The organism is Streptomyces sp. NPDC086766, from assembly GCF_044746005.1.
GTDB lineage: Bacteria > Actinomycetota > Actinomycetes > Streptomycetales > Streptomycetaceae > Streptomyces.
Genome location: NZ_JBIVBI010000002.1, coordinates 1 through 453313, shown reverse-complemented (window position 1 = coordinate 453313; position 453313 = coordinate 1). Strand labels below are relative to the sequence as shown.

General features: G+C 72.7%; 401 protein-coding genes, 4 pseudogenes and 1 riboswitch (1 of these 406 cut by a window edge). Of the genes and pseudogenes, 157 read left to right on the top strand and 248 right to left on the bottom strand.

Features of this window, described 5'->3' with window-relative positions:
* On the top strand, window positions 1-99 hold the final stretch of the coding sequence (locus ACIPM1_RS05180) for a PPA1309 family protein (RefSeq protein WP_402429100.1). 444 nt of this gene lie to the left of the window's left edge; only the last 99 of its 543 coding nucleotides appear in the window; the start codon falls outside the window, past its left edge; its stop codon occupies window positions 97-99.
* 155 nt (window positions 100-254) lie between these two features.
* Here ACIPM1_RS05180 and ACIPM1_RS05175 read toward each other — a convergent pair whose 3' ends face one another.
* The 4 genes from ACIPM1_RS05175 to ACIPM1_RS05160 all read right to left on the bottom strand — a co-directional run bounded on the left by ACIPM1_RS05175 (window position 255) and on the right by ACIPM1_RS05160 (window position 3494).
* Window positions 255-1352 (bottom strand): PDZ domain-containing protein, encoded by a 1098-nt coding sequence (locus tag ACIPM1_RS05175; RefSeq protein ID WP_402429097.1) that lies wholly within the window; start codon window positions 1350-1352, stop codon window positions 255-257.
* Window positions 1353-1405: 53 nt separating this feature from the next.
* On the bottom strand, window positions 1406-1570 hold the full coding sequence (locus ACIPM1_RS05170) for a hypothetical protein (protein ID WP_356185939.1): 165 nt from the start codon (window positions 1568-1570) through the stop codon (window positions 1406-1408).
* A gap of 154 nt (window positions 1571-1724) precedes the next feature.
* Entirely contained in the window at window positions 1725-2186 is a 462-nt protein-coding gene (locus ACIPM1_RS05165) for a molybdenum cofactor biosynthesis protein MoaE (RefSeq protein WP_356185937.1), read from the bottom strand.
* Window positions 2187-2381: 195 nt separating this feature from the next.
* Complete coding sequence (locus ACIPM1_RS05160) at window positions 2382-3494, bottom strand: SDR family oxidoreductase (RefSeq protein WP_402429094.1); 1113 nt, start codon at window positions 3492-3494, stop codon at window positions 2382-2384.
* Between the two features lie 191 nt (window positions 3495-3685).
* Here ACIPM1_RS05160 and ACIPM1_RS05155 point away from each other — a divergent pair, with 191 nt between their 5' ends.
* The gene (locus ACIPM1_RS05155; protein WP_402429091.1) at window positions 3686-5161 is read left to right on the top strand and encodes a zinc-dependent metalloprotease; all 1476 of its coding nucleotides are present in this window, start codon (window positions 3686-3688) and stop codon (window positions 5159-5161) included.
* Window positions 5158-5673, top strand: a complete 516-nt coding sequence (locus ACIPM1_RS05150; protein ID WP_402429088.1) for an NUDIX hydrolase — start codon at window positions 5158-5160, stop codon at window positions 5671-5673. Before ACIPM1_RS05155 ends, ACIPM1_RS05150 begins: the two co-directional genes overlap by 4 nt.
* Before the next feature lie 93 nt (window positions 5674-5766).
* Here the strand turns inward: ACIPM1_RS05150 and ACIPM1_RS05145 are convergent, their stop codons facing one another.
* The 4 genes from ACIPM1_RS05145 to ACIPM1_RS05130 form a co-directional block, all read right to left on the bottom strand.
* Window positions 5767-6522: an AIM24 family protein gene (locus tag ACIPM1_RS05145; protein WP_392191082.1), complete on the bottom strand. Its 756-nt coding sequence runs from the start codon at window positions 6520-6522 to the stop codon at window positions 5767-5769.
* A 17-nt stretch (window positions 6523-6539) separates the two neighbouring features.
* Window positions 6540-7220, bottom strand: a complete 681-nt coding sequence (locus ACIPM1_RS05140) for an AIM24 family protein (protein ID WP_356185922.1) — start codon at window positions 7218-7220, stop codon at window positions 6540-6542.
* A gap of 11 nt (window positions 7221-7231) precedes the next feature.
* Complete coding sequence (locus ACIPM1_RS05135) at window positions 7232-8887, bottom strand: TerD family protein (RefSeq protein ID WP_402429084.1); 1656 nt, start codon at window positions 8885-8887, stop codon at window positions 7232-7234.
* Window positions 8888-9024: 137 nt separating this feature from the next.
* Complete coding sequence (locus ACIPM1_RS05130; protein ID WP_402429081.1) at window positions 9025-9621, bottom strand: M48 family metallopeptidase; 597 nt, start codon at window positions 9619-9621, stop codon at window positions 9025-9027.
* Window positions 9622-9817: 196 nt separating this feature from the next.
* On the opposite strand from ACIPM1_RS05130, the gene ACIPM1_RS05125 reads away from it, so the two are divergent.
* The 3 genes from ACIPM1_RS05125 to ACIPM1_RS05115 are packed head-to-tail and all read left to right on the top strand — an operon-like array spanning window position 9818 to window position 12541.
* Window positions 9818-9985 carry a hypothetical protein gene (locus ACIPM1_RS05125; protein WP_402429078.1) on the top strand — a complete coding sequence of 56 codons (168 nt, stop codon included), beginning with the start codon at window positions 9818-9820 and terminating at the stop codon, window positions 9983-9985.
* Entirely contained in the window at window positions 9970-11184 is a 1215-nt protein-coding gene (locus tag ACIPM1_RS05120) for a TOMM precursor leader peptide-binding protein (RefSeq protein ID WP_402429075.1), read from the top strand. The genes ACIPM1_RS05125 and ACIPM1_RS05120 overlap by 16 nt, the downstream gene beginning before the upstream one ends.
* Window positions 11177-12541, top strand: a complete 1365-nt coding sequence (locus ACIPM1_RS05115) for an ABC1 kinase family protein (RefSeq protein ID WP_402429072.1) — start codon at window positions 11177-11179, stop codon at window positions 12539-12541. The genes ACIPM1_RS05120 and ACIPM1_RS05115 overlap by 8 nt, the downstream gene beginning before the upstream one ends.
* 50 nt (window positions 12542-12591) lie before the next feature.
* Here the strand turns inward: ACIPM1_RS05115 and ACIPM1_RS05110 are convergent, their stop codons facing one another.
* The 5 genes from ACIPM1_RS05110 to ACIPM1_RS05090 all read right to left on the bottom strand — a co-directional run bounded on the left by ACIPM1_RS05110 (window position 12592) and on the right by ACIPM1_RS05090 (window position 16485).
* Entirely contained in the window at window positions 12592-12801 is a 210-nt protein-coding gene (locus ACIPM1_RS05110; protein ID WP_356185910.1) for a hypothetical protein, read from the bottom strand.
* Between the two features lie 133 nt (window positions 12802-12934).
* Window positions 12935-13258 carry a hypothetical protein gene (locus ACIPM1_RS05105; protein ID WP_356185906.1) on the bottom strand — a complete coding sequence of 108 codons (324 nt, stop codon included), beginning with the start codon at window positions 13256-13258 and terminating at the stop codon, window positions 12935-12937.
* Entirely contained in the window at window positions 13255-13623 is a 369-nt protein-coding gene (locus ACIPM1_RS05100) for a WhiB family transcriptional regulator (RefSeq protein WP_356185903.1), read from the bottom strand. Before ACIPM1_RS05100 ends, ACIPM1_RS05105 begins: the two co-directional genes overlap by 4 nt.
* Before the next feature lie 173 nt (window positions 13624-13796).
* Window positions 13797-14117 (bottom strand): hypothetical protein, encoded by a 321-nt coding sequence (locus ACIPM1_RS05095; protein ID WP_402429069.1) that lies wholly within the window; start codon window positions 14115-14117, stop codon window positions 13797-13799.
* 163 nt (window positions 14118-14280) lie between these two features.
* Complete coding sequence (locus ACIPM1_RS05090) at window positions 14281-16485, bottom strand: ATP-dependent DNA helicase UvrD2 (RefSeq protein ID WP_402429066.1); 2205 nt, start codon at window positions 16483-16485, stop codon at window positions 14281-14283.
* A 181-nt stretch (window positions 16486-16666) separates the two neighbouring features.
* Here ACIPM1_RS05090 and ACIPM1_RS05085 point away from each other — a divergent pair, with 181 nt between their 5' ends.
* Window positions 16667-16909 (top strand): mycoredoxin, encoded by a 243-nt coding sequence (locus tag ACIPM1_RS05085; RefSeq protein WP_356185894.1) that lies wholly within the window; start codon window positions 16667-16669, stop codon window positions 16907-16909.
* A 119-nt stretch (window positions 16910-17028) separates the two neighbouring features.
* Here the strand turns inward: ACIPM1_RS05085 and nudC are convergent, their stop codons facing one another.
* From nudC to ACIPM1_RS05060, 5 genes are all read right to left on the bottom strand, one after another.
* A complete protein-coding gene (nudC, locus tag ACIPM1_RS05080) occupies window positions 17029-17982 on the bottom strand; it encodes an NAD(+) diphosphatase (protein ID WP_402429062.1) in 954 nt (317 codons plus the stop codon).
* Window positions 17983-18124: 142 nt separating this feature from the next.
* Window positions 18125-19528, bottom strand: a complete 1404-nt coding sequence (locus tag ACIPM1_RS05075; protein WP_402429059.1) for a dipeptidase — start codon at window positions 19526-19528, stop codon at window positions 18125-18127.
* A gap of 10 nt (window positions 19529-19538) precedes the next feature.
* Window positions 19539-23258, bottom strand: a complete 3720-nt coding sequence (locus tag ACIPM1_RS05070) for a UvrD-helicase domain-containing protein (RefSeq protein WP_402429056.1) — start codon at window positions 23256-23258, stop codon at window positions 19539-19541.
* 272 nt (window positions 23259-23530) lie between these two features.
* The gene (locus tag ACIPM1_RS05065; protein WP_402429053.1) at window positions 23531-27007 is read right to left on the bottom strand and encodes an ATP-dependent helicase; all 3477 of its coding nucleotides are present in this window, start codon (window positions 27005-27007) and stop codon (window positions 23531-23533) included.
* A 290-nt stretch (window positions 27008-27297) separates the two neighbouring features.
* Window positions 27298-27693: an MGMT family protein gene (locus ACIPM1_RS05060; RefSeq protein WP_402429051.1), complete on the bottom strand. Its 396-nt coding sequence runs from the start codon at window positions 27691-27693 to the stop codon at window positions 27298-27300.
* Between the two features lie 186 nt (window positions 27694-27879).
* On the opposite strand from ACIPM1_RS05060, the gene ACIPM1_RS05055 reads away from it, so the two are divergent.
* Together ACIPM1_RS05055 and ACIPM1_RS05050 are read left to right on the top strand one after the other, a co-directional pair.
* Window positions 27880-30795 (top strand): lysylphosphatidylglycerol synthase domain-containing protein, encoded by a 2916-nt coding sequence (locus ACIPM1_RS05055; protein WP_402429048.1) that lies wholly within the window; start codon window positions 27880-27882, stop codon window positions 30793-30795.
* A 272-nt stretch (window positions 30796-31067) separates the two neighbouring features.
* Window positions 31068-32609, top strand: coding sequence for an alpha/beta hydrolase (locus ACIPM1_RS05050; protein WP_402429045.1), 1542 nt, complete (start codon window positions 31068-31070; stop codon window positions 32607-32609).
* A gap of 219 nt (window positions 32610-32828) precedes the next feature.
* Here ACIPM1_RS05050 and ACIPM1_RS05045 read toward each other — a convergent pair whose 3' ends face one another.
* The gene (locus ACIPM1_RS05045) at window positions 32829-33224 is read right to left on the bottom strand and encodes a hypothetical protein (protein ID WP_402429042.1); all 396 of its coding nucleotides are present in this window, start codon (window positions 33222-33224) and stop codon (window positions 32829-32831) included.
* Between the two features lie 372 nt (window positions 33225-33596).
* On the opposite strand from ACIPM1_RS05045, the gene ACIPM1_RS05040 reads away from it, so the two are divergent.
* Entirely contained in the window at window positions 33597-33812 is a 216-nt protein-coding gene (locus ACIPM1_RS05040) for a DUF6199 family natural product biosynthesis protein (RefSeq protein ID WP_402429039.1), read from the top strand.
* Window positions 33813-34094: 282 nt separating this feature from the next.
* Here ACIPM1_RS05040 and moeZ read toward each other — a convergent pair whose 3' ends face one another.
* The 7 genes from moeZ to ACIPM1_RS05005 form a co-directional block, all read right to left on the bottom strand.
* Window positions 34095-35273: an adenylyltransferase/sulfurtransferase MoeZ gene (moeZ, locus tag ACIPM1_RS05035; protein WP_356185867.1), complete on the bottom strand. Its 1179-nt coding sequence runs from the start codon at window positions 35271-35273 to the stop codon at window positions 34095-34097.
* Between the two features lie 63 nt (window positions 35274-35336).
* Window positions 35337-36023, bottom strand: a complete 687-nt coding sequence (locus tag ACIPM1_RS05030; protein ID WP_402429036.1) for a spherulation-specific family 4 protein — start codon at window positions 36021-36023, stop codon at window positions 35337-35339.
* Between the two features lie 113 nt (window positions 36024-36136).
* Window positions 36137-37099 carry an NAD-dependent epimerase/dehydratase family protein gene (locus ACIPM1_RS05025; RefSeq protein ID WP_356185861.1) on the bottom strand — a complete coding sequence of 321 codons (963 nt, stop codon included), beginning with the start codon at window positions 37097-37099 and terminating at the stop codon, window positions 36137-36139.
* 249 nt (window positions 37100-37348) lie between these two features.
* Window positions 37349-38692, bottom strand: a complete 1344-nt coding sequence (locus ACIPM1_RS05020) for a hypothetical protein (RefSeq protein ID WP_402429032.1) — start codon at window positions 38690-38692, stop codon at window positions 37349-37351.
* Window positions 38689-40491, bottom strand: a complete 1803-nt coding sequence (locus ACIPM1_RS05015) for a DUF3492 domain-containing protein (protein WP_402429029.1) — start codon at window positions 40489-40491, stop codon at window positions 38689-38691. The genes ACIPM1_RS05020 and ACIPM1_RS05015 overlap by 4 nt, the downstream gene beginning before the upstream one ends.
* Window positions 40492-40952: 461 nt before the next feature.
* Window positions 40953-42494: a DUF3152 domain-containing protein gene (locus ACIPM1_RS05010; RefSeq protein WP_402429026.1), complete on the bottom strand. Its 1542-nt coding sequence runs from the start codon at window positions 42492-42494 to the stop codon at window positions 40953-40955.
* A gap of 7 nt (window positions 42495-42501) precedes the next feature.
* Window positions 42502-43641: an alpha/beta fold hydrolase gene (locus ACIPM1_RS05005; RefSeq protein WP_402429023.1), complete on the bottom strand. Its 1140-nt coding sequence runs from the start codon at window positions 43639-43641 to the stop codon at window positions 42502-42504.
* A gap of 199 nt (window positions 43642-43840) precedes the next feature.
* Between ACIPM1_RS05005 and ACIPM1_RS05000 the strand changes: the two genes are divergently transcribed.
* The 4 genes from ACIPM1_RS05000 (at window position 43841) to ACIPM1_RS04985 (ending at window position 45908) form a co-directional block, all read left to right on the top strand.
* Complete coding sequence (locus tag ACIPM1_RS05000; protein WP_402429020.1) at window positions 43841-44056, top strand: hypothetical protein; 216 nt, start codon at window positions 43841-43843, stop codon at window positions 44054-44056.
* A gap of 178 nt (window positions 44057-44234) precedes the next feature.
* On the top strand, window positions 44235-44879 hold the full coding sequence (locus ACIPM1_RS04995) for a TetR/AcrR family transcriptional regulator (protein ID WP_356185846.1): 645 nt from the start codon (window positions 44235-44237) through the stop codon (window positions 44877-44879).
* A 309-nt stretch (window positions 44880-45188) separates the two neighbouring features.
* Entirely contained in the window at window positions 45189-45416 is a 228-nt protein-coding gene (locus tag ACIPM1_RS04990) for a DUF3107 domain-containing protein (RefSeq protein WP_356185843.1), read from the top strand.
* Window positions 45417-45638: 222 nt separating this feature from the next.
* A complete protein-coding gene (locus ACIPM1_RS04985) occupies window positions 45639-45908 on the top strand; it encodes a hypothetical protein (RefSeq protein ID WP_402429017.1) in 270 nt (89 codons plus the stop codon).
* An 82-nt stretch (window positions 45909-45990) separates the two neighbouring features.
* Here the strand turns inward: ACIPM1_RS04985 and ACIPM1_RS04980 are convergent, their stop codons facing one another.
* Window positions 45991-46737 (bottom strand): ferritin-like fold-containing protein, encoded by a 747-nt coding sequence (locus ACIPM1_RS04980; protein WP_402429014.1) that lies wholly within the window; start codon window positions 46735-46737, stop codon window positions 45991-45993.
* Window positions 46738-47219: 482 nt separating this feature from the next.
* On the opposite strand from ACIPM1_RS04980, the gene ACIPM1_RS04975 reads away from it, so the two are divergent.
* Both ACIPM1_RS04975 and ACIPM1_RS04970 read left to right on the top strand, forming a co-directional pair.
* Window positions 47220-49895, top strand: coding sequence for a DEAD/DEAH box helicase (locus ACIPM1_RS04975; RefSeq protein WP_402429011.1), 2676 nt, complete (start codon window positions 47220-47222; stop codon window positions 49893-49895).
* Window positions 49896-50382: 487 nt separating this feature from the next.
* The gene (locus tag ACIPM1_RS04970; protein ID WP_402429008.1) at window positions 50383-51273 is read left to right on the top strand and encodes an alpha/beta fold hydrolase; all 891 of its coding nucleotides are present in this window, start codon (window positions 50383-50385) and stop codon (window positions 51271-51273) included.
* A gap of 83 nt (window positions 51274-51356) precedes the next feature.
* Here ACIPM1_RS04970 and ACIPM1_RS04965 read toward each other — a convergent pair whose 3' ends face one another.
* Window positions 51357-52262, bottom strand: coding sequence for an NYN domain-containing protein (locus ACIPM1_RS04965; protein WP_356186129.1), 906 nt, complete (start codon window positions 52260-52262; stop codon window positions 51357-51359).
* Window positions 52263-52478: 216 nt separating this feature from the next.
* Between ACIPM1_RS04965 and ACIPM1_RS04960 the strand changes: the two genes are divergently transcribed.
* Complete coding sequence (locus ACIPM1_RS04960) at window positions 52479-52631, top strand: hypothetical protein (protein WP_356185829.1); 153 nt, start codon at window positions 52479-52481, stop codon at window positions 52629-52631.
* A gap of 129 nt (window positions 52632-52760) precedes the next feature.
* Here the strand turns inward: ACIPM1_RS04960 and ACIPM1_RS04955 are convergent, their stop codons facing one another.
* The 3 genes from ACIPM1_RS04955 to ACIPM1_RS04945 all read right to left on the bottom strand — a co-directional run bounded on the left by ACIPM1_RS04955 (window position 52761) and on the right by ACIPM1_RS04945 (window position 55286).
* Complete coding sequence (locus tag ACIPM1_RS04955; RefSeq protein ID WP_402429005.1) at window positions 52761-53366, bottom strand: MarC family protein; 606 nt, start codon at window positions 53364-53366, stop codon at window positions 52761-52763.
* Between the two features lie 129 nt (window positions 53367-53495).
* Entirely contained in the window at window positions 53496-54353 is an 858-nt protein-coding gene (locus ACIPM1_RS04950; RefSeq protein WP_402429002.1) for a PHP domain-containing protein, read from the bottom strand.
* A 291-nt stretch (window positions 54354-54644) separates the two neighbouring features.
* Entirely contained in the window at window positions 54645-55286 is a 642-nt protein-coding gene (locus ACIPM1_RS04945) for a DUF6758 family protein (protein ID WP_402428999.1), read from the bottom strand.
* A 173-nt stretch (window positions 55287-55459) separates the two neighbouring features.
* Here ACIPM1_RS04945 and ACIPM1_RS04940 point away from each other — a divergent pair, with 173 nt between their 5' ends.
* Window positions 55460-56683 (top strand): MFS transporter, encoded by a 1224-nt coding sequence (locus tag ACIPM1_RS04940; RefSeq protein ID WP_402428996.1) that lies wholly within the window; start codon window positions 55460-55462, stop codon window positions 56681-56683.
* 31 nt (window positions 56684-56714) lie between these two features.
* Here ACIPM1_RS04940 and ACIPM1_RS04935 read toward each other — a convergent pair whose 3' ends face one another.
* Window positions 56715-57311, bottom strand: coding sequence for a suppressor of fused domain protein (locus ACIPM1_RS04935; RefSeq protein WP_402428993.1), 597 nt, complete (start codon window positions 57309-57311; stop codon window positions 56715-56717).
* A 567-nt stretch (window positions 57312-57878) separates the two neighbouring features.
* Between ACIPM1_RS04935 and ACIPM1_RS04930 the strand changes: the two genes are divergently transcribed.
* Both ACIPM1_RS04930 and ACIPM1_RS04925 read left to right on the top strand, forming a co-directional pair.
* Window positions 57879-58997: a magnesium and cobalt transport protein CorA gene (locus ACIPM1_RS04930; protein WP_356185812.1), complete on the top strand. Its 1119-nt coding sequence runs from the start codon at window positions 57879-57881 to the stop codon at window positions 58995-58997.
* Window positions 58998-59039: 42 nt separating this feature from the next.
* On the top strand, window positions 59040-59552 hold the full coding sequence (locus ACIPM1_RS04925) for a hypothetical protein (RefSeq protein ID WP_402428989.1): 513 nt from the start codon (window positions 59040-59042) through the stop codon (window positions 59550-59552).
* A gap of 32 nt (window positions 59553-59584) precedes the next feature.
* Here the strand turns inward: ACIPM1_RS04925 and ACIPM1_RS04920 are convergent, their stop codons facing one another.
* Entirely contained in the window at window positions 59585-60334 is a 750-nt protein-coding gene (locus ACIPM1_RS04920) for a hypothetical protein (protein WP_402428986.1), read from the bottom strand.
* Between the two features lie 218 nt (window positions 60335-60552).
* Between ACIPM1_RS04920 and ACIPM1_RS04915 the strand changes: the two genes are divergently transcribed.
* From ACIPM1_RS04915 to ACIPM1_RS04905, 3 genes are read left to right on the top strand one after another with little or no spacing between them, the layout of a single operon-like run.
* Complete coding sequence (locus ACIPM1_RS04915; RefSeq protein WP_402428983.1) at window positions 60553-61836, top strand: magnesium transporter MgtE N-terminal domain-containing protein; 1284 nt, start codon at window positions 60553-60555, stop codon at window positions 61834-61836.
* Window positions 61826-62422 carry a DUF1003 domain-containing protein gene (locus ACIPM1_RS04910; RefSeq protein ID WP_402428980.1) on the top strand — a complete coding sequence of 199 codons (597 nt, stop codon included), beginning with the start codon at window positions 61826-61828 and terminating at the stop codon, window positions 62420-62422. Before ACIPM1_RS04915 ends, ACIPM1_RS04910 begins: the two co-directional genes overlap by 11 nt.
* A 43-nt stretch (window positions 62423-62465) precedes the next feature.
* Entirely contained in the window at window positions 62466-63599 is a 1134-nt protein-coding gene (locus ACIPM1_RS04905; RefSeq protein WP_356185796.1) for an Mrp/NBP35 family ATP-binding protein, read from the top strand.
* Window positions 63600-63734: 135 nt separating this feature from the next.
* Here ACIPM1_RS04905 and ACIPM1_RS04900 read toward each other — a convergent pair whose 3' ends face one another.
* From ACIPM1_RS04900 to sigE, 5 genes are all read right to left on the bottom strand, one after another.
* Window positions 63735-64406 carry a hypothetical protein gene (locus ACIPM1_RS04900; protein ID WP_402428977.1) on the bottom strand — a complete coding sequence of 224 codons (672 nt, stop codon included), beginning with the start codon at window positions 64404-64406 and terminating at the stop codon, window positions 63735-63737.
* A 238-nt stretch (window positions 64407-64644) separates the two neighbouring features.
* Window positions 64645-65079, bottom strand: coding sequence for a sec-independent translocase (locus ACIPM1_RS04895; RefSeq protein ID WP_402428974.1), 435 nt, complete (start codon window positions 65077-65079; stop codon window positions 64645-64647).
* 202 nt (window positions 65080-65281) lie between these two features.
* Complete coding sequence (locus ACIPM1_RS04890) at window positions 65282-67486, bottom strand: trypsin-like peptidase domain-containing protein (protein WP_402429418.1); 2205 nt, start codon at window positions 67484-67486, stop codon at window positions 65282-65284.
* A 296-nt stretch (window positions 67487-67782) separates the two neighbouring features.
* The gene (locus tag ACIPM1_RS04885; RefSeq protein ID WP_402428971.1) at window positions 67783-68754 is read right to left on the bottom strand and encodes a zf-HC2 domain-containing protein; all 972 of its coding nucleotides are present in this window, start codon (window positions 68752-68754) and stop codon (window positions 67783-67785) included.
* Window positions 68751-69452: an RNA polymerase sigma factor SigE gene (gene sigE / locus ACIPM1_RS04880; RefSeq protein WP_356185785.1), complete on the bottom strand. Its 702-nt coding sequence runs from the start codon at window positions 69450-69452 to the stop codon at window positions 68751-68753. Before sigE ends, ACIPM1_RS04885 begins: the two co-directional genes overlap by 4 nt.
* A 234-nt stretch (window positions 69453-69686) precedes the next feature.
* Between sigE and ACIPM1_RS04875 the strand changes: the two genes are divergently transcribed.
* Window positions 69687-70385: an O-methyltransferase gene (locus tag ACIPM1_RS04875; RefSeq protein ID WP_356186124.1), complete on the top strand. Its 699-nt coding sequence runs from the start codon at window positions 69687-69689 to the stop codon at window positions 70383-70385.
* A 174-nt stretch (window positions 70386-70559) separates the two neighbouring features.
* Here the strand turns inward: ACIPM1_RS04875 and ACIPM1_RS04870 are convergent, their stop codons facing one another.
* Window positions 70560-70727 carry a DUF3117 domain-containing protein gene (locus ACIPM1_RS04870; RefSeq protein WP_003966491.1) on the bottom strand — a complete coding sequence of 56 codons (168 nt, stop codon included), beginning with the start codon at window positions 70725-70727 and terminating at the stop codon, window positions 70560-70562.
* Between the two features lie 375 nt (window positions 70728-71102).
* Here ACIPM1_RS04870 and ACIPM1_RS04865 point away from each other — a divergent pair, with 375 nt between their 5' ends.
* A complete protein-coding gene (locus tag ACIPM1_RS04865; RefSeq protein ID WP_402428966.1) occupies window positions 71103-71906 on the top strand; it encodes an enoyl-CoA hydratase/isomerase family protein in 804 nt (267 codons plus the stop codon).
* A gap of 75 nt (window positions 71907-71981) precedes the next feature.
* On the opposite strand, the gene ACIPM1_RS04860 is transcribed toward ACIPM1_RS04865, so the two are convergent.
* Window positions 71982-72566, bottom strand: a complete 585-nt coding sequence (locus tag ACIPM1_RS04860; protein WP_356195342.1) for a DNA-3-methyladenine glycosylase I — start codon at window positions 72564-72566, stop codon at window positions 71982-71984.
* Complete coding sequence (locus ACIPM1_RS04855; RefSeq protein ID WP_402428963.1) at window positions 72563-72922, bottom strand: DivIVA domain-containing protein; 360 nt, start codon at window positions 72920-72922, stop codon at window positions 72563-72565. The genes ACIPM1_RS04860 and ACIPM1_RS04855 overlap by 4 nt, the downstream gene beginning before the upstream one ends.
* A 151-nt stretch (window positions 72923-73073) precedes the next feature.
* Here ACIPM1_RS04855 and folP point away from each other — a divergent pair, with 151 nt between their 5' ends.
* Window positions 73074-73934: a dihydropteroate synthase gene (gene folP, locus ACIPM1_RS04850; protein ID WP_402428960.1), complete on the top strand. Its 861-nt coding sequence runs from the start codon at window positions 73074-73076 to the stop codon at window positions 73932-73934.
* Between the two features lie 66 nt (window positions 73935-74000).
* Here the strand turns inward: folP and ACIPM1_RS04845 are convergent, their stop codons facing one another.
* Together ACIPM1_RS04845 and dapE are read right to left on the bottom strand one after the other, a co-directional pair.
* Window positions 74001-74759: a TIGR00730 family Rossman fold protein gene (locus ACIPM1_RS04845; protein WP_356195333.1), complete on the bottom strand. Its 759-nt coding sequence runs from the start codon at window positions 74757-74759 to the stop codon at window positions 74001-74003.
* 123 nt (window positions 74760-74882) lie between these two features.
* Entirely contained in the window at window positions 74883-75962 is a 1080-nt protein-coding gene (gene dapE, locus ACIPM1_RS04840) for a succinyl-diaminopimelate desuccinylase (protein ID WP_402428957.1), read from the bottom strand.
* Window positions 75963-76055: 93 nt separating this feature from the next.
* Here dapE and ACIPM1_RS04835 point away from each other — a divergent pair, with 93 nt between their 5' ends.
* On the top strand, window positions 76056-77033 hold the full coding sequence (locus tag ACIPM1_RS04835; protein WP_402428954.1) for a heavy metal transporter: 978 nt from the start codon (window positions 76056-76058) through the stop codon (window positions 77031-77033).
* 312 nt (window positions 77034-77345) lie between these two features.
* On the top strand, window positions 77346-77789 hold the full coding sequence (locus ACIPM1_RS04830) for an ATP-binding protein (protein ID WP_402428950.1): 444 nt from the start codon (window positions 77346-77348) through the stop codon (window positions 77787-77789).
* 96 nt (window positions 77790-77885) lie between these two features.
* Here the strand turns inward: ACIPM1_RS04830 and ACIPM1_RS04825 are convergent, their stop codons facing one another.
* Both ACIPM1_RS04825 and fdxA read right to left on the bottom strand, forming a co-directional pair.
* On the bottom strand, window positions 77886-78983 hold the full coding sequence (locus ACIPM1_RS04825; RefSeq protein WP_356195321.1) for a bifunctional succinyldiaminopimelate transaminase/glutamate-prephenate aminotransferase: 1098 nt from the start codon (window positions 78981-78983) through the stop codon (window positions 77886-77888).
* A 116-nt stretch (window positions 78984-79099) separates the two neighbouring features.
* Window positions 79100-79420 (bottom strand): ferredoxin, encoded by a 321-nt coding sequence (gene fdxA / locus ACIPM1_RS04820; RefSeq protein WP_020942069.1) that lies wholly within the window; start codon window positions 79418-79420, stop codon window positions 79100-79102.
* A gap of 140 nt (window positions 79421-79560) precedes the next feature.
* Between fdxA and ACIPM1_RS04815 the strand changes: the two genes are divergently transcribed.
* A complete protein-coding gene (locus tag ACIPM1_RS04815) occupies window positions 79561-80589 on the top strand; it encodes a GNAT family N-acetyltransferase (RefSeq protein WP_402428945.1) in 1029 nt (342 codons plus the stop codon).
* A 29-nt stretch (window positions 80590-80618) separates the two neighbouring features.
* On the top strand, window positions 80619-81470 hold the full coding sequence (locus ACIPM1_RS04810; RefSeq protein ID WP_402428942.1) for a tetratricopeptide repeat protein: 852 nt from the start codon (window positions 80619-80621) through the stop codon (window positions 81468-81470).
* A 150-nt stretch (window positions 81471-81620) separates the two neighbouring features.
* Here the strand turns inward: ACIPM1_RS04810 and ACIPM1_RS04805 are convergent, their stop codons facing one another.
* The 8 genes from ACIPM1_RS04805 to ACIPM1_RS04770 form a co-directional block, all read right to left on the bottom strand.
* Window positions 81621-82235, bottom strand: a complete 615-nt coding sequence (locus ACIPM1_RS04805) for a response regulator transcription factor (RefSeq protein WP_402428939.1) — start codon at window positions 82233-82235, stop codon at window positions 81621-81623.
* Entirely contained in the window at window positions 82232-83446 is a 1215-nt protein-coding gene (locus ACIPM1_RS04800; protein ID WP_402428937.1) for a sensor histidine kinase, read from the bottom strand. Before ACIPM1_RS04800 ends, ACIPM1_RS04805 begins: the two co-directional genes overlap by 4 nt.
* The gene (locus tag ACIPM1_RS04795) at window positions 83443-84183 is read right to left on the bottom strand and encodes an ABC transporter permease (RefSeq protein WP_402428934.1); all 741 of its coding nucleotides are present in this window, start codon (window positions 84181-84183) and stop codon (window positions 83443-83445) included. Before ACIPM1_RS04795 ends, ACIPM1_RS04800 begins: the two co-directional genes overlap by 4 nt.
* Window positions 84180-85109, bottom strand: coding sequence for an ABC transporter ATP-binding protein (locus tag ACIPM1_RS04790; RefSeq protein ID WP_402428931.1), 930 nt, complete (start codon window positions 85107-85109; stop codon window positions 84180-84182). Before ACIPM1_RS04790 ends, ACIPM1_RS04795 begins: the two co-directional genes overlap by 4 nt.
* 162 nt (window positions 85110-85271) lie before the next feature.
* Complete coding sequence (locus ACIPM1_RS04785) at window positions 85272-87494, bottom strand: hypothetical protein (RefSeq protein ID WP_402428928.1); 2223 nt, start codon at window positions 87492-87494, stop codon at window positions 85272-85274.
* 161 nt (window positions 87495-87655) lie between these two features.
* The gene (locus ACIPM1_RS04780) at window positions 87656-88075 is read right to left on the bottom strand and encodes a DUF6113 family protein (protein WP_402428925.1); all 420 of its coding nucleotides are present in this window, start codon (window positions 88073-88075) and stop codon (window positions 87656-87658) included.
* Window positions 88072-88956, bottom strand: coding sequence for an N-acetyl-1-D-myo-inositol-2-amino-2-deoxy-alpha-D-glucopyranoside deacetylase (gene mshB, locus ACIPM1_RS04775; protein WP_402428922.1), 885 nt, complete (start codon window positions 88954-88956; stop codon window positions 88072-88074). The genes ACIPM1_RS04780 and mshB overlap by 4 nt, the downstream gene beginning before the upstream one ends.
* A 72-nt stretch (window positions 88957-89028) precedes the next feature.
* The gene (locus ACIPM1_RS04770; RefSeq protein WP_356191760.1) at window positions 89029-89223 is read right to left on the bottom strand and encodes a hypothetical protein; all 195 of its coding nucleotides are present in this window, start codon (window positions 89221-89223) and stop codon (window positions 89029-89031) included.
* 178 nt (window positions 89224-89401) lie between these two features.
* Between ACIPM1_RS04770 and ACIPM1_RS04765 the strand changes: the two genes are divergently transcribed.
* Window positions 89402-91531: a prolyl oligopeptidase family serine peptidase gene (locus tag ACIPM1_RS04765; protein WP_402428918.1), complete on the top strand. Its 2130-nt coding sequence runs from the start codon at window positions 89402-89404 to the stop codon at window positions 91529-91531.
* A 193-nt stretch (window positions 91532-91724) separates the two neighbouring features.
* On the opposite strand, the gene ACIPM1_RS04760 is transcribed toward ACIPM1_RS04765, so the two are convergent.
* The 12 genes from ACIPM1_RS04760 to ACIPM1_RS04705 form a co-directional block, all read right to left on the bottom strand.
* Complete coding sequence (locus tag ACIPM1_RS04760; protein ID WP_402428915.1) at window positions 91725-92786, bottom strand: ABC transporter ATP-binding protein; 1062 nt, start codon at window positions 92784-92786, stop codon at window positions 91725-91727.
* Entirely contained in the window at window positions 92779-93771 is a 993-nt protein-coding gene (locus tag ACIPM1_RS04755) for an ABC transporter ATP-binding protein (RefSeq protein ID WP_402428912.1), read from the bottom strand. The genes ACIPM1_RS04760 and ACIPM1_RS04755 overlap by 8 nt, the downstream gene beginning before the upstream one ends.
* Window positions 93772-93777: 6 nt before the next feature.
* Entirely contained in the window at window positions 93778-94758 is a 981-nt protein-coding gene (locus tag ACIPM1_RS04750) for an ABC transporter permease (RefSeq protein ID WP_402428910.1), read from the bottom strand.
* On the bottom strand, window positions 94751-95674 hold the full coding sequence (locus ACIPM1_RS04745) for an ABC transporter permease (protein WP_356191774.1): 924 nt from the start codon (window positions 95672-95674) through the stop codon (window positions 94751-94753). The genes ACIPM1_RS04750 and ACIPM1_RS04745 overlap by 8 nt, the downstream gene beginning before the upstream one ends.
* Before the next feature lie 6 nt (window positions 95675-95680).
* Window positions 95681-97303: an ABC transporter substrate-binding protein gene (locus ACIPM1_RS04740; RefSeq protein ID WP_402428907.1), complete on the bottom strand. Its 1623-nt coding sequence runs from the start codon at window positions 97301-97303 to the stop codon at window positions 95681-95683.
* Window positions 97304-97550: 247 nt separating this feature from the next.
* A complete protein-coding gene (locus ACIPM1_RS04735; protein WP_402428904.1) occupies window positions 97551-98699 on the bottom strand; it encodes an ABC transporter ATP-binding protein in 1149 nt (382 codons plus the stop codon).
* The gene (locus ACIPM1_RS04730) at window positions 98692-99750 is read right to left on the bottom strand and encodes an ABC transporter ATP-binding protein (RefSeq protein WP_402428901.1); all 1059 of its coding nucleotides are present in this window, start codon (window positions 99748-99750) and stop codon (window positions 98692-98694) included. The genes ACIPM1_RS04735 and ACIPM1_RS04730 overlap by 8 nt, the downstream gene beginning before the upstream one ends.
* Window positions 99751-99761: 11 nt before the next feature.
* Window positions 99762-100709 carry an ABC transporter permease gene (locus ACIPM1_RS04725; RefSeq protein WP_402428899.1) on the bottom strand — a complete coding sequence of 316 codons (948 nt, stop codon included), beginning with the start codon at window positions 100707-100709 and terminating at the stop codon, window positions 99762-99764.
* Complete coding sequence (locus tag ACIPM1_RS04720) at window positions 100702-101634, bottom strand: ABC transporter permease (protein WP_402428896.1); 933 nt, start codon at window positions 101632-101634, stop codon at window positions 100702-100704. Before ACIPM1_RS04720 ends, ACIPM1_RS04725 begins: the two co-directional genes overlap by 8 nt.
* Before the next feature lie 169 nt (window positions 101635-101803).
* Window positions 101804-103426 carry an ABC transporter substrate-binding protein gene (locus ACIPM1_RS04715; RefSeq protein WP_402428893.1) on the bottom strand — a complete coding sequence of 541 codons (1623 nt, stop codon included), beginning with the start codon at window positions 103424-103426 and terminating at the stop codon, window positions 101804-101806.
* Between the two features lie 672 nt (window positions 103427-104098).
* The gene (typA, locus tag ACIPM1_RS04710) at window positions 104099-106015 is read right to left on the bottom strand and encodes a translational GTPase TypA (protein WP_402428890.1); all 1917 of its coding nucleotides are present in this window, start codon (window positions 106013-106015) and stop codon (window positions 104099-104101) included.
* A gap of 206 nt (window positions 106016-106221) precedes the next feature.
* Window positions 106222-108420 (bottom strand): ABC transporter family substrate-binding protein, encoded by a 2199-nt coding sequence (locus ACIPM1_RS04705; RefSeq protein ID WP_402428887.1) that lies wholly within the window; start codon window positions 108418-108420, stop codon window positions 106222-106224.
* A gap of 336 nt (window positions 108421-108756) precedes the next feature.
* Here ACIPM1_RS04705 and ACIPM1_RS04700 point away from each other — a divergent pair, with 336 nt between their 5' ends.
* Genes ACIPM1_RS04700 through ACIPM1_RS04685 form a run of 4 tightly spaced genes read left to right on the top strand, consistent with a single transcriptional unit; the run spans window position 108757 to window position 112631 of the window.
* Window positions 108757-109044: a hypothetical protein gene (locus ACIPM1_RS04700; protein WP_356191801.1), complete on the top strand. Its 288-nt coding sequence runs from the start codon at window positions 108757-108759 to the stop codon at window positions 109042-109044.
* 19 nt (window positions 109045-109063) lie between these two features.
* Window positions 109064-109900, top strand: a complete 837-nt coding sequence (locus ACIPM1_RS04695; RefSeq protein WP_356191803.1) for a hypothetical protein — start codon at window positions 109064-109066, stop codon at window positions 109898-109900.
* 26 nt (window positions 109901-109926) lie between these two features.
* Window positions 109927-111864 (top strand): fumarate reductase/succinate dehydrogenase flavoprotein subunit, encoded by a 1938-nt coding sequence (locus tag ACIPM1_RS04690; RefSeq protein WP_402428883.1) that lies wholly within the window; start codon window positions 109927-109929, stop codon window positions 111862-111864.
* Window positions 111861-112631, top strand: a complete 771-nt coding sequence (locus tag ACIPM1_RS04685; RefSeq protein ID WP_356191809.1) for a succinate dehydrogenase/fumarate reductase iron-sulfur subunit — start codon at window positions 111861-111863, stop codon at window positions 112629-112631. The genes ACIPM1_RS04690 and ACIPM1_RS04685 overlap by 4 nt, the downstream gene beginning before the upstream one ends.
* Before the next feature lie 7 nt (window positions 112632-112638).
* On the opposite strand, the gene ACIPM1_RS04680 is transcribed toward ACIPM1_RS04685, so the two are convergent.
* The 9 genes from ACIPM1_RS04680 to ACIPM1_RS04640 form a co-directional block, all read right to left on the bottom strand.
* The gene (locus ACIPM1_RS04680; protein ID WP_402428880.1) at window positions 112639-112932 is read right to left on the bottom strand and encodes a hypothetical protein; all 294 of its coding nucleotides are present in this window, start codon (window positions 112930-112932) and stop codon (window positions 112639-112641) included.
* 3 nt (window positions 112933-112935) lie between these two features.
* Window positions 112936-113910 carry a phosphotransferase family protein gene (locus tag ACIPM1_RS04675; RefSeq protein ID WP_402428877.1) on the bottom strand — a complete coding sequence of 325 codons (975 nt, stop codon included), beginning with the start codon at window positions 113908-113910 and terminating at the stop codon, window positions 112936-112938.
* Window positions 113907-115010 carry a hypothetical protein gene (locus ACIPM1_RS04670; RefSeq protein WP_402428874.1) on the bottom strand — a complete coding sequence of 368 codons (1104 nt, stop codon included), beginning with the start codon at window positions 115008-115010 and terminating at the stop codon, window positions 113907-113909. Before ACIPM1_RS04670 ends, ACIPM1_RS04675 begins: the two co-directional genes overlap by 4 nt.
* 95 nt (window positions 115011-115105) lie before the next feature.
* The gene (locus tag ACIPM1_RS04665; RefSeq protein ID WP_402428871.1) at window positions 115106-117772 is read right to left on the bottom strand and encodes a SpoIIE family protein phosphatase; all 2667 of its coding nucleotides are present in this window, start codon (window positions 117770-117772) and stop codon (window positions 115106-115108) included.
* Between the two features lie 251 nt (window positions 117773-118023).
* Window positions 118024-118452 carry an ATP-binding protein gene (locus ACIPM1_RS04660; protein WP_402428869.1) on the bottom strand — a complete coding sequence of 143 codons (429 nt, stop codon included), beginning with the start codon at window positions 118450-118452 and terminating at the stop codon, window positions 118024-118026.
* Between the two features lie 135 nt (window positions 118453-118587).
* The gene (locus ACIPM1_RS04655) at window positions 118588-119058 is read right to left on the bottom strand and encodes a (deoxy)nucleoside triphosphate pyrophosphohydrolase (RefSeq protein WP_402428866.1); all 471 of its coding nucleotides are present in this window, start codon (window positions 119056-119058) and stop codon (window positions 118588-118590) included.
* A 42-nt stretch (window positions 119059-119100) separates the two neighbouring features.
* Complete coding sequence (locus ACIPM1_RS04650; RefSeq protein WP_356191824.1) at window positions 119101-119298, bottom strand: SPOR domain-containing protein; 198 nt, start codon at window positions 119296-119298, stop codon at window positions 119101-119103.
* A gap of 395 nt (window positions 119299-119693) precedes the next feature.
* Window positions 119694-120446, bottom strand: a complete 753-nt coding sequence (locus tag ACIPM1_RS04645; protein WP_402428862.1) for a GntR family transcriptional regulator — start codon at window positions 120444-120446, stop codon at window positions 119694-119696.
* Between the two features lie 148 nt (window positions 120447-120594).
* Window positions 120595-121731, bottom strand: coding sequence for a DUF4190 domain-containing protein (locus ACIPM1_RS04640; protein WP_402428859.1), 1137 nt, complete (start codon window positions 121729-121731; stop codon window positions 120595-120597).
* 119 nt (window positions 121732-121850) lie between these two features.
* Here ACIPM1_RS04640 and ACIPM1_RS04635 point away from each other — a divergent pair, with 119 nt between their 5' ends.
* Entirely contained in the window at window positions 121851-123137 is a 1287-nt protein-coding gene (locus tag ACIPM1_RS04635; RefSeq protein WP_402428856.1) for a serpin family protein, read from the top strand.
* A gap of 122 nt (window positions 123138-123259) precedes the next feature.
* Window positions 123260-124366, top strand: a complete 1107-nt coding sequence (locus tag ACIPM1_RS04630) for a pyridoxal-phosphate dependent enzyme (protein WP_402428853.1) — start codon at window positions 123260-123262, stop codon at window positions 124364-124366.
* Between the two features lie 112 nt (window positions 124367-124478).
* Here the strand turns inward: ACIPM1_RS04630 and ACIPM1_RS04625 are convergent, their stop codons facing one another.
* Window positions 124479-124919 carry a MarR family transcriptional regulator gene (locus ACIPM1_RS04625; RefSeq protein ID WP_356191836.1) on the bottom strand — a complete coding sequence of 147 codons (441 nt, stop codon included), beginning with the start codon at window positions 124917-124919 and terminating at the stop codon, window positions 124479-124481.
* 128 nt (window positions 124920-125047) lie between these two features.
* Between ACIPM1_RS04625 and ACIPM1_RS04620 the strand changes: the two genes are divergently transcribed.
* On the top strand, window positions 125048-126037 hold the full coding sequence (locus ACIPM1_RS04620; protein WP_402428849.1) for an SMP-30/gluconolactonase/LRE family protein: 990 nt from the start codon (window positions 125048-125050) through the stop codon (window positions 126035-126037).
* Between the two features lie 136 nt (window positions 126038-126173).
* On the opposite strand, the gene ychF is transcribed toward ACIPM1_RS04620, so the two are convergent.
* On the bottom strand, window positions 126174-127262 hold the full coding sequence (gene ychF / locus ACIPM1_RS04615; RefSeq protein WP_356191842.1) for a redox-regulated ATPase YchF: 1089 nt from the start codon (window positions 127260-127262) through the stop codon (window positions 126174-126176).
* 438 nt (window positions 127263-127700) lie between these two features.
* On the opposite strand from ychF, the gene ACIPM1_RS04610 reads away from it, so the two are divergent.
* A complete protein-coding gene (locus tag ACIPM1_RS04610) occupies window positions 127701-128033 on the top strand; it encodes a DUF6542 domain-containing protein (protein ID WP_402429415.1) in 333 nt (110 codons plus the stop codon).
* A gap of 25 nt (window positions 128034-128058) precedes the next feature.
* Here the strand turns inward: ACIPM1_RS04610 and ppgK are convergent, their stop codons facing one another.
* Entirely contained in the window at window positions 128059-128805 is a 747-nt protein-coding gene (ppgK, locus tag ACIPM1_RS04605; RefSeq protein WP_402428846.1) for a polyphosphate--glucose phosphotransferase, read from the bottom strand.
* A 70-nt stretch (window positions 128806-128875) separates the two neighbouring features.
* Complete coding sequence (locus ACIPM1_RS04600) at window positions 128876-129883, bottom strand: 4-hydroxy-3-methylbut-2-enyl diphosphate reductase (protein WP_402428843.1); 1008 nt, start codon at window positions 129881-129883, stop codon at window positions 128876-128878.
* A gap of 149 nt (window positions 129884-130032) precedes the next feature.
* On the opposite strand from ACIPM1_RS04600, the gene xseA reads away from it, so the two are divergent.
* Entirely contained in the window at window positions 130033-131280 is a 1248-nt protein-coding gene (xseA, locus tag ACIPM1_RS04595; RefSeq protein ID WP_402428841.1) for an exodeoxyribonuclease VII large subunit, read from the top strand.
* A 10-nt stretch (window positions 131281-131290) separates the two neighbouring features.
* A complete protein-coding gene (locus tag ACIPM1_RS04590) occupies window positions 131291-131542 on the top strand; it encodes an exodeoxyribonuclease VII small subunit (protein WP_402428838.1) in 252 nt (83 codons plus the stop codon).
* Between the two features lie 178 nt (window positions 131543-131720).
* Here ACIPM1_RS04590 and ACIPM1_RS04585 read toward each other — a convergent pair whose 3' ends face one another.
* A complete protein-coding gene (locus ACIPM1_RS04585) occupies window positions 131721-132245 on the bottom strand; it encodes a DUF4245 domain-containing protein (protein WP_402428835.1) in 525 nt (174 codons plus the stop codon).
* A 127-nt stretch (window positions 132246-132372) separates the two neighbouring features.
* On the opposite strand from ACIPM1_RS04585, the gene glpX reads away from it, so the two are divergent.
* Window positions 132373-133407 (top strand): class II fructose-bisphosphatase, encoded by a 1035-nt coding sequence (gene glpX / locus ACIPM1_RS04580; protein ID WP_356191858.1) that lies wholly within the window; start codon window positions 132373-132375, stop codon window positions 133405-133407.
* A gap of 418 nt (window positions 133408-133825) precedes the next feature.
* On the opposite strand, the gene ACIPM1_RS04575 is transcribed toward glpX, so the two are convergent.
* Both ACIPM1_RS04575 and ACIPM1_RS04570 read right to left on the bottom strand, forming a co-directional pair.
* On the bottom strand, window positions 133826-134203 hold the full coding sequence (locus ACIPM1_RS04575) for a WhiB family transcriptional regulator (protein ID WP_356191860.1): 378 nt from the start codon (window positions 134201-134203) through the stop codon (window positions 133826-133828).
* Window positions 134204-134378: 175 nt separating this feature from the next.
* Window positions 134379-135059 (bottom strand): DUF1707 domain-containing protein, encoded by a 681-nt coding sequence (locus tag ACIPM1_RS04570; protein WP_402428830.1) that lies wholly within the window; start codon window positions 135057-135059, stop codon window positions 134379-134381.
* Between the two features lie 166 nt (window positions 135060-135225).
* Between ACIPM1_RS04570 and ACIPM1_RS04565 the strand changes: the two genes are divergently transcribed.
* From ACIPM1_RS04565 to ACIPM1_RS04545, 5 genes are all read left to right on the top strand, one after another.
* Window positions 135226-136896 (top strand): fumarate hydratase, encoded by a 1671-nt coding sequence (locus ACIPM1_RS04565; RefSeq protein ID WP_402428827.1) that lies wholly within the window; start codon window positions 135226-135228, stop codon window positions 136894-136896.
* A 311-nt stretch (window positions 136897-137207) separates the two neighbouring features.
* Entirely contained in the window at window positions 137208-138617 is a 1410-nt protein-coding gene (locus tag ACIPM1_RS04560) for a class II fumarate hydratase (RefSeq protein ID WP_402428824.1), read from the top strand.
* A gap of 74 nt (window positions 138618-138691) precedes the next feature.
* On the top strand, window positions 138692-139384 hold the full coding sequence (locus ACIPM1_RS04555) for a DUF402 domain-containing protein (RefSeq protein ID WP_402428821.1): 693 nt from the start codon (window positions 138692-138694) through the stop codon (window positions 139382-139384).
* A 295-nt stretch (window positions 139385-139679) separates the two neighbouring features.
* Window positions 139680-141785 (top strand): SpoIIE family protein phosphatase, encoded by a 2106-nt coding sequence (locus ACIPM1_RS04550; RefSeq protein WP_402428818.1) that lies wholly within the window; start codon window positions 139680-139682, stop codon window positions 141783-141785.
* Window positions 141786-141922: 137 nt separating this feature from the next.
* Window positions 141923-143386 (top strand): catalase, encoded by a 1464-nt coding sequence (locus tag ACIPM1_RS04545; RefSeq protein WP_402428815.1) that lies wholly within the window; start codon window positions 141923-141925, stop codon window positions 143384-143386.
* Window positions 143387-143475: 89 nt separating this feature from the next.
* Here the strand turns inward: ACIPM1_RS04545 and ACIPM1_RS04540 are convergent, their stop codons facing one another.
* Entirely contained in the window at window positions 143476-145782 is a 2307-nt protein-coding gene (locus ACIPM1_RS04540; RefSeq protein ID WP_402428812.1) for a transglycosylase domain-containing protein, read from the bottom strand.
* Between the two features lie 262 nt (window positions 145783-146044).
* Here ACIPM1_RS04540 and ACIPM1_RS04535 point away from each other — a divergent pair, with 262 nt between their 5' ends.
* The 5 genes from ACIPM1_RS04535 (at window position 146045) to ACIPM1_RS04515 (ending at window position 150924) form a co-directional block, all read left to right on the top strand.
* Window positions 146045-146980, top strand: a complete 936-nt coding sequence (locus ACIPM1_RS04535) for an SPFH domain-containing protein (RefSeq protein WP_402428809.1) — start codon at window positions 146045-146047, stop codon at window positions 146978-146980.
* Window positions 146977-147225, top strand: a complete 249-nt coding sequence (locus ACIPM1_RS04530) for a hypothetical protein (RefSeq protein WP_402428806.1) — start codon at window positions 146977-146979, stop codon at window positions 147223-147225. The genes ACIPM1_RS04535 and ACIPM1_RS04530 overlap by 4 nt, the downstream gene beginning before the upstream one ends.
* A 104-nt stretch (window positions 147226-147329) precedes the next feature.
* A complete protein-coding gene (locus ACIPM1_RS04525; RefSeq protein WP_356191880.1) occupies window positions 147330-147854 on the top strand; it encodes a PadR family transcriptional regulator in 525 nt (174 codons plus the stop codon).
* Window positions 147851-148549: an ABC transporter ATP-binding protein gene (locus ACIPM1_RS04520; RefSeq protein WP_402428803.1), complete on the top strand. Its 699-nt coding sequence runs from the start codon at window positions 147851-147853 to the stop codon at window positions 148547-148549. Before ACIPM1_RS04525 ends, ACIPM1_RS04520 begins: the two co-directional genes overlap by 4 nt.
* Before the next feature lie 68 nt (window positions 148550-148617).
* A complete protein-coding gene (locus ACIPM1_RS04515; protein ID WP_402428800.1) occupies window positions 148618-150924 on the top strand; it encodes an ABC transporter permease in 2307 nt (768 codons plus the stop codon).
* Between the two features lie 50 nt (window positions 150925-150974).
* On the opposite strand, the pseudogene ACIPM1_RS04510 reads toward ACIPM1_RS04515, so the two are convergent.
* Window positions 150975-151157 (bottom strand): annotated as a pseudogene (locus ACIPM1_RS04510) (hypothetical protein); the annotation flags it as partial.
* Window positions 151154-152098, bottom strand: a complete 945-nt coding sequence (locus ACIPM1_RS04505; RefSeq protein WP_356191899.1) for a hydrogen peroxide-inducible genes activator — start codon at window positions 152096-152098, stop codon at window positions 151154-151156. The pseudogene ACIPM1_RS04510 and the gene ACIPM1_RS04505, both read right to left, overlap by 4 nt.
* A gap of 139 nt (window positions 152099-152237) precedes the next feature.
* On the opposite strand from ACIPM1_RS04505, the gene ACIPM1_RS04500 reads away from it, so the two are divergent.
* Both ACIPM1_RS04500 and ACIPM1_RS04495 read left to right on the top strand, forming a co-directional pair.
* Window positions 152238-152792 (top strand): peroxiredoxin, encoded by a 555-nt coding sequence (locus ACIPM1_RS04500; protein ID WP_356191889.1) that lies wholly within the window; start codon window positions 152238-152240, stop codon window positions 152790-152792.
* A gap of 2 nt (window positions 152793-152794) precedes the next feature.
* Window positions 152795-153328, top strand: a complete 534-nt coding sequence (locus ACIPM1_RS04495) for an alkyl hydroperoxide reductase (RefSeq protein WP_402428797.1) — start codon at window positions 152795-152797, stop codon at window positions 153326-153328.
* Window positions 153329-153428: 100 nt separating this feature from the next.
* On the opposite strand, the gene ACIPM1_RS04490 is transcribed toward ACIPM1_RS04495, so the two are convergent.
* From ACIPM1_RS04490 to ACIPM1_RS04460, 7 genes are all read right to left on the bottom strand, one after another.
* Window positions 153429-154742, bottom strand: coding sequence for an AI-2E family transporter (locus ACIPM1_RS04490; RefSeq protein WP_402428794.1), 1314 nt, complete (start codon window positions 154740-154742; stop codon window positions 153429-153431).
* A 160-nt stretch (window positions 154743-154902) separates the two neighbouring features.
* Window positions 154903-155604 (bottom strand): transglycosylase SLT domain-containing protein, encoded by a 702-nt coding sequence (locus ACIPM1_RS04485; protein WP_402428791.1) that lies wholly within the window; start codon window positions 155602-155604, stop codon window positions 154903-154905.
* Between the two features lie 430 nt (window positions 155605-156034).
* Window positions 156035-157360 carry a PhoH family protein gene (locus ACIPM1_RS04480; protein WP_356189568.1) on the bottom strand — a complete coding sequence of 442 codons (1326 nt, stop codon included), beginning with the start codon at window positions 157358-157360 and terminating at the stop codon, window positions 156035-156037.
* A 413-nt stretch (window positions 157361-157773) separates the two neighbouring features.
* On the bottom strand, window positions 157774-158547 hold the full coding sequence (locus tag ACIPM1_RS04475) for an isoprenyl transferase (RefSeq protein WP_356189566.1): 774 nt from the start codon (window positions 158545-158547) through the stop codon (window positions 157774-157776).
* An 835-nt stretch (window positions 158548-159382) separates the two neighbouring features.
* The gene (locus ACIPM1_RS04470) at window positions 159383-160189 is read right to left on the bottom strand and encodes a methyltransferase domain-containing protein (protein WP_402428786.1); all 807 of its coding nucleotides are present in this window, start codon (window positions 160187-160189) and stop codon (window positions 159383-159385) included.
* A 166-nt stretch (window positions 160190-160355) separates the two neighbouring features.
* On the bottom strand, window positions 160356-160649 hold the full coding sequence (locus ACIPM1_RS04465; RefSeq protein WP_402428783.1) for a hypothetical protein: 294 nt from the start codon (window positions 160647-160649) through the stop codon (window positions 160356-160358).
* A gap of 81 nt (window positions 160650-160730) precedes the next feature.
* Entirely contained in the window at window positions 160731-161192 is a 462-nt protein-coding gene (locus ACIPM1_RS04460; RefSeq protein ID WP_402428781.1) for a hypothetical protein, read from the bottom strand.
* A gap of 351 nt (window positions 161193-161543) precedes the next feature.
* On the opposite strand from ACIPM1_RS04460, the gene ACIPM1_RS04455 reads away from it, so the two are divergent.
* Window positions 161544-161912 carry a DUF192 domain-containing protein gene (locus ACIPM1_RS04455; RefSeq protein ID WP_402429412.1) on the top strand — a complete coding sequence of 123 codons (369 nt, stop codon included), beginning with the start codon at window positions 161544-161546 and terminating at the stop codon, window positions 161910-161912.
* 21 nt (window positions 161913-161933) lie between these two features.
* Here ACIPM1_RS04455 and ACIPM1_RS04450 read toward each other — a convergent pair whose 3' ends face one another.
* The 17 genes from ACIPM1_RS04450 to ACIPM1_RS04370 all read right to left on the bottom strand — a co-directional run bounded on the left by ACIPM1_RS04450 (window position 161934) and on the right by ACIPM1_RS04370 (window position 178277).
* Entirely contained in the window at window positions 161934-163235 is a 1302-nt protein-coding gene (locus ACIPM1_RS04450; protein ID WP_402428778.1) for a hypothetical protein, read from the bottom strand.
* Window positions 163232-163735, bottom strand: coding sequence for a hypothetical protein (locus ACIPM1_RS04445; RefSeq protein ID WP_402428775.1), 504 nt, complete (start codon window positions 163733-163735; stop codon window positions 163232-163234). Before ACIPM1_RS04445 ends, ACIPM1_RS04450 begins: the two co-directional genes overlap by 4 nt.
* Window positions 163732-165897 (bottom strand): hypothetical protein, encoded by a 2166-nt coding sequence (locus ACIPM1_RS04440; RefSeq protein WP_402428772.1) that lies wholly within the window; start codon window positions 165895-165897, stop codon window positions 163732-163734. The genes ACIPM1_RS04445 and ACIPM1_RS04440 overlap by 4 nt, the downstream gene beginning before the upstream one ends.
* Window positions 165898-166075: 178 nt before the next feature.
* Window positions 166076-166717 (bottom strand): OmpA family protein, encoded by a 642-nt coding sequence (locus tag ACIPM1_RS04435; RefSeq protein WP_356189550.1) that lies wholly within the window; start codon window positions 166715-166717, stop codon window positions 166076-166078.
* Window positions 166718-166727: 10 nt separating this feature from the next.
* Window positions 166728-167306 (bottom strand): hypothetical protein, encoded by a 579-nt coding sequence (locus tag ACIPM1_RS04430; protein WP_402428769.1) that lies wholly within the window; start codon window positions 167304-167306, stop codon window positions 166728-166730.
* A gap of 34 nt (window positions 167307-167340) precedes the next feature.
* Entirely contained in the window at window positions 167341-167943 is a 603-nt protein-coding gene (locus ACIPM1_RS04425) for a pilus assembly protein TadG-related protein (RefSeq protein ID WP_402429409.1), read from the bottom strand.
* The gene (locus ACIPM1_RS04420; RefSeq protein ID WP_402428766.1) at window positions 167943-168176 is read right to left on the bottom strand and encodes a hypothetical protein; all 234 of its coding nucleotides are present in this window, start codon (window positions 168174-168176) and stop codon (window positions 167943-167945) included. The genes ACIPM1_RS04425 and ACIPM1_RS04420 overlap by 1 nt, the downstream gene beginning before the upstream one ends.
* A 142-nt stretch (window positions 168177-168318) precedes the next feature.
* Window positions 168319-169224, bottom strand: a complete 906-nt coding sequence (locus tag ACIPM1_RS04415; protein ID WP_402428762.1) for a response regulator — start codon at window positions 169222-169224, stop codon at window positions 168319-168321.
* Between the two features lie 62 nt (window positions 169225-169286).
* On the bottom strand, window positions 169287-170672 hold the full coding sequence (locus tag ACIPM1_RS04410) for a sensor histidine kinase (RefSeq protein ID WP_402429406.1): 1386 nt from the start codon (window positions 170670-170672) through the stop codon (window positions 169287-169289).
* 569 nt (window positions 170673-171241) lie between these two features.
* Window positions 171242-172129: a DUF5936 domain-containing protein gene (locus ACIPM1_RS04405; RefSeq protein ID WP_356189540.1), complete on the bottom strand. Its 888-nt coding sequence runs from the start codon at window positions 172127-172129 to the stop codon at window positions 171242-171244.
* A 33-nt stretch (window positions 172130-172162) separates the two neighbouring features.
* Complete coding sequence (locus ACIPM1_RS04400) at window positions 172163-173104, bottom strand: type II secretion system F family protein (protein WP_356189538.1); 942 nt, start codon at window positions 173102-173104, stop codon at window positions 172163-172165.
* 12 nt (window positions 173105-173116) lie between these two features.
* The gene (locus ACIPM1_RS04395; protein ID WP_402428758.1) at window positions 173117-174454 is read right to left on the bottom strand and encodes a CpaF family protein; all 1338 of its coding nucleotides are present in this window, start codon (window positions 174452-174454) and stop codon (window positions 173117-173119) included.
* 41 nt (window positions 174455-174495) lie between these two features.
* A complete protein-coding gene (locus ACIPM1_RS04390; protein WP_402428755.1) occupies window positions 174496-174942 on the bottom strand; it encodes a TadE/TadG family type IV pilus assembly protein in 447 nt (148 codons plus the stop codon).
* A gap of 1 nt (window position 174943) precedes the next feature.
* Window positions 174944-175348 carry a TadE/TadG family type IV pilus assembly protein gene (locus tag ACIPM1_RS04385; protein WP_402428752.1) on the bottom strand — a complete coding sequence of 135 codons (405 nt, stop codon included), beginning with the start codon at window positions 175346-175348 and terminating at the stop codon, window positions 174944-174946.
* Window positions 175348-176592, bottom strand: coding sequence for a CpaE family protein (locus ACIPM1_RS04380; RefSeq protein WP_402428749.1), 1245 nt, complete (start codon window positions 176590-176592; stop codon window positions 175348-175350). The genes ACIPM1_RS04385 and ACIPM1_RS04380 overlap by 1 nt, the downstream gene beginning before the upstream one ends.
* A gap of 9 nt (window positions 176593-176601) precedes the next feature.
* A complete protein-coding gene (cpaB, locus tag ACIPM1_RS04375; RefSeq protein ID WP_356189528.1) occupies window positions 176602-177309 on the bottom strand; it encodes a Flp pilus assembly protein CpaB in 708 nt (235 codons plus the stop codon).
* Between the two features lie 125 nt (window positions 177310-177434).
* Window positions 177435-178277, bottom strand: a complete 843-nt coding sequence (locus ACIPM1_RS04370; protein ID WP_402428745.1) for a hypothetical protein — start codon at window positions 178275-178277, stop codon at window positions 177435-177437.
* Between the two features lie 405 nt (window positions 178278-178682).
* Between ACIPM1_RS04370 and ACIPM1_RS04365 the strand changes: the two genes are divergently transcribed.
* The 5 genes from ACIPM1_RS04365 to ACIPM1_RS04345 all read left to right on the top strand — a co-directional run bounded on the left by ACIPM1_RS04365 (window position 178683) and on the right by ACIPM1_RS04345 (window position 183614).
* Window positions 178683-180206: a Flp family type IVb pilin gene (locus ACIPM1_RS04365; protein ID WP_402428743.1), complete on the top strand. Its 1524-nt coding sequence runs from the start codon at window positions 178683-178685 to the stop codon at window positions 180204-180206.
* 55 nt (window positions 180207-180261) lie between these two features.
* Window positions 180262-180837: a hypothetical protein gene (locus ACIPM1_RS04360; protein ID WP_402428739.1), complete on the top strand. Its 576-nt coding sequence runs from the start codon at window positions 180262-180264 to the stop codon at window positions 180835-180837.
* Window positions 180837-181268 carry a DUF3592 domain-containing protein gene (locus tag ACIPM1_RS04355; protein ID WP_402428736.1) on the top strand — a complete coding sequence of 144 codons (432 nt, stop codon included), beginning with the start codon at window positions 180837-180839 and terminating at the stop codon, window positions 181266-181268. The genes ACIPM1_RS04360 and ACIPM1_RS04355 overlap by 1 nt, the downstream gene beginning before the upstream one ends.
* Window positions 181268-181711: a hypothetical protein gene (locus ACIPM1_RS04350; RefSeq protein WP_402429403.1), complete on the top strand. Its 444-nt coding sequence runs from the start codon at window positions 181268-181270 to the stop codon at window positions 181709-181711. The genes ACIPM1_RS04355 and ACIPM1_RS04350 overlap by 1 nt, the downstream gene beginning before the upstream one ends.
* A gap of 217 nt (window positions 181712-181928) precedes the next feature.
* Entirely contained in the window at window positions 181929-183614 is a 1686-nt protein-coding gene (locus tag ACIPM1_RS04345) for a chitinase (RefSeq protein ID WP_402429400.1), read from the top strand.
* 29 nt (window positions 183615-183643) lie between these two features.
* Here the strand turns inward: ACIPM1_RS04345 and ACIPM1_RS04340 are convergent, their stop codons facing one another.
* The 5 genes from ACIPM1_RS04340 to ACIPM1_RS04320 form a co-directional block, all read right to left on the bottom strand.
* On the bottom strand, window positions 183644-184288 hold the full coding sequence (locus tag ACIPM1_RS04340) for a hypothetical protein (protein WP_402428733.1): 645 nt from the start codon (window positions 184286-184288) through the stop codon (window positions 183644-183646).
* Window positions 184289-184409: 121 nt separating this feature from the next.
* Window positions 184410-185885, bottom strand: a complete 1476-nt coding sequence (locus tag ACIPM1_RS04335) for a GntP family permease (protein ID WP_402428730.1) — start codon at window positions 185883-185885, stop codon at window positions 184410-184412.
* 134 nt (window positions 185886-186019) lie between these two features.
* Entirely contained in the window at window positions 186020-186430 is a 411-nt protein-coding gene (locus ACIPM1_RS04330; RefSeq protein ID WP_402428727.1) for a RidA family protein, read from the bottom strand.
* Window positions 186427-187200: an IclR family transcriptional regulator gene (locus tag ACIPM1_RS04325; RefSeq protein WP_402428725.1), complete on the bottom strand. Its 774-nt coding sequence runs from the start codon at window positions 187198-187200 to the stop codon at window positions 186427-186429. The genes ACIPM1_RS04330 and ACIPM1_RS04325 overlap by 4 nt, the downstream gene beginning before the upstream one ends.
* Window positions 187197-188276, bottom strand: coding sequence for a sugar kinase (locus ACIPM1_RS04320; RefSeq protein WP_402428722.1), 1080 nt, complete (start codon window positions 188274-188276; stop codon window positions 187197-187199). Before ACIPM1_RS04320 ends, ACIPM1_RS04325 begins: the two co-directional genes overlap by 4 nt.
* Before the next feature lie 132 nt (window positions 188277-188408).
* On the opposite strand from ACIPM1_RS04320, the gene ACIPM1_RS04315 reads away from it, so the two are divergent.
* Together ACIPM1_RS04315 and ACIPM1_RS04310 are read left to right on the top strand one after the other, a co-directional pair.
* Window positions 188409-189674 (top strand): amino acid deaminase, encoded by a 1266-nt coding sequence (locus ACIPM1_RS04315; protein WP_402428719.1) that lies wholly within the window; start codon window positions 188409-188411, stop codon window positions 189672-189674.
* Between the two features lie 10 nt (window positions 189675-189684).
* Entirely contained in the window at window positions 189685-191334 is a 1650-nt protein-coding gene (locus ACIPM1_RS04310; RefSeq protein ID WP_402428716.1) for an amidohydrolase family protein, read from the top strand.
* A 141-nt stretch (window positions 191335-191475) separates the two neighbouring features.
* Here the strand turns inward: ACIPM1_RS04310 and ACIPM1_RS04305 are convergent, their stop codons facing one another.
* Window positions 191476-192342: a serine protease gene (locus tag ACIPM1_RS04305; RefSeq protein ID WP_402428714.1), complete on the bottom strand. Its 867-nt coding sequence runs from the start codon at window positions 192340-192342 to the stop codon at window positions 191476-191478.
* 149 nt (window positions 192343-192491) lie between these two features.
* Window positions 192492-193178: a hypothetical protein gene (locus tag ACIPM1_RS04300; RefSeq protein ID WP_402428711.1), complete on the bottom strand. Its 687-nt coding sequence runs from the start codon at window positions 193176-193178 to the stop codon at window positions 192492-192494.
* 126 nt (window positions 193179-193304) lie between these two features.
* Here ACIPM1_RS04300 and ACIPM1_RS04295 point away from each other — a divergent pair, with 126 nt between their 5' ends.
* From ACIPM1_RS04295 to ACIPM1_RS04270, 6 genes are all read left to right on the top strand, one after another.
* Window positions 193305-194516, top strand: a complete 1212-nt coding sequence (locus ACIPM1_RS04295; protein ID WP_402428708.1) for a pyridoxal phosphate-dependent aminotransferase — start codon at window positions 193305-193307, stop codon at window positions 194514-194516.
* Window positions 194517-194707: 191 nt separating this feature from the next.
* Entirely contained in the window at window positions 194708-195499 is a 792-nt protein-coding gene (locus tag ACIPM1_RS04290; protein ID WP_402428705.1) for a DUF6445 family protein, read from the top strand.
* A gap of 118 nt (window positions 195500-195617) precedes the next feature.
* A complete protein-coding gene (locus ACIPM1_RS04285; protein WP_402428702.1) occupies window positions 195618-196040 on the top strand; it encodes a hypothetical protein in 423 nt (140 codons plus the stop codon).
* Between the two features lie 231 nt (window positions 196041-196271).
* Entirely contained in the window at window positions 196272-196787 is a 516-nt protein-coding gene (locus ACIPM1_RS04280; protein ID WP_402428699.1) for a tetratricopeptide repeat protein, read from the top strand.
* A gap of 52 nt (window positions 196788-196839) precedes the next feature.
* Window positions 196840-198114 (top strand): glycosyltransferase, encoded by a 1275-nt coding sequence (locus ACIPM1_RS04275; protein ID WP_402428696.1) that lies wholly within the window; start codon window positions 196840-196842, stop codon window positions 198112-198114.
* A gap of 219 nt (window positions 198115-198333) precedes the next feature.
* On the top strand, window positions 198334-198804 hold the full coding sequence (locus ACIPM1_RS04270) for a tetratricopeptide repeat protein (RefSeq protein WP_402428693.1): 471 nt from the start codon (window positions 198334-198336) through the stop codon (window positions 198802-198804).
* A 53-nt stretch (window positions 198805-198857) separates the two neighbouring features.
* Here ACIPM1_RS04270 and rfbD read toward each other — a convergent pair whose 3' ends face one another.
* Window positions 198858-199769, bottom strand: a complete 912-nt coding sequence (rfbD, locus tag ACIPM1_RS04265; protein ID WP_402428690.1) for a dTDP-4-dehydrorhamnose reductase — start codon at window positions 199767-199769, stop codon at window positions 198858-198860.
* Complete coding sequence (rfbB, locus tag ACIPM1_RS04260; RefSeq protein ID WP_402428688.1) at window positions 199766-200740, bottom strand: dTDP-glucose 4,6-dehydratase; 975 nt, start codon at window positions 200738-200740, stop codon at window positions 199766-199768. Before rfbB ends, rfbD begins: the two co-directional genes overlap by 4 nt.
* Before the next feature lie 229 nt (window positions 200741-200969).
* On the opposite strand from rfbB, the gene ACIPM1_RS04255 reads away from it, so the two are divergent.
* Window positions 200970-202181, top strand: coding sequence for a DUF4573 domain-containing protein (locus tag ACIPM1_RS04255; protein ID WP_402428685.1), 1212 nt, complete (start codon window positions 200970-200972; stop codon window positions 202179-202181).
* Window positions 202182-202350: 169 nt separating this feature from the next.
* Here ACIPM1_RS04255 and rfbC read toward each other — a convergent pair whose 3' ends face one another.
* On the bottom strand, window positions 202351-202965 hold the full coding sequence (gene rfbC, locus ACIPM1_RS04250) for a dTDP-4-dehydrorhamnose 3,5-epimerase (protein ID WP_402428682.1): 615 nt from the start codon (window positions 202963-202965) through the stop codon (window positions 202351-202353).
* Window positions 202962-203882, bottom strand: coding sequence for a glucose-1-phosphate thymidylyltransferase RfbA (rfbA, locus tag ACIPM1_RS04245; protein ID WP_402428679.1), 921 nt, complete (start codon window positions 203880-203882; stop codon window positions 202962-202964). Before rfbA ends, rfbC begins: the two co-directional genes overlap by 4 nt.
* Before the next feature lie 192 nt (window positions 203883-204074).
* Here rfbA and ACIPM1_RS04240 point away from each other — a divergent pair, with 192 nt between their 5' ends.
* Window positions 204075-205580: a DUF2079 domain-containing protein gene (locus tag ACIPM1_RS04240; RefSeq protein ID WP_402428676.1), complete on the top strand. Its 1506-nt coding sequence runs from the start codon at window positions 204075-204077 to the stop codon at window positions 205578-205580.
* 220 nt (window positions 205581-205800) lie between these two features.
* Here the strand turns inward: ACIPM1_RS04240 and ACIPM1_RS04235 are convergent, their stop codons facing one another.
* Window positions 205801-207624, bottom strand: a complete 1824-nt coding sequence (locus tag ACIPM1_RS04235; protein ID WP_402428673.1) for a phosphoenolpyruvate carboxykinase (GTP) — start codon at window positions 207622-207624, stop codon at window positions 205801-205803.
* Between the two features lie 278 nt (window positions 207625-207902).
* On the opposite strand from ACIPM1_RS04235, the gene ACIPM1_RS04230 reads away from it, so the two are divergent.
* Genes ACIPM1_RS04230 through ACIPM1_RS04220 form a run of 3 tightly spaced genes read left to right on the top strand, consistent with a single transcriptional unit; the run spans window position 207903 to window position 210045 of the window.
* A complete protein-coding gene (locus ACIPM1_RS04230; protein ID WP_356189473.1) occupies window positions 207903-208616 on the top strand; it encodes a hemolysin III family protein in 714 nt (237 codons plus the stop codon).
* A gap of 25 nt (window positions 208617-208641) precedes the next feature.
* Window positions 208642-209280 carry a TetR/AcrR family transcriptional regulator gene (locus tag ACIPM1_RS04225; protein ID WP_402428670.1) on the top strand — a complete coding sequence of 213 codons (639 nt, stop codon included), beginning with the start codon at window positions 208642-208644 and terminating at the stop codon, window positions 209278-209280.
* 33 nt (window positions 209281-209313) lie between these two features.
* Window positions 209314-210045, top strand: coding sequence for a Mut7-C RNAse domain-containing protein (locus ACIPM1_RS04220; protein ID WP_402428667.1), 732 nt, complete (start codon window positions 209314-209316; stop codon window positions 210043-210045).
* Window positions 210046-210052: 7 nt separating this feature from the next.
* On the opposite strand, the gene ACIPM1_RS04215 is transcribed toward ACIPM1_RS04220, so the two are convergent.
* Entirely contained in the window at window positions 210053-212137 is a 2085-nt protein-coding gene (locus ACIPM1_RS04215) for a thioredoxin domain-containing protein (RefSeq protein ID WP_402428664.1), read from the bottom strand.
* A 196-nt stretch (window positions 212138-212333) separates the two neighbouring features.
* Here ACIPM1_RS04215 and ACIPM1_RS04210 point away from each other — a divergent pair, with 196 nt between their 5' ends.
* Window positions 212334-215534, top strand: a complete 3201-nt coding sequence (locus ACIPM1_RS04210) for a tetratricopeptide repeat protein (RefSeq protein WP_402428661.1) — start codon at window positions 212334-212336, stop codon at window positions 215532-215534.
* Window positions 215535-215553: 19 nt separating this feature from the next.
* Here ACIPM1_RS04210 and ACIPM1_RS04205 read toward each other — a convergent pair whose 3' ends face one another.
* Complete coding sequence (locus ACIPM1_RS04205; protein ID WP_402428658.1) at window positions 215554-215799, bottom strand: hypothetical protein; 246 nt, start codon at window positions 215797-215799, stop codon at window positions 215554-215556.
* Between the two features lie 6 nt (window positions 215800-215805).
* Window positions 215806-216663, bottom strand: a complete 858-nt coding sequence (gene mca, locus ACIPM1_RS04200) for a mycothiol conjugate amidase Mca (protein WP_356182719.1) — start codon at window positions 216661-216663, stop codon at window positions 215806-215808.
* Window positions 216664-216886: 223 nt separating this feature from the next.
* On the opposite strand from mca, the gene ACIPM1_RS04195 reads away from it, so the two are divergent.
* Window positions 216887-217285 carry a DUF4307 domain-containing protein gene (locus tag ACIPM1_RS04195; RefSeq protein WP_402428655.1) on the top strand — a complete coding sequence of 133 codons (399 nt, stop codon included), beginning with the start codon at window positions 216887-216889 and terminating at the stop codon, window positions 217283-217285.
* 176 nt (window positions 217286-217461) lie between these two features.
* On the top strand, window positions 217462-217962 hold the full coding sequence (gene greA, locus ACIPM1_RS04190; protein WP_356182674.1) for a transcription elongation factor GreA: 501 nt from the start codon (window positions 217462-217464) through the stop codon (window positions 217960-217962).
* Between the two features lie 87 nt (window positions 217963-218049).
* Here the strand turns inward: greA and ACIPM1_RS04185 are convergent, their stop codons facing one another.
* From ACIPM1_RS04185 to ilvA, 3 genes are all read right to left on the bottom strand, one after another.
* Window positions 218050-218907, bottom strand: coding sequence for an ABC transporter permease (locus ACIPM1_RS04185; RefSeq protein WP_402428652.1), 858 nt, complete (start codon window positions 218905-218907; stop codon window positions 218050-218052).
* Window positions 218904-219917 carry an ATP-binding cassette domain-containing protein gene (locus tag ACIPM1_RS04180; RefSeq protein WP_356182669.1) on the bottom strand — a complete coding sequence of 338 codons (1014 nt, stop codon included), beginning with the start codon at window positions 219915-219917 and terminating at the stop codon, window positions 218904-218906. Before ACIPM1_RS04180 ends, ACIPM1_RS04185 begins: the two co-directional genes overlap by 4 nt.
* Before the next feature lie 266 nt (window positions 219918-220183).
* Window positions 220184-221413, bottom strand: a complete 1230-nt coding sequence (gene ilvA, locus ACIPM1_RS04175) for a threonine ammonia-lyase (RefSeq protein ID WP_402428648.1) — start codon at window positions 221411-221413, stop codon at window positions 220184-220186.
* Window positions 221414-221577: 164 nt separating this feature from the next.
* On the opposite strand from ilvA, the gene ACIPM1_RS04170 reads away from it, so the two are divergent.
* The 3 genes from ACIPM1_RS04170 to ACIPM1_RS04160 all read left to right on the top strand — a co-directional run bounded on the left by ACIPM1_RS04170 (window position 221578) and on the right by ACIPM1_RS04160 (window position 223146).
* Window positions 221578-222084 carry a MarR family winged helix-turn-helix transcriptional regulator gene (locus ACIPM1_RS04170; RefSeq protein WP_402428646.1) on the top strand — a complete coding sequence of 169 codons (507 nt, stop codon included), beginning with the start codon at window positions 221578-221580 and terminating at the stop codon, window positions 222082-222084.
* Between the two features lie 199 nt (window positions 222085-222283).
* Window positions 222284-222901 carry a sigma factor-like helix-turn-helix DNA-binding protein gene (locus tag ACIPM1_RS04165; RefSeq protein ID WP_402428643.1) on the top strand — a complete coding sequence of 206 codons (618 nt, stop codon included), beginning with the start codon at window positions 222284-222286 and terminating at the stop codon, window positions 222899-222901.
* The gene (locus ACIPM1_RS04160) at window positions 222898-223146 is read left to right on the top strand and encodes a hypothetical protein (protein ID WP_356182659.1); all 249 of its coding nucleotides are present in this window, start codon (window positions 222898-222900) and stop codon (window positions 223144-223146) included. Before ACIPM1_RS04165 ends, ACIPM1_RS04160 begins: the two co-directional genes overlap by 4 nt.
* 37 nt (window positions 223147-223183) lie before the next feature.
* On the opposite strand, the gene ACIPM1_RS04155 is transcribed toward ACIPM1_RS04160, so the two are convergent.
* Entirely contained in the window at window positions 223184-224338 is a 1155-nt protein-coding gene (locus ACIPM1_RS04155; RefSeq protein ID WP_402428639.1) for a cystathionine gamma-synthase, read from the bottom strand.
* Window positions 224339-224449: 111 nt separating this feature from the next.
* On the opposite strand from ACIPM1_RS04155, the gene ACIPM1_RS04150 reads away from it, so the two are divergent.
* Both ACIPM1_RS04150 and msrA read left to right on the top strand, forming a co-directional pair.
* Window positions 224450-225568 carry a hypothetical protein gene (locus tag ACIPM1_RS04150; protein WP_402428636.1) on the top strand — a complete coding sequence of 373 codons (1119 nt, stop codon included), beginning with the start codon at window positions 224450-224452 and terminating at the stop codon, window positions 225566-225568.
* Between the two features lie 209 nt (window positions 225569-225777).
* On the top strand, window positions 225778-226497 hold the full coding sequence (msrA, locus tag ACIPM1_RS04145; RefSeq protein WP_402428633.1) for a peptide-methionine (S)-S-oxide reductase MsrA: 720 nt from the start codon (window positions 225778-225780) through the stop codon (window positions 226495-226497).
* Between the two features lie 15 nt (window positions 226498-226512).
* Here msrA and ACIPM1_RS04140 read toward each other — a convergent pair whose 3' ends face one another.
* From ACIPM1_RS04140 to ACIPM1_RS04130, 3 genes are all read right to left on the bottom strand, one after another.
* The gene (locus ACIPM1_RS04140) at window positions 226513-227955 is read right to left on the bottom strand and encodes a hypothetical protein (RefSeq protein WP_402428631.1); all 1443 of its coding nucleotides are present in this window, start codon (window positions 227953-227955) and stop codon (window positions 226513-226515) included.
* 91 nt (window positions 227956-228046) lie between these two features.
* The gene (locus tag ACIPM1_RS04135; protein ID WP_402428628.1) at window positions 228047-229546 is read right to left on the bottom strand and encodes an MFS transporter; all 1500 of its coding nucleotides are present in this window, start codon (window positions 229544-229546) and stop codon (window positions 228047-228049) included.
* 369 nt (window positions 229547-229915) lie between these two features.
* The gene (locus tag ACIPM1_RS04130; RefSeq protein WP_402428624.1) at window positions 229916-230719 is read right to left on the bottom strand and encodes a hypothetical protein; all 804 of its coding nucleotides are present in this window, start codon (window positions 230717-230719) and stop codon (window positions 229916-229918) included.
* Window positions 230720-230934: 215 nt separating this feature from the next.
* Between ACIPM1_RS04130 and ACIPM1_RS04125 the strand changes: the two genes are divergently transcribed.
* A complete protein-coding gene (locus tag ACIPM1_RS04125) occupies window positions 230935-231528 on the top strand; it encodes a DUF4291 domain-containing protein (RefSeq protein ID WP_402428622.1) in 594 nt (197 codons plus the stop codon).
* A gap of 147 nt (window positions 231529-231675) precedes the next feature.
* Here ACIPM1_RS04125 and ACIPM1_RS04120 read toward each other — a convergent pair whose 3' ends face one another.
* Window positions 231676-232716 carry an NAD(P)-dependent alcohol dehydrogenase gene (locus ACIPM1_RS04120; RefSeq protein ID WP_402428619.1) on the bottom strand — a complete coding sequence of 347 codons (1041 nt, stop codon included), beginning with the start codon at window positions 232714-232716 and terminating at the stop codon, window positions 231676-231678.
* 171 nt (window positions 232717-232887) lie between these two features.
* Between ACIPM1_RS04120 and ACIPM1_RS04115 the strand changes: the two genes are divergently transcribed.
* Window positions 232888-233817, top strand: coding sequence for a helix-turn-helix domain-containing protein (locus ACIPM1_RS04115; protein ID WP_402428616.1), 930 nt, complete (start codon window positions 232888-232890; stop codon window positions 233815-233817).
* A 120-nt stretch (window positions 233818-233937) separates the two neighbouring features.
* Here ACIPM1_RS04115 and ACIPM1_RS04110 read toward each other — a convergent pair whose 3' ends face one another.
* The 3 genes from ACIPM1_RS04110 to ACIPM1_RS04100 form a co-directional block, all read right to left on the bottom strand.
* Window positions 233938-234708, bottom strand: coding sequence for a group II truncated hemoglobin (locus ACIPM1_RS04110; protein ID WP_402428614.1), 771 nt, complete (start codon window positions 234706-234708; stop codon window positions 233938-233940).
* 102 nt (window positions 234709-234810) lie between these two features.
* Window positions 234811-236058 (bottom strand): Ig-like domain-containing protein, encoded by a 1248-nt coding sequence (locus ACIPM1_RS04105; RefSeq protein WP_402428611.1) that lies wholly within the window; start codon window positions 236056-236058, stop codon window positions 234811-234813.
* Window positions 236059-236275: 217 nt separating this feature from the next.
* The gene (locus ACIPM1_RS04100) at window positions 236276-236665 is read right to left on the bottom strand and encodes a hypothetical protein (RefSeq protein WP_402428608.1); all 390 of its coding nucleotides are present in this window, start codon (window positions 236663-236665) and stop codon (window positions 236276-236278) included.
* A 109-nt stretch (window positions 236666-236774) separates the two neighbouring features.
* Between ACIPM1_RS04100 and ACIPM1_RS04095 the strand changes: the two genes are divergently transcribed.
* Window positions 236775-237113, top strand: coding sequence for a hypothetical protein (locus ACIPM1_RS04095; RefSeq protein ID WP_402428605.1), 339 nt, complete (start codon window positions 236775-236777; stop codon window positions 237111-237113).
* 70 nt (window positions 237114-237183) lie between these two features.
* Here ACIPM1_RS04095 and hutH read toward each other — a convergent pair whose 3' ends face one another.
* The 3 genes from hutH to ACIPM1_RS04080 form a co-directional block, all read right to left on the bottom strand.
* Entirely contained in the window at window positions 237184-238722 is a 1539-nt protein-coding gene (gene hutH, locus ACIPM1_RS04090; RefSeq protein WP_402429396.1) for a histidine ammonia-lyase, read from the bottom strand.
* A gap of 99 nt (window positions 238723-238821) precedes the next feature.
* Window positions 238822-239994, bottom strand: coding sequence for a diguanylate cyclase domain-containing protein (locus ACIPM1_RS04085; protein WP_402428602.1), 1173 nt, complete (start codon window positions 239992-239994; stop codon window positions 238822-238824).
* 208 nt (window positions 239995-240202) lie between these two features.
* Window positions 240203-240997 carry an enoyl-CoA hydratase/isomerase family protein gene (locus ACIPM1_RS04080; RefSeq protein ID WP_402428599.1) on the bottom strand — a complete coding sequence of 265 codons (795 nt, stop codon included), beginning with the start codon at window positions 240995-240997 and terminating at the stop codon, window positions 240203-240205.
* Window positions 240998-241260: 263 nt separating this feature from the next.
* Between ACIPM1_RS04080 and ACIPM1_RS04075 the strand changes: the two genes are divergently transcribed.
* Window positions 241261-242274, top strand: coding sequence for a hypothetical protein (locus tag ACIPM1_RS04075; RefSeq protein ID WP_402428596.1), 1014 nt, complete (start codon window positions 241261-241263; stop codon window positions 242272-242274).
* A gap of 88 nt (window positions 242275-242362) precedes the next feature.
* Here the strand turns inward: ACIPM1_RS04075 and ACIPM1_RS04070 are convergent, their stop codons facing one another.
* Complete coding sequence (locus ACIPM1_RS04070; protein WP_356182618.1) at window positions 242363-243496, bottom strand: adenylate/guanylate cyclase domain-containing protein; 1134 nt, start codon at window positions 243494-243496, stop codon at window positions 242363-242365.
* Window positions 243497-243661: 165 nt separating this feature from the next.
* Window positions 243662-244528, bottom strand: a complete 867-nt coding sequence (locus ACIPM1_RS04065) for a biotin--[acetyl-CoA-carboxylase] ligase (RefSeq protein WP_402428593.1) — start codon at window positions 244526-244528, stop codon at window positions 243662-243664.
* Window positions 244529-244639: 111 nt separating this feature from the next.
* Here ACIPM1_RS04065 and ACIPM1_RS04060 point away from each other — a divergent pair, with 111 nt between their 5' ends.
* The 4 genes from ACIPM1_RS04060 (at window position 244640) to ACIPM1_RS04045 (ending at window position 247574) form a co-directional block, all read left to right on the top strand.
* The gene (locus tag ACIPM1_RS04060; protein WP_402428590.1) at window positions 244640-246235 is read left to right on the top strand and encodes an acyl-CoA carboxylase subunit beta; all 1596 of its coding nucleotides are present in this window, start codon (window positions 244640-244642) and stop codon (window positions 246233-246235) included.
* A gap of 26 nt (window positions 246236-246261) precedes the next feature.
* Complete coding sequence (locus ACIPM1_RS04055) at window positions 246262-246471, top strand: acyl-CoA carboxylase epsilon subunit (RefSeq protein ID WP_356182610.1); 210 nt, start codon at window positions 246262-246264, stop codon at window positions 246469-246471.
* Between the two features lie 298 nt (window positions 246472-246769).
* Entirely contained in the window at window positions 246770-246898 is a 129-nt protein-coding gene (mmpB, locus tag ACIPM1_RS04050; protein WP_356182608.1) for a morphogenic membrane protein MmpB, read from the top strand.
* 55 nt (window positions 246899-246953) lie between these two features.
* Entirely contained in the window at window positions 246954-247574 is a 621-nt protein-coding gene (locus ACIPM1_RS04045) for a Maf family protein (protein ID WP_402428587.1), read from the top strand.
* A gap of 60 nt (window positions 247575-247634) precedes the next feature.
* Here the strand turns inward: ACIPM1_RS04045 and ACIPM1_RS04040 are convergent, their stop codons facing one another.
* Window positions 247635-248150, bottom strand: coding sequence for a hypothetical protein (locus tag ACIPM1_RS04040; protein ID WP_402428584.1), 516 nt, complete (start codon window positions 248148-248150; stop codon window positions 247635-247637).
* Window positions 248151-248532: 382 nt separating this feature from the next.
* On the opposite strand from ACIPM1_RS04040, the gene ACIPM1_RS04035 reads away from it, so the two are divergent.
* Window positions 248533-250305 (top strand): acetyl/propionyl/methylcrotonyl-CoA carboxylase subunit alpha, encoded by a 1773-nt coding sequence (locus ACIPM1_RS04035; RefSeq protein ID WP_402428581.1) that lies wholly within the window; start codon window positions 248533-248535, stop codon window positions 250303-250305.
* 418 nt (window positions 250306-250723) lie between these two features.
* Here ACIPM1_RS04035 and ACIPM1_RS04030 read toward each other — a convergent pair whose 3' ends face one another.
* Window positions 250724-251677, bottom strand: a complete 954-nt coding sequence (locus ACIPM1_RS04030) for a DeoR/GlpR family DNA-binding transcription regulator (RefSeq protein ID WP_402428578.1) — start codon at window positions 251675-251677, stop codon at window positions 250724-250726.
* Window positions 251678-251844: 167 nt separating this feature from the next.
* Window positions 251845-253293, bottom strand: a complete 1449-nt coding sequence (locus tag ACIPM1_RS04025; protein ID WP_356182597.1) for an NAD(P)H-quinone dehydrogenase — start codon at window positions 253291-253293, stop codon at window positions 251845-251847.
* Between the two features lie 104 nt (window positions 253294-253397).
* On the opposite strand from ACIPM1_RS04025, the gene ACIPM1_RS04020 reads away from it, so the two are divergent.
* From ACIPM1_RS04020 to ACIPM1_RS04010, 3 genes are all read left to right on the top strand, one after another.
* Complete coding sequence (locus tag ACIPM1_RS04020) at window positions 253398-253835, top strand: gamma-glutamylcyclotransferase (protein WP_356182594.1); 438 nt, start codon at window positions 253398-253400, stop codon at window positions 253833-253835.
* A 156-nt stretch (window positions 253836-253991) separates the two neighbouring features.
* A complete protein-coding gene (locus tag ACIPM1_RS04015; RefSeq protein WP_356182591.1) occupies window positions 253992-254816 on the top strand; it encodes a purine-nucleoside phosphorylase in 825 nt (274 codons plus the stop codon).
* A 336-nt stretch (window positions 254817-255152) separates the two neighbouring features.
* Window positions 255153-256784 (top strand): phospho-sugar mutase, encoded by a 1632-nt coding sequence (locus ACIPM1_RS04010; RefSeq protein ID WP_402428573.1) that lies wholly within the window; start codon window positions 255153-255155, stop codon window positions 256782-256784.
* A gap of 95 nt (window positions 256785-256879) precedes the next feature.
* Here the strand turns inward: ACIPM1_RS04010 and ACIPM1_RS04005 are convergent, their stop codons facing one another.
* Window positions 256880-257566: a PH domain-containing protein gene (locus ACIPM1_RS04005; protein WP_402428570.1), complete on the bottom strand. Its 687-nt coding sequence runs from the start codon at window positions 257564-257566 to the stop codon at window positions 256880-256882.
* 173 nt (window positions 257567-257739) lie between these two features.
* On the opposite strand from ACIPM1_RS04005, the gene deoC reads away from it, so the two are divergent.
* The 3 genes from deoC to ACIPM1_RS03990 are packed head-to-tail and all read left to right on the top strand — an operon-like array spanning window position 257740 to window position 261039.
* The gene (gene deoC / locus ACIPM1_RS04000) at window positions 257740-258699 is read left to right on the top strand and encodes a deoxyribose-phosphate aldolase (protein ID WP_402429393.1); all 960 of its coding nucleotides are present in this window, start codon (window positions 257740-257742) and stop codon (window positions 258697-258699) included.
* A gap of 5 nt (window positions 258700-258704) precedes the next feature.
* Window positions 258705-260141 (top strand): aldehyde dehydrogenase family protein, encoded by a 1437-nt coding sequence (locus tag ACIPM1_RS03995; protein ID WP_402428567.1) that lies wholly within the window; start codon window positions 258705-258707, stop codon window positions 260139-260141.
* The gene (locus tag ACIPM1_RS03990; RefSeq protein ID WP_402428564.1) at window positions 260134-261039 is read left to right on the top strand and encodes an aldehyde dehydrogenase family protein; all 906 of its coding nucleotides are present in this window, start codon (window positions 260134-260136) and stop codon (window positions 261037-261039) included. Before ACIPM1_RS03995 ends, ACIPM1_RS03990 begins: the two co-directional genes overlap by 8 nt.
* A gap of 106 nt (window positions 261040-261145) precedes the next feature.
* Here the strand turns inward: ACIPM1_RS03990 and ACIPM1_RS03985 are convergent, their stop codons facing one another.
* On the bottom strand, window positions 261146-261568 hold the full coding sequence (locus ACIPM1_RS03985) for a hypothetical protein (protein ID WP_402428561.1): 423 nt from the start codon (window positions 261566-261568) through the stop codon (window positions 261146-261148).
* A 127-nt stretch (window positions 261569-261695) separates the two neighbouring features.
* Between ACIPM1_RS03985 and ACIPM1_RS03980 the strand changes: the two genes are divergently transcribed.
* On the top strand, window positions 261696-262331 hold the full coding sequence (locus ACIPM1_RS03980) for a uridine kinase (RefSeq protein WP_402428558.1): 636 nt from the start codon (window positions 261696-261698) through the stop codon (window positions 262329-262331).
* Window positions 262332-262589: 258 nt separating this feature from the next.
* On the opposite strand, the gene ACIPM1_RS03975 is transcribed toward ACIPM1_RS03980, so the two are convergent.
* Complete coding sequence (locus tag ACIPM1_RS03975) at window positions 262590-263342, bottom strand: SigE family RNA polymerase sigma factor (RefSeq protein WP_402428555.1); 753 nt, start codon at window positions 263340-263342, stop codon at window positions 262590-262592.
* A gap of 259 nt (window positions 263343-263601) precedes the next feature.
* On the opposite strand from ACIPM1_RS03975, the gene afsQ1 reads away from it, so the two are divergent.
* The 5 genes from afsQ1 to ACIPM1_RS03950 all read left to right on the top strand — a co-directional run bounded on the left by afsQ1 (window position 263602) and on the right by ACIPM1_RS03950 (window position 267445).
* Window positions 263602-264279 carry a two-component system response regulator AfsQ1 gene (gene afsQ1, locus ACIPM1_RS03970; RefSeq protein ID WP_356182571.1) on the top strand — a complete coding sequence of 226 codons (678 nt, stop codon included), beginning with the start codon at window positions 263602-263604 and terminating at the stop codon, window positions 264277-264279.
* Entirely contained in the window at window positions 264276-265886 is a 1611-nt protein-coding gene (locus ACIPM1_RS03965) for an ATP-binding protein (RefSeq protein ID WP_402428552.1), read from the top strand. The genes afsQ1 and ACIPM1_RS03965 overlap by 4 nt, the downstream gene beginning before the upstream one ends.
* Window positions 265883-266515, top strand: coding sequence for a hypothetical protein (locus ACIPM1_RS03960; protein WP_402428549.1), 633 nt, complete (start codon window positions 265883-265885; stop codon window positions 266513-266515). Before ACIPM1_RS03965 ends, ACIPM1_RS03960 begins: the two co-directional genes overlap by 4 nt.
* Window positions 266516-266621: 106 nt before the next feature.
* The gene (locus ACIPM1_RS03955; protein WP_402428546.1) at window positions 266622-267203 is read left to right on the top strand and encodes a VanZ family protein; all 582 of its coding nucleotides are present in this window, start codon (window positions 266622-266624) and stop codon (window positions 267201-267203) included.
* 41 nt (window positions 267204-267244) lie between these two features.
* Window positions 267245-267445: a PspC domain-containing protein gene (locus ACIPM1_RS03950; RefSeq protein WP_356182559.1), complete on the top strand. Its 201-nt coding sequence runs from the start codon at window positions 267245-267247 to the stop codon at window positions 267443-267445.
* 109 nt (window positions 267446-267554) lie between these two features.
* Here the strand turns inward: ACIPM1_RS03950 and ACIPM1_RS03945 are convergent, their stop codons facing one another.
* Together ACIPM1_RS03945 and ACIPM1_RS03940 are read right to left on the bottom strand one after the other, a co-directional pair.
* Window positions 267555-267905 carry an ATP-binding protein gene (locus tag ACIPM1_RS03945; RefSeq protein WP_356182556.1) on the bottom strand — a complete coding sequence of 117 codons (351 nt, stop codon included), beginning with the start codon at window positions 267903-267905 and terminating at the stop codon, window positions 267555-267557.
* Between the two features lie 127 nt (window positions 267906-268032).
* Window positions 268033-269196, bottom strand: coding sequence for an adenosine deaminase (locus ACIPM1_RS03940; protein WP_356182553.1), 1164 nt, complete (start codon window positions 269194-269196; stop codon window positions 268033-268035).
* Window positions 269197-269309: 113 nt separating this feature from the next.
* Here ACIPM1_RS03940 and ACIPM1_RS03935 point away from each other — a divergent pair, with 113 nt between their 5' ends.
* Complete coding sequence (locus ACIPM1_RS03935; RefSeq protein WP_402428541.1) at window positions 269310-270071, top strand: alpha/beta hydrolase; 762 nt, start codon at window positions 269310-269312, stop codon at window positions 270069-270071.
* Window positions 270072-270095: 24 nt separating this feature from the next.
* Here the strand turns inward: ACIPM1_RS03935 and ACIPM1_RS03930 are convergent, their stop codons facing one another.
* Entirely contained in the window at window positions 270096-271070 is a 975-nt protein-coding gene (locus ACIPM1_RS03930; RefSeq protein ID WP_402428538.1) for a LysR substrate-binding domain-containing protein, read from the bottom strand.
* A 63-nt stretch (window positions 271071-271133) separates the two neighbouring features.
* On the opposite strand from ACIPM1_RS03930, the gene ACIPM1_RS03925 reads away from it, so the two are divergent.
* On the top strand, window positions 271134-272447 hold the full coding sequence (locus ACIPM1_RS03925) for an MFS transporter (protein ID WP_402428536.1): 1314 nt from the start codon (window positions 271134-271136) through the stop codon (window positions 272445-272447).
* A gap of 145 nt (window positions 272448-272592) precedes the next feature.
* Window positions 272593-273606: a sigma-70 family RNA polymerase sigma factor gene (locus tag ACIPM1_RS03920; protein WP_402428533.1), complete on the top strand. Its 1014-nt coding sequence runs from the start codon at window positions 272593-272595 to the stop codon at window positions 273604-273606.
* Here ACIPM1_RS03920 and ACIPM1_RS03915 read toward each other — a convergent pair.
* The gene (locus ACIPM1_RS03915; protein ID WP_402428530.1) at window positions 273490-273876 is read right to left on the bottom strand and encodes an STAS domain-containing protein; all 387 of its coding nucleotides are present in this window, start codon (window positions 273874-273876) and stop codon (window positions 273490-273492) included. The two genes, ACIPM1_RS03920 and ACIPM1_RS03915, sit on opposite strands and share 117 nt — an antisense overlap.
* A gap of 135 nt (window positions 273877-274011) precedes the next feature.
* Between ACIPM1_RS03915 and ACIPM1_RS03910 the strand changes: the two genes are divergently transcribed.
* The gene (locus ACIPM1_RS03910; RefSeq protein ID WP_402428527.1) at window positions 274012-274932 is read left to right on the top strand and encodes an AEC family transporter; all 921 of its coding nucleotides are present in this window, start codon (window positions 274012-274014) and stop codon (window positions 274930-274932) included.
* Between the two features lie 82 nt (window positions 274933-275014).
* On the opposite strand, the gene ACIPM1_RS03905 is transcribed toward ACIPM1_RS03910, so the two are convergent.
* From ACIPM1_RS03905 to ACIPM1_RS03855, 11 genes are all read right to left on the bottom strand, one after another.
* On the bottom strand, window positions 275015-276298 hold the full coding sequence (locus ACIPM1_RS03905; RefSeq protein ID WP_402428524.1) for a thymidine phosphorylase: 1284 nt from the start codon (window positions 276296-276298) through the stop codon (window positions 275015-275017).
* Between the two features lie 76 nt (window positions 276299-276374).
* Window positions 276375-276776, bottom strand: coding sequence for a cytidine deaminase (locus ACIPM1_RS03900; protein WP_356182528.1), 402 nt, complete (start codon window positions 276774-276776; stop codon window positions 276375-276377).
* The gene (locus ACIPM1_RS03895) at window positions 276773-278056 is read right to left on the bottom strand and encodes an ABC transporter permease (RefSeq protein ID WP_402428520.1); all 1284 of its coding nucleotides are present in this window, start codon (window positions 278054-278056) and stop codon (window positions 276773-276775) included. The genes ACIPM1_RS03900 and ACIPM1_RS03895 overlap by 4 nt, the downstream gene beginning before the upstream one ends.
* Window positions 278056-279183, bottom strand: coding sequence for an ABC transporter permease (locus ACIPM1_RS03890; RefSeq protein WP_402428517.1), 1128 nt, complete (start codon window positions 279181-279183; stop codon window positions 278056-278058). Before ACIPM1_RS03890 ends, ACIPM1_RS03895 begins: the two co-directional genes overlap by 1 nt.
* Window positions 279180-280706, bottom strand: coding sequence for an ABC transporter ATP-binding protein (locus ACIPM1_RS03885; protein ID WP_402429390.1), 1527 nt, complete (start codon window positions 280704-280706; stop codon window positions 279180-279182). Before ACIPM1_RS03885 ends, ACIPM1_RS03890 begins: the two co-directional genes overlap by 4 nt.
* A 199-nt stretch (window positions 280707-280905) precedes the next feature.
* Window positions 280906-281961, bottom strand: a complete 1056-nt coding sequence (locus ACIPM1_RS03880) for a BMP family protein (protein WP_402428515.1) — start codon at window positions 281959-281961, stop codon at window positions 280906-280908.
* Between the two features lie 723 nt (window positions 281962-282684).
* A complete protein-coding gene (locus ACIPM1_RS03875; protein ID WP_402428512.1) occupies window positions 282685-283923 on the bottom strand; it encodes a M20 family metallopeptidase in 1239 nt (412 codons plus the stop codon).
* Window positions 283924-284239: 316 nt separating this feature from the next.
* Window positions 284240-285436, bottom strand: a complete 1197-nt coding sequence (locus tag ACIPM1_RS03870) for a hypothetical protein (protein WP_402428509.1) — start codon at window positions 285434-285436, stop codon at window positions 284240-284242.
* Window positions 285437-285479: 43 nt separating this feature from the next.
* Window positions 285480-286418, bottom strand: coding sequence for an N-acetylneuraminate synthase family protein (locus ACIPM1_RS03865; protein WP_356182508.1), 939 nt, complete (start codon window positions 286416-286418; stop codon window positions 285480-285482).
* A 14-nt stretch (window positions 286419-286432) separates the two neighbouring features.
* Entirely contained in the window at window positions 286433-287737 is a 1305-nt protein-coding gene (locus tag ACIPM1_RS03860; RefSeq protein WP_402428506.1) for a cytidylyltransferase domain-containing protein, read from the bottom strand.
* A 32-nt stretch (window positions 287738-287769) separates the two neighbouring features.
* Complete coding sequence (locus ACIPM1_RS03855; RefSeq protein WP_402428503.1) at window positions 287770-289107, bottom strand: DUF6716 putative glycosyltransferase; 1338 nt, start codon at window positions 289105-289107, stop codon at window positions 287770-287772.
* Between the two features lie 199 nt (window positions 289108-289306).
* Between ACIPM1_RS03855 and ACIPM1_RS03850 the strand changes: the two genes are divergently transcribed.
* The 4 genes from ACIPM1_RS03850 to ACIPM1_RS03835 all read left to right on the top strand — a co-directional run bounded on the left by ACIPM1_RS03850 (window position 289307) and on the right by ACIPM1_RS03835 (window position 294039).
* On the top strand, window positions 289307-290284 hold the full coding sequence (locus ACIPM1_RS03850; protein ID WP_356182708.1) for a glycosyltransferase family 2 protein: 978 nt from the start codon (window positions 289307-289309) through the stop codon (window positions 290282-290284).
* Window positions 290281-291618, top strand: coding sequence for an alpha-2,8-polysialyltransferase family protein (locus ACIPM1_RS03845; RefSeq protein WP_402428500.1), 1338 nt, complete (start codon window positions 290281-290283; stop codon window positions 291616-291618). The genes ACIPM1_RS03850 and ACIPM1_RS03845 overlap by 4 nt, the downstream gene beginning before the upstream one ends.
* A gap of 121 nt (window positions 291619-291739) precedes the next feature.
* Window positions 291740-292924 (top strand): acyltransferase family protein, encoded by a 1185-nt coding sequence (locus tag ACIPM1_RS03840; RefSeq protein WP_402428497.1) that lies wholly within the window; start codon window positions 291740-291742, stop codon window positions 292922-292924.
* A 158-nt stretch (window positions 292925-293082) separates the two neighbouring features.
* On the top strand, window positions 293083-294039 hold the full coding sequence (locus ACIPM1_RS03835) for a class I SAM-dependent methyltransferase (RefSeq protein WP_402428494.1): 957 nt from the start codon (window positions 293083-293085) through the stop codon (window positions 294037-294039).
* A gap of 59 nt (window positions 294040-294098) precedes the next feature.
* On the opposite strand, the gene leuE is transcribed toward ACIPM1_RS03835, so the two are convergent.
* The 3 genes from leuE to ACIPM1_RS03820 all read right to left on the bottom strand — a co-directional run bounded on the left by leuE (window position 294099) and on the right by ACIPM1_RS03820 (window position 297084).
* Window positions 294099-294764 (bottom strand): leucine efflux protein LeuE, encoded by a 666-nt coding sequence (leuE, locus tag ACIPM1_RS03830; RefSeq protein WP_402428492.1) that lies wholly within the window; start codon window positions 294762-294764, stop codon window positions 294099-294101.
* Between the two features lie 65 nt (window positions 294765-294829).
* On the bottom strand, window positions 294830-295411 hold the full coding sequence (locus ACIPM1_RS03825; RefSeq protein WP_356182482.1) for a Uma2 family endonuclease: 582 nt from the start codon (window positions 295409-295411) through the stop codon (window positions 294830-294832).
* 92 nt (window positions 295412-295503) lie between these two features.
* Window positions 295504-297084, bottom strand: coding sequence for a methylmalonyl-CoA mutase (locus ACIPM1_RS03820; RefSeq protein WP_402428488.1), 1581 nt, complete (start codon window positions 297082-297084; stop codon window positions 295504-295506).
* Between the two features lie 232 nt (window positions 297085-297316).
* Here ACIPM1_RS03820 and ACIPM1_RS03815 point away from each other — a divergent pair, with 232 nt between their 5' ends.
* Window positions 297317-298180, top strand: coding sequence for a L,D-transpeptidase family protein (locus ACIPM1_RS03815; protein ID WP_402428485.1), 864 nt, complete (start codon window positions 297317-297319; stop codon window positions 298178-298180).
* A gap of 208 nt (window positions 298181-298388) precedes the next feature.
* On the opposite strand, the gene ACIPM1_RS03810 is transcribed toward ACIPM1_RS03815, so the two are convergent.
* From ACIPM1_RS03810 to ACIPM1_RS03795, 4 genes are all read right to left on the bottom strand, one after another.
* Entirely contained in the window at window positions 298389-299597 is a 1209-nt protein-coding gene (locus ACIPM1_RS03810; protein WP_402428482.1) for a hypothetical protein, read from the bottom strand.
* Window positions 299597-300259: an RNA polymerase sigma factor gene (locus tag ACIPM1_RS03805; RefSeq protein ID WP_356182471.1), complete on the bottom strand. Its 663-nt coding sequence runs from the start codon at window positions 300257-300259 to the stop codon at window positions 299597-299599. The genes ACIPM1_RS03810 and ACIPM1_RS03805 overlap by 1 nt, the downstream gene beginning before the upstream one ends.
* 426 nt (window positions 300260-300685) lie before the next feature.
* Window positions 300686-301666, bottom strand: a complete 981-nt coding sequence (locus ACIPM1_RS03800; RefSeq protein ID WP_402428479.1) for a hypothetical protein — start codon at window positions 301664-301666, stop codon at window positions 300686-300688.
* A 60-nt stretch (window positions 301667-301726) separates the two neighbouring features.
* Window positions 301727-302344: an RNA polymerase sigma factor gene (locus ACIPM1_RS03795; RefSeq protein WP_402428476.1), complete on the bottom strand. Its 618-nt coding sequence runs from the start codon at window positions 302342-302344 to the stop codon at window positions 301727-301729.
* Between the two features lie 298 nt (window positions 302345-302642).
* On the opposite strand from ACIPM1_RS03795, the gene ACIPM1_RS03790 reads away from it, so the two are divergent.
* Window positions 302643-305360, top strand: coding sequence for an FG-GAP-like repeat-containing protein (locus ACIPM1_RS03790; RefSeq protein ID WP_402428473.1), 2718 nt, complete (start codon window positions 302643-302645; stop codon window positions 305358-305360).
* 102 nt (window positions 305361-305462) lie between these two features.
* Here ACIPM1_RS03790 and ACIPM1_RS03785 read toward each other — a convergent pair whose 3' ends face one another.
* The 4 genes from ACIPM1_RS03785 to ACIPM1_RS03770 all read right to left on the bottom strand — a co-directional run bounded on the left by ACIPM1_RS03785 (window position 305463) and on the right by ACIPM1_RS03770 (window position 309484).
* On the bottom strand, window positions 305463-305849 hold the full coding sequence (locus tag ACIPM1_RS03785) for a hypothetical protein (protein ID WP_402428470.1): 387 nt from the start codon (window positions 305847-305849) through the stop codon (window positions 305463-305465).
* 233 nt (window positions 305850-306082) lie between these two features.
* Window positions 306083-306640 carry a hypothetical protein gene (locus tag ACIPM1_RS03780; RefSeq protein WP_402428467.1) on the bottom strand — a complete coding sequence of 186 codons (558 nt, stop codon included), beginning with the start codon at window positions 306638-306640 and terminating at the stop codon, window positions 306083-306085.
* Window positions 306641-306885: 245 nt separating this feature from the next.
* Window positions 306886-307713 carry a DUF4328 domain-containing protein gene (locus ACIPM1_RS03775; RefSeq protein WP_402428464.1) on the bottom strand — a complete coding sequence of 276 codons (828 nt, stop codon included), beginning with the start codon at window positions 307711-307713 and terminating at the stop codon, window positions 306886-306888.
* Window positions 307714-307855: 142 nt separating this feature from the next.
* A complete protein-coding gene (locus tag ACIPM1_RS03770) occupies window positions 307856-309484 on the bottom strand; it encodes a glycoside hydrolase family 20 protein (RefSeq protein WP_402428461.1) in 1629 nt (542 codons plus the stop codon).
* Between the two features lie 214 nt (window positions 309485-309698).
* Between ACIPM1_RS03770 and ACIPM1_RS03765 the strand changes: the two genes are divergently transcribed.
* From ACIPM1_RS03765 to ACIPM1_RS03745, 5 genes are all read left to right on the top strand, one after another.
* Window positions 309699-310226, top strand: coding sequence for a 2-oxo-4-hydroxy-4-carboxy-5-ureidoimidazoline decarboxylase (locus tag ACIPM1_RS03765; RefSeq protein ID WP_402429387.1), 528 nt, complete (start codon window positions 309699-309701; stop codon window positions 310224-310226).
* A gap of 167 nt (window positions 310227-310393) precedes the next feature.
* Entirely contained in the window at window positions 310394-310774 is a 381-nt protein-coding gene (gene sdhC, locus ACIPM1_RS03760; protein ID WP_356182453.1) for a succinate dehydrogenase, cytochrome b556 subunit, read from the top strand.
* Window positions 310775-310779: 5 nt separating this feature from the next.
* On the top strand, window positions 310780-311262 hold the full coding sequence (locus tag ACIPM1_RS03755) for a succinate dehydrogenase hydrophobic membrane anchor subunit (protein ID WP_356182450.1): 483 nt from the start codon (window positions 310780-310782) through the stop codon (window positions 311260-311262).
* 19 nt (window positions 311263-311281) lie between these two features.
* Complete coding sequence (gene sdhA, locus ACIPM1_RS03750; protein WP_356182447.1) at window positions 311282-313036, top strand: succinate dehydrogenase flavoprotein subunit; 1755 nt, start codon at window positions 311282-311284, stop codon at window positions 313034-313036.
* Entirely contained in the window at window positions 313036-313800 is a 765-nt protein-coding gene (locus ACIPM1_RS03745) for a succinate dehydrogenase iron-sulfur subunit (protein WP_402428456.1), read from the top strand. The genes sdhA and ACIPM1_RS03745 overlap by 1 nt, the downstream gene beginning before the upstream one ends.
* A 118-nt stretch (window positions 313801-313918) precedes the next feature.
* On the opposite strand, the gene ACIPM1_RS03740 is transcribed toward ACIPM1_RS03745, so the two are convergent.
* Complete coding sequence (locus tag ACIPM1_RS03740; protein ID WP_402428453.1) at window positions 313919-316414, bottom strand: DUF4132 domain-containing protein; 2496 nt, start codon at window positions 316412-316414, stop codon at window positions 313919-313921.
* The gene (locus ACIPM1_RS03735) at window positions 316414-316806 is read right to left on the bottom strand and encodes a hypothetical protein (RefSeq protein ID WP_402428450.1); all 393 of its coding nucleotides are present in this window, start codon (window positions 316804-316806) and stop codon (window positions 316414-316416) included. Before ACIPM1_RS03735 ends, ACIPM1_RS03740 begins: the two co-directional genes overlap by 1 nt.
* 93 nt (window positions 316807-316899) lie before the next feature.
* Here ACIPM1_RS03735 and ACIPM1_RS03730 point away from each other — a divergent pair, with 93 nt between their 5' ends.
* The 5 genes and pseudogenes from ACIPM1_RS03730 to ACIPM1_RS03710 form a co-directional block, all read left to right on the top strand.
* Window positions 316900-317310: a VOC family protein gene (locus ACIPM1_RS03730; protein WP_402428446.1), complete on the top strand. Its 411-nt coding sequence runs from the start codon at window positions 316900-316902 to the stop codon at window positions 317308-317310.
* A gap of 111 nt (window positions 317311-317421) precedes the next feature.
* Complete coding sequence (locus tag ACIPM1_RS03725; RefSeq protein ID WP_356182432.1) at window positions 317422-317829, top strand: hypothetical protein; 408 nt, start codon at window positions 317422-317424, stop codon at window positions 317827-317829.
* Entirely contained in the window at window positions 317826-318329 is a 504-nt protein-coding gene (locus ACIPM1_RS03720; protein WP_402428443.1) for a thiol-disulfide oxidoreductase DCC family protein, read from the top strand. The genes ACIPM1_RS03725 and ACIPM1_RS03720 overlap by 4 nt, the downstream gene beginning before the upstream one ends.
* 9 nt (window positions 318330-318338) lie before the next feature.
* Window positions 318339-319082: a TetR family transcriptional regulator gene (locus ACIPM1_RS03715; protein ID WP_402428440.1), complete on the top strand. Its 744-nt coding sequence runs from the start codon at window positions 318339-318341 to the stop codon at window positions 319080-319082.
* A 90-nt stretch (window positions 319083-319172) separates the two neighbouring features.
* Window positions 319173-319301 (top strand): annotated as a pseudogene (locus tag ACIPM1_RS03710) (Uma2 family endonuclease); the annotation flags it as partial.
* A gap of 141 nt (window positions 319302-319442) precedes the next feature.
* On the opposite strand, the gene ACIPM1_RS03705 reads toward ACIPM1_RS03710, so the two are convergent.
* The 3 genes from ACIPM1_RS03705 to ACIPM1_RS03695 all read right to left on the bottom strand — a co-directional run bounded on the left by ACIPM1_RS03705 (window position 319443) and on the right by ACIPM1_RS03695 (window position 322847).
* Complete coding sequence (locus tag ACIPM1_RS03705; RefSeq protein ID WP_402428437.1) at window positions 319443-320999, bottom strand: ABC transporter substrate-binding protein; 1557 nt, start codon at window positions 320997-320999, stop codon at window positions 319443-319445.
* A gap of 207 nt (window positions 321000-321206) precedes the next feature.
* Complete coding sequence (locus ACIPM1_RS03700; RefSeq protein ID WP_402428434.1) at window positions 321207-322562, bottom strand: metallophosphoesterase; 1356 nt, start codon at window positions 322560-322562, stop codon at window positions 321207-321209.
* Window positions 322563-322607: 45 nt separating this feature from the next.
* Entirely contained in the window at window positions 322608-322847 is a 240-nt protein-coding gene (locus tag ACIPM1_RS03695; protein ID WP_356182417.1) for an SCO4848 family membrane protein, read from the bottom strand.
* Window positions 322848-322938: 91 nt separating this feature from the next.
* On the opposite strand from ACIPM1_RS03695, the gene ACIPM1_RS03690 reads away from it, so the two are divergent.
* Entirely contained in the window at window positions 322939-324219 is a 1281-nt protein-coding gene (locus tag ACIPM1_RS03690; RefSeq protein WP_402428431.1) for a D-alanyl-D-alanine carboxypeptidase, read from the top strand.
* Here the strand turns inward: ACIPM1_RS03690 and ACIPM1_RS03685 are convergent.
* Window positions 324167-325084 (bottom strand): YihY/virulence factor BrkB family protein, encoded by a 918-nt coding sequence (locus ACIPM1_RS03685; RefSeq protein WP_356182411.1) that lies wholly within the window; start codon window positions 325082-325084, stop codon window positions 324167-324169. The two genes, ACIPM1_RS03690 and ACIPM1_RS03685, sit on opposite strands and share 53 nt — an antisense overlap.
* An 85-nt stretch (window positions 325085-325169) precedes the next feature.
* Here ACIPM1_RS03685 and ACIPM1_RS03680 point away from each other — a divergent pair, with 85 nt between their 5' ends.
* Window positions 325170-325922 carry a decaprenylphospho-beta-D-erythro-pentofuranosid-2-ulose 2-reductase gene (locus ACIPM1_RS03680; protein ID WP_402428427.1) on the top strand — a complete coding sequence of 251 codons (753 nt, stop codon included), beginning with the start codon at window positions 325170-325172 and terminating at the stop codon, window positions 325920-325922.
* 50 nt (window positions 325923-325972) lie between these two features.
* Here ACIPM1_RS03680 and ACIPM1_RS03675 read toward each other — a convergent pair whose 3' ends face one another.
* The 3 genes from ACIPM1_RS03675 to ACIPM1_RS03665 form a co-directional block, all read right to left on the bottom strand.
* The gene (locus tag ACIPM1_RS03675; protein WP_402428424.1) at window positions 325973-326554 is read right to left on the bottom strand and encodes a 2'-5' RNA ligase family protein; all 582 of its coding nucleotides are present in this window, start codon (window positions 326552-326554) and stop codon (window positions 325973-325975) included.
* 152 nt (window positions 326555-326706) lie between these two features.
* Window positions 326707-327720, bottom strand: a complete 1014-nt coding sequence (gene trpS, locus ACIPM1_RS03670) for a tryptophan--tRNA ligase (RefSeq protein ID WP_402428421.1) — start codon at window positions 327718-327720, stop codon at window positions 326707-326709.
* A gap of 143 nt (window positions 327721-327863) precedes the next feature.
* Entirely contained in the window at window positions 327864-329318 is a 1455-nt protein-coding gene (locus ACIPM1_RS03665; RefSeq protein ID WP_356182401.1) for a glycine hydroxymethyltransferase, read from the bottom strand.
* 212 nt (window positions 329319-329530) lie between these two features.
* On the opposite strand from ACIPM1_RS03665, the gene rocD reads away from it, so the two are divergent.
* Window positions 329531-330736: an ornithine--oxo-acid transaminase gene (gene rocD, locus ACIPM1_RS03660; RefSeq protein ID WP_402428418.1), complete on the top strand. Its 1206-nt coding sequence runs from the start codon at window positions 329531-329533 to the stop codon at window positions 330734-330736.
* A gap of 53 nt (window positions 330737-330789) precedes the next feature.
* Here rocD and ACIPM1_RS03655 read toward each other — a convergent pair whose 3' ends face one another.
* Entirely contained in the window at window positions 330790-331974 is a 1185-nt protein-coding gene (locus ACIPM1_RS03655; RefSeq protein WP_402428415.1) for a glutathionylspermidine synthase family protein, read from the bottom strand.
* Between the two features lie 21 nt (window positions 331975-331995).
* On the bottom strand, window positions 331996-332340 hold the full coding sequence (locus tag ACIPM1_RS03650) for a hypothetical protein (protein WP_402428412.1): 345 nt from the start codon (window positions 332338-332340) through the stop codon (window positions 331996-331998).
* A gap of 168 nt (window positions 332341-332508) precedes the next feature.
* Between ACIPM1_RS03650 and ACIPM1_RS03645 the strand changes: the two genes are divergently transcribed.
* Window positions 332509-333342 carry a hypothetical protein gene (locus ACIPM1_RS03645; RefSeq protein WP_402429384.1) on the top strand — a complete coding sequence of 278 codons (834 nt, stop codon included), beginning with the start codon at window positions 332509-332511 and terminating at the stop codon, window positions 333340-333342.
* Window positions 333343-333377: 35 nt separating this feature from the next.
* Here ACIPM1_RS03645 and ACIPM1_RS03640 read toward each other — a convergent pair whose 3' ends face one another.
* Window positions 333378-334781 (bottom strand): PLP-dependent aminotransferase family protein, encoded by a 1404-nt coding sequence (locus tag ACIPM1_RS03640; RefSeq protein ID WP_402428409.1) that lies wholly within the window; start codon window positions 334779-334781, stop codon window positions 333378-333380.
* 47 nt (window positions 334782-334828) lie between these two features.
* Here ACIPM1_RS03640 and ACIPM1_RS03635 point away from each other — a divergent pair, with 47 nt between their 5' ends.
* The gene (locus ACIPM1_RS03635) at window positions 334829-335341 is read left to right on the top strand and encodes a carboxymuconolactone decarboxylase family protein (RefSeq protein WP_402428406.1); all 513 of its coding nucleotides are present in this window, start codon (window positions 334829-334831) and stop codon (window positions 335339-335341) included.
* Window positions 335342-335427: 86 nt separating this feature from the next.
* Here ACIPM1_RS03635 and ACIPM1_RS03630 read toward each other — a convergent pair whose 3' ends face one another.
* The 10 genes from ACIPM1_RS03630 to ACIPM1_RS03585 form a co-directional block, all read right to left on the bottom strand.
* Window positions 335428-336390 carry an ABC transporter substrate-binding protein gene (locus tag ACIPM1_RS03630; protein ID WP_402428403.1) on the bottom strand — a complete coding sequence of 321 codons (963 nt, stop codon included), beginning with the start codon at window positions 336388-336390 and terminating at the stop codon, window positions 335428-335430.
* 1 nt (window position 336391) lies between these two features.
* Window positions 336392-338335: an ABC transporter permease gene (locus tag ACIPM1_RS03625; protein ID WP_402428400.1), complete on the bottom strand. Its 1944-nt coding sequence runs from the start codon at window positions 338333-338335 to the stop codon at window positions 336392-336394.
* Window positions 338335-339423: a glycine betaine/L-proline ABC transporter ATP-binding protein gene (locus tag ACIPM1_RS03620; protein ID WP_402428397.1), complete on the bottom strand. Its 1089-nt coding sequence runs from the start codon at window positions 339421-339423 to the stop codon at window positions 338335-338337. The genes ACIPM1_RS03625 and ACIPM1_RS03620 overlap by 1 nt, the downstream gene beginning before the upstream one ends.
* Window positions 339423-340952, bottom strand: a complete 1530-nt coding sequence (locus ACIPM1_RS03615; RefSeq protein ID WP_402428394.1) for a GMC family oxidoreductase — start codon at window positions 340950-340952, stop codon at window positions 339423-339425. The genes ACIPM1_RS03620 and ACIPM1_RS03615 overlap by 1 nt, the downstream gene beginning before the upstream one ends.
* A gap of 150 nt (window positions 340953-341102) precedes the next feature.
* Window positions 341103-342629, bottom strand: a complete 1527-nt coding sequence (locus tag ACIPM1_RS03610) for an aldehyde dehydrogenase family protein (RefSeq protein WP_402428391.1) — start codon at window positions 342627-342629, stop codon at window positions 341103-341105.
* A gap of 243 nt (window positions 342630-342872) precedes the next feature.
* Window positions 342873-344150 (bottom strand): hypothetical protein, encoded by a 1278-nt coding sequence (locus ACIPM1_RS03605; RefSeq protein WP_402428388.1) that lies wholly within the window; start codon window positions 344148-344150, stop codon window positions 342873-342875.
* A gap of 171 nt (window positions 344151-344321) precedes the next feature.
* Window positions 344322-345311 (bottom strand): malate dehydrogenase, encoded by a 990-nt coding sequence (locus ACIPM1_RS03600; RefSeq protein WP_402428385.1) that lies wholly within the window; start codon window positions 345309-345311, stop codon window positions 344322-344324.
* A 392-nt stretch (window positions 345312-345703) separates the two neighbouring features.
* On the bottom strand, window positions 345704-347089 hold the full coding sequence (locus tag ACIPM1_RS03595) for a helix-turn-helix domain-containing protein (RefSeq protein WP_402428382.1): 1386 nt from the start codon (window positions 347087-347089) through the stop codon (window positions 345704-345706).
* Window positions 347090-347609: 520 nt separating this feature from the next.
* Window positions 347610-348050: a DUF3017 domain-containing protein gene (locus tag ACIPM1_RS03590; RefSeq protein WP_402429382.1), complete on the bottom strand. Its 441-nt coding sequence runs from the start codon at window positions 348048-348050 to the stop codon at window positions 347610-347612.
* Window positions 348051-348093: 43 nt separating this feature from the next.
* Window positions 348094-348948: a bifunctional methylenetetrahydrofolate dehydrogenase/methenyltetrahydrofolate cyclohydrolase gene (locus ACIPM1_RS03585; protein WP_356182362.1), complete on the bottom strand. Its 855-nt coding sequence runs from the start codon at window positions 348946-348948 to the stop codon at window positions 348094-348096.
* Window positions 348949-349200: 252 nt separating this feature from the next.
* Between ACIPM1_RS03585 and ACIPM1_RS03580 the strand changes: the two genes are divergently transcribed.
* From ACIPM1_RS03580 to ACIPM1_RS03565, 4 genes are all read left to right on the top strand, one after another.
* A complete protein-coding gene (locus tag ACIPM1_RS03580) occupies window positions 349201-349809 on the top strand; it encodes a hypothetical protein (protein ID WP_402428379.1) in 609 nt (202 codons plus the stop codon).
* Between the two features lie 115 nt (window positions 349810-349924).
* Window positions 349925-350671, top strand: a complete 747-nt coding sequence (locus ACIPM1_RS03575) for an FHA domain-containing protein (protein WP_402428376.1) — start codon at window positions 349925-349927, stop codon at window positions 350669-350671.
* Window positions 350668-352299 (top strand): serine/threonine protein kinase, encoded by a 1632-nt coding sequence (locus ACIPM1_RS03570; protein ID WP_402428373.1) that lies wholly within the window; start codon window positions 350668-350670, stop codon window positions 352297-352299. The genes ACIPM1_RS03575 and ACIPM1_RS03570 overlap by 4 nt, the downstream gene beginning before the upstream one ends.
* A 107-nt stretch (window positions 352300-352406) precedes the next feature.
* Complete coding sequence (locus ACIPM1_RS03565; protein WP_402428371.1) at window positions 352407-352910, top strand: hypothetical protein; 504 nt, start codon at window positions 352407-352409, stop codon at window positions 352908-352910.
* Between the two features lie 65 nt (window positions 352911-352975).
* On the opposite strand, the gene purH is transcribed toward ACIPM1_RS03565, so the two are convergent.
* Entirely contained in the window at window positions 352976-354538 is a 1563-nt protein-coding gene (purH, locus tag ACIPM1_RS03560) for a bifunctional phosphoribosylaminoimidazolecarboxamide formyltransferase/IMP cyclohydrolase (RefSeq protein ID WP_402428368.1), read from the bottom strand.
* Window positions 354535-355164, bottom strand: a complete 630-nt coding sequence (gene purN / locus ACIPM1_RS03555; protein ID WP_402428365.1) for a phosphoribosylglycinamide formyltransferase — start codon at window positions 355162-355164, stop codon at window positions 354535-354537. Before purN ends, purH begins: the two co-directional genes overlap by 4 nt.
* Before the next feature lie 333 nt (window positions 355165-355497).
* Here purN and ACIPM1_RS03550 point away from each other — a divergent pair, with 333 nt between their 5' ends.
* The gene (locus tag ACIPM1_RS03550) at window positions 355498-356310 is read left to right on the top strand and encodes a hypothetical protein (RefSeq protein WP_402428362.1); all 813 of its coding nucleotides are present in this window, start codon (window positions 355498-355500) and stop codon (window positions 356308-356310) included.
* 45 nt (window positions 356311-356355) lie between these two features.
* On the opposite strand, the gene ACIPM1_RS03545 is transcribed toward ACIPM1_RS03550, so the two are convergent.
* The gene (locus ACIPM1_RS03545) at window positions 356356-358374 is read right to left on the bottom strand and encodes a DUF6350 family protein (RefSeq protein WP_402428359.1); all 2019 of its coding nucleotides are present in this window, start codon (window positions 358372-358374) and stop codon (window positions 356356-356358) included.
* Between the two features lie 104 nt (window positions 358375-358478).
* Between ACIPM1_RS03545 and ACIPM1_RS03540 the strand changes: the two genes are divergently transcribed.
* The gene (locus ACIPM1_RS03540; RefSeq protein WP_402428356.1) at window positions 358479-359504 is read left to right on the top strand and encodes a sigma factor-like helix-turn-helix DNA-binding protein; all 1026 of its coding nucleotides are present in this window, start codon (window positions 358479-358481) and stop codon (window positions 359502-359504) included.
* A gap of 258 nt (window positions 359505-359762) precedes the next feature.
* On the opposite strand, the gene sucD is transcribed toward ACIPM1_RS03540, so the two are convergent.
* The 6 genes from sucD to ACIPM1_RS03510 all read right to left on the bottom strand — a co-directional run bounded on the left by sucD (window position 359763) and on the right by ACIPM1_RS03510 (window position 369162).
* The gene (gene sucD, locus ACIPM1_RS03535) at window positions 359763-360647 is read right to left on the bottom strand and encodes a succinate--CoA ligase subunit alpha (RefSeq protein WP_392190803.1); all 885 of its coding nucleotides are present in this window, start codon (window positions 360645-360647) and stop codon (window positions 359763-359765) included.
* A 22-nt stretch (window positions 360648-360669) separates the two neighbouring features.
* On the bottom strand, window positions 360670-361851 hold the full coding sequence (gene sucC / locus ACIPM1_RS03530) for an ADP-forming succinate--CoA ligase subunit beta (protein WP_356182333.1): 1182 nt from the start codon (window positions 361849-361851) through the stop codon (window positions 360670-360672).
* 787 nt (window positions 361852-362638) lie between these two features.
* Window positions 362639-363880: a hypothetical protein gene (locus ACIPM1_RS03525; RefSeq protein ID WP_402428352.1), complete on the bottom strand. Its 1242-nt coding sequence runs from the start codon at window positions 363878-363880 to the stop codon at window positions 362639-362641.
* A 246-nt stretch (window positions 363881-364126) separates the two neighbouring features.
* Window positions 364127-365332 (bottom strand): vWA domain-containing protein, encoded by a 1206-nt coding sequence (locus ACIPM1_RS03520; RefSeq protein ID WP_402428349.1) that lies wholly within the window; start codon window positions 365330-365332, stop codon window positions 364127-364129.
* Window positions 365329-367854, bottom strand: coding sequence for a DUF5682 family protein (locus ACIPM1_RS03515; protein WP_402428346.1), 2526 nt, complete (start codon window positions 367852-367854; stop codon window positions 365329-365331). The genes ACIPM1_RS03520 and ACIPM1_RS03515 overlap by 4 nt, the downstream gene beginning before the upstream one ends.
* A gap of 129 nt (window positions 367855-367983) precedes the next feature.
* Window positions 367984-369162, bottom strand: coding sequence for an AAA family ATPase (locus tag ACIPM1_RS03510; RefSeq protein WP_402428344.1), 1179 nt, complete (start codon window positions 369160-369162; stop codon window positions 367984-367986).
* 133 nt (window positions 369163-369295) lie between these two features.
* Here ACIPM1_RS03510 and ACIPM1_RS03505 point away from each other — a divergent pair, with 133 nt between their 5' ends.
* Both ACIPM1_RS03505 and ACIPM1_RS03500 read left to right on the top strand, forming a co-directional pair.
* Window positions 369296-370651 (top strand): SWIM zinc finger family protein, encoded by a 1356-nt coding sequence (locus ACIPM1_RS03505; RefSeq protein ID WP_402428341.1) that lies wholly within the window; start codon window positions 369296-369298, stop codon window positions 370649-370651.
* A 669-nt stretch (window positions 370652-371320) separates the two neighbouring features.
* Entirely contained in the window at window positions 371321-372970 is a 1650-nt protein-coding gene (locus ACIPM1_RS03500; protein ID WP_402428338.1) for a DUF5691 domain-containing protein, read from the top strand.
* A gap of 308 nt (window positions 372971-373278) precedes the next feature.
* Here the strand turns inward: ACIPM1_RS03500 and ACIPM1_RS03495 are convergent, their stop codons facing one another.
* Complete coding sequence (locus ACIPM1_RS03495) at window positions 373279-373695, bottom strand: cobalamin B12-binding domain-containing protein (protein ID WP_356182317.1); 417 nt, start codon at window positions 373693-373695, stop codon at window positions 373279-373281.
* Window positions 373696-374342: 647 nt separating this feature from the next.
* Between ACIPM1_RS03495 and ACIPM1_RS03490 the strand changes: the two genes are divergently transcribed.
* The gene (locus tag ACIPM1_RS03490) at window positions 374343-375209 is read left to right on the top strand and encodes an esterase/lipase family protein (protein WP_402428335.1); all 867 of its coding nucleotides are present in this window, start codon (window positions 374343-374345) and stop codon (window positions 375207-375209) included.
* 421 nt (window positions 375210-375630) lie between these two features.
* Window positions 375631-377160 carry a M23 family metallopeptidase gene (locus ACIPM1_RS03485; protein ID WP_402428332.1) on the top strand — a complete coding sequence of 510 codons (1530 nt, stop codon included), beginning with the start codon at window positions 375631-375633 and terminating at the stop codon, window positions 377158-377160.
* Window positions 377161-377356: 196 nt separating this feature from the next.
* On the opposite strand, the gene pcrA is transcribed toward ACIPM1_RS03485, so the two are convergent.
* A complete protein-coding gene (gene pcrA / locus ACIPM1_RS03480) occupies window positions 377357-379837 on the bottom strand; it encodes a DNA helicase PcrA (protein WP_402428328.1) in 2481 nt (826 codons plus the stop codon).
* 308 nt (window positions 379838-380145) lie between these two features.
* A riboswitch (cyclic di-AMP (ydaO/yuaA leader) is annotated at window positions 380146-380305 on the top strand.
* A gap of 7 nt (window positions 380306-380312) precedes the next feature.
* Between pcrA and ACIPM1_RS03475 the strand changes: the two genes are divergently transcribed.
* Both ACIPM1_RS03475 and ACIPM1_RS03470 read left to right on the top strand, forming a co-directional pair.
* A complete protein-coding gene (locus tag ACIPM1_RS03475) occupies window positions 380313-381503 on the top strand; it encodes an NlpC/P60 family protein (RefSeq protein ID WP_402428326.1) in 1191 nt (396 codons plus the stop codon).
* A 181-nt stretch (window positions 381504-381684) separates the two neighbouring features.
* The gene (locus ACIPM1_RS03470) at window positions 381685-382653 is read left to right on the top strand and encodes a tellurite resistance/C4-dicarboxylate transporter family protein (protein WP_402428323.1); all 969 of its coding nucleotides are present in this window, start codon (window positions 381685-381687) and stop codon (window positions 382651-382653) included.
* 82 nt (window positions 382654-382735) lie between these two features.
* Here ACIPM1_RS03470 and ACIPM1_RS03465 read toward each other — a convergent pair whose 3' ends face one another.
* The gene (locus ACIPM1_RS03465; protein WP_356182298.1) at window positions 382736-383089 is read right to left on the bottom strand and encodes a hypothetical protein; all 354 of its coding nucleotides are present in this window, start codon (window positions 383087-383089) and stop codon (window positions 382736-382738) included.
* A gap of 454 nt (window positions 383090-383543) precedes the next feature.
* On the opposite strand from ACIPM1_RS03465, the gene ACIPM1_RS03460 reads away from it, so the two are divergent.
* Complete coding sequence (locus ACIPM1_RS03460; protein WP_402429379.1) at window positions 383544-384617, top strand: NlpC/P60 family protein; 1074 nt, start codon at window positions 383544-383546, stop codon at window positions 384615-384617.
* Window positions 384618-384650: 33 nt separating this feature from the next.
* Here the strand turns inward: ACIPM1_RS03460 and ACIPM1_RS03455 are convergent, their stop codons facing one another.
* Complete coding sequence (locus tag ACIPM1_RS03455) at window positions 384651-385376, bottom strand: LuxR C-terminal-related transcriptional regulator (protein WP_402428319.1); 726 nt, start codon at window positions 385374-385376, stop codon at window positions 384651-384653.
* Window positions 385376-386674 (bottom strand): PspC domain-containing protein, encoded by a 1299-nt coding sequence (locus ACIPM1_RS03450; RefSeq protein WP_402428316.1) that lies wholly within the window; start codon window positions 386672-386674, stop codon window positions 385376-385378. Before ACIPM1_RS03450 ends, ACIPM1_RS03455 begins: the two co-directional genes overlap by 1 nt.
* Window positions 386675-386865: 191 nt before the next feature.
* On the opposite strand from ACIPM1_RS03450, the gene ACIPM1_RS03445 reads away from it, so the two are divergent.
* Both ACIPM1_RS03445 and ACIPM1_RS03440 read left to right on the top strand, forming a co-directional pair.
* Window positions 386866-388257: a PspC domain-containing protein gene (locus tag ACIPM1_RS03445; protein WP_402428313.1), complete on the top strand. Its 1392-nt coding sequence runs from the start codon at window positions 386866-386868 to the stop codon at window positions 388255-388257.
* Window positions 388244-388480 carry a hypothetical protein gene (locus ACIPM1_RS03440; RefSeq protein ID WP_402428311.1) on the top strand — a complete coding sequence of 79 codons (237 nt, stop codon included), beginning with the start codon at window positions 388244-388246 and terminating at the stop codon, window positions 388478-388480. The genes ACIPM1_RS03445 and ACIPM1_RS03440 overlap by 14 nt, the downstream gene beginning before the upstream one ends.
* 52 nt (window positions 388481-388532) lie before the next feature.
* On the opposite strand, the gene ACIPM1_RS03435 is transcribed toward ACIPM1_RS03440, so the two are convergent.
* Together ACIPM1_RS03435 and ACIPM1_RS03430 are read right to left on the bottom strand one after the other, a co-directional pair.
* Window positions 388533-389063: a DoxX family membrane protein gene (locus tag ACIPM1_RS03435; protein WP_402428308.1), complete on the bottom strand. Its 531-nt coding sequence runs from the start codon at window positions 389061-389063 to the stop codon at window positions 388533-388535.
* Window positions 389064-389209: 146 nt separating this feature from the next.
* Window positions 389210-390484 carry a hypothetical protein gene (locus tag ACIPM1_RS03430; RefSeq protein ID WP_402428305.1) on the bottom strand — a complete coding sequence of 425 codons (1275 nt, stop codon included), beginning with the start codon at window positions 390482-390484 and terminating at the stop codon, window positions 389210-389212.
* Window positions 390485-390631: 147 nt separating this feature from the next.
* On the opposite strand from ACIPM1_RS03430, the gene ACIPM1_RS03425 reads away from it, so the two are divergent.
* Window positions 390632-391510, top strand: coding sequence for a DUF4429 domain-containing protein (locus ACIPM1_RS03425; RefSeq protein WP_402428302.1), 879 nt, complete (start codon window positions 390632-390634; stop codon window positions 391508-391510).
* Between the two features lie 117 nt (window positions 391511-391627).
* On the opposite strand, the gene ACIPM1_RS03420 is transcribed toward ACIPM1_RS03425, so the two are convergent.
* A complete protein-coding gene (locus ACIPM1_RS03420; protein WP_356182277.1) occupies window positions 391628-392422 on the bottom strand; it encodes a class II aldolase/adducin family protein in 795 nt (264 codons plus the stop codon).
* A gap of 152 nt (window positions 392423-392574) precedes the next feature.
* Between ACIPM1_RS03420 and ACIPM1_RS03415 the strand changes: the two genes are divergently transcribed.
* Window positions 392575-393048, top strand: a complete 474-nt coding sequence (locus ACIPM1_RS03415; RefSeq protein WP_402428298.1) for a pyridoxamine 5'-phosphate oxidase family protein — start codon at window positions 392575-392577, stop codon at window positions 393046-393048.
* A gap of 9 nt (window positions 393049-393057) precedes the next feature.
* Here ACIPM1_RS03415 and guaA read toward each other — a convergent pair whose 3' ends face one another.
* Window positions 393058-394638, bottom strand: coding sequence for a glutamine-hydrolyzing GMP synthase (gene guaA, locus ACIPM1_RS03410; RefSeq protein WP_402428295.1), 1581 nt, complete (start codon window positions 394636-394638; stop codon window positions 393058-393060).
* 381 nt (window positions 394639-395019) lie between these two features.
* Between guaA and ACIPM1_RS03405 the strand changes: the two genes are divergently transcribed.
* Window positions 395020-395307, top strand: a complete 288-nt coding sequence (locus tag ACIPM1_RS03405; protein ID WP_402428292.1) for a chorismate mutase — start codon at window positions 395020-395022, stop codon at window positions 395305-395307.
* A gap of 729 nt (window positions 395308-396036) precedes the next feature.
* Complete coding sequence (locus tag ACIPM1_RS03400) at window positions 396037-397074, top strand: hypothetical protein (protein ID WP_402428289.1); 1038 nt, start codon at window positions 396037-396039, stop codon at window positions 397072-397074.
* A gap of 101 nt (window positions 397075-397175) precedes the next feature.
* Here ACIPM1_RS03400 and ACIPM1_RS03395 read toward each other — a convergent pair whose 3' ends face one another.
* The 3 genes from ACIPM1_RS03395 to ACIPM1_RS03385 form a co-directional block, all read right to left on the bottom strand.
* Window positions 397176-398981 (bottom strand): GMC family oxidoreductase N-terminal domain-containing protein, encoded by a 1806-nt coding sequence (locus ACIPM1_RS03395; protein ID WP_402428286.1) that lies wholly within the window; start codon window positions 398979-398981, stop codon window positions 397176-397178.
* 81 nt (window positions 398982-399062) lie between these two features.
* On the bottom strand, window positions 399063-400676 hold the full coding sequence (locus tag ACIPM1_RS03390) for a succinic semialdehyde dehydrogenase (RefSeq protein WP_402428283.1): 1614 nt from the start codon (window positions 400674-400676) through the stop codon (window positions 399063-399065).
* 104 nt (window positions 400677-400780) lie between these two features.
* Window positions 400781-401746 carry an MBL fold metallo-hydrolase gene (locus ACIPM1_RS03385; RefSeq protein ID WP_402428280.1) on the bottom strand — a complete coding sequence of 322 codons (966 nt, stop codon included), beginning with the start codon at window positions 401744-401746 and terminating at the stop codon, window positions 400781-400783.
* Between the two features lie 105 nt (window positions 401747-401851).
* On the opposite strand from ACIPM1_RS03385, the gene ACIPM1_RS03380 reads away from it, so the two are divergent.
* Window positions 401852-402838 carry an AraC family transcriptional regulator gene (locus ACIPM1_RS03380; protein ID WP_402428277.1) on the top strand — a complete coding sequence of 329 codons (987 nt, stop codon included), beginning with the start codon at window positions 401852-401854 and terminating at the stop codon, window positions 402836-402838.
* A 28-nt stretch (window positions 402839-402866) separates the two neighbouring features.
* On the opposite strand, the gene ACIPM1_RS03375 is transcribed toward ACIPM1_RS03380, so the two are convergent.
* From ACIPM1_RS03375 to ACIPM1_RS03350, 6 genes are all read right to left on the bottom strand, one after another.
* Window positions 402867-404522 (bottom strand): serine/threonine-protein kinase, encoded by a 1656-nt coding sequence (locus ACIPM1_RS03375; protein WP_402428274.1) that lies wholly within the window; start codon window positions 404520-404522, stop codon window positions 402867-402869.
* An 83-nt stretch (window positions 404523-404605) separates the two neighbouring features.
* The gene (locus tag ACIPM1_RS03370) at window positions 404606-406237 is read right to left on the bottom strand and encodes a protein kinase (RefSeq protein WP_402428271.1); all 1632 of its coding nucleotides are present in this window, start codon (window positions 406235-406237) and stop codon (window positions 404606-404608) included.
* Window positions 406238-406381: 144 nt separating this feature from the next.
* A complete protein-coding gene (locus ACIPM1_RS03365; protein ID WP_402429376.1) occupies window positions 406382-408037 on the bottom strand; it encodes a protein kinase in 1656 nt (551 codons plus the stop codon).
* Between the two features lie 136 nt (window positions 408038-408173).
* The gene (locus tag ACIPM1_RS03360; protein ID WP_402428268.1) at window positions 408174-411041 is read right to left on the bottom strand and encodes a protein kinase; all 2868 of its coding nucleotides are present in this window, start codon (window positions 411039-411041) and stop codon (window positions 408174-408176) included.
* Between the two features lie 152 nt (window positions 411042-411193).
* Window positions 411194-413296 carry a serine/threonine-protein kinase gene (locus tag ACIPM1_RS03355; RefSeq protein ID WP_402428266.1) on the bottom strand — a complete coding sequence of 701 codons (2103 nt, stop codon included), beginning with the start codon at window positions 413294-413296 and terminating at the stop codon, window positions 411194-411196.
* Between the two features lie 249 nt (window positions 413297-413545).
* The gene (locus ACIPM1_RS03350) at window positions 413546-415252 is read right to left on the bottom strand and encodes a glycerol-3-phosphate dehydrogenase/oxidase (RefSeq protein WP_402428263.1); all 1707 of its coding nucleotides are present in this window, start codon (window positions 415250-415252) and stop codon (window positions 413546-413548) included.
* Window positions 415253-415565: 313 nt separating this feature from the next.
* Here ACIPM1_RS03350 and ACIPM1_RS03345 point away from each other — a divergent pair, with 313 nt between their 5' ends.
* The gene (locus ACIPM1_RS03345; RefSeq protein WP_402428260.1) at window positions 415566-416774 is read left to right on the top strand and encodes a nucleotide sugar dehydrogenase; all 1209 of its coding nucleotides are present in this window, start codon (window positions 415566-415568) and stop codon (window positions 416772-416774) included.
* A gap of 363 nt (window positions 416775-417137) precedes the next feature.
* Here ACIPM1_RS03345 and ACIPM1_RS03340 read toward each other — a convergent pair whose 3' ends face one another.
* The 4 genes from ACIPM1_RS03340 to ACIPM1_RS03325 all read right to left on the bottom strand — a co-directional run bounded on the left by ACIPM1_RS03340 (window position 417138) and on the right by ACIPM1_RS03325 (window position 421905).
* On the bottom strand, window positions 417138-418262 hold the full coding sequence (locus tag ACIPM1_RS03340; RefSeq protein ID WP_356182236.1) for a GuaB3 family IMP dehydrogenase-related protein: 1125 nt from the start codon (window positions 418260-418262) through the stop codon (window positions 417138-417140).
* A 126-nt stretch (window positions 418263-418388) separates the two neighbouring features.
* Complete coding sequence (guaB, locus tag ACIPM1_RS03335) at window positions 418389-419894, bottom strand: IMP dehydrogenase (RefSeq protein WP_356182233.1); 1506 nt, start codon at window positions 419892-419894, stop codon at window positions 418389-418391.
* A gap of 188 nt (window positions 419895-420082) precedes the next feature.
* A complete protein-coding gene (locus ACIPM1_RS03330) occupies window positions 420083-420670 on the bottom strand; it encodes a sigma-70 family RNA polymerase sigma factor (RefSeq protein ID WP_356182230.1) in 588 nt (195 codons plus the stop codon).
* Between the two features lie 623 nt (window positions 420671-421293).
* Window positions 421294-421905, bottom strand: a complete 612-nt coding sequence (locus ACIPM1_RS03325) for a response regulator transcription factor (protein ID WP_003948568.1) — start codon at window positions 421903-421905, stop codon at window positions 421294-421296.
* 380 nt (window positions 421906-422285) lie between these two features.
* Here ACIPM1_RS03325 and ACIPM1_RS03320 point away from each other — a divergent pair, with 380 nt between their 5' ends.
* A complete protein-coding gene (locus tag ACIPM1_RS03320; RefSeq protein ID WP_356182227.1) occupies window positions 422286-422615 on the top strand; it encodes a WhiB family transcriptional regulator in 330 nt (109 codons plus the stop codon).
* 84 nt (window positions 422616-422699) lie between these two features.
* Here the strand turns inward: ACIPM1_RS03320 and ACIPM1_RS03315 are convergent, their stop codons facing one another.
* Window positions 422700-423611: a LysR family transcriptional regulator gene (locus ACIPM1_RS03315; RefSeq protein ID WP_402428255.1), complete on the bottom strand. Its 912-nt coding sequence runs from the start codon at window positions 423609-423611 to the stop codon at window positions 422700-422702.
* A gap of 80 nt (window positions 423612-423691) precedes the next feature.
* Here ACIPM1_RS03315 and ACIPM1_RS03310 point away from each other — a divergent pair, with 80 nt between their 5' ends.
* From ACIPM1_RS03310 to ACIPM1_RS03290, 5 genes are all read left to right on the top strand, one after another.
* Entirely contained in the window at window positions 423692-424360 is a 669-nt protein-coding gene (locus tag ACIPM1_RS03310) for an MOSC domain-containing protein (RefSeq protein WP_402428252.1), read from the top strand.
* Window positions 424361-424659: 299 nt separating this feature from the next.
* Complete coding sequence (locus tag ACIPM1_RS03305) at window positions 424660-425433, top strand: SDR family NAD(P)-dependent oxidoreductase (protein ID WP_402428249.1); 774 nt, start codon at window positions 424660-424662, stop codon at window positions 425431-425433.
* A 109-nt stretch (window positions 425434-425542) separates the two neighbouring features.
* A complete protein-coding gene (locus ACIPM1_RS03300) occupies window positions 425543-426250 on the top strand; it encodes an ester cyclase (protein WP_402428246.1) in 708 nt (235 codons plus the stop codon).
* A gap of 324 nt (window positions 426251-426574) precedes the next feature.
* Window positions 426575-426943, top strand: a complete 369-nt coding sequence (locus ACIPM1_RS03295) for a hypothetical protein (protein ID WP_402428243.1) — start codon at window positions 426575-426577, stop codon at window positions 426941-426943.
* A gap of 19 nt (window positions 426944-426962) precedes the next feature.
* Window positions 426963-427136, top strand: coding sequence for a hypothetical protein (locus tag ACIPM1_RS03290; protein WP_402428240.1), 174 nt, complete (start codon window positions 426963-426965; stop codon window positions 427134-427136).
* A gap of 424 nt (window positions 427137-427560) precedes the next feature.
* Here ACIPM1_RS03290 and groL read toward each other — a convergent pair whose 3' ends face one another.
* From groL to ACIPM1_RS03270, 4 genes are all read right to left on the bottom strand, one after another.
* On the bottom strand, window positions 427561-429186 hold the full coding sequence (gene groL / locus ACIPM1_RS03285; protein ID WP_402428237.1) for a chaperonin GroEL: 1626 nt from the start codon (window positions 429184-429186) through the stop codon (window positions 427561-427563).
* A gap of 115 nt (window positions 429187-429301) precedes the next feature.
* Window positions 429302-429610, bottom strand: coding sequence for a co-chaperone GroES (gene groES / locus ACIPM1_RS03280; RefSeq protein WP_014178834.1), 309 nt, complete (start codon window positions 429608-429610; stop codon window positions 429302-429304).
* 352 nt (window positions 429611-429962) lie between these two features.
* Window positions 429963-430778 carry a polysaccharide deacetylase family protein gene (locus ACIPM1_RS03275; protein ID WP_402428234.1) on the bottom strand — a complete coding sequence of 272 codons (816 nt, stop codon included), beginning with the start codon at window positions 430776-430778 and terminating at the stop codon, window positions 429963-429965.
* On the bottom strand, window positions 430775-431716 hold the full coding sequence (locus ACIPM1_RS03270; RefSeq protein WP_402428231.1) for a polysaccharide deacetylase family protein: 942 nt from the start codon (window positions 431714-431716) through the stop codon (window positions 430775-430777). Before ACIPM1_RS03270 ends, ACIPM1_RS03275 begins: the two co-directional genes overlap by 4 nt.
* Before the next feature lie 105 nt (window positions 431717-431821).
* Between ACIPM1_RS03270 and ACIPM1_RS03265 the strand changes: the two genes are divergently transcribed.
* On the top strand, window positions 431822-432991 hold the full coding sequence (locus ACIPM1_RS03265) for a methyltransferase domain-containing protein (RefSeq protein WP_402429373.1): 1170 nt from the start codon (window positions 431822-431824) through the stop codon (window positions 432989-432991).
* A gap of 46 nt (window positions 432992-433037) precedes the next feature.
* Here ACIPM1_RS03265 and ACIPM1_RS03260 read toward each other — a convergent pair whose 3' ends face one another.
* From ACIPM1_RS03260 to tsaB, 10 genes are all read right to left on the bottom strand, one after another.
* On the bottom strand, window positions 433038-434294 hold the full coding sequence (locus ACIPM1_RS03260) for an RNA polymerase sigma factor (protein WP_402428228.1): 1257 nt from the start codon (window positions 434292-434294) through the stop codon (window positions 433038-433040).
* A gap of 50 nt (window positions 434295-434344) precedes the next feature.
* Entirely contained in the window at window positions 434345-434701 is a 357-nt protein-coding gene (locus tag ACIPM1_RS03255) for a YciI family protein (protein WP_356193763.1), read from the bottom strand.
* Window positions 434702-434864: 163 nt separating this feature from the next.
* A complete protein-coding gene (locus ACIPM1_RS03250; RefSeq protein WP_402429370.1) occupies window positions 434865-435884 on the bottom strand; it encodes an LCP family protein in 1020 nt (339 codons plus the stop codon).
* Between the two features lie 526 nt (window positions 435885-436410).
* Complete coding sequence (locus ACIPM1_RS03245) at window positions 436411-436842, bottom strand: ester cyclase (RefSeq protein WP_402428225.1); 432 nt, start codon at window positions 436840-436842, stop codon at window positions 436411-436413.
* Window positions 436843-437083: 241 nt separating this feature from the next.
* Window positions 437084-438664, bottom strand: a complete 1581-nt coding sequence (locus ACIPM1_RS03240; RefSeq protein ID WP_402429367.1) for a cation acetate symporter — start codon at window positions 438662-438664, stop codon at window positions 437084-437086.
* A 26-nt stretch (window positions 438665-438690) separates the two neighbouring features.
* Window positions 438691-439137 carry a DUF485 domain-containing protein gene (locus tag ACIPM1_RS03235; protein ID WP_402428222.1) on the bottom strand — a complete coding sequence of 149 codons (447 nt, stop codon included), beginning with the start codon at window positions 439135-439137 and terminating at the stop codon, window positions 438691-438693.
* A 141-nt stretch (window positions 439138-439278) separates the two neighbouring features.
* Window positions 439279-439548 (bottom strand): hypothetical protein, encoded by a 270-nt coding sequence (locus tag ACIPM1_RS03230; protein WP_402428219.1) that lies wholly within the window; start codon window positions 439546-439548, stop codon window positions 439279-439281.
* A complete protein-coding gene (tsaD, locus tag ACIPM1_RS03225; RefSeq protein WP_402428216.1) occupies window positions 439545-440654 on the bottom strand; it encodes a tRNA (adenosine(37)-N6)-threonylcarbamoyltransferase complex transferase subunit TsaD in 1110 nt (369 codons plus the stop codon). Before tsaD ends, ACIPM1_RS03230 begins: the two co-directional genes overlap by 4 nt.
* Window positions 440647-441159, bottom strand: coding sequence for a ribosomal protein S18-alanine N-acetyltransferase (gene rimI, locus ACIPM1_RS03220; protein ID WP_402429365.1), 513 nt, complete (start codon window positions 441157-441159; stop codon window positions 440647-440649). The genes tsaD and rimI overlap by 8 nt, the downstream gene beginning before the upstream one ends.
* Window positions 441160-441218: 59 nt before the next feature.
* Window positions 441219-441872, bottom strand: coding sequence for a tRNA (adenosine(37)-N6)-threonylcarbamoyltransferase complex dimerization subunit type 1 TsaB (gene tsaB / locus ACIPM1_RS03215; protein WP_402428213.1), 654 nt, complete (start codon window positions 441870-441872; stop codon window positions 441219-441221).
* Between the two features lie 121 nt (window positions 441873-441993).
* Here tsaB and ACIPM1_RS03210 point away from each other — a divergent pair, with 121 nt between their 5' ends.
* A complete protein-coding gene (locus ACIPM1_RS03210; RefSeq protein ID WP_402428210.1) occupies window positions 441994-442545 on the top strand; it encodes a hypothetical protein in 552 nt (183 codons plus the stop codon).
* Window positions 442546-442547: 2 nt separating this feature from the next.
* Here ACIPM1_RS03210 and ACIPM1_RS03205 read toward each other — a convergent pair whose 3' ends face one another.
* The 6 genes from ACIPM1_RS03205 to ACIPM1_RS03180 form a co-directional block, all read right to left on the bottom strand.
* A complete protein-coding gene (locus tag ACIPM1_RS03205; protein ID WP_356193748.1) occupies window positions 442548-442748 on the bottom strand; it encodes a hypothetical protein in 201 nt (66 codons plus the stop codon).
* 232 nt (window positions 442749-442980) lie between these two features.
* The gene (gene tsaE / locus ACIPM1_RS03200; RefSeq protein ID WP_356193746.1) at window positions 442981-443502 is read right to left on the bottom strand and encodes a tRNA (adenosine(37)-N6)-threonylcarbamoyltransferase complex ATPase subunit type 1 TsaE; all 522 of its coding nucleotides are present in this window, start codon (window positions 443500-443502) and stop codon (window positions 442981-442983) included.
* Entirely contained in the window at window positions 443468-444724 is a 1257-nt protein-coding gene (locus ACIPM1_RS03195; protein WP_402428207.1) for an alpha/beta fold hydrolase, read from the bottom strand. The genes tsaE and ACIPM1_RS03195 overlap by 35 nt, the downstream gene beginning before the upstream one ends.
* A 180-nt stretch (window positions 444725-444904) precedes the next feature.
* On the bottom strand, window positions 444905-446119 hold the full coding sequence (alr, locus tag ACIPM1_RS03190; protein WP_356193741.1) for an alanine racemase: 1215 nt from the start codon (window positions 446117-446119) through the stop codon (window positions 444905-444907).
* Window positions 446120-446345: 226 nt separating this feature from the next.
* Complete coding sequence (locus ACIPM1_RS03185) at window positions 446346-447776, bottom strand: NAD(P)H-hydrate dehydratase (RefSeq protein ID WP_402428203.1); 1431 nt, start codon at window positions 447774-447776, stop codon at window positions 446346-446348.
* Window positions 447777-447998: 222 nt separating this feature from the next.
* Window positions 447999-448370: a holo-ACP synthase gene (locus tag ACIPM1_RS03180; RefSeq protein WP_356193736.1), complete on the bottom strand. Its 372-nt coding sequence runs from the start codon at window positions 448368-448370 to the stop codon at window positions 447999-448001.
* 365 nt (window positions 448371-448735) lie between these two features.
* On the opposite strand from ACIPM1_RS03180, the gene ACIPM1_RS03175 reads away from it, so the two are divergent.
* Complete coding sequence (locus ACIPM1_RS03175; protein WP_402428200.1) at window positions 448736-450385, top strand: hypothetical protein; 1650 nt, start codon at window positions 448736-448738, stop codon at window positions 450383-450385.
* A 151-nt stretch (window positions 450386-450536) separates the two neighbouring features.
* On the opposite strand, the pseudogene ACIPM1_RS03170 reads toward ACIPM1_RS03175, so the two are convergent.
* The 3 genes and pseudogenes from ACIPM1_RS03170 to ACIPM1_RS03160 form a co-directional block, all read right to left on the bottom strand.
* Window positions 450537-451086: pseudogene (locus ACIPM1_RS03170) on the bottom strand (IS5 family transposase); the annotation flags it as partial.
* A gap of 132 nt (window positions 451087-451218) precedes the next feature.
* Window positions 451219-452049: pseudogene (locus ACIPM1_RS03165) on the bottom strand (IS5 family transposase).
* 131 nt (window positions 452050-452180) lie between these two features.
* Window positions 452181-453313 (bottom strand): transposase (locus tag ACIPM1_RS03160; protein WP_402428197.1); only part of this gene is annotated, 1133 nt, incomplete at its 5' end.

Genomic DNA, 453313 nt, shown 5'->3' with positions numbered 1-453313 from the left:
CTGCGGCTGCGGGAGAAGGACTCCCCGACGGAGGTCCTCACGGGCCCCGACCTGGTGCCGGGGCTGGCGGACGCCCTGAGGGCGACGTTCGAGGACTGAGGGCCTGGGAGGACGTGGCCGGGGCGCCCCGATGGTGGGGCGCCCCGGCCACGTGCGGTGCGTCTCGGCGTCTCGGCCCTTCGGCGACGGGTCGCGGTGTTCCCGGCCCCGGCCGGGAGCGGTGGGCCGGGCCTCGGTCCTGGGCGTGCAGGGCCTCAGCCCTTGGCCGTGCACTTCGGCAGGTCGGCGGTCTTCCCGGACCGGATGTCCGCCAGGGCGCCGAGCGCGTCGCCCATGGTGTTCACCTTGACGAGGGTGAGCCCCGCGGGCGTGTCCTTGGCGGCGGAGGCGCAGTTCTCGGCAGGGGTCAGGAAGTACTGGGCCCCCCGTTCGCGCGCGCCGACGGTCTTCATCTCGATGCCGCCGATCGGACCCACCTTGCCCTGGTCGTCGATCGTCCCGGTGCCGGCCACGAACTTCCCGCCGGTCAGGCTGCCGGGGGTGAGCTTGTCGTAGATGCCGAGCGCGAACATCAGACCGGCGCTCGGTCCGCCGACGTCGGCGAGCTTGATGTCGATCGAGAACGGGAACGTGTGGTCCGTTCCGGCGGAGATCCCGACGATGGCGCGCTTGGTGCCGCTGTCGGTCGACTGCGCCGTCCTGATCGTGACGTCCTTGGTGGCGGTCGCGGGCTTGCGCGCCTTCTCGGCGGCGGCCTGCTCCTTGGCGGGCACGATCGTGAAGACCACGTTCTCGCCGGGCTTGTGCTTGGTGACCAGCTTGGCGACGTCGGCGGGCTGCTTCACCGCGGTGCCGTCGACGGCCTTGATCACGTCACCGGCGTGCAGCCTGCCCTGGGCCGGGGTGTTCTTGACCACCGTGGAGACGATCACCCAGGACTGCACCGGAACATCGAGTTCCTTCAGCGCGGCGACCTTGGCGCTCTCCTGGGACTGGCTGAACTCCTCGGCGTTCTCCTGGGTCGACTGCTGCTCCGTCTTGCCGTCGGGGTAGAGCGTGTCGTGCGGAACGATCTTGTTGTCGTGCGCCAGCCAGCCGTAGACGGCCTCGACCAGGTTCATCCGGTAGTCCGCACTGGTGACCCGGACGGTGGTCATGTTGAGGTGACCGTCGGTCGGGTAGGTCTTGTGCCCGGCGATCTGCAGCACCGGCTCGCCGTCGTGCTCACCGAGGGTGTTGACCGTCGGCCCCGGGCTCATCTCCGCGTACGGCACGGGGAGGAACACACCCGCGCACAGGAGCGCGATCAGCATCAGGGTGGAGGCGAGCATCGTCGCGGTGCGGCGTGGCATGACTCGACACTACGGGACGCGCCTGTCAGCGCACCGTCAGGGCTGCCAACCCGTCATGTGCCGGAGTGGGACCTCTCCATGGCCTCGCGGAAACGCGCGTACCCGTCGAGTTCCGGGCCGTCGCTGCGGACCCTGCGGGTCCGGTTCGCCCAACTCCCCCACAGGCCGGCGCCTATCGCGGCCACCAGCGGTATCAGCAACCAGGCGAGCGCAGCCATGCCGACCTCCCAACCCCGACGGACAGACCTCGAGGGACCGACCGCGACTTCGTGATCAGCAGATTAACCATCCGCACTGACAACGCTCATGCCCGGGGTGCGGTTACGCAACCGGTGGCGGGGCGGGGGAGTTCGGCGGCCCGGCGGAGCGCCCTCAGCAGGCCCCCACCCACTCCTCGGTGCCGTCGGAGAAGCGCTGGTGCTTCCAGATCGGCACCTCGTGCTTGAGGTCGTCGATCAGCTTCCGGCAGGCCTCGAAGGCCTCTCCCCGGTGCGGGCAGGACACGGCGACGACGACGGCCAGGTCGCCCACCGCGAGCTGCCCCACGCGGTGCACGGCCGCCAGCGCGCGTACCGGGTACTCCGCGACCACCTTCTCGGCGATCCGCCGCATCTCGGCCTCGGCACTGGGGTGGCAGGAGTAGCCGAGCGCGTCGACGTCGGCACCCCCGTCGTGGTTGCGCACGGTGCCCACGAAGAGGGCGACACCGCCCGCCGCGTCGTCCCCGACGGCCCGGAAGACCTCGTCGACGGAGAGGGGGGTCTCCCGGACGCCGATCAGCTTGACCGGGTCCTCGGCGGCCTGCTCGCCGGGGTGATCGTTGGAGGATGCCATGCCCCCATCGTGCCGCACGCGCGGAAGCAGCGGGAAGAGCGTTTCGCCCGGCACGCGCGCGTACGGCCTCGGAGACCCCTACGAGGAGCCGACTCCGGCCGGGCGGCCCTCCGAGGACGCCGAGCCCCCTCCGAGGCCCCCGGCGGACACAGAGCCCACCGCGGACACGGAACCCGCCGTGAAGGCGGGCCCCGATCAGATCCGGCGCCGCGCCTTCCTGGCCCGCCGCACCACCGCGGCCGCGCCCAGCAGGGCGACCGTCGCGCCCGCGGCTCCCGCTGCCGTCGCGTCCTTGCGCCCCAGCCGGCGTCCGGCGACCGTGTGCCGTCCGGACACCTCCTCCAGGAGCTCCTCGAGGACCTCCTCGTTGGTCCACTGCGGCCGCCACCCGGCGTCGTGCAGCCGGCTTCCGCTGACCACCCAGGGGTACATCGTGTACGCGAGGTCCCCGGCCGGGGACGGGGTGAGCCCGATCCGGTGCAGCCGGGCCGCCGCGCCCAGCGCGACCGCCGAGGGCAGCTCCATGCGCCGGATCCCGCTGAGCTCCTCGACCTCCTCCTGCTCCAGCCACCCGTCGCACCCGACGGCGAGTTCCCCGTCGACCTTCTCCAGCACGGCGTACTCGAGCGCGCCGCACAGGTCCTCCACGTGGCAGAACTGCCACGCGGGCCGCGACCCGGCCACGACGAGCAGCCGCGGCGACTCGAAATACCTGGTCAGCGCCGTGTCGGTGCCCCCGACCAGGACGGCCGGGCGGACCACGGTGACGTTGAGCCCGGGGTGCGCGCGGGGGGCGCGCCGCGCCAGCCGCTCGATCTCCAGCAGGTCGCCGACGCCCGTCGCCTCGGCGGTCGCGCGCAGTTCCGCGTCCTCGGACAGCGGCAGCTCGTTGTCCGGCAGCGCGCCGTAGACCATCGCGGAGGTGCACAGCACCACGCGGTGCACGCCCGCCGCGGCCGCGGCGGTCAGCACCGTCTGGGTCCCCCGGACGTTGTAGGCCGTCCGGGCGGCGGGGTCGGTCTCCAGGTCAAGGTCGAGGGCGAGATGCACCACGACATCCGCCCCGCGAAGTTTGTCGGCGATGGCCGGATCCCGGACGTCGAGGATGTGCCACCGGGCGGCCGCGCACTCCCCGCGCCGCTCGTCGATGGCGATGACCTGCTTGATCTCCTCCGAGGCGGCCAGCCGCTCGGTGAGGAGCGCGCCGACCCCGCTCGCGGCGCCGGTGACCGCGACGACGGGCCCGCGCAGGGCGGGTGTACTTTCGTGGTTTCGCGCTGCGCGAACCTGTGGATCTGGGGAACTCACCGGGCGTCTCCAGCGGTTGTCTTCCATACGGGCGCGAATGACGCGTACGTACCAGGTCGCATCCATCCTGCCGCAGGCGTTGCGTGGGCGGAGCACCGAGGCCCGAACCGCTCGGGGTGTCTACGCTGGGTGGTGTTGTCGGGCAGCCGCGCCGCCGGAAGAACCGGTGGCCTTACCAGCCGAGGAACCCCGTGAGTGACACCCCATTCGGATTCGGCCTTCCGCCGGAGGAGCCGGAGAACGGCGACGAGGGCAAGAAGAAGGACCAGGAGAGCGGTGGTGGGCAGGGACCGGCCAACCCGTTCGGCTTCGGGCTGCCCGGAGCCGGAGGCCTTGGCGGGCCCGGCGCCGACAATCCGCTCGCAGCCATGTTCGGTTCGCTGAACCCCACCGACCTGGGTGCCGCGTTCCAGCAGCTCGGCCAGATGCTCTCCTACGAGGGCGGCCCGGTGAACTGGGACATGGCCAAGCAGATCGCCCGCCAGACGGTGTCCCAGGGCACCGCGGACGGCACCAAGGACGCGAGCGTCGGCCCCGCCGAGCGCACCGCCGTCCAGGAGGCCGTCCGCCTGGCCGACCTGTGGCTGGACGACGCGACGTCGATGCCGTCCGGCGCCGGCTCCGCGGTGGCCTGGAGCCGCGCGGAGTGGGTCGAGGCGACCCTGCCCGCCTGGCAGGAGCTCGTCGACCCGGTCGCCGAGCGCGTCGGCACCGCCATGGGCGACGTGCTGCCGGAGGAGATGCAGGCCATGGCCGGCCCGCTGATCGGCATGATGCGCTCGATGGGCGGCGCCATGTTCGGCACGCAGATCGGGCAGGCCGTCGGCGTGCTCGCCGGTGAGGTCGTCGGCTCGACCGACATCGGCCTGCCGCTCGGCCCGGCCGGCAAGGCCGCGCTGCTGCCGGCGAACATCGAGGCGTTCGGCAAGGACCTGGGCGTGCCGCAGGAGGAGGTGCGGCTGTACCTCGCCCTGCGGGAGGCCGCCCACCAGCGCCTGTTCGCGCATGTGCCGTGGCTGCGCTCGCACCTGTTCGGCGCGGTCGACGGGTACGCGCGCGGGATCAAGGTCGACACCGCCAAGCTGGAGGACGTGGTCGGCCAGTTCGACCCGCAGAACCCCGAGCAGCTCCAGGACGCCCTCCAGCAGGGCATGTTCCAGCCGGAGGACACCCCGGAGCAGAAGGCCGCCCTGGCCCGTCTGGAGACCGCTCTGGCGCTCGTCGAGGGCTGGGTGGACGCGGTGGTGCACGCGGCCGCCAAACCCCGGCTGTCGTCCGCGGACGCCCTGCGCGAGACGCTGCGCCGCCGCCGCGCCTCGGGCGGCCCGGCCGAGCAGACGTTCGCCACGCTGATCGGCCTGGAGCTGCGCCCGCGCCGCCTGCGCGACGCCTCCCGCCTGTGGGCCTCGCTCACGGACGCGCGCGGGGTCGAGGGCCGCGACGCCCTGTGGTCCCACCCGGACATGCTGCCGACGGCGACCGACCTGGACGACCCGGACGGCTTCGTGCACCACGAGCACCCGGACTTCTCCGAGCTGGACAAGATGCTCGGCGAGGCGGCGGGCGGCTCGGCCGGGAAGCCCGACCTGGGCAAGGGCCCGGAGAAGCCGGGGAAGGGCCGGGAGAAGGGCGACGGCGGCGAGACCGAGGGCGACGACGCCGAGTGAGCCTGTACGACGACGCGGTCCTCGTGCTGAAGGAGTACGGGGACCAGGAAGAGCTGCGCCAGGTCTACCTGGAGCACCTGGAGACGCACCCGGACGGCCTGTGGAAGGCGTGCGCGGACGGGCACATCACGGCCAGCGCGCTGGTCCTCGACCCGGAGCGCGGCCGTGTCCTGCTCACCCTGCACCGGAAGCTGCGGATGTGGCTCCAGATGGGCGGGCACTGCGAGCCGGGCGACGCCACACTGGCGGCGGCCGCCCTGCGCGAGGGGACCGAGGAGTCGGGCATTCCGGGGCTGACCCTGCTGCCCGGCGGACCGGTGCGCCTGGACCGCCATCACACGCCGTGCGCCTGGCACCTCGACGTGCAGTACGCGGCTCTGGCTCCCGCCGGTGCCGTCGAGGCCATCAGCGAGGAGTCGCTCGACCTGCGCTGGTTCGCGTACGACGAGGTGGCGGACGTGGCGGACGAGTCCGTCGTGCGGCTCGTCGAGGCGGCTCGGGGCCGCGTCTGACCCGACCGCGCGCGTCCCGGACCCGTACGTCCTGGACTCATACGCAAGGGGCGGCCGCTGGGCGGTCGCCCCTTACGTCTGTGTCGCGGACCGTCAGCTCCAGACGTTCCCCTGGTTCTGCCCCCGCGCTCCCTGCTGGCCCATGCCGAACTGGGCGGCGAGGCCCTGCCCGATCTGAGCGTTCTGCGGCGGCAGCAGCTCACTGGGCTGGACCAGCGCGTAGCCGCTGCCCATGAAGCTGAGCTCCCAGCCCTCACCGGTGTTGCCGCGGCGCCGCCACACCCCGGAGGAGTGCGTCTGGGCCTGCATCTGCACCCGCAGGCCGGTCGACCAGGCGACGATCGCGTCGGCGTCGCAGTTGACGTACTTGTCGGGCGTCACCTGCATCATCAGCGGCGCGCCGGAGGTCATCAGCGCGACCTTGCCGCGGCCGGTGATGTTGAGCTGGTACTTCCCGGAGCCGGAGATGCCGTACAGGCTGTCGACGGCGATGACCTCGTGGTGCAGCGAGGAGTCCATCGCGAGCACGTAGCTGCTGTCGACCGTCAGGCCGTCCTGCTCGACGTCCATGACGTGGACGTACTGACCGAGGTTGGCGAGGTAGACCGTGCCCTGCCCGTGGCAGCGCATGAGGTCCAGGCCCTCGCCGGTGTGCGCACGCGCGCGTGCCTGGCTGTTGCTCCGGTACTCGGCGTCGAACTCGACGAGGCCCTGGTAGGCGACCATGGTGCCCTTGCGGGCGAGGATGTCGTCGTGGCCCTCCAGGGTGACGCGCAGCATCTGCTTGTTCTGCAGGCTCCAGCGGTCCTGGGTCTGGACGTCGTTGAAGGCGAAAAGCGGGCTCTGCATGGTGTGTTGGCTCCCCCTCAGCCCCGGAACCGGAGGCGGTCGGTGCTGTCCTCGCTGGGCTGGACGACGACGATGCCCTGGCCGGAGAAGGCCATCTGGTAGGCCTCACCGCTGCCCCGGCCGATCAGCGACTGCGCCTTGAAGCTGCGCTTGCCCTTCACCTTCAGGTTCGGGGACCACGCGACGAGCGCGTCCGGGTCGACGTAGGTCTCGTCCTCGCCGCCGCCGCAGTCGACGACGATCGGCTTGCCCCGGGAGGTCAGCGCGACCCAGCCCTGTCCGGAGATCTTGGTGTTCCACAGGCCCTGCCCGGCGAACTTCGCCAGCCCCTTGACCCGCTCGACGCCCCACTGGAGGGTGGCGTCGAAGGCGAGCAGGTTGGTGGCGTTGACGGAGATCGCGTCGCCGTTGAGGTTGATGACGACGACATCGGCGCCGTAGTCGGCGAGGTAGAGCAGGCCGTCGCCGGAGCACTTCATCAGGGGCGCGCCCTCACCGGTGATCCAGTCGCGGGCGATCTGACGGACGGCCGGCGGGTTGGGTTCGTACTGGATGAACCCTTCGTAGGCCACCATCGATCCCACGCGCGCGAGGAGGTCGTTGCCGGTCTGCATGGCGACCTTCAGCATGTGGCTGCCGTGGTTCTCCATGCGGGCGGTGACGGGTGCGGGGGCGTAGCCCGCGAGCGGCTGGTTCATGACGGGCTCCCTCAGACCTCGTAGGGCTGGACGACGACGAAGTTGCCGGGCGCGGCCCGGAACTGGAGGTTGACGCCCTCGCCGGTGTGGCCCGGGTAGGCGTTGCGGCGCATGCGCACCTGGCTGGAGACGATCACCTGGGCGGCGGCGGACCAGGCCACGACGGCGTTGGAGTCGACGAAGGTCGTCGGTGTCACGGGCAGCACCACGGGCGTGCCGTGTGTCTTGACGACGATCGTGCCGGTCCCCTGGAACTGCATCGTGAACAGGGCGCCGCCGGGGATGCCGTGTCCCTCGACACGCCGGACCTCGTACTGCAGGCCCTCGTCGAAGGCGAGGACGTTCTCCGCGGAGACGCAGATCGCGTCGCCCTGGAGTTCGACGGGGTGCAGGTGGGTGGAGCGCTCGGCGAAGAACACCTGGCCCTGGCCGGTGCAGCGCATCAGCTGCATCTCCTGGCCGGTGGCGTTGCCCACGACGCGACCCGCGAAGCCGGCGCCCTTGTAGCTGAAGTCGACCTTGCCCTGGTAGAGCACCATGCTGCCCTGCCGGGCCAGCACGGGCTGCCCGCCCATGCCGAGGTCGGCGCGGACGAGCTTGCTGTTCTGCAGCGTCCAGCGCTGGCCGGTGGGCGTCTCCTTGAACTGCTGCAGCGCGGCGGTCACACCGGCGCCCTGGGGAGCGCCCTGGGGGGCCGCTCCGTACGGCGCGGGCTGGCCCGGCACCTGGCCGTAGGGCTGCCGGCCGTAGCCGGGCGGAGGCGTGGGCTGGCCGTAGCCGGGCAGCGGGACCGGAGCCTGCGGGACCGGGGGCCGGCCGTAGCCGGGGGGCGGAGGCGCCGTCTGCCCGGGGGGCCCGCCGTACGGGGGCTGCTGGCCGAAGGGCGCGGGTGCGGGGGACGGGGGCGGGACGATGCCGCCCGGCGGGGTCATGGGCGCGACGATGGTCGGCGCGGCGTGCACCGACGGGGAGGGCGCCGGGGGCGGCGGGGTCGCACCCGCGGGCGGGGCGAAGCCCTGGGCGGGCTGCGGCGCCGGACCGGGCGCGGCCGGACCGGAGGGCGCGCCGAACGCGGGCGGTGCGAAGCCCGGGGCTCCGGCAGCCTGCGGCGGCTCCTGCTGCGGGGCGGGGCTCTCCTCCTCCGCGACCTCGCCGCCGAAGTTCTTCAGCAGCGCCTCCAGGCCGCCGTCGAAGCCCTGGCCCACGGCGGCGAACCGCCACACGTCCTTGAGGTAGAAGTCGCCCAGCATCACGGCCCGCTCGGTGGTGAACTCCGAGCCGCTGAACGCGTACCGGGCCACCTCCTCGCCGCCCGCCACGATGCGCAGGTAGCCGGGGCCGATCTGCGACATCTGCCCGGTGCCGTCGATCGTGGCCGTGAACGACAGCTTCTTGATCTGCGGCGGGATCCGGTCGAGCGTGACCCGGAAGGACTCCGTGTCGCCCGCCTGGGCGCCCAGGAGCTGGATGGACTCCTCGGGGGACTTCGGCTGGTTGAAGAAGACGAAGTACCGGTCGTCCGAGAGGCGTTCGTCGGCGTCCAGACCGAAGCAGCTGATGTCGAAGGTCAGTCCGGGGCCGGAGATCTGCACGCCTACGTACAGATCCGTGCCCGCGGTGAGGTCACTGATCCTGGCCTTGTGGCCGCGTTGGAATTCCCTGGGCATGCGTAACGACCGTCCCCCATCCCGAAGCGAGTGCGTCGCGCCAGGTTAATGGCAAAGTCCGACACCGGACGAAGTCGGTACAGACCCGGTACAGAATCCCTGTCGGGCGACGGCGGGCGTCCGCCACCGGGAAGCGGTCACTCCCCGCGCGCGTCCGGCGGATGCGGCAGCCGGTTCGCGGCGACGACGCCTTCGAGATAGCCCCGGGCACGCTCGGTGCGCGGATACGCCTCCAGGAGCCGCCAGAAGTCCGGGCCGTGTCCGGGCACGAGCAGGTGCGCCAGCTCGTGCAGGAGCACGTAGTCCACGACGTACTCCGGCATGCCCTGCAGGCGGTGCGAGAGGCGGATGCTCCCCTCCGCGGGGGTGCAGGAGCCCCATCGCGTGTTCTGGTTGGTGACCCAGCGGACCGTGCGGGGCCGGGCGCGGCCGTCGAAGTACTGGGCCGACAGCCGCCCGGCGCGCGCGGCCAGCTCGGCGTCGCCCAGGGCCCGCTTGCTCTCCTGCGCGGCCAGCTTGTCGAGCATGACGCTCACCCAGCGTTGCTCCTCCGCCTCGGACATCCGGGCGGGGATGAGCACGACGGTGCGATCGCCCTCGCGGTACGCGGAGACCGTCCTGCGGCGACGGGCGCTCCTGCGGACTTCGATCGCGCTCGCCCCGGAGCCGCTCGGCGGCGGGCTCGTCTTGCTGCGCTGTGGCGTTCCGGCGCGGTGCAGTGGGTCGGCGGACACGCCCCGACGTTACCCGCTGCAGTCGGGGAAGTCCCGGGTCCGGGACGGTTCCGTGCCGATCCCCCCACCCGGCGTTTGATTCGTACGACGAATATCCCCTGCCTGTGGACAACTTTCGGCGCCGGCGGACGGGACCGGGCATGCTGGCACTCGTCGGGAGGCGAGGGCCGGGCTCCCCGGCATTTGGGGACGTTCCGTGACGCCTGTCCTTTCCTCGGCCTTCAACAACTCCTTCGGCGACTCCTTCGACGATCTTCAGCACCTTCCCGACCACCTGCTCCGGCTCCGGCACTCCGCCGGCGCCTTCCGGCGCATCTTCGGCACTTCTTCCGCTCTACGGGGGACCGCATGCATCCGATGGTGAAACCCGCGCTCAGGCGCGGCTGGCGCGATCTGAACACCGTGCAGTTCGGGATGACTCCGGCGCACGCGATGACACTGGGTCCGATGGACACCGCGACGGGCAGTTTCCTCGACCTGATCAACGGGACGCGCGGGCTGCCCCTGCTCCGGCAGGAGGGGCGCCGCATGGACCTGCCCGAGGGCCATGTCGACGGGCTCGTGGAGCGGCTGGCCGGGGCCGGGCTCCTCGACGACGCGCGGGGAGGCGGTGCGGCTGCGGACGCCCTGCGCGGGAAGAAGGAGGTGATGGACCGGTTGCGCCCCGACCTGGCCTCGCTCTCCCTGGTGGCCCGCGCGCCGGGCGACGCGATGAGCCGCCTGGCCGCCCGGCGCGACCTTCGGGTGCTGGTCCGGGGCGCGGGCCGGGTGGGCGCCCTGCTGGCGGCCGTGCTGTCCGGCGCGGGGGTCGGAGAGGTCGACGTGCGCGACGGCGGCTGCGTCGAGCCGTGGGACGTGGCGCCGGGCGGGCTGCCCGCGGAGGCCGTCGGTGAACGCAGGGACGCGGCAGCGCGGCGAGCCGTGCGCCGGGCGGCCCCGGACCGCCCGGCGCGGCGCGACCCGCACACCCGTCCCGAGGAGAGTGATCCGGGTCACTCGCTGGTGATCCTCGCCCCCCGGGACGATGTGGCGGTGCACACACCCGACCCGTCCGCGGCCGCGGACCTCCTCGCCACCGGAACACCGCATCTGTACGCCGGGGTCGTGGAGGGTACGGGGATCGTGGGGCCCCTCGTCCTGCCGGGCGAGACCGGCTGCTCCGGCTGTCTGCACCGGGACCGCGCGGACCGGGACGGGGCGTGGCCACGCCTGGTCGCGCAGTGGCGCTCGGGCAGAGCGCGCCCGGTGCGGCCGTGCGATCTGGCCCTCGCCACCACCGTCGCCGGCCTGGCGGCCGCGCACGCGCTCACCTTTCTCGACGGCGGACGCCCCTCCAGCGCGGGCGCCCGCTGGGAGGTGTCCGTGCCCGATCTGGACTGGCGCGCCCGCCCGCTGTGGCCGCATCGTGACTGCCCGTGCGGAGCCACGGAAAAGCCCAGTACGGAACACCCCTCAAAGAACGGGGAGCGACGCGAGACAATGGCGGAGCAACGGCCGTCGTCGAGGATCCGCCGTCAGGCGGGGGCGGCACGGCCTGCTGGGACTTGGAGGGCGCATGTCTGATCTTCCCCGGAAGGCGGTCACCCGGACCGCCAAGCTCGCCGCGCTTCCGCTCGGCTTCGCCGGGCGGGCGACCTGGGGACTCGGCAAACGGATCGTGGGCGAATCCGCGGAGCTCGTCGGCCGGGAACTGCAACAGCGCACAGCGGAGCAGCTGTTCAAGGTGCTCGGCGAACTCAAGGGCGGCGCGATGAAGTTCGGGCAGGCCCTGTCCGTCTTCGAGTCGGCCCTGCCCGAGGAGGTCGCCGGGCCCTACCGTGCGGCGCTGACCAAGCTCCAGGAGGCGGCGCCCCCCATGCCGACCCGCACCGTGCACTCGGTGCTGGAGCAGCGGCTGGGCGCGGACTGGCGGGAGCTGTTCGAGGAGTTCGAGGACAAGCCGTCCGCCGCGGCCTCGATCGGCCAGGTGCACCGGGCGGTGTGGCACGACGGCCGCGAGGTGGCGGTCAAGGTGCAGTACCCCGGCGCCGGCGAGGCCCTGCTGTCCGACCTCAGCCAGCTGAGCCGCTTCGCCCGCCTGCTGGGCCCGCTGATCCCCGGCATGGACATCAAACCCCTGATCGCCGAGCTCAGGGACCGGGTCTCCGAGGAACTGGACTACGCCCTGGAGGCCCAGGCCCAGCAGATCCACGCGGAGGAGTTCGTCGACGATCCGGACATCGTCGTCCCGGCGGTGGTCCACCAGCGCGACGAGGTCCTGATCACCGAGTGGATCGAGGGCGTCCCGCTCTCGGAGGTGATCGCGGACGGCACCCCGGAGCAGCGCGACCGCGCCGGTCAGCTCCTGGCGCACTTCCTGTTCTCGGGGCCGGCCCGCACCGGCCTGCTGCACGCCGACCCGCACCCGGGCAACTTCCGCCTGCTGCCGGGCGGCCCCGGCGGCGAGGACGAGTGGCGCCTCGGTGTGCTGGACTTCGGCACGGTGGACCGCCTTCCCGGCGGCCTGCCGACGCCGATCGGCGAGTCCCTCCGCATGACCCTGGACGGCGAGGCGGAGGCGGTCTACGAGCTGCTCTGCGCGGAGGGTTTCGTCCGGGAGTCGATCGAGCTGAACCCCGACGCGGTGCTCGACTACCTCCTGCCGATCATCGAGCCGGCCCGGGCGGACGAGTTCACCTTCACCCGGGGCTGGATGCGCAGCCAGGCGGCCCGCATCGCCGACCCCCGCTCCCCCGCCTACCAGCTGGGCAAGCAGCTGAACCTGCCCCCGGCGTACCTGCTGATACACCGGGTGACCCTCAGCACCATCGGTGTGCTGTGTCAGCTGGGGTCGACGGTGCGGCTGAGGGACGAGCTGGAGGAGTGGCTGCCGGGCTTCTCGCCCGACGCGGACGACGAGGAGGCTGCCGCGGAGGCGTGAACCGTTCCGGGGCGTGCCCCTCCCGGACGGCGGGTCCGGGAGGGGGCCTCTCACCACCAGGGAGAGTCGAGGCGTCCCTCGATCGATCTGAGGTTCTTCCGGGAACAGGCGTCGCAGAAGTAGCGGCGGACGCCGCCCTCGACGGAGCAGGTCCAGGTGGGTCGCGGGCCGTCGGGCAGGGCGCCGCAGCGCGCGCACACGACCCCGGGGGGCTCCTCCGAGGAGCCGCCGTGGTCACTGCCTCCGGAAAGACACGTCACTCCGCGACGATACCGCCGGTCCGCCGCACGGGGGCCGCAACGCACCGCGGGGCCGCTCCGTTCGCACGGATCGGCCCCCGGGGGGAAGAGCTCGCCTCCTGGTGAGGAGGCCACCGCTCGCGGGTGTGAAGGGTTACTGCATGACCGCGATGGCGAGCGCGCGCCGGGCGCGCCGCGAGGCGCGCTCGGCACGGCGCTGCATCCGGCGGGCCGCGGCCAGGCGCACGGCCCGGCGGTCCTGCTCCGCCTCACGCAGTCGCTCGTGCATATGCGCCCGGGCCAGTGCTTCTGGGATGAGTTGCATCTCTCGGGTCCTGTTCTGACGCGACGCGTTCGCGCCGGTGGTGGTGACGTCTTCGGTCGCGGAGCCTGCGGGCTCGCTGGTGGACGGCTTCATCGGGGCCTGCTTCTGGGGGTCGTGCGTGAGGGGGCGGTCGATCGTTCCGGTGATGTTCATGCCGTGACCGGGTTCTTGCGCGGGCGGCCACGCGGCCGCTTCCGGGCGACGACGACACCCTGGACGAACAGCTCGCCACCCCAGACGCCCCAGGGCTCACGCCGCTCCTTGGCGCCGGCGAGGCAGGCCGCCATCAGCGGGCAGGTGCGGCAGAGGGACTTGGCGTACTCGACGTCCGCCGGCGACTCGGCGAAGAAGACCTCCGGGTCGTAGGAACGGCAGGGGACGGGTACGCCGAGGTTCTCGATGGCGTCGTCGAGCGCGGTGAGCGCCGTGAGCGGGGTCAAGGTGGAGTCCTCCGTGAGGCCGGGCGGGGGGATCGTTTCGGAAGGCGGTACGGACGGGGCGTGCGCTTCGAGTTGCACGGGTCGTCTTCCTCGTCTGGTCGGTCCGGCCGGTGGGCCGGTGGTCGGCTGGGTACCGGGTTCTTTTGCTGCCCGAGGCCCCTTCGCTCCGCCGTCCCCGTTCGGGGAAAACAGAAGGGCCGCGGATCCCGGGTGGGGTTCCGCGGCCCTGAAGGCGCCGGCCTGATCGGCGATCAGGCTGGTTCACTCCAGGGTTCTGGCCCACGGAAGGCCCACATCAGGTGGTGCTGCGTCGTCTGCTTCCGGGCTCCGGCACCGGCCGCCGTAAAGGCATAGGCCTGCGCCTGTGCCGCTACTGCTTCCAGTGCCTTGGTCGGTCGCTCATTGCGCTCACGGATGGGAAGACCCGCGAGAGACAGGGAGGACGCCGGACGCACGGCACGGATGCCGGACAGACCGGTGCCCCGGTGGGAGACGCCGGGCATGCACAGGGAGACGACCGAGCGATCGGTCATTTTGGCGGAGCTGACGAAGCGGCTCTCGATGCTGATCACTGGACTCGCCTCCTCTCGGCGTCTCAAGGGCTGGGACGAACCAGCCCGTTGGATATGCAAGTACAACACGGAATCAGGGCCTCAGGAAGGACGCTGTTCCCGTGACCAAGAACCTATGGGGATTGCCGGGGCATGCGCAAACTATTTTTTCGACGAGTTGGCATCAGTCCCCCTCCTCCGCTCCGGCAAGGTCCTGGCCTGCGCAGAGGGCGAGAACATCGGCCCCGTAGCGGTGGAGCTTGCGCATGCCGACCCCGGGGATGCGCGCCAGCTCCCGCTCGTCGTCGGGCACGGCCTCGGCGATCGCCATCAGGGTCTTGTCGGTGAAGACGCAGAAGGCCGGCTGTCCACTGGCCTGCGCCTGGTCCGCCCGCCACTCGCGCAGCCGCTCGTAGAGTCCCTCGTCCATGTCGGAGGGGCAGTCCTCGCAGCGCATCAGTTTCATCTCACCGGCGTCGGTGAGCGTGCGGCCGCAGACCCGGCAGCGGGCCGGGGTACGCCGAACGCGCCGCGGGACGGCCTCGGCGGCCCCCCTGGGCACGGGGAAACCGCGCTCCACGCCACCGGCGGCACCCGCCGGGGCGCGCCCGGCGGCCGACGCGGAGCCGGGGCGCAGTCCGTCGAGGAACCGGCTGGGGCGGCGGCTCGCCCGTCCGCCGGGTGAGCGGGACAGCGCCCAGGACACGTGCAGCCGCTCGCGGGCGCGGGTGACGCCGACGTAGAGGAGCCGGCGCTCCTCCTCGATCTGCTCGTCGGTCCTGGCGTAGGTGATCGGGACCATGCCCTCGGCGACGCCGACCAGGAACACGACGTCCCACTCCAGGCCCTTGGCGGAGTGCAGGGAGGCGAGGGTGACGCCCTGCACGGTGGGCGCGTGCTGGGCACTCGCCCGCTCGTCGAGCTCGGCCACCAGGTCGCCGAGGGTGGCGCCGGGTCTGGCGGCGGCGAAGTCCCGGGCCAGGTTCACCAGGGCGGCCAGCGACTCCCAGCGCTCCCTGACGGCGCCGGAGCCGGCCGGGGGCTGCGGGGTCCAGCCCTCGCCGGACAGGACGGCACGCACCTGCGAGGGCAGGTCGACGGCGTCGTCGAGGAGGGAGTCGTTGCCCCCGAAGCGGGCGGCGCCGCGCAGGGCGACGCCCGCCTTGCGCACCTCCGGCCGGTCGAAGAAGCGCTCCGCGCCGCGCAGCTGGTAGGGCACGCCGAGGTCGGCGAGGGCCTGCTCGTAGGTCTCGGACTGGGCGTTGGTGCGAAACAGGATCGCGATCTCGCTCGCCGGGACGCCGGAGGCGATGAGGTCGCGGATGCGGCGGGCGGCACCCTCGGCCTCGGCGGGCTCGTCGACGTACTCGGTGTAGTCGGGCTCCGGGCCGGCGGGGCGCTGGGAGACCAGTTCCAGGCGGTGGTCGGCGGCCCGGCCGCGGGCCTGGGCGAGCAGCCCGTTGGCGAGGTGGACCACCTGGGGGGTGGAGCGGTAGTCGCGGACCAGCTTGACGACGGTCGCGTGGGGGTGGCGGGTGCGGAAGTCGAGAAGGTGGTCGGGGGTCGCGCCCGTGAAGGAGTAGATGGTCTGGCTGGCGTCGCCGACGACGCACAGGTCGTCCCGGTCGCCGAGCCACAGCTCCAGCAGACGCTGCTGCAGCGGGCTGACGTCCTGGTACTCGTCGACCACGAAGTGCTGGTACTGGGCGCGGACCTGTTCGGCGATGTCGCGCCGGTCCTGGAGGACGGCGACGGTGAGCAGCAGGACGTCCTCGAAGTCGATGACCGAGCGGCTCCGCTTCAGGTCCTCGTAGACGGAGTAGAGCTGGGCGATCTCGGCCGGGTCGCGGGGCACCTCCCGGCCGGCCTTCGCGGCCGCGGGCGCGTAGTCGGACGGGACGGTCTGGGTCACCTTGGACCACTCGATCTCGGCGGTGACGTCCCGCAGCTCGCCGCGGTCGAGGCGGATGCGGCAGGCGGCGGCCGCGTCCGCGACGAGCTGGATCTTGCGATCGACGAGCCGGGGCAGACTGCCGCCGATCGCTTTCGGCCAGAAGTACTGCAGCTGACGCAGGGCGGCCGAGTGGAAGGTGCGGGCCTGGACGCCGTGCGCGCCGAGCTGGCGCAGCCGGCCGCGCATCTCGCCGGCGGCGCGGTTGGTGAAGGTGACGGCTAGCACGCTGGAGGGCTGGAGGATCCCGGCGCGCACCCCGTAGGCGATCCGGTGGGTGATCGCCCGGGTCTTGCCGGTGCCGGCGCCCGCCAGCACGCACACCGGACCGCGCAGGGCGGTGGCCACCTCGCGCTGTTCGGGGTCGAGCCCTTCGAGCACCGCGTCGGCCGTGTCCGGTACCCGCGGGAAAAGGGGGGAGTGCGTTGCTGCTGTCACACGGCCATGCTGCCAGGTCGCCGGAGACGGGTGCGCCGGTTGTCCACAGGGAGGCACCCGCGGTCGTACTTATGCGTCGGGCGTCACGTCCGGCCGATACCCCCCATGGGAATGTCCCGCCCCGTCGCGTACGTTCCCTCTCCGGACGACTTCCCCGAGCTGCCTGAGGAGCGCGAGCGAGATGCAGGGTTCCGTGACGATGTACAGCACCACGTGGTGCGGCTACTGCCGCCGGCTGAAGAGCCAGATGGACCGCGAGGGCATCGCGTACACCGAGATCAACATCGAGCTGGACCCGGAGTCCGCGGCGTTCGTCGAGAAGGCGAATGGCGGAAACCAGACGGTCCCGACCGTGCTCTTCGCCGACGGCTCGACCCTGACGAACCCGTCGCTCGCCCAGGTGAAGCAGAAGATCAGCGCGTAACCGGAGCGCCGACGCGTACGAAGCGGTCCCCGACCTGTGTCGGGGACCGCTTCGTCATGCCGTGCGACGGACCACCGCGAGCTTGCGCGAGGCGCCGTCGGCTGCGCCGGGGCGCCGGGTCAGACGCTCCGCGTCGGCAGGGGCTTGCCGTACCAGAGCTCGATCAGGCGGGCCGCGATGGAGATGCCGTACGGGGGCAGCACCTCGCCGGAGTCGAAGGCGGCGCCCAGGTCGTCGCGGGAGAACCAGCGGGCCTCGTGGATCTCGTCGCCGTCGACCTCGATGTCGGTCGAGGTGGCGCGGGCCAGGAAGCCCAGCATGAGACTGGACGGGAACGGCCAGGGCTGGCTGGCGACGTACTCGACCTGCCCGACGGCGATGCCCACCTCCTCGTGCACCTCGCGGCGCACCGCCTGTTCGATGGACTCGCCGGGCTCCACGAACCCGGCGAGCGTGGAGAAGCGTCCCTCGGGCCAGTGCACCTGGCGGCCGAGCAGGATGCGGTCCTCGTCGTCGGTGACCGCCATGATCACGGCCGGGTCGGTGCGCGGGTAGTGCTCGGCGCCGCAGGCGGGGCAGCGGCGGATGTGACCGGCCGCCGCGATCACGGTGCGCTCGCCGCAGCGGGAGCAGAAGCGGTGCAGTCGCTGCCAGTTCTCCAGCGCGACGGCGTGCACCATCAGGCCCGCGTCCCGGGGCGACAGCAGCAGGCCGGCCTCGCGCAGTCCCGCCGGGCGGGCCGACTGGTCGATGCGGCCGGGCAGGGCGTCCTTCTGCAGCGCGAAGTAGCTGACGCCGTCCGCGTCCGTGCCGAGGAAGTAGCGGTGCGCCTCGGTGAGCGGGGCCTCGAACGAGGGGGTGGTGACGAGTTCGGTGCGTCCGTCGGGTGTCTCGTCGAGGAGCACCTGACCGCCGGAGACCACGAAGCAGCGAGTCGAGGGGTGGCTCCACGCCGCGGCCAGCCAGGCCTCGTCGAGCCGGTGGTGGGCGGCCCGGTCGATGCCGCTGGGCGCGGTGAGCGAGATGGGTCGATCGGCGTTGTGGTCGGTCCAGGTGGTCACGGGTGCTTCCAACTCCCCCGGTGCAACGGTTGTTTCGGCGGCGGTTCAGCGGGACGTGCGGCGGCGGGCGACCGGGTCCGGTGGGACCTGGAGGTGTGGGGCGGCCCTTCCAGTGTGCCCCGCGCGGGGCATCGGCCCGGAAGGCGGCCGCCGGTCAGGGAGCATCGCGCCAGTGCTCCGCGAGATCGCCCCAGAGGTACGCGCTGGTCTCGACTCCCTTGAGCAGGAGGTCGAGTTCGACCTTCTCGTTGGGGGCGTGCCAGCCGTCGGAGGGGACGGAGATGCCCAGGAACAGCACCGGGGCGCCGAGGACCTCCTGGAGGTCGGCGGCCGGGCCGGAGCCGCCCTCGCGCGTGTAGCGGACCGGCTGCTCGAAGGCGCGGCCCATGGCGCGGACCAGCGACTGCAGGGCCGGGTGGTCCAGGGGCGTCAGGCACGGGCGCGTGGCCGAGCTGAAGGTGATCTCGTGGCGGATCCCCGCGGGCACCTGCTCGGCGGCCCAGGCGCGCACCGCCTTCTCGACGTGCCCGGGGTCCTGGCCGGCGACCAGGCGGAAGGACAGCTTGACCATGGCCGAGGACGGGATGATCGTCTTGCTGCCGGGCCCCTGGTAGCCACCGCCGATGCCGTTGACCTCGGCGGTGGGGCGGGCCCAGACGCGTTCCAGGGTGGTGTACCCGGCCTCGCCGTGGGTGGCGTACGACTTCGCGGTGCGCAGCCATCGCCGCTCGTCGAAGGGCAGCTCGGCGAAGAGCTCCCGCTCGCGGTCGGTGAGCTCCACGACGCCGTCGTAGAAGCCGGGGACCGCCACGCGCGCGTGCTCGTCGTGCAGGGCGGCGACCAGGCGGGCGGCGGCGGTGGCCGGGTTGGGCACGGCGCCGCCGAAGGAACCGGAGTGGATGTCCTGGTCGGGGCCGTGGAGCCGGATCTCGCACTCGGCGAGGCCGCGCATGCCGGTGCAGACGGTGGGGGTGTCCTCGGCCCACATGCCGGTGTCGGAGACGATGACCGCGTCGGCGGCGAGCCGGTCCGCGTGCCGCTCGACCAGCGCCCGGAAGTGCGGGGAGCCGGACTCCTCCTCGCCCTCGACCAGCAGCTTCAGGTGCACGGCCGGGGCGGTGCGGCCGGTGGCGGCGAGGTGGGCGCGGACACCGAGGGTGTGGAACAACACCTGGCCCTTGTCGTCGGCCGCCCCGCGCGCGTGGAGACGGCCGTCCCGGACGACGGGCTCGAAGGGCTCGCTGTCCCAGCCGTCCTCGCGGGCGGCGGGCTGCACGTCGTGGTGCCCGTAGACGAGGACCGTGGGAGCCGTGGGGTCGTCGCCGGGCCACTCGGCGAAGACGGCCGGGGCGCCCGGGGTCGGCCAGACCTCGGCGGTCGGGAAGCCGGTCTCCTTCAGCTTGGCGGCGAGCCACTCGGCGCTGCGCCGTACATCGGAGGCGTGGTCCGGCTGGGCCGACACGGAGGGGATGCGCAGCCACTCGGCGAGGTCGTCGAGGAAGGCGGCGCGGTGCTGCTCGATGTACGTGCGGACGGCGCTGTCCGGGGTCTGGCTCATGGCCCCGAGCCTATCGGCCCGCGACGACATCCTGTTCGGGCGGTTCGTCACACTGCGGCTCCGCCAGCAGCAGCCGTTCCAGCGCGGCCCGGTCCGGCAGACCCCGGGGGCGTACGACCTCGCCGCTGCGCACGTACAAGAACGCGGCCGTGACCCGCTCCGGGGGGACGCCGCGCTGCTCGGCCCAGGCGAGGCGGTACACGGCGAGCTGGAGCGGATCGGCGGTGCCGTCGCGACCGGTCTTCCAGTCGACGATCTCGTACGTCGCCGAGTCGCCGTCGCCCTCCTTGTAGACGGCGTCGATGCGGCCCCTGACGACGCGCCCGGCGATCGCCACCTGGAAGGGGGCCTCGACCCGGTAGGGCGTGCGGTGCGCGTACACCGTGCGTTCGAAGGCTTCCTTGAGCATCTCCAGGTCGCGTTCGTCGGCGATCTCGGCGTCGCCGCCGGGCAGTTCCTCCGGCTCCAGCAGGGGCAGCGTGAGCTCTTCGAAGCGGGCCTCCACCCAAGCGTGGAAGCGGGTGCCTCGGCGCGCGGCGGGTTGCGGGGGGCGCGGCATGGGGCGCGCGAGTTCCCGCGCGAACCCGTCCGGGTCGGCGGCCAGGTGCAGCAGCTGCGACGCGGTGAGCGTCATCGGCAGGGGTACGTCCGTGACGCTCTGCCGGGCGCGCCGGAGTTCGCCGGTGAGCGCGTCGAGGTCGCGGTCCCAGGAGGCGACGGCCCGGGCCTCCTCCGGGGTGAGGGCTGGGGTGGATCCCGGTGAGGCCTGTGACGCCGGTGGTGTGGGCGAGGCGGAATGGTGACGGGCGGGCGCCGGTACGGAGGGCCGCTCCGGTGCCGCGGCGTGGTGCGGTGGAGCGGCCTGGTGCGGGACCGTCGGGCGGGTGCCCTTGCGCGCGTGGGTGGCGGCCGTGTCCTCGGTCGTGGGATCGGCTTCGCCGAAGAAAGCGTCCTCGGGGAGGGGGGCGTCGTCCGCGAAGAGGTCGTCTTCCAGGAAGGAGCCGTCCTCTTGGAAGGGGTCGTCTTCCTGAAAGGGGCCGTCGTCGGGGAAGGGCGCGTCCTCGTTGTAGAGCTGTTCGTCGTGGGACTGCTCGTAGGGCTCCTCGTAGGACTGCTCGGCGTGGCGCTGATCGCCGTACGGCGGCTCGTCGTCCGGGGGTGTGGGCCAGTCCGGGTCCTCGTGGGTGTCCGGGGCTGAGGTGGCTGCCGGGTGGGCGCCCGCGCGGGGGGCGAGCCGGTCGAGGTGGGCGAGAACCGTCGCGGCGGCGGCGCGGCGACGGGCCAGGGCGGTCTCGTCCAGGGGCAGGGGCCAGACCTGGTCGGCGGCCGCGCTCCGCAGGGCGGGGTTCTCCTCGTCCTCCCCCGGCTCGTCCGCCCACGCGTCGATCTCGCCGTACCCGGCGGCGCAGTGGTCGTACAGGGCCTGGAGGAAGTCGGACGGACCGCGGGGCTTCTTCTGGCTGGGGCCCCACCAGTGGCCGGAGCCGAGGAGCAGGGAGCGGGGGCGGGTGAAGGTGACGTAGCCGAGGCGGAGCTCCTCGGTGTGCTGGTGCTCCTTCATGGCCTCGTGGAAGGCCTTCATGCCGCGGGAGTCCCAGGACTCGACGTCGGGCAGGGTGTCCGCGTCGCCGCGCAGCGCGTGCGGCAGGACCTTGCCCTGAGCGGTCCACTTCTCGCGGCCCTGGCCGCTGGGAAAGGCGCCGGTGACCAGGCCGGGGACGGCGACGACGTCCCACTCCAGGCCCTTGGACTTGTGCGCGGTGAGCACCTTGACGGTGTTCTCGCCGCCGGGCAGCGCGTTGTCGAGGCCCTTCTCGTACTGGGCGGCGGTGCGCAGGAAGGCGAGGAAGGCCAGCAGGGTCGCCTCGCCGTCGCCGGCGGCGAAGGAGGCGGCGACGTCCAGGAAGTTGGACAGGGTCTCGCGGCGGCGGGCGGCCAGCGCGTGCGGGGACGCCGACAGTTCCACTTCGAGGCCGGTGACGGCGAGGACCCGGTGCAGGACGTCCATCAGCGGGTCGGACAGGGAGCGGCGCAGGTCGCGCAGCTCCTCGGCGAGCCGGGCGAACCGCACGCGCGCGGCCGGGGAGAACGGCAGCCCGTCGTCGTCCCCGCCGCCGTCCAGCGAGGTCCCCAGGAAGGTGTCGAGCGCGTCGGCGAGCGAGATCACCTCGGCCGGGTCGACGCCCTCGACGGCTTCGGCGAGCCGGCGGTCCGGGTCGTCGCCGGCGTCCGCGCGCGCGTGGGCGACGAGCCGCCTCGCCCGCCGCCCCAGGAGGGCGAGGTCACGGGGGCCGATGCGCCAGCGCGGGCCGGTCAGCAGCCGGACCAGGGACGCGTTGGCGCCGGGGTCCTGCAGTACCTCGCAGACGGCCACCAGGTCGGCGACCTCGGGCAGGTGCAGCAGCCCGGACAGGCCGACCACCTCGACCGGGACGTCCCGCGCGACCAGCGCGCCCTGGATCTGGGCGAAGTCGCCGGCCGTCCGGCACAGTACGGCGATCTCGCCGGGCGCCTTCCCCGTGCGGACGAGGTGGGCGATCGAGTCGGCCACCCAGTCGATCTCCTCGGCGTGGGTGTGCAGCAGCGCGCAGCGCACCAGGCCGTCCCGTTCGGCGCCGGGAGCGGGACGGAGGGCCTCCACGCCCGCGTGCATGGCGCGCAGGGGCTCGGCGAGGCCGTTGGCGAGGTCGAGGAGGCGGCCGCCGCTGCGGCGGTTCTCGCTGAGCGCCCGGCGGGTGGCGGGGCGGCCGTCGGCGTGCGCGAAGTGCTCGGGGAAGTCGTCGAGGTTGGCGACGGAGGCGCCGCGCCAGCCGTAGATCGCCTGGCAGGGGTCGCCGACCGCCGTGACCGGATGGCCGGTGCCGCCGCCGAAGAGGCCGGCCAGCAGGATGCGCTGGGCGACCGAGGTGTCCTGGTACTCGTCGAGGAGGACCACGCGGAACTCGTCGCGCAGCGTGCGGCCGACCTCGGGGAGCCGGCCGAGCCGCGCCGCCAGGGCGATCTGGTCGCCGAAGTCGAGCAGGTCCCGGTCGCGTTTGGCGGCCCGGTAGCGGAGCACCAGCTCGGCCAGCGCGCGGCGGGCGGCCGCCGTCTCGGGGACCTTGCGCAGGTCGGCGTTGGTGAGCTTGGCGCTCTCCAGGGTGTGGAGCAGGCCGGCGTCCCAGGCGCGCAGCTCCTCGGGGCGTACGAGGTGCTCGGACAGCTCGGCGTCGAGGGCGAGGAGGTCGCCGACCAGGTCCGCGAACGAGCGGGTGAGCGCCGGGTACGGCCCCGGGGCCTCGCGCAGCACGCGCGCGGCGAGCTGGTAGCGGGTGGCGTCGGCGAGCAGCCGGGCGGTGGGCTCGAGCCCGATGCGCAGGCCGTGGTCGGTCAGGAGCCGCCCGGCGAACGCGTGGTAGGTGGAGATCACCGGCTCGCCCGGCGGGTTGTCGGGGTCGATCGCGTCGGGGTCGGTGACGCCGGCCTTCACCAGCGCCTTGCGGACGCGCTCGGCCAGCTCGCCGGCGGCCTTGTTGGTGAAGGTCAGGCCGAGGACCTGCTCGGGGGCGACCTGCCCGGTGCCGACCAGCCAGACCACGCGGGCCGCCATCACGGTCGTCTTGCCGGATCCGGCGCCGGCCACGATCACCTGCGGGGCGGGCGGCGCGATGACGCACGCCGTCTGCTCCGGGGTGAACGGAATCCCGAGGAGCTCCTTGAGCTGCTCGGGATCGGTGATACGGGCTGGCACGTCAGAGAGGCTAGCGGCGCCCACTGACAGCCCGTGCCCGGCGGCCGCCCCGGGACCGCGGAGAAGCAGGTCACCCCGTGGGGTGCGGTCGGTCACAGGAGCCGCGAGCGTCCGCTCGCCGACGGCGAGGGCGGCATGCGGAGGCGCCCGGTCATTCGGCGACGGCGAAGCCCGGGCTTCCGGAGGCGCCGGCTCACTCGGCGGCGGCGAGGCCCGGCTTCCGGAGGCACCCGGTCAGGGGGCGACGGCGAAGCCCCTTCCGGGTCGCCCGCTCACTCGACGACGTGGTGGCCTTCCGGCCGCGCGCTGCATGAGGACCGGAACGCGCAGTGCGTGCAGTGCTGCCCGGCGGTCGGGGTGAAGCGTTCGTCGAGGACCTTTCCGGCGGCGGTGGCCAGCAGGTCGCCGACCCACTCGCCCTCCAGCGGCTCCTGCGCCTGCACCTTCGGCAGGGCCTCGCCGCCGTCCCGTTTCGCCGCGCCCTGGCGCAACTGCACGAGTTCGGCGCCGCCCGGCTCGGGGCGCCGCCCGTCGAATACCTCGTCCACGGCGCCCTCGCGGACGGCGAGCTGGTAGACGGCGAGCTGCGGGTGGCGGGCGACCTCGGCGGAGGTGGGTGCCTGCTTGCCCGTCTTGAAGTCGACGACGTAGGCGCGGCCGTCGCCGTCGGCCTCGACGCGGTCCATGGAGCCGCGGATGCGGACCTGGTGCTCGCCCGCCTCCAGGGTCACGTCGAAGTCGTGCTCGCTGGCCACCGGCGTACGGCCGGCGCGCTCCAGGACGTGCCACTCAAGGAAGCGTTCCAGCGCCACGCGCGCGTTCTCCCTCTCCTGCGCCGACTTCCACGGCGCGTCGAAGGCGAGCGCGTTCCACACCGTCTCCAGGCGCTCCATGAGGACCGCGAGGTCGGCGGGGGTCCGTCCGGAGGCGACCTCGTCGGCGAGGACGTGCACCACGTTGCCGAAGCCCTGGGCGGCGGTCGCGGGGGTGTCGGCCTTCACCTCGCGGCCGAGGAACCACTGCAGGGCACAGGTGTTGGCGAGCTGGTCGAGGGCGCTGCCGGAGAGCACGACGGGCTGGTCGCGGTCGCGCAGCGGCGCCCTGCTCTCGGTCGGCTCGGCCAGGCCCCACCAGCGGTCGGGGTGGGCGGCGGGCACCAGCGGGCGGCCGTCCTCGTCGGCGAGCGCGGCGAGCCGGGCCAGCCGGTGCGCGGCGGCCTCCCGGAGGGTGTCGGAGACCTGGTGGTCCACCGTCGTGGCGCGCAGTTCGGCGACCAGTGCCGCGACGGCGAGCGGGCGGCGCGGACGGCCGGTGACGTCCCTGGGTTCGACGCCGAGTTCGGTGAGGAACCGGGAGGGCTGGTCGCCGTCGTCGGCGGGGGCCTTCACCGCGGTCACCACGAGACGCTCACGCGCGCGGGTGGCGGCCACGTAGAACAGGCGGCGCTCCTCGGCCAGCAGCGCTCCGGGGGTGAGCGGCTCGGCGAGTCCGTCGCGGCCGATGCGGTCGGCCTCCAGCAGGGAGCCGCGGCGCCGCAGGTCCGGCCACAGGCCCTCCTGCACGCCGGCGACCACCACCAGGCGCCACTGGAGTCCCTTGGAGCGGTGCGCGGTCATCAGGCGTACGGCGTCGGGGCGCACGGCGCGCCGGGTCAGCGTGTCGGCGGCGATGTCCTGTGCCTCGACCTCCTCCAGGAAGTTCAGGGCGCCCCGGCCGCCGGTGCGCTCCTCCGCGCGGGCCGCCGTCGCGAACAGCGCGCAGACGGCGTCCAGGTCCCGGTCCGCGTTCCGTCCCGCGGCGCCTCCCCGGCGGGCGGCCCGCTCCAGGCGTGCGGGCCAGGGGGTGCCCTCCCAGAGGTCCCAGAGCGCCTCCTCGGCCGTGCCGCCGCCCGCGAGGCGCTCCCTGGCCTTCCTGAGCAGCGCGCCGAGGCGCTGGGCGCCCCGCGCGTACGCCGGGTCGTGCGCGACCAGGCGCTCCGGCTCCGCGAGCGCCCGTGCGAGCAGCTCGTCCGAGGGCGGCGGCAGGAGGTTGCCCCCGGCCCGCTCCTCCTCGCGCAGCGCACGGCCCAGACGGCGCAGATCGGCGGCGTCCATGCCCGCGAGGGGGGAGGCGAGGAGGGTGAGGGCGGTCTCGGTGTCGAGCCAGCAGGTGTCAGGGGTGGGCTGCGGCCCGGGCTCGGATTCGGCCTCGCGTTCCGACCCGGACTCAGATTCCAGTTCGGGTTCCGGCTCGGGTCCGAGATCGGACTCGGGCTCCTGTCCCCACTCGGGCCCAGGTGCCGGCTCGGGTTCCGGCCCCGTTTCGGGTGCCGATGCGGGTCCGGGTATCGATGCGGGTGCTGCCGCGGGCCGCGACGCCTCCGCCGTCGCCACCGCCCGCAGTGCCGTCAGCAGGGGGGCCACCGCCGGTTCGTGGCGCAGTGGCAGGTCGTCGCCGTCGACGTCCAGGGGCACGCCCGCGACCGTGAGGGCACGCCGGACCGCCGGGATCGTACGGCCGCCGGCGCGGACCAGGACCGCCATCTCGCCCCAGGGGACGCCCTCCTCCAGGTGGGCCCGGCGCAGGATGTCGGCGATGTTGTCCAGCTCGGTGCCGGGCGTCGGGTACGTGCAGACCTCGACCCTGCCGCCGTCGCGGACCGGGGTCAGCTCCCGGTGGGCGCGCACCTGGTCGGCCGGGAGGCGGGTGAGGGGCATCCGCCGGGTCAGCAGGCGGGTCGCGGTCAGCAGCGCGGCGGCGGAGCGGCGGGACGTGCGCAGCACCCGCACCGGCGCGGGGCGGCCGTCCGCGCGCGGGAAGGCCTGCGGGAACTCCAGGATGCCGTTCACGTCCGCGCCCCGGAAGGTGTAGATCGACTGGTCGGGGTCGCCGAAGGCGAGCAGGGTGCGGCCACCACCGGCGAGGGCGTGCAGCAGGCGTACCTGGGCGGGGTCGGTGTCCTGGTACTCGTCGACGAAGACCGCGTCGTACTGCGCGGCGAGGCGCCCGGCGACCTCGGGGCGGCGGGCGAGGAGCACCGCGCGGTGGACGAGTTCCGCGTAGTCGAGGACGCCCTGCAGGTCGAGCACGTCGAGGTACTCGGCGAGGAACGCGGCGGCGGCCTGCCAGTCGGGGCGGCCGATGCGCCGCGCGAAGGCCGCCAGGGCGTCGGCGCCGAGGCCCAGTTCGCGGCTGCGGGCGAGGACCGCGCGCACCTCGTCGGCGAAGCCGCGGGTGGTCAGGCAGGCGCGCAGCTCGTCCGGCCAGCGCACGTGCGCGAGGCCCAGCCGCTCCAGGTCCACCTGGCCCGCGAGCAGGTCGCGGACGGTCACGTCCTGTTCGGGGCCGGACAGCAGCCGCATCGGCTCCACGAACAGCTCGCTGTCCTGATGGGCGCGGACCAGGGCGTAGCAGAACGAGTGGAAGGTGGTCGCCCGGGGCGCGCGGGCCGCACCGGTCCGTGCGGCCATGCGGTCGCGCAGCTCGACGGCCGCCTTGCGGCTGAACGTCAGCACCAGGATCCGCTCGGGGTCCCCGCCGCGGGCGATGCGCGCGGCCACGGACTCCACCAGCGTGGTGGTCTTGCCGGTGCCCGGACCCGCGAGGACGAGCAAAGGACCTCTCTCGTGGTCAACCACGGCGCGCTGTGCGGCGTCAAGACGAGGGGGATCCCGTCGGGCCGGTGGGGTACGCACCAGTCGGTAAGCGCCACGGTTCCCCTGTCGCACCTGGGGGTGCGACAGGCGCCTGGTGGAGGAAGAGGAGCTCACGTGGTTCGCCGGTCCTGGTGGGTGTGCTGCTGTCGGTCACTGCCGGCGCGCGGCGCCGACGGGCGGCCGGGCCGCCGGATGGGAAAGGCGGTGGCCGCGGGATGAGGGGGACACGTGGAGCAGACGCTACGCCGACCGCCGACGCGGAAGCAGGGCTTCCCCTTCTTCCCTCCCGACGCTCCGGTCACGTGTGTCCCTCGAATCACGAACGTACGTCATGGCGCGGACGTGCCCCGATTCCCCCGTACGGGCCACGGGCTCCCCGCGGTCCCGTCCGATGGCGGAAGCTGTCAGGTGTGACGCTCCGCACGTTCGCCGCCGTCCCAGCGGGCCCGCTTCATGTCGATGCGCGGCACGTGGCCTTCGGCCGCCCTGCCCGCCTCCTTCAGGGGCGTGCCCTCGGTGCGGTAGTGGCCGAGCGCACGCAGTTCGTGTCCGGGGAGCAGGACGCCGTCGGCGCGGACCACACGCCACCACGGGACGGGTCCGCCGTAGAGGGCCATCACCTGCCCGACCTGACGCGGTCCGCCCTCCCCCAGCCATTCGGCCACGTCCCCGTACGTCATGACGCGGCCCGGCGGTATGAGCTCGGCGACCTCGAGGACCCGCTCGGCGTACTCGGGCAGCGCTCCTCGGGGCTCCGGGGGCTCCGGGGGGCCGGCGTCGGCAAGGCTCTCGTCGCTCATCCGACCCATCCTGCCGCACCGCACCGACACCGTGACGTGGTCGTTACCGTGCGTGGCCTTCGCCCCGAAGCGGCGCTTCGGGCAGACTGTGCGATCCCGCATTTGCACCCTGATGCCCCCGTGTGTCGGTGGGGCATGCCACCATCGTGCGGGCGGTGACCGGTGATACGAGACCAAGAAGAGACCATGAAGCAGCAGGGTGTGCACCCCGACGACGCGGAGGGCACCTCTGGGGTCTCGTCGCGCCCGGGAACCGGCGACACGGACGGCACGCGGACGGGCGACCGGCCCGGCGGGACGGCCCAGGAGAAGTCAGGGCCCCGGTCCGAGGAGCCGGACCGTAGGAAGTCAGGGCCCCGGTCCGAGAAGCCGGACCTTGGGAAGCCCGAGAGCCGGTCCGGGAAGCCGGACCCTGGGAAGCCCGAGAGCCGGTCCGAGACGACGGACCGCAGGAATCCCGGCCGCGGCAAGGCGGAGAAGCGGTCCCGCGTGGACGCCGATGTGACGCACATCGACGAACTCGAGGGGGACGAACCGCTGCTCCCCGCGCGCGTGCACCGTCCCTCGGACCTGATGCGGCTGCTGGTGGGCCTGCTCGGCATCGTCGTACTGCTGGCCATCGCCGCGTTCGCGCACGGCACCACCTCGGGCCTGGAACAGGACATCAACAAGGGCACCGGGCAGGCGCCCGACCTGCTGATCAAGATCGCCGGACTGGCGTCGAGCATCGCGATCCTGCTGGTGCCGGTGGCCTTCGCGATCGAGCGGTTGATCAAACGGGACGGGTTGCGCATCGCCGACGGCGTGCTCGCGGCCGTCCTGGCGCACGGAGTGACACTCGCCACCGACCTGTGGGTCGCCAAGGCCGCGCCCGGCTCGATCCAGGATGCGCTCACCCAGCCCTCCCCGGGCGACATCCACGCCCTGACCGACCCGGTGCACGGCTATCTCGCCCCCGTCATCGCGTACATGACGGCGGTCGGCATGTCCCGCAGACCGCGGTGGCGCGCGGTGCTGTGGATCGTGCTGACGCTCGACGCGTTCTCGATGCTGGTCACCGGCTACACGACACCGTTCTCGATCATCCTGACGGTGCTCATCGGCTGGACCGTCGCCTACGGCACGCTGTACGCGGTGGGCTCGCCGAACGTGCGGCCCACCGGCCGGACGCTGATGGCGGGACTGCGGACCGTCGGCTTCCACCCGGTGAGCGCCGCCCGCGAGGAGGCCGCGGACACCGCCGACAACGGCGACCGCGGCCGGCGCTACTTCGTCACCCTGGAGGACGGCCCGCCCCTGGACGTCACGGTCGTCGACCGCGAGCAACAGGCACAGGGCTTCTTCTACCGCGTCTGGCGCAACCTCACCCTGCGTGGCTTCGCCACCCGCAGCAGCCTGCAGTCGCTGCGCCAGGCCCTGGAGCAGGAGGCCCTGCTCGCCTACGCGGCCATCGCGGCCGGCGCCCACGCGCCCAAGCTGATCGCCACCTCCGAACTCGGCCCCGACGCCGTGATGCTCGTCTACGAGCACACCGGCGGGCGGACCCTCGACTCGCTGGACGACGAGGAGATCACCGACGAACTGCTGCGGCACACCTGGCAGCAGGTGCGGGCCCTGCAGTCCCGGCGCATCGCGCACCGCAGGCTGGCGGGCGACGCGATCCTGGTGGATCGTTCCGGCAGGGTGATCCTCACCGACATGCGCGGCGGCGAGATCGCGGCCGGCGATCTGCTGCTGCGCATGGACATCGCCCAGCTGCTGACCACGCTCGGTCTCAGGGTGGGCGCCGAGCGGTCCGTGGCCTCCGCGGTCGGCGTCCTGGGCCCCGACGCGGTCGCCGACTGCCTCCCGATGCTCCAGCCCATCGCACTGACCCGCAGCACCCGCGCGACCCTGCGCAGGCTGGGCCGGGAGCGTGCGCACCGGGAGCGCGAGGCGGTTCTGGAGGCGTCCCGGCAGGCCAAGCAGGCGCGGCTGGAACAGGCCGCCGAGGAGGCCGGGGCGGTACCGGAGAAGCCGGACAAGAAGACCGTGCGCGCCGAGGCGCGGGCGGAGAAGCGCGCCCTCGACGAGGCCATGGACGAGGCCCGCGAGGAGGACCTGCTCACGCAGATCCGGCACCAGGTGCTGCGGATCAGGCCGCAGGCCCCGGTCGAGCCGGCCCGGCTGGAGCGGGTGCGGCCGCGCACGCTGATCAGTTTCATCGCCGGTGCCATCGGCGCGTACTACCTCCTGACGCAGCTCACGCACATCGAGTTCGGCACGCTCTTCGCCCACGCGCAGTGGGGCTGGGTGGTGGCCGCGGTGCTGTTCTCGGCGCTCAGCTACGTGGCGGCGGCGATGGCGCTGCTGGGGTTCGTGCCGGAGCGGGTGCCGTTCCTGCGGACCGTGGCGGCGCAGGTCGCCGGCTCCTTCGTGAAGATCGTGGCGCCCGCCGCGGTCGGCGGGGTCGCCCTGAACACGCGGTTCCTGCAGCGGGCCGGGGTGCGGCCGGGGCTGGCCGTGGCGAGCGTCGGTGCCTCCCAGCTGTTCGGACTGGGCTGCCACATCCTGATGCTGCTGTCCTTCGGCTATCTGACCGGCACCGAGAAGACGCCGTCGCTGTCGCCGTCCCGCACGGTCATCGCGGGTCTGCTGACGGTCGCGGTGCTGGTCCTCGTGGTCACGTCGGTGCCGTTCCTGCGGAAGTTCGTCGTCACGCGCGTACGGTCGCTGTTCGCGGGGGTCGTGCCGCGCATGCTGGACGTGCTGCAGCGGCCGCAGAAGCTGGTCACCGGCATCGGCGGGATGCTGCTGCTGACCTTCTGCTTCGTGATGTGCCTGGACGCGTCGATCCGGGCGTTCGGCGACACCTCCACCTCGGTCAGCCTCGCCAGTGTCGCGGTCGTCTTCCTGGCGGGCAACGCGCTCGGTTCCGCCGCCCCGACGCCGGGCGGCGTGGGCGCGGTCGAGGCGACCCTCACGGTCGGTCTGATCGCCGTGGGCCTGCCCAAGGAGGTGGCCGCTCCCGCGGTGCTGATGTTCCGGCTGCTGACCCTGTGGCTGCCGGTGCTGCCGGGCTGGCTGGCCTTCAACCACCTGACGCGCAAGGGCGCCCTGTAGGGCGCCGGGCACGGCGTATCCAGGACGGTCCGGGCCGTGGCCGGGATGGCGCGTACTTCATACGGCCTGTAGCCGGGCCGCCGCCCTCACGCCGCACGGTCCTCGGGCCGCCGCCCTTACGCCGGACGGTCCGTACTCGCGCCGCCGCCCTCACGCCGGACGGCCCGTATGCCGGACGGTCCCTATGCCAGACGGTCCGCGCCCCGGACGGTCCGTCCCCCGGACGGCCCACGTCCCGCGCGGGTTGCCGCCCGCGGCGTGAGGATGAAGGTATGCAGAACCCCCGCGGGCTGCGCACCGCCGTCCTGACCGCTACCGCCCTCCTGCTGTCCTCCGCGTTGGCGGGCTGCGGCGGAGGTTCCGGAGACGGCGACCCGTCGGCGCAGCAGCTCACCTGGAAAGACTGCCCCGCCCCGTCCGCGTCGGAGGGCGGCGGCGCCGCGCCGTCGCCGCTGCCGAACGGCGGCAAGTGGCAGTGCGCCACGATGAAGGCGCCCCTGGACTGGAACAAGCCCAACGGCGACACCATCGACATCGCCCTGATCCGGGCCAGGGCGAGCGGTCCCGGCGCCCGCATCGGCTCACTGATCTTCAACTTCGGCGGCCCCGGCGGCTCCGGCGTCAGCACTCTCCCCGCGGTCGGCCAGGACTACACCAAGCTGCGCACGCGCTACGACCTGGTGAGCTTCGACCCGCGCGGGGTGGGCCGCAGCGCGGGGGTGAAGTGCGAGAGCGACGCACAGCTCGACCGGTACTTCCAGCAGGACGGGACGCCCGACGACGCCGCCGAGCGCACCCGGTTCCAGAACAACACCAAGCAGTTCAACGCGGCATGCGAGAAGAACTCCGCGATGGTCCTCCCCCATGTGGGCACCACCGACGCGGCCCGCGACATGGACCTGATGCGCCAGGTGCTCGGCGATCCCAAGCTGTACTACTTCGGCATCTCCTACGGCACGGAACTGGGCGGCGTGTACGCCCACTTGTTCCCCCAGCACGTCGGCCGCGCCGTCCTGGACGCGGTCGTGGACCCCACGCAGAACCCCGAGCAGGGCTCGCTCGGCCAGGCCAAGGGCTTCCAGCTCGCCCTGGACAACTTCGCGCGGGACTGCGTCTCCAAGAGCACCCCGTGCCCGATCGGCAGCACCCAGCAGGACGTCGAGAAGCGCATCGCCAAGCTGCTCGAGAACCTCGACGCCAAGCCGATCGCGGGCATCTTCCCGCGCCGGCTCACCCAGACCGCCGCGACCAACGGCATCGCGCAGGCCCTCTACTCCAAGGACCTGTGGGGCGCCCTCACCCAGGGCCTGCAACAGGCCTACGCCGGTGACGGCAAGATCCTCATGCTGCTGTCCGACGCGATGAACGGCCGCAGCGACAACGGCGAGTACAGCAACCTCACCGCCGCGAACGTCGCGATCAACTGCGCCGACCAGAAGCAGCGTTACACCGCCGGCTACATCCAGCGGAAACTGCCCGAGTTCCGGGCCGCCTCCCCGCTGTTCGGCGACTTCCTCGCCTGGGGCATGCTCAGCTGCACCGACTGGGCGGTACCGGGCGCGGCCGATCATCCCGACGTGAGCGCGGCCGGGTCGGCGCCGATCCTCGTCGTGGGCAACACCGGTGATCCGGCGACTCCTTACGCGGGTGCGAAGAAGATGGTGGACGCGCTGGGCAAGGGCGTCGGCGTGGAACTGACGTACAAGGGGCAGGGGCACGGCGCGTACGACAGCAAGGACAAGTGCGTGCAGGACGCGGTGAACCGCTACCTGCTCGACGGAAAGCTGCCCGCCGCCGGCACGGTCTGCTCCTGACCCCCCGAAAGCGCCGACGAGTTGGGGCGTGAGCGTCGAACTCACCTGGAAGGACCAGGGGACCACGGCTCCTACGGCAACGGCAGCGCCTGCGTCGACCGTCTCGGGACGAAGAGGCCCCGTTGGACCCCGGGTCCGGTAGGTGCGGAACCAGGGGGGTGCATGGCTCGCGCAGTCAGCAGACGCCATGCTGTCCGCGCGAGTCCAGCGTCCCTGCAATCAGGCCAGCGCAGGCATGAAGCCACCGCGCGCGGTGCCTGAGGACAGCAGGGCGGACCAGTCGAGTGTCTCCGGTAGCTGGTCCAGAGACATGACGACTGCTCCGCCGGCCTGTTCCGCGTCCGCGCACCATTCGCCCATGCCGCTCGATGCCGTGCCGTCGTCCGCCCCGCCGACTACCGGCGCGGCGAGAGCGGGGACGACGAGTCCGTGGTCGCCAGGTCCGTCTACGACGCACAGGGTGAGTCGAGGGACGATGCTCCATCCCTCGCACGAGGGCACCGCCCCGTCCGGCGCGATCAAGGGCGGCAGGGCATCGTGGACGGGCGCGCCGGCCAGCAGGAGCACAGGCATGGCACCACGAATGAAGAGAGTGTTCTCAGGTTCCAGCAGCACGGGGCCACTCTCGCAGGCTGGACCACCAAGGCGGCAGGCGGGTACCGAGAAGGACTACGCGCGCGCCGAGCCGAGGAGGGTGGCGGGATGACCTGGGACGCCCGAGGTCACACGAAGCCGCAGCTCAGCGAATCGATCAACCAGCCTCTCGCCTGAAGCGGGTGTCGCAGGTTCGGATCCTGCCGGGGCACCAGGGTCCCGGACCGATCAAGTCTGCGTCGTGCAGCCGGATCACACGGAGTGTCCGCGCACTAGTCCACGATCTCAGGGAGAGGGAGCTCTGGAATCAGAGGCGTCTGATGGAGCGCGCTGGGGGTAGAGGCGATGCCAGCGCTGCCTCCACTGGTGAGCGCACAGGGTGGGGAGAGACCGATGATCGTCGTACTGCTGTGTGTCTTCATGGTCATAGGCCTGATTCAGGTGATCAAGCCGCAGTTGCTGTGGAGAGTGAACCGGCCACTCCAGCGGCCCTTCGTGAAGGACTACGACGCCACTGAGCCCACGCAGGCCGGGTACACCATGACGCGCGTCGTCGGAGGGATCTTTCTGATTGTCGCAGCCTGGATGCTCGTTCGGACAATCTCCTAACTGCCCTACGCCTGGGCGGACTCCGACCCCGGCCAAGGCCGAGCGTCGACCACAGCCGGGGTCAGCCCCCCAGCTCGGGGACAGCCGGCACTGGGCCGTCCGTGGGCCGTCCGAGGGCAACCGATGACGACAGTCCACGACGGCTCTTCCCCGGCTCAGAGACGGCACTTCGGATGTCCGTGCGAGGTCGCCCGACGCCGACCGACCATGACAGAAGCCCACGGCATCCGACGAGGTCGGAGCCGTGGGCTTCTGCTGTCCCGCCGGGCGGCGGGAGCGGTGTCAGTAGACCGGCTTGTGCGGTTCGATCTGGTTGACCCAGCCGATGACGCCGCCGCCGACGTGGACGGCGTCGGCGAAGCCGGCGGACTTCAGGACGGCGAGGACTTCCGCACTGCGGACACCCGTCTTGCAGTGCAGGACGATCTTGCGGTCCTGCCGCAGGTTCTCCAGGGCGGTGCCCATGAGGAACTCGTTCTTCGGGATCAGGCGGGCGCCCGGGATGGAGACGATCTCGTACTCGTTCGGCTCGCGGACGTCGATGATGTCGATGCTCTCGCCCTCGTCGATCCACTCCTTGAGCTGCTTGGGAGTGATCGTCGAGTCGGCTGCCGCCGCCTGGGCCTCCTCGGAGACGACGCCGCAGAAGGCCTCGTAGTCGATGAGCTCGGTGACGGTCGGGTTCTCGCCGCAGACCGCGCAGTTCGGGTCCTTGCGGACCTTGACCTGGCGGTACTGCATCTCCAGGGCGTCGTAGATCATCAGGCGGCCGACCAGCGGCTCGCCGATGCCCGCGAGCAGCTTGATCGCCTCGTTGACCTGGATGGAGCCGATGGACGCGCACAGCACGCCCAGGACGCCGCCCTCGGCGCAGGAGGGAACCATGCCGGGGGGCGGGGGCTCCGGGTAGAGGCAGCGGTAGCAGGGGCCGTGCTCGGACCAGAAGACGGACGCCTGGCCGTCGAAGCGGTAGATCGAACCCCACACGTACGGCTTGTCGAGCAGCACGCACGCGTCGTTGACCAGGTAGCGGGTCGCGAAGTTGTCCGTGCCGTCGACGATCAGGTCGTACTGGCTGAAGATGTCCATCACGTTGTCGGCCTCGAGCCGCTCCTCGTGAAGGACCACGTTCACGTACGGGTTGATGCCCTTGACCGAGTCGCGGGCGGACTCGGCCTTGGAACGGCCGATGTCGGACTGGCTGTGGATGATCTGGCGCTGCAGGTTCGACTCGTCGACCTCGTCGAACTCCACGATGCCGAGCGTGCCCACGCCCGCGGCGGCCAGGTACATCAGCGCCGGCGAGCCCAGGCCGCCGGCGCCCACACACAGCACCTTGGCGTTCTTCAGCCGCTTCTGCCCGTCCATCCCGACGTCGGGGATGATCAGGTGGCGGGAGTACCTGCGGACCTCGTCTACGGTGAGCTCGGGGGCCGGCTCGACCAGGGGTGGCAGCGACACGGGGACTCCGTTGGTCGGTCAGTCATTACGGTTGGTCTCCACGTAACACTGCCACGGCCTTTTTCATTCCGAGACACCCGTTCCGACCCGCGAGACGATTTCGTCCCAGTAGCCGGGCATGGTCTCCCAGGGGTCGTCGTGGGCGCCGCGGGCCGTGCGCTCGGTGAACCAGATGGTCGCCGCGCCCTGCCAGCGGGCGATCCTCAGTGCCTCCTCCAGATGCCCGCGCGGGACGCCGTGCACGAAGTGGCAGAAGCGCTCGGGCGGATGGTCGGCGGTCCACTCGGCCACCTGTGACCAGCGGTAGTCGCTCCAGGAGCCGGAGAAGGTGACCAGCTGGTCGGCGTGCTCGGCGTAGCCGGGGTGGGGGTGGGTGCCGTGGCCGAGCACGATGTGGGGGTCGTCACACAGCGCGCGGAGCGTGGCGACCGCGCGGCGCGTCCCGGGCAGGGCGGTGCGGTCGGTCGGGCAGCGGTCCAGCAGGAAGCCGTCGACCTGGTACCACTCGAGGTACCGCTGTGCGTCCGCGATCAGTTCGGTGAAGGGCCGGGCCCCGCGCGCGGCGTCGAGATGGCCGAGGACGCGCACGCCCCCGTTGCGCAGGCGCCCGGCCGCCTCCAGGCAGTGCGGGTCGGGGCGGGCGCCGGGGCCGTCGGCGACGTTGAGGACGACCCAGTGCAGGGGCGTGCCGGGCCGGGACAGCTCGCCCCACTCGGCCGGGGCGAGCAGGGGGTGGGCGCAGCCGGGCACGCCCAGGCCGGTGCGGACGCCGGTGCCCGGTGGAGTGCCCGGTGGAGTGCCCGGTGGAGTGCCAGGTGGAGTGCCAGGTGGAGTGCCAGGTGGAGTGCCAGGTGGAGTGCTGATCAGATACGACATGCCGCCTCCATCCAGATGTCGGCGAGGGATTCTTCGAGGTTGATCCGGGGGCGCCAGCCGAGCCGGTCGCGCGCGGTGCGCACGTCGGCCTGCTGCCAGCTCCCGCAGCCGTCGGGGTACGGGTACGCGACCGGGGCCGGGTGGTCCGAGTCGGGGCGCGGGTGGCCGATGCCGGGCCTGAGGTGGGCGCCGGGCGGGCCGTCGAGCTCGTGCAGGGCGCCGCCGTATCCGGCCACTCTGGCGAGGACCGCGGCGGCGTCGCGGAGCCGGACGGCGCGGCCGGAGCCGATGTTGATGACGCCCTGCGCGGCGGACAGCGAGGCGGCGTGTACGGCGCGGGCCACGTCACGGACGTCGACGAAGTCGCGCTGGACGCCCAGTCCGCCGAGCTTGAGCTCGCCGTCGCCGGACTGCATGGCGCGGCGCATGGCCTCGGCCAGGCGGCCGAGCGGGGAGCCCGCGGGGGTGCCCGGTCCGGCGGGCGAGAAGACGCGGAGCACCACGGCGTCCAGGCCGGAGCCGAGGACCAGCTCGGTGGCGGCGAGCTTGCTGACGCCGTACGGGCCGCCGGGGCGGGGCACGGCGTCCTCGGCGGTGGAGGAGCCGGGCTGGCTCGGGCCGTACTCGGAGCTGCACCCGATCTGCACCAGCCGGGCGCCGCAGCCGCTGCGGCGCAGGGCCTCGCAGACGGTGGCGACGGCGACGGTGTTGTGCCGGGTGAGTTCGCGGGCGCCGCCCCGGGTGGCGCCCGCGCAGTTGACGACGACCCCGGGGTGGACCGCGTCGAGGAAACGGGTGAGCGCGCCGGGACTGCCCGTGGCGAGGTCGAAGCGGACATCGGCGTCGTCGCCGCGGCCGAGGGCGGTGAGCTGGACGGCCGGGTCGGCGAGCAGGCGGTCGGCGACGAAACGGCCGAGGTACCCGTTGGCCCCGATCAGCAGAACCCTCATCGGGCGGCTCCCGGGGTGTGCGCTCCGGTGGCTCCGGATGCTCCGGATGATCCGGATCGGGAGGTGGTCATCTGGTCTTCTCCTTCAGGGGGTGGTGCGGTTGGCTCCGGCGGTGGGGCCGGTGCCCGCGGCCGGCCCGGAGGCCGGCTTCTGCCTGCGGCTTGCGCCCGGCGGGTACGGGCGCCGCCCGGGGCCCGTCGGGGGCGTGCCGTGGGCGGCCGCGGGTGCGCGGGGCCGGCCGTGTGCCCGTCACGGCCGGCCCTCCGCTCCCGCGTGGGCCGAGGCCCGGGTCAGTGCGTGCGTCGCGTGCACGAGCAGGGCGACGGCCACGGCTCCGCAGGCCAGCGCCGGGATGCTGCCGGGGCCGAGGGCGGCCACCAGGCTGTGGACCGGGACGGCCAGGACGTCGCAGCCGGGGAGGCGGGCGGCGAAGACGGTGGCGAGGGCGGTGGCCTCGACCGTGGCCGCGACGGCGAGGGCGGCGGCGGGGGCGCGGGTGACGCCGTGCGCCGCGAGGAGGCGGGCGAGCAGCAGCAGGGCGCCCAGGGTGAGGGCCTGGGCGTAGCCGGCGGACTCGCCCAGGGCCGCGCCGCTCGCGGCGAGCAGGGCCGCGAGGGCGCAGAGGAACAGGCCGAAGGTGCCGAGTAGCAGGGGCCGTACGGAGGTGGCGAACTCCTCCAGGCCGCGGCTGGCCGAGAGCTTGCGCCGGGCGCGGGCGGCGAAGATCCGGGCGGTCCAGAGGGCCGGGGCGCAGGCCAGGGTGAGGGCGAGCACGGGCGCGGCGGTCATGGGCCAGGGGCCGCCCGCGGTGCCGTCGGGCAGTCCGTCGGGGCCGCCTTCCAGGGCCACCGCGAGGAGGCCGTCGCCGAGCAGGGCGTAGGCCACGAGCCAGCAGGTCCAGGCGCGCGTGCCGGGCGTGTGCGGGCCGCCCGGCCCGCTGCCGCCGGTGCGCCGCGGAGTGCTCAGCGGGCCCCGGCGCAGCGCGGCGCGCAGGGCGAGGGCCACGGCCAGGACGCCGGCCGCGGCCACGACCGGACGCGTGCGGCCCTCGGTGAGGCGCAGCCCGGTGAGGGCCGCCGCGCACAGTGCGCCGGGCAGCAGGCCGAGCAGGACCCGGCCGATGCCCGCCCCGGGTTCCGCGGCGGGCTCCGGGCGTGGGGGTTCCTCTCCGTCGCGGGCGACGCGCGCGTACATCTCCTCGGCGAGCGAGAAGACGTCCCGGTGGCGGAAGCGGGCGGCGGTCCGGTCGGTGACGCCGTGCGCCTCCAGACCGGCGGCGATCTCCAGGGGGTCGACGGCCCGCTCGCACAGTTCGCGGTGCCGGTGCATCAGTGTCTTGACGGGGTCGGCGGCACCGCGCCGGACGGCGGTGACCGCCCCCGCGGCGCCCACGGCGCCCGCCGCCGCGGGCGCGCCGCGGTCGGAGGCCGTGCGCGCCGGTGCGGTGCATGCCGATGCCGTGTCGTGGGGCGCGCCGGGGTCGTCGTCGCCCGGCCGTGGCTCCGTCTCGTCGAGCCATCGCAGCGACCGCGCGTCCCAGGCGCCGGGGCTGGTGGGGGTGCCGGGGTGGTCCGGTCTGCCCGCGCCGCTCATCGGACGGCCTCCCGCACGCTCGGCGCCGGGGGCGTTGCCGGGGCCGGGACGGTGGGCCGCGTCGGTGCGCCGCCCGGCCGTCCGGGGCCGTGCTGGGCCGCGACGGGGCCGTCCTGGGCCGCCACGGGGGCGGTGGGGCCGGTCCAGTGGCCGGGCACATGGGCCTCGGCCGGGGCGGCGAACGGCAGGGGGTCGCCGCTGTCGTCGAGGAGGACGTGCCGCACCGGGTTGTGCGAGACGATCTCCAGGTAAATGCCGTGAAATGCCGCGATGTTCTGCTCGACGGTGAACAGTTCGAGCGCGCGGGCGCGGGCGGCCGCACCCAGGCGCGCACGGCGCTCGGGGTCGCGCAGCAGCGTCACGCACGCCTCGGCGAGCGCCCGCGGATTGCGCGGGGGGACGACGAGTCCCGTGCCGCCGATGACCTCCACGACCGCGCCGGCGTCCGTGGAGACCGTCGCCCGGCCGCAGAACATGGACTCGACGAGGCCGACCGGGAAGCCCTCGACGACGCTCGACAGGACGACCACGGCGGCCGAGGCGTACACGGCGGCCTGCGTCGGGGCCTCCGGGCCGCCGATCTCCTCGAAGGAGACGGGGTTGTCGCCGACGGTGTGCGGTCCCTCGGCCTCGTCGGGGAAGAGCTGGGCGGCCAGCGCCCGGCAGTGGCCCAGGTAGGCGGCCCCCTCCGGACCGGCCGCCGCGCCCACGATCCGCAGGCGCGCCCTCGGCTGCTCCTTGCGCACCTCCGCGAAGGCGTGCAGCAAGGACACCAGGTCCTTGGCGGGCTCGACCCGGCCGGACCACACCAGCGTGAGCGGATCGGCGGCCTCGGGCGACTCGCCGGCCTCGGCGAAGGGGGCGGCGTCCATGCCGGGGTGGACCGTGCGCAGCCTGGTGCGGTCGGCGCCGCAGCGCTCCTGCCAGCGGCGGGCGTGCGCGTTGCCGTGGGTGACGACGGCGGCCTGCCGGTAGACCTCGGCGGCGAGCCTGCGGTGGAAGCCGGCGAGCAGGGCGCGCACGGCGGGCGCGGTGCCGTCGGCGCACGCCGCCAGGTAGTGCGAACGCACCTGCACGCCGTACTCGGTGACCAGCAGTGGGACACCGCGGAAGTGGCGGGCGAGCAGTCCGGGCAGGGCCGCCGTGCCGCCGGCCGCGGTGTGGCAGACGTCGGCCGCACCGAGGCCGTCGTCCTCGTACCAGTCGAGGGAGAGGGGGCGCAGGGCGCGTTCCAGATGCGCGGCGACCGCGAGCAGGTCCGGTACGCGGGCCTCGCGCGCCGCGCGCTGTGCGCCGGGCGCACGACAGGCGTTCTCCAGCGCGCGGACGGCGGCCTCCGAGCGGAGGGCGCCCGCCAGTCCGCCCTCCTCGCGGGCGAGTTCGGCGAGCCCGTACAGCGCACTGGCGAAACGGTCCGCCTCGTCCTCCGGGCCGCCGCCGTGGACGGCCGCGCCGAGTGCGTCGTCGCCGGTGGCGGACGCGGTGGCCCCCGGCCCGCCGACGGCGGTGGCGGTGGACAGGACGGCTGCCAGCTCGCCGTAGCACTCGGCGAAGCGCCGGCGCGCGCGGCGCCCGTACCCCACACCGTCGTCGTCGGTCGTCCAGCCGGACGCGGTCCGGACCCCGACGACCTGCGGCGGCAGCGCGACCCAGCCCTCGTCCTCCTGCTGCCGGCTGCGGCTGAGCGCGTAGACGTCGAACTCGTGCTGAGCGAGCCCGCGCACGAGCCGCTCGCACCACAGTCCGGCGTCACCGCTCACATACGGGTAACCACCCTGTGTCACCAGTCCGATGCGCACGCGTACACCTCCGATCTCTCCCGGCGTGGGGAGCCGCCGTCGCACCGGCGGCTCGCAGCGGGAAGAAGGTATGCGGACAGGGCGGTGGCGCGACGGACGGTTGTCCGTCGCGCCACCAAAAGGGGTGAACGGTCGTAACTTTCCCTGGCGGTTGACGTTCCGTCGCGCTAGGAGACCAGTCGATCACAAAGCGTCAGACGCATTCACCGGTTCCCGCCGCGCGGCCCGCCGCCGGCAGGCGACCTCGGGATCGAGGGCCGGTACGGCGGCCAGGATCCGCCGGGTGTGCGCGCCCGCGGCGATTCGTACACCGCGCCGACCGGGCGCGAGGCCCACGCGCCGGCGCTTTCTACCGCTGAACTCGTGCGGGCGGCGGCCCCGATGCACCCCGGCCCCGATGCGCCCCTTCGAGCCTCACGCGCTCCGGCAGTCCCCGTCCGGCCGCACCGTAGAGCCGCCCGTCAACTCGTGGGATAGGGCCAGGGGTTGGGCAGGCAGTGGATTCCGTCGTGGTCCAGGAACTTCGTCTGCTGCTGCATCACCGGCGCCAGCGCGCCGTTCTTGCCGCAGGAGACATGGCCGTGCCCGAGCCGGTGCCCCACCTCGTGGTTGATCAGCATTTGCCGGTACGCGTGGATCTTGTCCCCGTAGGTCGCCGAGCCCTGCGCCCACCGGTAGGCGTTGATCATCACGCGCTCGGTGGAGGCCGAGTCGCACGAGACGTTGTCCTCGGTGGTGTCCAGACCGGACTTGGCGCACCACTTGGCGGTGGTGCCGGGGCTGGCCAGCGTGATCACGAAGTCGGGTTTGCCGGAGGAGACGCGCTCGAAGGTGCGGGCGCCGTGGTGCGCCCAACTGCGGTCGTCGTTCAGGGTCTTCTGCACGGCGTCGGCGAAGAGCTGTCCGTCGAGACCCAGCCCCCGCTCCACGTCCACCCGGTAGGTGTACTTCTGCCCCGCGCCGGGCGCCTCGGCCCCGCCCGGGACCGCGTCGAACGCGCCCGAGCCCGCGAAGGAGGGGCTGAGCGGGTACTTCGTGCCCATCTTCTGGTCGTACGTCAGCGCCGCCGCCTCCGGCGCGACGGACGGGGCGGCCGGGGCGTCCGCGCCCCCGGCGGCGCGGGCGCCGTTCCCGTCGGAGGCGGACTGCGACCGGACTCCGGTGCCCGCGTGGCCTTCGGTGACCTGTCCGGCGACGACCACGGCGAGCACGGTGGTGACCGCGGCCGCCGCGATGCCGGTGAACGTCCGCCCCTTGGTCCCCTTGGCCTGCTCGGGCTCGCCCGTGGGCGATGCGGCGCCGTCGCGCGGCGCGACTTGGACCTCCCGCCCGGTCGGAGGGGCGTACGCGTCGGCTGAGTTCACGGTTTCCACGGGATGCGCGTTGCCGCGGAAACGGGGGGCGAAAACGTCGACTTCGTCGAAGGCGTCGATGTAGGCCTGGCGGGGGCCGTTCGGCGGCGCCTGGCGCTGCCGGGGCAGGAAGGCGCCGGTTCCGACACCGGAACTCGTAGCGGCCCCGGCGCCGGGACCCCCGCGTCCGCCTCGGTCGCGCTCCCGCAACTCGCCCCAGCCGCCCCCGGCCTCCCGCTGCTCGGGATGCCCGCCACGAGCCTGGGGAACACCCCGCGCGGGTGTGCCGTCGGGCAGCCGCGGGACGCCACGAGCAGGCGTGCCGTCGGGAAGCCGCGGAACACCGCGAGCGGGTGTGCCGTCGGGAAGCCGGGGCGCCGCATAGGTCTGCCCCGGTGCGGGCCCGCGTCCGGGCCGCGGTCCCTGCGGCGGCACGGCGCCCTGCCGGGCCCCCGCCGGCACGGCACCCTGAATCTGCCGAACCCCCGGCACCACTGCGGGACTCGCCCCCGGGCCCGGCCGGCCGTCGGGCTCGGCGCGGTCGTCGCCGCCGCCGTCCCGGGCCGTGCGGCCGTCCCGATCGGCCCGTTCTGCGGTTGTCTCCGCGGTGCCGCCCTTGGGGGCGTTTCCGCGTCGGCTGTGGCGTCCCACCTGGCCCTCAGCCCTCCGTACCCGCGTCGTCCGCGCCGATCGCGCGGTCCGCGCCGGGGGAATCCCCACCGGCGTCCTCCGGGCCGGCGGCATCGGCACCGGCGGTCGCGTCGACGGGCACACCTCTCGCCACGCCGGTCGCCATGCTCTCCGCCGCGCCGTCCGCCACGGCCTTCGCCGTACGGTGGCCCAACTCCCCCGTCGCGGCGAGCAGTTCACCGAACGCGGCCGCGACGGTGTCCGGGTACTCCATCATCGCCACGTGCCCGGCGTCCGGCAGCGTGACCAGCCGGGAGTCACGGAAGGCGCGGGCCGCCCGCTGGGCCATGCGGAAGCCGACGAGCTGGTCCCGGCCGCCGTAGATCAACAGGGTCGGCGCGAGGACCCGTTCGGCCTGGCGCCACAGCCCGTGCTGACCGCCCAGGGTGTACGCGTTGACGATCCCGCGCGCGGAACGCGCCATCGCGTCCCAGAAGTACGGCAGTTGCAGTCGCCGCTCCATCTCCTCCACGGCGTTGCGGAATCCCTCCGGCGTCACCCTCCCGGGATCGCCGTAGCAGAGCGCCATGACCCCGCGGACCCGCTGCTCGGCCGTCCACTCCCGGGTCAGCCGGTTGAAGACCGCGGCCACGCCGGGGACCCCCAGCAGCCCGGTGGGCACGGCGGAGCGCTGGATGCGGAGTTCGGGCAGGGCGGGCGACACGAGGGTGAGCGTACGGACGAGGTCGGGCCGTAGCGCGGCGACCCGCGTCGAGACGGCACCGCCGAGCGAGTTGCCGAACAGGTGGACGGGCCCGCGCCCGGACGCGTCGAGGTGGCGGATGACCGCGCGCGCGTGCCCGGAGACGGAGTAGTCGCCGTCGTCCGGCGGCGGGGAGTCGCCGAAGCCGGGCAGGTCGAGCGCCTCGCCGTCGACGACGTGGTCGAGCAGCGCCATCAGCGCCGACCAGTTCTGCGAGGAACCGCCGAGCCCGTGGACGTAGAGCGCGGGGGGCAGGCCCTCCCGCGCGGGTGGCCGTGACCGGACCGACAGCGTGACCCCCGGCAGCCCGACCGACCGCAGCCGCTCGCCCTCCTCGACCCTCACGGGCGCCACCCTGGGAAGGACGTTGGCGGCCGGCACGGAGGGCAGCTCGGTCGAAGACATGCGGCAATGTTACGAGACGATCACGTAGTGGTTCATGTGTTCGCCGTCACAGATGTCACGCGTGTGCTTGCGCGGATGGCGCACCTCCGCGGCCACGGATCGCATAGCGTCCGGATCGGGTGTCTCCTACGCTCGTACACAGGGCACCCGTATGTGGCCCCTGCATCTTCCAGGGACAACCGTAGGAAGGGAGCCCGGCATGACATTCGACCCCACCGAACCCGAGACGTTCGAGGACGAGGGTGCCACGGAGATCGACGCGGAGGCCGCGGAGGGCGACGCCGTGGAGCAGCACGCGGAGGTCACACCGGAGGGCGACGAGCCCCTCACGGAGGTGGAGGCGGACCGGGCGAACGAGGCCGACGTCATCGAGCAGAAGCGGGCCGTCTCCCTCGACGAGGACGACTACCGCTGACGTGCTGAGTAGGCACCGCGCACACTTTGCCCGCTCCGAAAGCGATTGATACGTTCCACGATGCTTTCGCCGTTGTCCGCTCCGTGAAATTCTGCGCTCGCACCGCGCGCAGCAGGGTTACCGAAAAGTACGATGGCGACGCGGCGCACACCGCATGTGGACGATTTTGGGAGGCGGCGTGACAGCCATCGAGCAGACAGAGGCGGCACGCCCGAGGGGTACGCGCCTGCCGCGCCGTGCCCGACGGAACCAGCTGCTGGGCGCCGCCCAGGAAGTATTCGTGGCACAGGGCTACCACGCCGCCGCGATGGACGACATCGCCGAGCGCGCCGGCGTCAGCAAGCCGGTCCTCTACCAGCACTTCCCGGGCAAGCTCGACCTCTACCTGGCGCTGCTGGACCAGCACTGCGAGTCGCTCATCCAGTCCGTGCGCCACGCGCTGGCGTCGACGACCGACAACAAGCAGCGCGTGCGGGCCACGATGGACGCGTACTTCGCGTACGTCGAGGACGACGGCGGGGCCTTCCGGCTGGTCTTCGAGTCGGACCTGACGAACGAGCCCGCGGTGCGCGAGCGCGTCGACAAGGTCACGAACGAGTGCGCCGAGGCGATCTGCGACGTCATCGCCGAGGACACCGGCCTGTCCCGCGCGGAGTCGATGCTGCTCGCCTCCGGCCTCGGCGGACTCGCCCAGGTGGTGGCCCGCTCCTGGCTGCACAGCGACCGCAGCGTCCCGCGCGACCAGGCGGTCCAGCTGCTCACGTCCCTGGCGTGGCGCGGTATCGCGGGCTTCCCGCTGCACGGCACCGACCAGTCCCACTGAGTCCGGGCCCTGGGCTCGGGCCCGGGGCGACCGGGCCCCGAGTGCCGACCCGCCGGGCCGAGCCCGGACCCTGAGCCCGGGCCCCGGTCCGGGTTCAGGTCCGGCCGCCGCGCCCGTCGCCGCGCCGGGTCGTGCGGGCGGCGCTTCGTCCCCGTCGGTCTTTTCCCTTCGGCCCCGTCGGTCTGTTCCCGTCCGCTGTTCGCTCCTGGCGTTCTTCGGCGGAGCGTGTCCGTCCCCTCACCGGGCTAATGTGTGCTGGGTACGGCGCGGAAGGTCGCGCACTTCACTGACCGTCGGAGGGACATAGCCGTGGAGGTCAAGATCGGCGTGCAGCACGCGCCTCGCGAGATCGTTCTGGAGAGCGGTCAGAGTGCCGAGGAGGTCGAGCGGGCGGTGGCCGAGGCCCTGGCCGGGAAGTCCCAGCTGCTGACCCTCGTGGACGAGCACGGCCGCAAGATCCTGGTCCCGGCCGACCGGCTCGCGTATGTCGAGATCGGGGAGCCGGCCCCGCGCAAGGTGGGCTTCGGCGCGCTGTAGTCCAGCGGAGCGACGCGGAGCCGCGACACGCGGCGAACAGGGAGAGGGGTCCGGCGGTTTTCAGGCCGCGGGGCCCCTCTCCCGTGTGCCGTCCGTGCGGCTGCGCCCCTGCTTCACGGGCGAGACACGAACAGCCCACGGGCGAGGGTTGCCTTCCGCAGGTCAGGGGTATGACCGGCTACGACCGTCAGGCACCGGCCGTCCGCTCGGGAGGGACCCGTCATGTTCTTGGAAGCGTTCGGCTCCGCCGTGCTCGGTCTGCTGCTCGGATGGGCCGCGTTCCACCGGCTGTCCCACCGCCTGCCGTCCCGCCCGCTGGTGCTCTCCACCGGTGTCGCGGGCGCCCTCTTCGGCGACTTCGTCACGCACAGCGCGCTCGGCACCGACAGCGTCCTGCCGAGCCTCCTCGGCGCGGCCGTCGTATCGGCCGCCTCCCTCTCCCTGCTGCTCCGCCCCGCGGGAAGACTGCGCCGGCGGTCCGCCCCGGCCTGAACCGGCGCAGACGCCGGCGCGTCCACCGAAAGGACTCCCGCAGGTGACGGTCCCCGCGGGGTGAAGCGGTCTCCGCCGAGCGTCAGGCGGCCAGCCCCAGCGCGGCCATCCGCTTGGTGTGCGCCTCCGTGATGCGGGTGAACATCCGGCCGACCTCGGCCAGGTCGAAGCCGTCCGCGACACCGCCGACGAGCATCGTGGACAGCGCGTCCCGGTCGGCCACGACCCGCTGCGACTGCGACAGGGCCTCGCCCATCAATCGCCGCGCCCACAGCGCGAGCCGTCCGCCCACGCGCGGGTCCGCGTCGATGGCCGCGCGCACCTTCTCCACCGCGAAGCCGGCGTGGCCGGTGTCGTCCAGGACGCCGAGGACCAGCTCGCGCGAGTCGGAGTCGAGGCGGGCGGCGACCTCCCGGTAGAAGTCGCTGGCGATCGAGTCGCCGACGTAGGCCTTGACCAGGCCCTCCAGCCAGTCCGAGGGGGCCGTCTGCTTGTGGAAGCCGTCGAGCGCGGCCACGAACGGCTCCATCGCGCGGGTCGGCTCCTCGCCGATCCCGGTGAGCCGGTCGCGCAGCCGCTCGAAGTGGTGGAACTCGGCCGAGGCCATCTTCGCCAGCTCGGCCTTGTCCGCGAGCGTGGGCGCCAGCTTGGCGTCCTCCGCGAGCCGCTCGAACGCCGCCAGCTCGCCGTACGCGAGCGCGCCGAGCAGGTCCACGACCGCGGCGCGGTACTGCGGGTCGGCGGAGGCCGTCGCCCAGTCCTGGGCGGCGATCCCGGTGCGGCCTTCGGGTGCGTCGGAGGAGTGGTCAGGCTTGTCAGAGCTCGTCATGAAGCGCACAATAGCCCGCTCACCGCGTCACGGACGGACCTGGTCAACCAGTGTGACGACGACTACGTGACCAAATCGGCCATCGCGTGTGCGCGATTCCGGGGTATGGTGGTAATGCGCCTGCTGGTACTTCGACGTACCTCGACAGGCCGCACGCATGAGGATGCCCGGTCGGTGGCCCGATCGGCTCCGACCCGACAGCCCTCCCTGGCCGTACGCCACAGTGCGTACGACGACCGGAGGGACCTCCAAGCGGTACGAGCGCTAGAGCGTCGGCAGTGGTCCCGTGCCCTTACGGTCCGCCCGTAATGGCAGCCGACGTCCCCCAGGCACGGTCAGACACGACCCCCGCGCTCGCCTCGCACCGCGCACACAGAAGAGGCAGCACCCTGACTACGACTTTCCGAGAGCTCGGAATCCTCCCCGAGACGGCCGAAGCGCTTGAGGCCGTCGGCATCGTCACCCCCTTCCCCATCCAGGAGATGACCCTCCCCGTCGCCCTCTCGGGTACGGACGTCATCGGCCAGGCCAAGACCGGCACCGGCAAGACGCTCGGTTTCGGCCTTCCGCTCCTCGAGCGCGTCACCGTCCCCGCCGACGTCGAGGCGGGCCGCGCCAGGCCCGAGGCCCTCACCGACGCCCCGCAGGCGCTCGTCGTGGTCCCCACGCGCGAGCTGTGCACCCAGGTCACCAACGACCTGCTGACCGCGGGCAAGGTACGCAACGTGCGCGTCACCGCGATCTACGGCGGCCGCGCCTACGAGCCCCAGGTGGAGACCCTGAAGAAGGGCGTCGACGTGGTCGTCGGCACCCCGGGCCGCCTGCTGGACCTGGCCGGCCAGAAGAAGCTGAACCTCAAGCACGTCAAGTGCCTGGTCCTGGACGAGGCCGACGAGATGCTCGACCTGGGCTTCCTGCCCGACGTCGAGAAGATCATCAACATGCTGCCGGTCAAGCGCCAGACCATGCTGTTCTCGGCGACCATGCCGGGCGCGGTGATCGGTCTGGCCCGCCGCTACATGTCGCAGCCCACGCACATCCGCGCCACCGCGCCGGACGACGAGGGCGCCACGGTCGCGAACACCAAGCAGTTCGTCTACCGCGCGCACTCCATGGACAAGCCGGAGATGGTCGCGCGCATCCTGCAGGCCGAGGGCCGCGGGCTGGCGATGATCTTCTGCCGTACGAAGCGTACGGCCGCCGACATCGCCGAGCAGCTCCAGCGCCGCGGCTTCGCCTCCGGCGCGGTCCACGGCGACCTCGGCCAGGGCGCCCGCGAGCAGGCGCTGCGCGCCTTCCGCAACGGCAAGGTCGACGTCCTCGTCTGTACCGACGTCGCCGCCCGCGGCATCGACGTCGAGGGCGTCACCCACGTCATCAACTACCAGTCGCCGGAAGAGGAGAAGACGTACCTGCACCGCATCGGCCGTACCGGCCGCGCGGGCGCCAAGGGTACGGCGATCACGCTGGTCGACTGGGACGACATCCCGCGCTGGCAGCTGATCAACAAGGCGCTGGAGCTCGGCCTCAGCGACCCGGCGGAGACCTACTCCACCTCGCCGCACCTCTTCAGCGACCTCGGCATCCCCGAGGGCACCAAGGGTGTCCTGCCGCGCTCGGAGCGCACGCGCGCCGGGCTGGACGCGGAGGAACTGGAGGACCTCGGCGAGACCGGCGGCCGCGGTCGCGGTGAACGGGGCGGCCGCGGCGGGCGGGACGAGTCCCGTTCCGCGGAGCGCGAGCGCCCCGCGCGTACGCCGCGCAGCCGGCGCCGTACGCGCAGTGGTGCGCCGGTGGACTCGGCGCCCGGCGGGGCGCCGGTGGAGGGCAACACGCCGGCGGCAGGTGGGACCGCCGCGCCGCAGGACGGCGAGGCCCGCACGCCGCGCCGCCGTCGGCGCATGCGCGGCGGGGTGCCGGCGCAGCCGGTGACCTCGGAGGCGGGGTCGGAGTCGACGGCCGGCGCGCCGGTCGAGACCGCCGTCGCGTCCCGGAGCGCGGAGCCCGCGCAGGCCGCCGAGCCGGCGCGGCACGCCGTGGCGACGGCGGAGAGCCAGGCCCTCGACACCGCCGCGACCTCGACGAAGCCGCGCCGCCGCCGTACCCGCAAGTCGGCCGAGCCGGCGGCTTCGGCGACCGCGACGGCGGTGGCGGTCGAGACCGCCGGTCCCGTCGAGGTGCCGGAGACCGTCCTGGCTCCGGAGGTCGCGGAGCCGGCCGCTTCCCGGCCGCGTCGCCGCATCCGCGAGGAGACCACCGGGACCTTCCAGACCGCCGACGCGGCCCGGGCCGCGCTCGCCGCGGCCCAGGGCTCGGCGGAGGCGGCGGCGGAGCAGAAGCCGCGCCGCACCCGCAAGAAGGCGGCGGCTGCCGCCGAGACCGCGCTGGACACGGCCGAGGGCACCGTCGAGCAGACGGAGGCCAAGCCGCGCCGCCGCACCCGCAAGGCGGTCGCCGAGACCGCCACCGCCGACATCCCGGCGCAGACCACCGAGGGCCCGGACGGCAGCGCTCCGGCCACGGGGGACTCCGCCGAGGCCGCGCCGCGTCGGCGTACGCGCAAGACGGCCCAGGCGGCCGAGGCTCCGGCCGCCGTGGACGCGACGGGCGTCGCGGAGGCGGTGACCACGGACGGAACCGCGGCCAAGCCGCGCCGCACCCGCAAGGCCACGGCCGCCGCCGAGGTCGCCGCCGACACGGCGGAGGGCACCCCGGCCAAGCCGCGCCGTACGCGGAAGGCCACGGCCGCCGCGGCGGAGGCTCCGGTCCCGGCCGAGGAGGCGGAGGCCAAGCCGCGCCGCAGGACGCGCAAGACCGCCGAGGCGGCCGAGGCGGCCGAGGCCGCGCTGGACACGGCGGAGGCCGTGGCGGCCAAGCCGCGCCGCACCCGCAAGGCCGCCGCCGCCCCGGAGGCCGTCGCCGACACGGCCGGGGAGGCCGAGGCCAAGCCGCGCCGCCGCACCCGCAAGGCGGTCGCCGAGACCGCCACCGCCGACATCCCGGCGCAGACCACCGGTGAGCCGGAGGCCAAGCCGCGCCGCAGGACGCGCAAGGCCGCCGAGCCCGCCGAGGCGGCTGCCACGGAGACGGCGGAGGCGAAGCCCACGGCACGCAGGACCCGCAAGACGGCGGCCACGGTGGAGCCCACCGAGGCCTGATCCAGCACCCGCCCGTTCGAACGGCCCGGACCCACACCTCGTGGAGCCGGGCCGTTGGGCTGTCCCGGCACCAGAAGCACGGCGCACTGAACAGGGCACGCCCACGCCTCCGGCACACCGCGCACGCCCAGGAGCCGCCCGCGCGACTCCGGCACCCCGGCGCGCCCACGGCGCGAGGCCGCGCCTCGCCCCCTCCGGCGTACCAGTTCCTGGTCTCGCCCCACCGCACGAGAGGCCGCCGAGCACGGCACCGGACGGCGGCGGACGCCGACCAGGGCAGTGGTACACCCCGGCCCCACCCTGATTGTCGCCAAGCTCCCGGAACCCCCACCGCACAAGACGCCCCCGCGCCCCGAGGACCCGGGCGCACGGGCTCCACCGCGCACCCCGCAGCAAGGGTCCTCCACGCCGTGTGCCGCACCCGCCCCCACCGCCGCCGGACCGACCCGCCGCCCCTCTCACCCCCCGGGCCGGTTAACCTCGGCTCATGAGCAGGCCTCCCAGCTTTGTTCCGCCGTCCGGTGCGCGGGCCTACCGTCTGCGCACGGCGCGGGGTGAGTTCGCCGTGGTCGACGCGCCGGCCGAGGCCGGGGTCGAGCCGAGGGGGACCGTGCTGCTGCTGCCCGGGTTCACCGGGAGCAAGGAGGACTTCAACCCGCTGCACGAGCCGCTCGCGGCGCGCGGGTACCGGACGGTGGCCGTGGACGGGCGCGGGCAGTTCGAGTCGGACGGGCCCGTGGACGACGAGTCCGCGTACGCGCAGGAGGAACTCGCGCGGGACGTGCTCGCGCAGGCCGCCGCGCTCGGCACGGCCCTGCACCTGCTGGGGCACTCCCTCGGCGGGCAGATCGCCCGCGCGGCCGCGCTTCTCGACCACTCCCCCTTCGTCTCGCTCACCCTCGTGGCCTCGGGCCCGGCGCAGATCTCCGTCGCCCAGCAGCAGCGCGTGAAGCTGCTGCGGGACGCGCTCGGCGTGATGTCGATGGACGTGGTGTGGGAGGCCATCCAGGCGATGGAGCCTCCGGAGGAGACCGACACCGGCGCCGAACTCGACGCCGGTCTCGACGACCGGCACGACCTGCGCCGCCGCTGGCTGGGCAACAAGCCGGCGCAGCTACTCGCCACGGGGCGTCAGTTGTGCGTCGAGCCGGACCGGGTCGCCGAACTCTCCGCCCTCCCCCTGCCGTTCCACGTGCTGTCCGGGTCGCGCGACGACACCTGGCCGGTGCCGCTCCTCGACGAGATGGCCGTACGGCTGCGGGCGCGGCGCACGGTCGTCGAGGGGGCCGAACACTCCCCCAACTGCGACCGGCCGCTCCCCACCGCCCACGCCCTCGCCGACTTCTGGGACACGGCCGTCCGTCACTCCGGCTCCTGACGCCGCTCCCGACCGCCGGCCAGACCGCCGGACCCGTACCAAAACCGCGAGCCCGCGAGGCCTCTTCCGGTGCCGTGCCTGCCTCAGTACTGCCCCTGCAGGTGCTCCCAGAAGCCGTCCCGCAGGGCGCGCCGCAGGTCCGACTGGCCGCGCAGGGAGTACTGGAGCATGCCCTCGGCCTCCACCAGCAGGTCCTGGTCGACGGAACCCGGCAGGTAGGGGTGGCCGGGCAGCAGGTCCACCAGCGCTCCACGGCCCCGTGCCGCCAGCCACTTCGCCGCGATCTGCGCACCCACGAAGCGGACGTCCTCGCGGGCGGGCCGGACCGCACCGGCGGTCTCGTAGGTGGCCGCGGTACGCCGTGACACGTAGGGCTTGAAGAAGTCGAGGTCGAAGGTGCGCTGGCTGTCGACCTCCCACAGCAGCGGCTCAGCCTGGTTGCGGCCCTCGGGTGCCTCGATGCCCCATAGGTGGACCCGGGCGCCGTAGCCCTGCGCCGCCTCGACCGCCGAGACGAGGTCCTCGTCGCCGCCGAGCAGCGCGGCGTCGCTGATGGCGCGGTGCCGGGCGAGGGACTCCAGGTCCGAGCGGATGAGGGAGTCGACGCCCTTCTGCTGGTTGTTGGCGTTGAGGTTGCCGAGGCGGACCTTGACGTCCGGCAGCTCGGCGATCGTCTGCTGCTCGGCGGTGTGGATGCGGCGCCGGGCGCCGTCGTACCAGTAGACGCGCAGCAGGCGGCTGTCCGCGAAGATCGTGCGCGCCTTGTCGATGAGCGCGTCGATCAGCCCCTCGGCGTCCAGGTCGAAGGCGCGACGGTCCTCCGTCCCCGCCACCAGCCGGCCCGCGGCCGCGTACAGATACCCGGCGTCCACGAAGATCGCGTGGGTCGAGGGCGTCTTCGCCACCTCGGCGAGCATGCGTTCCAGCAGCTCGTTCGTGTGCTCGATGCGGCCGGACAGCGCCGCGAGGTCGTCGTTCATCGCCTCCATTGTCCCGGCGGTCACACAGCGGACACAACTGGTCCCGGTCGGTCCCGCGCCGCTTCCTACCGGTCGGTAATTAGGCGTTCGAAAAATTTCTTTAGCGTAGGGAATGTTTGTAACACGCAGCCCGTTGAATACGTACGGAGCAGGGGGCACTGCCGCCCCGTGCGCCAGCCACTCAGTAATTCTCCTCAGGAGGATGACCAGACGAAGGGAGAAGCCGTGCGCTTCGAGATCATGCGCCTCGACGAGGTCGACGGCACCACCGTGGACAGCACCGTCGTGGACGCCGCCTCCGTCAACCGGATCGTTCAGCAGGCCGCCGCCATCGGACAGCGACTGTGGATCCGGCCGGCCGAGACCGCCGCCTCGTAACAGCCGAGACCGCGGCCGCACACCGGACGAGAACCACGGTCGCGCACCAGACGCGGATCACGCACCGCGAAAGCTTCGAAACCCCCGTACGGCACCGATGCCGTACGGGGGTTTCGCGCGTCCGGGGGCTCAGGCGCCCTTGATCACCTGCATGATCCCGTTGATGATCTGCTGCACGGCGATGGCGGAGAGCATCATGCCCGCGAGCCGCGTCACCAGGACCACGCCGCCGTCCTTGATCACCCGGATGATCAGCAGCGAGTAGCGCATCACCAGCCAGAGCACGACGTGGATGGCGACGATCGCCGACCACACCGAGACCTGGGTGGCCACGGTGTCCGCCTTCTGCACGGCGAGGATGACGGACACGATCGCGCCGGGCCCGGCCAGCAGCGGCATCCCCAGCGGGACGAGCGCGACGTTGACGTCCTTGGTCTGCTGCGGCTCGTCGGTCTTGCCGGTGAGGAGGTCGAGCGCGATCAGCAGGAGCAGCAGCCCGCCGGCGATCATCAGCGCCGGCACGGAGACGTGCAGGTAGTCCAGGATCTGGTGGCCGAGCACGCCGAACACGGCGATGACACCGCCGGCCACGCAGACGGCCTGGAAGGCCATCCGCTTCTGCACCTTGGCGGGGCGGCCCGCCGTCAGCGCCAGGAAGATCGGGGTGATCCCGGGGGGATCCATGATCACGAAGAGGGTCAGGAAGAGGGAGCCGAAGACGGCGATGTCGAACATGGGTGTGGAAGGGCCTTGCTCAAGAAGTACGGCGCTACGGACGCACGGGCGTACGGACGCACCGAGGTACGGGACTACGGAAGGGAGGAAGAAGGAGAGGGGTGAGAAGGGCGGCGACGGCGTGCGGGGTCAGGCCCCGCCGGCCCCGGGCACCGGGAACGCTCCCGTCGCCCGCCGGGTGATCTCCCCGTACACCTCGGGGTCCGTCGTGAACTCACCGAGCGCGACGGTCTTCCGGCTGCCGTGGTAGTCGCTGGAGCCGGTCGCGAGGAGGCCCAGCTCCTTGGCCAGGCCGCGCAGCCGCGCCCTGGTGTCGAGGTCGTGGTCCATGTGGTCGACCTCGATGCCGTCGAGCCCGGCGGCGGCCAGCTCGGCGATCGCCGACTCCGGCACCGTACGGCCTCGCTTGACGGCCGCCGGGTGCGCGAAGACGCAGACCCCGCCGGCGCCCTTGACCAGCCGGATCGCCTCGAAGGGGTCCGTCTCGTGCTTCGCCACGTAGGCCCGGCCGCCGTCGGCGAGCCACTGCTCGGTGAAGGCCTCGTCCACGCTCGGCACGACGCCCAGTTCGACGAGCGCGGAGGCGACGTGCGGCCGGCCGACCGAGCCCTCGCCGGCGATGCGCGCGACCTGCTCCCAGGTCACCGGCACGCCCAGCGCGTTCAGCCTGGCGATCATGCCCTTGGCCCGCGGCACCCGGTCGTCCCGGACCAGCTCGCGCTCGGCGAGCAGGGCGGGCTCCTCGGGGTCGAAGAGGTAAGCCAGCAGGTGCATGCTGACGCCGTCGAGACGGCAGGAGAGCTCGGCGCCGGTGACGAGGGTGAGCCCCTCGGGCAGCGCGGCGATCGCCTCGGCGTGGCCGCGGGTGGTGTCGTGGTCGGTCAGCGCGACGACGTCCAGTCCGGCCGCGGCGGCGTGACGCACCAGCTCGGACGGGGTGTCCGTGCCGTCGGAAGCCGTGGAGTGGGTGTGCAGGTCGATGCGCACGACGCGGACTCCAGACGGTGACGGGACGGAAGGGGACACCCAAGGATAACGGGAGAACGGGGGTGCCCTGTCACACCCGCCGGGGCGGTGCACCCCCTACACGCGCCCCACACGCGCCGCTGCACAGCCATGGGCTCCGGACGATCTCCGTACGACCGCATCGCCCCCGCCGGACCACCTCTCAGGCCCGCCGGACAGCCCCACGGAATCGCCCAGCAGCCTCACCGGACCACCCCCTCAGCCCCGCCGGACAGCCTTGCCGGGACCCCCTCGGCCCCACCGCGTCGCCCCTCAGGGCTGAAGCAGCCGGGGTGACAGCGCCCCGCACGGGACCAGTTCGACCTCGGCCCCCGCGTCCCGCAGGTCGGCCAGCACGAGTTCGTCGTACATGAGCAGGCCCGACTGTTCGGGCCACACCACCGCCCACAGCCACAGCCCGCGCGCCTCCCCCGCGAAGACGGCGCGGTCGTCCGGAGTGCCGGAGACATGCCACAGCGGGGTCGGCCGGCCGCCGGCCAGGACCTTGGCGTCCGGCGGTTTCTCCACGTCCAGGTACGGGCCGGGGTCCGGGCCGTCGACGCCCGCGTACCGCGCGCCGAGGCCGACGCCGAGCTCCTCGGCGACCAGGATCAGCTCCCCCATGCCCCCCAGCGGGGCGGGGCCGGAACAGGCCACGGCCGTGGCGCGGCCGCCGGCGCGGTCGTCACCGGCGCTGGCCACGCCCGTGAACAGCCAGCCCACCGGCAGCGGCCAGGGCATCCACACCGGCACCTGCGTGCGGTGCACCACCACACCGAGGGCCTCGACGCTGGGCGGGATCACGGGCTGCAGCGGATGCACCGTCCCGTGGACATCGCACTGCCAGGAATCGCTGAAGAGTCCGGGAGCCCTGACCCGGCCACCGCACTTCGGGCAACTGGGTTCGCCCCTCATAGGGCCCCACGGTCCTACCCCGACTGCGCCACGTCAAGGACGATCACCCGTCCGGGCGGAACCGGCCCGGCCTTCCCCACCAGGGAGAACTAGATGTAATTTGCATTATTTAGCTCAGCTAACTTACTGTGTGCATATACCAACCATCTTCCCCGACCGGGATTGGAGTGCGCATGGACCCCTTCGACGCGGGTGCGGGCGGCATCCTGCGGCAGCCGAAGGCAGTCTGGGCGACGGCCGGTGCGTCCGTCGTCGCCTTCATGGGCATCGGACTCGTCGACCCCATCCTTCCCTCCATCGCCAAGGGCCTGGACGCCACCGCGAGCCAGGTCTCCCTGCTCTTCACCTCGTACTTCCTGATCACCGCCTTCGCGATGCTGGTGACCGGGTTCGTCTCCAGCCGGATCGGCGGCCGCCGGACGCTGCTGCTCGGGCTCGCCCTGGTCGTGGTCTTCGCGGGGCTCGCGGGCACGTCCGGCACGGTCGGCCAGCTCGTCGGCTTCCGGGCCGGCTGGGGCCTCGGTAACGCGCTCTTCGTCTCCACCGCCCTCGCGGTGATCGTCGGGGCGGCGGCCGGGGGCAGCGCCGCGGCGATCCTGCTCTACGAGTCCGCGCTCGGCCTCGGCATGGCGTGCGGGCCCCTGGTGGGCGCACTGCTCGGCGACGCCAGCTGGCGCTACCCCTTCTTCGGCACCGCGTTCCTGATGGCGGTCGGCTTCCTGTGCATCACGGCGTTCCTGAGGGAGCAGCCGAAGCCGGCGCGGAAGACGGCCCTGCTCGACCCGGTCCGGGCGCTCGGCCACGGCGGCCTCGCCTCGGCGGCGGTCTCGGCGTTCTTCTACAACTACACGTTCTTCACCGTGCTGGCCTTCACACCGTTCGTGCTGGACATGACCCCGTACAAGTCGGGGGCCGTCTTCTTCGCCTGGGGCCTGCTGCTCGCCGTCTTCTCGGTGATCGTGGCGCCGCGGATGCAGGAGCGGTTCGGCTCGCTCAAGGTGCTGGGCGGCTCGCTGGTGCTGCTGGCGGCCGACGTGGTCGTCCTCGGCTACGGCGACCACCCCACCGCGATCGTCTGCACGATCCTGTCGGGCGCGTTCATCGGCGTGAACAACACCGTCTACACCGAGCTGGCCCTGGGCGTCTCCGACGCGCCGCGCCCGGTGGCGAGCGCGGGCTACAACTTCGTGCGCTGGTTCGCGGCCGCCGCCGCGCCCTACCTCGCGCCGAAGATCGAGGAGTGGAGCGACCTCCACATGCCGTTCGTGGTCGCGGGCGTCACCGCGGTGGTGGGCGCGCTCGTGGTGTTCGTACGGCGCGGGGCCCTGGTCCACGAGGCGCGGGAGCCCCAGCCGCGGCACGCCGCCGAGGACCGCGTCGGCGTCTTCGTCAACTGACCCCCGAGGGACGGACGTTGGGTGAGCTTGCTCACTCCGGCGGGACGGACGCGCGGGACGGGTCCCGGAGGTCCGTCCCGTGCGTCAGCCAGCGCTCCTGGAGGGCCTGCGCGCCGTGCACCCGCTTCCAGGCGGCCTCGTTCGGGGTCATCGGCAGCAGCGGCAGGAACCGTACGGGGTCCAGCGGTTCGTCGAGCTCCAGGTCCTCGACCAGGCCGCCCGGCTCGGCCACCAGGACCGAGGTGAAGGGCGCGCCCGGCCACAGCGGCCCACCCACGTCGAGCGAGGCGCCCGGAGCCACCACCACACCCTCGACCTGCGGGGACGCGGCGAGCACGGCGAGCGGGCGGAGCACCTTGTCGGTCTCCGCGAGGCCCGCCCGGACGGAGAGGACCAGCTCCGCGCGGGGGCCCTTGACGGGGTCGGCGAGCGTGGCCGTGGGGTCGGTCATGGGGTGGGCGGACATGCCGAGCGTGGCGTACCGGACGAGGGGGCCCTCCCGGCCGTCGTCCCGGAAGCGCAGCACCTCGACCCGGTCCGTACCGAGGAAGGTGACCGCGGCGCGCGCGTCCGGCTCACCCAGCGCGGAGCGCAGCCGGGCCTCGACCAGAGGAAGAACATCAACCATGCGGCGAGCATAGAACTCGTCAGTGCCGGGCAAAGCCGCGTCTTGACACGTCAGCCGACTGATACTCTTGCGCGGTGGTCGGGGCAGCACGCAGAAGCGTTGCGTATCGGGTCCCGACACCGATGAACGTCCCCTTCGGGGGCACCCTTTCACTAGGGCGTGGATCGTCCCTCACGAGGGACCGGCCGGAGGAGGTGGGGCTGTCATGGATCGAAGTCGACCGTGCAGTACCACCCGCTCTTCCGGCCGCTGATGCAGCTTCCGGCCCCGTCACAGGGCCTCTGACGTAGCTGTTCTGGCCTCCCGCCGGCTGCCGCCTCTCGCTTCGCGTGCCACCACGGAAGAGCGCTTCGTTTCGTTGTGCCTGATCCGTCTGACCTCAGTCAGCAGCTGAATCAGCAACAAAGAGCGCCACCGCGACGGTGCGGTGCTCCCCGCTTTGTGGACGTGCCAAACATCCTTCCCTGCCTGAAGGGCGGGGAGACTCCTCGTCAGGACGTCCCCATTCCGGGCAGTTCCAACCGTCACAGCGCGGCCTTTCGTTGCTCGTTGCGAAGGAGCTCTGCCATGTCGATGATCCGTGACCTGCGTGCCGTGGTCCGTCCGTCCCGTCCGGCCGCCACGCGCAAGGACAACGGCACGTACGACACCACGCGCGACCCCGCCACGCCCTCCGCCGTCGTCGACTGCGCCGTCTACCGCGACGGCGTCCGGGTCCAAACGGACCAGCCGGTCGGCCCGCAGGAGGCGATGCGCCTGGTGCGGCGCGACGGAGGCTTCGTGTGGATCGGGCTGCACGAGCCGACCGAGGCCGAATTCGCCGGGATCGCCGCGGAGTTCGGGCTGCACCCGCTGGCCGTGGAGGACGCGGTGCAGGCGCACCAGCGGCCCAAGCTGGAGCGGTACGACGACTCCCTGTTCACCGTCTTCAAGACCATCCACTACGTCGACCACGACAAGCTCACCGCCAACAGCGAGGTCGTCGAGACCGGCGAGGTGATGTGCTTCACCGGCCGGGACTTCTTCATCACCGTCCGGCACGGCGGCCAGGGCTCGCTGCGCGCGCTGCGGCACCGGCTGCAGGACGACCCGGAGCTGCTGGCGAAGGGCCCCTCGGCGGTGCTGCACGCCATCGCCGACCACGTCGTCGACGGGTACATCGCGGTCGTGGACGCCCTGCAGGACGACATCGACGAGGTGGAGACGGAGGTGTTCTCGCCCGGCCGGAAGGGGACGCCGCGCGGCACGGACGCCGGCCGGATCTACCAACTCAAGCGGGAGATCCTGGAGTTCAAGCGGGCTGTGGCGCCGCTGCTGCGGCCGATGCAGCTGCTGAGTGAGCGTCCGATGCGGCTGGTCGACCCGGACATCCAGAAGTACTTCCGGGACGTTGCCGACCACCTCGCCCGGGTGCAGGAGCAGGTCGTGGGCTTCGACGAGCTGCTGAACTCGATCCTCCAGGCCAACCTGGCGCAGGCGTCCGTGGCGCAGAACGAGGACATGCGGAAGATCACCTCGTGGGCCGCCATCATCGCCGTGCCGACGATGGTGTGCGGGGTGTACGGCATGAACTTCCAGTACATGCCGGAGCTGCACTGGAGGTACGGCTACCCAGTGATCATGAGCGTCACGGTCGCCATCTGCCTCGGCATCCACCGCACGCTGAAGCGGAACGGCTGGCTGTGAAGCGGAACGGCTGGCTGTGAGCCGGGTCGTTACGCTTCTGCCATGACTAGCGAGCTGCTCGACCAGGCCCTCGTCGAGGAGGCCACCAAGAAGTCCGGCCTCATCTGGGTCCGGGGTCCCGGCGCCCCGGCGCGTGCCCTGTGGCACGTCTGGTACGAGGGCGCGGCCTGCCTGGTCGGCGACGGGCCCGGCGAGCAGCCGCTGCCGGGGCTGGCGGACGGGGCGGCGGCCGAGGTGACGGTGCGCAGCAAGGACAAGGGCGGACGGCTGGTCACCTGGTCCGCGCGGGTCGCGGAACTGGCGCCGGACTCCCCGGCGTGGGAGGCGACGGTGGCCGAGCTGAAGGGCAAGCGGCTGAACGCGTCCGACGGCGAGGCCATGCCGCGGCGGTGGGCCCGGGAGTGCCGGGTGGTCCGCCTGGAGCCCACGGGGACGACGGCCGCACTGCCCGACGGCGCGCTGGCCGAGCCGCCGCTGCCGACGCCCGCCACGACCCGGCGGCCGGCCCCCGCGGGGCTGCCGCGGCTGCTGCTGAGGAAGCGCGGCCGGAAGTAGGTCCGCCGGGCGGGACCGCGGGCGCCGCCGCTTCAGGAGGTGGGGAGCTGCCGGCCGTAGTCGACCGTGTCCTCCTGCTTCGGCCGGCTGAGGGGGAAGTCCTTGCCCCAGTCCGTGAAGCCCAGGGTGCCCGCGCCGCCCGCGCGCACCAGACGGATGGGGTACGGCCTGCCCTCCAGGGAGACGTCCAGGGTGCCGCCGGAGCCCTTGTCGCCGGTGATGCGGATGGTGCGGACGCCGGACTGCTCGTGGTGGCCGTCCGTCGCCAGCGTGCCGTGCAGCGTCAGCAGACCGTCGAGGAGGACGTCCTTGTCCGTGAAGCCGACGAAGCGCTTGTACGAGGGGTCGCCCTGGGGCACCTTCACGTACTTGCCGTCGAGCTTGTCCGCGGTCCCGGAGCCCTTGCCGCCGCCGTCGGCCTTGTTCCAGAACCCGGCGTTCGCCTTCAGGTACAGCCGGTCCCCGATCCGCAGCAGCCCGAGGGCCACCCCCTGCGAGGTGACCGTGCCGGCGGCGCCGTCGGACCGCAGCCGCATGTCGATCCGGTAGGTACGGTGGTTGCTGACGACGTTCCCGGACAGGTGCACGGTGCCGGCGGCGTCGGCGGCCGCGCGGGTCCTGGTCTGAATCTTGGCGGGCGGCAGTTTGCCGACCCCGTTCGTGCCCGCGTCGGGGTCGTCCGCGGCGCACCCCGTCAGCCCCGTCGTCCCCGTCACGACCAGCGCGCACAGCGCGCTCAGCAGCGCGGCCCGGCGGGTTCGGGCCCGGGGAATCGCAGTCACAGGTGGGGCTGCCTTTCTGACGGACGTCCTGAGCGGCACAGGCAGCGTACCGGGGCGGGCGGCGGCCCACGGAGCCAGTCCTTCCGGACCCTCACCAGGGCGTATCCGAACGGTACGGGCTAGCCTGAAGCCCACCTGAGCGGGCATTTGGGAAATGCGACCCAGCAGACTCACGGAACCACAGCACGCACCACGGAGCACGCAAAGGAGGCGCGGTCATGGCAGCGGCCGCCCCCAAGATCTTCGTCTCGCACCTCGCCGGTGTCGCCGTCTTCGATCCGACGGGCGACCAGGTGGGGCGCGTGCGCGATCTGGTCGTCATGCTGCGCGTCGGGCGCCGGCCGCCCCGCCTGCTCGGGCTGGTCGTCGAACTCGCCACCCGGCGCCGTATCTTCCTGCCCATGACGCGGGTGACGAGCGTCGAGTCCGGCCAGGTCATCACCACGGGCGTGCTCAACGTCCGGCGCTTCGAGCAGCGGCCCACCGAGCGGCTGATCTTCGGCGAACTGTTCGACCGGCGGGTGCGGCTGGTGGAGACCGGCGAGGAGGTCACCGTCCTGGACGTGTCGGTGCAGCAGCTGCCCGCCCGCCGGGACTGGGAGATCGACCGTGTGTTCGTGCGCAAGGGGAAGAAGGGCGGCGCGTTCCGGCGTGCCAAGGGCGAGACGCTGACGGTGGAGTGGTCCGCGGTCACCGGCTTCTCCCTGGAGGAGCACGGACAGGGCGCGGAGAACCTGCTCGCCACCTTCGAGCAGCTGCGCCCCGCCGACCTCGCCAACGTGCTGCACCACCTCTCCCCCAAGCGCCGCTCCGAGGTCGCCGCCGCCCTCGACGACGACCGGCTCGCGGACGTCCTTGAGGAGCTGCCGGAGGACGACCAGATCGAGATCCTCGGCAAGCTCCAGGAGGAGCGCGCCGCCGACGTGCTGGAGGCCATGGACCCCGACGACGCGGCCGACCTCCTCTCGGAGCTGCCCGAGGAGGACAAGGAGCGCCTGCTGAGCCTGATGCAGCCCTCCGACGCGGCCGACATGCGCCGGCTGATGTCGTACGAGGAGCACACGGCCGGCGGTCTGATGACGACGGAGCCGATCGTGCTGCGCCCGGACGCGACCGTCGCCGACGCCCTGGCCCGCGTCCGCAACCCCGACCTCTCCCCCGCGCTCGCCGCCCAGGTCTACGTGTGCCGCCCGCCGGACGAGACGCCGACCGGCAAGTACCTGGGCACGGTGCACTTCCAGCGCCTGCTGCGCGACCCGCCGTACACCCTGGTCAGCTCGCTGGTGGACCAGGACCTGCAGCCGCTGGCCCCCGACGCGGCCCTGCCGGTCGTCGCCGGGTTCTTCGCGACGTACGACATGGTCGCGGCGCCCGTCGTGGACGAGTCGGGATCGCTGCTGGGCGTGGTGACCGTGGACGACGTCCTGGACCACATGCTGCCCGACGACTGGCGGGAGACGGAGTTCCACCTGGACGAGGGGGCGGCCGCCCATGGCTCCTGAGCGTGAGAGCGGCCGCGAGCGGCATCCGGCGGGCGCCACGGCCGCCACCCGGCCGCGGACCTCCCGGCTCGACCAGCCGGGCCCGCGCCGGCGCAGGCTGCTGCCCGAGTACGACCCGGAGGCCTTCGGGCGGCTGTCGGAGCGCATCGCGCGCTTCCTGGGCACCGGGCGGTTCATCGTCTGGATGACGGTCGTGATCATCGCGTGGCTGACGTGGAACGTGACCGCGCCGAGCCATCTGCGCTTCGACCCGTACCCGTTCATCTTCCTGACGCTGATGCTGTCCCTGCAGGCCTCCTACGCGGCGCCGCTGATCCTGCTGGCGCAGAACCGGCAGGACGACCGGGACCGGGTCAACCTGGAGCAGGACCGCAAGCAGAACGAGCGGTCGATCGCGGACACCGAGTACCTGACCCGGGAGATCGCCGCGCTGCGCATGGGCCTCGGCGAGGTGGCCACCCGCGACTGGATCCGCTCCGAACTGCAGGACCTCGTCAAGGAGCTGGAGGAGCTCAGGGTCGACGGGCACCGCGAGGGCGTATTCCCGGCGGATCACCCGGCCCGGCGTGACATGGACGACCGCTGACGGGGGTCCCGGGCCCGCGGCGGCGCGCCGTACCATCGTCCTTATGGCTACGGAAGACGCGGTGCGCGAAGCGCTGGCGACGGTGAACGACCCCGAGATCCACCGACCCATCACCGAGCTCGGGATGGTCAAATCCGTGGAGATCGGCGCGGACGGAGCGGTCGCGGTCACCGTGTACCTGACGGTCTCCGGCTGCCCGATGCGCGACACGATCACCCAGCGGGTGACCGAGGCCGTCTCGCGGGTCGAGGGCGTCACCCGCGTCGACGTCACGCTCGACGTGATGAGCGACGAGCAGCGCCGCGAGCTGGCGGCCGCCCTGCGCGGCGGCCAGGCCGAGCGCGAGGTCCCCTTCGCCAAGCCGGGCAGCCTGACCCGGGTGTACGCGGTCGCCTCCGGCAAGGGCGGCGTCGGCAAGTCGTCGGTGACGGTGAACCTGGCGGCGGCGATGGCGGCGGACGGCCTGAAGGTCGGTGTCGTGGACGCCGACATCTACGGCCACAGCGTGCCCCGCATGCTGGGCGCCGAGGGGCGTCCCACCCAGGTCGAGAACATGATCATGCCGCCGTCCGCGAACGGCGTGAAGGTCATCTCCATCGGCATGTTCACCCCGGGCAACGCGCCGGTGGTCTGGCGCGGCCCGATGCTGCACCGCGCGCTCCAGCAGTTCCTGGCCGACGTGTACTGGGGCGACCTGGACGTCCTGCTCCTCGACCTGCCGCCGGGCACGGGCGACATCGCCATCTCGGTCGCGCAGCTCGTGCCGAACGCCGAGATCCTGGTCGTGACGACCCCTCAGCAGGCGGCGGCCGAGGTGGCCGAGCGGGCGGGCTCGATCGCCGTGCAGACCCACCAGAAGATCGTCGGCGTGGTCGAGAACATGTCCGGCCTGCCCTGCCCGCACTGCGACGAGATGGTCGACGTCTTCGGCACCGGCGGCGGCCAGGTGGTGGCGGACGGCCTGACCCGCACGACGGGCGCGACGGTCCCCGTCCTCGGTTCCATCCCGATCGACGTCCGGCTGCGCGAGGGCGGCGACGACGGCCGGCCGGTCGTGCTGACCGACCCCGACTCCCCGGCGGGCTCCGCGCTGCGGGCGATCGCGGGGAAGCTGGGCGGCCGCCAGCGCGGCCTGTCGGGCCTCTCGCTGGGGATCACCCCGAAGAACAAGTTCTAGCGGCCCGGACGGCCGGACTCCCGCCCGCCGCGGGCCGGCCGTCCGGAGCCTGCACCCGGCACAGCGCGAGGGCGCCGTCCTGACCCGGACGGCGCCCTCGCCGTATGCCCGCCGTGCTCACCGTGCTCTCCGTGGCTAGGCGTACGCCGCGATGTCCTTGACGACGGCGAAGCCGAGGCCGTACGCGCTCATGCCGCGGCCGTACGCGCCGACGTGGACGCCCTGCGAGGTCGTTCCGGCGAGCACCCAGCCGAACTCGGACTCGCGGTAGTGGAAGGGGGCCGGGACGCCGTCCACGGGGAGGGAGAGCGTCGACCAGGCCGGTCCCGCCAGGTCGTCCGCCAGCACCCAGGCCGTCTCCGTCTGCTGCTCCAGCCAGTCGTCCCGCAGGCTGTGGTCCATCTGGCCGGGCCAGGTGAAGGACAGCAGCCCCACGCCGGCGAGCCAGGCCGCCGAGGAGACCGACGTGGCCTCCAGCAGCCCCGTGCCGTCCGCGCTGCGCCGCACCGGGTTGGCGGCGACGGTCACCACGACCGCGAACTTCTCCTTGGGGTCGTCCGGGGAGCCGGACACGTACTCGTTGCGTACGGAGGGCTCGTCGCCGTGCCCGATCGAACCGTGTTCCACGGAACCGTCGGCCGAGGTACCCACCTGCATCAGCCAGCGCGGCCCCGTGAACGCCTCGTCGAGGCCGTACCACGGGAAGGGCGCCAGCAGGTAGCCGTCGACCGTGCGCCGGGCGGAGGGGGCCTGTTGTCCGTCCTCCGCGGCCGGCGCCTGCGCGACCGCCCTACTTGTCGTCTCCATGTGCCCGGACGCCTCCTCGTTCTCGTCGGACCGGGGCGGCCCGCCCCCCTTCGGGCGTACTCGTCCGGTCCGCACAACGACTCGGCAGCATATCGACCTCGCTTCCGGCGACGTGGAAACCGCCCGGCGCGTAGGTCGCTCGGACGACGAATTCCGGCCGCGTGGGGCATGCGCGCGCTATGAAACGCGTCACGTACGGGGGCCGCACACGCCTCTCAGGTCACGTCCGTGCCGGAACTCAGGTCGCGTCCGCGTCGAACGGCGGGCGCGTGTCGTGGCCGGAATCCTCGGGCTTCTTCGTCATGTCCACGCTGCCGCCGGAGGCGCCCGGGCCGGAGGAGGAGTCGGACTCGCGGCTGTGCACCGCGTCCGTGACCTCGGCCATCTCCTTCTTCAGGTCGAAGCCGTTGCGGATCTCCTTCAGCCCGAGGTCCTCGTTCTCGAGCTGCTTGCGGAGGAACGTCTTGGGGTTCAGGTCCTCGAACTCGAAGTCCTTGAACTCCGGGCCCATCTCGTTGCGGATGTCCTGCTTGGCGCTCTCGGAGAACTCGCGGATCTTCCGGATCGTGCGCATCACGTCCTGGACGACCTTCGGGAGCTTGTCAGGACCGAACACGAGCACCGCCAGGACGACGAGTGTCACCAGCTCGAGCGGTCCTACGTCATTGAACACCTGAAGCTCCTTGCGAGTGTCCTCGGTCCTCGGCCCTCCGGTGGTCCTGCGCGTCTTCCGTGGCCCGGGCCGCGTCCACGGTACCCGGCACGCATGTCCGACCGGTACCGTCCCGCGATGTCCGAGTGTGCGTACACGACGGGTTTTCCTGCTTGTTTGCCGTGCTTGGCGGTCGGTTGGGACCGCGTTGGCGAGGTCCGTGTCACCCGCTGTGCGCCGACCCCAGTACGAGGGAGACCTTCCGCTCCTTCCCGTCGTGTTCGACGGTCAGCGCCAGGCGGTCGCCGGGGCGGTGGGCGCGGGTCTTGACGATCAGTTCCTCGCCCGAGTGGACGGGCCGGCCGTCGACCTCGGTGATCACGTCGCCGGGCCTGATGCCGGCCCGGGCGCCGGGGCCGCCGGGGGTGACCGCGGAACCGCCGTCGCGGCCCTTGGCGCCGACCCGGGCGCCGTCGCCGGTCCAGTTCATGTCGAGGGTCACGCCGATCACCGGGTGGGTGGCCCGGCCGGTGTTGATCAGTTCCTCGGCCACGCGCTTGGCCTGGTTGATCGGGATGGCGAAGCCCAGCCCGATGGAGCCCGCCTGGCCGGTCTGCAGGTCCGAGCCGTTGTCGGCGGAGCGGATCGCGGAGTTGATGCCGACGACCCGGGCCCGGGAGTCCAGGAGGGGGCCGCCGGAGTTGCCGGGGTTGATCGGGGCGTCGGTCTGCAGGGCGTCCACGTAGGACATGTCACTGCCGTCGCCCTTCTCGCCGCCGGCCGTGATGGGCCGCTCCTTGGCGCTGATGATCCCGGACGTCACGGTGTTGGCGAGGTCGAACGGGGCGCCGATGGCGACGACCGGGTCGCCCACCCGGACGTTGTCGGAGTTGCCCAGCGGCATGGGGGTCAGGCCGCGCACCCCGCGGACCTGCACGACCGCGAGGTCGTAGCCGGAGTCCCGGCCGATGATCCTGGCCCGGGCGGTCTGGCCGCCGCTGAACGTCACCGATATGTCGCCGCCGTCCGCCGCGGGCTCGACGACGTGGTTGTTGGTGAGGATGTGACCGAGGCCGTCGAGCACGAAGCCGGTGCCGGTGCCCTGCTCCTCGGAGCCGGAGACATGGAGGGTCACCACGCTGGGCAGGGCGTGGGCGGCGATCCCGGCCACGCTGTCCGGGGCCCGCCCGACGGGTTCCTTGCCGGCCTGCGGCAGTTCCACGGCCCCCACTCCGCCGTTGCGCTCGATGTACGCGCCCGCGAGCCCGCCGAGCATCCCGGACACGAGCGCCAGCGCCACGGCCGCCCCGGCGAGCCGCCGCCGGACCCGCCCACGCCGCTGCTCCGGCGTGGGGACCGCGGCCCCGCTGTGCTGGAGGGGGACGGCGGGGAGGGGTTCGGCGGCCCAGGGGTCGTAGCGCTGCCAGGGGTCGGAGGGGGGTGGGGTGGTGTTGGGGGGTGGGGCGGTGTTGTTGGGGGCCGGGTGCGGGTTCGGGGCCGGGTGGGCGTTCGGGTTCGCGGGTGCGGTGCCGGGGACGGTGGTGAGGTCGGTGTGGGGGGCGGGAGGCGTCGTCGGGGCCGGCGCGCCGAGCTGGTCCGGGGCCGTGTGGACGGGCGCGGACGGGGCGTTCGGGAGGGACGCAGGCTGCTCCGGCGGGGCGGGCGGCAGGGCGGCTCCAGGGGCCGCGGAGCGCGCGATGGCGGCCGCACCGTGGGCGGAGGTCACCGCGGGGTGCTGCACCGGCGGGGCGGGCGCCCACGGTCCGGGTTCGCCGTACGGCGGGGTGCCGTACGGGTCGGGGTCGTGCAGGGGCTGGGGCCGCCGGGCCGACTGAGGCTGCCCCGCGAGCCGAGGCCGCTCGGCGGGCTCGGGCGCGTCGGCAAGCTGGGTTGCTTCGGCGAGCTCGGGCCCGTCGGCGAGCTCGGGCCGCTCAGCCGACTGAGGCTGCCCCGCTTGCCGGCCGGCGGGCCCGGGGCGGTCGGCCGACTCGGGCCGCTCGGCCGATTGAGGCTGCCCCACCAGCTGAGACCGCTCGGCGGGCTCAGGCCGGTCGGTCGGCCGGGGCCGCTCCGCGGGGCGCGCCAGCTCGAAGTCGCCCTCGCCGCCGTCAGCGGCCGTCGACGCCGTGCCGGGCTGCCGGGACCCGGCCTCCTCCTCGGTGGCGGTGTCGGCCGCCACCGCTCCGGCCGTGAGGCCTCCCGCGGGTCGCGCCAGCTCGTAGTCGCCGTCGGCCTCCGCGCCGGGCCGGACCCCGGCACCGGTCTCTTCGATGGACGCCCCGGGCACCGTGCCCTCGGCGGAGACATCCGGGACCTCCGGCGCGGTGCCCTCGGCGGAGACATCCGGGGTGGAAGCCGCACCCGGCACGGCAGCCGGCGCCGGCGCCGGAGGCGGTACCGCGTCAGCGGCCCTGCCCGGCGCCGGCATGGTCGCCGGTGCGGGCACGGACTCGGGTGCCGGCACGAGTTCCGGCCCCTGCGCCGGTTCGGCGCCCTGGGCCGTCTCCTGGGCGGGGACCACCGGTCGGTTCCTGTTCCACCACTTGGGGCGGGTGGACTTGGTGGGCTTCCCCTCGTTCATGTTCTCCCCACAGCTGGCCGCGGCACGGCTCGTAGGCGTGGCCGTGCGTCGTCGACTCCGCGCCCGTCGAGTGTCATGGGCGCGACCACCCAGGATTCAACCAGGTTCGCGGGCCCCCGCGCAGAGGCCGGTGGGTGCTCCGGTCAGTGGGCCGGGTGCGAGGGGGCGGAGGGAGGGGGCGTCGTGCCGGGGGCGGGTGCGGCGAGGAGGCCGGGGGTGCGGAGCTGCGGGGGGCCGCCCCAGGAGGTCAGGGACACCGGCTGGGTCGCGCCGAGCGGACGTATCAACGGGGACATGACCGCGGCGCCGGCGACCAACGGCGTGGTCAGCGTGTGCAGGGCGTCCTGCACCTGCCCGGTGCCGGGCTGCGCCCCCGGCAGCAGCGGGGCGGAGAGACTGGTCGGCTGTGCGGAGGCCGCCTCGCCGGCCCGCTGCCCCTGCGTCAGCAGCGGTCCGGTGGACGAGCGGCGGCGCTGGGTCTCCGCGCCGGTGGCCGCTCCCGTGCCCGCGGGGCGCGCCGGAGTGACGTTGCTGCCGGATCCGGAGCCGCCGCGTGCCTCCGCGGCCCGGTCGACCGGTGCGCCGATGGTGACGCCGCCCAGCGCGACCGCGGCCAGCGAGACCGCCCCGGCGGCGACGAACGCGAACCGCAGCCCGCGCGAGGCCGGCCGGTCGGTGTCGGGGCGGCCGACCGGGTGGACGCGGAAGCCCTGGTCGTGCGCGGGGCCGGAGGCGTGCGGACGGGCGGGGACGTAGCCGAACTCGAACGGCTCCTCCCGCCCCACCTTGAACACCCCGGTGCGCCCGGTCAGGCCGCCGGGGAAGGCGCCCCCGCCCAGCGGCCCGCCGCCGTCCGGGTCACCTCCCCCGGGCAGGCCCTGGAGGCGGGCCAGCAGGCTCGCGGAGGGGGGCGGTGGGGCCGCCTCCGCGAAGACGTTCTTCAGCCGGCGCTGCGCGTCGACCTCCGTCCTGCACTTCGCGCAGGTGGCCAGGTGCGCCAGGACACGCTCGCGCGTCTCATGACCGAGCTCGCCGTCGACCAGGGCGGAGAGCCGGTCTCCCAGATGCTGTTCCGCGAGCCGCCTGGCGGCGGACTCGGGTCGTGATCCACTCACGCGGTCGCGCCCCCTCCTCCCAGCGCGGGAACACGGGGCACGAAGGAGCGGCGCTCGGCCCGGGCCTGGGGCGAGCGGTGCGCGAGGGCCTTGCGCAGCTGCGAACGGCCGCGGTGGATCCGAGAGCGGACGGTGCCGAGCTTGACGCCCAGGGTCGCGGCGATCTCCTCGTACGACAGTCCCTCGATGTCGCAGAGGACCACCGCGGCGCGGAACTCCGGGGCGAGGGTGTCGAGGGCCTGCTGCACGTCGGCGTCGAAGTGCGCGTCGTTGAACAGCTGCTGCGGGGTGGGTTCCCTGCTGGCCAGCCGCTCCGCCGCGTCCTCGCCGAGGGCGTCGAACCGGATGCGCTGCTTGCGGCGGACCATGTCCAGGAAGAGGTTCGTCGTGATGCGGTGCAGCCAGCCCTCGAAGGTGCCCGGCGTGTAGGTCGACAGGGAGCGGAAGACGCGGACGAAGACCTCCTGGGTGAGGTCCTCGGCGTCGTGCTGGTTGCCCGTGAGGCGGTAGGCCAGGCGGTAGACGCGGCCGCTGTGGGTGCTGACGATCTCCTCCCAGGTGGGCGGAGTCCACGCCTGCCCGTCCGCGTCGGTGGAGAAGGTCGCGGTCTGGGCGCGGTCGGCGGCGTGGCTGGGGTCAGCAGCGGTGTCGTTCACGGATTTCGGCCTGCCCGCCGATCCGAGGAAGCGCCGAAGCACTCCTCCCCGATCCACAGGTGCAGCCGCACCTCCCCTGTCGGCTCTGGTGGTGTCCAGTGGAGCCCCTACCATAGCCACCTCGCCCGTTAGCTCCGGATAAGCGGTTTTACGGGAAATTGATACGCGCCCGCACGCCTCATCCGGCTGCGTCAGCACTTGCTCGGCGCCCCGATCCATCCCGTACCCCCCGTCGCGTACCCCGCCTGTGTCACACCCCTATAAACGACCGGTCCCATCTGCGGGTTCCCGACACCAACGGATACAGTCACGCCCAGGCAACCATGGGGACAGGAGACGGTCATTACCGGCAACCGGCAGACGAGCTGGGCGTTCGCCGACGCCTATGTCGCCGAGGACGAGGCGCTGCTCTGGGCCCGTGACCGGGCCCGTGAGGCGGGGCTGCGCTCGGTGTCGCCCGGCACGGGCGCCGCGCTGCGGTTGCTCGCCGCCACCGTGGACGCCAAGGCGGTGGCGGAGATCGGTACCGGTACCGGCGTCTCCGGGATCCACCTGCTGCACGGCATGAGGCCGGACGGGGTGCTGACCACGGTCGACCCGGAGCCGGAGCACCAGCAGTTCGCCCGCCAGGCGTTCCGGGCGGCCGGCTTCGCCAGCAACCGGGCCCGCTTCATCCCCGGCCGGGCGCTGGACGTGCTGCCCCGGCTCGCGGACTCCGGTTACGACCTGGTCTTCTGCGACGGCGACCGGCAGGAGTTCCTCGACTACCTCGCTGAATCGTTGCGCCTGCTGCGCCCGGGCGGCCTCGTGGTCTTCGAGGGCATCTTCGCGCACGGGCGGACGGTGGACTCCGGACCGCAGCCGACGGAGGTGCTGCGGCTGCGCGAGCTGCTGCGCACGGTGCGCGAGAGCCAGGACCTGGTGCCGTCGCTGCTGCCGGTGGGCGACGGCCTGCTGTGCGCGGTCAAGCGCTGAGCCGCCGGAAGCACCGCCGGAACCCGGAACCGCAAGGGCCACCACGGCCGCCGTCCGGCACCCGACCCGAAGCGTCGCCGGGAAGACCGGGACCACCGGGAACGCCCCGGAAAAAACCCGCCCCGGCACCACATGCGGTACCGGGGCAGGTGAAGGGGTATGGTCGCTTCCGCGTCAGCCGACGACCTTCTTGAGGGCGTCGCCGAGCGCGTCGGCCTCGTCAGGGGTCAGCTCGACGACGAGCCGACCGCCGCCTTCGAGCGGAACGCGCATGACGATGCCCCGCCCCTCCTTGGTCACCTCGAGCGGGCCATCGCCCGTCCGCGGCTTCATGGCCGCCATGCTCGTTCCCCTTCCTGAAACCCGCTCATCGTCAGCCGACGGCCCCATGAAGGGCACGCGCAGCCCGTGCAGGACACGCGTCACCGGCGTCGAACACATTGCTTCCAGGCCATTATCCCGCATCTCAGGACCCGATGACCAACATCAGTCGGCATCGCTTGGGCAACGCGCGCGAGCAAAACCACTCAATTCGGGGATGTGACTGCAATACTGTGCGCCCCCACGGACGTCCGCCGCCCGAAAACCGGCCGGCTTTCTTTGACGCAGGTCACACGTCCACTCCGGTCGCGCGCGGGTGATCTCCGCCATGCTGTCCTTCAGACGAAGGACGTACCGATCGGTACGTCCCATCCGCGAAACCGGAGGGGATGTCCCATGGCCGACACCGTGCTCTACGAGGTGAGCGACGGGCTCGCGACGATCACGCTGAACCGCCCCGAGGCGATGAACGCGCTGAACGTCGCGACCAAGGTCGCCCTCCGGGAGGCGGTCCAGTCCGCGGCGACCGACGACGCCGTGCGCGCGGTGCTGCTGACCGCCGCCGGGGACCGGGCGTTCTGCGTGGGCCAGGACCTCAAGGAGCACATCGGGCTGCTGGTGGCCGACCGGGAGACCGGGTCGGGGCAGACGATGAGCACCGTGCGGGAGCACTACAACCCGATCGTGCGGGCGCTGGCGGCGGCCCCGAAGCCGGTGGTCGCCGCGGTGAACGGCGTCGCGGCCGGGGCGGGGTTCGGCTTCGCGCTGGCGGCGGACTACCGGATCGTCGCGGACGGCGCGGCCTTCAACACCTCGTTCGCCAAGGTGGCGCTCACCGCCGACTCCGGCATCTCCTGGACCCTGCCGCGGGTCGTCGGGCCGGGCCGGGCCACCGACCTGCTGCTGTTCCCGCGCAGCATCAGCGCCCAGGACGCGCTGGAGCTGGGGATCGCCAACCGGGTGGTGCCGGCGGCGGAGCTGCGCGCCGAGGCGGAGAAGACGGCGCGGGCGCTGGCGGAGGGGCCGACGGTGGCGTACGCGGCGCTCAAGGAGTCGGTGGCCTACGGGCTGACCCACTCCCTGGAGGAGGCGCTGGAGAAGGAGGACGAGCTCCAGACGCGGGCGGGGTCCTCGGAGGACCACGCGATCGCGGTGCAGGCGTTCGTGAACAAGGAGCGGCCGAAGTACCTGGGCCGCTGACGCCTGAGCAGCGGGCCCGCCGCTGGACGGCGCGTTCAGGGGCGGGCCCGGGCCCGCCGCTCAGGGGCGGCGCGTTCAGGGGCGGCGCGCCACGCACTCCGCCAGGTGGTCGTCGACCAGGCCGCACGCCTGCATCAGGGCGTACGCCGTCGTCGGGCCGACGAAGCGCAGGCCCCGCTTCTTCAGGGCCTTGGAGAGGGCCGTGGACTCCGGGGTGACGGCGGGGACGTCGGCGAGGGTCTTCGGCACGGTGCGGCCGGCCGGGTCGGGGGCGTGGGACCAGATCAGCGCGTCCAGCTCGCCGGGGGACCACTCGGCGAGGACGCGCGCGTTGGCCAGGGTCGCGTCGATCTTGGCGCGGTTGCGGATGATGCCGGTGTCGGCGAGCAGGCGCTCGCGGTCGGCGTCGCCGAAGGCGGCCACCGCGCTGATCCCGAAGCCGGCGAAGGCGGCCCGGAAGCCGGGGCGGCGGCGCAGGATGGTGATCCAGGACAGGCCGGACTGGAACGCCTCCAGGCTGAGACGTTCGTAGAGGGCGTCGTCGCCGTGGACCGGACGGCCCCACTCCTCGTCGTGGTACGCGACGTACTCCGCGGCGGACAGCGCCCAGGGGCAGCGCGGCGCGCCGTCCGGGCCCGCGACGGCGGCGCCGGCGGTCACTGCTGCCGCTCCTCGTGCGCGGACTTGTCCAGGCGGGCGTGGGCCGCGGCGGCCTGGGCGCCGGCCAGCGCGGACTCCAGGTCGGCGATGCGGGCGTCGCGCTCGGCGATCTCGGCGGCGAGGCGGCCGAGGGCGTCGTCGACGTCCGCCATGCGGTAGCCGCGGGGGGCGAGCGGGAAGCGAAGGTTCTCCACATCGGCGCGGTGGACCGGACGGTCCGGCGGCAGCGGGTCCCGGAGCCGCTCGGGCGCCGCCTCCGGCAGCGGTCCGGTGCCCTCGCCGCCGCCCACCACCGCGAGGGTCACCGCGGCGACCACGACGGCGAGCGCGACGACCAGGAACAAGAACATAACCATCGCTGGGTCCCCACGGTCGGTGCCGGCGCGCTGGGCGCCGGCGCGGAAGTCTCTGAGCGGAATGTGTCAGGGTCCGATCGTGCCATGCGACGCTGACGGTTAGGGTCGCAGGCGGCCGAAGACCAGGACGTACGAGGAGAGGTCACAGGGGATGCTCAGGCTGGGCAGGCGTGAATTCGGCGCGCACGAGCCGGTGATCATGGCGATCGTGAACCGGACCCCCGACTCCTTCTACGACCAGGGGGCGACGTTCCGCGACGAGCCGGCCCTCGCGCGCGTGGAGCAGGCGGTGGCCGAGGGCGCCGCGATCATCGACATCGGCGGGGTCAAGGCCGGACCGGGGGAAGAGGTGACCCCCGAGGAGGAGGCGCGCCGGACGGTCGGGTTCGTCGCGGAGGTGCGGCGGCGCTTCCCGGACGTGGTCATCAGCGTGGACACCTGGCGGGCGGAGGTCGGCGAGGCGGTCTGCGAGGCGGGCGCGGACCTGCTGAACGACGCGTGGGGCGGGGTGGATCCCGGGCTCGCCGAGGTCGCGGCCCGGTATCGGGCCGGACTGGTGTGCACGCACGCGGGCGGCGCCGAGCCGCGGACCCGGCCGCACCGGGTGGCGTACGACGACGTCATGGCCGACATCCTGGAGGTGACGGTGGGGCTGGCCGAGCGGGCGGTCGCGCTGGGGGTGCCGCGGGAGTCGGTGCTGATCGATCCCGGGCACGACTTCGGGAAGAGCACCCGGCACAGCCTGGAGGCGACGCGGCGGCTGGACGAGATGGTGGCGACGGGCTGGCCGGTGCTGGTGTCGCTGTCCAACAAGGACTTCGTCGGGGAGACGCTGGACAAGCCGGTCAAGGAGCGGGTCGTCGGGACGCTGGCGACGACGGCGGTATCGGCCTGGCTGGGCGCCCAGGTGTACCGGGTGCACGAGGTGGCCGAGACCCGGCAGGTGCTGGACATGGTGGCGGCCATCGCGGGCCACCGCGACCCCGCGGTGGCCCGGCGCGGGCTGGCGTAGCGGGGCCCTCCCGGGCGCCCGCCGCGCCGGCCGCGCGGGACCGGTGCACGCGCGGGACGAAGCCTGCTAGCGGCCCGCCTCCTTCGACACCAGGGCGACGGCCTCCTCCACGTCGTCCGTGACGTGGAAGAGGGTCAAATCGGCCTGCGCGGCCTTGCCCTGCGCGATCAGGGTGTTCTCCAGCCAGTCCACCAGGCCGCCCCAGTAGGCGCTGCCGAACAGGACGATCGGGAAGCGGGTGACCTTCTGGGTCTGGACGAGGGTGAGGGCCTCGAAGAGCTCGTCGAGGGTGCCCAGGCCACCGGGCAGCACCACGAACCCCTGCGCGTACTTGACGAACATCATCTTGCGCACGAAGAAGTAGCGGAAGTTCAGGCCGATGTCGACGTAGGGGTTCAGTCCCTGTTCGAAGGGGAGCTCGATGCCCAGGCCCACCGAGGTGCCGCCGGCCTCGCAGGCGCCCTTGTTCGCCGCCTCCATCGCGCCCGGTCCGCCGCCCGTGATCACCGCGAAGCCCGCCTCGACCAGGCCCCGGCCCAGACGCACCCCGGCGTCGTACTCCGGCGAGTCCACCGGGGTGCGGGCCGAGCCGAACACACTGATGGCGGGCGGCAGTTCGGCGAGCGTGCCGAAGCCCTCGATGAACTCCGACTGGATGCGCAGGACGCGCCAGGGGTCCGTGTGCACCCAGTCCGTGGGAGCCCGCTCGTCCAGCAGCCGCTGGTCCGTGGTGCTCGCCTGGACCTGTCCCCTCCGCCGGAGGACCGGTCCCAGCCGCTGCTCCTCCGGTGGCCGTCGCCTGCCCTCGGGGTTGCCGGTAGCCATGTGCGCTCCCTCCGCTTGCCGTGTTTCCACCTCAGCGTAGATCTACGCGGGTTACCGGCGGGGGACCTCGGCGTGTCCGCCGTGAAGAACCAGGAGGGCCCGGACCGGCGGCCCGGCGGGACCTCAGCTCGTCAGCCAGGACCTCAGCCGGTCCTCACCCGCGAGGATCTTCCTGGTTTCCACCCGTTCGTCCCGCTTGTGCGCCAAGTGCGGGTTGCCGGGGCCGTAGTTGACCGCCGGGATGCCGAGCGCCGAGAAGCGCGAGACGTCCGTCCAGCCGTACTTGGGCTGCGCGGTGCCGCCGACCGCCTCGATGAAGGCCGCCGCGGCCGGGTGGTCCAGCCCCGGCAGCGCTCCGCCGCTGTGGTCCTCCACCACGAACTCCTCGATCCCGCAGCCGGCGAAGACCTCGCGCACGTGGGCGACGGCCTCCTCCTCCGTACGGTCCGGCGCGTAGCGGAAGTTGACGGTGACGACGCACTCGTCGGGGATGACGTTGCCGGCCACTCCCCCGCCGATGCGCACCGCGTTGAGGCCCTCCCGGTACTCCAGTCCGTCGATGACCGGGTACCGGGGCTGGTACTCCGCGAGCCGCCGGAGGATCGGGGCGGCCGCGTGGATCGCGTTCGAGCCCATCCAGCCGCGCGCCGAGTGGGCCCGCTCGCCCTTGGTCTTCAGCAGCACCCGCAGGGTGCCCTGGCAGCCGCCCTCGACCTGGCCGTCGGAGGGCTCCAGCAGGACCGCGAAGTCGCCGTGGAGCCAGTCGGGGTGCGCCTCGGCGACGTGCTTGAGGCCGTTGAGGTCGGCGGTGACCTCCTCGTTGTCGTAGAAGACGATGGTCAGGTCGCGGTTGGGGGCCGGGACGGTGGCCGCGATGCGCAGCTGGACCGCGACGCCGGACTTCATGTCGCAGGTGCCGCAGCCCCAGAGCACGCCCTCCTCGTCCAGCCGCGAGGGGACGTTGTCCGCGATCGGCACCGTGTCGATGTGGCCGGCGAGGATCACGCGCTCGGCGCGGCCCAGGTTCGTCCGCGCGACGACGTTGTTGCCGAGGCGGTCCACGGTCAGGTGCGGCAGGGCGCGCAGCGCGGCCTCGATCGCGTCGGCCAGCGGCTTCTCGGTGCCGCTCTCCGAGGGGAAGTCGACGAGCTGCGCCGTGAGTCGCGCGGCGTCCAGCGTGAGGTCAAGCGGGGTATCGGCCATGGCCTCGACCCTAACCCCCGAACACTCCGTGTGCTGCGGCACATTGCCCCCACAGAACTCATCGGTCCCGGCAGCCTCCAGTACCTTGTACGCGTGTCAGAGCCGTCCCGCACCCCCAAGCGCCACGGCCGCCTCGTCCGTTTCGGGGCGGCCCTCGTGGTCCTGCTCGCGCTCGCCGGCTACCTCACGGTGCAGTACCTCACGGGTGGCACCGGTACTCCGGGCTGCAAGGTCGTCTCCGGCAAGGGCGACGGCGCGTCGTACCGGTTCACGCCGGAGCAGGCGGTGAACGCGGCGACGATCTCGGCCGTCGGCACCGGACGCGGCATGCCGGAACGGGCCGTGGCGATCGCGCTGGCGACCGCCCTGCAGGAGTCGGGGCTGCGCAACATCCGGCACGGCGACCGGGATTCCCTGGGCCTGTTCCAGCAGCGGCCCTCCCAGGGCTGGGGAACGCCGAACGAGATCATGGACCCGACGTACGCGTCGGGTGTCTTCTACGCGCATCTGGCCAAGGTCCCCGGCTACACGCGGCTGCCGCTCACCGTGGCCGCGCAGCGCGTGCAGCGCAGCGGCTTCCCGCAGGCGTACGCCAAGCACGAGCCGGACGCCACCCTGCTCGCCGCCGCTCTCACCGGGCGCGCGGCGGCCACGCTCACCTGCACCGGCCGCCCGGGCGCGACCCGGACCACCGGTTCGGACGCGGTACGGGCCGCGTTGATGCGGGACTTCGGGCGGGACGTGGTGCAGGAGGCCGGTGCCGAGGTGGGCGGCGCGCCGGCGCCCACGCCGACGCCGAGCGCGGCCTCCAAAGGGGCCGGGCGGACCGTGACCCTGCCGGTGCCCCCCGGCGCCGGCTCCACCGCCGGGCACAGCTCGCGGGAGCGGGGCTGGCAGCTGGCGCACTGGGCGGTGGCCAACGCCTCCGCGCTGCACATCGAACGGGTGTCTTACGCCGGGCGGGTGTGGACCGCCGGGCTCACCGACAGCCGGTGGCGGGAGAGCGGCACGCAGGGGGCCGGCGGGGCCGAGCGGGGCGCGGGCGCGGTCCGGATCGTCACTGCGCAGTAGTGCGGATCTTCACCCTCCAGGGTTACGCGGGACGGGGCCGGGCGGGGTGGTGCGCGGGTTTTCGCGCGCTCACAGCCGTGGGGTCGGAAACCCTTGGGACGAAAGGGCCGTAAGGATTCGGCAGACTTTCGCACCGGAAGCCCTTTGTCCCTTTTGAGCGCAGCCGATAATGCGACGCATTGCCAACTCTTTACGTCGGATCGCCGCAACCTTCGCGGGCTCCGGGCGGTAGTCACTGCGTCCGAGCCCGGTCGGGACGAACTGCCCGGCGCGGACGGACACTTCATCTTTCCCTCGCGTCGAAGGAGCAACATGTCCCTCCCCCTGACCCGCCGGATCGCCCGTGCCGCGCTGCTCGTCGCTGCGGGAGCGGCTGCCGGGGTCGGTGCGGCCGGCTCCGCCAGTGCGGCTCCCGAACTGCCCGCCACCCCGAACCTGGGTGGGCTGACCGCCCTGGACGGCGCGAGCGTCGGCAACACCGCGGACAGCGCCGCGCGGCACGTCTCCGGGGTCGCGGGCGACAGCGGCGGCAACGCGCTCCAGCAGGCGGTGCCGGCCGCGGGCAAGACCGGCGGCAAGGTCGTGAAGCAGGCGACGCCGGTGGCGCGGAAGACCGCCGGGGAGGCCACGGGGGCGGCCGGTGGGCTGCTGGGCGACACGACCAGGACGGCCACCAGGGGAGGGCTGCCGACGGACTCCGTGGGCCACGGGGTGCCGGGGCAGCCGCTTCCCGTGAAGGGGTTGCCGCTGGGCTGATGGCCGGTGGGGTGCGGTGACGGGGTCCAGGGTTCGCCCCTGGGCCCCGTCGCCTTGTGCGGGCGTGTGCCGGCCCCGGCGGGGGCCGGGGTGGGGTCAGGCCGAGAGGCGGGCTGCTGCCGCTGCGACGCGTTCGTCCGTGGCCGTCAGGGCTACGCGGACGAAGTGGGCGCCCGCTTCGCCGTAGAAGTCGCCCGGGGCGACGAGGATGCCGCGTTCGGCGAGGTGGGCGACCGTCTGCCAGCAGGACTCGTCACGGGTGGCCCAGAGGTAGAGGCTCGCCTCGCTGTGTTCGATGCGGAAGCCGTGGTGGAGCAGCGCCTCGCGCAGCACCGTGCGGCGGGCCGCGTACCGCTCCCGCTGCTCGCGGACGTGGGTGTCGTCGCCGAGCGCCGCCACGACCGCCGCCTGGGTGGGCGCCGAGGTCATCATGCCGCCGTGCTTGCGGATCTCCAGCAGGGGGCCGAGGACCGCCGGGTCGCCGGCCAGGAAGGCGGCGCGGTAGCCGGCGAGGTTGGAGCGCTTGGAGAGGGAGTGGACCGCGACGACGCCGTCGTAGGAGCCGCCGTTCACGTCCGGGTGCAGGACCGAGACCGGGTCCGCCTCCCAGCCCAGCTCCAGGTAGCACTCGTCGGAGAAGACCAGCACGCCGTGCTCGCGGGCCCACGCCACGGTCCGGGTGAGCTCCTCCTTGCCGAGCACCCGGCCCGTCGGGTTCGACGGGGAGTTCAGCCACAGCAGCTTCAGGCCCTCGGGGTCGAGCCGCGTCGGGTCGTCGTAGACCTCGTACCCGGCGCGGGCCAGGCGGGCGCCGACCTCGTAGGTCGGGTAGGCCAGGCGCGGGAAGGCCACCCGGTCGCCGGGGCCCAGGCCCAGCTGGGTGGGGAGCCAGGCGACCAGTTCCTTGGAGCCGACGATCGGCAGCACGTGGCGGTGGGTGACCCCCCGGGCGCCGAGGCGGCGCTCGACCCAGCCGGTGATCGCGTCCCGCAGCTCGGGCGTGCCCCACACGGTCGGGTAGCCCGGCGAGTCGGCCGCGGCGACGAGCGCCTTCTGGATCAGCTCGGGGACCGGGTCGACCGGAGTGCCGACGGACAGGTCGACGATGCCGTCCGGGTGGGCCGCGGCCGTCTTCTTGTACGGCTCCAGCTTGTCCCAGGGGAAGGTCGGAAGACGATCGGAGACTGCGGACACGGGAACGGGCTCACTTTCTGCTACGGCAAACGCCCCGGTCCCGTGCGGCGGTCCGAACGCTCGAGGTGTTCCGGCCGTACGGGACCGAGGCGGCGCGATGGGCGGGCCGCCGGGCGTTACTCGCCCTGCGGCGGCAGCGCGGCGATCACGGGGTGGTCGCGCTCGATCAGCCCGAGCTTGCTGGCGCCGCCGGGGGAGCCGAGCTCGTCGAAGAACTCGACGTTGGCCTTGTAGTAGTCCTTCCACTCCTCGGGAGTGTCGTCCTCGTAGAAGATCGCCTCGACCGGGCAGACCGGCTCACAGGCTCCGCAGTCGACGCATTCGTCCGGGTGGATGTACAAGGACCGCTGGCCCTCGTAGATGCAGTCGACCGGGCACTCCTCGATGCACGCCTTGTCCTTGACGTCGACACAAGGCTGCGCGATGACGTAGGTCACGCTGTCGTTCCTCCTCGATAGGGCGCTGGCGGGCCTCCACAGGCTCCGCCGCCTGGCGCGCGGGAGCGCGGCGTCGTCGATGCCCGCCCCTAGTATCTCCGTTCCTGGGCATGATCCGAACAGGAGGGGTGAACCGACCCGTGGAAATCTCTGCATCAGGACGCCTCGAGGTCCGCATCACCGCTTCTGACGTGGGAAAACGAGTCTCGGTACGGCGCTTGGGCGAACCTGGGGCGCCGGGTGAGAAGTTCACCGACACGGTAGGGGTTCTCACATCATGGGACGACGGTGTGCTGCTGATCACACGGAAGAGCGGCGAAACCGTCCGCATCGCGGAGTCTTCGCTGGTGGCGGGCAAGATCGTGCCCGCCGCGCCGGCGCGCCGCCGGGGTCCCGCGACCTCGTACGAGGAGCTGGCGCGGGTCGCCGCCCGGGCGTGGCGGCCGGTGGAGAGCGAGCGGCTCGGGGAGTGGGAGTTGCGGGCCGCCGGAGGGTTCACGCGGCGGGCCAATTCGGTGCTGCCGCTCGGTGACCCCGGCCTTCCGCTCGACGAGGCGCTCTCCGCCGTACGACGCTGGTATGGCGAGCGCGGGCTGCCCGCGTACGTCCAGACCGCGACCGGCGCCGAGGGCGCGCAGGAACAGCTGTGCGTGGAGCTGGAGCGGCGGGGCTGGGTGCGCGAGGTGACCGCCGAGCTGTGGATCGGGGCGCCGGCACCGGTCGCCGACCGGGACCCGGGCTCCGGGGTCGTGCTGTCCCGCACGGCCGACGAGGCGTGGCTTGCGCGTTACCGGCGCAAGGGGGTGAGCGAGGTGGCCCTGAAGGTGCTGGGCAGCGGGCCCTCGGTGTGGTTCGCGACGGTTCCCGGTGCGCCCGGCCGGGCGCCGGCCGCGATCGGGCGGTGTGTCGTGGACGGGCGGTGGGTCTCCTTCGCCGCCGTCGAGGTGGACCCGGAACAGCGGCGGCGCGGGCTGGCCACCGCCGTGATGGCCGCGCTGGCCCGGCAGGCGCTGGACGAGGGCGCATCGGCTGCGTGGCTGCAGGTCGAGACCGACAACGCGGGGGCGCGGGCGCTGTACGCCGGGATGGGCTTCGCCGCGCACCACGCCTACCACCACTACCGCGAGCCGGACCCGCAGCCGGGGACGCCCGGCGCCCGCCGCTCGTGACGATCTCCGGGAAAGGGTACGAGCCGGTCATGCGACCTCCCTGTCCCCCGCCGCCCGACCGGTCCGCGCAGCTGCGGCGCCGGTTCGCCGAGGAGGCGCGGGCCGAGCGGCCCGATCTCTCGCTGCTCTGCCTGCTGGTGGGCGCGGAGGCCGACGGCACGCTCGACGAGGCGGGCATGGACGCGGCACAGATCGAGCTGGACCGGCTGGCGGGGCGGCTGCCGTACCGGCCGGGCGGACCGCGCGCGTGGGCCCAGGCGCTGTGCGAGCTGCTCGGGGAGTACTGCGAGTTCCGCGGCTCCGGCGCGGACTACCGGCGGCTGGAGTCCTCGCTGCTGCACGAGGTGCTGCGGCGGCGGCGCGGGCTGCCGATCCTGCTGTCGGTGGTGTGGATGGAGGTCGCGCGCCGCGCGGGGGCCCCGGTGTACGGGGTCGCGCTGCCCGGGCACTTCGTGGTCGGGTTCGGGACGGCGGAGGAGCAGGTGCTCGCCGACCCGTTCGACGGCGGGCGGGTGCTCACGGGGGCGGACGCGGAACTGCTGGTCGTCGGGGCGACCGGGGCGCCGCTGCATCCGTCGATGCTCGTGCCTGCGACGCCCCTGGACGTCGTGCTGCGGATCCTCAACAACATCCGCGCGTGGGCCGCGGCCCGCCCCGAGCGGTCGGACGTGGCGCTGTGGGCGGTGGAGCTGTCTCTGCTGCTGCCCTCGCACCCGGCGCGGCTGCGGTACGAGCGGGCTCAGGTGCTGGTGCAGCGCGGGGAGTTCGTCGGCGGGGCCGTGGAGCTGGAGGCGTACGCGGAGCTGGTGGCCGCGGTGGACGAGACCGCGGCCCGGCGGGTGCGGGAGCAGGCGCAGGCCGCGCGGGCCCGGCTCAACTGACGGTGCGGTGCCTTGCCGTCGGGCGGTGCCTTCTCGCCGTGAGGGCTCGCCCCGGCGGGCGGGTGCGGGTTCGTCGTGGCTGGTCGCGCAGTTCCCCGCACCCCTTGGGAGTTGGTGCGAACGGGGTCCGACGGCCGCGCCCCCGGAAGGTCACAGCCAGCCCTTTTCTCTGGCGATGCGGGCGGCTTCGCTTCTGTTGCGTACGGCCAGTTTCTGGATGGCTGTCGAGAGGTAGTTGCGGACCGTGCCCTGGGACAGGTGGAGGGACGCGGCCAGTTCGGCGTTGGTGGAGCCGTCGGCCGCGGCGCGGAGCACCTCGCGTTCGCGGTCGGTCAGCGGGTTGGCGCCCTCGGCGAGGGCCGCGGCGGCCAGGGTGGGGTCGATGACCCGCTCCCCGGAGAGCACCTTGCGTATCGCCTGGGCCAGTTGGGCGGCGGGGGCGTCCTTCACCAGGAACGCGTCGGCGCCGGCCTCCATGGCGCTGCGCAGGTAGCCGGGGCGGCCGAAGGTGGTGAGGACGACCAGCTTGAGGGCGGGGAGTTCGCGGTGCAGCACGGCGGCGGCCTCGATGCCGGTGCAGCCGGGCATCTCGATGTCGAGCAGGGCCACGTCGACGTCGTGCGCGCGCGCCGTCGCCAGGACCTCGTCCCCGCGCGCCACCTGGGCGACGACCTCGATGTCGTCCTCCAGGCCGAGCAGGGCGGCCAGTGCCTCGCGGACCATCGACTGGTCCTCGGCGAGGAGGACCTTGATCGTGCTGCTCATGCCGGGGATCCTACGTCCGCGGGGGCCGTGGCGGGCGCGCGGGCGACGAGCCGGAAACCGTGCCGGGAGCGGCCCGCCTCCAGCGTCCCGCCGGCCTTGGTGAGGCGTTCGCTCAGGCCGGTCAGGCCGTTGCCGGGTCCGCTGCCGGAGCCGCCCGATCCGTTGTCCTCCACGGACAGTTCGAGCATCGGCCCGTCCAGCGTCTGCCGCCGCACCACCTCCACCGCGCAGCACTGGGCCCCGCTGTGCCGTACCACGTTGGTGACCGCCTCGCGCAGTGCCCACGCGAGGGCGGACTCGCTCTCCTCGGGCACGCCGTCGAGGTCGGGTTCTGCGGGCAGTTCGGCGGTGACCCCGGCCGCCGTCAACGCGACCCCGGCGCCCGCGAGTTCGGCGGACAGCCGGGGGCGCCGGTAGCCGGTGACGGCCTCGCGCACGTCGACGAGGGCCTGCCGGCTGACCTGTTCGATGTCGGCGATCTGCTGGGCGGCCTTGTCCGGGTGGGCGGGGAGCATCCGGCCGGCCAGCTCGCTCTTCAGCGTGATCAGGGAGAGCGAGTGGCCGAGCAGGTCGTGCAGGTCGCGGGCGAGCCGCAGGCGCTCCTCGCTGGCGGCGAGTTGCGCGACGGTGGCGCGGGCCTTGCGCAGTTCGACCGTGGTGCGCACCAGTTGCCGTACGCCCGCCATGGCGAAGCCGATCAGCACCACCAGCAGGAGGACCTGCCAGGGCTCCTGCTCACCGTCGCGCGCCCCGACGAGCAGCATGGCGGTGCCGGTCAGCGGGATCGTCCAGGAGGCGGCGCGCAGCGGGAGCGCCGCCCCGCAAGCGACGGAGACGTACACGAACAGGCCGGCCCAGGCCGATCCGAGGGTGAGGCCCAGGACGACGGCCAGGGCGCCCAGGGCCGCGATCCGGCCACCGACGTACCGCCGTCCCAGGGACCGCTCCTCGGGCAGGCCCACGTTGCGGAAGAGCAGCGTCAGGTAGACGGCGACGAACGCCGCGAGTCCCACCCCGCCGGCCACGGTGCCGGACGGGGTGTGGTGGCCGGAGGCCAGGTCACGGACCGGCTCACTGAGGAACACCAGCCAGATGCCGATCCACAGGCTCTTGCCCAGCGCCTGACGGCGGTCGCGGGGGGGCTGCCCCACGGGTATCGGCCGTTCCGCACACGCCTCTTCCCGCACTCGGTCCTCCGTCACGGTCCTCACGCCTTCAGCGTGTCCTTCCGGTACAGCCACGCCGCGCCGCCCACGAACAGGGCGAAGAAGAAGACGAGGACGGCGATGTCCCTGCCGGCCGGGGCCTGGCTCTGTTCGATGGCCCGCCCCAGAGCAGCGTACGCGTGGGTGGGCAGCCACTCGGCGATGTCCTGCAGCCACTGCGGGAAGGTGGTGGACGGCATCCACAGGCCGCCGAGGATCGACAGGCCGAAGTAGATGATCATCGTGATCGGCCGGACCGCGTCCCCGGAGGCGAGATAGCCGATGGCGACGCCGAGCGCGGCGAACACGAGGCTGCCGGCCCAGATGACCCCGGTGAGCGCGAGCCACTGCCAGGCGTCGAGGCGGACGTGCTTCACAGCGGCGGCGACGATGAACACCACGATGATCGACGGCAGGCTCGCCACGGCCGCGCTCGCGGTCTTGGCGAGGACGTAGCCGCGCCCGGGGAGCGTGGTCAGCCGCAGCTGCCGTACCCAGCCGCTCTCCCGCTCCTTGGCGATGCGCTCGCTGTTGCCCACCAGGACGGCGGTCAGGGCGCCGAACGAGGCCATGGAGACCATCAGATAGGTGGCCACCGTCAGGCCGCTGTCGCCGACCTTCTGGTCGGAGCCGGAGCTGCTCGAGAAGATCAGGTAGATGAACGAGGGGTAGAGCACCGAGAAGAACAGGAACTTCTTGTTGCGCAGGACGCGCGCGATCTCCAGCTTGATCAGGCTGTTCACGACTGCCTGGCCTCCTCGGCCTCGGTGATGGCGACGAACGCCTGCTCGAGCCCGAGCCCGGCGACTTCGAGATTGCGGGGGTAGACGCCGAGTCCGTACAGGGCGTGCACGGTCGCGTCGGCGTCGGCGGACTGGATGCGGACGGTCCGGCCCGACACGTCGATCGAGGTCAGGAACGGCAGGCCGCGCAGCGCCGCCTCGTCGACGGGGTCCGCCAGGTCGAAGGAGACACGGCGGGCGCCGGCCTTCGCCTTGATCTCGGCGGCGGTGCCGTCGGCCAGCAGCCGCCCGCGGTGGAGCACGAGCACCCGGTCGGCGATCGCGTCCGCCTCCTCCAGGTAGTGCGTGGCGAAGAGCACCGTGCGACCCTGGTCGGCCTGCTCGCGCATGGTGGTCCAGAAGGCCTGGCGGGCGGAGACGTCCATGCCGGTGGTCGGCTCGTCCAGGACGATCAGGTCGCTGTCGCCGGCCGTGGCGAGGGCGAAGCGGACGCGCTGGGCCTGGCCGCCGGAGAGCTTGTTGACCTTGCGGTCGGCGATCGAGGAGATACCGGCGCGGGCCATCACGTCCTCGACCCGGTAGCGCCGGGGGTGCAGGTCGCAGCCGAGCTTGACCAGCTCGGCGACGGTGACCTCCTCCATCAGCCCGCCGCTCTGGAGCATGGCGCCCACCCGTCCGGCGACGATCGCCTCGCGCGGGCCGGCGCCGAAGACGGTGACCGTGCCGCTGTCGGCCTGCTTGAGGCCGAGCAGCAGATCGAGCGTGGTGGACTTGCCGGCGCCGTTCGGACCGAGCAGCGCCACGGTCTCCCCCGGGTGCAGGTCGAGGGTCAGCCCGTCCACGGCCCGTACGTCCCCGTAGCTCTTGGTCACCTGGTCGAACCCCGCCACCGTGTCCGTGGCGGTGCTCTCCGCTGTCGTTGTCATGCTCCCCATCCTGGCCGTCGGGCCGGGGCGCCGGGCAGTGTCGGAGGTCCTGACCGGCGGATGACAGATGTCATACGGGGCGGGTGACGGGGGAGGCCGGTACGACGGAGGGCACCCGGTGTCCGTGCCGGACCGGGTGCCCTCCTCGTGACGTCGCGCTCGCTAGCTGGGGTTCGTCTGGATGACGCCCACCCGGTTGGTGGTGCTCAGCAGGGCCGGGCGCAGGGCGCTGATCACGTCCTGGACGGTGACGGCCGTCTTCTGGCCCGTGCCCCGGGTGACCAGGACGCCGTCGAAGGTGCTGCCGTAGAGCTCCTTCAGCGCCGCCTGGTCGTAGTACTCGACGAGCTTGCCGTTCACGGCCTTGACGCCGAGGAACTTCCACAGGGACTTCTGCGGGCTGAACGCCACGACGTGCGCCCCGTCGGGGGTCTTCAGGATGACCTTCGCGGACATCGCCGGCTGCGCGAACTGCTTCATCATCCGGTCGACCTCGGCGTTGGAGACCGTCGGCCGGCGCATGGTGGTGGGCAGCTGCACCGGAGTGCCCGCCCCCGACTCCACCGCGGTGCGGTACGCCTGCTCGACGGCCCTGGTCGACCCGGCGACGTCGACGCCCTTGCCCGTCCTGCCGTAGACGGGGACCGCCTTGCCGGACTCGAACTTGATGGTGCCGTCCGAGGAGACCGCGCCGCCCGAGGCGTTCTGCAGGGCCACCTGGAGCTTCTCCTCGTCGACCGGCATGACCGGGTCGACGACGCGCTCGCCGCCGAAGAGCGAGCCGATCACGGAGACCGGGTTGTAGTCGCTCTTCGCCGCCGCGCTCGCCGTGGCCTGGGTGTCGAACTGGAGACCGGCCTGGTCCGGCTTGAGGGTGAGGGTCTTGCCCTCGACCGACAGCTTCAGCGGTGTGTTGACCCGGCCGCCGAAGACGTCGTCGAGCTTCTTGACCGCGTCGTCACGCGTGCCGCCGCCGATGTCGACGCCGAGCACGGTGGTGCCCTTGGGCACGTCGGAGTGGTTCATCAGCAGCCCGGCGCCGTAGGCGAGACCGGCGAGGGCGACGAGGCCGCCGCCGACGAGCGCCACCTTGTTGCGGCCCTTCTTCTTGGGCGCCTTCTTGCCCGAGGGGGCGGAGGCGTTCGGCGCGAGCGGCTCGGGCAGCCTCGGGGGCGTGTGCGGCACCGGGCCGCCACCGCCGGGGCCCGGCCGGAACGGCGCGTTCGGGCCGGCCGGCACGACGGGGATGCCGCTGGTGACGGTGTGCCCGGAGACGTTGTCGGGCCGGTTGCCGTAACCGGGCGTGCCCGGCTCGGCCGGCTTCTGCGGGGTGAGGATCGCGGTGTCGTCGCTCAGGCCGCCGCCCGGGTGCGCGCCGGGGGCGCCGCCCGTTCCGGCCGGGCGGCCGCCGAGGGGTGGCACCCGGGGGCCGTCCCCGGTGACCGGGCCGGCGGTCGGGCCCGCGGGACCCTGCGCACCGGCCGGGCCGCCGGGCCGGGGGAAGCCGCCGGTGTCGCCCGGGCCGCCGTAGCCGCCCTGTCCGTTCGGGCCGCTCTGACCGTTCTGCCCGTTCTGGCCCGCCGGTGCGCCCTGGTTGCCCTCCGTGAAGTAGGGCAGGTCGTCGCGGCGCGGCTCGCCGCCGGGGCGGGAGCCGCCGCCCAGCGGGCCCGCCGCCAGCGCCTCGGTCACGTCGAAGGAGCCGGTGCCGCCGCCGTGGCCCGGCGCGACGGGGCCGCCGGTGGCCCCGGGCAGCCCGGTGCCGCCGGTGGAGCCCGGGCGGGCCCCGCCGCCGGGCCGGGAGCCGCCCGGCACGCTCATGGAGCCGACGACGCCGCCCGGACGGCCGCCGGCGCCCGGAGCACCCGCACCGGACGCGCCGGAGCCGGACGTGCCCGGTCCGCCGCCCGCGCCGGTCGCGGGCGCGCCCGAACCGCCGGGCAGCCCCGCGCCGTTGGTGGAGCCGCCGCCCGGAGCGCTCTTGGCGGGGCCGGACTTGCGGGGCGCGAACCAGTCGCTGGTCGGCTTCTCGTCGGCCGCGGCCGGGGGCTCGGCGGCCGGCTCCTGGGGGGCGGGGGACGGCGCGGCGGCCGGTGCCTGCGCTTCGACGCCGGTGTCCTCGGCCGCGTTCTCGGCCCCGGAGCCGGACTCGGCGACGGGCTTGCGCATGACGACCGGCGGGATGGGCCGGGACCCGGGGATGTTGATCCGGATCCGGGTCGTCAGCGTCGTCTCGGTCTTGCGTTCCTCCGGCTGCGCGGCCGAACGGCCCGCATCCGCACCGTTGTCGGAGACCATGGGCGTGCCGTAGGGCGGGGTCCCCGAGGGGTAGGCGGCTCCGCCGCGCCCGTTGGGCCCGGAGGACGGAGTGTCAGTTTCACGACTCAAGGCAGGTTCTCCCGGTTGGCTCCGCCGCCCGACACGACCTCACTTTGCTCGAGCGGCTCGGCGGCGCGCACCACCATACTGGCCACTTCTGGCCTGTATCCCACGACCGCCGGGGAAACCCGCACCGGACCCGCACGCGCAAGCCGGGCAGAAGTAGGACGTCACTTGCCAAGTCGGACGTCGTCGCCGTCCGGTTGCCGCCCCGGACCCAAGGTGGCGCAGATCACAGCAAGTGCCATGCCGCCGAGCAGGAAGAGATAGGAGCCGCCGCCCGCGGCGAAGAGGAAGTCCCCCTCGGGCCGGCTGGCGGTGAGCAGGACCACGGCGACCATCCAGCCCGCGGCGGGCGCCACCGCCCCGGCCCGGCTGCGCGCGGCCCGCGCCCCGCCCAGGAAGAGGCCGGCGGCACCGGCGAGGGCGAGCAGCAGCCCGCTGGGGAACCAGGCGGCCTGCACCAGCGCCCCGGCGACGGCGACCACCGCGCCGAGCACGAAGAGTCCCAGGTAGGCGGCGAAGCGCCCGGCGGAGGGCGGCCTCAGCGGCTGGGCCAGCAGGGGGCCGCCGCGGTCTGCCGGGCTCACGACGCCTCCTCGATCCCCGCGAACAGGTCGGTCTCCCGCTCCCCGCGGTGCGCGCCGCGCACCAGCTCGTAGTACTCGGTGCCGAAGAGGGGCTGCGCGAGTTCGTTGGAGAGCGCGAAGTACGGCTCGGCGACCTCGATCTGCGTGGCGTGCGCGCGCATCGCGGCGGCCTTGGCGGCGGTGTACGCGGTGCCGCCGTCGATCTCCGTGGTGATCCGCTCGTCGTCCACGACGCCGGGGAGGTCGTCGACGGAGGCCGGCTTGGCGAAGGGCAGGCCGGGCAGGTCGTCCTGGAGCCGGGCGAAGGCGGCCTCGGCGACGGAGCGCGGCATCCGGTTCCAGTAGACCTTGGCGATCCGCCAGGGGTCGCCCAGATCGGGCCGTACGGCGGCGTCGGCGGCCAGGTCGGCGGCGCGCATGGCGACGCGGTGGGCCTGGATGTGGTCGGGGTGGCCGTAGCCGCCGTGGTCGTCGTAGGTGACGAGGACCTGGGGGCGCACCTCGCGGATCACCGCGACGAGGTGCTCGGCGGCCGCGTCGAGGCCGGCCTGCCACAGGCAGCCCGGGTCGTCGTTGTCGGCGAGACCCATCATGCCGGAGTCCCGGTACCGCCCGTCGCCCCCGAGCAGCCGGACGTCGCCGACGCCCAGCTCGCGCAGGGCGGCGTCGAGCTCCCGCCGGCGGTGCGCGCCGAGCGCGGCGCCGCCCAGCCGCCGGAGGTCGGGCGGGATGACCTCGCCCCGCTCACCGAGGGTGCAGGTGACCAGGGTCACCCGGGCGCCCTCGGCCGCGTAGCGGGCCATGGTCACGCCGTTGTTGATCGACTCGTCGTCCGGGTGCGCGTGCACCAGGAGCAGACGCCGGGCGGGCAGTTCCGTCATGGGGTCCAGCCTACGAGGCGTCCGCCCGGACGGCGCCGCCGCCGGTGCGGGGGTGCGCGGTGGGCGACGTCGTCAGAACTTGAGGCTGCCGATCATCCCCGCGATGTTCGTGGTCAGCTCGCTGATCGTGGGAGCGACCGTCGAGGAGGCGAGGTAGAAGCCGAGGAGCATGCACACGATGGCGTGACCGGCTTTCAATCCCGACTTCTTGATCAGCAGGAAGACGATGATCGCCAGCAGCACCACCGCCGAAATCGAGAGTGCCACGGCGGCTCACCTCCAAAGATCCCAGGACACGGGGGGGTTCGGACTATGGGGGCAGATAAATCCACACAGGGAGCAGCAGGTTCATACCCACTATGCGCTAGTGATCATAACTATCCGTACGTGCGCATCGATCGGCGCACGGCCGCACAAGGGGGCGCATGGCCAATATGGTCATGGCATGACGACCGAGCCTGTCTCCTTCCCCCGACGGCACGCGCGGACCCAGCGGTTCACGCTCGGCGCGCCGCGCGCGTTCGCCGTGGCGCCCGACGCGTCCCGCGTCGCGTTCCTGCGCTCGAACTCCGGCACGGACCGGGCGCATTCCCTGTGGGTGCTCGATCTGGCGGACGGCCGGGAGCGGGTGGCCGCCGACCCGCGGGCCCTCCTCGGCGGCACCTCGGAGCACCTGTCGCAGCAGGAGCGGGCGCGCCGCGAGCGCAGCCGCGAGGGCGGCGCCGGGATCGTGGGCTACGCCACCGACACGGCCGTGGAGTTGGCGTCCTTCGCCTTGTCAGGGCGGCTTTTCACGGCGGAGCTGCGGGCCGGCACGGCACGTGAACTCCGGGTCCCCGGACCCGTGATCGACCCCCGCCCGGCCCCCGACGGGCGGCATGTCGCCTACGTCTCCGGGGGCGCCCTGCGGGTGGTGGGCGCCGAGGGCGAGGGCGACCGGGCCCTCGCCGAGCCGGAGCCCGCGGAGGGCGGGGGCGAGGTCTCCTACGGGCTGGCCGAGTTCATCGCGGCGGAGGAGATGGACCGGTCGCGGGGGTTCTGGTGGGCTCCGGAGTCGGACCGGCTGCTGGTGGCGCGGGTGGACGACACGCCGGTACGGCGGTGGTGGATCTCCGATCCGGCGCAGCCGGAGAGCGAGCCGCGGCGGGTCGCGTACCCGGCGGCGGGCACCGGCAACGCGGAGGTGCGGCTGTTCGTGCTCGGCCTGGACGGGACGCGCACGGAGGTCCTCTGGGACCGCGCCCGCTACCCCTATCTCGCCCGTGCGCACTGGTCAGCGGCGGGTGCGCCGCTGCTGCTCGTGCAGGCGCGGGACCAGCGCAGCCAGCTCTATCTGGCCGTGGACCCGGACTCGGGGGCGACCCGGATGGTGCACGCCGACGAAGATCCAACATGGCTGGATCTTTTCCCTGGGGTGCCCAGCTGGACCCCGTCCGGCCGGCTCGTGCGGATCACCGACGAGGGCGGCGCGCGGCGCCTGGCGGTGGGCGAACGCCCGCTGACCGGGCCGCAGTTGCACATCCGGGCGGTTCTCGACGTGGCGGACGACGACGTACTGGTCTCGGCCTCGGCGGGCGAGGAGGCGGCCGCCGAGGAAACCGGCGAGGTGCACGTCTACCGGGTCAACGAACTCGGCTGGGAGCGGGTCTCCCAGGAGCCCGGCGTGCACGCGGCGGTGCGCGCCGGGAGCGTGACCGTACTGGTCTCCGCCACACTCGACCGGCCGGGCGCCCGAGTCCGGGTGCTCCAGGACGGCAAGCAGACGGCCACCATCGCCTCCCATGCCGAAGATCCCGGTTTGTCCCCGCGCGTGACCCTCACCCAGGGGGGCGCACGCCGAATCCCGTGCGCCGTGCTTATGCCTACGGACTACCACGGTGACACTCCCCTGCCGGTCCTGATGGATCCCTACGGCGGCCCCCACGGCCCCCGCGTGGTCGCCGCGCACAACGCGCACCTCACCTCCCAGTGGTTCGCCGACCAGGGTTTCGCGGTGGTCGTCGCGGACGGCCGCGGCACCCCCGGCCGCTCCCCCGCCTGGGAGAAGGCGGTCCACCACGACTTCACGCTCAGCCTGGACGACCAGGTCGAGGCCCTGCGGGACCTCGCGCGGACCCACCCGCTCGACCTGTCCCGGGTGGCGATCCGCGGCTGGTCCTACGGCGGGTACCTGGCGGCCCTGGCCGTGCTGCGCCGTCCCGACGTCTTCCACGCGGGCATCGCGGGCGCCCCGGTCACCGACTGGCGGCTGTACGACACCCACTACACGGAGCGGTACCTGGGCGACCCGGCCGCGCACCCGGAGTCGTACGCCAGGAGTTCCCTGGTCACCGACGAAGGCCTGGCCGAGCCCGCCGAGCCGCACCGCCCGCTGATGATCGTGCACGGCCTGGCCGACGACAACGTGGTGGTCGCCCACGCCCTGCGCCTGTCCTCCGCCCTGCTGGCCGCCGGGCGCCCGCACGAGGTGCTCCCGCTGTCCGGCGTCACCCACATGACCCCGCAGGAACAGGTCGCGGAGAACCTGCTGCTGCTCCAGGTGGACTTCCTGAAGCGTTCGCTGGGCCTCGTCTGAGCCCGGGCGCACGGCAACGGGCCGGGGCGACTTGGCGCGCCCCGGCCCGTTCACGGCACCCGCACGGCCGTACGCTGTTCAGCCTGACGCGTCCGTATATCGGTGCCGCTTCCATGAAGTTGCCTGCGCGTTAACGCGGTTGATGGTGCTATGTACGGCTGGGGCCTGCCCGGCGGATCATGCCGGACAGGCCCTATGCGGTCACCAGGCCGTGTTCCGGCGGGGGTTCCTCAGGCGGCACCACCTGCCTCTCCTCGGCGAAATGGCAGGCCGAGTCGTGCGCCGCGGGCCCGCCGGCGGGCCGGAACCAGGCGGGCACCGCCAGCGCCGGCACCTCCACCGCGCACCGCTCCCGCGCCTTCCAGCAGCGGGTGCGGAAGCGGCAGCCGGAGGGGATGTCGGCCGGGGACGGCACGTCGCCGGTGAGGATGATCCGCTCGCGGCGCTCCCGGGCCTCCGGGTCCGGGACCGGGACGGCCGACAGCAGCGCCTGGGTGTAGGGGTGCGTGGGATGGTCGTAGATCTCGGTGTCGGTGCCGGTCTCCACGATCCGCCCCAGGTACATGACGGCGACCCGGTCCGAGATGTGCCGCACGATCGACAGGTCGTGCGCGATGAAGACGTAGGAGAGGTCGAACTCGGCCTGCAGCCGCTCCATCAGGTTGACCACCTGCGCCTGCACCGACACGTCCAGCGCGGAGACCGGCTCGTCGGCGACGATGATCTCGGGGCGCAGCGCCAGTCCCCGGGCGATGCCGATGCGCTGGCGCTGGCCGCCGGAGAACTGGTGCGGGTAGCGGTCGACGTGCTCGGGGTTGAGGCCGACGACGTCCAGCAACTCCCGCACCCGGCGCCGCCGGTCGCCCTTCGGCGCGGCCTCCGGATGGATCTCGAACGGCTCCTGGACGATGTCGCCCACCGTCATCCGCGGGTTGAGGGAGGTGTACGGGTCCTGGAACACCATCTGGATGTTGCGCCGCACCGCCTTCAGCGCCCGGCCCGACAGCCGGGTGATGTCCTCGCCCCGGAACCGGACCGAACCGGCCGTCGGCCGCTCCAGGTTGCACAGCAGACGGGCCACCGTGGACTTGCCGCAGCCGGACTCCCCGACGATGCCGAGGGTCTCCCCCCGGCCCAGCTCGAAGTCGACGCCGTCGACCGCCCGGACGGCGCCGACCTGCTTCCTGAAGAGGATGCCCCGGGTCAGCGGATAGTGCTTGACCAGCCCACTGACCTCCAGGATCGGCTCAGCCATGCAGGCACTCCCTCCAGAAGTGGCAGGCGCTCCCCCGCGTCCCCGACGCGGCCCCGCCCTCGTCCACCGGGTACAGCGGCGGCACGTCCGTGCGGCACACGTCGCGGGCCATCGGGCAGCGCGGATGGAAGGCGCACCCGGGCGGGATGTGCGTGAGGCTGGGCGGCAGGCCCTTGATGGCGTAGAGCTCCCGCCCCTTGAGGTCCAGGCGCGGGACGGAGTCCAGCAGGCCCCGCGTGTAGGGGTGGGCGGGCGCCTTGTAGAGGTCGTGGACCGGCGCCGACTCCACGATCCGGCCCGCGTACATCACCGCGATCCGGTCGGCGACGTCGGCGACCACGCCCAGGTCGTGGGTGATCAGGACGAGGCCCATGCGGTACTCGCGCCGCAACTCCGCGAGCAGGTCCATCACCTGGGCCTGCACGGTCACGTCGAGCGCGGTGGTCGGCTCGTCGGCGATGATCAGCTCCGGCTCCAGCGCCAGCGCCATGGCGATCATGATGCGCTGGCGCATCCCGCCGGAGAACTGGTGCGGGTAGTCGCGCGCCCGCTGGGCGGCGGCCGGGATGCGCACCCGGTCCATCAGATCCACGGCCCGCGCCCGCGCGTCCCCGCGGGACGCGCCGCGGTGCACGACGAACATCTCGGCGAGCTGGTCGCCCACGGTGAGCACGGGGTTGAGGGCGGACAGCGCGTCCTGGAAGATCATCGCCATCCGCGCGCCCCGGATCCGGCGCCGCTCCTCCTCCTTCAGCCGCAGCAGGTCCCGGCCCTGGAAGAGGATCTCGCCGCCGGTGATCCGCCCCGGCGGGGTGTCGAGGATGCCCATGACGGCCTGCGCCGTCACGGACTTGCCCGAGCCGGACTCCCCGAGCACGGCGAGCGTCTCGCCGGCGTCCACCTGGTACGAGACGCCGTTGACGGCGTGCGCGACGCCGTCCCGGGTCCGGAACTCCACGTGCAGGTCCCGCACTTCGAGCAGCACGGCGGCTCACCTCAGCTTCGGGTCGAGGGCGTCGCGCACCGCGTCGCCGAGCATGATGAACGCGAGCACCGTCACCGCCAGCGCGCCGGAGGGCCACAGCAGCGCGTGCGGGGCGTTGCGGACGTAGGGCGAGGCGGCGGAGATGTCGATGCCCCAGGACACGCTCGGCGGCTTCAGCCCGACGCCCAGGTACGACAGGGTCGCCTCGAGGGCGATGTACGTGCCGAGCGCGATGGTCGCCACCACGATCACCGGTGCCACCGCGTTGGGCGCGATGTGCCGCAGCAGGATGCGGGCGGGTGAGGCGCCCAGGGCGCGGGCGGCCTGGACGTAGTCCTGCTGCCGGGCGGTGATGACCGAGCCGCGCGCGATCCGGGAGATCTGCGGCCAGCCGAGCAGCACCATGAAGCCGATCACGGGCCAGACGGTGTTGCTGCTCACCACCGACAGCAGCACCAGGCCGCCGAGGACGACCGGGATCGCGAAGAAGACGTCCGTCGCCCGGGACAGGAACCCGTCCCAGGCCCCGCCGAAGAAGCCCGCGAGGCCGCCCAGCACCGAACCGAGGAGCGTGACGCCGAGCGTGGCGCACACGCCGACCGTGACGGACGCGCGGGCGCCGTGGACGGTGCGGGTGTACACGTCGCAGCCCTGGCCGTCGAAGCCGAACGGATGGCCCGGCTGGGACCCCTCCTGGGCCTTGACCAGATCGCACTGGAGGGGGTTGCCGGGGGCGATCAGGGACGGCCACAGGGAGATGACGACCAGGAAGCAGATCACCACGGCCGAGACGACGAAGACCGGGTTGCGGCGCAGGTCGTGCCAGGCGTCGGACCACAGGCTGCGCGGCCTGCCCCGCCGTTCCGGGCCGCCCCGGCCCCGCGGGGGCCCTTCCAGGGTCGTCGCCTCGCCGGTCGCGAGGTCCATCGCGCCGCCCATGCCGGTCCCGGCGATGGCGCCCTCGGGCGGACGGGGCTGCTCAGGCATAGCGGATCCTCGGGTCGAGTACGGCGTAGAGCAGGTCGACGAGGAGGTTGGCGATCAGGAAGACCAGGACGAGGACCGTCACGAAGCCGACCACCGTCTGGGTGTTCTGGCGGAGGATGCCCTGGTAGAGCTGGTAGCCCACGCCGTGGATGTTGAAGATGCGCTCGGTGACGATCGCGCCGCCCATCAGCGCGCCGATGTCGGCGCCGATGAAGGTGACGACGGGGATGAGCGAGTTGCGCAGCAGGTGCCGGCCCACGACCCGGCGCCGTGGCAGGCCCTTGGCGATCGCCGTGCGGACGTAGTCGGCCCGGCGGTTCTCCGCGAGGGAGGTGCGGGTCAGCCGGGTGACGTAGGCCAGGGAGACGGAGGCGAGGACCAGGCCGGGCACGATCAGCTCGCCGAACGTCGCCTGCGGGGAGACCGAGGGTTTGATCCAGCCCCACTGGACGCCGAGCAGGAGCTGGAGCAGCAGCCCGGTGACGAAGGTGGGGACGGAGATGACCACGAGGGTGAGGACGAGGACGGAGGTGTCGAGGGGCGTTCCGCGCCGCAGCCCGGTGAGGACGCCCAGGACGATGCCGATGACGATCTCGAAGAGGATCGCGACCACGGTCAGCCGGATCGTGACGGGGAACGAGGCCGCCATCAGCTCGGTCACCGGCTGGCCGTTGAAGGCCGTCCCGAAGTCGCCGGTGAAGACGTTCCCCATGTAGGTCGCGTACTGCTGCCACAGCGGCTGGTCGAGGCCGAACTCCCGCCTCAGCTGGGCGGCCGTCGCCGGATCGCACTGCCGCTCGCCGCACAGGCCCGCGACGGGGTCGCCCATCACGTTCACCATCACGAAGATGAGCAGCGTCGCCCCGACGAACACCGGGATCATCTGCAGCAGGCGCCGGATCACATAGCGTCCCACGGCCGCTCAGCCGACCTTGATCTCGTCGTAGACCGGGACGCTGAAGGGGTTGAGCGTCACGTTCGACAGCCGCTGCGAGTAGCCCGCGCTGCCGTTCTGGTACCAGAGCGGGATCGCCGCCATGTTGTCCCGGACCACGCCCTCGGCCTGCTGGAAGAGCCGGACGGCCTTCGCCCGGTCGGTCTCGGCGTTGGCCCGGTCGACGAGGCGGTCGAAGTCCTTGTTCGACCACTGGCCGTCGTTGGAGGAGGCGCCCGTGTAGTACAGCGGCTGGAGGAAGTTCTGGATGAGCGGGTAGTCCATCTGCCAGCCGGCGCGGAACGGGCCCGCCATCTTGTGCCGGCCGATCTGGTTGCGGAAGTCGGCGAAGGTGCCGATCGGGTTGCCCACGCAGGCCTTGTCGTTGCCGAGGGCGTTGTTAATGGAGTTGCACACGGCGTCCACCCACTGCTTGTGCGAGCCCGTGTCGGCGTTGTACGTGATCTTCACCTGGCCGCCGGGGATGCCGCCGCCCTCCCGGATCAGCTCCCTGGCCCGCGCGGGGTCGTAGTCGCAGGCGCTTCCGCACAGACCGGCCTGGTAGCCGCCCTCCGCTCCGAGCACCGGCGAGGTCCAGTCGGTGGCCGGGGTGCGGGTGTTGCGGAAGAGGGTCTCGGTGATCTGCCTGCGGTTGATGGCCATGGACAGGCCCGTGCGCACCTTCCGCGCCCCGCCGGTGTCCCACTTCTTGTCGTAGTAGGGGAAGGCCAGCGTCTGGAGGATCCCGGCCGGGGTGTTGATGTAGCGGCCGTCCAGGTCGGTCCTGACGTTCTTGAGCTGGGTGGCGGGCACGTCGTCGACGAGGTCGAGATTGCCGGCCAGCACGTCGGTGTACGCGGTGTTGCTGTCGGTGTAGACCATGAGCGTCACACCGTCGTTGCGGGCCTTGTCCTCGCCGGGGTAGGCGTCCCACTTGCGCAGGGCCATCGCGGAGCCCTTGGTGTACGACTCGATCCGGTACGGCCCGTTGCCGACCGGCTTGCTCACCCAGGCCGCGTGGTCGGTGAAGAACGCCCTGGGCAGCGGGGCGAAGGCCGGGTAGCCGAGGGTGTCCGGGAAGGTGGAGAACTTCTGGCCCAGCCGGACGGTGAAGGTCCTCGGGCCGGTGACCTTCAGCCCGGAGAGGGTGTCGGCGCGCTGCGCGCCGCTCTCGGGGTGGACCTTGTCGTAGCCCTCGATGTAGCCGAAGAAGTACGCGTTCTTCTGGTTGTTCCGCAGGCTCGCGCCGTAGTTCCAGGCGTCGACGAAGGAGCGGGCGGTGACCGGCTCGCCGTTGCTGAACTTCCAGCCGTCCTTGACGGTGACGGTGAAGTTCCGCGAGTCGCGGGTCTCGATGCTCTCGGCGAGCATGTTCTCGGCCTTGCCGGTCCTCGGGTCGTACCGCTTCAGCCCGCGGAAGATCATGTCGAGGACCTTGCCGCCCTGCACCTCGTTGGTGTTGGCGGGCTCCAGCGGGTTCTGCGGGTCGCCCCAGGACGAGGTGAGCACTCCGGCGGCGCCGCCGGCGCCGACACCGGTCCCGCAGGCGGTGGGCGCGAGCACCGCGGCCACCGCGCAGGCGGCCCATCGGGCGTGCCGGGCTCCACGCATGGGGTGCCTCCTCGGGAGTGCGCTGTGCCGCCTGCGCCGGGGCGCGGAGAGGTCCCGCACATATCAGCACATAAGCGTCACGCCACACCCGTGCCTCGCGGGTGGGCGCCGGACACCAGCCGGACGGACGCACCCGGGAGGAGCACGTCCGTCGGCCGCGTGGGGCCCGCGGGGAAGCCGGGAAAACGCCGGTTCCCGGCACCTGGGTCAGGTGCCGGGAACCGGGGTGGTCACGAGGAGGCGCGGGTCAGGCCGCGTGGACGACGTCCTTCTCCTCGGCGAAGTGGCAGGCCGACTCGTGGGCCGCCGGGGTGTCGTCGCCCTTGAAACGCTCCGGGATCGCGAGCAGCGGGACCTCCTCGGCGCACTTGTCCTGGGCCTTCCAGCAGCGGGTGCGGAAGCGGCAGCCCGAGGGCGGGTTGGCCGGGGACGGCACGTCGCCGGTGAGGATGATCCGCTCGCGGTGCTCGCGGGCCTCCGGGTCCGGGACCGGGACCGCCGACAGCAGCGCCTGGGTGTAGGGGTGCGTCGGGTGGTCGTAGATCTGCTCGTCGGTGCCGATCTCGGCCATCTTGCCGAGGTACATCACGCCCACGCGGTCGGAGATGTGCCGGACGATGGACAGGTCGTGCGCGATGAAGATGTAGGACAGGTTGAACTCGTCCTGCAGTCGCTCCATCAGGTTGATGACCTGCGCCTGGACCGACACGTCCAGCGCGGACACCGGCTCGTCGCAGATGATGACCTCGGGGTTGAGCGCGAGGCCGCGGGCGATGCCGATGCGCTGCCGCTGACCGCCGGAGAACTGGTGCGGGTAGCGGTTGATGTACTCCGGGTTGAGGCCGACGACGTCCAGCAGCTCCTGCACCTTGCGGCGCCGGTCGCCCTTGGGGGCCACCTCGGGGTGGATGTCGAAGGGCTCGCCGATGATGTCGCCCACCGTCATCCGCGGGTTGAGCGAGGTGTACGGGTCCTGGAAGACCATCTGGATGTTGCGGCGCACGGCCTTCAGGGCGCGTCCGGACAGCGTGGAGATGTCCTGGCCCTTGTAGAAGATCTCGCCGGCGGTCGCCCGCTCCAGGTTCATCAGGAGCTTGGCCACCGTCGACTTGCCGCAGCCGGACTCGCCCACGATGCCCAGGGTCTCGCCCTGGTACAGGTCGAAGGAGATGCCGTCGACGGCCTTGACCGCGCCGATGTGCTTCTTGAACAGGATGCCCTGGGTCAGCGGGAAGTGCTTGACCAGGTTGCGCACCTGCAGGATCGGCTCGCCGCGCTCCACGCGGGCCTCGATGGCGGCGACCGCCTCCGCCTCGGAGTGCGCGTCGACGACGTCCACGTCGGAGACGTTCGGCGTGGCGTCGGCCGGCACGTCCTTCTTGCTCAGCTCAGCCATGGAGCGTCTCCTTCCGGAAGTGGCACGCCGAGGCACGGCCCACCAGCTCGGTGCCGTCCTGCTCCGTGACCGGCAGCAGAGCCGGGATCTCCGTGCGGCAGATGTCCTGCGCCATCGGGCAGCGGGGGTTGAACGCGCAACCCGTCGGGATGCGCAGCAGGTTGGGCGGCAGACCCTTGATCGCGTACAGCTCCTGGCCCTTCTGGTCCAGGCGCGGGATCGAGTCCAGCAGACCCCGCGTGTACGGGTGGGCCGGGCGCTTGTACAGCTCGTGGACCGGGGCACGCTCCACGATCCGGCCGGCGTACATCACCGCGATCTTGTCCGCGACGTCGGCGACGACGCCGAGGTCGTGGGTGATGAGGATCAGGCCCATGTTGAACTCGCGCTGGAGCTCCGCGAGCAGGTCCATCACCTGGGCCTGGACCGTCACGTCGAGCGCGGTGGTGGGCTCGTCGGCGATGATCAGGTCCGGCTCCAGCGCGAGCGCCATCGCGATCATGATGCGCTGGCGCATACCGCCGGAGAACTGGTGCGGGTAGTCGTTGACGCGGGCCGCGGCCGCCGGGATCTTCACCCGGTCCATCAGCTCGATGGCCCTGGCCTTGGCCTCCTTCTTGGACAGGCCCTGGTGGACCCGGAACATCTCGCCGAGCTGGTAGCCCACGGTCAGCACCGGGTTCAGCGAGCTGAGCGCGTCCTGGAAGATCATGGCGATCCGGCGGCCGCGGATCTTGCGGCGCTCCTCGGGGGACATGGTGAGCATGTCCTGGCCGCGGAAGAGGATCTCGCCCTGGGGGATCTTCGCCGGCGGCATGTCGAGGATGCCCATGACGGCCTGCGCGGTGACGGACTTGCCGGAGCCGGACTCGCCGAGCACGGCGAGCGTCTCCCCCGCGTTCACGCTGTAGTTGACACCGTTGACGGCCCTGACGATCCCGTCACGGGTGTGGAACTCCACGTGCAGGTCGCGGACTTCGAGCAGTGGCCCGCCGTCCGCCCCGGCGTCGCGGGGCGACGGCACAGGAGCGACTTCTTCGATGGTGGTCACGTACGCCTCCCTCAGCGCGTCTTCGGGTCGAGGGCGTTGCGTACGGCCTCACCGAGCATGATGAACGCCAGCACCGTGATGCTGAGCATGATCGACGGGTAGAGCATGATGTACTGCGCGACCCGGATCGAGTTGCCGCCGTCGGAGATGTCGTTGCCCCACGACACGCCGTTCAGGCCGAGACCGAGGAACGACAGCGTCGCCTCGGCGCCGATGTAGACGCCGAGCGAGATGGTGGCGACGACGATCACCGGGGCCACCGCGTTGGGCAGCACGTGGCGGAAGAGGATGCGGTTCGTGCCCGCGCCCAGCGCCTTGGCGGCCTGCACGTAGTCCGTCGACTTGACGGTGATGACCGAGCCGCGCATCACGCGGGCCGTCTGCGTCCAGCCCAGGAAGGCCAGGGCGCCGATCACGACCGGAATCGAGCGCTCGGTGAAGGAGTTCAGCATCACCATCGTGCCGAGCAGGAACGGGATGCCGAAGAACATGTCCGTCACACGCGACAGGACGGCGTCGAGCCAGCCGCCGAAGTAGCCGGCGAGCATGCCGATCAGACCGCCGAGGATCGTCACCACCAGCGTGGTGCCGGCGCCGACGAGCAGCGAGGCGCGGGTGCCGTAGATGGCGCGGGCGAACACGCTGCGGCCCTGGGCGTCGTAGCCCAGCCAGTCGGCCGCGAACACGTTGCCGTAGTGCGGGTGCTGCAGGTAGTGGGCGGCCAGATCCTTGTTGTTCGGATCGGCGCTGGTGAACAGGCTGGGCCAGGCGGCCATCACCAGCAGCAGCAGGATGAGCACCGCGGAGACGACGAACACCCAGTTGCTGCGCAGGTCCCGCCAGGCGTCGCCCCACAGGCTGCGGGTCTTCTCCGGCTTGGGCTCGGGCAGCTTGGCGCCCGCGGCGGCGCTCGGGGCCGCCGTCGCGGCCTCGTCGGCGGAAGTGGTCAGCTCAGGCATAACGGATCCTCGGGTCCAGGACCGCGTAGAGCAGGTCGACGATCAGGCTGGTGACGAGGTAGACGAGGACGAGGATGGTGACCAGGCCGACCAGCGTGGTGCCCTCGCGACGCACGATCGAGTCGGCGATCGTGCCGCCGACGCCGTGGATGTTGAAGATGCTCTCGGTCACGATCGCGCCGCCCATGAGGGCGCCGAGGTCGGTGCCCAGGAAGGTGACGACGGGGATGAGCGAGTTGCGCATCAGGTGCACGCCGACCACGCGGCGGCGCGGCAGGCCCTTGGCGATGGCCGTGCGCATGTAGTCGGCCCGCAGGTTCTCCGCGACGGAGGTGCGGGTCAGCCGGGCGACATAGGCCAGTGAGGCGCTGGCCAGCACGATGGCCGGCAGCATCAACTGGCTGATCTGGGTGTCGTCGTTCACCGAGGGCTCCAGCAGGTTCAGCTGGAAGGCGAACACCGTCTGCAGGATGTAGCCGAGCACGAAGACCGGCACCGAGATCAGCAGGAGCGTCACGAAGAGGATGACGGTGTCGACGGCCTTGCCCGCGCGCATGCCCGACAGGACGCCGAGCACGATGCCGAGGATGGCCTCGATGACGAAGGCCAGGCCGGCCAGGCGCAGCGTCACCGGGAAGGCCTCACCGAGGATGTCGGTGACCGGGCGGCCGCTGGCGACCTGCGTCCCGAAGTCGAAGTGCAGAACGATGTTCTGCATGTAGTCCCAGTACTGGACCAGGACGGGCTTGTCGAGGCCGTACTGGTGCCGCAGCGAGGCCAGAACCGCCGGGCTGGTGCCCTTGTCTCCGAAGAGCCCTCGCACGGGATCGCCGGGCAGGGCGTAGACCATCAAGAAAATCAGCAGGGTGGTCCCGATGAAGACCGGGATCATCTGGAGCAGTCGTCGTGCGACATAGCGCCCCATGGTGCCTCCATGTCAGTCACAGCGAGGGCCCCCTTCGCCGCGTACGAACGACTCCCCCGAGTCGGTTTTTCGTACGTACACCGGCGAAAAGGGCCCCCCGGCCTGTCCGGCCGACGCCGTGCCGCACCCGGGAACCGGGCGCGGCACGGCGTTCGCTGATCGTCAGCGGTTACTTCTTGACCTGAACGCCGGTCAGGATCGGGTCGCCGTCCTGGGCGTACTTCACGCCGGTGACCTTCTCCGAGAAGCCCGCGTTGACCTTGTAGTACCAGAGCGGGATGCTCGGCATGTAGTTCGGGAGCTTCTTCTCGATCTCCTGGTACAGCTTCTCCGACTCGTCCAGCGACTTGGCGGCGTCGGCCTTGGCGATCAGGCCGTCGATCTCCTTGCTGGAGAAGCCGCCCTGGTTGCCGTCGGACTTGCTGCCGTACAGGTCACGGATGAAGTTGGCGTTGAACGGGTAGTCGAGCACCCAGCCGGAGCGGTAGAGCGACTTGACTTCCTTGTTGTCGCGGGCGTTGAGGTCCGCCTGGAAGTCGGCCTTGGAGTCGCCCGTGCACTGCACGCCGGTGGCCTTGGTGATGGAGCCGCAGACGGCCTCCACCCACTCCTTGTGACCGCCGTCCGCGTTGTACTGGATGGAGATCTTGTTGCCCGGGACGCCGCCGCCGGCCTTGATGAGCTCCTTGGCCTTGGCCGGGTCGTACTTGGTGATGTCGCCCGCGGCGTTCGGCTGGTAGCCGAGAACACCCTTGGCGACCCAGCCGGTGGCGGGCTCACGGGTGCCCTGCAGCACGGTCTTGGTGATGGTGTCCCGGTCGATCGCCATCGACAGGCCCTGCAGGACCTTGGGGTCGATGCCCTTCCACTGCTTGGTGTAGAAGGCCACGGCGATGGTCTGGATGCCCGAGTAGGCCTGGTCCACCGCACGGTCGCCGAGGTCGGCCTTGTAGACGGGCAGGTCGCGCGGGGCGATCTGGCGCATCACGTCCAGGTTGCCGGACTTCAGGTCCTGGTAGGCGGTCTCCAGCTTGGAGTAGTTCTTGAAGAGAACGCCGCCGTTCTTGGCCTTGTTCGGGCCCTGGTAGCCGTCGTAGCGGGTGACCTCGATCTGCTTCTTGTGCTGCCAGCTGACGAACTTGTAGGGGCCGTTGCCGATCGGGTGCTCGCCCGCGGCCTTCGGGTCCTTGTAGAAGGACTCGGGCAGCGGCGAGAAGACCTCGTAGCCCAGCTTGTAGACGAAGTAGGGCAGCGACTTGCTGAGCGTGATGGTGAAGGTGTTGTCGTCGACGACCTTGAGACCGGACATCTCGGTGGCCTTCGGCTTGCCCTTGGCGGGGGCGACGTCGTCGTAGCCCTGGATGTCAGCGAACCAGAAGCTGTTGGTCTGCTTGTTCGCCGGGTTCGCGGCCCAGTTCCAGGCCTTGACGTAGGACTCGGCGGTCACCGGGGTGCCGTCATGGAACTTCCAGCCCGGCTTCAGCTTGACCGTGAAGGTCTTGCTGTCCTTGGTGTCCACCGACTGGGCGTTCATCATGACGATCTTGCCGCTGGCGTCGTAGTCCACCAGACCGGTGAACAGGGCACGCGTGACGATGCTGCCGTTGGACTCCATGGTGTTCGCCGGCTGCAGCGGGTTCTGCGGCTCGCCGACCTCGATCGAGAACTTGCCGTTCGGGTCGACCGCAGCCTTGCCCTCGCTGCCCTTGTCGCTGCCACCACCACAGGCGGTCGCTCCCAGCGCCACAACCGCGGCTATCGCCACCCACTTGGCACTCTTGGCACCGCGCATGGGTTCCTCCTCATGAGTCCTTTAGTTCACCGCACGACTGGGCACACGACATTCCACCGACACATGATCCGGAGAAAGTCAGGTGCCCTGCACGCTCGCCGTCGCCGTCGCCCACTGCAAAGGGTGATGCGCTCATCCGAGCTCTACGCGCCTAACTATCTGCTATCGACCATTCGGCCGACCACACCCATTAGGTCTCGGTTCGATCACACCTGACGCCTACTTCTTCCAAAAACCGGACAAAGGGTTTGGCGAAAGATCCCTGCGAAACGGACTTGTTACACATCTATCGGTTCCGGGTGTCCGCATAGCGGACGGTTGACGGGAAAAAACCTGTTGCGGTTTACGGTTGTCCCGTGTGGGGTTCCTTCGGCATGCCCACGCTCCGACGCGCACCGTGCACCTGCCGTCCCGCCCCCGTCAACGGCCGCCCGGACAAAGGCTGTTGAATCCAGCCTCCGGTTGATGTGTTCTGGGTGCATGTGCCGAGCAGGGTAGTGCGAATTAGCCGCTCCGGATCGATTCCGCGCCAAGGTGAAGGGTTTTCCCTACCCTCGCCTTTTCGTCACGCAGCGCTACATCGCGCCGAACGCGAGGGCCGGGCCCCCGCCCTCGCGGAGTGCCCGGCCCTGTCGCGTGTGCGAAGCCGGCGCGTCAGCCGTGCTCGGCGCGTCAGCCGTGCTTGGCGCGGCTCGCGGCGCGGGCGCGCTCGCGGGCGTCCAGGTTCACCTTGCGGATGCGGACCGCCTCCGGGGTCACCTCGACGCACTCGTCGTCACGGCAGAACTCCAGCGACTGCTCCAGGGAGAGCTTGCGCGGCGGCACGATCGACTCGGCCACGTCGGCCGTCGACGACCGCATGTTGGTGAGCTTCTTCTCCTTGGTGATGTTGACGTCCATGTCGTCGGAGCGAGAGTTCTCACCGACGATCATGCCCTCGTACACCTCGGTGCCCGGCTCGACGAAGAGCACGCCGCGCTCCTGGAGGTTGGTCATCGCGAACGCGGTGACGGCACCGGCGCGGTCGGCGACCAGCGAGCCGTTGTTGCGGGTCTGCAGCGTGCCGAACCACGGCTCGAAGCCCTCGTGGATGGAGTGGCCGATGCCGGTGCCGCGGGTCTGGGTCAGGAACTCGGTGCGGAAGCCGATCAGACCGCGGGAGGGGACGACGAACTCCATGCGGACCCAGCCGGAGCCGTGGTTCGACATGTTGTCCATACGGCCCTTGCGCACGCCCATGAGCTGGGTCACGGCGCCCATGTGCTCCTCGGGCACGTCGATCGTCATGCGCTCGACCGGCTCGTAGACCTTGCCGTCGACGTCCTTGGTGACGACCTGCGGCTTGCCCACGGTCAGTTCGTACCCCTCGCGGCGCATGGTCTCGACGAGGATGGCCAGCGCCAGCTCGCCGCGGCCCTGGACCTCCCAGGCGTCCGGGCGCTCGGTCTCGAGGACGCGCAGCGAGACGTTGCCGATCAGCTCGCGGTCCAGGCGGTCCTTCACCTGGCGGGCGGTGACCTTGCGGTCCTTGACGGCCGACTTCGCGTCGGCGCCCTTGCCGGTGCCGCCGCGGCCGACCAGCGGCGAGGTGTTGGTGCCGATGGTCATGGAGATCGCGGGCTCGTCGACCGTGATCAGGGGCAGCGCGACCGGGTTCTCCGGGTCGGCGAGGGTCTCGCCGATCATGATGTCGGGGATGCCGGCGACGGCGCAGATGTCACCGGGGCCGGCCTTCTCGGCCGGCTTGCGGGTGAGCGCCTCGGTCATCATCAGCTCGCTGATGCGGACGTTGCTGATCGAGCCGTCCCGCTTGATCCACGCGACCGTCTGGCCCTTGCGCAGCTCGCCCTGCTCGACGCGGAGGAGCGCGATACGGCCGAGGAAGTTGTCGGCGTCCAGGTTGGTGACGTGGGCCTGGAGCGGGGCCTCCTCCTCGTAGATCGGGGCCGGAATGTGCTCCAGGATGGTGGAGAAGAACGGCTCCAGGCTGGTGGAGTCGGACGGCACGGTGCCGTTGTCCGGCTTGGTCAGCGAGGCGATGCCGTCACGGCCGCAGGCGTAGACGATCGGGAACTCGATCTGCTCCTCGTCCGCGTCCAGGTCGAGGAAGAGGTCGTAGGTCTCGTTGACGACCTCGTCGATGCGGGAGTCCGGGCGGTCCGTCTTGTTGATGCACAGGATGACGGGCAGGCGCTGCTGGAGCGCCTTGCGCAGCACGAAGCGGGTCTGCGGCAGCGGGCCCTCGGAGGCGTCCACGAGCAGCACGACGCCGTCGACCATCGACAGACCGCGCTCGACCTCGCCACCGAAGTCGGCGTGGCCGGGGGTGTCGATGATGTTGATCGTGATGGGGTCCCCGCCGTCCTTGGGGTGATACTTCACCGCCGTGTTCTTGGCGAGGATCGTGATGCCCTTCTCACGCTCCAGGTCGTTCGAGTCCATCATGCGGTCGTCGACCGAGTCGAGCTGGTGGGCGGCGAAGGCACCGGCCTGCTTCAGCATGCCGTCGACGATGGTCGTCTTGCCGTGGTCGACGTGGGCGACGATGGCGACGTTACGGATGTCGTGACGCGTAGCAGTCACAGCCATATTGCGGCGTACTCCCGGAGTGTGAGGAAGGCCTGCGCGTACATCGGTGTTACGCGGACCCTGCCGGGCTGAACATGCCACGGCCTCACCCCATGGTACGGGCCCCGGCCGGAGGCGGCCCTCGCGGCCCGTACCGCGGGGCCCGGCCGGGGCCCTCGGGGGCCCCTCTGCGTGCGCCGCGCACCGGCGGCGCGGGGGCGGGCGCCTCAGTTCCCGGCCGTGGATCCGGGCTTCGGGGCGGCGCCCTTCTTCAGGAAGCCCATGTCCTCGTAGACCGGGGTGCGGAAGCCGAAGGCGCCGATGTTGGCGAGGTTCCCGCGGACGGCGACGAGCTGGGGGCGCTGGTAGAGGGGGATGGAGCCGGCCGCCGCCCAGATGCGGGCGTCGGCCCTGCGGACCAGGGCGCGCATCTCGTCCTCGTCCAGGGTGGCGACGGCCTGGTCGAAGAGCTGGTCGACCTGGTCGGTGCCGACGCGGGTGTAGTTCTGCTGGACGTTCAGGGAGCCGTCGGCGGCCGGCACCGGCTTGGCGTAGATCGGGCGGGCGTCGGTCGCCGGGAAGGCGGACGTGGGCCACGAGTACAGCGCCAGGTCGTACTGGCCGGCGGCGATGTGGTCCTTGAAGTAGCTCTCGTCCGGGACCTTGGTGATCTCGGTGCCGATGCCGACCTCGCCGAGCATGGCGGAGATCCGGTCGGCGACCTTGCGCAGGGTGTCGGAGCCCGGTCCGGAGGGGAGCACGAAGCGGAGGGTGAGCGGCTTGCCGTCCTTGGCCAGCGGCCCGGAGGCGCCGCTCGCCGGGGCGGCCGTGCCGCTGGGGGCGCTCGTGCCGCGGGGGGCGGCGGTGCCGCGAGGGGCGTAGGCGCCGGGCGCTCCGCCGCTCTTCAGGTGCTCCTTGGCGTACTGCCGGCCGTCCTGCGCGAGCTGCCGGGCGCCGCCGCCCTCCCCCGCGTGTCCGTCCCCGCTCTCCAGGGGGCCCTGCCGGTCCCGGGCGGGCGCCTCACGGTCCTTGTGGTCGCCGTCCCTGTTCCCGTCGCCCGGGTCGCCCGCCTTGTGGTCCTCGACGTTGTCGTTCCGGCCGACGATGTACGTGCCGTCGTCGCCGGTGGGGGTGCTCTCCCCGGCGGGACGGCCCGTGGCACCGGCCGCCTTCTCCCCCTTCTTCTCCTTCTTGACCGGGCCGGGCACCCAGCCGGCGTCCGCGAGCAGCGCCCGCGCCTGGGCGGTGTCCTGCCCGCCGAGCGCGTCGCTGTTGTCGGCGTAGGCGTCCTGGCCGGAGAGGGCGAGGTGGCTGCCGACCGGGACGGCGGGCAGACCCAGCGGCTTCAGGACCAGCTTGGCGAGCTGCCCGCGGTCGAGGGCACGCGCCACCGCGTGCCGCACCCGCTCGTCGGCGAGGGGACCGTCGGCGCCGTTCAGGGCGAGCTGGGTGTAGGCGGGCTCCAGCGACTTGCGCAGCCGCACCTCGCGCAGCGCCCGGGCGGCGGTACGGCCGGCCGGGCCCGGCAGGGGTGATCCGCCCCGGGCCCGCGCGGCGGAGGCGATAGCGGCGGCGTCGTCGGCGTCGACGTCGGCGACGTCCACCGTGCCGGCGGCGAGCGCGGACACGCGCTGGTCGCGGGGCACGGCGTGCAGCACGATCCCGGACAGCTTGGCCGGGCGGCCCCACCAGCGGGGGTTGCGGGCGAGGACGACGTCCTTGTTCTTGGTGTCGATCCGCTGGACCGTGAACGGGCCGGCGGTCACCTGGAGCTTCTTGCGCGCCCCGTCGTTGAAGGTGTCCGGGGTGCCGGTGACCTCCTTCGGGTACAGCGGCGAGAACAGCGACTTCCAGTCGGCGTAGGGCCGGCTGAAGGTGACCTTGACCTCCAGGTCGCCGGCGCCGCGCTCGACCTTCTCGATGCGGTCGTACCCGGCGTTGCGGGCGGTCCAGTAGGCGGTGTCCTTGCCGGACAGGGCGCGCCACTGGGCGGCGAAGTCGGCGGCGCCGATCTCCCGGCCGTCGCTCCAGACCGCCTGCTGGTTGAGCCGGTAGACGACGACCTGCTTGGGCTCGGTCTCCACGATCCGGGCGGTCTCCAGATACGCCGGGTCGAGCTGCGGCATCCCGTTCGCGTCGAGGCGGAACATGGTGGGCAGGACGGCCTGGGCCACCCGGGTGGTGCCCGCGTCGGCGTCCGCCTGGAAGGTGTTCAGCGTCTGCGGCACCGCGTCCACGGCCCAGCGCAGGGTTCCGCCGTCGGCGACCAGGTTCCGGGCGGCGGACCCGATGTCCTGCCCGGCCAGCGGCTTGCTGCGCTTCTCGTCGGAGCCGCAGCCGGCGAGGAGGGGCACCGCGAGGGCCCCAGCGGTCAGGAAGGCGAGCGCGCGCGTGAGAGCGCGGGGGCCGACACCGTCGTGGGACATCTGTGCTACCTCCGAGGAGAGCCGCTCCCGCCGGTGGACACGGGTGGGTTCTGATCACGTTTGGCGGTATTTTGGTGCTGATCAGATCTATGGCCCCACTGAAGAGGAAAGGGTTCGCCTGCCGAGGGCGACACGGCGACGGGAGGCTGCAAGCTCACCCGTGCGGAGGAACCGCGCCCCCGGCGCACGCAGAGCGCGTGCGGGCGCGCGCGAGGGTTGTGCAATCCGCCAATCGCTGCACATCCCTTCCCACCGGACGGTGTGACGCGCAACACTCGCAGGCGCATGAACGTTGCCGCTTGGGCCCCCGACGGCCCGTGGAAGTGAGGTCACGTCATGTCCGTGCACGACGACCTGACGTCGGTCCAGCGCACCCTCGACGAGTTGCTGCGGTCGGTGGGCCGGCTGGAACAGCAGCTCGGCGGCGGTCTGGAGATGCGCCGCGTGCGCGCCGACGCCGACCACCTGCGCGAGAGCGTCGCCCTGCTGCGCGAGGTCTCCGAAGGCCCCGCCGCGGCGCAGCGGCCCGCGCTCGTCACCATCTCCGACGCGCCCTACGACATCTCCCTGTGGACGGACTCGGACGACGAGGGACTCGGCGCCCGCGACCGCCACGCCCCCTGACCCGACCGGAGTCCTCGAGTTGGCCACTGGTACGGAACCCCCCGACACCGACCCCCGTCCGCACCGCGGCGGCGTCCGGTCCCCGGCGCGCGCCGCGATCGACGCCCCGCACCTGAGGACCGACCGCTGGTGGCTGGCACCCGCCGCCACCGCGGCCGGCCTGCTCGCGTTCATCGTGTACTCGACCTGGCGGGCCTTCGCCGACGCGGACTACTACGCGGCGCCGTACGTCTCGCCGTTCTACTCGCCCTGCCTGGCGAGCAACTGCGCCACCATGCACGCGGGACCCAACGCGGACCTCTTCGGCAGCTGGTGGGCGCTCTCCCCGGCGATCATCATCCTGATCTTCCCGCTGGGCTTCCGCCTGACCTGCTACTACTACCGCAAGGCCTACTACCGGGGCTTCTGGGCGTCCCCGCCGGCCTGCGCGGTCGCCGAGCCGCACCGGACGTACACGGGTGAGACGCGCTTCCCGCTGATCCTGCAGAACGTCCACCGGTACTTCTTCTACGCGGCGATCCTGGTCGCCGGCGTGCTGACCTACGACACCGTGCTGTCCTTCCGCGACGAGCACTACGCGTGGGGCCACATGGGCCTCGGCACGGTGGTCTTCCTGGTCAACATCGTGCTGATCTGGTCGTACACCGTCTCCTGCCACTCCTGCCGGCACATCGTGGGCGGCAAGCTGAAGCACTTCTCCCGGCACCCGGTGCGCTACCGGATGTGGCGGTTCGTCGGCCGGCTCAACGCCCGCCACATGCAGCTCGCCTGGGCGTCGCTGCTGAGCGTGGCGGTCGCCGACTTCTACGTGTACCTGCTCGCGTCCGGCGTCTTCGACGATCCGCGCTTCTTCTGACGAGTTTCGGTGAGTGAGGCCTTCTGATGTCCGTGGTGGATCGGCAGGAGTGGGACGTCGTCGTGGTCGGCGCGGGCGGCGCCGGGCTGCGCGCCGCGATCGAGGCGCGCGAGCGCGGGGCGCGTACGGCGGTGATCTGCAAGTCGCTGTTCGGCAAGGCGCACACGGTGATGGCCGAGGGCGGCATCGCGGCGGCGATGGCCAACGTCAACGAGCACGACAACTGGCAGGTCCACTTCCGCGACACCCTGCGCGGGGGGAAGTTCCTCAACCAGTGGCGGATGGCCGAGCTGCACGCCCGGGAGGCGCCCGAACGGGTGTGGGAGCTGGAGACCTGGGGCGCGCTGTTCGACCGGACCAAGGACGGGCGGATCTCCCAGCGCAACTTCGGCGGCCACGAGTACCCGCGCCTGGCGCACGTCGGCGACCGTACGGGCCTGGAGCTGATCCGCACCCTCCAGCAGAAGATCGTCGCGCTCCAGCAGCAGGACCACCGGGAGACCGGGGACCACGAGTCCCGGCTGCGGGTCTTCCAGGAGTGCACGGTCACCCGGGTCCTCAAGGACGGGGCGGGCCGGGTGTCCGGGGTCTTCGCCTACGAGCGGGAGACCGGCCGTTTCTTCGTCCTCCAGGCCCCCGCCGTGGTGATCGCCACCGGCGGCATCGGCAAGTCGTTCAAGGTGACGTCGAACTCGTGGGAGTACACCGGCGACGGTCACGCGCTCGCCCTGCTCGCCGGGGCGCCGCTGCTGAACATGGAGTTCGTGCAGTTCCATCCCACCGGCATGGTCTGGCCGCCGTCGGTGAAGGGCATCCTCGTGACCGAGTCGGTGCGCGGCGACGGCGGGGTGCTGCGCAACTCCGAGGACAAGCGGTTCATGTTCGACTACATCCCCGACGTCTTCAAGGAGAAGTACGCCGAGTCGGAGGAGGAGGCGGACCGCTGGTACGAAGACCCGGACCACAACCGCCGTCCCCCCGAACTGCTCCCCCGCGACGAGGTGGCCCGCGCGATCAACTCCGAGGTGAAGGCGGGCCGGGGCTCCCCGCACGGAGGGGTCTTCCTGGACGTCTCGACGCGGATGCCCGCCGAGGTCGTCCGGCGCCGGCTGCCGTCGATGTACCACCAGTTCAAGGAACTCGCGGACGTCGACATCACGGCGGAGGCGATGGAGGTCGGGCCGACCTGCCACTACGTGATGGGCGGCATCGCGGTCGACTCGGACACGGCCGCGGCGCGCGGGGTGCCGGGGCTGTACGCGGCCGGGGAGGCGGCCGGCGGTATGCACGGCTCGAATCGGCTCGGCGGAAACTCGCTGTCCGACCTGCTGGTGTTCGGGCGCCGGGCCGGCCGGCACGCGGCGGAGCACGCGGCCGGGCTCGCGGCGGACCGCCCGCCCGTCGACGACGCCCAGGTCGACGCGGCGGCCGCGGAGGCGCTGCGGCCGTTCTCGGCGGAGAGCGAGGAACCGGCCGGCGGGCCGCCGGAGAACCCGTACACCCTGCACCAGGAGCTCCAGCAGACCATGAACGACCTGGTGGGCATCATCCGCCGGGAGGAGGAGATGGAGCAGGCGCTGCGGAAGCTGGCCGAGCTGCGGACGCGGGCCCGGCGGGCCGGGGTGGAGGGCCACCGCCAGTTCAACCCGGGCTGGCACCTCGCCCTGGACCTGCGGAACATGCTGCTGGTCAGCGAGTGCGTGGCGCGGGCCGCGCTGGAGCGCACGGAGTCGCGCGGGGGACACACCCGCGAGGACTTCCCGGGCATGGACCGCGCCTGGCGCCGGATCAACCTGCTGTGCCGGCTCGCCGACCCCACGGGCGGCCTGGCGGCCACCGACCCGGTGCGGGGCCAGATCACCCTGGACCGGGAGACCACCGAACCCGTCCGCCCCGACCTGCTCGCCCTCTTCGAGAAGGAGGAGCTGGTCAAGTACCTCGCCGAAGAGGAGCTCTACGAGTGAGCAGCTACGAGGCCCGCTTCAAGGTGTGGCGGGGCGACGCGCAGGGCGGCGGCCTGGCGGACTTCACGGTCGAGGTCAACGACGGCGAGGTGGTGCTGGACATCGTCCACCGGCTCCAGGCCACCCAGGCGCCGGACCTGGCCGTGCGCTGGAACTGCAAGGCGGGCAAGTGCGGTTCGTGCTCCGCCGAGATCAACGGACGGCCCCGGCTGATGTGCATGACCCGCATGTCGGTGTTCGACCGCGACGAGACCGTCACCGTCACGCCCCTGCGCGCCTTCCCGGTGATCCGCGACCTGGTGACCGACGTCGGCTTCAACTACGCCAAGGCGCGTCAGGTCCCGGCGTTCGTGCCGCCCGAGGGCCTGGGACCGGGCGAGTACCGCATGTTCCAGGAGGACGTGGACCGGTCGCAGGAGTTCCGCAAGTGCATCGAGTGCTTCCTGTGTCAGGACGTCTGCCATGTGGTCCGCGACCACGAGGAGAACAAGACGGCGTTCGCCGGCCCGCGCTTCCTGATGCGGGTGGCGGAGCTGGACATGCACCCGCTGGACGCGGCGGAGGAGACCGGCCTGGACCGCAAGCGCACGGCCCAGGACGAGCACGGCCTCGGCTACTGCAACATCACCAAGTGCTGCACGGAGGTGTGTCCGGAGGGCATCAGGATCACGGACAACGCGCTGATCCCGCTCAAGGAACGGGCGGTGGACCGCAAGTACGACCCGCTGGTGTGGCTGGGGTCGAAGATCGGGAGGCGGTCGAGGTAGGGGCGGTTCAGAGGCGGCCCGGCCACCGGGCCGCCATCTGGATCACCAAGCCCACCAGAAAGACCGCCCAGCCCACCACGGGCAGCACGGCGAACCGGTCCGCGAGGCCCGGGGAGGCCACCGGAGACATGAACAGCGCTGCTCCGACCGCGAGGACCAGCGAGCCTGACCCCCACAGCCTCGGGCGCAGGATCTTGTGAGCACCCCACGGCAGCACCCAGCCCGTCCTGATCGCCGCGACGCCCATGGCCGCGAGACCGGACACGAACAGAGCCGCCAGAACCGCCGGTATCGGATGCACGCCTCATGCTCCCACCTGGTCCAGCGCCCGTGCCAGATTGTGTTCCGCGATCGCCCGCATCGCCTCCGGCTCCGGGAAGTCCCCGTCGAGCAGCCGCAGGGGCCCGGCGACGAGGTCGAGGTGCATGGCCAGCCGGTACAGACGCAGGCGGGCCCCGTCGAGTCCGGCGGCGCGGAGCGTGTCGTAGTGCGGGCCGAAGCGGAGCCGCAGGAACACGTGCTCCCACTCGGCGTCGAAGTACATGAGCCCCTCGATGTCGATGAGCACCGGTGCGCCGCCGGCGTCCACCAGGACGTGGTCCGGGCCGAGTTCGCCGTGGACCAGGGTGTGCCGGTCGCGCGGGCGGACCTCGGCGGCCAGGGAGCGCACGGCCTCCTCCAGCGCGTCGCGGGCCCCGGCCACCCTCCGGTCGCGTACGGCGGTCTCGGCGATGCAGGCCAGTGCGCGGTCGGTGACGAGCCGGGCGCACGAACCGCCGTACGAGGAACCGCCGTTGTCGACGAGCGCGACCTTGCCGTGGGCGGCTGCCGAGCAGTCGCGCAGGGCCGCCAGCGCCTCGGCCAGGCGCTCCAGGGTGGGCCGGGCCGCTTCCGGGTCCCGGGCGAGCGCCTCCTCCAGACTGCCGCCCGGGACGTCCTCGACGACGGCCGCGTGCGCGGTGGTGTCCACGTGGAGCAGGCGGGGCGTGCGGACGCCGAGGGCGGACAGGCGGGTGTGCGCGGCCGTGAACAGACCGAGGCCACTGGCGTGCGAGAAGGGGGCGCGGGGGTCGCCGTCCGGCTGGTCCCAGTAGTCCTCGTCCGGGGACCAGACGTAGGCGACCGCCGTGGTCGAGTCGTCGAAGGCCAGGCGGTAGACGCCCTTCCTGGAGCCGCCGCGCAGCCGGGTGACGGCGCGCAGGGTGCGGGCCGGGCCGGCCGCGGCCCGGGCGAGCGGGGCGAGGTCGGCGACGGTGCGGTGCTTTCGGTTGCGGGTCACCGCACCCAGTCTTCCTCGTAGGCCCTCCAGTCGTCCTCCGTGGCCGCGAAGTCCACGTAGAGGGCCACCCCGAAGCGGGTGCGGTCGGCGACCGTGCGGGACAGGCCCAGGCGTACGCCCCGGACGGCGGCCGGGACGGTCTCGGCGTGCGCCCAGTGGCCGAAGCGGTTCTCGTGGTAGGAGGGCAGGCCCATGAGGAGGTCGGTGGAGCGCGGGGTGACCTCCAGGGCGAGGCTGGTCTGCTGGGCGACATAGCCGCCGTACAGGCTCTCCAGCGGCTGCATGGTGTCGTACGACATGACGGCGATCTGGTCGACGCGGCGGGCGACCTCGCCGAAGTACGCCTGCGACCACCACTTGGGGTGGCCGGTGGTCGCGCCCCAGAAGGAGTGGAAGGCGGGCAGCGGGTCGATCTGGTGGGCGGCGACCGAGAGCAGGGCGTCGTGGGCGCGGGTGACGCGGCGCAGGTCGCCGAGGAGGGAGAGGTAGTCGCGGTCGCCGGAGTGCAGGGGCTCCAGGTCGAAGTGGGCGCCGTCGAAGCCCGCGGAGAGGACCTCGCGGGTGGAGCGGACCACGGCCGCCCGGGTCCCGGCCCGCTCCAGGCGCAGGCCGTCCGGGCCCTCACTGGCGAGCTTGTCGCCGAGCCAGGCCTGCACGCGGACGCCGGGCAGCGCGCGGTGCATGGAGCGGAGGAGCCAAGGGGCGTCGCGGTAGGCGGATCCGGGCAGCGTCCCGTCGTGCTCCAGTGGGCCCGCGTGCACGTAGAGGTCGCGGATGCCGGTCCCGCGCAGCCGCCGCGCGAGCGCGGCGACGTCGGCGTCCTTCTTCCGCCCGTCCACCCAGGCGTGCCCGAGCCAGATCGCGTCCCGGCTCCGGGTGCGCGTTCCCCCGGCCGGGTCGCCGGTGTAGTTCACCCGCAGGGCGGCCTCGGCGGCGAGCAGGGGCAGGAGCACGGCGAGCACCACGGCGAGGGCGATGTGCCGGGCCGGACGGAGGCGACGCCGGCGGGACGGGGTGCCCGCCGGCTCCGTTCCGGCCGGCTGCTCCTCCGCGTCCGCGTTCCCGTTGCCGTCCGTGCCCGTGTCCGCATCCGAGCCCACGCCCGTCCCCTCCCGTGCCGCCGTCGCCGTCGCCGTCGCTTCCGGGAACGACGATCGACCGCGGGGCCGCGGTTGCGCCGGGGGACGGGCTGCCGTCAGAACAGGCTGAGCAGCGCCTCCGCGGGGTCGGCCAGCCCGTTCTCCCCGTCGGGCAGCGGGAGTTCGAACCAGACCGTCTTGCCGCGCGGGGTCCGGCGGGAGCCCCAGGCGGCGCTCAGCAGGCCGACGAGCTGGAGTCCGCGGCCGCCCTCGTCGGTGTCGCGGGCGCGGCGGCGGCGCGGCTGGACGAGCCCGGAGTCCCACACCTCGCACACCAGCGTGCGGTCGAGCAGCAGCCGGAGTCTGATCTCGCCCTCGCCGTAGCGCAGGGCGTTGGTGACCAGCTCGCTGACGAGGAGTTCGGTGGTGTCGACCAGCGGCTCCAGGTCCCAGGCGAGCAGCTGGGAGCGGGCGTACTCGCGGGCGCGGCCGACGCTGCGCGGCTCGCGGGGCAGGGTCCAGTCGCCGACGGACTCGGCGGGCAGGCCCTGGACGCGGGCCATCAGCAGCGCGATGTCGTCCTCGCCGTGATGGGTGTCGAGGGTGTTGAGGACCTGGTCGCAGACGTCCTCGAGGGGACGCGTGGGGTCGGTGAGGGCGCCGACGAACGCCTGCAGCCCCTCGTCCAGCGGGTGGTCGCGGGACTCGACCAGGCCGTCGGTGTAGAGGGCGAGCAGGGCCCCTTCGGGCAGTTCCACCTCCACCTCCTCGAACGGCTCCCCGCCGACGCCGAGCGGCATCCCCGGCGGCACGTCCAGCATCAGCGCGGCCTCGCCGGGTTCGACCAGGACGGGCGGCAGGTGGCCCGCGTTGGCGAAGGTGCACCTCCTGGTCACCGAGTCGTAGACGGCGTAGACGCAGGTCGCCAGGTAGACCTCGGACAGGTCGGCCTCGCGGGGGCGGCGGGCGGCCCGGGTCGCCTGCTGCACGCCGCCCGGGGCGCCGAGGCCGCGGGCGATCTCGTCCAGCTGGGACAGGACCTCCGCCGGTTCGAGGTCGAGCAGCGCCAGCGTCCGCACCGCGGTGCGGAGTTCGCCCATCGCGACGGCGGCCCGCAGACCGCGGCCCATCACGTCGCCGACGACCAGCGCGGTGCGGTGGCCGGGCAGTTCGATGACGTCGAACCAGTCGCCGCCGACCTCGCTGGGCCGGCCGGTGGCCGCGTTGCCGGGCAGGTAGCGGCAGGCGATGTCGAGGCCGGAGGCCTCCGGGTCGCCGGGCGGGAGCAGGGACCGTTGCAGTATCAGGGCGCGCTCATGCTCGCGCCGGTACAGGCGCGCGTTGTCGATGCAGACGGCGGCGCGCGCGGCGAGTTCGACGGCGAGGTCGCGGTCCCGTTCGCCGAACGGCTCGCTGCCCTTGGTGCGGGCGAACTGCACCAGTCCCACGACCGTGTCGTGGGCGACCATCGGGACGGCCAGCGTGGACTGCACCAGGCCGCCGTCCTCACCCGGGACGTTCTGCGGACGGGCGGTGCGCAGGGCGTCCGCGCAGGGCGAGTTGAAGGGGTAGTGGTGGACGGCCCCCACCGCGACGGGGGCGCCGGCCCCGGCGAAGGGGGCGTCGGAGACGGCGCTGGAGTAGGCGACCCGGCGCAGTTCGGCGCTGCCGTCGGCGAGCCCGGGCGGCGTCTCGTCGCCGGCCAGCAGCCCCTGGTAGAGGTCGACGGTGGCGAGGTCGCAGAAGCCGGGCACGACGACGTCGAGGAGTTCGCGCGCGGTGGTCTCCAGGTCGAGGGAGTTGCCGATGCGGGCTCCGGCGTCGTTGAGAAGGGCGAGATTGCGCCGCGCGGCGGCGGCCTCGCGGGCGGCGGCGCGGCGGGCGGTGATGTCGGTTCCCAGCCAGGCGATACCGATGGGGCGGCCGCTGCCGCTGTGCACCCGGTAGAGGTTGATGGACCAGTGACGGCGCTCCTCCGAGTCCGGCACGAAGCCCGTGACGTGCATGTCCGTGATGGACTCGCCGGTCTCCAGGACCCGCCGCAGGGTGGCGGCGACACGCTCGGCCTCGCCCCGCGGCAGGTAGTCGTGGACGCCCTTGCCCCGGTGGTCGTCCACGGTGCCGCCGAAGGTGGACGCGAAGCGCTGGTTGGCGCGCCGGACCCGCAACTCGGCGTCGATCAGCAGGAACCCGAATGGAGATTGACCGAATATCGCCTGAGAGGCGGCGAGATCGGTCTCGATGCGGCGCAGGATGCGGACGTCGACGACGATGCAGACGGCGGCCTTCTCACCCTCGGCCGTCCGCGTCGGCATGACGTAGACCTCGGCGAGGGCCTCCTCTCCGCGCCCGCCGGACCCGCCGTACGTTTCGCCGCCTTCGCCCTTTTCACCCTCTTCGTACCCACTGTCGCCGTCGGCCGGCACGCGGAAGGGGACCACGCCGGTCCACTCCCGCCCGTCGAGGATCTCGGCCATCTTGCGCTGACCCCGGTCGCGCAGATCGGGGTCGACGAAGGCCTCGATGGGGTCCATGCCGACCGCGCGGGACGCGGGGATGCCGAAGAGGTGTTCGGCGCGCAGGCTCCACTGGTCGATGAGTCCGTCCGGACCGATCGAGAACGAGGCCACCTTGATGTAGTCGTACATGGAGCCGGGCGGACTGCTCTGCCACATCGCGTCCGCGCGCGCCGCCTCGCCGGCCGCGGAACCGCCCGCGGCCGTCGCCCTCGCGCCGTCCGACGGGTCCTCGGACTCCGTGGCCTTCGCTGGTATCTCGCTCACGCGAACCGTCCCCTCCAGCTCACCGCGTCCGGCACCGGTCACCGGGGGCGGCTGCCCGCAGTATCCAGCACTACGGCGCCGCGCAACACGGTGTTCACGATCACAGGACCATCCCGATGCTTTTCGGTCCGGCCTGCGACAACACCATCAGTCTTCTAACCAGGCAACACCCCGTCGAACCATGCGCGCGGACAACCGCCCCCGGCCGCGTCCGGTCGTTCGACGGCGAATGCGGGCTCAGACAGCCCTGTTCACCCCGGTAGCGCCAACTCGAACCAGACCGTCTTGCCGGCCCCGTCGGGACGGGTACCCCAGCGGCGGGAGGAGGAAGCCACCAACTGCAGCCCGCGGCCGCTCTCGTCGTCGGGCCGGGCGGGGCGTTCGCGGGGCGGGACCGGCAGGGTGTCGGAGACCTCGACCAGCAGCACCTTCGACAGTCCGGCGGGCCGCACCAGCCGAACACCGATGGGACCGGTGGCGTGCCGCAGGGAGTTGGTGACCAGTTCGCTGACCAGCAGGGCCGCGGTGTCACCGACGCTGTCGAGGTCCCAGGTGCGCAACTGGCGGCGGACGGCGGCGCGGGCGGTGCGCACCACGCCGGGGTCGGCGGAGAAGGTCCACTCGGCGCGCTCGCCTTCGGTGTCGATCACGCCGATCACTTCCCAGGCCAGTGAGCCCACCCATGTCCGGTTTCATGGGGTTAATGGGCACATACCCGATATACGGGGCCGAGTACCTCCCGTGACGGCGCGCAGTGGGGCGGACGGCGTACGGGCATACGGCTCGGCACGGCACCCGGGCGCGATCTCTCGCGTTCAGGCGTCCGGGGCGTCTCGGGCGTCCGTGCGTGGATTCGTGCGGGGATCCGCGCACGGGTCCGCGAAGTCGTCCGCGAGGTGGATCAGGGCCGCTTGGACCGCAGGAACGTCCTGGTCCAGCCAGGCCACGTCCCAGATCTCGGCCGGGGCGAGCCAGCGCAGCGCGTCGTGGTCCTGGAGGGGTTCGGGGGCGGCCGAGCCGGGGCACAGGCGCGCCGTCCACACCTGGAGCTCGTAGGGCGCGCGCAGCGGCCAGCTGCCGGGGACGCGCTCCACGGACTCGGCGTCGACGCCGAGTTCCTCGCGCAGCTCGCGGACGAGGGCGGCCTCGGGCTTCTCTCCCGGCTCGACCTTGCCGCCGGGCAGCTCCCAGCGGCCCGCCAGTTCCGGGGGCGCGCTGCGGCGCGCGGCGAGCAGGCGGCCGTCGTCCAGCAGGGCGGCACCCACCACCACGATCCGTCGGGTCATGCGCCGGAGCCTACGGGAGCGCGGCGGGAACGGGCGAAGGGGTCAGCCGGCGGCGCTGCCGGAGCCACCGGCCTGCCCGACGCGTTCGACCCAGTACAGCTGTTTGTGGCCCCGGTCGTCGAGGCTGTCCGCGATCCTCTGGGCCTCCGCGCGGGTGGCGTACCGGCCCACGCGGTAGCGATTGCCGTTGTCGTCCTGCCGTATGACGAGCCAGGGAAGAGTGACCGTGCTGTCGTTCATCGCGCCCCTCCGCTTCCCGTGTCCGGCTGCCGCCGCGCCCCGCCCGCTAAGGAAACCGCAATCCGCATATGCCCGAGCCTACGCCTTACCTTCACGCAGCGAATCCGGCTTTTCACAAAGAGGTATGCAACCAGCCAGTAGCAAGGGGCGCACGGAGTCGAACGCGCCGTCGGCGGAGCTCGCCGCGTCCGGTCGGGGAGGGCCGGCCACTTCGGGACGACCTGCGAGAACGGCCGGAGCCCGGCACCCCCGCGCGAGCGCCGGACGCGACGGCGGCCCGGACGACGGCCCCAGGGGCGTGCACCACCCCACGGGCAGCGCTACGCCCCGATCACGTCACCGGTCACTTCTCCCCCCGGCCGCTCCGGACGGGGTGGGGGCCGGCTCGGGCGGGGTCACTTCACCGGCAGGTGGTACGCCACGCGGTAGCGGTCGGCGGGCACGACCACGTCCGCCGTCTCGACGGGACGGCCGGAGGCGTAGAACGTGCGCTGCACGACGAGGACGACATGACCGGGAACGCCCCCCAGGGCGAGCAGCTCCTCGGCGAGGCCCGGGCGGGCGCCGACCTCCTCGGTGACGTTGTCCACGATGACGTCGATGGCGCGCATCCGCTCGACCACGCCCATGCCGCCCAGCGGGCCCTCCTCGGGGAGCATCACCGGCGTCCGGCCGGTGACGGCGAGCGGCTCCCACGAGGTGGAGAGCATCATCGCCTCCCCGGCGTCCCGGAACACGTACTTGGTGCGCATCACGCGGTCGCCGGGCTTGATGCCGAGCCGCTCGGCGATGGCGCCGCTCGCGTCCGTCTGCTCGCTGCGCGACTCCCAGGTGCCACGCGCCTCGACGTCCGTCTGCTCCTGCCGGAACGGCGTGGCGCCGCCGGCCGGGCGGAAGCCGGAGCGGGCGACCCGGCGCGGCACGGGCCGCTCGCGCACATAGGTCCCCGAGCCGGAGCGGCCCTCGACCAGGCCCTCCGCCATCAGCACCTTGCGCGCCTCCAGGGCGACCGTGTCCGAGACGCCGTACTCCTCGCGGATTCTGGCCTGGGAGGGCAGCCGCGTGTGCGGCGGCAGCTGGCCGTCGACGATCTTCTTGCGGAGATCACCCGCGACGCGCAGGTACGCCGGCTGCTCACCGAAAGTCACTGGCCGCTCCCATCAGGTTGTACAGACAGCAACAGCCTGGCAACCGAGGGTTGTGCGAGGCAAGTAAAGGCCAGAGAATCACTCGATGTGATTACTTGCACGCCCCGAGGGCTTTACGCAGGCACTTTCTCCCCCGCTATAGCCGCCCTCACACCTCACTGACGGGGTCAGTTCCGCCACCGCCGGCCTCGGCGGCGCCGTCACGGGGCGTCGGCGGGACGGCGGCGAGGCCCAGAGCCTTGCGCGCGGTGACGGACCGGAAGGGGTCGATCAGGGCCGAGGCGCGGGCGCGGCGCACCGCGAAGGTGTCGGCGTCGGGGGACGCGGCGGCCGACGCCCAGGCGCCCTCGGCGCGTTCGAGATCGGCGCGCAGGCCGGCCACCGGCTTCCCGGCGGCCGCGGGCCACCGGTGCGCGCGCAACCGCCCGGCCTCCCGGCCGAGCGCGGCCGCCACCCGCACCGCCCAGCGCCGGGCACCGGGCAGGTCCCGGCCGGGGCCCCGCGCGGGCTGCGCGTCGAGGGCCAGGTCGAGGACGTGAGCGGCTTTCAGGAACGCCAGCTGGTCCGCGTCGAGGGTGGTGGCGTCGCTGCGCAGCGAGCCGGTCAGGCCCACGCCCGCGTGGCCGAAGACGCAGGCGATCCCGCGGTCGCCGAGGTCCCAGCCCCGCGGGGTCGGGGTGAGGTGGTAAGGCTGCACGCCGGCCGGAACGGCCCAGCGGTCCAGGGCGTAGCGGTCCAGCAGAGCCGGGCACTCGGCCTCGGCGGTCATCCGCAATTGGAGGGGGCCCGGGTAGTACTTGCCGGTCATCCGCAGGACGCCGAAGACCTCGCCGTCGTGCCGCTTCCCGCAGGGCACCCGCTCGACGGCGCCGGTCATCACGCCGTTCAGCGAGTCGCCGGGCACGTCGAAGCACTCCCCCTCGACCAGGGACACCCCCGCGCCCCCGGCCGCTCCGTCCCGGACCCCGAAGTCGGGGCCTTCGCCGCCCGTCGCGATCACGAGGCCCCACAGGGCGAGGCCGACGCAGGACAGCACGGCCCCGGTGACCGCCATGCCCCTCCCCCGCTCGCGCCGCCGCCGGATCCGGTGCAGCGCGACGAGCCCGAGGACGAGGCCCACGCCGGGCACGAAGCAGAGGATGCCGCACACGAGCGCGGCGACGGCGAACCCGCTGACCGGCCAGGGCCGCAGCTGCGGGCTGTAGCCCTGCCCCCAGGGGCGATAGGGCGGTTCGGGCGGGCCCTGCGGGTGCTGTGCGGGCCCGGGGGGCGGAGGCTGGGTCACGGGCACCGCTTTTCGGTCGGGGAACCGGCGTACGAACTGCGCGCATCGTAGTGCCCGGGAGCGGCGCCGCCGATAGCCTTCACCTGCGGTGATCCGAAGCAGCCGACAACGGGGGCGGGATGGGAACGGCCGACGGCACGGTCCGGGGGACGGACGGCACGATCCAGACGGCGGGTGGCGGGGCGCGCGCCGTTGACGATGCGGGGCGGGCTGCGGACGGCGCGGTGCGCGCCGTGGGGGAGCTGACGGCCCGCTGGGCGCACAGCGCGACGGAGGGCACGGCCTTCTCGGCGCTCGGCGTCTGGCCGCTGCTGGCGTTCCTCGCGGACGGCGCGGCGGGCACGGCCCGGACCGAACTCGCGCGGGCCCTCGGCACACCGGCGGACCAAGCGGCAGCCCGGGCACGGGAGTTGCTCTCCCTGGCGGACGGTGTGAGCGGACTGGACGCCGCCCTCGGGCTGTGGACGAGGCGCACCCTGGAACTGCGGCCGGAATGGCGCGCGGGGCTGCCGGCGCAGGCGCACGGCGTGCTCACCGGCGCCCCGGACGCCGACCAGGACGCCCTGGACGCGTGGGCGCGGCGGCTGAGCGGCGGGCTGGTCGACCGGATGCCGGTCACGCTGACACCGGACACCCAGCTGGTCCTGGCGAGCGCGCTGGCCCTGCGCACCGACTGGCGGCATCCCTTCTCCGAGGTCCCGCTGCGGCCCGGCGCCGGGCCCTGGCGCGACCGCACCCTGGCCGGTCTGTACCGCAGGAGCCCCCGGGTGGACCGGGCGGGCGTGGCGGACACGCCCACCGGGGCCGTCACCCGCCTCACGGTGACCGGCGACAACGGCATCGACGTCCATCTGCTGCTCGGCGAGGAGCGCATGACGCGTGGTCAGGTGCTGGAGGCGGGCGTCGGACTGCTGGGCGGCGCGCATCGCCTCGTCCCCGGCACCGGGCTCCCGCACGGGAACCCCGGTCCCGGGCTGCGCGTCGAGGAGGAGCCCTGCACCGTCCCGCAGCCGCCCGCGCTGGACGTCAGGACGGTCGGGTTCGAGGTGCGGGCGGACCACGATCTGCTGGACCTGGACCGGCTGTTCGGCCTGAGCACGGCCAAGGACACCGGGAGCGGCCACTTCCCCGGCGTGAGCGCCTTCCCGCTGGCCGTCGGCTCGGCCGGGCAGTCGGTCGTGGCCCGGTTCGGCGCGCTCGGGTTCCGGGCCGCCGCGGTGACGGCCGTCGCTGCCGCCGCCGGGGGCGTCCCCCAGTTCCGGCACACCACCACCGTCGTGCGGGTCGTCTTCGACCGGCCCTTCGGCTTCCTCGCCGTGGACCGCGGGACGGGGCTCGTCCTGGTCGCCGGCTGGGTCACGGACCCGGCGACGTACCCGGACAGGTCGCCCTTCGGCCCGATGTGACGGTCCCCGACGTGACGGCCGTCCCCCGCCCCGCGCGCGCACGCACACGACCGGCGGCGTCCCGGGGCGGCCCCCGGCCCGTAATGACCGGTGAACCGGTGGTGCCGCTCTAACCTGCGCTCATGACACCTTTGCCGGACCGTTACTGCCCGACCGACGGCGTCCGCATCCCCAGCGACTCCCTCGCCTGGTGCTGTCCCTCCTGCCACGGCCCCCTCGAACTCGACTTCGTCCCCACCCCGGCCCCGCTGAAGTCCCTGACCGGACGGGTGAACTCGCTGTGGCGGTACGCGGAGACCCTGCCGCTGGCCTCGCCCACGCTGTCCCTCGGCGAGGGCCGCACCCCGCTCGTGCCGCTCACCGACGGCGTCTCGGCCAAGCTGGACTACCTGATGCCGACGCTGTCGTTCAAGGACCGCGGCGCGGTGCTGCTGGCCGAACTGGCGCTGCGCGCCGGGCCGCGCCGGGTGGTGGCGGACAGCAGCGGCAACGCGGGCACCGCGATCGCCGCGTACTGCGCCCGGGGGCGGCTGCCGTGCACGGTGTACGTCCCGCTGGGCACCTCCGCGAAGAAGCTGGAGCAGATCGAGGCCCACGGGGCGCGGCTGGAGGTGGTCGACGGCGACCGCGAGGCGGCGGGCGCGGCCGCGCGGGCCGCGGCGGACGAGCCGGACACCTTCTACGCCTCGCACGTCTACAACCCGTACTTCCTGCACGGCACCAAGACCTACGTCCACGAGCTGTGGGAGGACCTCGGCGGGCGCCTGCCCGAGGTCCTCGTACTGCCGGTGGGCAACGGCACGCTGCTGCTGGGCGCGGCCCTGGCGATCGCCGAGCTGTACGGGGCCGGCCTGCTGGACCGCCGCCCGGCGCTGTGGGCGGTGCAGTCGGCGGCGGTCGCCCCGCTGGCGAAGGCCTGGGCGGACGGCGCGGAGGAACTGCCGGGGACGACGGTGGTGGCGCCGACGTACGCCGAGGGCATCGCCATCCCCCGGCCGCCCCGGGCCCGCCAGATCCTGCGCGCGGTACGGGACTCGGGCGGCACCTTCCTGACCGTCACCGAGGACCAGATCCGCCACGCCCAGCTCGACCTCGCCTCCCGCGGCCTCTACGTGGAGTCGACGGGCGTGGTCTGCTGGGCGGCGGTGCGCGAGGGAGCCCTCGGCGCCAAGTCGGCGGTGGTACCGCTGTGCGGGGCGGGCCTGAAGTCGGGCCTGGCGCGGGCGTAGCGGGGCCTTCCGCGGCGATCGCCCCCGCCCGGCCCGGGGGCCTTCGCCTTTGCGGCGCCCTGCCTCAGAGCCGCCCCGCCACAGGGGCGCCCTGCCTCAGAGCCGCCCCGCCTCAGGGACGCTCCTTCTCCAGCAGGACCACGCAGCGTCCCAGCAGACCGGTCAGCGCCTCGCGCTCCTCGTCCGTGAACTCGGCGGCGAGCGCGCGTTCCACCCGCACCGCGCGCGCGTCGGCGTCGGCCATCACGGCGCGGCCCTCGTCCGTGAGGCGGGTCTCGAGGACGTTCCGGTGCCACTCGTGCGGGGTGCGTTCGATCAGGGCGCGGTCCTGGAGGTTCTTCAGGACCGTGTTCATGGTCGGCGGGGTGACCCCGCACAGCCGCGCGAGGGCCGCGGCGGAGATGCCCGGGTTGTCCGAGAGGTGGAGCAGCGCCGCGTACTGCGCGACGGTCAGGCCCGCCGGCCTCAGGACCGCGGTCTTCGTGGCGTTGAGGGCCTGCTCGGCCCGCTTGATGTGCGAGCCGAGGCGCTCGGACGCGGGCATGGACGTCATCCCCGCATGGTATCGACTCCCCCTTCGATGAGCCCTCCCCCGGCCGTTAACCCATTGACGAGCATTAGAGCCCTAACTTAGGTTCGCACACATAAATCAGTGAGCAGCCGAACCGAGAGGCACTCGTCGTGTCCCGTTCGATCCACCGCCGTACCTTCCTGACCGGCGCGGCCGCCCTGGCGGTCGCGGTGGCCGTCCCCGCCGCGCGGGCGGCCACCGCGTCCCGCGTCACCACCGCCTTCGCACTCCCCGGCGATCGCGTGTACCCCGAGGGGATCGCCCCCGACCCGCGCACCGGCGACGCCTACGTCGGTTCGTTCGCCACCGGCGCCGTCCTCCGGGCCGCGCCCGGCCGAGGAACGGCCGAGGTCTTCCTCCCGGCGGGCACGGACGGCCGTCACACCGCCAACGGCCTGAAGGTCGACGGGGCCCGCCGGCTCTGGGTGATCGACTCCACCCTCGGTGTCGACGTCTACGACCTGCGCGACCGCACCCTGCTCGCTCGCTTCCAGGTGCCGGGCGACGCGCCGCGCTTCGTCAACGACCTGGCCATCGCCTCCGACGGCACCGCCTACCTCACCGACAGCACCCGCGCGGTGGTCTACGCGGTCACGCCCGCCGACCTGGCCCGCGCCCGCGACCGCGGCGGCATCGCGCCGCTGACGGCACGGTTCGACCTGGGCACGGTGAGAGACCCGCGGGCGCCGGAGGCGTTCACCCTCAACGGCATCGTCGCCGACCCGGCGGGCCGTTACCTGCTCGTCGTCGACATGACCGGCGGCGGCCTGTACCGGATCGGCCTGACGAGCGGCGTCGTGCGCCGGGTCGCCCTGCACGGGGGCGACCTGAAGCACGGTGACGGACTGGAGCTGGCACACGGCACGCTGTGGGCCGCCCACAACGCCGTCGACACCGTCAGCCGCTGGCGGCTCGGCCCGGATGCCACCACTGCCCGGCTGGAGCGGCAGGTCACCGACCCCGCGCTGCAGATCCCGACCACGCTGGCCCGCCGGAACGGCCGCCTGCTGGTCGTCCGCTCCCAGTTCGACAAGGGCGGCCCGATGGGGCCGGGCACCCCCGAGGCGCCGTTCACCGTGGCCTGGCTGACCGGCATCTGACGGGTACACGGGGCGAGAGGAAGCAGAAGGTGCACCACGATCGTCCCGCCGCGGGGCGACTGAGCCCCGCGCCCGGGGCGCGCGGGAACGCGCGAAGGGGCCGGGCTCACCAGAGTCCGGCCCCTCAGCGGAGCGGTCACACGTTGAAGCGGAACTCCACCACGTCCCCGTCCTGCATCACGTAGTCCTTGCCCTCCATCCGCGCCTTGCCCTTGGCGCGGGCCTCGGCGACCGAGCCGGTCGCGACGAGGTCGTCGAAGGAGATGACCTCCGCCTTGATGAAGCCCTTCTGGAAGTCGGTGTGGATGACACCGGCGGCCTCGGGGGCGGTGGCGCCCTTCTTGATGGTCCAGGCGCGGGACTCCTTGGGGCCGGCCGTCAGGTAGGTCTGCAGGCCGAGGGTGTCGAAGCCGACGCGGGCGAGGGTGGCGAGGCCCGGCTCGTCCTGGCCGACGGACTGGAGCAGTTCCAGCGCCTCCTCCTCGTCCAGCTCGGCGAGGTCCGCCTCCAGCTTGGCGTTGAGGAAGATCGCCTCGGCGGGGGCGACCAGGGCGCGCTGCGCGTTCTTGAAGTCCTCGTCGACCAGTTCGTCCTCGTCGACGTTGAAGACGTAGAGGAAGGGCTTGGTGGTCAGCAGGTGCAGGTCGTGGAGGAGCTCGGCGCGCTCGCTGCCCTGGACGACGCCGTGCGCGAAGAGCGTGTCGCCCTTCTCCAGGATCTCCTTGGCCTCCTCGACGGCCTTCACCTTCGGCGCCACGTCCTTCTTGATCCGCGACTCCTTCTGGAGGCGCGGCAGGACCTTCTCGATGGTCTGCAGGTCGGCGAGGATCAGCTCGGTGTTGATCGTCTCGATGTCGTTCGTGGGCGAGACCTCGCCGTCGACGTGCACGACGTTCTCGTCCTTGAAGGCGCGGATGACCTGGCAGATGGCGTCGGACTCGCGGATGTGGGCGAGGAACTTGTTGCCCAGGCCCTCGCCCTCGCTGGCGCCGCGCACGATGCCGGCGATGTCGACGAAGTCGACGGTGGCCGGCAGGATCCGCTCCGACTTGAAGATCGAGGCGAGCTTGGCGAGCCGGCCGTCCGGAACGCCCACGACTCCGACGTTCGGCTCGATCGTGGCGAACGGGTAGTTGGCCGCGAGCACGTCGTTCTTGGTCAGGGCGTTGAACAGGGTCGACTTGCCGACGTTCGGCAGACCGACGATTCCGATCGTGAGCGACACGTTGCGACTTCCCGTACGTGAGGATGAGGACTGAAGGGGGTGAGGGCTGCGCGTCCGGGTCCTTCTGGGTGGTGCGCGGGCCGATCCACCAGTCTACGGCGTACCGGGACCCGCCCCGGCGACGGATCGAACGCATGGCCAAGCCTGGCCCCCCCGGCGTGTCTGATGGGCTAATCGACACATAAGCAGACCTAGGTTGGTCCAATGGAGCACCACAGGATGCGACCTCAGCAGCACGGACCGCGACGTGGGAGGCCCCCGCTGCCCGCCCAGGGGGCCCAGGGGCACAGGGAACAGGCGGCCGGCGGCCGTCCCGCCCGGCCCGGACCGCGGGCGTCGCCGCGCCCCGGAGCGCGGCCCCCCGAAGCGGGGCCCCAGCGGCGCCTGCCCGAGCCGCGGCTGACGGGGCTCGGCGGGGGGCTCTTCTGCGTGACGGTCATGGTGGCCCTGGGCTGGCTGGTCCGGCTGGTCCTCGGCGGCTCGCTGACGGCGTACGGCGTGCTGTTCCTGCCGGTGTGCGTGCTGACGGCGGCGTGGGTGCGCAGGGGGGACCTGCTGACCTCGCCCGTCGTGGTGCCGATCGGCTTCGCGGCGGGCCTCCTGCCGGTGGCCGACGGCGACGGCCCGGCCGCCAGGATCATGGGGCTGGTCACCGCGCTCGCCACCCAGGCGGGCTGGCTCTACGGGGGCACACTGATCGCCGGAGTGATCGCCCTGTCCCGCAGAGTCGCCCTCATCCGTGCCCGCCGCCGCGCCCACGTCCCGCTCTAGCCCGCGGCTCCGGCTCCGGCTCCGCTCAGCTCTCCTTGACCGCCCGCATCGCCGCGCCCACGATCCCCGCGTCGTTCTGCAGCTGCGCGGGGACGACCTCCGCTCTGACGCCCTCGAGCAGGTGGAGGAACTTCTGCGACTTGCGGCTGACACCGCCGCCGATGATGAACAGCTCGGGGGAGAACAGCATCTCGACGTGGGCCAGGTACTTCGTCACCCGGCGCGCCCAGTGCTCCCACGTCAGGTCGTGGTCCTCCTTGGCCTTGCTGGAGGCCCGCTTCTCCGCCTCGTGCCCGCCCAGCTCCAGATGGCCCAGCTCGGTGTTGGGGACGAGGACCCCGTCGGCGAACACCGCGCTGCCGATCCCGGTGCCGAAGGTCAGCAGGACGACCGTGCCCCGGCGGCCCCGGCCCGCGCCGAAGCTCATCTCGGCCACGCCCGCCGCGTCCGCGTCGTTGACCACCGTCACCGGCAGGCCGCCGAGCCGCTCACCGAACAGGGCGCGCGCGTCGGTGTCCACCCAGCTCCTGTCGACGTTGGCCGCCGTGCGGATCATGGCGCCCCCGGTGACCACACCGGGGAACGTCAGTCCGACCGGTCCCGTCCAGCCGAAGTGGTCGACGACCTCCTTGACGCCGTCGGCCACCGCGTCGGGCGTCGCCGGGTGCGGGGTGAGCACCTTGAAGCGCTCCTGGGCCAGGTCACCTTTGTCGAGGTCCACCGGGGCGCCCTTGATCCCGGATCCACCGATGTCCACGCCGAAGATCTGCATGGCTCCACGTTACGACGTACGACTGAACGTCACGCCGGGGCCCGGTCGCTCCGGCCCCGGCGGCGCGGGCTCAGGCCCCGGCCGTACCGGACCCGCCGCGCTCCGCGGCCAGGGCGGCCGCCTCGTCGCGCAGGTCCCTGCGCAGCTCCTTGGGCAGCGAGAAGGTGATGGACTCCTCGGCCGCCTTGACGATCTCCACGTCCCCGAAGCCGCGCTGTCCGAGCCACTCGAGCACCTGCTCGACCAGCACGTCCGGCACCGACGCGCCCGAGGTCACGCCGACCGTCGACACGCCGTCCAGCCAGGCCTCGTCGATCTCGTCCGCGAAGTCCACGAGGTGCGCCTGCCGGGAGCCCGCGAGCTTGGCGACCTCGACCAGCCGCTTGGAGTTGGAGGAGTTGCGGGAGCCGACCACGATCACCAGCTCCGCCTGCGCGCCCATCTGCTTGACGGCGAGCTGGCGGTTCTGCGTGGCGTAGCAGATGTCGTCGCTGGGCGGGGAGATGAGCTGCGGGAACTTGTCCTTGAGCGCGTCCACCGTCTCCATGGTCTCGTCGACCGAGAGCGTGGTCTGCGACAGCCAGACGACCTTGGAGGGGTCGCGCACCTCGACGTCCGCGACGTCGCCGGGGCCGTCGACGAGCTGGATGTGCTCGGGGGCCTCGCCGGTGGTGCCGATGACCTCCTCGTGGCCCTCGTGCCCGATCAGGAGGATGTCGTAGTCCTCCTTGGCGAAGCGGACGGCCTCCTTGTGGACCTTGGTCACCAGGGGGCAGGTCGCGTCGATGGTGGCGAGCCGGCCGCGCTCGGCCTCCTCGTGCACGACGGGGGCCACGCCGTGCGCCGAGAACATCACGATGTTGCCGGGCGGCACCTCCTCCGTCCGCTCGACGAAGACGGCGCCCTTCTTCTCCAGGGTCTGCACGACGTACTTGTTGTGGACGATCTCGTGCCGGACGTAGATCGGAGCTCCGTACTGCTCCAGGGCTTTCTCGACGGCGATCACGGCGCGGTCCACACCCGCGCAGTAGCCACGGGGGGCGGCGAGCAGGACACGGCGGCCAGGCGAAGCAGTCATGCCCCCATCGTAAGGCCGGGTGCGCAGGCCGAAGATCGCCCGCCCCGTCGTCGCCCCGCCTCCTGTGACCGCCCGCGCCGGGCGCGCGGGCCGGGGCGCGCGCGCCGGGCGCGGCGGCGCTGTCGGTGGTGGCGGCTACCCTCGCGGTCATGGCTGTCTCCACGTCCCCCGAAGCCCCCCTGCCCGTCGGCGAGGTCTCGCGGCTGATCGGCGGCTGGATCGACCGGCTCGGCGCCGTGTGGGTGGAGGGCCAGATCACCCAGCTCTCGCGGCGGCCGGGCGCGGGGGTGGTGTTCCTCACCCTGCGCGACCCGTCGTACGACATCTCGGTCAGCGTCACCTGTTACCGCCAGGTGTTCGACGCGGTCGCCGACGTCGTCGGGGAGGGCGCCCGTGTCGTGGTGCTCGCCAAACCGGAGTGGTACGCCCCGCGCGGGCAGCTGTCGCTGCGGGCGGCCGAGATAAGGCCGGTCGGTGTCGGCGAGCTGCTGGCGCGGCTGGAGCAGCTGAAGAAGACCCTCGCCGGGGAGGGGCTGTTCGCGCCGGACCGGAAGCGGGCGCTGCCGTTCCTGCCCCAGCTCGTCGGGCTGGTGTGCGGCCGGGCGTCCGCCGCGGAGCGGGACGTGCTGGAGAACGCCCGGCACCGCTGGCCCGCCGTCCGCTTCGAGGTGCGCAACGTCGCCGTGCAGGGCGTGCACGCCGTCCCGCAGGTCGTACAGGCCGTGAAGGAGCTCGACGCGCTCCCCGAGGTGGACGTGATCATCGTCGCGCGCGGCGGCGGCAGCGTGGAGGACCTGCTGCCGTTCTCCGACGAACAGCTGGTCCGCGCGGTCGCCGCCTGCCGTACGCCGGTGGTGTCCGCGATCGGCCACGAGCCGGACACGCCGCTGCTCGACTACGTCGCCGACCTGCGCGCCTCCACGCCGACCGACGCCGCCAAGAAGGTCGTACCGGACGTCGGCGAGGAGGCCGAGCGGGTGCGGCAGCTGCGCGACCGGGCCCGCCGCTGCGTGCGGGCGTACGTGGAGCGCGAGGAGCGGGGCCTGGCCCACGCGCTGGCCCGGCCGTGCATGGAGGATCCGCACCGCATGATCGACGAGCGGGCGGACCACGTGGCGTCGCTGGCGGACCGCGGCCGGCGGACCCTGCGGCACCTGCTGGACCGCGCCGACTCCGAGCTGGCGCACACGCACGCGCGCGTGGTGGCCCTCTCCCCCGCCGCGACCCTCGCCCGCGGGTACGCCGTGCTGCAGAAGTCCGACGGCCACGTGGTCCGCGACCCGGCCGAGGTGGCACCGGACGAGACCCTGCGCGCGCGGGTCGCCGAGGGGGAGTTCTCCGTACGGGTCGATCGAGCCGACGTCGATCGGCCCGACGCCGATCGAGCCGATGCATAGGGTGGGGCGCATGACCAGCAACGTGAACGGGACGGCCGCGGCGGGCGAGACGCTCGGCTACGAACAGGCGCGGGACGAACTGATCGAGGTCGTCCGGCGTCTGGAGGCGGGCGGGACCAGCCTGGAGGAGTCCCTCGCGCTGTGGGAGCGGGGCGAGGAGCTGGCCAAGGTGTGCCGGCGGTGGCTGGAGGGGGCGCGGGCCCGGCTGGACGCGGCACTGGCCGAGGAGGCGGAGGACGAGGAGCGCGACGGCGCGGAGTAGGGCCCGCGGAACCGGAGACGCGGCGGCGCTGAGTAGGGCCCGCGGCCCCGGGGACGCGGAGCAGGCCCGCGGGCGCACCGCGCGCCCCGGCCGGCCGCGCGGGTGGGCATCCCGCGCGGGCCGTCCACGCCTGCGCGGCTCACGGGGCCGCCGGGCCGGCCCCGCTACGCCCGCGCGGTCACGCCGTCTTCAGCGCCTGCGCCATCGTGGTCAGCTGGGCGAAGGACGCCGTACCGGTCACCACCGTCGTCGAGCCCTTGGTGCCCTCCAGCACGAGCGCGTCGTAGCGGCCGCCGGTGTACCGGGTCCAGGTGCGGCCGCCGATACGCTGCTTCGTCCCGGACGCGTGCCCGCCCTGGCTGGCCTCCTGGAGGAACACCGAGCGCTTCTGAGTGGACTGCTCGACCGCCACGTACTCCCCGTGGGGATCCTGGAAACCCAGGTGCCAGGCGTCGTTCTGGTCGCCCTGGAAACGGACGGAGGTCGCCTTCCAGCCGCCGGGCAGGCCCTCGGGCGCGGCCACCGGGTAGGACGCCGCGCGGCGGGCCGTGAGCAGCTCGACGCGGTAGTCGACTCTCTTGACCTCGGGAGCGTGGTCGTCGTGCGGGACGAAGACGTAGATAACCGCCGCCGCGATCCCGATGAGGCCCAGGGAGAGGATCATGTCCCGGACCGTCTTCTGCTTGCCGTTCGAACCTGCCACGCCCCCTATCGTCGCAGGTGTCCGGCCCGCTCATCCGTGGGGCCCCCTGCTCATTTTGTCTGCCCGGCGATAGAGTCGGGCCTTAGACCCTCATCCGGCCGTCGTCGTATCAGAAAGGTGCGCTCCGATGACCGAGCATCATCACCTGCCGTCCGAGCTGGACGTCCCCTCCGAAGCCCCCGACCGCAACCTCGCCCTGGAACTCGTACGGGTGACCGAAGCCGCGGCGATGGCCGCGGGCCGCTGGGTCGGGCGCGGCGACAAGAACGGCGCCGACGGTGCCGCGGTGCGCGCCATGCGAACCCTCGTCTCCACCGTCTCGATGAACGGCGTGGTCGTCATCGGCGAGGGCGAGAAGGACGAGGCCCCGATGCTCTTCAACGGGGAGCGCGTGGGCGACGGCACCGGCGCCGAGGTGGACATCGCGGTCGACCCGATCGACGGCACCACGCTCACCGCCAAGGGCATGCCGAACGCGATCGCGGTCCTCGCCGCCGCCGAGCGCGGCGCGATGTTCGACCCGTCCGCCGTGTTCTACATGGACAAGCTGGTCACCGGCCCGGAGGCGGCCGACTTCGTCGACATCGACGCGCCGGTGTCCGTGAACATCAAGCGCGTCGCCAAGGCCAAGCGCTCCACGCCCGAGGACGTGACGGTCGTCATCCTGGACCGGCCGCGGCACGAGGGCATCATCCAGGAGATCCGGGAGGCCGGCGCCCGCATCAAGCTGATCTCCGACGGCGATGTCGCCGGCTCGATCTACGCGCTGCGCGAGGGCACGGGCGTCGACCTGCTGCTCGGCATCGGCGGCACGCCCGAGGGCATCATCTCGGCCTGCGCCGTGAAGTGCCTGGGCGGCACGATCCAGGGCAAGCTGTGGCCCAAGGACGACGAGGAGCGGCAGCGGGCGATCGACGCCGGGCACGACCTCGACAAGGTGCTGACCACGGACGACCTGGTCTCCGGCGAGAACGTCTTCTTCGTCGCCACCGGTATCACGGACGGCGAGCTGCTGCGCGGGGTGCGCTACCGCTCGGAGACCGCGACGACCGACTCGATCGTCATGCGCTCCAGGTCGGGCACGGTCCGCCGGATCGACTCCGAGCACCGGCTGCGGAAGCTGCGCGCGTACAGCGCGATCGACTTCGACCGCGCGAAGTAGACGGCGCGGACGGCCCGTTCCCCTGCGGGACGGTCCGCCGGCGGCCGTACGGCGATGGGGTGCCCCCGGTGCGGAGGGGGCGCCCCATACGCATGTCCGGCGACGGGTGCCCGGCCGGCCTGCCGTGCCACGGCCCGCCAGGCCGCGAGTCGTCGGGCGGCCCGGGCCGGCCACCACCGCACGGCCCGGCGACCGGCCTCCGCCGGTCCCCGTGTCCACATGTCGCCATGCGGCACGACGTGACCCGGCGACCGGCTCCGGCCCGCCCGCCGTGCGGCCCGTTCCTTGGAGCCCGTCCCCCGGCGGCTCACACCGCGGGCGCGCCCCAGGACCCATCCGCCGGATCCCGCCGGGTCGCGGAGTCCGGTGCCGAGGAAGGCACCGCCGTCCGGAGCCGGCCTGATCCGGGAGAGAGGCCCTAACCGGCCGCCGCTATACGGCCCGTCGCGCCGGCCGCCTTCTTCAGCTCCACCTCGCGACGGCGGCGCCGGGCCAGGACGACACGGCGCTCGGCGGCGGTGAGGCCGCCCCAGACGCCGTAGGGCTCGGGCTGCAGCAGCGCGTGCTCTCGGCACTCCACCATCACGGGACAGCGGGCACAGACCCGCTTGGCCGCCTCCTCGCGGGACAGCCGGGCGGCCGTGGGCTCCTTGGACGGAGCGAAGAACAGGCCCGCCTCGTCGCGCCGGCACACCGCCTCGGTGTGCCATGGTGCGTCCTGATCCCTGTCTCGCGCCGGGCCCCGCTGGGCCGGTACGGCGGCTACCTGCAGGGACGAATACGGCGGTTGCGGCACGGTCTTCTCCTGACGACGGCTTCGCGAGCGAGAGACGATGCAGCAAGGCCTACCCGCTGTGCGCGGGCCTATGCACTGAGTTCCCAACCGCTGGATCCGGCGGCTCCGCGCATGTGCCGGCGGCGCCCGGCGCGGGCCGTCCGCGCCGGGTCGGAGGCGGCCCGATTCACAACCGTCAATGCCCCAGATGCTTGCGCAAACGCCGGTCGACCCTGTGGTGCACGCGGTCGAGGATGTCCGCGACGGTCCTGCCCCGTCTGGGCCGCGCCTCCACGTTGCCGAGGACCGCCCAGCCGTCGACGTAGACCACCGGCGCGTCCGGCTCGGCCGAGTCCAGCGTGTCCACCTCGAAGTTGCCGAGGACTCCGCCGCCGGTGCCGCGCAGCGACACGTTCTCCGGGACGTGGACCTCGACGTTGCCGAAGACGGAGACCGCCTTGATGACGACCTGCTGGTACTCGAAGATCGCCTCGCTGAGGTCGATCTCGACACTGCCGAAGATCGCGTAGGCGTGCAGTCGGCGCCCCGCGCGCCAGCGGCCCTTGCGCATGGCCTGGCTGAAGACCGCCACCACGTTCTCGTCGGCCTCCGGCGGGACGGCGCCGGCGTCCGGCCGGTTCGGCGCCGGGGCCGTGCGGGCCTGGTGAGCGGCGGGCAGGTCCCGGACGAAGAGCTCCAGCTCGCCGACCGTCTTGGCGTTCAGCACCCCCTCGACGCGCTCGGCGTGCTCGTCCGCGGTCAGCCGGCCCTCGGCCAGGGCCTCGCGCAGGACGTCGGCGATGCGGTCACGGTCGGCGTCCGAGGCGCGCATCTCGGCGACGGCCGCGCGCGGTTCGGTCTGCTTCTGAAGGTCCACGGCAGCAGCGTACCCAAACGCGATAGATCGCGACTAGGGGTCGGCGCGGCCCGGGCGTGTCGGACTGAGCCCTACCTCACAGGTTCCGGGCCGGCGGCAGGTTCTAGGCTGGTGAGGCCTGTCGGCGCCGGCAGGCCGCAGTCTGTCGAGTGAGGAATGGGCGAAGATGCCTGAGTTCGCGTACACCGATCTGCTCCCCCAGGGAGAGGACACCACCCCGTACCGGCTGGTCACCTCCGAGGGCGTCTCCACCGTGGAGGGTCCGGACGGGCGTACGTTCCTCACGGTGGAGCCGGAGGCGCTGCGCAAGCTCGCCGAAGAGGCGATCCACGACATCCAGCACTACCTGCGCCCGGCCCACCTGGCCCAGCTGCGCCGCATCATCGACGACCCGGAGGCGAGCGCGAACGACAAGTTCGTCGCGCTGGACCTGCTGAAGAACGCGAACATCGCGGCGGCCGGGGTGCTTCCGATGTGCCAGGACACGGGCACGGCGATCGTCATGGGCAAGCGCGGCCAGAACGTGCTGACCGAGGGCCGCGACGAGGAGGCCCTCTCCCGCGGCGTCTACGACGCCTACACGAAGCTGAACCTGCGCTACTCGCAGATGGCCCCGCTGACGATGTGGGACGAGAAGAACACCGGCTCCAACCTGCCCGCGCAGATCGAGCTGTACGCCACCGACGGCGGCGCGTACAAGTTCCTGTTCATGGCCAAGGGCGGCGGCAGCGCCAACAAGTCCTTCCTCTACCAGGAGACGAAGGCCGTCCTGAACGAGGCCTCCATGATGAGGTTCCTGGAGGAGAAGATCCGCTCGCTGGGCACCGCCGCCTGCCCGCCGTACCACCTGGCGATCGTCGTCGGCGGCACGAGCGCCGAGTACGCGCTGAAGACGGCGAAGTACGCCTCGGCCCACTACCTGGACAACCTGCCCGCCGAGGGCTCGCCGCTCGGCCACGGCTTCCGGGACAAGGAGCTGGAGGAGAAGGTCTTCGAGCTGACGCAGCGGATCGGCATCGGCGCGCAGTTCGGCGGCAAGTACTTCTGCCACGACGTGCGCGTGGTGCGCCTGCCGCGGCACGGCGCCTCCTGCCCGGTCGCCATCGCGGTCTCCTGCTCGGCGGACCGCCAGGCGGTCGCGAAGATCACGGCGGAGGGCGTCTTCCTGGAGCAGCTGGAGACGGACCCGGCGCGGTTCCTGCCGGAGACCACCGACGAGCACCTGGACGAGTCCTCCGACGTGGTCCGGATCGACCTCAACCAGCCGATGGACACGATCCTCGCCGAGCTGACCAAGTACCCGGTCAAGACCCGCCTGTCGCTCACCGGCCCGCTGGTGGTGGCCCGCGACATCGCCCACGCCAAGATCAAGGAGCGGCTGGACGCGGGCGAGGAGATGCCGCAGTACCTGAAGGACCACCCGGTGTACTACGCGGGCCCGGCGAAGACCCCCGAGGGCTACGCGTCCGGCTCCTTCGGCCCGACGACGGCCGGCCGGATGGACTCCTACGTCGAGCAGTTCCAGGCGGCGGGCGGCTCCAAGGTGATGCTGGCCAAGGGCAACCGCAGCAAGCAGGTCACCGACGCGTGCGCCGCGCACGGCGGCTTCTACCTGGGCTCCATCGGCGGCCCGGCGGCCCGCCTCGCCCAGGACTGCATCAAGAAGGTCGAGGTCCTCGAGTACGAGGAGCTCGGCATGGAGGCGGTCTGGAAGATCGAGGTCGAGGACTTCCCGGCGTTCGTCGTGGTGGACGACAAGGGCAACGACTTCTTCCAGAACCCGGCCCCCCAGCCGACGTTCACCTCGATCCCGGTGCGCGGTCCGGGCCTGGCGTAGGGCGCGACGTACGGCGGCCCCCGGCCGATGGGCCGGGGGCCGCCGTACGTCCGGGGCGCCCGCGGCCGGCGCGGTCTCGGCCGGTGTCCGCGGATGCGGACGGCGATCAACGGTTGCCCCCTCTCCTCGGCGCGGGGTGGCACACGCCGGGGAGATGTGCCGATGATCAGACCATGAAGTAGTACAAGAAGGCGAGAAGTCACCGAAAGAGGGGCACGCGGGTCCCGCCGCGGAGTCCGCGCGCACGAGATGCCGGTGAGAGGGAATACGGCAGGCCTCACCCGGCGCTGACGATCCTCGGAGGTACGACGATGACATCCACGCCCGGCACCGGAGACGGCGGCCACCGCGTCGAGCGCGACTCCATGGGCGAGATGAGGGTCCCCGCCGACGCGAAGTGGCGGGCGCAGACGCAGCGCGCCGTCGAGAACTTCCCCATCTCCGGGCAGCGCATCGAACGCGCGCACATCGAGGCCCTCGCCCGGATCAAGGGCGCCGCGGCGAAGGTCAACGCCCGGCTGGGCGTGCTGGAGGCGGATGTCGCCGAGGCGATCCAGGAGGCGGCCGCCGAGGTCGCCGAGGGCCGCTGGGACGACCACTTCCCCGTCGACGTGTTCCAGACCGGGTCCGGGACCTCGTCAAACATGAACGCCAACGAGGTGATCGCCACCCTCGCGAGCGAGCGGCTCGGGCGGGAGGTGCACCCCAACGACGACGTCAACGCGTCCCAGTCGTCGAACGACGTCTTCCCGTCGTCGATCCACGTCGCCGCCACCGCCGCGGTCACCCGGGACCTCGTCCCGGCACTGGAGCACCTCGCGCACGCCCTGGACGGCAAGGCGCAGGAGTTCGCCGACGTCGTGAAGGCCGGGCGCACCCATCTGATGGACGCGACGCCCGTGACGCTGGGCCAGGAGTTCGGCGGGTACGCCGCCCAGGTGCGGTACGGCGTCGAGCGGCTGACCGCCTCTCTGCCCCGGCTCGCCGAGCTGCCCCTGGGCGGCACCGCCGTCGGCACCGGCATCAACACCCCGCCCGGCTTCTCGGCCGCCGTCATCGAGGAGGTCGCCCGTGTCACCGGGCTGCCGCTCACCGAGGCGCGCGACCACTTCGAGGCGCAGGGCGCCCGGGACGGGATCGTCGAGACCAGCGGGCAGTTGCGGACCGTCGCGGTGGGACTGACGAAGATCGCCAACGATCTGCGGTGGATGGCGTCCGGACCGCGCACCGGACTCTCCGAGATCTCCCTGCCCGACCTCCAGCCCGGGTCCTCGATCATGCCCGGGAAGGTCAACCCGGTCGTCCCCGAGGCCGTGCTGATGGTCTGCGCCCAGGTGATCGGCAACGACGTCACCGTCACCACGGCCGGCGCCTCGGGGAACTTCGAGCTCAACGTGATGCTGCCCGTCATCGCCAAGAACGTGCTGGAGTCGATCCGGCTGCTCGCCCGCGCCTCCCGGCTGCTCGCCGACCGGACCGTCGCCGGGATCACCGCCCACCGGGACCGGGCGCGCGAGTACGCCGAGTCCTCGCCCTCGGTCGTCACACCGCTGAACCGCTACATCGGCTACGAGGAGGCGGCCAAGGTCGCCAAGAGGGCGCTGGCCGAGCAGCGGACCATCCGTCAGGTGGTGCTGGAGAGCGGGTACGTCGACCGCGGGGACCTGACCGTCGAGCAGCTCGACGAGGCCCTGGACGTCCTGCGGATGACGCGCCCGTGACCGGGGCAGCCCCCGGGACGTGAACCGTGACGCGCGCCGCAGCGTCGTCTGTGCGGGACACCTAATATCTGTGCATGGCAGACGACGGAGCGGTGAGAGACGTGAAGACGGGCGGTGCGACGGCCTACTGGGCCCCCGGAAGCCGGATCCTGTGGCGTTACCGGGAGAACGGCGGCACGCGCTTCCACATCGCGCGTCCCGTGACCGTCGTCCGTGACGACCCGGAGCTGCTGGCCGTGTGGATGGCGCCCGGCACCGAGTGCGTCAAGCCCGTGCTCGCCGACGGCACACCCGTGCACGTGGAGCCGCTCGCGTCGCGGTACACCAAGCCGCGGGCGGTGCAGCGCGACCGCTGGTTCGGCACCGGGGTGCTGAAGCTGGCCCGGCCCGGCGAGCCCTGGTCGGTCTGGCTGTTCTGGGAGCCGGGCTGGCAGTTCAAGAACTGGTACGTGAACCTGGAAGAGCCGCTGGCCCGTTGGGCGGGCGGGGTCGACTCCGAGGACCACTTTCTGGACATCTCCGTCCACCCGGACCGCAGTTGGCACTGGCGGGACGAGGACGAGTTCGCGCAGGCGCAGCGGGACGGCCTGATGGACGCGTCGCAGGCCGAGCGGGTCAGGGCGGCCGGGCGGGCCGCCGTCGAGGTGATCGGCGCCTGGGGCCCGCCGTTCGCCGACGGCTGGCAGCACTGGCGCCCGGATCCGTCCTGGACGGTACCGTCGCTGCCGGAGGACTGGGACCGTACTCCCGCGCACGTGTCCTCATGAGACCCTTGATGCGCCCCGGGGCACAAAACGTAGGATCGTCCTCCGCAAGAATGCGGAGGCACAACTCCGCGAGCGCGAAACGAGTCTGACCGAACGTCACCGAGGGGCGGCAGGACGTGAGCGAGGGGTACCACGGCAACACCCGTGCGGGCCGCAGGCGGTCCGCCGGTGGCACAGGAGCAGCCTCTGACCACGCCGGAAATCCGTTCCTGGGACACGCATTCCGGGTATCGGGTCTTCGGCGGGACCATCTGCGCGCGCGGCGCGCAGCCCCGGACGGACGGATTCGACACGCGTGACGGAGCAGCCGACCTCCTTCGAGCGCCCCCAGGCGGGCGTGGACCCCGCGGACGGCCGTGGGGCGCTCCTGCGTTCCTCCACGCCGCCGCGCGCCTCCGGTGCCGCCGCCTTACCGGTACAGGCCCGCACCGGCGAGCCGGCGGCCTCCGGCGGCCCCGCCGGGCCGCCGCCCCCGGGCCCGGTCACCGGCCAGGGCGCGCCCCTGGCCGCGGGCAACGGGCCGGAGCACGCCCAGCCCTCGGCCGCCGAGCCGGACACCCACCGGCCGCGTCCCGCGCCGGAGGCCGTCGACCACGTACCGGAGCAGCCCGGCGCCCGGACCGGTTCCGCGCAGGAGCGGCCGGGCGGCGAGCGGCGCACCGGGCAGCGGCTGCCGAACGGCGGTCCGCTGCCGATGCGGCGGGACGGGGACCGGCTGCGGTTCGTCGGGGCGGCCACGCGGCGCATCGCGCGCGGCATGGACCTCGACGAGATCGTCATGGGTCTGTGCCGGGCCACCGTGCCGACCTTCTCGGACGCCATCCTGGTCTATCTCCGCGAGCCGCTGCCGGTGGGCGACGAGCGGCCGGTGGGCCCGCTGGTGCTGCGGCTGCGCCGTACGGACCGGATACCGGCGGAGCGCGACACGGACGGGTTCCTGCCCGTCCCCGCGCCGGAGCAGCCGTCGGAGCTGTCGGTGGTGACCAACGAGCTGTGCGAGGTGCGGCCGGGCAGCGCGCTCGGCGAGGTGCTGCGGGGGGTGCGGCCGGTGTTCACGGACGCCTCGCCGGCCCGCGCCGCGCTGGACGAGCTCCTGGGCGAGGCGTCGGAGCTGTCCGTGCCCGACGGGCAGCGCGCCATCCTCGCGCCGCTGCGCGGCCGGCGCCGGGTGATCGGCGCGGCGCTGTTCCTGCGCCGTCCGGAGCGCCTGCCGTTCGAGCCGGACGATCTGCTGGTCGCCGCCCAGCTGGCCACGCACAGCGCGCTCGGGATCGACAAGGCGGTGCTGTACGGCCGTGAGGCGTACATCGCCGACGAGCTGCAGCGCACCATGCTGCCGGAGACCCTGCCCCGGCCGACGGGCGTGCGGCTGGCCTCCCGCTATCTGCCCGCGGCGGAGACCGCGCGGGTCGGCGGCGACTGGTACGACGCGATCCCGCTGCCGGGCAGCCGGGTGGCGCTGGTGGTCGGCGACGTGATGGGGCACTCCATGACGTCGGCGGCGATCATGGGCCAGTTGCGCACGACCGCGCAGACGCTCGCGGGGCTCGACCTGCCGCCGCAGGAGGTGCTGCACCACCTGGACGAGCAGGCGCAGCGCCTGGGCACCGACCGCATGGCGACCTGCCTGTACGCGGTCTACGACCCGGTCTCGCACCGCATCACGATCGCCAACGCCGGCCATCCGCCGCCCGTCCTGCTGCACCTGGGCGGCCGGGCCGAGGTGCTGCGGGTGCCGCCGGGCGCGCCGATCGGCGTGGGCGGGGTCGACTTCGAGGCGGTGGAGCTGGACGCGCCGGCCGGCGCGACCCTGCTGCTCTACACCGACGGGCTGGTGGAGTCGCGGCTGCGGGACGTGTGGACCGGCATAGAGCAGCTGCGCGAGAAGCTGGCCACGACCGCGCAGCTCACCGGCCCCGACCACCCGCCGCCGCTGGAGGCGCTGTGCGACGAGGTGCTCGACATGCTCGGCCCGGGTGACCGGGACGACGACATCGCGCTGCTCGCCGCCCGCTTCGACGGGATCGCGCCGAGCGACGTGGCGTACTGGTTCCTGGAGCCGGAGGACGCGGCCCCCGGCCGGGCCCGCCGGCTGGCCCGGCGGGCGCTGACCCGCTGGGGCCTGGAGGAGCTCACCGACTCGGTCGAGCTGCTCGTCAGCGAGGTCGTCACCAACGCGGTGCGCTACGCCTCGCGTCCGATCACGCTGCGGCTGCTGCGCACCGACGTGCTGCGCTGCGAGGTCGGCGACGACGTGCCGCAGCTGCCGCGGCTGCGGCAGGCGCGCGCCACGGACGAGGGCGGTCGCGGTCTCTACCTGGTCAACCGGCTGGCCCGGCGCTGGGGCGCCACCCGGCTGAGCACGGGAAAGGTGGTCTGGTTCGAATTGAACCGGGGCTGAGGGGTACGCGGCCGGAGCCACCCCGGATCGGGACTCGATCTGGACTCGGTCCAAATGTTGCCGACGTCATGACGGCGGAGTTGACTGCTGGGGTGAGCGAAGCGACCTGATGACTCTCTCAAGCCGGGAGGACGCTCGTGACGCAGCAACCCCAGAAGGCCCCGTACACCACGAACAACGTCGGCGTTCCGGTGGAGAGCGACGAGCACTCGCTCACCGTCGGACCCGACGGCCCCATCCTGCTCCAGGACCACTACCTCATCGAGAAGATGGCCCAGTTCAACCGGGAACGGGTCCCCGAGCGCGTGGTGCACGCCAAGGGCAGCGGCGCGTACGGGTTCTTCGAAGTGACCAACGACGTCAGCCAGTTCACCAGGGCCGATCTCTTCCAGCCCGGCAGGCGCACGCCCATGCTGGCGCGCTTCTCGACCGTGGCCGGCGAGCAGGGCTCCCCCGACACCTGGCGCGACCCGCGCGGCTTCGCGCTGAAGTTCTACACCGAGCACGGCAACTACGACATGGTGGGCAACAACACCCCCGTCTTCTTCGTCCGTGACACGATCAAGTTCCAGGACTTCATCCGCTCCCAGAAGCGCCACCCGGTGACCGGCCTGCGCGACAACGACATGCAGTGGGACTTCTGGACCCTCTCCCCCGAGTCGGCGCACCAGGTCACCTGGCTGATGGGCGACCGGGGCATCCCGAGGACCTACCGCCACATGAACGGGTACTCCTCGCACACCTACATGTGGATCAACGGCGGGGGCGAGAGGTTCTGGGTCAAGTACCACTTCAAGACGGACCAGGGCATCGACTTCCTCACCCAGGCGGAGGCCGACGAGCTGGCCGGTTCCGACGCGGACAAGCACCGCCGCGACCTGTTCGAGGCGATCGAGTCCGGGAACGCGCCGAGCTGGACGCTGAAGGTCCAGATCATGCCGTTCGAGGACGCGGCGGACTACCGCTTCAACCCCTTCGACCTCACCAAGGTGTGGCCGCACGGCGACTACCCGCTCATCGAGGTCGGCCGGATGGTCCTCGACAAGAACCCCGAGGACTACTTCGTCCACATCGAGCAGGCCGCCTTCGAGCCGTCGAACATGGTGCCCGGCATCGGCCCCTCGCCGGACAAGATGCTCCTCGGCAGGCTGTTCTCCTACCCGGACACCCACCGCTACCGGATCGGCCCGAACTACGCCCAGCTGCCGCCGAACCGGCCGCACGCGCCGGTGAACTCCTACGCCAAGGACGGCCCCATGCGGTACGAGCCGTCGAAGGCGGCCCGGCCCTACGCGCCGAACTCCTACGGCGGCCCCGCGGCGGACTTCGGCCGCTTCGGCGAGCCCGCGAGCTGGCACACCGCCGGCGAGCTCGTCCGGGAGGCGTACAAGCCGCACCGGGAGGACGACGACTGGGGGCAGGCGGGCACGATGGTCCGCGAGGTGCTGGACGACGCGGCCCGGGACCGGCTGGTCTCCAACGTCGTCGGCCACCTCCGGCAGGGTGTGTCCCGTCCGGTGCTCGACCGGGCACTGCAGTACTGGCGGAACATCGACAAGAACATCGGCGACCGGATCGCCACCGAGATCAACGGCGGCTGAGCCGGCCGCACGCACGGCGGCGACCCGCAGCGGCCGCCCGCGCACGAGTGAGGGGCACCCGGTCCGGCCGGGTGCCCCTCACTCGTGGCTCACTGCCCGCTGTTCTGCTGACCGCCCGGGTCGAACGGGTTGTCCGTGACGCCGGCCGTCGGCCCCTTCGTCGTCGGGGACTGGGTCGGTGTCTGCGTGGGAGTCCGGGACGGCGTCTGCGACGGCGTGCCGCTGGGCGTCCGGCTCGGCGCCTCGGACGTCGGCGGCGCGCTGGTGCTGGGGGACCGCGACGGCGTCCGGGACGGGGACGGCGTGTCCGAGGGGGTCGGCGTGGGCTGGACGGCCGCGCCCTGGGTGGTCTCGAGGTCGAAGGCCGCCCCTCCGGTCACCCCGAAGGTGTAGTCGGCCCAGATCTGCGCCGGGTAGCCGCCGCCGTTGACGCGGCCGCTGCCCGGGAGGAGTCCCGTGGCACCGGTCAGGCCGACGTGCCGGTACGGCGGCTTGGGCTGCTCGCCGAAGAGGCCGACCGAGGTGACGAGGTCGGGGGTGTAGCCGGTGAACCAGGCCGACCGGTCGAAGTCGGAGGTGCCGGTCTTGCCGGCGACCTGCTGCCCGTCGCGGGTGGGGTTGTCGGCCACCGACGTCTTCGCCGTGCCGTCGTCGACCACGCCGGTCAGGACCGAGGTCACCGTGTCGGCGGCCTCGCGACTGATCACCTGGTCGCCGATCGGGTCGGCCGGCTTGACCACGCGGCTGCTCTGCTCGGCCTCCTTGACGATGCTCGGAGTGACCTTCCTGCCGTGGTTGTCCAGGGTGGCGTAGATCCCGGCCATCTCCAGCGGGCTGGCCCCCATGGAGCCCAGGGTCTGCGCGGGTACGGCCTGCATGCCCTTGGTGTCCATGCCGAGCTTGCCGGCGACCTCCATCACCTTCTCCATGCCCACGTCGACGCCCATCTGCGCGAAGACGGAGTTGACGGACTTGTTCATCGCCGTCTGGACGGGGATGGGGCCGTAGTCGACCTCGTCCTCGTTGGGCGGGCCGAAGCCGACCTTGCGGCCGTGGTCGACGACGTCGCGCCCACTGGTGCCGTCGTAGATCGTGCTCGCGCCGATCGGGCGGCCGTCCTGCGTCGTGGCTCCCTCCTCCAGGGCCGCGGCGAGGATCACCGGCTTGAAGGTGGAGGCGGGCTGGAAGTCGCGCCGGGTCGCGTTGCTGGTGTAGTGCGTGAAGTAGTCCTTGCCGCCGTACAGGGCGAGGATCCTGCCCGTCTTCGGATCGACGGAGACGGCGCCGGCCTGGACGGCCGCGTCGACCGTGCGCTTCTTCGGGTCCAGCTTGCTGGTCAGCCGCGTCTTGACCGCGTTCTCCAGCGCCGCCTGCTTCTTCCGGTCGACGTTCAGGGTGATGGTCCAGCCGCGGTCCTCGACCTCGGCCTCCGCCTGGGACTGGCTGATGCCCTCGTCCTTCATCAGCTTCTGTTCGAGCTGCTTGTTGGCGAGGTCGATCAGGTAGCCCTTCTGGCCCTCCCGCCCGGGGGCGCCCTTGGGGTCCTTGGGCACGGGGAACTTCATGCCCTGGCGCTCGGCGGAGCCCAGCCAGCCCTGCTTGACCATGTTGTCCAGCACGTAGTTCCACCGGGCCTGGGCCAGCTTCTTCCCGGTCGGGCTCGCGGCCGCCCAGTCGTACTGGCTCGGCGCCTGGAGCAGGGCGGCGAGGTAGGCGCCCTGCTGGACGGTGAGCCGGTCGGCGTCGACCCGGTAGTAGGCCTGGGCGGCGGCCTGGATGCCGTAGGCGCCGCGCCCGTAGTAGCTGGTGTTGATGTAGCCCTTGAGGATGTCGTCCTTGCTGAGCTTCTGGTCCACCTTGAGCGAGATGACCAGTTCCTTCAGCTTGCGCGTGACGGTCTGGTCCTGGTTCAGGTAGTAGTTCTTGACGTACTGCTGGGTGATCGTCGAGCCGCCCTGCGCGCCCTTGCCGCTGAGCGTGTTGATCAGACCGCGGACCGTGCCCTTCAGGTCGACTCCGGAGTCGTGGTAGAAGGTCTTGTTCTCGGCGGCGACGAAGGTCAGCTGGACCTTCTTCGGCACCTTGGCCAGGTCCACGCTCTCGCGGTTGACCTCGCCGTCGCGCGCCAGGATCGAGCCGTCGCTGTACTTGTAGACGTTGCTCTCGCGCTGGGCGGCCTCGTTGCCCTTGGGGATGGGCACCAGCAGGTACAGCACGATGAAGCCGCCGATGCCCAGCAGGCACAGGCCGAAGAACGTGCCGAGGATCTTCTTCCAGGTGAACAGCCGGCGTATGCCGCCCTTGCCGGGCTTGGCCTCCCCACGCGACGAGGGCTGCGCCAGCACCGCGCGGTGGCCACCGCGCTGTCGCGCCCGTCGTTCTTCCGCTCGTCCCATGGGTCCGTCCGCTCCGCTTCCTTCTCGGGTGTCACTCGCGTGGGTGACGGAGGTCAGCTCGCAAAGCTAACACCGCCGTCTATGACAAAGGGGCCGCGATCCGCTCTTTTACGGACGTGAGAATCAGCACCCGTCCCAACGGAACCGACGTCCGGAGAGCGCCAAGGGTTGCGAGGATCGGAAAAAGTGATATCACTTAGATAGACTAAGGAGAGCGGCCGCCCGGCCGACCGCTCCGAACCGCAGGAGAACGGGGGACCCCATGTCCGCACACGACCACGCACCCGCCGCCGACATACCCGAGATGCCCGCGCCGCGCGTCCGGGAGTTCCCGGCGCGCAGCATCGGCGGCGGCCTCGCGCTCCTGCTGGGGCTGCTCGGGGTACTGGCCGCCGCCGCCGCGATCGCCGCCTCCGCCGTCCTCACCGCCGACGGCGCCGAGATCGCGCTGGTCGTCGTGGGCGTGCTGGTCGGCGTCGCCTCGCTGCTCGCGATGAGCGGGCTGAACATGGTGGCGCCGGGAGAGGCGCGGGTCGTTCAGCTCTTCGGCCGGTACCGGGGCTCGATCCGCGAGGACGGACTGCGCTGGGTGAACCCGCTCACCTCCCGGGGGAAGATCTCCACCCGGGTGCGCAACCACGAGACCCCGGTGCTCAAGGTCAACGACGCCTACGGCAACCCCATCGAGCTCGCCGCGGTGGTGGTGTGGAAGGTGCGGGACACCGCGCAGGCCTCCTTCGAGGTGGACGACTACCTGGCGTTCGTCGCCACGCAGACCGAGGCGGCCGTACGGCACATCGCCATCGAGTACCCCTACGACGCCCACGAGGCGGACGGGCTGTCGCTGCGCGGCAACGCCGAGGAGATCACCGAGAAACTCGCCGCCGAACTGCAGGCGCGCGTGGAGACGGCCGGTGTGACGATCATCGAGTCGCGCTTCACCCATCTCGCGTACGCTCCCGAGATCGCCTCGGCGATGCTCCAGCGGCAGCAGGCCGGGGCGGTCGTGGCGGCCCGGCGGGAGATCGTGGACGGGGCGGTCGGCATGGTCGAGGCCGCGCTCGCCCGGATCGCCGAGCGGGACATCGTGGAGCTGGACGAGGAACGGAAGGCGGCGATGGTGTCGAACCTGATGGTGGTGCTGTGCGGGGACCGGGCGCCGCAGCCCGTCCTGAACACCGGGACGCTCTACCAGTGACGGATCCCGCCGAGGGGCCCGACCCCGAGCGCCGGCCGCGGCAGCGCAAGCAGGTGCTGCTGCGGCTGGACCCGTCCGTGTACGACGCGCTGGCCCGCTGGGCCTCGGACGAGCTGCGGTCGGCGAACGCGCAGATCGAGTTCCTGCTGCGCCGCGCCCTCGCGGAGGCGGGCCGGCTGCCGGGCGAGGCCGGCCCGCTGCCCCGCCGGGGCCGCCCGCCCGGCGGGCCGCCCCGGCCTCAGTAGCAGAACCGTGACAATCGGCCCCCACCTGTGCCGTCGTACCCGCCGCCACGGAGCGGCCACGGCGTGTATGCACACGGCGTATACACCGTGTGTAGAGTGCGGCCATGTCCATCGGTCACACCCTTCTGGGCCTCCTGGAGTCCGGGCCGCGCCACGGCTACGACCTCAAGCGGGCCTTCGACGAGAAGTTCGGTCACGACCGGCCGCTGCACTACGGCCAGGTCTACTCGACGATGTCCCGGCTGCTGCGCAACGGACTCGTCGAGGTCGACGGCATCGAGGCGGGCGACGGCCCCGAGCGCAAGCGGTACGCCATCACCGAGGCCGGGATCACCGATGTCGAGCGGTGGCTCGCCACACCGGAGAAGCCCGAGCCGTACCTGCAGTCGACCCTCTACACCAAGGTCGTCCTCGCGCTGCTCACCCGGCGCGACGCCGCCGACATCCTCGACACCCAGCGCGCCGAGCACCTGCGCGGCATGCGGATCCTCACCGACCGCAAGCGCAAGGGCGACCTCGCCGACCAGCTCATCTGCGACCACGCGCTGTTCCACCTGGAGGCGGACCTGCGCTGGCTGGAGCTGACCGCGGCCCGCCTGGAGAAACTCCGCGCGGCGGTGACCGCATGACCCGGACGGCACCTCCCCCCGGCTCCCTGCTCACCGCCGAGGACCTGCGCAAGGCCTACGGGCCCACCACGGCGCTGGACGGCGCTGACTTCTCCATCCACCCCGGCGAGGTCGTCGCCGTGATGGGCCCCTCCGGCTCCGGCAAGTCCACGCTGCTGCACTGCCTCGCCGGGATCGTCACCCCCGACTCGGGGACGATCACGTACGACGGCCGGGAGCTGTCGGCGATGAACGACGTCCGGCGCAGCGCGCTGCGGCGCTCGGAGTTCGGGTTCGTCTTCCAGTTCGGCCAGCTCGTGCCCGAGCTGACCTGCGTGGAGAACGTGGCCCTGCCGCTGCGGCTGAACGGCACCTCCCGCAAGGAGGCCGAGCGGACCGCGCTGGCCTGGATGGAGCGGCTGGAGGTCGACGACCTGCGCCGGAAGCGGCCGGGCGAGGTCTCCGGCGGTCAGGGGCAGCGGGTCGCGGTGGCGCGGGCGCTGGTCACCGGGCCGCGGGTGCTGTTCGCGGACGAGCCGACCGGCGCGCTCGACTCCCTCAACGGCGAGCGGGTGATGGAGCTGCTCACCGAGACGGCCCGGTCCGCGGGCGCCGCCGTCGTGCTGGTCACCCACGAGGCGCGGGTGGCCGCGTACTCCGACCGCGAGATCGTCGTCCGGGACGGCAGGTCGCGGGACATGGAGCGGATCGTATGAGGCCGCGACGGGGGCGCCTTCCCGCTCGGGCGGAGACGAGAGCCTGGGGGCGGACCAGGGACCTGGGCATGGGGGTCAGGTTCGCCTTCACCGGCGGACGCGAGGGCTGGGTGCGGGCGCTGCTGACGGCGGTCGGTGTCGGGCTCGGCGTGGCCCTGCTGCTCCTCACCACCGCGATACCGAACGCGCTGGCGGCCCGGCACCAGCGGGAGGCGGCGCGCCAGGACTACACCTACGGCCGGAAGGTGCCGCCGAGGGCCGACGACACCCTGGTGATCGCGGACGTCGACACGCGCTACCACGGCAAGGACGTCCGCGGGCGGCTGGTGGAGCCCGAGGGCGCGCGGGCGCCGCTGCCGCCGGGTGTGACGGCCTACCCGGCGACGGGCGCGATGGTGGTCTCCCCCGCGCTGCGGGACCTCCTCGCCTCGGACGCCGGGAGGCTGCTGCGGGAGCGGCTGCCGTACCGGGTGACCGGGACGATCGGCGAGCGCGGCCTGGTCGGCTCGCACGAACTGGCCTACTACGCGGGCGCCGAGCGTCTCGCCCCGCTGATCAACGGCTCGACGGTGGCCCGGATCGGCGAGTACGGCGAGCCGCGTCCGACGTCCGAACGGACGGACCCGGTGCTGATCCTGCTCGTGCTGGTCGTCTTCGTGGTGCTGCTCATGCCGGTCGCCGTGTTCATCGCGGCCGCGGTGCGGTTCGGGGGCGAGCGGCGCGACCGCAGGCTGGCCGCGCTGCGCCTGGTGGGCTCCGACAGCCGGATGACGCGGCGGATCGCGGCCGGGGAGGCGCTCGCGGGCTCCCTGCTCGGCCTGGTCCTCGGCACCGCCTTCTTCCTGACCGGCCGGCAGATCGCGGGCTCGGTCGAGATCCTCGGCATCAGCGTCTTCCCCGGCTACCTCAACCCCTCGCTCGGGCTCGCGCTGCTGGTCGCCGTCGCGGTCCCGGCGGCCTCCGTGCTGGTCACCCTGTTCGCGCTGCGCGGGGTGGTGATCGAGCCACTCGGCGTGGTCCGTACCGCCAAGCCCGCGCGGCGGCGGCTGTGGTGGCGGCTGCTGCCGCCGCTCGGCGGTCTCGGGATGCTCTCCCCGATGGCCGGCCAGGGCCGCACGGGCGGGGACTTCAACCAGTACCTGGTGATCGGCGGGGTCGTCCTGCTGCTGGTCGGCGTGACCGCGCTGCTGCCGTGGATCGTGGAGACGGTGGTCGCCCGGCTCGGCTCCGGCCCGGTGGCCTGGCAACTGGCCGTGCGCAGGCTTCAGTTGAGCAGCGGCACGGCGGCCCGCACGGTCAACGGCATCGCGGTCGCGGTGGCCGGGGCGATCGCGCTGCAGATGCTCTTCGCCGGCGTGCAGGGCGACTACACCAAGGCCTCCCGCAACGACCTCTCACGGGCGCAGATGCAGGTGAACCTGCCCGCCGGGGTACGCACCGGCCCGGCCGCGCGGGAGTTCGCCGGCACCCGGGGCGTGCGCGGGGTGACCGCCCTGTACGGGGGCAGCCTCGGCGACGCGTCGTGGACGAAGGGGCCGGAGCGCACCGCCGAGGTGACCGTCGGGGACTGCGCGTCCCTGCGCGAGGTGGCGGCGCTGCCCTCCTGCCGGGACGGCGACCTCTTCGTCGTCAGCGGCGGAGAGTACGACACCGACACCCCGGCGCTGGCCGAGCCCGGCAGGAAGCTCTTCTTCGACCCCTCCCCCGCCGGCCACCGCGCGGTCCCGGAGGTCGCCTGGACCGTACCGCGGGGGCTGAAGCCCGCCCGGTCGGTCGAGGACCCGACCGGGGTGCGGCACGGCGGCTTCCTGATGACCCCGCGCGCGCTGCCCGCGGGCGCCGAGGCGTCGGTCGTCGGGCAGATCTACCTCTCGCTCGACCGGTCGGTGCCGGACGCGGTCGAGTACGTACGGAACACCACGGCACGCGTCGCTCCCACGGCGGACCCGATGCTGTGGGCGGCCAGTGAGCAGTCCAGGAAGTTCACCTCCATCCGCACCGGCCTGTTCGTCGGGGCCGCCTGTGTGCTGGCGCTGATCGGCGCGAGCCTGCTGGTGTCGCAACTGGAGCAGTTGCGCGAGCGCAGGAAGCTGCTGTCGTCGCTGGTGGCCTTCGGGACCCGGCGGCGCACGCTGAGCCTGTCGGTGCTCTGGCAGACGGCCGTCCCGATCACGCTGGGCCTGCTGCTGGCGTCGGCGGTGGGGCTGACGCTGGGCGCGGTGCTGCTGCGGATGACGGACACCACGGTCGGCGTGGACTGGGCGAGCGTGCTGACGATGACCGGCATCGGCGCGGCCGTCGTGCTCGTGGTCACCCTGCTCAGCCTGCCGCCGCTGCTGCGGCTGATGCGCCCGGACGGGCTGCGGACGGAGTAGCGCCCGCCGCGCCGGGCCCCTCCCCTCGCCGGGAGGGGCCCGGCCCGCAACCGGCATTCCTCGAAGGCGTCCTCGATCATCACGACCGTACGGCCCTGGGACAGGTCCAGGATGGCGCCCGCGAGCAGGTGGAGGACCTACGGCGGGTGCTCGTCCACGGTCTCGTAGGACAGCGGCATTCCGGTGGACACGTCGACCACGCCCGCGCAGGAGGCGGCGCGTGATCCCTTCAGACCTCCGGGCCGAGCACCCGTACGGGCAGCGGGCGCAGGTCCTCGCGCAGGGCGGCGGCCAGTTCCCGGTACTCCGCGCCGCGGGCCGCGCCGCCGCGCATCACGAGGGCGATACGGCGGGCGGGGGCGGGTTCGGCGAAGTAACCGGTGAGGAGCTGGTTGCTGCGGGAGGTCTCGACCTTGAGCGCGGTGCGCGGCAGCAGGGTGCAGCCGAGTCCGCCGGCGACGAGCTGGACGAGCGTGGACAGGCCCGCGGCGGTCGTGGTGACCGGCGCGTCCTCGCGCCCGGCCTCCCGGCAGATGTCGAGGGCCTGGTCGCGCAGGCAGTGCCCCTCGTCGAGCAGCAGCAGGTTCAGCTCCCTGAGCGCCTCCCGCGGGATGCCCTCGCGGCCGCCCAGCCGGTGGTCGAGCGGGGTGACCAGCACGAAGTCCTCGTCGAACAGCGGGAGTTCGACGACGCCGGGCACGCCGAGGGGCACGGCGAGCAGCAGCAGGTCCAGGCGCCCGGCGGCCAGCCCCTCCAGCAGGTTCGCGGTCTGCTCCTCGTGCACCTGGAGGTCGAGGTCCGGGTAGCGGTCGTGGACGAGCCGCAGCACCGTGGGCAGCAGGTACGGGGCCACGGTGGGGATGACACCGAGCCGCAGCGCGCCCGTGAAGGGGGCCCGGACCGCCTCGGCCTCCTCCAGCAGCGCCCCGACCTCGACCAGCACCGCCTTGGCGCGGACGGCCAGCCGCTCGCCCTCGGGTGAGAGCAGCACCTTGCGCGTCGTACGCTCCAGGAGGGTGACACCGAGTGCCTCCTCCAGGGCGGAGACGGCGCCGGAGAGCGCCGGCTGGCTCATCCCGATCGCCGCGGCGGCGTCCCGGAAGTGCAGGTGCTCCGCCACGGCCGCGAAGGCACGCAGCTGTGCCAGGCTGGGCTGCCTGCGCTTACTACCCACGGTCACTGATAACCACCTCCGATCAACTTGACCGAGTGTAGCTATTTCCGCAATCAATGCACCCTGTGCCAGCATCGTCAGCGTCCAACCCATGGGAGGCGCCGACACAATCGGTGTCTCCTCGCTGCAAGGAGAGCGTGTGCTCACTGTCGGTGACAAGTTCCCCGAGTTCGAACTGACCGCCTGCGTCTCGCTGGAGAAGGGCCAGGAGTTCGAGCAGATCCACCACAAGTCCTACGAGGGCAAGTGGCTGGTGGTCTTTGCATGGCCGAAGGACTTCACTTTCGTCTGCCCGACCGAGATCGCCGCTTTCGGCAAGCTGAACGAGGAGTTCGCCGACCGCGACGCGCAGATCCTCGGCTTCTCCGGTGACTCCGAGTTCGTCCACCACGCCTGGCGCAAGGACCACCCGGACCTGACCGACCTGCCGTTCCCGATGATGGCGGACTCCAAGCACGAGCTGATGCGGGACCTCGGCATCGAGGGCGAGGACGGCTTCGCCCAGCGCGCCGTCTTCATCGTGGACCCGAACCGCGAGATCCAGTTCACCATGGTCACCGCGGGCTCCGTCGGCCGTAACCCCAAGGAGGTCCTGCGGGTCCTGGACGCCCTGCAGACGGACGAGCTCTGCCCCTGCAACTGGTCCAAGGGCGAGGAGACCCTCGACCCGGTCAAGCTGCTGGCCGGTGAGTGAGCATGTCGCTCGACTCCCTGAAGTCCGCCCTTCCTGACTACGCCAAGGACCTCAAGCTCAACCTGGGCTCGGTGATCGGCAACTCGGACCTGCCCGCGCAGCAGCTGTGGGGCACGGTCCTGGCGACCGCCATCACCGCGCGCTCGCCGCTCGTCCTGCGGGAGCTGGAGCCGGAGGCGAAGGCGAACCTGTCGCCGGAGGCGTACACCGCGGCCAAGTCCGCGGCCGCCGTCATGGCGATGAACAACGTCTTCTACCGCACCCGGCACCTGCTGTCGGACCACGAGTACGGCAACCTGCGCGCCGGTCTGCGGATGAACGTCATCGGCAACCCCGGTGTCGACAAGGTCGACTTCGAGCTGTGGTCCTTCGCCGTGTCCGCGATCAACGGCTGCGGCATGTGCCTGGACTCGCACGAGCAGGTCCTGCGCAAGGCCGGCGTCGAGCGTGAGACCGTCCAGGAGGCCTTCAAGATCGCCGCGGTGATCCAGGCGGTCGCCACGACCCTGGACGCGGAGGCCGCGCTGGCCGAGTAGCTCCGGCCGCGTCGCACGACGTCATGGCTTCGGCCCCCTCCCACCGCGGTGGGAGGGGGCCGAAGCCATGACGTCGTGCGGCCGGGCCCGGCCGCCGGGCTCAGCCGGCCGGGTCGCTGACCGGTGCGTCGGCGGGGGCCTCGTCGGCTGCCGCGGGTTCCTGGCGGGGGCGGGCGGGCAGCCGTACGGTCCGCTCCTCGGAGTAGGACCGCAGATAGCCCACCACCGTGTTGGTCACCGCCACCAGCGGGACCGCGACGACCGCGCCGCCGATGCCCGCGATCATCCCGCCCGCGGCGACCGACAGGACCACCGCCAGCGGGTGCACCCGGACCGCGCGGCCCAGGATGAAGGGCTGCAGCACATGGCCCTCGATCTGCTGCACCGCGAGGACGACCACCAGCACCATCAGCGCGGTGAAGACACCTTGGGTGACCAGCGCGACCACCACGGCCAGAGCGCCGGACACGACCGCGCCCACCAGCGGGATGAACGCGAACAGGAAGATGAACACGGCCAGCGGCACGGCCATCGGGACGTTCAGGAAGTAGATGCCGAGACCGATGAAGATCGCGTCGATCAGCGCCACGATCACCGTGCCGCGGACGTAGGCCGTCAGGGTGCGCCAGGCGCGCGGGCCCGCTCCGGCGACTCCCGGCCGGGCCGCCGCCGGCACCAGCTTCAGGGTCCACTCCCAGATCCGCCGCCCGTCGTACAGCAGGAACAGCGTCGAGAAGATGGTCAGGAGGATGCCCGTCAGCGCCTCCACCACGACCGTGACGCCCTCCAGCCCGGCCGACGTTATCTGGTCGGTGTTGGCGCCGACGGCGTCGCGCAGGTTCTTGGCTATCTGGTTGATCTGCTTGTCGGTGACGTGGAAGGGGCTGTGCAGCAGCCACTTGCGCAGTTCGTCGATGCCGTCCTGGATCTGGCTGGAGAGCGTGTCGATGTTCTCCATGACCTGCCAGGTCACGAACCACCCGATCAGCCCCATGATGACGAAGCCGAGGATCGCGGTGAGCGCGGTGGCCGGGCCGCGCGGCAGTCCGCGGCGGCGCAGCCGCGCCACCGTGGGCTGCATCAGCGCGGTGATGAGCAGCGCGGCCACGAAGGCGAGGACCACGAGCTGGACGGCGCTGATGGCCCGCATCAGCACCCAGACGGTTCCGGCCAGCACCAGCACCCGCCAGCCGGCCTCCGCCGCGACCCGGACGCCCCACGGCACGGCCTGGACGGGGTCGGGACGGGTCGGCGCGACGCTCGTGCGGTCGGGCACGGGGACCGTGTCCCCCGACGGCTCCGGTACGGGTCCGACGTCTTCCTTCTCGGCCTCCGCGCGGCGCTCGTCCAACCGCTCACCCATCTCGGTGAGTCCGGCGCCGAGCCGGCCGAGCCACCCTGGCACCTTCGACATGATCCGTCCTCTTCCCCCGTCCGTCCCCACCACTCCCCCCGGGAGTCGTTCCGTCACGGTACAGGGCGACAGCCCCTCCCCCTAGGACGGGGAGGGGCTGCGCGGGGTTGAGAGCGGCGCCCGCCGGACGATCGCTACGGGCGCCGTGGGCCGCTGGGGCTCAGTACCAGTGGTTGGCCGACCAGAACGACCAGGCCTGGCAGGGGCTGCCGTACCGCTCGTTCATGTAGTTGAGGCCCCACTTGATCTGAGTGGCCGGGTTGGTCCGCCAGTCGGCACCGGCGGAGGCGTACTTGCCGGCCGGGAGCGCCTGGAAGAGACCGTAGGCGCCGGAGGACGCGTTCACCGCCTGGTAGTTCCAGCTCGACTCGTGGTTCACGATGTTGCTGAAGCACTGGAACTGGTCGGCGGCGACCATCTGGCGCGCCATCGCCTGGATCTGCGCGGCGGTGTACGAGCTCTGGACGGCGAAGCTGGTGGAGTCCCGGGTCGCGCTGCGGCTGGCCGCCTCGGCCTTGGCCTTGGCGCGCTCCTTGGCCTCCTGCTCCGCCTTCTCGGCGGCCGCCTTCTTGGCGATCGCGGTCTGGGCGGCAGCCTTGCGGGCGGCCTCCTCCGCGTCCTTCTTCGCGCTCGCGTCCGCGGCGATGGCCTGTGCGTCGGCCTGCTGCGCGAGGGAGGCGGTCTGCACCTGGGCCTGCTGACCCGCGGGTATGTCCGCGAGAAGCGTCGTCGCGTCGGCTGCCGTCGCTTCGGCGTCGTTGTTCTGCGCAGTGCTGCCCGAGGCAACACCGACGACGCTTCCGACAGCGGTGACCGCGGTGGCCGAGGCCACTGCGAGTCCCCGGACCGAGATCCGGCTCACACGGGTTTCCTTCCAGCATCGCCCGCTTCGGTGACCCTGGCGGACGCAATCGTGCCCCTGACACTGGCCTCCCAACTGCGGGGTCACGGAGGCACGGGCCCGCTGGGCAACTCCCGTCACGGGAGAGCCACGTAGTGCTCGGGCGGCATACGACGACGCTATGGAGTTGGCTGTGGTGCTCAGGTGGTGCTGTACCGCTGGGGGCACAGGTGTGTCGTATGCGGGGCCTGACAGGAGTGAGACTCTGCCGTAACCCCGCACCGCAAGGCAATTCAGAAATGCGTGTGAAAGCTCACACCGTGTTTGGCCCTGGGGATTTCGAGAAACCCCCGCACACGCAGACGCCGCCCGGCTAGGCTCTCGGCCTTTACCGGACGGCGCCAACTTCCGTGCTATTGCCCCGAGGCGGGGCAATAGGGAGCGGATTCGATCAGATGTGCCCCTCCTCCAGCATTTCGGTCACAAGGGCCGCGATCTGGGACCTCTCGGACCGCGTCAGCGTCACGTGCGCGAAGAGCGGATGGCCCTTCAGCTTCTCGACGACGGCGACGACACCGTCGTAGCGACCGACCCGCAGATTGTCCCGCTGTGCCACGTCATGGGTCAGGACGACCCGTGAATTGGCGCCGATCCGGGAAAGGACGGTCAGCAGCACGTTCCGTTCGAGGGACTGCGCCTCGTCCACGATCACGAACGCGTCGTGCAGCGAGCGGCCGCGGATGTGGGTGAGCGGCAGGACCTCCAGCATCCCGCGCGCCGTGACCTCCTCGATGACCTCGCGGCTGGTGACGGCCGACAGCGTGTCGAAGACCGCCTGGGCCCAGGGGCTCATCTTCTCCGCCTCGTTGCCGGGCAGATAGCCGAGCTCCTGCCCGCCCACCGCGTACAGCGGGCGGAAGACCATCACCTTCTGGTGCTGGCGGCGCTCCAGAACCGCCTCCAGGCCCGCGCACAGTGCCAGCGCCGACTTGCCGGTGCCGGCCCGGCCGCCCATCGACACGATGCCGACGTCCGGGTCGAGCAGCAGGTCGAGCGCGATGCGCTGCTCCGCGCTGCGGCCCTTGATGCCGAAGGCCTCCCGGTCGCCGCGCACCAGGCGGACATCGCCCTCGGCCGTAACCCGTCCGAGCGCCTTGCCCCGCTCCGACTGGATGGTGAGCCCGGTGTGCACGGGCAGGCCGTCGGTCTCGGGGACCTGGACGCGCCCGGCCTCGAAGAGGGTGTCCACCTGCTCCGCGGACAGGGTCAGTTCGGACATCCCGGTCCAGCCGGAGGAGTCCGTGATGGCGAGCTCCGCGCGGTACTCCTCGGCCAGCAGGCCGACCGAGGAGGCCTTGATCCGAAGCGGCAGATCCTTCGAGACGACGGTGACGTCGAACCCCTCGGCCTGCAGATTGCGGGCGACCGCGAGGATGCGGGAGTCGTTGTCCCCCAGGCGGTAGCCGGTGGGCAGCACGCTGGGGTCCGAGTGATTGAGCTCGACGCGGAGCGTTCCGCCGAAGTCCCCGATCGGGATGGGGGCGTCGAGACGGCCGTACCGGACCCGGTAGTCGTCGAGCAGGCGCAGGGCCTGCCGGGCGAAGTAGCCGAGTTCGGGATGGTGCCGCTTGGCCTCCAGCTCCGTCACCACGACGACGGGCAGCACGACCTCGTGCTCCTCGAAGCGGCTCAGGGCGTTCGGGTCGGCCAGCAGGACGCTGGTGTCGAGAACATAGGTGCGCCGGTCGGGCTTGTGGCGCTTTGTGCTGGTCACCACGGAAGGACGTACCCCCTCGGATGAGGTCGGGGAGCGACGAGATGGAGCTGGACCGGTCGACGGCCCCCGCGCGCGGCGGGCCGAGGACCGGCCCTCCGCGGCTGCGTCCGTGCTGTGACCGCACGGTCGGGCTGGTGCAAAGGGCCTCCCGGGCGGACGGCCCCGTGCCGCCCGCTGAGATTCGACACCCGTGGTTCGGGTGTCGACCTGTCTGGCTTATGCCCTCGAACATGCGCCGTCATGCAAATGCAGGGGGCGGCGCACGTGTGAACTCCGCGTTACATCCGCCCCTGAGGGGGTATCCATGCGCCTTTCGGGCGGACCCGCCGAAGCCGGGCCCGCCGGGCCGCGCCAAGAGCACGCCGGGCGGCGTATCCGCCGGTCAGCCGCCGTGCCGGCGGTCGCGCGGCGGGTCAGCCGCCGTAGCGCCGGTGGCGGGCGGCGTAGTCGCGCAGGGCCCGCAGGAAGTCGACCTTGCGGAAGGCCGGCCAGAAGACCTCGCAGAAGTAGTACTCCGAATGCGCGGTCTGCCAGAGCATGAATCCGGACAGCCGCTGCTCGCCGCTGGTGCGGATCACCAGGTCCGGATCGGGCTGGTCGCCGGTGTAGAGGTGCCGGCCGATCATGTCGACGTCGACGGACTCGGCGACGTCCTCCAGCGCGACGCCCCTGTCATGGGCGTCGAGCAGCATGGAGCGGACCGCGTCCGCGATCTCCTGGCGGCCGCCGTAGCCGATCGCGACGTTGACGAGTATCCCGTCGACGTGGGCGGTCGTCTCCTCGGCCTCCTTCAGCGCGGTCTGCATCTGCGCGGGCAGCAGGTCCGGGGTGCCGACGTGGTGGACGCGCCAGCGGCCGTCGGCGGCCAGGGTCCGTACGACGTCCTCGATGATGCCGAGGAGCGGGACGAGCTCCTCCTGGGGGCGGTCGAAGTTGTCCGTGGACAGCAGCCAGAGGGTGACGACCTCCACGTCCGTCTCGCTGCACCAGCCGAGGAATTCCTCGATCTTCTCGGCACCGGCCCGGTGACCGTGGACGGTGCTGGAACCCGCGGCCTTCGCCCAGCGGCGGTTGCCGTCCATGATGACGCCGATGTGCTTGGGCACCTGAGCGTGGTCCAGGTGACCTTCCACCCGGCGTGCGTACAGCCTCACCAGCAGGCCGCGCAGCTTGTCGCGCAGGTTCACGTGTTCGTCAGCCCCTCCGTCTGGATCGGACGGGCGCGGCCGGGGGCGATCCCTGCCCGCGCGGCGGCCTCGTCCGTATGGCGGTCCCCGGGGGCGAAGCCTACCCCCGACCCGGCAAGGGTCCCCCCAACGGGTGCGCGTGCGCGCCCGGGTGCATCAGACGCTCCCCCCGGAGCTCCTACAAGAAACGGGCCGGTCCGTGGGGGGGAGACGGACCGGCCCGAGGGGGGGTTTCCACCATAACCCTTCGTAAGTGATGTCGCGCGCATCGGCGTGCAACAACTACTCTCCGGAGTCGTCCGGCGACGCCGGGAGACGCTCGGAGGCTGTCATTCCGGGGGTGGGAGTGGCCGGATCGCAGCGGATTCACAGGTGAATCGGACGGGATACGGCGAGAACCGCAGGTTTTGGGCCTTCTTGGTGACCATGCGGCGCGTTGCCCCCGCGTCCCCCCTCCGGGCGACCCGGCCGCGAACGCCCGATTGACGCCGCCCCGCGATCCGCCCCGCCTCCCGGGCCACGGGAACAGGCTCCGAGCAGGCGGGCGCGGCACCGCGCGACCCCCTCCACCCCGCGGTACCGCCCGCGCAGCTTTGCTCACGCGAATTGCCTTGGTCTGAACTTACGTGGGCCGGACGGGTGACGCGAGGGGCGGGTGATAACGATGCGAAAAACGGGACGCCACGACTCGCCCTTCAGGGGCACTTTCCGGACGGTCGCTTCCGGCCATCTCTCATCGCGGGGGCGGAAGGGGCCGAGGAGGCTCGGACGTGGGGCGGTGGGGCCGCACGACGGGGGGACAGCACGGCAACGGGTCGGTGGGTCGGTGGGTCGGTCAGCCCACCGGCTCGCCCGCTCGCGTCGGCTTGCGGGCGTCGAAGAGGTGGCGGGTGCTGTGGGCCACGAACGGGCCGTGGGTGGCGATGCGTTCGTGCAGCGCCCGCAGCCGGGGTGCGTACACCTCGACCGTGAAGCCGGGGACCATCCAGATCACCTTGCGCAGGAAGTGGACGACGGCGGCGATGTCGTGGAACTCCATGCGCAGGCGCTCGGCGCGCAGGTCGACGATCTCCAGCCCGGCGGCCTCGGCGTCGGCGCGCTCCCGGTCGGGGTGACGGCCGCCGCGCACCGCCTCGGACTGCGGCCCGAGGAACCACTCGACCAGTTCGAAGGCACTGGCGGGCCCGACGTGCTGGGCGAAGTAGGTGCCGCCCGGTTCGAGGACACGGACGATCTCCGCCCAGTGCGGCCGTACGGGGTGCCGGCTGACCACCAGGTCGAAGGCGCCGTCGGCGAACGGCAGCGGCGCGTGGTCGGGCGAGGCGACGACCACGACGCCGCGCGGGCGGAGCCGTCCGGTGGCCTCGGCGGCGTTGGGCGGCCAGCCCTCGGTGGCCGCGACGAGCGGGGGCACCCGGCCGGCCCGGCCGAGGGCGAAGTCGAGGACCTCCCCTCCCCCGGTCTGCACGTCGAGGGCGGCCCGCGCGCGGGCCAGCCTCCCGGCCATCGAGACGGCGTACGCCCAGGACGGCCGCGCCTCCGTGGCCCGCCCCTCGAACCACGAGAAGTCCCACCCCTCGGTGGGCACGGCGGCGCCCTCGGCGACGAGGTCCTCGAAGCTGGGGTGCCTGCTGTCTGCCATGCCCCGATGCTCGCAGGACACGATCGCCGCCCGCCTCCCCATTCACGCCCCGCACGTACGAGACCGCGGCCGGGGCGCGGTCACGCCGACGGAACCAGAGGCCATTTCACCGGGGGCCGCTCACCGAGGGGTGCTCACCGATGGCCGCCTGCCGAGGGCCGCTCGCCTACTCGCCCGGCGCGAGGACGAGTTGGGCTCCGAGCCAGAGGAGCGCACAGTGCAGCGGCACACAGGCGGACCATCCCCTCGCCCGCCGCGGGCCGTACCGGACCACCTGCACCCAGCCGACGCCCGTCAGCAGCAGCGCGAGCCCCCACAGCACCCACGCCGCCACGAGCCACGGCGTCGAGAGACCTGTGAACACCCGCAGCAGCGCGACCGGGATCAGCACGATCAGCGGCATACCCCAGGTGCCCTCGGTGACGGGGGAACCGGTTTCCGAGGACTGACCGTTCGTCATTTCCTTGCCCTTCGAGGTCATTCCGCATGACTTCGGTGCCGTCCGGCCCGCGGCGAACGGGCCGGACGGCTCACTGACGACTCAGTGGTTGAAGTGCCACCAGATGTCGTAGAGGCTCAGGCCGGGAGAGACGGCCTTGATGGCGTACTTGACGTACCACGGGCGGGAATCGACCCACCGCTTGAAGTCGTCGTACTTGCCCGCCACGGCCTTGCTGAAGCCGGCGATCTTCTTCAGCGCGGCGGCGATCTGGCTCCACTTGGGCACCTTGAGGGCCGTGATGCCCCCGGCGGGCTGGGTGGGTGCCGCGGCCGCCTGCTGAAACGCCGCCAGGTCCTGGCCTCCGAACTCGGCCATGAAGGCCTGGACTTCGGGGTCCTTGCTGTCGAGCAGCGCCTGCAACGCCCGAGCCGGGTCGGGCTCCTGAGCGGACGTCACAGCCAGCGTCGGCGCTTCGTCGGCCATCGCCATGGGGGCGGCGGCCGCCACACCCAGGGCAGCCAGCACGCTCACGGCGGCGAGACGTATGCGAATGGGTTTCACGTAGACTTCCCCTTGCAGTTCCAAGGGGGAAGAGGACGTGCGGGAACGCCGGTAGGCGTCCAAACTTAACGGCCCCCCGAATGCGCTTCTTCCCCCTGCATTCACACCCGACCGGTTGGTCGTGCCGGTCGGTCGAAAAGGGACTCTAGCAGTAAAGATCATCCCTTTGAATCGCAAAGCGTGTGCAAGGAATCACTGGCGCGAACGGAACCTTTCGCCCCCATCGACCCTCTGTACCGGATCGGCCCGTGGAGCGGATGGGCCCGTGGGCCCATGTGGGACCGCCTTCTCGTGGATACGGTGCTGGCCGTACGGAAGTACGCCGATACGACGGGCGGAGGCGGGGCGGGGATGGGACGGCGCTGGCGGGACGGGCAGGGCGAGCTGACCGTGCACGGGGACGGAGCGGCGCCGGTGACGGTCCCACTGGAGCTGGCGACCTCGTACCGGGCCCGCACCAGGGGCCTGCTCGGCCGGGACACCGTCGACGGCGCGATCCTGCTCTCGCCCGCGAACAGCGTGCACACCTTCCGGATGCGCTTCCCCATCGACGTCGCCTACCTCGACCGCGACCTCACCGTCCTCGCCGTACGCACCATGCCCCCCAACCGCCTGGGCCTGCCCCGCCTCCGCTCCCGGCACGTGCTGGAGACGGACGCGGGGGTGATGGCGGGCTGGGGACTGCGGGCGGGGGTGCGGGTGACGGTGGGGGCGGAGTAGGGGGCCGTCACCATGCGACCGTCACGATGCGGCCAGTTCACGCACTCGCGGCGGGATGGTGTCGTCGGCCGCGATACGGGCCAGGGCCGCACGGCTGAGTGTCGCCATGCCGTACCGGTGGAGCGTCATCACGGCCTGCTCCACGGCCACGCCGCACCGGGCGTACCGCTCGGCCAGTTCCATCACCCACGGGGTGACGAGGGTTTCGTCGTCGACGTACAGGCCGAGCCAGGTGAAGACCTCGCCGGCGATCCAGCCGCCGATCCACGTCGCCCACTGCCGGACGAACCACGCTCCCTGCTCTCCGTCCGGTTCCGGCGGAGCGCCGGGGATGCCGAGCAGCGCGCACTCCCGCATCGCCTCGATCATGCGCTCCCGGGTGACGTGGCGCGCATACGGCATCAGGTCCCGCATGACCTGCCGCACCTCGAGCCAGGCGGGCGGCTCCTCGTCCTCGCTCCCCCTTCCGCTCCAGGCGGGGGCGGGGACCGGATCGGGCACGGGCTCGGCCGGCCGGCAGGCCAGGAGGATCGCCCGCGCCCGGGCGACGTTCTCCTCGGTCGCCGGCAGGTCGGCCGGCCACTGGAAGCCCTCGGCCCATCCGTAGGGGAGCTCTCGTACGACGGGCGGCAGCAGGAACTCCTCCTCCGGAGCCGGTTCCCGGGCGTGCGCCTCGTAGCGGGGACGGCGCAGCAGGAGGAGCCGGGAACGGACGTAGGGGCGGAAGTCCCTGACCTCGTCGTCGTGTACGAGGTCCAGCAACGCGTCCTCGCCGTGCGGCCGGCCGAGGGCCAGGAGCAGGCGGACCGCCGGCTCCACGGCCAGGCCGACGCGGACGTAGGCCTTGGCGAGCCGGGCCGCCTCCGTGTCGTGCCCCAGGTGGGTCCCGCGCTCCAGCAGGGCGAACGCGTCGGAGGCCAGGGCCTGCCGTACCGAGGTGGCCCATTCCGCGGCCGTGGTGCGGATCTGCTCCCGCGTCGGTGGCGAGGACACCGTGGGGATGCCCAGTTCGGACCACTTCACCAGAACCTGGGACACACGTTCCAGGGTGACGTCGGCGGTGGTCGGCATGAGCCGGTGCAGCCAGGCGTCCGCCTCGTCCAGGGTGTGGTCGTCCCGTTCGTCGTAGGCGTCCCGCAGCGCCTCGTCCCAGTCGTGCGCACTGTGGCGGTGCTCGGGCAGGGAGGCCCGCAGGACCTCGAGTGCCTGGTCCACGTGTGGGGGCGGGAGCTCCTCCACGGCGAGACGTCTGCGACGGGTGAGGTCGTTCCAGGGCGAGGTCAGCTCACGCATGCCCAAGGGCAGCAGGTGGCCGGGGGTCATCGATCGGCATCGTCCTTGTTCGCCTGCAGTTCCCTGGCGATCTCGGGCAACTCGGAGACCGGGACATGCGGCAGCTCCGCCACGGCGGAGGCCACCGCGTCGATCGTGTGTACGGGTGGCTCGTCGTCCGAGGACAGCAGCCGGACACGAGTGGTCCCACCCGAGGGGCTGGCGACCCAGTAGGCGGACGGGACGTCCTCCACCGCCGGGTAGAGCACCGCGGCCCCGAGTGCCGAGGCCAGTCGACCGGCGAACTCCGCCTCGGAGGGAACCTGGTCGAAGAGCTCGTCGAGGACGTGGACGTCCAGCGACATGGACAGATCCCCGCGGAGTCCGCTGTAGCCGCAGAGCACGGGAGCGGCCCAGTCCCGTGTGCTCTGGTCGCCGTCCCGGTCCGCGACATCGACATCGACGGCGCCCGCGCCCACGGCCTCGATCAGGGCGTCGGCGAGCACGGCAGGACCGACCGGCCTCCCGGTCAGCAGCAGGTCGTAGATCATTTGTACGTCCCGTCGTAAACCTTCTTGGCCTTGGCCACGGCCTCCGGATTGTTGGCGAATCGCGGATTCTTCGTCAGCGCGGGGGCGTTCACGTCGCCGTTCGCCTTGGCTATCTCCGTCAGAGCGGCGTACTCGTTGCGGTCCATCATCACGATCCCCGGACCGGAGTCGGGGTACATCCGCCCTGAGTCCTCGATTCCGTACGTACGACCGTTGATCTCGTAACGGTTGGTCTGCTTGTTCCACACGGCCTTGTTCTCGGCGATCGCCTTGATGTCCGCTGCCACATCGCCCTCGTGCCCCTTCAGGATGACGCTGTTCTTCGGCCTGACCTGGCCGTGCTTGGCCCCGGCCACGGTGTGCCTGGGGTGCGGGAACTTCAGCGTCTTCCCCGCGGCCGGCCCCTCCACGTCCGGGCCGGCGACCCACTCCTTCTTCTTCGCCTGGACGTCGTCGGACGTCTTCTCCGCCTCGTCCGCCTGCTTGCGGGCCTCCTGGGCCTGCTTCTTGGCCTCCTCGTCGCAGCCGTCCTCGGCGAGCATCACGTACGGGGAGGAGGCGCCTGCGGCCAGGACGGTGGTGCCGGTGCCGGGGGCGCCGGTGAGGGTGCCGGGGGCGGCTTCGCGCGGGCCGTCGCCGTACGGGGTCCGGCGGGCCGGGGCGGAGAGGGTGCAGCCGGACTGCCTGGCCTTCTTCTCGGCCTCGTCGGCCGCCTCGTCGGCCTGCTTGGCCGCCTTCTCGGCGCCCTCGACGTCTCCCGCCTTGGCCGCCTTCCTGGCGTCCTCGGCGGCCTTGCCCGCCTTCTCCGCGAGCTTGCCCAGCTTCGCGAGCTTGCCGAGTTTGCCCAGCTCGCCGACCTTCTCCACGACCTTGGCGGCGTCGTAGCCGGGGATGAAGAGGGAGCCGACGTTCCACAGGACGTGGGTGACGGCGCGGGTCTTGTCGCCGTTCTTCCAGTCGTTCGCGACGTCGTCGCCGACGAACATGTCGTAGAGGACCGTGCCTCCGGTCTTCAGCGAGGCTCCGCCCCAGTCCAGGACGGCGCCGAGGTAGTCGCCCTTGGACCACTCGTCGCGGGCGCCCTGGGAGTCGTCCCACCAGTCCTCGCCGAGCTGCTTGCCGTAGTCGCCGATGCCCTTGAGGGTGTCGAGGGGGTGGCGGACCATGCCGTAGATGCCGGTGAGGTCGCCCCAGACGCCGTCGACGAACAGGCCCTGGCCGACCTGCTTGACCTGGTCGCCGGCGCAGCCGAAGAAGGCGCCGACGCCGGAGAAGCAGCCGTCGTCCTTCTTCTCCGCGCCGTCGTCCTTCTTCTCCGCGCCGTCGTCCTTGTTGTCCCCGTCGCTCCGGTCCCCGTTCTCGTTTCCGTCGCCGCTCGTGCCGCTGTCGGTGGTGGTGCCGCCGTTCGCGGGGCCGGAGTCGCCGCCGTGGGTGTTCTTGCCGTCGGTGGTGGTGCCGGAGGGGCCGGTGCTGGGATCGGCGCCGGAGGCGCTGGTGTCGGTGCCGTTGTTCGCCGGGGCCGGGCAGCCCATGCCGACGACCTTGCAGACCTGGGCCTGTATCCCCCCGTATATCTGCGTACCGAGACCGCTGACCACCAGCGCCGTCACGATGGCGACGACGATGGCGACCAGGCCGGCGTACTCGACCGCGGTCTGCCCCTCGTCGCCGCCGCGCCGCCACCGGATCATCCGGGCCAGCGAGAACGGGCGGCGCTCGGCCCGCTCCAGCTCCGGGAGCCCGTACCACTCCCGGCTCTCGGACTGGAGCAGGAAGTAGACGATGAGGACGGGGAGGAAGAGCTGGACGCCGCCGCGGGCGGAACCGGCGGCGAGGTTGGCGAGCCCGCCGAGGATCAGCCAGACCTGGACGGCGATCAGCCCGCGCCTGACCCTGGCCCCGCCCTCCCAGCTGCGCCGGGCCAGCCACCACCCGAGGACGCCGGGCGCGGCTCCGTAGGCGACGAGGGCGATCACGCCTCCGTCGAGGACGTCGTACGACGACGCGGTCAGCACCAGCCCGACCCCGCCGAGCACGGTGGCGACGACCAGCACGTGCACCAGCGTCAGCGCCACCGACAGCGACCGCGGCATCCCGCGGCGCCCCCCGCGCCCGGACGACCACGATCCCTCGAACTCCGGCACTCCCCCGACCGAGGCCATGCCCCCTCCCCCCACGTCGGCACACAACTAGGGGGAGGTTAGGAAGGAAGCGCCCGCCCAGGATGGGCCCGTGGGCCCAAAACGACACCCAAAGAGCACGACGCCCCCGGCAGGCGAAAGCCCTCCGCGCCGCGATCGGGGAGATCGGGGCGCGGAGGGCCGGTCGTTTTCGCGGTGGTCAGCTCTGGGTGCGCGGGAAGGACACCTCCACCCGGCGGTTCTTCTTGCGGCCGGCCTCCGTGGAGTTGTCGGCGATCGGGTACTGCTCGCCGTAGCCGCGGACCTCGAAGGTGATGTTCGCGTCGTTCAGGTCCTGGTCCAGGACGTCCTGTACGGCGTTGGCGCGCTGCTTGGACAGGACGTCGCCGTGGGCGGAGGAGCCGAGGTTGTCGGTGAAGCCGAAGACCCGGACGTGGGTGGACTTCTGCTTCTTGATCTCCTCCGCGATCGCGGCGATACGGGACTTCGCCTCGTCGCTGAGCTTCGCGCTGTCCTTGCCGAACAGCACCTCGGCCTGGAGCGCGAAGGTCACGTCCGTGTTGGTGTCCGAACGGCGCTCCTCGCCGCCCTGGTCCTCCACCACCGACTTGATGTCGAGGACTTTGGGAGCGGCGAGGGTGGCGCCTTCCGGCAGCTTGAGGTCCGGGTCGTTCGGGTCGACCTTCACGGGCGCGGACGCGGAGGCCTCCGTGCCCGGGGGCACGCTGGGACCGTCGTCGGCGTGCGCGACGACGGCGCCGTAGAGGTTGGCCGCGACCATGACCGTTGCTGCGGCGAGGGTGAGTGCGAGACGTGGGCGCCCGCCAGGGGTGTGGGTCATCGCGGCCGCCTCACCCGGAGATCTGGATAGTGCCACTGGAGAAGGTGGGAAGTTGGAAGCTCACTTCGGCCGTATTGGCCGGTGGTGCCGGGAACTGCATGAAGATCGCGACAGTGGCGCCCGCCTTGACGTCCTGGACACCCGTCGTGGTCAGGGGGCGTCCATCGGTGTCCCGCAGCACGTAGTAGCGCTTCTTGCCCTTGGAGTCCACCAGGGTTGCGCCACCGAAGGACTGGCCGTTCTTCATGATCTCGGTCTCGTTGCCGGTGAGCTGAGAGGAAAGAACGGCGGTCTGGCCCCCGTCGTTCTTCAGCTCGCCGTTGACCGTGACGAACCCGCCGGTGTCCCTCTTGGCCGACGTGATCTTCAGAACGAGACCATCGGGACCCCTCAGCTCGGCCAAAGGCTGATCCGACTGCCCTTCTTGAGCACTTGGCCCGGATCCCCTGCCCCTCGGTGCTGACGCCGAACCCTGCGGCTTCTTGTCGCCGTCGCTGCCACCGCAACCGGCCACGCCGAAGGCCAATCCGGCAGCCACGGTCAACGCGACCAGCCCCCTACGGGCCTTCGCAGTGAACCGAATGCTCATCGTTCTGCTTCCTTCTTCACTCGTCGTTCGCTTGTCAGTCGGAGTCGGCCAGATGGACGTCGAACAGGTCCTCGGGGCCAGGAAGATCGGTGAGGTGAAGTGGATCCAGGGCCCAGATCCTGTCCCTGCACTTGAGCTGTGGCAGCACATCGTCCCCGGCATTGGCGGCGAGGGGTTTGAAGGTGCAGAGGGGCCTGATCACGGCGGTGGCAGACGCATGGGAGCGCTGACTCTCCGTACCAGGAACCAGCGAGTCCCCTACGGGTTTGGCCGCTTGGACCTCGACCGTGTAGCTCATGCGCCACGGATTCGGGTTGCACCCGGTCACACCCGCGTCGTTCTGCGCAGCGAGTTGATCGGCCCGCGCGCATCCCCCGAACTCCACGTTCTGGCCGTCGAAGATGTCCTGCCACTTGGTCGGGTCGCGCACGTCTTTCACCCAAGCGCCCGCGAGTTGGTCCCGGGTGTCCTGTGCCGCTGCCAACGCCGCCGCGTCGGCCGCCGTCTCAGCGCCGTTCCTGTTCACCGCGGCCTGGCCGACCGCAAAGTAGGCGAACGCGAGAAAGAGCAGGCCCCCCACCACCGTGATGTAGATGGGGAAAGCCTGCCCTGCGTCGTCGAATTTGCGGGGTCGGATCAAGGAGCGACCTTGGTGACCTGTGCCTTGATCTTGTCGAGAATCGTCTTGCCGATGTCCGTGCCGGTGATCGCCAGCACGATCGCCACGACCACCGCAATGATGCCCAGGTACTCGACCGCGGTCTGCCCCTTGTCGCCGGCGCGGCGCCGAACGGCCGCAGCCGTGGTGTTCTTCCAGCCGTTCACGCGGACTTGGGTCGCAACGGCCGTCTTCAGCATCAGGTCGCTCATGGTGTTCCCCTCCAGGCTCAGTCTCGGTGTCGCTCGCGACACGAGAAAAGTAGGCCGGGAAGCCCGATGCACCGGAGGGTCCCAGGGCCCATTTCCGGGCCCAAAACAGGGCCCACCCGCTCCCCCGTACCGTCATTGCAGTTCACCCCACCCCTCGTCCGGAGCCCGGAGCCGTGCCCAGCCACTTCGCCGCGGCCTCCGCGCGGCTGGTGCTGTGGAGCTTGGCGAAGATGCGGTTGATGTGGTTCTTGACCGTCTTCTCGCTGATGAAGCAGGTGGCGGCGATCTGCTGGTTCGTCATGCCGGAAGCGATGAGGTCCATGATCTCCGCCTCCCTCGCGCTGAGTTGGAACCTCGACCTGTCGACGGCGGCCGGACGGCCACCCGTCCACCCAGACGACGACTGTCCCACATCCGGTTGCAGTTGCGAAAGGTTTTCTGCGGAAACACCTGAATGGACGCTTTTTGAGAAATCCGCTTCGTGTGCAGTCGCACCTCCCAGCCCCTCCGGCAGTGGTCCGCCACCCACCCCCGGCCGCTGGTCACCGCGCAACTGCGCCAGCAGCGCGCCCGCCGCCGTCGGGGTGAAGTGGGCGCGGCCCTCCTTGATGTTCCGTACCGCGCTCACCAGTTCGTCCGCCGTGAACTCGCCGTGCACCAGGTATCCGCCCGCGCCGCGGCGCAGCGCCTCCTGGACGATCTCGGACTCGCGGCTGTACGTGAGCATCACGACCGGGGCGATCCGCACCAGGTACGGCAGCGCCGAGATGCCGTCCACGCCGGGCATTCGGACGTCCAGCAGGACGACGTCCGGGTGGTGGAGCTGGGCGGCCTCCCACGCCTCGCGGCCGTCGGCGGCCTCCGCGACCACCGTGATGTCCGCGCGGCCGGACAGCAGGGCCGTCAGGCCCGCGCGGACCACAGGGTTGTCGTCCGCGACGACGACCCGCAGGGGTGCGCTCAGCGCGGGCCGGGGGAAGCCTTCGAAGGGGTTCGGGGACGGGGACTGTTGCCGGGGGCCGGGGTACGGAGTCGTCTCGTCCGGCATCTGCGGCCTCCTCTCGGACGGGGGGTGGGGGGACGGGGTGGTGCGGGATCCGTGCGTCGGTGTCATGCGGGTGGTCCGGTCAGGGCCGCCAGCGGGAGTTCCAGGCGGACTTCGGTGCCCCGTGGGTGCGCGCCGCGGCCGATGCGGATGCGGGCGCCGACGGAGGCGGCCCGTTCGACCATGCCGACCAGGCCGAAGTGGCCCGCGCGGCGCAGCTGTTCGAGGCTGGTGCCCGCGGGCAGGCCGCGCCCGTCGTCGTACACGCTGATGCGCAGCAGACCGCCGTGGACTCCGGCGTGTACGTCGACCCGTGTCGGCTCGGCGTGGCGGTGAGCGTTCTCCATCGCCTCCGAGGCGATCGTGAGGAGCTGGCGGGCCACGGCGGCCGGGACCGGCGGGACGGCGTGCTCGCCGGTGGGGTGGTAGACGGCGGGCAGGTGGGTCCGTTTGCCGAAGTCCCGGGTGCGGGCCGCCAGTTCGACCAGTACGTCGGTGCCGTGGCCGGGGTCGGACTCGCGGCGCAGGTCCGCCAGGAGTTCGCGGGCCTCCGCGGCGGCGCGGCGGGCCGAGCGGGCGACCAGTTCGGCCTGTTGCCTGACCAGCGCCTGGTCCATGCGCTCGGCTCCCGCCGAACCGGCGAGGCCGTCGGCGGCCAGGGCCACTCCGTGCAGGGTCTTGGCGACCGAGTCGTGCATCTCGCGGGCCAGCCGGGCGCGTTCGGCGGCGACCGCCTCCGTGACGGCGAGGCGGGCCTGGACGGTGGTGAGGGCCTCGGTGGCCTCGCCGAAGCGGAGCATGAGGTTGCGCAGGGTGGAGCCCACCGCCCCGCTGATGACGCACAGTCCGGGCAGGAGTGCCACCTGCGCCGGATCCGGGTGGGCGTGCCGCCCGGCCGTGAGCACCAGCAGGAGGATCAGGGACTGCAGGGACGCGAAGGCCGCCGCGCCGCGCCAGCCGTAGACCAGGCCGGCGAGCAGCGGGGTGCAGACGCTGACGTAGGCGAGCGTGGTGTCGGGGCCCGCGGACACCAGGAGCAGCGAGCCGAAGAGGGTGTCCACGACCAGGAGGCTGGGGTGGCGCAGGAGGAGGGGGCCGAAGCGTTCCCAGTCCCGGAAGAGGACGTAGGAGCCCATGAAGGTGACCACGACCGCCGCGCCGACCAGGCGGGTGGCCAGGCCGGGGGCGGCGTTGACCAGGGCGGAGGGCGCGGCCAGGGCGATCATGGCCAGGCGGAAGCCGAAGACCTGCCGGCACATGGCCTGGAGCGCGTTGATCTGGATGGCCGTCTTCTCGGGGGCCGTCGGTGCGGTCGGCGCGGGTGTGTCCCGGGGGGCGCCCGCGTCGGCGGTGGGGTGGCCTTCGTGCGGCGGCGGTGCGGCGGGCGGCGGCCCGGCCGGGGCGGGACGGACGGGACCAGGAGGACCGGCGGGGCCGGTCTGCGCCGCCACCGGTCCGGCGGGGCCGGACCCGGCTCCGGACCCCGTGCCGGCTCCGGAACCCGGGCCGGCCCCGGCCGTCGCCGACGACGGCCCGGCCGCCGCAGCGGGGACCGGCGCCTCCGGCGCACTCGACGCGCCCCGTACACCGGGCTCACCCGGCCCACTCGGTCCACCCGGCGCCCCGGAGCCTGCCGTCGGACTCCCGCCCGTCGCCGGACTCCCGGCCACCGCCGGCTGCGCACCGGCCACCGGGCGGACCCTCGCCGGGCTCCCGCCCCTCCGCACGATCCGTACCGTCCGCTCCACGCCGGCCGCGCCCCCGTCGTCGGCCCCCGCCGGACGCGTGCCGCCCGTCCACGGGCTCGTCTGCTGCGGCACACCCGGGAGGGCGGCCGTCGCGGGTTCCCAGCCGGGTGGGAGGGCCGGGGTCACCGAGGTGACCGGGATGTCGGGGGCGCCCGTGCGGACGTGGGCGGGCAGGACCGTGCCCGCCGGAGGGGTGGTGATCTCCGGAGGCTTGGGGCGGCGGCGCAGCAGGCCGACGCGCTCATTGGCCGGGGTCATGACTCGTCGCCCCCCTACTTGCCCGTGACGGAGCCGAAGTCCACGCCGGAGCCGAGGAGCAGGCCCGCGCCGAGGAGGATCATCGTGGCCGGGACCATGAAGGTGGTGATCATCATGGTGGCCTTGGGGACCGCGCGGGCGGCCTTGCGGCGGGCGTTCTGCGCGTCCGTGCGGCGCATGTCCTTGGCCAGCGCGACCAGCGTGTCGACGATCGGCGCGCCGAGCTCCTCGCCCTGCTGCAGGGCGGTCACGAACATCGCCACCTGCTCGGAGTCGTTGCGGCGGCGCAGTTCGGCGAAGGCCTGGCGGCGGCTCATGCCGAGGTCCATCTGGCGCAGGGTGATGCGGAGTTCGTCCGCCCAGGGGCCCTCGTACTTGGCGGCGACGCGGTCCAGGGCCTGGCGGAAACCGAGGCCCGCGCTGACCACGACCGCGAGCACGTCCAGGAAGTCGGGGAGGGTCCGTTCGATCACGTCCTTGCGGATGCGGATCGCGGCCCAGATGCCGACCTCCGTCCAGAAGGCGCCGAAGGCGAACAGCAGGAGCGCGACGAAGATGCTGCCGCGCATGAGGAACACCAGGCCGCCCACGCCGCCGAGGAAGCCGTAGACCGCGCGGCGGGCGGCGTAGCGGTCGATGGTCAGGCCGCCGGGGTTGCCCGCGAGGTCGATCTTGCGGCGGTACCGGGCCACCAGCTTGGGGCCCATCAGGCGCAGGACGGCGGGGGCGTAGCGCATGCCGAGGCGGTCGATCAGCGAGTCCACCGCGCCGGTGCGGGTGGCGCCGACCTCCAGGGCCAGCGCGAGGTCGCCGGGCAGCTTGGCGTCCGCGCGGTACATGCGGACGCCGGCGAAGACGCCCCAGACGCTGAGGCCCATGACGAGGGCGAGCAGCAGTGCCATGCCGGCCTCACCTCCTTTCCGTGAACGGTGGACTCAGACGTCGATGCGGGACAGTCGGCGGATGAGGAAGAAGCCGACGGCGTACAGCGCGAAGGCGATGATCACGGCCCCCTGGCCGATGGGGGAGCCGGTCATGCGGTCCAGCGCGCCCGACTTGACGCCGTTCATCAGGAACAGCGAGCCCACGCCCAGCACCGGCACCGCGTACGAGGTCATGTTGACCTGGGAGAGCTGGGTGCGGACCTCGCGGCGGGTCTCCTTGCGCTCCTCCAGTGTCTCGGTGAGGTTGCGCAGGGCGCTCACCACCTGGCCGCCGGCCCGGTTGGACAGGACCAGGGTGGTGATCAGGACGACCAGTTCGCGGGAGGGGAGGCGGTCGGCCAGTTCGCCCAGCGCGTCGTCCATCGAGGCGCCGAGGGCCAGCTGATGGGCCACCTTGCCCAGTTCCTCGCCCGCGGGGGCCTCCAGCTCCTCGGCCGCCATGCCGATCGCGGTGCGCAGGGCGAGGCCGGCCTGGGTGGCATTGGCCAGGATGCGGGCCAGTTCCGGGAGTTGGTTGATGAACTTCTCGATGCGTTTCTGCCGCTGCCAGTTGAGGAACTGCAACGCCGCCCAGATGCCGAGGAGTCCGGCCAGCGGGCCGAAGAAGGGCGCCAGGGACGCCTGCCCGATCAGCCACAGGGCCGCCATCGTGGCGAGCATGTAGACGAAGAACTCGCCCGGGGTGACGTCCAGGCCGGTCGCGGCCAGCCGCAGCTCCAGTTTCCGGCCGAGCCGGGTGCGGCGCAGCCTGCGGTCCAGAGTGCGGAAGCGCCGGCGGCGGCCCACCGGGATCTGGCCGGTCTGCGAGAGCCGGTCGACCAGCGCCGCCCGCTGCGCCCGGCCGGTGGCGTAGGAGTGCAGGCCCATGACGGCCAGGACGCAGGTCAGCAGGGTGACGCCGACGGTCAGCGGGACGAGGGTGTGCAGATCCATGGGGACGGGTTCCTACCTGGCTTCTCGGGTGGCGAGCTGGTCTGCGGACTGGGCGACGCCGAAGGCCTGGGGGATGGGCTGGCCGGCCATGTAGAGGCGGTCGGCGGTGCGGCGCGGCAGCGGGTAGTACTCGAAGGTCCCGTGGACCCGGCCGTCGGCGGTCATGGGCAGTGCGGCGAAACGGGACACGGTGGCCAGCCGGTACGCCTCGCCGCCGTGGCTGTCGAGCAGCGCGATCTCGGTGACGCGGCGGGCGCCGTCGGCGAACCGGGTGAGCTGGACGATGACGTCGACGGCGCTGTTGATCTGGTCGTGCAGGGCCACGAAGGGGATCTCCACGTCGGACATGGAGGCCAGGGTCTGCAGGCGCATCAGCGCGTCCTCGGCGCTGTTGGCGTGCACGGTGGCGAGCGAGCCGTCGTGGCCGGTCGACATCGCCTGGAGCATGTCCAGCGACTCGCCGCCGCGGACCTCGCCGACGACGATGCGGTCGGGCCGCATGCGCAGCGAGTTGCGCACCAGGTCGCGGATGCTGACCTGGCCCCGGCCCTCCACGTTGGGCGGCCGGGACTCCAGCCGGATCACGTGCGACTGCTGGAGCTGGAGCTCGGCGGAGTCCTCGATGGTGATGATGCGCTCGCCCTCCGGGATGAGGCCGGACAGGGCGTTGAGCAGCGTGGTCTTCCCGGTGCCGGTGGCGCCGGAGACGATGACGTTGAACTTGGCCTGCACCAGCCCGGCGAGCAGGTACAGCATGTGCTCGTCCAGCGAGCCGAAGCCGATGAGTTCCTGGAGCGTGAAGGAGCGCGGGAAGCGGCGGATGGTGAGGATGGGGCCGGTGAGCGACAGCGGAGGGATGATGACGTTGACGCGCTCGCCGGACGGGAGGCGGGCGTCGACCATCGGATTGGACTCGTCCACGCGGCGGTTGACGGTCGAGACGATCCGCTCGATGGTCTGCATGAGCTGGTCGTGGGAGGCGAAGCGGAGCGGGAGCTGTTCGACCCGGCCGCCGCGCTCGACGAAGATCGCGTCGGGTCCGTTCACCATGATCTCGGTGATGGAGGCGTCCTCCAGGAGCGGTTCGAGGATGCCGAGGCCGAGGGCCTCGTCGACCACCCGGCGGATCAGCTGCGAACGCTCGGCGGTCGACAGGACCGGGCCCTCGCGGCTGATGATGTGCCCGAGCACCCGCTCCAGCCGCACCCGGCGCTCGGCGGCGGCCAGCGAACTCATCTCCGCGAGGTCGATCTCCTCCAGGAGCTTCGCCCGGTAGGAGGCGACCAGGTGACCGTCCTCGCCCCGACTGCTCTTCTCCTCGGGTGAGTTGATGCGTGCGCGGAGGCTCATGGGTCCTGCTTCCCCGGTCCGTTCCTCGGTCCGTTCCTCGTTCAGTGGTCGAGCGGCATGGTGGCGGTCTTGCGGGCGGGGTCGAAGTCCCAGCCGGGGACGATGGACGGGATGGTCACCGTCGCGGTGACGGTGACCGTGTCGCCGCCGGCGGCCTCCCCGCATCTGGTGCGGCCGGCCAGCCAGCCGGCCACCGCCTCCCGGCAGCCCGCTTGCGCGCCCATGCGGAGCGAGGCCGCGCGGGCCCCGGCCCGGGCCGCCGTGCCGGCCTGCTGGGCGGTGTACGCGATCAGCCCGATCTGGACGACGGCCATGGCGACGATCATCAGGATCGGGACGAACCCGAGGTACTCGAGGGCGGCCTGCCCGCGGTCGCGCCGCCCCCGCCCGGGCCGCGCGCGGTCCGGCAACCCGCGTTCGGGCCACCCGCGCTCCCGCCGTCCACGGCCGCGCCGCCCCCGCTCGTGCCACCCGCGCTGGTACGCCATGTCACTTCGCCTCCTCGACGGCGCCCGCGTGCCCGTGGATCCTCGGGAAGGGGAAGCCCACCGACCCGGGGAAGAGGACGGGCACCTCCAGATAGACGTCGGCCGTGACGTACCCGCCCGCGCCCGCGCCGCAGTTGATGTCGCCGCCCCGCCATGCGCTCGGCAGGTCCCGCCTGCCCTCCCGTTCGCACGCCGCCTGCCGGTCCTGAGCCGCCGTTCCCGCCCGTACGGCTTCGTCGGCAGCATTACCCGCGAGCGTGAACGTGTATCCCACCAGTACGGCCTGCCACAGCAGCACCAGCGTGATGATGATCGTCGGCAGCATCCCGAGGAACTCGACGGCGACCTGCCCGCTGTCCGAACGCAGCCGCGGTCGTCGATTCAAGGCGATCCCCAGTACCGTCATCACCCTCCCCCTGCCTCTCTGCGCCGCCGGAAGCTCACGGCTCCCCGGCCGCCGCCCTTCTGCGCCCCGTCGGGCGCCTTGACGAGTCCGAGCTCGCCCGCGAGGCCCCACAGGGCCTGTTTGACGACGCTCCTGCCGTCCAGTTCGTGGATGCGCCCGGCGTCCACCGCGCCCTGGAGCTCCTTGAAGTTGGCGGGGATCGCCGTGCCGGCCACCGCCGTTCCGGTGATCCGCTGGACGAGCGGCGGCTGGATCTCCGTACCGCGGGTGTGGCGGTTGACCACCACGGTGGTCTCCTCGGCCTTGCGGATCTGCAGCCGGTCCCACATCCGCACCGTGCGCTTGGCGGCGCGGACCGCGACCACGTCCGGGGTGGTCAGCAGCAGGGCCGTGTCGGCCATCTCGACGGCGGCCGCGGCCGCGCCGCTCATCTGGGCGCCGCAGTCGAGGACGACGACCTCGTAGCGGGAGCGCAGGGCGCTGACGATCTGGCGGGCGGCGCGGTCGGTGACCTCCTCGCCGCGTTCGCCCTCGCCGGGGGCGAGCAGCAGCGCGACGCCGGTGTCGTGCCGGAAGACGGCGTCGGCCAGGACGCGCGGCGAGATGTCGGTGATGGCGGCGAGGTCGACCACCGAGCGGCGGAACTGGACGTCGAGGTAGGAGGCGACGTCCCCGGCCTGGAGGTCCATGTCGACCAGGGCGGTGCTGTGTCCGGAGGCCTGGGCGGCGAGGGCGAGCTGGATGGCGGCCAGCGTGGCGCCCACGCCGCCCTTGGCGCCGCTGACGGTCACCACCCGGCCGCCGACGCCGCTGAACACGTCGCCGCCGTGGCCGAGGTGGCGCCGGACGCCCACCGACCACTGGGCCACCGCCTGGACCCGGCTGACCAGTTCCTCGTAGCTCAGGGGCAGGGCCACCAGGCCCCGGGCGCCGGCGTCCATGGCCGCGGAGAAGAGGCCGGGGCTCGCGTCGGAGGTGACGAGGATGACCCCGACGGCCGGGAAGCGCAGGGCGACTTCGCGGACCAGCTCCAGCGCGGGCACCGGGCCGATCCGCTCGTGCACCACCACGATCTCGGGCAGTTCGTCGACGGACTCGGCGGCCAGCCGTGCCAGGGTGTCGATGAGCTGGGTCGAGTCGGCGACCGGGGACACCGGCTCCGCGTCGGGGAGCTGGCTGAGCAGTGTCGTGATGGACCGGACCGCGTCCGCGTCACCGACTGCCGGGAGGATCCTGGTGGGCATGCGGGCCTCTCACTTGTCGTTCGCGAGTTCGTAGGTCCGGTCCTTGGCCGGGACGCTGGTGTCGCTGCCGGGGGCGACCAGCGCGAGCCGGACCCGCTGGGCGAAGGACTCGGCGTAGGTGATGCGCTGGGCGTCGATCGTGGTCAGCGCGAACGTGATGGGCACCGCGTCGGTGGGCTGCTGGTTCTTGTTGCCGGCGTCGGGCTCCAGGGCGGTGATCCGGCCGACGTCGAGCACCTTGGCGTTGGTGACGATGATCTTGGACTGGGCGGGGTCGCCCTCCCGCTGTCCGTCGAAGGTGGCGTACACGTTGACCGTGGAGCCCGGCGTGATCTTGCCGGCGACGCCGGTCGCCGCGTCGATCATGATGGCGACCTCCTGCTGCCCCGGCTGCAGCGCGGGCTGGTTCACGATCATGTCGCTCTGCAGCAGGGAGCCCGCGCGCAGCGTGGTGACCGCGATCTTGCCCTGGATCTGGGCCAGGTCGGTGACGGCGTTCGACGACAGCCACCGCTTGGGCATCTCGATCTTCTCGAACTGGCTGGTGTCCAGCGGCGTGTAGGGCTTCACATCGGTCCTGAGCCGGTACGCCGCGACCTCGGGGCCGACCTTGGACTTGACGTCCCCGATGACGGAGAGCACGCCCGCGAACGCGCCGAAGGCGCAGATGACGGACAGGAGCAGGAGTATCACGCCGCGGCGCTGACGGGAGTTCATGAACCGTGCAACCTCGTTGGGGATTCGGTCGGGCGGAGTCGAGTGGTCTGAGCGGTGTGCGCTGTTCCTCGGGTGTACTCGGTGCCGCCGGGGCTCCGGACGGCCGGTGCCGGGCGGTCCGGGGGCTACCCGGTGGGGACGGGACCGTCGTAGGCGGGCGGGGTGGCGGAGCAGAAGACGCAGCGGTCCCCGATGACGTCGATGCCGCACCAGTGGCAGACGCCCTGGCGCACCGAGGTGACCAGTTGGTAGAGGACCGACAGGTCGGGCAGGTAGGTGCAGAACTCCACGAGCCTGCCGGTCCCCCACCAGTGCGCGGACTCGGCGGGGAGCGCGGCCTCCCGCAGCCCCAGCACGTTCCACGACGGGGCGAGGGTGGCGCTGACCCAGTCCGACTGGAGCTGGCCCTTGGCGACCAGCATCCAGGTGCCGAACTCCGGTCCGTTCAGGGTCGCTTCGGGACCGATCCTGACCAGTTGCGGCGCGGGGTGCGCGACCACGCCGAACTGGCTCCCGGGCACCCAGGACTTGGCGTGCGTCCGCAGGCCGACGGGGACGCGGTCGAGCCGGGTGACGGAGTTCAGGACGGCGCCGGCGTGGATGTAGTGGGTGAGCAGCCGGCCCGCCGAGGCGAGCACGCCGGGGCTGAGGTCGCAGGACGCGAGCTGGCGCAACTGCCGTGCCAGCACGGCGAGTCCGAGCGGTGGCAACTCCGGGCGGAACAGCGCGATGCGGTCGCTCTCCAGCAGCGAGCGGACGGTGTGCAGCCGTTGTTCCACACCGCTGCCGACGGCCGCGGAACAGACGACGATCAGGTGTCCGTGCAGGTCGAGCAGGGCCTGCACCTCGGCCAGCGACTGCTCCAGCGGGCGGCGGTCCAGGTCGCGCAGGACGACGGCGGGCACCGTCCGCTCGTCCTGGGCGGGCAGCGCCATGTCGGCACTGGTCACAGCAATGGCAGTTGGCACGCGCAGCTCCCCGTTTCACGCCTGTCGGTACGCCGCCGTTCCCTGCGGCCCACCGAATCGACTTCACTGCGTGACTACCTCAGCACTGTATCCACGCCTCTGTGACCGGAGAACAGCGATTCTGTAGCTGCCTGGCAACTGTCCTTGCACAAGACACGTCAAACCAGGGCAGGACGAACATCCCGCGGGACCCAAAAGTGTGGGCCCGCGACGCACCGTTGACTCTGGGCCTTCGTTTGGGCCCCCGGGCCCACGCCCGGATCCCGCTCCCGCTCCTACGCTCGCCGTGCACGCAGGGGCTGTTGGCCGTGAGGCGGGAAGGGGTGCCGTGTGACGGGCGGGGGCGGCATGCGGACGTACGGAGCCGGGACGTCCGGGAGACCGGAGCGGGGCGCGCGGCGCCGTGTGCGTCGCCTCGACGACCGCGGCGCGACCGGGACCGAGTACCTCGGGATGATCGTGGTCTCGGTCGCGATCGCGCTCGGCGTCTCCGCCACCGGTGTCGGCCGCACCGTCTACGAGCGGATCACCGCGGAGATCTGCAAGGTGACCGGCGGCGGATCCTGCGGGCCGGGCGGCGGCGACGCGGGCCGGCCGCTCACCGACGGGGACTACGAGCCGGCGCTGTGCCAGGTGTCGAGCGTGACCGACAAGGCGGGCTCCAAGGCGAAGATCCTGTTCTGGGAGATCGGCAAGGAGTACGGCTTCCAGGAGCAGCACCTCAAGGCGCACACGGACGTCAACCACGACGGCAAGGTCGACGACCGGGACGAACTCGTCTACCTCACCTTCACGGACGCGGCCTCGGTGGCCGCCAAGAAGGACTTCAAGCCCGGCATGAAGGTGGGCCGGTTCGGGATGGACAAGGTGGAGCTGGGCGCCGGGATCAAGGTGACCAACGGCGACACCTGGGTCTTCGAGAGCCCGGAGGAGGCGCGGAAGTTCCGCGACGACATCGAGAAGCTGGAGATGTACCGGATGCGGCGCGAGTCGCCGGGCGGCGCGGACGCGAGCCTCGGCGACAGCATCCTCTACCTCTTCGGCACCGGCCCTCTGAAGGACGAGGAGGAGACGGAGAAGAGGGTGAAGGACCACCTCGGCGACGACCGGAAGATCACCTACGGCAAGGTGGGGCTGGAGGCCTCCGCGGCCGGCGGTCTGAAGATCTCGGCGGGTGACGAGAAGAAGCTGGGCGCCACGCTCGGCGGCAACTTCAAGTACGCCCCCGACGTCACCTGGACCGACAACGCCTACAAGAACACCAAGTCGTACACGTACTCCTCGTCCATCGAGTACGGCACCAAGGTGGGCTACGAGGCGGGCCCGCTGAGCGGCGACTACTCCGCCTCCACCACGCAGACCGGCACCATCACCGTCACCTACGACAAGACCACCGGCAAGCTGGTCCGCGTCGACATGACCCGCACCGTCGAGCAGGGCGGCCAGAAGGACGGCGCCAAGGTGGGCGGCGACAACGGGAAGTCCGGCGGCGACAAGCGCGGCGGCGGGGTGAGCGAGAAGGGCACCGACAGCGCCACCGGCATCGAGGTGGTCACCAACTCCGTCAGCTTCGACCCGGGCCCGGCGGGCGACCAGGACCGGGCCGTCGCCGAGCGGTGGCTGGACAGCAACAACGAGCAGGTCGCGACGCCCTTCCAGTACATGTTCGACGGCCACGCGCCGACCAGGCGTCCCGGTGACGACGACCCCTTCGGTCAACTGATGTTCGACAAGGGCAGGTCGAGCCGGATGACCTACACCGGCGAGGTGAACGCCGCCGAGTACGGCTTCGAGCTGAACCTCGGGCTCAGCCTGGGCCTGTCGATCAGCACCGAGAAGAAGTCGGAGACGCTGACGGACGCGCAGTTCCTGGGCGCCCCCCGCGGAGACGGCCGCGCCTACCTGCCCTACAGCTACTGTGCGAACTGATCGGGATCGGGGAAGAGTCATGCCAGCCGATCACCCCCGACGGGAGCCGCCACCGATGAACACCCGCCGTACCCATGGAGCCGTGGTCACGGGTCTGCTGACCGCCGCCCTGACCCTGTCCGCCTGCGGGAAGGACGGCTCCGGCACCGCCTCCGTGCCCGACGGGTGGGGGACCCTCGACACCAAGGGCGTCTCGGTGTCGTACCCCAAGGGCCCGCGGGGCTTCACCGAGCGGAGCGCGGCCGGGCGCGGCCGGTACAACGCGGCCGCGGCGGTGCGGAAGCAGGACGGCCGGACGGTCTCCGTCATCACCGTGCAACTGGACTTCACCAAGGCGGACTCGGCCGAGCAGGCCGCCATCGCCGCCGAGGCGGGCATCGAGATGGGGGCGAGGATCACCGGCGAGAGGGACGTGCAACCGGCCGGCGGCAAGGAGGCCAAGCGCGTCGACTTCACGTTCAAGGCCACGGGCGAGGACGGCGGTCCGCCCAGGGGCACGCCCGTGACGGGCGTGATCGTGACGGGCCTGGACTCGCACGGCAGGACCTACGCCGTCCGCGTCGACGCGGCCCGGGGCGCGCTGCCGGCCGCGGACCTGAAGAAGATCGTCGACTCGGTCGAGGTGCACTAGTGGAGGTTCCCGGTGCCGGTTATGTGGTCCTCGGCCTGCTGGTGGCCCTCTTCGGGGCGCTGGCGTGGAAGTACGCCGGACGCCTGCTGACGGTGGCCCGCGTCCTGCGGCGGGGTGTGCGCACCGGCGGCGAGTGCGTCCGCGTGGAGACGGAGCCGTATCACCGCTCCGACGCCACCCGCCACTGGTTCGCCTTCCACGCCGCCGACGGCACCCGCGTCGAGTTCGAGGACCTGGCGGGCTGGTCGATGACGGAGGGCACCCCGGTCACCGTCACCTACGACCCCCGGGACCCCGAGGGCACGGCGACCGTGGCCGGGCGGGGCAGTTGGTCCCCGGTCCTGCAGGCCCTGGCGCTGACCGCGGGCTGCGGCCTGGCGGCGCTGGGCTTCGCGACGGTGCTGGTGTACCAGGTCCTGGGCGGCCGGTGATGGCGCGCCAGGGCTGCGGAGCGCCCGCCGCCGCCGGTCCCGGCCCGCTGCTGTCCCTGGTGCGGTCCTGGGCGGCGGGCGTGGTCGTGCTGGTGGTCACGGAGTACGTCCAGATGTCGCTGCTGTACGCGCATCTGGTCGGCCCGCGGGGCGTGGGGTCGTTCGGCGCGGCCCTGCTGCTGGTGCATCTGCCGAACCTGGTCTGCGTCACGCTCGCCGTGTGGGCGGCGGCACGGGTGCATCCGGAGCCGTGGCGGGAGATGCCGGTGCGGCACACGGGGGCCGCGTGCGCGGTGCCCGCGGCCGCCCAGGTGCTGACGCTGTCGCTGCGGTGGGAGCGCAACGGCTTCGGGTCCCTCGCCTTCTGGATGTCCACGGCGGTGCTGCTGACGGGGTGCGCGGCGGGGCTGCTCCTGGACCGGTGGCGGGAGACGGGGGCGTAGGGGTCCGGAGCCGGGGAGCGAGCCCAAGGGACTTACCGGGCAGGGGCGTTGGGACGGACCGGAAGTGACCTGCGCGTTGGTCTGGACCTCTTGACAAGCCAATTGGTCTGGACCAACTTGTACGACCAGGACGACCTGACGGTGGCCACCGTCCGCTGCTCCTCCCCCTCCTCTCTCCCTCTCCCCCACGGAGGCCCCAGTGGACCGCGTACCAGCCATGCCCGGACGCAGACGGCTTCTGCGCGTCTGGTCGGGAGCCGTCACCGCGGCCCTCGCCCTCGCCCTCACCGGCGGCGGCCAGGCGTCGGCGGCGGACGTCGACAACGCCCGTAATCCCGGCTTCGAGTCGGGCCTCGGCGACTGGGCCTGCTCGGCCGGCAGCGGCACGGCCGTCTCCTCACCGGTGCACAGCGGCTCGGCCGCCCTGAAGGCGGCACCGGCCGGGCAGGACGACGCCCGGTGCGCCCAGACGGTCGCGGTGCGGCCCGGCGCCACGTACACGCTGAGCGCCTGGGTGCGGGGCGGGTACGCCTATCTCGGCGCGACCGGCACGGGCACCACGGACGTGTCCACCTGGACCCCGGACACGACGGCCTGGAAGCAGTTGTCGACGACCTTCACCACGGGCGCGTCGACGACGTCGGTGACCGTGTACCTGCACGGCTGGTACGGCCAGGCGGCGTACTACGCGGACGACGTGTCGGTCTTCGGGCCCGACGGCGGCGGGGGCGGCGGCCCCTCTCCGGGCGTCCCGTCGGCACCCGGCGGCCTGGCGGTGACCGGCACCACCTCGTCGTCCGTCTCGCTGTCCTGGAACTCGGTCCCGGGCGCCACCGGCTACCACGTCTACCGCGACGGCACCGAGGCGGCGGCGGTGACCGGCACCTCGGCCACGGCGACCGGCCTGTCCGCCGCCACCTCCTACTCCTTCCAGGTCACCGCGGCCAACGCGGCGGGCGAGTCGGCGAAGTCGGCCGCCGTGACCGGCACCACGGCGCCCTCCGGCGGCGGGACCGGGGTCCCGAAGCACGCGGTGACCGGGTACTGGCAGAACTTCGACAACGGCGCCACCGTCCAGAGGATCTCGGACGTCCCCGCCCAGTACGACATCATCGCGGTGGCGTTCGCGGACGCCACCTCCACGCCGGGCGCGGTCTCCTTCACGCTGGACTCCGCGGGCCTCGGCGGATACACCACCGACCAGTTCAAGGCGGACATCAGGGCCGAGCAGGCGGCGGGCAAGAAGGTCGTCGTCTCGGTCGGCGGCCAGAACGGCACGGTGTCGGTGAGCGATCCGGCGTCGGCGGCGAACTTCGCCGACTCGGTCCACTCGCTGATGCGGACCTACGGCTTCGACGGCGTCGACATCGACCTGGAGAACGGCCTGAACGCGACGTACATGACGCAGGCGCTGCGGTCCCTCTCGGCTAAGGCGGGCCCCTCGCTCGTCATCACGATGGCGCCGCAGACCATCGACATGCAGTCGACGTCGAACGCCTACTTCCAGACGGCCCTGAACATCAAGGACATCCTCACCGTCGTCAACATGCAGTACTACAACAGCGGTTCCATGCTGGGCTGCGACGGCAAGGTCTACAGCCAGGGCTCGGTCGACTTCCTGACGGCCCTGGCCTGCATCCAGCTGGAGGGCGGCCTGGCCCCCTCCCAGGTGGGCCTCGGCCTGCCGGCCTCCACCAGAGGGGCCGGCAGCGGCTACGTGTCGCCGGCGGTGGTGAACAACGCCCTGGACTGCCTGACCAAGGGCACCGGCTGCGGCGCCTTCAGGCCCTCGCGGACGTACCCGGACCTGCGGGGCGCGATGACCTGGTCGACCAACTGGGACGCCGCGTCGGGCAACGCCTGGTCGAACGCGGTGGGCCCGCACGTGCACGCGCTGCCGTGACCCGGGCCCCCTTCGTCGACGTACCGCGGCTAGGACTCCTGGCCGGCGGGCTCGGCATCGGCGGCCTCGGGCTGCTCGCCGTCCTTGTCCTGATCGCCGTCCAGGGCCTGCCGGCCGTCCCGGCCCCCCTCGCCGTGCTCGCCGTCCTCGAAGAACGCGTCGAGCACCGCGTCCAGTTGCGCCTCCCACTCCGGGAAGCGGCTCCTGGCCGCCGCCTCGATCTCGATCGGGTACCAGCGGCGGTCGGGGGTGTGCACGGTGACGGTGAACCGCTTGCCGAAGCGCGGCGTCGCCGTCTCGACGGCACCGATCTCGTCCCAGCGGAACTCGCACTCCTGGTCGTCGAGGGTGAGCCGTACGCCCCTGCCGTCGGCGACGATTCTCGCGCGGCGGTCGGACGCCTCGAAGACGGGACCCTCGGGGGCCGCCTCCGGCTCGGCGGAGGCCCCCGAGGGCGCCTCGGCGGAGTCCTCGGCGGACACCGCGGCGGACCCGGCCCGCTCCGGGGCCGCGCCCTCGCCGGGGGCGGTCTCCTCCGCGGCCTTCTCCCCGGGCCGCACCGGCACGGTGTCCTCCGGCTCCGCCGAAGCGGGCGAGGAGAGCCCGGGGATGAAGGCCGGGTCGAATCCGGCGCCCTCGAGGGGCTGGCTGCTCGAACCTATGCGCTGCTCCACGCGGGAAGTATGGACGATGTCCCTGTGCGGGCAACAGCCAACCCTCCTCCCACGGCGTTCACCTCGGCCACGACCGTGACCCGCGGCCCCGGGCGGCCGCGGGTCACGTCCGCGTCCGGGGCTACACGAAGACGCTCAGCCCCGCAGCCACCGCGAATCCGACCACCGACAGCACGCTCTCCAGCACCGTCCAGGTCTTCAGGGTGTCGCGCTCACTGATGCCGAAGTACTTGGCGACCATCCAGAAGCCGCCGTCGTTGACGTGTGAGGCGAAGATCGAACCGGCCGAGACGGCCATGATGACGAGGGCCACGAAGGCCTGCGAGTGGTGTCCCTCGGCCAGCAGCGGCGCCACGATGCCCGCCGTGGTCACGATCGCGACCGTGGCCGATCCCTGGGCCACCCGCAGCACCACGGAGATCAGGTACGCCAGCACGATCACCGGCAGCCCGACGCCGTTGAAGGTGTCCGACAGCGCCTGCGCGACCCCGCTCGCCTTGAGCACCGCGCCGAAGACCCCGCCCGCGCCGACCACCAGCAGGATGTTGCCGACCGGCTTAAGCGACGAGGTCGACACCGTCTCCAGGGACTTGCGGGACCAGCCGCGGCGGATGCCGAGCAGGTAGTAGGCGAGGAGCAGGGCGATGGTGAGGGCCACGAACGGGTGGCCGAAGAACTCGACGACCGAGCGGAGGGTGGAGGGGGCGAGGGCGATCGAGGAGAAGGTCGCGGCGAGGATGAGCACCAGCGGCGTACCGATGATGCCGAGGACGGTGGCCAGGGGGACCGGCTTCTCGCGCGGTTCGGCGCCCGCCGCGCGCTGCTCCTCGAGCACGGCGCGCCTGGCCTCGTCCGACGCCTCGACCATGTCCTGGGGCACGTCGACGAAGATGCGCCGGCCGATCCAGGCGGAGAACGCCCACGCGGCGAGCACCGCGGGGATGCCGCAGACGACGCCCATGAGGATGACCCAGCCGAGCTGCACGTGCAGCAGTCCCGCGGCGGCGACCGGGCCGGGGTGCGGCGGCAGGAAGGCGTGGGTCATGGACAGGCCCGCCAGCAGGGGCAGGCAGTAGAGCAGGATCGACTTGCCCGACCGTTTGGCGGCGGCGTAGACGAGGGGCGCGAGGACGAAGATGCCGACGTCGAAGAAGACCGGGATGCCGAAGATCAGGCCGGTCAGGCCCATGGCGAGGGGGGCTCGCTTCTCGCCGAACAGGTTCAGCAGCCGGGACGCCAGCACCTCGGCCCCGCCGCTGACTTCGAGGATCGCGCCGAGCATGGTGCCCAGGCCGATGATGATCGCGACATGGCCGAGGATGCCGCCCATGCCCGCCTCGATGGTGGAGACGGCGTCGGAACGCTGGACGGTGCCGAAGAGTTCGGTGACCGACAGGCCGGCCAGCAGGCCGACGGCTATGGAGACGGCGAGCAGCGCGACGAAGGGCTGGAGCCTCGCCTTGATGATCAGGAACAGCAGCAGGGCGATGCCGAGGGCGGCGACCAGCAGCAGTCCGGCGGTGCCGTCGACGAGGAGGAGCAGGCCACCGGTGTGCGGTGGCGCGGGCGGTGCGGAGGCGGCGAGCGGGAGGGACATACGGGGGTCCTCTGCGTAAGTACATGGAGCTTTCGGGCAGGGCGGAGCGCGGCACGGCTCCCCAGGGGGTGGGGGGCGCCGCGCCGTGCGGGCGTGCGGAGTGCGGGGGGTTGGGGTGAGGGACCGTCAGAAGTTCAGCCCAGTACGGCGAGCGCGTCGATCTCGATGAGGAGCCCGGCGGGGAGACCGACGTAGACGGTCGTGCGCGCGGCGGGCGGCTGGGTGAGGCCCTGCTCCTCGAAGTAGGCGTTGTAGAGCGCGTTCATCTCGGCGAAGTGGTCCACGTCGGTCAGATAGACGCGGATCATCATCACGTCGTCCCAGGTGGCGCCGCCCTCCTCCAGGATCGCCTTGACGTTGGCGAGGGTCTGGAGGGTCTGCTCGCGCAGGGTGGGACCGGCGGGCGTGGGCGCCCTGCCCTCCTCGGCGGGCAGGAAGCCGACCTGGCCGGCCACCTGGAGGATGTTCCCCTTGCGGACGCCGTGCGAGAACTTCGCGGGCGGGACGGTGTGGGTCTTCGGGGTGAGCGCGGTCTTCTCTGTCATGCGGTGTCCCTGTCTGGGGTCGGTACGGGGGTCCTGCCGGAGTACTCGCCGCTGATGGCGTCCGCGGTGCGGCGCACCAGCGGGAGCAGGGCGAGGAGTTCGTCGGCGGTGACGACGACGTTCGGCGCGGAGACCGACATCGCGGCGGCCACCCGGCCGTCGGCGCCGCGTACGGGGGCCGCGACGCAGTTGATGGACTCCTCGTGGCCGCCGAGGTCGGTGGCCCAGCCCTGTTCGCGCACCTTCTCCAGCTCGCGCAGGAAGGCGGCGGCGTCGGGCGTCGAACGGGGCGTGTAGGAGGGGTAGTCGAGCCGCTCCGCGACGGCGCGGCGCTCGGCTTCCGGCAGGTCGGCGAGCAGCAGTTTCGCCACGGCCGCGACCGTGATGGCGACCGGTTTGCCGATCCGGGAGTACATGCGCACCGGGTAGCGGCTCTCGACCTTGTCGATGTAGAGGACCTCGTTCTCCTCGTACACGGCGAGGTGGACGGTGTGGCCGCAGCTCTCGTTGAGGCGGACCAGGTGCGGGTGGGCGATCTCGCGGATGTCGAGGTTCTCCATCGCCTCCTGGGCGAGGGCGAAGAGCCGGGCGCCGAGGCGGTAGCGCTGGTCGGACTGGCGGTAGACCAGGCCGTGTTCGTGGAGGGTGCGCAGCAGGCGCAGCGCGGTGGACTTGTGCACGCCGAGCCGGTCGGCGACCTGCCCGAGGTCGGCGGGGCCCTCGGCGAGCAGCGGCAGGATGCTCAGCGCGCGGTCGACGGTCTGGCTCATGACGGACGTCCCTCCTCCTCGGCCCCCGGAGCGGTGCGCGTCCAGCCGGGGCCGAGTCGCAGTCTCCCCCACGCCTTCTCGTCCAGGGCGGCAAGACGGTCGGCGTGGTCGCGGGCCGGGGGCGCGGCGAGGTCGCCGGGGGCGGTGAGCGCGGCGGCGGCCGTCAGGTGACCGTGCCGGAGGCGGTCGCGAAGGGGCAGGGCGCGCAGGGTGGCGGAGAGGAACCCGGCGGCGAAGGCGTCCCCGGCGCCCACGTGGGCGACGACGTCGACCTCGGGCGCCCGGACGGACGTCGCGGTGCCGTCGGTGTCCGCCTGGCCCGCGGTGGTCCGGGCGAACGCCGTCGCCCCGGCGCCGCCCTGCTTGACGACGACGACGTCCGGCTCGGGCAGCGCCTCCCGGACGGCCCGGCCGCCGTGCAGCCCCCAGGCCGTGCGCGCCTCGTCCTCCCCGACGAACACGATGTCCGCCCCGCGCGCCAGTTCCAGCAGCACGCGCGCCCCGCCGGCGTCCCGCCACAGCCCCGGGCGGTGGTTGACGTCGAAGGAGACCAGCGGGCGGCCGGGGCGGCGGGCGGTCAGCTCGCGCATCAGGCCCAGGCAGCCGGCGGAGAGCGCGGCGGTGATCCCGGACAGGTGCAGCACGCGGCCCGCGCGCACGGCGTCCAGGTCGACGGTGTCCACCGCCATCGCGGAGGCCGCCGATCCGGCCCGGTAGTACGCCACCTCGTGCGCGTCGGTGGCCCGGTCGCCGGCGGTGCGGAAGTAGACGCCGGTCGGCCGCGCCGGGTCCCGCCGTACGGCCGTCACGTCGACGCCGTAGGCGCCGATGGCCTCGATCAGGTGGTCGCCGAAGCCGTCCGCGCCGACCCGGCCGACCCAGCGGGCGGAGTGCCCGGCGGCCGCGAGCACGCAGGCCACGTTGGACTCGGCGCCGCCGATGGCCCGCGCGAAGGTGGGGACGTCGGCGAGGCGTCCCGGGCGGGAGGGCAGGAACGTGACCATGGACTCGCCGAGCGCCACGACGTCCACGGCGTCCACGGCGCCGGGGCCGTTGCGGGGTCCGGTGGCGGTCACGATGCTCGTAGCTCCTCGGGTTCGGCGGCGGGGCCTTTCGTTGACCCCGCGTCGGCCGAGATGTTAGACAGCGCACAACGACATACGCAATGAATGTTGCACATGATGCAACGCACCAGATCAGGAGGCTCCATGGGCACCGAGGCGCTCGCCCGCCTGGCCGAGGAACGTGTCGACCACCGCTTCAAGGGCCTCCCGCCGGACGCCGACGGGCTGACCGTCGGCGAGCTGGCCGCCCAGCGCCGCAACCTCTTCACCGGAGGCTTCGCCACCCCCGTGCTCGCCCTCTCCGCCGAGCGCCTGGAGCACAACCTGCGCCTCATGGAGACCTACGCCGCCCGGCACGGCCTCGCCTTCGCCCCGCACGGCAAGACCTCCATGGCCCCGCGGCTCTTCCAGCGCCAGATCGAGCACGGCGCCTGGGGCATCACCCTCGCGGTGCCGCACCAGGTCCGGGTGGCGCGGGCCTTCGGCGTCGAGCGGGTCTTCCTCGCCAACGAGGTCGTCGACGCGGCCGCGCTGCGCTGGATCGCCGCCGAACTCGCCGCCGACCCGGCCTTCCGCCTCGTCGCCTACGTCGACTCCGTGCGCGGGGTGGAACTGATGGACGCGGCGCTGCGGGGGGCGGCGCGGCCGGTGGACGTCGTGGTGGAACTGGCCGCCGGCGAGGGCGCCCGGACCGGTGTGCGCACGGAGGCGGAGTGCGCGGCCGTCGCGGACGCGGTGGCCGCGACGCCGGCCCTGCGGCTGGTCGGTGTCGCCGGGTACGAGGGCGAGGTGCCGCGGGCGGACCCGGAGCGGGTAGGGGCCTGGCTCGGCCGGCTGGTGGCGCTGGCCGTGGACTTCGACAAGGCCGGCCGGTTCGCCGGCGTGGACGAGATCGTCGTCAGCGCGGGCGGCAGCGCCTGGTTCGACGCGGTGGCCGAGGTGTTCGCCGCGATCCCCGAACTCTCCCGCCCCGTGCTGAAGCTGCTGCGCTCCGGCGCCTACGTCTCGCACGACGACGGCCACTACCGGAAGCTGACCCCCTTCAACCGGGTGCCCGAGGAGGGCGCCCTGGAGCCCGCGTTCCGGCTGTGGACGCAGGTGGTCTCGCGGCCCTCCCCCGAGCAGGCCTTCGTCAACGCGGGCAAGCGGGACGCGGCCTACGACCTCGACCTGCCCTTCGCCCAGGTGGTCCGCCGGGACGGCGTCGAGCGCCCGGCCACCGGCATCACCGTCACCGCCCTGTCCGACCAGCACGCCTGGCTGCGCACCGGACCGGAGGCGGACCTGGCGGTGGGCGACTGGGTGGGCCTCGGGCTGTCCCACCCGTGCACCTCCTTCGACAAGTGGCCGCTGATCCCGCTCGCCGAGGCGGACGGCACGGTCGTCGACTACGTCCGCACGTTCTTCTAGGAGGCGCCGTATGGATCAGGTGGAGCTCGCCGACTTCGCCGACCTCGTCGTGCGGGACGCGGAGGTCGTCGACGGCAGCGGCGCGCCCTCCTACCGCGCCGACGTGGCGGTCCTGGGCGGCAGGATCGTGTCGATCGTCAAGGAGGCCGCGGCCGCGGGCTGCCAACGACCGCGGGCGAGGAGGGAGCTGGACGCCGAGGGCCTGGTGCTCTCCCCCGGGTTCATCGACATGCACGCGCACAGCGACCTCGCCCTGCTGCGCGACCCGGACCACAGCGCGAAGGCCGCGCAGGGGGTCACGCTGGAGGTCCTGGGCCAGGACGGGCTGTCGTACGCGCCGGTCGACGAGCGCACGCTGGAGGAGGTGCGCCGAGCCATCACCGGCTGGAACGGGTACGGCGAGGACGTCGACTTCACCTGGCGGTCGGTCGGCGGGTACCTGGACCGGCTCGACCACGGCTTCGGCGGCGAGGGCATCGCGGTCAACGCCGCCTACCTGGTCCCGCAGGGCACGGTCCGCGCGCTCGCCGTCGGCTGGGAGGACCGCCCGGCCACGCCCGGGGAGCTGGCCCGGATGCGGCGGCTGGTCGCCGAGGGGCTGGAGCAGGGCGCCGTCGGGCTGTCGTCCGGGCTCACCTACACGCCGGGCATGTACGCGCCGGACGCGGAACTGACCGAACTGTGCGGGGTGGTGGCCTCCTACGGCGGCTACTACTGCCCGCACCACCGCTCCTACGGCGCGGGCGCGCTGGAGGCGTACGCGGAGATGGTGGCCCTGACCCGGGCGGCGGGCTGCCCGCTGCACCTCGCGCACGCCACCTTGAACTTCGGCCCGAACAAGGGCCGGGCGCCCGAGCTGCTGGCGCTGCTGGACGAGGCGCTCGCCGCAGGCGCCGACATCACGCTCGACACCTATCCCTACACCCCCGGCTGCACCACCCTCGCCGCGCTGCTGCCGAGCTGGGCGAGCGAGGGCGGCCCCGAGGAGGTGCTCAGGCGGCTCGCGGACGAGGAGACCGCGGCGCGGATCCGCCGCGACCTGGAGGTCACCGGCTCGGACGGCTGCCACGGCGTCCCCGTGGAGTGGGACACGGTCGAGATCTCCGGGGTCGCCGATCCGGCGCTGGCCGAGTACGTCGGCCGCACGGTGCGGGAGTCGGCGGACCGGCGGGGCGAGGAGCCCTGGACGACCGCGCGCCGGCTGCTGGTGGAGGACCGGCTCGGCTCGACGGTCCTCCAGCACGTGGGCCACGAGGAGAACGTGCGGGCCATCATGCGCCACCGGGTCCACACCGGCGGCTCCGACGGCATCCTGCGGGGCGCCAAGCCGCATCCGCGCGCCTACGGCACCTTCCCGCGCTACCTCGGGCGGTACGTGCGGGAGCTGGGCGTGCTGTCGCTGGAGGAGTGCGTCGCGCACCTCACCGGGCGTCCGGCGGCCCGGCTGCGCCTGCCGGACCGGGGGCTGGTGCGCGAGGGGTACCGGGCCGACCTGGTCCTCTTCGACCCGGCCACGGTCGCGCCGGGCTCGACGTTCGAGCAGCCGCGGGCGCTGCCGACGGGCATCCCGTACGTGCTGATCGACGGCCGGTTCGTGATCGAGGACGGCCGGCGCACGGACGTACTGGCGGGGCGGGCGGTGCGCCGCACTCCGGCGTGAGGGGCGGCCCGTGCGCCGCACCACGGCGTGAGGGGCGGGCGGTCCGCGTCGCTCGGTGGGACGGGAGGCGGGCGGTCCGCCGCGCCGCGGTGTGACCGCCCGCCCCTCTCCGCTTCCGGTCCCGGTCCCGGTCGGCGGGCCCTACGGCTTGGGCAGGGTGCAGTCGCTCGCGCTCAGGTTCAGCTTGTTGCCGGCACCGAAGCACGCCGCGATCTGGTACGTCTCCTCGGCGTAGTTGATGCCCTGTCGGACGGTCACGTTGCCGTTCTCGTCCACCTCGCACGGGTTGTTGACGGTGCAGGACTCGCCGTCCTCGTTGCCGGTGTTGTTGACGGCGACGACCTTGCCGGTGGCGACGTCGACGACGGGCGAGCCCGAGGTGCCGCCGATGGTGTTGCAGGCGGAGGTGTAGCGGACCGAGTCCTTCCAGGTCCAGTCGCCCTCCTTGAGGCGGTAGACGAAGCCGTCGACGTTGCAGCTGTAGATCCGCTTCCAGTAGCCGGAGACGACCTTGATGGCGCTGCCGGCGACCGGGTGCGTGTCGCTCATGGTGAGCGCGTTGATCCCGTACGAGCTCTTGATCTGCGCGTAGCTGCGGGTGAGCTGGTAGATCGTGACGTCCGTGTCCGTCATGGTCGAGTAGGCGACCTTGCTCGCGCGGAGCGTGCCGATCCGGGTACCGGCCGAGTTGAGCAGGCCGAAGGAGCGGCTGGAGGCCTGGTCGACGACGACCTCGCCGGGCGCGGGGAAGCCGGTCTCCAGGCAGTGGCCGTTGGTGAGCACCAGGGCCGGGTCGCTGTCGGCGGAGCCGGGGAAACGGATCACGGAGCCGGAGCAGTTGCTCAGCGAGACGGTGCCCGCGAAGCCGACGGCCTGGATCGCGGGCGCGGTTCTCGTCGCCGCGGTGGCGCGGGCCGGCGCGTCCGTCGTCGGCGCGGCGACCGCGGGTGCCGCCCCCGCCCCGGTGATCACCAGGGTCGCGAGGGTGGCAAGGAGAGGCTTGTTCATGTGGGGGTCCCCTCTTGAGACGCGGGCGACCGGAGATCTTCCGGCCGCCTGTCTTGTCATGCGCATTGTGATGGCGCGAGGGGTGCGCCACAAGAAGACGTCAGCGGCCCGCGGGGGCGGACCGCCCGTCAACAGGCCGAATGTGTCCGCTACTTGGGCCCTTTGGTGCCTCTGCCGCGCCCCCTGCCGGGCAGGTCCCCGGCGGGGGACGACGTGGCGGTCGCGGTGGGCGCGGTGGTGGTCGTGGGGGTGGGGGCGCCGGAGGATGTCGGAGAGGGAGAGCCGCTCCGCCCCTCCGCCGACGCGCTCTGCGAGGCGTCGGCGCCCGTGCTCGACGAGCCCGCGCCCGAGGCGCTGCCGGCCTCCGGCGCGCCGCCGGCCGGATCGGAGGCCGACCCCGGGGAGCCGGCGGGGGCCTCCCCCGGCAACGTGACCCTCCCGGCCGAGGGCCCCGTACCGCCCCGCTCGCCCTGCGTCCCGTCCGACGAGGACATGGCGGAGACCCCGGCGATCACCGCGAGGGAGACGGCCCCCAGCGCCCCGGCGGCGAGCAGCACGCGCCGGGACCGGCCGTCACCGGCCCGCTCCTTCCTGCGCCCCCGGCGGCCGCCCCGATGGCCCTGAAGGTCCGGACCCGGTTCCGCGAATTCGCCGTCCGGCACGGAGGGCAGTTCGCACGTCTCGTCGAACGCGTTCTGCCAGCCGTGGGCGTACGCCGGGTCGGTGTAGTCGTCGTACGTCGGAGTGGCCGCGGTCTGCGGGTGGTACACGTTCGGCTCACCCTGGGGCGCCCCCTCTGTGGGCGGCACTCCGTGGACGTCGGGAGGCATGGACATGGCCGGAAAGTCTAGGTGCCGCAGGGGTCCGAGAGACAGCTACCGACGGTAACCACCCATTCCGACGCGTCTCACGTGGCGGAAAACACCACCCAAAGAGCATTACCCGGCCGTAAGCTCCCAAGCATGCAGGTGATCCAGTCGACGAAGCTCGCCAACGTCTGTTACGAGATCCGGGGCCCGGTGCTCGAGGAGGCGATGCGGCTGGAGGCGGCCGGCCACAGGATCCTCAAGCTCAACACGGGCAACCCTGCCGCGTTCGGCTTCGAGTGCCCGCCCGAGATCCTGGAGGACATCCTCCGCAACGTGTCGTCGGCCCACGGCTACGGCGACGCCAAGGGCCTGCTGGCCGCGCGCCGCGCGGTCGTCATGCACAACCAGACCCTCGGCATCGAGACGGACGTCGAGCACGTCTTCATCGGCAACGGCGTCTCCGAGCTGATCGTGATGGCGATGCAGGGGCTGCTGGACGACGGCGACGAGGTCCTGGTCCCGGCGCCGGACTACCCGCTGTGGACGGCCGCGGTCTCCCTGTCCGGCGGCACGGCGGTCCACTACCGCTGCGACGAGCAGTCGGACTGGATGCCCGACCTCGCCGACGTGGAGCGGAAGGTCACCGACCGCACCAAGGCGATCGTCATCATCAACCCGAACAACCCGACGGGCGCGGTCTACGACGAGGCGGTGCTGAAGGGCCTGACCGACATCGCCCGGCGGCACAACCTGCTGGTCTGCTCGGACGAGATCTACGACAAGATCCTCTACGACGGCGCCACGCACACCCCGACGGCGGCGGTCGCCCCGGACCTGCTGACCCTGACCTTCAACGGCATGTCGAAGGCGTACCGGGTGGCCGGCTACCGGGTCGGCTGGATGTCGATCTCCGGGCCCCGGGCGCACGCCGACTCCTACATCGAGGGCCTGACCATCCTGGCGAACATGCGCCTGTGCGCGAACATGCCGGGACAGCACGGCGTGGTCGCGGCGCTCAGCGGGCGGCAGACCATCGGCGACCTGGTGCTGCCGGGCGGGCGGCTGAAGGAGCAGCGGGACGTGGCCTACGAGCTGCTCACGCAGATCCCGGGCGTGAGCTGCGTGCGGCCGAAGGGCGCGCTGTACCTCTTCCCCCGGCTCGACCCCAACGTGTTCAAGATCAAGGACGACCGGCGGATGGTCCTGGACCTGCTGCGCCAGGAGAAGATCATGGTCGTCCAGGGCACCGGGTTCAACTGGCCCGAGCCGGATCACTTCCGGGTCGTCACCCTGCCCACGGTCGGGGACCTGCGCGACGCGGTGGGACGGATCGGCAACTTCCTCGAAGGCTACGGCCAGCCCTGACGCCCCTCCCGGCCCCGCCCTCACGCAGGGTGTCCCTACGGTCCGGTTCCGCGAACCGAGGCCGCAGGCCGGTGGTCCACGCCCCGCGCCGCCGCGACAGCACCGTACGCACGCGAAGAAATCCGACATTCGTGAGGAGTTGGTCGCTAGTCTTCGTGCGTCAGTCAGCGCGCCACGAAGGAAGTCGGGTCATGCCGTTCAACCTGGGGGAGCAAGTCAACTTCGGCGGCGAGGTGGCCGTCGTACTGGAGGACCGTGGTGACGGTGGCTACCTGATCTCCAGCGGCCCCACGCAGCTCCGGATCGTGATTCCGAGGGACACACTCGAAAACGCACAGCGAAAGCCCGCCGCCAAGCGGTTGTTCACCCCCACCGCTCCGCACCTGCTGTCGGTGGACGACTTCCTCGACGACCCGGACGAGGTGCGCAAGATCGCGCTCAGCGTCGGCTACCACACCGATCCGCAGTACTACAAAGGTCTGCGCAGCGACCACCGCTTCCTCTGGCCCGGTCTGCGCGAGGAGTTCTCGCGGCTGCTCGGCGCGCCGGTCACCGAATGGCTCGGCCACAGCGCCAACGGCGTCTTCCAGCAGACCGCGCACGACGACCCGCTGGTCTGGCACCACGACACGCAGAGCTACGCCGCCGCGATCTATCTGAACCCGAACCCGCCCGCCGGCGCCGGCACCAGCTTCTGGCGCGACAGGACCCACGGCTGCCGGCGTGCGCCCACCCACCCGAAGGAACAGGCGCGCCTGGGCAGCCGGGAGGCGGTCGAGGCCGCGCGATCAGTCGTCTACGACCCGTACAACCTCGAGCACGAGGACAACTGGGAACTGGTCGAGTCGATCTCCGGCCAGTACAACCGGCTGGTGATCTGGGACGCGAAGCTGATGCACTCGGCCACGTCGTACGAGCACTTCGCCGGGGAGCACGGCACCCACCGCCTGGTGCAACTCTTCTTCTTCGACATCGAGGCCTGAGCGGACCTGGCGTCGCGGGAAGACCCGGCTCGGCCCGGCGCCTTTCGCGCCCACGGACACAACTTTAGACGCGTTCTAAGCTAGGATGGCTTCTGTAAGAGCACAGGAGGCCATCCCCATGTACGAGCCGATACGCAAGAAGTCGGTCCCCACGATGGCCGGCACCCCTTCCGACTTCCCCCACCGATCCCGCGAGGAGGAGCTGGACATCCAGCTCGCGGGTCACCTCGCGGCGCTGCTCGCCGTCACGGACGAGCTGCGCACGGTGGCCCCGTCCGCGGATCTGGACGCCGCGGCCGAGCGCCTCGCCGGGCAGGTGGCCCGGCTCCGGGGAGGAGTGGCTCCGGCGCGTACGCAGGTGGCCGCCGTGCGGGACCCGGCGGCCCTGCACCGGCGGGCGCACGCCCTCTCGGGCCGCGCGCTCGTCGTCGCCGCGTCCCGGGCGGACACGGCGGCGGCGATCCTCGCGGCCGAGCGGATGGACGCGCACGCCGCCGCCGCGCCGGGTGGGCCGCAGAAGCTGAGCAGCTCGACCCACTGACCCTCCCGCCCCTCACAGCCCTCTTCCCTGCGTACATTCGGGTGGACTGCGTCCCCCAAGTGCCCGCCGAACGACGGCTTTATCGGCCTTGCCTCGTAACGTCGTTGGAAATGACGGTGGTTCGTGCTCCATCACGCCATCGTCCCTGACTATTCCACGAGATGTGACAAAGTGACACGTAGGCAATCGCTTTCAGGACTCGTCGGTGCGGCCGCAGTCACCATCGCAGTGGTGTCCTGGGCGATTCATTCCCACTCGGCGGATTCCTCCGATTTCAAAGCCCAGTCATCGGTCGGGCGGAATGTGCAGGACGCCAATATGCTGCTGGAGGCGGGGATTCTTCAGCAGAAGAACCACGACCTCGAAGGGGCCGACCGCACCTACCGGCGTGTGCTGGAACTGGATCCGCAGAACAAGTACGCCTGGTACAACCTGGGAGTCATCGCCCATGGGGACGGCAGGGCGGTCGATGCCCGTGTGGCCTATGACAAGGCCCTGAAGGTCGATCCGGCGTTCCCGCCGGCTCTCTTCAACGAGGCCCTGCTGCTGGAGCCGAGCGACCCCGACCGAGCCGCCGGGCTCCTGAAGCGTGTCATCGCCGACAACCCGAAGGCGGGCACGGCGTATCTGCACCTCGGACGTATCTGGGAGCAGAAGAACCGTGACGACAAAGCCGCGGCCGAGTTCCGTCGTGCGATCGCGACCGATCCCTCACTCCGTTCCCAAGTGCCCAAGGAATTTCGGTGATTCCTGATCACGCAAGCCCGTCACCGACATCGAGCCAAGCAGGGAGCAGCAGATGACGTCGAGCGCGACACCGAGGTTCTCCGTCTTCACCCCCAGCCACCGGCCCCGCTTTCTCGATGAGTGTCTGGCGTCCCTGCAGGCGCAGACCTGTTCGGACTGGGAGTGGGTCGTTCTGCTCAACAACGGCGCCCGGTGGCGCCCGGAGCGGCCCGACGATCGGGTCCGCGTCGAGATCGCGGACGGCCTCAACGGCGTCGGAGCGGTGAAGCGCCGGGCCTGCGAACTGGCCCGTGGCGAGATCCTGGTGGAACTCGATCACGACGATCTGCTCGCGAAGGCGTGCCTGGAGGAGCTCGGCAAGGCGTTCGACGCGCACCCGGAGGCCGTCTTCGTCTACAGCAACACCGCGCAGATCACCGAGGACGGAGGGCGGGACGAGAGCCGCTTCGACGAGACGTTCGGCTGGCAGTACGAGGAGGTGCGGGTCGACGGCCGCAAGCTGCTGCAGGTCATCTCCCTGGCGCCGACACCGCACAACGTCGCCTACATCTGGTACGCGCCCAACCACGTGCGGGCGTTCCGCAGGGAAAGCTACGTCAAGGCCGGCGGGTACGACGCCGCGCGTACGGTTCTGGACGACCAGGACCTGATGTGCCGCCTCTTCCACGTCGGGGACTTCCACCACCTCAACCGCTGCCTCTACCTCCAGCGGGTGCACCCTGCGAACACCCAGCGCGATCCGGAGATCAACAGGCGCATCCAGCGCGAGACGGTCACCCTGTACGACAGGTACATCGAGGCCAACGCCCTCGCGTGGACCCACCGGCGCGGACTGCTCGCCCTGGATCTCGGAGCCGCCCACCGGAAGCCGCCGGGTTACCTCGGCGTGGACCGGCGGCCGGGCGACGGCGTCGACATCGTCGCGACCCTGCCCGGGCGGCTGGACCTGCCGGACGCCTCCGTGGGACTGATGCGGGCGGTGGACTTCCTCGAGTACGTACCCGCGAAGGTGCCCCTGATCAACGAGCTGTACCGGCTGCTGGCACCCGGCGGCATGCTCCTCACCATGACGCCCAGCTCCGACGGCCGCGGCGCGTACCAGGACCCGACGCACGTCGCCTGCTACAACGAGAACTCGTTCTGGTACTACACGGACGACCGGTATCGCGCCTTCGTGCCCGACCTGGAGGCCCGGTTCCAGTCGTCCCGGCTGGTCACCTATTTCCCGAGCGAGTGGCACTCCAAGAACGACATCTCGTACGTCGTCGCCAACCTCATCGCCATGAAGGACGGCGCCGCGCGATGCGGCGGAAGGCTGCTGGTCTAGATCTCGCCGAGCAGCGGGGGCTCGGTGGACGTGGGATTCCACCGAGTGCCTGCCCGGGCCGCGGGTGTTGGTGTGAGAGAGGCGAATTCCGTCCGTCCGCAACCTTCGACGAAGAGTGAAAAAGTGAAACGTACGAGACTCTGGGCCGCACTCGCCACGGCGACGGCGGTTGCCGTCGGGATGACCGCATGGGCGATGCATTCCTCGTCGGCAGGGTCCGTGACCCGGAACGTCAAGTCGACCGACGTGCTGGTGCAGTCCGCCCTGCAGCGCCAGGTTCACCAAGATCCCCTCGGGGCCGCCCGGGACTACAGGCGCGTTCTGGAAATGGACCCCGAGAACAAAGCGGCCTGGTACGGCCTCGGGCTCATCGATCAGCAGTTCGGCAGGACAGCGGATGCCCGCGCGGACTTCGACAAGGCCCTCGACATCGATCCCCACTTCATGTCCGCTCTCTACAGCGAGGCGTACCTGTTGAGACGGAGTGACCCCGACCGCGCCATCGAACTCCTCGAGCGGGCCGCTGCCACCGAACCGAAGGCGGCTTCGATCCCTATGCAACTGGGGCAGCTCCTAGCCGAGAGGGGCCGCAGGGATCAGGCCGAGGACGCGTTCCGTCGGGCGGTCGCAATCGACCGCAAGCTCCTCTCCCGGGTGCCGGAAGAGTTCCGGGACGCCGTGCGCCGGTGATCGTCCGGCGATTCCGCGGGCGCCCGGCGGCCATGAGCGTCGCCGGGGGCCTGTCACGTGCGCCGGGTGCTCCCGCGCGCAGCCGAGGCGAGAGCGGCGAACTCGGGCTCCTTCAGCGCGGCCGTCAGCTGGTCGTCCCACGGCGGGAGGGGAACGAGGCCGGCCCGCAGCCAGTTCCCGTGGCCGAGGACGCCGAAGGCGGGGCGGGCGGCGGGACGCGGGAACTTGTCCGAGCCGACCGGGCGGATCCGCTCGGGGTCCAGGCCACTGAGCCGGAAAGTCTCGCGTGCCAGGCCGTGCCACGTGGTGTGACCGGCCGCCGTCCCGTGGTAGATGCCTGCCGGTGCCGCACCGGCCAGCGCGGCCCGGCCGAGTGCGCCCAGTTGCCGGGCGAGGGCGCGGGTCCAGGTCGGCTGGCCGTGCTGGTCGGCGACCACGTCCAGGGTGTCGTGCCGGGCGGCGAGTTCGAGCATGGTGGCCACGAAGTTGGGCCCGTGGGAACCGTAGAGCCAGGCGGTGCGCACGATGTAGCCGGTGTGCGGCAGCAGTTCGGCGACGGCCCGCTCCCCGGCCAGCTTGCTGCGCCCGTACGCGTTCACGGGTCCGGTCGGCGCGTCCTCAGGGTAGGGCTCACGGCGGTCGCCCGGGAAAACGTAGTCGGTGGAGACGTGCAGCAGGACCGCGCCGCTGTCCGCGCAGGCCCGTGCCAGGTGACGGACACCTGTGCCGTTCACGGCCGTCGCGGCGGTCTCGGACCGCTCGGCGCCGTCGACGTCCGTCCAGGCGGCGCAGTTGACGACCAGCCGGTGACCGGCCACGGCGGCGCGTACGGCCGGCAGGTCGGTGATGTCGAGCTGGTCACGGCCCAGTCCCACCGTGACGGTGTCCGGATCAGCGGTGAGCTCGGCCAGCATGGCCTGCCCCAGCAGCCCGCCCGCGCCGACCACCAGTCGGCTCGTGGTCATCGCCGGGTGGCCCTTTCCTTCAGCGGCTGCCACCAGGAGCGGTGTTCGCGGTACCACGCCACCGTGTCCGCCAGCCCCTCGGTGAAGGGGACCTGGGGGGCATAGCCGAGTTCCTCGCGGATCTTGCTGTCGTCCAGCGAGTAACGCAGGTCGTGGCCCTTGCGGTCGGTCACGTGCTCGACCCGGTCCCAGTCCGCACCGAGCGCGTCCAGCAGTAGGCCGGTGAGCTTGTGGTTGCTCAGCTCGGTGCCACCGCCGATGTGGTACACCTCCCCGGCCCTGCCGCCGTGCAGAGCAAGGTCGATCCCCCTGCAGTGGTCGGAGACGTGCAGCCAGTCGCGGACGTTGCGGCCGTCTCCGTACAGGGGAACCGTCCGGCCCTCGATCAGGTTGGTGATGAAGAGCGGAATGGCCTTCTCGGGGAACTGGTACGGCCCGTAGTTGTTGGTGCACCGGGTGACGACCACGTCCAGGCCATGGGTGCGGTGGTAGGCGAGGGCCAGCAGGTCGGAGCCCGCCTTCGACGCGGAGTACGGGGAGTTCGGCGCGAGCGGCCACTCCTCGGTCCACGAGCCCTCGTCGATGGAGCCGTACACCTCGTCGGTCGACACGTGGACGAAGCGGCCGACGCGGTGACGGCAGGCCGCGTCCAGAAGCACCTGCGTCCCCAGCACATTGGTACGGACGAACGGACCGGCCCCGTCGATCGACCGGTCCACGTGCGATTCGGCGGCGAAGTGCACCACCACGTCCTGGCCGGCCATCACCTCGTCGACCACCTGTGGGTCGCAGATGTCGCCCCGGACGAAGGCGTACCCGGGGTGTGCCGCCACCGGCGCCAGGTTGGCCTCCACACCCGAGTAGGTGAGCTTGTCCAGGACGGTGACCCGCGCCGCCGGATCTGCGGTCAGCCGCCGGCGGACGCATTCCGAGCCGATGAAGCCGGCGCCGCCGGTCACGAGGGTGCGCATGAGTCTCCGATTCTCTCATTGCCCGGCACGGTGTTCCGGGGGCCGGTGCATCAGCCGTGCGCATGCACGCGGACGGTGCCCGCGAGGCGGAAGCCTCGGAGCACCGTCGCGCGATCGCCGTCGGAGCGGGCAGCCGGTACTGCGCTGCCCGCTCCTGCCGGAATTACGGTGTGGTGTTTTCGCAGACGACGAAGGTGGTGATTGCCGCGCCTGCGGAGGTGGCGGTGGCTTGCCAGCCGGTAGGTGGATTGCCGACCGGAGCGCTCTCGCGGAAGGTGCCCGTATCGGTTGTGTATCCGCCGCCGGTGGCAAAGTCACCGGGGTCGCAGTTGGCAGTCGCCGTCCCAGTGCCGTCAGCCGTCCGGACGTAGGTGGCACCGACGGAACCGGTACTGCCCTGGAAGCCCTGCGGCCCCTGGTTCCCCTGGAACCCCTGCGGACCCCGGTCGCCCTGGAACCCCTGCGGACCCTGGTCACCCTGGAAACCCTGCGGACCCGTCGGACCCTGGAACCCCTGGAAACCCTGCGGGCCCTGGTCGCCCTGGAAGCCCTGGAACCCCTGCGCGCCCTGGTCACCCTGGAACCCCTGCGGACCCTGGTCACCCTGGAACCCCTGTGGCCCCTGATCGCCCTGGAACCCCTGCGCGCCCTGGTCACCCTGGAAACCCTGCGGACCCTGATCGCCCTGGAACCCCTGCGCGCCCTGGTCACCCTGGAACCCTTGCGGACCCTGGTCACCCTGGAAACCCTGTGGGCCCTGGTCACCCTGGAACCCCTGGGGGCCCTGATCGCCCTGGAAACCCTGCGGACCCGTCGGACCCTGGAACCCCTGGAAACCCTGCGGACCTTGGTCACCCTGGAACCCCTGCGCGCCCTGGTCGCCCTGGAAACCCTGCGGACCCGTCGGACCCTGGAACCCCTGGAAACCCTGCGGACCTTGGTCACCCTGGAACCCCTGCGGACCCTGATCGCCCTGGAAACCCTGCGGACCCGTCGGACCCTGGAAACCCTGCGCGCCCTGGTCCCCCTGGAAACCCTGCGCGCCCTGGTCCCCCTGGAAACCCTGCGGACCGAGGCCACCCTGGAAGCCTTGGGGACCCTGAGGACCCTGGAAGCCCTGCGGACCCTGCGGACCCTGAGGGCCCCGTTTTCCGGGCTTGCCGGGCTTGCCGGGCTTGCCCTCATGGCCCCGCGGCCCCCGCTTGCCCGGCTTACCGGGATTGCCCTCATGGCCCCGCGGGCCCTGCGGGCCACGCGAACCGTGGCCGCCCCGCGAGTTGTGCTTCTTCCCGTCACCCGCCCCGTGCGGACCTGGCGCCGACGCTCCGCCGGCGTGGTCGGCTCTGTGGATGGCGTCGGCGATGGCAACCGAACTCGGCACCACGTTGAGCATCACTGCGAGAGCGCCCACCGACACCATCATGGCGGACCTCAGCCGTGATTTTCGAATCGTTCTGCGGTTCAAGGGAGTCTTCCTCAGGAACTGGGAGGGGTCGGCCGAAAGCGCGCGCAGTCCTGGCACACCATGTGCCTGCGTGTCACGTCGCCGATGCCACGGACAAAACCATTCATAAACTCACAGGCTTGACAAGTCGCCACTTGACGTCATGTCATGCACGAGGATCACCCATGCGGCTCCCGTCCTTTCCGCAATACGCGAGGCAGGCGCCATACGAAGGGAGCAGACCTTTTCGCTCGGCCTCCTCCAGCGTGGGCGCCGCCGCGTCCTTCGGGGAAAGGCGCGGCGTGAGGTTCTCGGGCCAGGCGATGCCCAGCGCCGGATCGAGGGGATCGATACCGTACTCACGGTCCGGCGCATATCCCTCCGAGCAGAGGTAGACCACGGTGGAGTCGTGCTCGAGCGCCATGAAGGCGTGGCCCAGCCCTTCCGACAGGTAGACGGAGCGGTGCGTCGAGTCGTCGAGCCTGACCGCCTCCCACTTCCCGAAGCTCGGTGAACCGGCACGGATGTCGACCACCACGTCGAGGACGGCGCCACGGACACACGTCACGTACTTGGCCTGGCCAGGAGGGACCGATGCGTAGTGAATGCCGCGGAGAGTCCCGAGGACGGAACGCGAGCAATTCGCCTGGGCAAGCCCGAGTCGCCGACCGGTGGATTCGTGGAACTGTTCATCCTTGAACAGTTCATGGAATCGGCCCCTGCTGTCCGTGAATACCCTGGGCGTGTCCACCCAGGCTCCTTCGATCCCTAGTGGTCTCACGTGAATACTCCGTGACGCGATCCGCTGCCCCTTTGGGGCATGACGACCTGGCGGGAATCCTCCAGCAGGCGCAGGAGATAGTGGCCGTATCCGCTCTTGAGCAGCGGGCGGGCGAGTTCCCGGAGGCGGTCGTCATCGATGAGGCCGGCCCGCCACACCGCCTCCTCGACGCAACCGACCTTGAATCCCTGGCGTTCCTCGATCACCCGGACGAACTCCGAAGCCTGAACCAGGGAGGTGAAGGTTCCGGTGTCGAGCCAGGCCGTACCCCTGTCGAGGCGGGTGACGTGCAGTGCCCCGGCTTCCAGATACGCCCGGTTGAGGTCGGTGATCTCCAACTCGCCCCGGTCGCTGGGGCGCAGGCCGCGAGCGACGTCCACGACGCCGTTGTCGTAGAAGTACAGCCCGGGTACGGCATACCGGGACCTGGGCCGCTCGGGTTTCTCCTCGATGGAGAGCGCACGTCCCCGCTCGTCGAATTCCACAACGCCGTAGGCCGAGGGGTCGGCGACCTGGTAGGCGAACACCCTGCCGCCCCGCAGGCCCTCGTTGCGCGCAAGCCGGGAGCCGAGGCCGCTTCCGTGGAAGATGTTGTCGCCGAGGATCAGCGCCACCGATTCGTGGCCGATGAAGTCGGCCCCCAGGAGAAAGGCCTGGGCGATGCCTTCAGGGCGCTCCTGTGTCACATACTCCAGTCTCAGCCCCAGTTGACTTCCGTCGCCGAGCAACTGGCGGAATTGGCAGTGGTCCTGCGAGGCGGTGATGATGAGAACGTCCCGGATGCCGGCCATCACCAGCGTGGAAAGCGGGTAATAGATCATCGGTTTATCGAAGACCGGCAGCAATTGTTTCGACACCGAGCGGGTCAATGGCCACAGCCGTGAGCCGGTGCCACCGGCCAACAGAATTCCGCGCATGACAGCACCATAGACGGAGTGCTTTTAGGCGCCTCACTTACACGCGAGGAACGGCGTGTGCGGAGAAGGCGAGGACAGGAGAGGGCGGCCATTCGGTGGATTCTCCGCACACGGGAGTTCGGTCGGGACCGAAGACCGCACGGTGCTGGCATCTTGAGGGCTGCCAATCTCGGTTTCCCGAAGGGGCTCTCGATGCAAGCACCGCTCGCCAACGGCGCAAAAGTCCCAGTCCAGCAGCAGAATTGCGCGAGGACTGCGCCGGCCGAACCACAGCGCAAGGGCCGCTTCGACGGCACGTGGTGGATCTGGGCCATGGCGGGAGCGCTGTTCGTGGCGTACGCGGCGGTGTCGGTGCGATTCCACGAGCGGATGATCACGAGCGGCTACGACCTGGGCATCTTCCAGCAGGTCGTCCGCTCTTACGCGGAGGGGCATCTACCGGTCTCCGAGGTCAAAGGCCAGGACTTTCCCGTCCTGGGAGATCACTTCTCTCCGATCCTGGCGCTCGTGGCGCCCTTCTACATGATGTGGCGGAGCGCGGAGACACTCCTGCTGGTCCAGGCCGCGCTCGTCGCGGTGAGCGTCGTGCCGCTGGCTCTCTGGGCCCGCCGGGCCCTGGGCGCTCCGGCCGGAGCGGTGATCGGTGCGTGCTACGGGCTCTCCTGGGGCATCGCGAGCGCGGTGGGCTACGACTTCCACGAAGTGGCGTTCGCCGCTCCCCTCCTGGCGTTCTCCCTGACCGCCCTCGGGAACGGCCGACTGACCGCTGCGGCATGCTGGGCGCTGCCCCTGCTCCTCGTGAAGGAGGACCTCGGACTCACGGTTCTCGTCGTCGGTCTCCTCATCATCCGGCGAGGCGACCGCCGGCTCGGAGCGTTCACCGCGCTGGCCGGCCTCACCGGGACGGCGCTGGCCCTGTTCGTGGTCCTGCCGTCCTTCAACCCCGATGGTTCCTTTGCCTATTGGTCGCTGCTGCAGGATTCCCCAGTAGGCAGCCAAGGGACGACCGCGGGCGGTGCCGGCGGTCTGCTGGGCATGCTCCACCAGGCCACCATCGGTCTCGTCACCCCCCAGACCAAGGTGACGACCTTCACCCTCGTGCTGGCTCCCACCGTGTTCCTGGCGATGCGGTCGCCCCTGCTGTGGGTGGCCCTGCCCACGCTGCTGTGGCGCTTCGCGTCGGACAACAACCTGCATTGGGGGACCAGCTTCCACTACTCGCTCGTCCTGATGCCCATCGTCTTCGCGGCCTTCGTCGATGCCCTGGTACGACGCGGGACGAGCGGACCCGGCCTGCGCCGCTACCTTGCCGCCTCCGCCGCGATCACCCTCATGATCCTTCCGAGTTTCCCTCTGTTCCAGCTGTTCCAGCCGGAGACCTGGCGAACCGACGCCCGCGTGACCACCGCCCGCAGACTGCTCGCCATGATCCCCGACGGCGTCACGGTCCAGGCATCGGACCACCTGGTGCCCCAGCTCGCCGACCGCACGAGCGTCAGCCTCTACGGCTCCCTCGGCAGCCGCCCCGATCCGCAGTGGGTCATGGTGGACACCTGGGTACCGGACAACTGGCGACGCTGGCCGGGCCAGCCACTCAGCGCCGAGGCTGAGCACCAGCGCCTGGCCTACGACCTCGGCCACCATTACGGCCTGGTGGCCGAGGAGGCCGGTTTCGTGCTGATCCACCGCCGGACGTGAGGCTGGGCCGCCGGCGGGCAGCGGGTCCCGCCCGGGGGCCGGACGGATGTCCCGCGGTACCGCGAAGGCCGCGACCGCGGGCGTGCGGGGCGGTAAGCACACCTGAGGCCCCTCGCGCACAACGGTGTGCGCGAGGGGCCTCTTCGTGTGCTGTCACCGCGGCCGGCCGTGACGATCGCTGGTCAGGGCATGCGACCGGCCGCGGAGTCGTACGGGCTCGTCAGCCCAGGCGCTCGACCAGGGCGCGGTACTGGTCCCACAGCTCCTTGGGCGTGTGGTCGCCGAAGGTGTTGAGGTGCTCGGGGACCAGGGCGGCCTCCTCGCGCCACACGTCCTTGTCGACGGTGAGCAGGAAGTCCAGGTCGGACTCCGACAGGTCCAGGCCCTTGGTGTCCAGGGCGCCCTTCGCCGGCAGGACGCCGATCGGGGTCTCCACGCCCTCCGCCTTGCCGTCCAGGCGCTCGACGATCCACTTCAGCACGCGGCTGTTCTCGCCGAAGCCGGGCCAGACGAACTTGCCCGCGTCGTTCTTGCGGAACCAGTTGACGTAGTAGATCTTCGGCAGCTTGGACTGGTCCTTGCCCTTGGCCACCTCGACCCAGTGCCCCATGTAGTCGCCCATGTTGTAGCCGCAGAACGGCAGCATGGCGAACGGGTCGCGGCGCAGCTCGCCGACCTTGCCCTCGGCGGCGGCGGTCTTCTCGGAGGCGACGTTGGCACCGAGGAAGACGCCGTGGTTCCAGTCGAAGGACTCGGTCACCAGCGGCACCGCGCTGGCGCGCCGGCCGCCGAACAGGATCGCCGAGATCGGCACGCCCCTGGGGTCCTCCCACTCGGGCGCGATGATCGGGCACTGCGAGGCGGGCGTGGTGAAGCGGGCGTTGGGGTGCGCGGCGGGCGTCCCGGACTCCGGGGTCCAGGAGTTGCCCTTCCAGTCGGTGAGGTGGGCCGGGGTCTCCTCCGTCATGCCCTCCCACCAGACGTCGTTGTCGTCGGTGAGGGCGACGTTCGTGAAGACCGAGTTGCCCCACAGCGTCTTCATCGCGTTGGCGTTGGTGTGCTCACCGGTGCCCGGCGCGACGCCGAAGAAGCCGGCCTCGGGGTTGATCGCGTACAGGCGTCCGTCCTCGCCGAACCGCATCCACGCGATGTCGTCGCCGATGGTCTCGACGGTCCAGCCGGAGATCGTCGGCTCGAGCATGGCGAGGTTGGTCTTGCCGCAGGCGCTCGGGAAGGCGGCGGCGACGTACTTGGACTCGCCCTGCGGCGGGGTGAGCTTGAGGATCAGCATGTGCTCGGCGAGCCAGCCCTCGTCGCGCGCCATGACGGAGGCGATGCGCAGGGCGTAGCACTTCTTGCCGAGCAGCGCGTTGCCGCCGTAGCCCGAGCCGTAGGACCAGATCTCGCGGCTCTCGGGGAAGTGCGAGATGTACTTGGTGGAGTTGCACGGCCACGGCACGTCCGCCTGGCCCGGCTCCAGCGGGGCGCCCAGGGTGTGCACGGCCTTCACGAAGAAGCCGTTGTCGCCGAGCTCGTCCAGCACCGGCCGGCCCATGCGCGTCATCGTGCGCATGGACACCGCGACGTAGGCGGAGTCGGTGATCTCCACGCCGATCGCGGACAGCGGGGAGCCGAGCGGGCCCATGCAGAACGGGACGACGTACATCGTCCGGCCCTTCATGGAGCCGCGGAAGACACCCTGCTCACCGGCGAAGATCTCCCGCATCTCGGCGGGGGCCTTCCAGTGGTTGGTCGGACCGGCGTCCTCCTCCTTCTCCGAGCAGATGAAGGTCCGGTCCTCGACGCGGGCGACGTCCGTCGGGTCGGAGGCCGCGTAGTAGGAGTTGGGGCGCTTGATCGGGTCGAGTTTGCGGAAGGTGCCCTTCGCGACGAGCTCCTCGCACAGGCGCTCGTACTCGGCCTCGGATCCGTCACACCAGACCACGTTGTCCGGCTGCGTCAGTTCGGCGATCTCGTTCACCCACGAGATCAGTTCCTGATGGTTGGTGGGGATGACGGGGGGAGCCGCGATGTCGCGCGCCACGATTGCTCCTAAATGAGGGATTTTTGTCTTGTCGCCCCGTGGGGGCTGCGACCCGGATGCTTCGTAGCCGCTCATCCGGTGTCGACCGCACTCATTTGATCATCCGACGAGAGCGCGCATCTGTCCAGAGGGCGTCACAGGTGAGCAACGTGAGGAACACCACGGTTACCGCGATTCTTTGCGTCCACGTAAGGTTCGACTGAAAGACTTTTTGCGTTACGGCCGGTCACGGAACGCGCTGATGGGCCACTTACGGTGGCGTAGGTACCATGCCGTCCATGACTGCGTCCGCCTCCGACGCGCCTCTGGACCCGCCGGCCGCCGGCCGGGGTCCGGTCGCGCTCTCCCTGCCGCATCCGGTCAAGCCGAGGCTCCGCGGCTGGCTGCATCTGGGCATGTTTCCGGCCGTACTCGTCGCCGGGCTGGTGCTCACCGCCCTGGCCGACTCCACCCGCGGACGGATCGCGTGCGGGATCTACGCCCTCACCGCCTGCCTGCTCTTCGGCGTCAGCGCGCTGTACCACCGGGGCAACTGGAGCCCCCGCATGGACGGCGTGCTGCGGCGCCTCGACCACGCGAACATCTTCCTGATCATCGCGGGCACCTACACGCCGCTGACCATGCTGCTGCTGCCCGGCGCCAAGGGGCAGTGGCTGCTGTGGGGCATCTGGGCCGCGGCCGCCGCGGGCATCGTCTTCCGCGTCTTCTGGGTCGGCGCCCCGCGCTGGCTCTACACCCCCTGCTACATCGCGATGGGCTGGGCGGCCGTCTTCTTCCTGCCGGACTTCCTGCGCACGGGCGGCATCGCCGTCCTGGTCCTGGTGATCGTCGGGGGCCTGCTGTACAGCGCGGGCGGTGTCGTCTACGGCATCAAGCGGCCCAACCCGTCACCGCGCTGGTTCGGCTTCCACGAGGTCTTCCACACCTTCACCCTCGCCGCCTTCGTCGTCCACTACGTCGGCATCTCCCTGGTGGCCTACCAGCACGCCTGACCCCGGGCCCGGCCGATGCCGGACAATGACCTCCATGAAGGCCCCCCGCACCACCGCTCCCGCCGGCCGCCCGCAGCCGGGCCTGCGCGAGCGGAAGAAGACCAGGACCCGTGAGGCGATCCGCGCGGCGACGTACGCACTCGTCGAGGCGCAGGGGTACGACGCCACGACGATCGAGCAGATCGCGGAACGGGCCGAGGTGTCGCCGTCGACCGTCTTCCGGTACTTCCCGACCAAGGAGGACATCGTCCTCACCGACGAGAACGACCGGGTCCTCCTGGAGGAGCTGCGCGCCCGCCCCGCGGACGAGCCGTGGACGGAGTCCGTCCGCCAGGTGCTGCGCCGAGCCGTCGGCCTCGGTGTCGGGACGGACCCCGGGCCGGCGCGGCTGCGCACCCGGCTGATGGTCGAGGTGCCCGCGGTGCGCGCCCGGATGACGGAGAGCATGTCGGTCACCGGCCGTATGCTCTGCGCCGCCATCGGCGAGCGCACCGGCCGCGACCCGCACGGGCTGGAGGTGCGGGTCTGGGCGATGTCCCTCATCGGCGCCCTGATGGAGACCTCCCTGTACTGGGCCGAGCACGGCCACCGGGAGGACCTCGCGGACCTCGTCGACCGCGCCCTCACCGTCCTCGAACACGGCGTCCCGGCCAAGAACACCTGAGGCGCCGGCCGCCGTCCGTGCCATCCTGGCCGGGTGAACGGTCCCGAGATCCTCGTCGGCTTCGACCCCGGCCTGCGCCTGTTCGTCCCGCACACCCGGCGGGGCGGCGCCACTCCCGTCGTCACCGACGGCGTCTCGACGCTCGGCCACGTCGTGGAGTCCCTGGGCGTCCCGCTCACCGAGGTCGGCGCGCTGGTCGTGGACGGCCACGAGGTGCCGGCCTCGCACATCCCGGCGGCCGGCGAGACCGTGAGCGTACGCGCCGTGGAGCGCCCCCAGGAGGTACCCGGCGCGCCCCTGCGCTTCCTCCTCGACGTCCACCTCGGCACGCTCGCCCGCCGGCTGCGGCTGCTCGGCGTCGACGCCGCCTACGAGTCCACGGACATCGGCGACCCGGCCCTCGCCACCCGCTCGGCGGCCGAGAAGCGGGTGCTGCTCAGCCGCGACCGGGGGCTGCTGCGCCGCCGCGAACTGTGGGCGGGCGCCTTCGTCTACAGCACCCGCCCCGTCGACCAGCTCCGCGACGTCCTCGACCGCTTCCGCCCCGAGCTCCGCCCGTGGACCCGCTGCACCGCCTGCAACGGGCTCCTGCGGCAGGCCACCAAGGACGAGGTGGCCGACCGGCTGGAGCACGGCACGCACCGCACCTACGACGTCTTCGCCCAGTGCCTCGACTGCGGGCGCGCCTACTGGAAGGGCGCCCACCACGACCAGCTCGTGGCGATCGTGGAGCGCGCCCTCGCCGACTACGCCGACCACGGCTGAGGCGGCCTCACCCGCTCAGCGCGGCACGCAGGCGCTCCGGGTCGCCGGTCGGGGCGTCGCAGGTGAAGTTGCGGCAGACGTACGCGGTCGGCTCACCGCCCGCGAGCGGACGCTCGGCGAGCAGCGGGAACTCGTCGCTGTCCGGTGTCCCGTAGGCGACCACCGCGCCGGGCGCGGTGGCCAGCAGCGCCGTACGGTGCAGCGCCTTCGCCGCCGCGTCCTGCGGGGACGGGCCGACCACCGCGACCTCGCGCGGCCCGTCCAGCAGTGCCTCGGCGACGGCCAGTCCCCAGCCGACGAAGCGCGGAACCCGCGGGCCGAGGGCCGCGACGACGCCCGACGCCCGCTCGGCGGCGGTGCGGTGGGCCTCGGAACCCGTGTGGGCCGCGTACCCGAGCAGGGCGCCCGCGGCGGCGGTCCAGCCGGAGGGGGTGGCGTTGTCGGTGGGGTCCTGAGGCCGGCGGATCAGTTCCTCGGCGTCGGCGGCGGTGTCGTAGAGGGCGCCGGAGTCGTCGGTGAACCGGGTGAGGACGTGGTCCAGGAGCAGGCCCGCGAAGTCGAGCCAGACGCCCTCGCCGGTGACCGAGGCCAGGGCGAGGAAGCCCTCGGCGACGTCGGCGTAGTCCTCCAGCACGCCCGCGTTCGCGCCGGCCCGGCCGTCCCTGCTGGTGCGGGACAGCCGCGCGTGCTCGTCCAGGTGCACCCGGACCAGGAGATCGGCCGCGCCGACCGCGGCCTCGACCAGGTCCGGGCGGTCGAAGTACGCGCCGGTCTCGGCGAGCGCGGCGATCGCGAGCCCGTTCCACGCGGCGACCACCTTGTCGTCGCGGCCCGGGGCGGGCCGCCGCGCGCGGCTGTCGAACAGACGGCGCCTGATCGAGGCCACCCGCTCCGCGTCGGACACGCCCTCACCCTCCGGCAGCCGGAGCACCGAGGAGCCGTGCTCGAAGGTGCCCTCCTCGGTCACACCGTAGTAGCGGGCGGCGAGTTCGGCGTCGTCCTCCCCGAGGACCTCGCGCAGCTGGTCCGGAGTCCAGACGTAGTACGCCCCCTCGACGTGCCTGCCGGTCCCGCCCTCCCGTCGCCCGCCACCACCCTTCCCAGGACGCGCTTCGCGCGGCGCCTCCTCTTCGCTGTCGGCGTCGAGCGCGGAGGCGAACCCGCCCTCGTCCGTGCGCAGTTCACGCACCATGAAGTCCGCGGTCTCCAGCGCGACACGGCGGGCGAGCCCGGAACCGGTGGCCCGCCACAGGTGGGCGTAGACCCGGCACAGCAGGGCGTTGTCGTACAGCATCTTCTCGAAGTGCGGCACGACCCAGTCGCGGTCGACGGAGTAGCGGGCGAAGCCGCCGCCGAGCTGGTCGTAGATGCCGCCGCGGGCCATGCGCTCGCAGGTGTCCCGCGCCATCTGCAGAGCGCCCTCGGAGCCGGTGCGGGCGTGGTGGCGCAGCAGGAACTCGATCACCATCGACGGAGGGAACTTGGGCGCGCCGCCGAACCCGCCGCGCTGCGGGTCGTACTCGCGGGTGAGGCCCAGCAGGGCCTGGGCGAGCTCCTCCTCCCCCGGCGCCCGGCCGCCGCCGTGGGTCAGCTCGCGTCCGGCCAGGTCCCGCACGATCTTCCGGGCGACGTCGGTGACGTCGTCCCGGCGCGTGGCCCAGGCCTGGCGGACGCCCTCCAGGACCTGCCGGAAGGACGGCATCCCGTGCCGGGCGTCCGGCGGGAAGTACGTACCGAAGTAGAAGGGTTCCGCGTCGGGCGTGAGGAAGACGGTCATCGGCCAGCCGCCCTGCCCGGTGGCCGCCTGCACGGCCTCCATGTAGACGGCGTCGACGTCGGGGCGCTCCTCGCGGTCGACCTTGACGCTGACGAAGTTCTCGTTCATGACGGCCGCGGTGGCCTCGTCCTCGAAGGACTCGTGGGCCATCACATGGCACCAGTGGCAGCTGCTGTACCCGACGCTCAGCAGCACGGGGACGTCGCGCCGCCGCGCCTCCTCGAAGGCCGCGCCCGACCAGGGCCACCAGTCGACGGGGTTCTCGGCGTGCTGGAGCAGGTAGGGGGACGTCTCGTGGGCCAGTCGGTTCGCCATACCCCCATCCTGCCCCACCCGCCGCGCACGGGCACGGAACGTGACCGCCGCCCGGCCGTCCCCGCCGGCCCCTCCCCGGGCCGCCACGGGCCGGCCGGCCGCCGGGGCCGAGGCGTTGATCGTCGCCCTCTCGCGCTCGCGGCCGTGCCGAAGGACACTCGTGGGCAAAGGAGTTGTGGCCGGAGGGGGACGGGACATGCGGGACGCTCATCGGGCGGATGCCGAGCGGCTGCTGACGCGGGCCGTGGAGGAGGAGGTACGGCGGTCGGGCGGCCGGGTGGACGGCGGCGTGCTGCTCTCCCGGGCGCGCGCCGCGCTGGACGGCATGGCGGAGTCGGCTGCCGAGGAGTACGACGCCTACACGCGCGCCCTGGACGAGGCGGCGGCCGGACAGCTGACCTTCGCCCAGCGGTACGCCCGGGACGGCACCGGAACTCCCCTGCTGGTCGCCGCCGTCGCCGCGCTCGCCGCCGCCGTCGCCGACCTCGCGCTGGGCACCGGCGCGGGCACCGCCGTCGGCGCGGGCGTCACCGTCGGCGTCGTCGCCGCGGCGGCCACCGTCGTGAGGGTGACCGCGGCCCACCTGCCCGCGGCGCACCACCGCGCCGGTGCGGCCGGCCAGCCCGGCGGCCCGGAGCAGCTGCGGCTGCAGTGGCTCACCGCGCTGGAGGTGCGCGGCATCCGCCCGTTCCTCGACCAGCAGAGGGTGCTCAGCGCCTCCACCGCGCCGAAGAGGACGGCGCCCCGGCTGCGCGGCGCGGACAAGAGCGCGGCGGCCCGCCGGCGCAGTGTCCTGGAGCAGTCGTTCGGGCAACTCCCGGAGTCGTCAGGCGTGTTCGCCGGACGGCGGCAGGAGACGGCGCGGATCCGGCAGTGGATGCAGACGGCCCGCGCGAGCACGCGGACCCGGCCGACGGTGGTCGTCCTGCACGGCGAGCCCGGCTCCGGGCGCAGCGCCCTCGCGGTCCGCGCCGCGCACGACCTGAAGGACCAGTTCCGCGGGGCGGTCGTCGTCGATCTGCGCGGTGCCAGCCCGGAGGAACCGCCGCTGCCCACCCGCGACGCCCTGCTGCACCTGCTGAACCGGCTCGGCGCGCCCCGCGAGCAACTGCTCTTCCGCGAGCGCTCCTCCCCCGACCAGCAGGTCAAGCGGCTGAGCGAGCTGTACCACCAGCACCTGACCGACCTGCCGGTGACGATCGTGCTGGACGACGCCTCCGACCCCGAGCAGGTCCGCGCCCTGGTGCCCGAACGCTCCGACAGCCTGATCCTGGTCACCGCGCGCACCCCGCTGGACCTGCCCGCCGACCTGCCCGCCTGGGTGCACCAGCTGCCGGTGGAGGCACTGGACGCGGCGGGCGCGGAGGAACTGCTGAACGCGGCCGCGCAGGACACCTCGGGACCGTACGACGCCGAATCCGCTGAGAAGGTCCGGCAGTTGTGCGGGGGACTGCCGCTCGCGCTGCGCATCGCGGGCTCCTCCCTCGGCCCGCGCTCGCCGCGCCGGCTGGCCACCGATCTCGGCGCCTACGGCCCGGTGGAGCCGGTCGAGCGGGCGCTGTGGCTGCGGTACACCGACCAGCCGGAGCCGGCCCGGCGGCTGCTGCGGCGGCTCGCCCTGGCCGGCCGGTCCTCCCTCGGGGCGGCCGCGGCCGCCGCGCTGGTGGCGGCGGACGAGGCGGAGGCGAGCGGGCATCTGGCGGCCCTGGCCCGGGCGGGCCTGATCGACCACGTCCGGGGCAACCGCTACCGACTGCACGACCTGGTGCGCGCCTTCGCCCAGGCCCGGCTGCTGGACGAGGAGGACCCCGCCGAGCGGACCGCGGCGCAGGAGCGGCTGATCGTGAACTACGCCGAGCTCGCCGACTCGGTGCTGCGGCTGGTCGACGGCAACATGTCCACCCGCTCGGACCGCTTCAGCCCGCACGGCTTCACCTCCCTCGACGAGGCGCTGCGCTGGCTGGACGACGAGTCGAGCTTCATCACCTCGACCCTGCGGCACACCGAGGGCGTGGACCAGGCGGCCGTGCTGAACCTGCTCGGCGCGCTGTGCGACTACTGCCTGCTGCGCGGCGACCTGTACCGGCTGGGCGAGATCAGCGAGCTGACCCAGGCCGTCGACCAGGGCCTGCTGGTCCGCTCCGTGCAGTGGCGCACCGGCATCGCGGCCCGCCAGCTCGGCGAGCTGGACAAGGCGCGCACCACGCTGACCTCCGTCGTGGACCTGTACCTCCAGGCCCACCACGACGCGGGCGCGGCGCGGGCCCTGACCTCCCTCGGCATCACCCTGCACCACCAGGGCAACCTCACCGAGGCGGCGGCCCGCCTGCGCGAGTCCCTGGAGATCCAGGCCGCGCCGGAGCTGGCGACCGACCGCGCCTGGACGATGCACGCGCTGGCGGCGGTGCAGCGCGACCGGGGCCGCCTGGCGGAGGCCCTGGACCTGCTGAACCGGTCCCTGGTGCTGCACCGGGAGGGCGGTTCGGTGCACGGCGAGGCATGGGCCCACTTCCAGCTGGGGCAGCTGGCCCTGCGCCGGGACGACGTGCCGCGCGCGGAGGCGGACCTGCGGGAGGCCCTGGACCGCTACGGACGCACCCGTGACGCCCGCGGCGAGGCGTGGGCCATGACCCAGCTGGCGCGGGCCCGGCTGGTGGCCGGGGACGCCTCCGAGGCGGTGGACGGCCTGCGTCTGGCGGCGGCCCGGCACCGCGACAACGAGGACGCGCGCGGCGAGGCGTGGACGCTGTACTACCTCGGGCAGGCGCTGGAGGAGACCGGCACCCTCGACCAGGCGGTCCGTGAACTGGAGCGGTCCCGCACGATGTTCTCCCGGATGCGGGACGTCTACGGTCTGGCCTGCGCCCGTCACCACTCGGCCCGGGTGACCCGGGACCAGCGGGCGGCCCAGACGGGTTCGCTGCGCAACTCCGGGTTCGCCCGGCAACTGCTGGTGGACGCCCGCGCCGACTTCCAGCGCATCGGCGTCGCCCACGGCGAGGCCTGGACGTGCCTGGAGCTGGCCGTGGTCGACGCGGGCAACGCCCGTACCCAGCAGGCGCTGGGGCTGTGCGACGAGGCGGCGGCCCTCTTCGCGTCGTACGGCGACCACCGCGGCGAGGACTGGGCCCGCTTCCTGCGCTGCACCCTGCTGCCGTACGCGGCCCCGGGCGGGGTGGAGGTGGGGACGGCGGTGGCCCAGGAGGAGCTGTCCCGGCTCGCCCGCGACGGCCACCCGGCGCGCGACGGCAAGCTCGGCGACTACCTGGAGGCCTACCAGCTCCTCCTGGAACGCGGGGTGACCCTGGAGGCGGGCTGGCAGGCCTGGCGCCTGGGCATGGTGCCGGACCGGCACGCCCGCGAAGTGATGGGGGTGGCGGTGCCGGCGGACCGGTGACTGGTCACCGGCCCCGGCGTCAGCCCTGGTGGGCCTTGGGGTCGGCCGAGGGGGCCTCGGACTCCTCCTTCGGGTCCGGGGCCTCGTGGAAGTCGACCCTGCCCATGTGGCGGCTCATCGACTTCATCAGGCCCCACACCGCCACGGCCATCACCGCGAAGACGATGAAGCCGAGGACGCCGGGGGTGACCTTGTTCTCGTCGATCTCCGCCAGAGGGACGAGGTGCGTCATTGCCAGGCTCGCGCTTGCGCTCATGTCGAACATTGTCCCTCAGTGCCGCCGGACGCCCGCAAAGAGGTCGTCCTCGGGGAGCGAGGTGTCCACGAGGGACTTCGCGAGCTCGTACTCCTCCGTCGGCCAGACCTCCTTCTGCAGGTCCAGCGGCACCCGGAACCAGCCCCCGTCGGGGTCGATCTGGGTGGCGTGCGCGATCAGCGCCTTGTCGCGGATCTCGAAGAAGTCGGCGCAGGGGACGTGCGTGGTGAGCGTGCGGTCCTTGTGGCCGGACTTGTCCCAGCGCTCCAGCCACTCGCCGTAGGGGGACTCCATGCCCCGGTCCAGCAGGGCCTTGTGCAGCGCCTCGGTGCGGGGGCGGTTGAAGCCCTGGTTGTAGTACAGCTTCTGCGGCTGGTACGCGGGGCCGAACTGCTCCTCCGGGTACTTCTCGGTGTCCGCCGCGCCCTCGAAGGCCACCATCGAGATCTTGTGGGTCATGATGTGGTCGGGGTGCGGGTAGCCGCCGTTCTCGTCGTAGGTGGTGATCACCTGGGGGCGGAAGGAGCGGATCTTCCGCACCAGCTCGCCGGCCGCCTTGTCGACGTCCTCCAGGGCGAAGCAGCCCTCCGGCAGCGGCGGCAGCGGGTCGCCCTCGGGCAGGCCGGAGTCGACGAAGCCGAGCCACTCCTGGCCGACGCCGAGGATCTCCCGGGCCTCGTCCATCTCCTTCTTGCGCACCTCGTGGATGTGCTCCTCGATGTACGCGTCGCCCTGGAGCTTGGGGTTGAGGATGGAGCCGCGCTCTCCGCCCGTGCAGGTCACCACCAGCACGTCCACCCCCTCGGACACGTACTTCGCCATGGTGGCCGCGCCCTTGCTCGACTCGTCGTCGGGGTGCGCGTGCACGGCCATCAGTCGCAGCTGGTCAGTCAAGGCTCAATCCTCAGTCGGGTCGGTGCCCGGTGTGATCGGGCAGTCAACGGGTGCCGTCCCGGGGGGGACGAGCGTCCGGGGCGGCGGTCTGGCGCCGGGCGGGGGCTTCTATAGTGACCGAATCGGGGGGCGAATAATTCCGGGGTACGGCTCCGGGAGCCCCTCGCGGGACCCGCGTCCCGCCCCTGCGGAGAGGACGATCATGAGCACGGCGAGCACCCGGCTGCCCGAGGGCCGCTACGGCCGCTCCCCGGCCGAGCGCGGCGACCGCCCGCTCAAGATCGTCGGCGCCGTCCTCGGGGCGCTCCTCGTCGCCCTGATCGGCTACTTCGCCTACCACTACGTCGGAGAGAACGAGATCAGCGGCCAGGTGATCACCTTCCAGGCCGGCGACGACGCGGTGCGGGTCCATCTGGAGGTTCGCAAGGACGCCGGCGCCCGCGGCTACTGCACCCTGCGCTCGCAGGCCGCCAACGGTGACGAGGTCGGCCGCGCGGACTTCCGTTTCGACCAGCACGCCACCCGGATCGACAAGGTCGTCACGCTGCGCACGACGTCCCGGGGCACGACGGCGGAGCTGCTGGGCTGCCACGCCGGCTGAGGGTCCGGTTTCATACGGAATACGTACGCGCCGACCTGCGCTGACACGAATCCCGTGACTTATGTCCTCCCCCTTGCGTCGCTGAATTGTTAGGCTCGTGGTTTCGCCCATCTGAGAGGGAACATTCTTCTGGGTGGGGCGATGCTTTGTATTCCCAGTACCGACGAGGAGCACCTGTGACCCAGACCAGCGAGAACGTCACCTGGCTGACCCAGGAGGCGTACAACAAGCTCAAGGATGAGCTTGAGCACCTTACTGGTCCTGCGCGCACGGAGATCGCCGCCAAGATCGCGGCCGCGCGCGAGGAGGGCGACCTGCGCGAGAACGGCGGGTACCACGCGGCCAAGGAGGAACAGGGCAAGCAGGAGCTCCGTGTGCGCCAGCTGACCCAGCTCCTCGAGAACGCCCAGGTCGGCGAGGCTCCGGCCTCCGCGGACGGCGCGGTCGCGCCCGGCATGGTCGTGACGATCGCCTTCGACGGGGACGAGGACGACACGCTGACCTTCCTGCTGGCCTCGCGTGAGTACGCGAGCACCGACATCGAGACCTACTCGCCGCAGTCGCCGCTGGGCGCCGGCGTCATCGGTCACAAGGTCGGCGAGGACGCGGAGTACGAACTGCCGAACGGCAAGACGGCCAAGGTGAAGATCCTCAAGGCCGAGCCGTACTCGGGCTGAGTACCCGCACGTACACTTCGGCGAGCCCCCGGCGCTCTTTGCGCCGGGGGTTTCGTCATGTCCGATTCAGCGCGATCACGCGGCGGCTCACGCCGTCGCCGAGCGGTACTTCCGTACGGCCAGGGTGCGGAATATGACGATGATCAGGATCGAATAGAGCAGTGACGCCAAGACCGGGTGCTGCATGGGCCAGGCGCCGGAGTCCGAGCGTCCCGGGTTGGCGAAGAGCACGCGGCAGGCCTGGACGGTGGCGCTGAACGGGTTCCACTCCGCGATGTGGCGCAGCCACGGGGTCATGTTGCCGGAGTCCACGAACGCGTTGGAGATGAAGGTCACCGGGAACAGCCAGATCAGTCCGCCGGAGGTGGCCGCCTCCGGTGTGCGCACCGACAGGCCGATCAGGGCGCCGATCCAGGTGAAGGCGTAGCCGAGCAGGAGCAGCAGGCCGAACGCGCCCAGGACCCGGCCGACGTTGGTGTCGCCGTCGGACCCGACGCGCCAGCCGACGAGCAGGGCGACGACGGCGAGGACGAGCAGGGTCAGCGCCGTCTGCACCAGGTCGGCGAAGGTCCGCCCGGTCAGCACCGCGCCGCGCGCCATGGGCAGTGAGCGGAACCGGTCGATCAGGCCCTTGTGCATGTCGTCGGCGATGCCCGCGCCGGAGCTGGCGGTGGCGAACGTGACGGTCTGCGCGAAGATGCCCGCCATCAGGAAGTTCCGGTAGGTGGCGGGGTCGGTGCTGCCGCCCACCTGCATGGAGCCGCCGAAGACGTACGAGAACAACACCACGAACATGATCGGCTGGATCAGTCCGAAAATCACCATCTCGGGGATCCGGGACATCCGGATCAGATTGCGTTTCGCCACGACCAGCGAGTCGCGGATCGAACCGCTGAGGGCGTTGCCGGGCGCCGTGGGGCGCGCCCGCTCGGTGACGGCACTCACTTGACGGCCTCCTTGTCGCGCCTGCGGTCTCTGGCGTCCGCCCCCTTGCCCCCGGTCTCCTCGTCGCCGCCCTCGGCGACGTGTCCCGTCAGGGAGAGGAACACGTCGTCGAGGGTGGGGCGGCGCAGTCCGATGTCGTCGATCTCGATGCCGCGGGTGTCGAGCTCGCGGATCACCTCGGCCAGCAGCTTGGCGCCGCCCGTGACCGGCACGGTGAGCCTGCGGGTGTGCTCCTCCACGGTGGTGTCGCCCTTGCCGAAGCCGCGCAGCACCTCGGAGGCGGCAGGGATGCGCTCCCGGTCGTGCACCACGACCTCGACGCGCTCGCCGCCTGTGCGGGCCTTGAGCTCGTCGGAGGTGCCGCGGGCGATGACTCGGCCGTGGTCGACCACCGCTATCTCGTGCGCCAGGTGGTCGGCCTCTTCGAGGTACTGGGTGGTCAGCAGCAGCGTCGTGCCCCCGGAGACGAGCTGCTTGATGACCTCCCACAGCTGCTGCCGGTTGCGCGGGTCGAGACCGGTCGTCGGCTCGTCCATGAACATGACCGGCGGCGAGACGACGAGCGCGGCCGCCAGGTCGAGCCGGCGGCGCATGCCTCCGGAGTACGTCTTCGCGGGCCGGTCGGCGGCCTCGGCGAGGTTGAACTGCTCCAGCAGCTCCCGGGCGCGGGCCTTCGCCGCGGCGGACCTCATCCGATAGAGCTGTCCGACCATCTGGAGGTTCTCGCGGCCGGTCAGATACTCGTCGACCGCGGCGAACTGGCCGGACAGCCCGATGGAACGGCGTACCTCGTCGGGCTGCCGGAGGACGTCGAGGCCGGCGACGACGGCCTTGCCGCTGTCGGGCCGCAGCAGCGTCGTCAGACAGCGCACGGCGGTGGTCTTGCCCGCGCCGTTCGGCCCGAGCAGTCCCAGCACCGTGCCCTCGGGGACATCGAGGTCGACGCCGTCCAGAGCCCTTACGTCACCGAAGGTCTTCACCAGGCCTTCGGCATAGATGGCGCCTGGCATGTGTGTCTCCACGTCGTCGGAAATGGTTCGTAGGAGCGAGGCCGGAGGAGGAAGGATGGTGCGGGCCCCGCGCGAGCAGGAAGTGCGGACGTGCGGGTGTGCGTGCTCCACCTCGGCAGGGAGGTGGCGTGCGACACACCATAACGCGATGTATCGCGTCTCTCAACGGATTTTCCCGAACGAGTGACGAAGGGTTCCCTGAACTGCGGTTCCGCCGCTCCGGCGGCTCAGCCCGGGACCTCGGTCCCCGGCCTCACGCCGTGGCCTCAGCCCATGACCGTGTAACCGGCGTCGCGCAGAGCCTGGTTGACCTCGGCGCAGTGCTCCGGGCCCTTCGTCTCCAGGTGCAGCTCCACCTCCGCCTCCGTGAGCCCGAGCCGCGGGTCGGTCCGTACATGGCTCACATCGAGGACGTTAGCGTCCACCACTGACAACACCCCCAGCAAAGTGGCCAGCGCGCCCGGCCGGTCCGTCAGACGCAGCCGGACCGCCAGGTATCGGCCCTGCGCGGCCATGCCGTGCCGCAGGACGCGCTGGAGCAGCACCGGGTCGACGTTGCCGCCGGAGAGCACCGCCACGACCGGGCCCTCGAAGGCGTGCGGGTCGCCCAGCAGCGCCGCCACCGGGCTGGCCCCGGCCGGCTCGACCACGAGCTTGGCCCGCTCCAGGCACAGCAGCAGTGCGGCCGACAGCTGGTCCTCGGACACCGTGCGCACCTCGTCCACCAGATCGCGCACGAGCCCGAACGGCACATCGCCCGGCCGCCCCACCTTGATGCCGTCCGCCATCGTCGCCGGGTGCGGGACCGACACCGGATGTCCCGCCGCGAGCGAGGGCGGATAGGCCGCCGAACCCTCCGCCTGCACACCGACGATCCGCACGTCCGGCCGCAGCGCCTTCACGGCCACCGCGATGCCCGCGACGAGCCCTCCCCCGCCGACCCCCACGACGATCGTGCGCACCTCCGGGCACTGCTCCAGGATCTCCAGCCCCACCGTGCCCTGGCCCGCGATGATGTCCGGGTGGTCGAACGGATGGATGAACACCGCCCCGGTCGCGGCCGCGTACTCCTCGGCGGCCGCCAGCGTCTCGTCGACCACCTGGCCGTACAGCCGCACCTCCGCGCCGTACTCGCGGGTGGCGCTGACCTTCGGCAGCGGGGCGCCCTTGGGCATGAACACGGTGGCGTGGACGCCGAGCAGCGACGACGCGAGCGCCACCCCCTGCGCGTGGTTGCCCGCGCTCGCGGCCACCACCCCGGCGGCCCGCTCCTCGGGCAGCAGCCCGGCGATACGGACGTACGCGCCGCGCAGCTTGAACGAACCCGTCCGCTGGAGGTTCTCGCACTTGAGGTGCACCGGCGCGCCCACCATCTGGGACAGATGCCGGCTGCCCTCCATCGCGGTCACCCGCGCGACTCCCGAGAGCATTTTCTGGGCCCCGCGCACGTCGTCCAGGGTGACGGTGCGCGACGGGCCGGCCGTGCTGTAGCTCATGCCTCGAGTCTCGCAGTTCACAGGCCCGACGCGCCTGGTGTGACCAACGTCCGAGACCGGTTTGCGCAGCGCTGGTACGACCCGCCCCCCGGCCGCGTACCCTGTCCCCCAACCCAGCACCCCTTATATGAAGTGAGCCCCCGGCCATGCCCACAACACCTGAAATGTCGATGGACATGACGACAGTCGGTGACACCGGTCTTCTCGACACGCTGCAGCACGAGGTGGCGGTGTTCGCACGCCGTGCCGAACAGACCCGGCTCGGCGGGGTCGGGCAGGTGCGCAACTCCATGGACCGCGCCGCATACCTGCTGCTCAACCGCCTCGACAAAGAGGGCCCCATGGGCGTCAAGGCACTCGCCGCGAGCATGGGCATCGACTCCTCCACGGTCACCCGGCAGGTCGCGCCGCTCGTGGACACCGGGCTCGTGAAGCGCACCTCGCACCCCGAGGACGGCCGGGCGGTGGTGCTGCAACTGTCCCCGCGCGGGCTGGCCCGCCTGGAGGAGGTGCGCTCCTCGCGGCGTCAGCTGATGGCCGAGCTGACCCACGACTGGGCGCCGGAGGAACGCGAGACCTTCTGCTCCCTGCTCACCCGCTTCAACGGCGCGCTCTCGGCCCGCCAGTCGGCACAGGGCGGCGCGGCGCCGGAGGCGTCGCCGGCCTCCTGAGGCGGCTGCGCGACTCTTGACCGGAGGGCCGGCCCTGGCCTCATATGAGACCGGGTCCTCGTCGTACGTCCGGAAACGGTGCGGTGCTCCGAGCGTCGTGTGGTGTGCTTCGACGGGCCTCTTCGGTTCCCCGGCGAGGTCCTTCGGTGTCTCGACGAGGTTCTTCGATTCCTCAGGGGTCGCCCTGGCGGGAGGCGCGGTGCGAGAACGGCAGGCGTCCCACGGCGCTCGCCGGGCCCGGGAGTGCGAGGCATTCGTCGCGGGCGCGGCGGGTCGGCTGCTGCACACCGCCACGCTGCTGACCGCCGAGCCCCCGGACGACAACCCGCGCGCGCGGCGTCTGCTGACCCTGGCCCTCGCGCACACGTACGCGGGCTGGGACCGGCTGCACGGCGAGGACCCCTACGACCGCGCCCGCCAGTACCTGGCCACCCGCTTCGCCCGCGAGGCCTGGCTCCGCCACGGCGCCCTGGGCCGCGCCAGCCACCGGCCCACCGGCCTCCTGGCCGCCCTCACACCGCAGGAGCGCCTGATCCTGGTCCTGCGTCTGTACGAGGGGGTGGCCGAGGAGCAGGCGGCGGCCCTGCTCGGCCTGCCCACGGATCGGGTACGCGCCATCTGCGACCGGGCGATCACCGCCCTCACCCGGGCCAGGGCGAAGCACGGACGGAGCGCGCAGGAGCGGCCGGCGCAGGGCGAGTCGATGCAGGGCGCGTCGACGCAGGGGCAGACGTCGCGGGGGCGGACGGCGCAGGGTGAGGCGGCGTACGTGCGGGCGGACGGCGGGAAGCGGGTCGGGCGCGGGGGGCGGACGTGAACCGCGCCGAGCGTGAGGCGGCCGTACGGCATCTGATGGAGCAGAGGCCGCCGCAGGTGCCGCCCGAGCTGTACGCCGACGTCGTACGCCGCGGGAGCCGCCTGACGAGCCGCCGCACAGCCGCCCGCCGGGTGATGTGGCTGCTGCTGTTCGCGGCGGCCGTCGCCTTCGCGCTGTGGGCGCTGACCGCGCGCCCCTGGGTGGAGCCGCCGTCGCAGACGACCCCACCCGTGATCACTTGGTGAGACCCGGGCGCCCCCTCGGCCGCGGGGGCGGGAGCGGCTAGCCGAGGGCCTGCTGCAGGTCCGCGAGCAGGTCGTCGACGTTCTCGATGCCCACGGAGAGGCGGACGAGGTCGGCGGGGACCTCCAGGGCGGAGCCGGCCGCGGAGGCGTGGGTCATGCGTCCCGGGTGCTCGATCAGGGACTCGACCCCGCCGAGCGACTCGCCGAGCGTGAACACCTTGGCGCGGTTGCAGACCTCGACGGCCGCCTCCTCGCCGCCCTCGACCTGGAAGGACACCATGCCGCCGAACGCCTTCATCTGCTTGGCGGCGACCTCGTGGCCGGGGTGCTCGGGCAGCCCCGGGTACAGGACCCGCGTCACGCGCGCGTGCCGGGTCAGCATGTCGGCGACCTTCGTGGCGTTGTCGCTGTGCCGGTCCATGCGCACCGCGAGCGTCTTGGTGCCGCGCAGCACCAGCCAGGAGTCGAAGGGGCCCGCGACCGCGCCCATGGCGTTCTGGTGGTAGGCCAGTTCCTCGCCCAGACCGGCGTCGCCGGTGATCAGCGCGCCGCCGACGACGTCCGAGTGGCCGCCCATGTACTTGGTCAGCGAGTGCACGACGACGTCGGCGCCGAGCGCGAGCGGCTGCTGGAGGTACGGCGTGGCGAAGGTGTTGTCGACGACGAGCCGGGCGCCGGCGTCCCGGGCGACCTGGGCGACGGCGGCGATGTCGGTGATGCCGAGCAGCGGGTTGGAGGGGGTCTCCACCCACACCACCCTGGTCTTCGGGGTGATCGCGGCGCGGACGGCGGCCGGGTCGCTGGTGTCCGCGACCGACCACTCCACGCCCCACCGGGAGACGACCTTGGCGAAGAGGCGGAACGTGCCGCCGTAGGCGTCGTTCGGGATCACGACGTGGTCGCCGGGGCTGAGCAGCGTACGCAACAGGCAGTCCTCGGCCGCCAGTCCGGACGCGAACGCGAGGCCGCGGCGGCCGCCCTCCAGGGCGGCGAGGTTCTCTTCGAGGGCGGTCCGGGTCGGGTTGGCGCTGCGGCTGTACTCGTAGCCGCCGCGCAGACCGCCCACGCCGTCCTGCTTGTAGGTCGAGACCTGGTAGATCGGCGGGACGACCGCGCCGGTGAGGGGATCGGCGGTGTTGCCCGCGTGGATCGCGAGGGTCTCGAAGTGCTGACTGATGTGCCTGTCGCTCATGGGCCCGAGGGTAATGCGCTCGCGGCACGGGCGAGGGACCGGCGGCCGGGTTTTCCACAGGGCCGCCGGACGGGTTGGCCATTTGTCGGCGCCGTCTGGTTCGCTTGACCCATGGAGATTCTCTGGGTCCTGATGGCGCTGGTCATGCTGGGCTTCGTGCTGCTTCCGGTCCTGCGGCGCAGGCGCGGCGGGATCGAGCAGGTGCCGCCGGGACATCCGGACGCCGCGGACCCGGCGAACTACGGTTTCGTGCGCCAGGAGGAGCTGGACGTCCGCATGCCCGGCCCCGACCAGGACCTGCTGGACGTCCTGGAGCTGGTCCAGCGCACCCAGGACTACCGCGCGGCCGCCCAGCTGCTGGCCGGTACCGAGGCGGAGGGCGAGTTGCGCTGGCAGCGCGTGCAGGCCTTCGCCGGCGCGGCGGCGCTGGAGCTGCGGCAGCGGCCGGGCGGGGTCAGCGAGACGCCCGGCGGGCAGTGGCTCAGGGTGTGGCGGGCCGAGGCGCCCAAGGACCCGGGCGGCGCCGCGGTGCACGCGGAGTTCCTGGTGCAGCAGGCGTGGCGGACGTCGACGCCGGGCACCGAGGAGTTCCGGATCATCATGGAGGAGGCCGGCCAGGCGTGCGCCCAGGCGGCGCTCCTGGCGCCGGGAGACCCGGTCCCGCACATCGTCGAGCTGTCGGTGGCGCGCGGACTGGCCTACTCCCAGGCGGAGTTCGAGAAGCTCTGGCTGAGGATCCTGGACACCGCGCCGAACCACATGGGCGCGCATCTGGCGGCCCTGCACCACTGGTGCGAGAAGTGGCACGGCTCGCGGGAGACGGCGATGGCGTTCGCCGAGGCCGCGGCGGCCCGCGCGCCCCGGGGCTCCCTGCTCGCGGCCCTGCCCCTGTTCGCGGTCTTCGAGCACCTTCCCGAGGTGAACCTGGTCAGCGGCTTCTACCAGAGCGAGGTCGTGACCAAGGCGATCCACGGCGCGCTGTTCGCGGTGCACGCGGCCCGCTCGGACGACCCGATGGCGGCGCACGTCCGCCACCTGCTGGTCTTCTTCCTGGTCCGCTCCGAGCGCTGGGCGGAGGCCATGAACGAGCTGATACACGTCGACGGCCATGTGGGCGCCCTCCCGTGGACCCTCTCCGCGGACCCGGCGGCCGAGTTCGCCGTCTACCGCGCCCTCGCTGTGGCGGGCTACGAGGCGAACGGCGGCAGCCCCGCGACGCTGGCCGGCTAGCCGGCACCGGCGACCCGGTCCGGCCTCCGCGTCCGCCGTCCGTATCCGCGGAGCCGGCGTCCCCGCGGAATTCCGGCGGCGCGGCAGACGTTGTCCGAGTGCCGCCCGGCAACGCGCGGGCGGCGGCACCGCGAGACCGGTGCCGTCCCCGGGCCCCGCCCCGTGGGCCCGTGACCGGCGCCCTCACCCCAGACCGACAGGGAGACCCCATGCTCTTCGGCCGCAAGCCGCAGTTGCCCAGCCCGGAGCAGGCGCTCCAGGGCCGGCCCACGCCCGCGTTCGAGGTCCCCGACCGCCACACCGTCCTCGGCACCCCGCTCCTCGGGCCCTACCCCGAGGGCCTGGAGGTCGCCGACTTCGGCATGGGCTGCTTCTGGGGCGCGGAACGCAAGTTCTGGCAGCTCCCGGCGGGCGTGTGGACGACCCTGGTCGGCTACCAGGGCGGCTTCACCGAGAACCCCACGTACGAGGAGGTCTGCTCGGGCCTGACCGGCCACACGGAGGTGGTCCGCGTGGTCTACGACCCGAAGATCGTCTCGTACGACCGCCTCCTGAAGACCTTCTGGGAGTCCCACGACCCCACGCAGGGCTTCCGCCAGGGCAACGACGTGGGCACGCAGTACCGCTCCGCGATCTACACCCACACCCCCGACCAGGCCGCCACGGCCCAGGCCTCCCGTGCCGCCTACCAGCAGGTCCTGACCTCCGCGGGCTACGGCGAGATCACCACCGAACTCCTCCCGGCCGCCGACCGCCCCTTCTACCCGGCCGAGTCCTACCACCAGCAGTACCTCTCGGACGCCAAGAACCCGAACGGCTACTGCGGGCTCGGGGGCACGGGGGTCGAGCTGAGCGCCCCCTTCGAGACGAACTGGGGTGCGTCCTGCCCGACGGGGATCGCTCCGGCGCCCGAGGTCACGGAGAAGTAGCCGGCGGATCCATGCTCAGGCGGACTCGTGTGCCAGACCACGCAGGGCCGCCGCCAGCGGGGCGGGCGTGTCCGACCAGTCGACCTCCGCGAAACGTGCCCGGAGTCGCGCGGCCGTCGCGCGCCCGGGCGCGTAGCGGCGCAGTACCGGGTAATCGACACCTCGTGCCAGGCACTGGTCCACCGCCGTCAGTATTTCCTGATGTGACGGCACACATTCCCACGCCACCTGGGACGGATCCATCAGGGACTCCCATACGGGAAGGTTACGGGGATCCGCCAACAGGCTTTCTCTCGCGCCCAGCAATCGCCGTGCGTAGTCTTCACCCAGAAACGCTGTCGTCATGAGGTAGCAGAAGCAGCATTTAGGACACCGGCCGCACCAAGGCTTTTCATAGTTGCATGAATGCGTCTGGCGAAGGAGGTCGGGCCGAGTGGCGACTATGCGGTAGATCGCGTGATCGTAAAGACCGCGCAGTGTTGAATCGAACCCCGCGAACCAGTCGCAGCCGGTAAGATCCGAGAAAAGTCGCGAAGATATCGATTGATATTCTCTGCTCTTGCACCACTGATGGCTTATTTCCTCACCACCCCACACCACATGGGGGTCGTCTGCCGACCGCTCGATGTTGAACCAAACGCGATCGTAGCCGCCGTGCAGGACGACCGGCATGTATCCGATGTAGCAAGCGGTGTGCCCGACCGCGAAGTCGGTCCGATAGTGATCCACCGTCACACCGGCTTCGGCGAACTCAACGGCCGGTCTGCTGTAAAAGTCGTCATGGACGTGCACGCGGACCACCTCGGTGCGCCGCGTCGTCGCACTGATCCTCAGCCTGTCCAGCAGATGACGCTGTAGTTCATGGTCACCGCCCACCGGCAGGTAACCCTCGTACACATCGTGATCGACTCCGCTCCTGCCGAGGATCATCATTCCGGCCAGGGTGTCCTTGCCGCCGCCGTTGGCCAACAGGGCCCGCCCCCCGGTCCGGGGGCCGTCGCCTCCCCCGCGTACCACCGCGGATGAACGTGCGGGCGATATCAGTTCCGGCGCGCCGCCCCGGTAACGGATTCCGTTGCGGTAACGCCACTCTCCGAACTGGCTCAGGAAGCACTGGCGCCAGACGGTGCTGATGAGGGTGTCGCACGGCAACTCGGGTGGCAGGACGAGACGCTCGCCCCCCAGCGCGAGAAACCGCATCGCATCCCAGGCGATCAGCGCGCTGACCAGTCGCAAACCGTTCTCCCGCACCGGCAGTGGGGTGAACACGTCGGACCATGCCGGAATCGAGTCGTAGGAGATGGTGGACGAAAAGGTCAGGCCACCGACATCCACGCGGTAACTCAGGCGGGCGGGTGCATCAAGAAGTGAAAATTCGCGCACCACCACATCGAATTCCGGCCGGGCGGTGCGAGAACGGGCCGGGCTGGAAGGCAGAGGATGCGGTTTCACGGCCATGGTTTTCCGCCGCTCCTGTGAAGCAAATCCGTTCTCACTGTAAAAGTGCCTTGAGCGGCTCGCCACTTGAGTCGACGAGCAAGCCCGAGCCCTACGCCGGGGGCTGCTTGCGGCGAGGCATCAGCACGAAGGCCGCCGCCGCCACGACGATCGGCAGGATGCTGACGGTCAGCATCGTGAGCCGCAGTCCCTCGGAGAAGTCCAGGCCGAGGTTCAGCCCCGAGGCCTGACGGAGCAGGTTCGGGTCGTACGAGGTGCCACCCGGGGTCTGCGCCATCCCGCTGCGCACGGCGTCCACGGACTGCTCGGCCCGGGCCACCGACAGCCCGCGTGACTTCGCGTCCGCCAGCCACTCGCGCTGGAAGAACAGGTCGAGCAGCAGAAGGTACAGGGTGGGCCCGAAAGCACCGCCGGTCACGCCGAAGGCCATCTGGACGGAGGCCACCGTGCCGGAACGTCCTGGCGGTGCCTGGGAGAGGACCGTCTCGGACACCGAGGTGGAAGTGACCACCCACCCGAGGTTGCACAGCCATGTCGCCGGCACGAGCAGCCACACCGCCATGGTGGGGCCCGCCGTGCCCGCCAACAGCAGCCCGCTCGCCGCCATCACCAGCAGACCGGTGACCATCACCGGTCGCGGAGTGTACGTCCCGACCAAGCGCCCCGCCAGGACCACGGCACCGGCGATCAGCAGGGAGCCGGGCAGGTACAGCAGCCCGATGGACTCGGGGGACATCCTCAGCACCACGCTGCCGAACTGCCCCAGGACGACGCTGAGGCCGGCGATCAGGAGGTTCAGCGTGAAGGTCGCGGCCAGGGCCACGCTGAACGGCGCGTTGCGGAACAGCGACAGGTCCACCACGGGATCGGCAGCGCGGCGGGCATGGAGCACGAACAGCACCGCGGTGGCCACGCTGATCACCAGCGGGACCCAGGTCTCGGGCCGCGAGAGGCCGTTCTGCGCTGCGGCGAGACCGATGACGAGACCCAGCAGGGTCACCCCGATCAGAGCGACACCGACCACGTCGAGGCTACGGGCCCGCTGGACGGGTGACTCCGGGACGTACCGGGCGGTGAACCAGAGCGAGACCAGGCACACCAGCGGCGTAATCAGGAACAGGAACCGCCAGCCGACGGCCCCCACGGCCCAGCCCGCGAATGCGGGGGTCACCCCGCAAAGGATCACGTCGACGGCCATCATGACTCCGATGGCCGCCGGCCGTCTCTCCGGCGCCACGGACACCTTCAGCAGGCCGAGTGGCACTCCCAGCAGGGCGGTCATCCCAAGTCCGTCCAGGAAGCGCATCGCCAGCAGGAAGCCGTAGCCGGGAGAGAGCATGGAGAGCAGGTCGACGACCGTGACGAGGCCCAGTCCCAGCATCAGCAGCCGCTTGAGGCCGACGGCGTCCGCGAGCCTGCCCGCGGCGAGGACGGCGGTGGCCATCACCAGCGTCGCCGCTCCGCCCAGCAGCCCGACCATCTGCGGCGGCACGTGCAGCGCCCGGGTCACCTGCGGCAGGTTCAGGCTGAGTACCAGCGGGTCGAGAACCGTGACCGTGAAAGCGAGGGCGGGTCCGAGGACGACCGGCAAGAGTGCCGCTCCGGTGTGTGACCCGGCTGCCCGCATCGCGACACCTCCCGTGTTCCCATGCCGCATGCCGCCTGCCGGTCGACGCTAACCCGGCCACCACCCGCCGACGGGTTACCTCGGGCCGACGCGCGCACGACCGGGCCAGGCGAGGTCCGGGGCACGCCGTCCAGGCGCGTCACCGGACCGGTCACGGCTGCTCGGTGCGCCCCCAGTGCCGCCTGGCGTCGCGGCGGACGCCCGAGCCTGCACGGCACCCGGACCCATCCACCGGAGCCGCGCCGTGAGGCGTCGGACTGATCGCCGGGGCCCTGCCCCCACTCGGCCCCGCATTCTCCGGGCCGATCGCGGTTCGATGACCGCTCGCAGAAGTCACGGACCCCCCTCTCCCGGCACGGCGAGATACCGGGCGGTCTCGGTACGAGTGCGTTCGTATTCCGCCGGGTCGCGAATCTCCCATACCGCCTGGCCGATGGCCAGAACGCCGCGGGCCGGCAGGGGCACCTCACCGATGCGCGGGTTCTCCCTCAGCCGGACCGGGCGGCCGAGATCGACGCCGTCGAATGTGGCATGGGAGTCGTCGACGAAGTACATCCGCTCTGGCATGAGCGTTCCGGTGTGACCGCTCGGCATCGTGCCGGACAGCTGGAGGTCCCCCATTCCCAGCGCACGGGCCAGACGCTCGCGAGCCCGCACCAGCAGCCGAGGGCGCCAGGTGGCCGGCGGCAGCGCCCCGCTGATGCCGTTGAGGAGACCGAGGAGTCGTGTCGCGGAGGCGGTGAGGGTCCAGTCCAGGGAGGGGGAATCCATCGTCACCCGCAAGGTGGCAGGGCCCGTCCAGGTGAGCCCGATCCGGGCGTGCCCTGTGTGGTCGCAGGCGGCGCCGTAGTACCTGGGGCACGCGGTGTCCAGTCGTGGCCCGTCGACGTGGATCGACCAGCTGCCGTTCGGGTCGCGATGCCACAACGTGCGGTAGGGACCGAAGCAGTTCTCCGGAAAGACGCGCAGGGCGAGTACGTGCCCGGAATCGAAGGGGAGTCCGAAGACACCCCAGCCCTTGACGTATTCGTGATGGGGCCATGGCGCCCGGCCCCGTACGGGCGGAACATCGGACAGCGCGGAGGAAAGGTCGAGCATCTCCATCACCCCGGCGAGGTAGGCCTGCGCCCCAGTCAAGGGTACGGGGGTCGCGACCGGATCCGCTCGGGTCGCCGCCCGCGCCGCTGCCTCCCAGCCGTGTTCCCCGTCGGACCGGGTGGGGCCGGCGCACGCTCGCGTGGGCGACCGGGCGCGCGGGATCACGCACGCGTCCACAGCCGTAGGTCCCGCGGCGGCGACCGCGCCCGAAAATCAATGGCCGGCACAAACCCGACGACCCCACCCTGTACGCCATGGAAGAACCGCAACGCAGGATCCGCGCGCTCCACACGGAGGCCACGATCACCGTCTACCAGGCATACGCACCGCAGATCGGCCTCCCCGCGGTGCGCGAGGGCCGCTTCCCGGCGGGGTGGAAGCGGGACCGCATGACGTGGGTCAAGCCGTCGTTCCTGTGGATGATGTACCGCTGCGGCTGGGGCACGAAGCCGGCGCAGGAGACCGTGCTCGCCGTCGAGATCACGCGCGAGGGCTTCGAGTGGGCGCTGCGCAACGCTTGCCTGTCGAGTTACGTCCGCGGCCTGCACCACGACCGCAGCACCTGGCAACGCCTGCTGAAGCGCGCTCCGGCGCGCGTCCAGTGGGACCCCGAGCGCGATCTGCAGCTCCAGCCGCTGCCCTACCGCTCACTGCAGCTCGGGCTCTCCGGCGATGCCGTACGCCGCTACGCGGACGAGTGGACGGTCTCCATCAGCGACGTGACCCCGCTCGCCCACGAGATCCACACCCTCGTCAGCAGCGGCGACCCGGACGCGGCGGCCCGCCTGCTGCCCACGGAACGGCCCTACCCGGCCCAGGACGAACTGACGGCCCATCTGCGCGCATAGCCTGCAACACGCGTCGAGCGGGGGACGTCCCGCACGGACGGCGCCCCGGCACCCCGGCACCCCCGTGCCCCCGAGGCCGTATCGCCTCGGGGGCACCGGAAAGCTCCGCGGGGGCGCCGCACGGTCGTCCCCTCACCCGGGACAGGGTCAGATCGTCGCGGTGTCGATCACGAAGCGGTAGCGGACGTCGCTGGCGAGCACGCGCTCGTAGGCGTCGTTGATCTGCTCGGCGTCGATCAGCTCGATCTCGGCGCCCAGGCCGTGCTCGGCGCAGAAGTCGAGCATCTCCTGGGTCTCGGCGATGCCGCCGATCATGGAGCCGGCCAGCGTCTTGCCGCCGCCGATCACCGAGAAGAGGTTGAGGGAGACCGGCTCCTCCGGAGCGCCCACGTTCACCAGCGCGCCGCGCGTCTTGAGCAGCGACAGGAACGCGCCGAAGTCCAGCGACGCGGAGACGGTGGAGACGATCAGGTCGAAGGTGCCCTCGAGCTCCTCGAAGGTCTTCGGGTCGCTGGTGGCGTAGTAGTGGTCGGCGCCCAGCTTCAGTCCGTCGTCCTTCTTGCGCAGCGACTGCGACAGGACGGTCACCTCGGCGCCGAGGGCGTGCGCGATCTTCACGGCCATGTGGCCGAGGCCGCCCATGCCGAGGACGGCGACCTTCTTGCCGGGGCCTGCGCCCCAGTGCTTGAGCGGGGAGTAGGTGGTGATGCCGGCGCACAGCAGCGGGGCGGCGACGTCCAGGGACAGGCCGTCGGGAATGCGCAGGACGTAGTTCTCGTCGACGACGACCTTCTCCGAGTAGCCGCCCTGGGTCGGCTCCCCGTCCTTGCCGATGCCGTTGTACGTCATCGTGGCGCCCTTGACGCAGTACTGCTCGTCGCCCGCCTTGCAGTTCTCGCACTCGCGGCAGGAGTCGACCATGCAGCCGACGCCCACCCGGTCGCCGACCTGGAACTTGGTGACACCGCGGCCCACCTCGGAGACGACGCCGGCGATCTCGTGGCCGGGGACCATCGGGAAGATCGCCTCGCCCCAGCCCTCTCGGGCCTGGTGAATGTCGGAGTGGCAGATTCCGGCGAACTTGATGTCGATCAGGACATCGAACTCGCCGACCGCACGGCGCTCGATCGTGGTGCGCTCCAGCGGAGCCTTGGCGGCGGGTGCGGCGTATGCAGCAACAGTGGTCATGCCGGGGGTTCTCCTAGCGGTCGGTCGCGCCCGGCTGCCTTTCGTCCGGGCGCGACCTCCAGAGTGCCCGGGATTCCGAGGACCACCCAGGTCACGCCTTTGCCTACGTTCACCGTGCCTACCACTGGCGGGGTCAGGCTCATGTGCGTACGACCATGAATACTGGACGTCATGGACGTACAGCCCGAAGCCGTGCACGCGAGCGGCGCGCCCGCCGGGGCGGACGCCGGGGCGGGACTGGACCGGCGTGCCGAGCTCAGCGAGTTCCTGCGCACCCGGCGCGCCCGGCTGAAGCCGGAGGACGTGGGGCTGCCGGACCACGGGCGGCACCGCAGGGTGCCGGGGCTGCGCCGGGAGGAGCTGGCGCAGCTGGCCGGGGTGTCGGTGGCGTACTACACGCGCCTGGAGCAGGGCAACGGGCGGAACGTGTCGGCGGAGGTGCTGGACTCCATCGCGCGGGCGCTGCGGCTCTCCGACGCCGAGCACGCGCATCTGACGCATCTGGCGAAGCCGAAGCCCAAGCACAAGAAGAAGGCGGCGACGCGGACGCAGCACGTGCGGGGGTCGCTGCGGCAGCTGCTGGACACGATGGACGGGGTGCCCGCGTACGTCGTGGGGCGGCGCGCGGAGATCCTGGCGTGGAACCGGATGGCGGCGGCGGTCTTCGGCGACTGGTCGGAGCTGCCGGCGCAGGAGCGCAACTGGGCGAGGATGGTCTTCCTGCGGCCCGAGTACCGCGATCTCTACGTCGACTGGGAGCAGAAGGCGATCGACATCGTCTGCGCGCTGCGCATGGAGGCCGGCTGCTACCCGGACGACCCCCGGCTGTCGGCGCTGGTCGGTGAGCTGTCGGTGAAGAGCGAGGACTTCCGGCGGCTGTGGGCCACCCACGACGTCAAGGAGAAGAGCCACGGCGTCAAGCGCCTGCGGCATCCGCTCGTGGGCGAGCTCGCCCTGCGGTACGAGTCCTTCAAGCTCGCCGACGACACCGAGCAGACGCTGCTCGTCTACCACGCCGAACCGGACTCCCCCTCCGCGGAGGCCCTGCGGCTGCTGGCGAGCTGGGGCGCGGACGCGGTCCGCGCGGGCACCGCGAGCTGACAGCGACCACTGACCGCGAGCACCGCGAGCACCGACCGCGAGGACTGGCCACGGGTACCGCGAGGACCGGCCACGGGTACCCCGAGCCGGCGGGGCTCGCCGCGCGGACGCCGGGGCGGGTCAGCCCGGGTACGGGGGTGCCGCTCCCCAGGTCCACTTCGGGACCGGCTGCGGGGCCGGGGGCGTCGCGCCGGGTGCGGAGAAGCGCACCGCCAGCCGGGTGCCCCACTCCACGTAGGCCAGGAACGCCGAGCGGAACTCCGCGTCCGTCGGCAGGCCCGCCTCGTCGGCGGCGTCCTGGACGAGTTCGACCCAGCGGCGGCGCTGCGGCTCCGTGATGCCGAGGCCGGCGTGCCGGGCGACCATGTGGGAGTGGCCGCCCTGGGTCTCCGAGTAGGCGGCGGGGCCGCCGAAGACCTCGGCCAGCCAGAGCCCGACGTGCCGGGCGTGCTCGGCGGGCAGGTCGGCGAAGAGCGGCGCGAGGAGGTCGTCCTCGACGACCTTGGCGTAGAAGACGTCGGTGAGGCGCGAGAAGGCCTCGGCCCCGCCCGCCCACGCGTACAGCGTGGGGGTCGCGGCGCCGGTCCCGCGGACCGCCGTGGGCTTGTAGTGGCGCGACTCCTCGACCTGTTCGGCGTAGGGGCGGACCTCGGCGGCGTAGGCGGGGAAGAGGTCCGACGAGCGGAAGCCCTCCACGTGGTCCCGGGTCGAGGTCCAGGTGACCCGCAGAATGTAGTGCTCGAAGTCGTCCTCGGCGCGGGCCAGTTCGTAGTCGACGCACTGCGGTGCCGCAGCGAGCCGGGTCGCGGCCCGACGGTGGGCGGCGAGGAACTCGGCCGACTGCTGCTCGGGGACGCGGTACCGGATGTACTCCACGGTGTGAGCGGTCATGGGTCCAACGAAACACGGACGGCCCGCCGGAGGCCACCGACGTGGCCGCGGAACACCGATGCCGCCCCCGAGGGCGGCATCGGCGCGGTGTGCGAGGGTGCGTCAGACGGCCGATCCGGCCTTCCACTGCGCCCAGTTCAGGTTCCAGCCGTTGAGGCCGTTGTCCGGGGCGACGGTCTTGTCGCCGGTGTGGGAGACGACCACGACGTCACCGACGAGCGAGTGGTTGAAGAACCACGCGGCCGCCGTCTTCGCGTCCTTCGCGCCCTTCTTGTCCTGCAGGCCGACACAGCCGTGGCTGGTGTTGACGTTGCCGAAGACGGACGGCGCGCCCCAGTAGTTGCCGTGGATGAAGGTGCCGGAGGTGGTCAGGCGCATGGCGTGCGGCACGTCCTTGATGTCGTACTCGCCCTTGCCGTCGTCGTCCTTGAAGCCGACCGTCGCGCCGTTCATCCGGGTCTGGACGAACTTCTCCGCGATCACCATCTGGCCCTGGTACGTGGTGTGGTCGGGGGCTCCGGCGGAGATCGGGATGGTCTTGACGACCTTGCCGTCCTGCGTGACCTTCATCTGCTTGGTCTTCGCGTCGACGTAGGACACCTGGTTGCGGCCGATGTGGAAGGTGACCGTCTTCTGCTGGACGCCGTAGACGCCCTGGGCACCCTGGACGCCGTCGAGGGCGAGCTTCAGGGTGACGGTGGATCCGGCCTTCCAGTACTGCTCGGGGCGGAAGTCGAGGCGGTTGGGGCTGAACCAGTGCCCGACGACCTCCTGGCCGCTGCTGGAGGTGACGGTGATGCCCTTCTGGACGGCCGCCTTGTTGGTGATCGCCTTGTCGAAGTTGATCGACACGGGCATGCCGACGCCGACCGTGGTGCCGTTGTCCGGCGTGAAGCTGCCGATGAAGCTGTGCGCCGGGGCGACCGTGGTGAACGAGGCGTTCTCGTGGGCGGCGCGGCCCTTGGCGTCCGCGGCGGTCGCCGCGACCTTGTAGGTGGTCGCGCGCTCCAGCTGGCCGCTGGGCTTCCAGCTCTTCTTGTCGGCGGATATCCGGCCCGCGACGGTCTTCCCGTCGGTCGTGGTCATGGTGACCTCGGTCAGCGTGCCCTGGGACACGGTGACGGCGGCGGCGTTGTTGATGGAGGCGTTGTCGGAGCCGTCCGCCGGGGTGATCTTGATCTGCGCGTCGGAGGTCTCCTGCTCGGCCGCCTTGTCGGCCTTGGCCTGCGAGGTGTCGTCGCCGGCCGAACCCGAGGCGCTGCTGCTGCCGGAGCACCCCGTCAGTACGAGAACACCGCCGAGCAGTGCGGACGCGGTCATCAGACCCCTGCGCCGCTTACCGTCCGTCATCACACGCTTCTCCATGGTTGCCGAATCCCCAATAGCCCCGGGCCCCGTACGGAAACATCAACGTTACGACCGGTTCGTTCCGCTCCCCAGGGCCTCCTGGTGTGGGACACACCACGTCCGCGAGGCGGGCGGTGCGAGCACCGGCCGTACGTCCGTTTCGGACGACGGGACCCCGGACGGCGGTTGCCGCCCGGGGCCGCCGCCGACCCGGGCGATGTCAGCCGGAGTACCCGCGATACTCCGCGCCATCCACTTCCCGGCTCTCGTCGTCCTCGTCGTCGTCGTAGTCCCCGTCGACATCATCCTCGCCCAACTCCCAGCCGGGCGAGGCGGGGTCGTACTCGATCCGCTCACTGGACCAGGAGGCCTGATGCAGCTCCACCCCCGGCACTTCGCCGACCAGTACGAACGGGTCCACGAGATACGCCAGCGCCTCCGCGGTGTCCTCCGTCACAGCGCTCTCCGTGCGGGCCCGGTCCTCCGGGGCCACCTCGCCGTCCTCGGCGAGCCGCCGCCGGGCCGCCCCGATCACGGCCGCCTCGTCGTCGATCTCCAGAACCAGGTCGACGCGAAGTCGTACAAAACGTGATGTCTCTGGTGTGCTCATGTCCGGAGCGTACGACTCAAACCTCCTGTGACTTTCCCGTGACCCGCGACTTTCACTAACATCGCCCCACACGGCCAATTCACCAGCGCCACAAGGGGATCGATATTCCGTGTCATCCGCTCGCCGCACGTTGCTGACCGCCACCACCGCGGGCACCCTGCTGGGCGCCCTGTGGTTCGTTCCCTCCGCGAACGCGACGGTGGAGTCACCGGCCAGAGCGGAGAGTTCGGCCGTGCCGACGACGCGGGTCACGGAGCAGGCGCGGGCCGCGTCCACGGCCGCCGAGGCGGACGGGAGCGAGGGCCGGACCCTCGCCCAGGGCGAGACGGAACTGGCCGACACCGGAAGCGTCGACACCACTCCCTACGTCATCGGCGGAACGCTCTTCCTCACGGTCGGCGCGGGCTTCGTGGTGTATTCGGTGCGCCGCGAACGGCTCGGCTTCTGAGCCCGCCGAAGTCCTCCGCCGCCGCGATGACTTGACCGGGGCCCTGCCGTCGGGCAGGGCCCCGGACGTCTCACAGCAGCGGGCCGGTGACCGTCTCCGCCGCCGCGAGGAGCCGGCCCTCGCGCACGAAGGCGTCCGCGGCGGCGAGGTCGGGCGCCAGGAAGCGGTCCGGACCGGCGCCCTGAACTCCCGCCTCACGTGCGGCGTCGATGACCGCGCGGCTGGCCGGGGCCGGGCTCAGCCCCTCGCGCAGCTCGATGGCGCGGGAGGCGGCGTACAGCTCGATCGCGAGGACGCGGGTGAGGTTGCCGACGGCCGTACGCAGCTTGCGCGCCGCCGACCAGCCCATGGAGACGTGGTCCTCCTGCATCGCGGAGGACGGGATGGAGTCCGCGGAGGCGGGCACCGCGAGCCGCTTCAACTCGCTCACCAGGGCGGCCTGGGTGTACTGCGCGATCATCAGCCCGGAGTCGACCCCGGCGTCGTCGGCGAGGAACGGCGGCAGGCCGTGGCTGCGGTTCTTGTCGAGCAGCCGGTCGGTGCGGCGCTCGGCGATGGAGCCGAGGTCGGCGGCGGCGATGGCGAGGAAGTCCAGCACGTAGGCCACGGGGGCGCCGTGGAAGTTGCCGTTGGACTCGACGCGGCCGTCGGGCAGCACCACCGGGTTGTCGACGGCGGAGGCCAGCTCGCGCTCGGCGACCAGCCGGGCGTGCGCCAGGGTGTCGCGGCCGGCGCCGGCGACCTGCGGGGCGCAGCGCACGGAGTAGGCGTCCTGGACGCGCGGGGCGTCGTCCTGGTGGTGCCCCGTCAGCCCGGACCCCTTGAGCACGGCGAGCATGTTGGCGGCGGAGGCGCCCTGGCCCGGGTGCGGGCGGATGGCGTGCAGCTCGGGGGCGAGGACCTTGTCCGTGCCGAGCAGCGCCTCCAGGCTGAGGGCGGCGGTGATGTCGGCGGACTTGTAGAGGGCTTCCAGGTCGGCGAGGGCCATGATCAGCATGCCGAGCATTCCGTCGGTGCCGTTGAGGAGGGCGAGGCCCTCCTTCTCGCGCAGCTCGACGGGCGCGATGCCGTGCTCGGCCAGCAGCTCGCCGGCCGGGCGGACGGTGCCGTCCGGGCCCTCGGCGTCCCCCTCGCCCATGAGCGTCAGGGCGCAGTGGGAGAGCGGGGCGAGGTCGCCGGAGCAGCCGAGGGAACCGTACTCGTGCACGACCGGGGTGATCCCGGCGTTGAGGACGTCGGCCATGGTCCGGGCGACCTCGGGACGGACGCCGGTGTGACCGGAGCAGACGGTCTTCAACCGCAGGAACATCAGCGCGCGCACGACCTCGCGCTCGACCCGCGGCCCCATGCCGGCGGCGTGCGAGCGGACGATGTTGCGCTGCAGCTGGGCGCGCAGCTCCCGGCTGATGTGCCGGGTCGCCAGGGCGCCGAAGCCGGTGCTGACGCCGTAGACGGGATCGGGCTTGGCCGCCAGGGCGTCCACGATCTCCCGGGCCGCCGCGAGGGCCGCCACCGCCTCCCCGGAGAGCTCGATCCGCGCGCCGCCGCGCGCCACGGCGAGTACGTCGGACGCGGTGACCCCGGACGTCCCCACCACCACAGTGTGCATATCCATATTCAGGAGCGTACGCAGTGAATGCCTTGATGTCACTAGTGGATCCGGTGAGCGCCCCTTACTCGAAGGTAGGTCACGGCCCCCGAAGTCCGGTCACGGCCGGCGGCCCCGGAAACGCCGCCGTTCCGCGCGGACGCCGGGCCGGCCCTCGGCGCCCCGGGCGCCCGGGGGCGTCTCGTCGGCGAGCCGGACGACCGGGTCGTCGGGACCCTCGCGCCCGGCCACCACCGGCCGGTCGGCGCGCAGCGCCTTCGCGCGGTACTGGGCGGCGTCGGCGAGCCGGAAGAGCCTGCGCGCCGTGGCCACCGGCCCGATCGCGTCCCCGGTCGACGCGATCCCGCAGGCCACCCCCTCGCCGAGCTCCAGCTCGGCCGCCCGCCGGCACAGCTCCTCGGCCGCCTTGACCACCTCGTGGGCGGACGCCCCGGCCGCGACCAGGCAGAACTCGTCCCCGCCGAGCCGTGCCGCGAGAGCGCCGGGCACCATCGCCCCGCACAGCGACAGCACGGACCCGAACCGCTCCAGGAGCCGGTCGCCGACGGCGTGCCCGAGGGTGTCGTTGACCCGCTTGAGCCCGTTGAGGTCACAGACGACGAGGCTGACGACGGTCCCGTCCCGGCGGTGCCGCTCGATCGCCTCGTCGAGCCGTACGTCGACGGCGCGGCGGTTGGCCAGACCCGTCAGCGGGTCGGTGAAGGCCAGCCTGCGGGCCTCCTCCACCTGCTCCGTCTGGGCGATCCCGGCGGCCACGACGGCGGCCAGCACCGTGGCGAAGTCGGCGTCGTCCCGGTCGAAGACGGGCGCGCCGGCCGAGCGGGCGACGTAGAGCTCGCCCCAGGCGCGGCCGTGCAGCACGATCGGCGCGACCACGCAGCAGCCGCGGCCGCGCCGCCGCAGGGCGGCCACCCGCTGGTGGCAGTACCCGGCGTCGCCCTGCGCGGGCCCGCCGGCGGTCTCCACCCAGGCGTTGGGCTCACCGCCCGCGACCCACCGCTCGTGCAGGAACTCGGTGATCTCCGGGAACTGGTGCACGGGGTAGGTCTCGTCCTCGGGGAACTCCTCCTCCTGCGGCGCCCGGTCCCCCACGTTCACGAGGACCCGCAGCCGGCCGCGGCCCCGGTCCCACACCGAGAGCGCGGCGAAGCTCCCGGCCAGCGCCCGGCAGGCGCCGAGCGCCGCGGCCCGCCACGACTCCCGCGGGTCGTGCGCCGCGGCCATCCCCTGCGCCAGCCCCACCACGGCCGCCAGCCGCCTGTTCTCGCCCATTACCCCAGGTTAGGGATGTTTTACCCAAATAGGGACATCGGTGCGGCTGACAGAGGGCGCCCAGGGGCCGGAGGCCGCGGCGCGAAGCCGCGCCCCTGGGGTCGCGCCCTGCGGGCCGCGCACCAGCCCCCGTGCGCCGGGGGCGGCACACCGGGGCCGAGCACCGGAGGTCGGCACGCCGGGGCCGCGCACGGGAAACCCGGTTCCGCTACTCGCCGGGCCACCTCGCCGGGCGCTTCTCGTTGAAGGCCGCCACGCCTTCCGCCCGGTCCCCCGAGAACGCCACCGAACGCCACGCCGCGTCCTCGACCTCCAGACCGGCCCGCAGATCCAGCCCGTGCCCGAGCCGCAGCGCGCGCTTGGCGGCGCGCAGGCCGACCGGTGAGTTCGCCGCCATCCGGGAGGCCAGCTCCAGGGCCTCCTCCCGGTCACGCCCCTGCGCCGCCAACCGGTCCACGAGCCCCAGCCCGTGCGCCTCCTCGGCCGCCAGCCGCCGGGCCGTGAAGATCAGCTCGGCCGCCCGCGCCGCGCCCACCCGCCGCGGCAGGAGCTGCGTACCGCCACCGCCCGGAATCACGCCCACGGAGACCTCGGGCAGCCCCACCACGGCGGTGGGGTCGGCCACGATCACGTCGCAGGACAGGGCCAGCTCGAAACCGCCGCCGAGCGCGAACCCGTGCACCGCGGCGATCGTCGGCATCGGCAGTTCCAGTACGCCGGTGTACGCCCCGCGCGCGACCGGCCGCTGCCTCATCAGGTCGGCGTCGGAGAAGGAGTTGCGCTCCTTGAGATCGGCCCCCACGCAGAACGCCCGCTCGTGGGACGAGGTCAGGACGACCACACGGGCGTCGCGGTCGTCGGCCAGCGCGGCGCACGCCTGTGCGATCGACCGGGCCATCGCGGTCGACACGGCGTTCATGGCCTTGGGCCGGTCGAGGACGAGCTCCGCGACGTAATCGTGCCGCCGCACCAGCACGAACTCCCCGAACCGCTCCTCGCTCATGACACCCTCCCGGTTAACGCGTGTTAACAACATCCTCCCCGATCATCGCAGCCCCACCCGCGTGGCGAAAGAGCCGACACCGGGACGGGCCGGACCGGGCGCGGGACCCGGCCGCGCCTCTTCCCCCGTCTCCCTCGGGCCGCAACGCCCGTTTACCCGTTCGAGTGACATCTCGCCCAACTCCCACCGAAGCCTCACAGGAGCGCATAACGTGCCTCCGCCACGGCGCATCGGGGGCGCGAGCGCATCGGGGAGGGATCACGATGACGACGAACACGACGAACGCGCACACCACCGGACCGCAGCGGAAGACCACGGACGCCGGCGCGGGGGAGGCCCACGCGCCGGACACCGGGGCGGCGGACGCTGGGGCGCCGGACGCCGAGGCGACCGACAGCCGGACGCCGGACGCCGAGGCGACGGAGGCCGAGGCGATCGGCGCCGGGACGGCGAAGGCCCAAGAGGCGGACGGACCGGCCGGGACGGCGAAGGCCCACGCGACGGACGCGCCGGCCGAGGCGGCCGCGAAGGGCGAGGAGGCCTTGAAGGCCGAAGAGGCCGCAGCCCCCGCCACCGCCGAGGACGGGACTCGGGCACCCGATTCCACCGCCGCCACCCCCACCTCCGACCCCGCGGCCCCCACCGAGGGCGTACGCCCCTGCGCCAGCCCCACCGTGTCCGGAGGCGGCGGTCTGGGCGGGCTGCCCTGGAACCCGCGGGGCCGTGGACGGCACCGCCGGCCGCGCCCCCGCAAGGTGCTGCTCGCGGCCGGTGGGCTCGCGCTGGCCGCCGGGGTGCTGAGCCTGGTCCGGCTGGCCCCCGAGTCCGGGGTCGGCGGCCTCGGCACCGCGGAGGCGGAGCCCCACCACCCCGGGGCGGGCTACGGGGCGGGCCGGACCGTGGAGACCGCCGCCACGCCCGGAACGGCCCCCGCCGCCCGGCCCTCAGCTGCCTTCCCCCTCGTGAGCGCCACGCCCACCACGGCCGCCACCGGCACCGGCCCGAGACCCTCCATGTCACGCTCCCCCGCCGACGGAGCGCGCGCCCGCACCGCGTCCGGCGCCCCGGCATCCGTCCCCACGACCATCCCCGAGATCCCGAACCCGCCGGACGGCCCGCCGGCGCCCACCACCACCTCCGCCCCGCAGCCGAATCCCACACCGACCCCCACACCGGCACCGACCCGAAGCCACGGTTCGCACACCCCGGCGCCGAAGCAGCCGGAGCTCTGCGTCCCGATCATCGGCCTGTGCGTGAAGGGCGGAGGCGCCCGCTGACCGGCCCCGCCCGGGGCAGCAGCCCGCCGGAGAGGTGCCTAGTGCTGTGACCGGAAAGGTTCACCGGCTCGCGACGCCCGGCACGGCACTAGGGCGCCGTACCCTCGTCCCGCCGCGTGAGCAGCCAGGGCTCCACCACGCCCAGGCCGCGCACCGGGCGCTGCCACATCGGCTGGAGCGCGAAGCGGTACGTCGGGGGCTCCTCGCCCTCCTTCTCCGCCGCGGCCGCCGCCTCGGCGGCCTCCGCCTCGGAGGCCGGGGCGTCGCCGGTGCGGATCAGCTCCTCGGCGAATGCGCTGTCGACGAGGACGGCGTCCCGCGGCGCTATCGAGGTGAGCCGGGAGGCGAGGTTGACGGTCGTACCGAAGACATCGCCCATCCGGGTGGTCACCGTGCCGAACGCCATGCCGACCCGCAGCTCGGGCATCGTCTCGTCGTTCGCCATGGTCTCCACCAGCCGCAGGGCGATGTCCGCGGCGGTGCCGGCGTCGTCGGCGGCGTAGAGCACCTCGTCGCCGAGGGTCTTGATCAGCCGCCCGCCGCGGGCCGCGACCAGGTCGGCGGCGGTCGTCTCGAAGGCCTCGACGAGCTCGCCGAGTTCCTCCTCCTCCATCCGGCGGGTCAGCCGGGTGAAGCCGACGAGGTCGGCGAAGCCCACCGCCAGGCGCCGGTCCACCATCTCCTCGTCGTCGGCGGTCTGCACGACCCGGCCGGCCGAGGCGGCGAGCTGCCTGCGCCAGACGTAGACGAGGAACTCCTCCAGCTCGGGCAGCAGCAGCTCGACGATCGGGTACGTCACCTCGGTGCGGGTCATCCCCGGCTCGGGCGGCTCGGTCAGGCCCTCCAGGAAGGAGTCGATCTGCCATTCGGCGAGGCGGGCGGTGGTCTGGCCGGTGGAACGGGCCACCTGCACGGCCATGGCCTCGCTGAGCAGCCCCGCCTCGACCAGACCGGCGAGGCGCCGCAGGGCCAGCACGTCGGCCTCCGTCAGCGCCTTGGCCTGGCCTATGTCGGCGAAGCCCATGGCCCGCCAGAAGCGGGAGGCCAGTTCCATGGAGACACCGGCGCTGCGGGCCGCCTGAAAGGGGGTATAGCGCCGCTCCGCGCCCAGGATGAGGCCTTCGAGACGCAGCGCGAGCGGATCCTCCTCGCCGGAGTCGGCGGCGTGCGGGTCCATCCGGTCGTCCGCGTCCGCGCCGGAGCCCGTGTCGTCGACGGTCACGCGTGCTGCCCTTCCGATCTGCCACGGTCAGGTTCGACCGGCCTCAACTCTACGGCAGGTGTGCGCCAGCTCACTCCGTCAGGTGCGCCGGCAGGTGGGCCGGCCTGGGAGCCCCCGGCAACCGGCGCGGGGTCGTCCGCACCGCGCCGGACCGGCCGGCGGTGCTCAGGCGGGCCGCAGGTGCACGATGTCGCCGGCCCCCACCGGCTCCTGCACCCCCTTCTCCGTGGCGAGGACGAGCCGTCCGTCGCCGTCCACCGCCACGGCCTCCCCGACGACCGACCGGTCGCCCGGCAGTTCCGCGCGCACCATGCGGCCCAGGGTCGCGCAGTTCTCCGCGTACGCCTCCAGCAGGCCGCTCGCCACGGGGTCGCCGTCGGCCGCCCGCCAGCGCCCGTACCAGTCCTCCAGCGACCGCAGCACGGCCCGCAGCAGCGGGTCCCGGTCCGTGCTCGGGGCACCGGCCAGGGCCAGCGAGCCGGCCTGCGGCACCGGCAGCTCCTCCTTGCGCAGGGTGACGTTGATGCCGACGCCGACGACCACCGCCTCGTCCGCGGCCCGCTCCGCGAGGATCCCGCCCGCCTTGCGTTCCTCACCGTCGACGGTCACGAGGACGTCGTTGGGCCACTTGAGCGCCGTGTCCACGTCGGCCGCGCGCGCCAGCCCGGTCGCCACGGCGACGCCGGTGAGCAGCGGCAGCCAGCCCCAGCGGGCCAGGGGCACGCCGGCCGGCCTGAGCAGCACGGAGAAGAACAGGCCGGAGCGGGGCGGCGCGGTCCACTGCCGGTCCAGGCGGCCCCGCCCGGCGCTCTGCTCCTCGGCGACCAGCACGGCGCCCTCGGCGAGGCCGCCCCCGGCGGCACGGGCCACCAGGTCCGAGTTGGTGGACCCGGTGCGCTGCACCACCTCCACCTCGGACCACAGGCTCCCCTCCCGCACCAGCCCCCGGCGCAACGCCGTCGCGTTGAGGGGCGGGCGGTCCAGGTCGGACCACCGGCTGCTGTTGTCGTCTGATGCATCTCGCGGCGTCATGCAAGCCACCCTAGGTGTGGTAAACGCCGCACTGCCGAACCAGGAACCCCCCACTACGCTACGGATGAGTAACCGTCCCCCCTTTTGAGCAGGCAGGGAGCCGCGATCCCGATGTCCGAGCCGGAAGAGATCGACATTCACACGACCGCGGGCAAGCTCGCGGATCTGCAGCGCCGAATTCACGAGGCGACGCACGCCGGCTCCGAGCGCGCCGTCGAAAAGCAGCACGCCAAGGGCAAGCTGACGGCCCGTGAGCGCATCGAGCTGCTCCTCGACGAGGGTTCCTTCGTCGAGCTGGACGAATTCGCCCGCCACCGCTCCACCAACTTCGGGCTGGAGAAGAACCGCCCCTACGGCGACGGCGTCGTCACCGGGTACGGCACGGTCGACGGCCGCCCGGTCGCCGTCTTCTCGCAGGACTTCACCGTCTTCGGCGGGGCCCTGGGCGAGGTCTACGGGCAGAAGATCGTCAAGGTGATGGACTTCGCCCTGAAGACCGGCTGCCCGGTCATCGGGATCAACGACTCCGGCGGCGCCCGGATCCAGGAGGGCGTCGCCTCGCTCGGCGCCTACGGCGAGATCTTCCGCCGCAACACCCACGCCTCCGGTGTGATCCCGCAGATCTCGCTGGTCGTCGGGCCCTGTGCGGGCGGCGCGGTCTACTCCCCCGCGATCACCGACTTCACGGTGATGGTCGACCAGACCTCGCACATGTTCATCACCGGCCCGGACGTCATCAAGACGGTCACCGGCGAGGACGTCGGCTTCGAGGAGCTGGGCGGCGCCCGTACGCACAACTCGGCGTCCGGCGTGGCCCATCACATGGCGGGCGACGAGAAGGACGCCATCGAGTACGTCAAGCAGCTGCTGTCGTACCTGCCGTCCAACAACCTCAGCGAGCCCCCGGCCTTCCCGGAGGAGGCCGACCTCTCGGCCACCGCCGAGGACCTGGAGCTGGACACGCTGGTCCCCGACAGCGCGAACCAGCCGTACGACATCCGCACAGTGATCGAACACGTCTTGGACGACGCCGAGTTCTTCGAGACCCAGCCGCTGTTCGCGCCGAACATCGTCACCGGGTTCGGGCGGGTGGAGGGCCACCCGGTCGGCATCGTCGCCAACCAGCCGATGCAGTTCGCCGGCTGCCTGGACATCGACGCGTCGGAGAAGGCCGCGCGCTTCGTGCGCACCTGCGACGCCTTCAACGTCCCCGTGCTGACCTTCGTCGACGTGCCCGGCTTCCTTCCGGGCGTCGACCAGGAGCACACCGGCATCATCCGGCGCGGCGCCAAGCTGATCTTCGCCTACGCCGAGGCGACCGTCCCGCTGATCACGGTGATCACCCGCAAGGCGTTCGGCGGCGCGTACGACGTCATGGGCTCCAAGCACCTCGGCGCCGACCTCAACCTGGCCTGGCCCACCGCCCAGATCGCCGTCATGGGCGCGCAGGGCGCGGTCAACATCCTGCACCGGCGCACCCTCGCCGAGGCGGAGGCCGGCGGCGAGGACCTCGAGGCCGTGCGCGCCCGGCTGATCCAGGAGTACGAGGACGCCCTCCTCAACCCCTACGTCGCGGCGGAGCGCGGCTACGTCGACGCGGTGATCATGCCGTCCGACACCCGCGCCCACATCGTGCGCGGCCTGCGTCAGCTGCGCACGAAGCGGGAATCCCTGCCTCCGAAGAAGCACGGCAACATCCCCCTGTAGGCCGCGGATCCCCGACGGGAGCAGACATGACGATCAGGGTCGTACGAGGCAATCCGACCCCGGAGGAGCTGGCCGCCGCTCTGGCGGTGGTCCGAGCCCGCGCCGCGGCGGCGGCCGCCACGCCGTCCGGCGCGCCCGGCCCGCGGGACTCCTGGGCCGACCCGGCCCGCATCGCCGCCCACCGGACCCTCCAGCCGGGCGCGTCGGCCTGGGCCCGGACCTACTGGCCCGGCTGACGGGCGGGACGCACAGCACCGCCGCGGCGGCTTCGGCCACCACCGCGCACCCGGCGTCGTCCGGGTGCGGGTGGTGGCCGAAGCCGTACGCCGGGTGCGGCCGGTCCGGGTCCTCCGGATCGGCGAGCACGCGCTTCAGGTCGACGACCGCGCCGTACCCGCCCGGGCAGCGGGGCCGCGCCGAACGCCCGCAGGGCCGCCCGGCGTGACGGCCGGATCGGCTCCAGACGGCGGAGCGGGCGAAGTTGAGTACGCGTACTCAGGCGCCGGAGCCCGTCACCGCCGGACGATCGAGGACATGCTGTGGTCCGACCCCGAGAACGAACCGCCCGAGGAACTGCGCGAGACGCAGGAGATGCTGCGGCGGCTGGGCGTTCTCATGGCGCTGGCCATGGTGCTCACGATGATCGTGATCGGAGTGCGCTGAGGCCCGCGGTCCCGCTCGCCCACCCCCTGGGCCTGGATCCCCGTACGCTGACCGCATGACAGATCAGCCGCGCCGCCGACTCGTGCTCGCCTCCCAGTCCCCCGCCCGGCTCGGGCTGCTCCGCCAGGCCGGCCTCGATCCCGAGGTGATCGTGAGCGGTGTCGACGAGGACGCGATCACCGCGCCCACTCCCGCCGAGCTGGCGCTCGCGCTCGCCGAGGCCAAGGCCTCGGTGGTGGCGGCCCGGCCCGAGGTGCAGGGCGCCCTGGTGATCGGCTGCGACTCGGTGCTCGACCTCGACGGCCAGGCGCTCGGCAAGCCCGCCGACGCCGAGGAGGCCACCGCCCGCTGGAAGGCGATGCGCGGGCGGGCCGGGACGCTCCAGACCGGGCACTGCGTCTGGGACACGACGACCGAGCGGTACGCCTCCGCCACCGCCTCCACCGTCGTCCGCTTCGGCGAGCCGACGGACGAGGAGATCGCCGCGTACGTCGCCTCGGGCGAGCCGCTCTACGTCGCCGGCGCCTTCACCCTCGACGGCCGCTCGGGCCCGTTCATCGACGGCATCGACGGCGACCACGGCAACGTCATCGGCATCAGCCTGCCCCTGGTCCGACGCCTGCTGGCCCAACTGGGCGTCGGGATCACCGACTTGTGGGCGCCGTCCGCCGAGTGACGCCCCCGCCGCGAGGCGGCGGGGGCGCGACCGGGTGATCAGGAACTCCGGCGGCCGGGGCTAGGCCGGCGGAGCGACCGGAGCGGGACCGGCACCGGCCGGACCGCTCGCGTCCCGGGGGCCGTCCCCGCCGGGACCGTCCACCCCCTGGGGCCCGCCGTCCCGGGCGGCGGCGGCCGGCCCGTCCTCACGGTCGTACGTCATCAGCAGCAGCACGATGAGCCCGAGCACGACCACCATGAACAGGAACGCGCTCCAGCCCACCAGGCCCCACGCGACCGCACCCAGCAGCCCGTGCACCACCGCCGCGCTGATCAGCAGGACGCGGCCCAGGCCGGCGGGCCGGCGGCCGCGCAGCGCCACGATCAGCGCGACGACCCCGCACAGCGCGAAGTAGAGACCGAAGACGACCCCGCCGGCCTTCGACGACGTCGACATCATGTCCGGGTCGAGGCCGGCCAGGGACATCTTCTGCCGGTCGACGACCATCCCGAGGAACCAGTTCAGCGCCGCCACGCCGAACGCCTCGGCGAAGAGCACGACCGCCACGATCCACGCCACCGGTCTGCGCACCACCGGTCCCACCCACTTCCCACTGCCGCTCCACGACTCCGCGGGAGCGCCTGTTACCCCAGGTACGTTCACGACAGCGCGAACGCTACTGAGAGGTAAAGCGAGGGACAAGGGTCCTGCGGGCGGCAAAGAATCGTTGGGCCATTCGTAGGGACTCCACAAAGAAACGAAGTGGGCCGCAGCACGCCCTCACAGAGACCTTGACCACATCGGAAGGCTAGGGTTTCCCGCAGGAGTCCTGCGTACGGCGACGCGACAAGGGATTTCGCGGGTCGAGCGAGCCTCGAGTGACGCTCCGTGTGGGCAAGCTCACCATTGGGGACGGGTCGAAGTGCCGTGTCGGCAGTCCCTAAACTCGGCTTGTTTCAAGGAGGGAGCCTCAATCGTGCGCAAGGTGCTCATCGCCAACCGTGGCGAAATCGCTGTCCGCGTGGCCCGGGCCTGCCGGGACGCCGGGATCGCGAGCGTGGCCGTCTACGCCGACCCGGACCGGGACGCTCTGCATGTCCGCGCCGCGGATGAGGCGTTCGCCCTGGGCGGTGACACCCCGGCCAGCAGCTATCTCGACATCGAGAAGGTGCTGAAGGCCGCGAAGGAGTCGGGGGCGGACGCGATCCACCCCGGGTACGGCTTTCTCTCGGAGAACGCCGAATTCGCGCAGGCGGTGCTGGACGCGGACCTGATCTGGATCGGCCCGCCCCCGCAGGCCATCCGCGACCTCGGCGACAAGGTCGCCGCCCGGCACATCGCCCAGCGCGCCGGCGCGCCGCTGGTGGCCGGTACGCCCGACCCGGTGAGCGGCGCCGACGAGGTGGTCACGTTCGCCGAGCAGCACGGACTGCCCATCGCCATCAAGGCCGCCTTCGGCGGCGGCGGCCGCGGTCTGAAGGTCGCCCGCACTCTCGAAGAGGTCCCGGAGCTCTACGACTCGGCCGTGCGCGAGGCGGTGGCCGCCTTCGGCCGCGGCGAGTGCTTCGTCGAGCGCTACCTGGACCGCCCCCGCCACGTCGAGACCCAGTGCCTCGCCGACCAGCACGGCAACGTGGTCGTGGTCTCCACGCGTGACTGCTCGCTGCAGCGCCGCCACCAGAAGCTCGTCGAGGAGGCCCCGGCGCCGTTCCTGTCCGACGAGCAGGTCGCCGAGCTGTACCGCGCCTCCAAGGCGATCCTGAAGGAGGCCGGCTACGTCGGCGCCGGCACCTGCGAGTTCCTGGTCGGCCAGGACGGCACGATCTCCTTCCTCGAGGTCAACACCCGTCTCCAGGTGGAGCACCCGGTCACCGAGGAGGTCGCCGGAATCGACCTGGTGCGCGAGATGTTCCGCATCGCCGACGGCGAGGAGCTCGGCTACGACGACCCGGCGCTGCGCGGCCACTCGTTCGAGTTCCGCATCAACGGCGAGGACCCGGGCCGCAACTTCCTCCCGGCCCCGGGCACGGTCACCACGTTCGCCCCGCCGGCCGGCCCCGGTGTCCGCCTGGACGCGGGTGTGGAGTCCGGCTCGGTCATCGGCCCGGCGTGGGACTCCCTGCTGGCCAAGCTGATCGTGACCGGCCGTACCCGCAAGGAGGCCCTGGAGCGGGCCGCCCGCGCGCTGGAGGAGTTCCAGGTCGAGGGCATGGCCACCGCCATCCCGTTCCACCGCAAGGCGGTCACCGACCCCGCCTTCGCGCCGGAACTGACCGGCTCCACCGACCCGTTCACGGTCCACACGCGCTGGATCGAGACCGAGTTCGTCAACGACATCAAGCCCTTCACCGCGCCGGCCGAGGCCGAGGCGGACGAGGAGTCGGGCCGCGAGACGGTCGTGGTCGAGGTCGGCGGCAAGCGCCTGGAGGTCTCCCTCCCCACCTCGCTGGGCATGTCCCTGGCCCGCACCGGCCTCGCGGCGGGCGCCAAGCCCAAGCGCCGCGCGGCCCGCAAGTCCGGCCCCGTGGCCTCCGGCGACACCCTCGCCTCCCCGATGCAGGGCACCATCGTCAAGGTCGCCGTCGAGGAGGGCCAGGAGGTCAAGGAGGGCGACCTCGTCGTCGTCCTGGAGGCCATGAAGATGGAGCAGCCGCTCAACGCCCACAAGTCGGGCACCATCAAGGGCCTGGGCGCCGAGGTCGGCGCGTCCGTCACCTCCGGCGCCGCGATCTGCGAGATCAAGGACTGAGCCGTACGACGTTCCGGGGCGCCCGGCGGACCACAGCACGACGGTCCGCCGGGCGCCCCGTTTCGGTGTCAGCCCTGTTCCCGCACGGCTCCGCCCCGGCCCCACTCACGCACCGGCCTGCTTCCGCACCACGCAGGCGCCGGGCCCGCTCACGCGCCGGCCCGCTTCCGCACCACGCAGGCGCCGGGCCCGCTTCCGCCGGTCCTGCTTCCGCGCCGGGCGGCCTGCCGAGCCGGCTACAGGCTGCCGAGCCGGCCACAGGCGTTTCGGCCCCCGCCGGACCCTGAGCACCCACGGGCGACGCGTCGAGCACGCACCGGCGAGCCTCCGAGCGCGCACCTGCGACGCCCTGGGCGCTCGTCGGCAACGCACCGGGCGCGTGCCAAAGACGCGCCCTGAGCGCCGGCCGGCGGCGCCCTCAGCGTCTGCGCAGGTCCGCGACCCGTGCCCGCTCCGTGCCCGGCGACTGGTCGCCGCCGAGGGTCGCCGAGCGCAGCCCCGGTCCGGGCACCTGGCCGCGGCGCGGGCCCGGAAGGGGGACGTCCCGGCGTCGGTCGCGGGCCGGGGTCGGATCACCCCCCGGACTTCCCGACGCGCCGGCCACGGCGATCTGCACCCCCTGGTCGGCCAGGGCCTGCAGCTCGGTGGCCGCGCGGTCGTCGTGCCCAGGGGGCTCGTCGGTCACCAGGCGGGTGATCAGGTCGGTCGGCACGGTCTGGAACATCGTGTCCGTACCGAGCTTGGTGTGGTCGGAGAGCACCACGACCTCCGCGGCCGCCTGGACCAGGGCCCGGTCCACGGAGGCCGAGAGCATGTTGGACGTGGACAGCCCGCGCTCGGCGGTCAGACCGCTGCCCGACAGGAAGGCCTTGGAGACGCGGAGCCCCTGGAGCGACTGCTCGGCTCCGGAGCCGACCAGGGCGTAGTTGGAGCCGCGGAGCGTGCCCCCGGTCATCACCACCTCCACCCGGTTGGCATGGGCGAGCGCCTGGGCGACCAGGAGGGAGTTGGTGACGACGGTCAGGCCGGGGACCCGCGCGAGCCGGCGCGCCAGCTCCTGCGTGGTCGTCCCCGCTCCGACGACGATCGCCTCGCCCTCTTCGACGAGGCCCGCGGCGAGGTCGGCGATGGCCGTCTTCTCCGCGGTCGCGAGATGCGACTTCTGCGGAAAGCCGGACTCACGGGTGAATCCGCCCGGGAGTACCGCACCGCCGTGCCGGCGGTCGAGGAGTCCTTCTGCCTCCAGCGCCCGCACGTCCCGCCGTACGGTCACTTCGGAGGTCTGGACGACACGGGCGAGTTCACGGAGCGACACGGCACCGTTCGCTCGCACCATTTCGAGGATCAATTGGCGACGTTCAGCAGCGAACACGAAACTGACAGTAACCCCAGCGACCGTCTGCTTTCAGCAGTTTGCGGTGAATAGCAGAAGTTGTTCGCACGGCACAGCACGAAGTGGTATAGGGGCCCGACCCTGTCGCCTATGCCGTGCGCATGGTCGGCAACTCCCCGTGACCAGCGGGGAGTCGGTTTCGGCCGTCAGAGCTCGGCGCCCGCCTTGCGCGTGTGCAGCTGCCGCGCGACCTCGGCGATCGACCCCGAAAGGGAGGGGTACACGGTGAACGCGTTCGCGATCTGTTCGACCGTCAGATTGTTGTCGACGGCGATCGAGATGGGGTGGATGAGTTCCGAGGCGCGCGGCGCCACGACGACACCGCCGACCACGATCCCGGTCCCCGGCCGGCAGAAGATCTTGACGAAGCCGTCCCGGATGCCCTGCATCTTGGCGCGCGGGTTGCGCAGCAGCGGCAGCTTGACGCAGCGGGCGTCGATCTTGCCGGCGTCCACGTCGGCCTGGGTGTGGCCGACGGTGGCGATCTCGGGGTCGGTGAAGACGTTCGAGGAGACCGTCTTCAGGTTCAGCGGGGCCACCGCGTCGCCGAGGAAGTGGTACACGGCGATACGTCCCTGCATGGCGGCGACGGACGCCAGCGCGAAGACACCGGTCACGTCACCGGCCGCGTAGACACCCGGAGCCGTCGTCCGCGACACCTTGTCGGTCCAGATGTGACCGGACTCGCGCACCCGGACGCCGGCCTCCTCCAGCCCCAGCCCGGCGCTGTTGGGGATGGCGCCGACCGCCATGAGGCAGTGCGAGCCGGAGATGACCCGTCCGTCGGCCAGCGTCACCTCGACCCGGTCGCCGACCCGCTTGGCGGACTGGGCGCGGGAGCGGGCCATGACGTTCATGCCGCGGCGGCGGAAGACGTCCTCCAGCACGGCGGCGGCGTCCGGGTCCTCACCCGGCAGCACGCGGTCGCGCGAGGACACGAGGGTGACCTTGGACCCGAGCGCCTGGTAGGCGCCGGCGAACTCGGCACCGGTGACACCGGAGCCGACCACGATCAGCTCCTCGGGGAGCTCGTCGAGGTCGTAGACCTGGGTCCAGTTCAGGATGCGCTCGCCGTCGGGCTGGGCGTCGGGCAGCTCGCGCGGGTGGCCGCCGGTCGCGATCAGCACCGCGTCCGCGACGAGCGTCTCCTCGGTGCCGTCGGCGGCGGTGACGACGACCTTCCGGGACCCGTCGAGGGCCTGCATGCCCTCCAGCCGGCCGCGCCCGCGCATGACCCGGGCGCCGGCGCGCGTCACGGAGGCGGTGATGTCGTGCGACTGGGCGAGCGCGAGCCGCTTGACCCTTCGGTTGACCTTGCCGAGGTCCACGCCGACCACCCGGGCGGCCTGCTCCAGCGGCGGGGTGTCGTCCGCGACGATGATCCCCAGCTCCTCGTACGACGAGTCGAAGGTGGTCATCACCTCGGCCGTCGCGATGAGCGTCTTCGACGGCACGCAGTCGGTCAGCACCGACGCTCCGCCCAGACCGTCGCAGTCGACGACGGTCACCTCCGCGCCGAGCTGCGCGGCCACCAGCGCCGCTTCGTATCCGCCGGGTCCGCCACCGATGATCACGATCCGAGTCACGTACTCCATTGTCCCGCACGTTCGAGGTGCTCCTCCCCCGGGGGCGGGGCCGGGCCCGTTCCGTCACCTCTGAGACGCACGAGACGCACGCGGGCCTGCCGTACGCTCGACCCATGTCGCTCTACGCCGCGTACGCCGGCAATCTCGACGCGCGGCTGATGACCCGCCGCGCACCCCACTCCCCGCTGCGCGCCACCGGCTGGCTGAACGGCTGGCGGCTGACCTTCGGCGGCGAGCACATGGGCTGGGAGGGCGCGCTCGCGACGGTCGTCGAGGACCCGCTGTCCCAGGTCTTCGTCGCGCTCTACGACATCGCCCCCATGGACGAGGAATCCCTCGACCGCTGGGAGGGCACCGGCCTCGGCGTCTACCGGCGCACCCGCGTCCGCGTCCACACCCTGGACGGCGAGGAGTCCGCGTGGACGTACGTCCTCAACGCCTACGAGGGCGGCCTGCCGTCGGCCCGCTACCTGGGCGAGGTCGCCGACGCGGCCGAGTCCGCCGGAGCCCCGCACGACTACGTGATGGAGCTGCGCAAGAGGCCGTGCTGACAAGTCCGGGGGCGGCCGCCGATCCTCACCGGCGCGGGCCGGCCCGGTGGGGACCGCACCGGTCCCGCCGTTGGTCGGAAACGACAAGACAACGATCCCCATCCCGTGACCTCCGTCATCTACGCGCGTAGGCCGATACCGGCTACTCTCGTCCGCGTGAACGCATCTCTTCTTCCGGACGACCTCCAGGGCGACCCCCACGCCGCCGCCGACGCCGCCGCCGCGCGCCTGCGCGAACTCACGGGCACCGAGACCCATGACGTCGCCCTCGTGATGGGCTCCGGCTGGGCTCCGGCCGTGGACGCCCTGGGCGCTCCCGACGCCGAGTTCCAGGTCACCGAGCTGCCCGGTTTCCCGCCCCCGGCGGTCGCCGGCCACGGCGGCAAGATCCGCTCGTACACCATCGGGAACAAGCGCGCCCTGGTCTTCCTCGGCCGCACCCACTACTACGAGGGCCGCGGGGTCGCCGCCGTCGCGCACGGCGTGCGCACCGCCGTCGCCGCCGGCTGCAAGACCGTCGTCCTGACCAACGGCTGCGGTGGTCTGCGCGAGGGGATGCGTCCCGGCCAGCCGGTGCTGATCAGCGACCACATCAACCTCACGGCGACGTCGCCGATCGTCGGCGCCAACTTCGTCGACCTGACCGACCTCTACTCCCCGCGCCTGCGCGCCCTGTGCAAGGAGGTCGACCCCACGCTGGAGGAAGGCGTCTACGCGCAGTTCCCCGGCCCGCACTACGAGACGCCGGCCGAGATCCGCATGGCCCGCGTGATCGGCGCGGACCTCGTGGGCATGTCCACGGTCCTGGAGGCGATCGCCGCCCGTGAGGCGGGCGCCGAGGTGCTCGGCATCTCCCTGGTGACCAACCTCGCCGCCGGCATGACCGGCGAGCCCCTGAACCACGAGGAGGTCCTCCAGGCCGGCCGCGACTCCGCGACCCGCATGGGCTCCCTCCTGGCCCAGGTCCTCGACCGCCTGTAGGACACCCGCGACGGGCCGCCACCCGGCCCCCGCCCCCCAGGGCGTGCCCCCTGCCACCATGGCGGGAGAGCCTCCCGACGAAGGGAGCGGGCCGTGGGGGTGCGTCGCAGCCCGCCGTGTACAGGGTTCTCCGCGCAGGCGAGCCATGGCAGCGGGCAGCCGTACGTCCGACAGCGGCGGGCTGGACGCACCCCACGGCCCCGAGGCCCGACGCACCCGGGGCGCACGCCCCGACCCACCGCGCACCCCCACCGCACACCCGGGGCGCACCGACCGCTCCGAGGCCCCAGGCCACCGGCCCCAGGGCCCAGGACGAACACGAGAGGCTGACCGAACGTGCACGACGACCTCATCGCACGGGCCAAGGCGTGGCTGGCCGAGGACCCCGACGCGGACACCCGTGAGGAACTCGCCCGGCTCATCGACGCCGAGGACGTCAAGGAGCTCGCCGCGCGCTTCGCCGGCACCCTCCAGTTCGGCACCGCCGGCCTGCGCGGCGAACTCGGCGCCGGCCCCCTGCGCATGAACCGCGCCGTCGTCATCCGCGCCGCCGCCGGCCTCGCCGCGTACCTGCGCGAGCAGGGCCACACCGACGGCCTCGTCGTCATCGGCTACGACGCCCGCCACAAGTCCGCCGACTTCGCCCGCGACACCGCCGCCGTGATGACCGGCGCGGGCCTGCGCGCCGCCGTGCTGCCCCGCCCCCTCCCCACCCCCGTCCTCGCCTTCGCCGTCCGGCACCTCGGCGCGGTCGCCGGCGTGGAGGTCACCGCCAGCCACAACCCGCCCCGCGACAACGGCTACAAGGTCTACCTGGGCGACGGCTCGCAGATCGTCCCGCCGGCCGACGCGGAGATCGCCGCCGAGATCGAAGCGATTCGCAGCCTGCACGACGTGCCCCGCCCGGAATCCGGGTGGGAGACCCTCGACGACGGCGTCCTCGACGCCTACCTCGCCCGCACGGACGCCGTCCTCTCCCCCGGCTCCCCGCGCACCGCCCGCACCGTCTACACGGCGATGCACGGCGTCGGCCGGGACGTCCTGCTCGCCGCGTTCGCCCGCGCCGGGTTCCCGGCCCCGGAGCTCGTGGCCGAGCAGGCCGACCCCGACCCGGACTTCCCGACGGTCGCCTTCCCCAACCCGGAGGAGCCGGGCGCGATGGACCTGGCCTTCGCCAGGGCCCGCGCCACCGAACCCGACCTGGTCATCGCCAACGACCCGGACGCCGACCGCTGCGCGGTGGCCGTCAGGGACGGCGCCGACTGGCGGATGCTGCGCGGGGACGAGGTCGGCGCGCTCCTCGCCGCCCACCTGGTCGACCGCGGCGTCACCGGCACCTTCGCGGAGTCGATCGTCTCCTCCTCCCTCCTCGGCCGGATCGCAGAGAAGGCGGGCCTGCCGTACGAGGAGACCCTCACCGGCTTCAAGTGGATCGCCCGGGTCGAGGGACTGCGCTACGGCTACGAGGAGGCCCTCGGCTACTGCGTCGACCCCGAGGGCGTACGCGACAAGGACGGCATCACCGCCGCGCTGCTGATCACCGAACTGGCCTCGCGGCTCAAGGAGGAGGGCCGCACGCTCCTCGACCTCCTCGACGACCTCGCCGTGGCCCACGGCCTGCACGCCACCGACCAGCTCTCGGTGCGCGTCGAGGACCTCTCCCTCATCGCCGACGCGATGCGCCGCCTGCGCGAGCAGCCCCCGACGCAACTCGCGGGCCTGCCCATCACCCGGTCCGAGGACCTCACCCGGGGCACGGACCGGCTGCCGCCCACGGACGGCCTGCGCTACACGCTCGACGGCGCCCGCGTCGTCGTGCGCCCCAGCGGCACGGAGCCGAAGCTGAAGTGCTACCTGGAGGTGGTGGTCCCGGTGGCCGCGCACACCGACCTCCCGGCGGCCCGCACCAGGGCGGCGGACCTGCTGACGGCGATCAAGCGGGACCTGGCGACAGCGGCGGGCATCTGAGCACGGGCGCCGCACGGGCCGGTGGCGGGATCACCCCCCACCGGCACCAGCCCACCCGCCCCCGGACCGACAGCGCCCCCCGAACGCCCTCGGCGTCACCCGAGGGCGATCAGAATCGCCAGCAGCACCGCCCCGGCGGCCGCCGGCCCGAGGATCTCGTAGGCCCAGCGGACCGTGGCCTCGCCCTGCGCCGCCTCGGTGTTCTCCCTGGCCTCCTGCATCTCGCGCAGGTCGTCCATGACCTGGTCGGTCGTGGCGCGCGTGGCCCCGGACTGCCCGCCCGCGGCCGGCGCACCGCCGCCGAACCCGAAGGCGCGCCCGCGCCCTCCTCCGGCGCGGGGCTCCCCCGCGGCGGCGGTCCGCGCCGCCTGCCGCGCCGCCCTCTTGCGGGCGCGCAGCGACACCGGCAGGGCCCAGAGCTGGTACTTGGTCCCGGAGTTGGTGACGACCTCGTTGGAGTAGCCGGACCGCAGGGTGGCGACCTGGCCCCAGGGCAGCACGATCACACGGAAGGGATTGCGGATGCGCAGCCGCTCGTCGTTGGCGTACACGGCCGGCCGCACGGTGAAGGCGACCACGAGCGGCACCACGAGGATCATCCCGGCGAGGGCCAGCCAGGGGGTGCGCCCGTGCCCGGTGAACAGCGCGTCGAAGCCGAGCCACGCGACGAGCGCGAGCAGCAGGACCCCGGTGAGGATGCCTGCGGGCGACCGGTGGACCCGGTCCGTGGACCGGGGCGCGGGAGGCTGCGGCGCGGAGGGCTCGTGCTCGGGCGTCGTCATGCCCCCGATTCTGCCCGACGCCCCCGCCCCGGCTCACTCGCGGTGCCCCTCTCCTCCTCCCGCCCCTCCCTTTCCCGCCGCTCGCCCCGGTCCCGCTCCCTTCTCCGCGCCAAGAGGAGAGGCCCCGGGGGTGTACAGCCCGCTACGCGCGTAGATATGCTGGGCTGGTGACCATGCCCACCACTGCACCCACCGCACATGCTCTCCAGGACGTCACCGCGTCCGACGGCACGCTGCGCCGCTTCCTCCACGGGCTGCCCGGCGTCGACACGGTCGGCCTGGAGGCGCGCGCCGCCTCCCTCGGCACCCGCTCCATCAAGACGACCGCGAAGGCGTACGCCATCGACCTCGCCATCTCGATGGTCGACCTGACGACGCTGGAAGGCGCGGACACCCCGGGCAAGGTCCGGGCGCTCGGCGCCAAGGCGGTCCACCCCGACCCCACCGACCGGACGACCCCGGCGACCGCCGCCGTCTGCGTCTACCCCGACATGGTGGCCACCGCCAAGGAGGCCGTCGCCGGCTCGGGCGTCAAGGTGGCCTCGGTCGCCACCGCCTTCCCGGCGGGCCGCGCCGCGCTCGACGTGAAGCTGGCCGACGTGCGCGACGCCGTGGCCGCGGGTGCCGACGAGATCGACATGGTCATCGACCGCGGGGCGTTCCTCGCGGGCCACTACCTGAAGGTGTACGACGAGATCGTCGCCGTGAAGGAGGCCTGCGGGACGTCCGCCCGCCTGAAGGTCATCTTCGAGACCGGCGAGCTCTCGACGTACGACAACATCCGGCGCGCGAGCTGGCTCGGCATGCTGGCCGGGGCCGACTTCATCAAGACCTCGACCGGCAAGGTCGCCGTCAACGCGACCCCCGCCAACACCCTCCTCATGCTGGAGGCCGTCCGCGACTTCCGCGCGCAGACCGGGGTCCAGGTGGGCGTCAAGCCCGCCGGCGGCATCCGCACCTCCAAGGACGCCATCAAGTTCCTCGTCCTGGTCAACGAGACCGTCGGCGAGGACTGGCTGGACAACCACTGGTTCCGCTTCGGCGCCTCCTCGCTCCTGAACGATCTGCTGATGCAGCGTCAGAAGCTGGCCACCGGCCGCTACTCCGGCCCCGACTACGTGACGGTGGACTGATCACCATGGCATCCGCATTCGAGTACGCTCCGGCCCCCGAGTCCCGCGCGGTCGTCGACATCGCGCCCTCGTACGGCCTGTTCGTCGACGGCGAGTTCACCGAGGCGGCCGACGGCAAGGTCTTCAAGACGGTCAGCCCGTCCACCGAGGAGGTCCTCTCCGAGGTCGCGCAGGCCGGCGAGGCGGACGTGGACCGCGCGGTGAGGGCCGCCCGCAAGGCCTTCGAGAAGTGGTCCGCGCTGCCCGGCGCCGAGCGCGCCAAGTACCTGTTCCGGATCGCCCGCATCATCCAGGAGCGCAGCCGCGAGCTGGCCGTCCTGGAGACGCTGGACAACGGCAAGCCGATCAAGGAGACCCGCGACGCCGACCTCCCCCTGGTCGCCGCGCACTTCTTCTACTACGCGGGCTGGGCCGACAAGCTCGACCACGCCGGGTTCGGCGCGAACCCGCGGCCGCTGGGCGTGGCCGGCCAGGTCATCCCGTGGAACTTCCCCCTGCTGATGCTGGCGTGGAAGATCGCCCCGGCGCTGGCGACCGGCAACACGGTCGTCCTCAAGCCGGCCGAGACCACCCCCCTGTCGGCGCTGTTCTTCGCGGACATCTGCCGCCAGGCGGGCCTGCCGAGGGGTGTCGTCAACATCCTCCCCGGCTACGGCGACGCGGGCGCCGCGCTCGTCGGGCACCCGGACGTGAACAAGGTCGCCTTCACCGGCTCCACGGCCGTGGGCAAGGAGATCGCCCGCACGGTCGCGGGCACCCGCAAGAAGCTCACCCTCGAACTGGGCGGCAAGGGCGCCAACATCGTCTTCGACGACGCCCCCATCGACCAGGCCGTCGAGGGCATCGTCAACGGCATCTTCTTCAACCAGGGCCAGGTCTGCTGCGCGGGCTCGCGCCTGCTGGTCCAGGAGTCGATCCACGACGAGCTGCTGGACTCCCTGAAGCGCAGGCTCGGCACGCTGCGTCTGGGCGACCCCCTCGACAAGAACACGGACATCGGCGCGATCAACTCCGCCGAGCAGCTCTCGCGCATCACCTCGCTGGTCGAACAGGGCGAGGCGGAGGGCGCCGAGCGCTGGTCGCCCGCCTGCGAACTGCCCTCCTCCGGCTACTGGTTCGCGCCGACGCTCTTCACCAACGTCACCCAGGCGCACACCGTCGCCCGCGACGAGATCTTCGGCCCGGTGCTGTCGGTCCTCACCTTCCGCACGCCCGACGAGGCCGTCGCCAAGGCCAACAACACCCCGTACGGCCTGTCCGCCGGCATCTGGACGGAGAAGGGCTCCCGGATCCTGGCCGTCGCGAACAAGCTGCGCGCCGGCGTCGTCTGGTCCAACACGTTCAACAAGTTCGACCCGACCTCGCCGTTCGGCGGTTACAAGGAGTCGGGCTTCGGCCGCGAGGGCGGCCGCCACGGCCTGGAGGCGTACCTCGATGTCTGAGAAGTCCGAGAAGATCGAGCGGCTGTCGGTCTTCAAGACCTACAAGCTGTACGTCGGCGGGAAGTTCCCGCGTTCCGAGAGCGGCCGGGTGTACGAGGTGACCGACACAAAGGGCAACTGGCTGGCCAACGCCCCGCTCGCCTCCCGCAAGGACGCCCGTGACGCGGTCGTCGCCGCGCGCAAGGCGTTCGGCGGCTGGGCCGGCGCGACCGCGTACAACCGCGGCCAGATCCTCTACCGCATCGCCGAGATGCTGGAGGGCCGCCGCGACCAGTTCGTGCGCGAGGTGGCCGAGGCCGAGGGCCTGTCCAAGTCGAAGGCGGCCGCCCAGGTCGACGCGGCGATCGACCGCTGGGTCTGGTACGCGGGCTGGACCGACAAGATCGCCCAGGTGGTGGGCGGCGGAAACCCGGTGGCGGGCCCGTTCTTCAACCTCTCCACCCCCGAGCCGACCGGCGTGGTGGCGGTCCTCGCGCCGCAGGACTCGTCCTTCCTCGGCCTGGTCTCGGTGGTCGCCCCGGTGATCGCCACGGGCAACACCGCGGTCGTGGTCGCGAGCGAGAGGTCCCCGCTCCCGGCGCTGTCCCTGGGCGAGGTGCTCGCCACCTCCGACCTGCCCTGCGGAGTGGTCAACGTGCTCTCCGGCCGTACGGCGGAGATCGCGGCGCCGCTCGCCGCGCACCAGGACGTCAACGCGGTGGACCTCGCGGGCGCCGACGAGGTGCTGGCGAAGGAACTGGAGATCGCGGCGGCGGACAACCTCAAGCGCGTCCTGCGTCCACAGCCTGTGGACGACTGGACGGCGGCGCCCGGCACCGACCGCATGACCGCCTTCCTCGAGACGAAGACGGTCTGGCACCCGACCGGTTCCCTGGGCGCGTCCGGCTCCTCGTACTGAGCCGCCGCGCGCACGGAGCGCACCGGCCGCTTCACCTCGCACAGACCGAGAGCCGCGCCTCCCCTCCGTCCGGGGGAGGCGCGGCTCTCCGCGTTCCGCGCGGGCGTCAGCGCAGCGGGCCGCCCGCGCCGCCGCCCAGCAGTCCGGTCGCCTGCCCCAGCACCGGGATGCTGCCGACCGACGGCGCCTGCGCCACCGGACCGGTCAGCGCCCTGGAGGTCACCGGCTGGAAGTCGGCGAGCTGGGTGCCGACGCCGTTGTCCAGCGGGTCGACGCCGGTGCCCGCGAGGGGGTTGGGCTTGAGACCGGCGACCGGGCCGGTGACGTACCCGACCGTGCCGGTCGTCGCCGCCATTCCGGCCTGCGGGTCGACGCGGCCCACGGAGGTGGGCCCGTGCTCCGCGCCCACCACGGGCAGGGTGTCCGCCGCGGCCGTCGCGGCACCCGCGCCCACGGCGACACCGGCGGTCGCCAGGGCGAACAGGGCGCGCCGGGCGGTGGGACGGGAAGGGGACGCGTGTCGAGCCATCTCTGGGGCCGCCTTCTGCTGCGCAAGGTAACAAGAACGGCACTCAGGGTAGTTGAGACGTAAGCCACGCTCCAAAGCCGACCCGCGGAGGGGGCAGGGGGTTCACCATGCGTCAAACTGGTGTTCCGTGAGCCCTCATCTCCCGTCGCCTGCCCGCGTCGTGCTGCTCTGCGGCCCCTCCGGTTCGGGCAAGTCCCTGGTCGCCGCCCGTTCCGGGCTGCCCGTGCTGCGCCTCGACGACTTCTACAAGGAAGGCGACGACCCGACCCTGCCGCTGGTGGCGGGGAGTTCGGACATCGACTGGGACCACCCCGGGTCGTGGGACGCGGAGATCGCGGTCGAGGCGATCACCCGGCTGTGCGCCACGGGCAGCACGACCGTACCGGTGTACGACATCGGGCTGAGTGCCCGTACCGGCGAGGAGACCCTGCACATCGGCCGCACGCCGCTGTTCATCGCGGAGGGCATCTTCGCCGCCGACATCGTCGGGCGCTGCCGCGAACTGGGCGTCCTGGCCGACGCGCTGTGCCTGTCGCGCGGGCCGGTCACCACCTTCCGCCGCCGCTTCCTGCGGGACCTGCGGGAGGGCCGCAAGTCGGTGCCGTTCCTGCTGCGCCGCGGCTGGCGCCTGATGCGCGCCGAGCGGACGATCGTCACCCGCCAGGTCGCGCTGGGCGCCCACCCGTGCGACCGCGACGAGGCGCTCGGCCGGCTCGCGGCCGCGGCGGCGGGGCGGCAGCCGCAGGCGCGCACGGCGGCGTGACGGCCGCAGGCCCTCGGCAACGGTCGCGCGCACCACGCCCGTACGGGTGACACCGGTACGCGCAGGGCCCGTACACGCCGAAGCGGGACTGGACGGACCCCCCGGCCCTCCAGTCCCGCTCCTCGGTGCTCCCCCACATTCCCCCGTGGTGGTGCTCCCCCGTGCTCCCGGTGGTCCCCCGTGTCCCCCGTGGGCCCCCCGGTACCGCTCCCCCGTGCTTCCCCCGTGTTCCCCGTTCCCCCCAGACCTTCGTACGGCTCAGGCGACGAGCTCGCCGAAGGACTCCTCCTCGTCACGGCCGAAGCTGAGGACCTCGTCCTCGCGCAGCCGGCGCAGGGACCGCCAGATGCTGGACTTGACCGTGCCGACACTGATGTCGAGGATCTCCGCGATCTCCGGGTCCGTGCGGCCCTCGTAGTAGCGCAGGACCAGCATGGTGCGCTGGAGTTCGGGCAGCCGGGCCAGCGCCTGCCACAGGACCGCGCGCAGCTCGGTGCCGCGCATCGCGTCCGTGTCGCCGGGCGTCTCCGGCAGTTCCTCGGTCGGGTACTCGTTGAGCTTGCGGCGCCGCCACGCGCTGATGTGCAGGTTCGTCATGGTGCGGCGGAGGTATCCGCCGACGGCCGCCTTGTCGCTGATCCGGTCCCACGCCTTGTACGTCGAGAACAGCGCGCTCTGCAGCAGGTCCTCGGCCTCGAAGCGGTCACCGGTGAGGTGGTAGGCGGTTGCGTACAGGGAGGCGCGGCGCTCCTGCACGTAGGCGGTGAACGCCGCTTCGGCGTCCCCCGTCCCCGGCAGGGACCGGCGCTCCCCCGAGCCCTCCCCGTACGCGGCTCCCCCGTGAGCATCCCCCGTGCGTTCGTCAACCACCGTCATGAAACCGGTGTGCTGACGCCCGGTACCGCGAGCGCACCCCCGCATGCTCACGGCACCGGACTTCTCGGAAGCCCGCGCCACGTCGTGCAGGCGCGTGACCACTGCGCTGTTGCTGGTGCTGTGCAGCGTGCTCATCTCGCGCCCCCCGTCGTGGACTTACCGGTCTTCCGTGCTTCCTTGCCTGTGCCGAGAAGCTTGCCGCCGCCACTTCATGGCCGTGTCCGCCGACTGTCACAGACGTGTCACAGGCCCCTGTGCGCCGTGCCCCGGCGCGGTGACGGAGGAGAGCGGCGCGGCTACGCAGACGTGCGCGCGCCGGCGATCGTGCCCGGGAGACGGGTGGGAGCGCTCCAAGTGTCGCTAGCCCGACCCGGCATGGGCCAGAATGAGCCCCGTGCCTTCCCTGTTGCTGATCGAGGACGACGACGCCATCCGGACGGCCCTGGAGCTCTCACTGACGCGCCAGGGGCACCGCGTGGCCACCGCTGCCAGTGGCGAGGACGGTCTGAAGCTGCTGCGCGAGCAGCGGCCGGACCTCATCGTGCTGGACGTGATGCTGCCCGGCATCGACGGATTCGAGGTGTGCCGTCGCATCCGGCGCACGGACCAGTTGCCGATCATCCTGCTGACCGCGCGCAACGACGACATCGACGTGGTGGTGGGCCTGGAGTCCGGCGCCGACGACTACGTCGTCAAGCCTGTGCAGGGCCGGGTGCTCGACGCCCGGATCCGTGCCGTGCTGCGCCGCGGCGAGCGGGAGGCGAACGACTCGGCGGCCTTCGGCAGCCTCGTCATCGACCGGGCGGCGATGACGGTGACGAAGAACGGCGAGGACCTCCAGCTCACCCCCACCGAGCTCCGGCTGCTGCTGGAGCTGAGCCGGCGGCCGGGACAGGCGCTGTCCCGGCAGCAGCTGCTGCGGCTGGTGTGGGAGCACGACTACCTGGGTGACTCGCGGCTGGTGGACGCCTGCGTCCAGCGGCTGCGCGCCAAGGTCGAGGACGTGCCCTCGTCCCCGACGCTGATCCGCACGGTGCGCGGGGTCGGTTACCGCCTGGACGCGCCTCAGTGACCGAACGGCAAGGGGGGGTCCGCGGCTGGGCCGCGGGCCGCGGAGGAGCACTGTCGCGGCTGCGGTTCACCAGCCTGCGGCTGCGGGTGGTCGTCGTCTTCGGGCTGGTGGCGCTGACCGCCGCCGTGTCCGCGTCCGGGATCGCGTACTGGCTCAACCGCGAGGCCGTGCTGACCCGAGCCCAGGACGCGGTGCTGCGCGACTTCCAGCAGGAGATGCAGAACCGGGCGGGGGCGCTCCCGGTGCACCCCACCCAGGACGAACTCCAGCACACCGCAGGCCAGATGGCGAGCAGCAGCCAGCGCTTCGGCGTGCTGCTGGTCGCGCAGGACCCGGGCGGCAAGACCGTGTACGGCAGTTCGGACGGCCTGAGCGGCTTCTCGCTGGAGGACGTGCCGAGGTCGCTGCGCACCGCGGTGAACAAGCGGCAGTCGGGTTCCTCGGCGGGCCGGTCGCCGTACCACCTGTACTGGCAGCGGGTCGTCGAGCACGGCACCCCGTACCTCGTGGCGGGCACCCGGGTGATCGGGGGCGGCCCGACCGGCTACATGCTGAAGTCGCTGGAGCCGGAGGCCAAGGACCTCAACTCGCTGGCGTGGTCGCTCGGCATCGCCACCGCGCTGGCGCTCATCGGCTCCGCGCTGCTGGCGCAGGCCGCCGCCACGACCGTGCTGAAGCCCGTGCACCGGCTGGGCGTGGCCGCGCGGCGGCTCGGCGAGGGCAAGCTGGACACCCGGCTGAGGGTGTCCGGTACCGATGAACTCGCCGACTTGTCAAGGACGTTCAACAACGCGGCCGAGGCGCTGGAGAAGCGGGTCGCCGACATGGCCGGGCGCGACGAGGCCTCCCGGCGCTTCGTGGCGGACATGTCCCACGAACTGCGCACCCCGCTGACCGCCATCACCGCCGTGACGGAGGTGCTGGAAGAGGAGCTGGAGTCCGGTAGCGGCAGCATCGACCCGATGATCGAGCCGGCGGTGCGGCTGGTGGTCAGCGAGACCCGGCGGCTGAACGACCTGGTCGAGAACCTGATGGAGGTGACCCGCTTCGACGCGGGCACCGCCCGGCTGGTCCTGGACGACGTGGAACTCGCCGACCAGATCACCGCGTGCATCGACGCCCGTGCGTGGCTGGACGCGGTGGAGCTGGACGCGGAGCGCGGCCTGCACGCCCGGCTCGACCCGCGCCGCCTGGACGTCATCCTCGCCAACCTCATCGGCAACGCGCTCAAGCACGGCGGCTCCCCGGTGCGGGTGTCGGTCCGGGAGGCGGACCACGAGATCGTCATCGCGGTCCGGGACCACGGGCCCGGCATCCCCGAGGACGTCCTGCCGCACGTCTTCGACCGTTTCTACAAGGCGAGCGCCTCCCGGCCGCGCTCCGAGGGCAGCGGACTGGGCCTGTCCATCGCCATGGCCAACGCCCATATCCACGGCGGCGACATCACCGCCGCCAACTCGCCCGAGGGCGGCGCGGTGTTCACGCTGCGGCTGCCGCGGGACGCCTCGGAGCTCACCGAGGAGGCCGGCCGGCAGGGGCAGGGCGGCGGCAGGGGCAGAGGCAGGAGCGACGGGGACGGCGCCGGATCGAAGGGGGGCGTCCGATGAGGGCGCGTACGACGCGCGGACGGGGCACGGCCGTACGCCGCCTGCCGGCGCTGGCGGTGCTGGCCGCGCTGCTCACGGGCTGCGGGATCCGGGCCACGGAGGTGCCGACCGACTTCGGTGCCGCGCCCTCCCGCGTGCCCTGCTCGCTGAGCGAGCCGGACATCTCCACGCAGTCCTCGCGCGGGGTGCCGGTCCAGGTCTTCCTGCTGTGCGGTTCGTCGCTGGTGACCGTCGACCGGACGGTGCGGGTGCCGGACGGCACGGCGGACGCCAAGCGGCGGGTGCGGGTGGCCCAGGGGCTGCTCGACCAGCTCGCCATGACGCCGTCGGCCAGTGAGAAGGGCGCGGGCTACTCGACGGACGTGCGCGGCGGGATGTCGGTGGGCGGTCCGGGTCCCCGGGACCCGGAGGACGCGCTGCGCCTGAGCACCGCGCCGAGCGAGCTGACGTCGTACGCGCTCGCCCAGATCGTCTGCACCTTCTCCGACTCGGCGGCCGCCGAGGGCGACGGGTCGGTCATCCTGGGCGGGCCGGGCAACAGGGCGCCGCTGCGCTACGAGTGCACCGACGCGGTCCGGTCCCGGCCGGGGACCGCCGTGCCGCCGTCGAGCGAGCCCACGGCGGGCTGATCCGGTCCCCCGTGGCCGCCGGCGCCTCCCCTGTGGCACAGCCCCCGTCCGGATCCGGGGGCACGGTCTCGGAACCGATTACGCCGGTGGCGGCGTCTTGGGGGGCGTGCAGCGTCAAGGCTCCGTCTGCGGCAGCGCCGCGAACCACGTCCGTGTGACAGGGGGTGTCCTCCTTGTGGCACACCTCGCGCTCGTCGCATGGCTCACGCTGCGTCCGCTGGACGTCCCCTGGATGATGCCGGCCAACTTCCGTCCGCTCGCGACCGTCCGCGCCGATCTGGCGCTGGGCTGGCCGGAGGCGGCCCGGCGCATCGGCGAGGGGCTCGCGCTGCTCGCGCCGCTGGGGGTGCTGCTTCCCCTGGCGCACGGCAGGCTCTGCGCCTCCTTAGTGGCCTCGCTGGTCCGCACCGTCGCCGCGGGCGCCCTGATCTCGGTGGGCATCGCCCTGTTGCAGACGGGTGTGCCGGGCCGGGTCGTGGACGTCGACACGCTGTTGCTGAACACGGTGGGGGTGGCCCTCGCGCATCTCGCGGTGGTGCCCGCGGGCCGCGCGCGGCTCCGTCGCGGGGCCGAGCGCCGGGAGCGTACGGCCGTCCGCCCGGAGGAGCCGGCTCAGGGTCGTACCCCCACGATTCCCAGGGTCGGGATCGCCCCCTGGGGCGACGCTTTGCCCCCTTCGTCTCCGTAGGGTGGAAGGCACAGAAGCCCTCCCAGACGAAGGAGCCGCACATGACCGCCCTCGCCCGCCCCACCCAAGGCCGCATGATCGGCGGAGTGTGCGCAGCGCTGGCGCGGCGCTTCGGCACCTCCGCTACGACGATGCGGGTGATCTTCCTGCTCTCCTGCCTGCTGCCGGGGCCGCAGTTCGTGCTCTACATCGCCCTGTGGATCCTGCTCCCCTCCGAGGACAAGGCGCACACGGCCTGGTGAACGCACGCGCTCGCGTGCGGGCATGCCCGCACGCGAGCGTGTGAACGCCGTCGGGGCGCACCCGGAAGCAACGGGTGCGCCCCGACGGCGCGTTCGGCGGCGGTGCGGCTCAGCCCAGCGGGAGGCCGTTCACCGGCAGGCCGTGGGTGGGCAGGCCCTGGACGGGCAGTCCGCCGAGCAGGCCGGCGACCGGCTTGGTCGGGCCGTGCTCCAGCGTGCTCTGGGCGACCGGCTGCGCGGCGGCGAGCCCCGTCCGCATCGCGGGCTTGGCCTGGTTCAGCGCCTGGCCGGCCGGCAGGGTCCTGGCGACGTTGTCCGTCGGCAGCGCCTTGCTGACGGTGCCCAGCGCCTGGCCGGCGTCCGGCACGGCCGGGGCGGCGTTCGCGGCGCCCGCGCCGGCGGCAGCGAAGGCGGCACCGAGGGCGGCGACACCGAGGGTCTTGGCGGCAGACTGCTTCATAAAAACGCGTCCTTGAATGGAAGACGGGGAACTGAGCGGTTCTCGACCGTAAACACGGCGACCCGTCCGCCGCAAACATCGAAATGCGGACGGGTTGTGAAGCCCGCCCGCACCGATGATGTCCCGATCAGCCCTCCGACACCGCAGAACCGCTGGTGGGCGCGGCCCGCTGAAACAGCCATTCGGATTTCAGCTCGGCATATCCGGGCTTGATCACGTCATTGATCATCGCGAGTCGTTCATCGAAAGGAATGAACGCTGATTTCATCGCATTGACCGAGAACCACTGCATGTCGTCGAGCGTGTAACCGAATGCCTCGACAAGGTGCTCGAATTCCCGGCTCATGCTGGTGTGCGACATCAGCCGGTTGTCCGTGTTGACCGTGGCCCGGAAGTGCAGGCGCCGCAGCAGCCCGATCGGGTGCTCGGCGTAGGAGGAGGCGGCGCCGGTCTGGAGGTTGGAGCTCGGGCACAGCTCCAGCGGGATGCGCTTGTCGCGGACGTACGAGGCCAGCCGTCCGAGTTCGACCGAGCCGTCCTCGTGGACCTCGATGTCGTCGATGATGCGCACCCCGTGCCCGAGCCGGTCGGCGCCGCACCACTGCAGCGCCTGCCAGATGGACGGCAGCCCGAAGGCCTCACCGGCGTGGATGGTGAAGTGGTTGTTCTCCCGCTTCAGGTACTCGAAGGCGTCGAGGTGCCGGGTGGGCGGGTGGCCGGCCTCGGCCCCGGCGATGTCGAAACCGACGACTCCCCGGTCGCGGTAGCGGTTGGCGAGTTCGGCGATCTCCAGGGCGCGGGCCGCGTGCCGCATCGCGGTGAGCAGCGCGCCGACGCGGATGCGGCGGCCGTTCTCCCGGGCCAGCCGCTCCCCTTCCCGGAAGCCCTCGTTGACGGCCTCGACGACCTCCTCCAGGCTCAGTCCGCCCTCGAGGTGCTGTTCGGGGGCGTAGCGCACCTCGGCGTAGACGACGCCGTCCTCGGCGAGGTCCTCGGCGCACTCGCGGGCGACCCGTACGAGGGCCTCCCGGGTCTGCATCACGCCGACGGTGTGCGAGAAGGTCTCCAAGTACCGTTCCAGGGAGCCGGAGTCGGCCGCCTCACGGAACCACAGGCCGAGCTTGTCCGGGTCGGTCTCGGGGAGTTGGGAGTAGCCCGACGCGCGGGCGAGGTCGACGACGGTGCCGGGACGCAGCCCGCCGTCGAGGTGGTCGTGCAGCAGAACCTTGGGCGCCCGGCGGATCTGGTCCGAGCTCGGGGTGTTCCCCAGGTGGGCAGTCTGGCTCGTCATTTCCGCACTCTAACTCCTACGCGCGTAGATCGTTCCGTGTACACATCCGTCGATACGTAACGGTGACCGCACGGACGGGTGGCGTACACCGGTGCTTCTGAGAATGTTCTGTCATGGCACAGGAAGCGACGCCGGTTCGCACGGCCCGGCTGGGGAGGACGCTCGGCCCGGAGCCGGCGACGGTGAGCGGAGTGGTGCTGCTGCTCCCCGGCGGCCAGGCGGTCTCCGGCCGCAGGCCCGCCCCGGTACTGGCGGCGGGCTCCGTACGGGCCCTGGGGCGCCGGCTGGCCCGCGCGGGACGCGCGGAGGGCCTGGCCGCCCACGTGGTGCACTACCGCTACCGCGGCTGGAACGGCAGCGAGGCCCATCTCGCCCGCGACGCCGCCTGGGCCGCCGACGAGGCCGTACGGCGCTACGGCGACGTTCCCGTCTGCCTGGCCGGTGTCGACATGGGCGGCCGGGCGGCGCTGCACGCGGGCGGGCACGAGGCCGTCAACTCCGTGGTGGCGATCGCCCCTTGGCTGCCCGAGGACGACGTGGCCGCCTCGCCCGAACCGGTGAAGCAGCTCGCCGGGCGCCGGGTGCTGATCGTGCACGGCACCAACGACGGGCGCACCGACCCCGAGCTGTCCTTCCGCTTCGCGGCGCGGGCGAAGAAGGCGAACCGGGACGTGTGCCGGTTCGAAGTCCACTCCGACGGGCACGGGTTGCACCAGTACCGGGACGAAGTCCTCTCCCTGACGGCGGACTTCGTCATGGGGTCCCTGTTCGGGCGGCCGCTCTCGCGGCCGGTGCAGGACGCGCTGGCGGCTCCGCCGCCGCTCGGGCTGCGGATGCCGCTGGCCGCGGGCTTCGGGAAGACCCTGCGCCGGTAGGGCGGCGCCCCTCCGGGGTCGGTCTCAGTCGGGCAGCAGGCTGCCGCGGCGGGACAGCAGGAACCTCTTGAACGCGGCCACCGGGGGCGTGTCCGGGTGGCCCTCCCGCCAGGCCACGCCGATCTCGCGTACCGCGCGCGGGGCGGTGACCGTCAGTTCGGCCACGCCCGGCCTGGGGACGGCCGGGGGCGGCAGGAGGGCGACCCCGAGCCCCGCCGCGACCAGACCGCGCAGCGTCTCCGCCTCCTCCCCCTCGAAGGCGACGCGCGGGGTGAAGCCCGCCTCGCGGCACAGGTCGTCGGTGATGCGGCGCAGGCCGTAGCCGGGCTCCAGGGTCACGAAGGTCTCGTCGGCCGCCTCGGCCAGGCGCACGCGGCGGCGGGCGGCGAGGCGGTGGTCGGCCGGGACGACCAGGCGCAGCTTCTGCTCGTCCAGGCGGCGGGCGACCAGGTCCGGCGCGTCCGGTACGGGGGAGGTCAGGCACAGGTCCAGTTCCCCCGCGCGCAGCCCCTCCAGCATGGCCTCGCCGTAGTTCTGGACCAGGCTGAAGCGGACCCGGGGATGGTCGGCGCGGAAGGCCTGGAGCAGGCCGGGCACGGTCTCGGCGCCCATGGTGTGCAGGAAGCCGAAGGCGACCTTGCCGGTGGCCGGGTCGGCGTCGGCGCGCACCTCCTCGGCGGCCCGCTCGATCTCGGCGAGGGCGCGTTCGACGTGGCCGAGGAAGGTGCGCCCGGCGGGGGTGAGGGAGATCGTCCGGCCCCGGCGGGCGAAGAGGTCGACGCCGAGGTCCTCCTCCAGCCGGACCATGGCCCGGGAGAGCGTGGACTGCGGGACCTGCATCTCCTGAGCGGCGCGGGTGACGTGCTCGGTCCGGGCGACCCCGGCGAAGTGGGCGAGCCGGGGCGCGAGCAGCAGCGCGACCTCCTCACCGCTCTTTTCGATGTCTTCTGTGTCACCGGACGGTGACAGGCGAGCTCGCGACCTCTGCTGATGCACCATGGGAACGATTATGGCGATTCCATGCATTGGACGGATGAGCGGCCCTTCCCTACCGTCGAGGACATGTCTTGCGCCGATACCGGGGCGTCCACCGTCGTGGGCGCCGCACCCGCCGTACCCGCCGGCTCCACCGCTCCCACCGCCTCCCTCCCCTCCCCCGCCGACTCCCGTATGGCCCCGGGCGGTCCCGGTTACCGCCGGATGAGCCTCGCCCTCTTCCTCGCGGGCGTGGCGACCTTCGCGCTGCTGTACTCCACCCAGGCCCTGCTGCCGCTGATCTCCGGCGAGTTCGCGGTGGCGGCGAGCGAGGCGAGCTGGACCGTGGCGGCCGCGACGGGCGGGCTGGCGCTGTTCGTCCTGCCGATGAGCGCGCTGTCGGAGCGGTTCGGCCGGCGCGCGGTGATGACCGCCTCGCTTGCGGTCGCGGTGACGATCGGCCTGCTGGTGCCCTTCGCCCCCTCGCTCGGCGCGCTGGTGGTGCTGCGGGCGCTGCAGGGCGCGGCGCTGGCCGGTCTGCCCGCCTCGGCGCAGGCGTACCTGGCGGAGGAGGTCCGGCCCAAGGCGCTGGTCACGGCGATCGGTCTGTTCGTCGCGGGCAACAGCGTGGGCGGCATGAGCGGCCGGGTCGTCACCGGCTGGGTCGCCCAGGAGTGGGGCTGGCGGGCCGCCGTCGGGACGATCGGCGTGGTCGCGGTGGCCTGCGCGGTGGCCTTCCGCCTGCTGCTCCCGGCGCCGCGGCACTTCACCCCGGGCTCGCTGCGCCCGCGGGTGCTGGCCCGCACGGTCCGCGACCACCTCGCCGACCCGCTGCTGCGCCGCCTGTACGCGATCGGGGCGCTGTTCATGACGGTGTTCGGCGGCGTCTACACGGTGATCGGCTACCGCCTGACCGAGGCGCCCTTCTCGCTCCCGCAGGGCATCGTCGGCTCCATCTTCCTGGTGTACCTGGTCGGCACGGTGTCCGCCTCGACGGCGGGCCGGCTGGTGGGGCGACTGGGCCGCAGGGGCGCCCTCTACCTCGCGGGCGCCACCACGGCGGCGGGTCTGCTGATCTCCCTGCCCGGCTCGATCGCCCTGGTCCTGCCCGGCCTGGTGCTGATCACGGCGGGCTTCTTCGCGGGCCACGCCGTCGCCTCCTCGGCGGTCAGCCGGACGGCGGCCCACGGCCGCGCGCAGGCCTCCGCCCTCTACCAGTCCGCGTACTACGTCGGTTCCAGCGCCGGCAGCACCCTCGGCGCCCTCGCCTTCCACGCCCGGGGCTGGTCCGGCACGGTCGGCGTCGGCCTGCTGGCGGTGCTGGGCGTGGTGGCCATCACGGTGCTCGGCTCGCGGGCCGCGCGGACGGCCGCCGGGCGGGAGGCGGTCCCGGCCCACTGAGCGAGTCGGTCACGGCCGTGCGGGAAACGGACCGAAGTGGTCGGCTGTGCGCTCGGGGAGCCGTTGTCAGTGGCCTGCGGTAGCTTCCGAGGTGCCGGGCGCGACAACGCGCACCGGCCGGGACGGCCACAGGGGCGGGTGGACGATGAGCGACGGCACGGCGACGACGGACCTCGACGCGCGGCTGGAGAAGTACCGGGTCGAGCTGACCGGGTACTGCTACCGGATGCTCGGCTCGTCCTTCGAGGCCGAGGACGCGGTCCAGGACACCCTGGTGCGTGCCTGGCGGAGCCACGACCGGTTCGAGGGCCGCTCCAGCCTCCGCTCCTGGCTCTACCGCATCGCGACCAACGTCTGCCTGGACATGCTGACGGCGGGCGGCAAGCGGGCCCGGCCCATGGACCTGACGGAGTCGACGCCGCTGGCGCGGGCCGCCCTCGCGCCCCGCCCGGACAGCACCTGGCTGGAGCCGATGCCGGACGCCCGCGTCCTGCCCGCGGTGGAGGACCCGGCGGAGGCGGCCGTCGCCAAGGAGTCGGTGCGGCTCGCCTTCATGGCCGCCCTGCAGCAGCTCCCGCCCAAGCAGCGCGCCGTGCTGATCCTGCGCGAGGTGCTGGCCTGGCGGGCGAGCGAGGTGGCCGAGCTGCTCGGCACCACGGTCGCCTCGGTCAACAGCGCCCTGCAGCGGGCGCGTGCCACCCTCGCCGAGCGGGCCGACCGGGGCGCCGAGGCGGCCGTCTCGGACCCGCTGGACGAGGAGCAGCAGAAGCTGCTGGAGCGCTATGTGAAGGCGTTCGAGGGGTACGACATGACGGCGCTGACGGCACTGCTGCACGAGGACGCCGTCATGACGATGCCGCCGTTCGACCTGTGGCTGACCGGCCCGGCGGACATCACCGGCTTCATGACGACGCTCGGCGCCTCCTGCGCGGGCTCCCGTCTGCTGCCCGTGCGGGCCAACGGACTGCCCGGCTTCGCCCACTACAAGCCGGACCCCGACAAGGGCGGCTTCAGGCCGTGGGCCGTGCAGGTGCTGGAGGTGTCAGAGGGCCGGATCACGGGGTTCCACTGCTTCCTCGACACCCCGCGCTGGTTCCCGCTGTTCGGGCTGCCCCTCCAGCTCGAAGCGGAGTCCGAGCAGGTCGAGCAGGGCGGGTAGCGCGGGGTCGGGGTCGCGCAGCCGGATCCGGCCCCCGGCCCGCCGGGCGGCGAGCTCCAGCCGGGCCAGCAGGTCGACCACGCCGAGCCCCGGCGGCCCGAGCCCGCCCACGTCGCACACGACGAGCCCGGATCCCCCGGCGGCCAGCAGCGCCCGCACCTCCTCGCACAGACCCGCCACCTCGGTACGGGTGACGGGTCCGGCGAGCACGAGTACGGGCGGTGTCGTGGCGTCCACGATCGGTAGACGTCCGCGGCGGGCGCGACTCATCGGTGCCCGCCGCGGCCGGGGCCGGCGAAGATCACATTGACCTGCCGCCCTCCCGCCCCGGAGGGTTTGCCGGATGGGCCACGTATCTGCTCCGACCTGGATATCCGCGGGCCTTTCGACCGTGAAGGGGGCCGTGTGCGGGGGGTGCTGAGCGGGTTCGCGGTCATCGCCGTCGTCATCGGCGCCGGCTATGTGATCGGGCGGCGCGGTTCCCTGGGCCCGCACGCCCGTGAGGTCCTCACCAAACTGGCCTTCAGTGTGGCGTCCCCGGCCCTGCTGTTCACCACGCTGGCCCGGGCCGACCTGTCGGTGATCTTCTCCAGCCGGCTGCTGGTCACGGCGATGAGCACGGCGGCCGTCGCGGGCGTCTTCGTGGCGGTGGGGACGGTACGGGGCTGGGGCGTGGGCCGCACCACGATCGGCGCCCTGTGCTCCAGTTACGTCAACTCGGGCAACCTCGGCATCCCGATCGCCGTGTACGTCCTGGGGGACGCGTCCCTGGTGGCCCCGGTGCTGCTGTTCCAGCAGATCATGGTCACGCCCCTCGCGCTGACGGTCCTGGACCTGTCCGGCAGGGGCGAGAAGGGCCCGCTGTGGCGGCGGCTGCTCACCCCGTTGCGCAACCCGATCGCGGTCGGCTCGCTGACCGGAGTGCTGGTGTCGGCGACCGGCTGGACGGTGCCGGGCCCGGTGATGGCCCCCCTGACCCTGATCGGGAACATGTCCGTCCCCGCGGTCCTGCTGGCCTACGGCATCTCCCTGCGCGGCAGCGCCGCCCCCGGCCGGGGAGACGACCGCCACCTGGTCCTGCTCTCCGTCGCCCTGAAGTCGGCGGGCCAGCCGCTGGCGGCCTGGGCGCTGGCCTCGGGAGTCTTCGGCCTGCACGGCGCCCCGCTCCTGGACGTGGTGGTCACCTCGTCCCTGCCCGCCGCCCAGAACCTGTTCACCTACGCGAGCCGCTACCGCGTCGGCGAGTCCCTGGCCCGCGAGGCGATCCTGCTGTCGACGATCCTGTCGGTGCCGGTCCTGGTGCTGGTGGCGGCTCTGCTGGGGTGAGGGGCCGTGAAGTCGTCGAACATGGCGAACGGGACCGGCGCAGGTCCGCCGATCCCGTTCACCCGAAGGAAGAAACGCCTGGTCAGGCGATACGTTCCAGGACCACCGGCGAGGCGGTGAAGTCCGTGCCGGGGGCGGCGATGTCGTAGGACCCCGTCACCGCCTCCAGCGCGTACGCGAAGCGCTCCGGGGTGTCCGTGTGGAGGGTCAGCAGGGGCTGGCCCTCGGTGACCGGGTCGCCGGGCTTGGCGTGCATCTCGACGCCCGCGCCCGCCTGCACCGGGTCCTCCTTGCGGGCGCGTCCGGCGCCCAGGCGCCAGGCGGCGACGCCGATGTCGTAGGCGTCCAGGCGGGTGAGGACACCGGATGCCGGGGCCGTGATCACGTGCTGTTCGCGCGACGTCGGCAGCGGGGCGTCCGGGTCGCCGCCCTGGGCCGCGATCATGCGGCGCCAGACGTCCATCGCGGAGCCGTCGGCGAGGGCCTTGGCCGGGTCGGCGTCCTTCAGGCCGGCCGCGTCGAGCATCTCGCGGGCCAGCGCGAGCGTCAGCTCGACCACGTCCGCCGGGCCGCCGCCCGCGAGGACCTCGACCGACTCGCGGACCTCCAGCGCGTTGCCCGCGGTCAGGCCGAGCGGGGTGGACATGTCGGTGAGGAGCGCGACCGTCCGCACCCCGTGGTCCGTGCCCAGGCCGACCATCGTGGAGGCCAGTTCGCGCGCGTCCTCGAGGGTCTTCATGAAGGCGCCCGTGCCCACCTTCACGTCCAGGACCAGCGAGCCGGTGCCCTCCGCGATCTTCTTGGACATGATGGACGAGGCGATCAGCGGGATGGCCTCGACCGTGCCGGTCACGTCGCGCAGCGCGTACAGCTTCTTGTCCGCCGGGGCCAGCCCGTCGCCGGCCGCGCAGATCACCGCGCCGACGCCGTCCAGCACGGACAGCATCTCCTCGTTCGACAGCAGCGCCCGCCAGCCCGGGATCGACTCCAGCTTGTCCAGCGTGCCGCCGGTGTGGCCGAGGCCCCGGCCGGAGAGCTGGGGGACGGCCGCGCCGCAGGCCGCGACCAGCGGGGCCAGGGGCAGCGTGATCTTGTCGCCCACGCCGCCCGTGGAGTGCTTGTCCGCCGTCGGCCGGGACAGGGAGGAGAAGTCCATGCGCTCGCCGGAGGCGATCATCGCGGCGGTCCAGCGGGCGATCTCCCGGCGGTCCATGCCGTTGAGCAGGATGGCCATCGCGAGCGCGGACATCTGCTCGTCGGCGACCTCCCCGCGGGTGTACGCGTCGATGACCCAGTCGATCTGCTCGTCGCTGAGCTCGCCGCGGTCCCGCTTGGTGCGGATGACGGAGATGGCGTCCATGGCCATGGCGTTCCTTCCGGGGTTGCGAAGGTGCGCGGCCCCCCTGAGCCAGGACGATCGACTCAGAGGGGCCGCACGGGAGTTACTTGGTGAGATGGTCCGGGCCGAAGGCCTGCGGCAGCATCTCCGACAGCGGCAGGACCCCCGCCGGGGTCTCCAGCAGCAGGTTCGGCCCGCCGAACTCGTAGAGCAGCTGGCGGCAGCGGCCGCACGGCACGAGGATCTCGCCGTCGCCGTCCACGCAGGTGAAGTGGGTCAGCCGGCCGCCCCCGCTGTTCTGCAGCTGCGACACGAGCCCGCACTCGGCGCACAGACCGAGCCCGTACGAGGCGTTCTCGACGTTGCAGCCGGTGACGACGCGCCCGTCGTCGACCAGGGCCGCGACGCCGACCGGGTAGCCCGAGTAGGGGGCGTACGCGCGGGACATCGCCGCGCGCGCCTCCTCGCGCAGGGCCGCCCAGTCGAAGGCCGCGTCCGCGGTCACTTGCCCTGCCCCTTCCGATAGCGCATGCCGTCCGCCTTGGGCATCCTCAGCCGCTGGGCGGACAGCGAGAGCACGAGCAGCGTGACGACGTAGGGGGTGGCACCCACGAAGTCGCTGGGGACCTCGTCGGTGAACAGGTACCACACCAGGACGAGGCCGCCCACCAGCAGACTGATGGCACCCTGCCACAGGGCGGTGCGGTACAGCTTCCAGCCGGCGAGGACCACGAGCAGGACGACCAGCAGGAGCAGCAGCGCGTGCACGGTCGTACCGCCGTTGCGCAGCTGAAGCGCGTCGGAGTATCCGAACAGGGCGGCGCCCATGGCCACTCCGCCGGGACGCCAGTTGCCGAAGATCATCGCCGCGAGGCCGATGTAACCGCGCCCGCCGGTCTGGCCCTCCAGGTAGGTGTGCGAGGTGACCAGGGCGAGGAAGGCGCCGCCGAGTCCGGCGAGGCCGCCGGAGACGGCCACGGCGACGTACTTGTACTGGAAGACGTTGACGCCGAGCGACTCCGCGGCGATCGGGTTCTCACCGCAGGAGCGCAGCCGCAGCCCGAACGGGGTGCGCCACAGCAGCCACCAGCTGGCGACGAACAGCAGCACGGCGAGGATCGTCACGACGGACAGGCCGGTGATCAGACCGCCGAGGATGCCCGCGAGGTCGGAGATCAGGAACCAGTGGTGCTTCTCGACCGACTGCAGGGCGTCCGAGAGGCCGGGCACGGTGACGTGGGGCAGGGAGTCCACGGGCGGGGACTGCTTGGGGTTGCCGCCCGCGTCCGCCGGTTTGCCCTCGGCGAAGAACAGCTTAGCGAGGTACTGGGTGGCGCCGAGCGCCAGCAGGTTCACCGCGACACCGGAGACGATGTGGTCGACGCCGAACGTGATGGTGGCGACGGCGTGCACCAGACCGCCGAGGACACCGAAGCCGATGCCGCACAGCAGGCCCAGCCAGGGGTTGGTCTGCCAGCCGATCCAGCCGGCGCCGAAGGTGCCGAGGATCATCATGCCCTCGAGACCGATGTTGACCACACCGGCCCGCTCGGACCACAGGCCGGCCAGACCGGCGAGGCCGATGGGCACGGCCAGGCCCAGCGCGGCCCCGACCTGTCCGGCGGAATCGAGCTGGTCGGCGCCGGTGACGACGCGGACCGCGGCCACGAGCATGAGCGCGCCCGCGGCCAGTATGAGGAGCTGGCCGGTGGAGCGGCCCTTGCGGGCTCGGGTGTCCGCCTTGGGCGCCGCGGGCGGCGGCGCGTCGGTCATCGTGGCAGTCATCACGCCACCTCCTGCTTCTTCATCGGGGCCGCGGCCTGCGCGGCGAGTTCGGCGCCGACCCGCTGCTGCTGGCGCTTGAGGCCGTAGCGGCGGACGACCTCGTAGGCGATCACGACGCACAGGACGATGACGCCCTGGATGACGCCGAGGATCTCCTTGTCGTAGCCCTGGAACTCCAGGTGGTTGGTGGTGCGCTCCAGGAAGCCCCACAGGAGGGCGCCGAGCGCGATGCCGATCGGGCTGTTGCGGCCGAGCAGCGCGATGGCGATGCCGGTGAAGCCGATGCCCGCCGGGAAGTCGTTGCTGAACTGGTGGCTGTCGTTGAGCAGGGTCGGCATGCCGATCAGACCGGCCACCGCACCCGAGATGATCATGCTGGTGGCGACCATCTTCTTCACCCCGACGCCGCTCGCGGCGGCGGCGGTGTCGGACTGGCCGACGGTGCGCAGGTCGAAGCCGAACCGGGTGCGGCCGAGCACGAACCAGTAGCCGATGCCGACGACCACGGCGATGACGATGAAGCCCCACAGGACGCCGGCCGGGCCGGTGTCGATGCTGAAGAAGTACGAGGACGACGGCAGCGGCTTGGTGGAGACGAGGGTGCCCGCCTGGTCGAGCTGACCGAGCTTCCCGGGCTGCAGCAGGTAGGCGATGATCGCGGTGGCGATCGAGTTCAGCATGATCGTCGAGATGACCTCGCTGACGCCGCGGGTCACCTTCAGCACGCCGGCGATGGCCGCCCACAGGGCGCCGGTCGCCATCGCGCAGACGATGATCAGGGGGATGGCGATCCAGCCCGGCACGGTCAGCGCGCCGCCGAGGACGGCCGCGATGAACGCGGCGAGCCGGTACTGGCCGTCTACGCCGATGTTGAACAGGTTCATGCGGAAGCCGATGGCCACCGCGACACCCGCGAGGTAGTAGGTCGTCGCCTTGTTCAGGATGTAGACCTGGCTGTCGCTGGCGAAGCCGTAGGTCACCATGTCGCTGAAGGCGTCGCCCGGGTTCTTGCCGGTGGCGAGGATCACCAGGGTGGTGACGACCAGCGCGGCGACGATCGCCAGCAGCGGCGCCGCGATCCCGAGGAGCAGCCGCTCCTTGTCGATCCGTGAGGTCAGCTTGTTCATCGCGCGTCGTCCTCTGCGTGCTCCAGGCGGCCGGAGGCAGCACCCGTCATGGCGGAGCCCAGCTCCTCGGGGGTGATGGTGGCGGGGTCGGCGTCGGCGACCAGACGGCCCCGGTACATCACCCGCAGGGTGTCGGAGAGCCCGATGAGCTCGTCCAGGTCGGCGGAGATCAGCAGCACGGCCAGGCCCTCGCGGCGGGCCTCGCGAATGTGGTCCCAGATCGCCGCCTGGGCGCCGACGTCCACGCCGCGGGTGGGGTGGGCGGCTATGAGCAGTTTCGGCGAGTGGCTCATCTCGCGGCCGACGATCAGCTTCTGCTGGTTGCCGCCGGACAGCGAGGCGGCGGTCACCTCGATGCCGGGCGTGCGGACGTCGTAGGCCTCGATGATGCGCTCGGTGTCGGCGCGGGCGGCCTTGATGTCGAGCAGTCCGCCGCGCGAGTTGGGGCGCTCGGTGACATGGCCGAGGATGCGGTTCTCCCACAGCGGCGCCTCGAGGAGGAGGCCGTGGCGGTGGCGGTCCTCGGGGATGTAGCCCACGCCGGCCTCGCGGCGGCGGCGGGTGGGGGTGTGGGAGATGTCGTCGCCGTCGAGCGTGACGACGCCGGCGTCCGGGGCGCGCATGCCCATGATCGCTTCCACGAGCTCGGACTGGCCGTTGCCCTCCACACCGGCGATGCCGAGGACCTCGCCCTTGTGGATGGTGAAGGAGATCTCGTCGAGGACGATGCGCTCGACGCCGTCGAGGTCCTTCTGCGCCAGGTGCAGCCCGTCCACCCTGAGCATCGGGACGTCCGTGACGGTGGATTCCCCGGTCTCCGGCGTGGGCAGTTCGCTGCCGACCATCAGCTCGGCGAGCTGCCTGGGGGTGGTGGTGCGCGGCTCCACCGTGCCGACGGTGGTGCCGCGCCGGATGACGGTGATCTCGTCGGCGACCGACAGCACCTCGCCCAGCTTGTGGGAGATGAAGATGACGGTGAGGCCCTCGGCCTTGAGCTCGCGGAGGTTGTCGAACAGGGCGTCGACCTCCTGCGGCACGAGCACGGCGGTCGGCTCGTCCAGGATGAGGGTCCGGGCGCCGCGGTAGAGGACCTTGAGGATCTCCACGCGCTGGCGATCGGCGACGCCGAGCGCCTCGACCAGGACGTCGGGCCGGACGCCCAGGCCGTACGCGTCGGAGATCTCCTTGATCTTCGCACGCGCCTTGCCGCCGATGCCGTACAGCTTCTCCGCGCCGAGGACGACATTCTCGAGGACGGTGAGGTTGTCCGCGAGCATGAAGTGCTGGTGCACCATGCCGATGCCGCGGGCGATGGCGTCGCCGGGGTTGTGGAAGGTGACCTGTTCGCCGCCCACGGTGATGGTGCCCTCGTCCGGCTGCTGCATGCCGTAGAGGATCTTCATCAGGGTGGACTTGCCGGCACCGTTCTCACCGCAGAGGGCGTGCACGGTGCCCGTGCGGACCGTGATGTCGATGTCGCGGTTGGCGACGACGCCGGGGAAACGCTTGGTGATGCCGCGCAGTTCGACGGCAGCGGGAGGGCTGGACGCGTTGATGGCGCACTCTCCTCGGGGGAAGGGGCTGCAAGGGGGAGGGCAGGCGTCGGCGACGCTAGCGCGACAACTCAGCACTACGCGCGTAGAGTTGATGCATTGTTATGGCTCGGCGGGGGGTGCGGAAGGCGCCCCCCGCCGAGCCCGAGGTCCGAGCGGACCCGTCAGGTCACGGGGTGGTCTTGACCTTGATGGAGCCGTCGACGATCTTCTTCTTGGCAGCGTCCAGCTTGGCCTGGATGTCGTCGATGAAGCCACCGCTGGTGGCCAGCGAGACGCCGCCCTTGGCGAGCGAGTAGCTGTTGGTGCCGGTCAGCGGCTTGCCGTCGTGGACGGACTTGACGAAGTCGTAGACACCGACGTCGACGTTCTTGACCATCGAGGTCAGGATCGAGTTCTTGTACTTGGCCAGACCAGGGATGTTGTACTGGTCGGAGTCCACGCCGATGGCCCAGGCGCCCTTGACGCCGTTGACGGCCTCTATCGCGCCGTTGCCGGAGGAGCCGGCCGCCGAGTAGACGACGTCCGCGCCGTTGTCGAGCATGCCCTGCGCGGCCTCCTTGCCCTTGTCGGGGCTGGCGAAGCCGGAGGTGTCCGAACCGTGGCTCAGGTACTGGGTGTCGACCTTGATCTTGGAGTTGGTGTCCTTGACGCCCTGGACGTAACCCGCCTCGAACTTCTTGATCAGCGGGACGTCGACGCCGCCGATGAAGCCGACGTGGTCCTTCTTCGTCTTCAGCGCGGCGGCGACACCGGCCAGGTAGGAGCCCTGCTCCTCGGTGAAGGTGATGCTGTCGACGTTCTTGGCGTCCACCACCGAGTCGACGATGCCGAAGCTGGTCTCCGGGTACTTCGCCGCGACCTTGGCCATCGAGGCGGCGTACGCGTAACCGACACCGATGATCGGGCTGTACCCGGCCTCGGCCATGTCCGACAGGCGCTGCTCGCGGTCGGCCTCGGTGTCCGAGGTCTTCGCGGTCAGTTCCTTGATCTCGCCGCCGAACTCCTTCTTCGCCTTGTCGGCACCGCGCGCGGCGGAGTCGTTGAAGGAGCGGTCACCACGGCCGCCGACGTCGAAGGCGAGACCGATCTTGACGCCCTTGCCGTCACCGGAGGAGGACGACGACTTGTCGTTGTCGGAGGAGGTGCTGCCACAGGCGGTGGCAGAAAGTGCGAGAGCTGCGGTGGCGAGACACGCAGCGGAAAGCTTGGCTACCCGGCGCACGGGAAGGCTCCTTCACCTGACCTGAGCGCCATGTCGGCGCTTGATGTGAGCGCCGTGTCGGCACTCGGGCCGAGCGCTCCGGCGGCATCGGCTTCGCGGCATCGTAACGCGCGTAGATGTCAGAAAAACACCCTTCACAAGGCCGTTATCGATTCGAGGCAAACACTGCGTGAACTCGGAGTCTTCAGCACCTCGGGCCGTCGTCGCGGACCGTGCACGAATGGCTCACGAGGGTGTTGCGCCGGACCACGGAGCGACTCTCACCGAGGCCACCGCTCTCGGGCTGGGCCCAGCTTCCCCCACCCGGAAGCGCCGGGCGGCAGCTTCTCACGCAGTGATCGCGGACGCTGCCCGGCGGCGCCTCACGTCAGGCAGGCGAGGGCGATCCATGATCGAAAAATCTTGCAACCCGCCTACCCCTTGGCTGACTTGATCCCGACGATCTTCGGCCGCTGACCAAGGCCGATCATTTTGGATCACTCAAGCGGGGAACTCTTGAACTTCCGCACGGCCGTATCCACCGCGGTCCGTGTGGGCGTCACCGCCGGCACCGCGCTCGTCTTCCTGACGGCGACGCCCCCGCGGCGTCGCCGTCCTCAAGATGAAGATCGAGACCGACGAACCCCTCTGATCGGCAGCGGTAAGCCGCTTTCCGCTCCCACCGCATGAGTCGGGCCGTCCGGTGTCACGCTGGACGGCCCGACTCATGCGGCCGCACGTGGTTCAGGCCTCCCCTGAGGGCACCGCATCCAGCAGGGCGGCCGCCGTGAACAGCTCCACGCCCACGGTGATCGCGGACTCGTCCGCGTCGAAGTCGCCCTGGTGCAGATCACGCACGGTCCGCTCGCCCGGGGTGCGCACCCCGAGCCGGGCCATGGCGCCGGGCACGTGCTCCAGGTACCAGGAGAAGTCCTCGCCGCCGAGGCTCTGCTCGGTGCCCTCCACCGAGTCGGCGCCCCGCCGGGCCGTCATGGCGTCCCGGAGCAGTTCGGTCACGCCGGGGTCGTTGACCACCGGCGGCACCCCGCGGACGTAGGTGATCTCCGACTTGGCGCCGTGCAGGTTGGCGACCTCGTCGATGGCGGCGACCACGATGTCGGGCGCCTGCCGCCAGGCCGCGATGTCCAGGCAGCGCACGGTCCCGGCGAGCTCGGCGTGCTGCGGGATGACGTTCGGGGCGTGGCCGGACTCGATCCGTCCCCAGGTCAAGGCGAGCCCGGCCCGGGTGTCGACCCGCCGGCCGACCAGGGCGGGCACGTCGGTGACGACGCGCGCGGCGGCGGTGACCAGGTCCGTGGTGAGGTGCGGCCGGGCGGTGTGCCCGCCGGGGCCGTCGAGGGAGACCTCCAGGCGGTCGCAGGCGGAGGTGATGGGCCCGTGGCGCAGACCGACCCTGCCGGCGTCCACCCGGGGGTCGCAGTGCACGGCGAGGATCCGCGCCACCCCGTTGAGCGCGCCGAACTTGATCACCTCGCCGGCGCCGCCGGGCAGCACCTCCTCGGCGGGCTGGAAGATCAGCCGCACGGGCCGGGGCAGCCGCCCCTGCCGGTGCAGGTCGGCCAGCACCAGCCCGGCGCCCAGCACGACGCTGGTGTGCACGTCGTGTCCGCAGGCGTGGGCGCGGTCGGGCACGGTGGAGCGGTAGGGGCACTCGCTCTTGGTGTCCGGGATGGGCAGGGCGTCGATGTCGGCCCGCAGGGCGAGGATGTCCGGCCCGCCGTCCCATGTGTCCACACCGATGTCGCAGACGAGCCCGGTCCCGCCGGTGAGCACCCGTGGCGTGAGCCCCGCCTTCTCCAGCCGTGCCTTGATCGCGGCGGTGGTACGGAACTCCTGGTTGCCGAGCTCCGGGTGCATGTGCAGGTCGCGGCGGAACGCCACGAGCTCGGCGTGCAGCGCCTCGGGCAGCGCGCCGGGGAGTGCGGCATCGGTCGGCAGATCGGCCTCGGACTGTAGGGACATCAGTTGCTTCACCCTCTGAAGGGTAGGACGCCGGAGCGGTCGGCTGACCCTCGATCAACAAAACTTCAACCCGTTAGGGGAAGAAAATCTGACCGCTCGACGCATGGGGATCGTCTGGGATGGGTAAACTCGCCCGCCTTTTCGGTCGAGTGATCGGGAAAATCCCCGGGAGCGGCGGCGAACCCACTCCGCACCCGTCCACTGTCTCTCTCCACGCATACCACGCCGCAGGGGGACCACGCCGGTCTGTTCACTTTCCGGACACCGCGCGGGGGTCCCGTCCGTCATCCGCGCGCCGGACGGGGGGCGGGCGGGTTCAGGCCGTGGTCACCGCTGCCAGGCGCTGCACGTCGCGGGCGGTGCCCGTCACGCCCGACAGGAAGCCCTGGGCGCGGGGGGACGCCGTGGCGGTGAGCCAGGCCGGGTCGATGTCGCAGACGGCGACCTTCACGTCCGTGCCGGTCAGCGCCAGGGGCAGGGTGTGCACGACGGTGGAGGGAAAGCTGAGCACCGTACGGCCGATCGGGCCACGCCGGGCGATCACCTCCAGCGGCAGATCGGGCCGGACGATCTCCAGGCCGGTCTCCACCGCCAGCCGGTGGAGCTTGTCCGCGCTCTCGCGGCGGTGGGCGAAGTAGCGGGTGGCGCCGTGGGTGCGGGCCAGGGTGCGGACCGCGTTCAGGTACTGCTCGCCGTCCACCACGCCCGTCTCGACGAGCGAGGTGCCCACCAGGTCCGCGCCCGCGGTGATGCGGGGCGGCCCGAAGCGGGCCCGGGTCCAGGCGAAGTCGTTCGCCGTGACGGTCACGCCGTCCGGGGTCTCGTCGATCGGCATCGAGGAGAAGACCTCCACCCGGCGGCCCGCGCTCGGCGTCAGACGGCGCCGGGCCGCGCCCGAGACGGGCGCGAAGAGGAGGTCGCGGGGGCCCGGGCGGCCGCCCTTGCGGTGCCAGCGGACCAGCCGCTCGCCGCGCGCGAGCTGGGCGACGAACTCCATCGTCGCCGTGCCGTCGTCGACGACGACGAGGTCACGCGCCCGGGTGATGGTCAGGAGCAGTTGCACGTAGCGGGAGAACGGGTCGCCCATCACGATCCGCTCGGCCCGGCGCAGCAGCCGGGTCAGGCCGCCGATGGTCTGGAACGGCGCCGCCGGCCCGCCCCGCGCCTCCTCCCAGCGGACCTGGTGGCCCTCGTCGCGGGCCAGTTCGGCCATCCGGCGCAGCTGGCCGCGGGTCATGGGGTCGGTCGGGGACAGGACGACGAGGGTGAGCTCCGCGCCGGCCGCCGACGGGCCGGCCGCACCCGCCGCGCGGCGGGCCCCGGTGGCACCGGGGTGCGCCGCGCGCCTCGCCCGGGCCGGTACGGGCCCCGTGCCCAAGGCCTCGCGGCCTTCGCCGAGGGAGCGGGCGTGGGCCCACTCCAGCACGTTGAGCAGTTGTACCGGGCTCTCCACGAAGGCGAGGGTGCGGGAGCCGTGGGGGGTGGGGCCGGCGGATCCGGCGCGGAGGCTCATCGGCGTACGACCGTCCCGTCGTCAGGGGTGCGGGTGCTCGGTCTCAGACCGCGACCGGCTCGCCCGCCGCCGCGGCGATCTCCGCCTCGGCGACGACGCCGGGGACACGGCGGAGCTTCTTCATCGGGCCGAGCTCGGACTCGTAGACCTTCTTCACGCCGTCGCCCAGCGAGGCCTCGATGGTGCGGATGTCGCGCACCAGGCGCTGCAGGCCCTGCGGCTCCACAGAGGCGGCCTGGTCCGAACCCCACATCGCGCGGTCCAGGGTGATGTGGCGCTCGACGAAGGTGGCGCCGAGGGCGACGGCGGCCAGCGTGGTCTGCAGGCCGGTCTCGTGGCCGGAGTAGCCGATCGGGACGTTCGGGTACTCCTGCTGCAGCGTGTTGATCACGCGCAGGTTCAGCTCGTCGGCCTTGGCCGGGTAGGTCGAGGTGGCGTGGCACATGAGGATGTTGTCGCTGCCGAGGACCTCGACCGCGTGGCGGATCTGCTTCGGGGTCGACATGCCGGTGGAGAGGATGACCGTGCGGTTGGTGGCGCGCAGGGCGCGCAGCAGCTCGTCGTCCGTGAGGGAGGCGGAGGCCACCTTGTGGGCGGGGACGTCGAACTTCTCCAGGAAGGCGACGGCCTCGGTGTCCCACGGGGAGGCGAACCAGGCGATGCCCTTCTCCTTGCAGTAGGCGTCGATCTGGCGGTACTCGTCCTCGCCGAACTCCACCCGGTGGCGGTAGTCGATGTAGGTCATCCGGCCCCAGGGGGTGTCGCGCTCGATGTCCCACTGGTCGCGGGGGGTGCAGATCTCCGGGGTGCGCTTCTGGAACTTCACGGCGTCGCAGCCGGCCTCGGCGGCCACGTCGATGAGCTTGAAGGCGTTCTCCAGCTCACCGTTGTGGTTGATGCCGATCTCGCCGCAGACGTAGACGGGGCGGCCGGGGCCGGCCTCGCGCGAACCGAAGCTGCGGATGCGGGAGTTGGTGCTCATGGCGTGAGATGTCCTTACTTGGTGAGGGAGTCGAGAGAGGGGCCGAGGATCCAGCTGGCGATCTCTCGGATCGCGCCGTCACCGCCGGGGACGGTGGTGACCGCGCGTGCGGCGCCGCGCACGACGTCGTGGGCGCTCGCGACCGCCACGGGCCAGCCGACGAGGGCGAAGCACGGGAGGTCATTGACGTCGTTGCCGACGTAGAGCACGCGCTCCGGCGCGATGCCCTGCTCCTCGCACCACTGCTTCAGTGCGAGGTCCTTGCGGTCGATGCCGTGCAGGACCGGGAGCTTCAGCTTCCGGGCGCGGGCGGCGACCACAGGGTTCTGCTCCGTGGACAGGATCAGCATCGTCAGGCCGCTGCGCCGCAGGGCCGCGATGCCGAGTCCGTCCCCGCGGTGCACGGAGACGAACTCGCGTCCGTCGGAGTCGATCAGCACCCGGTCGTCGGTCTGGGTGCCGTCGAAGTCGAGGACTACGGCGTCGATGTCGTCGTAGGTGGGGAGGGCGCCGGGCCTGTCCGCGTCGAAGAGCGGGGCCAGGGCGCGGGCGCGCGCGAGGTCGTGCGGGTCGTCGACCTCCAGCACGCGGGCGGGGTCGGTGCGCACCAGTTCGGTGCGGCCGAAGAAGCGGTGCCGGTGCTCGCGGAAACCGGCCGCGTCCATCGCGTAGGCGGCGCCGGTCTCCAGCAGGTCCTGGGGGCGGTCCTGGCGGCGCGGGCGGAAGGACTTGTCGTGGTTGACGCCGTAACCACCCTCGGTCTGCGTGGAGTTGGCGAGGGTCACCGCACCGCCGACGGCCGCCGCGGAGCGCGTCCCGCCGACCGCCGGGTCGTCGGCCGCGTCCCGCCAGACGAAGCCGTGGAAGGGCGCGACGGTCACCGCGGTGTCGGCGCCGTTCTCGACGACCGCCGCGGCCACCCCGTCGACGTCCTCGCGCAGGAGGAAGGGGCTGGTGCACTGCACGAGCAGGACCGCGTCGACCGGGGAGCCGTGCAGCGTCTCGTGGGCGTCCAGGGCGTGCAGGACGGCGGCCTCGGAGGTGGCGGTGTCGCCGGCGATGGCGGCCGGGCGCAGCACCACCTCGGCGCCGGCCTCGCGGGCGGCGGCGGCGATGGCCTGGTCGTCGGTGGAGACCACGACGTCGGTGACCAGCCGGGCCGCGCGGCACTCGCGCACGGCGCGGGCCACCAGCGGTACGCCGCCCACCGGGGCGAGGTTCTTGGCGGGCACGCCCTTGGAGCCGCCCCGCGCGGGGATCACCGCGAGCACGCGGCGCACCGATGCGCGGGGGCCCGTCTCCGGGTTGGCGTGGGACATGGGCTGCACTCCTTGACGTGGGATGCGGTCGCTCACAGCTCCCCCATCCGCCGGATCACGGGCGCCACGCGCTGGACGCCGTGGCGGTAGGCGCCGCGGGCGGCGCGCCGGACGATCTGCCGGACCGCTCCGGGCTCCCGGTCGGCGGCCGGGGCGCCGGGCAGCGGGGTGCCGTCGGGACCGAGGTGATGGCGGGCGAGGATGCCGGGCAGGTAGCCGGGGGCGGTGGCGGGTGTGTAGTAGGGGGCCAGCGGCGGCAGTCCGCCGGGCCGGCCGAGCAGTTCCGCGATGCGCTCGCGGGCCTGGTCGAAGGCGGTGGCGTAGCCGCCGTCGGCGGCGACGCCCTGCCGGGCCACCCACTCCTCGTCGGCCGCCGGACGGTGTCCGGCGTCGAGCTGGTCCCAGGAGGCGAGGCAGCCGGAGCCGACGAAGTGGTGGTTGCCGAGCACCTCGCGCACGCCCAGGTCGGTGAGGACGACCGTGGGGATGCGGCGGTGCAGCGCTTCGAGGGCGGCCGTGGAGCTGACGGTCACCAGCAGGTCGGTGCGGTCGAGGACCTCGCCCATGTGCCCGTACACCAGGCGGAGGTTGGGCGGCAGGTCGGTCTTCTGCGCCAGCCTCTGGTACGGCAGCTCCTCCAGGTGCGTGGTGTGCTCGCCCGGCCTGGAGCGCAGCTTGAGCAGCACCTCCCGCTCGGGGTGCCGGCGGGCGTGCTGGATGAGCCGGTCGAGCAGGTACGTCCGGTCCCCGCGGTTCTCCGGGACGGAGGGCTGGGCGGCGAACACCACGGTGTAGGGCTCGTGTGCACCCGTGTAGGGGGTGCCGCCGAGGAAGGGCAGGGCCACCTCGGTGACCGCCGAGGCGTCGGCGCCCACCCCGTCGTACACGGCCCGGAAACGGTCCGCGTCCTGGCGGGAGTTGGCGAGCACCAGGTCGGCCCCGTGCCGCAGGAGCAGGCCGTCGGCGAGCTTCTCGTAGACGACGCCGACGTAGCCGGTGACGACGACGGGGCGCCGGGTGCGGCCGTTCCAGGCCCGCCCGAGCCCGTGCAGCATCGCCTGCACACCGCCGCCGACGAGGGCGAGCACGAGGACGTCGTAGGGGTCCTCGCCCGCGGTCTCCTCGCCCATGGCGCGCAGGAACTCGACGGCCGTCACCTCACGGAGCGAGTCGGCGCGGACGCCGACCTCCGTCAGCTGACGGGGGGTGGGGGTGGCGCGGCCACGCAGGAGATAGCCGTCGAGCCGGATGTCCGATTCGGGGGAATCACCGGCGGCGATGCGGTTCGCGGTGAGCGCGCCCCATTTCCACCGGGTGTCGGAATCCGCGAGAACGGCTACTCGCAGGGCCTTCGTTGCACTTACTGGCACGTCGAAGACCGTAGGAAGGCATTTCTAGGTTCCGCCCAACCGGATCTCAACAAACGGTTAACAGCGCATCGACGAATGGGGAATCGGGTCCCGATCGACCTGGGAAAAGGCCGGGTTCACTGCATCGCCACGCGTCGTTCACCGACCATCAAGCCACAGGTAAAGACGGATGACGGACCCGGCATTTAACGTCGACGCCGTGGTCAAGCTCTCCGTCATCGTGCCGTTCTACAACGTGCAGCAATACGCACCCGACACCTTGAAGAGCCTGCGCGCCAACGCGCGTGAGGACTTCGAATTCATTCTCGTCGACGACTGCTCGCGCGACGAGACCCCGGACATTCTCGCGCGCGCGGAGCGCGAGCTGCCGGGCGCGGTGTGGGTCAGACACGAGAAGAACGGAGGGCTGGCGACCGCGCGCAACACCGGCATCGACAGGGCCCGCGGCGAGTACCTGACGTTCCTGGACGGCGACGACTGGCTCGCCCCCGGGTACTACCCGCGGCTGCTGTCCTTCATCGAGGAACTGGGGTGCGACTTCGTGCGCACCGACCATGTGCACTGCACCGCGCGGGCGCGCGGCATCACCCGTGTGCCGCACGGCCGGCGCGGCGTGGTGATGAACCCACGGGACGCGATACTTCCCGCCGACCGCTCCACCTCGGTCGACTATCCCTACGCCTGGGCGGGCATCTACCACCGCCGGCTGGTCGACCGGGGCCTGCTGCACTTCACCGACGGCCTGCGCACCGCGGAGGACCGGCCGTGGATCTGGAAGCTGCACCGGGAGGCCGAGTCCTTCGCGGTGGCCGGTCTGCTCGGCGTGCACTACCGGCGCGGTGTCGCCTCCTCGCTCACCCAGATCGGCGACGTCCGGCAGCTCGACTTCATCCGGGCGTTCGACCAGGTCATCGAGGAGACGGCGAAGGACCCGGAGGCGGAGAGACTGCTGCCCAAGGCCGTCCGCACCTACTGCGCGATCATCTCGCACCACCTGGGATCCATCGAAAGGTTCGAGCCGCCCGTGGCACGGAAACTGAAGTCGCTCAGCGCGGCCGCCCTGCGGCGGATGCCGCAGACGGTCCTCGAGGAGGCGCTCGACTCCATGGACGTCCTGCGCGCCACCCGGCTGCGCAGGGTGCGCCGCCGCGCGACCGGCACGGGGGTCGCCGCGTGAGCACGCAGATCTTCCTGGCGTCGACGCTGTACGGCACCGCCACGCTCGCCGCCGCCCTCGACTCCGACTGCTTCGGCCCCGCCGACCGCCGCATCCTGCTGGTCTGCAACAACGCGGCCACGCCGGAGACCACCCCGGGCCTGGACGAGATGCCGGGCTTCGCGCGGCTGCGGGACCGGTTCGACGACGTGGTGTCGTGGAACGAGACCATCTCCCCCTTCCACCCGGGCGGCTGGTCCCCGCGCGCCGACGACGTCCCGCTGTGGGAGCGGCACCTGAGGCTGCTGTGGAACCTGGGCGACGAGCCGGTGGAGCTCGCCGTGGAGTCGATCCAGGTCAATCCGGCGCTCGGCGTCGCGCAGATCTTCACCGGCGCGCCCCTCACGGTCTACGCCGACGGCCTGATGAGCTACGGCCCCACCCGCAACAAGATCGACCCGCTGGTCGGCACGCGCATCGACCGGCTGCTCCATCTGGACCTGGTGCCGGGCCTGACGCCCGTGCTGCTCACCGAGTTCGGCGTCGCACCGGAGATCGTGCCGACGGACGCCTTCCTGAAGGTGCTGGCCGAACTCGTCGACACCGGCGACGAGCTGCCCCGGACCGAAGGCGAACCGGCGCTGCTGCTCGGCCAGTACCTCTCCGCGCTGGAGATCCTTACCCCCGAGGAGGAGGAGCAGCTGCACGTGGAGATGCTCCGGGGCGTGGTCGAACTGGGCCACACCGAGGTCGTGTTCAAGCCGCACCCGTCGGCGCCGGCGCGCTGGTCGCGGGCGCTGGAGCAGGAGGCGGAGAAGCTGGGCGCCGACCTCACGGTGCTCGACACGCCCGTCCTGGCCGAGGTGCTCTACCAGCGGATGCGTCCCGCGCTGGTCGTGGGGTGCTTCTCCACGGCCCTGCTCACCGCCTCCGCGCTGTACGGCCTGCCGGTCGCGCGCACCGGCACCGCGACGCTGATGGAGCGCCTGGCGCCGTACGAGAACAGCAACCGGGTGCCGGTGGCGGTCGTCGACGCGCTCCTGCCCGACCTGGGCGACCGCGCGGCCGTCACCGAGCAGCGGCGGGGCATGGACGTGGCGGCGCTGACCGAGCTGGTGCGCACCGTCTCCTACGCGATGCAGCCGAAGATCTACCCCGGTCTGCGCGCGGAGGCGGAGCGGTACCTGTCGCGGCACCTGTCCCCGCAGACCTGGCGCTACTTCAAGCGCCGCCGCCTCACCTCGCTGGCCCTGCCCGGCGCCCTCCCGGCGCAGCTCGCCTTCATCCCGCGCAACGCGACCGTGCGGCGGGTGGCCCGCCGGGCCAGGGCGCTGCGCCGGGGTGTGCGGAGCTGACCCGGGCCGTGTGCCCGCCCGCCCCGGCCGTGCGCCGCGCACGACGCCCCCGTCCCCCCACCGGGTGCGGGGGCGTCGCGGCGCCGCCGCCCCGTCCGCCCTCCGACCAGAAAGCCCTGGGATGAACGTGTCCGACCAGACCATGGCCCCGGCACGCCCGGCGCCCATGCCGCCCCCGGGGGCCACGGCCGTCCGGACCGCGGCCGTCCCCTCCGCGCCGGGGCCGCGCGGCGGCGACAACCGGCTGCGCTCCCTGGACGGCCTGCGGCTGCTGGCGGCCCTGATGGTGTGCCTGTACCACTTCACCGGACGCGGCGGCACGATCTCCGCCTCCTGGCACCAGTCCCCCGGCCGGATGTTCCCGACGCTGTCCCAGGCCGCGGTCTACGGCTGTCTGGGCGTGCAGTTCTTCTTCGTCATCAGCGGCTTCGTGATCTGCATGAGCAGCTGGGGCCGCGACCTCGGCGCCTTCTTCCGCTCCCGGGTCGCCCGGCTGTACCCCGCGTACTGGGTGGCCCTGCTCCTGGTCGGCGGGGCGAGCCTGGTCCTGCCCGTCGTGCTGCGACCGGTGCGGTTCGACGAGTTCCTGGTCAATCTGACGATGCTGCAGCAGCCGATGGGCGTGCCGCGGGTGCTCGGCGTGTGCTGGACCCTGTGGTCGGAGGTGCGCTTCTACGCCCTGTTCGCGCTCTTCGTGGTCTGGCGGGGCGTCACCTACCGGCGGGTGGTGATGTTCTGCGCGGTGTGGACGCTGGCCTGCGCCCTCACCCAGATCGCCCACAACCCGGTGCTCGACCAGCTGGTGATGCCCGAGTACGCCCCGTTCTTCGTCGGCGGCCTCGCGCTCTACCTCGTCCACCGCTTCGGAAGCTCCCTGCTGCTGTGGGGGATCGTGGCGATCTCCTGGCTGCTGGGCCAGCACTGGGCGACGGTGGAGCTGTGGCACCCGGGGGCCCGGGGCGACATCCCGCGCAGCCCCTGGGCCATCCAGCTGGTGGTGGCGCTCGCCTTCGCCTCGGTGGCGGCGGTGGCGATGGGCTGGACCCGTTGGGTGAAGGGCCGCTGGCTGACGGTCGCGGGGGCGCTGACGTACCCCTTCTACCTGGTGCACGAGCATCTGGGCTGGGTGGTCATCCGGGTGCTGCACCGGCGCTTCGGACTGCACCCGTATCTCACGCTGCTGCTCGCGGTGGCCGGCCTGCTGGGCCTGGCGTGGCTGATCCACCGCTTCGTGGAGCGGCCTCTCGGGCCGCGGCTGAAGCGCGCGCTGGTCGCCCCCCGGCCATCGGCCGCCGGCCCGCGCTGAAGCGGAAGTTGGGCCGGAGTTCATCCGGCGGCGGGTTCGCGGATCCGTGGTCGGGCAGGTGCCGGGGGAGTTGCCGCGACCGGCCACGGCCCGACCGCCTCGGGGCGTGCCTCCGGTCGCTCCGCCACCCGCCCCGTCCCCGAGGGAGCGTCATCCTCATGACCACCGCACCCGACACGGCCCGGCCGCCCCACCGGCTCGACGACGTACCCGGCTGGTTCCCCGTCCTCGACCAGGTCCTCTTCGAATGGCTCCTGAGCCGGCAGGAGTCCGCGGGACTCGGCGGCGACCTGCTGGAGGTCGGGGTCTACCTCGGCAAGAGCGCGATCTTCCTCGGCCGCCATCTGCGGGCGGGTGAGCGCTTCACCGTGTGCGACCTCTTCGAGGGCGACGCGCCCGACGACGCCAACCGGGCGGAGTCGACCAAGTCCTACGGCACGCTGACCCGGCGCGCCTTCGAGCAGAACTACCGCGCCTTCCACGACGAGCTGCCCCGCGTCCTGCAGGGCCCCAGTTCCCTGGTGCCGGCCGAGGTCGAGCCCCGCTCCTGCCGGTTCGTCCACATCGACGGCTCGCACCTGTACGCGCACGTCCACGACGACATCGGCGCCGCCCGCGAGGCGCTCAAGCCCGGCGGGGTCGTCGTCCTGGACGACTTCCGCTCGGAGCACACGCCCGGCGTCTCCGTCGCCGCCTGGGAGGCGGTGCTCAACCGGGGCCTGAAGCCGATCTGCCTGAGCACCCAGAAGCTCTACGGCACCTGGGACGACCCCGAGCCGGTCCAGGAGGAGCTGCTGGCCGTGGCGCGCGAGCGGCGGGACTGCCACCTCAGCGTCCAGCAGGCCGCAGGGCACCGCATCATCCGCCTCAAGTCCAAGGACATGAAGGCCCCGCCCTTCCCGCCGTCCCGGTACGCGGGGCAGACCCCGGCACCGCGGACGAACGCGGCACCCGCACGGCGGCCGGCCGCACCGGCCACCCCGGCCGCGTCCACTGCCCCCGTACGGCGGACGTCCCGCAGCCGGGCCCGCCGCCTGGCCGCCGACCTGCTGCCCCCGATCCTCACCCGAGCCCTGCGCGACGCCCGCGCGGGCCGGAACTCACGGGCCCGCTGAGGCCACCGGGGCCCGGTCCGCCCAAGGCGGCCCGGGCCCGCGGCAATTGCGATCAGCCCCTAGGCACTCGCCAGGGACAGCTTGACGGCGAAGCCCAGGAACAGCGCGCCCGCCGCCGACGTCGTCCACGCCGACAGGCGCCTGCGGCGGCGGAAGGCGGCGGCCAGCCTGGTGCCGCCGAAGATCAGGGCGCTGAGGTAGAGGAAGCTCGCCAGCTGGGCGAAGGTGCCGAGGACGACGAAGGACAGGGCCGGGTAGGCGTACCCCGGGTCGACGAACTGCACGAAGAAGGCGACGAAGAACAGGATCGCCTTGGGGTTGAACAGGCTGACGACGAACGCGCGGCGGTAGGGCCGCTCGTCGGCCCCACCGCGGGTGGCGGCCGGGCCCTCCTCCAGGTCCTCCAGGACCTGCTCCCGCCGCCTCCGCCACATCACCCAGGCGGCCCGCAGCATCCCGATCGCCAGCCACGTCAGGTATCCGGCGCCCGCGTACTTCACGATCCCGAACAGCACGGCGTTCGCCTTGAGCAGCGAGGCGACCCCGGCGGCCGACAGCGTCATCAGCACGGTGTCCCCGCACCAGACGCCCGCCGCGGCCGTATAGCCGGCGCGTACCCCGCGCCGGGCGGCGACGGACAGCACGTAGAGCGAGTTGGGCCCGGGCAGGAGCACGATGAGGACGAGTCCTGCCAGGTAGGTGGGGAGGTCGATGACGCCGAACATGGAAGGGAGTGTCGCACGCGGGCACGACACTCCGTCCGGGGGTTTCGGCGGGCGAGACGGACGGGTCAGCCGTCGCCGTCGAGGAGGGTGTCGACGGAGAGCTCGAGACTCACGCCGACGGACCCCGGCACAGGGACGGACTGGCCTCGCTTGAACCGCTGGGGGTCGGGGTACTTGCCGTCGACCGGGTCCGTGTGGAGGAGGACCTGGTCGTGTTTGCGGTCGACGACGAGGTAGGCGGGGATGCCGGCCTGGGCGTAGCACTCCACCTTCGGTCCCAGGTCGTCGGACCAGTTGGACGACGTCACTTCGACGACCATGCGGAAGACGTTCGGCGCGTAGTAGTTCTTCGTGACATGGGCGTCACGGAAGTCCTCGTCGACGATGGACAGGTCGGGGATCGCGAAGTCCTCGGGCAGAGTGGGCAGCCACAGCCCAGCGCCCTGAATCCACTCGGCGCCGCTTCCCTCGATGCCCGCACGTTCGAGTGCCCTGCACAGCTTTGTCAGCGACAGGCCGTGGGAGCCATCCGGCGGCGGTGTCACAGTGAGCCTCCCCTGGAGAATCTCCACGCGGTGCCCAGGCAGTGCACGGGAGAGCAGGTCGGCGGCCTCGCCCAACGTCAGCTCGTGTTGCAGTACAGCCACGGCATCCTCCTTTTCGGGGCCCACTCTTCACGAGCGTAACCGGGGGCGGACGTTTTCCGCCCCCGATCACCCGTACGAAGGATTCGCCCAGCTCAGAACGCGTCCGAGGGCACGTAGTTCCCCCAGATCTCCCGCAGCGCGTTGCACACCTCGCCGACCGTCGCGCGGGCCTTCAGGGCGTCCTTCATCGGGTACAGGACGTTGTCCTCGCCCTCGGCGGCCTTCTTCAGGGCCGCCAGCGCCGCGTCCACGGCCGCCTGGTCGCGCTCGGCGCGCAGCTTGGCGAGGCGTTCGGCCTGCTGCGCCTCGATGGCCGGGTCGACGCGCAGGGGCTCGTACGGCTCCTCCTCGTCGAGCTGGAAGCGGTTGACGCCGACCACGACCCGCTCTCCGGAGTCCGTCTCCTGGGCGATGCGGTAGGCGCTGCGCTCGATCTCGTTCTTCTGGAAGCCGTGCTCGATGGCCGTGACCGCGCCGCCGAGGTCCTCGACCTTGCGCATCAGCTCCAGGGCGGCCGTCTCGACCTCGTCGGTCATCTTCTCGATGACGTAGGACCCGGCGAAGGGGTCCACCGTCGCCGTCACGTCCGTCTCGTAGGCCAGGACCTGCTGGGTGCGCAGCGCCAGGCGCGCGGACTTGTCGGTGGGGAGCGCGATCGCCTCGTCGAAGGAGTTCGTGTGCAGGGACTGGGTGCCGCCGAGCACCGCCGCCAGGCCCTGGACGGCGACGCGGACCAGGTTCACCTCCGGCTGCTGCGCCGTCAGCTGCACGCCCGCCGTCTGCGTGTGGAAGCGCAGCATCAGCGACTTGGGGTTCTTGGCGCCGAACTCCTCCTTCATCACCCGCGCCCAGATCCGGCGGGCCGCGCGGAACTTGGCGACCTCCTCCAGGATCGTCGTCCGGGCGACGAAGAAGAACGACAGGCGGGGCGCGAAGTCGTCCACGTCCATGCCGGCCGCGACCGCCGTGCGGACGTACTCGATGCCGTCCGCCAGCGTGAACGCGATCTCCTGCGCGGGCGAGGCACCCGCCTCCGCCATGTGGTAGCCGGAGATCGAGATGGTGTTCCACTTCGGGATCTCGGCCTTGCAGTACTTGAAGATGTCCGCGATCAGGCGCAGCGACGGCTTGGGCGGGAAGATGTACGTCCCGCGCGCGATGTACTCCTTCAGCACGTCGTTCTGGATCGTGCCGGTGAGCCGGTCCGCCGGCACCCCCTGCTCCTCCGCGACCAGTTGGTACAGGAGCAGCAGCAGCGCGGCCGGCGCGTTGATCGTCATCGACGTGGAGACCTTGTCCAGCGGGATCCCGCCGAACAGCACCCGCATGTCGTCGATCGAGTCGATCGCCACGCCCACCTTGCCGACCTCGCCGTGCGCGATGGGCGCGTCCGAGTCGTGGCCCATCTGGGTGGGCAGGTCGAAGGCGACGGAGAGGCCCATCGTGCCGTTGGCGATGAGCTGCTTGTAGCGGGCGTTGGACTCCACCGCCGTGCCGAAACCGGCGTACTGGCGCATCGTCCAGGGGCGGCCGGTGTACATCGACGGGTAGACACCGCGGGTGAACGGGTACGACCCCGGCTCCCCCAGCTTCCCGGCCGGGTCCCAGCCCTCCAGGGCGTCCGGTCCGTAGACCGGCTCGATGGGCAGCCCGGACTCCGACTCGCGCGCCATGGTGTGTGCCTCCGCGTTCTGAATTACTCGCCAGTTACTCGCCGGTACAGCCGACCCCCGCCACGGACTGTAGCGGCGGCCGTGCGTCGGGTGGAGGGCCCCACGCTGGGACCTTGCTCACAGACCTGTTCATCCTTGTGTTCCCCACCCTGCCCGGTGGTTCGCCGCGCGTCACGCGTGGGGAGACATCCGGGGTGTACGACCGGACGGCCGTGGGACGGCAGGGGGCGGTATGCGTATCGGGGGCATGAGCGGAAGGGGCCGCGCCGTCGGCGCGGCCGTCGCGGCGACGGCCGCGCTGTACGGGTGCACGGTGCAGGGCGCGGGGACGGGGACGGGCGCGGACGGCAAGCACCGCTCGCCGGTGCACATCGAGATTCCGGCCACCCGGTCCCCCACGGCCCACGCCCCGGCCGGCGGGGGCGCGCGCGCCACACCGGACCCCGCCACGGGGCGGGGTGCCGCGCCCGTCCTGTGGTCCCGCGGCGACTCCGGGCGGGGCGTCCGCGAGCTCCAGGCCCGGCTGCGCCAGATCGCCTGGCTGTTCGACGGCCCGACCGGGACGTACGACGACCTGACCGAGCGGGCCGTCGCGGGCTTCCAGGGCAAGCGCGGGCTGCCGCGCACGGGACGGACGGACACCGTCACCTGGCGGCGGCTGCTGGCCATGACGCGCGAGCCGGGCCGGTGGGAGCTGTACCTGATGGGCGGGCAGCCGGCCGCCGCGCCGGACCCGCGCTGCCTGACCGGCCGGGTGCTGTGCATCGACAAGACCAGCCGGACGCTGCGCTGGATGATCGGCGGGCGGACCGTCTCGGTGATGGCGGTGCGCTTCGGCGCGCAGTACACGCCCACCCGGGAGGGCGTCTTCCACGTCTACTGGAAGTCCCGGCACCACGTGTCGACGCTCTACCACTCCCCCATGCCGTACGCGATGTTCTTCAGCGGCGGCCAGGCCGTGCACTACTCGTACGACTTCGCGGCCCGCGGCTACGCCGGTGGTTCGCACGGCTGTGTGAACGTGCGGGACGAGGCGGCGATCGCGCGGCTGTTCGCGTGGGTGAGGGTCGGCGACAAGGTCGTCGTGTCCTGGTGAGGCACGTTCCGCCGGAGAGGGATGCGGGGCGCGGGCGGGACCGGGGGAACGTGTCCCGCCCGCGCCAATTGCACGAGCCGTAGGTACGGGGGGAACCCCGGCTCTGTGCGACGGCCGATGACCAGTCGGCTCACTCATTACTGCGCTGCGGGCCCCGAAAACGTCACACCCTGCGGAGAAGAATTTTTCCGAGGGGGAAAACCGCAGGTCAGGAGGGGTGCGTCGGCGCGGCGTTCGACCTGGGCGAGGTCGTGGCGGGGGTGGTGCGGGGCGCGGGCGTCCCCGCCGGGGCGGGTTCGGGAGCGGGGGACAGCGATTTCTTCCCGCCGTCGGGGCGGTGGGCGCCGCCGCGGGCCCCCTGGCCGCCCTGGCCGCCGCCGTTCTGGCCCTGACCCTGGCCCTGTCCGTTCCCGTTCCCGTTCCCGTTCCCGTTACCGGTGCCGTTCCCGTTCCCGGTGCCATCGCCGGTGCCGTTCCCAGTGCCAGTGCCGTTGCCGTTCCCGGTGCCGTTCCCGTTCCCGGTGCCGTTCCCGTTCCCGGTGCCGTTCCCGTTCCCGGTGCCGTTCCCGTTCCCGGTGCCGTTCCCGTTCCCGGTGCCAGTGCCGTTGCCGTTCCCGGTGCCGTTGCCGGTCCCGCCCGTGCCCTCGGAGCGGCGGTCGGCGGCCTTGAGGACGCCCTCGCAGTACGTCCACACGTGCGAGGAACCGCCCGCCGCCCCCTCCAGGGCGCGCCTGCGGTCGGCGCCCAGGCCCCGGCCGTCGCGCAGGTCGCGGCAGGCGGACACCAGCCCGCTCCGGCCGCGGCCCGTGCCGTCGTCGGAGCCGGTGTTCCGGCCCGGGGTGCCTCCGATGGTGTCCCGGGCACCGCCCGTGGCCCCCGCGGTGGGCCCGCCGGACTCCGGGGAGCCGGGGCCGCCGCCCGGCGAGGGCGGGCCCAGCGGGCGGCCGGGGGTCGCCGGGGCCGTGACCGAGGCGGTCGGGCCGGGCTCGTCATCGCCGAACGGTGTGGGCAGCACGCCGGTGGTGGCAGCGGCCGCGACCCCGCCGAGCGCCCCGGCGGCCAGCGCCGCGGACAGCGCGAGGCGTACGGAACGGCGCCGGCGCGCGCGGCCGTCGCGGGAGCCGACGCGGACGACGTCCGCGTCCCCGGGCCGGGTCCGGGCCGGAGAGGCGGACGGCGTGAAGGGGGCCCGGGCGTCCGCCCGTTCGGCGTGCGCCTTGCGGAAGGCGGCCAACGCGGCGGCCTCGCCGGGAAGTTCCGGTTCCGCCCCGGAGGGCTCCACGGAGAGGGAGTGCAGGGCCTTGGCGAGACGTTCTGCCTGCTCACGGGCGGCGGCGTCGACGGTGTCCAGTGGCTCTCCGCGCAGCAAACGCTCCGCCGTAGCGCGGTCCAGCCACCTGTACTGCTCGTCGGCCATCACAAGTCCTTCTGCGTCCGGGCACGCGTCCGCGTCACACCGGCGGACGTCACCGCACGGCCCTGCGGTTCTCTCGGAGGCGGCAGCGCGTCCAGGACGCCCGCCGCTTCCGGATCGGCGCCGAGCAGTTCCGCGAGCCGCTTCAGACCGCGGTGCGCGGCGGTGCGCACGGCTCCGGGCCGCTTGCCGAGCGTCTCCGCCGCGGTCTTGGCGTCGAGGCCCACGACGACCCGCAGGACGACGGCCTCGGCCTGGTCCTGGGGGAGCCTGGCGATGAGCGAGAGGGTGCTGTCGGTGGCCAGGGCCTCCATGGCCTCCCCCGCGGTGTCCGACTCGGCGGCCTTGCCCGTCAGTTCCGTCTCGTCGCCGCCGATCGCCGGGCGGCGGCCGCGCATCCGTATGTGGTCGAGCGCGCGGTTGCGGGCGATCCGGGCGGCCCAGCCGCGGAAGCGGTCGGCGTCGCCGCTGAACCGCCCGAGGTCCCGGGCTATCTGCAGCCAGGCCTCGGACGCCACGTCCTCGGCGTCCGGGTCGCCGACCAGCGTCCGTACGTACCCGAGCAGCCGCGGTTGCACAGCGCGGTACACAGTCCGGAACGCGGTCTCGTCCCCGTCCTGTGCCGCAAGCACCGCGGCGGTCAACTCCGCGTCGTCCCCCAGCACCCGTGGTTCCTCAGTCGATCGTTGCGGCCGGCCCCGAGGCCGTCGATGGCTGTGATCATGCATCTTTCGCGCCCGGAGCGAAAGGCACGTTACGGCGTGAAACAGCTCGCCGTCCATGACCGTACAACGTGCAACTAACTGAGGTGGGGGTGAGGTGTGACAGAAAACGCACTCCCGGCGCTGTAGAGAGTACGGGCCGCCGCGCGGCCCGTGCCGCGCGACGGCCGGGGCCTCTCCTGTGGGGGGTGGCGGCCCCGGCCGTTGCCATGGCGGCCCCGGCAGGGCACGGACAGCGCTCACCCCGGCCGGAGAGTGACGCTCCATGAGCGGACGAGCGGGCGCGGTGGCCCGCCGGACATGAACCCTTTCGTAATTTTTTCCACCGGCCCGCGCGGGGGCCGGGAGTGTGCGCCGGGCGGCGCATGATCAGCGACCCTTTCCGCCGGTCCCGCCGGAGCCGTCCCCGCCGGTGGAGGCGTCGCCTCCGGCGCCGGTGGCGCCTCCGGTGGAGGTGCCGCCGCCCGTGACCGTGCCGCCGGCCGTGCTGCCGCCGCCACCCGCGGCCGCGTCGGTGCCGCCCGTGGCCGCGCTGGTGCCGCCGCCGCTCGTACCGCCGGTCGCCGACCCGCCACCGGTCGCCGCCCCGGTCTCCGGCCTGCGGGTGCCGGTGTTCCCGGCGGTCACGGACGCCCCGGGATTGCCGGCGTCACCGGGGTTCCGCGTGCCGCCGGTGCCGCTCTCCGCCTCGCGGGCCGCGGCCCGCGCCAGCTGGTCGGCGCAGTAGCCGGCGACCGCGTCCGCGCCGCCCGCGGCCTTGACGAGCCGCCGCCAGGCGGTCGCGTCCAGCGCCTTGCCGTTGCCCCCGGCCTTCTCGTACGCCTCGCAGCGCGCCTCGGTGTCCCGGGCGCCGGCCGGTCGGTCCGTCGTGGCGGAGGCACCGGGCGTACCCGGACCGCCCGCGGACGACCCCGCGGACGCGCCGGCGGAAACGCCGGACGACGGGCGGGTGGACGGCCCGCCCCCGGGTCCGCCGTCCGAGGACCGGGCGGAGCCGATCGCCGCGACCGCGACCCCGCCGAGGGTGAGGCCGGCCAGGGCGAGACCCGCGGTGACCTTCACCGAGCGGCGCTTGCGCCGGCGCTCGGGTGCCCGCCAGTCGTCCCGGCGCCGGGACCGCGCGCCGTGCGCGCCGGTGTCCCGGGCGGCCCGGAACGCCACCACGGCCCGCTGCTCGGCCTCCGCGTCCAGGGAGTTTCCGCACAGCGCCGCGGCGAGCAGCGCCTCCACCCGGGCCTGCTGCGCCTCCGGTATGAGGTCCCACGTCCCGTGCCCGGCCCCGGACACGGTGCTGCCCGGGTGCCCGCGCCGACGGCCGTGAGCACTGCCGCCGCTTCGCCGTTCACCCATGTCCGTACCCGTCCCTGTCCGCCGGTCGGCCGTCCTGTCGTCCCCGGCCGCCGTTGTAGTTCACTCCGACTCCCCCAGCGTTCGGGAGTCGTCCTTCGTCACACCTGTCGCACCCAGCCGGTCCGCGAGCCGCTTCAGCCCCCGGTACGCGGCCGTCCGCACGGCGCCCGGCCGCTTGCCCAGCACGCGGGCGGCGGCGGGGCCGTCGAGACCGACGACGACGCGCAGCAGCACGGCCTCCGCCTGGTCCCTCGGGAGGGCCCGGACCAGGTCGAGGGCCCGCTCGGTGGAGAGCGACTCCAGGGCCTGGTCGTGGGTGTCGTACGGAGCGGGCAGGTCGAAGAGTTCCGCCTCGAGTGCCGCCGCCCGGGGCCGTACGCTCCGGCGCCTGAGGTGGTCCAGCGCCCTGTGCCGGGCGATGGTCGCCGTCCAGCCGCGGAAACCGGCCCCGTCGCCCTTGAAGCGGCCGAGGTCCCGGGCTATCTCCAGCCACGCGTCGGACGCCACGTCCTCGGCGTCGTCCCCGACCAGCCCGCGCAGATAGCCGAGCAGACCGGGCTGCACGATCCGGTAGGCGACCGCGAAGGCTGCCTCGTCACCGTCCTGGGCCCGTGCGACGGCCGCGCCCAGTTCCCCGTCGTGCGCCTGGCGGCGACGGGGTTCCCCTCCCTGGCCCAAGACTGTCCTCGTTCGTGCCGAGTGCGTAGCCACCGCGTGGCGCGTACCCCACCGCGGGCACGGTCCAGCCGTGTCCGTGTCCTCCACGATCTTCAGCGCCGGGCCCGGCGGAAGTGTCACAGCCCCTGGCCGACGAGGGCCGGGCACGCCCCTCCACCGCCGGCACGGCACCGACCGCGGCACCGGCTGCGGCCTCGGCGCCGGTCGCCTGGTGATGTTCGGCGAGTCCTGTGCGCTGTACAAGTACCGCCTGTGTGACAGGTGTTGTCATCGTGTTGATCTTCTAGGGGTGGGACAGTTGAGTCCTCGCAGGACCCATGCGTACAAACCGCTGAGTCTCAAGCGAAGAGCGTGGCTGACGCTCGGTGCCGTCGTACTGGGCGGAGCGGGAGCCGTCACGTACGCGATCGCCGATCCCGGCGCGCAGAGCGACGGCAAGGGCGCGGCCCGCAAGCCGTCGGTGCACACGCTGAAGCTTCAGGACCGGGGGGCGGGCCGCAAGGGCCTGGGGCAGCAGGACACCGACCGGTTCAGCGCGTTGCTGCTGACCTGGGACGACCAGAGCGCCAAGGCCAAGGGGACCCCCGAGGTCCGCACCCGGGACCTCGAGTCCCACAAGTGGTCGGGCTGGCAGAAGCTGCCGGACGACCCCTACCAGGCCGACGGCGCCGAGCGCGCCCGCGCCGGAAGCGCCGTGCGCGGCGGTACCGCCTCGGTGTGGACCGGCGACTCCGACGGCGTCCAGGTACGCGTCGTGAACGCCGACGGCACCGAGGCGGCCGGCCAGCCCGCCGGCATGGACGTGCGGCTGCTCGACCCCGGCACGGACCCGAAGCGGGGGTCCGAGCCCGCCGCGTACACCGTGGACACCGCCGTGGCCGCGACGGACTCCGCGTCGCCGACCGACTCCTCCACGCCCACGGACTCGCCGGTGCCCACCGACTCGCCCGTCGCGAGTGACTCCCCCTCGCCCACCGACCCGGCGCCGACGGACTCCACGGCGGCCGGCTCGCCCACGGCCACGGACTCCACCGGCGGCTCGCCGAGCGCCTCCCCGTCGCCGTCCAGCACGGTTCCCGAGCCGGTCCCGTCCACCGTCGTCAAGCCGCCGATCATCACGCAGGCCGAGTGGGGCGCGTCGACGAACTACGACGGCACGCCCAGCTACGGCACCGAGATCAAGGCCGCCGTCGTCCACCACACCGGTGTCGACAGCGACAACACGCTCTCCTGCGGAGAGTCCCGCGCCCGGATGCGCACCATCCAGCAGGAGCACTTCTCCCGCGGCTACTACGACATCGGCTACAACTTCGTCGTCGACCGCTGCGGCCAGATCTTCGAGGGCCGCAGCGGCGGCATGGACCTGCCGGTGGTCGGCGCGCACGACATCGGGTTCAACACCAACACGGTCGGCATCTCGTACATCGGCAACTACATGAGCGCCAAGCCCTCCCGCGCCGCCCTCGACGCCATCGCGCGCGTCGTGGCGTGGAAGTTCGGCATGTACGGCGTCGACCCGACCGGCAAGGTCACCCTGGAGTCCGGCAGCGGCGCGGGCGTCGACGGCAACAAGGTCGCCAAGGGCGAGTCGATCACGCTGCCCCGCGTCTTCGGCCACCGCGACACCAACGCGACCGCCTGCCCCGGAGACAACCTGTACCCCAAGCTGTCCTTCATCGCCGCGCTCGCCAAGACGCCCGGCATCTCGCACGCCCTGCCCACCTCCGACTACAACCGGGACGGCGTCGCCGACCTGGTCGCGGGTACCCCGAAGGCCAACTCGCTGACGGTGGTCCCCGGTGGGCTCGACGGTCCGGCCACGGCCTCGAAGACGACCCTCACCCAGAGCAGCCCGGGCGTTCCCGGCTCCTCCGAGAGCGGTGACGACTTCGGCGCCGCCACCGCCTGGGGCGACGTGAACGGCGACGGCTACGCCGACCTCGCGATCGGCGCCCCCGGCGAGGACGACACGAGCGGGCACGCCGACCGCGGCGCGGTCACGGTCCTGTACGGCCCGGCCCTGAACACCGGCTTCTCGTACACCACGTCCGGGGTGACGGCGAGCGGTGCCAAGCTCGGCTCGACGGTCACCGTCGGTGACTTCAACGGCGACGGCAAGGCGGACGTGTTCTCGGCCGGCACCGGCCAGGGCGGCAACTGGAACGTCCGCCTGACCGGCGGCGCCACCACCTCCGGCACGCTCACCACCGCCACCGGCTCGGTCGCCTACCTCGACGCCGCGACCGGCGACTTCAACCGGGACGGCTACGCCGACGTGGCCCTCAACTACCGCGACGCGGGCGGTATCGGACGGATCGTCCGCTTCGCGGGCTCGGCCACCGGCCTGACCAAGGCCGGGGTCCTCTCCGTCAAGGGCGGCCGCTCCGTCGCGGCGGGTGACATCAACGGCAACGGCTACGACGACATCGTCATCGGCCAGCCCTACGCCTCCGAGTCCGGCGGCGCGTCCGGCGGCCAGGTCACCATGCTCCAGGGCACCTCGACCGGCTTCACCACGACCGGCATGAAGGTCATCCAGCAGGACACCGCCTACGTACCCGGCGGCAACGAGTCCGGCGACGCCTTCGGCGCCTCGGTGTCGGTCGGCGACTACAACGGCGACGGCTACCCGGACGCCCTGGTGGGCGCGCCCGGCGAGAACCTGACCCGCAGTGGCGTCAATCAGATCGACGCCGGTGACGCGGTCCTGCTCAAGGGCACCTCCAGCGGTCTCACCGGCTCCGGCTCGATCGGCGTGTCCCAGGACACCTCCGGCGTACCCGGCTCCACCGAGTCCGGCGACCACCTCGGGTCGAGCGTGTCCCTGACGGACCTGTCCGGGTACGGCCGCGCCGACCTCACCTTCGGTGTGGAGGGCGAGGACAGCGGCAACGGCATCCTGATGTACCTGCCCAGCAACAGCAGCGGGCTCGGCTACACGCAGACCGCCATTCTCAGCCGGTCCGCCCTCGGCACCCCGGCGGGCGCCCACCTGGGCCAGACGCTGACTCCGTAGAGATCGGACGGCCCCGCCCGGGGCCGTCCACCGGACCGGGCCCCGTCCCCGCACCTGACCGCGGGGGCGGGGCCCGGCCCGCGTCCGCCGCGCCGCCGGTGGTCAGGAGTCGGCCGTGCTCGCGTCGCGGCACAGCAGCCGCAGGGAGCCGTCGCCCGCGAAACAGCGCCGGGCCTCGTCGATCGGGTCCCACAGCCGCCCGTCCGGGGTGCGGACCCAGTGGTCGCCGCCGGCTCCCCACCACTCGCCCCCGGCCTGGCGGACGATCACCTCACCGGCGTAGGCGCCGAAGCCGCGCAGCGTGCTCTCCACGGCCGCGTACGGGGGGCCCTCCCGCCGTATCTCCTCGATCACCCGGTCGACGCGCCACAGGCTCTGCGCCGAGTAGTCCAGGCGCAGCCGGGCGCCCTCGCGCATCGCCGTCACGGTGTCCGCCGCCCACCGCACCGGCTTGGCGGCGGCCGGCGGCCTGGTCTGCTGAGTCCTCACATCTAGCGCTGTCACATAGGGAAGAGCGAGGCCGGCGTGCGTCGCGTCACGCCGATCCGGCGGCTCCCCGCAAACCGGCGCAGGACCGACTCACGGCGCCCGCAGGACAGTCACAGGACTCTCGCAAGCGACGGGGTTCGAGGCGTCGGCGGCCACGGGGGCGTACCGGGCGGAGGCAAGCCCGCTCTCGGGACGTCCGGAGCCCCGCTCGGTGACCCGCCGGAGTGCGGTCCTCAGACCCGTCCGCGGGCCCGGCGCGACACCACCGCGCGCAGGACGCGGCGGCCCTCGGTCGAGACGTCCAGGGCCTGGCGCAGGCCGGCCGGGCCGTGGTCGGCGACCAGTTCCAGGACGGCGATCTGGCGGCGCAGCTCGGCGGCGACCAGGGGGGACATGCCGTCCGTACGCCCCTCGCGGCGGGAGTCGACCGGAGCCTCGTCCTCGGCGGGGTCGAGGAGCCGGTGGATCTGCAGCGAGGCGACCGAGCAGGCGTCGGCCCACACCCGCACCTCGGCGGCGGACCGGGCGTCCGGTGCGGCGGCGAGCATCCGGCGGGCCAGTCGCGCCGCCTCGTCACCGGCGTCCGCCTCCGGGTCGGCCCCGTCCAGCGAGCGGCGGGCCTGCGCCAGGCGCTCACCCCAGTCGCCGCCCCCGTCCACGAGGGTCGCCCACAGCGGCCGCAGCACCTCGTCGTCACCGCCGAGCAGCGGCATGCACCGATCCAAACAAGCCAGCCCGCTGGCGGCCAGTCCGCGCTCGTCGGCCTGCGCGATCAGTTCCACCAGGCTCATCCACGCCTCCCTCGCCAGGGCGCCGACCTTCACGGAGCCCGCACTTTCCCTTACTGCGTGCGACCGGCCCGTAGTGTCACACGGGCACCACGGAGAGTCGAGGGGAACGGCGGAAGAAAAGTTTTCGGCCATGGGAGGTGGCGGGCCGGCGGGTGCCGTGGGCGGCCGGCGGAACGGGCCGGACGGGCCCGGGCGGACGCTCGGGCGGCGGCCGGCACCGGGCCGCGCGAGCCGGGGGCCGGCCCTCAGACGGCGGCCGGCACCGGGCCCCCCAGCGCCTTCTGGTCCTGCATCCGGGTCAGCCGCAGCACGACGAGGACGGCGAGCACGGCGGCCACGATCTCCACCGCGTCGGCGAACACCATCTGCTGGGCGGCGTCGCGCAGTTCCCGGCCCGAGTCGGCCCGGCGGTAGGCGGTGAACGCGGCCCGGTCGGCCAGCAGGGAGACGATCCACACCGCCCACCAGGCGTTGACCAGGCGGTGCGAGCGCGGCCGGTCCACCGGGGCGCTGGCGTCCCAGATGTCCAGGGTGATCCGGCGCGGGAACCACAGGTTCACCACCGGGGTGAACCACGCCCCGATCGCCCAGCCGCGCTTCTTGCTGTGGCCGAAGGGGTCGAACACCTCCGCGTTCACCCGCACCCGGTGGAACCAGCACAGGAACGTGATCACGCTGACGAGCAACGCGACCGTCTGGACGACGCCCGCGGCGGCGTTGAGCCGGTCCGCGTGGTCGGCCCGGCCCGAGAGGCCCGCGCCGTAGGTGCCGGAGGCGAGGTCGTCGGCGACGTCGTACACCGTCAGGTCCACCCAGACCGCGAACAGGTCGGTGGCGGCGACGAGCCCGAGGACCACGGCGGCGGCGCGGGCGAGCACGCCCGGCGACCGCAGCCGGGCGCCCGGCGCCACCGGCGCGTGAAAGGCCCCCGGCGCTCCCGGATACGGCGCTCCTCCCGGGTACGCCCCCGCACCCGGGGCCGGTGCGGTGCCCTGGGCCGGTGCGGCGGCGCACCGGGCGCACAGGGTGCCGCCGGGTGCCGCCGCGAAGTGCTGACAGCGCGCGCAGATCATGGTTGGGTCCCCCCCGAGATGTCCGTCCTGGAGCCCGCGCGGCCCTCCCCGGCGCGCGCGGCACCGGGAACATACGGTTCACGCGCCGTGCCCGTCCACCCGATTCGGCGTCGGCCCGGTGGTGTCGCGCCCCGGTCGGATCTCAGCCCAGTCGTGCGGCCAGCGCCTTGAACTCCGCCCACGACAGCGCCGGCTTCCCCGGGTCCCACAGCTTCTGCGCGGTCGCGCGCAGCGGCATGCGGATGCCGGCGGCCACCTGGTTCTCGGTCTGGGCATAGGCCCGGTCGGACCACACCGCGAAGGAGCCGCCGAGGATCTGCGCGTCGTAGCGGGCGGGCACCGCCGCGGTGCCGCGCAGCACGCGCGGGGTCCACTGCTCGTAGATCCGCTGTCCGGTCGGGTAGACGAAGGTCTGCGGCTGGCCGAGGACGTAGTAGAGGAACTCGTCGTTGTAGTTGATCACCTTGCGGCCGGCGCTCAGGTAGTCGGCCGGCGTGCGGGCGCCGATCTCCTTGCCGGTCCAGTAGGCGACCTCGATGTCCTTGGCGGGCTGCACCGAGGTCCCCCGGAAGAAGCCGTCGTTCCAGGCGCGCGGGACGCGGGCGCGGCCCCGGACGGTCTCCGCGCGGGCGTTGAGCCAGCCCGTGGTGAGGTCGGCGACGGTGCCGCCGGAGCCGTAGGCCTTGCGGGCGGCGGCGGCCAGCTGGGGGTAGGAGGACTCGGGGCTGCGCACGGTCAGCGCCTGGTACTCGTCGCCGCCGAGGTGCCAGAAGCCGCCGGGGAACAGGCCGGCGTACTCGCCGAGGAGGTCGTCGACGATCTTGCCGGACTGCTCCTTGGAGATGTCGATGGCGCCCCTGGTCGGCACGCCCTGCGCGTTGCGCAGCTGGAGATCGGGGTGGGCGGCCAGCACGGCGCCGAGGTGGCCGGGCGAGTCGATCTCCGGCACGACGGTGATGTGCCGGCTCGCGGCGAGGTCGACGATCCGCTTGACCTGGGCCTTGGTGAGGTGGTCCTTGGAGACGATCTCCGGGTGCGTGTCGGACTGGATGCGGAAACCCTGGTCGTCGGAGAAGTGCAGACCGAGCTCGTTGTACTTCAGGTCGCCCAGCTCGCGTACGCGGTCCTCGATCCAGCCCGCCGTGTACGGCTTGCGGGCGATGTCCAGCATGAACCCGCGCCGCGGCTTGGCGGGCGTGTCGCGCACGACGCCCTCCGGCGCCGCCTCCGCTCCGCGCACCTCCTGCTTCAGCGTGCGGGTGCCGTAGAAGACGCCTGCCTCCGCCGGTCCGCTGATGGTGACGCGCCCGCCGGTCACGGTCATCGTGTAGGACTCCGGGCTGCCGCCCTGCCCGCCCAGCGCCAGCCGTACGTCCCCGGCGCGCGTGTCCTTCCGCTCGCCCGCGTAGGTCAGGCCCAGCTCGCCCGCGAGCAGGCGGCCCTCGTCGGCCAGGCCCGCGTCGCCCACCACGACGCGTTCGCCCTTGGCGGGGCGCCAGCCGGGGCCGCGGGCCGGGGTGTGGGACCGCACGGCCGGGATGGTGCGCGGCGGCCGGGACAGGGGGTAGGAGCGCGAGGGGCTCGGTGAGGGGGAGGCGGCGGAGCGGGCGGACGGCGGGCGCCCGGCGGAGCCCGGGGAGCCGCCGTCGTCGCCGAAGGCCCACAGACCGAGGCCGACGCCCAGTCCGACCGTGCCGGCGAACGCGCCGAGGGCCACTGCCCGCTTATGCCGCACCTTGCTCACCGGCGCGCGGCGCCTGTGCTGACTCACATCGCCAACCTAAGCCCTCCGCTCGCGGACGGCGTCCAGGCACCGTTCCCAAACTCTCCCGTGCGAGTGAATTTCGGTCATCGCTCGGACAGTCGACGACCAGTCCCGATAACGTGAACGACACATCTCTCACACCATCCCCTGCCGATACGCACGCGGCGTTCACAGCGACCGCCGCACCCACCGCCGAGGACTCACGCTGCCCGCGCAGACCCTGGAGCACTTCAACGCCGCCTCCGCCGAGGAGGCGCACCGCACCCTTCTCAGCTGCCTGCACAGCCCGCGCTGGGCGCGCCGGGTCGCCGACCACCGGCCCTACCCGGACCTGGGCGCCCTGCTGGCGGCCGCGGACGAGGCGGCCTACGACCTGGGACCCGAGGACCTGGCCGAGGCCCTGGCGGGCGAGTCGCTCCCGGCGCTGCCCGAGCACCTCTACTCGGCCGCCCACCTGGCGCTGAGCGCGGCGCACGCGGCCTACGAGAGCAGGTTCGGGCACGTGTTCGTCATCTCTCTCGACGGGGTTCCCCCCGACGAGGCCCTGGACCGGCTGCTGGCGGCCGTCCGGTCACGCCTGGCGAACGATCCGGAGGAGGAGCGGGTCGTCACCGCGGAGGAACTGCGCCGTCTGGCCAGGGAACGCCTGGTCAGAGCCGCCCTCGGGGAGGGCGGGCCGCGTGCCCGGACCTCTCCGGCCCGGGTCCGGCAGGCGCGGCGGACCGCTCGTCCGGGCAGCCGGCTGTAGCCCGTCCGTGCCCCTTTGAGTGCCAGTTTGATCACATGACCAGGCCCCCCGTGAGCGCCGGAGACGCCGGTCGTTAGGATGCTGGGGGCCGGTGGACCGTACCCGGCCGGGCCCGACCGACAGTGAAGCCGGCGCGGCCCTAGTCCCCGCTCCCGGAGGGTTCTTCCGTGCCGGCTGGAACGCTGTACCGCGGCCGGGAAGGAATGTGGTCCTGGGTGGCTCACCGAGTCACCGGCGTCCTCATCTTCTTCTTCCTGTTCGTTCACGTGCTGGACACCGCTCTCGTGCGTGTCTCCCCCGAGGACTACGACAAGGTCGTAGCCACGTACAAGACGCCGATTGTCGCCGTGCTGGAGTATGGCCTCGTCGCCGCCATCCTCTTCCACGCGCTCAACGGCCTGCGCGTCATCGCCGTCGACTTCTGGGCCAAGGGCCCGCGCTACCAGAAGCAGATGCTCTGGTCCGTCGTCGCCGTCTGGGTGGTGCTGATGCTCGGGGCGATCTACCCCGTCCTCGGCCACGCCGCCCGTGAACTTTTCGGGAGCTGACGCGCATGTCCACCACCGAAACCACCGCTTCCGGCATCGGCCCCGTCGAGGACGGCACCGGATACAACGTCGACAACCCGGCCCCCTACATCGAGGCCCCCCGGCAGCGCACCAGGAAGACCCCGAAGTCCACCCGGGGCAACTTCGAGCTGTACGGCTGGCTGTTCATGCGCCTGTCCGGCGTGGTGCTGGTCGTCCTCGTCCTCGGCCACCTGCTGATCCAGCTCGTCCTGGACGGCGGTGTCTCCAAGATCGGCTTCGCCTTCGTGGCCGGCCGCTGGGCCTCCCCGTTCTGGCAGGTCTGGGACCTCGCCATGCTGTGGCTCGCGATGCTGCACGGCGCCAACGGCCTGCGCACGGTCGTCAACGACTACGCGGAGCGCGCGAACACCCGGCTGTGGCTGAAGGCACTGCTGTACACCGCCACGGTGTTCACCATCCTGCTGGGCACGCTGGTGATCTTCACCTTCGACCCGAACATCCGCTAGGCACGGGGCTGCGAGAATCATGAAGATCCACAAGTACGACACCGTCATCGTCGGCGCCGGCGGCGCGGGCATGCGCGCGGCCATCGAGTCGACGAAGCGCAGCCGCACCGCGGTCCTGACCAAGCTCTACCCCACCCGCTCCCACACGGGCGCCGCGCAGGGCGGCATGGCCGCCGCGCTGGCCAACGTGGAGGAGGACAACTGGGAGTGGCACACCTTCGACACGGTCAAGGGCGGTGACTACCTGGTCGACCAGGACGCCGCCGAGATCCTGGCGAAGGAGGCCATCGACTCCGTCCTCGACCTGGAGAAGATGGGCCTGCCGTTCAACCGCACCCCGAACGGCACCATCGACCAGCGCCGCTTCGGCGGTCACAGCCGCAACCACGGCGAGGCCCCGGTCCGCCGCTCCTGCTACGCGGCCGACCGCACCGGCCACATGATCCTCCAGACGCTGTACCAGAACTGCGTCAAGGAGGGCGTGGAGTTCTTCAACGAGTTCTACGTCCTGGACCAGCTGATCACCGAGGTCGACGGCGTCAAGCGCTCGGCCGGCGTGGTGGCCTACGAGCTGGCCACCGGCGAGATCCACATCTTCCAGGCGAAGGCCGTGATCTACGCCTCGGGCGGCACCGGAAAGTTCTTCCGCGTGACCTCGAACGCGCACACGCTGACCGGTGACGGCCAGGCCGCCGTCTACCGCCGGGGCCTGCCGCTGGAGGACATGGAGTTCTTCCAGTTCCACCCGACCGGCATCTGGCGCATGGGCATCCTGCTGACGGAGGGCGCCCGCGGTGAGGGCGGCATCCTCCGCAACAAGGACGGCGAGCGCTTCATGGAGAAGTACGCGCCGGTCATGAAGGACCTCGCCTCGCGCGACGTGGTGTCGCGGTCGATCTACACGGAGATCCGCGAGGGCCGCGGCTGCGGTCCCGAGGGCGACCACGTCTTCCTGGACCTGACCCACCTGCCGCCGGAGCAGCTGGACGCCAAGCTGCCCGACATCACCGAGTTCGCGCGGACGTACCTCGGCATCGAGCCCTACACGGACCCGATCCCGATCCAGCCGACCGCGCACTACGCCATGGGCGGCATCCCGACCAACGTCCAGGGCGAGGTGCTCGCGGACAACACCACGGTCGTCCCGGGCCTGTACGCGGCCGGCGAGGTCGCCTGCGTCTCCGTGCACGGCGCCAACCGCCTCGGCACGAACTCGCTGCTGGACATCAACGTGTTCGGCAAGCGGGCCGGCATCGCGGCCGCCGAGTACGCGGCGAGGGCCGACTTCGTGGAGCTGCCGGAGGACCCCGAGTCCCTCGTCGTCGCGCAGATCGAGCGGCTGCGGACCTCCACGGGCACCGAGCGCGTGGCCACCATCCGCCGCGAGCTGCAGGACACCATGGACGCCAACGTCATGGTGTTCCGCACCGAGCAGACGATCAAGACGGCGGTCGAGAAGATCGCCGAGCTCCGGGAGCGCTACAAGAACGTGGCGATCCAGGACAAGGGCAAGCGGTTCAACACGGACCTGCTGGAGGCCATCGAGCTGGGCAACCTGCTGGACCTGGCCGAGGTCATGGCGGTCTCCGCCCTGGCCCGCAAGGAGTCCCGCGGCGGTCACTACCGTGAGGACTACCCGAACCGCGACGACGTCAACTTCATGCGGCACACCATGGCGTACCGCGAGGTCGGCGCCGACGGTTCCGAAACCGTCCGTCTCGACTACAAGCCGGTCGTCCAGACCCGCTACCAGCCGATGGAGCGTAAGTACTGATGGCAACCCCTGTTCTGGACAAGGCCGAGGCGGAGGCCCAGGCGCCGTCCCCCTACATCACGGTCACCTTCCGGATCCGCCGGTTCAACCCGGAGGTCTCGGCGGAGGCGGCCTGGGAAGACTTCCAGCTGGAGATCGACCCGAAGGAGCGCGTCCTCGACGGTCTCCACAAGATCAAGTGGGACCTGGACGGCACGCTGACCTTCCGCCGGTCCTGCGCGCACGGCATCTGCGGCTCGGACGCCATGCGGATCAACGGCAAGAACCGTCTGGCCTGCAAGACGCTGATCAAGGACATCAACCCCGAGAAGCCGATCACGGTCGAGCCCATAAAGGGCCTCACGGTCCTGAAGGACCTGGTCGTGGACATGGAGCCGTTCTTCCAGGCGTACCGGGACGTGATGCCGTTCCTGATCACCAAGGACACCAACGAGCCGACGCGTGAGCGTCTGCAGTCGGCCGAGGACCGCGAGCGCTTCGACGACACGACGAAGTGCATCCTCTGCGCGGCCTGCACCTCGTCCTGCCCGGTGTTCTGGAACGACGGCCAGTACTTCGGCCCGGCGGCCATCGTCAACGCGCACCGGTTCATCTTCGACTCGCGTGACGAGGCCGGCGAGCAGCGCCTGGAGATCCTGAACGACAAGGACGGCGTCTGGCGCTGCCGCACCACCTTCAACTGCACCGACGCCTGCCCCCGCGGCATCGAGGTGACGAAGGCGATCGCCGAGGTGAAGCGGGCGCTGATCACGCGCCGCTTCTGACCCCTCGCGCGTACCTCACCGAGGGCCCCGTTCCAGCCTGGGACGGGGCCCTCGGACGTGCGGGGCGGGACCCTCGGTGTGGGTGGCAGGGCTCCCGGCGGTGCGGGGCACGGCCCGGCTACAGCTGGCTCAGGATCGTGGGATCGGTGATCTTCGTGTCGTCCGCCAGCATCATCGCCTTGCTGAGGATCACCGCGAGCGTCCGGTCGCCCTCGTAGGGCAGGTAACCGGCCTGCGGGCGGGCCGGGTCGCTCTTCGGGACGATGCACAGGTACCGGTCGTCCGGGGTCCTGAGGATGTTGCCCGAGCCGAGGTGGATCTTGTACGTGTGCAGGTCGCCCCGCACGTGCAGGAAGCGGCCCTCGACCGTGCAGCGGCCGGCGACGGCCAGCCGGGGGATGAGCCGCTCCAGCAGCGCGCGGCGGGTCTCGGCGCCCTGGCTCAGCTCGCCGAAGCCGTACGACGTCCAGTACTCCCGGAAGCGGCCCTCGGGGCCGCCGTCCTGCCAGGCCGGGTCGTTGCCCACGCTCGCGACACCGACGAAGAGGTCGACGTCGCGCAGCACCTCGGACAGCACCAGCGGCGGGACGGCGGTCAGGGGCAGCGGCTCGACCGGGTCGGCTCCGTCGCGCAGCCACATCCGGTACTCGCCGCCGCAGCAGTGCGCCGAGTTCTCCGGGGCGTCGATCGGATAGAAGCGGACCTGGTCGGTGCACAGGCGCACATAGCTTCCGGAGCCGGTGAGGCCGTCGCCGTGGCCGTCGCCCTCCCCGTGGACCCAGTACTCGGCACGCAGGCCCCACCGCGGCAGCTCGCGCACGGCGGGCGGAGCCTCGTCGTCGACCATGAGGCGCAGCCGGTTGCGCCACCCGCGGACCGCGGCCAGCGCGTGGAACTGGTGCTGCCGCAGGATGTGCGCCGCGAACCGGTTGGAGTAGGTGCCCGTCGCGCGCTCGGCGTCCGTCAGCAGGTAGACCTCGCGGTGGGCCTGCTTGAACGGCTGGGTGACGCCGTGCCGCTCCAGCCACTCGCGCCAGGCGACGATCTCGGCGGGTTCCTGGCCGACGGGGTGCCAGAGGGTGACCTCACGGCCGCTGTCGAACGGGTCGCCGGTGAGCGTGCGCAGGGCTCCGTCGGCGTACCCCACCGTGGTGCCGTCGACCGTCCACAGCAGGCGGCGGGCCAGCGTGCCGACGAGCGGGTGGTCGAGGAGGCGCTCGCGCCAGGCGCCGTAGGACCAGGTGCGCCGGGCCAGGAACTGCCGGTCCAGTCGCTCGCTCTGCGCGGTGAGCATCCTGTCGATGTCCTTGACCGCCGCCTTCAGCTCCTTCACCTCGTCGGGGTGGTCGCGCCGCACGGCGGCGGGCACGCTCCTGACGGGTCTGCCGGCGGCATTGCGCCAGCCGAGGACCGCTCGGGTGCCGTGCACCTCGATCAGCGCGGTGACGTCACCGAGCCGGTGTTCCGCGCGGCCTACGCCGGTCAGCCCGTAGGCGGGCACCGCGAGTTCCTCGGTCTCCTCCCGGGTGAGGCCGAGCGCGGCGGCCCGGTCGTCGAGCGCCTTGTCCAGGAGCCCGGCGGTGCTCTTGTACGTCACCCGGGTGACCAGGCGGGCCAGTTCCGCCAGGGCGGCCCCGCTGTGGACGCGGGCGAGCGCGACCACGCCGGCGTTGGCGACCTTCGGGTTGCGCGGGCCGAGACCGGCGACCTTCTTCAGCGAGGTCTCCACGAGGGCGCCGAGCGCGCGGGCGCTGTCCGGGTGCGGCGGCACCAGCGAGAGCAGCCAGGCCAGGCCACGCAGGGTCGTGGCGTTGTACGGGTCGAAGGTCTCGTCGGGATTCGCGCCGTAGTGGGTCGCCACCAGCGGGTGCGTCCGCGGTCTGCCCACGAGGCCCAGCCAGCGCCGCAGCCGCTCGCCCGCGTCGTCGGCGCCGACGGCGTCGACGGCGTCGAGCAGCGTCCGTGCGGTCCGTTCCCACTTCGCCGAGGGCCGGGCGGAGCCGGCCGTGGTGGCGTGGGCGACCAGGCGCCGCCAGTCCTCGCCGAGCCCGTCCAGCTCCGTCAGGGCCTGGTCGGCCCAGGCCTCGCCGGGGTTCACCACGGGGCCGGTGAGCCGGTCGGCCAGGGCGTCCAGCTCCTGCGACCCGTGCCACAGCGTCAGCCGGGTGCGGCGGATCACGGCGACGAACGCGCCGGGCAGCTCGCGCCCCTCGGCGAGCTCCAGTTCGGCCAGCCGGACCAGCTCGGCCGGCTGGTGGTGCACCTCCTGCTCGCAGGCCAGGCGGATCAGCGCGGCGCGGCCGTCGATCGGGCCGGTCGCAGCGGCGGCCGTGGTGTCCAGGGTGGCGAGGAACCGTACGATGCCGCGCCACTCGGCCGTCCCGGACTCCGGGGCGACGCACCGGCCCGCCAGCCGGTGCACGAGCCGGGCCCGGAACCCGGCGTCCGCGGCGCGCGCGGCGTCCACGACCTTGCGCCCCTCGAACCCCCAGTGGTCGTCGATCATGTCGGCGAGCGCGAGCAGGTCGGGGACGAGCCCGTCGGCGTCCTCGTCGGCGATCCGCCCGAGGACGTCGCGGACCAGGCGGGCGTACGCGGAGGGCGAGGTGATCATCAGCCACCCACCAGCGGCACGAGCTTCAGGAAGGTCACCTCGGTGCCCTGCGTCAGCTCCACCTCCTCGTCCGGGTCGGTGACCTGACGGTCCCCCACCAGCACCAGGAAGCCGTTGCCCGCGAAGGCGGTGAGCGCCAGCTCCGTCTGCGCCCCGGGGTCGATCCGGCGGGGGGCGCGCAGCGCGTACCCGTCGAGCACCCGCTCGGCGTCCCGCGGCTGCACCAGCCCCTGGAACACCCGCGGCGTACGCGCGTTGTACTCGGCGACCTCCCGGAACACCCGGCGCCGGATCAGCTCACGCACGGTGAGGCGCTCCTCGGCGATCTCGAGCCCCCAGCCCGCACCCCGGTCCCCCGCAGTCGTCTCGTCGACGAACGTCACGATTGCCATGCGGACGACGGTAGGGGGCACCACTGACAATCACGGGTCGGGGCCGGTCGGCCAATCCCCGGTTCCGCGGGCCCGCCGCCCTACGCTGACGGCATGTCAGACGACGAGTCGTACGAGCTGCTCGGGTTCGACAACGTACTGCTGCCGGTCGGGGATCTCGGGCGGGCCGTGGAATTCTACGGGCGGGCCGGGTTCGCGGTGGGGTTCCGGCTGGACGAGGCGGGGATCGCGCAGCTGAAGGTCGGGGCCGAGACGCCGGGGATCCTGCTGTGCGCGGAGGACGGGTTCGGGCACCGGCCGCCGCCGTGGCCCTTCCCGCGGGTCTGGCTGGAGGTCGCCGACGCGCGGGCGGCGGCCCGGGGGCTGACCGCGGCCGGCGTCGAACTCCTCGACGCGCCCTCCCCCGCCGCCACCGGCTGGACCGTCGAGTTCGCCGACCCCTGGGGCAACGTCATCGGCCTCACCGACTACACCAAGCGCCCCGAACTGGGCCGCCGCCCCTGAGAGGCCGGTCACTCCGGAGCACCCCGCGCGCTGTTCGGTTGAACGTGTTCAAAAACAGGTCTACAGTCACTCACGACAGCGTTTTGAACGCGTTCAAGAAAGGGTGGGGACATGGACCGCACGGTCATCGCCTACGTCATCTATCTGCTCGTCAGCATCGCCCTGACCATCTGGGTGGCGCGCACGCTCAGCCGCAACGGTCGGGTCTTCCTCGCCGACGTGCTGCACGGGAACGAGAAGCTCGCCGACGCCGTCAACCACCTGCTGGTGGTGGGCTTCTACCTCGTCAACCTCGGCTTCGTCGCGCTGTACCTGAGCGGTGACGAGACCATCGACAGCACGCGCGGGATCTTCGAGGCCCTGTCCACCAAGCTCGGTGTGGTGCTGCTGGTGCTCGGCGTGATGCACCTGGGCAACGTGTACGCGCTCAACCGCATCCGGCGCCGCGGGATGATGGAACGCGAGCAGGTGCCGCCGGTCGGCCCGCAGGGCTGGACCGCCCCGCCGGCGGGGGCGTGAGCGCGGTGACGGCCGAGGCCGCGGGCCGGGACCGGGACGCGGCGCGCGTCCCGGTCCACGGGCTGACCGTGCTGTACGACGCCGAGTGCTCACTGTGCTCCTTCGTCCGCGACTGGCTGCTCAAGCAGCGCCAGTTGGTGCCGCTGGAGTTGGTGCCGGCCGGTTCCGCCGAGGCGCGGCGGCGCTACCCCGGCCTCGACCACCGGGCCACCCTGGACGAGGTCACGGTCGTCGGGGACGCCGGGCAGGTCTACCGGGGCGCCGCCGCCTGGGTCGTGGTCCTGTGGGCCCTGCGCGAACACCGGCCGCTCGCCCACCGGCTGAGCACCCCGGCGGGCGCGAAGCTCGCCCGGGGCGCGGTGCTGGCGGCCGCCAAGTGGCGGGGCGCGCAGTGGGGCGGGCGCGCGTACGCGCGCGGCGACGGCTGGGCGTACGACCCGCGCGCGGGATGGACGTACAGCCCTCCGGGCTGTGACAGCGGCGCCTGTCCCACTGGCTAGGCTCTGTCCGTGCCCGCGAAGAACGACGGCCCCGCAGAGGGCGCGAACCCGAGCAAGTCCGAGCAGACCCGCGCGCTCATCCTGGAGACGGCCATGCGGCTGTTCCAGGAGCGCGGCTACGACAAGACCACGATGCGGGCGATCGCCAAGGAGGCCGGCGTCTCCGTCGGCAACGCGTACTACTACTTCGCGGGCAAGGAACACCTGATCCAGGGCTTCTACGACCGGATCGCCGCCGAGCACCAGGAGGCGGTCCGGGAGGTCCTGGCCCGGGAGACCGACCTGGAGGCGCGGCTCGCGGGCGTCCTGAAGGCCTGGCTGGACGTCGCCACCCCGTACCACGAGTTCGCGGTGCAGTTCTTCAAGAACGCCGCGGACCCGGACAGCCCGCTCAGCCCCTTCTCTCCCGAGTCGGAGCACGCGCGCGTGGAGGCCGTCAGCGTCCACCGGCAGGTGCTGCGGGGGGCGCGGACCAAGGTCCCCGAGGACCTGCGGGAGGTGCTGCCGGAGCTGATGTGGCTCGCGCAGATGGGGCTGGTCCTGTACTGGATCTTCGACCGGACCGAGGGGCGCGAGCGCAGCTACCGGCTCGCCGAGCGCGGGGCCCGCCTCACCGCGCGCGGCGTCGTCCTGGCCCGCTTCCGCGTGCTGCGGCCCCTGGTCCACGAGGTGCACGAGCTGTTCACGGACTTCCTGCCGGGCATGACGAGGGCGCTCCCGGACCCGGCCGCGGACAAGCGCCGGGACAAGTGATCACTTCCGGGTGAAGCGCCCGTAAGGGGACACCTGGCGTCCGGGCTGCCTACGATGATGCTCTCGACACCAGCCCACGGGAGGCACGTCATGTCCGCTGCAGCCGGCGAGCAGCCCCACGGCGATCGTCCGCTGATCGCGGAGGCCAACCGGCTCATGGACCGCAACCCGGGGTATCGCGTCGAGATCATCGGAGGCCACGACCCCACCGGGGACGGCTACGAGAATCACCGCCCGTACTCCGCCGGCGAAATCGTCACCCTGCCCGCCGTCATCGGCGCCGAGACCACCCTGAGCGTGGACGAAGTCCTCAAGGCCGGGCGGAGGAAGGCCGACTGACCCGGCGTCCGCCCCGCGCCCTCAGATCCAGCCGAGCTTCCACAGCCGGAACACGCCCGTGCCGTCCGTCAGGTACTGGCCGCCGCCGACGTCCTCGCTGCTGACCACGTACTCCTTGCGCTGCCACAGCGGGATCAGCGGGACGTCGGTCGCCACGTCCGTCTGGAGATCGCGGAAGTCCTGGGTGACCCGGCCGCGGTCGGCGTACTGCTGGCTGTCCAGGATGAGGCTGTCGACGGCCTTGCTGCGGTAGCCGGTGCTCATGGTGCTGCCGGTGCCGACGAGCGGGGCGCCGAAGGTGTCCGGGTCCGGGTAGTCGGCGACCCAGCCGACCGCGTACGCGTCCAGCCGGCCGCTCGCCCACCGCTTCTGGAAGTCGGTCCACTCGTAGCCCTTGACGTCCACCTTGAACAGGCCGCTCGCCTCCAGCTGCCGCTTGAGCTCGGCCGCCTCGTCGGCGGCGGCGCCGCGCCCCCTGCCGTAGCCGTAGGTGAAGCGGACCGGGAGCCTCACCCCCGCCTCGGTCAGCAGTGCCCGGGCACGGCGGGCGTCCTGGGTCGGGTAGGCGTCGAAGAACGCGGTCGTGTGGCCGGTGATGCCGGCCGGGACCAGCGAGTAGAGCGCGTCGACGGTGCCGTCGTACACCGTGGCGGCGAGCTGTTCGCGGTTGACCAGCCAGGCCATCGCCCGCCGGACGCGGACGTCGTGCAGCGGCGAGGAGGCGCGGGTGTTGAGGAACAGGCTGCGGGTCTCGGAGCTGTCGGACTCGGACACGCGCTGCCCGGGGTCGCTCGGGTTGAGCGCGGCGAGGACCTTCGGCGGCAGGGTGCGCGTGGCGACCTCCACCTTCTTGTCCTTCCAGGCCGCCGCCAGCGTGTCGGCGTTCGTGTAGTACCGCAGCTCGACCGGCCGGCCGGCGCCGCCGACGGCGCCCTTGTAGGCGCTGTTCGGGGCGAGGGCGGCGCTGCGGTCCTTGGTGTACGCCGACAGCCGGTACGGTCCGGTGCCGTCGACGTGGGTGCCGGTGCGCAGGGCGTCGCCCGGGTAGCGGCTGCGGTCGACGATGGAGCCGGCGCCGGTGGCCACCTTGAACGGGAACGTGGCGTCCGGCGAGGACAGGTGGAAGGTGACCGTCATGCCGCTCGCCTCCACCGAGCGGAGGGTGGAGAGCAGAGAGGCCGGACCGACGTCGGAGTCGATCTTCTTCACCCGGTCGAAGGAGAACTTCACGTCCTCGGCGGTCATCGCGCGGCCGCTCGGGAAGACGAGACCGGCACGCAGCTCACAGCGGTAGATGCGCAGCCCGCCGCCGACGAAGCCGCAGGTCCTGGCCGCGTCCGGGACCGGCGAGGGCCCGCCCGGCTCGAAGGTCAGCAGTGACTGGAACACATTGCTGAACAGAGCCCAGGAACCGGCGTCGTAGGCCCCCGCCGGGTCGAGTGACGTGACGGCGTCCGTCGTGCCGACGGTGATCGTCCTGTTGTCGTTCTCCTGCGCCGGCAGCAACTGCCAGCCGCCCACCCCCACGACCGCCAGAACCAGCAGTGTCATGAGAATCCGCATGCGAACCGATCGCATCGGTTGCCCTCCCCGGCCCGTGACGGGCCCCCTGCACACCAGCCGCTCCCCTGCGGCGCGCACACCTAATCACAGGACCTTCACCTGGGGAAGAGGATTCAGAAGAGAAGGGAAAGAACTTACGAAGAAACGTTTCTCACTTGTTGCACCGCCCCTTCCCGGCCAAGTCACGGCAACGGGGGAAGAGGCGGCGCGCCCGGGCTCCGGTCAGGCCTGCCGCGAGGCGAGTTGGACGACCGTGATGTCGGACGGGGCGCCGACCCGCGTCGGCGGGCCCCACGCGCCGGCGCCCCGGCTGACGTACAACTGCGTGTCGCCGTAGCGCTCCAGACCCGCGACCGTCGGGTTGGCGGCCGCGGCGATCAGGTTGCCGGGCCACAACTGGCCGCCGTGGGTGTGACCGGAGAGCTGGAGGTCGACGCCGAAGCGGACGGACTCGTGGATCTGCACCGGCTGATGGGCGAGGAGCACGCACGCCCGTGCCGTGTCCCGGTCGTGCAGCGCGGCGGCGAAGTCCGGGCCCTGGCCCTCGCTCTCGCCCTGGAGGTCGTTCACCCCGGCGAGGTCGAAGAAGGGCAGTTCGGTGCGGGTGTTCTGCAGCGGGCGCAGACCGAGCCGGCGCACCTCCTCGACCCACTGCTCGGCGCCGGAGAAGTACTCGTGGTTGCCGGTGACGAAGTACGAGCCGTGCCGGGCGCGCAGGCGTGCCAGCGGCGCGGCGGCCGGGCCGAGGTCCTTGACGCTCCCGTCCACCAGGTCGCCGACGACCGCGACGAGGTCGGGCTGGGTCGCGTTGACGGTGTCGACGACCTTCTGCGCGAAGCCGCGGCCCAGGATCGGGCCCAGGTGGATGTCGCTGACGACCGCGATCCGGAAGCCGTGCGCGGAGCGCGGGAGCTTGGCGAGCGGGACGGTGACCCGCTTCACCCGCGGCCCGCGCAGCACGCCGTAGGTGCCCTCGGCGACGGTGCCCGCGGCGGCCACGGCGGCGGCGCCGGCGACGACCCGGGAGACGAAGAGGCGGCGGGAGGGGGCCAGGGGCGGGACCGGCGGTGGATCGCCGGCCTGGGTCACGGGTCCGGCCGCACCGGGCCCGGCCGTCACCGGCCCGGCCTTCCCGTCCCCCACGGTCTCGGCCCCGGCCGGCTCGGCCCCGGGCTGCCCGGCCCCGCCTGCCGCGGCCACCGTCACGGCCACCGACTCCGGGTGCGGCGCCCGGGCCTCGGCCGCCTCCGTGCGGGTACGCCGCTCGAGAAGCCGGCGCAGCAGCGGGCGTACGACCTCACCGGCCAGCACGCCCAGCAGCAGGTAGACGGAGAGGGCGAGCCAGAGGAAGCCCGGCCAGGCCAGGGTGCGTTGGAGCCAGAAGGGGGCGCCGGCGCGTTCGGCGACGAGCGCCCCGATCGCCAGCGCCCAGCCCCCCGCGATCAGCGCGGCGCCCACGCGGCGCGCCGCGCCCGGGCCGCGGGTGGTGTCGCGGAACAGGCGGCGCCACACGTACCAGTTGCCCACCGCGACGACGCCCACCACGAGCAGCGCCACGAGCACGAAGACGACCACCATGCCGCCGAGTTCCCTCCGTCGGTCCCCTTCGGGGTGTCCGGATCGCTATGACGTCCGGCGCAGTGCGCGCAGTCCGCGCAACCCGATGACCCCGATGACCGTCCCCAATACGAAGGAAACGACGGCGAGGGCCAGGTGCACCCAGAAGTACGCCGTCGGGTGCCCGTGGTCGAACGCGAGCCCGCTGCCGTCCTTGACGAGATTCTTGACGAAAGTGACCCAGATGATCCAGCTCCACACCCCGAAGGCGAGCAGGAACCAGGAGACCGGGCGGCTGAGCTTCATACGTCCAGTATCGCCGCGGGCCGTTCGGCTCGGTGGCCGGGGTGGGGCCGGTGGTGGGACACCAGTGTCCGGGGCATGTACTTTCTCGACCGTGCCCGCACCCCTGAAGATCGCCAGGCGATCCCTGCTGATCGCTTCCGCCACGCTGTTGTCCCTCTCCACGGCCGTGCCCGCCGCCCTCGCGGCCCCGCGCCCCACGAAGAGTCCGTCGGCCGCTCCCCCGGCGCACATGTCGGCCGTGGGCGGTGCCCGCCTCGGCCTGGCGGGCACCCAGGTCGAGCTGGGCAGCGGTGCTCCCGTGCTGCCCAAGGACCTCACCGCGCGCTCCTGGATCGTCGCGGACGCCGAGTCCGGGCAGGTGCTGGCAGCGCACAACGCGCACTGGCGGCTCCCCCCGGCCAGCACGATGAAGATGCTCTTCGCCGACACCGTGCTGCCGAAGTTCCCCAAGTCCCAGCAGCATCGGGTCGCCGTGACCGACCTGGCCGGGATGGGTGCCGGGTCCAGCCTGGTCGGGATAAAGGAGAACGAGACCTACTCCGTCCACGACCTGTGGCTCGGCGTCTTCCTGCGCTCCGGCAACGACGCCGTGCACGTGCTCTCCGCGATGAACGGCGGCGTGGAGCGCACCGTGCAGGACATGAACGCGCACGCCCAGGACCTCCAGGCGCTCGACACGCACGTGGTGACCCCGGACGGCTACGACGCGGACGGGCAGGTGTCCTCGGCGTACGACCTGACGCTGTTCGCCCGCTCCGGGCTGCAGAAGAAGGACTTCCGCGAGTACTGCTCTACCGTGCGGGCCTCGTTCCCGGGGGCCACGGCGAAGGGCAAGAAGGGGTCGAAGGGCAAGCCGGCCCGCGAGTCCTTCGAGATCCAGAACACCAACCGGCTGCTGAGCGGCGACTACGACACCCCGGTGTACCAGGGCATCGCCGGGGTGAAGAACGGCAACACCACCAATGCGGGCGCCACCTTCACCGGCGTCGCCGAACGCGGCGGCAAGGTGCTTCTGGTGACGGTGATGCACCCGGAGAAGCAGGAGCACAACGAGGTCTACAAGGAGACCGCCCGGCTGTTCGACTGGGGTTTCCAGGCGGCCGGCAAGGTCACGCCCGTGGGCGCACTGGTGCCTCCGAGGGGGGCCGCGGCGAGCGCGCAGCCGGGCGCCACCCCCGCGGCAGGCCAGGCGGGCGGCGCGGGCGGCGGCTCCTCGGCCGCGCCGGTGGCGAGCGCCGCCGCCGGCTCCGGCGGCGCCGGGACCGCGCTGGCGATCGCGGGCGGAGTGCTGGTGCTGCTCGCCGCCGGGGCGTTCCTGGTCAACCGCCGCTGGCCGCTGCCGGACCTGGTGCGGCGCCGGACCCGTCCGTGAGCACGGCGCCCTCGTCCTCCTTGCTTCCCGTCGCCGTCCAGGCGGCGCAGTACAGCACGAGTTTGGCGGTGAAGTTGATCCACAGCAGCAGCGCCACCGGGACCCCGAAGGCGCCGTACATGCTCTTCGCCGCCACGCCCTGGATGTAGCCGCTCAGCAGCAGCTTGAGCAGTTCGAAGCCGACCGCGCCGAGCAGCGCGGCCACGAGCAGGCGGTGGCGCGACGGCTCGACGCCCGGAAGCAGGGTGAGCACGTACAGCAGCAGCAGGAAGTCGGCGAGCACGGCGACGGCGAAGGCCAGGACGCGCAGCAGCACGCTGCCCCAGCTCTGCTCGTCCAGCCCGACCTGACGGGAGGTCCAGCCGACGGCCGCGGAGGCGACGGTGGAGACGGCGAGCGTCACCAGCACGGCGCCGCCGAGCCCCACGAGGACACCGGCGTCCTTGAGCTTGCTCAGCAGCGGGTTCTCCTCGCGGTCGGGCAGCTCCCACACCGCGCGCAGGCAGTCCCGGGTCGCGCCGACCCAGCCGATGCCGGTCAGCAGCAGGAAGGCGCCGGCGATGAGGCCGACCGTGCCGGCGTTCTGGACCAGGCCGCTGATGTCGAGCTGGTCGGAGATCCCGGGGATCTGCTCGGCGATCCGGTCCTGGAGCTCCTTCTGCTGCCCGGGGCCGAGCGTCGCCGCGGCGATGGCGGCGGCCACCGTCAGCAGCGGGAAGAGCGCCACGAAACTGACGAAGGTCATGGCCGCCGCCAGCCTGGTCCACTTGACCCGGTCCAGGCGCTCGTACGACCGCCAGGCGTGCGTGAGCATCACACGCGCCACCAGGGGACCGATGACGGGGAGCTTCTTCAGCCAGTCCATGATCGGACTGTGCCCGCTCAGCGTTCGCGTGAACACCGCGTTTCTCGACCATATCGCCCATAATCGGGCGATACAGTCGGCTGCCGTGATGGATGCCCCGCGTCTCCCCCGGTCCCTGCTCGTCCTCGGCGGCACGTCCGAGATCGCGCTGGCCGTCGCGCGCCGCCTCATCGTGCGCCGCACCCGCACCGTCTGGCTCGCGGGCCGCCCCTCGCCCTCCCTGGAGGGGGCCGCCGCGCACCTGCGCACCCTGGGGGCGGACGCGCGCACCGTCGCCTTCGACGCGCTCGACCCCCAGTCCCACGAGACGGTGCTCGGCAAGGTGTTCGCCGAGGGCGCCGTCGACATGGTGCTGCTGGCCTTCGGCCTCCTCGGCGACCAGGCGTACGACGAGCGGGAGCCGTTGAGCGCGGTGCGCGTCGCGCAGACCAACTACACCGGGGCGGTGTCCGCGGGCCTCGTCAGCGCCCAGGGCCTGCAGAACCAGGGCCACGGCAGCCTGGTGGTGCTCTCCTCGGCGGCCGGCGAGCGGGCCCGCCGCGCCGACTTCATCTTCGGCTCCAGCAAGGCCGGCCTGGACGTCTTCGCCCAGGGCCTCGGCGACGCGCTGCACGGCACCGGCGCCCATGTCATGGTCGTACGCCCCGGGTTCGTCCGGACGAGCCGGACGAGCGGCGGGCCGGCCGCGTTCACCACGACGCCTGAGGAGGTGGCCACGGCCGTCGAACTCGGGCTGCGGCGGGGCTCGGAGACGGTGTGGGTGCCGGGCACGCTCCGCCTCACGATGGCGGCGCTGCGGCATCTGCCGCGCGCGGTGTTCCGGCGGCTGCCGCTGTAGGGGCCGGCGGCTGGCCGCGGTGGGGGTCTCGGCCCTGAAGGCCGACGGGACTACCGGGCGGGCAGGCCGCCGCGGTCCACGGGGGACGCCTGCGGGGGCACCACCGCGCAGCCGCCGAAGGCGAAGTCGCGCAGCCTGCGCCACACGCCGTCGGGTCCCTGCTCGTAGAGGGCGAAGCCGGTGCAGGGCCACTCGGCCGAGTAGTCGGCGAGCGCCTCGAAGGCGTGGTCCATCGCCGCGTCCTCGATGCCGTGCGCCACAGTGACGTGCGGGTGGTAGGGGAACTGCAGTTCCCGTGGCACCGGTCCGGACGGGTCGCGCAGTCGCCCCTGCAGCCAGGTGCACGCCTCGGCGCCCTCGGCGACCCGTACGTACACCACCGGCGACAGCGGCCGGAAGGTGCCCGTGCCGGACAGCCGCATCGTGAACGGGTGGCCGGCCGCGGCCACCTCGGTCAGATGGGCCTCGATCGCGGGCAGCCGTCCGGCCTCGACCTCGGTCGGGGGCAACAGCGTGACGTGCGTGGGGATGCCGTGAGCCGCGGCGTCGCCGAAGCCCGCGCGCCGCTCCTGGAGCAGGCTGCCGTGGGGCTCCGGGACCGCGATCGACACGCCGATCGTTACGGTCCCCACGTCGTCTCCTGTCGTCGTGTCTGTTTGGTTCTCAGCCGTTTCGTCGTGGCCGTCCGGCTATCGACTGTACGACCACGGCGGTCCTGTGGGCAGGCGCAGCCACAGTGATGTGCAGCGCTCTCCCCCCTGGTACGTGTGTGCGGGGGTGCGCCTCAGTGCTTGGCGGGGAGGAAGCCCACCCGGTCGTACGCCCGGGAGAGGGTCTCCGCGGCGACCCCGCGGGCCTTCTCCGCGCCCTTGGCGAGGACGGAGTCGAGGGTCTCCGGGTCGTCCAGGTACTGCCGGGTCCGCTCCCGGAACGGGGTCACGAACTCGACCATGACCTCGGCGAGGTCGGTCTTGAGCGCGCCGTAGCCCTTGCCCGCGTACTTCTCCTCCAGCTCGGGGACGCTCTCGCCGGTGAGGGTCGAGTAGATGGTGAGGAGGTTGCTGACGCCGGGCTTGGCCTCCGGGTCGAAGCGGATGACAGTGTCGGTGTCGGTGACCGCGCTCTTGACCTTCTTGGCGGTGGCCTTGGGCTCGTCGAGGAGGTTGACGAGGCCCTTCGGCGTGGAGGCCGACTTGCTCATCTTGACCCCCGGGTCCTGGAGGTCGTAGATCTTCGCCGTCTCCTTGAGGATGTACGGCTTCGGCACGGTGAAGGTCTGCCCGAAGCGGCCGTTGAAGCGGTCGGCGAGGTCGCGGGTGAGCTCGATGTGCTGGCGCTGGTCCTCGCCGACCGGGACCTCGTGGGCCTGGTACAGCAGGATGTCGGCGACCTGGAGGATCGGGTACGTGAACAGGCCGACCGAGGCCCGCTCGGCGCCCTGCTTGGCGGACTTGTCCTTGAACTGGGTCATGCGGGAGGCCTCGCCGAAGCCGGTGAGGCAGTTCATGACCCAGGCGAGCTGGGCGTGCTCGGGGACGTGGCTCTGGACGAAGAGCGTGCAGCGCTCCGGGTCGAGGCCGGCGGCCAGCAGCTGGGCGGCGGCGAGCCGGGTGTTGGCGCGCAGCTCCTTGGGGTCCTGCGGGACCGTGATCGCGTGCAGGTCGACGACCATGTAGAACGCGTCGTGGGTCTCCTGCAGGGCCACCCACTGGCGGACGGCGCCGAGGTAGTTGCCGAGGTGGAACGAGCCGGCGGTGGGCTGGATGCCGGAGAGCACACGGGGTCGGTCTGAGGCCATGTCCCTCATTCTCTCAGGTCCCCGGGCCCGGTCCGGAACTGGCCGGAAACAGATGTGACCCGATTCGTCTCCGGTCGTGTGACAGACGTGCCGCGGCGGCCCGGCGGGGAGCCGGGCCGCCGCGGTGGGGCTGTCGCCACGGGTCAGCCGAGGTCGACCTCCGGGTACAGCGGGAAGCCCGCCACCAGGTCGGTGGCGCGGTGGGAGATCTCGTCCGCGACCTTCGCGTCGAGCACGTGCTGGGCCTTGGAGGGGGCGCCCTTGGCGGTGGTGCCGGGCTCGGTCGTGGTGAGGACGCGGTCGATCAGGCCGGCGACCTCGTCCATCTCGGCGGTGCCGAGGCCACGGGTGGTCAGCGCGGGGGTGCCGACACGGATGCCGGAGGTGTACCAGGCGCCGTTGGGGTCGGCCGGGATCGCGTTGCGGTTGGTGACGATGCCCGACTCCAGCAGGGCCGCCTCGGCCTGGCGGCCGGTGAGGCCGTAGGAGCCGGCCACGTCGATCAGGTTCAGGTGGTTGTCGGTGCCGCCGGTCACGAGCGTGGCGCCGCGGCGGGTCAGGCCCTCGGCCAGGGCCCGGGAGTTGTCCACGATGCGCTGGGCGTAGTCCTGGAAGGCGGGCTGCCGGGCCTCGGCGAGGGCGACGGCCTTGGCGGCCATCACGTGCGGGAGCGGGCCGCCGAGCACCATCGGGCAGCCGCGGTCGACCTGGTCCTTGAGGGAGTCGTCGCACAGCACCATGCCGCCGCGCGGGCCGCGCAGGGACTTGTGGGTGGTGGTGGTGACGATCTGGGCGTGCGGGACCGGGTCGAAGTCGCCGGTGAGGACCTTGCCCGCCACCAGGCCCGCGAAGTGCGCCATGTCGACCATGAGGGTCGCGCCGACCTCGTCGGCGATCTCGCGCATGATCCGGAAGTTCACCAGGCGGGGGTAGGCGGAGTAGCCGGCGACGATGATCAGCGGCTTGAACTCGCGGGCCGAGGCGCGCAGGGCGTCGTAGTCCAGGAGGCCGGTGGCCGGGTCGGTGCCGTAGGAGCGCTGGTCGAACATCTTGCCGGAGATGTTCGGGCGGAAGCCGTGGGTGAGGTGGCCGCCGGCGTCCAGGGACATGCCGAGCATGCGCTGGTTGCCGAAGGCCCGGCGCAGCTCGGCCCAGTCGGCCTCGGAGAGGTCGTTGACCTGGCGAACGCCGGTCTTCTCCAGGAACGGCGCCTCGACGCGGTCCGCGAGGACGGCCCAGAAGGCGACGAGGTTGGCGTCGATGCCGGAGTGCGGCTGGACGTAGGCGTGGCGGGCGCCGAACAGCTCCCGGGCGTGCTCGGCGGCCAGCGACTCGACGGTGTCGACGTTGCGGCAACCGGCGTAGAAGCGGCGGCCGACGGTGCCCTCGGCGTACTTGTCGCTGAACCAGTTGCCCATCGCCAGCAGGGTGGCCGGGGAGGCGTAGTTCTCGGAGGCGATCAGCTTGAGCATCTCGCGCTGGTCGTGGACCTCCTGGCCGATGGCGTCGGCGACACGCGGCTCGACCGCGCGGATCACGTCGAGGGCGGCACGGAAGGCGGTGGACTCGGTGGAGAGGGGCGCAGAGTTCTCGGGCATCAGGACCTCCGGACGTGGCGTTCGTCGTTCACGGTACGGCCCAGGCGCACGGCACACTTCCCGCTCGGGCCGCTCCCCGATGGTCCGTCCCATCCCAGCGCGCCAGTCACGGCCCGCCGATCAGCCTACCGGGCGGTCCGGCCGGGGAGTCTCCCGCGTCCACCATGCGAGCGAGGATAGGAAGGGGGTGACCTTCACCTTCGGGAGCCGCCGTGACCGCTACGGAAGACCTCATCGCCACCGCCGACGCGCACAGCGCGCACACCTACCATCCGCTGCCCGTGGTGATCGCCACCGCGGACGGGGCCTGGATGACGGACGTCGAGGGGCGGCGCTTCCTGGACCTGCTGGCCGGGTACTCGGCGCTGAACTTCGGGCACGGCAACCGGCGCCTGATCGAGGCGGCCAAGGCGCAGCTGGACCGGGTGACGCTGACGTCGCGGGCGTTCCACCACGACCGGTTCGGCGCGTTCTGCGAGGGGCTGGCCGAGCTGTGCGGCATGGAGACGGTGCTGCCGATGAACACGGGCGCGGAGGCGGTGGAGACCGCGGTGAAGACGGCCCGGAAGTGGGGGTACCGGGTCAAGGGGGTGCCCGCGGAGATGGCGAAGATCGTCGTGGCGGGCAACAACTTCCACGGCCGTACGACGACGATCATCAGCTTCTCCACCGATCCGGAGGCACGGGCGGACTTCGGGCCGTACACGCCGGGCTTCGAGATCGTGCCGTACGGGGACATGACGGCGATGCGGTCGGCGGTGACCGAGAACACGGTGGCGGTGCTGCTGGAGCCGATCCAGGGCGAGGCGGGGGTGCTGGTGCCGCCCGCCGGGTACCTCCGGGCGGTGCGGGAGCTGACCCGTCAGCGGAACGTGCTGTTCGTGGCCGACGAGATCCAGTCGGGGCTGGGGCGCACGGGCCGGACCTTCGCCTGCGAGCACGAGGGGGTCGTCCCGGACGTGTACGTGCTCGGGAAGGCGCTGGGCGGCGGGATCGTGCCGGTGTCGGCGGTGGTGTCCTCGCGGGAGGTGCTCGGGGTGTTCCGGCCGGGCGAGCACGGGTCGACGTTCGGCGGGAATCCGCTGGCGTGCGCGGTGGCGCTGGAGGTGATCGCGATGCTGCGGTCGGGCGAGTACCAGGCGCGGGCCGCGGAGCTGGGCGAGCATCTGCACCGGGAGCTGGGGCTGCTGGCCGGGACCGGGCGGGTGACGGCGGTGCGCGGGCGCGGGCTGTGGGCGGGCGTGGACATCGCGCCGGCGCTCGGGACGGGCCGCGAGGTGTCCGAGAAGCTGATGGACCGGGGCGTCCTGGTCAAGGACACCCACGGCTCGACGATCCGGATCGCCCCGCCGCTGGTGATCGGCAAGGAGGACCTGGACTGGGGGCTGGACCAGCTGCGGGGGGTGCTGGGCGGGTAGCGCGTGCGTCCCGGGCGCCCCCTGGGAGGGCGCCCGGTCCGGAGCGCGTCCGTCTAGAGGATCACGTGGGGCAGGAAGCGGGCGTACTCGTCCGTGATCAGGCCCGAGGACTCGCGGATGCCGAGGCCGGCGGACTCGTCGCCGACCACCCAGGCGCCGAGGACGACGTGGTTGCCGTCGAAGGCGGGCAGCGGCGCCAGCTCCTGGTAGCAGCAGGGCTCGTCGCGGACGGCGGGGGCGGCGCCGGGCTCGTGGACGGTCACCCCGGCCCCCTCGCGGCCGAGGAGGGGCTTGGCGACGTACCCGCTGGTGGCGGCCAGCTCGCGGGGGCCGTCGAGGTGCGCGGGGAGCAGGTTCGGGTGGCCCGGGTAGAGCTCCCACAGCACGGCGAGCAGCGCCTTGTTGCTCAGCAGCATCTTCCAGGCGGGCTCGATCCACAGGGTGCTGCCCGAGCCGCCGCCGTTGTCCAGGGTGTTCAGGACGTGGTCGGCGAAGCGGTCGGTGGTCAGCCACTCCCAGGGGTAGAGCTTGAAGCAGCTGCGGATGAAGCGGAGCCGGTTGTCGACGAACCGGCCGGACAGCGGGTCCCAGCCGATCTCCTCCACGGAGATCCAGTCGGTGTCGAGGCCGGCCTGCTCGGCGGTCTCCTTCAGGTAGGCGACCGTCATCAGGTCTTCGCCGAGCTCGTCGGCGGAGGAGTGCGCGAAGTACAGCGGACCGCCGGGCGGGAGGAGCGGGGACTGCTCGCGCCAGGCGGCGACGAGGCGTTCGTGCAGGGAGTTCCACTGGTCGGCGCCGGGGAAGCGTTCCTCCATCCAGAACCACTGCGGCGAGGCCGCCTCGACCAGGGAGGTCGGGGTGTCGGCGTTGTACTCCAGCAGCTTCGCCGGGCCGGTGCCGTCGCAGTGCAGGTCGAACCGGCCGTAGAGGGTGGGCAGTTCGGCGCGCCGGTGCCAGGCCTCGGCGACCGCCCGCGCCACGCGCGGGTCGGTGATGCCGAGGTCGGCGAAGCGGTCGGTCTCGACGATGTGCGCGGCGGCGGCCAGGCACATGCGGTGGAGTTCCTCGACGGTCTCCTCCAGCGCCTCGACCTCCGCGAGGGTGAAGACGTAGTACGCGCTCTCGTCCCAGTAGGGGCGCAGGGAGCCGTCGGGGTGGCGGGTGAGCGGGTAGACGAGTCCCTGTGCCTCGACGGTCCGCTGCCAGTCGGGGCGGGGGTCGGTGGTGCGGCGGTGCATGGCCTGCGTCCTCGTCCCGGGTCAGCCGCCGGAGCTTCCCTTGCCGCCGCCGAAGCCGCCGCGGTCGACGCCGCCGTGACGTCCGCCCGAACCACCGGAGCCGCCGCGGGGCTTGGTGAGGGAGCCGCCCTCCACCCAGCCGCTCTTCTTCTTGCCGCCGTAGTACCAGACGCCGTGCACGGAGGTCTTGGCGGACTTGCAGTTCTTGTCGGAGACGACCTTGTAGCCGCGCAGCGCGTTGTAGCTGTCGCGGTCGACGCAGCGCTTGTCGGGGTCGGAGGAACAGGCGGTCAGCGCCGCCGCGAGAAGTCCCATGCCCCCGAGTACGACCGCGCCCGAGCGAAGTTGCCGGCGTGCGTCCGCCATGTCCGTCTCTCCCCGTTGTCAGTTGTCGCTTGCCGCTGGTCGGTTGCCCGTTTCCAGGCGTCCCATCCTGGCCGGTTTTCGGTCGCCAGCCTAGAGATCGGTGAGAGCGTCTGCGCAGAGGGCCCTGCGGAACTTCCGTTCGACTAGAGTCTTTTCGTGCTTTTTGGAATGGTGTGCGCACTGGGTGCGGCGGTCTGCTTCGGCATGGCGACGGTGCTGCAGGCGATCGCCGCGCGCGCGGCGGGCGGGGGCGGGGGCGGGGACGCGGCGCTGTTGCTGCGGGCGGTGCGGCAGTGGCGGTATCTGGCCGGGCTCGCGCTCGACGGCCTCGGCTTCCTGCTCCAGATCGCCGCGCTGCGCTCGATCCCGATCTACGCGGTCGGCGCGGCCCTCGCCTCCAGCCTCGCGGTGACGGCGGTGGCCTCGGCCCGGCTGCTGCGGGTGCGGCTGAGCGGGGTGGAGTGGGGCGCGGTGGGCGTGGTGTGCGCCGGGCTGGCGATGCTGGGACTGGCGTCGGGGACGGAGGGCAGCACCGGCGGCTCGGCCGCGCTGGAGTGGGCGATGCTCGCGGCGGCGGGGGCGGTGCTGGCGCTCGGCGCGGTGGGCGGCCGGCTGACGGGGCGCGGTCGGGCCCTGCTGCTGGGGCTGGGGGCCGGGTTCGGGTTCGGGGTGGTGGAGGTGTCGGTCCGCCTGATCGACTCGCTCGCGCTGTCGGACCTGCTCACCAACCCGGCGGCGTACGCGCTGCTGGTCGGCGGCGGCGCCGCGTTCCTGCTGCTGACCTCCGCGCTGCAACGCGGCTCGGTGACCACCGCCACCGCCGGGATGGTGATCGGCGAGACGATCGGACCCGCGGCGGTCGGGGTGGTCTGGCTGGGCGACCGCACCCGCGAGGGCCTGACCTGGCTCGCCGTCCTGGGCTTCGCCGTCGCGCTCACGGGCGCCCTGGCCCTGGCCCGATTCGGCGAGGCACCGGCGGAGGCGGGGGCGGAAGCGGGTTGAACGGCGGCCGGCAGGAGGGCACGGCGGCGGAGGCGTCAGGAGAGGGCGCGGCACAGGGCCTCCAGCGTGGCGGTCCAGGCGTGGTCGGGGGGTGTCGCGTAGCCGACGACCAGGGCGTCCACGGGGGTGGTGGTGGCCCGGGGGTGGCGGAAGCGGGAGAGGCCGAAGACGGCGAGGTGCTGCCAGGCGGCCGCCCGGACCGCGGAGGTCTCGGTGCCCGGGGGCAGGCGCAGGACGGCGTGCAGGCCGGCGGCGATGCCGGTGGCGCGGACGGCGGGGGCGCGGACGGCGAGCGCGTCGACCAGGGCGTCCCGGCGCCGGCGGTAGCGCAGGCGGGCCGCGCGCACGTGCCGGTCGTAGGCGCCCGAGGCGAGGAACTCCGCCAGCGTCAGCTGGTCCAGCACCCCGCAGGTGTCGACGCGGCCCTTGGCGGCCGCGGCCTCCTCCGCGAGGGAGGGGGGCAGGGCCGCCCAGGCCAGGCGCAGGCCGGGGGCGAGGGACTTGCTCGCCGTGCCGAGGTGGACCACGTGGTCGGGGGCCAGGCCCTGGAGCGCGCCGACGGGCTGGCGGTCGTAGCGGAACTCGCCGTCGTAGTCGTCCTCCAGGACCAGGCCGCCGGTGCGCCGGGCCCAGTCCAGGACGGCCGCGCGCCGGTCGGGGTGCAGGGGCACGCCCATCGGGAACTGGTGCGAGGGGGTGAGCAGCACGGCGCCCTCGTCGGTCAACGCACGGGTGTCCGTGCCGAGTTCGTCGAAGGGCAGCGGGCTGGTGCGCAGACCCTCCTGCTCCAGCAGCCGCCAGTGGACGTCGAGGCCGTAGGACTCGACCGCGACCGTGCGCACCCCGCGCTCGCGCAGCACCGACCCGACGATCCGCAGGCCGTGCGCGAAGCCCCCGCACACCAGCACGCGCCCGGGATCGGTGCGCACGCCCCGCACCCGGGCGAGGTAGCCGGCGAGGGCGGTGCGCAGTTCGGCGCGGCCGCGGGGATCGCCGTAGCCGAGGGCGTCGTTGGGGGCCGCGGACAGGGCGCGGCGGGCGGCCCTGAGCCACTCGGCGCGGGGGAAGGAGGCCAGGTCCGGGGTGCCGGGCCGGAGGTCGAGGGCCGGGCGGCGGCCCTCCGGGCGCGGGGGCGCCACGCCGGCCCGCCCCCGCTGGGCGGAGGGCACGGCGGGCACCCCCGTGGCCACCCGGGTGCCCGAACCCTGGCGGGCGGTGAGCCAGCCCTCGGCGACCAGGTCGGCGTAGGCCTCGGCGACCGTGTTGCGGGCGATGCCCAGGTCGGCGGCGAGGGTCCGGGAGGAGGGCAGCCGGGTTCCGGGGGTCAGGCGGCCGGTGCGCACGGCCTCGCGCAGGGCGTCGGTCAGGCCGCGGCGCAGGCCCGGACCGGCCGGTTCCAGGTGCAGGTCGATGCCCAGAGTGGCCCAGGATTCCGCCATGGAAATGGACCATACTCCTGGGCTGCCTCGCCTCTAGGGTCGATCGCATGACGACGACGAGCGACCACGTGACGACGACCGCGGAGTACGCCCCCGAGCACAGCCCCCGGCTGTCCTGGGCGCAGCACGCCCCGGAGGTCTACCAGGCGATGATCCGGCTGGAGCGGGCCTCCGCGCAGGGCCTCGACGCACGGCTGCGCGAGCTGGTGAAGATCCGTGCCTCGCAGCTGAACCACTGCGCGTTCTGCCTGGACATGCACACCAAGGACGCGCTCGCGGCGGGCGAGAGCGTCGAGCGGATCGTGCAGCTGAGCGTCTGGGAGGAGTCGCGGCACTTCTACACGGAGAAGGAGCTCGCGGCGATCGAGCTGACCGAGGCGGTCACCGTCCTCACCGACGGCTTCGTGCCGGACGAGGTCTACGAGCGGGCCGCCCGGCACTTCGACGAGGCCGAGCTGGCCCAGCTGATCGCCGCGATCACGGTCATCAACGCGTGGAACCGCTTCGCGGTGACGACCAGGATGTCCCCGGGCCACTACACGCCGGGCCGGTACAAGTGAGGGCCGACCGGGAGCACGCGGTCGGCCGCTACCCGGGCCTGTGATCCGCCGGGTGCCGGGGCGGTCCGCCCCGGCACCCGGGTCGCTCAGGACAGCCAGGCCTTCCAGGTGGAGCGGTGGCCGTCCACCCACTTCTTCGCCGCCTCGGCCGGGGAGAGCTTCTGGTCGGCGATCATCAGGGAGACCTGGTTCTGGTCCTCCGTCGTCCACTTGAACTTCTTCAGGAAGGCGGCCGCCTTGCCGCCGGACTTCGCGAAGTCGGCGTTGAGGTACTTCTCCAGCGGCGTGTGCGGGTAGGCGCAGGCGACCTTCGCCGCGTCCGCGTCACAGCCCTCCTTGTACGGCGGCAGCCTCACCTCCGTCATGGGGACCTTCTTGAACAGCCACTGCGGGGCGTACCAGTACGTCAGGAACGGCTTCTTCTCCTTGGCGAACTGCCTGATCTGCGTGATCTGCGCCGCCTCGGAACCGGCGAAGACGACCTGGTAGTTCAGCTTCAGGTTCTTCACCAGGGCCTTGTCGTTGGTGACGTAGGACGGGGAGCCGTCCATCAGCTGGCCCTTGCCGCCGCTCTCCGCGGTGCGGAAGAGCGAGGCGTACTTGTTCAGGTTCTTCCAGTCGAGGATGTCCGGGTGCTGCTTGGCGAGGTACGTCGGGACGTACCAGCCGATGTGGCCGGTCACCCCGAGTCCGCCGCCGTGCGCGATCGTCTTCTTGTCCTCGACGTACCGCTTCTCCTGGTCGGGGTGGCCCCAGTCCTCCAGGATGGCGTCCACCCGGCCCTGGCTGAGCGCGTCCCACGCGGGGACCTCGTCGACCTGGACGGTGTCGACGCGGTAGCCCAGTTCGTGCTCCAGCAGGTACTGGGCGACGGCCACGTTGGACTGGGCGCCGACCCAGGACTGCACGGACAGGGTCACGGTCTTCGAGCCCTGCGCGTTGGCGAACGGCGAGGCCTGCTTGGTCATGTCGGCGGCGCCGCAGCCGGTGAGCAGCGACAGGCCGGCCACCGAGGCGGCGACAAGGGTCGTTCTGCGGTCGAACCTCATGTCACGCTCCCTTCCGCACGCGGCGTTCGGTCGGCTGGGTCACCCGGTCGAGCATCAGGCCGAGGCAGACGATCGCGAGGCCGGCCACCAGGCCGGTCGCCAGGTCGCCCTGGGCGAGGCCGAAGACGACGTCGTAGCCGAGCGCGCCGCCGCCGACGAGACCGCCGATGATGACGACCGCGAGGACGAGGACGACGCCCTGGTTGACCGCCAGCAGCAGCGCCGGGCGGGCCAGCGGGAGCTGGACCTGGCGGAGCTGCTGCCCGCTGGTCGCGCCGAGCGAGCGGGCCGACTCCAGGGCCGCCGGGTCGACCTGGCGCAGGCCCTGGGCGGTGATGCGGACCACGGCGGGCAGGGCGTAGACCACGGCCGCGGCGACGGCGGGCGCGCGGCCCACGCCGAACAGCGCGACGACCGGGATCAGGTACACGAACTGCGGCATCGTCTGGAAGACGTCGAGGACCGGGCGCAGCAGCCGCTCGACGCGGTCGCTGCGCGCCGCCGCGATACCGACGGCGAAGCCGACGACGAGGGTGACGGCGACGGCGGCGAGGACCTGCGACAGCGTGTCCAGGGACGGCTTCCACACACCCAGCACACCGATCGCGGCCATGGCCAGGACGGCGGTCAGCGCGGTGCGCCAGGTGCCGATCAGCCAGGCGAGCGCGGCGACGATCAGCAGCACCGACCACCAGGGCAGCCACTGCAGCCCCGCCCGGACCGGGTCCAGGACCCAGGTGGTGAAGTGGCCCGCCCAGTCCGCGGTGCCGCCGATGTACGGGACGCCCGAGTACAGGTGGGCGGTCATCCAGTCGACGGCGCGGTTGACCGGCTCGGCGATGCCGACGGTCCACCCCGAGGGCCAGTCGAGCGCGCCCGCGAGGCGGGCGGCCACAGCGACGGCGACGGTGGCCGCGGCCGCGTAGGCCCAGGGGCGGGCGCTGCGCTGCTCCTGCCCCATGCGGTCGCCCGCCGCGCCGGTCGTCCGGTCCAGGACGACGGCCAGCAGCACGATCGGGATGCCCGCGGCGAGAGCCGCGCCCACGTCGACGGAGGCCAGCGCCTGGTAGACGCGGTCGCCGAGGCCGCCCGCGCCGATCACGGAGGCGATGACCGCCATGGACAGCGCCATCATGATCGTCTGGTTGAGGCCGAGGAGGAGCTCCTTGCGGGCGAGCGGGATACGGGCGGTCAGCAGCCGCTGGCGGGAGGTGGCGCCGAGGGAGTCGACCGCCTCCAGCACCTCCGGGTCGGCGCCGCGCAGGCCGAGCGAGGTCAGCCGGGCCATCGGCGGGGCCGCGTAGATGACGGTGGCGAGGACGGCGGCGGGCACGCCGATGCCGAAGATCAGCACGACGGGGAGCAGGTACGCGAACGCGGGCAGCACCTGCATGGTGTCCAGGACCGGGCGCAGGGCGCGGTCCATGCGGTCGGACAGCCCGGCGGCGAGGCCGAGCAGCGCGCCCACGAGCACCGAGGCGAGGACCGCCACGATCATCAGGGCGAGCGTCTGCATGGTCGGCACCCACATGCCGAGCAGGCCGCAGGCGAGGAAGGCGGCAGCGGTGCCGAGGGCGAGCCGGACCCCGGCCGTGCGCCAGGCCACCAGCGCGGCGGCGGCCGTCACACCCGCCCAGCCGGCGGCGAGGAGGGTGAGGTAGACGACGCGTACGGAGATGACGACCGCGTTGCTGACGTAGCCGAAGAAGTACAGGAACAGCGGGTGGCTGTCGCGGTTGTTGATGATCCAGTCGCTGGCGCCGCCGAGCGGCTTGGACAGGTCGACGGTGAGCGCCTGGGGCCAGCTGCCGCTCGCCCAGCGGGCGTCGGCGAGCGGCACCAGGACGGCGGCGACCAGCGCGAGCACCAGGAGCTTGCGGACGGCGCGGTGCCTGAGCACCCCGGACAGGGCGGGGCGCGGCGCGGATGCGGTGATCGTCGCCATCAGATCGTCTCCCTGCGCTGCTCCGTCCCGGCCACGACCCCGAGCAGGCGCTCGTGGTCGACGACGCCCAGGCAGCGGCCCTCCTCCATCACGCGGGCCGGGGCGCCGGTGCGGGCCACCGCCTCGATCGCCTCGGACACCGTGGCGTCGGGGGTGAGCGCGGGACCGCCCGCGGTCTCCTGCCCGGACGCGGGGCGCATGGCGGTGCGGACCGTCATGACCTGCTCGCGCGGGACGTCCCGGACGAACTCGCGGACGTAGTCGTCGGCCGGGGCGCCGACGATCTCCTCGGGGGTGCCGAGCTGGACGATGCGGCCGTCGCGCATGAGCGCGATCCGGTCGCCGAGCTTGAGGGCCTCGTTGAGGTCGTGGGTGATGAAGACCATCGTGCGGCCCTCCTCGCGGTGCAGGCGGACCACCTCCTCCTGCATGTCCCGCCGGATCAGCGGGTCGAGCGCGCTGAACGGCTCGTCGAAGAGGAGGACCTCCGGGTCGACGGCGAGGGCGCGGGCCAGGCCGACGCGCTGGCGCTGGCCGCCGGAGAGCTGGCCGGGACGGCGCTGCTCCATGCCCTCCAGGCCGACCTTCGTGACGACCTCGGCGGCCCGCTCGCGGCGCTCGCCCTTGCCCAGGCCCTGGATCTCCAGCCCGTAGGCGACGTTGTCCAGGACGGTGCGGTGCGGCAGCAGGCCGAAGTGCTGGAAGACCATCGCGGCGCGGTGCCGGCGCAGTTCGCGCAGCCGGGAGCGGTCCATGGCGCGGACGTCCTCGCCGTCGATGGCTATGGTGCCCGCGGTCGGCTCGATCAGCCGGGTCAGACAGCGCACCAGGGTGGACTTGCCGGAGCCGGACAGGCCCATGACGACGAAGACCTCGCCCTTGCGCACGTCGAAGCCGACGTCGCGGACGGCGGCCGTGCAGCCGGTGCGCTCGCGCAGGTCCGCGGGTTCCAGGGCGGCGAGTTCGGGGTCGGCGGGGACGCGGTCGGCCTTGGGGCCGAACACCTTCCACAGGCCCTCCACCGAGAAGACGGGGGCGGCGGCGGAGTCGTCCGCGGGGGGCTTATGGGTGGGGACTTCGAGTGCCATCAGGCTTCATCTCCGATCAGGTCGGCGGCCTTCTCCCCGACCATGAGGACGCCGATCATCGGGTTCACCGCGGTCATGGTCGGGAAGACCGACGCGTCCGCGATGCGGATGCCGTGCAAACCGCGAACGCGCAACTCGGGGTCTACCACGGCGAGTTCATCGTCGGCGGCACCCATCTTGCAGGTGCCGGCCGGGTGGTACACGGTGTGCGCGACCTTGCGGGCGTACTCGCTCAGCTCCTCGTCGCCGGTGACGTCCGGGCCGGGGCACACCTCCCGCTTGAGCCAGCCGGCCAAGGGCTGGGTCTTCGCGATCTCACGGGCGATCCTGATGCCGTCCACGAGGGTGCGGCCGTCGTAGTCGTCCTCGTCGGTGAAGTAGCGGAAGTCCAGGGCGGGCTTGACGGAGGGGTCGGCGCTGGTGAGGTACAGCCGGCCGCGGCTCTTCGGCTTGGGGATGTTCGGGGTCATCGACACGCCGAACTCCGGCCGCTGGTAGCCCAGGCGCTCGGGGTTGTCGGTGAACGGGATCTGGTAGAAGTGGAACATCAGGTCCGGGCCCGCGTGTTCGGGGTCGCGGCGCACGAACAGGCCCGCGTCGGAGTCCATCGCGGAGTTCTCCGGGATGGGGCCGTTCGTCTCCCACACGATGACCGACTCGGGGTGGTCCAGCAGGTTCTCGCCGACGCCCGGCAGGTCGTGCACCACCGGGATGCCGAGCGCCTCCAGGTCCGCCTTCGGGCCGATGCCGGAGTGCATCAGCAGGCGCGGGGTGTCGACGGCGCCGGCGCACAGCAGGACCTCGCGGCGGGCGCGGACGAGGTGCTCCTCGCCGTCCTTGGTGCGCACGTGCACGCCCTCGGCGCGGGTGCCGTCGAGCTGGAGCTTGTACGCCCAGGTCTCCAGCCAGATCGTGAGGTTGGCCCGCTCGTCCATCACCGGGTGCAGGTACGCCACCGACGCCGAGGAGCGCTTGTTGTTCTCCGGGTGGTAGGCCAGGTCGAAGAAGCCGACGCCGTCGTTGAACGGCTTCTTGTTGAAGCCCTCGACGCGCGGCACGCCGAGCGCCTCCTGCGCGGCGTCGACGAAGTCGCAGGCGATGGCGTTCCGGTCCTTCTCGTCGACCGCGACGATGTTGTTCTTCAGCCGGGCGAAGTACGCCTCCATCGGGACCGCGCCCCAGCCCTTGGCGCCGGCCGCCTCCCACTCGTCCCAGTCGGACGGAAGCGGCTTGAAGGCGATCAGCGTGTTGTGCGAGGAGCAGCCGCCCAGGACGCGGGCGCGGCTGTGCCGGATGTGGCTGTTGCCGCGCGGCTGCTCCGTCGTCGGGTAGTCGTAGTCCAGTTCGCCGCCGAGCAGGCCCATCCAGCGGCGCAGGGTGAGCACGTCGTCGCGGTCGACGTCGCTCGGGCCGCCCTCGATGACGGCGACGGTGACGTCGGGGTTCTCGGTGAGGCGGGAGGCGATGACGGAGCCTGCCGTGCCGCCGCCGATGACGACGTAGTCGTACTCGTGGGTGTTGTCAGGCATCTGGGTGGTACTCCGGTGGGGGGTCGGTGGCGAGGTGGTGGTCCGGGGTCCGTGGGGCCGTGGGCGGGGTCGTGGCCGGCCGGGGCCGGGGGTGGTGGTCCTCGGCCGGGGCCGGGGCGTCGGGGGTGAGCCGGGCGGGGTGGGCCTGGCTCAGCCCGCGAACCAGCGCACCGGCTTGGGCGCGAGGTTCTGGTAGACGTGCTTGCTCTCGCGGTACTCGGCGAGTCCGGCGGGGCCGAGTTCGCGTCCGACGCCGCTCTTGCCGAAGCCGCCCCACTCCGCCTGCGGCAGGTAGGGATGGAAGTCGTTGATCCAGACGGTGCCGTGGCGCAGCCGCCCGGCCACGCGGCGGGCGCGCCCCGCGTCGGCGGTCCACACCGCGCCCGCGAGGCCGTACTCGGTGTCGTTGGCGAGGGCGACGGCCTCGTCCTCGGTACGGAAGGTCTCGACGGTGACGACCGGGCCGAAGACCTCCTCGCGGACGACCTTCATCTCGCGGTGGCAGCCGTCGAGGACGGTCGGCTCGTAGAAGTAGCCGGCGGCGGGGCGCTGCTCCGACGGCTCGGGCCGCCTGCCTCCGGAGCGCAGCACGGCGCCCTCCTCGAGCGCGCCGGCGACGTACGCCTCCACCTTGGCGCGCTGCTGCTCGGAGACGAGCGGGCCGCACTCGACGCCGTCCTCGGTGCCGCGGCCGAGGCGGATCTTCCCGGCCCGGCGGGCGAGTTCGGCGACGAATCGTTCCCGCACGGACTCCTCGACGATCAGCCGGGCGCCCGCCGAACAGACCTGGCCGCTGTGGATGAAGGCCGCGTTGAGGGCCTGGTCCACGGCGGTGTCGAAGCCCTCGTCGGTGGCGCACGCGTCGGCGAAGACGACGTTGGGGTTCTTGCCGCCGAGTTCGAGGGCGACCTTCTTGACGGTCGGGGCGGCCGCCTGGGCCACCTTGGTGCCGCTGACCAGACCGCCGGTGAAGGAGACGAGGTCGACGTCGGGGTGCTCGGCGAGCCGGGCGCCGACCGTGTGGCCGGGGCCGGTGACGATGTTGGCGACTCCGGCGGGCAGCCCCGCCTCGGCCAGCAGCTCGATCAGCGCGACGGTGGTCAGCGGGGTGATCTCGCTCGGCTTGACCACGAACGTGTTGCCGGCGGCGAGCGCCGGGGCGATCTTCCAGCTGGCCTGGAGCAGCGGGTAGTTCCAGGGGGTGATCAGCGCGCAGACGCCGACCGGCTCGTGCACGACCACGCTGTGGATGTCGGGCGAGCCGGCGTCCACGACCCGGCCGGGGGCCTCGGCGGCGACCAGGTCGGCGAAGTAGCGGAAGGCGTCGGCGACGCAGTCGATGTCGACCCGGCCCTCCTCCACGGTCTTGCCCGCGTCCCGGCTCTCCAGCAGACCGAGCCGCTCGCGGTCGCGCACCAGGAGGTCGGCGACCCGGCGCAGCAGGGCGGCTCGCTCGGCGGCCGGAGTGCTCGGCCATGCGCCCCGGCCGCCGTCGAAGGCGCGCCGCGCGGCCTCCACGGCGAGGTCCGTGTCCTTCTCGTCGCCCTCCGCCACCACGGCGAACGGCGTCGCGTCCGCGGGGTCGAGGATGTCGCGCGTGGCGCCGGAGACCGCTTCCAGCCACTCCCCTCCCGCGTGGATGGTGCTGTGCGCCGTGCGTTTCGCGGTGTCCGCCATGATCGGGATTGCCTTTCGTTCCTGCTCAGTGGCCCTGTGTTACACGGGTGTCACCCTCAGGGGCCTCTAGCGCCTGCCCCGTCCCCCCGAATTGCATGCGCAATCCATGGCTCGAAGTGTTCCGCGTCACGGAGTTAAGGGGCAGGAGTCAACGAAAGGGATGTATGGGGCTGGTGTGGTGACGTCCTGGTCGCGTCGAGGTGACGTCGTGGTGCGGCGTCGGCCCGATCCGGAAGAAGGGCCTCAGCCGCAGGAGCCGCCGGACGGGCAGAAGGAGGCGAGGGCGGTGGTCAGCGGGGTGGTGACCAGGCCGGGCGCCATGGTCTCCGGGCCGCTGACGCGGATCGCGTAGAGGGTGCCGTCGGATGCCTGGAAGCGGTGGTCGATCACCCGGCGGGCGCCCTTGTCCGGGTCGTCGTAGCGGTAGGTGAGCTCGGACCAGGTGTCGGCCGCGTTGCGGTCCAGCGCCTGGTAGCCCGGTTGGCGGGCGAAGCCGTAGCCGGGGTCGTTCTCGGCGAGGTCCAGGGAGGCGGCCGGGGTGTCCTCGGCGATCGCGAAGATCTGGAGCTGGCGCCCGTCGCCGGGGGCGTCGTAGTAGACCACCGGGGCCTTCTCACCCTGCTTCTGCCGCCGGGACCAGCCCTCGGGGACGTCGACCGTGTAGCCGACGGGGTCCTGTGCGCGCCGGTACCCGGCCGGGGCGGACGGGGCGAGGAAGGGGGAGCCGGACGGCGCGGACTCCTGGGGCGGGGAGGCGGCGGGAGCGGGTCCGGGGGGTGCCGGGTTCGCGGCGGGGCCGGTGACGCCCGCGTCGACGGCCGGGGCGGCCCCGGTGCCTCCGTGGCCGCGGGCCACGTACCAGACCGCGGCGCCCGCTCCCCCGCCGACGAGCGCCGTGACGGCCAGCGCGGCCAGCAGTCGGCCGACGCGGTGGCCCGCGGTGCCGGGAGTGCCGGATCCTCCGGAGGTGCCGGGGCCGGGCGCGTACGCCGGTGAGGACTGCGAGGCGCCCCATCCGGCGGGGGAACCTCCGGGGGCGGGCCCCGCGGCGGGCGGGACGCCGGCGGAGCCCCACGGCGGGGTGGTGGACGGATGCGGCAGGCCGGCGGCGTTCCACGGAGGCGAGCCGGCCGTCTGCCACGAGCCCGGCGAGCCCCACGGCGGCGTGCCGGGCGGGGTGCCGCTGCCCTGCGCCGGCGGGGCCGGCCGGGGGTGCGGAGTGGCCGTCGCCCACGGGGGCGGCACGTGCGCCGTCTGCGTCTGGGCGGAGGCCCAGGGGGGCGGGGCGGGCGGGGGCCCGGTGGTCGGGTCCGGGGCCGTACGGGTCTCCGCCGACCCCCACGGCGGGGCGGCCTCGCCCGTCCCCGCCTTGTCGGGCGTCCCGGCCGCCGCCGCATCCGGCGCCCCCGCGGCGTGCACCTCCGCGTCCGGCTCCTCGGCCGCCCAGGCCGCCCGGCCTCTCTCCTCGCTCGGCTCGCGCTCCGGCCCCGACCCGGAGCTGTGACCGTCCCAACCGCTCATCGCGAACCCCCCGAACTCCCCCTGACGGGTACGCCTTTGACGGTAGCGGCAAAAACACGCCACAGGCCCCGTTCCGGAAGGAACCGGAACGGGGCCTGTGCGAGGCCGTGACGAAGCCGTGAAGACCGGCCCGGGAACGGGTCCGGAGGACGCCGGCCGTGAGGCCGGGAATCAGATCAGGCCGAGACCGCGGACCGCCTCGCGCTCCTCCTCGAGCTCCTTGACGGAGGCGTCGATGCGGGTGCGGGAGAACTCGTTGATGTCCAGACCCTGGACGATCTCGTACGTGCCGTCCTTGCAGGTGACCGGGAAGGAGGAGATCAGGCCCTCCGGGACGCCGTAGGAGCCGTCCGACGGGATGCCCATGGAGGTCCAGTTGCCCTCGGCGGTGCCGTTGACCCAGGTGTGGATGTGGTCGATGGCGGCGTTGGCGGCGGAGGCGGCCGACGAGGCGCCGCGGGCCTCGATGATCGCGGCACCGCGCTTGGCGACGGTCGGGATGAACTCCTCGGCCAGCCACTTCTCGTCGTTCACGACCTCGGCCGCGTTCTTGCCGCCGACCGTGGCGTGGAAGATGTCCGGGTACTGGGTGGCCGAGTGGTTGCCCCAGATGGTCAGGCGCTTGATGTCGGCGACCGTGGTGCCCGTCTTCTTCGCGAGCTGGGTGAGCGCGCGGTTGTGGTCCAGGCGGGTCATCGCGGTGAAGCGCTCGGCCGGTACGTCCGGGGCGGCCGCCTGCGCGATCAGGGCGTTGGTGTTGGCCGGGTTGCCGACGACGAGGACCTTGATGTCGTCCGCGGCGTGGTCGTTGATGGCCTTGCCCTGCGGCTTGAAGATGCCGCCGTTGGCCTCCAGGAGGTCACCGCGCTCCATGCCCTTGGTGCGCGGGCGGGCGCCCACGAGGAGGGCGACGTTGGCGCCGTCGAACGCGACGTTCGGGTCGTCCGAGATCTCGATGCCCTGCAGGAGCGGGAACGCGCAGTCGTCCAGCTCCATGGCCGTGCCCTCGGCGGCCTTCAGCGCCGGGGTGATCTCCAGCAGACGAAGCTTGACCGGCACGTCCGCGCCGAGCAGCTGGCCGGAGGCGATGCGGAAGAGCAGGGCGTAACCGATCTGGCCGGCCGCGCCGGTGACGGTGACGTTCACGGGAGTGCGGGTCATGGCGTTCTCCGTATGACAGCTGGCGGTGGGGCGTCCCTGCCCCGGGGTGCGGGATCCCGCACCGGCTCGTGACCGGCGCCGCCACGATGACCGATCACGGGTACGGATGATCGATCTCTTGGCGTCAAGAGAGATCCAGCGGTCAGGCTATCGCGCCTCCGGGATCCCGGGCCGCCGGGCCCGTGTGGCCCGTCCCACAGCGTGACGGCCACGTGACGTACGAGCGGCGGCCGCCCGTCCGGGGGAGGGGACGAGGGCGGCCGCCGGAGGCGGGTTACCGGAGGACCGGAATCCCGTGGGGGTACCCATCGCCTGCCCCCGTCCGGCCCGGGCCATGCCTGGCCGGCGCCACTTGTTCCCCGCTGCTTCCCCCCTGAGCGCCGGTTCCGGCCCTACCGCGTGCAGCCCTGCTGTCCCGACGCCAGCGTCGCGCACGCCTTCATCCCCGCCGCGTCCTTCACGGCGACCATCGGCGTGTACGCGATCGTGTCCCCGGCCGTGGTGATCGTGCCGGTCTCCCGGCGCGAGCCGACCGTGACCCGGACCTCGTCGCCCTGGGCGGCCTGGGTGATCCGGCCCCAGGCCGCGCCGCAGGTCTTGCTGTAGCGGACCTCGACGACGGTCGTGCCGACGGTGGCGCTCTGGGCCGTGGTCACCAACTCGCCGCTGCAGCCCATGATTTCGGCGTCCTTGCCCGTGCACGAGGCCCCGCTGCACTTGACGCCCGGCGGCAGGTTCGGGTCGACGCTCGGGGAGGCCGCGGGCGGCTTCTTCTCACCCTCGGGCTTCCCGGCCCCGCCGCCGGTGAGGTAGAAGACCGCGCCGATCAGGGCCAGCACACCGACCAGGCCCGCGAGGAACATCAGCACCTGCTGTCTGCGCGCGCCGTTCGCGCCGGGGGCGGCGGGACGGGGGGCCGGCGGACTCCCGGCTGCGGCTCCCGCTCCGGCTGCGGCTGCGGCTCCGGTGTGCGCACCCGGACCGGCCGGCGTACGGGCCGCGGCGCCGGACGGGGACGTCGCGGTCCGGGTCGGACCGCCGGACGGCGAGGACGCGCTGCCGGGGGCACGGCCGCCCGTCGGCGACGGCCCCCGGTATCCGGCCAGGCCCCAGGAGTTGACGGGTTCCGCCGTGGCCGAGCCGGTGCCGGAGTCGGCGCCCGGCTCGGTCGCGGACTCGGGCACGGGTGCCGACGCGGGAGCGGCAGCGGACGCCGGGACGACACCCGAGCCGGTGCCGGCTCCCGAGCCGGGCGACGACGCCGGGCCGGGCGGAGTGGTCCGCGGCACCGCGTCGCGCACGTCGGCGTCGGCCGCCGTCGGCTGCGGCGGCACCGTCGGGGACGTGCCCGCGGGGCCCGCGCCCCCGGGAACCACCGTGGCGCCGCCGCTCCTGCGGGCGGTGCCGACCCCCTTGCCGTCGGCCGCGGACACCGCCCCGGACTCCCCGAGGGCGGCCCGGGCCTGGGATATCCGGATCGCCTCCATGGTCCGGTCGTGGCGCATCTCCGCCCGGCTCCAGGCCCGTTCGGCGAGCTCCCACATGGTGGTCAGGTGCACCGGGTTGGTGCCGGTGACCTCGGCCAGGGCCACGATCGCGCCCTTCGGCGCCAGCAGGCGGCCGTTCAGGTAACGCTCCCAGGACGTCTTGCTGTAGCCCGTGCGGTCGGCGAGCGCGGCGACGCTCAGGCCGCTGCGGTCCACGAGCCTGCGCAGTTGGCTCGCGAACTCCCTGACCTGCGGATCCAGTTCGTCGGGCAAGGCCTTCCAACGAGGCATCGCTTCCCCCTCTTTCCCCCGGTAGTGCTGAGTGTTCCCCGCGCGTGGTGCCCTGTGCCGAGTCCCCGTTCTGGCTACCCACAGGAACGCGCCCCGTCAGGATCCCGGTTCCCGGGGTGGGGGCGCACGGGAGCACGGGTGCCGGGGCGCGCAGCGTCGCGCGCCCGCCGGTTCCGCGGACCAGTGTCCCACCGGCGGCGCTCCGGCGGCGCTCTGCGTCGCGGGGAACAGGGGGACGCACCGCTGTGGCAGAGCGCGGACACCGTAGCGGAACGGTCACTTCCGTGCCACAGCCCACGGACAGCCGTTGAACAGCCCGTTCCCGGTGCAGCAGGGTTGATCCCGGCGGCGGCCCGTCCTTACTCGGGGGAGAGGACGGGCCGCCGTCGCCGTGTGCGGGCCGGGACGTCGGGACGCCGCGAAGTACGGGTGTTCGCACGAAAAGCAGCCGGCACAACCGGCAGGACCGGCTGCGCGGACTGGACCGGCAAGACCGGCAGGACCAGCAGGAACGGCTTCGCTAGCCGCGGACCGTGAAGTGCAGCGCGTCGTCCAGGAACGGGATCTCCAGCCACGGCTTCGGCTGGACCATCAACGCGAGCAGGACGATCACCGCTCCCAGGACGCCGTAGGTGACGATGTCCGTGAAGCGGGAGCGGACGGCGAGCATGCCCACCCGGGGCAGCAGCCAGCGCAGCACGGCGCCGCCGAGCAGCGCGACGCCGACCAGCAGCAGACCCAAGCGGAAGGCGTCGAACGCGGTCACCAGCAGCCCGAGCCCGACGGTGCCGAGCACGGCGAGCACCGGCCACTGCCGGGCGGGCGCCGGGGCGTCGCCGGGCGCGGCCCGGCCGCCGCCCTCCGGCCGCGCGGTGTCCCGGGTGAAGAGCGGGAAGCGGCGCGTGACCCGGCGCGGCGTGCCGTCGGCGTCCGGTGCGCTGACCGGGTCGCACACCTCCATCTCGGGCTCGGCGGGCCCGGCGCCCCGCGCGTCGCCCCGCGCCTCAGCCGACACTGCGCTCCGCCGCCTCGACCACGTTGACCAGCAGTTGCGCCCGGGTCATCGGGCCGACGCCGCCGGGGTTCGGGGAGATCCAGCCGGCGACCTCGGCGACGTCCGGGTGGACGTCGCCCACGATCTTGCCCTCGTCGTTGCGCGAGACGCCGACGTCGAGGACGGCGGCGCCCGGCTTGACGTCCTCGGCGCGGATCAGGTGCGCGGAGCCGGCCGCGGCGACGATGATGTCGGCCCGCCTGAGGTGGGCGGACAGGTCGCGGGTGCCGGTGTGGCACTGGGTCACCGTGGCGTTCTCGCTGCGCCGGGTGAGCAGCAGCGGCATCGGGCGGCCGATGGTCACCCCACGGCCGACGACCACGACCTCGGCGCCCTTGATCTCCACGCCGTAGCGGCGCAGCAGGGTCAGCACGCCGTTGGGGGTGCAGGGCAGCGGGGCCGGCTCGTTGAGGACGAGGCGGCCGAGGTTCATCGGGTGCAGGCCGTCGGCGTCCTTGTCCGGGTCCATCAGCTCGAGGATGCGGTTCTCGTCGATGCCCTTGGGCAGCGGGAGCTGGACGATGTAGCCGGTGCAGGCCGGGTCCTCGTTCAGCTCGCGGACGACCGCCTCGATCTCCTCCTGCGTCGCGGTGGCCGGCAGCTCGCGCTGGATGGAGGCGATGCCGACCTGGGCGCAGTCGCGGTGCTTGCCGGCGACGTACTTGTGGCTGCCGGGGTCGTCCCCGACCAGGATCGTGCCGAGGCCGGGCGTGACGCCCTTCTCCTTCAGCGCCGCCACGCGGGCGGTCAGATCGGACTTGATCGCGGCTGCGGTGGCCTTGCCATCGAGAATCTGGGCGGTCATGGCCCCATACTCCCGGATGACCGGGCCCCGGTTCCAATCCGGGGGCGCTCCCCTCCGAATGTTCCGGTGTGATCAACGATGTTGCACTATCACAACACCTGCGGAATGTGGCTGGACAAGTAAGCCCGTGGTAAAGAACGATGAAGAACAGTGCCGCGGGCAGTACCGGGGGGACCGACCGCAAACGACGTATTTCCTCCGATTCATGCTGCGCGTCGTCCCCGCACTCGGAGCAACGGAGGAAAGACCGCCATGAGTTTCGGCGACCCGAACAACCCCTACGGCCCGCCGCAGGGCCAGCAGCCCGGCTACCCGTCCCAGCCCCCGCAGGGCCAGCCCGGCTACGGCTACCCGAGCGCCCCCCAGGGCCAGCCCGGCTACGGCTACCCGCAGGCCCCGCCCGTCCCGCAGGGGTACGGCTACGGCGCCCCCATGGAGATGCCCGGCCTGATCAAGACCGCCCGGGTGCTGCTGTTCATCCTGGCCGGGTTCCAGTTCCTGGCCGGCCTCTTCATCGGCATCGCGGGCGCGGCCCTCCAGGACGCCTCCAACGGCCTCGGGTCCGGCGGCGACACCAGCACCGCGACCGGCGTCATCGTGCTGATCGCCCTGCTGATGCTGGTTCTGGGCAGCCTGTCGATCTTCCTGGGTGTCAAGTTCAAGACCGGCGGCAGCGGCATCCGCATCGGCACGATCGTGTACTCCTCGCTGCTGCTCCTCGGCAGCATCGTCAACATCGCGAACGGGCAGGGCGGTTCGGCCACCTTCGGCGGCATCATCTCGCTCGCCTTCGGCGGCATCATCCTCGCCTCGATGGTGAACAGCGCGGCCACGAACTGGTTCAACCGCCCGCGTTACTGAACAATTCACGCCATTCGCACCAAGGGCCGTGTCTCACCCCGCACAAGGGGAGACACGGCCCTGGTGCGTCGCCCTAGTCTGGCTTCGGTAGCCGTCAGGCACGGGGAGACGCACCTTGTACAGCATCATCGTGGTACCTCCGCCGACCACGGGGGACGAGCGAAGCGGCGCCCAGATCCGGCTGGCGCCCGGCGACCGCCTCGCATTCGGGCGCTCCGCCCCCGGCAACGACCTGGTGATCGCACACGACGGCGTGTCCCGCCGGGCCGGTGAGATCGCCGCCCACGGGGCGTTCTGGATACTGAGCAACCTCTCCGCCCGCCACACCTACGTCGTGGAGAACCCGGAGGGCGCGGGCGAGCACATCAAGGTCGCGCCGGGCCGGCTGGACGCGCCGGTCCCCTTCGAGTTCTCCCGGATCGTGCTGCCCGCGGCCGGGGACCTGCTGGCGATCGAGGTGTGGGCGCCGCGCCACGACTACCTGCACGGCACGGGCGGGGCGGACGGCGGGACCACCGCGCCCGCCTTCGCCGTGGACCGCACCAAGCGCTACTTCGCGGTCCTCGCCGCCCTGTGCGAGCCGCGGCTGCGCGGCGATCCGCACGCCCCGCTGCCGACCGTCGACCAGGTCGTCGAGCGGCTGCGCCCCGCCTGGCCGGCCGCGTCGCGCACGTCGGTGCAGTGGAACATCGACTATCTGGCGGTGAAGCTGCGCCTGAAACCGGGCCCCGAGACCGCGGAGACGGGCTCCCGCCTCAACGGCAAGAAGGAGTCCCTGGTCTCCCTCGCGCTCCGCTTCGACCTGGTACGGGAGGACGACCTGGCCGTCCTGGCCGTCCCCGCGAACCGGGTCGCCCGGTGACCGAGCCGTACGCCGTGCCGGTGCCGCGGGGCTACCGGGTCGGCGGCTGGGAGGTGCGGCAGCCCCTCGCGACCGGCGCCTTCGGCAGCGTGTACGAGGGCCGCCGCACCGGCGCCCCGGCGGCGGGCGAGGGCGCCGACACCCTGCCGGACACGGCCGCGCTGAAGTTCCTGCCCACCGGCACGGGCACCCCGCGTCAACTCGCCCACCTGCGCGAACTCATCGAGCGCGAGATCGCCCTGCACCGCCGGCTCAGACGGCCGCGGCTGATCCGGATGTACGAGACCCTCGTCGTCGACGATCCCGGCCGGCCCGCCCTCGACGGGGCGACCGTGCTCGTCCTGGAGCTGGCCGAGGGATCGCTGACAGCCCTCCTCGAGAGCCGGCCGCGCCCCGCGGCCGGGCCCGCGCTGCTCGCCCAGGTCTGCGAGGGGCTCGCCCAGCTGCACCGGGCGGGCTGGGTGCACGGGGACCTGAAACCGGCGAACGTGCTGCTGATGGCGGACGGTTCGGTGCGGCTCGGCGACTTCAACATGGCCGCCGAGCTGGAGGGCACCCACGCCTACACCCCCGCTTTCTCCACCCCCGACTACACCCCGCCCGAGCTGCTGTGGTCCGAGATCGGCGAACGCGGCCGCCGCATCCGCCCGTCCGCCGACGTCTGGGCCTTCGGCGTCCTCGCCCACCTCGTCCTCACCGGTTCCTTCCCGCTGCCCGGCGGCACCCCGACGGCCCGCCGGGACGCGGCCGCCGCCTACGCCCGCGGATCGGACCAGTTGCGGCTGTCCCCCGAACTCCCGGACGCCTGGCGGGAGGTGGTGCGGGACTGCCTGGCCCGCACGCACGCCGGCCGCGTGGGCACCGAGGCCCTGCTGCGCCGGGTGGAGGCCGCGGCCGGCGGTGGCCGTCCACCGGGCGGGCCCCTGGTCCAGCGGCTCGGGCGTACCGCGCTCCCTCGGATCGGCCGCGGTGTGCTGCCGGGCGGGCGCCGGCACGGCGGCCGGGCGGGAATCGTGCTCGGCGCGGCGGCCGCCACCGCCGCGCTGGCCGCCCTCGGCTACGGCCTCGGCACCTGGGCCGGTCCGGGCGCGGGCGCCGGGGGCGCCACCGCCGCCGCGACCCCCAGGAGCGGCGCCGCCTCCTACGGAGCCGCCGAACTCCGCACCGACCGGGGCGTCCCGCCCGCCTACCGCCCGCTGATCGTGGAGACCGCGCACGACTGCGCCCGGCCGGAGGTCACTTCCGCGCTGATCGCGGCCATGCTGAAGGTGGAAAGCGACTTCGACCCGGATCTCGCCGACCCCGCCAAGGACGAGTACGGCATCGCCCGCTGGACCCCGCGGGTGCTGCGCTGGTGGATGCACGACGACGGCACTCCCGCCGAGAACGTCCCCCGGCCGCCCTTCCCGCCCGCCGAGTCCATTCCGGCGATGGGCCGCTACCTGTGCTGGATCGAACCGCGCCTGGACGACGGACTGCCGGGCGACCGCCGGGTCCTGGTCGCCGCCGCCTACCGGACGTCGTACGCGAAGGTCAACGGCGCGGGCGGTGTCCCCGCGAAGTACCGCGGCTACGCCGAGCGGGTCGCGCACTACCTCCAGGAGTACACGCCACCGGGGAGGCGGTGACCCTCAGACTTCCGAGGTACCCGCGCGCGGGCGCCTCCGGCACGGTGGAACCACACCGCCTCGGCGGTACGACCAGATCCGTGCTCACGGTAGTTGGGGGAACGTCAGTGAACGTGAAGAAGTCCGCCGCGCTGCTCGTCGCGGCCACCGCCCTGCTCGCCGGCCCCGTCGTCCCGGCCGCCTCGGCCCAGCCGGGCGACGCGGCCGCCCCGCCCCGCTCGGCCGCACAGCGTTCCGAGGTCCAGCAGCGCGTCGACGCGGTGCTCGCCGGCCACCCCGGCGGCCGGCAGGTCTCCGCCGGGAAGGTGCACTTCGACGGCCTCGACGTCACGGTGTACCCCGCGCGCCAGGCCGCCCGGGCCAAGGCCGCGGCGCTCGACTGCCGTTACGGCTACCTGTGCGTGGACGTCCGCGGCACCGTCTTCAACTTCTACAAGTGCCAGCAGTGGTCCGTGTCCAACTGGTACGGCGACGGCGACTTCGTCAACAACCAGACGCCCGGCACCGTGGCCCGCTTCTACAACAAGGACGGCAGCGTGCGCTGGACGTCCACGGCGTACCAGGCCGGCCGCGCCACCTGGGACCCGATCTACTCCGTGCGTCCCTGCTGACGCGACACGGCCGCGGTCTCCGGCCCCGCTCGGGGGAGGGCCGGAGACCGCTCCTTCGTTCCGGATCAGTGGAAGAAGTGGCGGGTGCCGGTGAAGTACATCGTGACGCCCGCCTTCTTCGCGGCCTCGACGACCTGCTCGTCGCGGATCGAGCCGCCCGGCTGGACGATGGCCTTCACGCCCGCCGCGATCAGGATCTCGGGGCCGTCGGGGAACGGGAAGAACGCGTCGGAGGCGGCGTAGGCGCCGCGCGCCCGCTCCTCGCCGGCCCGCTCGACCGCGAGCCTGCAGGAGTCCACGCGGTTCACCTGTCCCATGCCGACGCCGACCGAGGCGCCGTCCCTGGCGAGCAGGATCGCGTTGGACTTCACGGCGCGACAGGCCTTCCAGGCGAAGGTCAGCTCGGCCAGCCCGGCCTCGTCCAGCGCCTCGCCGGACGCCAGCGTCCAGTGCGCCGGGTCGTCGCCCTCGGCCTGCAGCCGGTCGGCGACCTGGAGCAGGGCACCGCCGTCGATCGGCTTGACCTCGACGGGGTGTTCGGGGCGCTCGGCGCAGCGCAGCACGCGGATGTTCTTCTTCTTGGTGAGGGCCTCCAGGGCCCCCTCCTCGTAGTCCGGGGCCACGATGACCTCGGTGAAGATCTCCGCGACCTGCTCGGCCATCTCCTTGCTGACCGGCCGGTTGACGGCGATCACACCGCCGAACGCGGACAGCGGGTCGCAGGCGTGCGCCTTGCGGTGCGCCTCGGCGACGTCCGCGCCGACCGCGATGCCGCAGGGGTTGGCGTGCTTGATGATCGCCACGCACGGCTCGTCGTGGTCGTACGCGGCACGGCGGGCGGCGTCCGTGTCCGTGTAGTTGTTGAACGACATCTCCTTGCCGTGGAGCTGCTCCGCCTCCGCAAGGCCGCCCGTGCCGGAGGTGTAGAGGGCGGCGGGCTGGTGCGGGTTCTCGCCGTAGCGCAGGGTGTGCGCGCGCTCCAGGGTGGTGCCGAGGAAGTCGGGGAACTGCGAGTCGTCGACCGGCGCGTAGGAGGAGGCGAACCAGGAGGCGACGGCGATGTCGTAGGCCGCCGTGTGCTGGAAGGCCTCGGCGGCGAGCCGCTTGCGGGTGGCGAGGTCGAAGCCGCCGTCCGTGACCGCGTGCAGCACGTCGCCGTAGCGGGCGGGGCTGGTGACGACGGCGACGGACGGGTGGTTCTTGGCGGCGGCGCGGACCATCGACGGACCGCCGATGTCGATCTGCTCGACGCACTCGTCGGGCGAGGCCCCGGAGGCCACGGTCTCGCGGAACGGGTAGAGGTTGACCACGACGAGGTCGAACGGCTGGACGCCCAGCTCCTCCAGCTGCCGCCGGTGGTCCTCCAGCCGCAGGTCGGCGAGGATGCCGGCGTGCACCTTCGGGTGCAGGGTCTTGACGCGGCCGTCCAGGCACTCGGGGAAGCCGGTGAGCTCCTCGACCTTGGTGACGGGGACGCCGGCGTCGGCGATCCGGCCGGCCGTGGACCCGGTGGAGACGAGTTCGACGCCGGCCGCGTGCAGCCCGCGCGCGAGCTCCTCCAGACCGGTCTTGTCGTAGACGCTGACGAGCGCGCGCCGGATGGGCCGCTTGTTGCTCTCGGCGGTCACTGGATAACTACCTTTCGTCCCTCGATGCGATAGCCGTTGCGGGCGAGCCGCCCCACGACCTCGACGAGCAGCCTTCGCTCGACTTCCTTGATGCGCTCGTGCAGCGCGCTCTCGTCGTCCTCGTCCCGGACCTCCACCACGCCCTGCGCGATGATCGGCCCGGTGTCGACGCCATCGTCGACGAAGTGGACGGTGCAGCCGGTGACCTTGGCGCCGTACGCGAGCGCGTCCCGCACGCCGTGGGCTCCGGCAAAACTGGGCAGCAGGGCCGGGTGCGTGTTCACGAACCGCCCGCCGAACCGCGCGAGGAACTCCTTCCCCACGATCTTCATGAACCCGGCGGACACCACCAGGTCGGGCTCGTGGGCGGCGACCGCCTCGGCGAGCGCCGCGTCCCACTCCCCACGGGTCGCGTAGTCCTTGACCTTCCGCACGAAGGTCGGCAGCCCGGCACGCTCGGCTCGCGCGAGCCCCTCGATGCCGTCGCGGTCGGCGCCCACGGCGACGATCTCGGCGCCGTAGGCCTCGACTCCGCTCTCGGCGATCGCGTCGAGGAGCGCCTGCAGATTGGTGCCGGATCCGGAGACCAGCACGACGAGGCGCTTGGCCACGGGCTTGGCGGCCACGGTGGGGCCCTTTCTCGGGGAAGCTGTTTGTACGGTCGTACGAATGCTTCGCGTCCCCGGATACGGGGAAGCCTACGAACCGGCCGACCGCCAGCAACGATACCGGCACACCGGGGCAGCCCCCATGGGACGGGGGCGCGGCCGGAAGGTAGCGTCTGGGACGGGCCGGTACGGGAACGCACTCGGCGCACCGCGCGTTCACGGGATGACGGATCCGGATCCAGGGCTCTCCAGCGCCTCCGGGACGCATCGGTTCCGTCGTGGCCCACCAGTCCCACGAGGCTCACCAGACCCACAGACTCACCAGACTCACCAGGGGAAGACGCTCACTTGATGCCGGACCGCAGCCTGCGACTCCTCACGCTCCCCTCGCATGCCGTGCAGGGAGGAGAGCGCGGCGCCGTGCTGCTGCGGGAGCGCCCCGCATCGCCGCCGGACGCGCCCTCCGGCGGGGGTGGCGGCGAGGGGCGGGGCGGCGCGGCCCCGGACGGCAATCCCTTCGCCCCGCCGCCCGAGGGCACCCCGGACCGCCCCTGGAGGCCGCGGAACCCGTCCGGGGGCGACCACTCCGAATCCGGCTCGGGCTCCGGCGAGGGCGAGGGTGGGGGTCACTCCCCGTGGGGCAGCCAGTGGAGCGACCGGCAGCCCGGCCGTTCCCAGGACGGTTTCGGCGAGCGCCCGCAGCGCCCCGGCGGCCCGGGCGGTCCCGGCGGCCCGGAGCAGCAGGGCGGCGGCCCCGGCCAGGGTCTGCGCTGGGACCCCACCGACCCCGCCCAGCGCCGCGCGCGCTACGCCCTGCTGTGCGGCATGTGGGCCTTCTTCTTCGCCCTCTTCGGCTGGCCCTACGTGGCCCTGCTGCTCGGCGCTCCCGCGCTGTACTGGGGCATCAGCGCGCTGCGCGCCAAGCCGCGCGCCGCCGGCCCCGACACCCCGGCCCCCGAGGGCCGCCCGCAGACCACGGCGGCGATCAGCGGCCTGGTCACGGCGAGCCTCGCCCTCGTCCTGGTCGCCGCGAACTTCACCGCGCAGCTCGTCTACCGCGACTACTACGCCTGCACGAACGACGCCCTCACCAACCAGGCCAGGCAGGCCTGCGACCAGCACCTGCCGAAGGAACTGCGGGGAGTGCTGGGCGTCAAGGACTGACCCCGACCACCCGGGCCCTCGGCGCGGGCACGGCCGCGGGGCCGGTCAGGAACCGGCCGGAGACTCCGGGGGGCCCGACGCTCCGGGGTTGACCGGCGGGGTGGCCGGGGCCTGGGGCCGGGGCGGCGCGGGGGCGGATGACCTGCTCGGGTCGGCCCGGGTCTCCCGAGCGGCCGGCTCCGGGGCTGTGTGGGGACTTGTTGCCGGGGCCGGTTCCGCGCCGGCCTCCGCGGGCGGTTCGGCACCTGAGTGTCCGGCCGGCTTTCCCGCCGGCCCTTGCCTCGGCTCCTCCACCGGTTCGTCCACCGGTGCTCCTACGGGCCTTTCGGGTGCGGTCGGCCGGCCGGGCGCCGTCGTGGACCGGGTCGCCGCCTCCTTCAGCGCCGCCCAGCGCGCCTCCCGGGAGGCGCCGTCGTGCCAGGGCGAGGCGGCGGACTCCGACGGCTCCAGGGGCAGTACGTCGTACGGTTCGAGCGTGAGGTCGTAGGGCCGGGGCGCGGGGGCCGGTGCGGGCGCCGGGGCCTGCGCACCGCCCGTGCGGGGCCGCCCGATCCGCCGCTCCTGTCCCTCGCCCGCGCCCGGCCACACGAGCCGCCACCACGGCCCGCGGACGGACCGCTCCGGCGTCCCGGTCCGCGGTTCCCGCAGCCCCCGGCCGCGCCACGCCCGCGACGTCAGCGCCATCGGCACGGCCGCCGTCGCCGTCCACACCAGCGCGGCCAGTCCCACCTGCCACCCCACCGGCCCGAACCGGGCGAGCGCCCGGTCGCCCAGCGGGCCGCCCGCCAGCGCCGCGAGCGCCCCGAGCGCGGTGGCGCACACCAGGCACGCGAGGCAGGCCCCGGCCGCCGTCCGGCGGTACGACCACACCACGACGGCGCTCCGCGTCGCCGCCCTCCCGCCACCACGGGCCCCCGCGAGGGGCCCGCCGGCACCACCGGCATCCACGTCCCGTCGCTCACGCCCCTCACGCCCTTCACGCCCCTTGAGTCCCCTGCGCCCCTCGCGCCCCTCCCCCTCCCGCACCGACGCCGCCCCGGCGAACCACCCCATCGTCAGTCCGGCCGCCACCGGCACCGCCGCGCACGCCCAGTTCACCGGGGTCCCCGGGCCCGCGTCCGGCACCGCCGCGAGCAGCGGGAACGGTGGCAGCAGCGGCGCCGGGGCGGAGGACAGCGGTCCCACGACATGACCGGCGCCGAGCACGAAGCCGGGCCCCAGCGCGTAGGCGGCGGCCCACAGCATCGCGTTCGGCAGCAGCGCCAGGCACAGCAGCAGCACCGCGAACCGCCCCGACCAGCCCTCCGTCAGCCGCAGGAAGGCCGCCTGCGCGGCCGCGCCGTGCCCCACCAGCGACACCCCGAGCACCAGCGCCCCGCCGCCGGCGAACACCAGGGCCCCCGCACCGGCCGCCCGCGCCGCGGCCCCGAGCCGCGCCCGGGGGCCCGGAGCGAGGAGGAGGCGCCGTACGCCCACGGGCAGCCCGCCCAGCAAGCGCTCCAGCGGAGCGTGCGGACAGCCGTACGCCGTCCACACCCCGCTGCCCGCCGCCGCCGCGGCGACCAGCGGTACGCACACCGCCGTCCACACCCACGAGGGCCGTAGCGCACCGCCCTGCGCGTACGCCGCGGCCGCGCCGGCGACCATGAGGTAGCCGAGGACGACGCCGGCCCAGGCGGTGCGCGGCGGGACGAGCGGGCCGCCGTCGCCGCCGTCGGTCGCGTCCCGGGCCGCCCGGTGGACCAGCAGCACCGGCAGGGCGAGCAGCAGCAGCGGGGTCACCCCCACGGGCGCGGGCACGCCGGTGAGCGTGTCGGTGCGCACCAGTTCGGCGCCGTGCGAGAGCAGCCACAGCGCGGCGGCGACGTGCAGCGCACCGCCCGGACCGCTGTCGGGATAGGGCGAACTGATCCACAGTCCGATGACGAGCACCGCGAACGAGCCGAGCCCCAGCCCCGCGGCGATCGCGCCGCCGAGGAAGGCGGCGCCCAGTCCTGGCGTACGGTCCCGCACCCGGGAACGAAGGGGCGGCAGCGAAGGACGTCGATGGCTCGTCTGGGTCACGCCGCCATGCTCCCAACGACACGCGCCTTCCCGTCGTAACAGGCGAACCCCCGCTGTGTCGCTCAATATACGTTTATGTACCTATTCGCGCGAAGGGGCGCATCGTGAGGAGAAGCCCTGCGCACCAGCTGCCGCCGCCCGCGGAGTGCCGACGCCTGCGCCGAGCCGCCTCGCTGACGCAGGCTCAGGTCGCCGCCCGGGCCGGTGTCCCCCTCGACACGGTGTGCGCGTGGGAGGCGGGCCGCGCCGCCCCGCCCGGCCGGCACCGGCAGGCCTACGCGCAGGTGCTGGCCTCGCTGAAGTCGACGGGCCCTCAGAAGGACATGGAAGTGCCGCCCCTGACGCCCGCCCAAGCCTTCGACGCGCTGTACGCCTTCTGCGCCCCCGCCCTGGTACGGCAGGCCTTCCTGCTCACCGGACGGCGCGAGCGGGCCCGCGAGGCCGTGGAGCGGGCCTTCCAACTGGCCTGGCAGCGGTGGCCGGAGGTGGCGAGCGACCGCGCCCCGGCGGGCTGGGTGCGGGCGGCGGCGTACGAGTGCGCCCTGTCCCCCTGGCACCGCTTCCGCCCGCGCCAACACGCCCGGGAGCCGCTCCGCGACCCCGCGGACACCGCACTGCAACAGGCGCTGATGCAGCTCCCGCCGCCCTACCGGCGCACGCTGGTGCTCTACGACGGTGTCGGCCTCGACCTGCCGGAGACGGCCGCGGAGACGGAGGCCAGCACACCGGCGACGGCGAACCGGCTGACGCACGCCCGGGAGGCCGTCGCCGCGCGCCTGCCGGAGCTGGCGGACACCGCGGAACTGCACCGGCGCCTGGTCCGGCTGGCCTCCGCCGAACGCCTCACGGCGGCCCGGCCGTCGACCGTGCGGACGGCCGGGGAACGCCGGACGCGGTTCTGGACCCGGTCGGCCACCGCCTTCATCGTCGCCGTCGTCGGCGCGACCACGCTGACCCTGCGGACGGCTCCGACGCACTACGAGGCGCCGGTGGCCCCGGGGCAAGAGGTGCGCGGGTTGCCGCCGCGGACCGCGCCGGGCCCCCTGACGCCGCAGGAACTCTCGCTGCGGGCCGGGCTGAGGGCGCAGTCGGCGGGTGGCCCGGAACGGATGGCGCCGGACGCCCGGTGACCCGTGCCGGGCCGCGGGCGGGCACATGGCCGGCGCCGGACCGCGGACGGGCGCATGTATGACCGGCGTCCGGACCGTATGCGGGCACGTCACCGGCGTCCGGACCGTAGGCGGGCACGTCACCGGCGTCCGGATCGTAGGCGGGCACAAAAGGCGGTGGGCCCGCCCCCCTCGGGGGAGCGGGCCCACCGGCCTCGATCCGTGCGCCCCCGCGCGACTCCGCGCGATGCGGCACGGCTGCGCGCGACTCGCCCGGACTCAGCCGGCGAGGACCTCGCGGGCGAGCTTGGCCGTCTCGGTCGGGGTCTTGCCGACCTTGACGCCCGCGGCCTCCAGGGCCTCCTTCTTGGCCTGGGCCGTGCCGGAGGAGCCGGAGACGATGGCGCCGGCGTGGCCCATGGTCTTACCCTCGGGCGCGGTGAAGCCCGCGACGTAGCCGACGACCGGCTTGGTGACGTTCTCCTTGATGAAGGCCGCGGCCCGCTCCTCGGCGTCGCCGCCGATCTCGCCGATCATGACGATCAGGTCGGTGTCGGGGTCGTCCTGGAACGCCTTCAGCGCGTCGATGTGGGTGGTGCCGATGATCGGGTCACCACCGATGCCGACGCAGGTCGAGAAGCCGATGTCCCGCAGCTCGTACATCATCTGGTACGTCAGCGTGCCGGACTTCGACACCAGGCCGATGCGGCCCGGCTTGGTGATGTCGGCCGGGATGATGCCGGCGTTCGACTGGCCCGGGGTGATCAGACCGGGGCAGTTCGGGCCGATGATCCGGGTCTTGTTGCCCTTCTTGCCGGCGTAGGCCCAGAAGGACGCCGTGTCGTGCACCGCGATGCCCTCGGTGATGACCACCGCGAGCGGGATCTCGGCGTCGATGGCCTCGACGACCGCGTCCTTGGTGAACTTCTCCGGGACGAAGATGACCGTGACGTCGGCGCCGGTCTTCTCGATGGCCTCCTTGACGGTGCCGAAGACCGGTACCTCGGTGCCGTCGAAGTCGACGCTCTGGCCCGCCTTGCGCGGGTTCACGCCACCGACGATGTTGGTGCCGGACGCCAGCATGCGGCGGGTGTGCTTCTGACCCTCCGAGCCGGTCATGCCCTGGACGATGACCTTGGATTCCTTGGTGAGGAAGATAGCCATGGTGTTCTTGTGACCTCGTCCCTTACTTCGCGGCAGCAGCCAGCTCGGCGGCCTTGTCGGCCGCGCCGTCCATGGTGTCCACCCGCTGGACGAGCGGGTGCTTGCGGTCGTCCAGGATCTTGCGACCCAGCTCGGCGTTGTTGCCGTCGAGGCGCACGACGAGCGGCTTGGTGACCTCTTCGCCCTTGCTCTCGAGGAGCTCCAGGGCCTGCACGATGCCGTTGGCGACCGCGTCGCAGGCGGTGATGCCGCCGAAGACGTTGACGAAGACGGACTTGACGTCCGGGTCGCCGAGGATGATCTCCAGGCCGTTCGCCATGACCTCGGCGGAGGCGCCGCCGCCGATGTCCAGGAAGTTGGCGGGCTTGACGCCCTGGTGGGCCTCGCCGGCGTAGGCGACGACGTCCAGGGTCGACATGACCAGACCCGCGCCGTTGCCGATGATGCCGACCTCGCCGTCGAGCTTGACGTAGTTGAGGTTCTTCTCCTTGGCCGCGGCCTCGAGCGGGTTGGCCGCCGCCTTGTCGTGGAGCTCCTCGAACTCGGGGTGGCGGAACTCGGCGTTCTCGTCCAGGGAGACCTTGCCGTCGAGGGCGATGACGTCACCGGAGGCGACCTTGGCCAGCGGGTTCACCTCGACGAGCAGGGCGTCCGACTTGACGAAGGTGTCCCACAGGGTGACGAGGACGTCGGCGACCTTGTCGGCCACGTCGGCCGGGAACTTCGCCGCGGCGACGATCTCCTGGGCCTTCGCCTTGTCGACACCGTCGATGGCGTCGATCGCGATCTGGGCGACGGCCTCGGGGCGGGTGGCGGCGACCTCCTCGATCTCCATGCCGCCCTCGACGGAGGCGATGGAGAGGAAGGTGCGGTTGGCACGGTCGAGGAGGAAGGAGACGTAGTACTCCTCCACGATCTCCGGAGCGGTCTCGGCGATCATCACCTTGTGGACCGTGTGGCCCTTGATGTCCATGCCGAGGATGTCCGTCGCGCGGGCGACGGCCTCGTCCGGGGTGGCGGCGAGCTTCACGCCACCGGCCTTGCCACGACCACCGACCTTCACCTGGGCCTTGACGACCGACTTGCCGCCCAGCCGCTCGGTGATCTCGCGCGCCGCCTCAGGCGTGTCGATGACTTCACCGGCCAGCACCGGTACACCGTGCTTGGCGAAGAGGTCCCTCGCCTGGTACTCGAACAGGTCCACGCGCTTCCGTCCCTATCAGTGATCTCGCGGTTCGTTGGATGCGTGGGCGTGCCGCGAAGGGCAACGTGACGTCCGCTCTGTGTCACAAGGGAGGCGCACACGGTGTCCGAGCGCGCGGCATGTCCGTCTCGCAGGTTATCGCCGCTTCCGTGGCGGCTCTAAATCGCAGGTCACACCTGAGCGGTGATACCTGTCACATGATTCAGCCTACGCGGCCGGGGCGTCGTCCGGCGGGCAGGACCTCACCGGGCTGGGGTTGACCCGGTGAGGTCCCGTGAGCGACCCGCGGGGGCGCACCTGCTCCGCCCCCGTGGGAGCGGGGCGGGCGGTCCCCACCCCAATGGGGACCGCCCGCCCCATCCGCGGGGGTTCCGGCCGGACGGACCGACGGCATTCGGCCGCCCGGGTCCTGCCGCTCCGCGGAGTCGGTCGGGCGCCGTACCGGGGCCTCCGGGCCGGGTGGTCCCGGCCTCGGTCTCGGTCTCGGCACGACTGTGCGTACGACTGCCCCACGGGGCCGTCGTACAGGGGGTTCAGACGCCCTCAGCGGCACCGGCGAGCTGCGCGGCATGCGCCCTGGCCACACCGGCCGCCCCGAAGGCGCCCGCCTGAGCTGCGCCGCCCACGCGCGACGTGGGGCCTGAGCCGCGCCGGCCATACCGGCGCCCTCCGCCTGAGCCGCACCGGCGGGTGGAGGGCGTGGGCGGCACCCGCGAGCTGCGCGGCGTGGGCGGTGCCGGTCGCGTCGGTGGGTGTGCGGCCCGCGCCCGCGATCGGTCCGGCTCCGCTAGCCGGGGAAGACGGGGATGTCCCGGTGCCTGTCCCGGGTCCCGGCGGCGTCGGGACGCGCGGCGGCGCCGGGCGCCGGCCGCAGCGGGGCCCGGTCGATCAGGGTGACGGCGAGCACGTCGGCGTGCCGCGGCGTGCCGGTGTCGAGCCCCGACGGGCCGAGGAGGGCGCCCGCGTCACGGGCGGGCGCCTGACGCACGGGCGCCTGACGCACGGGCGCTTGACCGTCACGAAGGTCGCGGAGGAGGCCGAAGGAACCGGCGCCCACGGCGGTGCCCGGCACGGTCCCGACCACGGTGAACCGCGGCCCGTCAGCCGCGCCCCGCGCCGTGCGTGCGACCGTTCGCCCGTCCGGAGCGTGCTCACCGGACGGCAGGGACGGACCGGCACCCGGCCGCTGCGTCCCGGGCATCGAGGTGACCGGCAACGGCGGCACCCGCACCGGCAGCTCGGACTCACCGGGCGGCCCGGACAGACCCGGCAGCGTGGACGAGCCGGGGAGCGTGGGCAGCGAGGGGAGCGGGTCCGACGGCAGCACTCTCGACCGCGCCTCGGCCAGCTCGTCCGTCACGGCCCCCGCCAGATGCCCGACCGGCCGCACGACCCGCTCGCCCACGGACCGGACGACGGAGTCAGCCACCGGCCGCAGGACCGGACCGGTCGGCTCGAAACTCACGCTCCGCGCGGCACTGCCCCCCTGAACGGAGCCGCCCGTCCGGACGGAACTGCCCGCCCGCCCCGCACTGCCGCGCTCCGAGAAATCCGAGGAACCCGAGGAATCCGAGGAATCCACGGACGAGGAACTCGCCTTCTCCGACGAGCCCGACGTCCAGGACGAGCCCGACGTCCGCGAGGTATCCCCGGTCCGCGAGGAGCCGTGAACGGGCGGAAGGCCTCCGGCGTTCCCGGCCGCGGCCTCTGCTGTCGCGGCATCGGCACCGGAGTTGGCAGGGTGGCTCACGGAGTCGAGCCCGGTGCTCGTGACCGCCGTGGCCGACGCGTCGGCCACCTCGCCGACCGCGCCCTGCGCCGTCGACAGCGCTCCGTCCGCGGCGGACGACGCCAGGGATCCGGTGGAGGAGACCTCCGGCGTTCCGTCCGCGGCGTGCGCCTGCTCGCCGCAGAGGAAGCCGAGCGCGAACAGGGCTCCCACCAGCAGCCCCAGTCGCAGCGCACGCCGTGCGGCCGCCGTGCGCATCACGCGCAAGGCGGCGACGGACAGGGCTGCCGGCCAGGTCACAGCGGGGCGGGTCCTCCCGTGCGGCGGAACGGGTGAGGGTGCGGTACGGGTCGCCACGGACGCTGCGACCGCTGTACGGGCAGGCGGTGCGCCAGGCACCGCCGATGGGGCATCGATCCTTGCACGGCACGCCCGAGGTTGCGCAAGCCCCCTGTTACCGATGGGTAGTCATGTCCGTTTTGCTGGCAGGACCCGGTCGACAAGTCGTCAGCGGAACATCTCGCCGCCTTCTCTCCTCCCCGGTCGTCATACGGTGTCCGGTATCGGCAGCGGACGCTTCTCGACGGCCGCCGCCATCACCTCCGGGAACAGGTCGGGCGTGCACGCGAACGCCGGTGCGCCGAGCGACGCGAGCGCTGCGGCGTGCTCACGGTCGTAGGCGGGCGCCCCCTCGTCCGACAGCGCGAGCAGCGTCACGAACTGCACCCCCGAGGCCTTCATCGCCGCCACCCGCTTCAGCATCTCGTCCCTGATGCCTCCCTCGTACAGGTCGCTGATGAGGACGACGACCGTCTCCGCGGGCCGGGTGATCTGCGACTGGCAGTACGCCAGCGCCCGGTTGATGTCCGTGCCTCCGCCGAGCTGGGTGCCGAAGAGCACGTCGACCGGATCGTCGAGCTGGTCGGTGAGGTCGACGACCGCCGTGTCGAAGACGACCAGCCTCGTGCTGATCGACCGCATGGACGCGAGCACCGCGCCGAAGACGGACGCGTAGACGACGGACGCGGCCATGGATCCCGACTGGTCGATGCAGAGGACGACTTCCTTCTTCACGGACTGGGACGCGCGGCCGTAGCCGATGAGCCGCTCCGGCACGACCGTCCGGTACTCCGGCAGGTAGTGCTTCAGGTTGGCCGCGATGGTGCGGTTCCAGTCGATGTCGTGGTGGCGCGGCCGGTTGACGCGGGCGCTGCGGTCGAGGGCGCCGGTGAGGGTGGCCCGGGTGCGGGTGGCGAGCCGCTTCTCCAGGTCCTCGACGACCTTGCGCACGACGGCCCGCGCGGTCTCCTTCGTCGTCTCCGGCATCGCCTTGTTGAGCGAGAGCAGCGTGCCGACGAGGTGGACGTCCGCCTCCACCGCCTCGAGCATCTCCGGCTCCAGCAGCAGCGTGGACAGCCCGAGCCGGTCGATGGCGTCCCGCTGCATGACCTGCACCACGGAGGACGGGAAGTACGTCCGGATGTCCCCCAGCCACCGCGCCACCGAGGGCGCCGAGGCCCCGAGCCCGGCCGAACGCTCCCGTCCCGTCCGCGGCTTGTCCCCCGAGCCGTAGAGCGCGGTGAGCGCCCCGTCCATCGCGGCGTCCCGTCCGGACAGCGCGCATCCGGTGCCGTCGGCCGCGTCCCCGCCGAGCACGAGCCGCCAGCGGCGGAGCCGCTCCTGCGCCGGGTCCCGCACGTCGTAACCCTCCGTCCCCGCCGTCCCGCCCGCCGTCGCCCCGCTCACCGTCATCCCGCCCTCCGCATCGGCTCGTCCCCCGTCTCCGCCCGCGCTCGCCCGTCGCCGTCCAGCCCCAACAGCATTCGTACGACGGGCAGTACGGCGTCCGCGCGCTCGGTGTCGAGGCCGGCGGCGAAGCCGGGCGCCCCGCCGGCCGTCGTGGCCCCGGTCGCTCCGGGCCGTCCCGGACCGCGCCGGACGAGCTCCCCGAGCGTTCTGCGGACCCCGGGCTCGTAGGCCGAGAAGGTACGCCGCAGCAGCGGCAGTACGTCCGTGAACGCCTCCTGCGGTACCCCGGTCAGCCAGGCGTCGACCAGCCCGAGCAGCCGCTCGTCGTGGACGAGCAGCATCCCGCCACCGCCGCCGACGAAGCCCTCGATCCAGGCGGCCGCGTCCGCCGGCGGCGTGCCCGGCGACAGCACGAGCCCCATGAGCCGGGCCGCGCGGTCCGGCTCCACCTCCCCGTCGTCCAGCAGGAGCCGCACCGCCCGTCCCCGGACGACGCCCGGCACGGTGTCCCGTTCCGACAGGAGCCGGAGCACGCCGTGCCAGCGGGCGCGCAGATCGCCGCGGCCGGCCTCCGGGGTGTCACCGAGCATCCCGACGGCCGTGTGCACGGCGTCCACATGGCGCCGTATCTCCTCGGCCGCGTCCGCGTCCAGCGACGCGCAGGCCGGGGGCAGGCCGACGAAGATCCGCTCGGCCAGTCCCGCGGCGACCTCCGCCAGGGCCCGGGTGTCGGTGCCGCGGACGTCGCCGTAGCGCAGGGAGCGGACCAGGGCCGGCAGTGCCTGGGCGAGGTGCGCGACGTCCGTGTCCAGCGCCGCGCGGTCGGCGAGCACCCGCATCACCACGGGCAGCGCGTCCGGGAGTTCGGCGGGCAGGCAGCGTTCGGCGAGCGCGGTGACCTCGGCGAGGGACCGCGCCGCGAGGGCGTCCGCCTCGGCCTTGGCGGTCGAGGCGGCGAGTACGGTCGTCCCCCACACCCCGGCCTCGGCGACCCGCACGGACAGCTCCGGCTCCCAGCGCAGCCGCCAGGTCTCCCGGAACGTGCCCGTGCTGCCCCGCGAGGCGGCGGGCTCGCCCCAGCCGACGCCCAGCATCCGCAGCCGGTGCAGCAGTGTGCTGCGTCCGGCGTCGGTCTCCTTGCGCAGGTCGAGCTCCAGTTCTCGCTCCAGCGCCTCCGGTTTGAGCCGCAGCCGCCGCTGGAGCCGGGCGAGGTCACGCTGCAAGGGCACCGCGGGCGCCGACTCCGGCACCTCGCCCAGCACGTCCCCGACGACCAGCCGGTCGTGCACCAGGGCCAGCGGGACGTCCGAACCGTCGCACATCACCGCCCGCACGGCGTCCGTCGTCTCGCTCAGCCCGGGCAGCGGGCGGCCGCGCATCGCGGCGAGCGTGCCGGCCAGCCGCACCGCCTCGATGACGTGCGCGGAGGACACGATCCGGTCCTCCTCGCGCAGCAGTCCGGCCACCTTGGTCAGCCACCGCTCGACCGGCCGGTCGGGCGCGCGGAACAGATGGGCGTACCACCCCGGCGAGTCGATGCCCGCGCCGTAGCCGCCGGCCCGGGACAGTCTGCGGTGCGTCCACGGCACCCAGGTCATGTCCACCTTGACCTTGGGCAGCCCCTTCAGCACTGCCCGGTCGGCGGCGACGGCGGTCTTCCGGCGCAGCGCGGGCACGTGCCAGGCGCCGCACACCACGGCCACACCGTCGCCGAACTCGCGCTGCGCCGCCCGCACCTGGAGCCGCATGTACGCCTCGCGGACGAGGTCGCGGTCGTGGCCCGCGCCGAACGTCTCCCGCAGCGCCTCCATGGCCTCCTCGAGCACGGCGAACGGGGCGAAGACGTCCCCCTCGCCCGCCCCCCGGTGCTCGACGACGTCCTCCCACCAGCGCTCGGGATCGTCGTACCCGGCGGCCTCGGCGAGCGCGGCGAGCGGGTCCACGCGGATCCCGGCCCCGTCCGGCCGCTCAGCGGCGCCCTCTCCGTCCGCGGAGTCCCCGGGGTCCCCGTCCTCACTCCCCCGGCGCCCCGCCTCCTCCGGCGCACGGCTCTCCTCGCCCTGCGCCCGGCTCCCCTCCTCGGGCGCGGGGCTCTCACCGCCCGGCCCGCGGCTCCCTTCCTCCGGTCCTCCGCCCTCCGGTCCTCCGCCGGACTCGCCGCTCTCCCAGGCCAGCGTGTGTGTGGCCGGCAGGTCGATGAAGCGGGCCGGGACGTCGTGCTCCAGGGCCCAGCGGACGGCGACCCACTCCGGCGAGAACTCGGCCATCGGCCAGAACGCCGACCGGCCGGGCTCGTCGACGGCGTGGCCGAGCAGGGCGACGGGCGGACGCATGGTCTCGTCGGCGGCGAGCGGGAGCAGCGCGTCGGCCTCCGGCGGACCCTCGATCAGGACGACCCGCGGCCGCGCCGCCCCCAGGGCGGCGCGCACCGCCCGCGCGGACCCGGGCCCGTGGTGCCGGACGCCGAGCAGCAGCGGCCCCGTGCCGGGCCACCGGCCGCCGGCGGCCCGGTCAGTGCCCGCCACACCGTCCCCCTCGTCCCCCGGTCCAGCTCGGGTCCTCGCCGGAACTCGCCCTCGTCATCGCGTCCTCCCCCTCGGTAGCGCCCGTCACCGGCCTGCCGTACCCGCTCCCCCGCGACCGCGCGTTCCCGCTCACGCGCTCACCTCCCGGCACGCCCGGTAGAAGTCCTTCCAGCCGTCGCGCTCGCGGACGACCGTCTCCAGGTACTCCCGCCAGACGACACGGTCGGCCGCCGGGTCGCGGACCACGGCGCCGAGGATGCCCGCGGCGACGTCCGCGGGCCGCAGTACGCCGTCGCCGAAGTGGGCGGCCAGCGCGAGCCCGTTGGTCACCACGGAGATCGCCTCGGCCGTCGACAGGGTGCCGCTGGGCGACTTGAGCTTCGTACGGCCGTCGGCGGTGATCCCGTCGCGCAGTTCGCGGAAGACGGTGACGACGCGGCGGATCTCGTCGATGCCCTCGGGCACGGCCGGCAGGTCGAGGGAGCGGCCGATCTGGTCGACGCGCCGGGAGACGATGTCGACCTCGGCCTCGGGGGTCTCCGGAAGCGGCAGGACCACCGTGTTGAACCGGCGGCGCAGGGCGCTGGACAGGTCGTTGACCCCGCGGTCGCGGTCGTTGGCCGTGGCGATCAGGTTGAAGCCGCGGACCGCCTGCACCTCGTCGCCCAGCTCCGGTATGGGCAGGGTCTTCTCCGACAGGATCGTGATCAGCGTGTCCTGCACGTCGGCCGGGATGCGGGTCAGCTCCTCCACGCGGGCGGTCGTCCCCTGGGCCATGGCCCGCATGACCGGGCTGGGCACCAGGGCGTCGCGGCTCGGGCCGTGGGCGAGCAGCCGCGCGTAGTTCCACCCGTAGCGGATGGCCTCCTCCGGCGTGCCCGCCGTGCCCTGCACCAGCAGCGTGGAGTCGCCGCTGATCGCGGCGGCCAGGTGCTCGGACACCCAGGTCTTCGCCGTGCCCGGGACGCCCAGCAGGAGCAGGGCCCGGTCGGTGGCGAGGGTGGTGACGGCGACCTCGACGATACGGCGCGGGCCGACGTACTTCGGCGTGATCACCGCGCCGTCCGGCAGCGTGCCGCCGAGGAGGTAGGTCGCGACGGCCCACGGCGACAGCCGCCAGCGGGCCGGGCGCGGACGGTCGTCCTGCGCGGCGAGCGCGACGAGTTCGGCGGCGAAGGCGTCCTCGGCGTGCGGCCGCAGCACCGCGGGCCGCGACGCCTCGGACTCTCCCTGTTCCGCGCCCGTGTTCGCGGGCGCGGAGTGGTTCCGGCGTGGTTCGGCGGACGTCGGTTCGACGGACACGGACATGGCTGAGGCCCCCTCCAGCTCGGCCGGTTCGGATCTGGTGACCACACTGCACCACCCCACTGACAATCCACTCTGACCTGCGAAAACGCCCTCGCCAGGTCGATTGTCAGTGGGGGGATCTACCTTCGATGGCATGACTCAGCAGGGGGTGCGCTGGACTGCGGACCAGGTGCTGTCACTGGCGCCTGACGACGCGTCACGCAAAGCGGGAAGCAAACTCGGCGCGGCCGGGCCGTGGTCCGAGGCGGGCAGTACGGGCGAGGGGACGGTGTGGGGGCTGTGCAAGGGCAGCGGCAGCAGGCCGTATCAGACGGTGGTGGACCTCTCGGACCCTGCCGGGCCGGCGTACAAGTGCAGTTGCCCGAGCCGTAAGTTCCCGTGCAAGCACGCGCTCGGGTTGCTGCTGCTGTGGGCGGGCGGCGACGGCTCCGTGCCGGCCGGGCAGGCGCCGGAGTGGGCCGGGCAGTGGCTGGCGGGCAGGCGCAGACGGGCGGAGGAGAAGCGGACGGAGGGCGCCGCGGGTTCCGGGTCCGGCTCCGCCGATCCGCAGGCGGCGCGACGCCGGGCCGAGCGCCGGGCCGAGCGGATCACCGCGGGGGCCACGGAGTTGGAGCAGCGCCTGGCCGACCTGCTGCGCGGCGGCCTGGCCGGGGCCGAGCAGGCGGGGTACGGCCTGTGGGAGGAGACGGCGGCCCGCATGGTCGACGCGCAGGCGCCGGGGCTCGCCGCGCGCGTCCGGGAACTGGGAGCGGTCCCGTCGTCCGGGCCCGGCTGGCCGGTGCGCCTGCTGGAGGAGTGCGCGCTGCTCCACCTCCTCGACCAGGGCTGGCTGCGCCGTGAGCGGCTGCCGGACGGGCTGGCGGCGACGGTCCGGTCCCGGGTCGGCCTGCCCGGCACCGCGGACGGCCCGCCGGTGCGCGACCGCTGGCTCGTCCTCGCCCAGTACGACACGGCGGACGCCAAGCTGGTCACCCGGCGGATCTGGCTGCACGGGACCGAGACCGGCCGCACGGCCCTGCTGCTCTCCTACGGCGCCGCGGGCCGCGCCCCGGAGCAGACGCTGCCGGTGGGCCTGGCGCTGGACGCCGATGTGTCCGCCTATCCGGGCGCGGGCCAGGTGCGCGGTGCCCTGGGAGAGCGGTTCGCCCCGCCGGCCCCCACGCGGACGCGCCCGCCGGGGGTGACGACGGCGCGCGCGGCCGCCCGCTACGGCGAGGCCCTGCGGGACGATCCGTGGCTGGAGTCGGTCCCGGTGACACTCGGCCGGGTGATACCGGTGCCGGACGGCGACTCCTGGCAGCTGGTGGACGCCGACGCCGACTCCGCGCTGCCTCTCACCCCGGCGGCCCGCGCCCGCCCCGGGCTGTGGCGGCTGGTCGCGCTGTCGGGCGGCGCCCCGGTCACGGTGTTCGGCGAGTGCGGCCACCGGGGCTTCACCCCGCTGACCGCCTGGCCGGATGGCGAGGGGGAGGCTGTGACCTTGTGCTGATCACTGACTACGCACCGCGACATCGCTCGGTCGGCCCGCACCGGCCGTGCGGGACCGGCGGAACCCGCGGGACCGGCGGAACCCGCGGGACCGGCGGAACCCGCGGGACCGGCGGAACCCGCGGGACCGGCGGAACCCGCGGGACCGAGGAGATCCAAGGTGGCCGATGGGCCTGGGGGACCGAGAGACCGGCCCCGGACCGCAGGGACCGCCCGGACACCCGGGACCGACGGGACCAGCCCGGGCCGCGGCGATCGCCGGCCCCGCCCGGACCCCGGCACCGCCCGAACCGCCGAGACCCCGGGACCCCGGGACCGCCCGAACCGCCGAGACCCAGGACGCCGGAGACCGAAGGGAGGGCCCCGTGGCAGCACGCACCCGGCCGCCACCTGCACGGGGCCCGAGGCGGCCGCCTGTACGGGCGCGTACGACGTGGAGCCTCACCCGACCGGAGCACATGGACCGGTGCGCGCACCGCCTGGGGCGCACATTGGCAAGCACCAGCGTTCCGCGCACCACACCTGCCACGAACGCTCCGGGCGCTTACCCCACAGGGCCCACCGATCAGCCCTTTCTCACCGGAATCACGCATTTGTTACCCACCACGGGAAACTCGATCAGCGTGACCCTTCAACCACTCCCCGGCACCCGGCAACGGAAAGGAAGCTCATGATCAGGACCTCCGCCCCTGTGGAGGCGCCCGCGTCGGGCGCCTGGGAGGAGTTGGTCACGACAGCCCTGCTCGGTACGGACCGCCGTACGCCCCCGAGGCCACCGGGCCAGGAGGAGGCACCGGCGACGCTCCGGGAGGCGCCCGTGGCGCTGCTGGACGCGGCGGCCCTGGCGACCGTACGACGGCGGGCGGGGCTGCTGCCCGCACCGGCGGCCGAGCGCCCGGAGCCCGCGCCCGTGGACCCGCGTCCGCCGCTGCCCGCCGCGGCGGCCCGCAGGCTCGCGATGCTGCTGGCCGACCGCCCGGGCACGGGCGGCGGACGCCGGGGCCTGGCGCCCGACCTCATGGAGCTGCTGCCCCAGTGGCTGGCCGCGGCGAACGCACGCGGGTTCGCCGCGCCCCCACAGACACTTCCCGCGCTGCTGGACGCGGCCCGGGGCCGTACGGACCTGCGGCCGGCGGTGCTGGCCTTCGCGGGCCCACGCGCCCTGTGGCTCGCGCGGCTGAACGCGGACTGGCGCTTCGCCCTGCGCGCGGCCCCAGGAGGCGGCTCCGCGCTGCCGGGCCCCGAGGACTCGGAGCGGATCGGGCTGCTGTGGGAGGAGGGCCTGTTCGCGGAGCGGGTCGCGCTGCTCGGAGCCGTCCGCGCCCACCGGCCCGCGGCCGCGCGCGAGCTTCTCGCCGACAGCTGGGCGACGGAGCGGGCCGAGGACCGGCTGATGTTCCTCGACTCGCTGCGGGCGGGCCTGGGCCCCGACGACGAGCCGTTGCTGGAACAGGCCCTGTCCGACCGAAGCCGCAACGTACGGGCGACGGCGGCGGAACTGCTGTCGGCGCTGCCCGGGTCGGCGCTCGCCGCGCGGATGGCGGACCGGGCCGGGGCCTGCGTGGCCGTCGACAACACGCAGGTGACGCCGACGATCACGGTCGAGGCCCCGCACGAGTGCGACGCGGGGATGGAGCGCGACGGGGTCGTGCCCAAGGCGCCCGCGGGCCGGGGCGAACGGTCGTGGTGGCTGGGGCAGCTGGTGGAGGCGGCGCCGCTCGGGACGTGGCCGGCGCGGCTGGGCGGACGCACCCCGCGGGAGATCGTGGCTCTGCCGGTGGCCGACGACTGGCGGGGCGAACTGCACGCCGCGTGGTGCCGTGCGGCGGTGCGGCAGCGGGACGCGCGGTGGGCGCGGGCGCTCCTCGGGGCTCCCGCGGCACCCGAGGCGGGCGGGCCGGGCGCGGTGTCCCTGGCCGAGCGCGCCAAGCTGCTCGGCACGCTGGACGCCGGAGAACGGGCCGACTGGGTCGCCGGGTTCATCGCGGCGCACGGTCTGTCCGAGGCGTTTCAACTGCTCGGGGTGTGCGCGGTGCCGTGGACAGTACCGCTCGGACGAGCGGTCGTCGACGCGCTCGACATCGCGCGGGATGCGGGGAGTTACCCATGGAGTTTCAGTGGAGTAATGGGACTGGCCGAGCGGTGCCTGGACCCCGCGGAGGCGAGCAGGCTGGACGGCCTGCTGGCCGCGCCGGAAGAGGCGGAGGACTCGGCGCCGGGGGCCGGGGGGTACTGGGCGGAGGCGTTCCAGCGCCTGGTGACCACCTTGCGGCTGCGCTCCGCGATGACCGCGGAGCTGGGCCCGCCACCGACCGACTGAGCCCCGCCACCGGCGGACCGGACTCCACCACCGACCGACTGGGCCCGGCCACCGGCGGACTGGACTCCGCCCTGGGTCGACTGAGCCCCGCCACCGGCGGGCCGACCTCCGCCCCCGGCCGACTCAACTCGGCCACCGGCCGCCTGGCGTCCGCCCCCGCTCGCCTGAACTCCGCCCCGGGGCGACCGAACGCCGCCCCGGCCAGGGCGAAGCGGGACGCCGACGTACCTCCGGCGCCCCCGGACCGCCACCGGCCTCGCCCGCGGACGCCGGACGGGACGACCGTGCCCGCCCGGCTCCGGGAAGCCCTACGCCTGGGCGGGCTGACGCACGTTCGCCCGGACCCAGTCCACGATCGACTGGGTGGTCGCGCCGGGGGTGAAGATCTCCGCGACACCCTTCTCCTTCAGCGGCGCGATGTCCGCCTCGGGGATGATGCCGCCGCCGAACACCACGATGTCCTCGGCGTCACGCTCCCGCAGCAGGGCGATCACGGCGGCGAACAGCGTGTTGTGCGCGCCGGAGAGGATGGACAGGCCGATCGCGTCGGCGTCCTCCTGGATCGCCGTGTCGACGATCTGCTCCGGGGTCTGGTGGAGCCCGGTGTAGATGACCTCCATACCGGCGTCGCGCAGCGCCCGCGCGATCACCTTGGCGCCCCGATCGTGGCCGTCGAGCCCCGGCTTGGCCACCACCACGCGGATCGGACCGGCTGCCACACCCATCACTGCCTCCATGAAGCGACTACATCCATCCGTACCGTTAAGTACCGCACATGTCGAGCGCATCGAACATGCCGGGCATACCGCATGTTCGACGGCTTCCGCCGCTCATCGCACCGGGTGCGCCTCTACGGCACGGGCGCCCCGCACCACATCGTCCGGGGAAGTGAACGAACGTTATCGCCAGCATCCCGCAACCGGCAGTTTCACGGTGCACACCGAGGGGGAAATCACACGGTGGGACACTCCCCCGGGCTCGTGGAGCCGGGGGGACCCCCGCGCCGCGCGGAGTTCCGCGTCCTCGCGGCCCACGGGCCGCACTCTTCCGCGGTACGGGGCCCGCAGCGGGCACAAGCGTCACGGGAGCCGCAACGAGGTCGTCGTACCACCGCGCCGCAGGCCGCGCGCCGCGGGGGTACGGGGCATCGGCGAGGGCAGGAAGGGCACACAGGGCAGGTACGGCACGACAGCGGGGCACCTCGCCGCCACACCGGAGGGCAGCCGCGTCGGGCCGACGGCGTCACCGGCGCCGCACGCCGGATCAGCCCCAGGTGCCCCTCGTATGTCCGGCCGAGCACCCTCGTGGCGGCCGCCCACGAGGACACACGGGGGACGAGGCCGTCCTGCCGCGTGTCGACAGGAGGTCGGCCATGAAGGTCACCAGGGTCGCGGATCCCATTGTTCCGCTCTGCCAGCGCCTGCTCCCGATCCGGCTGGCGGGGCTGTCCCTGTCCCTCCTGAAGGCGACCGCCCTGGAGCTGGCGATCCTCGCCGGCCACCTGCTGCTGTATCCCTCGGGGATCATCCAGGAGCGCCGCGGGCCGGCCTCCCCGCTCCCCGCGCCCGACGGCGCCGCGCAACTGCCGACGGAGGCCAAGCCCCCGGTGGTCCTGCTGCACGGGTTCATCGACAACCGCTCGGTGTTCGTCCTGCTGCGCCGCAGCCTCGCCCAGCACGGCCGGCAGCGGATCGAGTCCCTCAACTACTCCCCGCTGACCTGCGACATCCGCACCGCTGCCGAGCTGCTCGGCCGGCACATCGAGGAGATCTGCGAGCGCACCGGAAGCGGGCAGGTCGACGTCGTCGGGCACAGCCTCGGCGGCCTGATCGCGCGGTACTACGTGCAGCGGCTCGACGGCCACCTCCGGGTCCGCACCCTGGTCACCCTGGGCACCCCGCACTCCGGCACCCGGGTGGCGCCGCTGGCCAACGCCCATCCGATCGTGCGCCAGATGCGTCCGGGTTCGGAGCTGATCGAGGAGCTGTCCCAGCCCGCGCCCGGCTGCCTCACGCACTTCGTGAGCTTCTGGAGCGACCTCGACCACCTGATGGATCCGCTGGACTCGGCCTGCATCGAGCACCCCGACCTGTCGGTGGAGAACGTGCGGGTGAGCGGCATCGGGCACCTCGCCATGCCGGTGCACCCGGCCGTCGCCGCCGGCATACGGCAGGCGCTCGACACCGTCCGGCCGCGGGACCGGTCGGCCCGGCGCCGGGGCGGTCTGACCGTGGCGTGAGCGCGGCCCGACCGCGCCGCGGCCCGAGTCGACCGTCCCGCGAACACCCGGTGAGTACGCGGTGAGCACGCGCCGACCGTTCGAAGAACACGACCCGGCCGCGGAGTGAACCGCGGTGCGGTGCCGGGAAAACAGGGCCGGCACCCGTCGGCGGGACGCATCCGGGCGGCGCAACCCCCGCCCGCGGCGGCCGAATTAAGGCGACCAGCACCGACCCGAACCCGAACGAGACTCGAACACAGAACCAAGCCGTGTCCGCAGTCCCCCGAAACACGGGCGATTGCCCGCGTTTCCCGCGCGGGAAACCTGCGGAAGATTGTCGCGCCCGCGTACCGCCGGGTACAGTCGCCGCACTGCTCTGGCAGCCCCTGTTGTCGAGGCGAAAGAGAAGTCGGTGAACGACCGCCATCCGTCGGGGACCATGACTACCCCGGCTCCGGCCTCCGATGCCGCCTCGGCGCCGTACGCGTCGTACGGCGGACCGGACGCCGTCCAGGGCGACTTCACCCCGTACGGCGACTACGACGCCCCCGGTCTCCACACCGGTACGCACCTCGCGCACGGCACGGCCGGCTTCGCGTCCGACCCCCTCTTCGGCGACCTCTCGGACGGCGGCCACTCCACGGGTACGTACGACACGGCCCACTGGGGCACGGGCAGCCACCAGACCCAGCACTACGACGCGTACGCGGCCCAGCCCCACGCGGCCTACGACACCGGCGCCTACGAGACCGGTGCCTACGACACCAGCGCCTGGACGGTCGGCCACCAGCCGCTGACCGCCGTGCCGCCGCAGAGCACCCCCGTCGACGCCCTCTCCGACGCCTCCGGCCAGTGGGACGCGAACGCCTGGCTCCAGCCCGGCACCCACCAGCCCGACCAGACCGTCCAGACCGGCCTCGGCACCGCCCTGGACGGGGCAGCTCCGAACGGGGCGACTCACTGGGACTGGGGCACGCAGACCTTCGACACCGGCGCGTACGACGCCACCCAGTGGAACACCGCCGGTACCACCGCGGACGCACCGGCGGCCGACGGCTTCGACGGGGTCACCGACGCACCGGCCACCGCCACCTTCGACCAGGTCGCCTACGACGAACCCTCCACCTCGGAGGACGAGTTGGGCACCACCGGCGCACTGCCGCCCGTGGGCCCGCTGCTCGACGACCAGGAAGAGGTCGCTCCGGCCCCGCGCGCGGCCACCCGTACCGCGGGCCGTTCTCGGCGCCGCACGCCGGCCAAGCGCTCCGCGCTGCTGACGGTGGCGGTGCCCTCGGTCTGTGTGATGGGGGTCGCCGGGATCGCCGCCGCCTCCGTCGGCGGACTGACCGACGACAGCACGGAGACCACGGCCTCCGCCTCCGACGCGCACTCGGTGCAGCCGTCCACCGCCAACAACAAGCTCGACACCCAGTTGCAGAGCCTGTCCGCCGGCGCCGACGACTTCGCCGACCGGGCCAGCCGTACGCAGGAGCGCATCGACCTCAAGGCGCAGCAGGTGGCCGAGGCGAAGAAGGCGGCGGAGGAGGCGGCCCGCAAGGAACGGCTGCGCCCCAAGTTCGTGCTCCCGGTGCTGCAGAAAGGGCTCAGCGCCTATTTCGGCCAGGCGGGCGTGAACTGGATGTCCGTGCACACCGGCATCGACTTCCCGGTCGCGTACGGGACCACGGTGATGGCGGCGACCGACGGCACGGTCCGCACGCAGTGGAACAGCGCCTACGGCAACATGCTGATCCTGACCGCGAAGGACGGCACGGAGACGTGGTACTGCCACCTCTCCAGCTACCGGGTTCCCTCCGGCACGGTGGTGAAGGCCGGCACGCCGATCGCGTACTCGGGCAACTCCGGCAACTCCACCGGCCCGCACCTGCACTTCGAGGTGCGTCCGGGCGGCGGCGCGGCGGTCGACCCGCTGCCGTGGCTGCGCAGCCACGGCCTCGACCCGGCCTGATCCGGCGAACAGGCAGCACCACCACCCCGCCTGATCCCGCGGACAGGCAGCACCACCCCGCCTGATCCGGCGAGCAGCCAGCACTACCCGCCAGATCCAGTGGACAGGCGGCACCACCCACCTGATCGGGCAAGCCGGCCCCCCGCCCTGATCAGGTGCGGGCACGACCCGGTCCGATCAGGCGCGGGGCCCGCTCTCAGAGCTTCTCCACCGGCGCGTACCGCAGCAGCAGCCGCTTCGGCTTGGTGTCGCCGAAGTCGATCGTCGCCTCGGCGTTCCCGCCCGTCCCCTTGACCGCGACGACGGTGCCGAGCCCGAACTGGTCGTGCGTGACCCGGTCGCCGACCGCGAGCGAGACCACCGGCTTCTCGGAGGTCCGGCGGGTGGCGAAGCCCGACGCGCCGGAGGCCGACGAGCGCGAGCGGGAGGACGACAGGGAGGCGGCCAGGCCCGACGCCGGACCGGAGGACACCGGCGCCGTGGCACCCGTCCGCTTCCAGTCCACGTGCATGGCCGGGATCTCCTCCAGGAACCGGGAGGGCGGGTTGTACGAGGGCTGGCCCCAGGCGCTGCGCATCGCCGAGCGGGTCAGGTACAGCCGCTCCCGGGCGCGGGTGATGCCGACGTACGCCAGACGCCGCTCCTCCTCCAGCTCCTTGGTCTGGCCGAGGGAGCGCATGTGCGGGAAGACGCCGTCCTCCATGCCGGTCAGGAACACCACCGGGAACTCCAGGCCCTTGGCGGTGTGCAGGGTCATCAGCGTGATGACGCCGTCGCCGTCCTCCTCGTCGGGGATCTGGTCGGAGTCGGCGACCAGGGCGACCTGCTCCAGGAAGTCGGACAGGGTGGCGGCCTCGCCCTCCCCGCGCTCCTGCTCGAACTCCAGCGCAACGGCGGCGAGTTCCTGGAGGTTCTCGATGCGGGTCTCGTCCTGCGGGTCGGTGGAGGCCTGCAACTCGGCCAGGTAGCCGGTGCGCTCGAGGACGGCCTCCAGGACGGTCGCCGGTCCCGCGCCGGACTCGACGATCGTCCGCAGGTCCTCCATCAGCGTGTTGAACCGCTTGACGGCGTTGGTGGAGCGCGCGGCCATGCCGTACGCCTCGTCGACGCGGCGCAGCGCCTGCGGGAAGCTGATCTTCTCGCGCTGGGAGAGGGCGTCGATCATCGCCTCGGCGCGGTCGCCGATGCCGCGCTTGGGCACGTTGAGGATGCGGCGCAGCGGCACCGAGTCCTCGGGGTTGGCCAGGACGCGCAGGTAGGCGAGGACGTCCCGGACCTCCTTGCGCTCGTAGAAGCGGACACCGCCGACGACCTTGTAGGGCAGGCCGACGCGGATGAAGACCTCTTCGAAGACACGGGACTGGGCGTTGGTGCGGTAGAAGACGGCGACGTCGCCGGCCTTCGCGTCTCCCGCGTCCGTCAGCCGGTCTATCTCCTCGGCGACGAACTGCGCCTCGTCGTGCTCGGTGTCGGCGACGTAGCCGGTGATGCGGGCGCCGGAGCCGGCGTTGGTCCACAGGTTCTTCGGGCGGCGCGACTCGTTGCGCTCGATGACCGCGTTGGCGGCGCTCAGGATGGTCTGGGTGGAGCGGTAGTTCTGCTCCAGCAGGATCGTGGTCGCGTCCGGGTAGTCCTCCTCGAACTGGAGGATGTTGCGGATGGTCGCGCCGCGGAAGGCGTAGATCGACTGGTCGGCGTCACCGACCACGCACAGCTCGGCCGGGGGCAGGTCGTCCTGGCTCGGCGGGACGTCCACGGGGTGCTCGGAGGTGCCGACGAGCTCCCGCACGAGGGCGTACTGGGCGTGGTTGGTGTCCTGGTACTCGTCGACGAGGACGTGCCGGAAGCGGCGGCGGTAGTGCTCGGCGACGTCGGGGAAGGCGCGGAGCAGGTTGACCGTCGTCATGATCAGGTCGTCGAAGTCGAGGGCGTTGGCCTCGCGCAGCCGCGACTGGTACAGGGCGTAGGCCTGGGCGAGGGTCTTCTCGAAACCGTCGGTGGCCTGGGCGGCGAAGTCCTCCTCGTCGATCAGCTCGTTCTTGAGGTTGCTGATCTTGGCGCTGAAGGACTTCGGCGGATAGCGCTTGGGGTCGAGGTCCAGGTCGCGGCAGACCAGGGCCATCAGGCGCTTGGAGTCGGCGGCGTCGTAGATCGAGAAGGAGGAGGTGAAGCCCAGCTTCTTGCTCTCGCGGCGCAGGATGCGGACGCAGGCGCTGTGGAAGGTCATGACCCACATCGCGTGGGCGCGCGGGCCGACGAGCTGCTCGACGCGCTCCTTCATCTCGCCGGCGGCCTTGTTGGTGAAGGTGATCGCGAGGATCTGGCCGGGGTGGACGCCCCGCTCGCCGAGGAGGTGGGCGATGCGGTGGGTGAGCACGCGGGTCTTGCCGGAGCCGGCGCCGGCGACGATGAGCAGGGGGGTGCCGGAGTGGACGACCGCCGCGCGCTGGTTCTCGTTCAGCCCCTCCAGGAGGGCGGCCGGGTCCACCGCCGGGCGCGGCGCGCCGTCGCGGTAGTGGGTGTCCCGGTCCGGCGGCAGGTCGAACTTCCCGCCGAACAGATCGCCCGGAACCGGTTCCGGAGCGTGATCGTCCTCGGGCGGCGGCGGGGGCTCCTCCTCGTGGCCGCGAGGGGCCTGGAGGTCCGCCAGGAAGCTGTCGTCAAAGAGGCTGCTCATCGCTCTACGAGTCTAGGGCGCCCCACCGACAACCCGGGGCCGCCCGCGGAACATCACACGATCCCGGCACCCGGCGGGCCGCACCGCCCCGCCGCGCCCCGCCCCCCGTACCGCCCCGCCCCGCCCCCTCACGAGGGCTACGCTGCGGAGCGACCCCGTCACGTCCACCGCACAAGTGATGCGAGGTCACGAAAATGTATCGGGCATATCGCGCATCAACCTTCACAGGAGCCACACGAGTTGGCTAGCGTGCCGTCAGGCCGCACGACCTCACCGGCGAACGACGCCGGGCCGCGCGGCCTCCGCCGAGTCCGGTCCCGCCGCCAGGCGATCCGGAGCCGGGGACCCACACCGACCTTGGGGTGAATCGGTCCGTGCCGCCCAGCGGGCGCGGACCGTAGGGCAACCCTTCCGAACCACCCGCCCGAACCCGACAGCTAACCCGGTAGGCGGACGATGGAAGGAGTCGCCTCCCTTGGCGTCGCACCGCAAGTCCCGCCCCGCCGGTCCGGGCGTAGCAGGCATACGCACGCCGGCCCTGGCCACGGCCGCCCTCACCTCCGTGGCCCTGCTCTCCCAGACGGCCGAGGCCGCCCCCGCCCCGGACAGCAGACCGAGCATCGAAGAGGTCGAGAAGAAGGTCGACGACCTGTACCGCCAGGCGGAGTCGGCCACGGAGAAGTACAACGACGCCAAGGAGAAGACCGGCAAGCAGCGCACGCGGGTGGCCTCGCTCCTCGACGACGTCGCCAAGCGCACCGACCGGCTCAACAAGGCGCGCGAGGAGCTGGGCTCGTTCGCCGCCGCCCAGTACCGCACCGGCGCCTCCGCCTCCAGCACCGCCACCTTCCTGCTCGCGGACACCCCGCAGGACTACTTCGACCAGTCGCATCTGATGGGACGGCTCACCGACCGGCAGAAGGGCATGGTCGACGACTACGTCACCCAGCAGTCCGCGACCATGGAGAAGCGGCGGGAGGCGACCCGGAGCCTGGAGACGCTGACCGAGTCGCAGCGCGACATCAGGACGGCCAAGGCCACCGTTCAGAAGAAGCTCGCCGACGCCCGCGAACTGCTGTCGAAGCTGAACGCCGAGGAGAAGGCGCGGCTGGCGGCGATCGAGAAGCAGAAGCAGGAGGAGGCCGCGCGCAAGGCGGCGGAGCTGGCGAAGCAGCAGGCCGCGGAGCAGGCCGCCGCCCAGCAGCAGGCCGCCTCCTCGGGCTCCGGCACGTCGGACTCCTCCGGTTCCACCGGTTCCACCGGCTCGACGGACACCTCGGGCTCCTCGACGTCCGGCACGTCGTACGCCACCCAGGCCGACAAGGCGCTCGCCTTCGCCCGCGCCCAGATCGGCAAGCCGTACGTCTGGGGCGCGACGGGCCCCGACTCCTACGACTGCTCGGGCCTCACCCAGGCCGCCTGGAAGGCCGCCGGCGTCACCCTCCCGCGCACCACCTACGACCAGGTGAACGCGGGGACGACGGTGTCGCTCTCCCAGGCGCAGCCGGGTGACCTGGTCTTCTTCTACGACGACATCAGCCACGTCGGTGTCTACATCGGCAACGGCATGATGATCCACGCCCCGAAGCCCGGCGCGTACGTGCGCGAGGAGTCGATCTACTACGACGGCGAGTCCGCGATCCACAGCGTGGTGCGGCCCGCCTGAGGCCCCACGGCAGCCCTGGAGGCGGGGCGGGGACGGCGCATGCACCGCGCAGTCCCCGCCCCGCACTCGTGCGGCCGCCGCCCTTCGCCCTTCAGCGCGCGCCGTCCCGCCCGCACCCTTTCGCGTGCGCCCGCGCGCGTGCCCCGCGTGTGCGGCGCGCGAAGATCCTTAGCATCGGGCCATGCCCCGCACCTCTTCCTTCGGCGCCTGGTGGGTGCACCGTCCGTCGACGGCCGGGTCCGCCGTCATGGCGACCGGCATCCTGTCGGCCGGCCTGCACACGACGGGCCACGAGGCGCTGTCCTGGATCGCCCTGGTCCTGGCGTGCGCCGCCTGGCTGGGGCTGGCGGCCGGCTTCCTGCTGCGTCTGGTGCGCGAGCGGTCGGAGTGGCTCGCGGAGGCGGGGACGCCGGGCGCGCTGACGGCCGTGGCCGCCACCACCGTGCTGGGGACCCGCTTCTCGGAGCTGGGCGCGCGGATCCTGGCCGAGGCGCTCCTCGCGCTGTCCGTCGTGCTGTGGCCGGGGCTGCTGCTGCGGGTGCTGCGCAGGGCCGGGCGCCGGATGCCCGGGGCGGTGTTCCTGGGCTGTGTGGCCACCGAGGGGCTGGCCGTGCTGGGCGCGACCGTGGCCGGGGCGCAGGCGTCGGCCTGGCTGGCGCACGCGTCGCTGGTGCTGTTCTGGCTCGGGCTGGCGCTCTACGTGTTCGCGGTCGCCCGGTTCGACCCGGTCCAGGTGATCGAGGGGGCCGGGGACCAGTGGATCGCGAGTGGCGCGGCGGCGATCTCGGCGCTGGCCGGGACGCAGCTGATGGCCGCGGCCGGGTCGGGGATGTACCTGTGGGACAAGGACGACGGCGGTGTCCTGCGCACCGTCACCGTCGCGCTGCTGATGCTCGACCTGTTCCTGTACGGCGTCCTGCTCGCCGCCGAACTCGCCTGGCCGCGCCTGCGCTACGACGTGCGCCGCTGGGCGACCGTGTTCCCCCTGGGCATGACGGCGGCGGCGACGCTGTCCGTCGCCGCCGTGGTCGGCGTGCCCTCGCTGGAGGTCCCCGGCGAGCTGCTGCTGTGGGTCGCGGTGGCGGCGTGGCTGGCCGTCGGGACGGGCGCCGTCAGGGACGCGCGGGCCGAGCTGCGGGCCGCGCGCTGACCGGCGCCCGCGAGGACGCGGGGAAGCCGGCCGCCCGGATCCGGAGAGCGGCCGCCCCGCGGATCCGAAGAACTGCCACCGCTCAGGTCCACAGCACCGCGATGAAGATGTTGACGGTGGTCAGCAGGCCGACCAGGCCGAACAGGCTCTTGTCCACCTTCTCCTCGTCCCGCTTCACATAGACCAGGCCGAGGATCACGACCAGCAGCGCCAGCTTCACGCCGATCTTGATGTTGTCGACGTGGTGGCCGTCGGCCTGGTTGAGGCCGACCAGGACGGCGCCGGTGACCAGCATGGTCAGCGCGCCGTGCAGCATTCCGGGCACGAACCGAGCGGTGCCCCGGCCCATCGCCTTCACCTGGGTGAGGAAACCGCCGAGCAGCGCGGCGATGCCGACGATGTGGAGGCCGACGAAGAAATGGATGAGTACGTCCATGAGGCCGGAGCCTAATCAGCGGCCCCGTCACCCCCGCACACCGGGGGAGGCCACCAAGGGGGACACCTCGGCGGCACCGCGGGACGCCCGGGCGCTCCCGGGCCGCCTGCGGATATACGCGGCCCGCCCATAGCACCCCGCCCGCATCGTCCGCCCGCGAACCGCGGCAATCGGTCATCGCCCCGCGTGAAGGCGGCGGTCCGACGGCGGGCCGACGGTCATATGCGGTCACCCGGCGATCCGCTCGCACCACTTCCGTACATTCCGTCACCGTGCCGTCACGGAGAGGTTTAGCGTCCTCCTCCAGGTGACCGGCTCCCCACCGCCGCCCGGGCCTGGGGCGGCAGCCGGACACCTTCGCCGAGAAGGTCCGGCGGCGGCCTGCTCCCCCCGTGTGAGCCGCCGCCGGACACGACTCGGACCGGCGGTCGGACGAAGGGACGTGACGGTCCAGGTGGCAGCGCACCGCAAGCCCCGACATCGCTCACCGGGCGGCGGCCCGGCCCGCACCGCCCGTACCGCCGTGACGATCGCGCTGGCGGGCATGGCGACCACGACGGGCTTCGAGGGGACCGGCCACGCCGCCCCGCAGCTGACGCCGGAGCAGGTCAAGGCCATGGTCGAGCAGCTGTACCAGCAGGCCGAGGTGGCCACCGAGAAGTACAACGGCGCCAAGGAGAAGGCGGACGCCGCCGAGAAGCGGATCAGGACGCTGGGCGACGAGGCCGCCCGCAGACAGCAGAACCTGAACGCGGCGCGTGACGCGCTCGGTTCGGTCGCCGCGGCGCAGTACCGGGACGGCGGCTTCTCCCCCGCGCTGCGCCTGATGCTCTCCGACGATCCCGAGCGGTACCTGGACGGGGCCGAGTTCAGCGAACGGGCGGGCGTCCGGCAGACGGCGGAGGTGAACCGGGTGCGCCGCCAGTTGCGGGAGATCGAGCAGCTGCGCGGGGCCGCGCACGTCCAGCTCACCTCGCTCCGGTCGCGGCAGGCGGAGCTGAGGCGGCAGAAGAGGACGGTCACCGCCAAGCTGGCCGAGGCCCGGCGCCTGCTCACCCGGCTGTCCCCGGAGCAGCGCGCCGCCTTCGGCGAGAGCGGGGGCGTGGGCGGGGCCGAAAGACGGGCCGCGACCGGCGGGCGGGGCGCGCCGGCCGCCCCCGGAGCGGTCGCGGCTCCCAACTCCCGCGCGGCGGCGGCCGTCGCCTACGCCCGGCAGAAGCTCGGCAGCCCCTATGTGTGGGGCGCGACCGGGCCCGACGCCTTCGACTGCTCGGGCCTGGTCCAGGCCGCCTACCGCTCGGCGGGGATCTCCCTGCCCCGCACCACCTACGCCCAGATCGGCGCGGGCCGCCGTGTGTCGCGGTCCGCACTGCTCCCCGGGGACCTGGTGTTCTTCTACTCCGGCATCAGTCACGTCGGCCTCTACATCGGCGACGGTCTGATGATCCACGCCCCGAACCCCTCGGCCCCGGTCCGGGTGGCCCCGATCGGCCTGATGCCGTTCGCGGGGGCGACCCGGGTGGTGTGACGGTCCGGGGCGCCCGCCGGGAACCGGCCCGGCTCACACCAGGCGGCGCGCCGTCGCCCAGCGGGTCAGCTCGTGCCGGTTGGAGAGCTGGAGCTTGCGCAGGACCGCCGAGACGTGGGACTCCACCGTCTTCACCGAGATGAAGAGCTGCTTGGCGATCTCCTTGTAGGCGTAGCCCCGGGCGATGAGCCGGAGCACCTCGCGTTCGCGCTGGGTGAGGCGGTCGAGGTCCTCGTCGACCGGCGGCGCGTCGGTGGAGGCGAAGGCGTCCAGGACGAAGCCGGCCAGCCGCGGGGAGAAGACGGCGTCGCCCTCCTGCACACGGAAGATCGAGTCGACGAGGTCGGCGCCGGTGATCGTCTTGGTCACATAGCCCCGCGCGCCGCCGCGGATCACACCGATCACGTCCTCCGCCGCGTCCGAGACGGACAGCGCGAGGAAGCGGACGGGCCGCTCGGCGTCGGCCGTCAACGCGGCGCAGCGGCGCAGCACTTCGACCCCGCCGCCGCCGGGCAGGTGCACGTCCAGGAGGACCACCTCGGGCCGGGTCGCGGTGATCACCGTGACCGCCTGGTCCACGTCCGCGGCCTCGCCGACGACCTCCACGCCGGTCTCCTCGGTCCGGCCGATCTCGGCCTGGACCCCCGTACGGAACATGCGGTGGTCGTCGACGAGGACCACGCGCACGCGCCGCCCGCCCGCACCGCCGTCCGCCTCCCCCGCTCCCGCCGTACCGTTCGCCTCGGTCGGGTCGCTCATCACGTGTTCTCCGCCCTCTCCATCTCCAGCTCGACCTCCGTGCCGCCGTCCGGCACCGCGCGCAGCCGCGCCGTGCCCCCGTGGCGCTCCATGCGGCCGATGATCGATTCTCTGACGCCCATGCGGTCGGCGGGTATCGCGTCGAGGTCGAACCCCGGTCCCCGGTCCCGGACGGACACGAAGACCGTCCTGCCCTCGACCTCGGCGTAGACCTGTACGGCACCCCCCTCGCCACCGTACTTGGCGGCGTTCACCATGGCTTCCCGCGCGGCCTGCATCTGCGCGCCGGTGCGCTCGTCCAGCGGGCAGTCGCCGACCACGACCACCTCGATGGGCACGCCGTGCTTGTCCTCGACCTCGGCGGCGCTGCGCTTGACCGCGTCGGCGAGGGTGGCCGGTTCGTCGGCCTCGTCCTTGCCGGTGCCCTCGGGCCGGTAGAGCCAGGCGCGCAGGTCGCGCTCCTGGGCGCGGGCGAGGCGGCGCACCTCGTTCGCGTTCTCCGCGTTGCGCTGGATCAGGGTGAGGGTGTGCAGCACGGAGTCGTGGACGTGGGCGGCGACCTCGGCGCGCTCCTGGGCGCGGATGCGCATCAGGCGCTCCTCGGACAGGTCCTGGGTCATGCGCACCAGATACGGGCCGGCGAGCAGCGTGACGCCGACGAGGACCGCCAGCGCCGCCTGGAGCAGCGAGCCGAGGTGGGCGGTGGAGCCCTGGAGGACGAAGATGCCGGAGACGCCGGCCGTGACCAGCAGGACGCCCCCGCCGGCGCGCAGCAGCGTGAGCGTACGGCGACGGCGGCCGACCTCGACCCAGCGGGCCCGGCGGGCGTTGTCCGCCTGCCGCCAGACGAGGGCGACGCCCGCGCCGACCAGGACGGCGGGCAGGAGGTACGCCTTGGCGCCGTTGCCGAGGTCGACGCTGCCGACGAAGACCATGGCCACCACGACCATGAGGAGCAGCGCGACGATCTGGCCCCTGTCCGGCTTGCGGGCGACGAGTCTGCGGCGGCCGTCCGGCGAGGTCTCCGCGGCGACGAGGGACGGGGGCCGCCGGCCGCCCGCACCGCCGACGCCGCCGACGCCGAGGGGGACGAAGAACCAGAACGCCGCGTAGAGCAGGGCGCCGAGGCCGTCGGCCAGGAACAGCCCGACGAAGACGAGCCGCACCCAGACCACCGGCAGCCCGAGGTGCCCGGCCAGGCCCCGCGCGACACCGCCGAGCCAGCGTCCGTCGCTGCTGCGGTAGAGCTTGCGCGGCGGCCTCGGGTCGTCGAGGGGCAGGGCTGCGGCTTCCGGCATGTCACCGATGGTCACACGCGCGCGGGAGCGGAGCATCAGGGTCGGCCCCGGATACTCCCCTGATCTCCCTCCCCGCTCCTCGGCACCGCGGTCGTCCCTCGCGCGGCCGGTGCCGGGTCAGGGGCGAATTCAGGGTTCGACCAGGGTCGTACCGGCTGCCGCGGCGACGGCACGCCCGTCACCATGGACCCATGACGAACCACCAGCACGCCGCGCCGGGGCCGGGGCCCGGCACCGGGCCCGCGGACGCCGTGTCCGGCGGGGGTGCGGCGGCCGGGCGGGCGGAGGCCGGGGAGGGGACGGCGGCGGGCCCCGGGTCCCCCGCGCGGTTCCGGCGGGACCGGCCGCACAAGATGATCGCCGGGGTGTGCGCGGGGCTCGGGCGGCAGTGCGACATGGACCCGGTGATCTTCCGGATCACCCTGGCCGTGCTCGCCGCGACCGGCGGCATCGGCCTGCTCTTCTACGGCTTCGCCTGGCTCTTCGTCCCCTTCGACGACGAGGACGAGAACGAGGTCCGCAAGCTCCTCACCGGCCGCGTCGACGGCCCCGCGCTCGCGGCCGTGCTGTTCGCGCTGGTCGGCTGCGGGGTGTTCCTGTCGATGCTGAGCAACGGCAGCGTGCTGACCTTCGCCGTCGTGCTCTCCCTGCTCCTCGCGGGCGCCGGCTACTGGTCGCGGTACCGCGGCGCCCCCGACCCCGACCCCCTGGCCGCGCAGGCCGTCGCCGACGCCCCGCCGGAGGCGCAGGCGCCGCCGGTGCCCGCGGCGCACCCCTCCTGGTGGCGCGACCCGATCGTCAAGGACGGCACCCACGTCGGCGGTACGGGCTATCTGTGGGGCCCGGCGGACACGCGGGACCGCGACGTGGCGGCCGCCGCCGATTTCGGCCGCGCCGCCGGAGACGGCCGGCCGACCGGCGTCCCGCACTCCGTGCCGAGCCGGCCGCGCGGCCCGCGCCGGATCGGCGGCTGGGTCTTCCTGCTCGCCCTTCTCGCCGGGGGCCTCGGCACGGGCCTGGCCTGGGACGACCACGCGCTCGGCGCCAGTCTCCAGGCGGGTCTGTCCGGTGCGCTCGTGGTGTTCGGACTGGGCATCGCGGTGAGCGCCTTCCTCGGCCGCACCGGCGCCGGTTCGGTCCTGCTGGCGATCGTCACGGCGGCCCTGCTCGCCGCGTCGGCGGTGCTCCCGCGGGACATCGGCACCCGGTGGGCGCACCGGACCTGGCAGCCCGCCGCGACCGCGGACGTACGGCAGAGCTACGACCTCGGCACCGGCGAGGGCACCCTCGACCTGACCCGCCTGCACCCCGGGAGGGACCGGACGGTGAGCACGCGGGCACGCGTGGGCCTGGGACGGTTGCGCGTGATCGTCCCGGAGGGCGTGACCGTCCGGGCGACCATCGAGGTGGGCCTCGGCGACGTCCAGCTGCCGGGCGACCGTCCCCAGGACGTGGACGTCGCGCCGAACAAGCGCCGGCGGGTGATCCTGCCCCCGGCGGCCGGCGCGAGCCGTGCCGGAACACTCGACCTCGACCTGCGGGTCGGCCTGGGACAGGCGGAGGTGAGCCGTGCTGCGTCATGAGTTCCAGCCCGGGAAGCTGGTCGCCGGCCTCTTCGTCACCGCGGCGGGCGTCGCCTGTGCCGGGGACGCGGCGGATGCCTGGCGGGTCCCGTGGTTCGCGGCGCTCCCCCTCGTGGTGGGCGGCCTGTGCCTGGCGGGCGCGGTGGCGGTCCTGAACCGGGGCCTGCGCAGGCGCAGGGCACCCCGTGCGGAGGGGGGCCGGGTGACGGGGCTACCGGGCTGACCGGACGGACGGCCTGACGCCCCCGGCCCGCGACACCCCAGACCCCGGAGGCCTACCAGTCCTCCGACCGGCGTCGGCGCCGGGAGCGCAGCGCGGCGTCCAGGGAGAGCATCGGCGTGCCGGCCAGGACCAGGGGCAGCCAGGCCATCAGGTACGCGAGGTCGTTGCCGTAGTAGTAGGGGCTGGTCGCCCAGCTGACCGTGAGCCACAGGCTCAGGGATATCAGCGCGCCGCCCAGCGCGGCCAGCCGGCCCAGCAGCCCGACCAGGATGCCGAGGCCGACGGCCAGTTCACCGAAGGCTATGGCGTAGCCGAAGCCCACGGGGTTCTTGAGGGCCAGGTCGACCAGGGCCGGGACGGCGGAGGAGTCGCGGACCGCGCGCATCGTGTCGCCGATCGACCCCGAGCCGCCGCTCTTCATGAAGGCGCTGTCGGTGAGCTTGTCGAGCCCGGCGTAGACGAAGGTGACGCCGAGGAAGATCCGGAGCGGCAGCAGGGCGTACCGGGCGGCGGCCTCCGGCCGGCTCTCGCCCCGGTGGTCCGCCGGGAAGGTGTAGGAGTCCGTGGGAACGCCGTAGGTCATCGCTGTCAGCCGCCTCTCACCGCCGAGCGGATTGCCCTCACCAGACCATACGGACGGCAGGGGCGGCCGGCTCACCTCCGCGGGACCCTTTTTCCGGGCGAACGCGTGCGTTCGTCGCCGTCTGTCCCGCCCGCGGACGGCGCGCGTCAGTCCAGCACGTCGATCGCGTACCGGTTGGTCTCGACGCCCGCGGCCGTCACCACCTGCACCTCCACCCGGCCCGGCTCCACGTCCGCCGGCACCGGCACGATCAGCACCGTGTCCGTGGGGTTGCTGAAGCCGCCCGCCACCGGGACCAGGGGGACGTGGACGTTCACCGGGCCGATGCGGACGACCATCCGCGAAAGGCGGTCGGCGGCCTGCGCGCCAGGCGGGACGAACCCGGTCCCGCGGATCTCGATGTCGTCCCCGGTGCGGATCGGCCCGTCCAGGTCACCGGCCTCCCGGGCGCGCACCACCGAGAGGATCACCGCCCGGCCGCCCTCGGCGTACTTGCCCGCCAGATAGGTCGCGGCCGACACCAGCACCAGCACCGCCAGCCCCCAGGGCAGGTCGGGCAGCTGGTCGGGCCGCCGGGCCAGCCGCACCGCGGCGAACGCCACCGCCACGGCGCCGATCACGACGTACTGGATGTCGGCGAAGGTGCCCCGGCCCGCGTCGTCGGTCAGCAGGTCCGCCGCCCGCGGCCGGTCCGCGCGCACCTTCTGCAGCCGCTGCCCCTGCACCCGCAGCCCGACCACCCGGCGCACCAGCACCGCGATGCCGCACACCACGGCGAGCACGGTCACCACACCGGCCCCGCGGGCCAGTTCCAGACCGGAGATCAGCGCGTCGCGCTCGGCGTGGTCCGAGGCCGCCGCCAGCCGGCCCACCAGCACCAGCACCGCGTACACGACGAAGAGCACCCACACCGCGGCCACCGCCCGCGAGGTGGAGAGCCGGTTGTCCTCGCCGACGACCGGCGCCAGCACCCCGCCGCGCGCCCGGTGGAACCACGAGGCGGCGGTCAGCGCCCCGCCCACCAGGACCGCGGCCAGCAGCCCCGCCGTCCGCGCCGCGGTCCAGCCGGCGCCGATCGCGGTGAGCGCCTGGGCCAGGAGCAGCAGCACGACCGCCGCCCACACCGCGCCCGCGGTACGGCGCCACAGCCGCGCGAGCCAGGCCTCGCCCTCGGCGCGGCCGCGTGCGGCGACGAGTTCCGCGGACTGCGTCAGTTCCTCCGAGACCCACTGCCGGGAGGCCGACGCCGAGTGGGCCACCGCCGCGGGCAGCCCCTGCCCGGCGGCGAACTCGTCCCGCTTGAGCAGGAACGCGGCGACCGCGCGCCGATGCCCCGCCCGTGCCCCGTGCGGGCAGTCCCCGCAGGCGCAGCCGCCCTCGTGGGCCGCCCCCGCGCCGTCTCTCGCTTCCTGGACCGCCACGCCCGACGCCCGCCTTCCCCACCCGGAACAACACCCCTACGCCGACAGCGAATTGTGCCCTACACCACCCGCCCCCGCGGCCGCCAGGGCCCTTGGGCACGGGTGAAGCTCGGCCCGTCGGGTTGACCGGGCTGCGAGAATTCCCCTATGGCCGAGATCATCCAGCGTGACGGGACCTGGGCCTTCGACGGCAGCACGGTCAGGATCACGCCGGGACTGCACCGCTCCGTGCCGCTGTTCCGGCAGACGTACGGCGAGGTCGCGGTGCCGCTGGAGGCCGTGGCCGACGTGGTCTACGAGCCGGAACGCAGGCGCGGCCGGCTGCGCCTGCGGCTGCGGGAAGGCGCCGATCCGCTGCTCCGGGCGACCGGGGGGCGGCTGCCGGACGCGGCCGACCCGTACCGGCTGCTGGTGGACCTCGACCGGGCGGGCGCCGCCGAGTACGTCGCGGAGGAGATCCGCCGGGCCCTGCTCCTGGACCAGATCCCCAAGGGCCCCGCCCGGACCTATCTGCTGCCCGGGCCCCCGGTGCCGGTCTCGGTCCGCACCTCCGATGGCACCGTCTCCTTCGACGGCCTCCAGGTCCGCATCGACTGGGCCGACACCTCCGACCGGGTCAAGCGCGCCACCGGACCGCGGATCATCGCGGTCGACGACCTCGTGCAGGTGGAGTGGCTGCCCGGCTCCGGCTACGAGGACGGCTTCCTGCGCTTCGTGACCCGCGAGACGGCGTTCTCCAAACTGCCGCCCGAGAAGGACCCCTACGCCCTCGACCTGTGGGGCAACGCCCGCCGGGACCTGCTCACGGCCCTGGTCGCCACCGCGGTCACCGCCCGGCTGCCGCACCCCTCGGCCCGCGCCGGGAGTGCGGCCGCGGACCCGGTCGAGCGTGCCGGGGCGCCGCGCGCCGCCCACCACGACGTGCTGCTGCGCCGTCTGCGCGAGCTGGGCGAGCTGCACCGGGACGGGGTGCTCACGGACGAGGAGTTCGCGCGGACCAAGGCGGTCGTGCTGCGCGGCTTCTGACCTCCGCCGGCCGCGTCCGCGCGCGCCCCCGGCGGGACCCTCGCCCCCGGACGCGCCCCCGTGCCGTACCTGCGCCCCCGCGCGCACCCGCGCTCCCCGTGCCGTACCCCCGCCCCCTCAGCTGAGCAGGTCCGGCTCGCTGCGGCTGATCTCCTGCCAGAGGGGCTGGTAGTTGATCCACGCCACCAGGTCACCGCCGAGCTGCTCCCGCGTCGCCGCCGCCAGTTTGTGGTCGATCAGGACCGGCCGGCCCGCCGCCCGCGCGGTGAGCTGCACCTGGCAGGAGCGCTCCATGGACAGGAACCACCAGGCGGCCGCGTCCACCGAGTCCCCGACCGTCAGCAGTCCGTGGTTGCGCAGCACCAGTGCCTTGCCGGAGCCCAGCGCGGCCGCGATCCGACGGCCCTCCTCGGTGTCGACGGCGACCCCGGAGTACGAGTCGTAGAGGGCGTGGTCCTCGTAGAAGGCGCAGCTCTCCTGGGTGATCGGCTCCAGCAGGTCGCCGAGCGCCGCCAGGGCCCGGCCGTGCACGGAGTGGCAGTGGGCGACCGCGACGACGTCCGGGCGGGCCGCGTGCACCTGGGCGTGCACCGTGAACGCGGCCTGGTTGACGTGGTAGCGGCCCTCGATCACCTGCCCGTCCTGGTTGGCGAGCACCAGGTCGCTCACGGTGACGTGCCGGAAGGACATCCCGAACGGGTTGACCCAGAAGCAGTCGGTGAACTCGGGGTCGCGGGCGGTGATGTGCCCGGAGACGCCGTCCTCCAGTCCGGACCGCCCGAAGATCCGCAGCGCGCCCGCGAGCCGTTCCTTGCGGTGGCGGCGTTCGTCCTCGACCGACTCGTGCATCGGCGGCATCGCGAACTGCAGCCGGTCGGTGGGCAGGGGTGGGGGCGGCGTGGGGCCGTGCATGGGTCCTCCGGCGCTGGATCGACGTACGGGGCGGAACGTACCGTCGGGCGGGCCAGGATGACAGCGCTTGTTTGTGAAGATGACGCGCATCCGGGACGGTCCGTCCGCGATACCCGACAGAGGTTGTCCGGTTTCGGCGCCACACTCGCCGTATGGCAACGAACTGGGCGGCCTTCGCCGCCGCCGAACCCGAGCTGGCCGCGACCGTCGAGGAGCGCTTCGGCGCGTTCACGCACCACGTCCTCGCCACCCTGCGCAAGGACGGCTCCCCCCGCACCTGCGGCCTCGAGGTGCGCTTCTTCGACGGCGAGCTGTGGCTCGGCATGATGCCGGGCTCGATGAAGGCGCTCGACCTGAACCGGGACGCGCGGTTCAACCTGCAGGCCAATCCGGGGCCCGGCACCGGGATGGGGGGCGGGGACGTGCGCGTCGGCGGACGGGCGGTCGGGGTGACGGACCCGGAGACCAAGGACGCGTACGTGAAAGAGGTGGAACCGCCGGAGCCGTTCCACCTCTTCCGCACCGAGCTGACCGAGGTCGTGCGTACCCACGTCGAGGACGACACGTACCTGGTCACCGAGGTCTGGCTGCCCGGAGCGCCGGTGCGCACGCTCAGGCGCAGGTGAGCCGGGGGCTCACTCCCACTCGATGGTGCCCGGCGGCTTGCTCGTCACGTCGAGGACGACCCGGTTGACGTCCCGGACCTCGTTGGTGATCCGGGTCGAGATCCTCGCCAGCACGTCGTACGGCAGGCGCGACCAGTCGGCGGTCATCGCGTCCTCGGAGGAGACGGGCCGCAGCACGATCGGGTGGCCGTAGGTGCGGCCGTCGCCCTGGACGCCGACGCTGCGCACGTCCGCGAGCAGGACCACCGGGCACTGCCAGATCTCCCGGTCGAGGCCGGCCGCGGTCAGCTCCTCGCGGGCGATGGCGTCGGCCTCGCGGAGCAGGTCCAGGCGCTCCTTGGTGACCTCGCCGACGATGCGGATGCCGAGGCCGGGGCCGGGGAACGGCTGGCGCTGGACGATCTCCTCCGGCAGGCCGAGCTCCTGGCCGACCATGCGGACCTCGTCCTTGAAGAGCTTGCGCAGCGGCTCGATCAGCTGGAACTCGAGGTCCTCGGGGAGGCCGCCCACGTTGTGGTGGGACTTGATGTTCGCCGTGCCGGTGCCGCCGCCGGACTCGACGACGTCCGGGTAGAGCGTGCCCTGGACCAGGAACTCCACCGCGGGACCCTGGTCCGCGATGATCTCGGCCTGCGCCTGCTCGAAGACCCGGATGAACTCGCGGCCGATGATCTTCCGCTTCTCCTCGGGGTCGGAGACCCCCTTGAGCGCGGTGAGGAAGCGCTCCTCGGCGTCGACGACCTTCAGCTGCACGCCGGTGGCCGCGACGAAGTCCTTCTCGACCTGCTCGGTCTCGCCCTTGCGCATCAGGCCGTGGTCGACGTAGACGCAGGTCAGCTGGGAGCCGATGGCCTTCTGCACCAGGGCGGCGGCGACGGCGGAGTCCACGCCGCCGGACAGGCCGCAGATCGCCCGCCGGTCGCCGACCTGCTCGCGGATGGCGGCGACCTGCTCCTCGATCACGTTGCCCGTGGTCCAGGACGGGGTCAGGCCCGCGCCGCGGTAGAGGAAGTGCTCCAGGACCTGCTGGCCGTGCGTGGAGTGCATGACCTCGGGGTGGTACTGGACGCCGTAGAGCTTCTTTTCGTCGTTCTCGAACGCGGCGACCGGGACGACGTCCGTGGAGGCCGTGACGGTGAAGCCCTCGGGGGCGGCGGAGCAGGCGTCGCCGTGCGACATCCACACGTGCTGCTCGGCCGGGGTGCCCTCGAAGAGGGTGGAGGACGTCCGGGAGACGTGCAGGTCGGTACGGCCGTACTCGCGGGCGCCGGTGTTGTCGACGGTGCCGCCGAGGACCTGTGCCATCAGCTGGAAGCCGTAGCACATGCCGAAGACGGGGACGCCGGCCTCGAAGAGCGCGCGGTCGAGGCGGGGGGCGCCCTCCTCGTACACGGACGAGGGGCCGCCGGAGAGGATGATCGCCGCGGGGTTCCTGGCGAGCATCTCCGCGACCGGCATGGTGCTCGGCACGATCTCGCTGTAGACCCGCGCCTCGCGGACGCGACGGGCGATGAGCTGGGCGTACTGGGCGCCGAAGTCGACGACCAGAACGGTGTCGGTGGCGGCGGCAGCGGGGGTCGCTGATGACACGGGGTGCCTTCCGGCGGGTCGGGCGGGGGGTCTGCGGTTACCGATTCTAACGGGGCGGACGTCGGACACCTCCCGCGTGCCGGGGGCTGCCGCCCCGGACCCCCGCTTCGGCCCGAACGGCCTCGTCCTCGAGCGCCGGACGGGCTGGACCGACGCCGGCCGGTATCGAGGCGCTCCGTGGCATACTGGCCGCATGTTCGCGCAGACGACCTTCTTCTTTACCTATGGCGACCGGCCCGCCGGCTGCCATGGTCGTGCTGCTTGAGCGAACCGCCGAGCGACTTACCAGGCGCCCCGGGCCGACAAGGCCCGGGGCGCCTGTCGTTTCCCGGGTCCTGCCGTACCGGGGCACCGCGTCCGAACCGACGAGGAGCCCCCGAGATGTCCGTCACCCCCGCAGAGAAGACCGGCGCCCGCACCGACGAGGCCGCCGACGTGATCAACGGCGCGCGCGAGCGCATCGACACGCTCGACGACCGGATCATCGGGCTGATCCAGGAGCGGATCGCCGTGTCCGCCGTGATCCAGGAGGCCCGCATCACCTCCGGAGGGCGGCGCGTGAACCTCTCCCGCGAGATGGAGATCCTCGAGCACTACAGGGAGGCGCTGGGCAGGCCGGGGACCTCCCTCGGCATGACCCTGCTCGAACTGTGCCGCGGTCGCATCTGAGTTCGGGCCCGCACTCACCCGTACGGCGCGTGACCGTCCCGGGCGGTGCGTCGTTGGTCCCGGTGTCCGTGCCAGCCAGGGGCGGGCCCGAAAGAACCACGCGTGGCTCTCCGGAGTGATGAGACGTGCGGATCGCGCCGTGCGTCGTGGGACCTCGCTCCGGGGAAGTGGCCGGACGGCAGGGGACAGCAGCCCGGTCACCCAACTGACGGCCGGCTCCGGGGACGCCCGGGGCCGGTCGGCGGAAAAACAGAAAAATGCGCAAGTCCGGGTCAATCGGTTGCGGGCGCCCCTTTCATCCAGCACGATGCGTAGCAAGCCCCGAACCCCAAGTTCCCGCGCGGGCCACCGCATTGCAGTGCACCGCAGGACCGCCGGAGGTCGAGACCGGCCGCCCCCCGGGTGGGCCGGGGAGCCGACAGAGGCACTCGGGACCAGCGGCGCAACCCCCCGGCGCCGCTCCTCGGGCACCGGCGCTGCCCTGACGTCGGTGCTGACGAGAAGAAGGGCCCCGCGGCTCGCCCCGCGGGGCCCTTCGCCGTACCGCCTGTGACACAGCCCACAGAAAACCGTCGCCGGACGCGGCACAACCCTTTGGCGCCCTGCCGGGTCACACCAGCAGAACCAAGGGCCACGCCCGCGCCCCACACGCGGAGGCCTCCCCCAGCACGTACCGCGGCGCAGCGGTACGCCGGACTCTCCGAGGTCTTCATGAAGCTCCGCCGTGTCATGGCCGCAGCAGCCGCGACGGCCGCGATAGCCCCGCTCGCACTGCTCGCCGCACCGGCCGCGTTCGCGTCCGACGATCCGAGCTCCTCGCCCACCACCACGGCGAGCGTCAGCACCGAGACGCCGGCCGGCGAGAGCGAGTCACCGACCACGAGCGCGCCCGCCACCGAGTCGCCCGCGGACGGCACGACCGAGACGGCCGAGGCCGGCGAGTCCGACTCCAGCCCGGAGCAAGCGGCCCCCGCGGCCCCCGCCGCGTCCTCCGCCTCCTCCTCGGCCACGGCCTCCTCCTCGGCGTCCGCGTCGGCGTCGGCCAGTGAGTCCGCCGAGCCCACCGCCGACCCGACGCCCTGCACGGACGGGCTCGAGGACCCCGACTCGCAGCTGTCCCTCGCGGTCTCCGGCCTGCCCGGGAAGATCGTCGCGGGCAGCGGCTGGCACAACTTCACGCTCACTGCGGCCAACCACAGCAGCCAGGCCCTCGGCCAGGTGCAGTGGCTCGCGGTCGTCGACAACGACTCGATGAGCGACAACGAGAAGGACTGGCTGAGCACCTACGCCCAGGTCGAGTACCTCAACCCGGCGACCAAGGCGTGGGAGTCCCTCGCGGACCAGATCGGCAACGGCATCTACTTCGGTGAGACGCCGCTCGGCCCGCGCCAGACGGTCGACATCCAGCTGCGTGTCAACATCACCGCGAAGGCCCCCGCCGGCGCCGGCTACACCGTGGGCCTCGGCGGCTACATCGACCAGGAGAAGAACTGCGTCCACAGTTCCTTCGCCTACTACGAGTTCACCGTCCTCCACCCGGGCAGCTCCAACCACGACCCCGGTCACGCCAAGCCGGGCAAGGGCCACAAGCCGCCGGCGGGCGGCAAGGAGCCGCAGGGCGGCGCCGAGGAGATCCCGCCGACCGGCAGCCTGGCCTCCACCGGTTCGAGCTCCGCGCTCCCGATGATCGGCCTGGTCGGCGGTGCCGCCGTCGTCGCCGGCGCCGGGACCGTGGTCGTGGTGCGCCGCCGCAAGGCGGGCGCGTGACGCGTAGCGCGTGACGTGGCCTGAGGCCACCGCAAGAGAGGAAGGACCTGCGCCAGGAGGGGGGCGCAGGTCCTTCTTCTTCGATGCGGGGCTTGCGCCGGTCACTTCTTGGGCGGTACCGCCGGCATCCCGAGGAACGGCAGCCGCAACGCGCCGAAGGCGTCAGCCGGGACCGCCGGGGACTTCGGCTCGACCGGGCGGAGGCGCTGGTATTCCGCGCCCTGCTCCGGACGCAGGTCGGCCTCGCCCTTGTTGGGCCAGAACGCCATCGCCCGCTCGGCCTGCGCGGTGATGGTCAGGGACGGGTTCACGCCCAGGTTCGCCGAGACGGCGGCCCCGTCCACCACCGAGACGCCGGGGTGGCCGTAGAGCCGGTGGTACGGGTCGATCACACCCGACTCGGCGGAGGCGCCGATCGGGCAGCCGCCGAGGAAGTGCGCGGTGAGCGGGGTGCCCATCAGCTCGCCCACGTTCGAACCCGCGAAGCCGTTGATCTCCGCGGCGAGCGCCGAGGCGCCCTCCGTGGCGGCCCTGATCTGCTTGGGGTTGGGGGACCCGTGGCCCTGGCGGGCGGTGAGCAGGCCCTTGCCCACGCCGTCCGGCTTCAGGTACGTCGTCAGGGAGTTGTCCAGGGACTGCATCACCAGGCCGATGATGGTCCGCTCCGACCACCGGCGGTTGGACAGCGAGCGCAGGACCAGCAGCGGATGCCGGACGGCGTTCCGCAGCCAGGCCGCGACCCGGGAGGAGCCCTCGGCGTAGGGGACCTGGAGGATCGACAGACCGCCCATCGAGTTGGAGCCCTTGCCGTAGCGGACCGGCTCGATGTGGGTGTTCTCGTCGGGGTGGATGGAGGAGGTGATGGCGACACCCCGGGTGAAGTCCGCCCGCGCCTCGCCGGTCGCCTTCCGGTAGCGCCGGTTGTCGGTCTGGGCGCCGACCAGCGCCTCGGAGTTGGTGCGGGTCAGCTCGCCCAGCCGGGCCGAGAGATAGGGCAGCTGACCGCCGGCCTTCATGCGGTGCAGCAGCGTCTGGGTGCCGTAGGTGCCGGCCGCGAGGACCACCCGGCGGGCCGTGAACATCCGGCCCTGGCCCTTCTTCTTGGCGTCGGTGGGCAGGGTCGCGATCGCGTACCCGCCCCGGGAGTCGCCGGTGACCGAGACGACCGTCGTCATGGGGTGCACGACGGCGCCCGCCTTCTCGGCGAGGTACAGGTAGTTCTCGTTCAGGGTGTTCTTCGCGCCGTGCCGGCAGCCGGTCATGCACTCGCCGCATTCGGTGCAGGCCTTGCGCTCCGGGCCCGCGCCGCCGAAGTAGGGGTCCGCGGCCTTCTCCCCCGGCCGGGCCTTCGCGGTACCGTCGGCGTCCTCGCCGTCGCCGAAGAACACCCCGACCGGCGCCATGTGGAAGGTGTCGCCCACGCCCATGCGCTCCGCCGCCGCCTTCAGGTGCACGTCGGACGGGGTCATCGTCGGGTTGAGCCGCACACCGAGCATCCGCCGCGCCTGGTCGTAGAACGGCTCCAGTTCCTCCTGCCAGTCGGTGATCTCCCGCCACTGCGGGTCGTCGAAGAACTGCCGGGGCGGTACGTAGAGGGTGTTGGCGTAGTTGAGCGAGCCGCCGCCGACCCCGGCGCCGGCCAGCACCATCACATTGCCCAGCAGGTGGATGCGCTGGATGCCGTACATGCCGAGCTTCGGGGCCCAGAGGTAGTTCCTCAGGTCCCAGGAGTTCCTCGGCAGCGACTCGCGGGTGAAGCGGCGGCCGGCCTCCAGGACGCCGACCCGGTACCCCTTCTCGGTCAGGCGGAGCGCGGAGACGGATCCGCCGAACCCCGATCCCACGACGATGACGTCGTAGTCGTACCCGTCCTCGTCCCGGGTCTGGACAGACTTCTCCTGTGCCACGTGCTCTCCTCGTTGAGAACGGGTGCTGTGCTGTCTGTGGGGGGTGCGCTCCAGGGGGTGCGCCCTCGGGGCCTGTCGGTCCTAGCGGAAGCGGAAGGTCTTCATCAGCCTCAGGCTCCGGCTCATGAACGCCGCGTACTTCTCGTCGTCCATGCCGAGCGAGGGGGCCATGGGCAGCAGCCGCTGGTGGGCGACGGTCTGGGCCTCGGTGTACTTGAGGATGCCCTCGGAGCCGTGCCGGCGGCCGAGACCGGAGTCCTTCATGCCGCCCATCGGGGACTGCACGCTGCCGTACGCGGGGGCGTAGCCCTCGTTGATGTTCACCGTGCCGGTGCGCAGTCGGGCGGCGACCTCGCGGCCGCGCCGGGCGTTCGTGGTCCAGACCGACGCGTTCAGGCCGTACGGCGTGGAGTTGGCGCGCTCGACCGCCTCGTCGTCGGTGGCGAACCGGTAGATCGAGACGACCGGCCCGAAGGTCTCCTCCGTGCACACCGACATCGGCGCCTCGACACCGTCCAGGATGGTCGGCTCGAAGAAGTAGGGGCCGATGTCCGGGCGGGCGACGCCTCCGGCGACGACCCGGGCGCCCTTCGCGACGGCCTCCTCGACGTGCCGGGTCACGGTCTCCAGCTGCCGCTCGCCGACCAGCGAGCCCATGTCGGCGCCGTAGGCGAGGGAGGTGCCCAGGCGCAGGGCCCTGGTCCGGGCGGCGAAGCGCTCCAGGAAGGCGTCGGCCACCGACTCGTGGACGAAGAGCCGCTCGATGGAGATGCACAGCTGGCCGGCGGAGGAGAAGCAGGCGCGGACGGCTCCCGCGGCGGCCTTCTCGACGTCGGCGTCCTCGAGGACCAGCATGGCGTTCTTGCCGCCGAGTTCGAGGGAGACGCCGACCAGGCGGGCGGCGGCGCCCTGGGCGACCTCGCGGCCGGTGCGGGTGGAGCCGGTGAAGGAGACGTAGTCGGCGTGCTGGACGATCTCCGGGCCGACGACGGGTCCGTCGCCGATGACGACCTGGAACACCTCGGCGGGCAACCCGGCCTCGATCAGCAGGTCCCGGGCCCACAGCGCGGTCAGGCAGGTCTCCGTGTCGGGCTTCATGACGACCGCGTTGCCCGCGGCGAAGGCGGGGAGCGCGTCGCCGACCGACAGTTCCAGGGGGTAGTTCCAGGGCGCGATCTGGCCCACGACGCCGCGCGGGTGGCGCAGTTCGGTGACGCGGGTGAGGGTGGGCATGGCGCCGGCGTGCCGCTTGGGCCTCAGGTAGGCGGCGGCCCTGCGGCCGTAGTGCCGGGCCGCCACGGCGACGGCCTGCACCTCCTCGTGCGCGTGCAGGCGGGCCTTGCCGGTCTCCAGCTGGATCAGGTCGAGGACCTCGGCCTGGCGGGCGAGCACCAGGTCGTGGAAGCGGAGCAGGACGGCGGCACGCTGCCGGACCGGGGTCCGCTCCCAGACCGCCTGGGCGGCGCGGGCCCGCTCGAAGGCGGTGGCGACGTCCTCGGGGGTGGACTCGGGCAGGTCGGCGAGCTTCTCGCCGGTGAAGGGCGAGTGGTTGGCGGTCCGGCCGGATCCGACGACGCCCTTGGTGAGCTGCGCGACCAGCTCGGGGGTCACCACGTCGGCGGCGGTGCGGGCGCCCGCGGGAGCGGGGGCCAGGGGATTCGTTCCGGTCATGGCCGGGGCCTGCGAGTCCGTCATGACGCGCAGAGTATGCCGGACCGCAAGCTTTGTGTACCCGTCGGTAATAGGGATTCACCGAGTGCTCACACGACGCCAGCGATCACTGGCAACGAATGCGCTGATCAGGGTGTTGGGCCCGACACCGGACGAGACATCGGGTGGGACGCCGGAAGGTTCGCCGGGTGGGACGCCGGGCGGGCCGCCATGGCGAATCCCCCGCCGTGCCGGCGGACCTCCACCGCACCGGACCCGCCGAAGTGCGCGGGGATCACCAACTCGTTCTCGTCCACCGCCCGTTCGAGCACCCGACGCCGGGTGCCCGCCGCCTGCCGGGGGTCGAGGCAGAAGCAGCTGCTGCACTCGGGGCGGAGGATCTGCACCGGGCTGTGCAGCAGGTCGCCCACGAAGACCGCCCGCTCGCCGCCCGACTCCAGCCGCAGCACCGACGAGCCGGGGGTGTGGCCCGGGGCCGCCTCCAGGGTGAGGTGGCCGTCGATCCGGTGCTCCCCCTCCCACAGCACGGCCTGCCCGGCGCGGTGCACCGGCGCCACGCTGTCCTCGTACATCAGCCGGTCGTCGGGCCGCGCCCCGCCCGCGTAGGCGTTCGCCGGACCGAAGTGGCGGTCGTCGGCGGCGGGGATCAGGTAGCGCGCGCGGGGGAAGGACGGCACCCACTCCCCGCCGGCGTCACGGGTGTTCCAGCCGACGTGGTCGCCGTGGAGGTGGGTGTTGACGACGACGTCGACGTCCTGCGGCCGGACCCCGGCCCGCTCCAGACGGCCCAGGAAGCCCCCCTTGCGCCGATGGAACAGCGCACTGCCGGGCCGCTCCCGGTCGTCGCCGACGCCGGTGTCGACGAGCACCGTCCGCCCGCCGCCGCGCACCACCCAGGTCTGGAGCGTCACCACGGCCCGGTCGCCGCCGGGTTCCCGGTGGTCGGGGACGAGTTCGTCCTCGTGCTCCCGCCACACCTCGGGGGCGCAGTCCGGGACGAGGGTGCCCGCGGGGACGTAGGGGCCCTGCCACTCGACGACCCGGGTCACCTCGAAGTCGCCGATCACGAAACGCTGCGCGTGCTCCTCAGTCATGCCTCGGAGCCTAGGCGGGGATGATGAGCGTTCCAATGCGTGGAAGGATCAGATGAATACGAGATCGTCTCATCCGTGCGCCGAAGAGTGCCGTACCCTGCCGTCATGGACGTGGTGAGCGACGCGATCTCCGCCGTGCGGGCCGGACGGCCCTCCTCCAACCGGCTGCGGGTGGGCGGGCGCTGGTGCACCCGGTTCGACCCCTACGAGGGCGCGGGCTTCCACGTCGTGCTCGCGGGCGGCTGCTGGCTGCTGCCGGACGGGGGCGGGGACCCGGTGACGCTGCACACGGGCGACGTCGTGCTGCTGCCGCACGGCGCCGGGCACGTGCTGGCCGACCGGCCCGCCGGCGCGGCCGAGGTGGCGCGGGCGGTGCCGTTCGACCAGGTGCGCGAGGGTGCCGCCGGGGGTGGCGCCGCACGGGGTGGCGCTCGGGGCGCGGACGAGGGCGTGGGCGTCGGCGGGGACGAGGGTGACCGCGGGGACGAGGGCGGGCGTGGGCCGGTGGTCGAACTGCTGTGCGGGAAGTACCGCCTCGACCGCAGCCGGACGCACCCGCTGATGGCCGAGCTGCCCCAGGTGGTGCATCTGCCCCACCGGGTCGGCGTCCACCCCGAGCTGCGCTCCGCGCTCGACCTGCTGGCCCGGGAACTGGACGAGCGCCGCCCGGGCGCCTGCCTCGCGCTGCCGAGCCTGCTGGACCTCCTGCTGATCTACATGGTCCGCGCCTGGATGACCGAGGCGGCGGTCGGCGCCTGGCCGGCGGTGCTCGACGACCCGGTGACGACGGCCGCGCTGCGCGCCCTGCACTCCGACCCTGCCGCCGCCTGGACGAACGACCGCCTGGCCACCGCGGCGGGCGTCTCCCGCGCCACGCTGGCCCGCCGCTTCACCGCCCTCGTCGGCCGTCCTCCGATGGCCTATCTGACCTGGTGGCGGCTGACCCTGGCCGCCGCCCGCCTGCGGGACACGGACGCCCCGCTGGTGAAGGTCGCCCAGGAGACCGGCTACAGCAGCCCGTACGCCCTCTCCCACGCCTTCAGCCGGGAGTTCGGGATCACTCCGGGGCGCTACCGGGCCGCCCGGACCTGAAGGGCCCGGGACGGCCGGGCCGTGCCGGTCAGAGCGCGTCGACGTCCAGGTTCGTGATCGCGGTCTGCGCCACCTCGCGCCCGCGCCCGGTGAAGTCGCCCTTGCCGGGGTAGCTCACGACCAGCTTGTACAGGTCGCCCGCGGAGCTCTTGTAGTAGAGGATCCGCACCTCGCGCGGGAGCGGGTTCTGGCTGTCGGTGGTGGTGTAGACGACGGTGTTCTCGGCGGCCTTCCTGCCCTGGTACGCCGACTCCCTGGGCCGGGTCCGCGGGTTCTCCGGCATCCCGAGGCTGTAGTCGCCGGACTGCTTGAACGTGCCGTCGTCGTCGTACATCTGGGCGGCCGCGGAGCCCTTGATGGTGTGGCTGTCGTCCTCGGACCTCCGCACCAGCGTCAGGGCGATCCGGATGCTGCCGCTCCAGTCGCTGTAGGCCACCCAGTGGCCCTTGTCCGTCTTACGGTCCGGCACCGTGCGCTGGTAGTCGCCGGGCACCGCGAGCGTGGCCGCCACGTCCTTCTCGTGACGGGTCCGCCAGTCGTCCGGCAGCGGATCCGCGAACGGCCGCGCGACCAGCAGGTACGCCGTCACCGCCGCCACGGCGACCGCCGCGCCGAGCCCGAGCCACGCGCCGCGCCCGAACCGGAGCCCGTGCCGCGCGCCCTCGGCATCCCCGGTCTCCCCCGCGCCCTCGGGGTACGCCACCACCTGGGTCGGCGCCGGGGCCGGCGGGGCGGCGGCCGCCTCCAGCAGGGCGCGCACCCGGGCGGCGTCCGGGCGGTGCGCCGGGTCCTTCTCCAGCAGGCCGGTGACGGCGTCGGCGAGCGGCCCCCGCGCGGCGGCCGGCGCCGCGGGCACCGCGTTGAGCACCGACTGGAGCGTGGCCGGGGTGTTGCTGCGGCGGAACGGGGAGACGCCCTCCGTGGCCGCGTACAGCACCACGCCGAGCGACCACAGGTCGGAGGCCGGGCCGGGGCGCCTGCCCAGCACCCGCTCCGGCGCGATGTACTCGGGCGAGCCGACGAAGCCGCCGGTGTCGGTCAGGCTGGTCTCGCCCTCGATCTGGGCGATGCCGAAGTCGGTGAGGACGATCCGGCCGTGCCGGCCCAGCATGATGTTGTCCGGCTTCACGTCCCGGTGCAGGACGCCCGCCGCGTGCGCGGCCTCCAGCGCGCCGAGCACCTCCAGCCCGACCCGGGCCGCCTCGCGCGCGTCCAGCGTGCCCTCCCGCAGGGCGCTGCCCAGCGAGCGGCCGTGCACCAGCTCCATCACGATCCACGGCTGCCCGTCGACGACCGCGACGTCGTGGACGGTGACGACGGCGGGGTGGTCGAGCCGGGCCGCGGCGCGGGCCTCGCGGCGCATCCGCTCGAAGGCGTTGGCGCGTTCGCGCTCGGGAAGGTGGTCGGGGACGCGGGGCTCCTTGACGGCGACCTCGCGGTCCACGGTCTCGTCCTTGGCCCGCCACACGGTCCCCATCCCGCCGTGCCCGAGCTTGGCGAGCAGCCGGTACCGCCCGGCGATCAGCCGCCCGGCGCCGGGATCCCCGGACCGCGTGGCGCCGTCGCCACGCCCCGGCGCGTACGGGTTCTGCGGGTGGGGCACCCGCACCCGCGCGTCGGGCGGTCGCAGGACGAAACTCGTCGGCTCTTCGGACTCGTGGCGGGCTCCCCCGTCGTTGCTCATGAGTCCATCCATATCGCGACCGCCGCCGGCGTCTCCACCGTGTGGGCCCGGCGGTCACAGACCCGTGACCAACGGGGGACGGCCTACCCGGGGGTGAAGGTGTCGAGGGCGACGTCGAAGTGCTCCTTGGCCTCCCGCACCTTCCCGACCGGCGCCGACACCCACACGTCGTACATCCGCCCGTCCTGCTCCCAGCACAGGTCGTAGGTGTGCCGCGGACCCTCCGCCGCGCTGAAGCCGCTCCAGCTGAACTCCCAGAGGGCGGCGGGGTGTCCGGCGTGCGTGGTGGCGGTGACCCGGCCGTCGTGGTAGCCGGGGTTGGTGGTCGGGCCCTGCGCGTCCGACCGGCGCATCACCGCGAGCGGGCCGCCGGTCCCGGGAGCGGTGACCTTGACGCCGAGGCGGAAGATCTCCCCCGGTGAGAGGTAGAAGATCCGCTCGCCCTGCGGTCTGCGGGTGAAGCCGTCCGGTACGGCGAGCGAGAAACCGGCGGGGTCCCGGACCGCGTGGTAACCGGAGGGCGCGGTGGGGCCGTTGACCGCGGGCGCGGCGGACCGCGTGACGGTGACGGTGGAGGCCGGGGTGGCCGGCCGCGAGGGCGGCCCGGGGGTCGGGGGCGCCGTGCTCGCCGAGCCGCTCGCGGACGGGCGCGGCGCCGGACTCGTCGGAGTGCCGCCCGCGCCCCCGCTCCCCTGCATCAGCAGGGCCGCGGCGGACACCCCCGCCCCGGCCATCGCGGCGACCAGCAGCGCCGCGACCAGCACGCCCCGGGTGGAGGGCCGGGCGGGGGCCTCCTCCGTCCGGCCCTCGGCGGCGGGCGCGGGCCCCGGCCGGGGCAGGTCGCGCTGGGTGGCCGTGTAGCGGGCCGGCGGCTGCGGGGTCCGCCCCGAGTCGAGGAAGGCCTTCAGCATCCGCTCCGCCTCGGCCGCGTCCAGCCGCAGATCGGGATCCCGCTCCAGCAGCCCCCGTACGACGGGGAGGATGGGCGCGGCCTGCGCCGGCGGCCGGATGTCGCCGGACACGACCGCGTGCAGGATTCCCCCCAACGAGTCGCGCCGAAAAGGCGATTCGCCGCTCAGGGCCGTGCACAGCAGCGCCCCGAGCGACCACAGGTCGGACGCCGGGCCGGTGCGGGACCCGGACATCCGCTCGGGCGCGGTGTACTCGGGGGAGCCGACGAAGGAGCCCGTCTCGGTGAGCGTGGTGGCGCCCGCGACCTGGGCGATGCCGAAGTCGGTGAGGACGACGCGGCCGGTGCCGGCCTCCGTCAGCACGTTGGCCGGTTTGATGTCGCGGTGCAGCACACCGGCCGCGTGCGCGGTGCGCAGCGCGCTCAGCAGGGCGATGCCGATACGGGCCGCCTCGCCCGCGTCGACGGGGCCGCGTGCCGCGATCCGGTCGGCGAGGGAGCCGCCGTCGACCAACTCCATGACGATGTAGGGGCGTTCGTCCTGCTCCACGACGTCGTGGACGACGATGATGTGCGGATGGCGCAACTGGGCGACCGCGCGGGCCTCACGCAGGGTGCGGTCGCGCTGGAGACGGGCCTCCTCGGCGGACAGCGTCTCGTCGAACGGCAGTTCCTTGACCGCCACCTGACGGCCGAGCAGCTGGTCGGTCGCCCGCCACACGACACCCATGCCCCCGCGCCCGATCCGGGCCTGAAGGCGGTAGCGGCCCGCGATGACACGGCAGTCGTCCCCCTCGGTCCCCATGCGCCCCATCATGCCGCATCGGACGACCCGGTTCCGGGGCGCTGACCGGCCAAGCCACCGACGTGAACGAGCCGTCCGCCCGCCTCGCCCCGACGCCGGACGCCCGCCCGGCGGCCGCCCGGCGCGGACGCGACCCCGCCCGCCTCAGCCCGCGTCCGGTCGCCAGCTCTGCAGCACCGACCTGAACTGCCTCTCCGCGGTGGGCCAGTCCGCCGCGGGCGAGGACATGTAGATCGCGTACTCGACGCCCTCGCGGGACACGTAGGTCTCCTCGGCGGCGTGGCGCGGCCCGGGGTAGGGCGTGTCCTTGGACAGCGCGGTCCAGGTGTACTCCCACAGGGAGCCCCGCCGGTCGCGGTAGGTGTTGGCCCGGAGGGTCACCCGCCGGTAGTCGACCAGCCGGTGGAGCTGCTGTTCCAGGTCGGTCTGGTGGTCGTGCGGGTCGGCGAAGTCCGGCGAGGTGTCGACGGCGATGCGCAGGAAGTGCTCGCCGCCGTCCGGCGTGTAGTCGACCTGGTGGGTCGCCTCGTCGAACACCGTCCGCGTCCAGTTCTCGCCGGGCACGGCGACGCTGAAGCCGTAGGGGTCGTCGCGGCGCACCCAGCCGGCCGGGAGGTTGTCCCCCGTGACGGTGCTCGGGCTGGGCGCGGGACTGGGCGTGGAGCTCGGCGCGGGCGAACCGGACGCGACGTTGGTGGGCTGCCGGCCGGTGCCGTCCCACTTCTGCAGCGCCACCGCGGTGCCGCCGCCGATGACCGCGGCGAGCACCACCACCAGCGCGAAGGTGCGCAGTCGGCGGTGCTTCGACGGCACGGGAGCGGCCGCCGGGGCGTGGCGGGGGCCGACCGCGGTCGGGCCGGTCGCCGGGGGGTGGGGCGTCGTGGCGGACGGGTCCGGGCCGGGACGGCCGGCCGGGTCCCGCACCGTGCCGGCCGGCCGGGCACCGACCCGCTGGGTGGGGACGTAGGCCTGGGCGATGTCCGGCCGGCGCCCCTCCGCGGCCTCCGCGAGCATCTGCTCGGCCTCGTCGACGCCGGGGCGGGCGGCCGGATCCTTGCGCAGCAGCGCGGTGATGACGGGCGCGAGCGGGCCGGCGGTCCGCGGTTCGCGGGGCTCCTCGTCGACGACGGCCTGCATGGTGGTCAGCGGCGAGGTGCGGCGGAACGGCGACAGGCCCTCCGCGGCCGTGTAGAGGGTGGCGCCGAGCGCCCACAGGTCGGAGGCCGGGCCGGGGTCGTGGCCGCGGACCCGCTCGGGGGCGAGGTAGTCGACCGAGCCGACGACCTCCCCGGTGCGGGTGATGGTGGTGTCGCCCTCGATCTGGGCGATGCCGAAGTCGGTGAGCAGCACCCGGCCGTCCCGGCCGAGCAGCACGTTGCCCGGCTTGACGTCGCGGTGCAGCACCCCGGCGGTGTGCGCGGCGCGCAGCGCGCGCAGTACCCACAGGCCGATCCGGGCGGCCTCCGTGGGCTCCAGGCGGCCTTGTTCCTTGACCGCGTCCGCGAGGGAGTGGCCCTCGACCAGCTCCATCACGATCCACGGGCGGCCGTCGTGCTCCAGTACGTCGTGCACGGTGACGACGGCGGAGTGGTTGATCCGCGCGGCGGCGCGGGCCTCGGCCCGGGTGCGCGCGAGGAGGACCGCCCGGTCGCTCTCGGAGACGTACAGCGCGGCGGTCAACTCCTTGATGGCGACGGCCCGGTGCAGCACCTCGTCGTGCGCCCGCCACACCCGGCCCATGCCGCCGCTGCCGATGGCGTCGGCAAGCCGGTAGCGGCCCGCGAGGAGCAGGCCCTGCATCTGATTCACGTTTCCCCGCAATGTTCTTGTCAGGGGTCAGCGTAAGGACAGGCTTTCGAACTGGGAACCTGAGGGGCGCCAAGGAAACCGCACTGTGACGGTTGTCGCTTCCCGGGGCGGGCGGGAACCGTTCGGCTCAGCCGGTGAACCGGTAGGTGGCGGACGCCTGCTCGTACAACTTGGTCACCTGGTCCTTCTGGCTCTCCGGTCCGCGCACCTGGACCACGTGGTACCGGCCGTCCTGGAGGATGGCCAGATTCCGCACGAACAGCGCCCGTCCGTTCGCGTCGGTCCAGGTGAACTGCCCCTCGGCCATGGTCCGCCCGCCCACCTGGATGGTCCGCATCCCGGAGGAGGTGGCCCAGCTGGAGTCGCGGTAGCCCCGCAACTCGGTCTCCTTCTCCCGCTGGTACGCCATCGGGTCGCTGCCGAACTCGGCGGCGCTGTCCCGGCCGGGCACGACGATGAGCTCGAACCCGCCGTGGGAGTACACCACCTGGTCCCGGTCGTTCCGGGGGGTGCGGCTCCAGCCGTCGGCGACGGCGACCTGGAAGCCCTCGGCGTCCTTGCGCAGGGCGAAGCCGTCGGCCACACCGGGGTCGGTGGTCTGCGTCTCGGCCGAACCGGCGGACCGCGAGGGGCTGTTGCCGGGCCCCGGTGAGGACGGGCCGTCCCCGGGGGCGCCGCTCGCGTCGCCGCCCGAGGGGGCCGGGGCGGGGGAGGCGTCACCGGCGGCCGAGGTGCGGTCGGCCCCGGACGCGCCGTTCTCCCCGGACTTCGGCAGGAACAGCGTCGCGTAGGCGACCGCGGCGGCCAGCAGGAGCAGGATCAGCAGGAGCAGGGTACGGCCGAGGCTGCGCGGCGAACGGGCCTCCTGCCTGGCCCGCTTGTGCCGCCCGTGCGGTGCGGGCAGCCCGGCGCGCCGCCGCCGCACCAGTTCGCCGCGACGGCGGACGACGGGCAGCCGGCTCGGGTCGGCGGGCGGCGCGGCGACGACGTGCGCGCCGGCGTCCGGTTCGGGCGCGGAGCGCACCAGGGAACGCAGCCAGCCGCGCAGTTCCTCGAAGTCCGGCCGCTCGGTGGGGTCCTGACGCAGCAGCGACTCCACCACCGGACGCAGCGGCCCGCACTCCTCCGCGAAGGCGGGCGGCTCGGCGCACACCATCTGCACCAGCTCGGCCGTCGACTCCTCCGGGTACGGGGCGTGCCCCTGGACGGCCCGGAACAGCAGGGCGCCCAGGGCCCAGAGGTCGGTCGCGGGCCCGATGGGCGCGGCGAGCTGCCAGTTCTCGTGCACGGGCCCGGCCTGTTCGGGCGCCCAGCGCTCGGTGACCGGTCCCACCACGGTCATCCGCGCCTGCCGCGCCCGCTCGGCCGCGAGCGCGGTGGCGGGGCCGCGCCGCGCGGCGGCGGTGCCGGCCACGAGGTCGTCCCAGCGGGCGGCCCCCGCCGCGCCGGGGGTACGTGCGGCGCCGCTCGCGAGCTCGGGCGCCCCGGACACGGGCAGGGCCCCGGCGGCGGGACCGGCCGTACCGGACGGGGAACCGGGCCCGAGAGCGCCCGCCGCCGGGGCGGTGCCGGGGCGGGGGGCGGTGCCGGGGCCGGGCGCCGGGGGGTACGAACCGCCGCCGGGCCCGGGAGCCGTACCGGGCGCGGGCACGTACGGACCGCCGCCGGCCCGGGGGGCGAACGGCGCGCTGCCGGGCGCGGGGTCCCCGGGTGCGGGGGCTCCGTGCGCCGGGGCGTACGTCCCGCTGCCGGGGCGTGCGCCGCCCCAGGGCGGGGGCTGAACACCGTAGGGGTCGGCGATCCGGCCGGGGGGCGTGGTGCCGGTCCGCGGTTCTCCGGGAGCTCCCGGGGCGTACGGCGGCTCGCCGGGGGCGCCGGCCAGGGCGCCGCCGTCGGCGGGCGGCCGGGCGGCGGGCAGCGCGGCGCGTGTGCTCTCCTGGGCCTCCTGCACCCGGGCCGCGGCCCGGGCTCCGGCGCGGTACGCGGCGATCGCCCCGGCCCGCGCCGCCCGGACGTCCCCGCCACTGTCCACAGCGCGCCTGGCTACCGCCCCCGACGAGCCGCCGCCGCGCGCCGGATCGGCCCCGGCGCCGGTCCCGGTTCCGGGCAGCCCACCGGCCGCTCGCGCCTCGATCGCCGCCCGCCGCGCGGCCTCGGGATCCCCCGCGGTGAAGCCACCGCCGCCCGCGGCGTCCCCGGCACGGCTGCCGGTGAGGCCCTGACGCCCGTCCGGGCCGCGCACACCACCGCCGAAGCGGCCCGAGCCGCCCGAGCGATCAGAGCCGCCGAAGCGGTCCGAGCCGCCGAGGTGATCGGAGTCGTCGGAGTGGTCCACGTGGTCCGGGGCGCCCCCGGTGTCCCCGTCGGCCTCCAAGTCCGGCGCCGGTACGGGGTCGTACCCGCACAGCGCCTCCTCCGCCGCGCCGACCGCGAGGCCGGTCAGCATCACCCGGCCGTCGTCGCAGACGAGGACCGTGCGGGCGGTGATGTTGCGGTGCACCCAGCCGTGGGCGTGCAGCACGCGCAGGGCCATGACGACGTCGGAGGCGACCTCGGCCGCCCGGTAGGGCGTCAGGGGCCGCTCGGCGAGCAGGGCCGCCAGCGGCCGCGCGGCGACCAGCTCACTGACGATCCACAGCGAACCGCCCTCCGCGAACACGTCGAAGACCTGGTCGAGCCGCGGATGGTCGGGTATGCGCGCCGCCGCCTGCGCGGCCTCCACCGCCCTCCGCACCGCGGGATCGGTGGGCCGCCGTGTCGCCGCCCGCGCCGGGGACCGACGCGGGGAGCCGTCGCGGGCCGTGAACCCGGCCGGCAGCCCGTCCGCGTCGAGCACCTCCGCCTCGACCACCTCCGGCAACGGCACCTGGCGGACGAGGACTTCCTGCCCGCTGTAGGTGTCGAAGGCCCGGGTCTCGGTGAGTTCGTACTCGTCGGACGGGGGCAGCGGCAGGCGGTAGCGATCGGCGAGCACCCGGCCCGCATAGTCGTCCACGTTGCCTCCCCCGGCCCCACGGTCGGTCAGTTCCGTTCGTGACGCGTCCCGTTCACGCCGCTTACGGTCCGCAACCACTCACGATACGTGCCCCGGGCAACCCGCAGAGAGGGGATGCCGGATCTCGCACCGCAAACCGGGGCCCGCCGGCCTCAGGACTTCGGTTCGAAGGTCTTCGTCAGCGTCTGCCATGTGTTCTTGCGCAGAGCGCTGTCCCAATTCGCGTCCTTCGCCGTGTACATCAGGGCATGCCCGAGATGGTCGTTGACGACGAAGCCGCGGTCGATCGTGTGGTACGCGGTCCCGCCGTCGGAGTAGGTGAACTCCCAGTCGGCCGTGTTCCAGCCGCGGTAGTCCACCTTCTCGATACGGATCCGGTGGTACTGCGGCCGCGCCATGTACCGTTCCTGGTTCTTCCAGTCGGCGACCGGGTCGTCCTTGGGCGTCGAGGTGTAGGCGACCAGCAGCTTCTGCCCGTCGGGGCCGGTGAAGCGGACGCCCGCGGAGTCCGTGGCCGCGTACTTCCACCCCGCGGGCAGCCCGATGGAGAAGCCCTGGGCGCTCTTGTACGTCGACACCGCCCCGTCGCCGCCCTTGGAGCCCGAGCCGGGGCCGCCCGAACCGGAGTTGCCGTCGCCCGGGGAGGAGGCGCCGCTCGCACTCGGCGTGCCGGCCCCCGTGGACCCGGAACCCGGCTGGGTCCCGCCGCTCGGGTCCTCCTTGGTCGAGGGTCCGGCGGAGGCGGAGGCGCCCGCGGAGGTGCGGCCCCCGCTGCCCTCGGCTCCCTTCCCGCCGTCGTCGCCGCCGAGGGTGAGCGCCAGGACGGCGCCGATAACGGCGACCGCCACGACCACCGCGATGATCACCAGCGTGCGCCGCGGGACGACGTCGGTGAGCGGCGCCCTGGGGGCCGGCCGCGGCGGCAGGTCCGGCGGCGGCACCACGGGCCACCCGGAACTGGTCCGGCCGCCCTGGGCAGGGGCCCCGCCCGAGGAGGTCGTCGCGGTCCCGGTGCCGGCCGCGGCCCCGGTCGCGGCGGCACCCGGCGTACCGGGCTCGGACTTCTCCGCCGAGTCGGCCGCGCCCGCCGCGTTCGCCGATGCGGCCGGCTCCGCCGCCTTCGCCTGCTTGGCCGCGGAATCCTCACCGGAGCCCGCCGCACCGGCGCCGTCGGTACCCGTTCCGGTGCGGGCCGCCCCGGCCACCCCGGCCACACCGGCGGCCTTGCGCACGGAGCGCAGCGCGCCGCGCAGCCGCTCGCCCGCCTCCTCGCCGCGCTTGCCGCCGGAGGCCTTCGAACCGGCCCCGCCCTCGGGCCCGTCGGGCTGCTCCGGCAGCGGTACGACCTTGGTCGCGTCCGCCGGCGGCTCCGGCTCGGCCTGCTTCGTCTCGGGCGAGCGCAGGACCCGGTTCAGCATCGCCCTGGCGCCCGCGTCGTCGAGCCGCTGGGCCGGATCCTTGCTGAGCAGCCCGTAGATGACGTCCCGCAGCGGCCCGGCGTTCTTGGGCTCCTCCAGCTGCTCGGTCATCACGGCGGTCAGGGTGGCGATCGCCGACCCCTTGTCGTACGGGGGGACGCCCTCGACCGCCGCGTAGAGCAGACCGCCGAGCGACCACAGGTCGGCCGCCGGGCCCGGCTTGTGCCCGCGGGCGCGCTCCGGGGAGATGTAGGAGGGGGCGCCGACGAGCATTCCGGTGGAGGTGATGGACGGGTCGCCCTCGACCTGCGCGATGCCGAAGTCGGTGAGGACGACCCGGCCGTCGTCGGCGATGAGCACGTTCGACGGCTTCACGTCGCGGTGCAGGATGCCCTGACGGTGCGCGGAACGCAGCACGTCGAGGATCGCCAGTCCGACCTCCGCGGCCCGCCGCGGCTCCAGCACGCCGTCCTCACGGATGACCTCGGCGAGCGACTTGCCCTCGACGAGCTCCATCACGATCCACGGCCGGTCGTCCTCGTCGACCACGTCGTAGACCGTCACCGCGCTGGTGTTGCGGATCCGCGCGATGGCCTTGGCCTCGCGCAGCGTCCGCGTGATCAGGCGGCGTTTCTCGTCCTCGTCGATGTTCGTCGGGAACCGCAGTTCCTTGACGGCGACCGTACGGCCGAGGGTCTCGTCCTCGGCGCGCCACACCGTGCCCATGCCGCCGCGGCCGAGCACGTCCCCCAGCCGGTACCGCCCGGCGAGAAGACGCCCGTGGTTGTCCTGACGAGTGTCCTGACGGGATGTTCCCGCCCGCTCCGGCTCCGACATGCGTCCCCTCATGCAACCCGCCCTGACAGAGCCTCCATTGTCTCTCACCCGACAAGTGCTCGACGCCCAGGGTGCCCCTGGACACGCCCTGAGTCGCACGTGAACAGCGGTTCACGCGAGGCGGGATGACGGCCCGTGACAAGGGAGCACCCACGGGTGCCGACCCTTCGGACACTTCCGGCCATAACCGCACCGCCTCCGTCGTCCCGCACACGACCACACCTGCCCGGCCGTCCTCCGTTCACACCGCTACAGAGGCACGATGTCCGGCGCCCCCAGCCGTGCCGCGTCGGCCGTCAGGTCGTCGGGCTGGCGCTGGGACTCCCGCTCGGCCTCGACCCGCTTCTCGTAGTGCTCGACCTCGCGCTCGATCTGGTCCTTGTCCCAGCCCAGCACCGGCGCCATCAGCTCCGCGGCCTCGCGGGCGCTGAGGGTGCCCCGGTCGAACGTCTCGATGGAGATGCGGGTACGCCGGGTCAGCACGTCGTCCAGATGGCGGGCGCCCTCGTGCGAGGCGGCGTGGACGACCTCGGCGCGCAGGTAGTCGTCGGCCGCCCGCAGCGGCGCTCCGAGGGACGGGTCGTCGGCGATGAGGTCGAGGACCTCCCGCGCCGCGGTCCCGTACCGGTTCAGCAGGTGCTCCACGCGGACCACGTGGATGCCGGTCTCGGCGGCGATCCGCGCTCGCGCGTTCCACATCGCCCGGTAGCCCTCCGCCCCGAGCAGCGGGACGTCCTCGGTGACGCACTCGGCCACCCGCATGTCCAGCCCGTGCACGGCCTCGTCCACCGCGTCCTTGGCCATCACCCGGTACGTCGTGTACTTGCCGCCCGCGACCACCACGAGCCCCGGCGCCGGGTGGGCGACGGTGTGCTCGCGCGACAGCTTGCTGGTGGCGTCGGACTCGCCGGCGAGCAGCGGGCGCAGCCCCGCGTACACGCCCTGGACGTCGTCGCGGCCGAGCGGCACCGAGAGCACCGAGTTCACGCGCTCCAGCAGGTAGTCGATGTCGGCGCTGGAGGCGGCCGGGTGCGCCTTGTCGAGGTCCCAGTCGGTGTCGGTGGTGCCGACGATCCAGTGCCGCCCCCACGGGATGACGAACAGCACGGACTTCTCGGTGCGCAGGATCAGCCCGGTGGTGGAGTTGATGCGGTCCTTCGGCACGACCAGATGGATGCCCTTGGACGCCCGGACGTGGAACTGGCCCCGCTCGCCCACCATCGCCTGGGTGTCGTCGGTCCACACGCCGGTGGCGTTGACGACCTGCTTGGCGCGGATCTCGTACTCGCCGCCGCCCTCGACGTCCCGCACCCTGGCGCCGACGACGCGCTCGCCCTCGCGCAGGAACCCGGTGACGCGGGCGCGGTTGGCGGCCTTCGCGCCGTACGACACCGCGGTGCGCACCAGAGCGGTCACGAAGCGGGCGTCGTCGACCTGGGCGTCGTAGTACTGCAGCGCGCCGACGAGCGCGTCCTTCTTCAAGCAGGGGGCGACCCGCAGAGCGTGACGGCGGGTCAGGTGACGGTGCAGCGGCAGGCCCCTGCCGTGCCCGCGGGCCATCGACATGGCGTCGTAGAGCGCGACGCCCGATCCGGCGTACAGGCGCTCCCAGCCCGTGTGCTGGAGCGGGTACAGGAACGGCACGGGCTTGACCAGGTGCGGGGCGATCCTCTCCAGCAGCAGGCCGCGCTCCTTGAGGGCCTCACGAACGAGCGCGAAGTCGAGCATCTCCAGATAGCGCAGCCCGCCGTGTATCAGCTTGCTGGAACGGCTGGAGGTGCCCGAGGCCCAGTCGCGGGCCTCGACCAGGCCCGTGGCCAGGCCGCGCGTCGCGGCATCGAGGGCCGTGCCCGCCCCGACCACGCCCGCACCCACGACCAGTACGTCCAGCTCGCGCTCGGCCATTCCCGCCAGGGACTCGGCGCGCTGCGCCGGCCCGAGTGTCGCTGTCCTCACTGCCGCCTCCCGCTGTCGGTCGCGCCGGCCGCACCCGTCGGGCGAAGCCCGTTCCCGTTGCCCTCTTCGCTGCTGTTCCCGTTCCGGTTGCCGTTCCCTTCCTCCCCATGCCCAAATTCTGACCGCCTCGCCCGACTTCAGCCACCAGTCGCCCCCAGCCTGTGGACAACCCTCCCCGGCACAACAAGAAACACGCTGGTCAATCCCACAAAACGGTCATATTTACTCCTAGTCTGACATTGCACTCGCTCGTCCTGTCCACAGGGCTTGCGCATCAGCCCCGCCTCGGTTATTGGGAAGGACGGCCCACCCCATGCCCGCAGATCTCGCCGTCATCGGACTCGGTCCTTTCGGCCTGCCTCTGGCCCAGGCCGCCGTCGCCGCCGGCATCCCGACCCTCGGGTACCGGACGGGCGCCGAGGCCGGCTCCCTGAGCCCCGCCGAGGTGCGCCGGATGCTCTCGGGGGGCTTCCGGCACGCCAGCAACCCGACCGAGCTGGGCCGGGTGCGCACCGCGGTCATCTGCGCGCCGACCCCGCGGGGCGCCGACGGCGGGCTCGACCTGAGCCAGGTGGAGACCGCCGCCCGCACCCTCGCCGGGCAGCTGCGCCCGCACACCACGGTGATCCTGGAGTCGCCCGTGTACCCGGGCACCACGGAGGACGTGCTGCGGCCGCTGCTGGAGAAGGGGTCGGGGCTGCGCGCGGGGCGCGACTTCCACCTGGCCTACTCGCCGAGCCGCGTCGATCCGGGCAACCGCGAGTTCACCCCGGCCGGCACGCCGAGGGTGATCGGGGGCCTCACCCCCGCCTGCACCGAGTCGGCCGCCGCCTTCTACGGGCGGCTCACCGACAAGGTCGTCCGCGCGCGCGGGCCGCGCGAGGCGGAGACCGTGCAGCTTCTGGAGACCAACTACCGGCACGTCAACATCGCCCTGGTCAACGAGATGGCCGTGCTCTGCCACGACCTGGGCGTCGACCTGTGGGACGTGGTGCGGTGCGCGGAGACCAAGCCGTTCGGCTTCCAGGCCTTCCGGCCCGGCCCCGGCGTGGGCGGCCACGGCCTCCCGCTGGACCTGACCGGACCGGCGGGCCGCGGACTGCGCATGGTGGAGCTGGCCCAGCAGGTCAACAGCCGGATGCCGCGCTACGTCATCCAGCGCGCCGCCGCCCTGCTGAACGAGCACGGCAAGTCCGCCCGCGGCGCGCGCGTGCTGCTGCTCGGCGTCACCTACAAGCCCGACCTGGCCGACCTCCAGGGCACGCCCGCCCAGGAGATCGCCGGACGGCTGATGGAGCTCGGCGCCTCCGTCAGCTACCACGACCCGTACGTGCCGTCCTGGAGCGTCCTGAACCGCCCGGTCCCCCGCGCCGACTCCCTCTACGAGGCGGTGGCCGACGCCGACCTCACGATCCTGCTCCAGCACCACCGCACGTACGACCTCCAGGGCCTGTCGGTGAAGGCCCAGCTCCTGCTGGACACCCGGGGAGCCGCGCCGACGGGGGCGGCGCATCGGTTGTGAAGGGGGGCGCGGGGCTGCCGCGGGCTCCAGGGGTTGCCGGCACCCGGTGCTGTGCGCCGGTACCGTGCGAAGCAGGCGGAGCCCACCACGGCGGCCACTGCGGCAGGCTCCTGACGGATCACGGGTCTCCGCCCCCACTGTGTAGGGGGGTGGCCGCTCACCGTCCGTGAATCCGCGGGATCCACTCCCCCGGTGCGAGACCGGCCGACAGCTTCACCAGCCGAAGCCGAACGCGGTCCCGGCGGGTGGGCTTGCGGTGACGGCCCATGGGCGCGCCCCCACCTGGGCAGCCCCGCCGCACGCGAAGGGGCCCGGACACCCACCCGCGTGAGTGTCCGGGCCCCTGGCGGGAGCGCCGTCGGGCTACCGCCGGTGCTGCGAGTCCGCGACCGTGACCTCCACCCGCTGGAACTCCTTGAGCTCGCTGTAGCCGGTGGTGGCCATGGCACGGCGCAGAGCGCCGAAGAAGTTCATGGAGCCGTCGGGGGTGTGGGACGGGCCCGTGAGGACCTCCTCGATGGTGCCGACCGTGCCGAGGCCGACCTTCTGGCCGCGCGGCAGCTCCTCGTTCACGGCCTCCATGCCCCAGTGGTGGCCCTTGCCGGGCGCGTCCGTGGCACGGGCCAGCGGGGAGCCCATCATCACCGCGTCGGCGCCGCAGGCGATCGCCTTCGGCAGGTCGCCGGACCAGCCGACACCGCCGTCGGCGATCACGTGCACGTACCGGCCGCCGGACTCGTCCATGTAGTCGCGGCGGGCGGCGGCCACGTCGGCCACGGCCGTGGCCATGGGGACCTGGATGCCCAGCACGTTGCGCGTGGTGTGCGCGGCGCCGCCGCCGAAGCCGACCAGGACGCCCGCCGCGCCGGTGCGCATCAGGTGCAGGGCCGCGGTGTACGTGGCGCAGCCGCCGACGATCACCGGGACGTCGAGCTCGTAGATGAACTGCTTCAGGTTGAGCGGCTCGTGCGAGGAGGAGACGTGCTCCGCCGACACCGTGGTGCCGCGGATGACGAAGATGTCCACGCCGGCGTCCACCACGGCCTTGGAGAACTGCGCCGTGCGCTGCGGGGAGAGCGCGGCCGCGGTGACCACCCCCGCGTCGCGCACCTCCTTGAGGCGCCTGCCGATCAGCTCCTCCTTGATGGGAGCCGCGTAGATCTCCTGGAGGCGCCGGGTGGCCCGCTCGGCCGGCAGCGCGGTGATCTCGTCCAGCAGCGGCTGCGGGTCCTCGTGCCGCGTCCACAGGCCTTCGAGGTTCAGCACACCGAGGCCGCCGAGCTCGCCGATGCGGATCGCGGTGGCCGGGGAGACGACGGAGTCCATGGGGGCGGCCAGGAAGGGCAGCTCGAAGCGGTAGGCGTCGATCTGCCAGGCGATCGAGACCTCCTTCGGGTCCCGCGTACGGCGGCTGGGGACGACGGCGATGTCGTCGAAGGCGTACGCCCGGCGGCCGCGCTTGCCGCGCCCGATCTCGATCTCAGTCACGTCTGTGGCCTTTCCCTGATGCGTTTCAGCGTCTTCCAGTATCGCCGACGGACACGACGGGGGCGGCCCCGGAGGACCCGGGGCCGCCCCTGAACGGCCTTCACGCGCCGCACGCGCGCCCGTGCGTCAGTCCTTGTTGCTGTAGTTCGGCGCCTCGACCGTCATCTGGATGTCGTGCGGGTGGCTCTCCTTGAGGCCCGCGGAGGTGATCCGGACGAAGTGGCCCTTGGACTCCATCTCCTCGACGGTGGCGGCGCCCACGTAGCCCATCGTCTGGCGCAGGCCGCCGACGAGCTGGTGCAGCACGTTGGAGAGCGGACCGCGGTAGGGCACCTGACCCTCGATGCCCTCGGGCACGAGCTTCTCGTCGGCGGTCACATCGGCCTGGAAGTAGCGGTCCTTCGAGTACGACCGGCCCTGGCCGCGGGACTGCATGGCACCCAGCGAGCCCATGCCGCGGTACGACTTGAACTGCTTGCCGTTGATGAACATCAGCTCGCCCGGCGACTCCTCGCAGCCGGCCAGCAGGCTGCCCAGCATGACCGTGTCCGCACCGGCGGCGAGCGCCTTGCCGATGTCGCCGGAGTACTGCAGACCACCGTCGCCGATCAGCGGGACACCGGCCGGACGGGCGGCGAGGGCGGCCTCGTAGATGGCGGTGACCTGGGGGACGCCGATGCCGGCGACCACACGGGTCGTGCAGATGGAGCCGGGGCCGACGCCCACCTTGATGCCGTCGACACCGGCGTCGATGAGCGCCTGGGCGCCGTCGCGGGTGGCGACGTTGCCGCCGATCACATCGATGTCCACGCTGGACTTGATCTTCGACATCCAGCTGAGGGCGTTGCTGTTGTGGCCGTGCGAGGTGTCGACCACCAGGAAGTCCACGCCGACCTCGGCGAGCGCCTGGGCGCGCTCCAGCGCCTCGGGGCTCGCGCCCACGGCGGCGCCGACGAGCAGCCGGCCCTCGGCGTCCTTGGCGGCGTTCGGGTACTTCTCCGCCTTGACGAAGTCCTTGACCGTGATGAGGCCCTTGAGGACGCCCTGGTCGTCGACGAGCGGCAGCTTCTCGATCTTGTGCTTGCGCAGCAGCTCCATGGCCTCGGGCCCGGAGATGCCGACCTTGCCGGTGACCAGCGGCATCGGGGTCATGATCTCGCGCACCTGACGGCTGCGGTCGGACTCGAAGGCCATGTCGCGGTTGGTCACGATGCCCAGCAGCTTGCCGGCCGGGTCGGTGACCGGGACGCCGCTGATGCGGAACTTGGCGCACAGGGCGTCCGCCTCGGCGAGCGTGGCTTCCGGGTGCACCGTGATCGGGTCGGTGACCATGCCGGACTCGGACCGCTTCACGAGGTCGACCTGGTTGACCTGGTCCTCGACGGAGAGGTTGCGGTGCAGCACGCCGACGCCGCCCAGCCGGGCCATCGCGATCGCCATGCGGGACTCGGTCACCTTGTCCATCGCCGCCGACAGCAGCGGGATGTTGACCCGGACATTCCGGGAGATGCGGGACGAGGTGTCGACCGCGTTGGGGAGCACCTCGGATGCGCCCGGCAGCAGCAGCACGTCGTCGTAGGTCAGCCCGAGTGTCGCGAATTTACCGGGCACTCCGTCGACGTTGGCAGTCATGACACCTTCCCCAAATGGCCTTGATCGGTGCGGATGTCCATGCTAGCGGGAAGCTCGGCTGGCTTATTCCACGGTCCGGGGAGGCCTACGGCTTCGTATGTTCGTACGGAACCGGGTGGACGCCCGTTCACCGGCCGCCCCATCGGCCGCTACCGGGCAGGGGATTGCCGCGCGGCAACCGTACGGCGCTACTGCTCCGCCAGCGCCCGGAGCCTGCTCAGCGCCCGGTGCTGGGCCACGCGCACCGCTCCCGGTGACATTCCCAACATCTGACCCGTCTCCTCGGCCGTCAAGCCCACGGCGATGCGCAGCAGGAGCAGCTCGCGCTGGTTCTCGGGCAGGTTGGCCAGCAGCTTCTTGGCCCATTCGGCGTCGCTGCTGAGCAGGGCGCGCTCCTCCGGGCCGAGCGAGTCGTCCGGCCGCTCGGGCATCTCGTCGGACGGGACGGCCGTCGAGCCGGGGTGCCGCATCGCCGCGCGCTGCAGGTCGGCGACCTTGTGGGAGGCGATGGCGAAGACGAACGCCTCGAAGGGGCGGCCGGTGTCCCGGTAGCGCGGCAGGGCGAGCAGGACGGCGACACAGACCTCCTGCGCGAGGTCCTCGACGAAGTGGCGCGCGTCGCCCGGCAGCCGCGTCAGACGGCTGCGGCAGTAGCGCAGCGCCAGCGGGTGGACGCGGGCGAGCAGATCGTGCGTGGCCTGCTCGTCCCCGTCGACCGCGCGGTGGACGAGCGCACCGATCTGCCCTTGGGCAAGTGCCGCCTCGTCGTCACGCATCGGTCCATGGTGCCTTGGCCGCGCAGCGTCCGCGGCACCGCCTCCGTGGTTGTGCACCGAAGCGTTATGAGCAGGTGCGCCGGAACTCATCCCCTGCGCCCTCCCCTTCCGCTCGACCGACTTGTCCCCGAGGAACTCCACACCTCAAGGATGCGGCATCCGCGGCGAAACGAGCAGCGCCCGCCCGGCGGGCCGCCTTGCCACAGGCGTTCGCCCGGTGCAGGGCGTCGGCGCGGGCGGCCCGGACGACACCGTTTTCCGGCACCACGGCGAACGGCGCTTCCTGCCCGGGCACATCGACCTCTCGGCGATCTCCAACCGCCCGCGTCGGCCGCCGCCGGAGATTACCCGGTGTCGCCGCAGGGCACGGAATCCAGGGGTCCGCTTCCGCCGTACGCGCGCGTCCGGGGCCCGGAGGCCCGGGGAGGCCCGCCTCCACCGGAGGACAGGTTGCCCAAGGCACCCAGGACACCCAGGAAATCGGAGCCACTGAAACGCGTGGCCCCCGGGAGCCGTAGTCCCGGAACCGAGGTGCCGTACGGGCCGACGCTCCCCCACGCTCGCTGTTCGATGCCGCGCGTGGGGGCGCCGCCGCATGTGCGGCTCCTGGCCGCATGCGGCTCCTAGCGGACCAGGCCCCACCGGAAGCCGAGCGCCACCGCGTGCGCACGGTCCGAGGCGCCGAGCTTCTTGAACAGGCGGCGGGCATGCGTCTTGACCGTGTCCTCGGAGAGGAACAGCTCACGGCCGATCTCCGCGTTGGACCGCCCGTGGCTCATGCCCTCCAGGACCTGGATCTCACGCGCGGTGAGCGTGGGCGCGGCACCCATCTCGGCGGACCGCAGCCGGCGCGGGGCGAGCCGCCAGGTGGGGTCGGCCAGCGCCTGGGTCACCGTGGCCCGCAGCTCGGCGCGCGAGGCGTCCTTGTGCAGATACCCCCGGGCACCGGCGGCGACGGCGAGCGCCACGCCGTCGAGGTCCTCGGCGACCGTGAGCATGATGATCCGCGCACCGGGGTCCGCGGACAGCAGGCGCCGGACCGTCTCGACGCCGCCCAGACCGGGCATGCGCACGTCCATCAGAATGAGGTCCGAGCGGTCGGCGCCCCAGCGGCGGAGGACTTCCTCGCCGTTGGCCGCCGTCGTCACGCGCTCGACGCCGGGCACGGTGGCGACCGCGCGGCGGAGCGCTTCTCGGGCAAGCGGGGAGTCGTCGCAGACGAGGACGGATGTCATGGCCGTCCTCCGCAGCTGATGCGCGTCACCTTGAGCCTCCAGGCTGGTACGAAATCGTCACCTGTGCGGTCGACCGTCTCGGACGCCCGCCCGAGCGCTTGTGTTCTCAACCGCCTCCGCACTCTCAACGACGGTCACTCGAAAGAGTTACGGGGCTGTGTGCCATCTTCGGCACTCTACGTGAGGAAGCGGACACAGTGCAGACATGCCCGCCAGGCCCTCAACTTTTCATCACAAGCAATGCCCCGTTTAGCCCTTTTTCTTCCCGTTTCATGGTGTCTGGAGCTAGATTCGCAATGAGTCATATTTTCATCTCCTTAGATCGGAGATGTACGGTCGTTGGTACGTATCCGCCACGAACGGCTACAAGGGGTCACGTAATGGCAGATTTCTCGCGCCTTCCCGGGCCGAACGCGGACCTGTGGGACTGGCAGCTGCTGGCGGCCTGCCGCGGGGTCGACAGCTCGCTCTTCTTCCATCCGGAAGGCGAGCGCGGTGCGGCTCGGAGCGCTCGGGAGAACTCGGCCAAGGAGGTCTGCATGAGGTGCCCGGTCCGTGCGGAGTGCGCGGCGCACGCGTTGGCGGTGCGCGAGCCGTACGGGGTGTGGGGCGGCCTGACCGAGGACGAGCGCGAAGAGCTCATGGGACGGGCACGGAACCGGCTGGTGACGGCGTCGTCGACCGGCGGGGACCCCGCCTCGAACAATTGAAGGAACGTTTCTGCCACCGCAGGGCACGCCCACGCGTGCCCTTGTGTTTCGACCCCGGGCGCGTCCGCCCCGTGCCCGCCGCCGCTACGTGTCCCGGCCCTGGCGGGACGCCGCGCGGGCCAACTCGTCCAGCGTGGCCGCCACCGCCGGCACCTGGGCCAGGTCGGGAAGGGTGAGCGCGACGATCTCGCGCCGCACCGCCGGCTCCAGGGTCACCGTACGCGCGCCCCGCGGCCGTACGGACTCGATCGCCAGCTGGGGCAGGACGGCGACGCCCAGCCCGGCGCCCACGAGGCCGACCACCGCCGGGTAGTCGTCGGTCGCGAAGTCGATGCGGGGCGTGAAACCGGCGCTCTCGCACGCCGCCACCAACTGGCCGCGGCAGCGCGGACAGCCCGCGATCCACGGCTCGCCCGCCAGTTCCCCGATCGCCACTGACCCCGCGTGGGCCAACGGGTGCCGTTCCGGCACCAGCGCCACGAGGCGATCGGTCAGCAGCGGCCGTACGACCAGGTCCTCCCACTCCTCCGCGCCCGCGGCCCCTTCGTAGCGGAAGGCGAGGGCCACGTCGCAGTCGCCCTCGCGCAGCAGCTCCACGGACCTCGGCGGTTCGGCCTCCTCCAGGGAGACCCGGGTGCCGGGGTGCGCGGCACGCAGCGCGGCGAGCGCGGTCGGCACGAGCGTGGAACTGCCGCTCGGGAAGGAGACGAGCCGGACGCGCCCGGCCCGCAGGCCCGCGATGGCGGCGACCTCCTCCTCGGCGGCGGTGAGCCCGGCGAGGATCCCGTTGGCGTGCCGGACGAGCGCCTCGCCGGCCTGGGTCAGGCGCATCTCACGGCCGCTGCGCACGAGCAGCGGGGTGCCGACGGAGGCCTCCAGGGCCTTCATCTGCTGGCTGACGGCGGGCTGGGTGCAGCCGAGTTCGCGTCCCGCCGCGGAGAAGGAGCCGGTGGCGGCCACGGCGCGCAGCACTCGGAGATGACGAGCCTCGATCACCCGTTGAGCATAAGCCAGGCTTGGGTCCTCGTTCCGATAATGCGTCGACGCTTTGGCTCCCGCTCCCCTACCGTGCGGGCATGAAGCTTCTGTCAGTGAATCTGGGCCGGCCGCGCGCCGTGCCCTACACCGACCAGCCGGAGGGTCTGACCGGCATCGACAAGCGGCCGGCGGACGGGGCGGTGCGGGTGGCGGCACCCGGGCCGAAGGGCGTCGGCGCGAGCGGTCTGGCCGGGGACGCGGTGTGCGACACGCGGCACCACGGCGGCGACGACCAGGCGGTGTACGCGATGGCCCGCGAGGACCTCGACGCCTGGGAGCGCGAGCTGGGGCGGACGCTGGCCGACGGCGCGTTCGGCGAGAACCTCACCACGGCGGGCCTCGACATATCGGGGGCGCTGATCGGCGAGCGCTGGCGGGTCGGCCCCGCGGTGGTGCTGGAGGTGACCAGCGGGCGGATTCCCTGCCGGACGTTCCAGGGCCATCTGGCGGAGAAGGGCTGGGTGAAGCGGTTCACGCTGAGGGGCGCGCCGGGGGCGTATCTGCGGGTGATCGAGGCCGGTGAGATCAGGGCGGGCGACGCGATCGAGGTGGTGCACCGGCCGGACCACGACGTGACCGTGGCCCTGCAGTTCCGGGCCGCCACGATTGACCGCGCACTCCTGCCCCGGCTGCTCGCGGCGGGCACGGCCCTGCACCCGGAGTCGCGCGCGGCGGCACGGAAGTACGCGGCGGCCCACGGCGGCTGAGCGGACGTCAGCGTGCGGTCGTCCTTGGTCACCGCCGTAAGGACACGGGCCGGACCCCGGCTGGACGCCGGCTGGACGCCGGACAAGGGCAGGACAAGGAGGACCGTCCGAGGGCCTGACGAAGGCCGGAGGGACGCCGACAGGGCGTCGGGAGAAGGCCGACAGGGTGCCGGAGGGACGCCGACAGGGTGCCGGAAATGTGCCGGAAGGACGCCGTCCGCACCGCACCCGACCGTCACCGATCGGGACGGCCTGCGCAGAGATCGGAGCCGGACGGTCCGGACCACTAATCTTTCGCCATGACAACGGCTCTGATTACGGGATCGACCGCGGGCATCGGTGCCGCGTTCGCGCGGCGGCTGGCGGCCGACGGGCACAACCTCGTGCTGGTGGCGCGGGACACCGAACGGCTCACGGAGCAGGCGACCGAGCTGCACGACCGGCACGGCATCGAGGCGGAGGTGCTGACGGCCGACCTGGCGACGGACGCGGGCATCGAGGCGGTCGCCGCGCGCCTGGGCGACCGCAAGCACCCCGTCGACCTGCTGGTCAACAACGCGGGCTTCGGCAACAAGGGCCGCTACCTGGACGTCTCGATGGACGACGAGCTGCGGATGCTCAAGGTGCACATCGAGGCGGTGCTGCGGCTGACGTCGGCGGCGACGGAGGCGATGCGGGAGCGGGGCCGCGGCGGAGTCGTCAACGTGGCCTCCGTGGCCGCCTTCGTGCCCCGGGGCACGTACGGCGCGTCCAAGGCGTGGGTCGTGCAGTTCACGCAGGGCGCGGCGCGGGACCTGGCCGGCAGCGGCGTACGGCTGATGGCGCTGTGCCCCGGGTTCGTCCGCACCGAGTTCCACGAGCGGGCCGGGATGGGCACGGACAACATCCCGGGCTGGATGTGGCTGGACGCGGACAAACTGGTCGCGGCGGCGCTGGCGGACCTCGCCCGCGGCCGGACCCTGTCGATTCCGGACCCCCGCTACAAGGCGCTCATGGGCCTGGTGAAGGTGACGCCCCGCGCGCTGCTCGGCGGGATCTCCTCGAAGACGGGCCGCAAGTACGGGCCTCAGTGACACCTCCGCCACCGGTGCCGGCCGCGGCGCCGGTACGGAGGTGAGGGCGGCGCTCCGGTGGAAAAATGGGCCCTGACGTACCGGACCCAGGGGGGCCGGAGGTGCCGCGATGACCTTCGTACAGCTCATCGAGTGCAGGACGAGCCGGTTCGACGAGATGAACCGGCTGATGGACGCCTGGGTCGAGCAGACCCGGGGGAGGCGGACGGCGACGCACGACCTGGTCGGCAGGGACCGCTCCGACACGTCGCACATCGTGGAGATCGTGGAGTTCCCCTCGTACGAGGAGGCGATGCGGAACTCGGAACTGCCCGAGACCGGCCGGATCTTCCAGGACCTGGTCGCCCTCTGCGACGGGGAACCGACGTTCACGGACCTCGACGTGGTCCGGGACGAGCCGTTGTGCGCGACGACGGCGCGGCGCCTGTTCGAGACCCTCGCCGCCCCCGGTGAACTGCCGCCGCTCAACGACCTGCTGGACGAGGACTGCCACAGCCACGACCCGGTCAACCCGCAGGACACCATCGGCCTGGACGCCGTCCGGCGCGAGTACCGGATGTGGCGGGACGCCTTCGACTTCACCTTCACCATCGAGGACCTGATCGCCCAGGGCGACCGGGTCTGCGCCCGCTGGACCTGGAACGCCACGCACAAGGGCGAGTTCCTCGGCATCGCCTCCACCGGCGAGCGGGTCACCATGACCGGGATGACGCTGTTCCGTTTCGGTGCCGACGGGAAGATCGCCGCGACCTGGTGGCAGCACGACCAACTGGGGCTGATGGCGCAGTTGGGGGCGCTGGAATCGCTGGAGGTCTAGGCACCGCCCGAAGGGGCCCCTGCACGTACAACCACGCCTCTTCCGCCCGTCGGCGACGAACGCCTCAGCCCACGCTGCTCGACGCCGTGGCACCCGGGCCTTCCACCTCCGGCAGCGCGGCTGCACTTCGGACGGCGCTCCACGGGACGCGTCGGCGAAGGTCAATTCAGTTGAATTGCAGAACCACCTGCAAAGAGACTCAGATCTTCCTCAACTCCCTTCTTCCCCGAGTGATCTTGCTTGTAGCGTTCCGCGTGACCGGAAGGCGAGGCTCCTGACCAGAGTCCGCTTATCCAAGCCAGATGAATCGGGGATCTTTTCAACATGAAGCGCGTGATATCGAGCACGCTGTCCGTCACCCTTCTCAGCGGCGCCCTCATGATGGGCGCGGGGACCGCGTGGGCCGCTCCGCAGGCGCAGCGCGTCGCCAAGGCTTCCGCGCCGGTCGTCGGGGTGGACCCGAGGGAAGACCTGCGGTCGATGTGCACCGTCTACCACGACAAGTACGCGTGCGCCTCGCTCCTGCACAACAACAAGATGACCAAGGCGGTCCAGAACTGCCTTGTCAAGGCCGGTATCGGCGGGGCTGCCGCGTTCGTCGTCGGCAGGTACATCAGCAAGGACCTGGCCAAGGACATCGCCTCCAAGGTCGTCGTCGCAGGGGCCTCGGCCTGCCTGTCGTCCTTCACGTAAAGAATCGGGAGCGCACCACATGACGGCCAAGATCCTTGTCACGCTCGTCTGGATTGCCGTACTCATCGGAGTGAACAAGCTGCTCGCCGGGACCGATTGGGCTCAATACGTGGCGACACTCATTCTGGCCGGCGGCTACGCACTGCTGATCGACAAAGTGAACAAGCGCACAGTCCGGGACAGTCGAAATTAGGGCATCGTTTTTCAAACGGTCTTGGCCGAAGCAGAAGTAATACGAGTGGCCCGCCGCTTCACCAGAGGCGGCGGTGCCGCAGAGACCGAAGCCGCGCCGTCCCGGGTCGGATTCGCCGACGGCGGCCAGTGCCGGACTCCCGGCCGCCGGCCGGGCACCCCGACAAGTCCTACGCGCCCATGGACGCCTGGGAAGGGCCTACGGCACGCCGGTCCACGACGCCGTGGAGCCGGTCGTCGCCGAGCCGGCCGCGAACGCCGTCACCCACGGCCTCCTGCACTGAGGCGCGGTTCCCGGTGCCCGGGGGCGGCCGGGGCGTGCTTCGAATGACGTCGTGGGACGCGCGTAGGCCCGGCCCCCCGCCAGGGGGACCGGGCCTACGGTGGGCTCGGCGCCGTAGCTCAGTACGGCTCGCCGGGCTGCGTCAGTGGGCGTGGCCGTGGCCGTGGCCCGCGGCGGCCGGCTCTTCCTCTTCCTTCTTCTCGACGACCAGGGTCTCGGTCGTGAGGAGGAGGGAGGCGATGGAGGCGGCGTTCTCCAGGGCGGAGCGGGTGACCTTCACCGGGTCGATGACGCCGGCCTTGACCAGGTCGCCGTACTCGCCGGTGGCGGCGTTGTAGCCGTTGCCCTTGTCCAGCTCGGCGACCTTGGAGACGATGACGTAGCCCTCCAGGCCCGCGTTCTCCGCGATCCAGCGCAGCGGCTCGACGGCGGCGCGGCGGACGACGGCGACACCGGTGGCCTCGTCGCCGGTCTTGCCAAGGTTGCCCTCGAGGACCTTGACGGCGTGGACCAGGGCGGAGCCACCACCGGAGACGATGCCCTCCTCGACCGCGGCGCGGGTCGCGGAGATGGCGTCCTCCAGACGGTGCTTCTTCTCCTTCAGCTCCACCTCGGTGGCGGCGCCGACCTTGATCACGCACACGCCGCCGGCCAGCTTCGCGAGGCGCTCCTGGAGCTTCTCGCGGTCCCAGTCGGAGTCAGTGGACTCGATCTCGGCCTTGATCTGCGCGACGCGGCCCTCGACGTCCTCCTTCTTGCCGGCGCCGTCGACGATCGTGGTGTCGTCCTTGGTGACGGTGATGCGGCGGGCGGAGCCGAGGATGTCCAGACCGGCCTGGTCGAGCTTGAGGCCGACCTCCTCGGAGATGACGGTGGCGCCCGTGAGGACGGCCATGTCCTGCAGCATCGCCTTGCGGCGGTCGCCGAAGCCCGGAGCCTTGACGGCCACGGCGTTGAACGTGCCGCGGATCTTGTTGACGACCAGGGTCGACAGGGCCTCGCCGTCGACGTCCTCGGCGATGATCAGCAGCGGCTTCGAGGCGTTGGCCTGGATGATCTTCTCGAGGAGCGGGAGCATGTCCGCGATCGCGGAGATCTTGCCCTGGTGGATCAGGATGTACGGGTCGTCGAGGACGGCCTCCATACGCTCCTGGTCGGTCACGAAGTACGGCGAGAGGTAGCCCTTGTCGAAGGCCATGCCCTCGGTGAAGTCCAGCTCCAGACCGAAGGTGTTGGACTCCTCGACGGTGATGACGCCGTCCTTGCCGACCTTGTCCATGGCCTCGGCGATGAGCTCGCCGACCTGCTGGTCCTGCGCGGACAGCGCGGCGACCGCGGCGATGTCGGACTTCTCGTCGATCGGGCGGGCGGTGGCCAGCAGGTCGTCGGAGACGGCCTTGACCGCGGCGTCGATGCCCTTCTTCAGGGCGGCCGGGGAGGCACCGGCGGCGACGTTCTTCAGGCCCTCGCGCACCAGCGCCTGGGCGAGCACGGTGGCGGTGGTGGTGCCGTCGCCCGCGATGTCGTTGGTCTTGGTCGCCACCTCCTTCACCAGCTGGGCGCCGAGGTTCTCGTACGGGTCCTCGACCTCGACCTCGCGGGCGATGGTGACGCCGTCGTTGGTGATGGTGGGCGCGCCGAACTTCTTGTCGATGACGACGTTGCGGCCCTTGGGGCCGATCGTCACCTTGACCGTGTCGGCAAGCTTGTTGACGCCGCGCTCGAGGGCGCGACGGGCGTCCTCGTCGAACTTCAGGATCTTCGCCATGGCAGCGGGAGCCCTCTCGGAAATCTGGGTGAAAAAGAAACTGCGCCCCGGGCGCCCGGCTTCTTATCGGTCGCGGGGGCCAGGGGCGCAGCTCACAGCAGGAATGCTGAGGTGATTACTTCTCGATGATCGCGAGCACGTCGCGGGCCGAGAGGACGAGGTACTCCTCGCCGTTGTACTTCACCTCGGTGCCGCCGTACTTGCTGTAGAGAACGACGTCGCCGACGCTGACGTCGAGCGGAAGGCGGTTGCCGTCCTCGAAGCGGCCCGGGCCCACGGCCAGGACGACGCCCTCCTGGGGCTTCTCCTTGGCGGTGTCCGGAATGACCAGGCCCGAGGCCGTGGTCTGCTCGGCGTCCAGCGGCTGGACCACGATGCGGTCCTCGAGCGGCTTGATGGCAACCTTGGAGCTGGCGGTCGTCACGATCCGACCTCCCCCTTCGGAGATCTCACGGGGTTAACTGTCTGAGGTGGCGACCAGGTCGATCCGTCGTCGCGGGTGCCGGACCTGCCCGTCGCTGTGTTGGCACTCTCCAGGGGGGAGTGCCAGACCTGAGACTATGACCGTCGTTAGCACTCGGTCAAGCGGAGTGCCAATTGCCTGCGACGCGTCGCGAGGGTTCCTTGTGAGCGTGGGGTTGTGCAGCCCACCGTCTGCTGGTGTGGCCGGCCCCGGGAGCCGCCGCCCCCGGAACCCCGCCTCGGCCTGGACGGCCTCGTCCTCGAACTCCCCCAAGCTCTTCGAGCAGGGGGTGCCCCCGACAGGCTCTCTTGCGTCACAGGTAGTCCTGCAGCCGCCCCACCGTCAGACCCCGTTCCTGGATCCGGCGCAGCAGGCGTGTCGTGCGTTCGCGCAGGGTCGGGCCGTCGAGGTCGTCGTCGTCCGAGGCGACGAGGAGGATGTCGCCGGGGCGCAGGCCGTGGTGGCCGTGGGTGAAGCGCAGGTCGGTGTCCGACATCGAGGCGCGCCACAGGACGACCGCCGAGACCCCGCAGTCGGCCGCCGCGCGCAGGGTCGTGCGGTCGAAGGCGCGGTACGGCGGCCGGAAGAGGCGGGCGCGGACGCCGAAGCGGGCGTGCAGCTTGTCCCGCTGGCCGCAGATCTCGGCGCGCTGGCTCGCGTAGGGCAGGCCGCGCAGCGAGGGGTGGTCGAGGGTGTGGTTCTGGAGGTCCGCGCCGACCGACATCAGGTGGGCGAAGTGCCCGTACTCCGGTCCGACGACCCGGTCCGTGAGGAACATGCTGACCGGCAGCCGCAGTTCACGGACCATGTCGACGAACCGCGGATCACGCTCCGCCCCGTCGTCGTAGGTGAGGAAGACGACCTTGTCGGAGGTCCGGACGTGGTCCACGACCGGGGGCGATCCCGGGCCGGCGGTGCCGGTGAGCCGGGGCCGGGCGAACGGGCGCGGGGGCGCGGGCAGCGGGGCCGTCAGGCCCCAGCGACGGTAGGGCTGCTCGGCGGCCGGGTCCGCGGGCCGTACCCGCTGGGCCGCCTTCCTGCCGAGCCGCTCGATGGGGTCGACCGACGGCGCGCAGCCGGTCAGCAGCGCGGCCGCGAGCAGGGCCGCGGCCACGCGCCGCGGGCTCACAGGTAGTCCTCCAGCCGGGCCACCGCGTACCCCTCGGCCGTGACCTTGTCCAGGAACCGGCGCATGTCGTCGATCATCGTGCCGTTCCATTCCCCCGGCCCGCGGAAGTGGGTGAGGACGATGTCGCCGGGGTGGATCCGCTGGTCGTTTTCGCGGTACTCCCAGCGGTCGACGAAGACCTCCTCGTTCCAGATCGGCGCGTACTCGATGCCGCAGGACTTGGCGGCGTCCAGGGTGTCCTGGTTGTAGTTGCCGTAGGGCGGGCGGAAGACCTTCGGCCGCTTGCCGAACTGGCGCCGCATGATGTCCTGCATGTCGCAGATCTCGCGCACCTGGTCCTCGTAGGACAGTCCCGGCAGGTAGCGGTGGTGCAGGGTGTGGTTGTCGAGGGTGTTGCCGTCGGCCTGCACCGTCCGGAAGTACCCGTAGTCGTCCTTCACCAGGTAGTTGCTGAGGAAGGCGGTGTACGGGATGTGCAGCTCCCGCATCATCTCCAGGAACTTCGGGTCCTTCTCCGCGCCGTCGTCGATGGTGAGGAAGACGACGCGCTCCCTGGTCGGGACGGTCGTGAAGACCGGGGGCAGGTCCCACTCCTCCTGGTTCGTCACCTCGAAGCCGGGGCGGGCGTGGATCCTCGGTTTGACGGCGGGCGGGGGCGGGGGTGTGAGCGGGACCCGCCCGAGGCCCCAGCGCCGGGCGGCGGCCGCCCGGGCCTCGTAGGCGGCGCGCAGGCGTCCGGCGTAGGAGTGGAGGGCGCGGGCCGGGGGCACCTGGAGGAGGGGCTCCTGGCCCGGGGCCGGCCGGATCCGGGTGGGGGAGGGCGTGCAGCCCGAGGCGAGGGCGGCGGCCACGAGGAGCGCGAGACCACCGCGGGGCACGGCCTTCCGGCGCACCGCCACCGGGGGGCGCTTTTTGTCATTTTGTACTACTACTCCCATGGCGCCGGATCTTCGCAGGCTTCCGCTCGGAACCCGAGCCGACACCGCGGCGGGAGGCGCACCGTCCACCGACTGGCCCACAATGAGCCGGTGAACGACCACCACCTGCGCGACTTCGCCCCGCTGCTCACCCCCGAGGGCCGCGCCCTCCTGGACGAGGTGCGCGGCACCGACCCCGCGGGAGAGCTCGCCGTCGCCACCCGGCTGCGCCGCGAGCACCCAGCCGAGTTGGTGTCGGCCGCGCTGGGGCAGGCGCGGCTGCGGCAGCGGGCGGCGGCGAAGTTCGGGGCCCAGGACGCGGAGCGAATGTTCTTCACGCCGAACGGGGTGGAGCAGTCGACCCGGACGAGCGTGGCGACCCACCGGGCGCACCGGTTCCGGGACCTCGGCGTGACCTCCGTGGCCGACCTGTGCTGCGGGATCGGCGGGGACGCGATCGCGCTCGCCCGCGCCGGGATCCGCGTGCTGGCCGTGGACCGGGACGCGCTGACGGCGGCCGTGGCGCGGGCGAACGCCGAGGCGCTGGGGCTGGCCGACCTGATCGAGGTCCGGGAGGCGGATGTCACCGAGGTCGACACCTCGGCGTACGACGCCGTCTTCGTGGACCCCGCGCGGCGCGGCGGCCGGGGCCGGATCTTCGACCCCGAGGCGTACTCGCCGCCGTTGTCCTGGGCGGTAAACACCGCGCTCGAGGCCCCCCGGGCGGCGCTGAAGGTCGCCCCGGGCATCCCCCACGAGGCCGTCCCCGCCGAGGCCGAGGCCGAGTGGATCTCCGACGGCGGGGACGTGAAGGAGGCGGTGCTCTGGTTCGGCACCGAGCCCGGCCGCGTCCGGGCCACCCTGCTCCCCGGCCCGCGCACCCTGCTCGGCCGCGGCCTGCCCGACCCGGAGGTCCGCCCCGTCGGCCGCTTCCTGTACGAGCCCGACGGCGCCGTCATCCGGGCCCACCTGGTCGCCGAGGCCGCCGAGGAGCTCGAGGGGGGCCTGCTCGACGAGACCATCGCCTACGTCACCGCCGACACCCTGCGCCCCACGCCGTACGCGCGCGCCTACGAGATCACCGACCGGCTCCCCTTCAACGTCAAGAAGCTGAAGGCCCTGCTGCGGGAGCGCGAGGTCGGCGTCCTGACCGTGAAGAAGCGGGGCTCGGCGGTCGAACCGGAGGAACTGCGCCGCAAGGTGCTGCCCAAGCCGCACGGACGGAACACGGCGACGGTGTTCCTGACCCGCGTCGCGGGAGCCCCGACCATGCTGCTCGGCCACCCGGCGGACTGACGGGGGCGGCGCGGGCCGGGCCGGACGGGTGAGCGCGCCCGGCGGCTCAGCCGGACGCGGCCGCGCGGCGGAGCAGCAGGGCCCGTTCGCGGGTGTTGCGGGTGAGGGACGCAGCCCGCTCGAACTCCGCGCGGGCCTCCGCCGGGCGGCCGAGCCGGGTCAGGAGGTCGCCGCGGACGCTGGGGAGCAAGTGGTAGTCGCGCAGGGCCGGTTCGGCGGCGAGGGCGTCGACCATCTCCAGCGCCGGGGCCGGGCCGTCCGCCATCGAGACGGCCACCGCGCGGTTCAGCTCCACCACCGGGGACGGGGACCGGGCGGCCAGCAGGCCGTACAGGGTGGCGATGGCGGGCCAGTCGGTCTCCTCGTAGGTGAGCGCGTGGGCGTGGCAGGCGGCGATGGCGGCCTGGAGGACGTAGGGGCCGGGGGCTCCGGTGGCCACGGCGTCGGCGCGGGCCAGGGCGGTGACGCCACGGGCGATGAGCATGCGGTTCCAGCGGCGCCGGTTCTGGTCCTTGAGCAGCACCGGCTCGCCGTCCGGGCCGGTGCGTGCGGCGGCGCGCGACATCTGGAACTCCAGCAGCGCGGCCAGCCCGTGCACCTCGGGCTCCTTGGGCATCAGCCCGCTCAGCAGCCGGGCCAGGCGCAGCGCGTCCTCGCACAGGGCGGGGCGCAGCCAGTCGTCGCCGGCCGTGGCGGCGTAACCCTCGTTGAAGACGAGGTAGATGACGTCGAGCACGGAACCGAGGCGGGCCTCACGGTCGGGTCCGTACGGCACCTCGAAGGCGATGTTCCGGGTGGCCAGCGTCCGCTTGGCGCGCACGATGCGCTGGGCGACCGTCGGCTCGGGCGCGAGGAAGGCGCGGGCGATCTCGGCCGTGGTCAGGCCACCGAGCAGCCGCAGGGTGAGGGCGATGCGCGCCTCGGCGGACAGCACGGGGTGGCAGGTGGTGAAGACCAGCCGCAGCAGGTCGTCGTCGATGTCGTCCGGGCCGGAGGGCTCCTCCGGCCCGGACGTGGTCTCCAGGTCGCGCCCGATCTCGGCCAGCTTGCGGGCGTACCGCTCCCGGCGGCGCACCAGGTCGACGGCGCGGTGGCGGGCGGTGGTCATGAGCCAGGCGCCGGGGTTGTCCGGCACCCCGTCCCGGGGCCACTGCTCCAGCGCCGCGACCAGCGCGTCCTGGGCCAGCTCCTCGGCGATGCCGACGTCCCGCACGATCCGGGCCACGGCGGCGACGACGCGCGGCGACTCCAGCCGGAAGACGGTTTCGAGGGCGCCGGAGGGCCCGATGGGCTGCCTGTCCACTTCCACAGTTCCCCATGCAACACCCCCGGCGGCCCCCGGCCAAGGAGGACTCAGCCCTCGGCGATCTCCCGCACCTCGCAGGTCACCGTCCAGAAGTCCTCGTGGACCTTCAGGAACCGCTTGGTCCACTCCAGGGCCTCGGCCATGTCCTTGCACTGCATGAGCGCGTAGCCGCCGACGACCTCCTTGGACTCGGTGAACGGGCCGTCGGTGACGGAGATCTTCCCGCCCTCCCAGTGCACCCGGGCGCCCTGGGCGGAAGGGGTCAGCCCGGCCGTGTCGAGCATGACCCCGGCCTTGGTGATCTCCTCGATCAGCTCCCCCATCCGCTGCGTCAGCTCGCAGCTCGGGCCCTCGGCGGGAGCGGTGGACTCGTCGATCTTCACGAGCGACAGGTAGCGCGGCATGGTGTCTCCTCGGGTCGAGTACGGGGCCCTTCCCCGCCTCTCACCCGTGCGTCGAACGGGGACACCGGGAATCGACACCCGCGCCGGATTTTCCCGAGGATTTTTCTCCGGGGGCGTTCCCGCAGGTGGGTGGGGGTTCCTGTCGGCGGTGGACGGTGGATGGTCAGCGCAGGGACGCCCAGAGGCGGCTCGCCGCGGGTTCCTCGGCCACCACCCGGTCGGGGTCGGACGGGGCCGGCACCACCGGCATGGTCACCGTTCTCACCCGGCCGGCCGACAGGCCCCTCAGGCTCTGGCCCAGGCGGGTCAGCTCGCCCAGCGAGTCCAGGCCGGTGTCCGTCGTCAGGCTGCCGGTCACCGTGTCGGCGACCCGGTAGAGCCGGGCCGGATCGGCCGGCAGGCCGGTGGCCCGGATCTGCTCCAGCAGCGCCTTGACGAGTTCCTGCTGCAGACCGATGCGGCCGAGGTCGCTGCCGTCGCCGATGCCGTGCCGGGTGCGGGCCAGGGCCAGCGCCCGGGTGCCGTCCAGGTGGTGGGTGCCCGCCGGCAGGTGCAGACGGCTCCGGTCGTCGTCGATGTCCTCGCCGGTGGTGACGGTGACGCCGCCGAGGGCGTCCACGAGCTTCGCGAAGCCCGAGAAGTCGATCTCCAGGTAGTGGTCCATGCGGACGCCGGTGAGCGACTCGACGGTCTTGACCGCGCACACCGGGCCGCCGACCGCGTAGGCGCTGTTGAACATCACGGCGTCCGCCTCGTCCGTCCGCTCGCCGGACGGCAGCGGGCAGGACGGGCGCGTCACCAGTGTGTCCCGGGGGATGCTCACCACAGTGGCCGTCCGGCGGCCCGCGTCGACGTGCACGACCATCGCCGTGTCGGAGCGAGCGCCCTCGCTGTCGCCGCCGCCGAGCCTGCGGTTCTCCTCGCCGCTGCGCGAGTCCGAGCCCAGCACCAGGATGTTCAGCGCCCCGCTCGGCAGGGCGGCGGCGGGCACCGCGGACGCCGCCGAGGAGGCCTGTGGCCGGGCCGGCCGGTCGTCACCGAGCGCGTTGCCGATGTCCACGCTCCTGATGTTGTGGTTCAGGTGCCAGTACGCCCAGCCCGCCGTCCCCACGCCCAGCACCAGGGCGCCCGCGAGAGCGAGGCCCGCGGCCCTCAGCGCGGCCGGCCGCCGGCCGGTGCGTATGGCGGCGTCCTCGCCTCCGCCGCTCCCGCCGCCGCCCTCGCCCGCGCTCCCTGTGCCGCCCTCGCCGGCGCTCCCTGTGCCGCCCTCGCCGGCGTCGCCCGCGCTCCCCGTGCCGTCCTGTCCCGTCACGCCGCCCCCTCGCGTCGTCTCCCACGTCGCTTCCCGCGTCGTGTGCCCGTTCGAGGAGGAACGTAAGTCCGGATTATCAGGGGATGGTGAGAAGCGGCGCGCTGAGGTGCACTTCTTCGGAAAATCTCATGTTCCGGCAGGGCGCCGGCCGGGCCCGCGGCCCCCCGCTTCGAAAGTTTCGAGACCGCGCGGGGCCGGGTCCCGCTCACCCCGCGGGCGGTGCGGTGCTGCTCGGCGCCTCCCCCAACCCGGAGTTCGCCGGGTTCCAGCCTCGTCCGCCGCGGAAGTACGGCACACCGCCCGGCTGACCCTGACGGGTCCGGTGCGGGTGCTGGGCACGGACCGGCGGCTGCGCTGCGGGACGACCGCGGCGCAGCCGGACGTAGTTGACTGAGGGTCAGGCCCCCATGCGCTCCGTCAGGCCGAGCTGGGCCATGATCGAGCCGGAGTCGAGGTAGGCGCGGGCCTCCTGGACCTTGCCGTTCTTCACCTCGTAGACGTCGACCGCGTGCACCGTGACCGGGCGTCCCGTGGCGGGCACGGTGCCGACGTTCAGCTTCAGGTCGCCGGTCTGGGTTCCGCTGCCCGTGTATTCGATGACCACCGTGTCCCCCTGCGCCGTGAGGTGGTCCAGGGTGAACTTCCCGTCGGGCATGGCCTCGAACAGTGCCTTGGCCAGCTGGGTGAAGCCCTCGGGGCCCTGCAGGGTCCTGCCGCTGCCCTCGTCGATGAGGGTGCAGTCGGGCGCCACGGAGCCCGCGATGGAGTCGTAGTCGCGGTTGTTCCACGCCTGGAAAAGGCCGCGGACGAATGCCTCGTTGTCTGCCATAAGATCCTCCGCCACATCATCCCCCGGTCGCCCCCCGCTTCCCCTTCCATGCTGACTCCGCGCAGCGGCCCCTGCATCTCGGCAGCGGCCCGGCACCACGGCAGAGTTCCGGCCGGGCACCGGCCGGTCCCACCGGCCGGTGCCCAGGGGTCGTGCCCGCGTGGTCCGCCGCCACTCCGGGCCCGATTCCGGCCGCTCGCGGGGTGCTTCCGGAGCGTGGAGCAGGGCTACGGTCCGGGCGTCAGCCCGCTCGTCGTGTCGCCCCCGCCAGGATCCAGGCCTCGACCGCCTCGTACTGCCGGCGCTGCTCCTCCGCCTTGCGCCGCCCGGAGACCATCGTCCCCGCCCAGCCGAGGGCGAAGCCGAGGGGGACGGAGACCAGGCCGGTGGTGGTGAACGGGAACCAGTTGAAGTCGGCGTTCGGGAAGGCGGCGGCGGGGGATCCGGAGACCAGGTTGGTGCCGGTCATGAGGACGACGGTGGCGAGGGATCCGCCGATCAGGGTCCACAGCAGCCCGGTGCGGGTGTAGCGCCGCCAGAACAGGCTGTAGACGAGGGCGGGCGCGAGCGCGGAGGCCCCCAGGGACGCCGACAACAGGGCCAGCGGCTGCAGGTTGCGGTGCTGGACGAGGGTGGCCAGCAGGATGGTGGGGGCGCCCACCGCCAGCGCGGACACCCGGGCGATGGTCATCTCGCGGCGTGGGGTGGTGCGCTTGGCCAGGCTGGCGAGAAGGTCGTGCGCGAGGGTGTTGGCGCAGGCCAGGATCATCCCGGCGACCGACGCGAGCAGGGTGAGGAAGAGGGCCGTCGTGACGACGGTGAACAGGAAGGTCTCGGCGGTCGACACCTCCGCCCCCAACGCGGCCCGCGAGCCCAGCAGATACGCGGTCCTGCCCGTCGGGTCGGCGCCCGCGATCGCGGCGCGCCCGACCAGCGCCGTCGCGCCGAAGCTGACGACCGTGACGATCAGCATGAAGAGGGCCACGCTGGGCACCGCCCAGGACATCGACCGGCGCACCTGCCGGGCGCTGCGTGCCGTGTACATGCGCATGGTGACATGGGGCAGACAGGCGCTGCCGAGGACGACGGTGAGCTCTGAGCTGATCATGTCGAGCCGGGGTTCGGGGCCGCCCGCGAACTGGAGACCCGAGCGCAGGAAGGCCGGCCCCACGTCCCCGTGGGCCGCCGCGGCGGAGAACAGCTCGCCCGGGTCCCAGTCGAACTGCCGGAGGATCAGTGCGGCCACGACGGCACCGGAGCCGAGCAGGATCACGATCTTCAGGATCTGGATGAGGGCCGTGCCCTTCATGCCGCCGATCGCGGCGTAGCTGATCATCAGGGCGCCGATTCCGACGATGCAAGCCGTCTTCAGCGAGTCGCTGGAGAAGCCGAGGACGAACGCCATCAGATCACCGGTGCCCGCCAGTTGGATGAGCATCATCGGCACCAGCGCCGTGATCGTCGCGGCACACGCGGCGATGCGCACGCTGCGTCCGGGCATCCGGAGCGCGAACACGTCGCCCATCGTGAACCGGCCCGCGTTGCGCAGCGGTTCGGCCAGCAGGAACATCAGCAGCATGAGGGAGAGCGCGATGCTCAGCGCCAGGACGACGCCGTCGTAGCCGAAGACGGCGATCACCCCGCCCGTCGACAGGACGGTCGCGGCGGATATGTAGTCCCCGGCGATGGCCAGGCCGTTGCGCATCGGCGACAGCGACCCGTACCCCGTGTAGAACTCGTCGAGGTCGTCCCTGTCGGGGCCCGTCATCACGCACAGGAACAGGGTGATCGTGGCGACCGTCGTGAACGCCACCAGGGACATCGCCTGCGCCGAGTGGCTGAGACCGGTCACCGTGCCCCTCCCCGCCCGGCGCCACGCTCGGCCTGCTCGCGGATGCGGCCCGCGAGCGGATCGATCCTGCGGCGCGCCGAGTACTCGTACAGCGCGACGGCCAGGCAGGTGACGGGTACTTGGAGCAGGCCGAGCAGCAGCCCCGTGGTCAGACCGCCCGAGACGGTTCGCGTCGCCAGCGACGGCACGAACGCGGACAGGACGAGGAAGAGGGTGAAGTACCCCAGCGCCGTGAGGGCCGGCACGCGGCGCTGCAGACGGTAGGCACCGCGCAGAGGGCGAAGTTCGTCGAGGCGGCCGAGCGCCGGAGGGTTCTCCCCGTCGGACCGCGGCCGCGGTCGCGGGGGATGGGCAGGTCGCGCCGGCGGCTCGGGGAATGCCAGCTCGTACGGTGGGGCCGCGAACTGCGGGTGGTACTCGGGGGACGGGAACGCGTCCGGCATCCCGTTTCTCCTTGCGCGCTCAGGGCCCGGAGGGGACCGAGGGGAAGCGGGGGGTGAGCGCACGCTACTCGCCAGTACTGATCTGCGCCAGACTCCGGGCGAGCCGAGACCGTCCCGGACATCACCGAGACCTCCTCGGCCCTACGCCCCGCCCCGGTCCTCCCCCGCCGACTCGAACCGCCAGCGGTGCACCTCGCGGGTGACCAACTCGCCGTCCGGCTCGGGCAGTTCCGGGAGGTGGGCGTCGTACTCCGCGTCCCACCAGGTGACCACCAGGACACGGTCCTGCGGGGCACGGAAGAATTCCCGGCGCACCGGCCGCGCGGCGAGTTCCTGTGCGCGGGCCCAGGCCAGGAGCTCCTCGCCCCGGCCGGGGACCGCGCGCGCCTCCCACATGAGGGCGACGGTCATGAGTAGAGGTTCTCCTTGCTCACCTCGTGCACGTGGTCGTGGTCGTGGCCGTCGCCGCCCGGCACGTGCGGGTCCGTCACCGGCAGGGACGAGTCCGCCGACAGATCCCAGCTCGACGCCGCACGCCCCCGGCTCACCATCTCCGCGCCGAGCGCGGCGACCATCGCCCCGTTGTCCGTGCACAGCTTGGGGCGGGGCACCCGCAGCCGGATCCCGGCCGCCTCGCACCGCTCCTGCGCCAGCGCGCGCAGCCGGGAGTTGGCCGCGACACCGCCGCCGATCATCAGGTGGTCGACGCCCTGGTCCTTGCAGGCCCGCACGGCCTTGCGGGTCAGCACGTCCACGACCGCCTCCTGGAAGGAGGCCGACACGTCCCGCACCGGGACCTCCTCCCCCGCCGCCCTCCTGGCCTCGATCCAGCGGGCGACCGCCGTCTTCAGGCCGGAGAAGGAGAAGTCGTAGGCGGGGTCGCGCGGGCCGGTCAGGCCGCGCGGGAAGGCGATCGCCTCCGGGTCGCCCTCCTTCGCGTACCGGTCGATCACCGGGCCGCCGGGGAAGCCCAGGTTCAGCACGCGCGCGATCTTGTCGAAGGCCTCGCCGGCCGCGTCGTCGATCGTCGCGCCCATCGGGCGGACGTCGGAGGTGATGTCCGTGGACAGCAGCAGGGAGGAGTGGCCGCCGCTCACCAGCAGCGCCATGGTGGGCTCCGGCAGCGGGCCGTGCTCGAGCTGGTCCACGCAGATGTGGGAGGCGAGGTGGTTGACGCCGTACAGCGGCTTGCCGAGCGCGTAGGCGTACGCCTTCGCGGCCGAGACGCCGACCAGCAGGGCGCCGGCCAGGCCGGGGCCCGCGGTGACGGCGATGCCGTCCAGGTCCTTCGCCGAGACGCCCGCGTCCTTCAGGGCCCGCTCGACGGTGGGGACCATCGCCTCCAGGTGCGCCCGGGACGCCACCTCGGGGACGACCCCGCCGAAGCGGGCGTGCTCGTCGACGCTGGAGGCGACCGCGTCGGCCAGCAGGGTGGTACCGCGGACGATGCCGACGCCGGTCTCGTCGCAGGAGGTCTCGATGCCGAGGACGAGCGGCTCGTCGCGCATGTCAGTCATGGATGTCGGTTCCTTGTACGCCGTGGTCGGAGGGGGCGGGGGCACCCGCGGCGGGGCCGCTGCCGGACGCGGTGGACAGGCGCATCACCAGGGCGTCCACGTTCCCCGGCTGGTAGTAGCCGCGTCTGAAGCCGATGGGTTCGAAGCCGAAGCGCTCGTAGAGCTTCTGCGCGCGGACGTTGTCCACGCGGCACTCGAGCATCACCTCGGCGCACTCGAAGGCGGTCGCGGCCCGCAGCAGCTCGGTCAGCAGCCGGGAGCCGAGTCCGGTGCCCCAGTGGTCGCGGGCGACGGCGATGGTCTGGATGTCCCCCTGGTCCCCGGAGGCGACCAGCCCGGCGTACCCGACGATCCGTTCGTCCTCGACGGCGACGACGTACCGCCGCGTCGCCTCCGGGCCCCGGGAGTGCGCCAGTTCGGACCAGAACATGCCCCGGGACCAGGCGTCCTCGGGGAACAGGTCCTTCTCCAGTTCCAGCACCGGGTCGATGTCCCACCAGCGCATCTCCCGCAGCACGGGAGTCGCGGCACCGCCGGTGGCAGGTCCGGTCGTCGTCTGTCCCGTCACTTGGGGGTGACCACCTTGTAGTTCTTGGGCACCTGGGCGTCCGGCCGCCGCAGGTACAGGGGCCGGGGCGCGGGCAGCTCCTCGCCCGCGGCCAGCCTCTCGGCGGCCAGGCGGGCCAGGGCGGCGGCCGACACGTGCTCGGGCTCGTGGGTCTTCGGGAAGGTGCCGGGGTACAGCAGCGCGCCCGCGCCGACCGCGGGCAGGCCCCTGACCTCGTCGGCGATGTCGGCGGGCCGGTCGACGGCCGGGTCGGTGACACGGGTGCGGGAGTCGGCGTACCGCGCCCAGTACACCTCCTTGCGGCGGGCGTCGGTCGCCACGACGAAGGGTCCGGGGACGTCGGCCGCGTAGGCGAGGGCGTCGAGCGTGCACAGGCCGTGCACGGGGACGCCGAGCGCGAGCCCGAAGGTCTCGGCGGTCATCAGGCCGACGCGCAGGCCCGTGTACGGGCCGGGGCCGACGCCGACGGCGATGTCCGTGACGGCGTCCAGCTTCAGCCCCGCCTCGGCGAGCACCCGGTCGACGGCCGGCAGCAGCAGCTCTCCGTGCCGGCGGGCGTCCACCTGGCTCGACGAGGCGAGGACGGCCGACCCGTCGTGCAGGGCGACGGTGACGGCGGGGGTGGCGGTATCCAGAGCGAGCAAGAGCACGCAAACAGCCTACGGCTCCCGCGGCACGGGCACGGACGCCCGGGGCGGACACCGCTCGGCTGCTACCGTCACGCCGAGGTGGCCGGCACGACGTGACGACCCGACACGGAGGTGGTCGACGGTGGCAAGGGGCAGCTCGGCTTTCGTGGCCGCGCTCACCGCCGCGTCCGTCGCCACGGTCGGTTTCCTCGCCTACCGGGCGCAGGCGGGCGTGCCCCCGAACCTGGGCACCCGGCCCGGCGTGAGCGCGAAGCCCACAGCCACCAAGGCGCCCCGGGACTCCAGGAACCCCACCGCCCTGCCCTCGGGCTCCGGCGTCGGTGAGCGGGTCGTGTACTCGGTGGACGACGACCGGGTGTGGCTGGTCAGCGCGGACGAGCGGGTGGAGAACACCTTCCCGGTCATCCCGGGCAGCGTCGACCCGGCACCGGGCACCTACGCCGTCACCTCCCGGTCGCAGCAGGTCACCGGGACCGACGGCACCCTGGTCGAGCACGTCGTGCGCTTCACCGGCGTGCGCGGGGTCGTCATCGGCTTCAGCGCGGCGGTGGACGGGGCGGCCCCGGCACCGGACCCGGCCGTGCGGACCGGCGGCATCCGCGAGTCCCGCGCGGACGGCGAGACGATGTGGATGTTCGCGACGATCGGGCAGAAGGTCGTTGTCATCCGATAGGGCTAAGCCGCTTCACCGCGTTCTTCCGCCTTACGGGCGTCGCGGGTGCCGTGGACGTCCTGGGCGCGCTCCGGCGCCGGCTCCGGGTCGCGGGGCGGCCGTGAGATCACGTCGGCCGCGGCGCAGGAGGCCAGCAGGTCGCTCACACGGACACCGCCGACCCGGTACGGCCGCGGCTGGGGCGTGCTTCCGGTGGCCGACATGGCGCCTCCTGCGGGTCGGGGGCGACGGTAGTTAGGTATGCCTAACCACGATCTGCCTCCATGTGACCACGGCGAGGACACCGGACGCAAGAACATGCCGACGCCCTGTCGGAATGTTCACCTCCGCAGAGTCCGCGTGCTCGGGCGGCGTCCGGGGAGCGGCGGGTGGCCGTCGGGACGTTCAGGCCGTCAGGACGTTCAGGCCGTCAGGACCCTCAGGCCGTCAGGACGTTCAGGCCGTCAGGACGCTCAGGTCCACCGGTGACCACCGCTGCCCGAGCCCGGTCACCGTCACGTGCCGCACCTCGTCGGTCGTGTCGCCGACGGCCCGGTGGATGAGGATCTGCAGCCGCTCGTCGGTCAGTTCCTCGACCTTGCCCTCGCCCCACTCCACCACGACCACGGAGTCGGGCAGCGAGACGTCGAGGTCGAGGTCCTCCATCTCGTCCAGGCCGCCGGACAGGCGGTAGGCGTCGACGTGGACGAGCGGCGGACCGTCCCCGAGGGAGGGGTGCACACGGGCGATCACGAAGGTCGGGGAGGTGACGGCGCCGCGCACGCCGAGGCCCTCGCCGAGTCCGCGGGTCAGCGTCGTCTTGCCCGCGCCGAGCTCCCCGCTGAGCATCACGAGGTCGCCCGCGCGCAGCAGCTTGGCGACGCGGCGGCCCAGTTCCCGCATCTGATCCGGGGAGGTGACGGTGATCTCGACGGACACGGGGTCAGCCGGGCTGTGCGGTGCTGCTGGTGCTTCCATAGCCACCCACGGTAGCTCCTGCCGGGACGGCTCCCACGCGGGTCAGCAGGTCGGCGAGCCGGTCGGTGACGACCTCCGGGTGCTCCAGCATGACCAGGTGCCCGGCGTCCGGGACCAGCACCAGCTCCGCCCCCGGCAGCAGGTCGGCGATGGCCTCGCTGTGCTCGCTGGGCGTGACCAGGTCCTTCACCCCGGCCAGTATGAGCACCGGCATGTTCTGGAAGTGGGTGAGCGCGTCGGTCTTGTCGTGGTCGGTGAAGGCCGGGTAGAACTCGGCGACCACGTCGATCGGGGTGCCCTCGATCATCCGCTCGGCGAACCGGGCGATCGCCGGGTCGACGTCGCGTGACCCGAACGAGTAGCGCTTGATGACGCCGGCGAACAGGTCGGCTGTGGCCCGCCGCCCCTTCTCCACCAGATCGGCCTGCTGCCCGAGCGCCTTCAGCACCCCCGGCAGCACCCGGCGCACCGCGTTGACGCCGGCGACCGGCAGCCCGAAGTTGACCTCGCCGAGCCGCCCGGAGGAGGTACCGACGAAGGCGGTGGCGACGACGCGGTCGCGGATCAGCTCGGGGCACTCGGAGGCCAGCGCCATCACCGTCATGCCGCCCATGGAGTGCCCCACCAGCACGATCGGCCCCTCCGGCGCGGCCGCGTCGATGACGGCCTTCAGGTCCCGGCCGAGCTGGTCGATGCTGACCGGCACGTCGTCGCGCGTCTGGGCCACGCCCCGCGCGGACCGGCCGTGGCTGCGCTGGTCCCAGTACACGGTGCGCACCACGCCGCGCAGCGCGGCGCGCTGGAAGTGCCAGGAGTCCTGGCTGAGGCAGTAGCCGTGGCTGAAGACCACGGTGACGGGGGCGGGGGCCTTGCGGCCGAAGAGCCGGCGGCGGCGCGGGGCGAGGCTCGCCGCGATCTCCGGGTCGAGTTCGTCGACCTCGTAGTGGAGTTCGGTGCCGTCGTCGGCGTACGCCTTGCCGGGGGTGCCGCGCAGCGTCCCGTAGGGGCCCGCCGAGTCCAGGGCCAGCCGCGCCTTGCGCCGTATGCCGCGTCCCACGGTCATCCGCTCGATGGCGACACCGGCGGCCGCGCCCGCGGCGACCACGCCTATCGCGGCGCCCGCGACGCCCGTCGCCCTGCGCCAGCCGCCGGCGGCCCCCGCGGCGGAGACGGCGATCGCCGACGCGGACTGCGCGACGGACCCCGCGCTGCTCTCGCTCACGTACCGCTCCTCTTCGCCAAACTGATGTTCGCCGGGTGGGGTGTGGCCGGCCGTGCCGGCTCCGTTCGTCCTGGTGATTCTGGTCGTCCTGGTGCTGCCGGTGTCGGCGCCGTTCCTGTGCCCGGCCCGGTGGGGCCGGTGGTGGCGCGGGCCGGGGCCCTGTGCGGGTTACCCGTCCTGCTACCCGTCCAGGCCGCCGTCCCGTGCGTGGCCTTCGTCACCGCGTCCTTCGTGTCCCTCGTTCACATAGACGCGCGGAACGCGGGTTCCGATCCGTGTGACGACCTCGTAGGCGATGGTGCCCGCGGCCTGCGCCCAGTCCTCGGCGGTGGGTTCGCCGCGGTCGCCGGGGCCGAAGAGCAGCGCCTCGGCGCCGGCCTCGGGCTCGTCCCCGCCGAGGTCGACGACGAACTGGTCCATGGCGATCCGGCCCGCGACGGTGCGCCACTTGCCGCCGACCAGCACGGGGCCGGCCCCGGAGGCGTGGCGCGGGATGCCGTCCGCGTAGCCGACGGGCACCAGGCCGAGAGTGGTCTCGCCCGGGGTGACGTAGTGGTGCCCGTAGCTGACGCCGTGGCCGCCCGGCACGTGCTTCACCAGGGCCAGCGAGGCGGCCAGGGTCATCACGGGGCGCAGCCCGAAGTCGGCCGGGACGCCCAGCTCGGGGCTGGGCGAGATGCCGTAGAGGGCGATCCCGGTGCGGACGAGGTCGAAGTGGGTCTCGGGGAGGGTGAGCGTGGCGGGCGAGTTGGCGATGTGCCGCACCTCGGGGCGGACTCCCTGCCGCTCGGCGTGGGCCACCATCTCCCGGAAGAGGGTGAGCTGGGCGGCGATGGAGGGGTGGCCGGGCTCGTCGGCGCAGGCGAAGTGGGACCACAGCCCGGTGACGCGGACGAGCCCCTCGGCCTCGGCGCGCAGGGCCTCGGCGACGAGTTCGGGCCAGTCGGCGGGCTGGCAGCCGTTGCGGCCGAGACCGGTGTCGGCCTTGAGCTGCACACGCGCGGGTCGGCCCGCGGCGCGCGCGGCCGTACGGACCTCGGCCAGCGCCCACAGCCCGCTCACCGCCACGTCCAGGTCGGCCTCGACGGCCTCCCGCCAGGGGCCGCCCGGGGTCCACAGCCAGCACATGATCCGCACCGGCGGCGCCAGTCCGGCGGCGCGCAGGGCGAGGGCCTCCTCGGGTGTGGCGGTGCCGAGCCAGGTCGCCCCGGCTGCGAGGGCGGCGCGGGCACACGGGACGGCGCCGTGGCCGTACGCGTCGGACTTGACCACGGCCATCAGGGCCGCGCCGGGCGCCTGGGCGCGCAGGGCCCGCACGTTGGCCCGCAGGGCCGCCAGATCGATCTCGGCGCGGGCGCGCAGCGGTGCCGTCCGCGGGTGTGCTGTCTCAGTCATCGCGCCCCCAGTGTCTCAGAGCACCGGAACGCCCCCTCGGCACCCGGGCCCGGAACTCCGCGCGGCACACCCCGGTCCCGCTCCCATGACACCGATGCGGCCCGCCCGCGCCCCGGGCCCGACCGCGCACTCCCTTTCCTGCGGCGCCGGCGCGCCCGCGCGCGCCGGACGCGCCGGGCACCCCGGACGGGTCGGTCCCGTCGTCGGCCGTCCCGCCGCGCGGGCGTCAGTCGTGGACGTCTCGCCAGGCCTCCGGGATCGTCTCGGCCACGTCGTGGGCGCCGGCCGGGGCGCCCGCCGCGGCGAAACGGCCGGCCAGGCCGTGGAGATAAGCGGCCGCGCTGCCCGCGTCCAGCGGGGAGAGGCCCGCCGCCAGCAGGGACCCGGCGAGGCCGGACAGGACGTCGCCGCTGCCGGCCGTGGCGAGCCAGGGCGTGCCCGTCGGGTTGACGCGTACGGGGCCGCCGTCCGGGGCGGCGACCAGGGTGGTGGAGCCCTTGAGCAGGACGGTGGCGCCGTAGCGGGCGGCGAGTTCGCGGGCGGAGGACAGCCGGGCTCCCTCCACCTCCTCGCGGGCCACGCCGAGCAGGGCGGCGGCCTCTCCGGCGTGCGGGGTCATCAGGGTGGGCGCGGTGCGGGCGCGTACGGCGTCCCGGTGGGCCAGCCGCAGCCCGTCCGCGTCGATCAGCACCGGTACGTCCGCCTCCAGCACCTCGGCGACGGTGGCCGCGTCGTCCCCGGCGCCCGGGCCCACGACCCACGCCTGTACCCGGCCCGCCTTGTGCGGTCCCTGGTCGGAGACGAGGGTCTCGGGGAAGCGGGCGATCACCGCCTGCCCGGCGGGACCGACGTAGCGCACGGCGCCGGCTCCGCCCCGCAGCGCCCCCGACACCGCGAGCACGGCCGCCCCGGGATAGCGCGCCGAGCCGGCCGCGATGCCGACCACGCCCCGCCGGTACTTGTCGCTCTCGGCGGCGGGCCGCGGCAGCAGCGCGGCCACGTCGGCGTGCTGGAGTGCCTCGAGTTCGGGCTCGGCGGGCAGCTCGAGGCCGATGTCGACGAGGCGCACGGTGCCGGCGTGCTCACGTGCCGGGTCGACGAACAGCCCCGGTTTGTGCGTGCCGAAGGTGACGGTGAGGTCCGCGCGGACGGCGGCGCCGCGCACCTCGCCGGTGTCGGCCTCCACCCCGCTCGGCAGGTCCACGGCGACGACGGCCGCGCGGGAGCGGGCCGCCCGTTCGGCCAGCGGCGCCGCGTCCGAACGGAGCCCGCCCTTGCCGCCGATGCCGACGATGCCGTCGACCACCAGGTCGGCCCGGTCGATCAGCTCCTGCGCCGTGGCGGGGCGGGCGACCCCGCCGCCCGCGCGCCGCAGGGCCGCGAGACCGCCGGGGTGCGTGTGGTCGGGGGCGAGCAGCACCGCCGTGACGCCGGCGCCACGGCGGGCCAGCCGGGCCCCGGCGTACAGGGCGTCACCGCCGTTGTCGCCGCTGCCGACGAGGAGCACCACCCGGCGGCCGTAGACCCGGCCCAGCAAGTCCGCGCAGGCGGCGGCGAGTCCGGCGGCGGCGCGCTGCATCAGCGCGCCCTCGGGGAGCCGCGCCATCAGCTCACGTTCGGCTGTCCTGACCGTGTCCACGCTGTAGGCAGTACGCATGCGGTCGAGTCTGCCCCGGATGGGGCGGGTCCCGCACGCGCGGGGGCGGGTCCTACGCGCGCACGGGGGCGGGTCCCACGCGCAAGGGCGGCGCGTGGGAGCGCCCTCCGCGACGACCGCGGAATCACCGCCCGGTTCCTCGCCCAGCGACTCGCCCGGCCGCCCGTCCGCGCGACCGCCCGCCGTCCCCGCGACCGCCGTCTGCTCGACCGCCCCCGGCGGTCACCCCTCCGCGATCACCACGGCCGACGCCACCCCCGCGTCGTGGCTCAGCGACACGTGCCAGGAGCGGACCCCGAGTTCGGCCGCCCGCGCCGCCACGGTCCCCTTCACCCGCAGCCGGGGCTGCCCGGAGTCCTCGACGAAGACCTCCGCGTCGGTCCAGTGCAGCCCGGCCGGGGCGCCGAGGGCCTTGGCGAGCGCCTCCTTGGCAGCGAACCGGACGGCGAGCGAGGCCATACCCCGGCGCTCACCGCTCGGCAGCAGCAACTCGCTGTCCAGGAAGAGCCGTTGCGCCAGCGTGGGCGTCCGCTCCAGGGACGCCGCGAACCGGTCGATCTCGGCCACGTCGATACCGACCCCGATGATGCTCATGCCGAGCACCCTACGCGGCTAGGGGGCGTCTCCCTGATCCGTGGCCGAATGCGCACGGCACAGGCGCTCCACCGAAACCTGCCTGTCTGCCCCGGACGGCCGCGTGTGACCGGCGCTGTTCAGGTGAGCTGCCCCCGACACGACGGCAGTCACCGCCGCGCCGGTGGTGCGAGCTGCGTAACTGGGCTCCAAAACCAGACGAGCCGCCCGTTCCCCGAAGGCACGGTCCCGGACACACGTGACCCGCCGCGTGCACCGAGTGCGCAGGGAGTCGCGACAGCACGTCAGAGGCGCCGGAGCCATCCGGCCTTCGTCGTGACCCGACGTGGCCAACGGCTCGGCTCGGCAACCCCTCTGGAGGCTTCGTGCAGGTCTTCCGTAACCTGCGTTCGTTCATCGTCGCGGCCGCGCTCAGCCCGGCTCTGGCAGTCTTCCCCGCCTGGTCCGCCACGCCCGCTGCCGGCACCACGTCCCGGTCGGCTCCGGCGACCCGGTCCCCCGATTCCGGCGCCGCGGTGCACCACGACACCTCACCAACACTTCGTTCGCTGTGGGAGTCGTACGGGAATCTGCCCACCGCACCGTACACGGAACGGCCCAGGCAGAAGCTGCGGCCGCTCCGCAGCCAACCTCCGCACCACCTCGCCCCCGATCCGGTGGTACAGAACCACCAGGGCACCCGGCCCCGGATCCCGCTGCGCAACAACTTCGAGGGCATTCCGGGGGAGGGCCCGACTCCCCCGGACCCCAACTCCTCGGTCGGCTCCCGCCAGATCGTGGAGGTGGTCAACACCCGGCTGGCGGTGTACTCCAAGACGGGCGACCCAGTACTCGGGCCGCTGGCGACGAACATCCTGTGGAGCGGATTCGGCGGACTGTGCCAGACCACCAACTCAGGGGATGCCGTGGTCCGCTGGGACACCCTGGCCCGACGCTGGATCATCAGCCAGCTCGCCTTCAACCAGGCGCAGACCTCGTTCCGCCTGTGCGTGGGCGTCTCCAGCAACGAGGACGCCACCGGCTCCTACCACCGCTACGACTTCCGGTACCGGCACCTGCCCGACTACCCGAAGGTCGGGGTGTGGCCGGACGCCTACTACGTAGGCATCAACAACGCCGACCAGGATGTCGCGGAAGTGTGCGCCTGGGACCGTGAGCGGATGCTGCGCGGGGCCTCCGCCCAACAGCAGTGCTACAACGTTCCGACGCCGCCCCACAACAACTTCGCCGGCTTCCTGCTTCCCTCCGACCTCGACGGCAGGAACGCTCCCCCGCGCGATACGCCCAACACGCTGGTCACCATGGGCGCCACCGACGACACCCTGCAGTACTGGCGGTTCCACGTCGACTGGGCAAACCAGGGCAAGACCACCGTCACCGGCCCGGGCACCCTGCACGTGGCCCCTTACACCCGCGCCTGTGAGAACACGAATCCGGAGCGGTGCGTCCCGCAGGCCAACACCACCCAGACACTGGACTCGCTCTCCTACTGGCCCATGTACCGCCTCGCCTACCGCAACTTCCGCAACGGACGTCAGTCCCTGGTGTTCAACCACGCGGTCGACGCCAACGGCGGCGTGGGCACGCGCTGGTACGAGCTGCAGCTGCGCAATGGCGTGCCGGTCGTCGAGCAGCAGAGCACCTACGCGCCGGACGCCACCTACCGGTGGATGGGCTCCGTCGCCCAGGACGGAGACGGTGACATGGCCCTGGGCTACTCGCGGTCGTCCGCGGTGGACTTCCCCTCGATCCGCGTCACCGCACGCCTGGCGGACGATCCGGAGAACCTCATGACGTTCCAGGAGACCACCGTGCGCAACGGAGCGGCCTTCCAGAGCGGGAGCAACCGCTGGGGCGACTACACCTCCATGGCGATCGACCCGTCGGACGACTGCACGTTCTGGTACACCAACCAGTACCAGGAGACGCCGGGCCACGGGAACTGGCGCACGCGTCTCGCCTCGTTCCGGCTCCCCGGCTGCGGCCACGGTCACGGTCACGGTCACGGTCACTGACCGGACACCATCACCCGCGAGTGACGGACTCGACGGACGGCGGTCGGCCGTCCGCCCGGGCGACCCCGAACGCCGTGTGCCCCCAGCCGTCCGGCCGGGGGCACACCGCTCTCCCAGCACTGCGCCCACGCAGGCGGGTAATTCACTGCTGCTCGACGAGGTACTGGCGATAGCCGCCGTCGACCCACACCTTGCGGATACCGGGATGCCCGGAGGCAACCTGGTCGAGCAGCTGGATGCCGGCCACGGAGTCCTGAACACTGGCCGCGGTGACCAGCACTGCCAGCAGGAGGCCGATCGTGTCGGTCACGATGCTCCGCTTCCGACCCACGATCTTCTTGCGCGCATCCGTGCCCTGGCTCGCGGCGGGGACGCTGGTGGAGGTCTTCACGCTCCGCGCATCGATCACACAGGCCGACGGCTCCGCATTCCGGCCCTCCTTTTGCCTCACCAACTCCCGCAGCAGGCCGTTGAGCTGGGCAAACACCCCCTCCTTCTGCCACTTGGCGAAGTAGCCGTAGACGGTCTCCCAGGGCGGGAAGTCGTGCGGCAGGTAGCGCCACTGCACACCGGTGCGGTCCACATAGAGGATTGCATCCATGATCTCGCGCAGTTCGTGTTCGGGGGACCGCCAGAACCGGCTCGATCAACCCCCAGCGGGCATCGGACAGATCACCCGGATACGGACGTCGCGCACTCATGACCCGGGCATACCGTGCCGAGCTGAGTGCGCCCAGGCGTGCACCTGTGGCCGCGGAAGCAGGGTTTGGAACAGGGCGTCTTGGAATAAAACAGGCGCACGCCGCATCCCGCCTTAGGTTCTGTCTCTGTGGTCAGCGCCGTGTCCAGATGAGGATGGCGGCGAGATGGAGGGCGGCCTGGTAGGCGATGGCGAGTTTCTCTGTTCGTGTGGCCAGGCCGCGCGCCACTGCTTGAGGCGGTTGATGCACCGCTCGACGGTGTTGCGCTGCTTGTAGGCGTCCACGTCGAAGCCGGGCGGGCGTCCGCCTTGGCGCCCCGCCGCAGACGGTGGCCGATCTGGTCTGACGGCTGCGGGATGACCGCGCGGATCCGCCTGCGGCGCAGGTGGCCGCGGATCGCCCGGGATGAGTAGGCACGGTCGGCCAGGACCATGGCGGGGCGGGTCCGGGGCCGGCCAGGGCCGGTTCTCGGCACCCGGATGCGGGCCATGACCGTCTCGAAGGCAGGCGCGTCACCGGCCTGGCCCGCGGTGAGGGCGAGAGCCAGGGGCCGTGCATGGGCGTCTGCGGCCAGATGGATCTTGGCGCTCAGCCCGCCCCGGGAGCGTCCGAGCGCGTGGTCGGCGGGCTCGCTCCTGCCTTCAGCCCCCTTTTGAGTGCTCCGGCAGCGTGCTGGTGGGCTCGGACGACAGTGGAATCGACCGACACGGTCCAGCCGATGTCGTCAGCGGCATCGGCTGCCGCGAGGACGGCGGTGAAGATCCTCCCCCACGTGCCGTCGACGGCCCACCTGATCAGCCGTTTGTGAGCGGTCCGGAACGAACCGAGTTCGTCGGGCAGGTCCCGCCAGGGCGAGTTGGTGCGGTACTTCCACGCGATGGCCTCGAGCGTGCGGCGGTGGTCGGCCCACCGCCGTCCTCGGACCGGATCGGCCGGCATCAGCGGCTCGATCCGATCCCACATCGCATCAGTGATCACTAAGCGGACAGGCACATCCGATCAACTGATGAACCCATCAAAGAGACACGCTCTAGAAGGCTCATGAAGATCTTGGTGAGGGGCTGTCCGGCCGGAGGCCGGGCAGCCCCTCTTTGCTATGCGGTGGCCGGGGCGAGTTGCCAGTTGCCGCCGGTGCGGGTGAGCCCGAGGTTGATCAGTCGGCGGAGGTTGAGGGCGGCGGCTCGGGTGTGGAGCCAGGTGTCGTTGTTGATGGTGCCGCGGTAGCGGAGTCTGCGGTTGCCGTGCTGGACGAGCCAGGCGACGGCGCGTTCGACCGGTGGTCGCCAGCGGCGGTAGTCGGCTTGCCAGTCGGGGTCGGTGGCGGCCTGGCGGCGGGCGGCCGTTTGCAGGTCGTGGTGGGGGCGGATGGTCAGGATGCGGCCGGCCTTGGCCTTCGTGCACCGCTGGCGGAGGGGGCATCCGGTGCACAGGTTCCCGAAGGCCCCCTTGCGCTGGTTGTGCTGTCCGCCGGCCTGCGAGAGGGCAACGGTGTGCCTGGCGGGGCAGGTGACCGTGGCGGCGGCGGTGTCGATGTCGAAGTCGTCCAGAGTGAAGCCGCCGGGGCCGGCGGGCCTCAGCGGAGCGGGCTTGAAGAACAGCCGGTGCCCCGCCTGGTGCAGGGCCTGGCGCAGGTCGCCGGCGGAGTAGGCGGTGTCGCCGAAGGCGTCGACCGGGCTCTCCTCGTCGGCCAGCAGGTCCTGGCCGACGGCGGCCTCGTGGTGCTCGGCTCCGGCGCCGGGCCGCAGAGCCACGGCGGTGTATAAACCGGTCTCGGGCTCGATGGCCAGGTGGGCCTTGTATCCGTCCTGCTGGTGGGTGCGGGTCTTGTGGATGTGGCGGGCTTCGGAGTCGACGGTGGACACAACGCGGCCCGGAGCGGTCCCCCGGCTGATGCGCCAGCGTCCGTCGCGGCCGTCGGAGTCCTCGGCCGGCTCCACGTCCTGCCCGGCGACCAGCGCCAGCAGACCGACGGCGTTCGCCGCCTTCTCGCCCAGTTCCTGCTCGGGCAGGTGGCCCAGCAGCCGCAGGGCATCGGTGACCAAGGCGTCCACGAGGTCGGCGCGGGCCTGCTCGTCATTCCAGGCGATGCGGGGTTTGCCGGGATCGGTGTAGTCGTGCGCGGTGCACTGCAGGGCAGCGACCTCGGCGGCGTGGGGGACTTCGCGGATCACCGCGCGGACGGCGGCGATGATCTGGGTGACGGTGTCCTGGGTGGCGACCGCGTCGT

Coding starts and splice junctions, on each gene's coding strand:
- ACIPM1_RS05175 (WP_402429097.1), bottom strand. CDS start 1,352: ATGCCACGCCGCACCGCGACGATGCTCGCCTCCACCCTGATGCTGATC.
- ACIPM1_RS05170 (WP_356185939.1), bottom strand. CDS start 1,570: ATGGCTGCGCTCGCCTGGTTGCTGATACCGCTGGTGGCCGCGATAGGC.
- ACIPM1_RS05165 (WP_356185937.1), bottom strand. CDS start 2,186: ATGGCATCCTCCAACGATCACCCCGGCGAGCAGGCCGCCGAGGACCCG.
- ACIPM1_RS05145 (WP_392191082.1), bottom strand. CDS start 6,522: ATGCAGAGCCCGCTTTTCGCCTTCAACGACGTCCAGACCCAGGACCGC.
- ACIPM1_RS05140 (WP_356185922.1), bottom strand. CDS start 7,220: ATGAACCAGCCGCTCGCGGGCTACGCCCCCGCACCCGTCACCGCCCGC.
- ACIPM1_RS05135 (WP_402429084.1), bottom strand. CDS start 8,887: ATGCCCAGGGAATTCCAACGCGGCCACAAGGCCAGGATCAGTGACCTC.
- ACIPM1_RS05120 (WP_402429075.1), top strand. CDS start 9,970: ATGCATCCGATGGTGAAACCCGCGCTCAGGCGCGGCTGGCGCGATCTG.
- ACIPM1_RS05115 (WP_402429072.1), top strand. CDS start 11,177: ATGTCTGATCTTCCCCGGAAGGCGGTCACCCGGACCGCCAAGCTCGCC.
- ACIPM1_RS05105 (WP_356185906.1), bottom strand. CDS start 13,258: ATGAACATCACCGGAACGATCGACCGCCCCCTCACGCACGACCCCCAG.
- ACIPM1_RS05085 (WP_356185894.1), top strand. CDS start 16,667: ATGCAGGGTTCCGTGACGATGTACAGCACCACGTGGTGCGGCTACTGC.
- ACIPM1_RS05075 (WP_402429059.1), bottom strand. CDS start 19,528: ATGAGCCAGACCCCGGACAGCGCCGTCCGCACGTACATCGAGCAGCAC.
- ACIPM1_RS05060 (WP_402429051.1), bottom strand. CDS start 27,693: ATGAGCGACGAGAGCCTTGCCGACGCCGGCCCCCCGGAGCCCCCGGAG.
- ACIPM1_RS05055 (WP_402429048.1), top strand. CDS start 27,880: ATGAAGCAGCAGGGTGTGCACCCCGACGACGCGGAGGGCACCTCTGGG.
- ACIPM1_RS05050 (WP_402429045.1), top strand. CDS start 31,068: ATGCAGAACCCCCGCGGGCTGCGCACCGCCGTCCTGACCGCTACCGCC.
- ACIPM1_RS05040 (WP_402429039.1), top strand. CDS start 33,597: ATGATCGTCGTACTGCTGTGTGTCTTCATGGTCATAGGCCTGATTCAG.
- ACIPM1_RS05025 (WP_356185861.1), bottom strand. CDS start 37,099: ATGAGGGTTCTGCTGATCGGGGCCAACGGGTACCTCGGCCGTTTCGTC.
- ACIPM1_RS05020 (WP_402429032.1), bottom strand. CDS start 38,692: ATGAGCGGCGCGGGCAGACCGGACCACCCCGGCACCCCCACCAGCCCC.
- ACIPM1_RS05005 (WP_402429023.1), bottom strand. CDS start 43,641: ATGTCTTCGACCGAGCTGCCCTCCGTGCCGGCCGCCAACGTCCTTCCC.
- ACIPM1_RS05000 (WP_402429020.1), top strand. CDS start 43,841: ATGACATTCGACCCCACCGAACCCGAGACGTTCGAGGACGAGGGTGCC.
- ACIPM1_RS04985 (WP_402429017.1), top strand. CDS start 45,639: ATGTTCTTGGAAGCGTTCGGCTCCGCCGTGCTCGGTCTGCTGCTCGGA.
- ACIPM1_RS04980 (WP_402429014.1), bottom strand. CDS start 46,737: ATGACGAGCTCTGACAAGCCTGACCACTCCTCCGACGCACCCGAAGGC.
- ACIPM1_RS04975 (WP_402429011.1), top strand. CDS start 47,220: ATGACCCTCCCCGTCGCCCTCTCGGGTACGGACGTCATCGGCCAGGCC.
- ACIPM1_RS04970 (WP_402429008.1), top strand. CDS start 50,383: ATGAGCAGGCCTCCCAGCTTTGTTCCGCCGTCCGGTGCGCGGGCCTAC.
- ACIPM1_RS04965 (WP_356186129.1), bottom strand. CDS start 52,262: ATGGAGGCGATGAACGACGACCTCGCGGCGCTGTCCGGCCGCATCGAG.
- ACIPM1_RS04955 (WP_402429005.1), bottom strand. CDS start 53,366: ATGTTCGACATCGCCGTCTTCGGCTCCCTCTTCCTGACCCTCTTCGTG.
- ACIPM1_RS04945 (WP_402428999.1), bottom strand. CDS start 55,286: ATGAGGGGCGAACCCAGTTGCCCGAAGTGCGGTGGCCGGGTCAGGGCT.
- ACIPM1_RS04940 (WP_402428996.1), top strand. CDS start 55,460: ATGGACCCCTTCGACGCGGGTGCGGGCGGCATCCTGCGGCAGCCGAAG.
- ACIPM1_RS04935 (WP_402428993.1), bottom strand. CDS start 57,311: ATGGTTGATGTTCTTCCTCTGGTCGAGGCCCGGCTGCGCTCCGCGCTG.
- ACIPM1_RS04930 (WP_356185812.1), top strand. CDS start 57,879: ATGTCGATGATCCGTGACCTGCGTGCCGTGGTCCGTCCGTCCCGTCCG.
- ACIPM1_RS04925 (WP_402428989.1), top strand. CDS start 59,040: ATGACTAGCGAGCTGCTCGACCAGGCCCTCGTCGAGGAGGCCACCAAG.
- ACIPM1_RS04915 (WP_402428983.1), top strand. CDS start 60,553: ATGGCAGCGGCCGCCCCCAAGATCTTCGTCTCGCACCTCGCCGGTGTC.
- ACIPM1_RS04910 (WP_402428980.1), top strand. CDS start 61,826: ATGGCTCCTGAGCGTGAGAGCGGCCGCGAGCGGCATCCGGCGGGCGCC.
- ACIPM1_RS04905 (WP_356185796.1), top strand. CDS start 62,466: ATGGCTACGGAAGACGCGGTGCGCGAAGCGCTGGCGACGGTGAACGAC.
- ACIPM1_RS04900 (WP_402428977.1), bottom strand. CDS start 64,406: ATGGAGACGACAAGTAGGGCGGTCGCGCAGGCGCCGGCCGCGGAGGAC.
- ACIPM1_RS04890 (WP_402429418.1), bottom strand. CDS start 67,486: ATGCCGGCGCCGGGCAGGGCCGCTGACGCGGTACCGCCTCCGGCGCCG.
- ACIPM1_RS04870 (WP_003966491.1), bottom strand. CDS start 70,727: ATGGCGGCCATGAAGCCGCGGACGGGCGATGGCCCGCTCGAGGTGACC.
- ACIPM1_RS04865 (WP_402428966.1), top strand. CDS start 71,103: ATGGCCGACACCGTGCTCTACGAGGTGAGCGACGGGCTCGCGACGATC.
- ACIPM1_RS04855 (WP_402428963.1), bottom strand. CDS start 72,922: ATGGTTATGTTCTTGTTCCTGGTCGTCGCGCTCGCCGTCGTGGTCGCC.
- folP (WP_402428960.1), top strand. CDS start 73,074: ATGCTCAGGCTGGGCAGGCGTGAATTCGGCGCGCACGAGCCGGTGATC.
- ACIPM1_RS04845 (WP_356195333.1), bottom strand. CDS start 74,759: ATGGCTACCGGCAACCCCGAGGGCAGGCGACGGCCACCGGAGGAGCAG.
- dapE (WP_402428957.1), bottom strand. CDS start 75,962: ATGGCCGATACCCCGCTTGACCTCACGCTGGACGCCGCGCGACTCACG.
- ACIPM1_RS04830 (WP_402428950.1), top strand. CDS start 77,346: ATGTCCCTCCCCCTGACCCGCCGGATCGCCCGTGCCGCGCTGCTCGTC.
- ACIPM1_RS04810 (WP_402428942.1), top strand. CDS start 80,619: ATGCGACCTCCCTGTCCCCCGCCGCCCGACCGGTCCGCGCAGCTGCGG.
- ACIPM1_RS04805 (WP_402428939.1), bottom strand. CDS start 82,235: ATGAGCAGCACGATCAAGGTCCTCCTCGCCGAGGACCAGTCGATGGTC.
- ACIPM1_RS04790 (WP_402428931.1), bottom strand. CDS start 85,109: ATGACAACGACAGCGGAGAGCACCGCCACGGACACGGTGGCGGGGTTC.
- mshB (WP_402428922.1), bottom strand. CDS start 88,956: ATGACGGAACTGCCCGCCCGGCGTCTGCTCCTGGTGCACGCGCACCCG.
- ACIPM1_RS04765 (WP_402428918.1), top strand. CDS start 89,402: ATGACGACCGAGCCTGTCTCCTTCCCCCGACGGCACGCGCGGACCCAG.
- ACIPM1_RS04760 (WP_402428915.1), bottom strand. CDS start 92,786: ATGGCTGAGCCGATCCTGGAGGTCAGTGGGCTGGTCAAGCACTATCCG.
- ACIPM1_RS04750 (WP_402428910.1), bottom strand. CDS start 94,758: ATGCCTGAGCAGCCCCGTCCGCCCGAGGGCGCCATCGCCGGGACCGGC.
- ACIPM1_RS04740 (WP_402428907.1), bottom strand. CDS start 97,303: ATGCGTGGAGCCCGGCACGCCCGATGGGCCGCCTGCGCGGTGGCCGCG.
- ACIPM1_RS04735 (WP_402428904.1), bottom strand. CDS start 98,699: ATGGCTGAGCTGAGCAAGAAGGACGTGCCGGCCGACGCCACGCCGAAC.
- ACIPM1_RS04725 (WP_402428899.1), bottom strand. CDS start 100,709: ATGCCTGAGCTGACCACTTCCGCCGACGAGGCCGCGACGGCGGCCCCG.
- ACIPM1_RS04720 (WP_402428896.1), bottom strand. CDS start 101,634: ATGGGGCGCTATGTCGCACGACGACTGCTCCAGATGATCCCGGTCTTC.
- ACIPM1_RS04715 (WP_402428893.1), bottom strand. CDS start 103,426: ATGCGCGGTGCCAAGAGTGCCAAGTGGGTGGCGATAGCCGCGGTTGTG.
- typA (WP_402428890.1), bottom strand. CDS start 106,015: ATGGCTGTGACTGCTACGCGTCACGACATCCGTAACGTCGCCATCGTC.
- ACIPM1_RS04705 (WP_402428887.1), bottom strand. CDS start 108,420: ATGTCCCACGACGGTGTCGGCCCCCGCGCTCTCACGCGCGCGCTCGCC.
- ACIPM1_RS04700 (WP_356191801.1), top strand. CDS start 108,757: ATGTCCGTGCACGACGACCTGACGTCGGTCCAGCGCACCCTCGACGAG.
- ACIPM1_RS04690 (WP_402428883.1), top strand. CDS start 109,927: ATGTCCGTGGTGGATCGGCAGGAGTGGGACGTCGTCGTGGTCGGCGCG.
- ACIPM1_RS04655 (WP_402428866.1), bottom strand. CDS start 119,058: ATGACCCGACGGATCGTGGTGGTGGGTGCCGCCCTGCTGGACGACGGC.
- ACIPM1_RS04650 (WP_356191824.1), bottom strand. CDS start 119,298: ATGAACGACAGCACGGTCACTCTTCCCTGGCTCGTCATACGGCAGGAC.
- ACIPM1_RS04635 (WP_402428856.1), top strand. CDS start 121,851: ATGGGAACGGCCGACGGCACGGTCCGGGGGACGGACGGCACGATCCAG.
- ACIPM1_RS04630 (WP_402428853.1), top strand. CDS start 123,260: ATGACACCTTTGCCGGACCGTTACTGCCCGACCGACGGCGTCCGCATC.
- ACIPM1_RS04625 (WP_356191836.1), bottom strand. CDS start 124,919: ATGACGTCCATGCCCGCGTCCGAGCGCCTCGGCTCGCACATCAAGCGG.
- ACIPM1_RS04610 (WP_402429415.1), top strand. CDS start 127,701: ATGGTGGCCCTGGGCTGGCTGGTCCGGCTGGTCCTCGGCGGCTCGCTG.
- ppgK (WP_402428846.1), bottom strand. CDS start 128,805: ATGCAGATCTTCGGCGTGGACATCGGTGGATCCGGGATCAAGGGCGCC.
- ACIPM1_RS04600 (WP_402428843.1), bottom strand. CDS start 129,883: ATGACTGCTTCGCCTGGCCGCCGTGTCCTGCTCGCCGCCCCCCGTGGC.
- xseA (WP_402428841.1), top strand. CDS start 130,033: ATGGCTGTCTCCACGTCCCCCGAAGCCCCCCTGCCCGTCGGCGAGGTC.
- ACIPM1_RS04590 (WP_402428838.1), top strand. CDS start 131,291: ATGACCAGCAACGTGAACGGGACGGCCGCGGCGGGCGAGACGCTCGGC.
- glpX (WP_356191858.1), top strand. CDS start 132,373: ATGACCGAGCATCATCACCTGCCGTCCGAGCTGGACGTCCCCTCCGAA.
- ACIPM1_RS04565 (WP_402428827.1), top strand. CDS start 135,226: ATGCCTGAGTTCGCGTACACCGATCTGCTCCCCCAGGGAGAGGACACC.
- ACIPM1_RS04560 (WP_402428824.1), top strand. CDS start 137,208: ATGACATCCACGCCCGGCACCGGAGACGGCGGCCACCGCGTCGAGCGC.
- ACIPM1_RS04555 (WP_402428821.1), top strand. CDS start 138,692: ATGGCAGACGACGGAGCGGTGAGAGACGTGAAGACGGGCGGTGCGACG.
- ACIPM1_RS04540 (WP_402428812.1), bottom strand. CDS start 145,782: ATGGGACGAGCGGAAGAACGACGGGCGCGACAGCGCGGTGGCCACCGC.
- ACIPM1_RS04535 (WP_402428809.1), top strand. CDS start 146,045: ATGTCCGCACACGACCACGCACCCGCCGCCGACATACCCGAGATGCCC.
- ACIPM1_RS04525 (WP_356191880.1), top strand. CDS start 147,330: ATGTCCATCGGTCACACCCTTCTGGGCCTCCTGGAGTCCGGGCCGCGC.
- ACIPM1_RS04520 (WP_402428803.1), top strand. CDS start 147,851: ATGACCCGGACGGCACCTCCCCCCGGCTCCCTGCTCACCGCCGAGGAC.
- ACIPM1_RS04515 (WP_402428800.1), top strand. CDS start 148,618: ATGGGGGTCAGGTTCGCCTTCACCGGCGGACGCGAGGGCTGGGTGCGG.
- ACIPM1_RS04495 (WP_402428797.1), top strand. CDS start 152,795: ATGTCGCTCGACTCCCTGAAGTCCGCCCTTCCTGACTACGCCAAGGAC.
- ACIPM1_RS04490 (WP_402428794.1), bottom strand. CDS start 154,742: ATGTCGAAGGTGCCAGGGTGGCTCGGCCGGCTCGGCGCCGGACTCACC.
- ACIPM1_RS04470 (WP_402428786.1), bottom strand. CDS start 160,189: ATGGCAGACAGCAGGCACCCCAGCTTCGAGGACCTCGTCGCCGAGGGC.
- ACIPM1_RS04465 (WP_402428783.1), bottom strand. CDS start 160,649: ATGACGAACGGTCAGTCCTCGGAAACCGGTTCCCCCGTCACCGAGGGC.
- ACIPM1_RS04455 (WP_402429412.1), top strand. CDS start 161,544: ATGGGACGGCGCTGGCGGGACGGGCAGGGCGAGCTGACCGTGCACGGG.
- ACIPM1_RS04450 (WP_402428778.1), bottom strand. CDS start 163,235: ATGACCCCCGGCCACCTGCTGCCCTTGGGCATGCGTGAGCTGACCTCG.
- ACIPM1_RS04445 (WP_402428775.1), bottom strand. CDS start 163,735: ATGATCTACGACCTGCTGCTGACCGGGAGGCCGGTCGGTCCTGCCGTG.
- ACIPM1_RS04440 (WP_402428772.1), bottom strand. CDS start 165,897: ATGGCCTCGGTCGGGGGAGTGCCGGAGTTCGAGGGATCGTGGTCGTCC.
- ACIPM1_RS04435 (WP_356189550.1), bottom strand. CDS start 166,717: ATGACCCACACCCCTGGCGGGCGCCCACGTCTCGCACTCACCCTCGCC.
- ACIPM1_RS04430 (WP_402428769.1), bottom strand. CDS start 167,306: ATGAGCATTCGGTTCACTGCGAAGGCCCGTAGGGGGCTGGTCGCGTTG.
- ACIPM1_RS04420 (WP_402428766.1), bottom strand. CDS start 168,176: ATGAGCGACCTGATGCTGAAGACGGCCGTTGCGACCCAAGTCCGCGTG.
- ACIPM1_RS04415 (WP_402428762.1), bottom strand. CDS start 169,224: ATGCCGGACGAGACGACTCCGTACCCCGGCCCCCGGCAACAGTCCCCG.
- ACIPM1_RS04405 (WP_356189540.1), bottom strand. CDS start 172,129: ATGGCACTGCTGCTCGCCCTCGTCATGGGCCTCAGCGTCTGGGGCGTC.
- ACIPM1_RS04400 (WP_356189538.1), bottom strand. CDS start 173,104: ATGGATCTGCACACCCTCGTCCCGCTGACCGTCGGCGTCACCCTGCTG.
- ACIPM1_RS04395 (WP_402428758.1), bottom strand. CDS start 174,454: ATGAGCCTCCGCGCACGCATCAACTCACCCGAGGAGAAGAGCAGTCGG.
- ACIPM1_RS04390 (WP_402428755.1), bottom strand. CDS start 174,942: ATGGCGTACCAGCGCGGGTGGCACGAGCGGGGGCGGCGCGGCCGTGGA.
- ACIPM1_RS04385 (WP_402428752.1), bottom strand. CDS start 175,348: ATGACGGTACTGGGGATCGCCTTGAATCGACGACCGCGGCTGCGTTCG.
- ACIPM1_RS04380 (WP_402428749.1), bottom strand. CDS start 176,592: ATGCCCACCAGGATCCTCCCGGCAGTCGGTGACGCGGACGCGGTCCGG.
- cpaB (WP_356189528.1), bottom strand. CDS start 177,309: ATGAACTCCCGTCAGCGCCGCGGCGTGATACTCCTGCTCCTGTCCGTC.
- ACIPM1_RS04360 (WP_402428739.1), top strand. CDS start 180,262: ATGAACACCCGCCGTACCCATGGAGCCGTGGTCACGGGTCTGCTGACC.
- ACIPM1_RS04350 (WP_402429403.1), top strand. CDS start 181,268: ATGGCGCGCCAGGGCTGCGGAGCGCCCGCCGCCGCCGGTCCCGGCCCG.
- ACIPM1_RS04345 (WP_402429400.1), top strand. CDS start 181,929: ATGCCCGGACGCAGACGGCTTCTGCGCGTCTGGTCGGGAGCCGTCACC.
- ACIPM1_RS04335 (WP_402428730.1), bottom strand. CDS start 185,885: ATGTCCCTCCCGCTCGCCGCCTCCGCACCGCCCGCGCCACCGCACACC.
- ACIPM1_RS04330 (WP_402428727.1), bottom strand. CDS start 186,430: ATGACAGAGAAGACCGCGCTCACCCCGAAGACCCACACCGTCCCGCCC.
- ACIPM1_RS04325 (WP_402428725.1), bottom strand. CDS start 187,200: ATGAGCCAGACCGTCGACCGCGCGCTGAGCATCCTGCCGCTGCTCGCC.
- ACIPM1_RS04315 (WP_402428719.1), top strand. CDS start 188,409: ATGGGCACCGAGGCGCTCGCCCGCCTGGCCGAGGAACGTGTCGACCAC.
- ACIPM1_RS04310 (WP_402428716.1), top strand. CDS start 189,685: ATGGATCAGGTGGAGCTCGCCGACTTCGCCGACCTCGTCGTGCGGGAC.
- ACIPM1_RS04305 (WP_402428714.1), bottom strand. CDS start 192,342: ATGAACAAGCCTCTCCTTGCCACCCTCGCGACCCTGGTGATCACCGGG.
- ACIPM1_RS04300 (WP_402428711.1), bottom strand. CDS start 193,178: ATGTCCATGCCTCCCGACGTCCACGGAGTGCCGCCCACAGAGGGGGCG.
- ACIPM1_RS04295 (WP_402428708.1), top strand. CDS start 193,305: ATGCAGGTGATCCAGTCGACGAAGCTCGCCAACGTCTGTTACGAGATC.
- ACIPM1_RS04290 (WP_402428705.1), top strand. CDS start 194,708: ATGCCGTTCAACCTGGGGGAGCAAGTCAACTTCGGCGGCGAGGTGGCC.
- ACIPM1_RS04285 (WP_402428702.1), top strand. CDS start 195,618: ATGTACGAGCCGATACGCAAGAAGTCGGTCCCCACGATGGCCGGCACC.
- ACIPM1_RS04275 (WP_402428696.1), top strand. CDS start 196,840: ATGACGTCGAGCGCGACACCGAGGTTCTCCGTCTTCACCCCCAGCCAC.
- rfbD (WP_402428690.1), bottom strand. CDS start 199,769: ATGACCACGAGCCGACTGGTGGTCGGCGCGGGCGGGCTGCTGGGGCAG.
- rfbB (WP_402428688.1), bottom strand. CDS start 200,740: ATGCGCACCCTCGTGACCGGCGGCGCCGGCTTCATCGGCTCGGAATGC.
- rfbA (WP_402428679.1), bottom strand. CDS start 203,882: ATGCGCGGAATTCTGTTGGCCGGTGGCACCGGCTCACGGCTGTGGCCA.
- ACIPM1_RS04240 (WP_402428676.1), top strand. CDS start 204,075: ATGCAAGCACCGCTCGCCAACGGCGCAAAAGTCCCAGTCCAGCAGCAG.
- ACIPM1_RS04230 (WP_356189473.1), top strand. CDS start 207,903: ATGACTGCGTCCGCCTCCGACGCGCCTCTGGACCCGCCGGCCGCCGGC.
- ACIPM1_RS04225 (WP_402428670.1), top strand. CDS start 208,642: ATGACCTCCATGAAGGCCCCCCGCACCACCGCTCCCGCCGGCCGCCCG.
- ACIPM1_RS04215 (WP_402428664.1), bottom strand. CDS start 212,137: ATGGCGAACCGACTGGCCCACGAGACGTCCCCCTACCTGCTCCAGCAC.
- ACIPM1_RS04210 (WP_402428661.1), top strand. CDS start 212,334: ATGCGGGACGCTCATCGGGCGGATGCCGAGCGGCTGCTGACGCGGGCC.
- ACIPM1_RS04205 (WP_402428658.1), bottom strand. CDS start 215,799: ATGTTCGACATGAGCGCAAGCGCGAGCCTGGCAATGACGCACCTCGTC.
- mca (WP_356182719.1), bottom strand. CDS start 216,663: ATGGCCGTGCACGCGCACCCCGACGACGAGTCGAGCAAGGGCGCGGCC.
- ACIPM1_RS04195 (WP_402428655.1), top strand. CDS start 216,887: ATGAGCACGGCGAGCACCCGGCTGCCCGAGGGCCGCTACGGCCGCTCC.
- ACIPM1_RS04180 (WP_356182669.1), bottom strand. CDS start 219,917: ATGCCAGGCGCCATCTATGCCGAAGGCCTGGTGAAGACCTTCGGTGAC.
- ilvA (WP_402428648.1), bottom strand. CDS start 221,413: ATGAGCTACAGCACGGCCGGCCCGTCGCGCACCGTCACCCTGGACGAC.
- ACIPM1_RS04170 (WP_402428646.1), top strand. CDS start 221,578: ATGTCGATGGACATGACGACAGTCGGTGACACCGGTCTTCTCGACACG.
- ACIPM1_RS04155 (WP_402428639.1), bottom strand. CDS start 224,338: ATGAGCGACAGGCACATCAGTCAGCACTTCGAGACCCTCGCGATCCAC.
- ACIPM1_RS04150 (WP_402428636.1), top strand. CDS start 224,450: ATGGAGATTCTCTGGGTCCTGATGGCGCTGGTCATGCTGGGCTTCGTG.
- msrA (WP_402428633.1), top strand. CDS start 225,778: ATGCTCTTCGGCCGCAAGCCGCAGTTGCCCAGCCCGGAGCAGGCGCTC.
- ACIPM1_RS04140 (WP_402428631.1), bottom strand. CDS start 227,955: ATGGCCGTGAAACCGCATCCTCTGCCTTCCAGCCCGGCCCGTTCTCGC.
- ACIPM1_RS04125 (WP_402428622.1), top strand. CDS start 230,935: ATGGAAGAACCGCAACGCAGGATCCGCGCGCTCCACACGGAGGCCACG.
- ACIPM1_RS04120 (WP_402428619.1), bottom strand. CDS start 232,716: ATGACCACTGTTGCTGCATACGCCGCACCCGCCGCCAAGGCTCCGCTG.
- ACIPM1_RS04115 (WP_402428616.1), top strand. CDS start 232,888: ATGGACGTACAGCCCGAAGCCGTGCACGCGAGCGGCGCGCCCGCCGGG.
- ACIPM1_RS04110 (WP_402428614.1), bottom strand. CDS start 234,708: ATGACCGCTCACACCGTGGAGTACATCCGGTACCGCGTCCCCGAGCAG.
- ACIPM1_RS04105 (WP_402428611.1), bottom strand. CDS start 236,058: ATGACGGACGGTAAGCGGCGCAGGGGTCTGATGACCGCGTCCGCACTG.
- ACIPM1_RS04100 (WP_402428608.1), bottom strand. CDS start 236,665: ATGAGCACACCAGAGACATCACGTTTTGTACGACTTCGCGTCGACCTG.
- hutH (WP_402429396.1), bottom strand. CDS start 238,722: ATGCACACTGTGGTGGTGGGGACGTCCGGGGTCACCGCGTCCGACGTA.
- ACIPM1_RS04085 (WP_402428602.1), bottom strand. CDS start 239,994: ATGGGCGAGAACAGGCGGCTGGCGGCCGTGGTGGGGCTGGCGCAGGGG.
- ACIPM1_RS04080 (WP_402428599.1), bottom strand. CDS start 240,997: ATGAGCGAGGAGCGGTTCGGGGAGTTCGTGCTGGTGCGGCGGCACGAT.
- ACIPM1_RS04075 (WP_402428596.1), top strand. CDS start 241,261: ATGACGACGAACACGACGAACGCGCACACCACCGGACCGCAGCGGAAG.
- ACIPM1_RS04065 (WP_402428593.1), bottom strand. CDS start 244,528: ATGACGCCGCGAGATGCATCAGACGACAACAGCAGCCGGTGGTCCGAC.
- ACIPM1_RS04060 (WP_402428590.1), top strand. CDS start 244,640: ATGTCCGAGCCGGAAGAGATCGACATTCACACGACCGCGGGCAAGCTC.
- ACIPM1_RS04055 (WP_356182610.1), top strand. CDS start 246,262: ATGACGATCAGGGTCGTACGAGGCAATCCGACCCCGGAGGAGCTGGCC.
- mmpB (WP_356182608.1), top strand. CDS start 246,770: ATGCTGTGGTCCGACCCCGAGAACGAACCGCCCGAGGAACTGCGCGAG.
- ACIPM1_RS04045 (WP_402428587.1), top strand. CDS start 246,954: ATGACAGATCAGCCGCGCCGCCGACTCGTGCTCGCCTCCCAGTCCCCC.
- ACIPM1_RS04025 (WP_356182597.1), bottom strand. CDS start 253,293: ATGGAGTACGTGACTCGGATCGTGATCATCGGTGGCGGACCCGGCGGA.
- ACIPM1_RS04020 (WP_356182594.1), top strand. CDS start 253,398: ATGTCGCTCTACGCCGCGTACGCCGGCAATCTCGACGCGCGGCTGATG.
- ACIPM1_RS04005 (WP_402428570.1), bottom strand. CDS start 257,566: ATGACGACGCCCGAGCACGAGCCCTCCGCGCCGCAGCCTCCCGCGCCC.
- deoC (WP_402429393.1), top strand. CDS start 257,740: ATGCCCACCACTGCACCCACCGCACATGCTCTCCAGGACGTCACCGCG.
- ACIPM1_RS03995 (WP_402428567.1), top strand. CDS start 258,705: ATGGCATCCGCATTCGAGTACGCTCCGGCCCCCGAGTCCCGCGCGGTC.
- ACIPM1_RS03990 (WP_402428564.1), top strand. CDS start 260,134: ATGTCTGAGAAGTCCGAGAAGATCGAGCGGCTGTCGGTCTTCAAGACC.
- ACIPM1_RS03985 (WP_402428561.1), bottom strand. CDS start 261,568: ATGGCTCGACACGCGTCCCCTTCCCGTCCCACCGCCCGGCGCGCCCTG.
- ACIPM1_RS03975 (WP_402428555.1), bottom strand. CDS start 263,342: ATGAGCACGCTGCACAGCACCAGCAACAGCGCAGTGGTCACGCGCCTG.
- ACIPM1_RS03960 (WP_402428549.1), top strand. CDS start 265,883: ATGAGGGCGCGTACGACGCGCGGACGGGGCACGGCCGTACGCCGCCTG.
- ACIPM1_RS03950 (WP_356182559.1), top strand. CDS start 267,245: ATGACCGCCCTCGCCCGCCCCACCCAAGGCCGCATGATCGGCGGAGTG.
- ACIPM1_RS03945 (WP_356182556.1), bottom strand. CDS start 267,905: ATGAAGCAGTCTGCCGCCAAGACCCTCGGTGTCGCCGCCCTCGGTGCC.
- ACIPM1_RS03940 (WP_356182553.1), bottom strand. CDS start 269,196: ATGACGAGCCAGACTGCCCACCTGGGGAACACCCCGAGCTCGGACCAG.
- ACIPM1_RS03935 (WP_402428541.1), top strand. CDS start 269,310: ATGGCACAGGAAGCGACGCCGGTTCGCACGGCCCGGCTGGGGAGGACG.
- ACIPM1_RS03930 (WP_402428538.1), bottom strand. CDS start 271,070: ATGGTGCATCAGCAGAGGTCGCGAGCTCGCCTGTCACCGTCCGGTGAC.
- ACIPM1_RS03925 (WP_402428536.1), top strand. CDS start 271,134: ATGTCTTGCGCCGATACCGGGGCGTCCACCGTCGTGGGCGCCGCACCC.
- ACIPM1_RS03920 (WP_402428533.1), top strand. CDS start 272,593: ATGAGCGACGGCACGGCGACGACGGACCTCGACGCGCGGCTGGAGAAG.
- ACIPM1_RS03915 (WP_402428530.1), bottom strand. CDS start 273,876: ATGAGTCGCGCCCGCCGCGGACGTCTACCGATCGTGGACGCCACGACA.
- ACIPM1_RS03905 (WP_402428524.1), bottom strand. CDS start 276,298: ATGGCCATGGACGCCATCTCCGTCATCCGCACCAAGCGGGACCGCGGC.
- ACIPM1_RS03895 (WP_402428520.1), bottom strand. CDS start 278,056: ATGACTGCCACGATGACCGACGCGCCGCCGCCCGCGGCGCCCAAGGCG.
- ACIPM1_RS03890 (WP_402428517.1), bottom strand. CDS start 279,183: ATGAACAAGCTGACCTCACGGATCGACAAGGAGCGGCTGCTCCTCGGG.
- ACIPM1_RS03875 (WP_402428512.1), bottom strand. CDS start 283,923: ATGTCCCTACAGTCCGAGGCCGATCTGCCGACCGATGCCGCACTCCCC.
- ACIPM1_RS03870 (WP_402428509.1), bottom strand. CDS start 285,436: ATGAGCCTCCGCGCCGGATCCGCCGGCCCCACCCCCCACGGCTCCCGC.
- ACIPM1_RS03865 (WP_356182508.1), bottom strand. CDS start 286,418: ATGAGCACCAACTCCCGCATCCGCAGCTTCGGTTCGCGCGAGGCCGGC.
- ACIPM1_RS03860 (WP_402428506.1), bottom strand. CDS start 287,737: ATGTCCCACGCCAACCCGGAGACGGGCCCCCGCGCATCGGTGCGCCGC.
- ACIPM1_RS03840 (WP_402428497.1), top strand. CDS start 291,740: ATGAACGTGTCCGACCAGACCATGGCCCCGGCACGCCCGGCGCCCATG.
- ACIPM1_RS03835 (WP_402428494.1), top strand. CDS start 293,083: ATGACCACCGCACCCGACACGGCCCGGCCGCCCCACCGGCTCGACGAC.
- leuE (WP_402428492.1), bottom strand. CDS start 294,764: ATGTTCGGCGTCATCGACCTCCCCACCTACCTGGCAGGACTCGTCCTC.
- ACIPM1_RS03820 (WP_402428488.1), bottom strand. CDS start 297,084: ATGGCGCGCGAGTCGGAGTCCGGGCTGCCCATCGAGCCGGTCTACGGA.
- ACIPM1_RS03815 (WP_402428485.1), top strand. CDS start 297,317: ATGCGTATCGGGGGCATGAGCGGAAGGGGCCGCGCCGTCGGCGCGGCC.
- ACIPM1_RS03810 (WP_402428482.1), bottom strand. CDS start 299,597: ATGGCCGACGAGCAGTACAGGTGGCTGGACCGCGCTACGGCGGAGCGT.
- ACIPM1_RS03800 (WP_402428479.1), bottom strand. CDS start 301,666: ATGGGTGAACGGCGAAGCGGCGGCAGTGCTCACGGCCGTCGGCGCGGG.
- ACIPM1_RS03780 (WP_402428467.1), bottom strand. CDS start 306,640: ATGAGCCTGGTGGAACTGATCGCGCAGGCCGACGAGCGCGGACTGGCC.
- ACIPM1_RS03775 (WP_402428464.1), bottom strand. CDS start 307,713: ATGATCTGCGCGCGCTGTCAGCACTTCGCGGCGGCACCCGGCGGCACC.
- ACIPM1_RS03755 (WP_356182450.1), top strand. CDS start 310,780: ATGTCCACCACCGAAACCACCGCTTCCGGCATCGGCCCCGTCGAGGAC.
- sdhA (WP_356182447.1), top strand. CDS start 311,282: ATGAAGATCCACAAGTACGACACCGTCATCGTCGGCGCCGGCGGCGCG.
- ACIPM1_RS03745 (WP_402428456.1), top strand. CDS start 313,036: ATGGCAACCCCTGTTCTGGACAAGGCCGAGGCGGAGGCCCAGGCGCCG.
- ACIPM1_RS03740 (WP_402428453.1), bottom strand. CDS start 316,414: ATGATCACCTCGCCCTCCGCGTACGCCCGCCTGGTCCGCGACGTCCTC.
- ACIPM1_RS03735 (WP_402428450.1), bottom strand. CDS start 316,806: ATGGCAATCGTGACGTTCGTCGACGAGACGACTGCGGGGGACCGGGGT.
- ACIPM1_RS03730 (WP_402428446.1), top strand. CDS start 316,900: ATGTCAGACGACGAGTCGTACGAGCTGCTCGGGTTCGACAACGTACTG.
- ACIPM1_RS03725 (WP_356182432.1), top strand. CDS start 317,422: ATGGACCGCACGGTCATCGCCTACGTCATCTATCTGCTCGTCAGCATC.
- ACIPM1_RS03705 (WP_402428437.1), bottom strand. CDS start 320,999: ATGCGATCGGTTCGCATGCGGATTCTCATGACACTGCTGGTTCTGGCG.
- ACIPM1_RS03700 (WP_402428434.1), bottom strand. CDS start 322,562: ATGGTGGTCGTCTTCGTGCTCGTGGCGCTGCTCGTGGTGGGCGTCGTC.
- ACIPM1_RS03695 (WP_356182417.1), bottom strand. CDS start 322,847: ATGAAGCTCAGCCGCCCGGTCTCCTGGTTCCTGCTCGCCTTCGGGGTG.
- ACIPM1_RS03685 (WP_356182411.1), bottom strand. CDS start 325,084: ATGGACTGGCTGAAGAAGCTCCCCGTCATCGGTCCCCTGGTGGCGCGT.
- trpS (WP_402428421.1), bottom strand. CDS start 327,720: ATGGCCTCAGACCGACCCCGTGTGCTCTCCGGCATCCAGCCCACCGCC.
- ACIPM1_RS03665 (WP_356182401.1), bottom strand. CDS start 329,318: ATGCCCGAGAACTCTGCGCCCCTCTCCACCGAGTCCACCGCCTTCCGT.
- ACIPM1_RS03655 (WP_402428415.1), bottom strand. CDS start 331,974: ATGCACCGCCGCACCACCGACCCCCGCCCCGACTGGCAGCGGACCGTC.
- ACIPM1_RS03650 (WP_402428412.1), bottom strand. CDS start 332,340: ATGGCGGACGCACGCCGGCAACTTCGCTCGGGCGCGGTCGTACTCGGG.
- ACIPM1_RS03645 (WP_402429384.1), top strand. CDS start 332,509: ATGGTGTGCGCACTGGGTGCGGCGGTCTGCTTCGGCATGGCGACGGTG.
- ACIPM1_RS03640 (WP_402428409.1), bottom strand. CDS start 334,781: ATGGCGGAATCCTGGGCCACTCTGGGCATCGACCTGCACCTGGAACCG.
- ACIPM1_RS03635 (WP_402428406.1), top strand. CDS start 334,829: ATGACGACGACGAGCGACCACGTGACGACGACCGCGGAGTACGCCCCC.
- ACIPM1_RS03630 (WP_402428403.1), bottom strand. CDS start 336,390: ATGAGGTTCGACCGCAGAACGACCCTTGTCGCCGCCTCGGTGGCCGGC.
- ACIPM1_RS03625 (WP_402428400.1), bottom strand. CDS start 338,335: ATGGCGACGATCACCGCATCCGCGCCGCGCCCCGCCCTGTCCGGGGTG.
- ACIPM1_RS03620 (WP_402428397.1), bottom strand. CDS start 339,423: ATGGCACTCGAAGTCCCCACCCATAAGCCCCCCGCGGACGACTCCGCC.
- ACIPM1_RS03615 (WP_402428394.1), bottom strand. CDS start 340,952: ATGCCTGACAACACCCACGAGTACGACTACGTCGTCATCGGCGGCGGC.
- ACIPM1_RS03610 (WP_402428391.1), bottom strand. CDS start 342,629: ATGGCGGACACCGCGAAACGCACGGCGCACAGCACCATCCACGCGGGA.
- ACIPM1_RS03605 (WP_402428388.1), bottom strand. CDS start 344,150: ATGAGCGGTTGGGACGGTCACAGCTCCGGGTCGGGGCCGGAGCGCGAG.
- ACIPM1_RS03600 (WP_402428385.1), bottom strand. CDS start 345,311: ATGACCCGCACTCCCGTGAACGTCACCGTCACCGGCGCGGCCGGCCAG.
- ACIPM1_RS03595 (WP_402428382.1), bottom strand. CDS start 347,089: ATGCCTCGTTGGAAGGCCTTGCCCGACGAACTGGATCCGCAGGTCAGG.
- ACIPM1_RS03590 (WP_402429382.1), bottom strand. CDS start 348,050: ATGGAGGTGTGCGACCCGGTCAGCGCACCGGACGCCGACGGCACGCCG.
- ACIPM1_RS03585 (WP_356182362.1), bottom strand. CDS start 348,948: ATGACCGCCCAGATTCTCGATGGCAAGGCCACCGCAGCCGCGATCAAG.
- ACIPM1_RS03580 (WP_402428379.1), top strand. CDS start 349,201: ATGAGTTTCGGCGACCCGAACAACCCCTACGGCCCGCCGCAGGGCCAG.
- ACIPM1_RS03550 (WP_402428362.1), top strand. CDS start 355,498: ATGCCGGACCGCAGCCTGCGACTCCTCACGCTCCCCTCGCATGCCGTG.
- sucD (WP_392190803.1), bottom strand. CDS start 360,647: ATGGCTATCTTCCTCACCAAGGAATCCAAGGTCATCGTCCAGGGCATG.
- ACIPM1_RS03520 (WP_402428349.1), bottom strand. CDS start 365,332: ATGACGGTGAGCGGGGCGACGGCGGGCGGGACGGCGGGGACGGAGGGT.
- ACIPM1_RS03510 (WP_402428344.1), bottom strand. CDS start 369,162: ATGTCCGTGTCCGTCGAACCGACGTCCGCCGAACCACGCCGGAACCAC.
- ACIPM1_RS03505 (WP_402428341.1), top strand. CDS start 369,296: ATGACTCAGCAGGGGGTGCGCTGGACTGCGGACCAGGTGCTGTCACTG.
- ACIPM1_RS03500 (WP_402428338.1), top strand. CDS start 371,321: ATGATCAGGACCTCCGCCCCTGTGGAGGCGCCCGCGTCGGGCGCCTGG.
- ACIPM1_RS03495 (WP_356182317.1), bottom strand. CDS start 373,695: ATGGGTGTGGCAGCCGGTCCGATCCGCGTGGTGGTGGCCAAGCCGGGG.
- ACIPM1_RS03490 (WP_402428335.1), top strand. CDS start 374,343: ATGAAGGTCACCAGGGTCGCGGATCCCATTGTTCCGCTCTGCCAGCGC.
- ACIPM1_RS03485 (WP_402428332.1), top strand. CDS start 375,631: ATGACTACCCCGGCTCCGGCCTCCGATGCCGCCTCGGCGCCGTACGCG.
- pcrA (WP_402428328.1), bottom strand. CDS start 379,837: ATGAGCAGCCTCTTTGACGACAGCTTCCTGGCGGACCTCCAGGCCCCT.
- ACIPM1_RS03470 (WP_402428323.1), top strand. CDS start 381,685: ATGCCCCGCACCTCTTCCTTCGGCGCCTGGTGGGTGCACCGTCCGTCG.
- ACIPM1_RS03465 (WP_356182298.1), bottom strand. CDS start 383,089: ATGGACGTACTCATCCATTTCTTCGTCGGCCTCCACATCGTCGGCATC.
- ACIPM1_RS03455 (WP_402428319.1), bottom strand. CDS start 385,376: ATGAGCGACCCGACCGAGGCGAACGGTACGGCGGGAGCGGGGGAGGCG.
- ACIPM1_RS03450 (WP_402428316.1), bottom strand. CDS start 386,674: ATGCCGGAAGCCGCAGCCCTGCCCCTCGACGACCCGAGGCCGCCGCGC.
- ACIPM1_RS03445 (WP_402428313.1), top strand. CDS start 386,866: ATGACGAACCACCAGCACGCCGCGCCGGGGCCGGGGCCCGGCACCGGG.
- ACIPM1_RS03435 (WP_402428308.1), bottom strand. CDS start 389,063: ATGACCTACGGCGTTCCCACGGACTCCTACACCTTCCCGGCGGACCAC.
- ACIPM1_RS03425 (WP_402428302.1), top strand. CDS start 390,632: ATGGCCGAGATCATCCAGCGTGACGGGACCTGGGCCTTCGACGGCAGC.
- ACIPM1_RS03420 (WP_356182277.1), bottom strand. CDS start 392,422: ATGCACGGCCCCACGCCGCCCCCACCCCTGCCCACCGACCGGCTGCAG.
- ACIPM1_RS03415 (WP_402428298.1), top strand. CDS start 392,575: ATGGCAACGAACTGGGCGGCCTTCGCCGCCGCCGAACCCGAGCTGGCC.
- ACIPM1_RS03405 (WP_402428292.1), top strand. CDS start 395,020: ATGTCCGTCACCCCCGCAGAGAAGACCGGCGCCCGCACCGACGAGGCC.
- ACIPM1_RS03400 (WP_402428289.1), top strand. CDS start 396,037: ATGGCCGCAGCAGCCGCGACGGCCGCGATAGCCCCGCTCGCACTGCTC.
- ACIPM1_RS03390 (WP_402428283.1), bottom strand. CDS start 400,676: ATGACGGACTCGCAGGCCCCGGCCATGACCGGAACGAATCCCCTGGCC.
- ACIPM1_RS03385 (WP_402428280.1), bottom strand. CDS start 401,746: ATGACTGAGGAGCACGCGCAGCGTTTCGTGATCGGCGACTTCGAGGTG.
- ACIPM1_RS03380 (WP_402428277.1), top strand. CDS start 401,852: ATGGACGTGGTGAGCGACGCGATCTCCGCCGTGCGGGCCGGACGGCCC.
- ACIPM1_RS03375 (WP_402428274.1), bottom strand. CDS start 404,522: ATGAGCAACGACGGGGGAGCCCGCCACGAGTCCGAAGAGCCGACGAGT.
- ACIPM1_RS03370 (WP_402428271.1), bottom strand. CDS start 406,237: ATGGGGACCGAGGGGGACGACTGCCGTGTCATCGCGGGCCGCTACCGC.
- ACIPM1_RS03365 (WP_402429376.1), bottom strand. CDS start 408,037: ATGCAGGGCCTGCTCCTCGCGGGCCGCTACCGGCTTGCCGACGCCATC.
- ACIPM1_RS03355 (WP_402428266.1), bottom strand. CDS start 413,296: ATGTCGGAGCCGGAGCGGGCGGGAACATCCCGTCAGGACACTCGTCAG.
- ACIPM1_RS03345 (WP_402428260.1), top strand. CDS start 415,566: ATGCCCGCAGATCTCGCCGTCATCGGACTCGGTCCTTTCGGCCTGCCT.
- guaB (WP_356182233.1), bottom strand. CDS start 419,894: ATGACTGCCAACGTCGACGGAGTGCCCGGTAAATTCGCGACACTCGGG.
- ACIPM1_RS03330 (WP_356182230.1), bottom strand. CDS start 420,670: ATGCGTGACGACGAGGCGGCACTTGCCCAAGGGCAGATCGGTGCGCTC.
- ACIPM1_RS03325 (WP_003948568.1), bottom strand. CDS start 421,905: ATGACATCCGTCCTCGTCTGCGACGACTCCCCGCTTGCCCGAGAAGCG.
- ACIPM1_RS03320 (WP_356182227.1), top strand. CDS start 422,286: ATGGCAGATTTCTCGCGCCTTCCCGGGCCGAACGCGGACCTGTGGGAC.
- ACIPM1_RS03310 (WP_402428252.1), top strand. CDS start 423,692: ATGAAGCTTCTGTCAGTGAATCTGGGCCGGCCGCGCGCCGTGCCCTAC.
- ACIPM1_RS03305 (WP_402428249.1), top strand. CDS start 424,660: ATGACAACGGCTCTGATTACGGGATCGACCGCGGGCATCGGTGCCGCG.
- ACIPM1_RS03300 (WP_402428246.1), top strand. CDS start 425,543: ATGACCTTCGTACAGCTCATCGAGTGCAGGACGAGCCGGTTCGACGAG.
- ACIPM1_RS03295 (WP_402428243.1), top strand. CDS start 426,575: ATGAAGCGCGTGATATCGAGCACGCTGTCCGTCACCCTTCTCAGCGGC.
- ACIPM1_RS03290 (WP_402428240.1), top strand. CDS start 426,963: ATGACGGCCAAGATCCTTGTCACGCTCGTCTGGATTGCCGTACTCATC.
- groL (WP_402428237.1), bottom strand. CDS start 429,186: ATGGCGAAGATCCTGAAGTTCGACGAGGACGCCCGTCGCGCCCTCGAG.
- ACIPM1_RS03270 (WP_402428231.1), bottom strand. CDS start 431,716: ATGGGAGTAGTAGTACAAAATGACAAAAAGCGCCCCCCGGTGGCGGTG.
- ACIPM1_RS03255 (WP_356193763.1), bottom strand. CDS start 434,701: ATGCCGCGCTACCTGTCGCTCGTGAAGATCGACGAGTCCACCGCTCCC.
- ACIPM1_RS03245 (WP_402428225.1), bottom strand. CDS start 436,842: ATGGCAGACAACGAGGCATTCGTCCGCGGCCTTTTCCAGGCGTGGAAC.
- ACIPM1_RS03240 (WP_402429367.1), bottom strand. CDS start 438,664: ATGTCCCTGGTGGCGTTCACGACGGTCGCCACGATCACCCTGTTCCTG.
- ACIPM1_RS03235 (WP_402428222.1), bottom strand. CDS start 439,137: ATGCCGGACGCGTTCCCGTCCCCCGAGTACCACCCGCAGTTCGCGGCC.
- ACIPM1_RS03230 (WP_402428219.1), bottom strand. CDS start 439,548: ATGACCGTCGCCCTCATGTGGGAGGCGCGCGCGGTCCCCGGCCGGGGC.
- tsaD (WP_402428216.1), bottom strand. CDS start 440,654: ATGACTGACATGCGCGACGAGCCGCTCGTCCTCGGCATCGAGACCTCC.
- rimI (WP_402429365.1), bottom strand. CDS start 441,159: ATGCGCTGGTGGGACATCGACCCGGTGCTGGAACTGGAGAAGGACCTG.
- ACIPM1_RS03205 (WP_356193748.1), bottom strand. CDS start 442,748: ATGTCGGCCACCGGAAGCACGCCCCAGCCGCGGCCGTACCGGGTCGGC.
- tsaE (WP_356193746.1), bottom strand. CDS start 443,502: ATGGAAGCACCAGCAGCACCGCACAGCCCGGCTGACCCCGTGTCCGTC.
- alr (WP_356193741.1), bottom strand. CDS start 446,119: ATGACTGAGACAGCACACCCGCGGACGGCACCGCTGCGCGCCCGCGCC.
- ACIPM1_RS03185 (WP_402428203.1), bottom strand. CDS start 447,776: ATGCGTACTGCCTACAGCGTGGACACGGTCAGGACAGCCGAACGTGAG.
- ACIPM1_RS03180 (WP_356193736.1), bottom strand. CDS start 448,370: ATGAGCATCATCGGGGTCGGTATCGACGTGGCCGAGATCGACCGGTTC.